The sequence below is a fragment of the Pikeienuella sp. genome (assembly GCF_046290545.1).
In the GTDB taxonomy this organism is placed as follows: domain Bacteria; phylum Pseudomonadota; class Alphaproteobacteria; order Rhodobacterales; family Rhodobacteraceae; genus Pikeienuella.
In genome coordinates, this window is sequence record NZ_JBKAGV010000017.1 from 356,976 (window position 1) to 804,500 (window position 447,525).

General features: G+C 69.6%; 425 protein-coding genes, 4 tRNA genes and 2 pseudogenes (1 of these 431 cut by a window edge). 218 read left to right on the forward strand and 213 right to left on the reverse strand.

What is annotated here, in order from left to right:
* The 3 genes in view from ACE37J_RS18225 to ACE37J_RS18235 are tightly spaced (at most 53 nt apart) and all read left to right on the forward strand, a layout consistent with a single transcriptional unit that may run on beyond the window.
* Positions 1-723: the 3' portion of an ATP-binding cassette domain-containing protein gene (locus tag ACE37J_RS18225; protein WP_409713869.1), read on the forward strand. The gene continues 63 nt to the left of window position 1, outside the view; only the last 723 of its 786 coding nucleotides appear in the window; its start codon lies off the left edge, out of view; its stop codon occupies positions 721-723.
* A gap of 3 nt (positions 724-726) precedes the next feature.
* Complete coding sequence (locus ACE37J_RS18230; protein WP_409713872.1) at positions 727-1,536, forward strand: metallophosphoesterase; 810 nt, start codon at positions 727-729, stop codon at positions 1,534-1,536.
* A 53-nt stretch (positions 1,537-1,589) separates the two neighbouring features.
* Positions 1,590-1,937 carry a hypothetical protein gene (locus ACE37J_RS18235; protein WP_409713874.1) on the forward strand — a complete coding sequence of 116 codons (348 nt, stop codon included), beginning with the start codon at positions 1,590-1,592 and terminating at the stop codon, positions 1,935-1,937.
* 5 nt (positions 1,938-1,942) lie between these two features.
* Here the strand turns inward: ACE37J_RS18235 and ACE37J_RS18240 are convergent.
* A tRNA-Leu gene (locus tag ACE37J_RS18240) sits at positions 1,943-2,026 on the reverse strand.
* Between the two features lie 54 nt (positions 2,027-2,080).
* The gene (mdoH, locus tag ACE37J_RS18245) at positions 2,081-3,886 is read right to left on the reverse strand and encodes a glucans biosynthesis glucosyltransferase MdoH (RefSeq protein ID WP_409713877.1); all 1,806 of its coding nucleotides are present in this window, start codon (positions 3,884-3,886) and stop codon (positions 2,081-2,083) included.
* 50 nt (positions 3,887-3,936) lie between these two features.
* Between mdoH and ACE37J_RS18250 the strand changes: the two genes are divergently transcribed.
* From ACE37J_RS18250 to ACE37J_RS18265, 4 genes are all read left to right on the forward strand, one after another.
* Positions 3,937-4,917 carry a zinc-dependent alcohol dehydrogenase gene (locus ACE37J_RS18250; protein WP_409713880.1) on the forward strand — a complete coding sequence of 327 codons (981 nt, stop codon included), beginning with the start codon at positions 3,937-3,939 and terminating at the stop codon, positions 4,915-4,917.
* Positions 4,918-4,923: 6 nt separating this feature from the next.
* On the forward strand, positions 4,924-5,316 hold the full coding sequence (locus ACE37J_RS18255; protein ID WP_409713883.1) for a 6-pyruvoyl trahydropterin synthase family protein: 393 nt from the start codon (positions 4,924-4,926) through the stop codon (positions 5,314-5,316).
* 188 nt (positions 5,317-5,504) lie between these two features.
* Complete coding sequence (locus ACE37J_RS18260; RefSeq protein ID WP_409713886.1) at positions 5,505-6,341, forward strand: glycosyltransferase family 4 protein; 837 nt, start codon at positions 5,505-5,507, stop codon at positions 6,339-6,341.
* Positions 6,338-7,087, forward strand: coding sequence for a class I SAM-dependent methyltransferase (locus ACE37J_RS18265; RefSeq protein ID WP_409713889.1), 750 nt, complete (start codon positions 6,338-6,340; stop codon positions 7,085-7,087). The genes ACE37J_RS18260 and ACE37J_RS18265 overlap by 4 nt, the downstream gene beginning before the upstream one ends.
* 4 nt (positions 7,088-7,091) lie before the next feature.
* Here ACE37J_RS18265 and ACE37J_RS18270 read toward each other — a convergent pair whose 3' ends face one another.
* From ACE37J_RS18270 to ACE37J_RS18280, 3 genes are read right to left on the reverse strand one after another with little or no spacing between them, the layout of a single operon-like run.
* Entirely contained in the window at positions 7,092-7,631 is a 540-nt protein-coding gene (locus tag ACE37J_RS18270; RefSeq protein WP_409713892.1) for a cytochrome b, read from the reverse strand.
* A gap of 9 nt (positions 7,632-7,640) precedes the next feature.
* Positions 7,641-8,354 carry a RibD family protein gene (locus ACE37J_RS18275; RefSeq protein WP_409713895.1) on the reverse strand — a complete coding sequence of 238 codons (714 nt, stop codon included), beginning with the start codon at positions 8,352-8,354 and terminating at the stop codon, positions 7,641-7,643.
* An 11-nt stretch (positions 8,355-8,365) separates the two neighbouring features.
* On the reverse strand, positions 8,366-9,868 hold the full coding sequence (locus tag ACE37J_RS18280; RefSeq protein WP_409715460.1) for an OpgC family protein: 1,503 nt from the start codon (positions 9,866-9,868) through the stop codon (positions 8,366-8,368).
* 249 nt (positions 9,869-10,117) lie between these two features.
* On the opposite strand from ACE37J_RS18280, the gene ACE37J_RS18285 reads away from it, so the two are divergent.
* Both ACE37J_RS18285 and ACE37J_RS18290 read left to right on the forward strand, forming a co-directional pair.
* Positions 10,118-11,341 carry a YeeE/YedE family protein gene (locus tag ACE37J_RS18285; protein WP_409713898.1) on the forward strand — a complete coding sequence of 408 codons (1,224 nt, stop codon included), beginning with the start codon at positions 10,118-10,120 and terminating at the stop codon, positions 11,339-11,341.
* Positions 11,342-11,499: 158 nt separating this feature from the next.
* Entirely contained in the window at positions 11,500-11,811 is a 312-nt protein-coding gene (locus tag ACE37J_RS18290) for a DUF302 domain-containing protein (protein ID WP_409713901.1), read from the forward strand.
* Positions 11,812-11,813: 2 nt separating this feature from the next.
* Here the strand turns inward: ACE37J_RS18290 and ACE37J_RS18295 are convergent, their stop codons facing one another.
* From ACE37J_RS18295 to tsaD, 8 genes are all read right to left on the reverse strand, one after another.
* Entirely contained in the window at positions 11,814-12,587 is a 774-nt protein-coding gene (locus tag ACE37J_RS18295) for a class II glutamine amidotransferase (protein ID WP_409713904.1), read from the reverse strand.
* 265 nt (positions 12,588-12,852) lie between these two features.
* Positions 12,853-13,140 carry a DUF1330 domain-containing protein gene (locus tag ACE37J_RS18300; protein WP_409713907.1) on the reverse strand — a complete coding sequence of 96 codons (288 nt, stop codon included), beginning with the start codon at positions 13,138-13,140 and terminating at the stop codon, positions 12,853-12,855.
* The gene (gene alaS, locus ACE37J_RS18305) at positions 13,137-15,797 is read right to left on the reverse strand and encodes an alanine--tRNA ligase (protein ID WP_409713910.1); all 2,661 of its coding nucleotides are present in this window, start codon (positions 15,795-15,797) and stop codon (positions 13,137-13,139) included. Before alaS ends, ACE37J_RS18300 begins: the two co-directional genes overlap by 4 nt.
* A 112-nt stretch (positions 15,798-15,909) precedes the next feature.
* Positions 15,910-16,977: a recombinase RecA gene (gene recA / locus ACE37J_RS18310; protein ID WP_409713913.1), complete on the reverse strand. Its 1,068-nt coding sequence runs from the start codon at positions 16,975-16,977 to the stop codon at positions 15,910-15,912.
* Positions 16,978-17,095: 118 nt separating this feature from the next.
* Positions 17,096-19,474 carry an ATP-binding protein gene (locus ACE37J_RS18315; protein ID WP_409713916.1) on the reverse strand — a complete coding sequence of 793 codons (2,379 nt, stop codon included), beginning with the start codon at positions 19,472-19,474 and terminating at the stop codon, positions 17,096-17,098.
* Positions 19,475-19,531: 57 nt separating this feature from the next.
* Complete coding sequence (locus ACE37J_RS18320) at positions 19,532-20,698, reverse strand: RsmB/NOP family class I SAM-dependent RNA methyltransferase (RefSeq protein ID WP_409713919.1); 1,167 nt, start codon at positions 20,696-20,698, stop codon at positions 19,532-19,534.
* 7 nt (positions 20,699-20,705) lie between these two features.
* Positions 20,706-21,110, reverse strand: a complete 405-nt coding sequence (cueR, locus tag ACE37J_RS18325) for a Cu(I)-responsive transcriptional regulator (protein ID WP_409713922.1) — start codon at positions 21,108-21,110, stop codon at positions 20,706-20,708.
* A gap of 70 nt (positions 21,111-21,180) precedes the next feature.
* Positions 21,181-22,281, reverse strand: coding sequence for a tRNA (adenosine(37)-N6)-threonylcarbamoyltransferase complex transferase subunit TsaD (gene tsaD, locus ACE37J_RS18330; RefSeq protein WP_409713925.1), 1,101 nt, complete (start codon positions 22,279-22,281; stop codon positions 21,181-21,183).
* A gap of 60 nt (positions 22,282-22,341) precedes the next feature.
* Between tsaD and hemC the strand changes: the two genes are divergently transcribed.
* The 6 genes from hemC (at position 22,342) to infC (ending at position 28,033) form a co-directional block, all read left to right on the forward strand.
* Positions 22,342-23,292, forward strand: a complete 951-nt coding sequence (gene hemC / locus ACE37J_RS18335) for a hydroxymethylbilane synthase (RefSeq protein WP_409713928.1) — start codon at positions 22,342-22,344, stop codon at positions 23,290-23,292.
* A 6-nt stretch (positions 23,293-23,298) separates the two neighbouring features.
* On the forward strand, positions 23,299-24,006 hold the full coding sequence (locus tag ACE37J_RS18340; protein WP_409713931.1) for a uroporphyrinogen-III synthase: 708 nt from the start codon (positions 23,299-23,301) through the stop codon (positions 24,004-24,006).
* A 75-nt stretch (positions 24,007-24,081) separates the two neighbouring features.
* Entirely contained in the window at positions 24,082-25,542 is a 1,461-nt protein-coding gene (locus ACE37J_RS18345; protein WP_409713934.1) for a hypothetical protein, read from the forward strand.
* A gap of 3 nt (positions 25,543-25,545) precedes the next feature.
* Positions 25,546-27,069 carry a heme biosynthesis protein HemY gene (locus ACE37J_RS18350; RefSeq protein ID WP_409713937.1) on the forward strand — a complete coding sequence of 508 codons (1,524 nt, stop codon included), beginning with the start codon at positions 25,546-25,548 and terminating at the stop codon, positions 27,067-27,069.
* Between the two features lie 56 nt (positions 27,070-27,125).
* Positions 27,126-27,202 (forward strand) — tRNA-Arg (locus tag ACE37J_RS18355).
* Positions 27,203-27,490: 288 nt separating this feature from the next.
* A complete protein-coding gene (infC, locus tag ACE37J_RS18360; RefSeq protein WP_409715463.1) occupies positions 27,491-28,033 on the forward strand; it encodes a translation initiation factor IF-3 in 543 nt (180 codons plus the stop codon).
* Between the two features lie 52 nt (positions 28,034-28,085).
* Here the strand turns inward: infC and ACE37J_RS18365 are convergent, their stop codons facing one another.
* From ACE37J_RS18365 to ACE37J_RS18390, 6 genes are all read right to left on the reverse strand, one after another.
* Complete coding sequence (locus tag ACE37J_RS18365; protein ID WP_409713940.1) at positions 28,086-30,170, reverse strand: dipeptide ABC transporter ATP-binding protein; 2,085 nt, start codon at positions 30,168-30,170, stop codon at positions 28,086-28,088.
* A gap of 10 nt (positions 30,171-30,180) precedes the next feature.
* Positions 30,181-31,335, reverse strand: a complete 1,155-nt coding sequence (locus ACE37J_RS18370) for an ABC transporter permease (protein WP_409713943.1) — start codon at positions 31,333-31,335, stop codon at positions 30,181-30,183.
* Positions 31,336-31,346: 11 nt separating this feature from the next.
* Positions 31,347-32,387, reverse strand: a complete 1,041-nt coding sequence (locus tag ACE37J_RS18375) for an ABC transporter permease (RefSeq protein ID WP_409713946.1) — start codon at positions 32,385-32,387, stop codon at positions 31,347-31,349.
* A 91-nt stretch (positions 32,388-32,478) separates the two neighbouring features.
* Positions 32,479-34,128 carry an ABC transporter substrate-binding protein gene (locus ACE37J_RS18380; protein WP_409713949.1) on the reverse strand — a complete coding sequence of 550 codons (1,650 nt, stop codon included), beginning with the start codon at positions 34,126-34,128 and terminating at the stop codon, positions 32,479-32,481.
* 229 nt (positions 34,129-34,357) lie between these two features.
* Entirely contained in the window at positions 34,358-35,815 is a 1,458-nt protein-coding gene (locus ACE37J_RS18385) for a substrate-binding domain-containing protein (protein WP_409713952.1), read from the reverse strand.
* A 44-nt stretch (positions 35,816-35,859) separates the two neighbouring features.
* Entirely contained in the window at positions 35,860-37,251 is a 1,392-nt protein-coding gene (locus ACE37J_RS18390; RefSeq protein ID WP_409713955.1) for a hypothetical protein, read from the reverse strand.
* Between the two features lie 164 nt (positions 37,252-37,415).
* Here ACE37J_RS18390 and ACE37J_RS18395 point away from each other — a divergent pair, with 164 nt between their 5' ends.
* Complete coding sequence (locus ACE37J_RS18395) at positions 37,416-39,698, forward strand: xanthine dehydrogenase family protein molybdopterin-binding subunit (RefSeq protein ID WP_409713958.1); 2,283 nt, start codon at positions 37,416-37,418, stop codon at positions 39,696-39,698.
* Between the two features lie 9 nt (positions 39,699-39,707).
* Here ACE37J_RS18395 and ACE37J_RS18400 read toward each other — a convergent pair whose 3' ends face one another.
* Positions 39,708-40,058, reverse strand: a complete 351-nt coding sequence (locus ACE37J_RS18400; RefSeq protein ID WP_409713961.1) for a hypothetical protein — start codon at positions 40,056-40,058, stop codon at positions 39,708-39,710.
* A 122-nt stretch (positions 40,059-40,180) separates the two neighbouring features.
* Entirely contained in the window at positions 40,181-43,213 is a 3,033-nt protein-coding gene (secA, locus tag ACE37J_RS18405; RefSeq protein WP_409713964.1) for a preprotein translocase subunit SecA, read from the reverse strand.
* Positions 43,214-43,483: 270 nt separating this feature from the next.
* On the opposite strand from secA, the gene ACE37J_RS18410 reads away from it, so the two are divergent.
* Genes ACE37J_RS18410 through ACE37J_RS18425 form a run of 4 tightly spaced genes read left to right on the forward strand, consistent with a single transcriptional unit; the run spans position 43,484 to position 47,033 of the window.
* Positions 43,484-44,350 carry a peptidylprolyl isomerase gene (locus ACE37J_RS18410; protein ID WP_409713967.1) on the forward strand — a complete coding sequence of 289 codons (867 nt, stop codon included), beginning with the start codon at positions 43,484-43,486 and terminating at the stop codon, positions 44,348-44,350.
* Positions 44,351-44,356: 6 nt separating this feature from the next.
* Positions 44,357-45,736 carry a bifunctional glutamate N-acetyltransferase/amino-acid acetyltransferase ArgJ gene (gene argJ, locus ACE37J_RS18415; RefSeq protein WP_409713970.1) on the forward strand — a complete coding sequence of 460 codons (1,380 nt, stop codon included), beginning with the start codon at positions 44,357-44,359 and terminating at the stop codon, positions 45,734-45,736.
* Complete coding sequence (locus ACE37J_RS18420; protein ID WP_409713973.1) at positions 45,733-46,131, forward strand: (deoxy)nucleoside triphosphate pyrophosphohydrolase; 399 nt, start codon at positions 45,733-45,735, stop codon at positions 46,129-46,131. Before argJ ends, ACE37J_RS18420 begins: the two co-directional genes overlap by 4 nt.
* Positions 46,128-47,033 carry a DMT family transporter gene (locus tag ACE37J_RS18425; RefSeq protein ID WP_409713976.1) on the forward strand — a complete coding sequence of 302 codons (906 nt, stop codon included), beginning with the start codon at positions 46,128-46,130 and terminating at the stop codon, positions 47,031-47,033. Before ACE37J_RS18420 ends, ACE37J_RS18425 begins: the two co-directional genes overlap by 4 nt.
* A gap of 36 nt (positions 47,034-47,069) precedes the next feature.
* Here ACE37J_RS18425 and ACE37J_RS18430 read toward each other — a convergent pair whose 3' ends face one another.
* From ACE37J_RS18430 to carB, 5 genes are all read right to left on the reverse strand, one after another.
* Positions 47,070-47,516 (reverse strand): NUDIX domain-containing protein, encoded by a 447-nt coding sequence (locus ACE37J_RS18430; protein WP_409713979.1) that lies wholly within the window; start codon positions 47,514-47,516, stop codon positions 47,070-47,072.
* Positions 47,513-48,682 (reverse strand): 4-hydroxybenzoate 3-monooxygenase, encoded by a 1,170-nt coding sequence (gene pobA / locus ACE37J_RS18435; protein ID WP_409713982.1) that lies wholly within the window; start codon positions 48,680-48,682, stop codon positions 47,513-47,515. The genes ACE37J_RS18430 and pobA overlap by 4 nt, the downstream gene beginning before the upstream one ends.
* A 59-nt stretch (positions 48,683-48,741) precedes the next feature.
* Positions 48,742-49,308, reverse strand: a complete 567-nt coding sequence (locus ACE37J_RS18440) for a hypothetical protein (RefSeq protein ID WP_409713985.1) — start codon at positions 49,306-49,308, stop codon at positions 48,742-48,744.
* Positions 49,309-49,381: 73 nt separating this feature from the next.
* A complete protein-coding gene (locus tag ACE37J_RS18445) occupies positions 49,382-50,128 on the reverse strand; it encodes a metallophosphoesterase (RefSeq protein ID WP_409713988.1) in 747 nt (248 codons plus the stop codon).
* A complete protein-coding gene (gene carB / locus ACE37J_RS18450) occupies positions 50,125-53,400 on the reverse strand; it encodes a carbamoyl-phosphate synthase large subunit (protein WP_409713991.1) in 3,276 nt (1,091 codons plus the stop codon). Before carB ends, ACE37J_RS18445 begins: the two co-directional genes overlap by 4 nt.
* A 181-nt stretch (positions 53,401-53,581) precedes the next feature.
* Here carB and ACE37J_RS18455 point away from each other — a divergent pair, with 181 nt between their 5' ends.
* On the forward strand, positions 53,582-53,908 hold the full coding sequence (locus tag ACE37J_RS18455) for a VOC family protein (protein ID WP_409713994.1): 327 nt from the start codon (positions 53,582-53,584) through the stop codon (positions 53,906-53,908).
* On the opposite strand, the gene ACE37J_RS18460 is transcribed toward ACE37J_RS18455, so the two are convergent.
* From ACE37J_RS18460 to ACE37J_RS18470, 3 genes are all read right to left on the reverse strand, one after another.
* Positions 53,895-54,800, reverse strand: a complete 906-nt coding sequence (locus ACE37J_RS18460) for a DMT family transporter (RefSeq protein WP_409713997.1) — start codon at positions 54,798-54,800, stop codon at positions 53,895-53,897. The two genes, ACE37J_RS18455 and ACE37J_RS18460, sit on opposite strands and share 14 nt — an antisense overlap.
* 95 nt (positions 54,801-54,895) lie before the next feature.
* Positions 54,896-55,795, reverse strand: a complete 900-nt coding sequence (locus ACE37J_RS18465) for a c-type cytochrome (protein ID WP_409714000.1) — start codon at positions 55,793-55,795, stop codon at positions 54,896-54,898.
* Positions 55,796-55,798: 3 nt separating this feature from the next.
* Positions 55,799-56,281, reverse strand: a complete 483-nt coding sequence (locus ACE37J_RS18470) for a c-type cytochrome (RefSeq protein ID WP_409714003.1) — start codon at positions 56,279-56,281, stop codon at positions 55,799-55,801.
* Positions 56,282-56,392: 111 nt separating this feature from the next.
* Between ACE37J_RS18470 and ACE37J_RS18475 the strand changes: the two genes are divergently transcribed.
* Positions 56,393-57,277: a LysR family transcriptional regulator gene (locus tag ACE37J_RS18475; RefSeq protein ID WP_409714006.1), complete on the forward strand. Its 885-nt coding sequence runs from the start codon at positions 56,393-56,395 to the stop codon at positions 57,275-57,277.
* Here the strand turns inward: ACE37J_RS18475 and ACE37J_RS18480 are convergent.
* The gene (locus ACE37J_RS18480) at positions 57,271-57,483 is read right to left on the reverse strand and encodes a SlyX family protein (protein WP_409714010.1); all 213 of its coding nucleotides are present in this window, start codon (positions 57,481-57,483) and stop codon (positions 57,271-57,273) included. The two genes, ACE37J_RS18475 and ACE37J_RS18480, sit on opposite strands and share 7 nt — an antisense overlap.
* Positions 57,473-58,969, reverse strand: coding sequence for a carboxypeptidase M32 (locus tag ACE37J_RS18485; protein WP_409714012.1), 1,497 nt, complete (start codon positions 58,967-58,969; stop codon positions 57,473-57,475). The genes ACE37J_RS18480 and ACE37J_RS18485 overlap by 11 nt, the downstream gene beginning before the upstream one ends.
* A 69-nt stretch (positions 58,970-59,038) precedes the next feature.
* Between ACE37J_RS18485 and ACE37J_RS18490 the strand changes: the two genes are divergently transcribed.
* From ACE37J_RS18490 to yghU, 7 genes are all read left to right on the forward strand, one after another.
* Positions 59,039-59,638 carry a hypothetical protein gene (locus ACE37J_RS18490; RefSeq protein ID WP_409714015.1) on the forward strand — a complete coding sequence of 200 codons (600 nt, stop codon included), beginning with the start codon at positions 59,039-59,041 and terminating at the stop codon, positions 59,636-59,638.
* 6 nt (positions 59,639-59,644) lie between these two features.
* Positions 59,645-60,241 (forward strand): hypothetical protein, encoded by a 597-nt coding sequence (locus ACE37J_RS18495; protein ID WP_409714018.1) that lies wholly within the window; start codon positions 59,645-59,647, stop codon positions 60,239-60,241.
* Positions 60,242-60,305: 64 nt separating this feature from the next.
* Complete coding sequence (locus ACE37J_RS18500; protein WP_409714021.1) at positions 60,306-61,058, forward strand: peptidoglycan-binding domain-containing protein; 753 nt, start codon at positions 60,306-60,308, stop codon at positions 61,056-61,058.
* Positions 61,059-61,172: 114 nt separating this feature from the next.
* Positions 61,173-61,394, forward strand: a complete 222-nt coding sequence (gene rpmE / locus ACE37J_RS18505; protein ID WP_409714024.1) for a 50S ribosomal protein L31 — start codon at positions 61,173-61,175, stop codon at positions 61,392-61,394.
* Positions 61,395-61,448: 54 nt separating this feature from the next.
* The gene (locus ACE37J_RS18510; protein ID WP_409714027.1) at positions 61,449-62,255 is read left to right on the forward strand and encodes a division plane positioning ATPase MipZ; all 807 of its coding nucleotides are present in this window, start codon (positions 61,449-61,451) and stop codon (positions 62,253-62,255) included.
* A gap of 15 nt (positions 62,256-62,270) precedes the next feature.
* The gene (locus ACE37J_RS18515; protein ID WP_409714030.1) at positions 62,271-63,581 is read left to right on the forward strand and encodes a UDP-glucose dehydrogenase family protein; all 1,311 of its coding nucleotides are present in this window, start codon (positions 62,271-62,273) and stop codon (positions 63,579-63,581) included.
* 87 nt (positions 63,582-63,668) lie between these two features.
* Positions 63,669-64,538: a glutathione-dependent disulfide-bond oxidoreductase gene (gene yghU, locus ACE37J_RS18520; RefSeq protein ID WP_409714033.1), complete on the forward strand. Its 870-nt coding sequence runs from the start codon at positions 63,669-63,671 to the stop codon at positions 64,536-64,538.
* A 105-nt stretch (positions 64,539-64,643) separates the two neighbouring features.
* Here the strand turns inward: yghU and ACE37J_RS18525 are convergent, their stop codons facing one another.
* A complete protein-coding gene (locus ACE37J_RS18525; protein ID WP_409714036.1) occupies positions 64,644-66,038 on the reverse strand; it encodes a D-alanyl-D-alanine carboxypeptidase family protein in 1,395 nt (464 codons plus the stop codon).
* Between the two features lie 295 nt (positions 66,039-66,333).
* Here ACE37J_RS18525 and ACE37J_RS18530 point away from each other — a divergent pair, with 295 nt between their 5' ends.
* From ACE37J_RS18530 to clpA, 3 genes are all read left to right on the forward strand, one after another.
* Complete coding sequence (locus ACE37J_RS18530) at positions 66,334-66,771, forward strand: phasin family protein (RefSeq protein ID WP_409714039.1); 438 nt, start codon at positions 66,334-66,336, stop codon at positions 66,769-66,771.
* 129 nt (positions 66,772-66,900) lie between these two features.
* A complete protein-coding gene (clpS, locus tag ACE37J_RS18535; RefSeq protein ID WP_409715466.1) occupies positions 66,901-67,269 on the forward strand; it encodes an ATP-dependent Clp protease adapter ClpS in 369 nt (122 codons plus the stop codon).
* 164 nt (positions 67,270-67,433) lie between these two features.
* Entirely contained in the window at positions 67,434-69,758 is a 2,325-nt protein-coding gene (gene clpA / locus ACE37J_RS18540; RefSeq protein ID WP_409714042.1) for an ATP-dependent Clp protease ATP-binding subunit ClpA, read from the forward strand.
* A gap of 51 nt (positions 69,759-69,809) precedes the next feature.
* On the opposite strand, the gene ACE37J_RS18545 is transcribed toward clpA, so the two are convergent.
* From ACE37J_RS18545 to ACE37J_RS18615, 15 genes are all read right to left on the reverse strand, one after another.
* Entirely contained in the window at positions 69,810-70,547 is a 738-nt protein-coding gene (locus ACE37J_RS18545; protein ID WP_409714046.1) for a peptidoglycan-binding domain-containing protein, read from the reverse strand.
* Positions 70,548-70,593: 46 nt separating this feature from the next.
* Positions 70,594-71,346 carry a peptidoglycan-binding domain-containing protein gene (locus tag ACE37J_RS18550; RefSeq protein ID WP_409714049.1) on the reverse strand — a complete coding sequence of 251 codons (753 nt, stop codon included), beginning with the start codon at positions 71,344-71,346 and terminating at the stop codon, positions 70,594-70,596.
* Positions 71,340-73,001, reverse strand: coding sequence for a caspase family protein (locus ACE37J_RS18555; RefSeq protein ID WP_409714052.1), 1,662 nt, complete (start codon positions 72,999-73,001; stop codon positions 71,340-71,342). Before ACE37J_RS18555 ends, ACE37J_RS18550 begins: the two co-directional genes overlap by 7 nt.
* Before the next feature lie 113 nt (positions 73,002-73,114).
* The gene (locus ACE37J_RS18560) at positions 73,115-74,884 is read right to left on the reverse strand and encodes a peptidoglycan -binding protein (RefSeq protein ID WP_409714055.1); all 1,770 of its coding nucleotides are present in this window, start codon (positions 74,882-74,884) and stop codon (positions 73,115-73,117) included.
* A 1-nt stretch (position 74,885) separates the two neighbouring features.
* Positions 74,886-76,013: a biopolymer transporter ExbB gene (locus tag ACE37J_RS18565; RefSeq protein ID WP_409714058.1), complete on the reverse strand. Its 1,128-nt coding sequence runs from the start codon at positions 76,011-76,013 to the stop codon at positions 74,886-74,888.
* A 70-nt stretch (positions 76,014-76,083) separates the two neighbouring features.
* Positions 76,084-76,458 carry a hypothetical protein gene (locus tag ACE37J_RS18570; RefSeq protein ID WP_409714061.1) on the reverse strand — a complete coding sequence of 125 codons (375 nt, stop codon included), beginning with the start codon at positions 76,456-76,458 and terminating at the stop codon, positions 76,084-76,086.
* Between the two features lie 141 nt (positions 76,459-76,599).
* Entirely contained in the window at positions 76,600-77,361 is a 762-nt protein-coding gene (locus ACE37J_RS18575) for an inositol monophosphatase family protein (RefSeq protein ID WP_409715469.1), read from the reverse strand.
* Between the two features lie 26 nt (positions 77,362-77,387).
* Complete coding sequence (locus ACE37J_RS18580; RefSeq protein ID WP_409714064.1) at positions 77,388-77,693, reverse strand: cupin domain-containing protein; 306 nt, start codon at positions 77,691-77,693, stop codon at positions 77,388-77,390.
* Entirely contained in the window at positions 77,677-78,237 is a 561-nt protein-coding gene (gene efp, locus ACE37J_RS18585; RefSeq protein WP_409714067.1) for an elongation factor P, read from the reverse strand. The genes ACE37J_RS18580 and efp overlap by 17 nt, the downstream gene beginning before the upstream one ends.
* 99 nt (positions 78,238-78,336) lie before the next feature.
* The gene (locus ACE37J_RS18590; RefSeq protein WP_409714070.1) at positions 78,337-79,392 is read right to left on the reverse strand and encodes a ferritin-like domain-containing protein; all 1,056 of its coding nucleotides are present in this window, start codon (positions 79,390-79,392) and stop codon (positions 78,337-78,339) included.
* The gene (locus tag ACE37J_RS18595; RefSeq protein WP_409714073.1) at positions 79,389-81,215 is read right to left on the reverse strand and encodes a GMC family oxidoreductase; all 1,827 of its coding nucleotides are present in this window, start codon (positions 81,213-81,215) and stop codon (positions 79,389-79,391) included. Before ACE37J_RS18595 ends, ACE37J_RS18590 begins: the two co-directional genes overlap by 4 nt.
* On the reverse strand, positions 81,212-81,691 hold the full coding sequence (locus ACE37J_RS18600) for a hypothetical protein (protein ID WP_409714076.1): 480 nt from the start codon (positions 81,689-81,691) through the stop codon (positions 81,212-81,214). Before ACE37J_RS18600 ends, ACE37J_RS18595 begins: the two co-directional genes overlap by 4 nt.
* Entirely contained in the window at positions 81,684-82,601 is a 918-nt protein-coding gene (locus ACE37J_RS18605) for a hypothetical protein (RefSeq protein ID WP_409714079.1), read from the reverse strand. The genes ACE37J_RS18600 and ACE37J_RS18605 overlap by 8 nt, the downstream gene beginning before the upstream one ends.
* Before the next feature lie 129 nt (positions 82,602-82,730).
* Positions 82,731-83,489, reverse strand: a complete 759-nt coding sequence (locus tag ACE37J_RS18610) for an SDR family NAD(P)-dependent oxidoreductase (RefSeq protein WP_409714082.1) — start codon at positions 83,487-83,489, stop codon at positions 82,731-82,733.
* 2 nt (positions 83,490-83,491) lie between these two features.
* Positions 83,492-84,283, reverse strand: a complete 792-nt coding sequence (locus tag ACE37J_RS18615; RefSeq protein ID WP_409714085.1) for an NYN domain-containing protein — start codon at positions 84,281-84,283, stop codon at positions 83,492-83,494.
* Between the two features lie 118 nt (positions 84,284-84,401).
* Between ACE37J_RS18615 and ACE37J_RS18620 the strand changes: the two genes are divergently transcribed.
* The gene (locus ACE37J_RS18620; RefSeq protein WP_409714088.1) at positions 84,402-85,631 is read left to right on the forward strand and encodes an META domain-containing protein; all 1,230 of its coding nucleotides are present in this window, start codon (positions 84,402-84,404) and stop codon (positions 85,629-85,631) included.
* Positions 85,632-85,683: 52 nt separating this feature from the next.
* On the forward strand, positions 85,684-86,169 hold the full coding sequence (hpaR, locus tag ACE37J_RS18625) for a homoprotocatechuate degradation operon regulator HpaR (RefSeq protein WP_409714091.1): 486 nt from the start codon (positions 85,684-85,686) through the stop codon (positions 86,167-86,169).
* On the opposite strand, the gene ACE37J_RS18630 is transcribed toward hpaR, so the two are convergent.
* Entirely contained in the window at positions 86,166-87,638 is a 1,473-nt protein-coding gene (locus ACE37J_RS18630) for a DUF2125 domain-containing protein (protein ID WP_409714094.1), read from the reverse strand. The two genes, hpaR and ACE37J_RS18630, sit on opposite strands and share 4 nt — an antisense overlap.
* A gap of 198 nt (positions 87,639-87,836) precedes the next feature.
* On the opposite strand from ACE37J_RS18630, the gene ACE37J_RS18635 reads away from it, so the two are divergent.
* The gene (locus tag ACE37J_RS18635; RefSeq protein ID WP_409714097.1) at positions 87,837-88,865 is read left to right on the forward strand and encodes a calcium-binding protein; all 1,029 of its coding nucleotides are present in this window, start codon (positions 87,837-87,839) and stop codon (positions 88,863-88,865) included.
* A gap of 25 nt (positions 88,866-88,890) precedes the next feature.
* Here the strand turns inward: ACE37J_RS18635 and ACE37J_RS18640 are convergent, their stop codons facing one another.
* The 3 genes from ACE37J_RS18640 to ACE37J_RS18650 are packed head-to-tail and all read right to left on the reverse strand — an operon-like array spanning position 88,891 to position 93,998.
* The gene (locus ACE37J_RS18640) at positions 88,891-90,363 is read right to left on the reverse strand and encodes an ATP-dependent RecD-like DNA helicase (protein ID WP_409714100.1); all 1,473 of its coding nucleotides are present in this window, start codon (positions 90,361-90,363) and stop codon (positions 88,891-88,893) included.
* Between the two features lie 32 nt (positions 90,364-90,395).
* Complete coding sequence (locus tag ACE37J_RS18645; RefSeq protein ID WP_409714103.1) at positions 90,396-93,557, reverse strand: ATP-binding protein; 3,162 nt, start codon at positions 93,555-93,557, stop codon at positions 90,396-90,398.
* 42 nt (positions 93,558-93,599) lie between these two features.
* Positions 93,600-93,998, reverse strand: a complete 399-nt coding sequence (locus ACE37J_RS18650; protein WP_409714105.1) for an acyl-CoA thioesterase — start codon at positions 93,996-93,998, stop codon at positions 93,600-93,602.
* A 294-nt stretch (positions 93,999-94,292) separates the two neighbouring features.
* Here ACE37J_RS18650 and pufB point away from each other — a divergent pair, with 294 nt between their 5' ends.
* The 6 genes from pufB to ACE37J_RS18680 all read left to right on the forward strand — a co-directional run bounded on the left by pufB (position 94,293) and on the right by ACE37J_RS18680 (position 98,261).
* Positions 94,293-94,448, forward strand: coding sequence for a light-harvesting antenna LH1, beta subunit (pufB, locus tag ACE37J_RS18655; RefSeq protein ID WP_409714108.1), 156 nt, complete (start codon positions 94,293-94,295; stop codon positions 94,446-94,448).
* Positions 94,449-94,461: 13 nt separating this feature from the next.
* Positions 94,462-94,806 (forward strand): light-harvesting protein, encoded by a 345-nt coding sequence (locus ACE37J_RS18660; protein WP_409714111.1) that lies wholly within the window; start codon positions 94,462-94,464, stop codon positions 94,804-94,806.
* A gap of 91 nt (positions 94,807-94,897) precedes the next feature.
* Positions 94,898-96,343: an MFS transporter gene (locus ACE37J_RS18665; RefSeq protein ID WP_409714114.1), complete on the forward strand. Its 1,446-nt coding sequence runs from the start codon at positions 94,898-94,900 to the stop codon at positions 96,341-96,343.
* Between the two features lie 61 nt (positions 96,344-96,404).
* Entirely contained in the window at positions 96,405-97,004 is a 600-nt protein-coding gene (locus ACE37J_RS18670; RefSeq protein WP_409714117.1) for a hypothetical protein, read from the forward strand.
* A gap of 108 nt (positions 97,005-97,112) precedes the next feature.
* Positions 97,113-97,433 carry a thioredoxin gene (trxA, locus tag ACE37J_RS18675; RefSeq protein ID WP_409714119.1) on the forward strand — a complete coding sequence of 107 codons (321 nt, stop codon included), beginning with the start codon at positions 97,113-97,115 and terminating at the stop codon, positions 97,431-97,433.
* 114 nt (positions 97,434-97,547) lie between these two features.
* Positions 97,548-98,261, forward strand: coding sequence for a tellurite resistance TerB family protein (locus ACE37J_RS18680; RefSeq protein WP_409714122.1), 714 nt, complete (start codon positions 97,548-97,550; stop codon positions 98,259-98,261).
* A 7-nt stretch (positions 98,262-98,268) separates the two neighbouring features.
* On the opposite strand, the gene ACE37J_RS18685 is transcribed toward ACE37J_RS18680, so the two are convergent.
* Positions 98,269-98,961 (reverse strand): Crp/Fnr family transcriptional regulator, encoded by a 693-nt coding sequence (locus ACE37J_RS18685; RefSeq protein ID WP_409714125.1) that lies wholly within the window; start codon positions 98,959-98,961, stop codon positions 98,269-98,271.
* 98 nt (positions 98,962-99,059) lie between these two features.
* Positions 99,060-100,487: a metalloprotease TldD gene (gene tldD / locus ACE37J_RS18690; protein WP_409714128.1), complete on the reverse strand. Its 1,428-nt coding sequence runs from the start codon at positions 100,485-100,487 to the stop codon at positions 99,060-99,062.
* A gap of 186 nt (positions 100,488-100,673) precedes the next feature.
* Between tldD and coxB the strand changes: the two genes are divergently transcribed.
* From coxB to ACE37J_RS18725, 7 genes are read left to right on the forward strand one after another with little or no spacing between them, the layout of a single operon-like run.
* A complete protein-coding gene (gene coxB, locus ACE37J_RS18695) occupies positions 100,674-101,519 on the forward strand; it encodes a cytochrome c oxidase subunit II (RefSeq protein ID WP_409714131.1) in 846 nt (281 codons plus the stop codon).
* A 19-nt stretch (positions 101,520-101,538) separates the two neighbouring features.
* Positions 101,539-102,495, forward strand: coding sequence for a heme o synthase (locus tag ACE37J_RS18700; RefSeq protein WP_409714133.1), 957 nt, complete (start codon positions 101,539-101,541; stop codon positions 102,493-102,495).
* On the forward strand, positions 102,492-102,656 hold the full coding sequence (locus tag ACE37J_RS18705; protein WP_409714136.1) for a hypothetical protein: 165 nt from the start codon (positions 102,492-102,494) through the stop codon (positions 102,654-102,656). Before ACE37J_RS18700 ends, ACE37J_RS18705 begins: the two co-directional genes overlap by 4 nt.
* Positions 102,653-103,234, forward strand: coding sequence for a cytochrome c oxidase assembly protein (locus tag ACE37J_RS18710; protein ID WP_409714139.1), 582 nt, complete (start codon positions 102,653-102,655; stop codon positions 103,232-103,234). Before ACE37J_RS18705 ends, ACE37J_RS18710 begins: the two co-directional genes overlap by 4 nt.
* Before the next feature lie 29 nt (positions 103,235-103,263).
* Positions 103,264-104,082: a cytochrome c oxidase subunit 3 gene (locus tag ACE37J_RS18715; RefSeq protein WP_409714142.1), complete on the forward strand. Its 819-nt coding sequence runs from the start codon at positions 103,264-103,266 to the stop codon at positions 104,080-104,082.
* 7 nt (positions 104,083-104,089) lie between these two features.
* A complete protein-coding gene (locus ACE37J_RS18720) occupies positions 104,090-104,836 on the forward strand; it encodes an SURF1 family protein (protein WP_409714145.1) in 747 nt (248 codons plus the stop codon).
* A gap of 37 nt (positions 104,837-104,873) precedes the next feature.
* Positions 104,874-106,316 (forward strand): amidohydrolase, encoded by a 1,443-nt coding sequence (locus tag ACE37J_RS18725; protein ID WP_409714148.1) that lies wholly within the window; start codon positions 104,874-104,876, stop codon positions 106,314-106,316.
* A 10-nt stretch (positions 106,317-106,326) separates the two neighbouring features.
* On the opposite strand, the gene ACE37J_RS18730 is transcribed toward ACE37J_RS18725, so the two are convergent.
* Both ACE37J_RS18730 and ACE37J_RS18735 read right to left on the reverse strand, forming a co-directional pair.
* Positions 106,327-106,824: a GNAT family N-acetyltransferase gene (locus ACE37J_RS18730; RefSeq protein ID WP_409714151.1), complete on the reverse strand. Its 498-nt coding sequence runs from the start codon at positions 106,822-106,824 to the stop codon at positions 106,327-106,329.
* Positions 106,821-107,603 (reverse strand): class II aldolase/adducin family protein, encoded by a 783-nt coding sequence (locus tag ACE37J_RS18735; RefSeq protein ID WP_409714154.1) that lies wholly within the window; start codon positions 107,601-107,603, stop codon positions 106,821-106,823. The genes ACE37J_RS18730 and ACE37J_RS18735 overlap by 4 nt, the downstream gene beginning before the upstream one ends.
* A gap of 251 nt (positions 107,604-107,854) precedes the next feature.
* Here ACE37J_RS18735 and ACE37J_RS18740 point away from each other — a divergent pair, with 251 nt between their 5' ends.
* Positions 107,855-108,634 carry a YgfZ/GcvT domain-containing protein gene (locus ACE37J_RS18740; protein WP_409714157.1) on the forward strand — a complete coding sequence of 260 codons (780 nt, stop codon included), beginning with the start codon at positions 107,855-107,857 and terminating at the stop codon, positions 108,632-108,634.
* A 3-nt stretch (positions 108,635-108,637) separates the two neighbouring features.
* On the opposite strand, the gene ACE37J_RS18745 is transcribed toward ACE37J_RS18740, so the two are convergent.
* The 4 genes from ACE37J_RS18745 to leuD all read right to left on the reverse strand — a co-directional run bounded on the left by ACE37J_RS18745 (position 108,638) and on the right by leuD (position 112,233).
* Positions 108,638-109,480, reverse strand: a complete 843-nt coding sequence (locus tag ACE37J_RS18745) for a methylated-DNA--[protein]-cysteine S-methyltransferase (RefSeq protein WP_409714160.1) — start codon at positions 109,478-109,480, stop codon at positions 108,638-108,640.
* Positions 109,481-109,544: 64 nt separating this feature from the next.
* Complete coding sequence (locus ACE37J_RS18750) at positions 109,545-110,678, reverse strand: endonuclease/exonuclease/phosphatase family protein (protein WP_409714163.1); 1,134 nt, start codon at positions 110,676-110,678, stop codon at positions 109,545-109,547.
* On the reverse strand, positions 110,675-111,526 hold the full coding sequence (locus ACE37J_RS18755; RefSeq protein WP_409714166.1) for a hypothetical protein: 852 nt from the start codon (positions 111,524-111,526) through the stop codon (positions 110,675-110,677). Before ACE37J_RS18755 ends, ACE37J_RS18750 begins: the two co-directional genes overlap by 4 nt.
* 92 nt (positions 111,527-111,618) lie before the next feature.
* Positions 111,619-112,233, reverse strand: a complete 615-nt coding sequence (leuD, locus tag ACE37J_RS18760; protein ID WP_409715472.1) for a 3-isopropylmalate dehydratase small subunit — start codon at positions 112,231-112,233, stop codon at positions 111,619-111,621.
* A gap of 103 nt (positions 112,234-112,336) precedes the next feature.
* Here leuD and ACE37J_RS18765 point away from each other — a divergent pair, with 103 nt between their 5' ends.
* Together ACE37J_RS18765 and ACE37J_RS18770 are read left to right on the forward strand one after the other, a co-directional pair.
* Positions 112,337-113,566 carry an MFS transporter gene (locus ACE37J_RS18765; protein WP_409714169.1) on the forward strand — a complete coding sequence of 410 codons (1,230 nt, stop codon included), beginning with the start codon at positions 112,337-112,339 and terminating at the stop codon, positions 113,564-113,566.
* A complete protein-coding gene (locus tag ACE37J_RS18770) occupies positions 113,563-114,786 on the forward strand; it encodes a class I SAM-dependent RNA methyltransferase (protein WP_409714172.1) in 1,224 nt (407 codons plus the stop codon). Before ACE37J_RS18765 ends, ACE37J_RS18770 begins: the two co-directional genes overlap by 4 nt.
* A gap of 144 nt (positions 114,787-114,930) precedes the next feature.
* Here the strand turns inward: ACE37J_RS18770 and ACE37J_RS18775 are convergent, their stop codons facing one another.
* From ACE37J_RS18775 to ACE37J_RS18805, 7 genes are all read right to left on the reverse strand, one after another.
* Positions 114,931-115,863: an OmpA family protein gene (locus ACE37J_RS18775; RefSeq protein WP_409714175.1), complete on the reverse strand. Its 933-nt coding sequence runs from the start codon at positions 115,861-115,863 to the stop codon at positions 114,931-114,933.
* On the reverse strand, positions 115,860-116,429 hold the full coding sequence (locus tag ACE37J_RS18780) for a peroxidase-related enzyme (protein WP_409714178.1): 570 nt from the start codon (positions 116,427-116,429) through the stop codon (positions 115,860-115,862). The genes ACE37J_RS18775 and ACE37J_RS18780 overlap by 4 nt, the downstream gene beginning before the upstream one ends.
* An 18-nt stretch (positions 116,430-116,447) precedes the next feature.
* Complete coding sequence (locus ACE37J_RS18785) at positions 116,448-117,152, reverse strand: GNAT family N-acetyltransferase (protein WP_409714181.1); 705 nt, start codon at positions 117,150-117,152, stop codon at positions 116,448-116,450.
* The gene (gene smpB / locus ACE37J_RS18790; protein ID WP_409714184.1) at positions 117,149-117,622 is read right to left on the reverse strand and encodes an SsrA-binding protein SmpB; all 474 of its coding nucleotides are present in this window, start codon (positions 117,620-117,622) and stop codon (positions 117,149-117,151) included. Before smpB ends, ACE37J_RS18785 begins: the two co-directional genes overlap by 4 nt.
* Positions 117,622-118,500 (reverse strand): 4-hydroxy-tetrahydrodipicolinate synthase, encoded by an 879-nt coding sequence (dapA, locus tag ACE37J_RS18795; RefSeq protein ID WP_409714187.1) that lies wholly within the window; start codon positions 118,498-118,500, stop codon positions 117,622-117,624. The genes smpB and dapA overlap by 1 nt, the downstream gene beginning before the upstream one ends.
* A gap of 93 nt (positions 118,501-118,593) precedes the next feature.
* The gene (locus tag ACE37J_RS18800; protein WP_409714190.1) at positions 118,594-119,760 is read right to left on the reverse strand and encodes an NADH:flavin oxidoreductase/NADH oxidase; all 1,167 of its coding nucleotides are present in this window, start codon (positions 119,758-119,760) and stop codon (positions 118,594-118,596) included.
* Entirely contained in the window at positions 119,757-120,548 is a 792-nt protein-coding gene (locus tag ACE37J_RS18805; protein ID WP_409714193.1) for an enoyl-CoA hydratase, read from the reverse strand. Before ACE37J_RS18805 ends, ACE37J_RS18800 begins: the two co-directional genes overlap by 4 nt.
* Positions 120,549-120,647: 99 nt before the next feature.
* Here ACE37J_RS18805 and ACE37J_RS18810 point away from each other — a divergent pair, with 99 nt between their 5' ends.
* The gene (locus tag ACE37J_RS18810; protein ID WP_409714196.1) at positions 120,648-121,568 is read left to right on the forward strand and encodes a LysR substrate-binding domain-containing protein; all 921 of its coding nucleotides are present in this window, start codon (positions 120,648-120,650) and stop codon (positions 121,566-121,568) included.
* 7 nt (positions 121,569-121,575) lie between these two features.
* Here the strand turns inward: ACE37J_RS18810 and ACE37J_RS18815 are convergent, their stop codons facing one another.
* Together ACE37J_RS18815 and ACE37J_RS18820 are read right to left on the reverse strand one after the other, a co-directional pair.
* The gene (locus ACE37J_RS18815; protein WP_409714199.1) at positions 121,576-121,893 is read right to left on the reverse strand and encodes a DUF167 family protein; all 318 of its coding nucleotides are present in this window, start codon (positions 121,891-121,893) and stop codon (positions 121,576-121,578) included.
* The gene (locus ACE37J_RS18820) at positions 121,890-122,165 is read right to left on the reverse strand and encodes a YggT family protein (protein ID WP_409714202.1); all 276 of its coding nucleotides are present in this window, start codon (positions 122,163-122,165) and stop codon (positions 121,890-121,892) included. The genes ACE37J_RS18815 and ACE37J_RS18820 overlap by 4 nt, the downstream gene beginning before the upstream one ends.
* Before the next feature lie 150 nt (positions 122,166-122,315).
* On the opposite strand from ACE37J_RS18820, the gene argE reads away from it, so the two are divergent.
* Genes argE through ACE37J_RS18835 form a run of 3 tightly spaced genes read left to right on the forward strand, consistent with a single transcriptional unit; the run spans position 122,316 to position 125,816 of the window.
* Positions 122,316-123,473 (forward strand): acetylornithine deacetylase, encoded by a 1,158-nt coding sequence (gene argE / locus ACE37J_RS18825; RefSeq protein ID WP_409714205.1) that lies wholly within the window; start codon positions 122,316-122,318, stop codon positions 123,471-123,473.
* Positions 123,473-124,636 carry a M20 aminoacylase family protein gene (locus tag ACE37J_RS18830; RefSeq protein WP_409714208.1) on the forward strand — a complete coding sequence of 388 codons (1,164 nt, stop codon included), beginning with the start codon at positions 123,473-123,475 and terminating at the stop codon, positions 124,634-124,636. The genes argE and ACE37J_RS18830 overlap by 1 nt, the downstream gene beginning before the upstream one ends.
* Before the next feature lie 10 nt (positions 124,637-124,646).
* A complete protein-coding gene (locus ACE37J_RS18835) occupies positions 124,647-125,816 on the forward strand; it encodes a M20 aminoacylase family protein (RefSeq protein WP_409714211.1) in 1,170 nt (389 codons plus the stop codon).
* Between the two features lie 4 nt (positions 125,817-125,820).
* Here the strand turns inward: ACE37J_RS18835 and ACE37J_RS18840 are convergent, their stop codons facing one another.
* Positions 125,821-126,369, reverse strand: coding sequence for a histidine phosphatase family protein (locus ACE37J_RS18840; RefSeq protein ID WP_409714214.1), 549 nt, complete (start codon positions 126,367-126,369; stop codon positions 125,821-125,823).
* Positions 126,370-126,443: 74 nt separating this feature from the next.
* Between ACE37J_RS18840 and ACE37J_RS18845 the strand changes: the two genes are divergently transcribed.
* Positions 126,444-126,869 (forward strand): acyl-CoA thioesterase, encoded by a 426-nt coding sequence (locus ACE37J_RS18845; RefSeq protein WP_409714217.1) that lies wholly within the window; start codon positions 126,444-126,446, stop codon positions 126,867-126,869.
* A gap of 124 nt (positions 126,870-126,993) precedes the next feature.
* Entirely contained in the window at positions 126,994-127,818 is an 825-nt protein-coding gene (locus tag ACE37J_RS18850; RefSeq protein WP_409714220.1) for a ferredoxin--NADP reductase, read from the forward strand.
* Between the two features lie 274 nt (positions 127,819-128,092).
* Here the strand turns inward: ACE37J_RS18850 and ACE37J_RS18855 are convergent, their stop codons facing one another.
* From ACE37J_RS18855 to ACE37J_RS18865, 3 genes are read right to left on the reverse strand one after another with little or no spacing between them, the layout of a single operon-like run.
* Complete coding sequence (locus ACE37J_RS18855) at positions 128,093-129,463, reverse strand: glutamate--cysteine ligase (RefSeq protein ID WP_409714223.1); 1,371 nt, start codon at positions 129,461-129,463, stop codon at positions 128,093-128,095.
* Between the two features lie 50 nt (positions 129,464-129,513).
* On the reverse strand, positions 129,514-130,086 hold the full coding sequence (locus ACE37J_RS18860; protein WP_409714226.1) for a hypothetical protein: 573 nt from the start codon (positions 130,084-130,086) through the stop codon (positions 129,514-129,516).
* A complete protein-coding gene (locus ACE37J_RS18865; RefSeq protein WP_409714229.1) occupies positions 130,083-130,811 on the reverse strand; it encodes a 16S rRNA (uracil(1498)-N(3))-methyltransferase in 729 nt (242 codons plus the stop codon). Before ACE37J_RS18865 ends, ACE37J_RS18860 begins: the two co-directional genes overlap by 4 nt.
* 9 nt (positions 130,812-130,820) lie before the next feature.
* Here ACE37J_RS18865 and ubiA point away from each other — a divergent pair, with 9 nt between their 5' ends.
* The 3 genes from ubiA to ACE37J_RS18880 are packed head-to-tail and all read left to right on the forward strand — an operon-like array spanning position 130,821 to position 133,175.
* The gene (gene ubiA / locus ACE37J_RS18870; protein ID WP_409714232.1) at positions 130,821-131,783 is read left to right on the forward strand and encodes a 4-hydroxybenzoate octaprenyltransferase; all 963 of its coding nucleotides are present in this window, start codon (positions 130,821-130,823) and stop codon (positions 131,781-131,783) included.
* 46 nt (positions 131,784-131,829) lie between these two features.
* Positions 131,830-132,795 carry a serine/threonine dehydratase gene (locus ACE37J_RS18875; RefSeq protein ID WP_409714235.1) on the forward strand — a complete coding sequence of 322 codons (966 nt, stop codon included), beginning with the start codon at positions 131,830-131,832 and terminating at the stop codon, positions 132,793-132,795.
* Positions 132,795-133,175 (forward strand): hypothetical protein, encoded by a 381-nt coding sequence (locus tag ACE37J_RS18880; protein ID WP_409714238.1) that lies wholly within the window; start codon positions 132,795-132,797, stop codon positions 133,173-133,175. Before ACE37J_RS18875 ends, ACE37J_RS18880 begins: the two co-directional genes overlap by 1 nt.
* Here the strand turns inward: ACE37J_RS18880 and ACE37J_RS18885 are convergent.
* Both ACE37J_RS18885 and ACE37J_RS18890 read right to left on the reverse strand, forming a co-directional pair.
* Positions 133,153-133,473, reverse strand: coding sequence for a DMT family transporter (locus ACE37J_RS18885; RefSeq protein ID WP_409714241.1), 321 nt, complete (start codon positions 133,471-133,473; stop codon positions 133,153-133,155). The genes ACE37J_RS18880 and ACE37J_RS18885 overlap by 23 nt on opposite strands.
* 10 nt (positions 133,474-133,483) lie before the next feature.
* Positions 133,484-134,500, reverse strand: coding sequence for a ribose-phosphate pyrophosphokinase (locus tag ACE37J_RS18890; RefSeq protein ID WP_409714244.1), 1,017 nt, complete (start codon positions 134,498-134,500; stop codon positions 133,484-133,486).
* Positions 134,501-134,610: 110 nt separating this feature from the next.
* On the opposite strand from ACE37J_RS18890, the gene ACE37J_RS18895 reads away from it, so the two are divergent.
* The 9 genes from ACE37J_RS18895 (at position 134,611) to ACE37J_RS18935 (ending at position 144,066) form a co-directional block, all read left to right on the forward strand.
* Positions 134,611-135,207, forward strand: a complete 597-nt coding sequence (locus tag ACE37J_RS18895) for a 2-hydroxychromene-2-carboxylate isomerase (RefSeq protein ID WP_409714247.1) — start codon at positions 134,611-134,613, stop codon at positions 135,205-135,207.
* Positions 135,207-136,064 (forward strand): alpha/beta fold hydrolase, encoded by an 858-nt coding sequence (locus ACE37J_RS18900; RefSeq protein WP_409714250.1) that lies wholly within the window; start codon positions 135,207-135,209, stop codon positions 136,062-136,064. Before ACE37J_RS18895 ends, ACE37J_RS18900 begins: the two co-directional genes overlap by 1 nt.
* 91 nt (positions 136,065-136,155) lie before the next feature.
* Positions 136,156-136,686: a TRAP transporter small permease subunit gene (locus ACE37J_RS18905; protein WP_409715475.1), complete on the forward strand. Its 531-nt coding sequence runs from the start codon at positions 136,156-136,158 to the stop codon at positions 136,684-136,686.
* Positions 136,686-138,005: a TRAP transporter large permease subunit gene (locus tag ACE37J_RS18910; protein WP_409714253.1), complete on the forward strand. Its 1,320-nt coding sequence runs from the start codon at positions 136,686-136,688 to the stop codon at positions 138,003-138,005. Before ACE37J_RS18905 ends, ACE37J_RS18910 begins: the two co-directional genes overlap by 1 nt.
* 49 nt (positions 138,006-138,054) lie before the next feature.
* Positions 138,055-139,086: a TRAP transporter substrate-binding protein gene (locus tag ACE37J_RS18915; RefSeq protein WP_409714256.1), complete on the forward strand. Its 1,032-nt coding sequence runs from the start codon at positions 138,055-138,057 to the stop codon at positions 139,084-139,086.
* Between the two features lie 60 nt (positions 139,087-139,146).
* On the forward strand, positions 139,147-140,508 hold the full coding sequence (locus tag ACE37J_RS18920) for a glutamine synthetase family protein (RefSeq protein WP_409714258.1): 1,362 nt from the start codon (positions 139,147-139,149) through the stop codon (positions 140,506-140,508).
* Position 140,509: 1 nt separating this feature from the next.
* Entirely contained in the window at positions 140,510-141,889 is a 1,380-nt protein-coding gene (locus ACE37J_RS18925; protein ID WP_409714261.1) for an aldehyde dehydrogenase family protein, read from the forward strand.
* Positions 141,886-143,034, forward strand: a complete 1,149-nt coding sequence (locus ACE37J_RS18930; protein WP_409714264.1) for an iron-containing alcohol dehydrogenase — start codon at positions 141,886-141,888, stop codon at positions 143,032-143,034. The genes ACE37J_RS18925 and ACE37J_RS18930 overlap by 4 nt, the downstream gene beginning before the upstream one ends.
* Before the next feature lie 42 nt (positions 143,035-143,076).
* The gene (locus ACE37J_RS18935) at positions 143,077-144,066 is read left to right on the forward strand and encodes a serine hydrolase domain-containing protein (protein ID WP_409714267.1); all 990 of its coding nucleotides are present in this window, start codon (positions 143,077-143,079) and stop codon (positions 144,064-144,066) included.
* On the opposite strand, the gene ACE37J_RS18940 is transcribed toward ACE37J_RS18935, so the two are convergent.
* Both ACE37J_RS18940 and ACE37J_RS18945 read right to left on the reverse strand, forming a co-directional pair.
* Complete coding sequence (locus ACE37J_RS18940) at positions 144,063-144,710, reverse strand: uracil-DNA glycosylase (RefSeq protein ID WP_409714270.1); 648 nt, start codon at positions 144,708-144,710, stop codon at positions 144,063-144,065. The two genes, ACE37J_RS18935 and ACE37J_RS18940, sit on opposite strands and share 4 nt — an antisense overlap.
* Positions 144,707-145,285, reverse strand: coding sequence for an NYN domain-containing protein (locus ACE37J_RS18945; RefSeq protein ID WP_409714273.1), 579 nt, complete (start codon positions 145,283-145,285; stop codon positions 144,707-144,709). The genes ACE37J_RS18940 and ACE37J_RS18945 overlap by 4 nt, the downstream gene beginning before the upstream one ends.
* Before the next feature lie 83 nt (positions 145,286-145,368).
* Here ACE37J_RS18945 and folK point away from each other — a divergent pair, with 83 nt between their 5' ends.
* The 5 genes from folK to ACE37J_RS18970 all read left to right on the forward strand — a co-directional run bounded on the left by folK (position 145,369) and on the right by ACE37J_RS18970 (position 148,855).
* Positions 145,369-145,992, forward strand: a complete 624-nt coding sequence (folK, locus tag ACE37J_RS18950) for a 2-amino-4-hydroxy-6-hydroxymethyldihydropteridine diphosphokinase (RefSeq protein WP_409714276.1) — start codon at positions 145,369-145,371, stop codon at positions 145,990-145,992.
* Positions 145,989-146,804, forward strand: coding sequence for a class I SAM-dependent DNA methyltransferase (locus tag ACE37J_RS18955; RefSeq protein ID WP_409714279.1), 816 nt, complete (start codon positions 145,989-145,991; stop codon positions 146,802-146,804). The genes folK and ACE37J_RS18955 overlap by 4 nt, the downstream gene beginning before the upstream one ends.
* Before the next feature lie 53 nt (positions 146,805-146,857).
* Positions 146,858-147,553 (forward strand): CoA transferase subunit A, encoded by a 696-nt coding sequence (locus tag ACE37J_RS18960; RefSeq protein WP_409714282.1) that lies wholly within the window; start codon positions 146,858-146,860, stop codon positions 147,551-147,553.
* A gap of 4 nt (positions 147,554-147,557) precedes the next feature.
* The gene (locus ACE37J_RS18965; protein ID WP_409714285.1) at positions 147,558-148,142 is read left to right on the forward strand and encodes a hypothetical protein; all 585 of its coding nucleotides are present in this window, start codon (positions 147,558-147,560) and stop codon (positions 148,140-148,142) included.
* Between the two features lie 83 nt (positions 148,143-148,225).
* Positions 148,226-148,855: a CoA transferase subunit B gene (locus ACE37J_RS18970; RefSeq protein WP_409715478.1), complete on the forward strand. Its 630-nt coding sequence runs from the start codon at positions 148,226-148,228 to the stop codon at positions 148,853-148,855.
* Here the strand turns inward: ACE37J_RS18970 and ACE37J_RS18975 are convergent.
* Entirely contained in the window at positions 148,848-150,257 is a 1,410-nt protein-coding gene (locus ACE37J_RS18975) for a lytic transglycosylase domain-containing protein (protein ID WP_409714288.1), read from the reverse strand. The genes ACE37J_RS18970 and ACE37J_RS18975 overlap by 8 nt on opposite strands.
* A 397-nt stretch (positions 150,258-150,654) precedes the next feature.
* On the opposite strand from ACE37J_RS18975, the gene ACE37J_RS18980 reads away from it, so the two are divergent.
* From ACE37J_RS18980 to ACE37J_RS19045, 14 genes are all read left to right on the forward strand, one after another.
* Positions 150,655-150,939 carry a hypothetical protein gene (locus ACE37J_RS18980; RefSeq protein ID WP_409714291.1) on the forward strand — a complete coding sequence of 95 codons (285 nt, stop codon included), beginning with the start codon at positions 150,655-150,657 and terminating at the stop codon, positions 150,937-150,939.
* An 81-nt stretch (positions 150,940-151,020) separates the two neighbouring features.
* Positions 151,021-151,845 carry a Flp pilus assembly protein CpaB gene (gene cpaB / locus ACE37J_RS18985; RefSeq protein ID WP_409714294.1) on the forward strand — a complete coding sequence of 275 codons (825 nt, stop codon included), beginning with the start codon at positions 151,021-151,023 and terminating at the stop codon, positions 151,843-151,845.
* 121 nt (positions 151,846-151,966) lie between these two features.
* A complete protein-coding gene (locus ACE37J_RS18990; protein ID WP_409714297.1) occupies positions 151,967-153,382 on the forward strand; it encodes a type II and III secretion system protein family protein in 1,416 nt (471 codons plus the stop codon).
* A 4-nt stretch (positions 153,383-153,386) separates the two neighbouring features.
* Positions 153,387-154,028 carry an OmpA family protein gene (locus tag ACE37J_RS18995; protein WP_409714300.1) on the forward strand — a complete coding sequence of 214 codons (642 nt, stop codon included), beginning with the start codon at positions 153,387-153,389 and terminating at the stop codon, positions 154,026-154,028.
* Positions 154,029-154,080: 52 nt separating this feature from the next.
* Complete coding sequence (locus ACE37J_RS19000) at positions 154,081-154,614, forward strand: TadE/TadG family type IV pilus assembly protein (protein WP_409714303.1); 534 nt, start codon at positions 154,081-154,083, stop codon at positions 154,612-154,614.
* Positions 154,611-155,210 (forward strand): TadE/TadG family type IV pilus assembly protein, encoded by a 600-nt coding sequence (locus tag ACE37J_RS19005; protein ID WP_409714307.1) that lies wholly within the window; start codon positions 154,611-154,613, stop codon positions 155,208-155,210. The genes ACE37J_RS19000 and ACE37J_RS19005 overlap by 4 nt, the downstream gene beginning before the upstream one ends.
* A gap of 27 nt (positions 155,211-155,237) precedes the next feature.
* On the forward strand, positions 155,238-156,458 hold the full coding sequence (locus tag ACE37J_RS19010; protein WP_409714310.1) for a CpaE family protein: 1,221 nt from the start codon (positions 155,238-155,240) through the stop codon (positions 156,456-156,458).
* 154 nt (positions 156,459-156,612) lie between these two features.
* On the forward strand, positions 156,613-157,860 hold the full coding sequence (locus tag ACE37J_RS19015; RefSeq protein WP_409714313.1) for a CpaF family protein: 1,248 nt from the start codon (positions 156,613-156,615) through the stop codon (positions 157,858-157,860).
* Positions 157,861-157,866: 6 nt separating this feature from the next.
* A complete protein-coding gene (locus ACE37J_RS19020; RefSeq protein ID WP_409714316.1) occupies positions 157,867-158,826 on the forward strand; it encodes a type II secretion system F family protein in 960 nt (319 codons plus the stop codon).
* 3 nt (positions 158,827-158,829) lie between these two features.
* The gene (locus ACE37J_RS19025; protein ID WP_409714319.1) at positions 158,830-159,810 is read left to right on the forward strand and encodes a type II secretion system F family protein; all 981 of its coding nucleotides are present in this window, start codon (positions 158,830-158,832) and stop codon (positions 159,808-159,810) included.
* Entirely contained in the window at positions 159,807-160,373 is a 567-nt protein-coding gene (locus tag ACE37J_RS19030; protein WP_409714322.1) for a tetratricopeptide repeat protein, read from the forward strand. Before ACE37J_RS19025 ends, ACE37J_RS19030 begins: the two co-directional genes overlap by 4 nt.
* Positions 160,370-161,242 carry a tetratricopeptide repeat protein gene (locus tag ACE37J_RS19035; RefSeq protein ID WP_409714325.1) on the forward strand — a complete coding sequence of 291 codons (873 nt, stop codon included), beginning with the start codon at positions 160,370-160,372 and terminating at the stop codon, positions 161,240-161,242. Before ACE37J_RS19030 ends, ACE37J_RS19035 begins: the two co-directional genes overlap by 4 nt.
* 6 nt (positions 161,243-161,248) lie before the next feature.
* On the forward strand, positions 161,249-161,728 hold the full coding sequence (locus ACE37J_RS19040; protein ID WP_409714328.1) for a prepilin peptidase: 480 nt from the start codon (positions 161,249-161,251) through the stop codon (positions 161,726-161,728).
* 4 nt (positions 161,729-161,732) lie between these two features.
* Positions 161,733-163,010: an AAA family ATPase gene (locus ACE37J_RS19045; protein ID WP_409714331.1), complete on the forward strand. Its 1,278-nt coding sequence runs from the start codon at positions 161,733-161,735 to the stop codon at positions 163,008-163,010.
* 6 nt (positions 163,011-163,016) lie between these two features.
* Here the strand turns inward: ACE37J_RS19045 and ACE37J_RS19050 are convergent, their stop codons facing one another.
* Together ACE37J_RS19050 and ACE37J_RS19055 are read right to left on the reverse strand one after the other, a co-directional pair.
* Positions 163,017-163,364: a hypothetical protein gene (locus ACE37J_RS19050; protein ID WP_409714334.1), complete on the reverse strand. Its 348-nt coding sequence runs from the start codon at positions 163,362-163,364 to the stop codon at positions 163,017-163,019.
* Between the two features lie 52 nt (positions 163,365-163,416).
* A complete protein-coding gene (locus ACE37J_RS19055) occupies positions 163,417-164,445 on the reverse strand; it encodes an NADP-dependent oxidoreductase (RefSeq protein ID WP_409714338.1) in 1,029 nt (342 codons plus the stop codon).
* Between the two features lie 155 nt (positions 164,446-164,600).
* Between ACE37J_RS19055 and ACE37J_RS19060 the strand changes: the two genes are divergently transcribed.
* From ACE37J_RS19060 to ACE37J_RS19105, 10 genes are all read left to right on the forward strand, one after another.
* The gene (locus tag ACE37J_RS19060; protein ID WP_409714341.1) at positions 164,601-165,410 is read left to right on the forward strand and encodes an SDR family oxidoreductase; all 810 of its coding nucleotides are present in this window, start codon (positions 164,601-164,603) and stop codon (positions 165,408-165,410) included.
* Positions 165,411-165,423: 13 nt separating this feature from the next.
* On the forward strand, positions 165,424-166,662 hold the full coding sequence (locus ACE37J_RS19065; RefSeq protein ID WP_409714344.1) for an acyl-CoA dehydrogenase family protein: 1,239 nt from the start codon (positions 165,424-165,426) through the stop codon (positions 166,660-166,662).
* Between the two features lie 44 nt (positions 166,663-166,706).
* Positions 166,707-167,585 (forward strand): hypothetical protein, encoded by an 879-nt coding sequence (locus tag ACE37J_RS19070; protein ID WP_409714347.1) that lies wholly within the window; start codon positions 166,707-166,709, stop codon positions 167,583-167,585.
* A 48-nt stretch (positions 167,586-167,633) separates the two neighbouring features.
* Entirely contained in the window at positions 167,634-168,683 is a 1,050-nt protein-coding gene (locus tag ACE37J_RS19075) for a phosphotransferase (RefSeq protein WP_409714350.1), read from the forward strand.
* Positions 168,684-168,714: 31 nt separating this feature from the next.
* Positions 168,715-169,608, forward strand: coding sequence for a dihydrodipicolinate synthase family protein (locus ACE37J_RS19080; RefSeq protein WP_409714353.1), 894 nt, complete (start codon positions 168,715-168,717; stop codon positions 169,606-169,608).
* Positions 169,605-170,780, forward strand: a complete 1,176-nt coding sequence (locus tag ACE37J_RS19085; protein WP_409714356.1) for an NAD(P)/FAD-dependent oxidoreductase — start codon at positions 169,605-169,607, stop codon at positions 170,778-170,780. Before ACE37J_RS19080 ends, ACE37J_RS19085 begins: the two co-directional genes overlap by 4 nt.
* 81 nt (positions 170,781-170,861) lie before the next feature.
* Positions 170,862-171,833: an HpcH/HpaI aldolase/citrate lyase family protein gene (locus ACE37J_RS19090; protein WP_409714359.1), complete on the forward strand. Its 972-nt coding sequence runs from the start codon at positions 170,862-170,864 to the stop codon at positions 171,831-171,833.
* 96 nt (positions 171,834-171,929) lie between these two features.
* Complete coding sequence (locus ACE37J_RS19095) at positions 171,930-172,427, forward strand: heme NO-binding domain-containing protein (RefSeq protein WP_409714362.1); 498 nt, start codon at positions 171,930-171,932, stop codon at positions 172,425-172,427.
* Positions 172,428-172,505: 78 nt separating this feature from the next.
* The gene (locus tag ACE37J_RS19100; protein ID WP_409714365.1) at positions 172,506-173,465 is read left to right on the forward strand and encodes an acetyl-CoA carboxylase carboxyltransferase subunit alpha; all 960 of its coding nucleotides are present in this window, start codon (positions 172,506-172,508) and stop codon (positions 173,463-173,465) included.
* Between the two features lie 277 nt (positions 173,466-173,742).
* Positions 173,743-174,147 carry a carboxymuconolactone decarboxylase family protein gene (locus ACE37J_RS19105; RefSeq protein WP_409714368.1) on the forward strand — a complete coding sequence of 135 codons (405 nt, stop codon included), beginning with the start codon at positions 173,743-173,745 and terminating at the stop codon, positions 174,145-174,147.
* Here ACE37J_RS19105 and ACE37J_RS19110 read toward each other — a convergent pair.
* The 3 genes from ACE37J_RS19110 to ACE37J_RS19120 all read right to left on the reverse strand — a co-directional run bounded on the left by ACE37J_RS19110 (position 174,134) and on the right by ACE37J_RS19120 (position 175,993).
* Positions 174,134-175,204: a 5-(carboxyamino)imidazole ribonucleotide synthase gene (locus ACE37J_RS19110; RefSeq protein WP_409714371.1), complete on the reverse strand. Its 1,071-nt coding sequence runs from the start codon at positions 175,202-175,204 to the stop codon at positions 174,134-174,136. The two genes, ACE37J_RS19105 and ACE37J_RS19110, sit on opposite strands and share 14 nt — an antisense overlap.
* Positions 175,197-175,694 carry a 5-(carboxyamino)imidazole ribonucleotide mutase gene (gene purE / locus ACE37J_RS19115; RefSeq protein ID WP_409714374.1) on the reverse strand — a complete coding sequence of 166 codons (498 nt, stop codon included), beginning with the start codon at positions 175,692-175,694 and terminating at the stop codon, positions 175,197-175,199. The genes ACE37J_RS19110 and purE overlap by 8 nt, the downstream gene beginning before the upstream one ends.
* 62 nt (positions 175,695-175,756) lie before the next feature.
* The gene (locus ACE37J_RS19120; RefSeq protein ID WP_409715481.1) at positions 175,757-175,993 is read right to left on the reverse strand and encodes a YdcH family protein; all 237 of its coding nucleotides are present in this window, start codon (positions 175,991-175,993) and stop codon (positions 175,757-175,759) included.
* Positions 175,994-176,068: 75 nt separating this feature from the next.
* Here ACE37J_RS19120 and ACE37J_RS19125 point away from each other — a divergent pair, with 75 nt between their 5' ends.
* The 5 genes from ACE37J_RS19125 (at position 176,069) to uvrC (ending at position 181,184) form a co-directional block, all read left to right on the forward strand.
* Positions 176,069-176,896: a S49 family peptidase gene (locus ACE37J_RS19125; RefSeq protein ID WP_409714377.1), complete on the forward strand. Its 828-nt coding sequence runs from the start codon at positions 176,069-176,071 to the stop codon at positions 176,894-176,896.
* Positions 176,897-176,898: 2 nt separating this feature from the next.
* Positions 176,899-177,117, forward strand: a complete 219-nt coding sequence (locus tag ACE37J_RS19130) for a hypothetical protein (RefSeq protein ID WP_409714380.1) — start codon at positions 176,899-176,901, stop codon at positions 177,115-177,117.
* 24 nt (positions 177,118-177,141) lie between these two features.
* Positions 177,142-178,086: a calcium/sodium antiporter gene (locus ACE37J_RS19135; RefSeq protein WP_409714383.1), complete on the forward strand. Its 945-nt coding sequence runs from the start codon at positions 177,142-177,144 to the stop codon at positions 178,084-178,086.
* A 22-nt stretch (positions 178,087-178,108) separates the two neighbouring features.
* Complete coding sequence (locus ACE37J_RS19140) at positions 178,109-178,894, forward strand: SDR family oxidoreductase (protein WP_409714386.1); 786 nt, start codon at positions 178,109-178,111, stop codon at positions 178,892-178,894.
* Positions 178,895-179,354: 460 nt separating this feature from the next.
* Entirely contained in the window at positions 179,355-181,184 is a 1,830-nt protein-coding gene (gene uvrC / locus ACE37J_RS19145; RefSeq protein WP_409715484.1) for an excinuclease ABC subunit UvrC, read from the forward strand.
* A gap of 3 nt (positions 181,185-181,187) precedes the next feature.
* On the opposite strand, the gene ACE37J_RS19150 is transcribed toward uvrC, so the two are convergent.
* The 5 genes from ACE37J_RS19150 to xrtD form a co-directional block, all read right to left on the reverse strand.
* Positions 181,188-183,593: a tetratricopeptide repeat protein gene (locus ACE37J_RS19150; RefSeq protein ID WP_409714389.1), complete on the reverse strand. Its 2,406-nt coding sequence runs from the start codon at positions 183,591-183,593 to the stop codon at positions 181,188-181,190.
* A 76-nt stretch (positions 183,594-183,669) separates the two neighbouring features.
* Positions 183,670-184,542 (reverse strand): CpsD/CapB family tyrosine-protein kinase, encoded by an 873-nt coding sequence (locus tag ACE37J_RS19155; protein ID WP_409714392.1) that lies wholly within the window; start codon positions 184,540-184,542, stop codon positions 183,670-183,672.
* Between the two features lie 30 nt (positions 184,543-184,572).
* Complete coding sequence (locus ACE37J_RS19160; protein ID WP_409714395.1) at positions 184,573-186,156, reverse strand: GumC family protein; 1,584 nt, start codon at positions 186,154-186,156, stop codon at positions 184,573-184,575.
* Positions 186,157-186,244: 88 nt separating this feature from the next.
* On the reverse strand, positions 186,245-187,132 hold the full coding sequence (locus ACE37J_RS19165; RefSeq protein ID WP_409714398.1) for an ExeA family protein: 888 nt from the start codon (positions 187,130-187,132) through the stop codon (positions 186,245-186,247).
* A gap of 139 nt (positions 187,133-187,271) precedes the next feature.
* Entirely contained in the window at positions 187,272-188,867 is a 1,596-nt protein-coding gene (gene xrtD, locus ACE37J_RS19170; protein WP_409714401.1) for a VPLPA-CTERM-specific exosortase XrtD, read from the reverse strand.
* A gap of 482 nt (positions 188,868-189,349) precedes the next feature.
* Between xrtD and ACE37J_RS19175 the strand changes: the two genes are divergently transcribed.
* Positions 189,350-189,913, forward strand: coding sequence for a VPLPA-CTERM sorting domain-containing protein (locus ACE37J_RS19175; RefSeq protein WP_409714404.1), 564 nt, complete (start codon positions 189,350-189,352; stop codon positions 189,911-189,913).
* Positions 189,914-190,000: 87 nt separating this feature from the next.
* On the opposite strand, the gene ACE37J_RS19180 is transcribed toward ACE37J_RS19175, so the two are convergent.
* On the reverse strand, positions 190,001-191,326 hold the full coding sequence (locus ACE37J_RS19180) for an ATP-binding protein (RefSeq protein WP_409714407.1): 1,326 nt from the start codon (positions 191,324-191,326) through the stop codon (positions 190,001-190,003).
* Between the two features lie 61 nt (positions 191,327-191,387).
* On the opposite strand from ACE37J_RS19180, the gene ACE37J_RS19185 reads away from it, so the two are divergent.
* The gene (locus tag ACE37J_RS19185) at positions 191,388-192,338 is read left to right on the forward strand and encodes an MBL fold metallo-hydrolase (RefSeq protein WP_409714410.1); all 951 of its coding nucleotides are present in this window, start codon (positions 191,388-191,390) and stop codon (positions 192,336-192,338) included.
* Between the two features lie 80 nt (positions 192,339-192,418).
* Positions 192,419-194,830, forward strand: coding sequence for an FAD-dependent oxidoreductase (locus ACE37J_RS19190; protein ID WP_409714413.1), 2,412 nt, complete (start codon positions 192,419-192,421; stop codon positions 194,828-194,830).
* Positions 194,831-194,832: 2 nt separating this feature from the next.
* On the opposite strand, the gene ACE37J_RS19195 is transcribed toward ACE37J_RS19190, so the two are convergent.
* From ACE37J_RS19195 to fsa, 6 genes are all read right to left on the reverse strand, one after another.
* Complete coding sequence (locus ACE37J_RS19195) at positions 194,833-195,879, reverse strand: ornithine cyclodeaminase (RefSeq protein ID WP_409714416.1); 1,047 nt, start codon at positions 195,877-195,879, stop codon at positions 194,833-194,835.
* Positions 195,879-196,793, reverse strand: a complete 915-nt coding sequence (gene rocF, locus ACE37J_RS19200; RefSeq protein ID WP_409714419.1) for an arginase — start codon at positions 196,791-196,793, stop codon at positions 195,879-195,881. Before rocF ends, ACE37J_RS19195 begins: the two co-directional genes overlap by 1 nt.
* Positions 196,794-196,915: 122 nt before the next feature.
* Positions 196,916-197,347: an Lrp/AsnC family transcriptional regulator gene (locus ACE37J_RS19205; RefSeq protein WP_409714422.1), complete on the reverse strand. Its 432-nt coding sequence runs from the start codon at positions 197,345-197,347 to the stop codon at positions 196,916-196,918.
* On the reverse strand, positions 197,344-198,264 hold the full coding sequence (locus ACE37J_RS19210; protein WP_409714425.1) for a tyrosine recombinase XerC: 921 nt from the start codon (positions 198,262-198,264) through the stop codon (positions 197,344-197,346). The genes ACE37J_RS19205 and ACE37J_RS19210 overlap by 4 nt, the downstream gene beginning before the upstream one ends.
* Complete coding sequence (locus tag ACE37J_RS19215; protein ID WP_409714428.1) at positions 198,261-198,983, reverse strand: DUF484 family protein; 723 nt, start codon at positions 198,981-198,983, stop codon at positions 198,261-198,263. The genes ACE37J_RS19210 and ACE37J_RS19215 overlap by 4 nt, the downstream gene beginning before the upstream one ends.
* Positions 198,976-199,632 carry a fructose-6-phosphate aldolase gene (gene fsa / locus ACE37J_RS19220; RefSeq protein ID WP_409714431.1) on the reverse strand — a complete coding sequence of 219 codons (657 nt, stop codon included), beginning with the start codon at positions 199,630-199,632 and terminating at the stop codon, positions 198,976-198,978. The genes ACE37J_RS19215 and fsa overlap by 8 nt, the downstream gene beginning before the upstream one ends.
* 105 nt (positions 199,633-199,737) lie before the next feature.
* On the opposite strand from fsa, the gene ACE37J_RS19225 reads away from it, so the two are divergent.
* The 10 genes from ACE37J_RS19225 (at position 199,738) to ACE37J_RS19270 (ending at position 211,920) form a co-directional block, all read left to right on the forward strand.
* Positions 199,738-201,909, forward strand: coding sequence for a primosomal protein N' (locus ACE37J_RS19225; protein ID WP_409714434.1), 2,172 nt, complete (start codon positions 199,738-199,740; stop codon positions 201,907-201,909).
* Positions 201,910-201,992: 83 nt separating this feature from the next.
* Positions 201,993-202,565, forward strand: a complete 573-nt coding sequence (locus ACE37J_RS19230; RefSeq protein ID WP_409714437.1) for a hypothetical protein — start codon at positions 201,993-201,995, stop codon at positions 202,563-202,565.
* A 12-nt stretch (positions 202,566-202,577) separates the two neighbouring features.
* The gene (locus ACE37J_RS19235; protein ID WP_409714440.1) at positions 202,578-202,928 is read left to right on the forward strand and encodes a YciI family protein; all 351 of its coding nucleotides are present in this window, start codon (positions 202,578-202,580) and stop codon (positions 202,926-202,928) included.
* A complete protein-coding gene (locus tag ACE37J_RS19240; RefSeq protein ID WP_409714443.1) occupies positions 202,925-204,148 on the forward strand; it encodes an RNA polymerase sigma factor in 1,224 nt (407 codons plus the stop codon). Before ACE37J_RS19235 ends, ACE37J_RS19240 begins: the two co-directional genes overlap by 4 nt.
* Before the next feature lie 291 nt (positions 204,149-204,439).
* The gene (locus ACE37J_RS19245) at positions 204,440-205,000 is read left to right on the forward strand and encodes a F0F1 ATP synthase subunit delta (protein WP_409714446.1); all 561 of its coding nucleotides are present in this window, start codon (positions 204,440-204,442) and stop codon (positions 204,998-205,000) included.
* The gene (atpA, locus tag ACE37J_RS19250; RefSeq protein ID WP_409714449.1) at positions 205,000-206,538 is read left to right on the forward strand and encodes a F0F1 ATP synthase subunit alpha; all 1,539 of its coding nucleotides are present in this window, start codon (positions 205,000-205,002) and stop codon (positions 206,536-206,538) included. The genes ACE37J_RS19245 and atpA overlap by 1 nt, the downstream gene beginning before the upstream one ends.
* A gap of 27 nt (positions 206,539-206,565) precedes the next feature.
* The gene (locus tag ACE37J_RS19255; protein WP_409714452.1) at positions 206,566-207,435 is read left to right on the forward strand and encodes a F0F1 ATP synthase subunit gamma; all 870 of its coding nucleotides are present in this window, start codon (positions 206,566-206,568) and stop codon (positions 207,433-207,435) included.
* Positions 207,436-207,454: 19 nt separating this feature from the next.
* The gene (gene atpD, locus ACE37J_RS19260; protein WP_409714455.1) at positions 207,455-208,876 is read left to right on the forward strand and encodes a F0F1 ATP synthase subunit beta; all 1,422 of its coding nucleotides are present in this window, start codon (positions 207,455-207,457) and stop codon (positions 208,874-208,876) included.
* Positions 208,877-208,892: 16 nt separating this feature from the next.
* Complete coding sequence (gene atpC, locus ACE37J_RS19265) at positions 208,893-209,291, forward strand: ATP synthase F1 subunit epsilon (protein WP_409714458.1); 399 nt, start codon at positions 208,893-208,895, stop codon at positions 209,289-209,291.
* Positions 209,292-209,430: 139 nt separating this feature from the next.
* Positions 209,431-211,920 carry an FAD-dependent oxidoreductase gene (locus ACE37J_RS19270; protein ID WP_409714461.1) on the forward strand — a complete coding sequence of 830 codons (2,490 nt, stop codon included), beginning with the start codon at positions 209,431-209,433 and terminating at the stop codon, positions 211,918-211,920.
* 520 nt (positions 211,921-212,440) lie between these two features.
* On the opposite strand, the gene rpsD is transcribed toward ACE37J_RS19270, so the two are convergent.
* From rpsD to ACE37J_RS19290, 4 genes are all read right to left on the reverse strand, one after another.
* The gene (gene rpsD / locus ACE37J_RS19275; RefSeq protein ID WP_409714464.1) at positions 212,441-213,061 is read right to left on the reverse strand and encodes a 30S ribosomal protein S4; all 621 of its coding nucleotides are present in this window, start codon (positions 213,059-213,061) and stop codon (positions 212,441-212,443) included.
* Between the two features lie 195 nt (positions 213,062-213,256).
* On the reverse strand, positions 213,257-215,005 hold the full coding sequence (locus ACE37J_RS19280) for a monovalent cation:proton antiporter-2 (CPA2) family protein (RefSeq protein WP_409714467.1): 1,749 nt from the start codon (positions 215,003-215,005) through the stop codon (positions 213,257-213,259).
* A 70-nt stretch (positions 215,006-215,075) separates the two neighbouring features.
* On the reverse strand, positions 215,076-216,194 hold the full coding sequence (gene aroB, locus ACE37J_RS19285; protein WP_409714470.1) for a 3-dehydroquinate synthase: 1,119 nt from the start codon (positions 216,192-216,194) through the stop codon (positions 215,076-215,078).
* Positions 216,191-216,775, reverse strand: a complete 585-nt coding sequence (locus tag ACE37J_RS19290; protein WP_409714473.1) for a shikimate kinase — start codon at positions 216,773-216,775, stop codon at positions 216,191-216,193. Before ACE37J_RS19290 ends, aroB begins: the two co-directional genes overlap by 4 nt.
* 128 nt (positions 216,776-216,903) lie before the next feature.
* On the opposite strand from ACE37J_RS19290, the gene ACE37J_RS19295 reads away from it, so the two are divergent.
* The 3 genes from ACE37J_RS19295 to ACE37J_RS19305 are packed head-to-tail and all read left to right on the forward strand — an operon-like array spanning position 216,904 to position 218,945.
* Entirely contained in the window at positions 216,904-217,044 is a 141-nt protein-coding gene (locus ACE37J_RS19295) for a hypothetical protein (protein ID WP_409714476.1), read from the forward strand.
* Positions 217,041-217,934: a site-specific tyrosine recombinase XerD gene (locus ACE37J_RS19300; protein WP_409714479.1), complete on the forward strand. Its 894-nt coding sequence runs from the start codon at positions 217,041-217,043 to the stop codon at positions 217,932-217,934. The genes ACE37J_RS19295 and ACE37J_RS19300 overlap by 4 nt, the downstream gene beginning before the upstream one ends.
* A gap of 30 nt (positions 217,935-217,964) precedes the next feature.
* Entirely contained in the window at positions 217,965-218,945 is a 981-nt protein-coding gene (locus ACE37J_RS19305; RefSeq protein WP_409714482.1) for an aldo/keto reductase, read from the forward strand.
* Between the two features lie 14 nt (positions 218,946-218,959).
* Here ACE37J_RS19305 and ACE37J_RS19310 read toward each other — a convergent pair.
* The 5 genes from ACE37J_RS19310 to ACE37J_RS19330 form a co-directional block, all read right to left on the reverse strand.
* Positions 218,960-219,035: transfer RNA gene (locus ACE37J_RS19310), tRNA-Ala, on the reverse strand.
* Positions 219,036-219,054: 19 nt separating this feature from the next.
* Entirely contained in the window at positions 219,055-219,852 is a 798-nt protein-coding gene (locus ACE37J_RS19315) for a phosphate/phosphite/phosphonate ABC transporter substrate-binding protein (RefSeq protein ID WP_409714485.1), read from the reverse strand.
* Positions 219,849-220,787 (reverse strand): fatty acid desaturase, encoded by a 939-nt coding sequence (locus ACE37J_RS19320; protein ID WP_409714488.1) that lies wholly within the window; start codon positions 220,785-220,787, stop codon positions 219,849-219,851. The genes ACE37J_RS19315 and ACE37J_RS19320 overlap by 4 nt, the downstream gene beginning before the upstream one ends.
* Before the next feature lie 32 nt (positions 220,788-220,819).
* Positions 220,820-221,587 carry a TIGR02186 family protein gene (locus tag ACE37J_RS19325; protein WP_409714491.1) on the reverse strand — a complete coding sequence of 256 codons (768 nt, stop codon included), beginning with the start codon at positions 221,585-221,587 and terminating at the stop codon, positions 220,820-220,822.
* Positions 221,584-222,495 carry a sulfite exporter TauE/SafE family protein gene (locus ACE37J_RS19330; protein WP_409714494.1) on the reverse strand — a complete coding sequence of 304 codons (912 nt, stop codon included), beginning with the start codon at positions 222,493-222,495 and terminating at the stop codon, positions 221,584-221,586. The genes ACE37J_RS19325 and ACE37J_RS19330 overlap by 4 nt, the downstream gene beginning before the upstream one ends.
* Positions 222,496-222,674: 179 nt before the next feature.
* On the opposite strand from ACE37J_RS19330, the gene ACE37J_RS19335 reads away from it, so the two are divergent.
* Together ACE37J_RS19335 and ACE37J_RS19340 are read left to right on the forward strand one after the other, a co-directional pair.
* Complete coding sequence (locus ACE37J_RS19335; protein WP_409714497.1) at positions 222,675-223,757, forward strand: alpha/beta fold hydrolase; 1,083 nt, start codon at positions 222,675-222,677, stop codon at positions 223,755-223,757.
* Positions 223,758-223,816: 59 nt separating this feature from the next.
* Positions 223,817-224,143, forward strand: a complete 327-nt coding sequence (locus tag ACE37J_RS19340) for a TraR/DksA family transcriptional regulator (protein WP_409714500.1) — start codon at positions 223,817-223,819, stop codon at positions 224,141-224,143.
* Here the strand turns inward: ACE37J_RS19340 and ACE37J_RS19345 are convergent.
* Together ACE37J_RS19345 and ACE37J_RS19350 are read right to left on the reverse strand one after the other, a co-directional pair.
* Entirely contained in the window at positions 224,140-224,838 is a 699-nt protein-coding gene (locus tag ACE37J_RS19345) for a CDP-alcohol phosphatidyltransferase family protein (RefSeq protein ID WP_409714503.1), read from the reverse strand. The two genes, ACE37J_RS19340 and ACE37J_RS19345, sit on opposite strands and share 4 nt — an antisense overlap.
* Before the next feature lie 58 nt (positions 224,839-224,896).
* Positions 224,897-228,346, reverse strand: a complete 3,450-nt coding sequence (locus ACE37J_RS19350; RefSeq protein WP_409714506.1) for an indolepyruvate ferredoxin oxidoreductase family protein — start codon at positions 228,344-228,346, stop codon at positions 224,897-224,899.
* 198 nt (positions 228,347-228,544) lie between these two features.
* Between ACE37J_RS19350 and ACE37J_RS19355 the strand changes: the two genes are divergently transcribed.
* Complete coding sequence (locus tag ACE37J_RS19355) at positions 228,545-229,495, forward strand: alpha/beta fold hydrolase (RefSeq protein WP_409714509.1); 951 nt, start codon at positions 228,545-228,547, stop codon at positions 229,493-229,495.
* 6 nt (positions 229,496-229,501) lie between these two features.
* Here ACE37J_RS19355 and trpS read toward each other — a convergent pair whose 3' ends face one another.
* Positions 229,502-230,530: a tryptophan--tRNA ligase gene (gene trpS / locus ACE37J_RS19360; RefSeq protein WP_409714512.1), complete on the reverse strand. Its 1,029-nt coding sequence runs from the start codon at positions 230,528-230,530 to the stop codon at positions 229,502-229,504.
* Between the two features lie 84 nt (positions 230,531-230,614).
* On the opposite strand from trpS, the gene ACE37J_RS19365 reads away from it, so the two are divergent.
* The 4 genes from ACE37J_RS19365 (at position 230,615) to ACE37J_RS19380 (ending at position 233,343) form a co-directional block, all read left to right on the forward strand.
* On the forward strand, positions 230,615-231,283 hold the full coding sequence (locus ACE37J_RS19365) for a rhomboid family intramembrane serine protease (protein ID WP_409714515.1): 669 nt from the start codon (positions 230,615-230,617) through the stop codon (positions 231,281-231,283).
* A gap of 62 nt (positions 231,284-231,345) precedes the next feature.
* Complete coding sequence (gene pcaD, locus ACE37J_RS19370) at positions 231,346-232,143, forward strand: 3-oxoadipate enol-lactonase (protein ID WP_409714518.1); 798 nt, start codon at positions 231,346-231,348, stop codon at positions 232,141-232,143.
* Complete coding sequence (pcaC, locus tag ACE37J_RS19375; RefSeq protein ID WP_409714521.1) at positions 232,136-232,516, forward strand: 4-carboxymuconolactone decarboxylase; 381 nt, start codon at positions 232,136-232,138, stop codon at positions 232,514-232,516. The genes pcaD and pcaC overlap by 8 nt, the downstream gene beginning before the upstream one ends.
* Positions 232,513-233,343, forward strand: a complete 831-nt coding sequence (locus ACE37J_RS19380) for a 3-keto-5-aminohexanoate cleavage protein (protein WP_409714523.1) — start codon at positions 232,513-232,515, stop codon at positions 233,341-233,343. Before pcaC ends, ACE37J_RS19380 begins: the two co-directional genes overlap by 4 nt.
* Positions 233,344-233,434: 91 nt before the next feature.
* On the opposite strand, the gene ACE37J_RS19385 is transcribed toward ACE37J_RS19380, so the two are convergent.
* Positions 233,435-234,646 (reverse strand): glycosyltransferase, encoded by a 1,212-nt coding sequence (locus ACE37J_RS19385; RefSeq protein WP_409714526.1) that lies wholly within the window; start codon positions 234,644-234,646, stop codon positions 233,435-233,437.
* Positions 234,647-234,648: 2 nt separating this feature from the next.
* Positions 234,649-235,740, reverse strand: coding sequence for a TIGR03032 family protein (locus ACE37J_RS19390; protein WP_409714529.1), 1,092 nt, complete (start codon positions 235,738-235,740; stop codon positions 234,649-234,651).
* Positions 235,741-235,970: 230 nt separating this feature from the next.
* Here ACE37J_RS19390 and ACE37J_RS19395 point away from each other — a divergent pair, with 230 nt between their 5' ends.
* From ACE37J_RS19395 to ACE37J_RS19420, 6 genes and pseudogenes are all read left to right on the forward strand, one after another.
* Entirely contained in the window at positions 235,971-241,979 is a 6,009-nt protein-coding gene (locus ACE37J_RS19395) for an Ig-like domain-containing protein (RefSeq protein WP_409714532.1), read from the forward strand.
* Positions 241,980-242,006: 27 nt separating this feature from the next.
* Positions 242,007-242,306: pseudogene (locus tag ACE37J_RS19400) on the forward strand (Ig-like domain-containing protein); the annotation flags it as partial.
* 14 nt (positions 242,307-242,320) lie between these two features.
* Positions 242,321-242,422 (forward strand): annotated as a pseudogene (locus tag ACE37J_RS19405) (Ig-like domain-containing protein); the annotation flags it as partial.
* An 18-nt stretch (positions 242,423-242,440) separates the two neighbouring features.
* Positions 242,441-243,415 (forward strand): Ig-like domain-containing protein, encoded by a 975-nt coding sequence (locus ACE37J_RS19410; RefSeq protein ID WP_409714535.1) that lies wholly within the window; start codon positions 242,441-242,443, stop codon positions 243,413-243,415.
* A gap of 86 nt (positions 243,416-243,501) precedes the next feature.
* Positions 243,502-244,806, forward strand: a complete 1,305-nt coding sequence (locus tag ACE37J_RS19415) for a lyase family protein (RefSeq protein ID WP_409714538.1) — start codon at positions 243,502-243,504, stop codon at positions 244,804-244,806.
* Positions 244,807-244,909: 103 nt separating this feature from the next.
* Complete coding sequence (locus tag ACE37J_RS19420; RefSeq protein ID WP_409714541.1) at positions 244,910-246,328, forward strand: O-antigen ligase family protein; 1,419 nt, start codon at positions 244,910-244,912, stop codon at positions 246,326-246,328.
* Positions 246,329-246,354: 26 nt separating this feature from the next.
* On the opposite strand, the gene guaD is transcribed toward ACE37J_RS19420, so the two are convergent.
* Positions 246,355-247,659: a guanine deaminase gene (gene guaD / locus ACE37J_RS19425; protein ID WP_409714544.1), complete on the reverse strand. Its 1,305-nt coding sequence runs from the start codon at positions 247,657-247,659 to the stop codon at positions 246,355-246,357.
* 123 nt (positions 247,660-247,782) lie between these two features.
* Between guaD and ACE37J_RS19430 the strand changes: the two genes are divergently transcribed.
* Genes ACE37J_RS19430 through ACE37J_RS19455 form a run of 6 tightly spaced genes read left to right on the forward strand, consistent with a single transcriptional unit; the run spans position 247,783 to position 252,938 of the window.
* Positions 247,783-248,511 (forward strand): DUF6478 family protein, encoded by a 729-nt coding sequence (locus tag ACE37J_RS19430; RefSeq protein ID WP_409714547.1) that lies wholly within the window; start codon positions 247,783-247,785, stop codon positions 248,509-248,511.
* Entirely contained in the window at positions 248,511-249,305 is a 795-nt protein-coding gene (locus ACE37J_RS19435; RefSeq protein ID WP_409714550.1) for a hypothetical protein, read from the forward strand. The genes ACE37J_RS19430 and ACE37J_RS19435 overlap by 1 nt, the downstream gene beginning before the upstream one ends.
* 7 nt (positions 249,306-249,312) lie before the next feature.
* Entirely contained in the window at positions 249,313-250,194 is an 882-nt protein-coding gene (locus ACE37J_RS19440) for a hypothetical protein (protein ID WP_409714553.1), read from the forward strand.
* Complete coding sequence (locus tag ACE37J_RS19445; RefSeq protein ID WP_409714556.1) at positions 250,191-251,156, forward strand: hypothetical protein; 966 nt, start codon at positions 250,191-250,193, stop codon at positions 251,154-251,156. Before ACE37J_RS19440 ends, ACE37J_RS19445 begins: the two co-directional genes overlap by 4 nt.
* Before the next feature lies 1 nt (position 251,157).
* Positions 251,158-252,387 carry a CaiB/BaiF CoA transferase family protein gene (locus tag ACE37J_RS19450; protein ID WP_409714559.1) on the forward strand — a complete coding sequence of 410 codons (1,230 nt, stop codon included), beginning with the start codon at positions 251,158-251,160 and terminating at the stop codon, positions 252,385-252,387.
* The gene (locus tag ACE37J_RS19455) at positions 252,384-252,938 is read left to right on the forward strand and encodes a gamma carbonic anhydrase family protein (protein WP_409714562.1); all 555 of its coding nucleotides are present in this window, start codon (positions 252,384-252,386) and stop codon (positions 252,936-252,938) included. The genes ACE37J_RS19450 and ACE37J_RS19455 overlap by 4 nt, the downstream gene beginning before the upstream one ends.
* On the opposite strand, the gene ACE37J_RS19460 is transcribed toward ACE37J_RS19455, so the two are convergent.
* Positions 252,923-253,543, reverse strand: coding sequence for a glutathione S-transferase family protein (locus ACE37J_RS19460; RefSeq protein ID WP_409714565.1), 621 nt, complete (start codon positions 253,541-253,543; stop codon positions 252,923-252,925). The two genes, ACE37J_RS19455 and ACE37J_RS19460, sit on opposite strands and share 16 nt — an antisense overlap.
* Positions 253,544-253,650: 107 nt before the next feature.
* On the opposite strand from ACE37J_RS19460, the gene ACE37J_RS19465 reads away from it, so the two are divergent.
* The gene (locus tag ACE37J_RS19465; protein ID WP_409714568.1) at positions 253,651-255,678 is read left to right on the forward strand and encodes a molybdopterin-dependent oxidoreductase; all 2,028 of its coding nucleotides are present in this window, start codon (positions 253,651-253,653) and stop codon (positions 255,676-255,678) included.
* Positions 255,679-255,685: 7 nt separating this feature from the next.
* Here ACE37J_RS19465 and ACE37J_RS19470 read toward each other — a convergent pair whose 3' ends face one another.
* The 4 genes from ACE37J_RS19470 to ACE37J_RS19485 are packed head-to-tail and all read right to left on the reverse strand — an operon-like array spanning position 255,686 to position 259,125.
* On the reverse strand, positions 255,686-256,552 hold the full coding sequence (locus ACE37J_RS19470) for an NlpC/P60 family protein (protein WP_409714571.1): 867 nt from the start codon (positions 256,550-256,552) through the stop codon (positions 255,686-255,688).
* Positions 256,545-257,930: a leucyl aminopeptidase family protein gene (locus ACE37J_RS19475; protein WP_409714574.1), complete on the reverse strand. Its 1,386-nt coding sequence runs from the start codon at positions 257,928-257,930 to the stop codon at positions 256,545-256,547. The genes ACE37J_RS19470 and ACE37J_RS19475 overlap by 8 nt, the downstream gene beginning before the upstream one ends.
* A 15-nt stretch (positions 257,931-257,945) precedes the next feature.
* Positions 257,946-258,347, reverse strand: coding sequence for a hypothetical protein (locus tag ACE37J_RS19480; protein ID WP_409714577.1), 402 nt, complete (start codon positions 258,345-258,347; stop codon positions 257,946-257,948).
* A 40-nt stretch (positions 258,348-258,387) separates the two neighbouring features.
* Positions 258,388-259,125, reverse strand: a complete 738-nt coding sequence (locus tag ACE37J_RS19485) for an SDR family oxidoreductase (RefSeq protein WP_409714580.1) — start codon at positions 259,123-259,125, stop codon at positions 258,388-258,390.
* A gap of 126 nt (positions 259,126-259,251) precedes the next feature.
* On the opposite strand from ACE37J_RS19485, the gene ACE37J_RS19490 reads away from it, so the two are divergent.
* Positions 259,252-260,226: an NADPH:quinone oxidoreductase family protein gene (locus ACE37J_RS19490; RefSeq protein WP_409714583.1), complete on the forward strand. Its 975-nt coding sequence runs from the start codon at positions 259,252-259,254 to the stop codon at positions 260,224-260,226.
* Between the two features lie 15 nt (positions 260,227-260,241).
* Here the strand turns inward: ACE37J_RS19490 and ACE37J_RS19495 are convergent, their stop codons facing one another.
* Positions 260,242-260,607 (reverse strand): YbaN family protein, encoded by a 366-nt coding sequence (locus ACE37J_RS19495; RefSeq protein ID WP_409714586.1) that lies wholly within the window; start codon positions 260,605-260,607, stop codon positions 260,242-260,244.
* A gap of 101 nt (positions 260,608-260,708) precedes the next feature.
* Here ACE37J_RS19495 and ACE37J_RS19500 point away from each other — a divergent pair, with 101 nt between their 5' ends.
* A complete protein-coding gene (locus ACE37J_RS19500) occupies positions 260,709-262,283 on the forward strand; it encodes a Na/Pi cotransporter family protein (protein ID WP_409714589.1) in 1,575 nt (524 codons plus the stop codon).
* On the opposite strand, the gene xseA is transcribed toward ACE37J_RS19500, so the two are convergent.
* The gene (xseA, locus tag ACE37J_RS19505; RefSeq protein WP_409714592.1) at positions 262,262-263,755 is read right to left on the reverse strand and encodes an exodeoxyribonuclease VII large subunit; all 1,494 of its coding nucleotides are present in this window, start codon (positions 263,753-263,755) and stop codon (positions 262,262-262,264) included. The two genes, ACE37J_RS19500 and xseA, sit on opposite strands and share 22 nt — an antisense overlap.
* Positions 263,756-264,292: 537 nt before the next feature.
* Between xseA and purD the strand changes: the two genes are divergently transcribed.
* On the forward strand, positions 264,293-265,555 hold the full coding sequence (gene purD / locus ACE37J_RS19510) for a phosphoribosylamine--glycine ligase (protein ID WP_409714595.1): 1,263 nt from the start codon (positions 264,293-264,295) through the stop codon (positions 265,553-265,555).
* Between the two features lie 99 nt (positions 265,556-265,654).
* Here purD and ACE37J_RS19515 read toward each other — a convergent pair whose 3' ends face one another.
* From ACE37J_RS19515 to ACE37J_RS19545, 7 genes are all read right to left on the reverse strand, one after another.
* Positions 265,655-266,896 (reverse strand): hydroxymethylglutaryl-CoA reductase, degradative, encoded by a 1,242-nt coding sequence (locus ACE37J_RS19515; RefSeq protein ID WP_409714598.1) that lies wholly within the window; start codon positions 266,894-266,896, stop codon positions 265,655-265,657.
* A 65-nt stretch (positions 266,897-266,961) separates the two neighbouring features.
* On the reverse strand, positions 266,962-267,756 hold the full coding sequence (locus tag ACE37J_RS19520; RefSeq protein WP_409714601.1) for a hypothetical protein: 795 nt from the start codon (positions 267,754-267,756) through the stop codon (positions 266,962-266,964).
* Positions 267,757-267,930: 174 nt separating this feature from the next.
* Positions 267,931-269,334 (reverse strand): 3-isopropylmalate dehydratase large subunit, encoded by a 1,404-nt coding sequence (gene leuC / locus ACE37J_RS19525; RefSeq protein ID WP_409714604.1) that lies wholly within the window; start codon positions 269,332-269,334, stop codon positions 267,931-267,933.
* A 290-nt stretch (positions 269,335-269,624) separates the two neighbouring features.
* Positions 269,625-270,938, reverse strand: a complete 1,314-nt coding sequence (locus ACE37J_RS19530) for a CoA transferase (protein ID WP_409714607.1) — start codon at positions 270,936-270,938, stop codon at positions 269,625-269,627.
* 91 nt (positions 270,939-271,029) lie between these two features.
* Positions 271,030-272,244 (reverse strand): FAD-binding domain-containing protein, encoded by a 1,215-nt coding sequence (locus ACE37J_RS19535; RefSeq protein ID WP_409714610.1) that lies wholly within the window; start codon positions 272,242-272,244, stop codon positions 271,030-271,032.
* Positions 272,222-272,395, reverse strand: a complete 174-nt coding sequence (locus ACE37J_RS19540; RefSeq protein WP_409714613.1) for a DUF2256 domain-containing protein — start codon at positions 272,393-272,395, stop codon at positions 272,222-272,224. The genes ACE37J_RS19535 and ACE37J_RS19540 overlap by 23 nt, the downstream gene beginning before the upstream one ends.
* A 2-nt stretch (positions 272,396-272,397) precedes the next feature.
* Positions 272,398-273,894: a deoxyribodipyrimidine photo-lyase/cryptochrome family protein gene (locus ACE37J_RS19545; RefSeq protein WP_409714616.1), complete on the reverse strand. Its 1,497-nt coding sequence runs from the start codon at positions 273,892-273,894 to the stop codon at positions 272,398-272,400.
* 134 nt (positions 273,895-274,028) lie between these two features.
* Here ACE37J_RS19545 and trhA point away from each other — a divergent pair, with 134 nt between their 5' ends.
* Entirely contained in the window at positions 274,029-274,664 is a 636-nt protein-coding gene (trhA, locus tag ACE37J_RS19550) for a PAQR family membrane homeostasis protein TrhA (RefSeq protein WP_409714619.1), read from the forward strand.
* Positions 274,665-274,760: 96 nt separating this feature from the next.
* Here the strand turns inward: trhA and ACE37J_RS19555 are convergent, their stop codons facing one another.
* Genes ACE37J_RS19555 through ACE37J_RS19570 form a run of 4 tightly spaced genes read right to left on the reverse strand, consistent with a single transcriptional unit; the run spans position 274,761 to position 277,745 of the window.
* Positions 274,761-275,150 (reverse strand): RidA family protein, encoded by a 390-nt coding sequence (locus tag ACE37J_RS19555; RefSeq protein WP_409714622.1) that lies wholly within the window; start codon positions 275,148-275,150, stop codon positions 274,761-274,763.
* 11 nt (positions 275,151-275,161) lie between these two features.
* A complete protein-coding gene (locus ACE37J_RS19560; RefSeq protein WP_409714626.1) occupies positions 275,162-275,956 on the reverse strand; it encodes an ABC transporter permease in 795 nt (264 codons plus the stop codon).
* A complete protein-coding gene (locus tag ACE37J_RS19565; protein WP_409714629.1) occupies positions 275,949-276,716 on the reverse strand; it encodes an ABC transporter ATP-binding protein in 768 nt (255 codons plus the stop codon). Before ACE37J_RS19565 ends, ACE37J_RS19560 begins: the two co-directional genes overlap by 8 nt.
* Before the next feature lie 15 nt (positions 276,717-276,731).
* Positions 276,732-277,745, reverse strand: coding sequence for an ABC transporter substrate-binding protein (locus ACE37J_RS19570; protein WP_409714632.1), 1,014 nt, complete (start codon positions 277,743-277,745; stop codon positions 276,732-276,734).
* 211 nt (positions 277,746-277,956) lie between these two features.
* Here ACE37J_RS19570 and ACE37J_RS19575 point away from each other — a divergent pair, with 211 nt between their 5' ends.
* Positions 277,957-279,003 carry a choice-of-anchor A family protein gene (locus ACE37J_RS19575; protein ID WP_409714636.1) on the forward strand — a complete coding sequence of 349 codons (1,047 nt, stop codon included), beginning with the start codon at positions 277,957-277,959 and terminating at the stop codon, positions 279,001-279,003.
* A 1-nt stretch (position 279,004) separates the two neighbouring features.
* On the opposite strand, the gene pgi is transcribed toward ACE37J_RS19575, so the two are convergent.
* The 3 genes from pgi to ACE37J_RS19590 all read right to left on the reverse strand — a co-directional run bounded on the left by pgi (position 279,005) and on the right by ACE37J_RS19590 (position 282,210).
* Positions 279,005-280,582 (reverse strand): glucose-6-phosphate isomerase, encoded by a 1,578-nt coding sequence (gene pgi, locus ACE37J_RS19580; RefSeq protein WP_409714639.1) that lies wholly within the window; start codon positions 280,580-280,582, stop codon positions 279,005-279,007.
* Positions 280,579-281,229 (reverse strand): bifunctional 4-hydroxy-2-oxoglutarate aldolase/2-dehydro-3-deoxy-phosphogluconate aldolase, encoded by a 651-nt coding sequence (gene eda / locus ACE37J_RS19585; protein ID WP_409714642.1) that lies wholly within the window; start codon positions 281,227-281,229, stop codon positions 280,579-280,581. The genes pgi and eda overlap by 4 nt, the downstream gene beginning before the upstream one ends.
* A 63-nt stretch (positions 281,230-281,292) precedes the next feature.
* Entirely contained in the window at positions 281,293-282,210 is a 918-nt protein-coding gene (locus ACE37J_RS19590; protein WP_409714645.1) for a carbohydrate kinase family protein, read from the reverse strand.
* Between the two features lie 121 nt (positions 282,211-282,331).
* Here ACE37J_RS19590 and glgC point away from each other — a divergent pair, with 121 nt between their 5' ends.
* From glgC to glgB, 7 genes are all read left to right on the forward strand, one after another.
* Positions 282,332-283,570: a glucose-1-phosphate adenylyltransferase gene (glgC, locus tag ACE37J_RS19595; RefSeq protein WP_409715487.1), complete on the forward strand. Its 1,239-nt coding sequence runs from the start codon at positions 282,332-282,334 to the stop codon at positions 283,568-283,570.
* A complete protein-coding gene (gene glgA, locus ACE37J_RS19600; protein ID WP_409714648.1) occupies positions 283,567-284,988 on the forward strand; it encodes a glycogen synthase GlgA in 1,422 nt (473 codons plus the stop codon). Before glgC ends, glgA begins: the two co-directional genes overlap by 4 nt.
* Positions 284,985-287,000 carry a glycogen debranching protein GlgX gene (glgX, locus tag ACE37J_RS19605; protein WP_409714651.1) on the forward strand — a complete coding sequence of 672 codons (2,016 nt, stop codon included), beginning with the start codon at positions 284,985-284,987 and terminating at the stop codon, positions 286,998-287,000. The genes glgA and glgX overlap by 4 nt, the downstream gene beginning before the upstream one ends.
* On the forward strand, positions 286,997-288,892 hold the full coding sequence (locus ACE37J_RS19610; protein ID WP_409714654.1) for a 4-alpha-glucanotransferase: 1,896 nt from the start codon (positions 286,997-286,999) through the stop codon (positions 288,890-288,892). The genes glgX and ACE37J_RS19610 overlap by 4 nt, the downstream gene beginning before the upstream one ends.
* On the forward strand, positions 288,889-290,520 hold the full coding sequence (locus ACE37J_RS19615) for an alpha-D-glucose phosphate-specific phosphoglucomutase (RefSeq protein WP_409714657.1): 1,632 nt from the start codon (positions 288,889-288,891) through the stop codon (positions 290,518-290,520). The genes ACE37J_RS19610 and ACE37J_RS19615 overlap by 4 nt, the downstream gene beginning before the upstream one ends.
* Before the next feature lie 79 nt (positions 290,521-290,599).
* Complete coding sequence (locus tag ACE37J_RS19620) at positions 290,600-293,005, forward strand: glycogen/starch/alpha-glucan phosphorylase (protein WP_409714660.1); 2,406 nt, start codon at positions 290,600-290,602, stop codon at positions 293,003-293,005.
* Positions 293,006-293,075: 70 nt separating this feature from the next.
* Positions 293,076-295,253, forward strand: a complete 2,178-nt coding sequence (gene glgB, locus ACE37J_RS19625; RefSeq protein WP_409714664.1) for a 1,4-alpha-glucan branching protein GlgB — start codon at positions 293,076-293,078, stop codon at positions 295,251-295,253.
* A 5-nt stretch (positions 295,254-295,258) separates the two neighbouring features.
* Here glgB and ACE37J_RS19630 read toward each other — a convergent pair whose 3' ends face one another.
* Both ACE37J_RS19630 and ACE37J_RS19635 read right to left on the reverse strand, forming a co-directional pair.
* The gene (locus tag ACE37J_RS19630; RefSeq protein WP_409714667.1) at positions 295,259-296,551 is read right to left on the reverse strand and encodes a glutamine synthetase; all 1,293 of its coding nucleotides are present in this window, start codon (positions 296,549-296,551) and stop codon (positions 295,259-295,261) included.
* 10 nt (positions 296,552-296,561) lie between these two features.
* The gene (locus ACE37J_RS19635) at positions 296,562-297,821 is read right to left on the reverse strand and encodes a cytochrome P450 (protein ID WP_409714670.1); all 1,260 of its coding nucleotides are present in this window, start codon (positions 297,819-297,821) and stop codon (positions 296,562-296,564) included.
* 76 nt (positions 297,822-297,897) lie between these two features.
* Here ACE37J_RS19635 and ACE37J_RS19640 point away from each other — a divergent pair, with 76 nt between their 5' ends.
* From ACE37J_RS19640 to ACE37J_RS19650, 3 genes are all read left to right on the forward strand, one after another.
* On the forward strand, positions 297,898-298,614 hold the full coding sequence (locus ACE37J_RS19640) for a glutamine amidotransferase-related protein (protein WP_409714673.1): 717 nt from the start codon (positions 297,898-297,900) through the stop codon (positions 298,612-298,614).
* 66 nt (positions 298,615-298,680) lie between these two features.
* Entirely contained in the window at positions 298,681-300,075 is a 1,395-nt protein-coding gene (locus ACE37J_RS19645; RefSeq protein WP_409714676.1) for an aminotransferase, read from the forward strand.
* Positions 300,075-301,217 carry an iron-containing alcohol dehydrogenase gene (locus ACE37J_RS19650; protein ID WP_409714679.1) on the forward strand — a complete coding sequence of 381 codons (1,143 nt, stop codon included), beginning with the start codon at positions 300,075-300,077 and terminating at the stop codon, positions 301,215-301,217. The genes ACE37J_RS19645 and ACE37J_RS19650 overlap by 1 nt, the downstream gene beginning before the upstream one ends.
* 286 nt (positions 301,218-301,503) lie before the next feature.
* Here the strand turns inward: ACE37J_RS19650 and ACE37J_RS19655 are convergent, their stop codons facing one another.
* Genes ACE37J_RS19655 through sdhC form a run of 6 tightly spaced genes read right to left on the reverse strand, consistent with a single transcriptional unit; the run spans position 301,504 to position 306,611 of the window.
* The gene (locus tag ACE37J_RS19655) at positions 301,504-302,283 is read right to left on the reverse strand and encodes a succinate dehydrogenase iron-sulfur subunit (protein WP_409714682.1); all 780 of its coding nucleotides are present in this window, start codon (positions 302,281-302,283) and stop codon (positions 301,504-301,506) included.
* Positions 302,284-302,336: 53 nt separating this feature from the next.
* Complete coding sequence (locus tag ACE37J_RS19660; protein WP_409714686.1) at positions 302,337-303,248, reverse strand: glycosyltransferase; 912 nt, start codon at positions 303,246-303,248, stop codon at positions 302,337-302,339.
* A complete protein-coding gene (locus ACE37J_RS19665; protein WP_409714689.1) occupies positions 303,241-303,942 on the reverse strand; it encodes a class I SAM-dependent methyltransferase in 702 nt (233 codons plus the stop codon). The genes ACE37J_RS19660 and ACE37J_RS19665 overlap by 8 nt, the downstream gene beginning before the upstream one ends.
* 55 nt (positions 303,943-303,997) lie before the next feature.
* The gene (sdhA, locus tag ACE37J_RS19670) at positions 303,998-305,809 is read right to left on the reverse strand and encodes a succinate dehydrogenase flavoprotein subunit (protein ID WP_409714692.1); all 1,812 of its coding nucleotides are present in this window, start codon (positions 305,807-305,809) and stop codon (positions 303,998-304,000) included.
* Positions 305,810-305,838: 29 nt separating this feature from the next.
* Positions 305,839-306,216: a succinate dehydrogenase, hydrophobic membrane anchor protein gene (sdhD, locus tag ACE37J_RS19675; protein ID WP_409714695.1), complete on the reverse strand. Its 378-nt coding sequence runs from the start codon at positions 306,214-306,216 to the stop codon at positions 305,839-305,841.
* Between the two features lie 8 nt (positions 306,217-306,224).
* Positions 306,225-306,611: a succinate dehydrogenase, cytochrome b556 subunit gene (gene sdhC / locus ACE37J_RS19680; RefSeq protein ID WP_409714698.1), complete on the reverse strand. Its 387-nt coding sequence runs from the start codon at positions 306,609-306,611 to the stop codon at positions 306,225-306,227.
* A 236-nt stretch (positions 306,612-306,847) separates the two neighbouring features.
* Here sdhC and ACE37J_RS19685 point away from each other — a divergent pair, with 236 nt between their 5' ends.
* Positions 306,848-307,984, forward strand: a complete 1,137-nt coding sequence (locus tag ACE37J_RS19685; protein ID WP_409714701.1) for a 2OG-Fe(II) oxygenase — start codon at positions 306,848-306,850, stop codon at positions 307,982-307,984.
* Here the strand turns inward: ACE37J_RS19685 and ACE37J_RS19690 are convergent.
* From ACE37J_RS19690 to ACE37J_RS19705, 4 genes are all read right to left on the reverse strand, one after another.
* Complete coding sequence (locus ACE37J_RS19690) at positions 307,905-309,407, reverse strand: tripartite tricarboxylate transporter permease (protein ID WP_409714704.1); 1,503 nt, start codon at positions 309,405-309,407, stop codon at positions 307,905-307,907. The two genes, ACE37J_RS19685 and ACE37J_RS19690, sit on opposite strands and share 80 nt — an antisense overlap.
* Before the next feature lie 9 nt (positions 309,408-309,416).
* The gene (locus ACE37J_RS19695; protein WP_409714707.1) at positions 309,417-309,884 is read right to left on the reverse strand and encodes a tripartite tricarboxylate transporter TctB family protein; all 468 of its coding nucleotides are present in this window, start codon (positions 309,882-309,884) and stop codon (positions 309,417-309,419) included.
* Positions 309,885-309,942: 58 nt separating this feature from the next.
* A complete protein-coding gene (locus tag ACE37J_RS19700; RefSeq protein WP_409714710.1) occupies positions 309,943-310,911 on the reverse strand; it encodes a tripartite tricarboxylate transporter substrate binding protein in 969 nt (322 codons plus the stop codon).
* Between the two features lie 110 nt (positions 310,912-311,021).
* On the reverse strand, positions 311,022-312,056 hold the full coding sequence (locus ACE37J_RS19705; RefSeq protein WP_409714713.1) for a MaoC family dehydratase: 1,035 nt from the start codon (positions 312,054-312,056) through the stop codon (positions 311,022-311,024).
* Between the two features lie 211 nt (positions 312,057-312,267).
* Here ACE37J_RS19705 and ACE37J_RS19710 point away from each other — a divergent pair, with 211 nt between their 5' ends.
* Both ACE37J_RS19710 and ACE37J_RS19715 read left to right on the forward strand, forming a co-directional pair.
* Positions 312,268-314,781, forward strand: coding sequence for a hypothetical protein (locus tag ACE37J_RS19710; protein WP_409714716.1), 2,514 nt, complete (start codon positions 312,268-312,270; stop codon positions 314,779-314,781).
* A 104-nt stretch (positions 314,782-314,885) separates the two neighbouring features.
* Positions 314,886-317,111: a hypothetical protein gene (locus tag ACE37J_RS19715; protein WP_409714719.1), complete on the forward strand. Its 2,226-nt coding sequence runs from the start codon at positions 314,886-314,888 to the stop codon at positions 317,109-317,111.
* A 6-nt stretch (positions 317,112-317,117) separates the two neighbouring features.
* On the opposite strand, the gene ACE37J_RS19720 is transcribed toward ACE37J_RS19715, so the two are convergent.
* From ACE37J_RS19720 to ACE37J_RS19730, 3 genes are read right to left on the reverse strand one after another with little or no spacing between them, the layout of a single operon-like run.
* The gene (locus ACE37J_RS19720; protein WP_409714722.1) at positions 317,118-317,321 is read right to left on the reverse strand and encodes a DUF1737 domain-containing protein; all 204 of its coding nucleotides are present in this window, start codon (positions 317,319-317,321) and stop codon (positions 317,118-317,120) included.
* Positions 317,322-317,326: 5 nt separating this feature from the next.
* Positions 317,327-317,893, reverse strand: coding sequence for an NnrU family protein (locus ACE37J_RS19725; RefSeq protein WP_409714725.1), 567 nt, complete (start codon positions 317,891-317,893; stop codon positions 317,327-317,329).
* A gap of 30 nt (positions 317,894-317,923) precedes the next feature.
* On the reverse strand, positions 317,924-318,796 hold the full coding sequence (locus ACE37J_RS19730; protein WP_409714728.1) for an HpcH/HpaI aldolase/citrate lyase family protein: 873 nt from the start codon (positions 318,794-318,796) through the stop codon (positions 317,924-317,926).
* Positions 318,797-318,940: 144 nt separating this feature from the next.
* Here ACE37J_RS19730 and ACE37J_RS19735 point away from each other — a divergent pair, with 144 nt between their 5' ends.
* Entirely contained in the window at positions 318,941-319,318 is a 378-nt protein-coding gene (locus tag ACE37J_RS19735; RefSeq protein ID WP_409714731.1) for a nuclear transport factor 2 family protein, read from the forward strand.
* 21 nt (positions 319,319-319,339) lie between these two features.
* On the opposite strand, the gene ppk2 is transcribed toward ACE37J_RS19735, so the two are convergent.
* The 4 genes from ppk2 to ACE37J_RS19755 form a co-directional block, all read right to left on the reverse strand.
* The gene (gene ppk2, locus ACE37J_RS19740; RefSeq protein ID WP_409714734.1) at positions 319,340-320,284 is read right to left on the reverse strand and encodes a polyphosphate kinase 2; all 945 of its coding nucleotides are present in this window, start codon (positions 320,282-320,284) and stop codon (positions 319,340-319,342) included.
* Between the two features lie 87 nt (positions 320,285-320,371).
* Positions 320,372-321,157, reverse strand: coding sequence for a DUF2189 domain-containing protein (locus ACE37J_RS19745; protein ID WP_409714737.1), 786 nt, complete (start codon positions 321,155-321,157; stop codon positions 320,372-320,374).
* A gap of 121 nt (positions 321,158-321,278) precedes the next feature.
* Positions 321,279-321,686: a DUF1801 domain-containing protein gene (locus tag ACE37J_RS19750; protein WP_409714740.1), complete on the reverse strand. Its 408-nt coding sequence runs from the start codon at positions 321,684-321,686 to the stop codon at positions 321,279-321,281.
* Positions 321,683-322,534 (reverse strand): prephenate dehydratase, encoded by an 852-nt coding sequence (locus tag ACE37J_RS19755; RefSeq protein ID WP_409714743.1) that lies wholly within the window; start codon positions 322,532-322,534, stop codon positions 321,683-321,685. Before ACE37J_RS19755 ends, ACE37J_RS19750 begins: the two co-directional genes overlap by 4 nt.
* Before the next feature lie 117 nt (positions 322,535-322,651).
* On the opposite strand from ACE37J_RS19755, the gene ACE37J_RS19760 reads away from it, so the two are divergent.
* Positions 322,652-323,740: a c-type cytochrome gene (locus ACE37J_RS19760; protein WP_409714746.1), complete on the forward strand. Its 1,089-nt coding sequence runs from the start codon at positions 322,652-322,654 to the stop codon at positions 323,738-323,740.
* 52 nt (positions 323,741-323,792) lie between these two features.
* Here the strand turns inward: ACE37J_RS19760 and ACE37J_RS19765 are convergent, their stop codons facing one another.
* The 3 genes from ACE37J_RS19765 to ACE37J_RS19775 all read right to left on the reverse strand — a co-directional run bounded on the left by ACE37J_RS19765 (position 323,793) and on the right by ACE37J_RS19775 (position 327,165).
* Entirely contained in the window at positions 323,793-324,992 is a 1,200-nt protein-coding gene (locus ACE37J_RS19765; protein ID WP_409714749.1) for a mandelate racemase/muconate lactonizing enzyme family protein, read from the reverse strand.
* Positions 324,993-325,047: 55 nt separating this feature from the next.
* The gene (locus tag ACE37J_RS19770; RefSeq protein WP_409714752.1) at positions 325,048-325,989 is read right to left on the reverse strand and encodes an AEC family transporter; all 942 of its coding nucleotides are present in this window, start codon (positions 325,987-325,989) and stop codon (positions 325,048-325,050) included.
* 99 nt (positions 325,990-326,088) lie between these two features.
* On the reverse strand, positions 326,089-327,165 hold the full coding sequence (locus ACE37J_RS19775) for a zinc-binding dehydrogenase (protein ID WP_409714755.1): 1,077 nt from the start codon (positions 327,163-327,165) through the stop codon (positions 326,089-326,091).
* A gap of 162 nt (positions 327,166-327,327) precedes the next feature.
* On the opposite strand from ACE37J_RS19775, the gene ACE37J_RS19780 reads away from it, so the two are divergent.
* The 10 genes from ACE37J_RS19780 (at position 327,328) to ACE37J_RS19825 (ending at position 338,524) form a co-directional block, all read left to right on the forward strand.
* Positions 327,328-329,175, forward strand: a complete 1,848-nt coding sequence (locus ACE37J_RS19780) for an extracellular solute-binding protein (RefSeq protein ID WP_409714758.1) — start codon at positions 327,328-327,330, stop codon at positions 329,173-329,175.
* Positions 329,172-330,995 (forward strand): extracellular solute-binding protein, encoded by a 1,824-nt coding sequence (locus ACE37J_RS19785; protein ID WP_409714761.1) that lies wholly within the window; start codon positions 329,172-329,174, stop codon positions 330,993-330,995. Before ACE37J_RS19780 ends, ACE37J_RS19785 begins: the two co-directional genes overlap by 4 nt.
* Positions 330,996-331,193: 198 nt before the next feature.
* Positions 331,194-331,607 (forward strand): universal stress protein, encoded by a 414-nt coding sequence (locus ACE37J_RS19790; protein ID WP_409714763.1) that lies wholly within the window; start codon positions 331,194-331,196, stop codon positions 331,605-331,607.
* 50 nt (positions 331,608-331,657) lie between these two features.
* Entirely contained in the window at positions 331,658-332,173 is a 516-nt protein-coding gene (locus ACE37J_RS19795; protein ID WP_409714766.1) for a CC0125/CC1285 family lipoprotein, read from the forward strand.
* A 44-nt stretch (positions 332,174-332,217) separates the two neighbouring features.
* Positions 332,218-333,300 (forward strand): microcin C ABC transporter permease YejB, encoded by a 1,083-nt coding sequence (locus ACE37J_RS19800; RefSeq protein ID WP_409714769.1) that lies wholly within the window; start codon positions 332,218-332,220, stop codon positions 333,298-333,300.
* Positions 333,301-334,359 carry an ABC transporter permease gene (locus ACE37J_RS19805; protein ID WP_409714772.1) on the forward strand — a complete coding sequence of 353 codons (1,059 nt, stop codon included), beginning with the start codon at positions 333,301-333,303 and terminating at the stop codon, positions 334,357-334,359.
* Positions 334,356-335,939, forward strand: a complete 1,584-nt coding sequence (locus tag ACE37J_RS19810) for an ABC transporter ATP-binding protein (protein ID WP_409714775.1) — start codon at positions 334,356-334,358, stop codon at positions 335,937-335,939. Before ACE37J_RS19805 ends, ACE37J_RS19810 begins: the two co-directional genes overlap by 4 nt.
* Before the next feature lie 76 nt (positions 335,940-336,015).
* The gene (locus ACE37J_RS19815; RefSeq protein ID WP_409714778.1) at positions 336,016-336,444 is read left to right on the forward strand and encodes a GFA family protein; all 429 of its coding nucleotides are present in this window, start codon (positions 336,016-336,018) and stop codon (positions 336,442-336,444) included.
* 332 nt (positions 336,445-336,776) lie between these two features.
* A complete protein-coding gene (locus tag ACE37J_RS19820) occupies positions 336,777-337,544 on the forward strand; it encodes an SDR family NAD(P)-dependent oxidoreductase (RefSeq protein ID WP_409714781.1) in 768 nt (255 codons plus the stop codon).
* Positions 337,541-338,524 carry an aldo/keto reductase gene (locus tag ACE37J_RS19825; RefSeq protein WP_409714784.1) on the forward strand — a complete coding sequence of 328 codons (984 nt, stop codon included), beginning with the start codon at positions 337,541-337,543 and terminating at the stop codon, positions 338,522-338,524. The genes ACE37J_RS19820 and ACE37J_RS19825 overlap by 4 nt, the downstream gene beginning before the upstream one ends.
* Positions 338,525-338,527: 3 nt before the next feature.
* Here ACE37J_RS19825 and ACE37J_RS19830 read toward each other — a convergent pair whose 3' ends face one another.
* The gene (locus ACE37J_RS19830) at positions 338,528-339,883 is read right to left on the reverse strand and encodes a calcium-binding protein (RefSeq protein WP_409714787.1); all 1,356 of its coding nucleotides are present in this window, start codon (positions 339,881-339,883) and stop codon (positions 338,528-338,530) included.
* Positions 339,884-340,062: 179 nt separating this feature from the next.
* On the opposite strand from ACE37J_RS19830, the gene ACE37J_RS19835 reads away from it, so the two are divergent.
* Positions 340,063-341,577 carry an acyl-CoA synthetase gene (locus ACE37J_RS19835; RefSeq protein ID WP_409714790.1) on the forward strand — a complete coding sequence of 505 codons (1,515 nt, stop codon included), beginning with the start codon at positions 340,063-340,065 and terminating at the stop codon, positions 341,575-341,577.
* On the opposite strand, the gene ACE37J_RS19840 is transcribed toward ACE37J_RS19835, so the two are convergent.
* Positions 341,578-342,489, reverse strand: coding sequence for an alpha/beta hydrolase family esterase (locus ACE37J_RS19840; RefSeq protein WP_409714793.1), 912 nt, complete (start codon positions 342,487-342,489; stop codon positions 341,578-341,580).
* A gap of 142 nt (positions 342,490-342,631) precedes the next feature.
* Here ACE37J_RS19840 and gap point away from each other — a divergent pair, with 142 nt between their 5' ends.
* Positions 342,632-343,633, forward strand: coding sequence for a type I glyceraldehyde-3-phosphate dehydrogenase (gene gap, locus ACE37J_RS19845; RefSeq protein ID WP_409714796.1), 1,002 nt, complete (start codon positions 342,632-342,634; stop codon positions 343,631-343,633).
* A gap of 127 nt (positions 343,634-343,760) precedes the next feature.
* On the opposite strand, the gene ACE37J_RS19850 is transcribed toward gap, so the two are convergent.
* The 3 genes from ACE37J_RS19850 to ACE37J_RS19860 form a co-directional block, all read right to left on the reverse strand.
* Positions 343,761-344,972, reverse strand: coding sequence for a beta-ketoacyl-[acyl-carrier-protein] synthase family protein (locus ACE37J_RS19850; protein WP_409714799.1), 1,212 nt, complete (start codon positions 344,970-344,972; stop codon positions 343,761-343,763).
* Between the two features lie 5 nt (positions 344,973-344,977).
* The gene (locus tag ACE37J_RS19855) at positions 344,978-345,241 is read right to left on the reverse strand and encodes an acyl carrier protein (RefSeq protein ID WP_409714802.1); all 264 of its coding nucleotides are present in this window, start codon (positions 345,239-345,241) and stop codon (positions 344,978-344,980) included.
* Between the two features lie 75 nt (positions 345,242-345,316).
* Positions 345,317-346,918, reverse strand: coding sequence for a murein L,D-transpeptidase (locus tag ACE37J_RS19860; protein WP_409714804.1), 1,602 nt, complete (start codon positions 346,916-346,918; stop codon positions 345,317-345,319).
* A 300-nt stretch (positions 346,919-347,218) separates the two neighbouring features.
* Between ACE37J_RS19860 and ACE37J_RS19865 the strand changes: the two genes are divergently transcribed.
* Positions 347,219-347,770 carry a YcbK family protein gene (locus tag ACE37J_RS19865; protein WP_409714807.1) on the forward strand — a complete coding sequence of 184 codons (552 nt, stop codon included), beginning with the start codon at positions 347,219-347,221 and terminating at the stop codon, positions 347,768-347,770.
* 50 nt (positions 347,771-347,820) lie between these two features.
* Here ACE37J_RS19865 and ACE37J_RS19870 read toward each other — a convergent pair whose 3' ends face one another.
* The gene (locus tag ACE37J_RS19870; protein ID WP_409714810.1) at positions 347,821-348,675 is read right to left on the reverse strand and encodes a hypothetical protein; all 855 of its coding nucleotides are present in this window, start codon (positions 348,673-348,675) and stop codon (positions 347,821-347,823) included.
* A 91-nt stretch (positions 348,676-348,766) separates the two neighbouring features.
* Between ACE37J_RS19870 and ACE37J_RS19875 the strand changes: the two genes are divergently transcribed.
* A complete protein-coding gene (locus tag ACE37J_RS19875) occupies positions 348,767-349,675 on the forward strand; it encodes a LysR family transcriptional regulator (protein WP_409714813.1) in 909 nt (302 codons plus the stop codon).
* A gap of 227 nt (positions 349,676-349,902) precedes the next feature.
* On the opposite strand, the gene msrP is transcribed toward ACE37J_RS19875, so the two are convergent.
* The 3 genes from msrP to ACE37J_RS19890 all read right to left on the reverse strand — a co-directional run bounded on the left by msrP (position 349,903) and on the right by ACE37J_RS19890 (position 353,186).
* Positions 349,903-350,862 (reverse strand): protein-methionine-sulfoxide reductase catalytic subunit MsrP, encoded by a 960-nt coding sequence (gene msrP, locus ACE37J_RS19880; protein WP_409714817.1) that lies wholly within the window; start codon positions 350,860-350,862, stop codon positions 349,903-349,905.
* 76 nt (positions 350,863-350,938) lie between these two features.
* The gene (gene serB, locus ACE37J_RS19885) at positions 350,939-351,808 is read right to left on the reverse strand and encodes a phosphoserine phosphatase SerB (protein WP_409714820.1); all 870 of its coding nucleotides are present in this window, start codon (positions 351,806-351,808) and stop codon (positions 350,939-350,941) included.
* Between the two features lie 4 nt (positions 351,809-351,812).
* Positions 351,813-353,186: a class II 3-deoxy-7-phosphoheptulonate synthase gene (locus ACE37J_RS19890; RefSeq protein WP_409714823.1), complete on the reverse strand. Its 1,374-nt coding sequence runs from the start codon at positions 353,184-353,186 to the stop codon at positions 351,813-351,815.
* A 434-nt stretch (positions 353,187-353,620) separates the two neighbouring features.
* On the opposite strand from ACE37J_RS19890, the gene ACE37J_RS19895 reads away from it, so the two are divergent.
* Complete coding sequence (locus tag ACE37J_RS19895; protein WP_409714826.1) at positions 353,621-354,619, forward strand: GlxA family transcriptional regulator; 999 nt, start codon at positions 353,621-353,623, stop codon at positions 354,617-354,619.
* A gap of 6 nt (positions 354,620-354,625) precedes the next feature.
* On the opposite strand, the gene ACE37J_RS19900 is transcribed toward ACE37J_RS19895, so the two are convergent.
* Positions 354,626-355,408 carry a hypothetical protein gene (locus ACE37J_RS19900; protein ID WP_409714829.1) on the reverse strand — a complete coding sequence of 261 codons (783 nt, stop codon included), beginning with the start codon at positions 355,406-355,408 and terminating at the stop codon, positions 354,626-354,628.
* A gap of 109 nt (positions 355,409-355,517) precedes the next feature.
* Between ACE37J_RS19900 and ACE37J_RS19905 the strand changes: the two genes are divergently transcribed.
* Together ACE37J_RS19905 and ACE37J_RS19910 are read left to right on the forward strand one after the other, a co-directional pair.
* Complete coding sequence (locus ACE37J_RS19905; protein ID WP_409714832.1) at positions 355,518-356,783, forward strand: SulP family inorganic anion transporter; 1,266 nt, start codon at positions 355,518-355,520, stop codon at positions 356,781-356,783.
* A gap of 55 nt (positions 356,784-356,838) precedes the next feature.
* Positions 356,839-357,546: an ATP12 family chaperone protein gene (locus ACE37J_RS19910; RefSeq protein ID WP_409714835.1), complete on the forward strand. Its 708-nt coding sequence runs from the start codon at positions 356,839-356,841 to the stop codon at positions 357,544-357,546.
* 1 nt (position 357,547) lies between these two features.
* On the opposite strand, the gene ACE37J_RS19915 is transcribed toward ACE37J_RS19910, so the two are convergent.
* The 5 genes from ACE37J_RS19915 to ACE37J_RS19935 form a co-directional block, all read right to left on the reverse strand.
* Positions 357,548-358,309 (reverse strand): gamma-glutamyl-gamma-aminobutyrate hydrolase family protein, encoded by a 762-nt coding sequence (locus tag ACE37J_RS19915; RefSeq protein ID WP_409714838.1) that lies wholly within the window; start codon positions 358,307-358,309, stop codon positions 357,548-357,550.
* Positions 358,310-358,764: 455 nt separating this feature from the next.
* The gene (locus ACE37J_RS19920) at positions 358,765-359,916 is read right to left on the reverse strand and encodes an alpha-hydroxy acid oxidase (protein ID WP_409714841.1); all 1,152 of its coding nucleotides are present in this window, start codon (positions 359,914-359,916) and stop codon (positions 358,765-358,767) included.
* Entirely contained in the window at positions 359,913-360,722 is an 810-nt protein-coding gene (locus ACE37J_RS19925; protein WP_409714844.1) for a 2-keto-4-pentenoate hydratase, read from the reverse strand. The genes ACE37J_RS19920 and ACE37J_RS19925 overlap by 4 nt, the downstream gene beginning before the upstream one ends.
* Positions 360,723-361,424: 702 nt before the next feature.
* A tRNA-Leu gene (locus ACE37J_RS19930) sits at positions 361,425-361,511 on the reverse strand.
* 73 nt (positions 361,512-361,584) lie between these two features.
* Positions 361,585-362,076 (reverse strand): DUF2306 domain-containing protein, encoded by a 492-nt coding sequence (locus ACE37J_RS19935; RefSeq protein WP_409714847.1) that lies wholly within the window; start codon positions 362,074-362,076, stop codon positions 361,585-361,587.
* 93 nt (positions 362,077-362,169) lie between these two features.
* Here ACE37J_RS19935 and ACE37J_RS19940 point away from each other — a divergent pair, with 93 nt between their 5' ends.
* From ACE37J_RS19940 to ACE37J_RS19965, 6 genes are all read left to right on the forward strand, one after another.
* Positions 362,170-362,952 (forward strand): LytTR family DNA-binding domain-containing protein, encoded by a 783-nt coding sequence (locus tag ACE37J_RS19940; protein ID WP_409714850.1) that lies wholly within the window; start codon positions 362,170-362,172, stop codon positions 362,950-362,952.
* Positions 362,953-362,957: 5 nt separating this feature from the next.
* Entirely contained in the window at positions 362,958-363,641 is a 684-nt protein-coding gene (lipB, locus tag ACE37J_RS19945) for a lipoyl(octanoyl) transferase LipB (protein WP_409714853.1), read from the forward strand.
* Entirely contained in the window at positions 363,638-364,057 is a 420-nt protein-coding gene (locus ACE37J_RS19950) for a c-type cytochrome (RefSeq protein ID WP_409714856.1), read from the forward strand. The genes lipB and ACE37J_RS19950 overlap by 4 nt, the downstream gene beginning before the upstream one ends.
* 251 nt (positions 364,058-364,308) lie before the next feature.
* Positions 364,309-365,961 carry a cytochrome c oxidase subunit I gene (ctaD, locus tag ACE37J_RS19955; protein ID WP_409714859.1) on the forward strand — a complete coding sequence of 551 codons (1,653 nt, stop codon included), beginning with the start codon at positions 364,309-364,311 and terminating at the stop codon, positions 365,959-365,961.
* Positions 365,962-365,967: 6 nt separating this feature from the next.
* A complete protein-coding gene (locus ACE37J_RS19960) occupies positions 365,968-366,522 on the forward strand; it encodes a DUF2244 domain-containing protein (protein WP_409714862.1) in 555 nt (184 codons plus the stop codon).
* A gap of 19 nt (positions 366,523-366,541) precedes the next feature.
* Positions 366,542-367,177 carry a LuxR C-terminal-related transcriptional regulator gene (locus tag ACE37J_RS19965; RefSeq protein WP_409714865.1) on the forward strand — a complete coding sequence of 212 codons (636 nt, stop codon included), beginning with the start codon at positions 366,542-366,544 and terminating at the stop codon, positions 367,175-367,177.
* Here the strand turns inward: ACE37J_RS19965 and queG are convergent.
* The 6 genes from queG to ccmA are packed head-to-tail and all read right to left on the reverse strand — an operon-like array spanning position 367,167 to position 372,257.
* Complete coding sequence (gene queG, locus ACE37J_RS19970; RefSeq protein WP_409714868.1) at positions 367,167-368,282, reverse strand: tRNA epoxyqueuosine(34) reductase QueG; 1,116 nt, start codon at positions 368,280-368,282, stop codon at positions 367,167-367,169. The genes ACE37J_RS19965 and queG overlap by 11 nt on opposite strands.
* Positions 368,282-368,950, reverse strand: a complete 669-nt coding sequence (locus tag ACE37J_RS19975) for a glutathione S-transferase family protein (protein WP_409714871.1) — start codon at positions 368,948-368,950, stop codon at positions 368,282-368,284. The genes queG and ACE37J_RS19975 overlap by 1 nt, the downstream gene beginning before the upstream one ends.
* 53 nt (positions 368,951-369,003) lie before the next feature.
* The gene (gene mtgA, locus ACE37J_RS19980) at positions 369,004-369,684 is read right to left on the reverse strand and encodes a monofunctional biosynthetic peptidoglycan transglycosylase (RefSeq protein WP_409714874.1); all 681 of its coding nucleotides are present in this window, start codon (positions 369,682-369,684) and stop codon (positions 369,004-369,006) included.
* A complete protein-coding gene (locus ACE37J_RS19985) occupies positions 369,681-370,928 on the reverse strand; it encodes a hypothetical protein (RefSeq protein ID WP_409714878.1) in 1,248 nt (415 codons plus the stop codon). The genes mtgA and ACE37J_RS19985 overlap by 4 nt, the downstream gene beginning before the upstream one ends.
* Before the next feature lie 40 nt (positions 370,929-370,968).
* Positions 370,969-371,622, reverse strand: a complete 654-nt coding sequence (ccmB, locus tag ACE37J_RS19990) for a heme exporter protein CcmB (protein ID WP_409714881.1) — start codon at positions 371,620-371,622, stop codon at positions 370,969-370,971.
* Positions 371,619-372,257 (reverse strand): heme ABC exporter ATP-binding protein CcmA, encoded by a 639-nt coding sequence (gene ccmA, locus ACE37J_RS19995; protein WP_409714884.1) that lies wholly within the window; start codon positions 372,255-372,257, stop codon positions 371,619-371,621. Before ccmA ends, ccmB begins: the two co-directional genes overlap by 4 nt.
* Positions 372,258-372,494: 237 nt before the next feature.
* Between ccmA and acnA the strand changes: the two genes are divergently transcribed.
* Together acnA and ACE37J_RS20005 are read left to right on the forward strand one after the other, a co-directional pair.
* Positions 372,495-375,191 (forward strand): aconitate hydratase AcnA, encoded by a 2,697-nt coding sequence (acnA, locus tag ACE37J_RS20000; protein ID WP_409714887.1) that lies wholly within the window; start codon positions 372,495-372,497, stop codon positions 375,189-375,191.
* A gap of 31 nt (positions 375,192-375,222) precedes the next feature.
* Positions 375,223-375,804, forward strand: coding sequence for a rhodanese-like domain-containing protein (locus ACE37J_RS20005; protein WP_409714889.1), 582 nt, complete (start codon positions 375,223-375,225; stop codon positions 375,802-375,804).
* Positions 375,805-375,822: 18 nt separating this feature from the next.
* Here ACE37J_RS20005 and ACE37J_RS20010 read toward each other — a convergent pair whose 3' ends face one another.
* Positions 375,823-376,017: a DUF2892 domain-containing protein gene (locus tag ACE37J_RS20010; protein ID WP_409714892.1), complete on the reverse strand. Its 195-nt coding sequence runs from the start codon at positions 376,015-376,017 to the stop codon at positions 375,823-375,825.
* A gap of 80 nt (positions 376,018-376,097) precedes the next feature.
* Positions 376,098-377,018, reverse strand: coding sequence for a glutathione S-transferase (locus tag ACE37J_RS20015; protein WP_409714895.1), 921 nt, complete (start codon positions 377,016-377,018; stop codon positions 376,098-376,100).
* A gap of 207 nt (positions 377,019-377,225) precedes the next feature.
* Here ACE37J_RS20015 and ACE37J_RS20020 point away from each other — a divergent pair, with 207 nt between their 5' ends.
* From ACE37J_RS20020 to truB, 7 genes are all read left to right on the forward strand, one after another.
* Positions 377,226-378,113, forward strand: coding sequence for an RNA polymerase factor sigma-32 (locus ACE37J_RS20020; RefSeq protein WP_409714898.1), 888 nt, complete (start codon positions 377,226-377,228; stop codon positions 378,111-378,113).
* Between the two features lie 145 nt (positions 378,114-378,258).
* On the forward strand, positions 378,259-378,888 hold the full coding sequence (rimP, locus tag ACE37J_RS20025) for a ribosome maturation factor RimP (RefSeq protein WP_409714901.1): 630 nt from the start codon (positions 378,259-378,261) through the stop codon (positions 378,886-378,888).
* Position 378,889: 1 nt separating this feature from the next.
* Positions 378,890-380,542: a transcription termination factor NusA gene (nusA, locus tag ACE37J_RS20030; RefSeq protein ID WP_409714904.1), complete on the forward strand. Its 1,653-nt coding sequence runs from the start codon at positions 378,890-378,892 to the stop codon at positions 380,540-380,542.
* Between the two features lie 7 nt (positions 380,543-380,549).
* Complete coding sequence (locus tag ACE37J_RS20035) at positions 380,550-381,173, forward strand: RNA-binding protein (protein WP_409714907.1); 624 nt, start codon at positions 380,550-380,552, stop codon at positions 381,171-381,173.
* A gap of 85 nt (positions 381,174-381,258) precedes the next feature.
* A complete protein-coding gene (infB, locus tag ACE37J_RS20040) occupies positions 381,259-384,225 on the forward strand; it encodes a translation initiation factor IF-2 (RefSeq protein ID WP_409714910.1) in 2,967 nt (988 codons plus the stop codon).
* 63 nt (positions 384,226-384,288) lie between these two features.
* The gene (rbfA, locus tag ACE37J_RS20045) at positions 384,289-384,717 is read left to right on the forward strand and encodes a 30S ribosome-binding factor RbfA (protein ID WP_409714913.1); all 429 of its coding nucleotides are present in this window, start codon (positions 384,289-384,291) and stop codon (positions 384,715-384,717) included.
* Entirely contained in the window at positions 384,717-385,601 is an 885-nt protein-coding gene (gene truB, locus ACE37J_RS20050; RefSeq protein ID WP_409714916.1) for a tRNA pseudouridine(55) synthase TruB, read from the forward strand. Before rbfA ends, truB begins: the two co-directional genes overlap by 1 nt.
* Here truB and ACE37J_RS20055 read toward each other — a convergent pair.
* Positions 385,576-385,800: a hypothetical protein gene (locus tag ACE37J_RS20055; protein ID WP_409714919.1), complete on the reverse strand. Its 225-nt coding sequence runs from the start codon at positions 385,798-385,800 to the stop codon at positions 385,576-385,578. The genes truB and ACE37J_RS20055 overlap by 26 nt on opposite strands.
* A gap of 172 nt (positions 385,801-385,972) precedes the next feature.
* Here ACE37J_RS20055 and ACE37J_RS20060 point away from each other — a divergent pair, with 172 nt between their 5' ends.
* The 3 genes from ACE37J_RS20060 to pnp all read left to right on the forward strand — a co-directional run bounded on the left by ACE37J_RS20060 (position 385,973) and on the right by pnp (position 389,515).
* Positions 385,973-386,767, forward strand: a complete 795-nt coding sequence (locus ACE37J_RS20060; RefSeq protein ID WP_409714922.1) for an adenylate/guanylate cyclase domain-containing protein — start codon at positions 385,973-385,975, stop codon at positions 386,765-386,767.
* A 161-nt stretch (positions 386,768-386,928) separates the two neighbouring features.
* On the forward strand, positions 386,929-387,198 hold the full coding sequence (rpsO, locus tag ACE37J_RS20065; RefSeq protein WP_409714925.1) for a 30S ribosomal protein S15: 270 nt from the start codon (positions 386,929-386,931) through the stop codon (positions 387,196-387,198).
* Between the two features lie 196 nt (positions 387,199-387,394).
* Positions 387,395-389,515 (forward strand): polyribonucleotide nucleotidyltransferase, encoded by a 2,121-nt coding sequence (pnp, locus tag ACE37J_RS20070; protein ID WP_409714928.1) that lies wholly within the window; start codon positions 387,395-387,397, stop codon positions 389,513-389,515.
* On the opposite strand, the gene ACE37J_RS20075 is transcribed toward pnp, so the two are convergent.
* The gene (locus ACE37J_RS20075) at positions 389,470-390,486 is read right to left on the reverse strand and encodes a PilZ domain-containing protein (protein WP_409714931.1); all 1,017 of its coding nucleotides are present in this window, start codon (positions 390,484-390,486) and stop codon (positions 389,470-389,472) included. The genes pnp and ACE37J_RS20075 overlap by 46 nt on opposite strands.
* A 103-nt stretch (positions 390,487-390,589) precedes the next feature.
* Complete coding sequence (locus tag ACE37J_RS20080; protein ID WP_409714934.1) at positions 390,590-391,507, reverse strand: PilZ domain-containing protein; 918 nt, start codon at positions 391,505-391,507, stop codon at positions 390,590-390,592.
* Positions 391,508-391,602: 95 nt separating this feature from the next.
* On the opposite strand from ACE37J_RS20080, the gene ACE37J_RS20085 reads away from it, so the two are divergent.
* Entirely contained in the window at positions 391,603-392,361 is a 759-nt protein-coding gene (locus tag ACE37J_RS20085; protein WP_409714937.1) for an SDR family oxidoreductase, read from the forward strand.
* A gap of 77 nt (positions 392,362-392,438) precedes the next feature.
* Positions 392,439-393,344, forward strand: coding sequence for a DMT family transporter (locus tag ACE37J_RS20090; protein WP_409714940.1), 906 nt, complete (start codon positions 392,439-392,441; stop codon positions 393,342-393,344).
* 278 nt (positions 393,345-393,622) lie between these two features.
* Here ACE37J_RS20090 and ACE37J_RS20095 read toward each other — a convergent pair whose 3' ends face one another.
* Genes ACE37J_RS20095 through puuE form a run of 3 tightly spaced genes read right to left on the reverse strand, consistent with a single transcriptional unit; the run spans position 393,623 to position 396,356 of the window.
* Positions 393,623-394,111, reverse strand: a complete 489-nt coding sequence (locus ACE37J_RS20095; protein ID WP_409714943.1) for an ureidoglycolate lyase — start codon at positions 394,109-394,111, stop codon at positions 393,623-393,625.
* Positions 394,108-394,929 (reverse strand): bifunctional allantoicase/(S)-ureidoglycine aminohydrolase, encoded by an 822-nt coding sequence (locus ACE37J_RS20100; RefSeq protein WP_409714946.1) that lies wholly within the window; start codon positions 394,927-394,929, stop codon positions 394,108-394,110. Before ACE37J_RS20100 ends, ACE37J_RS20095 begins: the two co-directional genes overlap by 4 nt.
* Positions 394,929-396,356, reverse strand: a complete 1,428-nt coding sequence (gene puuE, locus ACE37J_RS20105; protein ID WP_409714949.1) for an allantoinase PuuE — start codon at positions 396,354-396,356, stop codon at positions 394,929-394,931. The genes ACE37J_RS20100 and puuE overlap by 1 nt, the downstream gene beginning before the upstream one ends.
* Positions 396,357-396,464: 108 nt before the next feature.
* Between puuE and uraH the strand changes: the two genes are divergently transcribed.
* The gene (gene uraH / locus ACE37J_RS20110; protein WP_409714952.1) at positions 396,465-396,800 is read left to right on the forward strand and encodes a hydroxyisourate hydrolase; all 336 of its coding nucleotides are present in this window, start codon (positions 396,465-396,467) and stop codon (positions 396,798-396,800) included.
* Positions 396,801-398,015 carry a urate hydroxylase PuuD gene (locus ACE37J_RS20115; RefSeq protein ID WP_409714955.1) on the forward strand — a complete coding sequence of 405 codons (1,215 nt, stop codon included), beginning with the start codon at positions 396,801-396,803 and terminating at the stop codon, positions 398,013-398,015.
* Between the two features lie 19 nt (positions 398,016-398,034).
* Here the strand turns inward: ACE37J_RS20115 and ACE37J_RS20120 are convergent, their stop codons facing one another.
* From ACE37J_RS20120 to ACE37J_RS20160, 9 genes are all read right to left on the reverse strand, one after another.
* Positions 398,035-398,229 carry a hypothetical protein gene (locus ACE37J_RS20120; protein WP_409714958.1) on the reverse strand — a complete coding sequence of 65 codons (195 nt, stop codon included), beginning with the start codon at positions 398,227-398,229 and terminating at the stop codon, positions 398,035-398,037.
* A gap of 95 nt (positions 398,230-398,324) precedes the next feature.
* The gene (locus tag ACE37J_RS20125) at positions 398,325-399,209 is read right to left on the reverse strand and encodes a carbon-nitrogen hydrolase family protein (RefSeq protein WP_409714961.1); all 885 of its coding nucleotides are present in this window, start codon (positions 399,207-399,209) and stop codon (positions 398,325-398,327) included.
* Positions 399,206-399,796 (reverse strand): GNAT family N-acetyltransferase, encoded by a 591-nt coding sequence (locus ACE37J_RS20130; RefSeq protein WP_409714964.1) that lies wholly within the window; start codon positions 399,794-399,796, stop codon positions 399,206-399,208. The genes ACE37J_RS20125 and ACE37J_RS20130 overlap by 4 nt, the downstream gene beginning before the upstream one ends.
* A complete protein-coding gene (locus tag ACE37J_RS20135; protein WP_409714967.1) occupies positions 399,793-400,194 on the reverse strand; it encodes a ketosteroid isomerase-related protein in 402 nt (133 codons plus the stop codon). Before ACE37J_RS20135 ends, ACE37J_RS20130 begins: the two co-directional genes overlap by 4 nt.
* Complete coding sequence (locus tag ACE37J_RS20140; RefSeq protein ID WP_409714970.1) at positions 400,194-401,051, reverse strand: branched-chain amino acid aminotransferase; 858 nt, start codon at positions 401,049-401,051, stop codon at positions 400,194-400,196. Before ACE37J_RS20140 ends, ACE37J_RS20135 begins: the two co-directional genes overlap by 1 nt.
* Before the next feature lie 68 nt (positions 401,052-401,119).
* Positions 401,120-401,473, reverse strand: coding sequence for a hypothetical protein (locus tag ACE37J_RS20145; RefSeq protein ID WP_409714973.1), 354 nt, complete (start codon positions 401,471-401,473; stop codon positions 401,120-401,122).
* A gap of 90 nt (positions 401,474-401,563) precedes the next feature.
* Complete coding sequence (locus ACE37J_RS20150; protein ID WP_409714976.1) at positions 401,564-402,034, reverse strand: thioesterase family protein; 471 nt, start codon at positions 402,032-402,034, stop codon at positions 401,564-401,566.
* A 14-nt stretch (positions 402,035-402,048) separates the two neighbouring features.
* A complete protein-coding gene (locus tag ACE37J_RS20155; RefSeq protein ID WP_409714978.1) occupies positions 402,049-403,335 on the reverse strand; it encodes a dipeptidase in 1,287 nt (428 codons plus the stop codon).
* Positions 403,336-403,370: 35 nt separating this feature from the next.
* Positions 403,371-403,991: a flavin reductase family protein gene (locus ACE37J_RS20160; protein WP_409714981.1), complete on the reverse strand. Its 621-nt coding sequence runs from the start codon at positions 403,989-403,991 to the stop codon at positions 403,371-403,373.
* Positions 403,992-404,143: 152 nt separating this feature from the next.
* Here ACE37J_RS20160 and ACE37J_RS20165 point away from each other — a divergent pair, with 152 nt between their 5' ends.
* The gene (locus ACE37J_RS20165; protein WP_409714984.1) at positions 404,144-404,647 is read left to right on the forward strand and encodes a GNAT family N-acetyltransferase; all 504 of its coding nucleotides are present in this window, start codon (positions 404,144-404,146) and stop codon (positions 404,645-404,647) included.
* A 7-nt stretch (positions 404,648-404,654) separates the two neighbouring features.
* Here the strand turns inward: ACE37J_RS20165 and ACE37J_RS20170 are convergent, their stop codons facing one another.
* On the reverse strand, positions 404,655-405,479 hold the full coding sequence (locus ACE37J_RS20170) for a hypothetical protein (RefSeq protein ID WP_409714987.1): 825 nt from the start codon (positions 405,477-405,479) through the stop codon (positions 404,655-404,657).
* Between the two features lie 287 nt (positions 405,480-405,766).
* On the opposite strand from ACE37J_RS20170, the gene ACE37J_RS20175 reads away from it, so the two are divergent.
* Positions 405,767-406,177 (forward strand): MucR family transcriptional regulator, encoded by a 411-nt coding sequence (locus ACE37J_RS20175; protein ID WP_409714990.1) that lies wholly within the window; start codon positions 405,767-405,769, stop codon positions 406,175-406,177.
* Between the two features lie 61 nt (positions 406,178-406,238).
* On the opposite strand, the gene ACE37J_RS20180 is transcribed toward ACE37J_RS20175, so the two are convergent.
* Together ACE37J_RS20180 and ACE37J_RS20185 are read right to left on the reverse strand one after the other, a co-directional pair.
* The gene (locus ACE37J_RS20180; protein ID WP_409714993.1) at positions 406,239-407,552 is read right to left on the reverse strand and encodes an alpha/beta hydrolase family protein; all 1,314 of its coding nucleotides are present in this window, start codon (positions 407,550-407,552) and stop codon (positions 406,239-406,241) included.
* Between the two features lie 72 nt (positions 407,553-407,624).
* Positions 407,625-408,428 (reverse strand): undecaprenyl-diphosphate phosphatase, encoded by an 804-nt coding sequence (locus ACE37J_RS20185; RefSeq protein WP_409714996.1) that lies wholly within the window; start codon positions 408,426-408,428, stop codon positions 407,625-407,627.
* Between the two features lie 241 nt (positions 408,429-408,669).
* On the opposite strand from ACE37J_RS20185, the gene ACE37J_RS20190 reads away from it, so the two are divergent.
* The 7 genes from ACE37J_RS20190 to ACE37J_RS20220 all read left to right on the forward strand — a co-directional run bounded on the left by ACE37J_RS20190 (position 408,670) and on the right by ACE37J_RS20220 (position 417,721).
* A complete protein-coding gene (locus tag ACE37J_RS20190) occupies positions 408,670-410,103 on the forward strand; it encodes an NAD(P)-dependent oxidoreductase (RefSeq protein ID WP_409714999.1) in 1,434 nt (477 codons plus the stop codon).
* An 82-nt stretch (positions 410,104-410,185) separates the two neighbouring features.
* Complete coding sequence (locus tag ACE37J_RS20195; protein ID WP_409715002.1) at positions 410,186-410,602, forward strand: GFA family protein; 417 nt, start codon at positions 410,186-410,188, stop codon at positions 410,600-410,602.
* Positions 410,603-410,679: 77 nt separating this feature from the next.
* Positions 410,680-415,227, forward strand: coding sequence for a glutamate synthase large subunit (gltB, locus tag ACE37J_RS20200; protein ID WP_409715005.1), 4,548 nt, complete (start codon positions 410,680-410,682; stop codon positions 415,225-415,227).
* Positions 415,228-415,548: 321 nt separating this feature from the next.
* Positions 415,549-416,280: a heme ABC transporter permease gene (locus ACE37J_RS20205; protein WP_409715008.1), complete on the forward strand. Its 732-nt coding sequence runs from the start codon at positions 415,549-415,551 to the stop codon at positions 416,278-416,280.
* Entirely contained in the window at positions 416,281-416,445 is a 165-nt protein-coding gene (gene ccmD, locus ACE37J_RS20210) for a heme exporter protein CcmD (RefSeq protein ID WP_409715011.1), read from the forward strand.
* Complete coding sequence (locus ACE37J_RS20215) at positions 416,442-416,996, forward strand: DsbE family thiol:disulfide interchange protein (RefSeq protein WP_409715014.1); 555 nt, start codon at positions 416,442-416,444, stop codon at positions 416,994-416,996. The genes ccmD and ACE37J_RS20215 overlap by 4 nt, the downstream gene beginning before the upstream one ends.
* 101 nt (positions 416,997-417,097) lie before the next feature.
* A complete protein-coding gene (locus tag ACE37J_RS20220) occupies positions 417,098-417,721 on the forward strand; it encodes a sulfotransferase family protein (RefSeq protein ID WP_409715017.1) in 624 nt (207 codons plus the stop codon).
* Between the two features lie 9 nt (positions 417,722-417,730).
* Here the strand turns inward: ACE37J_RS20220 and trpA are convergent, their stop codons facing one another.
* The 4 genes from trpA to ACE37J_RS20240 form a co-directional block, all read right to left on the reverse strand.
* Complete coding sequence (gene trpA, locus ACE37J_RS20225; RefSeq protein WP_409715021.1) at positions 417,731-418,525, reverse strand: tryptophan synthase subunit alpha; 795 nt, start codon at positions 418,523-418,525, stop codon at positions 417,731-417,733.
* Between the two features lie 49 nt (positions 418,526-418,574).
* The gene (locus ACE37J_RS20230; protein WP_409715024.1) at positions 418,575-418,916 is read right to left on the reverse strand and encodes a hypothetical protein; all 342 of its coding nucleotides are present in this window, start codon (positions 418,914-418,916) and stop codon (positions 418,575-418,577) included.
* Between the two features lie 11 nt (positions 418,917-418,927).
* A complete protein-coding gene (gene trpB / locus ACE37J_RS20235) occupies positions 418,928-420,148 on the reverse strand; it encodes a tryptophan synthase subunit beta (RefSeq protein ID WP_409715027.1) in 1,221 nt (406 codons plus the stop codon).
* A 396-nt stretch (positions 420,149-420,544) separates the two neighbouring features.
* Complete coding sequence (locus tag ACE37J_RS20240; protein WP_409715030.1) at positions 420,545-421,705, reverse strand: serine hydrolase domain-containing protein; 1,161 nt, start codon at positions 421,703-421,705, stop codon at positions 420,545-420,547.
* Positions 421,706-421,824: 119 nt separating this feature from the next.
* Between ACE37J_RS20240 and ACE37J_RS20245 the strand changes: the two genes are divergently transcribed.
* Positions 421,825-422,280 carry a hypothetical protein gene (locus tag ACE37J_RS20245; protein WP_409715033.1) on the forward strand — a complete coding sequence of 152 codons (456 nt, stop codon included), beginning with the start codon at positions 421,825-421,827 and terminating at the stop codon, positions 422,278-422,280.
* 22 nt (positions 422,281-422,302) lie between these two features.
* Here the strand turns inward: ACE37J_RS20245 and ACE37J_RS20250 are convergent, their stop codons facing one another.
* The 7 genes from ACE37J_RS20250 to aroA form a co-directional block, all read right to left on the reverse strand.
* On the reverse strand, positions 422,303-422,977 hold the full coding sequence (locus tag ACE37J_RS20250) for a phosphoribosylanthranilate isomerase (protein ID WP_409715036.1): 675 nt from the start codon (positions 422,975-422,977) through the stop codon (positions 422,303-422,305).
* Between the two features lie 5 nt (positions 422,978-422,982).
* Positions 422,983-423,336: a hypothetical protein gene (locus tag ACE37J_RS20255; protein WP_409715039.1), complete on the reverse strand. Its 354-nt coding sequence runs from the start codon at positions 423,334-423,336 to the stop codon at positions 422,983-422,985.
* Between the two features lie 21 nt (positions 423,337-423,357).
* The gene (ihfB, locus tag ACE37J_RS20260; protein ID WP_409715042.1) at positions 423,358-423,636 is read right to left on the reverse strand and encodes an integration host factor subunit beta; all 279 of its coding nucleotides are present in this window, start codon (positions 423,634-423,636) and stop codon (positions 423,358-423,360) included.
* A gap of 61 nt (positions 423,637-423,697) precedes the next feature.
* Positions 423,698-426,322, reverse strand: a complete 2,625-nt coding sequence (locus ACE37J_RS20265) for an ATP-binding protein (RefSeq protein ID WP_409715045.1) — start codon at positions 426,320-426,322, stop codon at positions 423,698-423,700.
* Between the two features lie 141 nt (positions 426,323-426,463).
* Positions 426,464-428,146: a 30S ribosomal protein S1 gene (rpsA, locus tag ACE37J_RS20270; protein ID WP_409715048.1), complete on the reverse strand. Its 1,683-nt coding sequence runs from the start codon at positions 428,144-428,146 to the stop codon at positions 426,464-426,466.
* Positions 428,147-428,252: 106 nt separating this feature from the next.
* The gene (locus ACE37J_RS20275) at positions 428,253-428,870 is read right to left on the reverse strand and encodes a (d)CMP kinase (protein ID WP_409715051.1); all 618 of its coding nucleotides are present in this window, start codon (positions 428,868-428,870) and stop codon (positions 428,253-428,255) included.
* Positions 428,867-430,210 carry a 3-phosphoshikimate 1-carboxyvinyltransferase gene (aroA, locus tag ACE37J_RS20280; protein WP_409715055.1) on the reverse strand — a complete coding sequence of 448 codons (1,344 nt, stop codon included), beginning with the start codon at positions 430,208-430,210 and terminating at the stop codon, positions 428,867-428,869. The genes ACE37J_RS20275 and aroA overlap by 4 nt, the downstream gene beginning before the upstream one ends.
* 158 nt (positions 430,211-430,368) lie before the next feature.
* Here aroA and ACE37J_RS20285 point away from each other — a divergent pair, with 158 nt between their 5' ends.
* The 8 genes from ACE37J_RS20285 (at position 430,369) to ACE37J_RS20320 (ending at position 437,913) form a co-directional block, all read left to right on the forward strand.
* Positions 430,369-431,391: a PhoH family protein gene (locus ACE37J_RS20285; RefSeq protein WP_409715058.1), complete on the forward strand. Its 1,023-nt coding sequence runs from the start codon at positions 430,369-430,371 to the stop codon at positions 431,389-431,391.
* Positions 431,388-431,894 (forward strand): rRNA maturation RNase YbeY, encoded by a 507-nt coding sequence (gene ybeY / locus ACE37J_RS20290; RefSeq protein WP_409715061.1) that lies wholly within the window; start codon positions 431,388-431,390, stop codon positions 431,892-431,894. The genes ACE37J_RS20285 and ybeY overlap by 4 nt, the downstream gene beginning before the upstream one ends.
* Positions 431,895-431,925: 31 nt before the next feature.
* Entirely contained in the window at positions 431,926-432,822 is an 897-nt protein-coding gene (locus ACE37J_RS20295; RefSeq protein ID WP_409715064.1) for a transporter associated domain-containing protein, read from the forward strand.
* Between the two features lie 7 nt (positions 432,823-432,829).
* Positions 432,830-434,344, forward strand: coding sequence for an apolipoprotein N-acyltransferase (lnt, locus tag ACE37J_RS20300; protein WP_409715067.1), 1,515 nt, complete (start codon positions 432,830-432,832; stop codon positions 434,342-434,344).
* 162 nt (positions 434,345-434,506) lie between these two features.
* The gene (locus ACE37J_RS20305) at positions 434,507-434,926 is read left to right on the forward strand and encodes a helix-turn-helix domain-containing protein (protein ID WP_409715070.1); all 420 of its coding nucleotides are present in this window, start codon (positions 434,507-434,509) and stop codon (positions 434,924-434,926) included.
* A 103-nt stretch (positions 434,927-435,029) separates the two neighbouring features.
* The gene (gene metK / locus ACE37J_RS20310) at positions 435,030-436,211 is read left to right on the forward strand and encodes a methionine adenosyltransferase (RefSeq protein ID WP_409715074.1); all 1,182 of its coding nucleotides are present in this window, start codon (positions 435,030-435,032) and stop codon (positions 436,209-436,211) included.
* Positions 436,212-436,215: 4 nt separating this feature from the next.
* The gene (locus ACE37J_RS20315; protein ID WP_409715078.1) at positions 436,216-436,938 is read left to right on the forward strand and encodes a tRNA (guanine(46)-N(7))-methyltransferase TrmB; all 723 of its coding nucleotides are present in this window, start codon (positions 436,216-436,218) and stop codon (positions 436,936-436,938) included.
* A gap of 75 nt (positions 436,939-437,013) precedes the next feature.
* Positions 437,014-437,913 carry a DMT family transporter gene (locus tag ACE37J_RS20320; RefSeq protein WP_409715081.1) on the forward strand — a complete coding sequence of 300 codons (900 nt, stop codon included), beginning with the start codon at positions 437,014-437,016 and terminating at the stop codon, positions 437,911-437,913.
* 4 nt (positions 437,914-437,917) lie between these two features.
* Here the strand turns inward: ACE37J_RS20320 and ACE37J_RS20325 are convergent, their stop codons facing one another.
* Entirely contained in the window at positions 437,918-438,310 is a 393-nt protein-coding gene (locus tag ACE37J_RS20325) for a hypothetical protein (RefSeq protein ID WP_409715084.1), read from the reverse strand.
* 199 nt (positions 438,311-438,509) lie between these two features.
* Between ACE37J_RS20325 and ACE37J_RS20330 the strand changes: the two genes are divergently transcribed.
* Positions 438,510-439,154, forward strand: coding sequence for a TetR/AcrR family transcriptional regulator (locus tag ACE37J_RS20330; protein ID WP_409715087.1), 645 nt, complete (start codon positions 438,510-438,512; stop codon positions 439,152-439,154).
* Between the two features lie 30 nt (positions 439,155-439,184).
* On the forward strand, positions 439,185-439,517 hold the full coding sequence (locus ACE37J_RS20335; protein ID WP_409715090.1) for a hypothetical protein: 333 nt from the start codon (positions 439,185-439,187) through the stop codon (positions 439,515-439,517).
* On the opposite strand, the gene ACE37J_RS20340 is transcribed toward ACE37J_RS20335, so the two are convergent.
* The 8 genes from ACE37J_RS20340 to ACE37J_RS20375 form a co-directional block, all read right to left on the reverse strand.
* The gene (locus tag ACE37J_RS20340; protein ID WP_409715093.1) at positions 439,438-439,956 is read right to left on the reverse strand and encodes a hypothetical protein; all 519 of its coding nucleotides are present in this window, start codon (positions 439,954-439,956) and stop codon (positions 439,438-439,440) included. The genes ACE37J_RS20335 and ACE37J_RS20340 overlap by 80 nt on opposite strands.
* 183 nt (positions 439,957-440,139) lie before the next feature.
* Positions 440,140-440,814, reverse strand: coding sequence for a DUF1028 domain-containing protein (locus ACE37J_RS20345; protein WP_409715096.1), 675 nt, complete (start codon positions 440,812-440,814; stop codon positions 440,140-440,142).
* On the reverse strand, positions 440,811-441,227 hold the full coding sequence (locus ACE37J_RS20350) for a RidA family protein (RefSeq protein WP_409715099.1): 417 nt from the start codon (positions 441,225-441,227) through the stop codon (positions 440,811-440,813). The genes ACE37J_RS20345 and ACE37J_RS20350 overlap by 4 nt, the downstream gene beginning before the upstream one ends.
* Positions 441,224-442,378 carry a LysR substrate-binding domain-containing protein gene (locus ACE37J_RS20355; RefSeq protein ID WP_409715102.1) on the reverse strand — a complete coding sequence of 385 codons (1,155 nt, stop codon included), beginning with the start codon at positions 442,376-442,378 and terminating at the stop codon, positions 441,224-441,226. Before ACE37J_RS20355 ends, ACE37J_RS20350 begins: the two co-directional genes overlap by 4 nt.
* Positions 442,379-442,661: 283 nt before the next feature.
* On the reverse strand, positions 442,662-443,792 hold the full coding sequence (locus ACE37J_RS20360; protein WP_409715105.1) for an aromatic ring-hydroxylating oxygenase subunit alpha: 1,131 nt from the start codon (positions 443,790-443,792) through the stop codon (positions 442,662-442,664).
* Positions 443,779-444,819 (reverse strand): DUF4268 domain-containing protein, encoded by a 1,041-nt coding sequence (locus tag ACE37J_RS20365; RefSeq protein WP_409715108.1) that lies wholly within the window; start codon positions 444,817-444,819, stop codon positions 443,779-443,781. Before ACE37J_RS20365 ends, ACE37J_RS20360 begins: the two co-directional genes overlap by 14 nt.
* Complete coding sequence (locus ACE37J_RS20370) at positions 444,816-446,351, reverse strand: 4-hydroxyphenylacetate 3-hydroxylase family protein (RefSeq protein WP_409715111.1); 1,536 nt, start codon at positions 446,349-446,351, stop codon at positions 444,816-444,818. Before ACE37J_RS20370 ends, ACE37J_RS20365 begins: the two co-directional genes overlap by 4 nt.
* 90 nt (positions 446,352-446,441) lie before the next feature.
* The gene (locus ACE37J_RS20375; protein ID WP_409715114.1) at positions 446,442-447,299 is read right to left on the reverse strand and encodes a hypothetical protein; all 858 of its coding nucleotides are present in this window, start codon (positions 447,297-447,299) and stop codon (positions 446,442-446,444) included.
* Between the last annotated feature and the right edge of the window lie 226 nt (positions 447,300-447,525).

Sequence of the window (447,525 nt, forward strand, 5' to 3'; positions counted from 1 at the left end):
CTCTTCGAGGCGGCTCCGGTCCTGACCGCGGTGGAGGATGCGACCGTCGACATCGCGCGGGGGGAGACGCTGGGGATCGTCGGCGAATCGGGCTCCGGCAAGTCGACCCTCGCCCGCATGGCGATGGGATTCGAGGCGCCGGACGAGGGGCGCGTGCTCTTCGAGGGGCATGACCTCGCCGCGCTGCCGCCGCCGGAGCTTCGCCGGCTCCGACAGCGCTTCCAGATGGTGTTCCAGGACCCGTACGGCTCGCTCGACCCGCGGCGGACGGTCGGCTGGTCCGTCGCCGAGCCGCTGCGCGCCATCGGGATCGAGACGGGCGCTGCGGCGGAAGAGCGGGCGCGAGCGGCGCTGGCGGAAGTCGGCCTCTCGCCCGGCGATGCGGAAAAGTATCCGCACGAGTTTTCCGGCGGGCAGCGCCAGCGCGTCGCCATCGCGCGGGCCGTGGTCACGCGCCCCGCGCTTCTCGTGGCGGACGAGCCCGTCTCCGCGCTCGACGTCTCGGTGCAGGCGCAGATCCTGAACCTCCTGATGGATTTGCAGGAGCGCATGGGCCTCGCCATCCTCTTCATCAGCCATGACCTCGCCGCCATCGCCGCGCTGGCGGACCGGATCACGGTCATGCGCGCGGGGCGGATCGTGGAGACGGGGCCGGCGGCGCGGGTTCTCTCCCGCCCTGAAGCGGATTACACCCGGTCCCTCATCGCCGCCGCGGAGCCCTGAGCCATGACCCGTTTCGTCCACCTCACCGACATCCATATCAGCCATCCCGCGATGGAGGACCCGCAGCGGCGGGCGGACACCGCCGCCCATCTCCGCGCCGCGGTGGAGGGGATCAACCGCCTCGACCCGGCGCCGGATTTCGTGCTGCTTTCCGGCGATCTCGTGAACCACGGGGACGAGCCGAGCTATCGGCTCGCGCGGGAGCTGCTCGCTCCGCTGAAGGCGCCGCTCCTGATCGGGCTCGGCAACCATGACGACCGGGCGGTGTTCCACTCCGTCTTTTCCGGCCATGACCGGGCGGACCCGATGGTCCATGAGGCGGTCCATGGCGGGCTCCATGTGGTGACGCTGGACAGCCTCGTTCCTGGCCGCGTCGGCGGGGCGCTGCCCAGCGAACAGGTCGAGTTTCTGGAGGCCGCGCTCGCCCGCCATCCGGAGATGCCGAAGGTGGTCTCGATCCACCATCCGCCACGGCTCTCGCATCGCGGGCTGCCCTGGGCGAGCCTCGATCCCGAGAGCACCGCGGCGCTGGCGGGGGCGCTGGCGGGGCGGAACGTGGCGGGGGTCTTTTCCGGCCATATACATCTCAACCGCGTCAGCCTCTGGCGCGGCGCGCCGCTCGTCGTCTCGAACGGGCTCAACACCAGCGTGGACGTGCTGGCGGACCCGGACATGGTGATCGTGGAGGGTGCGGGCTTCGCGCTCTGCGACTGGAATGCGGAGGAGGGATTGACGGCGCTCTTCGTCCCGCTCGCGCCGGAGCGGCGGGTGCTGGGGACGCTTTCGATCGACCGGCTCCGCAGCTTCGCCTGAGCCCTTGCCCGCTTCAGGCCACGCGGCGATGATGGGCCAAGGGGGACCCGCCGATGAACCGCCTAATCCTCTCCGCCGCCGCGCTTTTGACGGCCTGCGCCGCCCGGCCCGAAGTCGTGCATCCGACGCATGAGAGCGCGCTCCGCCATGCGCGGGCGGATTGCGCCGAGATCGGGGCGCGCGCCGCCGCGCTCGACGTGAGGATCGCCGAGGTCTCCGCCCGGCAGGAGGCCATCGCCCGGGACGACGAGATCGCCGGGGCCGTGGGCCTGCTCTGGTTCCCGGGCTTCCTGATCGTTCCCGCGGTGAAGGAGAATCCGGCGGCGGAGCTCGCCGCACTGAAGGGCGAGGCGCGGGCGCTCGCCGTCGCCGCGCGGGAGGGCGGCTGCGCTGCGGGGTAGGGGATTGGTGCGGGCGGTCGGACTCGAACCGACACTCCTTGCGGAAAGGGTGTTTGAGACCCTCGCGTCTACCGTTCCGCCACGCCCGCGCCGGGACCGGCTCTAGCGCGAAACGCTTCGCGCCGGAAGCCCGGAATTGGCGCTCATGCCGCCAGCTTCGGCGCCGGGGGCGGGGCCGAGAGCGGGGAGAGAACCGACGCGGGCGCGAATTCCTCCGGGATCGCGCAAAGCCGCGCCCGCCCCGCCGCCCGGTTTAGCGCGGGATGCGAGGTCAGCACGGCGAAGGGGACGGAGAGGCAGAGCCCGGCGAGGACGGGCGCGGCCCAGGGAAGCGCCGAGGGCGCGCCCGACGCCACCGCGGCGAAGAGGGCAAGGCCGAACAGCGTCTGCGGCCAGAGCCCGCGGAAGGCGGCCCGCCAGCTGAGGCGATAGGCGTCCCTCTGCTGGCCGTTCCAGGCCATGCGCTTGCCGAAGAGGAGCCCGCCGAGGAAGAGCGTGACGCGGAAGGCGACCGCGGGCGCGAGGAGGAGCGAGAAGAGCACCTCCGTCGCCGCCCCCGCCGCGAAGCGGAGCCGGCCGCCATAGGCCGCCGCGCCGCCTGGCCGGAGCGCCACGTCGAGCCAGCCCGCGATCTTCGGGAAGAGCGAAACGGCGAACATGATGAAGAACATCGAGATCGCGAAGGCGAAGTCGATGGAGCCGTATTCCTCCTCCCAGATCTTCGAGACGGCGGCGACCGTCATCAGCATCCAGGCCGGGGCGCCGACATACATCATGATGGCGGCGAAGACCTGAAAGCGGCTCATGGGCAGGAGGCCGCGGAGGCCGAGGAGGCCCCAATACTGCATGTTGCCCTGGCACCAGCGGAGATCGCGCTGCGTGAAGTCGAAGAGGGTCGGCGGATTGTCCTCGTAGCTCTGGCCTTCCACGGGAAGGACGCGGACCTCGTAGCCGGCGCGGCGCATCAAGGCCGCCTCGATCTGGTCATGGGAGAGGATATGCCCGCCAAGAGGGCCGCCGCCCGGCATGACGGGGAGCGCGCAGCGCATGCGGAAGGGGGCGACGCGCACCATCGCGTTGTGGCCCCAATAGGGCCCGCAATCGCCGTGCCACCAGGCGGCGCCGATGGTGAAGCTGCGCATGCCCGCTCGCATCCCGAACTGGAAGATGCGGGCGAAGGCGCTCTCCGCCGGGGCGCCGACGACGAGGGACTGGAGGATGCCGAGCCGCGGATGCGCCTCCATGATGCGCTGTAGGCGAAGGATGTCCGCCCCGCCCATCACGCTGTCGCTGTCGAGCGGCAGGAAGAACTCGTAGCCGGAGCCCCAGCGGCGGAGGAAATCGCGGAGGTTGCCGGCCTTGAAGCCGGTGTTCCGCTCCCGCCGCCGGTAGCGCGCGGTCGGCCCGAGGACGGGCGCCCAGCGGGCGAAGGCAGCCTCCTCCTCCGCGATCACCTGCGGCTGGTCGCTGTCCGACAGCACGAAGACGTCGAACCTTTCTCCCGCCCCCGTCTCGTCGAGGCTCCGGCGTGTGGCGGCGAGGCGGGAGAGGGCGCGCTCGGCGTCCTCGTTGCGGAGGAACATGAGGACGGCGGTGCGGGCGCGAAGGGGCGGCGCGCTCTCTCCGGCGGCGAGGTGCGGCGCAGCAGCGTGGAGGCCGTTCCGCGCGCCGTGGAGGAGCCAGAGGCCGATCACCGCGTTCCAGAAGCCCATCACCGTCCAGGGCGCGCCCACGAGGAAGGCGGCGAAGATCACGATGTCCGCCACCGTCCAGCCGCCCGTGCCGAAGACGAGCGAGAGCGCGTAGCCGAGCGCGGTGAGGGAGCCGAGATTGAGCGCGGCGACGAGGATGCGTCGCGCGAGGAGCGCGCGGGCGGACTGGAGGCCCGCCGGTGTGTGCGATGCGCCTTCGGGCGCGGCGGCTGCGCCGGGAACGGAAAGGTCGGTCATGAAGCAGTCTTTCTGATGCGCCCGCCCGCCCCCGCGGCTATGGCTTGCGAATGATCGTGAAGGCTCCCGAATCCGCGCCCCGCGCGCTCTGGCATCTTGGCCCCGGCCGCGCCGCGATCCTGCCGGCGGCGGCGGGTGAGGGCGCGGCGCGGCTTCGCGCGCGCTTCTCCCTCATCTCCCGCGGGACGGAACGGCTCGTCTTCGAGGGGCGCGTGCCGGAAAGCGAGCATGAGCGGATGCGCGCGCCGCATCAGGAGGGGGAGTTCCCCTTCCCCGTCAAATACGGCTACGCGATGGTCGCGACGGTCGAGGACGGGCCGGAGGACCTGGCGGGACGGGACGTTTTCGCGCTCTTCCCGCATCAGGACCGGTTCCGGGCGCCGCCGGAGGCGCTGATCCTGCTGCCGGAGGGTTTGCCGCCGCGACGCGCTGCGCTCGCCGCCAACATGGAGACGGCGCTCAACGCGCTCTGGGATGCGGGAGCGGGGCCCGGAGACCGCATCGCCGTGGTGGGCGGCGGGCTGATCGGCCTTCTCGTCGCGCATCTCGCCTCCCTCTTGCCTGGCGCCGATGTATTGCTGAAAGATACGTCGGCGTCGCGGGCCGCCGTCGCCGCTGAACTTAATGTGAACTTCACGACCGGCAAAATCGCTGGTCACGACTTCGACATCGCCGTTCATACGAGCGCGAGCGCGGCAGGGCTCTTGGAGGCGATGGACTGCCTCGGGGCCGAGGGGCGGCTCGTCGAGCTTTCGTGGTATGGGGAAGGGGCGGTTGCTGCGCCGCTTGGCGGGGCGTTCCATGCGAAGCGGTTGAGCCTCGTCTCGAGCCAGGTGGGGATGGTGAGCCCTGGCCGCCGCCCGCGCTGGACGCACCGGCGGCGCCTAGCCAAGGCGCTCGACCTTCTCGCCCATCCCGCGCTCGACGGGTTGATTGACACCGAGGTTCCCTTCGATGAGGTTGCCGCCCGCCTGCCCGCCCTCCTGGCGCGCGACGCGCCGGGCGTGGCGACGATCATCCGATACGAGTGAGGCCAGATGTACGCCGTTCAGGTTCGCGACCATATCATGATCGCCCATTCCCTGCCGGGGGAGGTGTTCGGCCCGGCGCAGAACAAGCACGGGGCGACCTATGTGGTGGACGCCTGCTTCTTCCGCGAAACGCTCGGGCCGGAGCGGATCGTCGTCGATATCGGCCGGGCTACGGACGCGCTGAAGGCGGCGCTGGCGAAGCTCAATTATTCCGATCTCGACGTGACGCTTCCGGGCGAACTGACGACGACGGAATGGCTTGCGAAGTGGATTTTCGACGAGATCGCCGCCGCGGCGAAGACCGGCGCGCTCGGACCCGGCGGGGACGAGGTGGAGCGGCTCCGGATCACGCTGAACGAGAGCCACGCCGCGCTCGCCTGGTATGAGGGCGCGCTCTGACAGCCTTCCTCGCCATTCCGGGCGACCCGGACACGCCGACGGGCGGCTATGTCTATGATGCGCGGCTGATCGCCGCCTCGTCCGGTGCGCTCGCGCCGCTGGCGCTGCCCGGCGGCTTTCCCTTTCCGACGGATGCGGAGGTTGCGGCCGCTTCGCACGCCCTCGCCGCCGCGCCGGGGCCGGTGATCGTGGACGGGCTGGCCTATGGCGCGATGCCGGAGGCGGCGATCCGCGCCCTGGCGCGGAGGCCGCTCGCGCTTTGCCATCATCCGCTGGCGCATGAGCCGGGGCTGCAGCCTTCGGTGGCGGCGCGGCTGCGGGAGAGCGAGCGGGCCGCGCTCGCCCTTTCCGCCCATGTCTTCGTGACGAGCGCGGAAACGAAGCGCACGCTTCTCGCCGAATTCGGGCTGGCGGACGAAAAGGTGACGGTCGCGCCGCCGGGGCTAGACCACGCGAAGCCGGCGCGGGGGCGGGCGGGGGCGCCGACGGTCCTCTGCGTCGCATCGTTCACGCCGAGGAAGGGGCATCTTGCGCTCGTCGCCGCGCTGGCCATGCTGCCGCCCGAGGTCGAATGGCGCGCCGTCTTCAGCGGACCGGAGGACCGGAGCCCGGAGACGGCGGCCGCCGTGCGGCGGGCTGTGGCCGAAGCGGGGCTCGGCGGGCGGATCGAATTCGCCGGGGCGGGGAGCCGCGGCGCCCTCGACCGGCTCTATGACGAGGCGACGATTTTCGCCCTCGCCTCGACCTATGAGGGCTACGGCATGGTCTTCGCGGAGGCGATGATGCGCACCCTGCCCATCGCCGCCTTCGACCTGCCGACGCTGCGGGAGATGGCGCCGCCGGAAGCGCTGCGGCTCGCGCCGATGGGCGATGTCGCTGCGCTCTCCGTCGCGATCGAGGGCCTGCTGCGCGACCCTGCCGCAAGGCGGGAGGCGGGCGCGGCGGGGCGGCGCGCCGCGCTCGCCATGCCGGGCTGGGAGGGGAGCTGGGAGATCGTGCGCGGGGCGCTGGAGCGCATGGGATGAGCGGCTTCTCGCTCGACTGGCTGCGGCTTCGGGCTGATGCGGACGACCGGGCGCGGGCGCCCGGCCTTCTCGCGCGTGCGGCGGCCTTCGGCGCGGGCCGCCCGCTCCTTGTCGCCGATCTCGGCGGCGGGGCGGGTGCGACGCGCCGGGCGCTCGGCCCGTATCTGCCGCGCGCGCGCTGGCGGGTGCTGGACCATGACCGGGCGCTTCTTTCCGCGATCCCGCCGGGGCCGGATGTCGAGACTGTGGAGGCCGACCTCGCCGCCCGGCCAGAGGTGGCCTTCGAGGGCGGGCCGGGGCTGGTCGCCGCCTCGGCCTTCTTCGACCTCGTCTCGGCGGGCTGGATCAGGCGCTTCGCGGACCTCCTCGTGGCCGCCCGCCTGCCGCTCTATGCGGCGCTGACCTATGACGGGCGGGAGATGTGGGACCCCGCGCCGCCGGGCGAGGCGCAGGCGCTCGCCGCCTTCCACGCCGATATGGGGCGGGACAAGGGTTTCGGCCCCGCGCTCGGCCCCGCCGCGCCGGACGCGCTTGCCGCCGCGCTCCGTGACCGCGGCTATCGCGTCGAGGAGGGAACGAGCGACTGGGTTCTGGAGGCGGGGCGGGACGGGGCGCTCATCGCCGCGCTTGCGCAGGGCGGGACGGAGGCGCTGGGCCCGTCGGCGCCGAAAGGCTGGGCGGCGGGACGCGCGGCGGCGCGCGCAGTCCGCATCGGGCACCGCGATCTCTGGGCCGAGCCGGGCTGAGGGCTCAGACCATCCTGCGGAGCACGCCGTCCTTCTTCACCGCCGCATGCCAGACCGCGGCGCCGACATGGACGAGGATCAGCGTCAGGATTGCGTTCCCTACGATGGCGTGGAGATCATAGAGGGTCTCGCTCAGCGCCTTGTCTACCGGGAGAATGGGCGGCAGGTTCCAGCCGAAGAACTGAACCGGGAAATCCCCCGCCCCGGTGGCCAGCCAGCCGAGGGCGGGCATCAGGATCAGGAGCCCGTAGAAGAGGCCGTGCGTCGCGTTGCTCGCTATACGCTCGAACCGGGTGAGGGGCGGATCGTAATCAGGCTTGCCGAGCCGCAGCTTGATCGCGAGGCGGACGAGCATGAGCGCGAGGACCAGGATGCCGAGTGTCTTGTGATAGGTGTAGATCGCATTGGTCGCGTCGAGCCCGAACGTGTCGCGCAAGCCTTCGAACCCGAAATTCTCGATGACCTTGCCGCCGATGATCGTTCCGACGACGAGAACCGCGATGATCCAGTGCAGGGCGCGTTGCGAAAGGGCGTATCGCGGCATCGCCGCCTCCTATTCCGCGGCGATCTTCCTTGGCCCGGAGGAGCGGCCGCGAAGATCGCAGGTGAAGAGCACGTCTCCGTCATTGAAGAGATGCACCGCCGTGCGGGGGCGGATCGCCTCGTCGAGCTGGTCGATTGGCGAGAGGGAGAAGCCGGCCTTGCCCGAGCCGAGGATGATCGGCGCGACGAGCACATGCAGGAGGTCCACCGCCCCGGCGTCAAGAAACCGCGCCAGCGTGTCCGCTCCGCCCTCGACGAGGATGCGGGCTAGCCCTTCGGCCCTCAGCGCGGCGACGATGGCCTCCGGCGAGAAACGCCCTTCCTGCCCCGGCGTGACTGCCACAGCCCGCGCCCCGGCGGGTGCGGCGACGCCCGGGAGGGTGAGGAGGATCGTCTCCGCCGCTCCGTCCCGGAAAACCTGCGCGTCGATGGGGGCGCGCCCCGTCGGGTCGATCACCACCCGCGCGGGGCTGCGGCCCGGCACGTGCCGGACGGTAAGGGCCGGATCATCCGCGATCAATGTGCCGACGCCGACGAGCACCGCGTCCACCTCCGCCCTGAGCCGGTGGAGATGCTTCAGCGCCTCGAAGCCCGAAATGTATTTGGAGGCGCCCGTCAACGTCGCGATCCGACCGTCGAGCGACTGGCCGAGCTGCGCGACGACGAGCGGCCCCTCCATTGAGAGCGCGGTCAACGGCGCGTCTGAGGCGTCGAGCTTGTTCATGAGCCTCCAATCTATTCCGCGGGACCGGGATTGGCCACTTTCTGACCATGCGGCGCATTCACTTGAGGTTTCCGCGCGTTGCGCCACGGTTCGGCCTTGAACCATCCGACGAGATAGGCGGTTCCGATCAGCACGCCGAAACCCCAGAGGTTAACGGCCGCCGTCGTGAAAACGTTCCGTCCGATGGCGTCGAGCGCGAAGCCGTTGAACCGGCTCAGCACAATGGACATGAGGAAGACGGCGAGGGATTGCGTGCCGACCTTGCGGATCACCGGCACGGCGGCGAGGAACCAGTCCCGCGTCATGCGCGCGCGCCACGCGGCCCCGATGGCCCACCAGACGAGGGGAAGAAGCGCCAGGAAGTGAAGGAACTGGATCAGCCCGAGCCTCTGCCAGGGCGGAATGAAGCCGCGCGGCTCCATGTAGCTCAGCATCGCCGCGTCGAGCGCGGGGACAAGCAGCTTGATCTCCTCCGCATAGGCGTAGGGCAGCGTCGCCAGCGCGACGACGCCGCAGAGCGCGAGAACGGGAGCCCGCGCCGGGCCCGGCGCGCGCCAGCCCGAGACAAGCCGCGCGCCGCCCGTTCCGACCGCAACCCAGGCGAGATAGGCGAGCGCGAGGAAATGGAGATAGCGCATGAGGCCGACGCCGGACTTGCCGATCAGCGGGGAGAGAAAGTCCCGCGCGTCGGCGAGCCATATGCGGAGGGGCCATTCATAGGGCAGGTAGGACCCGTCGAGAATCCGGAAGTAAGCGATGGGGATTGAGAGGATGAGGTAAGCGGCGGCGATCAGGACCAAGCTCCGCCGCACGGGCGGCGCCGGCAGCCAGCCCATCCCGAAGGCGAAGCCGGTGAAGAAGATCAGCTGCCAGCCGAACGGATTGAAGAACCAGACGCCATCCCCCCATGGGTTCGCGGGCAGGAGGAGGAAGGAGAAGAGCCCGCCGACCCCCGCCAGCGCCGCGCCGAGCGCATGCGTCTCCTCCCCCCCGATGGCGCGATGCCAGATCGCGAGTTGCGCCGCGAGCCAGAGCGCGGCCACAAAGCCGAGAAAGGCGGGGACCCCGCCGAAGCGATGCGCCGTCATCGCCAGAGGGATCAAGGCGAGGATCACAAGATACATCGGCAGGATGTCAAAGAGGCCGGGCACATTCGTGAGCGTGAAGAAGCCGAGCAGGGCCGTTCCCGCATCTTCGAAGAGGCCGGAGACCGGCCACCATTCCTTGTAGATCTTGCCCTCCGGCCCGAGCCCGGACGCGTCTATCGCCGCCATCAGCAGCGCCGTCGCGAAGATCACGGAGAGATGCGCCCAGTAGACCTGCCAGACGCGGAAGGCCACGCGCGCCGCGCCCATCGCCCAGCCTGACTTCACGAAGAGCGCCCCGAAGGCGAGCGCGGAGGCGAAGCCGGAGCAAAAGACGAAGATTTCCGTCGCGTCGGAAAAGCCGAACCTGGCCGGTATCCAGAGGGTCCAGGTGTTTCCCGGCGTATGCGCGAGCAGGATGATGAACATCGCGAGGCCGCGAAAGAAATCGAGCCTCAGATCGCGCGGCGCCTTCGCCGCGGCAGCCCTGTCCCGCCCTGTCGTCACGCGCCACCTCTCTGGTCAAAGCGCCTCTTAACCCGGAAATACGGCCTCGGCGCGGCGTGCGTTTCGCCTCTCACCTCTTTGTGAGCTTTGCGCGCCCGCCGCGCCCGCCCGGGTTTTTCGGGTTATGGGCATGGAGGCGGCGCACGGGAAGCCGACCTCATGCGATGGACCATGCGACCGAAAGCCCCTCTCATTCTCGCGTTCGCGGCCCTCGCCCTCGTCGCCGCGCTCGCCTTCGCCGAACGGGGCGGAGCGTTTGCGGCGGCGGCGGCGCTCGGCGGCTTCGCCGGCTTCGCGCTCTATCACGCCAGCTTCGGTTTCACGGCCGCCTGGCGCCGTGTGTCGCGGGAGCGGCGCGGCGCGGGGCTGCGCGCGCAGATGCTGCTGGTCGCGCTCACCTGCCTAGTCTCCTATCCGCTGCTCGCCTGGGGCGGGCTGATCGGCGTTGAGGCGCGGGGCTTCATCCTGCCGATCGGCGTCGCCTCCGCCTTCGGCGCTTTCGTCTTCGGAGCGGGGATGCAGCTCGGCGGCGGCTGCGCCTCGGGCACGCTCTTCACCGCCGGGGGCGGTTCCGTACGGATGCTGCTCGTCCTCGCTTTCTTCATCGCCGGCTCCTTCGCCGCCACTGCGCACTGGGAGTTCTGGACGCGGCCGGAGCCGGAGGCGGAGGGGGCCTGGGGCCTTCTGAAGGCCGCGGCGACGGCGCGGTTCAACGACAATCGCGGGATCTCGCTGATCGTTGAGCTGGGCGGGTTCGGGGCGCTGGCGGCGATTCTCGGCTTCTGCGGTCTCGTCGCGCTCGGCTCCGCTATGATGGAGCGACGGGCGCATGGCGCACTGGAGCCCGGGCGGTGGACCGGCTCCATGCTTTCCGGGCCGTGGTCTCTAACGCTCGGAGCCGTCGCGCTCGCCTTCGTCGGGATCGGCGCGCTTCTCGCGCTCGGGCAGCCCTGGGGCGTCACCTCCGCCTTCGCGCTCTGGGGCGCGAAGCTCTGGCTGATGGCGGGCGGGAGCGTGGAGGGTTGGGCCTACTGGTCCGGTTGGCGGGCGGGGCAGCTCGAGGCTTCGCTCTTCGCCGACGGGGTTTCAGTGATGAATTTCGGCATCGTCGCCGGGGCGATGGCCGCCGCCGCGCTAGCCGGGAAATGGGCGCCCTCGCTCCGCCTTTCCGGGCCGGACGTGGCGACCGCGGTCATCGGCGGGGTGATGATGGGCTACGGCGCCCGCCTCGCCTATGGCTGCAATATCGGCGCCTATCTCGGCGGGCTCGTCTCGGGCTCGCTGCACGGTTTCTGGTGGCTCGTCTGGGGCTTCGCCGGAAGCTGGCTCGGCGTCGCGCTGCGCGCCCGCCTCGCCATGGACCCGCCGCTCGCCCCTCGCGCGCAGCCTGCATGAAGGAGAAACCCATGCGCCTCGTCGTTCTCGCCCTTTCGCTCTTCGCCTTTTCCGCCGCCGCCAGCCCGCCTCCCCGCGAAGGCTGGTCCGTCATCGAGACGGACCAGCCCTATTAGGCGCTGATCGACCGCGTGAAGGAGGCCGCGAAGGCCAAAAAGATGGGCGTCGTGACCGAAGCGGGGCCGACCGAGGCCGCCGCGGCGCGGGGCGTCGCGATCCCCGGCAACCGGGTGATCGGCGTCTTCAACAACCTCTTCGCCGTGCGGATGCTGGAGGCTTCGGAGGCGGCGATGATCGAGGCGCCGGTCCGCTTCTATGTCACTGAACAGCCGGACGGGACGGCGACGCTCAGCTACAAGACGCCGGGGCTCGTCTTCGCCCCCTATGCCGGGGACAGCCCGGAGGTGATGAAGATCGCCGCAGAGCTTGACGCGATCTTCGCCGCTATCGCTGCGGCGGCGACGGAATAGGTTCAGAGCGTCGGGCGGAATGGCGTGATCTCCACGTCCTCCCGCCCGATCACGGCGAAGCTTCCGGGGGGGATCGGCTCCCAGTCCTTCAATGTACGGTCGAGTGGTTCGGAGACAACGACGCGGCCCGCCTCCGTCCGGCGGTGGTAGAGCGTCGGCGCGTGTTCGTCGGAGGCGTAGCGGGCGCAATAGAGCCTTTCGCCGTCCGACATTGCGACGGTCATCCGCATGTGCGGGGTCACGCCCGCCTCCCGGCTCCAGCCCTCCATCGCGCCGGTGGCGCGTTCGAGCGCCGCCTTCGGGTCCCGGTCGATTCCGGCGCCGAGGGCGATGAGGAAGATCGCTTCGGAATCCGTCGTGCCGTGGCGGTGGCGGTAGCAGGCCTCGTCGATGCTGAAATCCGCCTTGCGGCGAAAGCCGGCGTATCCGCCCGCCTGCCCGTTGTGCATGAAGCTCCAGCGGCCGGCGGCGAAGGGATGGCAGTTCGTCCGGCTCGTCGCGGTGCCGGTCGCGGCGCGGACATGGGCTAGGAAGAGGCCGGAGCGGACCTGATGGGCGAGGGAGCGGAGATTGCCGTCCGCCCACGCGGGCAGAACGTCATGATAGAGGCCCGGCCCCTCCCGCTCGCCATACCAGGCGAGGCCGAACCCGTCTCCGTTCGTCGGCGTCTTGCCCTCGGAGGCGGCGAGGGACTGGCTGATGAGAGACTGGCCCGGCGCCGTCACCACGTCCTCCAGATAGATCGGATCGCCGATATAGGCCGCCCATCTGCACATTGCGCTTCCCCCGCTTCGCGTCTTTCGCTTGATGATGCGCCCGAAACCCGGTTCTGGCGAGAGCCTTGAAGGGAGGCGCGGCCTCGTCGGGGCGCGCCCCCGACGAGGCCGCCTGTCTCGCGCGCTGCGAATCAGAAGAAGAATGTGCTTGGGAAGGCCCGCATGGCGGGCCGGAGCCGAGCATGGCGGCCGGTCCGCGCCGTCAAGGATGAACCCCGTGCCGGGGCGGCTGCGCCGTCCGTGACGGCGCGGACCGGGCGGGGCGCTATTCGAGCGCCTCGACGACCACGAGATCGCGCTTCGAGGAGAGCTTCGCGAAGGCGACCGCCTCCTGATAGCGCGGGCTGTCATAGCAGGCGCAGGCGGCTTCGAAAGAAGGGAAGACGGCGACGACGTTGCGCGCCCGGTCCGTCCCCTCGAGCTGCCGGTGGCGCCCCGAACGGGCGAGGAAGACGCCGCCATGCGCCGTGATCGCCTCGGTCGCGATCACGGCGTATTTGGCGTAGGTTTCCGGGTCCGTCACCTCGACATGGGCGATCCAGTAGGCCTTCATTTCATTCCCTCCAGCAGCGCCTCGACCGCGGCGAAGGCGGCAGGGGCCTGGGACGGGTCGGCCCCGCCCGCCTGCGCGAAATCGGGCCTTCCGCCGCCGCCCTGCCCGCCGAGCGCGGCGGAGGCGGCGCGGGCGACGTCCACCGCGCTGATCCGCCCCGTCAGGTCCTCCGTCACGCCCGCCGCCGCCGCGGCCTTGCCGCCGATATCGGCGACGAGGATGACAACGCCGGAGCCGAGCTTCGCCTTCATCTCGTCGACGATGCCGCGGAGGTCCTTCGCGTTGACCCCTTCCAGCTTCTCGGCCAGCAGCTTCACGCCGGCGACTTCTCTGGCCTGGCGCTCCGCCGCGCCGCCGCCCATCGCGACCTGCTTGCGAAGCTCCGCGATCTCGGCCTGGAGCGCGCGACGCTCCTCCAGCAGCGCCTTCGCGCGGGCGGGAACCTCCTCGGGCCGCGCCTTCAGCGCGGCGGCCGCCTCCGCCAGCGCCGCGTCGCGGGCGGCGAGATGGTCGAGCGCGGCGGCGCCCGTCAGCGCCTCGATCCGGCGCACGCCGGCGGAGGAGGCGGATTCGCCGGTGACGACGAAGAGCCCGATCTCCCCTGTCGCCCTCACATGCGTGCCGCCGCAAAGCTCCATCGAATAGACGGCGCCAGTCGGGCCCGTTTCGCCGTCGGGGCGCCGCCCCATCGAGACGACGCGCACCACGTCGCCGTATTTTTCGCCGAAGAGGGCCTGCGCGCCGAGGGCGCGGGCCTCGTCCGGGCTCATGAGGCGGGTGACGACCGGCGCGTTCTGGCGGATATAGGCGTTCACCTCCCGCTCGACGTGCGCGATCTCCTCCCGGCTCACAGCCTTGGAATGGCTGAAGTCGAAGCGCAGCCTCTCCTCCGCGTTGAGCGAGCCGCGCTGGGCGACATGCGGGCCGAGGAGGCCGCGCAGCGCCTCGTGCATCAGATGCGTGGCGGAATGGTTGGCGCGGATCGCGCTGCGGCGGGCGTGGTCGACGATCAGTTCCGCGCCGCCGCCGGCGCGAAGCTCGCCCTCCGTCACCTCGATCATATGGGCGAAGACGCCCTGCATCTTCTTCACGTCCGTTACACGGGCCGCGCCGCTCTCAAACCTGATAAGCCCGGTGTCGCCGACTTGCCCGCCGCTCTCCGCGTAGAACGGGCTCTGGTTCAGGATCGCGGCCCCCTCCTCGCCGGCCTTCAGCGCCTTCGTCTCGGCTCCGTCCTTCACGAGGGCGAGGACCTGACCTTCTGCCCGCTCCGTCTCGTAGCCGAGGAATTCGGTTGCGCCGAGGCGCTCCGCGAGGTCGAACCAGATCGCCGCCTCGGCCGCCTCGCCCGAGCCGGACCAGGCGGCGCGGGCTTTCGCCTTCTGATCCGCCATCGCGGAGTCGAAGCCGGCCGTATCCACCGTCCGGCCTTTTTCGCGCAGCGCGTCTTGCGTGAGGTCGAGCGGGAAGCCGTAGGTGTCATAGAGCTTGAAGGCGGCCTCTCCCGGGAGTGCGGCGCCTTCGGGTAGGGACGCGACCTCCTCTTCGAGGAGGTGGAGGCCGCGCTCCAGTGTCTTGCGGAAGCGCGTCTCCTCCAGCTCCAGCGTCTCCTCGATCAGCGCCTGCGCGCGTGCGAGTTCCGGGAAGGCCTGCCCCATCTGGCGGACCAGCGACGGCTCCAGCCGGTGCATCAGCGGCCGGTCCGCGCCGAGGAGATGGGCGTGGCGCATGGCGCGGCGCATGATGCGGCGGAGGACGTAACCGCGGCCTTCGTTGGAGGGCAGCACGCCGTCCGCGATCAGGAAGCTGGTGGAGCGCAGGTGATCGGCGATCACGCGGTGATGGATGCGGCCCGGCCCGTCCGGGTCCGTCCCCGTCGCGGCGGCGGAGGCCTCGATGAGGCTCCGCATCACGTCGGTGTCGTAGTTGTCGTGCTTGCCCTGCAGGACGGCGCCGATGCGCTCCAGCCCCATGCCGGTGTCGATGGAGGGGCGGGGGAGCGCGGTGCGGGAGCCGTCCTCATGGCTCTCGAATTGCATGAAGACGAGGTTCCAGATCTCGATGAACCGGTCTCCGTCCTCTTCCGGCGAGCCCGGCGGGCCGCCTGGGATATGGTCGCCGTGGTCGTAGAAGATTTCCGAGCAGGGGCCGCAGGGCCCCGTCGCGCCCATCGACCAGAAATTGTCAGAAGTCGCGATGCGGATTATCCGGTCGTCGGAGAGGCCCGCATGCTTCTTCCAGATCGAGGCCGCCTCGTCGTCGTCATGGTAGATGGTGACGAGGAGTTTTTCCTTCGGGAGCCCGAATTCCTTCGTGATCAGATCCCAGGCGAGGGGGATCGCCTCTTCCTTGAAGTAGTCGCCGAAGCTGAAGTTCCCCAGCATCTCGAAGAAGGTGTGGTGGCGGGCGGTGTAGCCGACGTTGTCGAGGTCGTTGTGCTTGCCGCCCGCGCGCACGCATTTCTGGCTGGTGACGGCGCGGGAATAATCCCGGTGCTCGACGCCGGTGAAGACGTTCTTGAACTGCACCATGCCGGCGTTCGTGAACATCAGCGTCGGGTCGTTGCGCGGGACTAGCGGCGAGCTTTCCACCTGCCGGTGCCCGTGCTTCACGAAGTAATCGAAGAATGTCGCCCGGATGTCGTTGAGGCTGACCATGCGCCGTTCGCTCCCCTGACGGCGCGCCCGCGCCCGTCTGACCCTGTTGGCGCGGGTTTATCGGGCGGGCCCGTCGCTGTCCACTGAGGGGCGCGGCGGGCGCCTTGAGGCTCTATTCCATTACGTCTTCGCCGTCGTCTCCGGCGGCCATTGACGCGTCAATCCCGTGCTGTGCGCGGATGCGCTCCTCTATCGCCTGCGCCGTTTCGGGATGGTCGCGAAGGAACTGCTTCGCGTTTTCCCGGCCCTGGCCTATCCGCTCGTCGCCGAAGGAGAACCAGGAGCCTGATTTCTCCACCACCCCGGCTTTCACGCCGAGGTCAATCAGTTCGCCTGTCTTGGAGACGCCTTCGCCATACATGATGTCGAACTCGACCTGCCGGAACGGCGGCGCGACCTTGTTCTTGACCACCTTCACCCGGGTCGTGTTGCCGACGACCTCGTCCCGGTCCTTGATCGAGCCGATGCGCCGGATGTCGAGCCGGACGGAGGCGTAGAACTTTAACGCGTTGCCGCCCGTCGTCGTCTCCGGGCTGCCGAACATGACGCCGATCTTCATCCGGATCTGGTTGATGAAGATCACCATGCAGCCGGTGCGGGAAATCGAACCCGTGAGCTTCCGCATCGCCTGGCTCATCAGCCGGGCGTGGACGCCGACCGAACTGTCGCCCATGTCGCCCTCGAGCTCGGAGCGAGGGGTGAGCGCCGCCACCGAATCGACCACGACGACGGAGACGGCGCCGGAGCGCACCAGCGTGTCCGTGATCTCGAGAGCCTGCTCCCCGGCGTCCGGCTGGGAGATCAGCAGCTCGTCCACATCCACCCCGAGCTTGCGGGCGTAGCCCGGGTCGAGCGCGTGCTCCGCGTCCACGAACGCGCAGACGCCGCCCTTTTTCTGCTCTTCTGCGATGACGTGGAGCGCGAGCGTCGTCTTGCCCGAGCTTTCAGGGCCGTAGATCTCGATGATCCGTCCCTTCGGAAGCCCGCCGATGCCGAGCGCGATGTCGAGGCCGATCGAGCCGGTGGAGATCGCCGCGATGTCCATCGCGGCGCCCTTCTGCCCGAGCTTCATGATCGAGCCCTTGCCGAAACTCCGCTCGATCTGCGCCAAAGCGGATTCGAGGGCCTTCGCCTTGTCCATGTCGCGTCTTCCCGCCAACTCAAGCACGTTCTGTGTCATCGCGGATTCCTTTGCCGAGCGCAACGGGAGAGGCGCTCCCGTGTTCGGTTAATGTTCCTATCAGAATAAAAACAAAAAGAGAACATCTAAGTTGCGTTACGAAAAGCGCGAGGCCGGCTCAGTCCTCCATGGTCTCCAGCGCCGCCGGTTGAGCGCCGGAAAGCTGCGACTTCACCGCGGCCGAGAGCCCGTCCAGCGAGAACGGTTTCGGAATGAACCCGCAATTCTCCAGCCCGCCGAGGCCCTTGCGGAACATGTCCTCGGCATATCCGGATGTGAAGATCACGGCGAGGTCGGGGCGGGCCTTGCGGGCCTCGCGCACCCAGGCCGGCCCGTCCATCCCCGGCATGATGACGTCGGAGACGACCAGATCGACCTTCAGCTCGGCGTCATCGAGCCCGGCGAGCGCATCCTCGCCGCTCGCCGCCTCGATTACCTCGTAGCCTCGGAGCCGGAGGGCGCGCGCGGCGAAGGCGCGCACGGGCGCCTCGTCCTCGACCAGGAGAATCACGCCCTCCCCGGTCAGGTCTCGTGCGGCGGCGGGGGCGCGCCGCGAAGTGGGTTGCGCCGCCGCCCCTGCATGGCGGGGCATAAGGAGCGTGAAGGTCGCGCCCTTTCCGGGTGCGCTGTCCACGAAAATGAAGCCGCCAGTCTGCTTCACGATGCCATAGGCGGTCGAGAGGCCGAGGCCGGTGCCCTCGCCCGGCCGCTTCGTCGTGAAGAAGGGCTCGAACACTTTTGCGCGGACTTCCTCGCTCATTCCTTCGCCGCTGTCCGCGATCTCGATTCGAACGTAATCGCCCGCGGGCACGGAGGCCCGATCCCGCCGCACCTCCTCAGTGATTGTCTCGTTCCGGCAGGCGATGGAGATCTCCCCGCCCTCCGGCATCGCGTCCCGCGCGTTGACGACGAGGTTGAGAATCACCTGTTCGAATTGTTGCGCGTCGATCCAGACCGGCCAGAGCGCCTCCGCGCACTCGACGCGGAGGCTGACGCGCTCGCCGATCAGGCGATTGAGGAGATGGCTCAGTTCACCCAGCACGTCGCGAAGATCGGCGGAGGCCGGGTTGAGTTTCTGCTGGCGGGAGAAGGCGAGCAGCTGGCGCACCAGCGCCGCGGCGCGGTTTGCGTTCTGCCTTATCTGGGTCAGATCCTCGAAATCCGGGTCCGACTCGTCCCGCCGCACGGCCAGGAGGTCGCAATGGCCGAGGATCGCGGTAAGGAGGTTGTTGAAGTCATGCGCCACGCCGCCGGCGAGCTGCCCCACCGCCTGCATCTTCTGGGACTGGACGAATTGCCGCTCCCGCGCCTCCATGTCCGTCGCGTCGGAGATGACGGCGAGCACGCCGGCCTCGCCCTCGGTCTCGACGCGGCGGAGGGCAATCTGGAGGTAGAGGTCCCGGTCGCGTCGCGCAGCACGGGCGAGGTCGGGGCGCCCGGCGCCGCGGCCGGCAGCCGCCTCGGCGATGCGGGCCGAGATCGGACGGCTCAGCCCCTCCACATGGTCGCCGAAGGCGCCGCCCGTAACTGCGCCGGGGCCGAGGAGCGCGCGGGCCTCCGCGTTCGCCGCCCTGATGCCCCCTTCGAGATCGAGCCGAACCAGGGCAACCGGCGCCGCCTCGAAGAACGCCTCGGCGGCGGCGCCGCCGCCGGAAAAGACAAAGAGTTCCCGCGTGTTCGCCGGGCCATGCCGCATGAGCGCTATGGCCCCGCCCGGCGCCTCGGCATGGGCGCGGCCTCCGGCCTCCGCCGCCTCCGCAGCTGCGAGTAGGGAATGGCGGCGCGCCTCCGGCAAGGCGTCGAACTCGGCATTGGCGCAGAGAAGCCCGCCGTCCGCCCGCCTGCGTGCGAAGGCGTAGGGAGCGCTCTCGTGGGCGGCGGCGTCTGGCGCTTCTTCCTCGTGAACGGTCCAGAGCAGCCGCCCGTCCGCTGCGCCGGCGACATGGACAGAGACGATCCGCTCCTCGCCTCCACCTTTCACGACGTAGAGCGAGCCGGTCGCCGCGCCCTGAAGGCGTGCGGCGCGGGCGAGGCGATAGGCTGTCGCCTCCCCGGCCTTCCCATCGCCCGCGATCGCGCCGAGCGCGACGCCGACCGCATGGGCGCCTGAGCCGCGGACGAAACCGGTCGCGCCGGGGCCGCGCGCGGCGACGACCCGCCCGTTCGCATCGGTGAGGACGCAGGAGGCGGCCGCTCCCTCGTTCCGGGCCAGGGCCTCGAAGGCGTCGATCGCCGCGGCGGTTCCATGGCGCCGGGCGACCGCCGGCGCGCCGGCGAAAATCGCCGCCACGAAGGCGAAGAGACCGGCCAGCGCCTGGAAAGCGCCGGCCTCGCCCTCCTCCATCGCGCCTCGCGCCACCAGCGCCGCCCCGCAAAGCAGGAGCGCGGCCGCCCAGAGCAGGCCGGGACGCAGCGCGCGCCGCGCGCCTTCCGGATGCTCGCCGCTTCCACCCCTTCGCTCAGCCATCGCCATCGCCGCCGCCCGGTTCGTCATCATCGCGTTAACCTTATGGTCGCCCGCCATTAAGGAGGGGTTAACGCTGTTACGCAACCTTCACGGGCGCATGGGGGGCGAGAACACGGCGCAATAGAAACCGTCCCCTGCCTCCCCAGGCCATCGCGCCATCTCGGTCGGTGCGGAGAGGCCATGCTCCGCGGTGAAGGCGGCGGCCTGCGCCTCGTTCTCCGCGCTCAGGATCGAGCAGGTGGCGTAGGCGATGCGCCCGCCCGGCCGCACAAGGCCGAGGCCGGCGGCGAAGGCCTCGCGCTGCGCGTCGAGATAGCGCTCGAGCCGCTCCGGCGTCAGGCCCCATTTCGCCTCGGGGTCGCGCCGCCACGCGCCGGAGCCGGAACAGGGCGCGTCCACGAAGACGAGGTCGCACCGCCCCCGGAGCGCGGCGAGCGCTGCGCCGCCGACGAGTTCGATCTTCGCTCCCGCCCTTGCGGCGCGTGCGGGCAGGTCCCGCATCCGCGTCGGCGCGACGTCATGGGCGAGGATGCGGGCGCGCCCGCCCGTCATCGAGGCGAAGGCGAGCGCCTTGCCGCCGCCGCCGGCGCAGAAGTCGAGGATCGTCTCCCCCGGCTGCGGCGCGGCGAAGGCGGCGCCGGCCTGGCTCGCGGCGTCCTGCAGCTCCACCAGACCATCGAGATAGGCCCGGCTGCGGGCGGCGGGCGCGCCGGGCGGGGCGCGGAGCGCGTCCGGCTCCGGCAAGGGGGCGGCTTCGATCGCCTCGGCGGCGAGCGCGGCGCGCGCGCCCTCCCGGTCCGTCCGCAGCCGGTTGACGCGGAGATCGACCGGCGCGCGGGCGGCGAGAGCGGCCGTCGCCGCATCGTAATGCGGACCGAGGCTTGCGCGCAGCAGCGGCTCCAGCCAGTCTGGATGGTCGGGCGGCCGGGGGCCTTCCGCGCCCTTCAGTTCGGCCGCCGAGGGCGGCGCGGGAGCGTGACCCTCGCCGGAAAAGACGGTCTCCAGCGGCCAGCTTTCCGCCAGCGCGAGGCCGAGGACGAGCCCGCGCCCGCCCCGCGCGCCGGAGCGGGCGGCTAGGGAGCGGCGGCGGCGGAGGCAGTCATAGACGATGTCCGCCACGGCCCGCCGGTCCTTCGCCCCGGCGAAGCGGCTGGCGCGGCCCCACGCGCGGAGGAGCGGCTCGGCCCTCCCCTCCCCCGCCTCCCAGGCGTCGAGGATTTCAATTGCCGCGGCGGCGCGGGCGCCCGGGGTCATCGGGGCGTCACCGGCGCGGAGCGGCGGGGCGTGCGAGATCGTCGAGGATCGGGCAATCGGGCCGTTCGTCCCCGCCGCAGCATTCGGCGAGCGATTCGAGCGTCGCCGCCATGCTCTCAAGCTCCGCGATCTTGCGACGGAGCGCATCGAGATGGCCGAGCGCCAGGCGCTTCACGTCCGCGCTGCGGCGCGACCTGTCCCGCCAGAGGGCCAGCAGCTCGCCGATCTCGGCGACGGAGAAGCCGAGATCCCGCGCCCTCCTGATGAAGCGGAACATATGCACGTCCCGCTCCGCATAGGCGCGATAGCCGGCTCCGGTGCGCGCCGCCGCGGGCGCGAGGCCGACGCTCTCGTAATACCGGATCATCTTGGCGGACACCCCGGAGGCCACCGCCGCCTCGCCGATGTTCATGCTCGCCTCGCGCTTGGGACCGACCTTGCCATAATGGCAGGGTTCGCGGCGGGCGCAAATGGCGCCCGCCTCACGCCCGCGGCCCCTTGCGCCCGCCGCCGAGCATTGGCGTCGCCCCCTCGTCGAGCGGCCAGCGTGGACGGGCGGCGATCTCACCGCCCCGCTCCCCGAGCGCCCAGCGCTCCGCCGCCGCCCAGGCGATCATCGCGCCGTTGTCGGTGCAGAGCCGGAGTGGCGGGGCGGAGAGCGTGAAGCCTTCCGCCGCCGCTGCCGCGGCGAGCGCGGCGCGGATCGGCCCGTTCGCGGCGACGCCGCCCGCGACGGCGAAGCGCCGCTCCCCCTCCGGCCAGCCGAGCGAGGCCATCGCCGCGCGCGCCTTGGCGGCGAGGAGATCGCGGACGGCGGCCTGGAAGCCGGCGCAGAGGTCCGCCCTGTCCTGCGCCGTCAGCCCGCCTTCCCGCTCCACTGCGAGGTCGCGGGCGCGCAGAAGCGCCGTCTTGAGCCCGGAAAAGGACATGTCCGCCCCCGGCCGGTCTATCAGTGGGCGGGGCAGGGGGAAGCGCGATTCGCGCCCCCCGGCGGCCGCACGCTCCACCTCCGGCCCGCCCGGATAGCCGAGGCCGAGGAGCTTCGCCGCCTTGTCGAACGCCTCCCCCGGCGCGTCGTCGATCGAGCCGCCGAGGCGGCGGTAGCGGCCCGGCGCGGCCACCTCGATGAACTGGCAGTGCCCGCCGGAGACGAGGAGGAGGAGATAGGGCGCCGCCAATCCCTCCGTCAGTCGGGGGGTGAGGGCGTGGCCCTCAAGATGGTTGACCCCGATCAGCGGCAGGCCGGCGCCCGCGGCCAGGCCCTTCGCGAACATGACTCCGGAAAGAACGCCGCCGATCAGGCCAGGCCCCGCCGTTACCCCGATCAGATCGACGGCTGAGAGGCGGACCCCCGCCTCCGCCAGCGCCCGTTCCGCCGCGAGGTCCAGCCGCTCGGCATGGGCGCGGGCGGCGATTTCCGGCACGACGCCGCCGAAGGCGTCATGGAGCCCTTCCTGCCCGAGGACGACGGAGGAGAGAATCTCTCCCGGCCCCTCCGCGCCGGCGGCCCCGATCCGCGCGCGCACGAGCGCCGCCGCGGTGTCGTCGCAGCTCGATTCAAGGCCCAGGACGAGACGCTCCATGCGAGAAAGGCTCCGGCTCGGCGCATTGCGCGCCGTTCGGGCGCGGGATAGTGCTTTTTCATGGCGACCGAAACCTCCTCCCCCGACTTCACCCCGGACAATCCGCTGCGCATCGGCACCCGCGGCTCCCCGCTCGCGCTCGCGCAGGCCTACGAGACGCGGGCGCGGCTGATGGCGGCGCACGGGCTCCCCGAGGAGGCGTTCCGGATCGAGGTGATCCAGACGACGGGAGACGCGGTGCAGGACCGGCCGCTTTCCGAGATCGGCGGCAAGGGGCTCTTCACCAAGGAGCTGGAGGTCGCGCTCTTCGACCGGCGGATCGACATCGCCGTCCACTCGATGAAAGACGTGGCGACCGTGCTGCCGGATGGGCTCGCCATGATCGCCTGCCTGCCGCGGGAGGATGTGCGGGACGCCTTCCTCTCCCCCCATGTCGCGAGGTTCGACGACCTGCCGGAGGGCGCCGTGATCGGCACCTCCTCGCTCCGCCGGAAGGCGCAGGCGCTGGCGCGGCGGCCCGATCTTCGCGTCGTCGAGTTCCGCGGCAATGTGCAGACGCGGATGCGGAAGCTGGAGGAGGGCGTGGCGCTCGCGACCTTCCTCGCCTGCGCCGGGCTGAAGCGGCTGAACGCGCCGGTCGAGGCTGCGCCGATCCCGACCGACGTGATGCTCCCCGCCGTCGCCCAGGGCGCGATCGGGATCGAGGCGCGGGCTGGGGACGATACGGTCCACGCCCTCATCGCGCCGCTCGACGACCGCGAGACGAGTCTCCGGCTCGAAGCGGAGCGCGCCTTCCTCCGCGCGCTTGACGGCTCCTGCCGCACGCCGCTCGCGGGGCTCGCGGAGCTTGTCGGCGGGCGGATCGTCTTCCGCGGGGAGATCCTCCGGCCCGACGGCTCGGTGCGCCATGCGACGCGCCGAGAGGGGACGGGCTCAGACGCGGCGGCGCTCGGCCTCGACGCGGCGGAGGAATTGCGCGCCCTTGGCGGCGACGGATTCTTCGAGCCCTGAGGGCTTATGCCCCGCATCCTCCTTACCCGCCCGCGCGCGCAATCCGAAGCCTTCGCGGCGGAGATCGCGGCGGACGGATGGGAGGCGACGATCTGGCCCGTTATCGAGATCGTAACGACGCTCCGGGAGGCGCCCGACTGGGGCGACGCTGAGGCGGCGATCCTCACCTCGGCCCGCGCGGCGGAGGCGCTTGCATCCTTCGGCGCGCCGCCGCTGCCTGCATGGTGTGTCGGGCGGGCGACGGCGGAGGCCGCGCGAGCGGCGGGATTCGGTGAGGCGATCGAGGGCGGGGGCGACGCGGAGGCGCTGCTCTCCGCGCTCCTCTCTGCGGCCGGCGGCGGGCCGCGCCGGCTCGTGCATGTCCGCGGCCGGGAGGCGGCGGGCGATCTCGCCGGCGCGCTGCGCGCGGCAGGTCGCGCGGCGCGGGAGATCGTCGCCTACGCCGCGGAGCCGGGCGGCCCGCCGGACGAGGATGTGGACGCGGCGATGCGCGCCGGGCGGATCGACGCCGCCGCGCTCTTTTCCCCGCGCAGCGCCGCGCTTTTCGCCGAAGCCGCCCCCGAAGCCTGGCGCGCGGCCTACCCGGCGATGACCGCCTTCGCGATCAGCGCCGCCGCCGCCGCCCCCCTCTCGGGCCTCGGCTTCGGCGAAATCCGCGTCGCGCCGCGGCCGGACGCCGCGGCCTTTCGCGCCATGATGCGCGCCGCGGCTTGACCCGCGCGCGCTCCTGTGGAGGCTAGGAAGCGCCCGCCCGAGCGGTGGAGCGACGAGCCGAGGGGAGCGAGGCGCATGGCGGACGAGGACAAGGCGAAAGCCGCGCGCGAACGTCTGGAAGCGGCCAAGGCTGCGGCGTCGGACGCGGAGATCGTCGAAACTGCGGCTCAGGCGGCCTCGACGGCGGAGGCGGCCGTGGCGGGCGGACCGAAAGAGCCGGAGTCGACGAAAGAAGCAGGTGACAAGAAAGCCGGGGAAGCGAACGCGGCGGCGGAGGCTGCGGCGGTCGGCGCCCCGCCGGAGGACGAGGCCGCCCGCGCCGCCGCGGACCGGAAGGATGACCCGGAGCCGGAGGCGAAGGACGAATCCGCGCTTGAACAGACGGAATCCGAGCGCGCAGCGGAGCCGGAGCCGGAGCCCGAACGCAAGGCCTCGCCGCCCCCTCAGCCGGAGCCAAAGGCCGAGAGGCCGCTCTCCGCGTTTATCCTTCAGGCGCTTCTCATTCTCATCGCGGGCGGCGTGATCGCGCTCTGGCTCGGGCCGCGCCTTGCGCCCTCGCTGCCCGCGCCGGTCGCAGCCTTCCTGACGCCGGGCGGCGGCGGGGCTGAGGCGGAGATCGAGGCGCTGAGGGCGGAGCTCGATGCGCGAATCGCGGGGCTTGAAACCCGGATCGACAAGGCGGACGCCGCGCGGGCGGAGCTGGCCGGGACGGCCGCCGCTGCGCTCGCCGCAGCCGAGACGGCCGTTTCCGCCCCCGCGGCGGCTCCTGACGCCGTGTTGGAGCCGCGGCTTGCCGAGGCGGAGGCGGCGATTGCGGCGCTTCGCGAAGAAATCGCGACCGCGCCCGCGCCGGGCGAGCCTGGCGCCGGTCTCGGAGCAGTGGAGGTGGCGCTCGCCGCGCTGCAGGACGACATCGCCGCGCTCCGCGCTGAGGCGGCGCAGATCGGGCCGCTGGACGAACGCGTCGCCGCGCTCGAATCTGGCGAGGCGGCGACGGCCGGCGCGCGCGACGAGGCCGAGTCGATCCGCCGCCGGGCGAATCTCGATGCGGCGATGACACGGATCGGCGAAGCCTTGCAGACCGGCGCCCCCTTCGCCCCCGCCCTGACGACGGCGACGGCGATATCTGGCGCGCCCGCGCCGGCGCCGCTCGCCGCGGTGGCCGAGGGCGGGGCGCCAACGCCGCGCGCGCTGACCGCCGCCTTCGCGGCCGCCGCGCGCTCCGGCTACGCCGCTGCGGTGGAGGCGGAGGCGGGCGAAGGCTTCGGAGAATCCCTGCTCGCCCGGCTGTCGGGCCGGATCGGCGGGCGGCCGGCGACCGAGACAGAGGGGCCTGACGCCGGCGCCGTCCTCTCCCGGATCGAGGCGCGACTTCAGGAGGGCCGGCTCGCCGCCGCCGCCGAGGAGGCCGCGCAGCTGCCGGAGACGGCGGCGGCGGCGATGCAGGGCTGGCTCGAAGCGCTCCGCGGCGCTGTCGAGGCCGCCGCCGCGCTGGAGACATGGCGGGCCGAAGCGACCGCGAACCTTGGGGGCTGAGCCATGATCTTCATGCTGATCCGCACCGCGCTCTGGGGGCTCGCGATCATCGCGGCGGCCTTCGCCGTGGTCTGGCTGAAGGACGCAGAGGGCGGCGTGACGCTGGAGCTGGCGGGCCGCGCCTACGGCCCGTTCCGGCTGCTGGAGACGGTCGCGCTCGTGTTCCTCGCTGCGCTCCTCCTCTGGTTGGCGTGGAAGGCGTTCAGCTTCTGCGTCGCGCTCGTGCGGTTCATGACTGGGGACGAGACGGCGCTCAGCCGCTTCTGGAACCGCTCGCGCGAGCGGAGGGGCTTCGACGCGCTGGCGGGCGGCCTCGTCGCCATGGCCGAGGGCGACGGGCGCGAGGCGCTGGCGAAGGCGCGGAAGGCCGAACGACTCCTCGCCCGGCCCGACCTCACGCGCCTCCTCGTCGCGCAGGCGGCGCGCGCCGCCGGGGACAAGGGGACGGCGAAGGCCTACTTCAAGGAACTCGCCTCCGCTCCATCCACCGCCTTCGTCGGCGTCAGCGGGCTCCTCGAACAGGCGATGAAGGACGGCGACAAGGACCGCGCGCTGAAGCTCGCGAGCCACGCCGCCGAACTCAAGCCGAAGGATGCGGGTACGCTCACGGCCCTCTTCGCGCTCCAGTGCGAGGCGAAGGACTGGGAAGGCGCGCGCCGCACGCTCGATTCGGAGACGAAGATCGCGCTGATAGGCCGGGACGTCGCCGCCCGGCGCTCGGCTGTCCTCCTCGTCGCGGATGCGCGGGAGGCGGCGGCGCGCGGCGAGGCCATGAAGGCCCGCGACCTCGCCGAGCGCGCGCTGCGGCAGACGCCTGGCCTGGTGCCCGCCGCTATTCTCGTCGCCCGCCAGCTGGAGGAGGACGGCGCGCGCCGGAAGGCGGAAAAGACGCTGCGCGACGCCTGGCGCTCCGGCCCGCATCCCGATCTCGCCGCCGCCTTCGCCGCGCTCGCGCCGGACGAGACCCCGCGGGACCGGCGCCGCCGCTTCCTCGATCTGACGCGCCTCCAGCCGGACCACCCCGAAACACGCATGCTTCGGGCGGAGCTCGCCCTCGCCGACGGCGACCCGCGCGAGGCGCGCGCCGCGCTCGGGAACCTGACGGAGACCCAGCCGACAGGTCGGGCGCTCGCCCTCATGGCGGCGATCGAGCGGGCAGACGGCGGCGGCGAGGCGCTGGTGCGCGGCTGGCTCGCCCGCGCCGTCGCCGCGCCGCGGGCCCCGCAATGGACCTGCGACGCCTGCGGCGCGCGGCATGGCGAATGGGCGCCGGTCTGCCATCGCTGCGAGGCCTTCGACACGCTCGCCTGGCGCGAGGGCGAGGGCGAAGCCGCCGATGCCGAGACTGCGGCGCTCCTGCCGATCGTGACCGCCGAGCCGGAGCCCGAGCCGGCGCCGAAGCCGGCCGCCACGCCTCAGGCTGCGCCCACGCGCGCTGAAGCGAAGGCGCCTGAGCCGCCGGCCGCCGAGGCCGCAGGCGCCCCCCTTCCGCCCCGCCCGCGCCCGCCGCAGCCAAGCATGCAATAGGACCGTCCTGAAGGCATTGCGGCGGCGGGCGAAGCCGCCTATACGAGGCGTAAGCGGCACCCGTAGCTCAGCTGGATAGAGCGCTGCCCTCCGAAGGCAGAGGCCAGGGGTTCGAATCCCTTCGGGTGCGCCAACTTCCTGTTTGCGCTACCGCGCTTCGCGCTGCTTGAGCGTGATGGCGCGTTCGAAGGAAGTCCTTCTCGGCGCGCCACTTCCTTGATCGCACTACAGCGCTTCGTGCTGGATGAGCGCGTTCCTGGCGGTGCGCTCTGTGCTTCGAGCATTTGGAGCACGCCGATGTGGCGTGGCGGGTTGCAGCGGAATCATTGCGCTTGACCGTCGCCGCGTTATCTTTAAGGCATATGCGCGGCTCGCCATGCGGGCCGCGCAGATATCGTTGAAACGGTGAAGGAACCGAACCATAGCCCGCAGACCGCACAACGCCCCGCCGACCCGGGAGACCGGACCGCGCATCAACCAGATGATCCGCGTCCCCGAAATCCGGCTCATAGACGAGAATGGCGACAATCACGGCGTCGTCACGCCCGCCCACGCCATAGCGATGGCCGAGGAAGTCGGGCTCGATCTCGTAGAAATCTCTCCGAACGCCGTTCCGCCCGTCTGCAAGATCATGGACGTTGGCAAGTTCAAGTACGAGAGCCAGAAGAAGGCTGCGGAAGCCCGGAAGAAGCAGAAGGTCATCGAGATCAAGGAAGTGAAGTTCCGGCCCAACATCGACACGCATGACTACGACGTGAAGATGAAGAATGTCGGCCGCTTCCTTGAGGATGGCGACAAGGTGAAGGTCACGCTGCGGTTCCGGGGGCGCGAGATGGCGCATATGGAGCTCGGCCGTGCGCTGCTGGAGCGGATCGCCGGTGATATCGAGGCGGTCGCAAAGGTCGAGTCGATGCCGAAGGTCGAAGGCCGTCAGATGATCATGGTCGTGGCGCCTCGCGCGTGACCGCCGCGCCGGGGCGTGCGCGTCCCGGCCCGAACCCCTTCACGCTCCCGTTTCAAGCCCCTACAAGTTCGATCACCGGCTCCATCCCGTCCAGCACGGATGCGGGCAGGTGGCACTTGATCTGGTGCCCGTCCGCAAGGCGGACCATTGGCGGAACCTCCCGGTCGCATAGTCCGCCGGGGACGGAGGACTTGCGCGGGCAGCGGCTCTGGAACGGGCAGCCGGGCGGCGGGTTCATCGCCGAGGGGATGTCGCCCTCCAGCACGACATGCTTCTTCTTTACCCGCGTGTCCGCGATCGGCACGGCGGAGAGCAGCGCCTCGGTATAGGGGTGATAGGGCGGGGAAAAGACCTGCTCAGTCGAGCCGATCTCCACCACATGGCCGAGATACATGACCATCACCCGGTCCGCGAGGTAGCGGACGATGGAGAGGTCATGGCTGATGAAGAGCATCGTCGTCCGCCGCTCGCGCTGGATCTCCATCAGGAGGTCCGTCACCGCAGCCTGAACCGAAACGTCGAGCGCTGAGACCGGCTCGTCCGCCACCACCACCTTCGCATCGCCTGCGAAGGCGCGGGCGATGCCTATGCGCTGCTTCTGTCCGCCGGAGAGCTGCCGCGGCATCCGCTTCGCGAAGGCGCGGGGAAGCTTCACGAGGTCTAGAAGCTCCAGCATCCGCGCTTCCCGCTCCGCCTGGTTCTTGCCGACCTTGAACTTCTCCAGAACGCGCATGATCTGCGAGCCGATGCTGTGCGAGGGGTTCAGCGTGTCGAACGGGTTCTGGAAGACCATCTGGATGGAGGCGACCGTCTTGGTCTCCCGCTTCTCGATCTCGACATCGCCAATTTCCTGATTGGCGAGTTTGACATGGCCGCTTGTGGCTGTCTCGAGACCCATCAGCACCTTGGCGAGGGTGGACTTGCCGCAGCCCGACTCGCCGACGATAGCGAGCGTCTCCGCCTCGCGCGCCTCGAAGGTCAGCGTTTCGTTCGCCTTCACCACCTTCGTCGCGCCGCGGCCAAAGGTGCTCCCTGAGACCTCATAGTACTTCTTCAGGTTGTCGACCGACAGGACAACGTCGCCCGGCTCCGTCGCCGTCATGTCCCGGTCGGACACGGCGGGCGCGCTCCAGTCGATCTCCCGCCAGCGGAGACAGCGGCTTTCGTGCCGGTCCCGGTCCGGCAGCGCCTCCATCGGGATATCCCCCGCATCACAGCGCCCGGCCTCGAAATAGGAGCATCGGGGGCCGAAATTGCAGCCCGGCGGCCGCTCGTTCGGCAACGGGAAATTGCCCGGAATTGCGATGAGAGGCCGGGCGTTCTTGTCCGCCCCCGGAAGCGGGATCGAGCGGAAGAGCCCCTGCGTATAGGGGTGGCGCATGTGGTCGAAGACTTCCTCGATCGATCCCGTCTCCACCGCCTCGCCCGAATACATGACGCAGAGCCGGTCGCAGACTTCGAGCACGAGGCCGAGATTGTGCGAGATGAAGAGCATCGAGGTGCCATATTTCACCCCCAGCTCCTTCACGAGCTGGACGATTCCCGCCTCGACCGTCACGTCGAGCGCGGTGGTCGGCTCGTCGAGGATCAGGAGCGCGGGCTTCGACATCAGCGCCATCGCGATGACGATGCGTTGCTGCTGCCCGCCGGAAAGCTGGTGCGGGTAGGAGTCGAGGATGCGCTTCGGGTCCGGCAGCTTGACCGAGGCGACCATTTCGAGGGCGAGCGCGTAGGCGTCCGCCGCGCCCATGCCCTCGTGGATCATCGGCACTTCCATCAGCTGCTTGCCGATCTTCATCGCCGGGTTCAGCGAGGCCATCGGTTCCTGATAGATCATCGCGATCTCGGAGCCGCGGAGCTGGCGCAGCTCCTCCTCGGACATCTTGCCGAGATCGCGACCCTTGAACTTGATCGTCCCGCCGACGACGCGCCCGTTCTTGCCGAGGTCCTGCATCACGCCGAGCGCTACGGTGGACTTGCCGCAGCCTGATTCCCCGACGAGCCCCATCGCCTCCCCGGGCTGGACGGTGCAGGAGAAGTCCATCACCGCAGGGATCTCGCCGCCCTGGGTGAAGAAGGAGATGTGGAGGTTCTCGATCTCGAGGATCGGGCCCTGGTATGCGTCGTTCGCGGTCATCATCGCCTCCTCAATCCTTCAGCGACTGTTCGCGGAGCCCGTCGGCCAGGAGATTGAGGCCGAGGACGAGGCTCATCAGCGCGAGCGCGGGCGGCAGGGCGGGGTGGGGGTAGATCGAGAGGAGCTTCCGCCCCTCGTTGATCGTCGATCCCCAGTCCGGGCTTTCGGGGGAGACGCCGAGGCCGAAGAAGCCGAGCGTGCCGAGGAGGATCGTCGTGTAGCCGATGCGGAGGCAGAAATCGACGATCAGCGGCCCGCGGGCGTTCGGCAGGATCTCCCACAGCATGATGTAGAACGGCCCCTCCCCCCGCGTCTGGCCGGCGGCCACATAATCCCTCGTCTTGATGTCCATCGTGATGCCGCGGACGATACGGAAGACGGTGGGCGAGTTCACGAAGACGACCGAGACGAAGACGTTGAGGAGGTTCGGGTCCATCGAGAAGACGCCGAGCGGATCCGCGTTGAAGGCTAGGCCGGAATAGGCCCAGAAACCGATAAGGACGGTGCCCGTCAGCAGCGGAACCATGAGTTCCGGTCGCGTCTCGTAGCGGCTGTAGAAGAACACCCAGAAGAAGACGATGGGAAAGAGAAAGAGCACCGCCGCAAGGATCACGGGAATGCCTGTCTGCCGGATTTCCGGCGTCACCAGCAGGTAGAAGAGCAGGATCACCGGGAAGGCGAGGACAAGATTGGCGAGGAAGGACAGCACGGTATCCATCCGCCCGCCGAAATAGCCGGCGGGGAGGCCCAGCGTCACGCCCACCATGAAGGCGAAGAGCGTTGCGAGCGGCGCGATGGCGAGCACGGATTGAGAGCCGTAGACCATGCGGGAGAAGACGTCCCGCCCCAGATTGTCCCCGCCGAGAAGGTAGTATTTCCCCTCCTCCGTCGGATGCGGCAGGCCAGGGACCTTGTTCTTCAGCGAGGCGACCTGGTCCAGCGGGCCGAAGAGCGCGATCTGGTCCGCGAAGAGCGCCGTGAGAATCCAGAACAGCACGATCCCGAGCCCGACCATGCCGATGGGCGAGTTCATCAGCTTGCCGTAGAGGCTGAGCCGCCGCTTGAACCAGATCGACAGCGTGAAGATCAGCGCGAGCCCGATCCAGACCGGCGTGAACTGCACGAACATTCCCGCGAAAATCGCGCCCCATCCCAAGGGTTCCATTGCCCGCCCCCTTACTTCACGCGGATGCGCGGGTTGAGATAGACATAGCCGATATCGGAGATCAGCTGCGTGATCAGCACGACGAAGACGGCGACGACGGAGCAGCCGAGCAGCAGGTCAATGTCGTTGTTTCCGGCCGCCTGCACGAGCAGCCAGCCGAAGCCCTTGTAGTTGAAGAGGGTCTCCACGATCACCACGCCGGTCAGCAGCCAGGGAAACTGGAGCATGATGACCGTGAAGGGCGCGATCAGCGCGTTGCGGAGCGCATGCTTCAGCACCACGTTGCGGAAGCTGACGCCTTTCAGGCGCGCGGTGCGGATGTATTGCGCCGTCATCACCTCGGCCATCGAGGCGCGCGTCATCCGCGCGATGTAGCCCATGCCGTAAAGCGCCATCGTCAGCACCGGCAGGGTGAAATTCTCGAAGGTCACGCCGTCTATCGCGGAGGTCGCCGTACCCTTGAACCATCGGAGCCCGCCGACGGAGGAGGCGAAGACGACAATGAAGACGACGCCGGAGACATACTCAGGCGTCGCGGTTGTCGAGATTGCGAAGGTGGAAAGCGTCCTGTCCGTGCGCGAACCCTCCCGCATCCCCGCCAGCACGCCGATGAGGAGCGCCGACGGCACCATGACGACCATGACCCAGAACATCAGCACGCCCGTCGCCCCGAGCCGCGTGCCGACGATGGGGCCGACATTTTCCTTGAAGACCGTGGAATGACCCCAATACCCCTGAAGCACGCCGCAGAAGGTCGGGAGCGGCTCCCCCTCCGCGACGGCGCGGCAGCGCACAGTCGCACCGGAATCAGGGGCGGGATGGTCATAGGGGACGACACCGAGCCACTGCCCGTAGCGGATCGCGAGGGGCTGGTCGTAACCGTTCCGATCGAGCCAACTCGATACGTCCGCGTCGGACATGCGGACGGAGCCTTCGCTCTTCGCCAGCTTCTCGAGATTGGGTTCGAGATTGGTGAGGAAAAACACCACGAAGGTGAGGCACAGGGCCGTAAGCAGCATCGTGCCGATGCGTCGCGCGAGGAAAGTCGCCATCCGGCCTCTCCGTCTCAGCTATCGCGGGTCGTTGCGGCCCGGCGGGGCGCCGGGCCGGGAATTCGGGCGGGGCGCGCCCCGCCCGGTCGCCTCAGGCGTCGATCCAGTAGCGGTCGAGATGGAGTTCGAAGGTCGGGTGCATTTCCGCGCCCTTCACGGTCTCCTTGTAGTGGCGATAGAGCGAGCGCCAGTAGGGCTGCACCATCACCCCCTCGTCCTGCATGATCTTCTCGATCTTCGCCATGACCTCGCGGCGCTTGTCCGCGTCCGCGATGGCCATCGCCTCGTCGAGCAGGGCGTCGAACTCTGCGTTGGAGAAGGCGCTCTCGTTCCAGGCGACGCCGGAGCGATAGGCGAGGGCGAGGACCTGCACGCCAAGCGGGCGCATGTTCCACTCGGTGGCCGAGAACGGATACTTCAGCCAGTCGTTCCAGAAGGTGGAGCCGGGCAGGATCGTCCGCTTGATGTTGATCCCGGCGTCCCGGATCTGTGCGGCGACTGCGTCGCAGGTATCCCGCTGCCAGTTGTCATCGATGGAGATCAACTCGAACTCCATGTCGGCATGTTCCGTCGCGTCCAGCATCGCCTTTGCAGCGGCCGCATCGGGCTGGAGCGGCGGCAGCTCGGCGTATTCCGGGTGGATCGGGCAGACATGATGGTTTTCCGCCACCTTGCCGCGGCCGGCGTAGCCGAGCTCGAGCACGACCTCGTTGTTGACTGCCTTCACAAGGGCGCGGCGGACGTCCCCGTTGTCGTAAGGCGCGGCGAGCTGGTTGAAGCGGACGGCGAGCGTTGCCGCCGTGACGGCTTCGGAGCGGGTCCAGCCGATGGCGTCCATGATGTCCACGAAGTCGCCGGTCGTCTGGTAGAGCATGTCCACCTCGTCCGACTCGGCGGCGGCGACCCAGGCGGACGTGTCCGTGCCGAAGTCGATGAACTCGATCCGGTCGAGATACGCCCCTTCGCCCCACCACTTGTGGTTCGGGTTCTTCACCAGAGCGGCGCGGACGCCGACCTCGAAGCTTTCGGGCATGTAGGGGCCGGTTCCGATCGGATTGTCGAGCGGATTGTCGTTCGAATAGGATTTGTGGACGACGGCCGCCGGATAGTCCGCGAGGCCGGGAATGAGCGCGATGTCCGGGCCGGAGAGCGCCAGCTTCACGGTGTGAGTCCCGGTCGCCACGGCCGCGCCGGGGCGCATCTTGCCGGTCGCGGAGTCGACCAGTGCGGCAAGGCGGGAGGCCATCGAGTTGCCTTCCACCGTGCTGTCGCACCAGCGCTCGATGTTGTGGACGACATCCTCCGCCGTGAACGGCTCGCCGTTGCTCCAGGTGACGCCCTGGCGGACGTTGAGCGTGTATTCGGAGGCGTCGTCGTTGACCTCCCAGCTCTCCAGCAGCTTCGGCGTGAAGGTGCCGTCGATCTCGTACTGGACGAGATATTCGAGCCAGCCACGCGAGAAGTTGGCGATCTGGGACCAATCGGCGGTGCGCGGGTCCTTCAGCGCCTTGAGCTCCATCTGGATGCGGAGCGTGCCGCCGGGCTTGCCCGCGGCGCGCGCGCGATCCGGCGCGGCGAGGCCGATCAGCCCGTAGGCCGCCGCCGCCGTCGCGCCGAGGGCGCTGGCGCGGGTGAGAAATTCTCGGCGGTCCAGTTCGCCCGCCCGGGCCTCTGCGGCGTAGAGCTCCACGCCGCGATGCAGCGGCCCTCCGCTGAGCGTGAGGTCGGATTTCTTCTTCATGTGCAGTCTCCCTGTTGTGCCGACGCGCCTTCTGTGAAGCGCGGTTTCATCTTGTCGATCATGCGGCGCGACGCGGGCGCAAGCCGCAATTCTGTCCTTAGTGTGGACCGGACGGTCCCATGTCTCAACCCCCGTCCCTCGACCGTGCCGCGCGGCGGGACGCCGTCCTGCGCATTAAACGACATTCCGGGTGAGAAATGCGGCGTGTTGGGGCGGCGGCGGCCTCCGTTCAGGGCCGCGACGCGGACCTGACCCAGAATTCGACCCGGCGCCCGCCCGGGCCTGGGCAGGAGACGGGCGCGAGCGGGCCGTAGCCGCTCGCTCGCATCGGGACCGGCGCCGCGCCAGCGGCCGAGAGAGCGAGGCGGAGCGCGGCCTCTGCGGCTTCCGCCCTCCGGACGGACATGGCGACGCCGCTTGCGAAGCCGTCCGCATCGTCAGCGAAGCCGATCACGAGGATTTCCCGCCCGGCGAATGCGCCTTCGGCCGCCGCATCGACCAGCGCGGCGAGGGCGGCGCGCGACCCTGCGGGCAACGACGCGTCCCCTTCGGCGAACCGGATGGTTGCGGAGAGCCGCTCCGCCGCGACGACGCTGGCGGCGAATTCGGCCATGAGGGTCGCCGCCGCCGGCGCCCGCGCCTTCAGAAAGCCATTCGCGATCCGCGCGCCTTGCGCGTTGAGCGCAAGCGTCTCCAGCCGCGCGTCCACCGCGCCGAGGGCGGCGATTTCCGCCTGGCCGGACTCGGAGGCCGCGAAGTCGAGAAAGGCGCGCGCCGCAGGCGAAAGCGCGGGCCCCGGCTTGGCCGCCAGGGGGTGGACGAAGGGATAGTCCCCAGCCTTGACCGCGAAGCGACTAGGCTCCGCCGGAACGCCGCATTCCGTCTCCAGCGTCAGCGCGCGGGCGCTCCGCTCGAAAGCGAGGGTAGCGAAGCCGAGCGCCGCCGGGTCCCGCGCCACGGCGTCGGAGAGGTCCCGCAGCGAAGCGTGGCGCGTCGCGCCGGGGGCGGGCTTCGCGCCGCCTGGCAGGAAGGCGGCCATCGCATCCGCCTCCGGCCCTTCGGTGGGCAGATGGAGCGCGATTCGCCCCGGCGGGCCGCCGACATCCGACCAGTCGGACGCGGCCCCTGAAAGGATTCTGCCGGCCTCGGCGAAGGTGAGCGAGGCGACCGGCGAAGCCGGGGAGACGAGGAGAACGAACGCGTCGAGCGCCAGCGGCGCCTCCTCGCCGGCCTCGGCGACGAGCGCGATGGAAGCTCTGGCCGGGTCTCCGCTCGGGTCAATGAGGTATTCGGCTGGCTCCGCGCCGCCGAACGGCGCAAGGAGGCGCGGAGCCTCGCCTGACGCTTCGGGGTTCCGTTCCGCCGTTCCGCCAGCCGCAAAGGCCATCGCCTCGACAAGCGCCGGGGCCAGGAGGGCCGCCAGCGCGCCGCCTCCGGCGATCCGCACCGCGCCCCCTGCTGGCGGCGGCGGCGGACAGGCGGCGCCGGCGCAGTCCGTCTCGCTCGCCGGGATCGTGAGCCTCCCGATCGGGGAGGCGATGACGTAGCGCGCGCCGTCGAATTCCAGAAGCTCTCCGGTCACGGTGAAGCCGGTGCCGCGGGCTGTCAGCGTCACCGGCTCGGCCGACGCAGCGGCGGCGACGAGGAATGCGCCAAGGAAACCGGCTCCGGTTCGAAACAGTCCCATGCCCCACCCCTGTCGCTTGCGGCGCACGCCCCCCGGCGCGCGCCTCACTCGATTCTCAGCTCCGTCACCGCACCCGCGGCGAGCCGTGCGGCCAGGCCGGCCGACGCATCGCAGGAAGCGGCGGCGAGGCTGCCGTTGACCGCGCCGCGAACCTTACCGCCCTCGGCGCGGATGACCAGATATTCCGTCGCGCCGCCCGCTCCGCATGCCCCCGCCGCCGGATCGAGCGCGAGTCGCGCGACGCCGCGCCTTCCCCCGGCTCCGAGGCGGAGCGAATAGACCTCGACATGACTCAGCCCCGCCGCTGCGGGCGCGCCCGGCGGCGCGGCGAAGCTTTCCACCCGCCCAGCGCCGTCGCCCGGCGCGCCGCCGGAGCGCACATGGCCGGGGCCACCCGGCGCTGCGGCGTATTCGAAGGCGTGAAGATGGAGCCGCGCGGCGGCGGGCGAGGCGATCGCTACGCGGACGATGCGCGAAAGCTCGGCCTCGTCGAAGGCGAGCGGAACCGGAAGCGCCTCCCCCGCCGGAAGGCGCAGCGTCGCGCCCTCGGCTGCGTCGAGAACCGGCAGGTCGATCCAGCCCTCTCCCTTTGCATCGAGCGGCACGGGAAAGGCGACGTCCCGATGGTCGAGCGCCGCGACGGCGCCGGCCGCGCAAGGGGCGAGGACATGCACGCGGCTCGCGCCGCCCGGCGCCGGTGTGGAGCGGGCGATGGCCGGTGGGCAGGCCCGCCCCTCTTCGGCCGTCGCGAGCGCGTCGGCGGCGGGTCGGGTTGCGCGGGGAGTTTCGGCCGGCGCGGCGCCCGGCGCCGGGGAGGCGAGACGCTGCTCGTCCGCCGGGCCACGGGTCGGGGCGGCGATGTCGGCGACGGAATGGCGGGGTGGCGAAGGCGCGGCGTCCGGCTCGGGGCCCGGCCCCGCCTCGGGCTCGGGCCCGCCTGCTTCGGCCTTCGGCTCCGCCGGCTTCTCCGAGATGGCCGGCTGAGCGAGCAGCGCCGTCTCGGCGGTCTGCCCGGAGGCCGCGGCGGACGGCTCCCGCGCCGCGCCCGGGCCCTGCACCGCGACCCGGACGAAGGCGACAGGGCAGGAATCGCCCCGCGAAGCGCAATAGGAGAAGACCTGCTCCCCGACGCAAAGATCGTTCGCGACATAGAGGATGCCCGCCTCGGCTACTTCCGCCGCGCCGCAGGACGGGGAGGCGACGATGCGCAGGTTCGCCCGGTCTGCCTCGATCACGTTGAGGTCGTTCGCCAGTACGTCGATGAGGAGAGTCTCCCCCGCCGCCGCGATCACGGAATCGTCCGCCGGTGCGATCATCGCCGCGCGTTCCCGGAGAAAAAAGTCGATCAGGTCGTCCGAGCGCTGCGCCAGCGTCGCCATCGCCACAACGATGACGAGGCCGGTCAGGATCGACATGACCCGGTCGTCCTGAAACAACTCCGCCTCTCCTCACCTGAACGCCCGCCGCGCGCCCCGCGACAGGGCGCGATCTTTCCCGTCGAGGGCCGCGCAATGCAAGCCGGCAATGCGCCGCCCGCTCTGGCGCCCGCCGTGCAGGGCGTTAAGTTGCGCCGCGAAGAGGCAGACAGGAGGGCGACGCCATGAAATTCAGCGCGATGAAGTTTGGCGTCGGTCAGCCGGTCCGGCGGCGGGAGGATGTGCGGTTCCTCACCGGCGCGGGGCGCTATATCGACGATCACGCGCCGGAGGGGCTGCTTCACGGCTACGTCCTTCGCGCCGCGGCCGCGCACGCGCGGATCGCCGTTTCCGGCGTAAAGGCGGCGCGGGCGGCGCCGGGCGTCGCGGCGCTCTATGTCGCCGGGGATGTCGCAGAGCGGCTGGCGCCGCTCGAAAGCTCCGCGCCCCTGCCTGGTTTCGCGCCGGTGCGCCAGCCGCATCTGGCGGAGGGCGTCGTCCGCCATGTCGGGCAGCCGATCGCCTTCATCGTAGCGGAGACGCTCGCCGCTGCGCGGGATGCCGCCGAAATGATCGCCGTGGACTATGAGGACCTGCCCGTCGTCGTCTCCGCCCGCGCGGCGCTGGAGCCGGGGGCGCCGGTTCTGCACGAGGCGGCGGCGGGCAATCTCGCCTATTCGTGGGAGGCCGGCGACGCCGCGGCGACGGAGGCGGCCTTCGCCGCTGCGGCGCATGTCGTGCGGGAGCATGTGGTCAACCAGCGGCTCGTCGTCACCTCGATGGAGACGCGCGGGCTGGTGATCCGCTTCGACGCCGGAACGGAGCGATGGGAGGGCTGGGTCGGCAGCCAGGGCGCCCATTCGATGCGGAACGGCATCGCCCGTTCGCTGAGGGTGGAGCCGGCGCGGCTCCGCATCCATGCGCCGGATATCGGCGGCGGATTCGGCATGAAGATCATGCAGCATCCGGAATACGCGCTCGCCGCGCTCGCCGCGCAGGATACCGGGCGCCCGGTGAAGTGGATCGGGGACCGTTCAGAGAGCTTCCTTTCCGACGCGCAGGCGCGCGACCTCGACACCGTGATCGAGGGGGCTTTCGATGCGGAGGGGCGGCTCCTCGCGATCCGGTCGGAAAGCGTCTCCAATCTCGGCGCCTATCATTCGACGATGGGGCCGGCGATCCACACGATCTTCTCCGGCGGGCTGACCGGGGGCGTCTATCGCACGCCTGCGATCCATGTCCGCGTGAAAGGCGCGCTCACCAACACGGCGCCGACGGACGCCTATCGCGGGGCGGGGCGGCCTGAGGTGATCCACTGCACCGAGCGGCTGATGGAGAAGGCTGCGCGGGAGATGGGGGTCGATCCGGTCGCGCTCCGGCGGCTGAACCTGCTCACCCCGGCGGAGATGCCGCACAAGGCGCCGGGCGGGCTCGTCTTCGATTCGCTGGACCCTGCGCGGCTGATCGACGCCGCGCTGGAAGCGGCCGACTGGGGCGGGTTCGAAGACCGGGCGGCCGAGGCCGCTTCCCGCGGGGCCGTGCGCGGTCGCGCCGCGATCTATTACATGGAGCGGACAGGCGGCGGGCCGGACGAGAACGCCGAGGTTTCCATCGGCGAGGATGGCGGCGTACTGGTGAAGATCGGCACGCAGTCGACCGGGCAGGGGCATGAGACGACCTGGGGGCAGGTCCTCGTCGACGCGCTCGGACTCGATATCGGCTCCATCAGCCTCGCGCCGGGGGACAGCGACGCGCTGCCGCTCGGGGGCGGCACGGGCGGTTCACGCTCCACGATCATGGCGACGCGGGTGCTCCGGAACGCCGCGGACGAGATCATCCGCCTCACGCTCCCCGATGCCGCGGAGGAGCTGGAGGTCTCCCCCGCCGATGTCGAGTTCCTCCCCGAGGAGGGCGCCTTCGCCATCGCGGGGACGGACCGGCGCGCATCGCTCCTCTCCGTCGTGAAGAAGCGGGGCGGCGTCTCCGCCATGGGCGTGGTGGGGGACCGGGAACCCTCCTTCCCCAATGGCTGCCACGCGGCGGAAGTGGAGATCGACCTCGAAACGGGCCGCCTCACGCTCGCCCGCTACACGATGGCCGACGATTTCGGCGTCATCATCAATCCGCTTCTCGCCGGCGGACAGGCGCAGGGCGGGGTGGCGCAGGGCGTGGGGCAAGCTTTGCTGGAAGGCGCCGTCTATGACCCGGAGACGGGCCAGCCGCTCACGGCGAGCTTCATGGATTATGCGATCCCGCGGGCGGACGACCTGCCGGCGCTGGAGCCGCGATTCATCGAGATCCCCTGCCTGACCAATCCCTATGGCGTGAAGGGCGGTGGGGAGTCGGGGACGGTCGCCGGCATTCCTGCTGCGACCCTGGCGGCGCATGACGCGCTGCTTCGCGCGGGAGGGCGCCCGATCGAGGGGCCGTTCTCCCCGTGGCGGGTCTGGGAGGCGCTGAGGGGCTAAGCCGCTGCCTCAGGCTCGCGCCTCCTCCCGCCCCGCGCGGGCTTCGAGGAAGGCGCGGACGCGAAGCGCGCGGAGCGCCCGAGGGGTTCCGCGCGGATTGCGACCGGCCGAAGCGACAAGTTCGAAGCGCGGTGAAAGCGTCTCAGGTTCGAGCGTCAGGCGGAGCGCGGGATGCGCGCCGTCACGCTCCGAATGAAGGATGAAGGCGCGACAGGCCTCTGCATAGGCGGACTCCACCCGCGCGGCGATCCGCTCCGCCGCTGCGCGGGTCTGGCGCGCGGCCCGCGCCTGCGCAAAGGCGAAAGCCGAGGCGGAACTCGCGTCCGCGCCGCCGCGACATAACAGGATGGAAGCGCGCATCGTCGTCACCTCTCTGTCCCCGCCCACTTTTTTGAAAATGGTGCAGGAATGCACGCAAGGCAACTGCGGGTTGCGCAGACTCCTGCCTACGGTGACAGCGATGTGACGATTCCGGCGCCGGATCAGGCCAGACGGCCGTGGCAATGCTTGTATTTCTTCCCGCTGCCGCACGGGCAGGGATCGTTCCGACCCACCTTCCCCCATGTTTCCGGCCGCGCGGGATCAAGCGCGACAGCGGCTGCGGCCTCCCGCGCAGGCTCGGGCGCGGCGGATTCGGGTGAAGCAGCGGGCCGCGGCGCCGCCGGGGCGGGCTGCGCGCCGCCCTGCATCGCCGCGAGAAGCTCGGGCGGGATCTGCGGCTGCGCCGGGCGCTCGGCCGGGAAGTCCTCGTGGCTCAGGCGGCGGGTCACGTCCACGCGGAACCGGGTCATCAACCGGTCGAAGAGCTCGAAGGCTTCGGACTTGAACTCGTTAAGCGGGTCGCGCTGCGCGTAGCCGCGCAGCCCGATCACCGAGCGGAGATGATCCAACGTCGTCAGGTGCTCGCGCCAGCCGGCGTCGATGCATTCGAGGAGCACGCCCTTTTCCGCCGCGCGCATCGGCTCCGCACCGTGCTTCGCGACGCGGCGCGCGGCTTGCTCGGCTGTCGCGGCCTCCAGCCGGTCCCGGATCGCCTCGTCGTCCACGCCTTCTTCTGCGGCCCAGGCGACGACCGGCAGATCGAGCGCGAACTGCTCCTTCACCGCGGCGGCGAGGCCCTCGACATCCCACTGTTCGGCATAGGCGCGGGGCGGAATGTGGCGCGTCACGAGATCCTCGATGAGGGAGACACGCATCTCCTCCACCGTCTCGGCGACGTCCTTCACCTCCATGACCTCGCGGCGCTGACCGAAGATGGCCTTGCGCTGGTCGTTCATCACGTCGTCGAATTTCAGCAGGTTCTTGCGGATGTCGAAGTTTCGCGCCTCGACCTTGCCCTGGCTCTTCTCGATGGCCTTGTTGACCCAGGAATGAACGATGGCCTCGCCTTCCTTCAGCCCGAGCCGCTGGAGCATCCCGTCCATCCGCTCGGAACCGAAGATGCGCATCAGGTCGTCTTCGAGCGAGAGGTAGAAGGTGGAGCGGCCCGGGTCGCCCTGCCGGCCCGAGCGGCCGCGGAGCTGGTTGTCGATTCGGCGGCTCTCATGCCGCTCGGTGGCGATCACCCAGAGCCCGCCGGCGGCCTTCGCCGCCTCCTTCGCCGCCGTGACCTCGGCCTTGATCGGGCCGACGACGTCTTCGTGCTTGCCCTCGTCCGCCTCGGCCTTCAGCACCTTGACAGCGGATGAGACGATCTGTTGCGCGACCATCTGGCGGATGACCTGGGCGCGCGCAGCGTTCTGCTGCGGGTCCTCCAGCGGCGGCTGCGCTGCGGTGATCTGCTCCGCCGCGGCGTTCACCTGTCGCTCGATTTCCGGTTTGTGCGCCTCGATCAGCGCGTTGAGGATGCGCCCCTCGGGATTGCCGCCGAGCTGGATGTCGGTGCCGCGTCCGGCCATATTCGTCGCGATGGTCACCGCGCCCGGCGCGCCGGCCTGCGCGATGATCTGCGCCTCCTGCTCATGGAAACGCGCGTTCAGCACCTGATGGGGAACGCCCTCGGGCAGCGCCGCCAGCGCCTCGATCCGCTCGGCCTCCGCAGTGAGGCGCGCGATCTCGGCCGCCTCCTTCTTCTGGTTCAGCTTCGCCGCGAAGTCGCGGAGCTTCGACGCGGCGTCCCGCAGGACGTTCCCGTTCTTCAGCATGCCCGAGAGCATCTCCGACTTCTCGATGGAAGTCGTGCCGACGAGCACGGGCTGCCCGCGGTGATGTGCGTCCGCGATGGCCTGGATGATGGCGACGTATTTTTCCTGTGCGGTGCGGAACACCTGATCGTCGTCGTCCTTCCGGGCGACGGCGACGTTCGTCGGTATCTCCACGACTTCGAGGCCATAGATGGCGCGGAACTCCTCCGCCTCTGTCATGGCCGTGCCGGTCATGCCGGCCAGCTTGTCGTAGAGGCGGAAGTAGTTCTGGAAGGTGACCGAGGCGAGGGTCACGTTCTCCGGCTGGATCGGCTGGCCTTCCTTCGCCTCGACAGCCTGGTGCAGCCCGTCGCCCCAGCGGCGGCCCTCCATCATCCGGCCGGTGAACTCGTCGATGATGACGACCTTGCCGTTGCGGACGATGTAGTCCTTGTCCCTCTGGTAGAGCTTGTGCGCGCGAAGCGCCTGGTTCACGTGATGGACATAGGTGACATTCTCGGGGTCGTAGAGCGTCGTGCCCTCCGGGAGGTGCCCGGCCTTCTTGAGCAGTTGCTCGACCCGCTCCGTCCCCTCCTCGGTCAGGATCGCGGTGCGCTGCTTCTCGTCGATCTCGAAATCGCCCGCCTCAAGCTCCGGCAGGAACTTGTCGATGGCGATGTAGAGATCCGACATGTCTTCCGTCGGACCGGAGATGATGAGCGGCGTGCGCGCCTCGTCGATCAGGATCGAGTCGACCTCGTCCACGATGGCGAAGCGGTGCCCGCGCTGCGCCATCTGGTCGAGCCCGTATTTCATGTTGTCGCGGAGATAGTCGAAGCCGAGTTCGTTGTTCGTCGCGTGGGTGATGTCGCAGGCATAGGCCGCCTTTCGGCTCCGGTCGTCCATGTTCGGGACGATGACGCCGACGGTCATGCCGAGGAAGCGGTAGATGCGGCCCATCCAGTCCGCATCGCGGCGGGCGAGATAATCGTTCACCGTAACGATGTGGACGCCCTTGCCCTCCAGCGCGTTGAGATACGCGGGCATGGTCGCGACAAGCGTCTTGCCCTCGCCCGTCTTCATCTCGGAAATCTTGCCCTGGTGCAGCATCATGCCGCCGATCAGCTGCACATCGAACGGGCGGAGCCCGATCGTGCGCTTGGCCGCCTCCCGCACCGTGGCGAAAGCCTCGGGCAGAAGCTGGTCCAGCGTCTCTCCCTTTTCCAGCCGCGCACGGAACTCCGCCGTCTTGCCCGCCAGCGCCTCGTCGGAGAGCGCGGTGAATTGCGGCTCCAGCGCGTTTATTGCCTGAACCTGCTTCGTGGCCCCCTTCACGACCCTGTCATTGGTCGTGCCGAACACCTTCTTCGCAATTCCGCCAAGACCGAGCATCGCGCGTCCTTCTTTGTGGCGCCGAGCGCGCCCGTAAGGCTCAGGGGCGCCCTCGGGCCGCGCGGTTTTCACGGGATGGGGTCGGGGGCGCTTGTCCGCCACGGCCCGACATCGTAGATGAAGGCGGCGCGCGCCGTTCGGGCCCGTGGGCCGGTCGGACATGTATGCGCCGCCTCCGGGCCTGTCAACGCCGCGCGCCCGGGCCGGGCTTCGCCGAAGGGGCGCGGCCGCGGCCCGGCCGCTTCTCTCGCAGCCCCATGGAGGCCGCCGATGCGCCTGTTTTCCCCGTCCCTCATCGCCGCGCTAGCGCTTCTCGCGCCCCATGCGCCGCTCGTCGCGCAGGAGGAGCCGAAGGTCGATCCCTCGCTCGTTCTCGCGACCGTGAACGGGGAGGAGATCACGCTCCGCGACATCGTCGCGCTCCGCATGGAGCTGCCGCCGCAATTCCAGGCGATCCCGGACACGGTGCTGTTCGATGGATTGATCGAGCAGCTGACCCGGCAGATCCTCCTCCGCCAGGCGGCGGAGCGAACCGGGTTGGCCGAGGAGCCGGCGGTGCTCCGCGGGCTCGAATTCCAGCGCACGAGCTTCCTCGCCGAACTCTATGTGCGGGAGCGGCTGAACGAGCGGATCACGCCGGAGACGGTCGAGGCGGAATATGTCGCGCGCTATCTGAACGCGCCTAAGCCGACGCAGTACAAGGCGCGCCACATCCTCGTTCCCGACGAGGCCGAGGCGGCGGAGATCGCGGCGCTCGCCAAGGCTGAGGGCGCGGATTTCGCGGAGCTGGCCAAGACCCGCTCCAAGGGCCCCTCCGCCCCCGTCGGCGGCGATCTCGGCTGGTTCGAGGAGGGCCAGATGGTTCCTGAATTCCAGGCGGCCGCCTTTGCTCTGGAGCCCGGCCAGGTCTCCGACCCGGTGCAGACCCAGTTCGGCTGGCATGTCATCAAGCTCGAAGAGACGCGGGAGCGGCCGGCGCCGACGCTCGACGAGGTGCGCGAGGAGCTGATCGGCGCGATGAGCGGGGAGATCACGGACGCCGTGGTCGAGGCGCTGCGCGAGGCCGGAGACGTCTCGACGGCCGAGGGTCAGCCGGGGCTCGACCAGCTCCGCAATGACGAGATCGCAGTGGAGTAGGCGGGGATGGGCGAGGGCAAGACGAGGAAGAACCCGGAAAAGCGGCTGCTGAAACTCGGGGAGAAGGCGGAGAAGCTGCGCGCCCGGCTTGCGGAGACGGAGGCGGAGATCGCGGCCCTCTCGCCCCCGAAGGCGAAGTCGAAGGGCCCCGTCTCCCCCTTCGCTCGGCCCTTCCCCGACCTGCCGGAGATCGCCGGCGTGCGCTACGCATCCGGCGCCGCCGGGGTCCGCTATGCGGGGCGGACGGACGTGATGCTGGCCGAGATCGCGGAGGGCTCCGCCGTCGCCGGCGTCCTCACCCGCTCCGCCACCCGTTCCGCGCCGGTGGACTGGTGCCGCGCCCGGCTCGCGGCGATGGACGAAGCCGCGCCGAAGGGGCCTCTCGCCATCGTCGTGAATTCCGGCAACGCCAACGCCTTCACCGGCGAAGCCGGTATGAAGGGCGTCGAGGCGACGGCCGCCGCCGCAGCGAAAGCGGTCGGCGGGGCGCCCGAGGGCGTGATCATCGCCTCAACGGGCGTCATCGGGGAGCCGTTGCCGGCTGAAAAGATCGCCGCGAAGCTCGGCGACCTCGCCGCCGCGCTCTCCCCCTCCGCGGGCAGGGGCGCCGCCGAGGCGATCATGACGACGGACACATTCCCGAAGGGATATGGCGCGCAGTTCGATCTTGGCGGCGTTCCTCATGCCATCGCCGGCTTCGCCAAGGGCTCCGGCATGATCGCGCCCGACATGGCGACGATGCTCGCCTTCGTCTTCACCGATGCGCCGGTTGCGCAGCCGCTGCTCCGCTCCATGGTCTCCGGCGCGACGAAGACGAGCTTCAACTGCGCGACGGTGGACGGGGACACCTCGACTTCCGACACGCTGATCGTCGCCGCCACCGGGAAGGCCGGGGGCGAGCCGATCCTGACGCGGCGCGACCCGCGCGCCGCCCTCTTCGAGGCGGAGCTGAACGCGGCGTTGACCGACCTCGCGATCCAGATCGTGGAGGACGGGGAGGGGATCACGAAATTCGTCTCCGTGAAAGTCACGGGCGCGAAATCGGAGGCTTCCGCCGCCGTGGTCGCCCGCGCCATCGCCAATTCGCCGCTGGTCAAGACCGCCATTGCGGGGGAGGACCCGAACTGGGGCCGGATCGTCATGGCCGTCGGCAAGTCCGGCCAGCCGGCCGAGCGGGATCTCCTTACGATCCGTTTCGGCGACATCCTCGTGGCGGAAAAGGGCTGGCGTGCGCCCGGTTATCGTGAGGAGGAAGGCGCTGCGGCGATGAAGCGGGACCGGATCGAGATCGGCGTCGATCTCGGCCTCGGCTCGGGTGAGGCGCTCGTCTGGACCTGCGACCTCACCCATCGCTACATCGACATCAACGCGGATTACCGCTCTTGAAGGTCGTGCTCGTCTCGGCCGTCGCGCTGATCGACCGGGACGGGCGCGTGCTGGTCGCGGAGCGGCCCGAGGGGAAGTCCATGGCCGGGCTCTGGGAGTTTCCCGGCGGCAAGGTCGAGCCGGGGGAGAGCCCGGAGGCGGCGCTGATCCGCGAGCTGCGGGAGGAACTCGGTATCGAGACCTGGCGCTCCTGCCTTGCGCCGCTCACCTTCGCCTCCCATGCCTATGAGGATTTCCACCTCCTCATGCCGTTATTCGCCTGCCGGAAATGGGAGGGCGTCGTGACGGCGCGGGAGGGGCAGAGGCTGAAATGGGCGCGCGCGTCGGAGCTGCGCGACCTGCCGATGCCGCCCGCCGACGTGCCTCTCGTCGCCGCGCTGAGGGACTGGCTGTGAGCCTCGCGCGCGCGGAAAGGCTCCCCGTCGGCGGGTTCGTCCTTCTCGCCTTCGTCAGCCTCTTCTGGGGGCTGAACTGGCCGGGGATGAAGATCGCGCTCTCGGAGCTGCCGATCTGGTGGTTCCGGGTGCTGAGCGTCGGCGTCGGCGCGGTCGGCCTGATGGCCATCGCCTGGGCCTCGACCGGCGCGCTGCGGCCGACGCGGCGGGAGCTGCGGCCTCTGCTCATTTGCGCGCTCTTCAACATCGTCGGCTGGCATCTTTTCACCGGCTATGGCGTCTCGCTCATGCCGGCGGGTCGCGCCTCTATCATCGCCTTCACCATGCCGGTCTGGGCCGCGCTGCTCGGCGCGCTGATCCTCGGGGAGCGGATCACGGCCTACAAGGTCGCGGGGCTCGTGCTCGGGGTCGCGGCGCTCGCCGTGCTGATCGGGCCGGATCTGATGGCGCTCTCGTCGGCGCCTGCAGGCGCGCTCTTCATGCTTGGCGCGGCGCTGAGCTGGGCGACGGGGACCGTCCTCTTCAAGAAATACGAATGGGATTCGCCCGTCTCCGCGCTGATCGGCTGGCAACTGCTGATCGGCCTCGCGGTGATCCTGCCGGGCGCGCTGATCCTCGAGCCGGCGCCGGATCTGACGGCGCTGAGCGCCAAGGTCTGGATCGCGCTGCTCTATCTTTTCGCGCTGCCCATGATCTTCTGCCAATGGGCGTTCTTCAAGGTCGTACGGATGTTTCCCGCCGCCATCGCCTCGATCGGCACGCTCGCGGTGCCGGTGATCGGGGTCTATTCCAGCGCGCTGATCCTCGGGGAGATCGTCGGCTGGCGCGAAGTCGTCTCCATGGCGCTGACCTGCGCGGCGCTGACCGCGGTGATGGTGCTGCCGGCGCTCCGGCGCGGCTAGGGTTGCGTCTTCAACAGACTTGCGGGCTGTTGAACATCACCGCCGCGCCGCCCAGGCCGCGAGGAGGAGTCGCGTCGCGCCCACCATGGGGAGCGAAGCGAATTGCGTGGGCGCGAAGAGGCCGAACCCGGCGCCTTCGCCGAGGCGGATCGCCTCCGCCCCGACATCCAGCGAAAGCGTGAAGGCGAAGAGCGCGCGGCGCGAGACGGGCGAGACGATGCTGGCGAAGGGCGCGAAGGCGGTGGGTGGGCGGCGGAGCCCCGTCTCCTCCTCGAATTCCCGCGCGGCGGCCTCGGCGAGGCTCTCCCCCGGCTCAACCCCGCCGCCGAAGAGGCCCCATTCGCCAGGATGGACCGGCGCGGCGAGGTCGCGCAACTGCAGGAGGACGCGGCCCGCCGGATCGTGCGGGATGATCACCGCGCCGCGATAATCCTCAAGCGCGCCCGCCTGCGGGCCGAGCGGCGCGAAGTCCGCGGCGCTCAATAGGGGAGCCCCACATAATTCTCGGCCAGCGCTCGCTGCGCCGCCTCCGAACCTTCCAGCCAGTCGAGCTCGGCCTCCTGCATCCGGAGGTCGAAGGCCGTCTGCTCCGGAAAGCGGTGGAGCATGGTTGTGAGGCTCCAGGAGAACCGCACCGCCTTCCATATGCGGGCGAGCGCGCGGGCGGAGTAGCCGTCGATCCCCGCCTCGTCCCCCTCGCGGTAGAAGGCCGCGAGCGCCTCGTGGAGATAGCGCACGTCGGAGACGGCGAGGTTGAGGCCCTTCGCCCCCGTTGGCGGCACGATATGCGCCGCGTCCCCGGCGAGGAAGAGCCGGCCCCAGCGCATTGGCTCGGCGACGTAGGAGCGGAGCGGGGCGACGGATTTCTCGATCACCCGACCGGTCTCCAGCGCCTCAGCCGCCTCCGCGGGGATGCGTCGGCGAAGCTCGCTCCAGAACCGGGCGTCAGGCCAGGCCTCAGGCTCCTCACCGGCGGGAACCTGAACGTAGTAGCGCGAGAGCCCCTCGTTCCTCATGGAGCAGAGCGCGAAGCCGCGCTCGTGCTGGGCGTAGATCAGCTCCCCGCTCACCGGCTTCGACTCGGAGAGAACGCCGAGCCATCCGAATGGATAGACACGCTCGTATTCCGTTAGGACGCTCGCGGGGATCGTGCGGCGGCTGACGCCGTGGAACCCGTCGCAGCCGACCACGAAATCGGAGTCGATCCTGTGTCCCGCGCCGTCCTTTACATAGGTGACAAACGGGGCCGCACCGCCCGCCTCATGGATCGCGACGCCCTCGGCGCCGTCGATCAGCAAGCTCCCGGCCTCGTCATGCGTGGCGTAGAGGTCCTTCGTCACCTCGGTCTGGCCGTAGACCATGACGGGCCGCCCCGCGAGCGCGGCGAGCGGGATTCGGAAGCCGCGGTTGCGCGCCGAGAAATACGTCCCCTCGTGGATATGACCTTCCTGATCCATCCGCGCGCCGAGTCCGGCCTCGCGCAGCGTCTCGACCGTGCCCCATTCGAGCACCCCGGCGCGGATGCGGGCGAGCACATGGCCGCGCTGCCGCCGCTCCAGCACCGCCGTCTCGACGCCGCTCCTCCGCAGGAGATGCGCGAGGAGGAGGCCGGAAGGCCCCGCCCCGATTATGACGACCTGAACACGCATTGCCCCTCCGCGCTTCGAGAAAGCCTAGCGCCGCCGGGCCCGCGCGCAAGCGCCTTCGGTCACCGCGCGGAGAGCGCCGCCGCCCCGGCGATAAATGCGAGGTCCAGCCCGGCGATCAGGAAAGCCGCGCGGAGCCACGCGAATTTCCGGTGGAGGATGCCGGCCAGCGCCGCATTGGCGCGAGCCAGCGAGACGACCAGCTGGCTGACCTGCGCCGTTCTCGCGAAATCCGCATAGCCGTCGCTCCCGTCATAGGAAGCCAGCGCGGGCCACGAATACCTCTCCCGCGCCGCGAGCCGGAGCCTCGCCTCCTTCCCGACATAGCGGGGAATGAGAACGATCAGGCAGGCCAGGAGCCCGGAGGCGTGAAGCAGGACGAGCGCAAGGCCCTCCGCCGTCACCTGGGTCGGGTCGAAGGCCGCCCCGGGGCCGCGCGTCGCGATAAGGCCGATCATGGCGAGCAGCGCGCCGGCCTTTGCGTCGGCGAATTGGGTCTGCTGGACGAGCGTCGCGTTCTGCCCCTGCAGATAGGCAAGTCGCACGCGGGTCATCTGGTCTGTGCTGATCCCCTCCTGCGAGGCGAGGTTTCGGTCAAGCGGGAGCGAGTCGATCTCGTCGGCGGGCACGGCGTCTGTCTCCGGCGCGGCCCCTCGCCGCGTCACCAAACTGAAACAGAACCGTCATACGCCTGCAAGCGGCTCAGCGCAGGCGCGGCCCGCCGAGCACGCGCGCAGCGCCGTCGGCCTCCAGCGCGACGCAGGCGAGCGGCCCGCCATAGCCCGCGCCGGTGTCGATGGCGATGCGGACGCCGTGGTCCTCCACCCGGTCCACCGGCGTATGGCCGTGGACGATGACGGCGCCGTGGTCCGCCCGGCTGTTCAGGAACTCGTCCCGGATCCAGATGAGATCGTCCTCCGCCTGGTCCGACAGCGCTACGCCGGGCTTCACGCCGGCATGGGCGAAGAACCAGCCGCGCCAGCGCCAGAAGCGGCGGAGGCCGGCGAGGAATGCGAAGTGCAGCGCCGGCACGGCTAGCCGCGCCTCCCGGTGCAAGGCCGCGCCGCGCGCCTCCGAGGCGCCCTCGGGCACGGAGAGCCCGTAGGAGCGGAGCGTGTCCGCCCCGCCGATGCGCTCGTGCAGCCACCAGTATTCGCTCCGCAGCTTCGAATCGCGCCCGCCCGGCGCGGCGAGGTAGCGGAAGAACATCCGGTCATGGTTGCCGAGGAGGTTGATCCAGGGCCGCCCCTCCTCTTCCCCGCGGAGGAGAAGCCCGATCACGCCTGCGCTCTCCGGCCCCCTGTCCACGAAGTCCCCGATATGGACGACGACATGGGCGGAGACGGGCGAGGCCGCGAGATCGGCCTCGATCGCCTCGTGCGCCGCATTGAGGAGCGCGAGCTGGCCGTGGACGTCACCGACGGCGTAGACGCGCTCCGGCCCGCTCATGCGCGCCCGTAGGCTTGCAGCGTCTCCACCCCGAGCGGCCCCTCGCTGCGGCTCGCGATGGCGCGGGCGGCGGCCAGCGCGCCGGCGGCGGTCGTGTAATAGGGCGTCCGCATGGCGAGGGCGGTGGCGCGGAGGCTTGCGCTGTCCTTCACCGATTGCGGCAGGTCGGTCGTGTTGAAGACAAGGGCGATCTGGCCGTCCTTCATCATGTCCACGATGTTCGGCCGCCCCTCATAGACCTTCTTCACCGCCGTCGCCTCCACGCCGTTGGCGGAAAGATGCGAGGCGGTGCCGGAGGTCGCCACGATTTCGAAGCCGAGCCCGGAGAGGAGGCGCGCGGCTTCCAAGGCCACCGTCTTGTCCGCATCTTTCACGGAGACGAAGACGCGCCCGCCCTCGGGGAGCGCGATTCCGGCGGCGAGCTGGCTCTTGAGGAAGGCGCGGGGGAAGCTCTTGTCGATCCCCATCACCTCGCCGGTTGAACGCATTTCCGGGCCGAGGAGGGTGTCGACGCCGGGGAAGCGCGCGAAGGGCAGCACCGCCTCCTTCACCGCGACATGGCCAGGCGCCGAGCCCGGCAGCGCGAAGGCGGAGAGCGGCTCGCCCGCCATCACCCGCGCGGCGATTGCGGCGACGGGCGCGCCGACCGCCTTCGCAACGAAGGGCACGGTGCGGGAGGCGCGGGGGTTGACCTCGAGCACGAAGATCTCGCCCTCGCGGATGGCGAACTGCACGTTCATCAGCCCGACGACGCCCAGCGCGCGGGCCATCTCGCCGGTCTGGCGCTTCAGCTCCGCGATGGTTGCGGCGGAAAGCGTATAGGGCGGGAGGGCGCAGGCGCTGTCCCCCGAATGCACGCCGGCCTCCTCGATATGCTCCATGACGCCGGCGACATGCACCTCCCGCCCGTCCGAAAGCGCGTCCACGTCGACCTCCACGGCGCCGGAAAGATAGCCGTCGATCAACACCGGGCTCGCCCCCGAGACGACCACGGCCTCGCGGATGTAGCGCTCTAGCTCGGCGTCCGAGCGCACGATTTCCATCGCCCGGCCGCCGAGGACATAGGAAGGCCGGATCACCACGGGATAGCCGATTTCCTTCGCCACGGCGAAGGCCTCGTCGCGGCTCCGCGCCACGCCGTTCGGCGGCTGGCGGAGGCCGAGTTTCGTCAGGAGCTTCTGGAAGCGCTCCCGGTCCTCCGCAAGGTCGATCGCGTCCGGCGTCGTGCCGAGGATCGGGATGCCCGCCGCCTCGAGCGCGTTGGCGAGCTTCAGCGGCGTCTGGCCGCCGAACTGCACGATGACGCCATGCAGCTCCCCCTTCTCCTGCTCGACGCGGAGGATCTCCAGCACATGCTCGATGGTCAGCGGCTCGAAATAGAGCCGGTCCGACGTGTCGTAATCGGTCGAGACCGTCTCCGGGTTGCAGTTGACCATGATGGTCTCGTAGCCCGCATCCGTCAGGGCATAGCAGGCGTGGCAGCAGCAATAGTCGAACTCGATGCCCTGGCCGATCCGGTTCGGCCCGCCGCCGAGGATGACGACCTTCTTCCGCGCGCTGGGCCGCGCCTCGCATTCGACCTTGCCCATCGCGTCGGCTTCGTAGGTCGAATACATGTAGGGCGTCTGCGCCTCGAACTCCGCGGCGCAGGTGTCGATCCGCTTGAAGACGGCCTTGATCCCGAGCGCGAGACGGCGGCGGCGGATTTCCGCCTCCTCCATGCCGGTCAGCATGGCGAGGCGGCCGTCGGAAAAGCCCATCATCTTCAGGTCGCGCACGCCCTCCACATCGCCTGGCAGGCCCGCCTCGCGGATGCGCGCCTCCTCCGCGACGATCTCTCCGATCCGGTCGAGGAACCACGGGTCGAAGGCGGTGGCGGCGCGGATGTCCTCCTGCGGCAAGCCCTCGCGCATCGCTTGCGCGATCACGCGGATGCGGTCCGGCGTCGCGCGGGAGAGGGCGGCCATCAACGCCGCGCGCCTCTCCTCGTCCCCGCCCGCCTCCTCGAGGCCGGGAATGGCGATCTCGTCCAGCCCGCACAGGCCCGTCTCCATGGAGGACAGCGCCTTCTGAAGGCTTTCGTGGAAGCTGCGGCCGATGGCCATGACCTCGCCGACCGACTTCATCGCTGTCGTCAACTCGGGCTTTGCGCCCGGGAACTTCTCGAAGGCGAAGCGGGGAATTTTCGTCACGACATAGTCGATGGTCGGCTCGAAGCTCGCCGGGGTCACGCCCGTGATGTCGTTGTCGAGCTCGTCGAGCGTGTAGCCGACGGCGAGCTTCGCGGCGATCTTGGCGATGGGGAAGCCCGTCGCCTTCGAGGCGAGGGCGGAGGAGCGGGAGACGCGCGGGTTCATCTCGATCACGACGATCCGCCCGTCCTCCGGGTTGATCGCGAACTGCACGTTGGAGCCGCCCGTCTCCACCCCGATCTCCCGCAGCACGGCGATGGAGGCGGTGCGGAGCATCTGATACTCCTTGTCCGTCAGCGTCAGCGCGGGCGCGACGGTGATGGAATCGCCGGTGTGGACGCCCATCGGGTCCACATTTTCGATGGAGCAGACGATGATGGCGTTGTCCGCCTTGTCGCGGACCACCTCCATCTCGAACTCCTTCCAGCCGAGGAGGGATTCGTCGATCAGGATCTGGCTCACCGGGGAGGCGTCCAGCCCGCTCTCGCAGATACGGAGGAAATCCTCCCGGTTATAGGCGACGCCTCCGCCCGTGCCGCCGAGCGTGTAGGCCGGGCGTATGATCGCGGGGAGGCCCACAATCTCCAGTGCGGCTACGCATTCGGCCATGCTCTCCGCAATCACCGCCTTCGGGTTCTCGAGCCCGATCCGGTCCATCGCCTCGCGGAAGAGCTTGCGATCCTCCGCCATGTCGATGGCTTCCTTCTTCGCGCCGATCAGCTCGATCCCGAGCCGGTCCAGCGCGCCGGATTCCGCCAGCTTCATCGCGGTGTTGAGCCCGGTCTGGCCGCCCATCGTGGGCAGGATCACCATCTTCTCGCCGGGATGGCGGGCCTGCTCCTGCACGATGATCCGCTCGACCACTTCGGGCGTGATCGGCTCGACATAGGTTGCGTCGGCGAGGCCCGGATCGGTCATGATCGTGGCCGGGTTCGAATTGACGAGGACGACGCGGTAGCCCTCCTCCCGAAGCGCCTTGCAGGCCTGTGCGCCGGAATAGTCGAACTCGCAGGCCTGGCCGATGACGATGGGCCCCGCGCCGATGATCAGCACGCTGTCGATGTCGGCGCGTTTCGGCATGAAGGCCCCCGGCAGGATCGGTTTCTCGATCCTTCCGAGCGCGGCCGGCGGGATCGCGCCGGTTTATAGGGATTGCGGCCGGGCGCGCAAGGCGGGGCGGCGGCGCCCCGATTCTCCTTTTCGAGGAGCCTCGTCTGCGGTATTGTTCAAGGCAGATTTATTAACCATCAAGGAGCATTCGATGACCGAGGAATTCGAGACAGTCCGCACCCCCGATGTCGAGACCGCCTGCGCATGGTACGCCTCCGTGTTCGAGGCGGAAACGCTCGCACGTGAAGAGAATGGCGCCCGCTCCATGCGGATCGGCACGCGCCGCTACCGCATCATTCCGGGCGCAGACTCGGAGCCGAAGCATGACGCCCTCGTGCGCGATGTCGATGTCTGCATTGCGCGGGGCGCGACGCGCGGCGGGCGCATCGTGGAGCGCGCGCACAGCGCTCCCTGCGGCGGCCGGGAGGGCCGGGTCATGGACCCGTTCGGTCGGCTCTGGCGGATCAGGAGCGCGTAGGGCCGCGTTTCGACTTCCGGTTCACGAGGACGATGCCGAGCCCGACGAGCGCCAGCGCCGCGACGAGCTGTAGCGTCAGCGCGTCGTCGAAGACGAGCCAGCCGAAAATGACGCCGAAAACCGGCGCGAGAAAGCCGAAGCTCGCCATGTCCGATGCCGGATAGACGGAAAGCACCCAGAACCACGTCAGGAAGCCCATTCCGACCACGACGAAGGACTGGAAGAGCAGGATGGCGAGATGCGCCTCCGTCGGCTCCCTGATCGTGTCCCCCGTCAGGACGGCGAAGGCGATCATCGCCGGCGCGGAGACCGCAAGCTGGTAGAGGAGCTGCATCTCCGGGATCGACTTCGAGAAGGCGGTCGTCCGCGCCATCAGCGCGATCGCGGCCCAGCAGAGCGCGGCGAGGAGGCACATCAGGTCCCCCACCAGGGCCCATTCGGTCGCCGGCGTGGCGTTGCCCGAAAGCGCGAGCGCGACGCCCGAGACGGCGAAGACGAGGCCGAGCGCCTTGGCCTTCGTCATCCCCTCGCCCGGAATGAGGAAATGCGCCCCGAGGGTGACCCATACCGGCATCGTGTAGAAGAAGATCGAGGCGCGGGAGACGGTGGTGAAATCCAGCGCCATGAAGAGCAGCACGAACTCGACCGAGAAGAGAAGCCCGCAGATTACGCCCGGCCGGAAGCTCCCGTCGCTCAAGGAAAGCCGCTTTCGCATCAGGAGCGCGAAGATGAGGACCGGGAGGAAGGCGAGGGCGGAGCGGAGCCCGGCCTGGAAGGCCGGCGCGAAGCCGGCGTTCACCAGCTTCACCAGCACCTGGTTGAGCCCGAGCAGCGCCGAGAAGCCGACGAGAAAGGCGCCACCGAAGGCGTCTATGCGTTCCTTGCGGGCCATTCAGTCCCCGTTTCGCTCCCTGCCTCCATAGAGCAGGCGGGAGCCGCGCTGGCCAGAGCGCGAAACGCGGGGCAGCCCCGCGCGGAGCGCCGGGCTCACCGTTCGGTCGGATGGGGGGGAAGCGCCTTCAGATAGGCGGCGATGGCCGCGCGGTCTTCGCCGGATAGCGCGGCCGTGTTCTTCACCACGTCGGCCATGGAGCCTCCCGCGACATCGTAGTCAGGCGTGAAGCCGGATCTGAGGTATTCTGCGATGTCGGCGGCGCTCCAGGTCAGGCCGGTCTCGTGCGGGGTGAGGTTGGGGATGCGGCCCTTGCCGTCCGGGTTCGGGCCGCCGGCCAGCCAGCGGGAAAGGTCCGGCCCGCCGAGTGCGTTTCGCGCCGTATGGCACTCGCCGCAATGGCCGGGGCCTTCCACCAGATAGCGCCCGCGAGAAAGCGTCTCTCCCTCCACGGCGATCACGGGCTCCGGCGAGAGATAGAGCAGTTTCCAGAGCCCGATCCCCCTTCGGATCGAGAACGGGAAACCGAGTTCGTGCGGCGGGCTCTCCGCGTTCGATGGCGGCAACGTCATCATGTAGGCGTGGAGGTCCGCGATCTCCTGGGGCTCCATCTTCGCGTAGGAGCCGTAGGGGAAGGCCGGGTAATAGTGCGCGCCGTCAGGCGAGACGCCCGCCAGCATTGCGTTCGCGAGGTCCGCGACGGACCAGCCGTCGATACCCTCCGGCGATGGGGAGACGTTCGGCGCGCGGAAGGTTCCGAAATCCGTTTCGAAGGCGAGGCCGCCGGCGAGGACGAGCCGGGCCTCCCCTTCCGCCCCCGGCGCGGCGTGGCAGGAGGCGCAGCCGGAGATTCGGAACACGGCCTCCCCCCGCGCCGCGTCCCCCGTGAGCCCTTCGAGGCGCGCAGGGTCGACGCGCTCCGGCGCAGTGAGCGCGAGGCCGCCGCCGATCCCGGCGAGGCCGAGCGCGGCGACGAGGATGAGCGCCCGGCGCATCCGTCAGCCCTTCGGCTGACGGAACTCCTTGTGGCACCCGCCGCAGGAGGCGCCGACCGGGCCCATCGCGCCCTGAAGCGCGGCGAGGTCGTTCCCGGCGACGGCGGAGAGGTTCGCCGCGGCCTCGGCCAGCGCCTTGCCCTTCTCCGCGATCGCCGGATAGGTCGTCCAGATCACCGGCAGCGCCTCGGTCTTGTCCATGCCGAGGGTCGCATTGTCCGATCCCTGGGGCCACATTGCGGACTGGTCCGCCGTCGACATTGCGGCGAGCGAGGCGGCGGCGGAGGCCGCCTTGGCCGAATCATAGGCGATCTCGCCCTTCGCCATGCCGCCGAGGGTGCCAAGGTAGTGGGCGTAGAGCGTCATCAGCGATTTCCGCGCCTTTACCGCGCGGTCCATGTCCTGCGCCGCGGCGGCGCCGGCGGAGAGGGCGACGAGGGCCGCAAGGCCGAGCTTCACGATCTTTCCGGTCGTCTTGCCAGTCATCTGGGTCGTCTCCTGCTGGGGGCCTCAAGGGCCAATCCTCTTGCGTGGACTGGACGATACATTGTGCGCAATCATGCTAGAACTCTCCAAAAAACGGGAGGAACCTGTGCAATGGCGCACAACTCGACCTGGGACGACCTGCGCATCGTCCTCGCCGTGGCGGAGGCCGGTTCGGTGAACGCGGCGGCGAAAGCGCTCGGCCTCAACCATGCCACGATACTCCGTCGCGTCGACGCCTTCGAGCGCGGTCGCGGTGTGAAGCTCTTCCAGCGAAGCGCCCGCGGCGCCGTGGTGGCGGATGGCGCCGCGCCGCTGATTGATCGGCTCAGGGCGGTAGAGGCGGCGGTCGGCGGGTTCGAGCGGGCGGCGGCGGGCTTCGGCGCGACAGGCGACGCGCTGACCGGGCAACTCCGCCTGACGACGACCGATTCGCTGGCATTCACGGTCCTCCCCCGCATCCTCGCGCGGTTTCGAACGCTGCACCCGGCGATGCGCGTCGAGCTCATCGCCACCAATGCGCGGATCGACCTCGCCCGGCTCGATGCCGAACTTACGATCCGGCCAGCCGGCTCCGCGCCGGAGGGCCTGGTTGCTGAACCGGCTGGCAAGATGCGGATGCGCGTCTTCGGCGCGAGGGCCTATCTGGACCAGAACACGTCTCGCGACCCCGCCGCGCATCGCTGGCTCGGCGTCTCCGCCCTGCTTTCCCGGTCGCCGGCCTATGCGTCGCAGCAGGTTCTGCCCGCCGAGGCGATCGTCGCCCGCGCGGACAGTTTCGTGAGCCTCGCCGCACTCGCCCGCGCCGGTCTCGGCCTCGCCATGCTGCCGGATGTCGTCGCCGAAGGGCTGAGCCCGGCGCCGGGCTTCGATGAGCGGCTGGAGGCGTCGCTCTGGGTCGCGGCCCATCCTGACCTCGCGGATACGCCGCGCGTCGCCGCCTGCAGGCGCTTCTTCGCAGCGGCCTTGCGGGAAGAGCCGGAATTCGCGGATCAGTAATGCGGCGGTTTCGCGTCAGCCGGCGGCGCGTCGCCCTGCTCCTCCAGCATCGCCTCCATCGAGCGGGTGAGCTTGCCGATCTCGGCCTTCAGCGCCTCGATCTCCGCCCAGTGCGCCCGCGCCGTCTCCGCGATGTCCGCGATCTCGGCCTCGGCATGGGCGAGCGCCGTCTCTAGCGCCACGATCCTGTCCTCGTCAGAGCCCATAGAGCGCCCCGAACTTCGCTTCGAGATGGTCGAGCAGCGGCGCCGCGGAGGGCGCCTCGCCCGTCGCCGCCTCGATGAGCAAGGGGGCCGGAAGGAGAGCGCCCTTCGCATGGATGCGCTCCCGCAGCCAGGCGAGGATCGGCCCCGTCTCCGCCTGAGCGATCATCGCCTCCCGCCCCGGCAGCGCACGCTTCATCGCGGCGTCGAGGCAGGCCGCGTAGATGTTGCCGAGCGCATAGGTCGGGAAATAGCCGAAGAGCCCGGCGGACCAGTGCACGTCTTGCAGGACGCCGAGCCCGGCATGGGGAACCTCCCGCCCGAAATCACGCAGGAACCGCGCGTTCCACTCCGCCTCCAGCGCCGCGACGGGGAGCGCGCCGGAGATCAGCTCCCGCTCCAGCTCGAAGCGGAGGAGGATGTGGAGGTTGTAATGCGCCTCGTCCGCCTCCGTGCGGATGAAGCCGGTCTCCACCCGGTTCGCGGCGGCGTGGAGCGCCTCGGGCCCGTCGATCCCGAATTCGCCGAAGGCGTCCCGCATCGCGGGAAAGAGCCACTCCGCGAACGGGCGGGATCGGCCGATCTGGTTCTCCCAGAAGCGGGACTGGCTCTCATGCACGCCCATCGAGCAATAGTCGGCATGGGGCAGGAACGGGTCCGGCGCGCCCTGCGCATAGAGCGCGTGGCCGACCTCGTGGATGGTGGAATAGAGGCAGTTGAACGGGTCCGTCTCGTCCGTCCGCGTCGTGATCCGCACGTCGCCGCCGACGCCGGAGCAGAAGGGATGGACGACGAGGTCGATCCGCCCGGCCTCGAAATCGTAGCCGAGACGGCGGGCGACCTTCCGCGCGAGATCGAGCTGTGCATTCGCCGGGAAGGCGCCGGAGAGGGTCGCCGGCGCCGGCTTCTCCGCGATCGCCGCGCGGAGAGCGGAAAGGCGTGGGCGGAGCCCTTCGAGCAGCGGGGCGACCTCGGCCACGGTCGCGCCCGGCTCGAACTGGTCGAGAAGCGCTTCATAGAGCGCATCCGCGCCCTCGCCCTCCGCGAGGCAGGCCGCCTCTTCCCGCTTCAGCGAAACGATGCGTTCGAGCGCGGGGGCGAAGGCCGGAAAATCCCGCGCCTCCCGCGCCGCGGCCCAGATCTCGTGCGCCGCCGCCGTCTCCCGCGCCAGCGCCTCCGCCAGCCGCTCGGGCAGCCGGGTCGCGGCGCGATGACGCCTCCGCGCCGCCTTCAGGTCCGCCGCCTCGTCGGGCGCAAGCGCCTCGCCCTCCAACGCCGCGATCCACTCGCCCATCCGCGGATCGGCGGAAAGCGCGTGGGTCGTCGCCGCCATCGCCCCCGCCTGCTCCGCCCGCTGCGCCGCGCCCTTGGCCGGCATCATCGCCTCCTGATCCCAGGAGAGGAGCCCTGCGACCTGTTCCAGCGCGGCGATGCGGCGGAGATGCGCGCGGAGCGCGCCGAGCGCGTCGGATGAGGCGATTCCGGTCATCGGCGGGTTCCTTTACATGCGGAGCGCGTTGTTTATACGGTGCCGCCCGGCGGCGCGAGGGGAGTGCGGATGCTGATCTCGGTGGACAAGCGGCTTGTCCTCTTCTCGATGCCGAAATGCGGATCGAGCGCATTTCTGGCCGCGCTCGGCCCGCATTTTGGCGCGACGTTCGCCGGGCCGGCGCGGATGAAACACACGCCTTTCCACAAGTACAACAAGTTCTTGAAGCCCTATCTGGCCACCTTCACCGACCAGCCGTTCGAGACGGTCTGCCTCTTCCGCCAGCCGCTGGACTGGCACCAGAGCTGGTGGCGCTATCGCCAGCGGCCGAGGGCGCTGCGCAAGGGCACGTCGACCGCCTCCATGACCTTCGCGGAGTTCATCGAGCACAATCTGGCCGACAGCGACCGGGCGGCGCGCGTCGGCAACCAGTCCCGCTTCGTGACCGCGCCGGACGGCGGGATCGGGATGGACCGCATCTTCCGATACGAGAACATCGGCGAGTGCCACGCCTATATCTGCGAGCGGCTCGGCGTCTCCGTCCCGCTCGCGCAGGTGAATGTCTCGCCTGTGCGCGCGGTCGCGACGCCGCCGCCCCCCGAACTCATTGCACGGCACCGCGCCGTCTATGAGCGGGATTTCGAGATCTACGAGAACGTGGCCGTCTGAAATCCGATGCTGATCTCCCTCGAAAAGAAGCTCGCGATCTTCGCCATGCCGAAATGCGCTTCGAGCGCGATTCATGCCGAGTTTTCCCGCATCAATGCGATCCGGCTCGCCGGTTCCCCAGATGTGAAGCACACGAACTACATGACCTGGCGGCTGCATCTCGTCCCCTATCTCGAATCGCTCGGCTTCACCGGGATCGAGACCGTTTGCCTCTTCCGCGAACCTCTCGACTGGCTGGAGAGCCACTGGCGCTATCGCCAGCGGCCGGCGGCGCGGAACGGGCCGAACAGCACGGCGGGCGTGAGCTTCGAAGAGTTCGTGGAGCTATATGTCGACGGGAGGAGACGCCCCGCCAACCTTCGCTCGCCCGCCCGCTTCGTGACGGACGAGACCGGCGCCGTGGGGATCGACCGGATCTGGCGCTACGACCACATCGACGACTTCCTCGCCTATGTGAGGGGCCGCCTTGGCCGGCCGGCGCGGCCCAAGACCCGCAATGTCTCTCCAAGCCGCCCGCCTCAGCCGGTTGCGGCGGAGCTGCGCGCGCGATTTCGAGAACATGCGGCGAGGGAATACGAGATCTACGAGCGCGTGGCGCTCTGACGTCGCATCGTCTACTTCTCCACAGCCGCGTTGTGGTAAACGGAGGGTGAGCGGCGGAAGAGGGATGCCCATGCGGAAGGCGCTGCCAATCCTCGCGGCGATCTGCCTCGCTTTCTCGGCGGCCGAGGCGCAGCGCGTCTGCGTCGAGGAACTTGCGGGCACCTGCCTCAAATACGCCGATCCCGCACCGGGGCCCGCCCCGGCTCCCCCCGCGGAGCCCGCGCCCGTATCGGACGCCGAGCGGGCGGAGCGGGCGCTCGGTCTCGGCTTGGCGGAGCGCCGGCGCGTGCAGCAGGGGTTGCGCGCGGACGGGCTCTACGACGGCTCCATCGACGGCCTTGTCGGCCCTGGCACCCGCCGCGCGATCCGGGCCTGGCAGCGACGCGCGGGCGAGGCGGAGACCGGGTTCCTGACCGCAGGCCAGTTCCGCGCCCTTTCTGAAAGGGCGGCCGCGGCCGCGCTTGCGAACTCCGGATCGCCCGGCAGCCCGGCCGCCGCTTCCGGCCCGGGAGCGCTTGACCGCGAACGGACGGCGGTGCTTATCGGCGAGAGTTGCTATTTCACCGCCTTCGGCACGCCCTTCGACATGAAGTTCGAGGCGGGCGGCAAGGCGACGGCGTCCTATATCGAAGGATATGCGAACGTGGAGTGGCGGGTAGAGGCTGAGCAGCTCTGCCTGTTCGGGCCGATGGTGCGGCGCGAAGCCTGCGCGGCCCTGCCGCCCGAGCGCGTGGCGAACGAGCGCGCGATGCTGACGGAGCGCGCGCGGAAGCTCTGCTTCGAGTTCGAGCTGAGGCGCGTTCCCGGCCAGCTCTGAAGGCGCGGCGGCAGCCGCCTTCGAAGGCTTGCCGGGCTCCGCCTCTTCCTCTATACGGCGCGCTTCCGTGGCGGCGCGGGTCGGCAATCCGCGCCCAGAACCAGGATCGACGACATGAAGAAAGACATCCATCCCGAATACCACTTCATCGACGTGAAGCTGCTGAACGGCGACGTCGTGAAAATGCGCTCCACCTACGGGAAGGAGGGCGACGTGATGACGCTCGACATCGACCCTTCCGTCCACCCGGCCTGGACCGGCGGCGGGCAGAGGCTGATGGACACGGGCGGCCGCGTCTCCAGGTTCAAGAAGAAGTTCGAGGGCTTCGGCTTCTGATCCGGGCCGCGCACGCGGCCCCCTCCGCCTTTCCCGTCGCCTCCGGATCGCCCCATGCCCCGCGCCCATGTCATCGTGCTCGGCAACGAGAAGGGGGGCTCCGGCAAGTCGACGACGGCGATGCACCTCTTCGCCGCGCTCGCCCGGCAGGGCAAGCGCGTGGGCGCGATGGATCTCGACCTCCGGCAGCAGAGCTTCTTCCGGTATCTCGACAACCGCGCCGCCCGCGCCGGCAAGACGGGAGAGGCGCTTGCGCTTCCGCTTCGGCGGGACATTTCCGCCTCGAAGCTGAACGACCGGCGCGAGGCCCGCGCGGCGGATGACGAAGCCTTCGGCGGCGCTCTCGAATCGCTCCAGGCGGAGACGGATTTCATCCTGATCGACTGCCCCGGCGCGCATTCCTATTTCGCGCAGCTCGCCCATGCGAGCGCGGACACGCTCATCACCCCGATGAACGACAGCCTGATCGATTTCGACCTCCTCGCCCGCGTCGATCCGCTGACGGAGAAGGTGATCGGCCCCTCCGTCTATTCCGAGATGGTCTGGCGCGCGCGGCAGATCCGGGCGGAGGCGGGGCTTAGGCCGCTCGACTGGATCGTGACGCGCAACCGGATGTCAAACCTTCAGGCGCACAACAAGCGCAAGGTGGGCGGCCTCCTCGGGGAACTCGCGAAGCGGATCGGGTTTCGCCTCGCCCCCGGCTTCTCGGAGCGGGTGATCTTCCGCGAACTCTTTCTCGACGGGCTCACGCTGCTTGACCTGCCGGGAGGCTCGATGTCCCTCTCCCATGTCGCGGCGCGGCAAGAGGTGCGGGACCTGTTGAAGACGCTCGCCCTCCCCGGGGTGAGCGCGGCGATCTGACGGGAGGGACGGGCGATGCGCGTGGCCATGATCGGAACGGGATATGTCGGGCTCGTCTCAGGCGTCTGCTTCTCGGATTTCGGGCATGACGTGGTCTGCGTCGACCTCGACGCGGCGAAGATCGCGCTGCTGAACCGGGGCGAAACGCCGATCTACGAACCCGGCCTCGGCGCGATGATGGAGAAGAATGTCGCCGCCGGGCGGCTCTCCTTCACAACCGACCTCGCCGCCGCGGTGAAGGGGGCGGAGGCCGTGTTCATCGCGGTCGGCACGCCGACGCGGCGCGGCGAGGGTCATGCGGACCTTTCCTATGTCTTTTCGGCGGCGGAGGCGGTGGCGGCGGCGCTGACCGGTCCCTCGATCATCGTTCTGAAATCCACCGTCCCGGTAGGCACCAACCGGGAAGTGAAGCGCCGTGTCGCGGCGGCGCGGCCAGACCTCGCCATCGCCGTCGCCTCGAACCCGGAATTCCTGCGGGAGGGCGCTGCGATCGAGGATTTCATGCGGCCGGACCGCGTGGTCGTCGGCATCGAGGACGACGCGACGCGGAAGGCGATGAAGCGGCTCTACCGGCCGCTCAATCTCCGCGGGCCCTCCATGGTCTTCACCTCGCTGGAGAGCGCGGAGATGATCAAGTACGCAGCCAACGCCTTCCTCGCGACGAAGATCACCTTCATCAACGAAATCGCGGACCTCTGCGAAAAGACGGGGGCGGACGTGCAGGCCGTCGCCCGCGGCATCGGGCTCGACGGTCGGATCGGCTCCAAGTTCCTCCATGCCGGGCCGGGCTATGGCGGCTCCTGCTTCCCGAAGGACACGTTGGCGCTGACCCGTACGGGGCAGGAGGCGAACAGCCCTCTCCGCATCGTAGAGACGGTGATCGAGGTGAACGAGGCGCGAAAGCGAAAGATGGCGGAGAAGGTGATCGACGCCTGCGGCGGCTCTGTCGCCGGCAAGCGGATCGCCGTGCTCGGCGTGACGTTCAAGCCGGATACGGACGACATGCGCGACGCGCCCTCGCTCACCATCGTCCCCGCGCTGATCGGGCGGGGGGCGAAGGTGGTGATCGTCGACCCGGAAGGGCGGCGGGAAGGCGAATCGCTGCTGCCCGGCGCGGACTGGGCGGAGGACGCCTACGAGGCGGCCTCGGGCGCGGCGGCGGCGGTGGTCATCACCGAGTGGAACGCCTTCCGCGGGCTTGATCTCGAACGGCTCCGCGAGGGGATGGCAGGGGACGTTCTGGTCGATCTCCGCAACATATTCCGCCGCGACGAGGCGCAGGCGGCGGGCTTCGCCTATACCGGCGTCGGGCGTGGCGCGGCCTGATCACGGCTTCGTCAGTACGACCCGGAGGCTCGCAAAGCCGGAGCTCATCGCTTAAGTCTCCTCCCGACCCGCAATCCGGAGACCGAGATGAGCGACGCATACACCCCCCCGAAAGTCTGGCAATGGGAGCAGGCGAGCGGCGGCCAGTTCGCCAGCATAAACCGCCCCATCGCCGGCGCGACGCATGAGAAGGCGCTGCCGGTCGGCGAACATCCGTTCCAGCTCTATTCGCTGGCGACGCCGAACGGCGTGAAGGTCACCGTGATGTTCGAGGAGCTTCTGGCTCTCGGACACAAGGCCGCCGAGTATGACGCCTGGCTCATCAGGATCGGGGACGGGGAGCAGTTCGGCTCCGGCTTCGTCGAGATCAACCCCAACTCGAAGATCCCGGCGCTGCTGGACAGGTCCGGGCCGGAGCCGGTGCGGGTCTTCGAATCGGGCTCGATCCTCCTGCACCTCGCGGAGAAGTTCGGCGAGTTCCTGCCCTCCGGCGCGGCGCGGACCGAGTGCCTCAACTGGCTCTTCTGGCAGATGGGCAGCGCGCCCTATCTCGGCGGCGGCTTCGGCCATTTCTACGCTTATGCGCCCGAGAAGTGGGAATATCCGATCAACCGTTTCGCGATGGAGACGAAGCGGCAGCTCGACGTGCTGGACAGGCGGCTGGCCGACAACCGGTTCATGACCGGCGAGGATTACAGCATCGCGGACATGGCGATCTGGGCCTGGTATGGCCAGCTCGTGCTCGGTCGGCTCTATTCGGCGGCGGAGTTCCTCGATGTCGCGAGCTACGCGAACGTGATGCGATGGGCGAAGGAGATCGACGCCCGCCCCGCCGTCCTCCGCGGACGGATGGTCAACCGTGTGTTCGGCGAGCCTTCGCTCCAGCTCCATGAGCGGCATGACGCGTCCGATTTCGACACGAAGACGCAGGACAAGCTGGCCCCCGCCGCGGGGTGACGTTCAGAGCGGGGTTCGATCTGACAGGGCCACGTCGAACCCCGCTCCAGGTTTCTATTTTTCGCGCAGTCTTCCGCCCGTTGTTTCACTCGGGTCGGAGTGCGCTCAGCGCCCGGCGCTCTCCACCGGCACGCAATCCTTGCCCTGCGCCTGGATCGCGGCGCAGGCGGCGAGGGCGCCGGGCCTGTCGAACCCGGTCAGCTGCGCCCTCCACGCGGGCCTGCCGGAGAGGGTGAACTGATCCACGTCCCTGCCGGCGGCGGCGAGGCCGCGCACGCCAAGCGCCGCGGAGGCGAGTTCGGCGATGGCCGTCTCTTCCTTCGCAAAGATGCCGAGCTGAACCGACCAGTCGGAGACTGCGTCCTCCCGCGGGATCGGCGCCGGGGCGACCGCCAGTTCCGAACCCGGTCGGATCCGCGGCCAAGGGCTGCGGCGCGGCGACAGGCGCGTATATTCTTGCGGCGGCGTCTCGGAAGCGGCTGCGGACGGAACGAGCATCTCCCCTGCCTGGGCGAGGAGCGAAGCGGAGGCGGCCCTTTCGTCCCCGGGCCGGGCCGGCGGCGGCGGGCTTTCTTCAGGCGCGGCCGCGGCGACCGCCCGTGCGGCGGTCGAGGCGGAAGCCACACGATTCTCCCCGCCGCCAGACCCGACGCGGCGGATGAGGGCGGCCGTCGAGATGTATTCGGCCTCCGACGGCGCCTTTCCGAAGCCGAGATCAAGCAGCTCCGCCGCCCGCTTGTTCCGCCAGGGCGTGGACTTGCCGCCGAAGACGACGGCGATGATCCGCTCCTGCCCGCGCTCGGCGGAGGCGACGAGGTTGAAGCCGGCGGCGCTGGTGTATCCGGTCTTGATCCCGTCCGCGCCGCGATAGGCGTTCAGAAAGCGCCGATTGGTGTTGTAAATCGTGCGGCCCGAGGCCGGAGTCGTGATCCGGCTGAACAGGTTGTAGTATTGCGGGTGGTCATAGAACAGCGCTCGGCCGAGGATCGCCATATCCCGCGCCGTCGAATACTGGCCTGACTGAGTAAGGCCGGAGGCGTTCAGGAAGCGCGTGTTCGCCATGCCGAGTTCGCGCGCTCGCCGCGTCATGATGTCGGCGAACGCCGACTCGGAGCCGCCCACGGCTTCCGCGAGCGCCGCCGCCGCGTCATTCGCCGACTTGATGGCCGCCGCGCGAATCAGGTCGCGGATGCGCACCTTCTGCCCGGCGCGATAACCCATCTTCGAAGCCGGTTTCGCCGCGACGTGGCGGGAGATGGTGACCCGCTGGTCAAGGCCGAGCCGCCCGGCCTTCACCGCCTCGAAGGTCAGGTAGAGCGTCATCATCTTGGTGAGCGAGGCGGGGTGAAGCCGCCGGTCCGCGTCCGATTCGTGAAGAACTGCGCCGGTCCGCGCGTCCATCACAAACGCAGCGTACGGAGCCGCCTCGACTCTCTGGCCTGTTGAAAAAGCCGCCCCCAAGACCGCCATAACGGCGATCATCATGCGCAAACCGCTCATGACGCCCTCATTTGCCCGTATCCGTCTCCGCGTGGCGATGCTCTTTTTCCCGGCTCGCCGTCACGTCTGCTGCGGGAGCATCGTAACATCGACGGCCAGCCTATGGAAACAGAAACTAATTTCCGTGTCGTTAACCACGGCGCAAAGACCGGATTCTGCAACCGGAGGAATTGTTGCGCCGCAAAACGGGTATTGACGCAGTGCAGCAAAGCCATCATATGAGGCATCGTTAACGCAATCCGAGCCGCCCGCTCCCCCCGTGAGCGCCAACGGACGCAAAAAAGGAGATCCGACAATGGCCACCGCCAAGGACGCCGCCGCCAAGGTCGAGTCGCTCGCCGCCGACGCGCAGAAGGCCGCGACCGACCAGTTCGAGAAATTCGCGAAGTCCTTCGAGGACGTCGCCGCCTTCGGGCAGGAGACGGTGGACGCGATGATGAAATCGTCCAACATCTTCGCCAAGGCCGCCGAGGAGATGAACGCCGAGTTCGTCAGCTTCTCGAAGAAGACGATGGAAGAAGGCGTCGCCGCCGCGAAGGAGATGTCGTCGATCAAGACGATGCCCGAATTCGTCGAGAAGCAGGCCGCCTTCGCCAAGTCCGCGCTTGACGGCTACATGAAGCAGGCCGCAAAGTTCAACGAGATGTTCATGGCCGCCGCGAAGGACGCCGCCGAGCCGATGAACGCGCGCGCTGTCGCCGCAGCGGACCTCGTGAAGTCCTATCGCATCTAACGCTTTCTTAAGCGCGGATGAGGGAGAAGGGGGCCGCGGCCCCCTTTTCTATTCGGGCCGTTCCATTATATCATCGCGACGATGAAACAGACGGGCACGACGGCAGAACCGATGGACGAGTTCCGCACAATGACGCACCTCTCCATCATCCGCGCCGCGGAGGGCGGCGACGATCGGGGCGGGAATGGCGGCGGTCGGCGGGGCACCGATACGGTAATCGTCGCAAAGCCCAAGGCGAAGACGCAGCGGCCCTCGCTCTACAAGGTCATGCTGCTGAACGACGACTACACGCCGATGGAGTTCGTCGTGCATGTGCTGGAGCGAATTTTCGGGCTCACGAACGCGCAGGCGGTGGAGCTGATGTTGACTGTCCACCGTCGCGGTGTCGCCGTTGTTGGCGTTTTCTCGTTCGAGGTGGCTGAGACGAAGGTGACCCAGGTGATGGATTATGCGCGGCGGAACCAGCACCCACTCCAGTGCACGATGGAAAAGGAGTAGGCGCCGGCGCCCGTTCTTTCGGCGCCGCAGCTCCGCTCACGGATAAATCACACTTCTCTGGCATCCTCCCTTGATCGGCTGCTGACAAGGCCGAGATATAATGGTGAGATCGGCACAAGACGCGGGGTCATACGGGCGCCGCATCGCCGACGAACGGAGTTGTCATGCCGTCCTTCACGAAATCGCTCGAAGAGGCCATCCACAGGGCGCTCGCACTCGCCAATGCGCGGCGCCATGAGCTCGCGACGCTGGAGCATCTGCTTCTCAGCCTTGTCGACGAGCCGGAGGCTTCAACCGTGATGCGCGCCTGCGGGGTCGATCTCGAAGCCTTGCGCGCGTCGCTAATCCGCTTCGTGGACGAAGAGCTCGATACGCTGGTGAGCGAGATCGAGGGCTCTGAAGCTGCGCCCACCACCGGTTTCCAGCGCGTGATCCAGCGCGCGGCCATTCACGTCCAGTCTTCAGGTCGGTCGGAGGTGACGGGGGCGAACGTGCTTGTTGCGATCTTCGCGGAGCGGGAGAGCCACGCCGCCTTCTTCCTGCAGGAGCAGGACATGACGCGCTACGACGCCGTGAACTATATCAGCCACGGCGTTGCAAAGGACCCGGCCTATGGCGAGCCGCGGCCCGTGCGCGGGGCCGAGCAGACGGAGGAGGCGGAAACGCAGGAAGCGTCAGGCGGCAAACAGGAGGAGACGGCGTTGGGCAAATACTGCGTCGATCTCAACGCGAAGTCGCGCCAGGGCCGCGTCGATCCGCTGATCGGCAGGGCCGAGGAAGTGGAGCGCTGCATCCAGGTGCTCTGCCGCCGGCGGAAGAACAACCCGCTCCTCGTCGGCGACCCGGGCGTGGGCAAGACAGCCATCGCCGAGGGCCTCGCCAAGAAGATCGTCGAGGGCGAGACGCCGGACGTGCTGGCAGGCGCCACGATCTTCAGCCTCGACATGGGCGCCCTGCTCGCCGGAACCCGGTATCGCGGCGATTTCGAGGAACGGCTGAAGGCGGTCGTCAAGGAGCTGGAGGAGCATCCGGACGCGATCCTCTTCATCGACGAGATCCACACCGTGATCGGCGCGGGGGCGACCTCCGGCGGCGCGATGGACGCCTCGAACCTCCTGAAGCCCGCGCTCCAGTCCGGCACGCTCCGCTGCATGGGCTCCACCACCTACAAGGAGTTCCGCCAGCATTTCGAAAAGGACCGGGCGCTCTCCCGCCGGTTCCAGAAGATCGACGTGAACGAGCCTTCGGTCGACGACGCAGTGAAGATTCTCCGCGGTCTCAAGCCCTATTTCGAGGAGCATCACGAACTCCGCTACACCAACGAGGCGGTGAAGCTCGCCGTCGACCTCGCGCATCGCTACATCAATGACCGGAAGCTGCCCGACAGCGCCATCGACGTGATCGACGAGGCCGGGGCCGCGCAGCATCTCGTCGCCGAATCGAAGCGAAAGAAGACCATCGGCGCGAAGGAGATCGAGGCGGTGGTGGCGAAAATCGCCCGCATCCCCCCGAAATCCGTCTCGAAGGACGATGCCGAACTGCTGAAGGATCTCGAAGGCAAGCTGAAGCGCGTCGTCTTCGGGCAGGACAGTGCGATCGAGGCGCTCTCCTCCGCGATCAAGCTCGCCCGCGCCGGGCTCCGCGAGCCGGAGAAACCGATCGGCTCCTATCTCTTCGCGGGTCCCACCGGCGTCGGCAAGACGGAAGTGGCGAAGCAGCTGGCCGATATTCTCGGCGTCACGCTGCTGCGTTTCGACATGTCGGAATACATGGAGAAGCATTCGGTGAGTCGCCTGATCGGCGCCCCGCCGGGCTATGTCGGCTTCGATCAGGGCGGCCTCCTGACGGACGGGGTGGACCAGCATCCGCATGTCGTCCTGCTGCTGGACGAGATCGAGAAGGCGCATCCGGATGTCTTCAACATCCTCCTGCAGGTGATGGACCACGGGAAGCTGACGGACCACAACGGCAAGTCGGTCGACTTCCGCAACGTCGTCCTGATTATGACGTCCAACGCCGGCGCCGCGGAGCAGGCGGCCACGGCCATCGGCTTCGGGCGGGATCGGCGCGAGGGTGAGGATGTCGCGGCGATCGAGAAGGCGTTCAGCCCCGAATTCCGCAACCGGCTCGACGCCGTCGTGAGTTTCGGCGCCCTGCCGCGGGAAGTCATCCTGCAGGTGGTCGAGAAGTTCGTGCTCCAGCTCGAGGCGCAGCTGATGGACCGGGCGGTGGCCATCGAGCTCAGCCCCGCCGCGGCGGAATGGCTGGCCGAGAAGGGCTATGATGATCGTATGGGCGCCCGCCCGCTCGCCCGCGTGATCCAGGAGCACATCAAGAAGCCGCTCGCGGAAGAGCTGCTCTTCGGCAAACTGTCGAAGGGCGGGCTCGTGAAGGTCGAGGTGCGGGACGGCAAGCTCGTCCTCGACGTGACGCCGCCCGAGGCGAAGCGCCTCTCCGGCGACAAGCCCCCGCTTTTGACGGCGGAGTAACAGATTTCGCCGGCGCGCCGTGTGCGCGCCGGCGGCTCTCGCCGGACTGCTCTATTCTATAGTGACGGCAATGAGGCCCGGCGAAGTGCTGGGGCCCCAGGGATTGGTGCGCCTCAGTGTCGGCTGGAACAGCAGCCTGACATTCGGGTAGGCGCTTTCAACAGCCACGTTGTGCCATTGGAGCTGGTCCAGCACGCATTCGTCCCGGCCTTGGGTCGAGAGAATGCAGGACTGGTCGAAGGGCGCGCCCGCGTCGAAAGTCTCTACCCGGAGACGCAGCCGCATCGCCCCGGCATCGGCCGGAGAAACGAAGATACGGAAGGTGCTGCCTGAGAACTTCGAGACCGAAGTGAACTCCGGGGCTGTCGCGCCGCCCGCCGTTTCAGGTGCTGGGGGAGAGGCGGCGCCGCGAAGCGCCACGGCCTGGTCGGCTGTAAGAAATCCGGTCGCCGGCTCTCCTCGCGACCTTTGAAAGGCCGCGATCGCGCGGCGCGTCCGCGGGCCGAAGGCGCCGTCCGGCGCGCCGGCGTCCAGCCCCTCGGCGTTGAGCCCGGTCTGGATGGCCCGGCGCTCCGCCGCGCCGAGGCCGAGGCTCCGCTCCGCCGCCGCTTCCGGCGAGACGGCGGCCGAAGGCGCAGGCGAAGCCGGCGCCGCCGCGCGCGGGGCCTCCTCACGCCATTTCAGGCAGGTTCCCGCCAGTTCCTCCACGCAGATGCGTTGTTGCGCGAAGGCCGGGCCGGCGAAGGCCACGAAGGCGGCGATGATCGTCAGCATCTGTCTCGACGGCACGTCATGTCCTCCGTAATGCGCGCCCTGCATCCGATTGGCGTGATGTCTATTGCAGCGTCAGGGTGAGCAGGCCGGGCGAATCCTGCGCGTTCGGGTCGCCCATGATCAAGGTTCGCGGATCGAAGCGAAGCGTGACCTCGGGCAACGCGCCCTCGACGCGCACGCGGTTCCAACCGGATTGACCCAGAATGCATTCAAATGGGCCCGAACGCGGGGCCCTGCACGTCTGCTCGAAGGTCGAGCTGCGGTTCTGCGTGGTCATCCGCAGGCTCAGTGTCACCGACTCACTATCGGCCGGCTCCGCCCTTAGGGCGAAGCGGCTCGCGCCGTGGCGCATCTCCGCCGAGATCGGCGAAGCAGATTCGGGCTCCGGCGCCTCCCGGGGCGCGACCGCGACAGGCGCGGGAGCGGGCGAGGGCGCCGGCCGGGCCGCCCCTTCCAGCGCCTCCGCCTCCTCCGCCGCGAGATAGCCGGTCGCGACGCGGCCAGTAGCGCGCTGCCAGTTCAGGAGCGCGCGGCGCGTCTGCGGTCCGAAGGCGCCGTCGGGCATCCCCGCCTCGAAACCGGCGCGGTTGAGCGCGGCCTGGACGCGCCGCCGCGCATCCGCATCGAGGCCGAGCGCCTGCTCCGCAATCGCCTCTGCAGAAGGCGGCGGCGGCGCCGGGGCGGGGGCGGCGCGGGTCGGCTCCTCCTCCCGCCATTTCAGGCAGGTGCCCGCCAGTTCCTCCTCGCAGACCCGTTGCGCCGCCGCCGGCGCGGCGAGAAGAGCGACGGCGAGCAAGGCGGCCCGGCTCACCATGTGTTCGAGACGCTCCGGAGATAGGCGCGGGCGTCGGCGAAGCCGCCCTCCGCCGCGCCCTCAAGGAGCCGCCGGCTCGCCTCCGGATCCTTCTTCACGCCGACGCCGAGCCCGTACATCACGCCGAGATAGGCCTGCGCTTCCGCCCTTCGCGGCGCGGCCTGCTTCATCAGCGCCACAATCTCCTGCGCCGTCAGGTCGCCTGTGGCCGCGAGGCCGGTCGCGGATCGCCAGGCGGAAATGGCCCCGGCGGTGCCCGGCCCCTTCGCCCCGTCGATCGCGCCCCGGTAATGGCCGAGCGCGGCGAGCGCCGTTTGCCGCCATTCCATCGCGATTTCCTCCGCCTTGCCGAGGGAGGCGTCGTCCACATCGGCCAGCCAGTCCGCGAGCGGATCGGCAGGCGGCGGCGGCGCTGCGGGCGCGGCGGCGGCGATGACGGGCGCCGCGCCTTCCGCGAGCGTGGCCGGCGCTGCCGGGCAATCGAGCCCGTAGCCTTCGAGCTTCGCGCAGGCTTCGGCGAAGACCGCCTCGGGCAGCGCGGCTTCGAGCGCGGCCCGGCGCGGATGCGTCTCTCCCGCCGCGCGCCAGGCCCCGTCCAGCGCGTCGAGCGCGCCGGAGCCCAGCGCTTCGTCGATCTGCGCATGAAGCGCGAGGGCGGCGAGTAGCGCTGGCCGCTCCTCATGGTCCGTCGCCAGCTCCAGCGCCGCTTCGAGCGCCGCCCGGTCTTGCGAGGCGAGGGCGGCGGAGACGAAGCGATCCGCCTCCAGCGCCGCCAGCCGCGCCTCCGCCGCCGCGCGGTCGGTATGATCCGGGAAGGCGGCGACCGCCCTCCGAAGCGCCTCCGGGTCGTCTCCCGCAAGCGCTACGCGATAGGCCTCGTCCGCCGGCGGCGGCCCCGCCCGGCCGAGCGGCAGCGACCCCTCGGGCAGGATCGCGGCGAATTCTGTATAGGGCCGCTGCTGCACCCCGGCATATTGCTCTGTCAGGCGGCCGAGCGAGGTGAAGAGAAAGCGCACGTCGAGATCCGGCGATTCCTCCAGCTTTTCCGCAAGCGCGCGGGTATAGGGCGAGAGCTCGCCCGGGGGCCCGTCCTGCGCCACCGAGCCGGGCGCGGTGGAATAGGCGATGATTTCCCCCGCCTCCGCGGTGATCCGCCCGAGGCCCCTTGTTCCCCCGCGAGTCGAGGGCAGGAAGGTATTGTTGCGGCAGGCGTCGAGTATCACGACCTTCAGCTTCGCCGCGCCTGCGATGGCGGTGCGGACCTTGGCGAGGTCCACCGCCTCGAACTGCGCGTCCCGCTCCCGCTTCAGCTCTGCGTCAACGGGAATGATATAGTTGCGCCCGCCGATCTCCATCCCGTGCCCGGAATAGTAGACGAGCGCGACCTCGGCCCGGTCCGCCACATCGGCGAAATCGGAAAGCGTGCGCATCAGTTCGCGTTCGGTGAGGTTGAAGTGCTGCCGTACGTCATAGCCGATCTTCCGCAGCGTCTCCGCCATCCGGTTCGCGTCGTTCGCAGGGTTGGCGAGCGGCGCCTGGTGCGCATAGTCCGAATTGCCGATCACGAGCGCTACACGTTCGCTCGCGCCGGCCGCGAAGGCGACGAGGGCCGAGAGGAGGGCGGCGAGGGCCGCCGGAAGGGCGAACGGCTTCATGGCTCAGTCCCCGGTTAACGCCTTCAGAATATGGCGCCGGGATGGCGAAAGCGAAGAGAAGTTGCGCCTGGGCGGGCCGCGGGTCGTGAGAATCCTCACCCCAACGGGCGTGATCAGCCGCCGCCCCGCGCCGGGCGCTCGGTGAACTTCAACTCGATCCGCCGGTTCCGCGCCCGCGCCTCCGGCGTTCCCGCCGTGTCGAGCGGCTGGAATTCGCCATAGCCGAGCGCGGCGAGCCGCTCTGGCGGCAGGCCCTCGAAATCCGTCAGATAGCGGACGACGGAGAGCGCGCGGCCCTGGCTCAGCTCCCAGTTGTCGCGAAACTCGCCGGCGCCGGAGAGAGGCACGTCGTCAGTATGCCCCTCGGCGACGAGCAGCCATTCGATCCCCTCCGGGATCCGATCGATGACCTCACGGAGCGCGCCGCCAAGCCTGGACAGCTCCCGCCGCCCTTCGAAACCGAGATCTGCGGAGCCGGTGTCGAAGAGCACCTCCGACTGGAACACGAAGCGGTCCCCGACGATGCGGATCTCCTCCCGGTCGCCGAGCACCTTCCGCATCTCTCCGAAGAATTCGGAGCGATAGGCCTCGAGGCTTTCCTTTTCCGCCCGGAGACGCTCCGCCTCCCGCGCTTGGAGCTGCGCCTCGCGCGCCAGCGCGGCGTTGAGCCGGGAGCCGAGATTGGCGATCTCCACGCCTGCCTCCCGGTCCCTAGCCTCCGACGCATCCAGCTGGGCTGAAAGCTGCGCGAGCTGGGCGCGGAGCTCCGCCGCCTGCTCGTTGAGGAGCGCCAGCTCCTTCGCCTGGTCGGAGACGGCGTCCTCCCGCTCCGCGAGGGTTGAGCGGGCGAGGGCGAGGAGCGCTTCCTGCCGCCGCCGCTCCGCCTCCTCCGCCGAGAGCTGCTCTGAGAGCGCGGCGCCGGCCTCTTCCGCTTCCCGCTTTGCGGCCTCGGCGGCGGCGAGGAGCGTGAGCGTCTCCTCCGCCTCCCGCCTCCGCTCCTCCAGCGCAAGCGTCATCGCCGTGATCTCGGCGTCCGCCTCGCGGAGCCGCGCGCGGAGCGCCTCCGCCGCCGCGATGGAGGCGAGGCGGAGGCGTTCCTCCTCCGTCAGTTCCGTCTCCAGCGCGCCGATCCGCGCCAGCGCCGCGTCGCGCGCCGCGCGTTCCTCCGCGGTTTCCGCCTGTGCGGCGACCCGCTCCGCTTCCAGCGCGGCGATCAGGGCGAGGTTGGCGGCCCGGTCCGCCTCAAGCGCGGAGATCGCCCGGTCTCCCGCCGCCATGTCCGCATTGAGGTCGGCGATAAGCGCCTCCAGCGCCTCACGCTCCGCGGCGGCGCGGCGAGCCTCCTCCGTCCCGGCGTCGATCTCATCCCGCGCGCGGGCGAGGGCTAGGGCGAGAGCCTCCTTCGCGTCGATCTCTTCCGCGACCTCACCTTCCAGCGCCGCCACCCGGCCCTCGAGCGCGGAGCGCTCCGCGAGAAGCGAGGCGACCTGCGTCTCGAAATCCGCCACGCGCCCGCGGAGCGCCGTCCGCTCCTCCGCGAGCCCTGCGGCGAGGTCGGTGGCGGCGTCGAGCTCCGCCTCCCGCTCGATGATGGTGGCGCGGGCGACGCCGAGCTCCCGGTCCAGTTCCTCCGCCCGCGTCACCTCCATCGCCAGCACGTTGGAAAGCCCGGCGAGCTGCGCGGAAAGGTCCCCGAGCCTTCGCTCCTGCTCCTCGATCACCTGTTCCTGCCCGGTGATCTGCGTGCGGAGCACGAATTGCACCAGCATGAAGATCGAGAGGACGAACATGAGGACGAGCAGCAGCGCCGTCATCGCGTCGACGAAGCCGGGCCAGATCGCCGCTGAGCCGCGCGCCTTGTCCGAAAGGCGGCTCACGGCCATGTCAGCCGCGCCCCAGTCGTTCCGCCACCTGACCGAGCGCGCGGGCGAGGCCGCCTAGCTCCGCCCTGATCTCCGAGATCGCGTCCTGCCGGCCGGTCGCCAGCTCCTCGCTCAGGCGGAGGAGCTGCCGGTCGATATTGCGGAGCCGCGCCTCCGCCTCCTCGCCGAGCGCGCCCGGCGCCGGCTTCGCGGCCGTCGTCTCCAGCCGTTCCGCGATGCGTGCGAGGAGCGCAGTCTGCCGCGCCGGCTCCTCCGGATCGACAGGGCGAACGGTCTCCGCAGCCGCCTGCGCCTCGGCCCGCGCCGCCATTTCGGCGACGAGGGCGGAAAGCTCCGCCACCTGCGCGGCGTTCTGCTCCACGAGCTGCATCGCGGCGCCGAGCTGATCGCCCTCGCCGGCTTCGGCGCCGAAGGAGATGCGGGTGATCGAGGCCAGCCAGTCCTCCAGCGCGCGGTAGAACTGGTTCTGCGCGCGGGAGGAAAAAAGCTCGAGGAGCCCCACCACGAGCGACCCGGCGAGGCCGAGCAGCGAGGAGGCGAAGGCGGTGCCCATGCCGCCGAGCTGGTTTTCGAGCCCGCTCATCAGCGCGTCGAAATCGATCCCTCCGCCCTCGGTCGGGCGGAGTGAACGGATCGTGTTCACGACCTCCGGCACGGTTAGCGACAGCCCCCAGAAGGTGCCGAGAAGGCCGAGGAAGATCAGAAGATTGGCCAGATAGCGGGTGATGTCCCGGCTCTCGTCGATCCGCGTCGCCACCGTGTCGAGGATCGAGCGCGTGGAGGTGGAGGTCAGCGCGCGCCTGGCTCTCTGGTCCCGCAGCAGCGTGGAGAGCGAGCGGAGGAGCCGTGGCGGCTCCACGAATTCATGCCCGGGCCGGTCGATGGCGAAGCCCTCGATCCAGCTCACGGCGCGCATCAGCGCGAAGACCTGCCAGAACGTGGCGACGACGCCGATGACGAAGACGCCGCCGATCAGCCCGTTGAGGCCGACATTGGCGAGGAATACTGTCTCGATGGGCTTGTGGAGAACCCAGGCGGCAATGCCGATGGCGCCGAGCGAGCCGAGCATCGCCAGGATCTGGCGGACCGGCTGCTCGAACTCCACCCTGATCTGGCCCCCGCCGACCATGCCGCCCTCCGCGCGCCCTTTCGCGGCGCATCATGCGGCGCTGCGGCGCCGCCCGCAAGGGGCGGCGGATTCAGGCCTTTCCGGCCTCGCGGCCTGCGCCCGTCAACGCTTCCAGCCGCGCCTCTTCGGCCAGAACGATCTCCACGAGGCGGCGGCGCTCCGCGGCGCTGATGTCCGGATGGTCGCGCAGGATCTCCGCCGACGCGCGGAGCCCTGTCAGCGCGGTGCGGATGCGCTCCGCCGCATGGCGGCGCGGCGCAGCCGCCGCAGGCCGCGCGGCGCGCAGCCAGTCGAGCGCGGCGCCTGGCGCGCGCCAGAGCGCGATGAGCGTCGCCGCCATCGCCTCGGCGCGCAGACGACGCGCATGCAGCATGGCGGCGTCGACCGCGGCGTAATCCAGATCGGCGCGGTAAGGTTCTGAGTTCTTGTTCATTTCAGGCTTCATCTCGGGTCTCCATGCGAATGGCGGCCCCCCCGGCGGCGGCGGGCCATGCCCGCTCTGTTGCAGTGCAACGTAGCGGCATCGGCGGAAAATCCGAGAGGCGCAGGCGCAAACCCGCCTTGCGCTCTGATCATGGCGAAGATCTCAGGCGGCGGCGAGGTGCTCGCAGAAGCGCTCGTAGGCGAGGGGGTTGGCGGCGACGATGCGGCCCTCGGCGATCGGGTCGCCCGGCCCGTCCAGCGGGCCGACGAAGCCGCCCGCCTCCCTCACGAGGATCGCGCCCGCCGCAACGTCCCAGGCGTTGATGCCGCGCTCCCAATAGCCGTCATAGCGCCCGGCGGCGACATAGGCGAGGTCGAGCGCGGCCGCGCCCCAGCGGCGGAGCCCGGCGCACCGAGGCATAAGGATCGCAATTTCCTTCAGCGTCTTCGGCAGATGCTTCGAGTTGGCGAAGGGAACCCCGGTTGCGAAGATCATCTCGATCATGTCGCGCCGGCCGGAGACTCGGAGCCGACGGTCGTTCATCCAGGCGCCTTGGCCCTTCTCGGCGGTGAACATCTCGTCCTTTGCCGGGTCGTAGACGACGCCGGCGATGATCTCCCCCTTCCGCTCCAGCGCGATGGAGACGGCCCAGTGCGGCAGGCCGTGGAGGAAGTTCGTCGTCCCGTCCAGAGGGTCGACGATCCAGCGGTGCATTCCGTCCGCCCCCTCGGCCTCCTCGCTTTCCTCGGCGAGCCAGCCATAAGCGGGGCGCGCCTCCATCAGCGTGTCGCGAATGATCTGTTCGGCCTTGAGGTCCGCCTTCGATACGAAGTCGCCCGCGCCCTTCATGGAGACCTGGAGATTCTCGACCTCGCCGAAATCGCGCACGAGGCTGCGCGCGGCCTTCCGCGCGGCCTTGATCATGACGTTGAGATTGGCGGAGCCGGTGGTCACGCGGCGGGCTCTTTCAGTTCCGTCTCGACGAAGACGAGCGGCCCCGGCCCGGCGTTGATCACGTCATGCGCCACGCCCGCCTTGCGGAAATAGGAGAGGCCGGGCTCCATGCGCACGGCGCTTTCCTTCCCCGCCTCGTCCACGATCGTCACGTTCGAGCCGATGACCGGCGTGATGACATAGTCGAATTCGTGGACATGCCAGCCCGTGGCCGCGCCGGGCGCGAAGCTCCACTTCGTGACGCGCACCCGCTCGTTGTCCACCATCGTCTCCGGCGTCGCCGGTTCACGCGCGCTCGACATACTCGAAGGTCTCCGTGTTGACGACAATCTTTTCGCCGGAGCCGACAAAGGGCGGCACCATCACGCGCACGCCGTTGTCGAGCACGGCGGGCTTGAAGCTGTTCGCGGCGGTCTGGCCTTTCACCACCGGCTCGGTCTCCACGATCTCGCAGGTCACCTTCTCGGGCAGGGCGCAGGAGAGCGCCTCCTCCTCGTAGAATTCCACGGTCACCGTCATCCCGTCCTGCAGGAAAGGCCGCCGTTCGCCGAGGATTTCGGCGTCGATCTCGATCTGCTCGTAGGTCTCGCTGTCCATGAACACCAGCTTGCCGTCCGTTTCGTAGAGGAACTGCTGGTCCTTCTGATCGAGCCGCACGCGCTCCACCTTGTCGGCGGAACGGAAGCGCTCGTTGAGCTTGCGCCCGTCGCGGACGTTCTTGAGCTCGACCTGGGCGAAGGCGCCGCCCTTGCCGGGCTTCACATGGGCGGTCTTCACCGCGACCCAGAGCCCGCCATCATGCTCGATGATGTTGCCGGGGCGGATTTCGTTGCCGTTGATCTTCATGCGCTGGCCTCTCGGGGCGCGCCGGCCGGGCGGCGCGCGGGGCTTCATCCGAGGGCGGGCTATATCGGGCGGCGGGCGCCGCGGCAAGCGCGGCGCGGATCAGGCGCGGAAGGTCCAGCCGGGCCCCGCCGTCTCCCCCGCCGCATTGACCGGGATGCGAACCAGAGCCTCCGCCGCCCGCGCCATGGCGATCATGGTCGGCGCGCTTTCCCTAAGTCGCTCCGGCGCGCCGTTGAAGGCGGCGTGAAGGGTCAGGAGGAAATCCGTGTAGAGCCGGTCGAATGCGAGCATCCGCGCCTCGATCTCGGGGAGGTTCGCGCATTCCTCCGCCCTCGGATCGTCCCGCATCGGGTGGACGGCGCTCCAGTCCGTCACGAGGTCGCCCCCTGTCGGCGGATGGCCGATCCGGTCGTCTGGCCGGTAGCGGCGGGCGAGGAGGATTTCGTTGAACTTGAAGAAATGCGCCACGTCCTCGCCGCCCCCGCCGGGGATCGGGTCTCCGTCCCCCGCGCGGCCGCCGAGATCGGCGCCTTCCCCTTCCTCCACGATCATGTCGAGCGCCCGGCGCGCGCATTTAAGCCCCGTGACCGGGATCATCTCGCCGCCCGCGCCCCAGTAATGCTCCGGCCCTATCTGCCAGGAGGGGTCGCCGGTGAAGACGGCCTTTTCACCATGCGCCTTCACAATGGCGTCGAGAGCCAGCTCCACGCAGTGGTAGAAGCCGCCGATCGTCTCGGCCTTCCGCCAGTCCCCGTCCTTCACCTTCTCGAAATTCGCCGGCGCGCGCTCTATCTCCCGGAAGAGGCGCACCTGATCCTTGGAGAAGCGGCGAAGCCGAGCGACGGGGCCCTTGCCCGAAGGCAGGATGGCGCAGGGATAAGCGGGGATCGCCTCCGCCCGGTCGAGAATAACGCCGCCGCCGATGGCGTTGAGGATGTTCCCGGCGAGGGAGAGGTGCAGCATCTCCTCCAGCATCACCTGCCGGATCACTTCCCGGGGCTCGGCGTTCGCCTCCGCCGGCGAGATGCGGGCGTAGTCCCCGACCTCGGAGATCGTGTAGCAGGCGGTGGCGTAGAGCGGGATCGTCGTCAGCTCGATCTTCATCGCCGCCCGCAGCATCTCCGCCAGCGCGGCGCGGTCCCTCTCGAGGCTCATGCCTTGCCCTCCAGAGCGCGTTTCATCCCGTGCGCGGCCTTCAGCACCAGCGCCGTCATCGTCAGCGTCGGGTTCGAGGTGGCGATGGTCGGCATGGCGCCGCAGCCGACAAGCCAGAGATTGTCATGCTCCCATGACCGCCCGTCGAGATCGGTCACCCCCTCTCGCGCGTTTCGCCCGATCCGGTGGGTGCCGGCGTTGTGCCCCGCGCCGAAATAGACGAAGCCGCGCCCGCCGAGACTTACATATCCAGGGTCCGCAGGGTTCCACGCCGTGTGGTTCTCGATCCCGAGCTTGCGGAACACGTCCAGCGTCACGTCGATCCCCTGCAGGATTCCGGCGCGGCTGTACTCGTCCACATCGTATTCGAGCACGGGCCGCGGCTCACCGAGCGAATCCCGGTAAGCCGGGTCGATGGTCACCCGATTGGCGCGCGCCGGAAGCTGCTCCGGCATGATGCCGACGCGAACCTGCCGTTGCACCCGCTCCCGCAGCTTGGCGCGGAGGGCGGGGCCGAAGAGGTTTTCCTCCTCCACCATACGCTCCACGTCCGAATAGGGCGCGTTCGCCGCGAAGTTCCAGCCCCAGTTGTCGAATTCGAGCCGGACGGCCGCGACGTCCTTCCGGAAAGCCCCGTCCCTCAGCGCCGGGATCGAGCCGGTGGAGCCCGGCCCCCGGAACGGGCCGACCGGCCGGGGCGCGAGGCCCCAGACATTGACGTAAGGATGGTCCATCAGATGCCGGCCTAGAAGGCCGGAGCCGGAGCAGAGCCCGGAGGCGAGCGCCAGCTTCGCATTCTCGATGGCGTTCGTGGCGAGGACATAGATCGCTCCCTCGGCCCGCTTCATCTCCCAGACGGGCGCGCCTGGGAAGGCGTACTTCTTGTAGATGACGCCGGTCACCCGCCCCGTCGCCCCGTCCGTCTCCACCTTCGAGACGACGGCCTGCGTGACGACGTCCACCAGCCCGGTGCGCTGCGCCTGCTCCAGCGTCTTCAGCGCGTTGTATTTCGCCTGGATCGGGCAGAGCGGGATGCAGGAGGAATTGCCCTCGCAGCGCTGGCCCTGGAAGGCATAGGGGCCGGTCGCCCCCGCCGCCTCGTAGTCGCAGGCCTCCGACCCGCCGACCCGGTAGCGCCCCCGGCGGGGTATCGAGTTGCGGCCAACAGGCGTGCCTGCGACGAAGAGCTCCCGCTCCTCCCCGCCCGAGAGGCGGACGGACATGCCCCGCACGCCCTCCTCGAACCAGCGGTCGACGAAGGATTTCGGAATCGCCTCCATCGGGAAGTCGTAGTCCTCCGGGAAGTCGATGCCGTGGAAGGCGTTGTCCTCCTTGTCGGCGGAGACGCCGATCTCCCATTCCGCCTGTTCGTACCAGGGCGCGAGATCGTCATAGGAGAGCGGCCAGTCGTCGCCCCGCCCGAACTCGGTCGCGGTGCGGAAGTCGCTCGGCTGCATCCGGAGGCAGGTGCCGAGCCAGTGCAGCGTCGTCCCCCCGAGGGCGCGGAGATAGTCGGAACGGAAGGGGCGCGGGCCCTTCTGCACGAAATAGCCCGCCGTATCGGGGGCGCCGGGCGCGATCGGCCCGATGTCGAGCACGGTGGGGGAGGGGGCGGAAGGGTTCTGCGGATAGGGCGAGTTCGGAACCTTGATCGGGTTCAGCTGATAGGTCGTGTGATAGGCGCGATAGGTCGACGGCTCCGCGCCCCCGTCCGCCCCTGCTTCGAGGATGAGGACGCGCCGGCCCTCCGCCGTCAATCGCTTGGCGATCAGGGCGCCGGACATGCCGCCGCCGACGATCACCGCATCGTAGGTTCCGCTCATCGCGCCTCCTCCGGCGTCACGGGCGGCTCTTCCGCCCAGGCGCCGAAGCCCTGCTGCTTCGCGCCCATCGGATGCGCGCCAATCGCATCCCACACGAGCCCCTCGCGATACGCGCGGGGGGAAAGGATGCGGGCGACATCCTCCCGCTTCGCGCCGTTCCGCTCCACCCAGTCGGCCGGCATCGGCGTCCACTGCCCGAGATACCAGAGCTGGATGAGCGAACGGGCGAGGGGGCCGAGATCATGGTCCGCAAGCACCAGCTCGCGCGCCGCCCCGTCAAGCGCCGGCCCCGGCGGCAGGGCGGCGAGGTCCATCCCCGCCGCTTCTAGCCGCGCCATGAGCGCCGGCCCCGCTACCGCAGCGACCTGACGGCGATATTCCGGGAGGCATCCCGTGGCCCAGAGCGAGGCCGAATCGTAACCCGTCAGCGCGGCGGAGAGCGTGACGAAGCCGTCCCCGTCCTTTGGCTCAGCCATAGATCCCGCTCCGGTCCATCGCGTCGACATAGAACCCTTCGGGCTCCGCGCAGGCCGGCAGGGAGGTGAAGCTCTGCGCCGCGACGGCGCGGTTCTTTTCCCCGATCAGGGCGCGCATGTCCTCCGTCATGGAGAAATCGTTGGCGCCGATCTTCAGCTTCACGCGCTTGCGATCTTCCTTGTCGTCGAGCATCGCGGTCATGAACTGGCCCATGATGGTCCAGCGCGTCATCACCGTCCGGCCGAGGCCGAGCGCGAATTCGGGTATCGGGGTGCAGTTGGTCGGCCAGAACGGCAGGCCGGCGAAATCGGCGTCCATGTCATAGACGAACTCGTCCGCATTCTCGGGGTTCACCAGCCGCACCTTCCAGTCCGCGGAGGGCGGGCCGTTCAGCGTCGGCGCCTCGTAGACGAACTGGCCGACGAATTTCGGCTCCCCGAACACCTCCCGCCCCGCCTTCACCGCGATGGCGTTGTCCGCCGCGACATGGAGGCGGAGATGGCCGAGCGTCTTCGTCTGGTCCTTCCCGTTCAGGAAGCGTTCGAGCGGCATGTAGGGAACGCCTGGCGCCCGGTTCTCCGGATAGGCGACGACGTTGAACTCGACCTCGTTGGTCGTGCCGAGCGCGTTCGTGTAATGCGCCGTGTAGCGCTGGAAATTGAGGAGGACGACGGCCTTGTCCACCGTCTTCTTGCCCTCCGTAACGGGGAAGCGCGCGGCGCGGAGCCCGGTCGGCTTGCCGCCCGAATCCTCGACATAGCCGCGCGCGACATCGAGATCGGCGTACCAGTAGACCCAGTTGCACTGGAGCGAGGCGTAATAGAACGGCCATTGTGCGAAATCAGCCGGCGGCGTCGGCTTCAGCCCTTCCCAGGGCGTCTGCCCGTACTTGTCCTTCGCTTTCGCCATGTCCCCCTCCCGGTTTCGCCTGAGAGGCGAGCGCCTCTGGCACGGTTAACGGTATAGGAGGAGCTTGGCGGAGCAAGGGAAATCCCGCCGCCCGGCGCACCGGACGTGCAAGGTTGCAAGAGCGCCAGCTCAACCCCGCCGCAGCGTCGGCAGGCCAATCCCCGCAGCGTCGAACCCGCCGTCCACCGCAAGAACCTGCCCGGTGACGAAGGACGCCTCGGGCGAGGCGAGGAAGAAGACGGCGGCGGCGACCTCTTCCTCCGCGCCGTAACGCGCGAGGGGAATCGCGTCGTGGTAGTCCTTCCGGATCGCCGAACTGTGGACCTTCTTCGCCATCTCCGTCTCGACCGGGCCGGGCGCGACAAGGTTGACCCGAACGCTCATCCCGGCGAGCTCCACCGCCTGTTGCTTGGTGAGATGGGTAAGGGCCGCCTTCGACGTGCCGTAGGCGATGCGGAGCGTCGAGGCGCGCAGGCCCGATATCGAGCCGATGTTGACGACCGCGCCGCCGCCATCGGCGGAAAGAAGCGGCGCGGCTGCGTTCGTCATCAGGAAGGGGCCGCCGAGATTGACCGCCATGATATCGGACCAGGTCTCGAAGCTCGTCTCCAGCATCGGGCCGAAATCGGCGACACCGGCGTTGTTCACGAGGGCGTCGAGTCGCCCCGCCAGCGCTTCCGCCTCGCGGATCGCGCGGGCGGCGTCTTCCGGTCGGGAGACATCGGCATGGATCGCATGCGCCGCGTTGCTGGCGAGCGCACGATGCGCGGCGGCGAGCGTCTCCGCCGCCCTGTCCAGCATAAGGACGCGCCAGCCCTCCGCGAGGAACCGCTTGGTGATGGCGAGGCCTATGCCGCGCGCCGCGCCGGTGACGAGCGCCGTCTTCATGGTCAGCCCCGCCGCGGCTTCGGCTTCGGCAGGAGACGGATCTGCACCCCGAACCCGTCATTTCGCTCGATCTCGAACCGGCCCGTCTTCTCCACGAGGCTGGAGAGCTTGGCGCAGCCATAGCTCCGCGGGTCGAAATCCGGCTCCATGTTGGCGATCAGCTGGCCGAGCGCGCCGAGATGGACGTACTCGCTGTCCTCCGCCAGCTCCCCCATCGCCTTGATGAAGAGCGGCATTGCGTCCTCTGGTGACTTCCGCCCACCCGGCCGCTTCGGGGCCTCGCCCTGCGCCTCGCCCTGTGACGTGGGGGCTTCGCTCACCACGAAATTCTCCGTGTAGATGAAGCGCTGGCAGGCCTGCACGAAGCTTTTCGGCGTCTTCTCCTGACCGAAGCCGTAGACGGCCACGCCCTGCTCCCGGATGCGGGCGGCGAGGCGGGTGAAGTCGCTGTCGGAGGAGACGAGGCAGAATCCGTCGAACCGCCCGGTGTGCAGGAGGTCCATCGCGTCGATCACGAGCGCGATGTCGGAGGCGTTCTTGCCCGTCGTGTTCGCCTGGTTCATCTGCGGCAGGATCGCGTGTTCGGGCAGGACCTTGAGCCAGGAGGCGAGCTGTCCGGAGGAGAAGTCGCCATAGATGCGGCGCACGCTGGCCTCGCCGATCTTTGCGATCTCGCGGAAGAGGTCCCCCGCGATCTTCGGGCTGGCGTTGTCAGCGTCGATAAGGACGGCGAGCCGCGGGGCGCGGTTCAGGGGCCCCGCGCCTCCGGCGGTCTCTTCTCTCGCTTCGCGCATCCGCCTGTCCCTTCGCATCCGCCCGCGAACCGGGCGCATGAGCACCGTAGCGCTCTCCCCTCGTGGATGCGAGGCCGCGCGGATTGAAGCGCCGGGCGCCCGGCCCCATACTTAACAGGTGAAAGGAGACGCCATGCGCCTCGCCCGCCTCGCCTTCGCGTTCGCCGCTTTCGCTGCGCTTCAAGCGGGCGCCGGGGAGCGCGTCGTGCGCGGGGAGGCGGCCTATCCCGCCCGCATCGCCTTGCCGGATTCCGCCATGCTCGTGGTCGAGACGCGGGATGCGGCCGGCGCCCTCTTTTCGGAGATGCGGGAGAGGACAGGGGGCCGGCAGGTCCCGCTTCCCTTCGCGCTCGCAGCGCCGCCCGACGGGGGAACGCTGCGCGCGGCGATCCAGCTGGACGGGGAGACGCGCTGGCTCTCGCCGCCGGCGGCGATCCCGCCCTCCGGGCCGGTCGACGCGCTCCGGGTGACGCTAGATCCCTTCTCGCCGATGGCCTTCGCAAGCCGCATGCGCTGCGGGGCCGAGGAGGTTCTCGTCGGCGTCGATGGCGGCGCCGTAGTGATCGAGGCGCGGGGCGACCGCTATCGCCTCGCGCCCGTTCCCGCCGCGTCGGGCGCGAAATACGAGATGGCGGGCGATTCGGAGACCTTCTTCTGGTCGAAGGGCGGGTCGGCGCTCGTCTCGCTTGCGGGCGAGACGTTGCCGGAATGCGCGCTCGCCCCCCTCCCCGCGCCGGATTTCCGCGCCGGCGGCAACGAGCCCGGATGGGATTTTGCGATCCGGGGCGGCGTGGCGGCGCTGACGCTGGACTACGGGGCCGAACGCCGCGCCGCGCCGCTACCGCCGCCCGGGATCGGGCCGGACGGGGAGACGGTGATTGCCTCCGACGCGCTCGGGGCCGCGATCCGCATCGCCGAAGGGCTCTGCCGCGACGACGCGACAGGGATGCCGCATCCCTTCGCCGTCTCGGTCGAAACGGATGGAAGGCGCCTCGCCGGCTGCGGCGGCAGGCCGCTTGACCTTCTTCTGGGCGGGGAATGGACCGTGGCGGCGCTTGGCGGCGCGCCGGTCTCGGGCGAGGGCCTCCCGACGCTGCTCTTTTTCGAGGAGGGCAGGGTCGCCGGCCTCGCCGGCTGCAACCGATATTTCGCCAGTTTCGAGCTGACGGGGGAGCGGCTCTCCTTCGCCGACGCCGGGATGACGATGATGGCCTGCGCCGAAGACCTCATGGCGCGGGAGAGGGCCTTCGCCGCCGCGCTCGGGGCGGCCGCCTCATTCGACATCGCGGAGGATGCGCTCGTCCTTCGAGGCGCGGACGGAGCCGAACTCCTCCGCGCGCGGCGCTAAGCCGCTCTCCGATGGCGGGGAAAGCAGCCAATTTGCGCGGAAAGGTCGGTCCATGACGGATGGCGCGGGAACGAAGCTTCGCGGCTACGATAAGTCGCTTCCCATCGCGCTCCTGCGCGCGCGGGAGGCGACGATGCGCCGCTTCAAGCCGCATGTGGACGCGCACGGGCTCACGATCCAGCAATGGCGGGTGATCCGGGCGCTGGCCGATTCCGGCCCGCTCGGTTCGAAGGCGCTGGCCGCCCGCTGCGTCATCATGCCCCCGTCGCTCACCCGCATCTTCCGGGCGCTGGAGGCGCGCGGGCTGATCCGGGCGGAAGCGGCGGAGGATGCACGCCGCCATGTCGTCGCGCTGACCGGGGAGGGGCGTGCGCTGCATGACCGGATGGCGGGCGCCTCCGAGGCGATCTACGCCGGCATCGAGGCGGCCTTCGGGGCAGAGAAGATGGCGGCCCTGCTCGCCCTTCTCGTCGAGTTGCGCGAGGTCGCGGAGGCGATGCCCGAGAGCGGCGACTGGCCCGAGCGACGAGGCGACTAGCGAAGCGGAGTTCCGTTGATCGAGACTTCGCCGCGCCCGAGCCGGATGTCCGCGAGAAGATGGTCCGCCCCCTCCTGCCCCGGTTTCCCGTAGACCGTCAGAACCTCCCGGTAGCCATCCGCCGCCTCCGGCGCGAGGAGGCCGCCGCGCGCCGCTCGATCGAGAAGATCGTACGCGCCGCGCAGTTCGAGAGCGACCTCTCCCTCGGGTTGGGAGGCGGGGCCGACGATGTCGAGCGCGCCTTCCGCCTCCGCCGCGAAACCGGGCAGCGAGAGCCGCGCGGCGCGGATCGCCAGCGTCTCAACTGCGACCGGCGAGCCCGAGAGCGACGCGGCGCCGAGATCTGCGGTGATCCGCGCCGCGCCGTCGAGCCTTACCTCCAGAGCGAGAGGCCCGCGGCCGAGCGCTCCGGCGGGATCGACGGCGGACCAGAGCGCCTCGTCAGGCTCAAGGCCCGCAAGAACGAGATCGAGCGCCCAGGGAGCCGGCTCCGGCGCCCGCCGCAGGGGCATGTCGAGCCGCATCTCGACGCGCGCCGCCGCGCCTCCGCCGCCCGGAAACGCAGCCGGCGGTTCGGCGTCATAAGAGAAGGTCAGCCCCTCCGCGGTCGCGGAATAGGCGGCGCGCCCGCCCCGCAGCGCGATCAGCGTCTCGCTCCGCCCGGCGGCCGCATCGTATGCGACCGGCGGCGCGCTCGGGCCGCCGGTCGAACGGCTGACGCCCGACACGGCGCCGGTCTCCATCCTGAGGTCGAAGATCCCGTCCGCGGCGAGAAAGGCGGCGAGATCCCCGGCGTCCAGCGCCGCGCCCTCGAAGGTGAGCGAGAGGTCTTCATAGCGCCCTTCGGCGCGTGTCTCGCTCACCTGGTCGAGCGAGAGCGCGAGCGCGTACTCCGCCGAAGCGGCCTTAAGGGCGCCCCGCCCGGCGCCGGCGCCGAAGCGCCCCTCCGCCTCCAGCGCGGAAAGGACGATGCGAACGTCCGAAAGCGCGCCTCCGCCCGGCGCCTGGACCGCGGCGAGCCTTGCGGCCTCGATCGTTGCGCGCGGCCCCTCGCCGTCCTCTGCGAGGGTTACGACGAAGCCCTCCGCCTCGACGTCGAAGACCGAGGCCGGCGCTCCGCCCGCGCCGAACGCCGCGCTCTCGACCGTCAGCCGGCTTTCCGGCGCCGGGCGGATGACCAGCGCGGCCGGGTCAGAGAGCCCGGCCGAGACGCTGACCGCTGGCGCGCGCCAGCGCCAGAGCCCGCCCGCATCGCTGACCGAGACGTCCTCGAAGGCGATGTCGTAGCCGAAGGGAAAGCCCGTCACCGCACGCCGTTCATAGGCGAAGAAGAGACTCCCGGCGCGCATCCGTTCCACCGCCCGGTCCGCCTCCGGTTCGACATACAGGCTCTTGCCCGCGAACCAGCCTGCGCTCCAAAGCGCGGCGAAAGCGGCGAGGCCGCCGAGGATGGCTCCTGTCTTCTTCATGTCGGCGCAGCTCCTTCGGCTCGGCTATCTACCTTCTCCGCCGGCTTCGAAGCGGTCAATGCGACCTCGCATCCGATTGCGGCGAGAAGCGGAACCGCTGCTCATGAGTTGGATTGACGCATATCAGGCATGCGCCTCTTGCATGGGTCTTCGCCCTCACCATGTCCGCGTCGACCCAACTTGAGGAGAGACGGCTGCATGACCGCCCCTGTGACCGAGATCGAGTTGAACCGGCTTCGCAACAAAATCGAGGTGACCTTCGCCGATGGAAGCGTCGAGGAGATCGAGAACGGAATATATGAACGCTACGATCCGCGCGGCCGCACCGTCGAGGAGCGTGCGGCGACGGCTGCGGACTTCGCGCGTCTTGAAGCCCTTGTCGCAGGAGCGGGCGCGGATGCGCTGCGTGAAGTGAGGCTGGAGGACGGCTCCACCGTCGAGTTCGGGCCCCGAAAGATCGAGGTCACCTACCCGGACGGCGCACAGGAGGAGATCGAGAACGGGATCTATGAACGCTATGACGCCAGTGGGCGAACCGTCGAGGAGCGCCTCGCGACGGAGGCTGACATCGCGCGGCTTGAGGCGCTGATCCCCGCTGAGTTCCGGAATGTCTCCGACGCCGCGCCGGTGACTGGCGGCGCCGGCCCCGACCGGATGCGGGGGGACATGACGGATGACCGCATGTCCGGCGAGGGCGGCGACGACCGTCTCATCGGCCGCGGCGGCGACGACATGCTGCTGGGAGGGTCGGGCGAGGACAGGCTCATCGGCGGCCTCGGCGACGACAGTCTAGAAGGCGGGGCGGACAATGACGTCCTCCGCGGAGGTCAAGGGCGCGACACCCTGTCGGGGGATGAGGGCGACGACCGCCTCGCCGGCCGAGGCGGGGACGACTCTCTGCTCGGCGGCACGGGGCGCGACCGTATGAATGGCGGAGCCGGAGACGACACGATCGAAGGCGGCGCAGGCTTCGACATCTACAGAGGCGGCAAGGGCGCCGACGTTTTCGTCTTCACGGCCGACGGCGCAAGGGACGTCGTGCGGGACTTCAGGCCGGGGGAGGATGTGATCGATCTGTCCGCTTTCGGCCTTTCCGGGTTCCCGGAGGTTCTCGACGGCGCGTCGGACCGCAACGGAGGCGTCGTCCTCAATCTCGGAGATGGCGATTTCATCCGGTTGGCGCGGGTGGAGCGCGATGCGCTCTCCGAGGGCGACTTCATCTTGTAACCGCAACACCGCCCCGGCGGGTCTCCTAGCCCAGATCGGCGATTCCGAGCGCTCGCGCCGGCCGCGCCATGCGGTAGCGGGCGACCCAGATGAGCCGCTGCTCCGCCCGCGTCACGGCGACATAGGCCAGCCGGCGCCAGAGCGGGACGCCGGCCTCTGTCCGCCCGGCCTGCGAAGCCGCGAAGAGGTCGGGCGCGAAGACCTGCACGGCGGGCCATTGCGAGCCCTGCGCCTTGTGGATCGTCGTCGCCGCGCCATGGACGAAGGCGGCGCCCATCCGCGCGGCGGACAGAATCGCCGGCTCCTCCCTGTCCGGCGCCTCGATCTTGATGATCGCCGCCGCGCTCACTGTCGGCGCCTCGGCGCCGACGACGTGGAGCCGCGCGAAGCCGGGCTTTCCGCCCGGCCCGACATAGATCGCCTGCGCGCCCTTGATGAGGCCCCGCGCCTCAAGGTCGATCCGCTTCTTGCGATGCTTGAGCGGCAGCTCGATCCCGTCGCAGATCAGCGGCTCGCCGGGGAGCAGGGAATCCTCCGGCGCGCCATGCGCGGCGCGAAATGCCTGGATCAGCCGGAGGCGCGTCGCGTTCCGCCAGACGAGCATCGGCGCCCGCGCCATCAGGTCCGGATCGGCGCGGGGCGCGACGACGATGCGGTCGTCCTTCGCCGCCATCCGCTCCACTTCCCGCTCGAACTCCTCGAAGCCGATGCCGTCCCTGAGGGCATGGGCGAGGTCGAGAATCGGGTTGTCCGCCGTCTGCCGGTGGATGCGGTGGAGATAGGGTTTCGCCGCCTCCGGCATCGCGTCGAACACCATCGCGCCGGAGGAGCCGACGGGGGCGAGCTGCGCCGGGTCGCCGAAGAGGATGAGGGTGGAGAAGATTTCCGTCAGGTCCTCGAACTGCTTCGCGTCGAGCATGGACGCCTCGTCCACCAGCGCGACGTCCAGCGGCTCCTCCCGACGTGTCCAGCCCTTGATGAAGTCGGAGCCCGAAAGCCCCGCCATCGCCAGCGCGCCGGGGACGGAGCGGTGCTGCTCGAAGAAGGCGCGGATGCGGGCGAGCGTGGCGTCGTCGAGACCTTCGACCTCGGGCTTCGGCGCGGCCTCGTCCGTCAGCCATTTCGCGATCTTCTCGAATTCCGGGTCATAGACCGGGATGTAGAGGATGCGGTGGATCGTCGTCGCCGGCACGCCGCGCGCGCGGAGGACGGAGGCCGCCTTGTTGGTCGGCGCGAGCACGGCCACGCTCCGCCGCCCGCGGGCCTTGCGCGGCTCGTAGTCGCCGCCGACGGACTCCAGCCCCGCCTCGGCCAGCGCCCCCGCGATGTCGGCCAGCAGCGCCGTCTTGCCCGAGCCCGCCTTGCCGAGCACGGCGAGCGCCGCCGCCGGCCGCTCCGGCGAAGGCGCGTGCCGGCCCGCGGCAAGGTCGACCCCGGCGCCTTCGAGCAGGGCGACGATCGCCGCCCGCGCACGGGCCTGATCTTCGGAGAATTCCATCACCCGCTCTTAGCGGGGCGGGAGGCGCGGCGCTATCCCGCGGCGGCGGAGCGGGCCTCGGGTTTCGGCAGGCGCTCGAGGATGGCGGAAAGGAGCGCGTCGCGCGCCACCGGCTTCGTCACGATCCCGTCCATTCCGGCCTCGAGGCAGGCCGCATGGTCCGCTTCCTCCGCGCTGGCGGTGAAGCCGAGGATCGCCGAAGGCTTCCGCCCGGAGGCTGTCTCCGCCGCGCGGATCGCCTGCGCCGCCTCCGGCCCGGTCATGTCCGGCAGGTGCATATCCATCAGGATCACCGCCGCGGGCTCATCTGCCTGCGCCGCTACCGCAGGCGCAGCGGCGGCGAAGCGGCGGAGGCGGAGGCCCTGCCCGCGCAGCATCGCCTCGACGATCATCGCGGTCGTGTCGTTGTCCTCGACCAGCATCACGCTCGGCCCGGCGCCGCGCGCGGGGGGTGAGGCGGAGGGCGCGCCCTTCCCGCCATCGGCAAGGGCGCGCAGCGTCCGCGCGAGGAGCACGCTGCGGATCGGTCGACGCAGGACCTGCGAAGGTCCGACGCCCAGCGCCTCGATCAGGTCGCCGAGCGATTCGGGCCGCGGCTCCGCGCCGGGGGCCACGACGAGGATCGAAGGTCCGGTGCGCTTCCCTCCGGCGAGCGCGTCGGCCGGAGCCGCGCCGCACTGCCCGACGACGACGAGACGCGGCGCAGCCGGCCTTGCGGCGCCCGGCGCACAGGGCGCGGCGCCGATCCGGCGCAGCTGGTCCTCCATCGCCCCGCGCCACGGCTCTTCCCCCGCGAGTTCGATCACGAAGCCTTCCGGCAGGGCCGGCGCCTCGTTCTTCTCTCCGGAGCAGGTGAGCGGCGCCTCGAAATGGAATACCGATCCGACCCCGAGCGTCGAGGTCGCGCCGATCAGCCCGCCCATCAGTTCCGCGAGCTGCCGGCAAATCGCGAGGCCCAGCCCCGTCCCGTCCCCGGCTGAGGAGACCCTCGGCCCCTCGACCTGCTCATACGGCGCGAAGATGCGGTCGAGATCCGCTCCCGGCACGCCCGGCCCGGTATCCTCCACTTCGAGCCGGAGCCGCGCGCGGCCCGTCGTGTCCGCCGGCGCCTGCAGCCGCACTTCGACGCGCCCGCTCGTCGTGAATTTCACGGCGTTGCCAATCAGGTTCGTCGCGATCTGCCGGATCCGGCCCGCATCGCCAAGGAGCGCGCGGGGCGCGTCCGGGTCGAACCGGAAGAGAAGATCGATCCCCTTGGCGGAGGCCGCGGCGGTGAGAAGCGCGCAGACATCCTCGACCAGCTCCACCGGGTCGAACGGGGCTTCGCGCAGCGTCAGCCGTCCTTCCTCAAGCTTCGAGAAATCGAGGATGTCGTTGATGATCGCGAGCAGCGCCGCGCCCGAGGCCGCGATCAGCTCGACGCCGGAGCGCTGGCTGTCCGTCATCTCGCTCTCGAGCAGAAGCTCGGACATCGAGATGACGCCGATCAAAGGCGTGCGGAGCTCGTGGCTGATCGAGGCCGAAAAACGCGCCTTCGCCTCGACCGCCGCCTCCGCCCGCGCGCGGGCGCGCGTCAGCTCGGAGACGTCGGTGGCGAGGATGACAAGTTCTCCGCCCGGAAGTCTCCGATACCGCCGCCATGTCGTCACGCCGTCCAGATCGGAAAGGTAGAACTCGCGCCCCTCCTCCATCACCGAGCGGAGGAACTCGTCGCGCCAGGCCTCAGGCGTCTTGCCGGCGAGATCGTGGCCGGCGTTGCGCGCGAAATCCAGCAGGAAGTCCCCATAGTCGGCGCCGACGGTGACCTTGACGCCGCGCTTCGCCATCCAGTCCTGATAGGCGCGGTTCACGACCCGGAAGCGCCCGTCCGCGCCAATCATGGCGAATGCGTCGTCCATGAGATTCACGGCGTTCCGGAGCCGCTCCTCCGCCTGCGCCGCCTCGGTGACGTCGCGGGCGACGATGACATGCATGCTCCTCGCGCCGGTCTCGTCCGGGACCGGCGTCACCGCGATGTCTGAGACGAAGCGGCCGCCGCCCTTCCGGCGGATCTCGCTCCGGAACTCGACGGCGGCGCCGGTCTCCATCATGCGCCGCAGCGCCTTCCGCGCCTCGGGCGGCGCCGGATCGCCGAGAAGGAATTGGTGCGGAAACTGCCCTTCGATCTCTTCGAGCGTATAGCCGGTCCCCTCGATCAGCGCGCGATTGGCCCAGATCAGCCGCCCCTCCCGGTCCGAAATGGCGATCTGGTCCGTCGCCCTTTCCGCGACCATCGCGAGCCGCCGCGCCTCCTTCTCGCTTTCCTCGAGACGGCGCCGGGACTGGGCGAGCTCGATCTGCGGTCGGAGGATCAGCCTGCGGCCGATGACGAGAATCAGGGCGAACGACACCACCAGCCCGCCGACGACCGCGAGCGAGACGACCTGCTCCACCCATTTGATATGTGCGGCCATCGCGTTCGAAGGCTCGAAATAGCGGAGAGCGAGCCCCTCGGCGGATAGCGGCGCGTCGGCGATCAGGCGGCCCGCGCCTTCGGAGAGGCGCGGTTCTACGATGTTGAGGGGCAGGACAAGCGCCTCGCCCTCCCCGATGCGTCCGGCCGCGGGGGAGGGTCCGATGCGCGTCAGCGCGCCCTGCAATCCAGTCGCGCCCTGCACCGGCGCGACGAAGATGAGGTTTCGGCGATCCGGCGCGAGCGCCACGGCGGCGAAATCCAGGGAGCCCGCCGATATGCCCTGCTCCGCCATCCGCGCCATCGCCGCGAGCGTCGCCTCGGTCGTCTCCGCGCCGACGAAGACCGGCCTTCCCTCAATGTCGAAGATGATCGCATGAAGAAGTTCGGGCGAGTGACGAAGCTCCTTCGTCACCCGATACCGGACCATCGGCGAGCCGGCGAGACGCCGAGTCGTCTCGAGATCCGCGGCGAGGGTTCGCTCCGCCACGGCGCGGAGGCCATCCGCCTTGTTCGATACGATGGAGGCGTGAACCGCCCGCATGGCTGTCTCGACGGCCCGGTGCGTGAGCGAAAGCCCGAGACCTGCGGCGATGAGGAAACCGAGTCCGACGAACAGCCCGAAGAACAGGGCGGCCCTCGATCCGGCTCGCGTCGTCTCGACCGCCATCGACCCTCCAGCATCCTGCTGCGCCGCCCCCGCGGCGCGGCGCGTGCGAAGGCGCAGACCCACCCCCCGCATTTCCGCGACGGTACTGGGTAGACCGATCAGGTTAATCCGGGATTATCCCTGCGCGGCTTCGCGCCCGGGCAGCGGGCGCGGCCTTCCGTCGCGGTCGATGGCGACAAAGACGATCCGGCATTCGGCGACGCGCCGCTCCGCCCCGCTCTCGGCGTTGAAGATGCGGACCTCGACGTCCAGCGTCATCGACGTCCGCCCGAGCGTGGCGACCGAGGGAAAGATCGACACGACGTCGCCAACCCGCACGGGATGGTGAAAGAGCATCGACTCGACCGCCACCGTGGCGACCCGACCCTCGGCCAGCCCGCGGGCGAGGACGGAGGCGCCGAGGTCCATCTGCCCCATCAGCCAGCCGCCGAAAATGTCTCCATTCGCGTTCGTGTCGGCCGGCATGGCGATAGTCTGAAGCGCGGCGCCGGGGCGCGGGCCTGATTGCGGCATGGCTGTGGCTCCTCGGGGCCTTCGGACAAGGAACACTACGGAGCCGGAACAACCGCGCAAGCCGCGCGCCTCCCGATCGCGCCACGATATGGCGAGGCGTGGCTAAATCGTTCCATTCAGTGGATGTCAGTTCTACTTTACAGTTGATATTGTAAATTTGAAGTGACAATCTGAGTCTGGCGTCATCAGCCGGCCGTCGATTCCGGGGCCGCAGGGCGCAGAAGGCCGGCGCTCGGCCGCCAGGGCCGCGCCTCCGTCGCCTTCGAACCGGGTGAGGAAAAAGAAGGAAAGCAAATGGCAGACGATCCAGACAAGGTATGGCCGACCGGCCTGACGTTGAAGGAGGCGGAGGAAGTCCACTCCTACCTCATCGACGGGACCAGGGTTTTCGGCGTGATCGCGATCATCGCGCATCTTCTCGTGGCCGCGTCCACGCCGTGGCTCGGCTGAAGGAGGGCGAGAGATGAACAACGCAAAAATGTGGCTCGTCGTGAAGCCGACAGTGGGGATTCCCCTCTTCCTGTCGGCCGTCGCGATCGGCTCGTTCGCCGTCCACGTCGCCGTTCTCAGCAACACGACATGGGTCTCCGACTTCCTGTCGGGGCGCGAGATTGGCAGCGGCGACAAGATGGCCGCCGCGCAGGACGTCGCTCCGGCGGTCAGCCCGGCCGCCTTTGCGACGACGACCTCTGCGGCGATGACGCAGGAGGCGGGGGCGCAGGTCGTTCTCGTCGTCATGCCGGATGGGACCACCGCAAAGGCGATCCTCCAGACGCCGGTCGCCCTGGCCGACCTGCAGTACAGGTAGCCGGATCGGGATGGGGCCGCGCCGCATGCCGGCGCGGCCCGTTCCTCCCGTCGCGGCGCGACCCGCGCCGGGTTCGGACGAGGCGGGATGCATGATGGACATCAGGGCCTACGCAGTTTCGAAGCTTTCGCGGATCGGCCCGCAATGGCTGCCGTTCGCGGATGTCGGAACGCCCGAAGTGCCGCTCTCGCGCCTCCTCAGGCTTTCGCTCTTCCAGGTCACCGTCGGCATGGCGCTCGTGCTCCTCGTCGGCACGCTCAACCGCGTCATGATCGTCGAGCTTGCCGTGCCGGCCTCGCTTGTGGCCGGAATGCTCGCGCTTCCGCTCCTCTTCGCGCCGTTCCGGGCGCTCATCGGTCATCGTTCGGATCATCACGCCTCCGCGATCGGCTGGCGGCGGACGCCGTTCATCTGGAAGGGCACGCTCTGGCAGTTCGGCGGCTTTGCGATCATGCCGTTCGCGCTGCTGGTCCTCTCGGGCTATGGCGAGGCGGCTTCGAAGCCGCTCTGGATCGGCCAGGGCGCCGCGGCGCTCGCCTTCCTGCTTGTCGGCGCGGGGCTCCACATGGTGCAGACCGCCGGCCTCGCCCTCGCAGCCGATCTGGTGAAGGAGGACGACCAGCCGAAAGTCGTCGGACTCATGTATGTGATGCTGCTCTTCGGCATGGTCGCAAGCGCGCTTGTCTTCGGAGCGCTGCTGGAATCCTACACGCCCGGTCGACTGATCCAGGTCATTCAGGGCGCGGCGGTCGTCACCGTCCTTCTGAACGGGATTGCTCTCTGGAAGCAGGAATCGCGCGATCGGGCCCGCGCCGCGGCGCTGGAAGGCGCGAAGCGGCCGCCCTTTCGCGACGCATGGCGCAGCTTCGCCGGCGGCGCGGGGGCGAAGCGGCTTCTCGCCGTCATCGCGCTCGGCACGGCGGGCTTCGGCATGGCGGATGTCCTGCTGGAGCCTTATGGCGGGCAGGCGCTCGGCCTCTCCGTAGCAGAGACGACGAAACTCACCGCGCTCCTCGCCCTCGGCACGCTGGTCGGCTTCGCCGTCGCCTCCCGCAGCCTCGGGCGCGGGGGCCGGCCGCTCGCGCTCGCGACGCTCGGCGCGCTCGCCGGGGCTCCGGCCTTTGGTGCGGTGATTCTTTCGGCCTACGCCGGATCAGCCGCGCTCTTTGCGGCGGGAACCGTTCTGGCCGGCTTCGGGGCCGGGCTCTTCGGACATGGCACATTGACGGCGACGCTGCGCGCGGCGCCGAAATCCCAGATCGGCCTCGCCATCGGCGCCTGGGGCGCGGCGCAGGCGACGGCGGCCGGGCTCGCCGTGGCTGCGGGCGGCGCGGCGCGCGACGTGATCCTCGCCGGGACAGGCGGCGGCTGGGCGGCCGCGCCCTATCTCCCGGTGTTCGGCTTCGAGATCCTGTTGCTGGCCGCCGCCGCGATCTTCGCGCGCCCGCTCCTCAGAGGTGAGCGCGCGGGGCCGGTGGAAACCGCGGAGGCGGAGCGTATCTTCCGGGATGAAGCGCTTGCGCAACGGGCGGGATGAGGCGCGCCGGAAAAAGGCGCCGGATGGACGCGCGAGAGGCGCGTAACGGAAAGGGAGACGCATGACGACGATCGTGACGAGACTCTACAGGGACGTGGCCACGGCCGAAGCCCTCGCCGCCGCAATGGCCGGCGTCGGCATCCCCGCCGGGGACATCGAAGTGATCGCGGGAGCCGAGGACGCCGCCGCACGCATGGAAGCGGCGCGCGTCAATCCAGCCTCCGCAGCGCTCTATGCGCAGCACATGGAGAGCGGCGCAGCGCTTGTCGTGGTCCGCGCCGGCTTCCAGCCCATCGGCGCCGCCGCCACCGCCATGAAGATGATGGACTCCCGGCAGCCCCTGAACGCCGGCGTTGCCAACGAGAACGAGTATGTCCGCACGGAGCCGAAGCGCGAACTCTTCGTCGGCCTCAGCGTGATGATGGATCATCCGCTGATGTTCGGCAAGGACAAGGGGCGCCGGCGCGGCCTGTTCTCGACCGCCTTCAACCTGCCCCTGCTTTCCAAGCGGAAGGACCGGCGTTCGGTGTTTCCGGGAGGTCGCCACTTCACCGGCTGGATGGGGCCCCTCCTTTCCCCGAAGCGCGGCACTCTTTCGACGATCGAGGGCGGCCGGCAGATGACGCGCGGGATCTTCCCGACAGTCTCACGACACAAGTGATAGCCCGGCGCCGCCCGCTTGACCGGCGGGCGGCGCCTTCATAGCTTCCCTCAAGCGCCGGGCGAACGCCCCCTCAACAACGGCGCAGACAGGAAAGAGAGGCCCCGAATGGCGACCGTCGCAGTCACCGACGCGAGTTTCGAGACCGACGTGCTGAAATCCTCCAAGCCGGTGGTGGTGGACTTCTGGGCGGAATGGTGCGGCCCCTGCAAGCAGATCGGCCCTTCGCTGGAAGAGATCGCCCGCGAGATGGGCGATGACGTCGTCATCGCGAAGGTCAACATCGACGACAACCCGAACAGCCCCTCCCGCTACGGCGTGCGCGGCATCCCGACGCTGATCCTCTTCAAGGACGGCAAGCCCGCCTCCACCAAGGTCGGCGCAGTGCCGAAATCCTCGATCGAGACCTGGATCCGCGAATCGATCTGAGTTCGAGGTGCGAAGTCACGGAGGCCCGGCCGCAGCGCCGGGCCTTTCGCTTTTCCGGCGCGGCGCCTATTTCCGCCTGAAGGTCGATCAAGGCCGTCGAATGAAAGGTTTCCGATGAACCCGCGCGCTCTCCTCGAACAATTCCTCGGCCCTGACGCCGCCGGCAAGGCGGGCGGCGCGGCGAACGCCGCGCGGGACAGGCTGGCCGGCTCCGGCATGGCGGGCGTCGGCGGCGGGCTCGCCGCAGGCGGGCTGATCGGGCTGCTGCTCGGTTCGAAATCCGCGCGCAAGACGGTCGGAAAGATCGCCGGCGGCGCCGTTGGTTACGGCGGCGCCGCGGCGCTCGGCGCGCTCGCCTATCGCGCCTGGCGGAATTTCGAGGCTGGGAAGGGCGGCGAGCCTGCGCTCGGCTCGCAATTGCCGCCGCCGCCCGAGGGGTCGAAGTTCCTCCCCGCCTCCGCGCCGGCCTCCGACGGCCGGCCTTTCGAACTCGCGCTGGTCCTCGCCATGATCGGCGCAGCGAACGCGGACGGGCATATCGGCCCGGAGGAGCGCGCGGCGATCTTCGACAGGCTCACCTCGCTGCCGCTTTCAGGCGAGGAGAAGGGCTTCGTCTTCGACGCGCTCGCCGCGCCGCCGAGCCTTGCGGACATTGCCGCCCTGGCCGAAGGGCCGGAGCAGGCGGCGGAACTCTGGCTCGCCGCGCGTCTCGCCATCGTCCCCGATCATCCGGCGGAGGCCGCGTGGCTCGAGGCGCTGGCGGCGCGGCTCCGGCTCCAGCCCGCTCTGGTGGAGCGACTTGAGGCCGAGGCGTCCGCGCTCGCCTGAAGGCGGCTCAGGGCCGGATCGGCCCCATAGCCTCCTCGACGCGGCGGGAAAGCTCCTCGACGTCCGAAAGGATGAGCCCGCCGCGGCTCCGCTCGATCACGCCGTCCTTCGTCAGCGCTGAAAGCTCCCGGCTCACCACCTCGCGCCGGGAGGAGATGAGATTGGCGAGATCTTCCTGGATCGGCGGCGGCGAGACGATGCGCTGCCCCGGATGCCCCGCCCGCGGGCGGGACTGGCGGAGAAGCTCCGCGCAAAGCCGTTGCCGCGCGGTGAGGAAGGCCTGCTCCGCCAGCCGCTCGTTGATCGTCCGCACCCGCTCGGTGAGCTTCTCCATCGTCCGCTTCGCGACGGCCGGAATCGTGGTCGCGATCTCCATGAAGACCTCGCCGGGCATCACGCAGACCTCGGAATTGTAGAGCGCGATGACCGAGGCTGAGCGGGAGCGACCGTCGATCGCCGACATCTCCCCGAAGAAGTCGCCCTTGTCGAGGTGGTTCAGAATCACGTGCCGGCCATAGGCGGAGGACATCAGCACCCGGACCTGGCCGGAAATGATGAAGATGACGTCGTTCGATTCGTCGCCGTAATCGACGATCAGTTCATGCGCCTCGAAATGGCGCCAGCGGCAGCGCGGCGCCGCGCGGGCCCCAACCGCTTCCGGAAGTCCTTCAAGAAGGGGAATCCCTGTGAAATCCGCCATTTTCCTGTTCCTCGCCGCCCGATCCGCTCTTTTGTCGGAAATATCACATCAAAAGGCTTCTGGTCCAACCCTTTGATTCGGGGGAGGGAATCACGGCTTCAGGCGGCGGCCCCGCCGACCGTCAGCCCGTCGATCAGCAGGGTCGGCTGGCCGACGCCGACGGGCACGCCCTGCCCGTTTTTGCCGCAGGTGCCGATACCGGGGTCGAGCGCCATGTCGTTCGCGATCATCCGCACGCGCTGAAGCGCTGTCGGCCCGTCGCCGATCAGCGTCGCGCCCTTCACCGGATGCAGCACCTTGCCGTTCTTCACCCGGTAGGCCTCGGTGCAGGAGAAGACGAACTTGCCGTTCACGATGTCCACCTGCCCGCCGCCGAAGCCGACGGCGTAGATCCCGTCCTTCACCGCGGCGACGACGTCGCCCGGCTTCGCGGAGCCGTTCGCCATGATCGTGTTGGTCATCCGCGGCATCGGGATATGCGCGAAGCTCTGGCGCCGGCCGTTTCCGGTGGGAGCCATGCCCATCAGCCGCGCGTTCTGCCGGTCCTGCATGTAGCCGACGAGGATGCCGTCCTCGATCAGCACGGTGCGGGAGGTCGGCGTGCCCTCGTCGTCGAAGGAGAGGGAGCCGCGGCGGCCGGGCAGCGTGCCGTCATCCACCACGGTCACGCCGGGCGCGGCGACGCGCTGGCCCATGAGGCCGGAGAAGGCCGAGGTCTTCTTGCGGTTGAAGTCGCCCTCGAGCCCGTGGCCGATCGCCTCGTGGAGCAGAATGCCCGGCCAGCCCGCGCCGAGCGCGACCTCCATGACGCCGGCGGGCGCCTCCTCCGCCTCGAGATTGACGAGCGCGATGCGGAGCGCCTCCTCCGCCTCGCGCCGCCAGGCCTCGGGCGCGATCAGCGTCTCGTAGCCGATCCGCCCGCCGCCGCCCGCAGAGCCGGATTCACGCCGCCCGTCCTTCTCGACGATCACGGAGACGGAGAGCCGCGCCATCGGGCGCGCCTCGCGAAGGCCGCCGCCCTCGGGCCGCAGGATCTCCACCTCCTGCAACGAGCCGGCGAGGCTGACGGAGACCTGCCTGACCCGCGGGTCGCGCGCGCGGAGCCAGTCGTCGATCTCTTTCAGGAGGTCGACCTTCGCCCCGAAGCTCATCGCGGAGACGGGGCTCTCCTGCACATAGAGCCTCTGGTTGCTCGCGGCCGGCGGCGCAGCCAGCGTCCCGCCGCCCTCGGCCGCCGCCAGCCGCGCCGTCTCCGCCGCGCGCGCGAGGGCCGCGGCGCTGAGTTCGGTCGAGTGCGAATACCCCGCCGCCGCGCCTGCGACGGCGCGGAGCCCGAAACCCTTCGCGCTGTCATAGGAGGCGCCGCGGAGCCGCCCGTCGTCGAAGGTCAGCGATTCAGAGCGGGTTCGTTCGAGGAAGAGCTCCCCGTCATCCGCGCCGGCCACCGCCCCGTGGAGGATGCCGAGCGCCTCCTGCCTGTCGAGATCGGTTTCGAAGGGGCGGAATGGGCCGTCATCGTCGCTCATGTCGCGGGTCAAGGCGCGTCTCCGATGCTACTCTGCCTCTCGATCAGGCGCTGGATGACGCAATATGACGCAATCGTCCAGCTTGCCCTCGAAAGGGGGCTGTGGTCTTAGACGCAGTGAAGATAGGCGGTCCGCCGCCAAAAGCGAAACCGCCTTTGGGCGGATCAAGGTCCAGGGGTCCCGAACATGACCGGAGCGAAACTCGCCGCCCGCCTCTCCGCCGCCGCCGCAACGGCGCTCATCGCCGGCGCCGCCGCCGCCGAAAGCGTCGGCAAGCCTGTTCCGGACGGCATCGGCTTCCAGCCGGCGGTGACCGAGTTGATGCGGGATCTCGTGTGGTTCGACGCGATCCTGCACTGGATCAGCCTCGCCATCGTCGTGCTTGTCACTGCGCTCCTCGGCATCGTGATCTTCCGGTTCTCCGAGAAGAAGAACCCGACCCCCGCGCGCTTCACCCATCATGTCGGGCTTGAAGTGGCGTGGACGGCCGGGCCCATCGTCATCCTCTTCGTCATCGGCGCGATCTCGCTCCCGATCCTCTTCAAGCAGCTCGACGTGCCGGAGCCAGACCTCACGATCAAGGCGACGGGAAACCAGTGGTACTGGTCCTACGAGTATCCTGACGAGGAGATCGGCTTTGACGCGATCATGCTGGCGAGGGACGAACTCGGGGAGTACGGCTACGCCGATGACGAGTATCTGCTCGCGACGGATACGGCGATGGTCGTCCCGGTCGGCGCCAACGTCCATCTCCTCGTCACCGGCGCGGACGTGATCCATGCCTGGACGATCCCCTCCTTCGGCGTGAAGGTGGATGCGATCCCGGGCCGGATGAACGAGCTCTGGTTCAACGCGGACCGTGTGGGGACGTATTTCGGCCAGTGCTCGGAGCTTTGCGGCAAGGACCATTCCTACATGCCGATCACGGTGAAGGTGGTGAGCGCCGAGGATTACGCCGCCTGGGTCGACGAGACGCGCGTCGCGCAGGGCCTCCCGCCGAAGAACGGCGTGACGCTCGCCGCGGCGGACTGAACGGCGCCGAAGCGAGCCGATGGCCAGCACCCTCTCCGCCGAAGCCGCGCCGCCGCGCGACGCCGAGTTCGGGGACTATTTCGCGCTGCTGAAGCCGCGCGTCATGTCTCTTGTCATCTTCACCGCGCTGGTCGGGCTGGTCGTCGCGCCGGTCCCGGTCCACCCCATGATCGCCTTCGCCTCGATCCTTTGCATCGCGGTCGGCGCCGGCGCCTCGGGCGCGCTCAACATGTGGTGGGACGCCGATATCGACGTGAAGATGGCGCGCACGCGCAACCGCCCCGTGCCCTCCGGCCGGGTGGCGGGCGGTGAGGCGCTTGCAGTCGGCCTCGGGCTTTCGCTCCTTTCGGTGCCGATGCTCGGGCTCTTCGCGAACTGGCTCTCCGCCGGCATCCTCGCCTTCACGATCTTCTTCTACGCCGTGATCTACTCGATGTGGCTGAAGCGAACGACGCCGCAGAACATCGTCATCGGCGGCGCGGCCGGGGCCTTCCCGCCGCTCCTCGGCTGGGCGGTCGCCACCGGGTCCGTCGGGCTGGAGGCGGCGCTGATGTTCGCGATCATCTTCCTCTGGACGCCGCCGCATTTCTGGGCGCTCGCCCTCTACCGGAACGGCGACTACGAACGGGCGGCCGTGCCGATGATGCCGGTCGTCGCCGGGCCGCGGGCGACGCGGCGGCAGATCTTCTGGTATTCTGTCGCGCTCGCCGCAGTCGCCGTCGCGCCGGCCTTCACCGCCATCGGCGGGCTCTTCTACCTCGTCGCCGCCGGGGCGCTCTCCGCCGAGTTCCTGCGTCTCGCCGCCCTTGTCGGCATCCGCTCCGAAGAGGCGGCGGAGGCGGACGGGCACCGGGCGGAAAAGCGGCTCTTCAAGTTCTCGATCCTCTGGCTCTTCCTCGTCTTCTCCGCGCTCGCGGTCGAGGCCGGGCTCCGCCATGCAGGGCTCGCCCTCCCGGTTCCGGGGTTCGGCGCATGATCGGGCGGGAGGAGCACGAACTGCACCGCCGCCGCCGCGGGCGGAACATGGCCATCGGCGTGCTTCTGATCGGCTTCGTCGCGCTGATGTTCGGCGTGACGATCGCGAAGCTCGGCGCCAACGTGATCAAACCCGAAATGAGCTGGAGCGAGTCGCGATGACAGGGTCGGTGCGCAACCGCAAGACTATGTTCGGCCTCGCCGGCCTGGGCGTCTTCATGCTCGGAATGAGTTTCGCCGCCGTGCCGCTCTACGATCTCTTCTGCCGCGTCACCGGCTATGGCGGCACGACTTCCGTGTCGGACACCGCGCCGGACGTGATCCTCGACCGCGAGGTCACAGTGCGCTTCGCCGCGAGCGTGGAGCGTGGGATGCCGTGGAGCTTCCGCCCGGTCGAGACGTCCATGACGGTGCGGATCGGCGAGACTGGCCTGGCTTTCTACGAGGCGACGAACCCGACCGACCGGCCGGTGGCCGGCACGGCGAGCTTCAACGTCACGCCCTTCTCCGCCGGCGGCCATTTCACCAAGATCGCCTGCTTCTGCTTCACCGAACAGGTGCTCCAGCCCGGCGAGTCTGTGAAGATGCCGGTGACCTTCTACGTCGATCCGTCGATCATGGAAGACGAGGAAGCCGCCCTCGTGCACACGATCACGCTTTCATACACGTTCCACGAAACCGACATGCCGGAAGCGGCCGCCGCGCCGCAAGCCGTTGACGCACCCGACCCGGCCGGGTGACAAGGCGAAATCCGCCGAGGGGAAACGAGATGGCCCACGAGAAGAATCACGACTACCACATCATCGCGCCGAGCATCTGGCCTTTCCTTGGGGCGCTCAGCGCCTTCGTGATGCTCTTCGGCGCCGTGCTCTGGTTCCATGACTATACGCCGCTGATCGCGGTCGTCGGCCTCCTCGGCGTCCTCTACGTCATGTACGGCTGGTGGGCGGAAGTGGTGGCTGAGAGCCAGGCGGGCGATCATACGCCCGTCGTCTCCATCGGCCTCCGCTACGGCGTGATCATGTTCATCGCCTCCGAGGTCGCCTTCTTCGCGGCCTGGTTCTGGTCCTTCTTCAAGCACGCGATCTATCCGATGGCGGATGTCGCGACGAAGACGACCGCGACCGCCTACGGCGCGGACGGCGTATGGCCGCCCGTCGGGATCGAGACCTTCGATCCCTGGCACCTGCCCCTCATCAACACGCTGATCCTCCTCTGCTCCGGCTGCGCGGCGACATGGGCGCACCATGCAGTGCAGGAGGGGGACCGGGAGGGGCTCAAGTGGGGCCTCCTCATCGCGGTCCTGCTCGGCGTGCTCTTCACCATCACCCAGGCCTATGAATACAGCCACGCCGCCTTCGGCTTCGCCGGAAACATCTACGGCGCGAACTTCTACATGGCGACGGGGTTCCACGGCTTCCACGTAATCGTCGGCACGATCTTCCTCGCCGTCTGCTACTTCCGCGCGCTGAAGGGCCACTTCACGCCGGAGAAGCATATCGGCTTCGAGGCGGCGGTCTGGTACTGGCACTTCGTGGACGTCGTCTGGCTCTTCCTCTTCATGGCCGTCTACGTCTGGGGGGCCTGAGGCCCTCATGGCTCAAGGGGCGGGAAAGGGCGGCTCCGGCCGCCCTTCTTCTTTCGGCCGCATCGGCGTTCTGGCGACGGGCGCCCTCGGCATCCTGATCCTGATCGGCCTCTGCATCTGGCAACTTCAGCGGCTCGAATGGAAGGAGGGCGTGATCGCGCAACTCGAGGCGCGACTCGCCGCCGACCCCGTTCCTCTCCCCGTCGCCTTCGACCCGGAGATCCAGGAATTCTCCCGCGTCGCGCTGAGCGGCCGCTTCGAGTTCGCGCCGGGCGCGCACGGTTTCGTCGATGCGCCGCTGCTCACTTCGGCCCGCCCCCACGGGCCGGGCTATCGCGTTATCCAGCCCCTTACGCTCTCGGATGGTCGCCGCGTGATGGTGGATCGCGGTTATGTCCCCGTCGAGGAAAAGAACGAAGGCGGCGCCGCCTCGCGCCCTACTCCCGCGCCGGAAGGCCCGATCATCCTCGTCGGCGCGCTCCGCTGGCCCGAGGAGGGCGACGAGGGCCCGGATTTCGGCGCCTCCGACAATGTCTGGACGGAACGGGACCTGACAGAGATGGCCGCGCTTTTCGGCACGGAGCCCGTTCTGGTCGTCGCGGAAACCTCCACCGCTATCGGCGAATGGCCGCTGCCCCAGCCGCTGGCGGCGGTGGATGTGCGGAACAACCACCTCGAATACGCGATCACCTGGGGCGCGCTCGCGCTCGCCTGGGCGGCGATGACGGGCTTCCTCGCCTTCCGCCGCGTCTGAGCTTGCGCGCCGCCGCCGCCGCGCTCCAGATGGCGGCGTGAGACAGGAGAGCACGATGCGGAATTCCGACCCGATCCCGGACCTTGTGGAGGCGAAGCGCGCGCCCTTCCTCGCCCTGTCGGACCGGATCTTCGACGCGCCCGAGACGCTCTACGCCGAGTTCCGCGCCGTCGCGGAGCATGAGGCCGCGCTCCGCGCCGAAGGCTTCCGGATCGTCGAAGCCCCGGCAGGCATCCCGACGGCGGTGATCGGGGAGGCGGGGGAGGGCGGGCCCGTCATCGCCATTCTTGGCGAGTATGACGCGCTGCCCGGCCTCAGCCAGGAGGCGGGCGTCGCGGAGCACAGCCCCGCCGAGCCCGGCGGCGCCGGCCATGGCTGCGGCCACAACCTTCTCGGCGCCGCCGCCCTCCTCGCCGCGACCGCGGTGAAGGACTGGCTGGCCGAGGCCGGGATCGAAGCCCGCGTCCGCTATTTCGGCTGCCCGGCGGAGGAGGGCGGCGCCGCGAAGACCTACATGGTCCGCGCCGGGCTCTTCGCCGATGTGGACGCCGCGATCACCTGGCACCCCGCCTATTTCACCGCGGTGGACCATGCCCGCGCGCTCGCGAATACGCGGATCGACTTCACCTTCCACGGCAAGGCGGCGCACGCCGCCGGCGCGCCGGAGCTCGGCCGCTCCGCGCTCGACGCGGTCGAGCTGATGAATGTCGGCGTCAACTACATGCGGGAGCATATGCCGGACGACGCCCGCATCCACTACGCCTATATCGACGCCGGCGGGGCCGCGCCCAATGTCGTGCAGGCGAAGGCGACGGTGCGCCAGCTCATCCGCGCGCGGGACAATGCGGGCCTCGCCGCGCTTGTCGCCCGCGTCCGCAAGATCGCCGAGGGGGCGGCCCTGATGACGGAGACGCGGGTGGAGACGCGCATCTTCTCCGGCGTCTCCAATCTCGTCGGCAATTCCGCGCTGGAGGCGGCGATGCAGGCCGAGTTCGACCGCCTCGGCCCGCCCGTATTCGACGAGGCGGATCGGGACTTCGCCCGAGCCATCCGCGCCACGCTCGGCCCCGAGGATACGGAGGCCGCCATGCGCCGCATGGGGGTCGAGCTGGACCCCGACTCCCCGCTCTCGGAGGCCCTCCTGCCGCTCGACCGGCGGCCCGAAGGCGGGGACGGCTCAACCGATGTCGGAGACGTGAGCTGGGCCGCGCCGACGGTTCAGGCGCGGGTGACGACCTGCGCGCTCGGCACGCCCTTCCACACCTGGCAGCTCACGGCGCAGGGAAAATCGCCGCTGGCGAAGAAGGGCATGGTCCACGCCGCGAAGATCATGGCCGCCACCGCGGCGCGCCTCATCACCGAGCCGGCGGCCCTCGCCGCCGCGAAGGCGGAGCACGAACGGATGCTGGCGCGCACGCCCTATCGCTGCCCGATCCCCGATGAGATTTCGCCGCCCATCCTCCCCCGCCCGGCGGCGTGAGCCGCCGCCTTCAGAAGTCGAGCGCGTAGCGCTGCTCCCGCACCGCCACGCCCCAGCTTCGCCCTTCCGCTTCATGGAGAAGCCGGAAGCCGGCGCGGAGATAGACGGCGCGCGCCGCGTCGAGCCCGGCGAAAGTGTCGAGCCACGCGCCCCTGAGCCCGGCCTCCCGCAACGCCGCCAGCCCCTCCGCCATCAGTCTATGGCCGAGGCCGAGTCCGCGCGCCCGCTCCTCCGCGATCACGATCCGGATATGCCCGCGCCCGGCCTCGTCCCTGTCCTCCCCGTCCGCCGTCAGCGTCGCGAGCGGGCCGCTCTCATCCCGGGCGAAGAGCATGGAGACGCGGGGCGGGGCGATCCGGGCGGAGACGTCCGCCGCAATCCCCGCCACGATCCTCTCGAAGTCGAGCCCGAAGCCGCAATGGGCCGCATACCAGCGCCCGTGGAGACCGATCAGCCATCCGAGATCGCCGGGCCGAGGCCCGCCGATCTCGACGGCGCCCGCTGTCACGCGGCGTAGTCCGGCTCGGTCTTGTCGAGGTTGAGCCGGATCTCCGCCATGTGCCGCACGGCCTGGCCCGGATAGCGCTCCGTCTCGAAGGCGACAGCCTCGGCCACCTCGTCGGAGAGATAGCGGAGCGGGCGCTGCGTCATCAGCGCGGTGATGTAGGTCTCCGTCGCCCGCTCGAAGAAATAGGTCCGGTTCATCGCCTCGGCGATCGTCTCGCCGATGACCATGATCCCGTGGTTGCCCATCACCATCACCTTCTTCTTCGGATCGGTGAAGAGCGAGGCGACGCGCTCCCCCTCCTCGTCGAAGGCGAGGCCGCCATAATTCTCGTCGATCACGACGCGGTCATGGAACATCGCCGAGTTCTGGTCGATTGCCGGAAGCCGGCTGTCCGCCAGCGAGGCGAGGACGGTGGCGTATTTCGAATGGAGATGGATCGCGACCTTCGCGAAGGGAACGTGGCGGTGGATCGCGCCGTGGAGCGCCCAGGCTGTCGGGTCCGGCGCGTCCGGCCCCTTCATCACGTCGGGGTCGTTCGCGTCCAGCAGCAGGAGGTTGGAGGCGGTGACGCGGGTGAAATGGATCTGGTCCCGGTTCATCAGGAAGCGGGAGCCGCCGCCCCCGTTCGTCTCGTCGTCCACCACGGCGGAGAAATGGTTGGAGACGCCCTCATGCCAGTTCATCCGCACCGCCCATCGGAAACAGGCCGCGAGGTCGCAGCGCATCTCCCAATCCGGGTCGTTGTGGGTGGTCGGGTGGCGGAGGATCGAAGTGGACATGGCGTTCTCCCGTTTCTGGCGGCGGAAGCATCGGGCCGGAACACCGGTTGCGCAAGCCCCGTTCGCGCGGCCATGGTTCTTCCCCGACCGCAGGCCGCCACGAAAATCACCGATTTGCGCACATGGGGTATCATGATAGATTCACCTTTATCGTCAATTAGTTGGCATGGCTGTGCAATGTGCGCATCGGGGCGGTCGCCAAACGGCTCGGCCGCCCCTATCTTCGCGGAACGATCTGAAGGGAGGCGCGCATGGGCGAGGGTTTCTGGATGCCGGCGGAGTGGCGGGCGACCGTCCGAGTCGCGGGGCCGGAGGCTGAGCACTTCCTCCAGGACCTCGTGACCAACGATCTCTCGAAGCTGGGCGAAGGCGCGCTCCTTTACGCCGCGCTCCTGACGCCGCAGGGGAAATACCTCTTCGATTTCTTCGTCGGGCGGGAAGGGGAGGGTTTCCTCCTCGACGTGGCGGCGGACCGGGCGGCGGCGCTCGTCCAGCGGCTCTCGATGTATCGCCTGCGCCGCAAGGTGGAGATCGCGCCGGCGGGCGTTCCCGTCGCGCTCTTCTGGGGCGGCGAGCCGCCCGAGGGCGCGCTGGCGGACCCGCGCGACCCGGCGCTCGGCTTTCGCCTCTACGGCCTCGCCCGCCCCGAAGGCGCCGCGGAGGGGAGCCTGTCGGCCTATGACGCGCTCCGCGTCGCCCGCCTCGTCCCCGAAAGCGGCGCCGAGCTGATCCCGGACGAGACCTATATCCTCGAAGCCGGGTTCGAGCGGCTGCGCGGCGTCGACTTCCGCAAGGGCTGCTATGTCGGGCAGGAGGTCACGGCCCGGATGAAGCACAAGACCGAGCTGAAGAAGGGCCTCGTCCGCGTCTCGGTCGAGGGCGAGGCGGCGCCCGGAACGCCGGTGGAGGCGGAGGGCAAGCCCGCCGGCACGCTCCACACCGTCGCCGGGGGCGAAGGGCTCGCCCATCTGCGCTTCGACCGGGCGGAGGGAGAGATGCAGGCGGGCGCCGCGCGGCTCCGCCGCCTCTGAACCTCAGGCGCCGGCCCGCGCCGCCTCCCAGGCGAGCATCGCCCGCTTCACCGGAAGGCCCCAGTGATAGCCGCCGAGCTCGCCGCTCTTCCTCAGGGCGCGGTGGCAGGGGATGAGCCAGGAGATCGGGTTGCGCCCCACCGCCGTGCCGACGGCCCGCGCCGCCTTGGGTCGGCCGATGACGCGGGCGATCTCGGAATAGGTCGTCACATGGCCGGTCGGCACCGAAAGCAGCGCCTCCCAGACCTTGATCTGGAACGGCGCGCCGATCAGCGCCAGCCGCGCCTCCCCCTCGCCCCCGAACGCCGCCGAAACCCAGGGGGCGAGCGCGGCCGGATCCTCCCTGAAACGCGCGTTGGGCCAGCGCCCCCGCATGTCCGCCAGCGCCGCAGCCCGCCCCGTCTCCGCCGCGAAGGCCATGCCGCAGAGTCCGCGCTCCGTCCCCATCGCCAGCGTCTCGCCGAAAGGGCCGTCGAACCAGCCGAAGGCGATGTCGAGCCCCTCGCCGCCCGAGGCCCAGGCGCCGGGGCTCATCGCCTCCCACCGTACGAAGAGGTCATGGAGCCGGCCGGGTGAGGAAAGCCCGGCCTCCATCGTCGTCTCCAGCACCGTGAAGCGCTCCGCCAGCAGGCGCTTGGCGAGGTCGAGCGTCAGGTATTGCATGTACCGCTTGGGCGAGACGCCGACCCATTCGGAGAACATGCGCTGGAAATGCGCGGGCGAGAAGCCCATCCGCGCCGCGATCTCGTCGAGCCCCGGCTGCTCCGGCACGGCCTCCTCGATGAGGCGCAGCGCCTCGGCGATCAGACCGTAATGGAAGGCGGAGGGGGAGGGAACCTGGTTCATCGTCGTCTCCTTCGCCCCGAATGTGCGGGCCGGAGCGGCGCCGCGCCACCCGTTTCCTGCGGCCTCAGCGGAGATCGACCCAGACCAGGCGATGGTCCGGCCCGCCGCGGCCCATGAGCCGTGCGAGGGGTGAATCCGGCGTCGGCCAGAACACGCCCGCGCCCGTGATCTCCCATCCCTTCGAGGGGAGGACATAGTCGACGCGCAGGTTCCCCGGGCCCTGCGGCGGCGCGCGCCAGTCCGCCGTGTCGAGCGCGGGGTCGCCGCGATGCCCCGCATCCGCCGCCGCCGCGCCGCCCGCACTTTCCGGCCCCGGGTCGTCGGTCAGCGCGAGGAGGAGTTGGAGCGCCCCACGTCGCGCGGCCCCGTCCGCAGGATCGGCGTTGAGGTCGCCGAGCACGACGAAGGCCGCGCCGGGGGCAAGCGCGCCGGCGCGGCCCTGATCGTCCTTCATCCAGTCGGCGCCGCCGATATAGTCGACCCAGAAGCGGATCTCGTCATGGTTCCGCCGCCCGTTCGCATCCTCCGGCCCGTCGAAGACCGGCGGGGTCGGGTGCGAGGCGAGGAGGTGGAGGATGCGACCGTCCGGCAGGCGGGCCGGGATGTCCCAATGGCTCTTGGAGGAGAGCCGGAGCGCGCCGGCGGCCTCCCCGAAATGGCCCGCCGGCAGGAGGTTCCCGGGCATGTCCCCCCAGAGCGTTTCGCGGAAGGTGCGCGCGCCCGCCTCATCGAGCGGGAGGCGGGAGAGCACGGCCATGCCGTAGTGGCCTTCGTGGCGGCCATAGCCGAACGCGTCCCGCGGCCCGTCCTTCCGCCCGTCGCCATCGAGATCGAAGCCGGAGGCGGCGCCGGTATTCGCCGGCGCGGTGAAGATATGGGGATAGTCGATACCCTCCGCGCCGCCTCTCCCGTCCCGTAGATGGTCGCGGAAAAGCGCCGCGGCGACGCCGCGCCGGTCATGGTCGATCTCGTTGATCAGGATCACGTCCGGGCGGACCCGCTGGATGATCTCCGCCGCAATGTCGATACGCTTCGAGCCGCCGAGGCGCAGGCGCTGTACGAGTTCGCCCGGTGCGGGAAGGCTCAAGGCGGCGTTGAAGCTCGCGATGCGGACCGAGCCCTCAGCCGGCGGCGGCGGCGCTTCCGCCGACGCCGCCGAGCCGAGCAAGATCGCGAGGAGCGCCGCCGCCCTCCTCATCGTGCGAGCGCAAAGCCGAGGCGGAGATAGGCCGCCGAGAAGATCAGGGCGGAGGAGAGGCAAGTCCCCCACAGTCCGATCAGCCAGAGCGTGACGAAGGGGCCGCCGAGCGGCGAGGCCGAAAACGCTGCATCGACCTGTGGGATCTGCGCGCCGCCGACCAGCCGTGCGAAGACCGGGGCGTAGAGAAGGCAGAAGAAGGCGACGAGAAGCGAGAGCGACCGCAGCCAGAGCCGGCCCGAAACCGGGGTCCGTCGGGCGGTGGAAAGCGGATCGGAAACCGGCCTGAGGCCGCGCGCGCCCCGGTCGGACAACCGCGCCGCGCTGTCCGGCGCGCGCCCATCCTTCCAGATCGAGGCGTGGTCGTGCAGGCTTTCCCGTTCGGAGACCGCGCCGATCAGCGTCAGGAAACCGAAGACAATGCCCGCGAACAGCGCTGACGTCGCCGCCAAGGTCGCCAACCGGGCTGAAGCCTCCGAAATCGGCGGAAGCCCGGGCTCCGCCGCCGTGAACATCGCCACCGGACTGGCCGGGAAGAGCCACCAGGACCGGAGCAGCGCGACAAGCGCAAGGAGCGGCCCGCCGGGCTCCGCCCAGGCCCCGGCGATCACGGCGAGAAAAACCGTCGCCGCCGATAGCGTGAGCCCCAGCGCGACCGGAAAAATCCGTAGCGGCAACGATGACGGAAGATCGCGCCGTCCATGCCCCCGCCAGACCGCGAAGCCAAGCCAGAGCGCCAGCGCCGTCGCTGCGCCATGCGCCAGAGTTATGGGGCCAGGCGCGAGCGCGGCGGGCAGAAAGAAGGCCGAGGCAGTAAACACGCCCGCCGCATAGGCCCCGCGCCGCATCGCTCCTCCCCCGCCTGCCGAGCGGCCGGAGGATAGCGGGGCTCACCTCGCTTTGCGAGGGGCGAAGCCGACCTTTCTCTCCGATTTGGAGTTCAGGCGCCGGCAAGCCATGGTTGCTTTGCAGACCGTTCGGTCTCGAAGGCGTCGATGTCGGCCGCCTTCTCCATTGTGAGACCGATATCGTCGAGCCCGTTCAGGAGGCAATGCTTGCGGAACGCGTCCACCTCGAAGGCGATCTCCCCGCCGTCCGGGCCGGAGATCACCTGCCGTTCGAGATCGACGGTCAACACCGCATTCGCGCCGCGCGCTGCGTCGTCCAGAAGTCTGTCGACCTCCTCCTGCGGCAGGGCGATCGGCAGGATGCCGTTCTTGAAGCAGTTGTTGTAGAAGATGTCCGCGAAGGAGGGGGCGATCACGCAGCGGATGCCGAAATCGAGCAGCGCCCACGGCGCATGCTCCCGGCTCGAGCCGCAGCCGAAATTTTCTCCCGCCACGATGATCTTCGCCTCGCGATAGGCCGGCTTGTTCAGCACGAAATCGGGTTTCTCGCGCCCCGCCTCGTCATAGCGCATCTCGTCGAAGAGGTTCTTGCCGAGGCCGGTGCGCTTGATTGTCTTCAGGAACTGCTTGGGGATGATCATGTCGGTGTCGATGTTGATGAGCGGCATCGGCGCGGCGACGCCGGTGAGCTTGTCGAGCTTGTCCATGATCGTCCTCCCGTTCAGGTCGTCGGGGTAAAGCATGGGGCGCGGCGGCGCGCAAGAAGCGAGGCCACTGGCGGCGCGGCGGCAAGCGGCGTAAGCCCGGCTCATGACCGTTCTCGCTTCGCTCCGCCCGGATGCGCCCTGGCTCTCCGCCGGCGCGCTCATGGCGTTCGGCTCAAGCTTCGGACAGACCTTCTTCATCGCCGCCTTCGCTGGCGTATGGCGGGAGGAATTTGCGCTCAGCCACGGCGACTGGGGTGCGATCTACATGGCGGCGACGCTGGCCTCCGCCGTCGCGCTGACCCAGGCGGGGCGGCTTGCCGATGTCTGGCCGGCGCGCCCGCTGGCCCTCGCGGTTCTGTTCGCATTCGCGCTCGTCGCTGTCGGCCTTTCTCTCGTCACGGCGTGGTGGACGCTTGCGCTCCTCATATTCGGGCTCCGGTTCTGCGGGCAGGGGATGCTGAGCCACATTGCGATGACCTCGATGGGCAAGTGGTTCCGCGCCAAGCGGGCCGGCGCCATCGCCATCGCCACGCTCGGATTCTCGCTGGGGGAGGCGATCCTGCCGGCGGGTGCGATCGCCGTGATCGGGTTGGTCGGATGGCGTGACGCGTGGCTCCTGATCGCCGGCGCTCTCCTCTTGGTCTTTGCGCCGCTGCTCGCATGGCTCCTGCGGCGGGAGCGGAGGCCGCTTGCGGCGGCGGAGGCGCCGGAGCTTTCCGCCGGGATGGACGGGCGGCACTGGACACGTTCCGAGATGGTGTCCGAGCGGACGTTCTGGGCGCTTGTCCCCGGGCTGATCGGCCCGGCCTGGATCGGAACGGTTGTCTTCTTCCAGACCGTCCACCTTACTGAGATCAAGGGCTGGGACCTTGCGGCCTACGCCGCGCTCGCCTTTCCCGCCCATTCCCTCGCCGCGACCGCGGGGAGCTTCGGCTTCGGCTGGGCGGCGGACCGGTTCGGGGTCGCCCGGCTCCTGCCTGTCTACCTTCTCGGCTGGGCGGCCGGCGCGGCGCTCATGGGGCTTTCCGGCGGGTTGCTCGCCGGCGTGATCGCGCTCGCGGTCGGGGGGATCGGCTCGGGCGCCGTATCCGTGGTCCACGGCGCCGTCACAGCGGAGCTTTACGGGACACGCTGGCTTGGCGGCGTCAAGGCGCTGACCTATGCGCTCGCCGTCCTCGCCTCGGCGCTTGGGCCGGGATTGAGCGGCGCGCTTCTTGACGCCGGCGTCGGGTTCGAGGCGCAGTGCGCGGGCATGGCGGCCTATCTCCTCGCCGTCAGCCTCTGGTTCATCCCGGTCTCCGCCCGCGCCCGGCTGCGGCTGGCAGGGCCATGAGCGCCGAGCTCGAAATCGTCCGTCTCGGCGCGGCCGGGGACGGGGAGGCCGACGGGGGCGTCTTCGTTGCTTTCGCGCTGCCGGGGGAGAGGGTGCGCGGGGTCGTCGAAGGCGGCCGCATGGCGGCGCTCGAAATACTCCGCCCTTCGCCGGAACGCGCCCCGCCGCCCTGCCGCCATTTCGGCGCTTGCGGCGGCTGCGCCCTTCAGCACGCCTCCGGGCATTTCCTCGCCGGCTGGAAGCGGGACCGGATCGCAGAGGCGCTCGCCCGAAGGGGGATCGAAGGCGTCGAGATCCGGGAGACGCGGACCTCCCCGCCCCGCTCCCGCCGCCGGGCCGTCTTCGCCGCGCGGCGGACGAAGACCGGGGCGCTCGCCGGCTTTCACGGGCGGCGGAGCGGGGAGATCGCGGCGCTGGAGGACTGCCATCTGGTCGCCCCGCCGCTCCTCGGCGCGCTGGAAGCGGCGCGGGGGCTGGCGCGGATCGGCGGGTCACGGAAGGGGGAGCTGCGGGTGACGGCGACGCTCTCCGAAGGCGGGCTCGACCTCAGCGTCGAAGGCGGCAAGCCGCTGGACCCGGCTTTCTGGGGCGACCTCGTCGCGCTGGCCGAGGAGGCGGACCTCGCGCGCCTCGCCTGGAACGGGGAGATCGTCGCCTCCAGGCGGCCCGCCTTCCACCGCTTCGGCGCGGCGCTGGTGGAGCCGCCGCCCGGCGGCTTCCTCCAGGCGACGAGGGAGGGGGAGGTCGCGCTGCTGGAGGCGGCGCGGGAGGCGCTCGGCCCGGCGAAGCGGATCGCGGACCTTTTCGCCGGCTCGGGCGCCTTCGCCCTGCCGCTCGCGGAACAGGCGGAGGTGCTGGCGGTGGAGGGGGAGACGGCGATGGTCGCCGCGCTCGACGCCGGCTGGCGCGCCGCGCCGGGGCTGAAGCGGGTCGTCGCCCGGGCGCGGGACCTCTTCCGCCGCCCCCTCCTCGCGCCCGAGCTCGCCGCGCTCGACGGCGCGGTGATCGACCCGCCGCGGGCGGGGGCGGCGGCGCAATGCGAGGAGCTGGCGAAGGCGGGGCCGGAGCGGCTCGCCATGCTTTCCTGCGAGCCGGCGACCTTCGCGCGGGACGCGCGGACATTGATCGACGGCGGGTATCAGATGGACTGGGTGGTCCCGGTCGACCAGTTCCTCTGGTCCGGCCATGTGGAGCTGGCGGCGGCTTTCAGGCGGCGTTGAGAGGCGCGCAGGGGCCGCCTTGAGCAGGTCGAAATCGCCCGATTCCAGAGGATTTCCATGGAAATCGAAGTCAATATATTGATTTTGTTATGTTATTAGAAAAAGCATTCTGCGGTCGCCCTGCGTCTTCGACGTCGCAAAGCCTCACGGCAGCACCAGCTCCACCCGCCGGTTCAGCGCCCGGCCCTCTTCGCTCATGTTGCTGGCGCGCGGGGCGAGGAAGCCGACGCCGTAGGGGATGAGCCGCCCGGCGCCGACGCCCTCCGCCGCCTCAAGCCGCGCCGCCACCGCCTCCGCGCGCTTGAGCGACAGGGCGATGTTCGGCGTCAGCGCGCCTTCGTTGTCGGTGTGGCCGACCACGAGGAAGGAGAGGTCCGGATTGGCCCGCAGCACCTTCGCCACCTCGTCCAGAACCGGGCCGGATTCCGCCGTCAACTGCGCCGAGCCGGCCTCGAAGGCGATGCCGTCGAGCGGCGCGGCCCCGTCCTCGGTCAGCCGCCGGGCGATCTCGAAGAGCCGCGCCTCCCCCGGCTTGGCGCGCGGCGGCGGAGCGGCGCCCGCCGGGGTCATCCGCTCCGGCGCGTCCTCCCCGGCCACTGCGACGATCTGGACATAGAGCCGCCCGCCCTGCCGCGAGGCGATGACGGAGGCGGCGCGTCCCTCCGCCTCCACCGCGAGATAGCGGAAATCGGCGAGGTCGAACCGCATCGCCGGCGGCTCGACCAGATAGACCCCGAAGCGGAAGTCGAACCCGCCGCATTCGTCCCCGGCGCATTCGAAGAGAATATCGTAGCCCAGTTCCTCGAAGCGCCGCCCGTAGTTGCGGATGGCTTCCAGCGTCGAGGTCTCGCCCTCCAGCCGGTAGACGAATTCCCGCACCGCCCCCTCGACGACGCGGACCGGCTTGCCCTCCCGCGTGAAGCGCCCGACGGGGAGTGCGTAATCGTCGAAGCTCCGGGTCAGGAAATGGCTCAGCTCCGCGCCTTCGAGCGCGCCGAATTCCGGCGCCGCCTCCTCCTGCGCCGCCGCGGCGCCGGCGAGGAGCGCGAGCGCCAACGCCAGCGCGACGCGGATCACCGCGCCTGCCCGTGATATTCCGCGTTCGGCCGCATGGCGATGGCGGAGGCGACGCGGTTCGTCATGTTGAAGAAGGCCGCCACCTCCGCGATGTCGAAGATCGCCCGGTCGGAGAAGCCGGCCGCGCGCAGCGCCTCCCGGTCCGCCTCCCCGATCGTCGCGCTGGCCTTCGTCACCAGCACCGCGAAGTCGAGCATCGCGCGCTGGCGAAGGGGAAGGTCCGCCATGCGGTAGTTCGCGGCTATGGTTTCCGCCAGCGCCGGGTCTCCGGTCAATTGCCGGAGCGCGGCGCTATGCGCGACAAGGCAGTAGAAGCAGTGATTCTCCGACGATACGGCGACGGCGATCATCTCCCGCTCCGCCTTCGTCAGCTCCGACTCGGCCAGCATCAGTTCGTTGTACATGCGCGAGAAGGCGCGCAGCCGCTCCGGAGCGAAGGCGTAGGCGGCGAGGACGTTGGGGATCATCCCCAGCTTTTCCTCGCAGACCTGGTAGTATTTCTCGATATCCTCCGGCAGCGGCTCGACCGCCGGAAGGTTCAGCGCCGTCAGCCGCTCTCCGCCCATATCGCCTCCCCGCCGGGTTCAGCCCGGCTTGACACGGTAATGATAACGCGCCCGCTCGCCCATGCCGAGAGAGAGATAGAGCGGGATCGCGCGTTCGTTTTTCGCCTCTACGGCAAGGGCGAGAGTCTCCGCCCCGGTCTCGACCGCGAAGCGCGCGGCGGCGGCGAGGAGCATCCGCGCGGCGCCCTTGCGGCGATGTTCGGGCAAGGTCTCGACCGCGTGGATCATTGCGACGCCACCCGCAGCGGCGATGAAGGCGACGGCGGCGGGCCGGTCCCCCAGCCTTGCGAGCATAAAGGCTTTCGGCGGCGCGGCGCGGTCCATCACCGCGAGCCGGGCGGGGCCGATCCCGCCCGCGGCCCAGATCTCCTCCATCAGCGCGACGCGCCCGGAGCCGCGGACGACGCGCGCCGTCTCCGGCCGGTCGTCCAGCAGGGAGGCGGCGGGCGTGGAGAAGAGGACGGAAGGGGCCTCGACGGCATAGCCCCGCGCTTCGAGCGCCGCGTCGAGCGCCGTCTCCGCCCCGGAGATACGGAAGACGGGCGACTGCCCCCAAGCCGCCAGCCCCGCCTCGGCATCCGCGATATCCGCATCGGGATGGAGCGCGGTGGCGGAGGAGACGCGCCGCCCGCCGCCGGCGCCCCGGCGCAGAAGCCAGCCGGCGCGCTCCCTCGTCTCCGCCGCCGGCCAGGTCGCGTCGAGCGCGGCGAAAAGGGCGCTCATCCCTTCTCCCGCAGGAGGCGCGCCTTGTCCCGCGCCCAGTCCCGCGCCTTTTCCGTTTCGCGCTTGTCGGCCATCTTCTTGCCGCGGGCGATTCCGAGGGAGAGTTTCGCGACGCCCTTCTCGTTGAAGTAGAGCTTCAGCGGCACCAGCGTCGCCCCCTCGCGCCCGATCCCCTGCCAGAGCTTCGCGATCTCCGCCTTTTTCGCGAGGAGCTTGCGGCGGCGGCGCTCGTCATGGCCGAAGGTCTTGGCCTGCGCATAGGCCGGGATGTAGCCGTTGATGAGCCAGAGTTCCCCGCCCTCCACATTGGCGTAGCTCTCCGCGATCTGCGCGCGCCCCTCGCGCAGGGCCTTCACCTCGGAGCCTTCCAGCATGATGCCGACCTCGAGCTCCTCTTCGATGAAGTAGTTGTGCCGCGCCTTGCGGTTCTCCGCGGCGATCTTCTGCTTCGGCTCCTTCTTGGGGGCCATCAGCCGTTCAGTACGCCGGCGGAGACCATCGCCGCGCGGATCGCCGCCTTCGTCTCGGGCAGGGCCGGGGTGAGCGGGGAGCGGACCTCGTCCGAGCACTTGCCGAGGAGGGAAAGCCCGGTCTTGGCGCCGACGACGCCGGGCTCGACGAAGAGGGCGCGGTGGAGCGGCATCAGCCGGTCATGCAGGTCCCGCGCGAGGCTCCAGTCTCCTGCGGAGAGGGCGTTCTGGAACTCGGCGCAGAGCCGCGGCGCGACGTTGGCGGTGACGGAGATCGCCCCGACGCCGCCATGCGCCCGGTGGCCGAGCGCCTGCGCGTCCTCCCCGGTCAGCTGGATGAACTCCTTCCCGCAGGCCGCCCGCTGGTCGGAGACGCGGGAAACGTCCCCGGTCGAATCCTTCACGCCGGCGATGTTCGGGAGCTCGGCGAGGCGCGCCATCGTCTCCACCGACATGTCGACCACGGAGCGGCCGGGGATGTTGTAGATGATGATCGGGATGTCCGCCGCGTCGTTCAGCGCCTTGTAATGGGCGTAGAGGCCGCGCTGGGTCGGCTTGTTGTAGTAGGGGGTGACGACGAGTGCGCCGTCCGCCCCCACCTTCTTTGCGAATTCGACGAAGCGGATCGCCTCCGCCGTGTTGTTCGAGCCTGCGCCGGCGATGACGGGAACGCGCCCCTTCGCCGCCCGGACGACGAGGGCGATGACGAACTCGTGCTCCTCATGACTCAGCGTCGGGCTTTCCCCGGTCGTGCCGACGGGAACAAGGCCGTGGCTCCCCTCCGCGATCTGCCATTCGACGAGATCGGCCAGGGCTTTCTCGTCCACCGCTCCGTCCCGGAAGGGGGTGACGAGCGCAGGGAGCGAGCCGTGGAACATGGGAGAGACCTCACTTGCCGCGCGGCGACCGCCGCCGCGCGGGCGCGGAACCTACTCCGGGCGGGAAGCGGGGGCAAGGCGCGCCCGGCGCCCTCAGGCTGGCGGGAGATTCCGGCCCTCCGGGGCCTCGCGGATGCGGCGGACGGCGCCGGCGCGGCGCTCCAGCCACCAGCCGTATTGCTTCGGCCAGGCGGACCAGTCCTCCACCCCAAGCTCATGCGCGGCGTGGTGGGCCCAGAACGGGTCGAAGAGCGCCTCCCGCCCGATGGCGACGAGGTCGGCCCGGCCTTCCTGCAGCACTTCTTCCGCCATGGGCCCGTCGAGAATGAGGCCGACGGCCATGGTCTTCGCCCCCGTCTCCCGTCGGATGCGGGCGGAATAGGGCGTCTGGAACCCGGCGCCGCGGGCGGCCGGGTTCGCGGTGGCGCCGCCGGCGGAATTGCCCATGGAGGAACAGTCGATCACGTCCACGCCAAGCATCTTGAGTTCCCGGGCGAGGATCACGCTGTCGTCCAGAGTCCAGCCGCCATCGATCCCATCCACCGAAGAGATGCGGGTGAAGAGCGGTTTCTCTTCCGGCCATGCCGCGCGGACAGCCCGCGCCGTCTCCAGCGCGAGGCGCATGCGGCCCGCAAGGTCCCCGCCCCAGCGGTCGTTGCGCTTGTTGGAGAGGGGGGAGAGGAAGGTTTGGATCAGGTAGCCGTGGGCGGCGTGAAGCTCGGCGAAGGCGAAGCCCGCGTCGTCGGCCCGTTTCGCCGCTGTCGCGAAATCCCCGATCAGTTGCACGATGTGAGCCTCGCTCATCTCCTCCGGCGTCAGCCAGCCTTCGTCGAGCGGGACGGGGGAGGCGCCGACCACCGTCCACGGCATGTCGCCGCGGGCGTGATCCTCCGGCCCGAGCGGGCCGTTACCGAACCAAGGGCGCTGCATCGAGGCCTTGCGGCCCGCATGGGCGAGCTGGATGCCCGGCGCTGCGCCCTGCGCGGCGATGAAGCGGGTGATCGGCTTCAGCGCCTCGGCATGCGCGTCCGACCAGATGCCGAGATCACCGTGCGTGATGCGCCCGCGCGCCTGCACCGCCGCCGCTTCGGTGAGGATCGCGCCGGCGCCCCCGCGGGCGAAGGCGGTGAGGTGGGAGAAGTGCCAGTCGTTCGCCAGCCCCTCCTCCGCCGAATACTGGCACATCGGCGCGATGACGATGCGGTTGCGGAGCGTGAGGCCGCGGAGCGTGATCGGGGTGAAGAGGAGGGGCGTGCTCATGCGCCCGCTCCCGCCGCGATGCGCTTGCCGCGGGCCTGCACCGCGGCGCGGCGCGCCTCCACCGCTTCGGGCGTCACGCCCGCCATGTGTCTGTCGAACATCTCCGTCTCCATCCTGAAAGCCTCCTCCAGCGGCCGCCCCTCGCCCGCCGCCATCAGCCCGCGGATGCGGCCCGCCGCCAGCGCGTCCGTCTCCGCGATCTCGGCGGCCAGCGCCTCGGCGCGGGGGAGAAGGTCGGCCGCGCGAACGACTTCTGTGACGAGGCCCCATTCATAGGCCGTCTTCGCGTCGACAAAGCCGCCGGTTAGGCTCATGCGCCGGGCGCGGGCGGGGCCGATCAGGCGGGGGAGGATCTGAGAGAGGCCCCAGGAGGGGGTGATGCCGACGCGGGCATGGGTGTCAGCGAAGCGCGCCGCTTCCGAGGCGACGATGAAATCGGCCTGGAGCGCGAGTTCGAGCCCGCCGGTGATCGCCGGCCCGTTTACGGCGGCGATGATCGGCGCCTTTGAGTCGCGCATGAGATGGGAGAGCGAGCCCGGCCCGTGCCAGATGCGGCCCATCCCCGCGCCGCTCCCCAGCTCCTTCAGGTCCACCCCGGCGCAGAACGCGCGGCCCGCGCCGGTGAGCACGATGGCGCGCACCGCATCGTCCTCCGCCAGCGCGGCGAAGGCGTCGCGGAGCGCGGCCTCGAGCGCGAGGGAGAGCGCGTTGAGCGCCTCAGGCCGGTTGAGCGTGACGGTGGCGACGGCGCCGCCGGCGGAGCGGGAGACGAGGGCGAGATCGGTCATGAATCCTCCTTGGGCGGCGCGGAGCATGGCGCGGGCCGGGGCGCCCGGCAAGGCCGACCGCCCCTTGCGCGCCGCCCGCCGCTCCCGCAGGTTCCGGCCATGCCGCTCCGCTACACGCTCCGCCAGCTCGAATACTTCGTCGCCGTGGGCGAGGCCGGGTCGATTGCGCGGGCGGCGGAGAGGGTCTCCGTCTCCTCCCCCTCCATTTCCGCCGCCATCGCCGCGCTGGAGGCGGAGTTCGGCGTGCAGCTTTTCGTTCGCCGCCATGCGCAGGGGTTGAGCCTGACGCCGGGCGGGCGGCGGCTTTTCCAGGAGGCGCAGCGGCTCCTGGAACAGGGGCGGGCGCTGCATGACGTCGCGGGGGACGTGGCGAGCGCCGCGGGCGGGCCGCTCTCGCTCGGGTGCTTCGTCACGCTCGCGCCCTTCCTCCTGCCCGCGCTCCGCCGTTCCTTCGCCGCGCTCTGCCCGGAGGCGCGGGTGGGCCAGGTGGAGGCGGACCAGGCGCGGCTCTTCGAGCTTCTCCGCCGGGCGGAGATCGACGTCGCGCTGCTCTATGACATGGAAATTCCGGCGGAGATCGCCTTCCGCCCGCTCGCGGCGCTCTCCCCTTATGTGCTGCTTCCGGCCGGGCACCGGCTCGCGGCGCGGGAGAGCGTGGCGCTGGACGATCTGGCCGGGGAGCCGATGGTGCTGCTCGACCTGCCGATCAGCCGTGAGTACTTCCTCGGCCTGACCCTTGCGCACGGGTTCCGGCCGCTCATCGCGGAGCGGACGGCGGAGCTTTCGGTGCTGCGGAGCCTTGTCGGGCGTGGCTTCGGCTATGCCCTGCTCAACATCCGCTCCCCGAGCCGGGAGGCGCCGGACGGCTCCGCCCTCGCCGCCGTCGCGCTCGAAGGGCGGTTTGCGCCGCTCCGTCTCGGCCTCGGGACGATGCGTGGGGCGCGGAAGACGAGGGTGCTGCGGCTCTTCGAGGCGCATGCGGCGGCGGAGATCGCCCGCGGGGGCGTGCCGGGGCTCTGAGCCCTCCTTAGCCGAAGGCTGCGACGAACGAGGCTTCGAGCGCCGCGGCCTCACCGGCGATGTGGAGACGCTTTATGCGCGCCGCGGCGCCGGCCTCCACCGTCACCGCGCCCTTCGGAACGCCCGCCGCCTTCGCTACGAGCCTGACAAGCGCCTTGTTCGCCGCCCCATCCGCCGGCGGGGCGGAGACGCGGACGAGGAGGACGGGCGCGCCCGCGGCATCTGCGCCGAGACCCTCGATCCGGTCCGCGCCGCCTCGCGGCGTGACGCGCACACGGAGCGAAAGGCCGCCCGGCGCCGGGCGCCAGGGCCGCGCCCCGCTCACAGGTTGTTGGCGATCACGACCTGGAGCGCGGCGATGGCGATGAGGACGACGACCGGCGTAAGGTCCAGTCCGCCCATCGAGGGAAGGAAATTCCGGATCGGGCGGTAGACCGGCTCCGTCACCCGGTTGAGCCCGGACCAGATCTGGTAGACGAAAGCCTGCCGGATGTTGAGCACGTTGAACGAGATGAGCCAGCTCATCACCGCCTGAATGATGATGATCCACCAGGCGAAGTTGAGGATCATCAACAATATCACCTTCAGGGAGTCCATGCGCGCCTCCGTTCCGCCTTTCGCCGGAGGTAGCCTCCCCGCGCCGCCGCGGCAAGACCGGAGAAGGCCGGGCCGGCGAAGGCGGGGCAGGCTTCTTGACCTTTCCGCGCCGCCGCCACAGGCTCGCTCGGCAATGTGCTGGAGCGTTGAATGGCGATGAACATGAGCCCGCGGGAGATGCTCGCGAAGCTGGTCTCCTTTCCGACAGTGAGCCGGGAGTCCAACCTGCCACTCATCGACTTCGCGGAGGAATACCTCGCCAGCCACGGCGTCTCCTCCCGCCGCGTCTATGACGAGACGGGCACGAAGGCCAATCTCTACGCGCTGGTCGGGCCGGAGACGGAGGGCGGCGTCGTCCTCTCCGGCCATACCGATGTGGTGCCGGTGGACGGGCAGGACTGGACGTCGGATCCGTTCACGGTGGTGGAGCGGGACGGGAAGCTTTTCGGCCGCGGCACCTGCGACATGAAGGGCTTCGACGCGCTCGCCCTCGCGCTCGTGCCCGACATGCTGAAGGCGGGGCTGAAGAGGCCGATCCAGATCGCGCTTTCCTATGACGAGGAGGTCGGCTGCCTCGGCGCGCCGCGGATGATCGCGGAGATGCGGGAGACGCTGCCGAAGGCGGCTGCGGTCATCGTCGGCGAGCCCTCGCTGATGAAGGTGGTGACGCAGCACAAGGGCTCGGTCGGCCTCATCACGAAGGTGCACGGCTTCGAGGTTCATTCGAGCCTGATGCACACGGGCGTCTCCGCCGTGATGCAGGGCGCGCGGCTGGTGAACTGGATGCGGGAGCGGACGCTGGAAAACCAGACGAAGGCGGACCCGGCCTCCCCCTTCGAGCCGCCCTTCACAACGCTCCATAGCGGGATCATCAAGGGCGGCACCGCAGGCAACATCACCGCGAAATACTGCGAGGTCATGTCGGAATTCCGCGTCTGCCCGCCCGAGACGCCTCAAGGCTGGCTCGACGCGTACCTCGCCTTCGTCGCGGAGGTGGAGGCTGAGATGAAGGCGATCCGGCCCGAGGCGCGGATCGAGGTCACCAAACGCATGATGAATCCCGCCTGCCAGCGGGAGGCGAACGGCGCCGCCGAGGCGCTCGCGCGCTCGCTTACGGGGGACAATTCGGAGAATGTGGTTTCCTACGGCACGGAGGCCGGGCAGTTTCAGGAGGGCGGCTATTCGACCTGCATCTGCGGGCCGGGCTCCATCGCGCAGGCGCACCAGCCGGACGAATACATCACCGTGAAGGAATACGAGGCCGGGGAGGCCTTCATGCGCCGGCTCATCGACAGGCTGGCCTCCTGATGCCGGTGCTGAATTCGCTCGCCGCGCTTCTGCCCGAGATGACGGACTGGCGGCGGGACTTCCATCGCCATCCCGAACTCGGCTTCGATGTGCACCGCACCGCCGCCATCGTCGCCGCGAAGCTGCGGGACTTCGGCTGCGACGAGGTCGTGGAGGGGATCGGTCGCACGGGCGTCGTGGGGGTGATCCGCGGCACGGCGCCGGGCCGGACGATCGGCCTTCGGTCGGACATGGACGCGCTGCCGATCCTCGAGGCGACGGGCGCGGCGCACGCCTCCTCCATTCCTGGGCGGATGCACGCCTGCGGCCATGACGGGCACATGGCGATGCTGCTCGGCGCTGCGAAGCACCTTGCGGAGACGCGGAATTTCGCCGGCGCCGTGGCGGTGATCTTCCAGCCGGCGGAGGAGGATGGCGGCGGCGGGGAGAAGATGGTCGAGGACGGGATGATGGAGCGCTTCTCCATCGAGGAGGTCTACGGCATGCACAACATGCCCTCCCTCCCCGTCGGCGCCTTCGCGATCCGGCCCGGCCCGGCGCTCGCCTCCTGCGACGAGTTCACCGTCTGGATCGAGGGGAAGGGCGGGCACGCGGCGAAGCCGCACATGAACATCGACCCGCTCGTCGCCGCCTGCCGCTTCGTGCGCGCGGCGCAGAGCGTCGTCTCCCGCAACATGGACCCGGTTGAAATGATCGTCGTCACGATCTGCTCGCTGACGACGGAGGGGACGACGGCGCACAACGTCATCCCGCAGCTTTGCCGGATGAACGGGACGGTGCGCTGCTACACGAAGGAGGCGCGGGCGCTGGCGCGGGAGCGGATCGACGCGCTCGCCGCCGGCATCGCCGCCTCGGCCGGCGGATCGGCGCGGGTGGACTGGGTTCCGGGCTATCCCGCCACGGTGAACGAGCCGCGCTGCACGGATTTCGCCGCGGATGTGGCGGAGGAGGTCGCCGGGGCCTGCCGGCGGGACCTGCCGCCCTCGCTCGGCTCGGAAGATTTCTCCTACATGCTGGAGGCGCGGCCGGGCGCGATGATTTGCGTCGGCAACGGCGACAGCGCCGAATGCCACCACCCCGCCTTCGACTTCGCGGACGAGACGATGCCCGCCGGCGCCTCCTTCTGGGTGCGCCTCGCGGAGCGCGCCCTGCCGCTGACCTGAAAGGAAGACCATGCCCACGATCAACCGCTTCGCCGACCTGCATGAAGAGATCACCGCCTGGCGGCGGGACATCCACGAGAATCCGGAGCTTCAGTTCGACGTGCATCGGACGGCCGGGCTCGTCGCCGCGAAGCTCAGGGAGTTCGGTTGCGACGAGGTCGTGGAGGGGATCGGCAAGACCGGCGTCGTCGGCGTGATCCGCGGCAAGGGAGAGGGCGGGCGCGTCATCGGTCTCAGGGCGGACATGGACGCGCTTCCCATCGAGGAGCAGACGGGGGCGGCGCACGCCTCCAAGGTTCCCGGCAAGATGCACGCCTGTGGCCATGACGGGCATACGGCGATGCTGCTCGGGGCGGCGAAGTACCTCGCCGAGACGCGGAATTTCGCGGGGACCGCGGTCGTCATCTTCCAGCCGGCGGAGGAAGGCGGCGGCGGCGGGCGCGAGATGGTGAACGACGGGATGATGGAGCGGTTCGGGATCGAGGAGGTCTACGGCATGCACAACATGCCGGGGACGCCCGCGGGCCATTTCGCGATCCGCCCCGGCCCGCTGATGGCGGCGGCGGACTTGTTCGAGATCGACGTTGTGGGGAAGGGCGGCCATGCCGCGATCCCGCACAAGGCGGTGGATACGACCCTGGTGGCGGCGGAGATCGTCGTCGCGTTGCAATCCATCGCCTCGCGCAATCTCGACCCGGTGGAAAGCCTCGTCATCTCCGTCTGCTCCTTCCAGACGGAGACGACGGCCTACAACGTGATCCCCGACAGCGTGAAGCTGAAGGGCACCGTCCGCACCTACAAGCCCGAGGTGCAGGACATGGCGGAGCGGCGGATGGGGGAGATCGCGGAGCATGTCGCGAAAGCCTTCGGCGCGACGGCGAAGCTCAATTTCATGCGGAACTATCCCGCGACGGTGAATTCCGACGACGAGACGGTGAAGGCGGCGGATGTCGCCGCGCGCATCGTCGGCGAGGACAAGGTGAACCGCAACACGCCGCCGCTGATGGGCGGGGAGGATTTCTCCTTCATGCTGAACGCAAGGCCCGGCGCCTTCATCTTCATCGGCAATGGGGACACCGCCTCCGTCCACCATCCGGAATACGACTTCAACGACGAGATCATCCCGGTCGGCTGTTCCTACTGGGCGAAGCTTGTCGAGGAGCTGATGCCGGCGGCCTGAAGCGCTAACCGAGGGGCTCCGCGCGCCATTCCGCCGGGCCGGGCGTGACCCGGATCGGGAGCGCGTTCGGCATCGGCCAGAGCCGGGGAGTGATGGAGGCCGCGCCGCAGGCGGCGTGCCATAGCCCGCCATGCGCGACGATCAGGACGCCAGGCCCCGTAACCGCCCGCATCATGGCTGCGCGGACGCGGGCGGCGAAGGCGGCGTAGGGCTCGCCGCCCGGGGGATTCCATGTTCCCTCGAAGTATTCGCGCACGAACTCGCCGCGCGGCTGCCCCTGCAACTCGCCGAGATGGCATTCCATCAGGTCGGGGTCGAATTCCAGCGCCGCGCCTGTCGCCTCCGCCGCCGCCTCCGCCGTATGGCGGGCGCGGGAGAGGGGGGAGGCGACGATGCGGGAGATCGGCTCGGAGGCCAGCAGCCGCGCCGCCTCTGCGGCCTGCGCGCGGCCGAGATCGGAGAGCGGCGCATCCAGCTGCCCCTGCGTCTTGCCGATGGCGTTCCATGTCGTCTCGCCATGCCGGAGGAACCAGAACCGATGCCCGATCTTCATCGCCTTCCCCCGCCCCTTGCGCCAGCCCGCATTGGGCGGAATGATCCCTGCGCATCAAGAGGACCGACCGCCGCATGACGCCCGACCTGACCGACCGTTCCGCCTTCCGCTTCTTCGAACATGTCTCGCTCCGCTATTCGGATCAGGATTCGATGGGCCACGTCAACAACGTGGCCTATGCCGCGCTGATCGAGGCGGGGCGGATCGGGCTCTTCACCGAAATCCTGAAGAACGAGCAGGACCAGAGCCTCAACTTCGTGCTCGCCCATGTCGCCATCGACTACCGGAAGGAGATGCATTTCCCCGGTGTGGTCGAGGTCGGCGGGCGGATGCTGCGCGTGGGCCGCTCCTCGATCACGACCGGGTACGGGTGCTTCCTCAACGGCGTCTGCCATGCGACGGCGACCTGTGTGAATGTCTATTTCGACCCGGAGACGCGGCTTTCTCGCCCGTTCCCGGACTGGCTGCGTAGCGTGTTCGAGCGTAGCATCAGAGATTAACGAACAACCGGTGTGATATATTTCGGGAAAGAATTATTCGACGTGAATTAGAGGTTCCGCCGTTGCATTCCGCGCCGCGCCGCTTAGGTTCGCGGCCATCGAGAGACCGGAGAAGGGGCGCGCCATGCCCGAAGACCGCATCGCCGCCGCCCCTCAAGTCCGCATTCCGGACCCCGTTCCCACCGGGGTCTACGCGCTCGAAGTGCTCAGGGTCACGCACTACACGGACCGCCTCTTCGCCTTCCGGACGGAGCGGCCGGCGGAGTTCCGATTCCGCTCCGGCGAGTTCGTGATGATCGGGCTGGAGATCGAGGGGAAGCCACTCTATCGCGCCTATTCCATCGCCTCGCCCTCCTGGGACGAGGAGATCGAGTTCTTCTCCATCAAGGTGGAGGACGGGCCGCTGACCTCCGTGCTCCAGCATCTGAAGCCGGGCGACCGGGTTCTGATGCGGAAGAAGGCGACGGGAACGCTGGTGAACGACGCGCTCCTGCCCGGCAAGCGGCTCTGGATGTTGTCCACCGGCACGGGAATCGCCCCCTTCGCCTCGCTGATCCGCGACCCGGAGACCTATGAAAAGTTCGATCAGGTGATTCTCACCCATTCCTGCCGGGAGGTCGCCGAGCTTGCCTACGGGCATGAGATCGTGGCGGAGACGAAGGCGAACGAGCTTCTTGGTGAGATGGCGACGGCTCAGCTTATCCATGTTCCGGCCACGACGCGGGAGGGTTATCCGACGATGGGCCGCATCACGACGCGGATCGAGGACGGTTCCCTCTTCGCCGCGCTCTGCGTCCCGCCCTTCGACCCGGCGCATGACCGGGTGATGATCTGCGGCTCGATGGAGATGCTGCGGGACTGCAAGGCGCTTTGCGAGAAGGCGGGGCTCACCGAGGGGGCGAACAACCGGCCTGCCGAATTCGTCGTCGAGCGCGCCTTCGTGGACTGAAGCCTCGCCGCCGTGCGCTTTCGCACGCGCGCCGCGAAGATACCCATGAACCGCCCCAGCCCCGGCGCATCCGCGCCGCCTTTCCGCCTTGGTTGACCTTCAGGTAAGGGTCATCGGGCGACGGCGGCGACGGGGCGGGCCGCAGGGCGCCGAACGGAAGTGGTCTGGGGGTGAAGCGGGGTGGGGCAGGTTTCCCGCGTTATGAGTGAGTGTGGTTTGTGGTGCGCGCGCCGCCCCCTCGGGCAAGGAGGGGGCGGCGTACGCGCATCCGCTTTCAATAGGCGCAGTCGCGGAACATGGCCCCGAAGTCGCCGGCCCATTCGCCTTCGAAGCGGCGGATCAGCTCCTCCGCCGGCGTCTCCCCCGTCTCCACGATCTCATGCAGGGCGTTTAGGAAATGCGTCTCGTCCGGCAGCATCCCGCCTGCGCCGGGCCGGGCGCGGGCCTTCAGTCCGGCCTCTGCGATGGCCAGCGCCTCCCGCGCGATCTCCAGCGCGGGGCGGCCCGCGACCTCGGCCTTCAGGCCGCGCACGGAGGCGTCCACCCGGAACGCCTCCCGCGCCTCGGCATCCCAGCTCTTGCAAAGCTCCCAGGCCGCGTCGAGCGCGGCGTCGTCATAGATGAGGCCGACCCAGAGCGCGGGGAGCGCGCAGATCCGCCGCCAGGGGCCCCCGTCCGCCCCGCGCATCTCGATGAACTTCTTCAGCCGCGCCTCGGGGAAGATCGTGGTCAGGTGATCCGCGAAATCCGAGAGCGTGGGGACCTCGCCGGGGAGCGCGGGGAGCCGGCCATCAAGGAAGTCGCGGAAGGACTGGCCGAGCGCGTCGATATACTTGCCGTCGCGGTAGACGAAGTACATCGGCACGTCGAGCGCGTAGTCCACCCAGCGCTCGATCCCGAATCCCTCCTCGAAGACGAAGGGCAGGGTGCCGGTGCGCGCCGCGTCGAGATCGCGCCAGATGCGGCTCCGCCAGCTCAGATGGCCGTTCCGCTTCCCCTCGAAGTAGGGCGAATTGGCGAAGAGCGCGGTGGCGACCGGCTGGAGCGCCAGCGCGACGCGCAGCTTCTTCACCATGTCGGGCTCGGAGGAGAAGTCGAGATTCACCTGCACGGTGCAGGTGCGATACATCATCTGCGTGCCGTGGGTGCCGACGCGGCCCATATAGTCGGTCATCAGCCGGTAGCGGCCCTTCGGCATCATCGGCATCTCGTCAGGGCCCCAGTCCGGCGCGGCGCCGAGGCCGATGAAGCCGGCGCCGATCCGGTCCGCCACCGTTTTTACCTCGCGGAGATGCTCGTTCACCTCGTCGCAGGTCTGGTGGATCGTCTCCAGCGGCGCGCCGGAGAGTTCGAGCTGCCCGCCCGGCTCGAGGCTGACATTCGCGCCGTCCTTGACGAGGCCGATGAGATTCCCGCCCTCGCGCAGCTCTGCCCAGCCGAACCCGTCCCGCAGGCCTTCGAGCATCGCGCGGATCGAGCAGGCGCCCTCATAGGGCAGCGGCTTCCTGTCTTCGAGGCGGAAGCCGAACTTCTCGTGCTCGGTGCCGATCCGCCAGTCAGCCTTCGGCTTGCACCCCGATTCGAGATAGGCGGCGAGCTGGTCGCGGCTTTCGATCAAGCCGCCGCCCTGCTGCGGGATGGACATGGCGCTGGCCCCTCTTCCTGACGGCCGATCCGCGCCGACCCGCGCTTGGGTTAATGCGCCGCCGCGCCGCCGGCAAGGGCCGGCCTCGCAGGGCCGGCGCTGCGGCGCCAGATCGTGATCGTCTCGCCCGGCGGCGCGGCGAGCGCAGCGAAGGCGCGGGCAGGGGAGAAGCCGGGGAGCGCGGCGAAGGCGTCGATCAGCCGTTCCGACCCGAGCGCCGAGACCGGGATGATCAGCGCGCCTTCGCCGGCCGGCCCGCGCAGCACCCATTCCGCCTCTTGCCGGAAATGCGCGTCATCCGCCGACCAGATCTCGATCGCCTGAAGCTCGTCGAGGCTGACGAACCCGCCCTGATACGGGCCGAGATAGGCGACGCGCCGTTCGTCCACGTTCACCACGCCTGGCGCCGAAGCCTCGCGCCGCCCGAGGGCGGAGAGCGCGGCGGAGCGGGAAAGGAGAAGGCCCGCGATGAGAACCAAGCCGGCTAGGCCCCAGCGCCACGGCCCCGCCAGCGCGCTGTCCGCCACAATCCACCAGAGCGCGGCGGCGGTGACGAGCGCATAGATCGCCGTCTCCCCCCAGCGGGTCAGGGCGCGCTGCGCTTCAGGGCGGAGGAAGCTCATCGCCAGTCCCCCGCCGCCGCCTGCCAGAGCGCCATCGCCGCGACCGCCGCCGTCTCCGCCCTCAGGATGCGCGGGCCGAGCGAGACAGGATGCGCGTAGGGGAGAGCGCGGAGCATCGCCGCCTCCTCCGGCGCGAATCCGCCCTCAGGACCGGTCAGGATCGCGGCGGGGCCGGGGCCGACGCCGGAGAAGGCGCCGCCGCCGGCCATCGTCTCGTCGCAGAAGATCAGGCGCCGCGCCCCGTCCCAACCCGCGAGCGCGGCTTCCAGCCGCTGCGGCTCGGCGACGTCGGGCGCGGAGAGCAGCCCGCATTGCTCGGCCGCCTCCACTGCGTTGGCGCGGAGCCGCGCGGCGTTCACACGCTCCGCATTTGTATGCCGGGTGATGACGGGGAGGAGGCGGCGCGCGCCCATCTCCGCCGCCTTCTCCGCGATGAAGACAGTGCGCGCCTTCTTCACCGGCGCGAAGAGGAGCCAGAGATCCGGCGGCTCCGATTGCTCCCGCGTCAGTTCCTCGCAGATCAGCATGGCGGCGCGCCGGCTCCCCTCGGCGAGGATGGCGCGCCATTCCCCGTCCCTCCCGTTGAAGAGCAGGACCGCGGCGCCGGGGGGCAGGCGCATGACGTTGAGAAGGTAGTGCGCCTGCTCCCGCCCCAGCGCGACAGATACGCCGGGGGCGAGGGGCGCCTCCACAAAGAGCCTGATTTTCGTCTCGTCACGGGCCATAAGGCGAATATGACCGAACGCACGACCGGCGCCAGCCCCGACTCCAATCACGGCCGCGTGGCCGACGCGACGCGGCGCAACTGGGTGGACCGGTTTGCGCCGCGCCCCGCGCGCCCCTGGCTCCGCCTATCCCGCGCCGACAGGCCGGCGGGGACGTGGCTGCTGCTCATTCCTTGCTGGCAATCCCTCGCCCTCGCCATCGCCGCGACGGGATGGCGGATCGAGGATCTCTGGTTCTTCCTCTCCATGGCGATCGGCGCCTTCCTGATGCGCGGCGCGGGCTGCACCTGGAACGACGTGACGGACCGGAATTTCGACGGCAAGGTGGAGCGGACGCGCTCCCGCCCCATCCCCTCGGGGCAGGTCACGGCGCGGGGCGCGCTCGTCTGGATGGTCGTTCAGGCGCTGCTCGCCTTCCTCATCCTCATCACCTTCAACCCGTTCGCCATCGCCCTCGGCGTCGCCGCGCTGCTGCCCGTGGCGATCTATCCCTTCATGAAGCGGGTGACGTGGTGGCCGCAGATCTTCCTCGGGATCGCGTTCAACTGGGGCGCGCTCATGGGCTGGGCCGTACACAGCCACGGGCTCGCGCCGGCGCCCGTGCTGCTCTATCTCGCCGGTATCGCCTGGACGCTGCATTACGACACGATCTATGCGCATCAGGACCGGGAGGATGACGCGCTGATCGGGGTTCGCTCCACCGCGCGGCTCTTCGGCGCGGCGACGGGGCGATGGCTCGTCTGGTTCGCGGCGCTCGCCGTCGCGGGGGCGGGCGGGGCGGCGGCGCTGGCGCTTTCGGGCCCGGCGCTCGCGGTCGCGCTCGCCGGGGTCGCGGCTTATGGCGCGCATCTGGCGTGGCAACTCCTGCGGCTCGACATCGACGACCCGGATAACTGCCTCCGGCTCTTCCGCGCCAACCGCGATTCGGGGTTGATCCTGCTCGCGGGGTTCCTCGCCGCGGGCTTCGTCTGACAGGGCGGCTTGCGCTTTCCTCCGCGGCGGGCATGATCCGGCGCGCATGCAGAAGGGGGCCTCCATGACCGTCACCATCGCCGACATCCTGGAGGCCGAGGGGCGAATCCGCCCGCATGTGCGGCGCACGCCGGTCATGGCCGTGGACCCGGCGGATTTCGGGCTCTCCTTCGGCGGGCGGCTCAGCCTCAAGTTCGAGTGCTTCCAGCATACCGGCAGCTTCAAGCCGCGGGGGGCGTTCAACACGCTGATCTCCGATCCCGCGAACCGGCCCGCCGTCGCAGTCTCCGGCGGCAACCACGGCGCGGCGGTCGCTTACGCGGCGGCGAAGCTGGGGCGGGAGGCGACGATTTTCGTCCCCGAATTCGCGCCGAAGCGGAAGGTGGACAAGATCCGCTCCTACGGGCTCGACCTCCAGATCACCGGCATGGAGATCGCGGACACGATGGCCGCCTATCGCGCCTATCTCGCGGAGACGGGCGCGCTCGACATCCATCCCTATGACGCGCCGGGGACGGTTGCGGGGCAGGGCACGGTCGGGCTCGAATGGCGGGAGCAGGTGAGGGAACAGGGGGGGGACATGGACGCCGTGCTCGTCGCCATCGGCGGCGGCGGGCTCATCTCCGGCGTCGGCGTCGCGATGCAGGGCGGGCCGGCGGTGATCGGCGTAGAGCCGAAGGGCGCGGCATGCGCCTTTGAGGCGCGGAAGGCGGGCGAGCCGGTGCAGGCGACGCCGACCTCCTATGCGAAGGACAGCCTCGGCGCCCCGGCGCTCGGGCCGCTGACCTTCGAGTTGATAGAGGCGCATGTGGAGGACCTCGTGACGGTGGAGGACGACGCGATCCGCGCGGCGCAGGCCGCGCTCTGGCGGGTCTGCGGCGTGGCGGCGGAGCCGGGCGGGGCGACCGCGCTCGCCGCGCTCCTTTCCGGGGCGGTGACGCCGGAGCCCGGCGCCCATATCGGCGTCCTCGTCTGCGGTGCGAATTTCGACCCGGCGACGCTTTCGGGCTGATGGCGGCGGCGCTCCGGGCCGGCGCGCTCTATTTCGCGGCGATCTTCGCGCTCGGATTTCTGCTCGGAGTCGTGCGGACGCTCGCGCTCGCGCCCCGGATCGGCGAGACGGGCGCTGTGCTGGCGGAGCTGCCCGTCATCCTCGCCGCCTCCTGGTTCGCCGCGGGCCGGCTTGCGCGGCCGCTCGGCCGCGCGCTCCGGCCCCGGATAGCCATGGGCGCCTTCGCCTTCGCACTGCTGATGGCCGCGGAGGTCGGTCTCGGAATGGCGCTCGGAGCGGCGCCCTTCGCCGGGCTGGCGACGCCGGCGGGCGCGCTCGGCCTCGCCGGCCAGCTCCTCTTCGCCGCCTTCCCGGCGCTCAGGAGCCCGAGGCGATCTTGAGCCCCGCGACCCCGGCGACGATTGCCGCGACGCTGGCGATCTTGAGCGGGGAGATCTGCTCCCCGAAGAGGATCGCGCCGAACGCCACCGCGCCGACCGCGCCGAGCCCGACCCAGACCGGATAGGCGACGCCTACGGGCAGGGTCCGCATCGCGATGGAGAGGAACCAGAGCCCGAACCCGGCCGCGACGGCGACGACGAGCGTGGGGACAGGTTTCGTGAACCCGTTTGAAGCCTTCATGGCGAGGGCGAAGATCACCTCGAAGACGGCCGCGAGGCCGAGCCAGACCCAGGCCATGCGCGCCCCCTCAGTCGAAGCGATAGAACGCTTCATAGATGGGGCCGAGCATCGCCTCGTTGAAGAGCGAGGAGACGGAATTGCCGGCCGCGACGTTCAGCATCGCCTGCGCGAAGAGCGGGGCGACGGAGACGATGCGGATGTTCGAAGCGGCGCGGACCTCGGGGCTCGCCTCGATGGAATCGGTGACGACGAGCGACTTCATGACCGAGTTGCCGATCCGCTCCACCGCCGGATTGGAGAGCACGCCGTGCGTGATGTAGGCGTGGACTTCCTCCGCCCCTTCGTCCTTCAGGAGCTGCGCGGCCTTCACCAGCGTCCCCGCCGTGTCGCAGATGTCGTCCACGATGATGCAGCGCTTGGCCGCGACCTCGCCGATCACGGTCATCGATTCGATCTCGCCCGGCGCGCCGCGGCGCTTGTCCACGATGGCGAGGCCGACGCCGATGCGCTTGGCCAGCTCCCGCGCCCGGGTCACGCCGCCGACATCGGGGGAGACCACGACGACGTCCGTCAGGTCCCCGAAGGAATGCTTAACGTCGAGCGCGAAGACGGGCGCGGCGTAGAGATTGTCCACCGGGATGTCGAAGAAGCCCTGGATCTGCCCGGCATGGAGATCCATCGTCAGCACCCGGTCCACCCCCGCCTCGGTGAGGAGATTGGCGGTCAGCTTCGCGCTGATCGGGGTGCGGGCGGAGGTTTTCCGATCCTGCCTTGCATAGCCGAAATAGGGCATGACGGCGGTGATGCGCTTGGCCGAGGCGCGGCGCAGCGCGTCCGTCATGATGAGAAGCTCCATCAGGTTGTCGTTCGCCGGGCGCGACGTGGACTGGACGATGAAGACTTCCTCGTTCCGCACGTTGTCGAAGATCTCGACGAATATCTCCCCGTCATTGAACCGTTCAACCCGCGCGTCGGCGAGGCGCACCGCCTCCCCCCGGTAGACGGAGATGCGCCGCGCCACCGCCTCGGCGAAGCGGCGGTTGGAATTGCCGGAGATGATGCGGATGGCGCTGTCGGGTTTCATCGGCGGGCCCCTCTGCCGCGCTGCGGTTGCGCCGCCTCTATCAGCCGGGGCGGGGCTTGCAAAGCCCGCGCGCCGCGGCGAGGCTCCGCGCCGTCAACGAGGAAGGCCCGATGCCCCATATCGACTATTACTTCACGCCGCTCTCCCCCTTCGCCTATCTGGCCGGGGACGGGCTGGAGCGGATCGCGGCCCGGCACGGCGCCTCGGTCGCCTACAAGCCGGTGAATTTCTTCGCGGCGATGGAGGCGGCGGGCGGGCTTCCGGTGCCGAAGCGCCACTGGTCCCGCCAGGAATACCGGCTGCAGGAGTTGCCGCGCATCGCGAAGCGCGCGGGCCTGCCGATCACGATCCATCCGAAGCAATGGCCGACCGATGCGGGCCGCGCGATGGCCGCGATCCTCGCCGCTGAAGCAGCGGGCGGCGGCGATGTCGGCCTCCTCTGCCGCCGTCTCCTCGCCTCCTGCTGGGCGGAGGAGATGGATATCGGCGATCCGGCGGTGGTGGACGCGGCCTTGCGCGAAGCGGGCTTCGACCCGGCGATGCTCGATTTCGAAACGGCGGCGGCCCGCGTCGCGCCGCTCACTGCCGAGGCCATCGAGCGCGGCGTATTCGGCGCGCCCTTCTACATCGTGAAGGAGACGGGGCAGAAATTCTGGGGGCAGGACCGGCTCGACTTTCTCGACGATCATCTGGCGGGCAGGATCTGATGGAGTTCGCATCGCGCCGGATCGAGGTCGGCGGCCACGCCGTCGGCCTTCTCGAAGCGGGGCCGGAAGGCGCGCCGCGCGCGCTCTTCGCGCATTGCTCGCTCGCCTTCGCGGGGCTCTGGAAGGGCGTGATGAAGCGGCTCGCCGGGCGCTGGCGCTGCATCTCGGTTGACATGCCGGCGCACGGCGCCTCCGCGCGGGGCGACGAGGCGCTCTCGCTCCAGCTTCAGGCCGTGCGCTATGTGATCGGGGCGGCCGAGGAGGCGGGGGGCGGCCCGGCGCATCTCGTCGGCCTTTCGCTTGGCGGTGCGGTGATGGGGCGGGTGGCGGCGGCGCGGCCCGATCTCGCGCGGTCGCTGACGCTGATCGAGCCCGTCTACTTCCACCTCCTCACCGAAGTCGGGCGCGGCGAGGACGAGGAGAACGCCCGCGCCATGGCCCCTGTCTACAAGGCCTGCGCGGCGGGGCGCTACCATGACGGCGCGCGCGCCTTCATGGAGGCCTGGGGCCAGCCCGGCCAGTTCGACCGGATGCCGGAGCCGGCGCGGGAGGCGGTGGCCTTCGCGCTCTCTCATCTCTCGAAGGATTTCGAGATGGTCTCGGGCTGGCCGGACGGGCAGATCACGCGGGAGGCGCTGGCCGCCATCGCAGCGCCCGCGATGCTGATGCAGGGGGAGCGGACGCAGGGCTCGGCCAAGGCGATCCTCGACGAGCTTCAGGGGATCCTCCCCGCCGCGCGGCGGGAGGAGATCGTGGGGGCGGGGCACCTCTCCCCGGTCGACGATCCGGAGACGGTTGCGGCCCGCCTCGCCGCCTTGTTCGAGGCGGCGGAGGCCGGCGAGGCGGGAAAAGGTTGACAGGCCGCCGCGTTCTGAAATCGTCTCGGGCCATGAGGGGAGATCGCAAGGATCGCCGGGCGTGCGACGCCGCCCGGGCGGGGCGGGCGTGATGGGCGCGCTCGGCCTTTTCGTGCGCATCGTGGAGGCTGTGAACTACCGCGTCGGTCGGATCGCCATGTGGGGCTTCTTCGCCATGATGGCGGTGCTCCTCTGGTCCTCGATCTCCAAGACGTTCTTCAATCCCTCGCTCTGGACGCTGGAGACGGCGCAGTTCCTGATGGTCTCCTATTTCTTCCTCGGCGGGGCCTATGCGATCCAGATGGGGTCCAACGTGCGGATGGACCTCTTCTACGCGGACTGGTCGGAGCGGCGGAAAGCGGCGGTGGATGTCTGCACCGTGTTCTTCCTCCTCTTCTTCCTCGCCGTGCTGCTCCGCGGCGGCGTCGACAGCCTGATCTATTCGCTGACCTACGGGGAGCGGAACCCGACCGCCTGGCGCCCGCTCCTCTGGCCGGTAAAGGCCGCGATTTGCCTCGGGATCGTGCTGATGATCCTCCAGTCGCTGGCCGAGCTGGCGCGGGACGCGGCGCGGCTCCGCGGGGTCGATCTCGGGCCGCGGCCTTTCGAGAAGGCGCGCTGATGCCCTACGAGCTCATCGCGCTCTTTATGTTCGCCTCGATGCTGATGATGCTGGCGACGGGCCAGCGCGTCTTCGGCGCCATAGGGGCGGTCGCCGCCGTCGCCGCGCTCGCGCTCTGGGGGGCGGGGGCGACGAACATTCCCTTCGGCGCGGCGATGAAGCTGATGAAATGGTATCCGCTGCTGACGCTGCCGATGTTCGTCTTCATGGGCTATGTCCTCTCCGAAAGCCGGATCGCGGACGATCTCTATCGCATGTTCCATGTCTGGTTCGGGCCTGTGCGGGGCGGGCTCGCCATCGGCACGATCTTCCTCATGGTGCTGATCTCCGCCATGAACGGGCTTTCGGTCGCCGGCATGGCCATCGGCGCGACCATCGCGCTCCCGGAACTTCTGAAGCGCGGATACGACAAGCGGATGGTGACGGGGGTGATCCAGGCCGGCTCCTCGCTCGGCATCCTCGTGCCGCCTTCGGTCGTCCTCGTCCTCTATGCGATGATCGCGCGGCAGCCGGTGGGGCAGCTCTGGCTCGCCGGGGTTCTGCCGGGCCTGATGATGGCGGGCATGTTCGTGCTCTACATCTGGATCCGCTGCCGCATCCAGCCGCATCTCGGCCCCGCCCTGCCGGACGCCGGCGCCGTGCCGAGGGCGGAGAAGCTGCGGCTGCTGCGCGCCGGGCTCCTGCCCGTGTTCATCTTCGCGACGATGATGGTTCCCTTCGTCAACGGCTGGACCTCGCTCGTCGAAAGCTCCGCCATCGGCGCCATCGCCGCCTTCCTCGCGGCCGTGCTGAAGGGGCGGATGAGCTGGGCCGTGTTCGAGACCTCGACGCGGCAGACGCTGGCCATCTCCTGCATGTTCATGTGGATCATCCTCGCCGCGCTCGCCTTCGGCGCTGTCTTCGACGGGCTCGGCGCCGTCCGCGCCATCGACGATCTCTTCACGGAGCGGCTAGGGCTTAACCCATGGATCATCCTGATCCTGATGCAGCTTTCGTTCCTGCTGATGGGGACGTTCCTTGACGACACGGCGATGCTGGTCATCGTCGCGCCGCTCTACGTGCCGCTGGTGAAGGCGCTCGGCTTCGATCTCGTGTGGTATGGCGTCCTCTACACGATCACCACGCAGATAGCCTACATGACGCCGCCCTTCGGTTATAACCTGTTCCTCATGCGCGCGATGGCGCCGCCGGAGATCGGGCTGCGCGACATCTACGCCTCGATCCTGCCCTTCGTGCTGGTGATGATCGCGGCGCTGGCGCTGGTGATGGCCTTCCCGTCCATCGCGCTCTGGCTGCCGGGATATGTGTATGGATTATGAACGAGACGCCGCCAACGGCGCGAAACCGAACCGCGACAAGGAGATCGATATGACCACGAGACGGAAATTCCTCGCCGGAGCCGCCGCCGCGGCCCCCGCCGCGCTTGCGGCCCCCGCCATTGCGCAATCGAAAATCCGCTGGCGGATGCAGACCTATGCGGGCCCGGCGCTGGCCGAACATGTGGTGAAGCCGGCCATCGACAGCTTCAACAAGATCGCCGGCGACGAGATGGAGATCGAGCTCTTCTACGCCGACCAGCTGGTGCCGACCTCGGAGCTTTTCCGCGCCATGCAGTCCGGCACGATCGACGCCGTGCAGTCGGACGACGATTCGATGGCCTCGCCTACCGAGGTGACCGTGTTCGGCGGCTACTTCCCCTTCGCCTCCCGCTATTCGCTCGATGTGCCGGTGCTCTTCAACCAGTATGGGCTCAACGAGATCTGGGATGCGGAATATTCCAAGGTCGGGGTCAAGCACCTCTCCGCCGGGGCCTGGGACCCGTGCCATTTCGCGACGAAGGAGCCGATCAACAGCCTCGCGGACCTTCAGGGCAAGCGCGTCTTCACCTTCCCGACCGCCGGGCGCTTCCTGACGCAGTTTGGCGTCGTGCCGGTCACGCTGCCCTGGGAGGATATCGAGGTCGCGGTGCAGACCGGGGAGCTGGACGGCATCGCCTGGTCCGGCATCACGGAGGACTATACGGTCGGCTGGGCGGACGTGACGGATTACTTCCTCACGAACAACATCTCCGGCGCCTGGGCGGGATCCTTCTTCGCCAATATGGACCGCTGGAATTCGCTGTCGCCGAAGCTTCAGGAACTGCTGAAGCTGACGATGGACAGCTCGCACTATTACCGCCAGTGGTGGTACTGGGGCGGCGAGGCCGCGCTCCGCGTCAACGGCACGAAGATGAAGCTCACCACGATCCCCGACGCCGAATGGCAGCAGGTCGAGGATGCGGCGATCAGGTTCTGGGACGAGATCGCGGCGGAGAGCGAGGTCAAGGCGAAGGTCGTCTCGATCTTCAAGCAGTATAACGAGGTCATGGCCAAGGCCGGGCGGCCCTACCGCTACGCCTGACGCGACCCGAACAGGACCGGCCGGGGGCGGGCGCCGCCCCCGGCCTTCAGGGAGATTGAAATGACGGGCCGCCTCACGCTCGAAGAACTTGAAATCCATGCGACAGCCGGGCGCGTGGACACGGTGATCATCGCCGCGCCGGACATGCAGGGAAGGCTGATGGGCAAGCGCTTCACCGCGCGCCACTTTCTCGATGCGGGGCATGAGGAGACGCATTGCTGCAACTACCTCCTCGCCACCGACATGGAGATGAACACCGTCCAGGGTTATGCCGCGACGAGCTGGGCCAAGGGCTACGGCGACTACATCCAGAAGCCGGACCTCTCCACGCTGCGCCTGATCCCCTGGGCGGAGGGAACGGCGCTGGTGATCGCCGACCTCCTCGACCATCACGGCGATCCGGTCGCCCACGCGCCGCGGACCATGCTGAAGCGGCAGCTCGAACGCCTCGCCGCGCTCGGCTACGGCATGAATGCGGCGACGGAGCTGGAGTTCTTCGTCTTCCGGGAGAGCTTCGAGGCGCTTTCCGATCAGGGCTATGCGCGCCCGACGCCGTTCAGCCCCTATAACGAGGATTACCACATCTTCCAGACCGCCAAGGAAGAGGCGCTGATGCGGGCGATCCGCAACGGCCTCATGGCGGCGGGCGTGCCGGTGGAGAACACGAAGGGCGAGGCGGAGGCCGGGCAGGCGGAGATCAACGTCCGCTATGCCGGCGCGCTGGAGACGGCGGACCACCACCTTCTCATCAAGGAGGCGGTGAAGGAGATCGCCTTTGCGCAGGGCCGGGCCGTCACCTTCATGGCGAAGTGGAGCCATGAGCACGCGGGCTCTTCGAGCCATATCCACCAGTCTTTGACGAAGGGTGGCGCGCCGGCCTTCTTCGACGCCGGGGCCGGGCATTCGATGTCGGAGACGATGCGGCATTGGCTCGGCGGGCTCCTCGCCCATGCGGCGGAGACGACGCTGCTGCTGGCGCCTTATGTCAATTCATACAAGCGCTTCTGCGTCGGCATGTTCGCGCCGACGAAGACCGTCTGGTCGATGGACAATCGCACCGCCGGTTTCCGCGTCGTCGGCGAGGGGACGAAGGGCGTGCGGGTGGAGAACCGGATCGGCGGGGCAGACCTCAACCCCTATCTCGCCCTCGCCGGGCAGATCGCGGCGGGGATCGCGGGACTGGAGGGGAAGCTCGACCCCGGCCCGAGTTTCGCCGGGGACGCCTATGGCGGAACGGACGCGCCGGAAATCCCGAAGACACTGCGCGAGGCGACCGAAGCCTTCGCGGGCTCCGCGATGCTGCGCGCTGCGCTCGGCGACGCCGTGGTGGATCACTACGCTCACGCCGCGCGTGTCGAACAGGCGGATTTCGACTCGCGCGTCACAGATTATGAACGAAGCCGCGGCTTCGAGAGGGCGTGAGATGGCCGGGATGATCCGCTGCATTTCCCCGATCGACGGTTCGCTCGTCGCCGAGCGCGCGGCCTTCACCCCCGCCGAGGCCGGCGCGGCGGTGGAGCGCGCCCGCGCGGCGCAGGCCGCATGGGCCGCGCGCCCGCTTTCCGAGCGCGTCGCGCTGGTGGAGGCCGGGGTCGCCCGGCTCGCGGCGATGGAGGACGCCGTCCCCGAGCTTGCCCGCATGATGGGCCGCCCGGTCCGCTATGGCGGGGAGATGGGCGGGGTGAAGGAGCGGGCGGGCTATATGGCCTCCATCGCGGAGAGCGCGCTGGCCCCCGTCGACATCGCGGACGATGCGAAGTTCCGCCGCTATATCCGGCGGGAGCCGCATGGCCTCGTCCTCGTCATCGCGCCCTGGAACTATCCTTACCTCACCGCGATCAACACGGTCGCCCCCGCGCTCATCGCCGGGAATGCCGTGCTCCTGAAGCATGCGGCGCAGACCATCCTTGCCGGCGAGCGCATGGCGCGGGCCTTCCATGAGGCGGGCGTGCCGGCGGATGTGTTCCAGCCCATCCACCTCACCCATCAGGGGACGGCGGATCTCATTGCCGCCCGCGCCTTCGGCTTCGTGAACTTCACCGGCTCCGTCGCCGGCGGCCGCGCCATCGAGCGCGCCGCGGCGGGGACGTTCACCGCGCTCGGGCTGGAGCTTGGCGGGAAGGACCCGGGCTATGTGATGGAGGACGCGGACCTTGAGGCCGCGGCGGAGACGCTGATCGACGGGGCGATGTTCAATTCCGGGCAATGCTGCTGCGGGATCGAGCGCATCTATGTCGCCGCGCCGCTCTTTGACCGGTTCGTGGAGAAGGCGGTGAGCATCGTCGAGGGTTACAGCCTCGGAGATCCGCTCAATCCGGAAACTACGCTCGGCCCGATGGCGCAGGTCCGCTTCGCGGACCTTGTGCGCGCGCAGACTGCCGCCGCCGTGGCGGCGGGCGCAAAGGCGCTCGTCGATCCCGCCCGGTTCCCGGGCGAGGGCGGAGCCTATCTCGGCCCGCAGATCCTCACCGGAGTCGACCATTCCATGGATCTGATGCGGGAGGAGAATTTCGGCCCCGTCGTCGGGATCATGAAAGTGGAGACCGACGAGGAGGCGCTGCGCCTGATGAACGACAGCGCCTATGGCCTCACCGCCTCGCTCTGGACTCGGGATATCGACCGCGCGGAGCGCCTCGGCGCGCAGGTGGAGACGGGCACCGTCTTCATGAACCGCTGCGACTATCTCGATCCGGCGCTCTGCTGGACCGGTTGCAAGGATACGGGGCGCGGCGCCGCGCTCTCCGTCCTCGGCTATCACGCCCTCACCCGCCCCAAATCCTTCCACATGAAGAAGCCGCAATGAACGCTCCCCGCGCCAATTTCTCCTATCCCACCGCCATCCGCTTCGGCGCCGGCCGCATCGCCGAACTCGGCGAGGCCTGCGCCGCCGCCGGCATCAAGCGCCCCCTCCTCGTGACGGATCGCGGCCTCGCCGCGCTCCCCGTCACGACGCGGGCGCTCGAGATCATGGAGGCGGCGGGGCTTGGCCGCGCCGTCTTCGCCGAGGTGAACGCGAATCCGACCGGCGCCAATCTCGACGCCGGGCTCAGGGTATACCGCGAGGGCGGACATGACGGCGTCGTCGCCTTCGGCGGCGGCTCCGCGCTGGACCTTGGCAAGGCCGTCGCCTTCATGGCGGGGCAGGACCGGCCCGTCTGGGATTTCGAGGACATCGGGGACTGGTGGACCCGTGCGAAGCCGGAGGGCATCGCCCCCAACGTCGCGGTGCCGACGACTGCCGGCACGGGCTCCGAGGTCGGGCGCGCCTCGGTGCTGACGAACGAGGAGGCGCTGGAGAAGAAGATCATCTTCCACCCGAAAATCCTCCCCGCCGTCGTCATCGCCGACCCGGAGCTCACCGTGGGCATGCCGCGGATGATCACCGCCGGAACGGGGATGGACGCCTTCGCCCATTGCCTCGAAGCCTATTGCTCCCCGCATTTCCACCCGATGAGCCAAGGCATCGCGCTTGAGGGTATGCGCCTCGTGAAGACGGCGCTGCCCCGCGCCGTCGCGGAGCCGACCGATATTCTCGCCCGGGCGGACATGATGGCGGCGGCGATGATGGGCGCGGTGGCCTTCCAGAAGGGGCTCGGCGCGATCCATGCGATCTCCCATCCGGTCGGCGCGCATCACCATACCCATCACGGCATGACCAACGCGGCGGTGATGGGCGCCGTCCTCGCCTTCAACCGCCCGGCGGTGGAGGCGAAGATCGAGGCGGCGGCTGCCTATCTCGGGATCGGCGGGGGCTTCCATGGCTTCGCCGCCTTCGTGGACGGGCTGATCTCCGGCATCGGCCTCCCGATCGGCCTCACGGCCCTCGGCGTGAAGGACCCGGATCTCGACCGCCTGGCGGCGGACGCGCTCCGCGATCCGTCCTGTGGCGGCAACCCCGTGCCGCTGACGACGGACAACATGCGGCCGCTGATCGAATCCTGCCTCTGAGCCGCTCTTGAAGATCGGGGGGGAGGGGCCATCCTCTCCCCCATGAGCACGATCACCCGCCGCGTCGCCCTCGCCGGCATCGCCTCGACGCTAGCCCTGCCCGCCGCCGCGCTCGAGGATGCGGCGCGTATGGCGGGCGGGCTCGATCAGCTCCGCTGCCTCGTGATACTGCATGAGGGCGAGCAGCGCCTCGCCCGCGCCTTCCGCGGCCCGGCGCCGGACCGGGCGGCGAACGTGAAATCCGTGTCGAAGACCCTCGTCGCCCTCCTTGCCGGCGTCGCCTTCGCGCGCGGCGTCGCGCCAGGGCCGGAGGCGCGGCTGGTCGATGTCGCGCCCCGGCTCGTCCCGCGCGGCGCCGATCCGCGCGTGGAGGCGATCACCCTCGGCCATCTTCTTTCCATGACGGCGGGGCTGGAGCGGACCTCGGGCGCGAATTACGGGCGATGGGTGGAGAGCGGAAACTGGGTCGCCCATGCCCTCTCACGCCCGTTCGTCGCGGAGCCGGGCGCGGCCTTCCAGTATTCGACCGGAACCTTTCACATCCTTGGCGCCGCGCTCGCCGTCGCCTCGGGGCGGAGCCTCCATGCGATGGCGGAGGACTGGCTCGCCCGCCCGCTCGGCGTCGCGATCCCGCCCTGGACGCGGGACCCGCAGGGCTTCTTCCTCGGCGGGAACGAGATGGCCCTCTCCCCCCTCGCCCTCGCCCGGATCGGGGAGATGGGCCGCCTCGGGGGAATGTGGGAGGGGCGGGAGGTCATCCCCGCCGGATGGCTCGCGGACTCGATGAAGCCCCGCGCCCGCTCCCCCTTCTCGGGGGACGATTACGGCTATGGCTGGTTCCTGACTGAACTCGGCGGGGAGCACGCCGCCTATGCCCGCGGCTATGGAGGGCAGATGCTCTTCATCCTGCCCGAACGCGCGCTGGTGATCGCCATAACCTCCGATCCGAACCGCCCCGCCCGCACGGCCGGGCATGTGGGAGACCTGCGCCGGCTCGTGGCGGATGGCATCCTGCCCGCTCTTGAAGCCTAACCCTCCGGCCCGAGCTCAGCCCGCACCGCGCCGAACACCGCCTCGAACATCTCCGCCGTGAGCCGCCCTGTATTGGTGTTGTAGCGGGAGCAATGATAGCTGTCCCAGAGGATGAGGTGGCCGACCTCATGCCGCGCGCCATGGGCGAAAGGGTGGGCGGAGAGCTTCGCGCCGAGCGCGCGCAGCGTGCTCTCGTGCGCGATCCGCCCGAGGCAGAGGATCCCGCGGAGCCGGGGCAGGGCGGCGATGCGCGCGGCGAGGAAGCGGCGGCAGCGGTTGATCTCCTCCCCGACCGGCTTGTTGACGGGCGGCACGCAGCGCACCGCGTTCGTCACCATAGCGCCCGCCAGGATCAGCCCGTCATCGGGCCGTGCGGCGAAGGCGCCGTTGGCCCAGTCGAACTTCGTCAGCGTTGCGTAGAGCAGGTCTCCCGCGAAATCCCCGGTGAAAGGCCGGCCGGTCCGGTTCGCGCCGGTCACTCCGGGCGCAAGGCCGACGACAAGAAGCCGCGCCGCCTCGTCACCGAAGCTGGGAACGGCCCCATTGAACCAGTCAGGATTCCTGGCCCGCGTCGCGTCGCGATAGGCGGCGAGGCGCGGGCAGAGGCGGCAATCGCGCGGCGCTTCTGCGCCGGTCGCGCTCACTCTTCCGCGGCCTCGGCGGGCATGTCCTCCTCATCCATCCGCGGCGGGCGCGGCGGACGTCCGATCACGTCTTTCAGCTCCTCGAGCTCGATGAAATTGTCCGCCTGGCGGCGGAGATCGTCGGCGATCATCGGCGGCTGAGAGCGGATGGTCGAAACCACGGAAACGCGGCATCCCTTGCGCTGGATCGCGGCGATGAGCGGCTTGAAATCGCCATCTCCACTGAAAAGGACAATGTGGTCCACCTTTTCGGCCATCTCCATCGCGTCGATCGCGAGCTCGATGTCCATGTTGCCCTTCACCTTGCGCCGGCCCATGGAGTCGATGAACTCCTTGGCGGGCTTCGTGACCATGGTGAAGCCGTTATAGTCCAGCCAGTCCACCAGCGGGCGGATGGGGGAATATTCCTGATCCTCCAGCAGCGCGGTGTAGTAGTAGGCGCGAACAAGCTTGCCTCGGCGTAGGAACTCGCTCCTCAGCAGCTTGTAGTCGATGTCGAAGCCAAGGGCTCGTGCGGCGGCGTAGAGATTCGAGCCGTCGATGAAGAGCGCCAGGCGTTCGTCACGATAAAACATTCGGGACACCTCGAAATGTGGCGCGGGCCCGGATATTGAAAGCTTGAGACATTCATCCGGACGTTCGCAAGTCGTGCGAAAATATGGGACTGGCCGGGGAATGCAATGTCGATTGTAGACAGGAACCCAACCGAACCGTGGAAATCTTTTCCGTTCTTGTTGCGTTCGGAGCAAACATGCCCTCCGCCCTCGGCGCCCCGCGCGAGACCCTGGAGGAGGCTTTGCGCCGGCTCGAAGCTGGCGGGGCGCGGGTGCGCGCCGCAGCGCGCTGGCGACGCTCGCCCGCTTTCCCGCCTGGCTCAGGGCCGGATTACGTGAACGGCGCCGCGCTCATGGAGACGGCGCTTGCGCCGGAAGCGCTTCTCGCGCTCCTGCATGAAGTGGAGCGGTCGCTCGGGCGGGAGCGGCGCGCCCGGTGGGCGGCGCGTGTCTGCGATCTCGACCTGATCGCCTGCGGCGATCTCGTCCTGCCCGACGCGAAGACGGCGCGCCGGCTCATGGCGCTCGGCCCCGAGGCGGCGGGCAGGGCCCCGGCGCCGGAGCGGCTCGTCCTCCCGCATCCGCGGATGCAGGAGCGCGCCTTCGTACTGGCGCCGCTGGCGGATGTGGCGCCGGGCTGGCGCCACCCGCTGACCGGGCGCAGCGTGTCCGAAATGCTCGCGGCCCTGCCTGAGGCGGCGCGGGCGGATGTGGAGATCATCGCATGACCGAAGCCGAGGAAGAGGCGCTGGCCGAGGCCTATGAGCGCGCGCTGGCGCTAGAGAAGGCGGGGGACCCGGCGGCGGCTGCGGCATGGGCCGAGGTTCTGGCGCTCGATCCGAGGGATCCGGGCGGCGCCGCGCTTCGCCTCGCCGCGCTCGGCGCCGCTCCGGCGCCTGACCGGGCCGCGCCCGCCTATGTCGCCACGCTCTTCGATCAGCATGCGGAGGTGTTCGACGGCATTCTCGTCGACCAGCTTGAATACGGCGCGCCGATGCTGGCGCGCGAGCGGATCCAGATGCTCGGGCTCGGCCCGTTCGGCGCGATGCTCGATCTCGGCTGCGGCACCGGCCTCGCGGCGGAGGCGCTGGAGGACATGACGGCGCGGCGCGTCGGGGTCGATCTTTCCGAGGGCATGATCGACGTGGCGGGGGAGAAGGAGCTCTACGATGACCTCTTCATCGGGGACGCGCTCCGTTTCCTCGAAGAGACGGACGAGACATGGGACATCGTGACGGGGATGGACCTTCTGCCGTATCTTGGCGAGGTCGCCCCGCTCTTCCGCGCCGCGCGCGCCCGGCTCGCGCCCGGCGGGCTCTTCCTTTTCTCGACCGAAACGCTGCCGGAGGAGGCTTTCGCGGGCGCAGCATGGCGCGTGACGCCGCACCAGCGCTTCGCCCATCGGGAGGCGGCGCTGCGGTCCCTCCTCGATGATGCGGGCTTCGAGACGATGGAGGCCACGCTGATAGCCCTCCGGCTCGAATCCGGCGCGCCGATCGCCGGCCATCTCTTCGTGACGCGGGCGCAACAGGCGGTTTGACAGCGCCCGCGCGAGGCGGGAAAACACGGGCGACGCCTCAGGAGGGAATCCCCATGAAGAAGGTCTATCCGGACGCCGCCGCCGCGCTCGACGGCCTCCTTTTCGACGGCATGACCATCGCTGCAGGGGGGTTCGGCCTTTGCGGGATCCCGGAACTGCTGATCGCCGCGATCCGCGATGCGGGGACGAAGAACCTCACCGTCGCCTCGAACAACGCCGGGGTGGACGATTTCGGTCTCGGGGTGCTGCTCCAGACCCGCCAGGTAAAGAAGATGATCTCCTCCTATGTCGGGGAGAACGCGGAGTTCATGCGGCAGTATCTTTCGGGCGAACTCGAGCTCGAATTCAACCCGCAGGGCACTTTGGCGGAGCGGATGCGGGCCGGCGGCGCCGGCATTCCGGGCTTCTACACGAAGACGGGCGTCGGCACCGTGATCGCGGATGGCAAGGAGCTGAAGGAGTTCGACGGGCAGACCTATGTCCTCGAACGCGGCCTCGTCATGGATCTCGCCATCGTCAAGGCCTGGAAGGGCGACGACATGGGCAATCTCGTCTATCGAAAGACGGCGCGGAACTTCAATCCGCCGGCCGCGACCTGCGGCAAGGTCTGCGTCGCCGAGGTTGAGGAGATCGTGCCGCGGGGCTCGCTGGACCCGGACATGATCCATACGCCCGGAATCTACGTCCACCGCATTATCCAGGGGACGCACGAGAAGCGGATCGAGAACCGCACGATGCGGGCCGCGTGAGCCGATGGGGCGGCGGCTCCTCTGGCTCGCCGCTCTTCTCCTCCTTGTCGGCCTCTGCTGGTTCGGCTTCCGCGAAGCGGGGCGGGACTATCTCGCCTTCTGGCTCGGCTCCGGCCCGCTGATCGGCCTCGCCACCATCGCCATCGGCTTCGCCTGGGGCGGGGTGGACCGGAACGCCGGGCTCGTATCGGCCGATCCGGCGGTCTATGCCGGCGCGGCGATGCAGCTTGCGGGCCTGCCGCTCTTCGTCTTTGGCGGGCACATTCGCGCGCGGGGCGCCGCGATCTCGGCTTGGGACCGGCTGATCGCCCTCCCGCTCGCGCTCGTCTATCTTGGCGCCATGCTCGGCTGGCTCCTGCTCATCGCGCCGGCGCAATATTTCGCCTTCCTCGTCTTCGGCGCCCCCTCCCGCATCGCGCTCGCCTCCGGCTGGCGGGGGGCGGCGCGGCTGGAGCAGGGGCGGCTCGACATTGTCGAGGGCGCAGCGCCCCCACCCGGCTACTGGGACGCGACGATGCGGGAGAAGCCGGTCTCCCTCGCTTCCGCCTTCCTTGCGGCGGGGCTCGGACTCGCCGCCTTCATCGGCTGAGAGCGGCCTCGCGCGGCGGCGCGGAATGTGGGAGACAGCGCATGATCAGAATCGGCGGCCGCGCCGCGACGGAGGAGAACGGGATGCCCTGGGACCGGAACCAGATGGCGGCGCGCGCCGCGCAGGAACTGCAGGACGGGACCTGCGTCAATCTCGGCATCGGGATTCCCACGCTTGTCTCGAACCACATTCCCGCGGGCGTGGACGTGACGCTGCAATCCGAGAACGGGATGCTCGGCATGGGCCCCTTCCCGACCGAGGACGCGGTGGACCCGGACCTCATCAACGCCGGCAAGCAGACCATCACCGAGCTCGACCGCACCTCCTATTTCGACAGCGCGACGAGCTTCGGCATGATCCGCGGCGGGAAGATCGCAATGGCGATACTGGGAGCGATGGAAGTGTCGGAAACGGGCGACCTCGCCAACTGGATGATCCCCGGCAAACTCGTGAAGGGCATGGGCGGGGCGATGGACCTCGTCGCCGGCGTCGGCCGCGTGGTGGTCATCATGGATCATGCGAACAAGGCCGGGGAGTCCAAGCTCCTGAAGGAATGCACCCTCCCGCTCACCGGCAAGGGCGTGGTGGACCGGATCATCACCAATCTCGGCGTGTTCGACGTGGTCCCCGGCGGGCTGAAGCTCGTCGAGCTGGCCGACGGCGTGACAATGGAGGAGGTCGAGCGGCTGACCGAGGCGACGCTCGTCAGTTAGGCCGCTCCGCCAGGACGCAGGGCGCGCGCGGCCCCTCCGGCGGCGCGAGGCAGAGCCCGCGCGCCTCGTGATAATAGCCGAGGACGACGGGCACATAATCCCGCGTCGCCCTGTCCCCCGGCACGCCGCCTTCGTCGACTACAGCGCGCTCCCCGGCGGCGTAGCCCGCCAGCGCCAGCACCTCGTCCTCCCCGAACCGGGCGAGGAGGCGGGAGAGATGGTCCGCCGCGCCGCGGATGTTCTCCGCCGGGTCGAGCCGGTCGGCGACGCCGAGCCGCGCCGCGTCCTCCGGCAGGAGGAGGCCGAGGCCGCGCCGCCCGCCTGGCCCCTTCGCATCCGGGTCGCCGCCGCTTTCCGCCGCGACGAGGGCGATGAGCAGCGCCTCGGAAAGCTGCGCGCCTCGTGCCGCCGCTGCGATCTCCGCCCGCCATAGGTCCGCCACTTCGGCAGCCTTGGCGCGCAGGAGCGGCGCGCCGATCCTCTCCGACGCCGCGGCGGCGAGGGCCGGGGTCCGGGCCGGGTCCGCCGCCTCCAGACCCGGGGCGACGCCTTGCCAGAACCAGTCTCCGCGCGGCGCGCGGGCGGGCGCGGGCGCCTCGCCGTTGAGGTTCTGAGGCGGGCGGCGTGGCGCGGCGGTCAGCGCGCAGTCCGCCCGCGGGCCAGGCGACGCAGGCAGGCAGAGCGCCCGCGCCTTGTGGAAATAGGAAAGGACGATTGGCACGTAGTCCCGCGTTTCGTCGAAGGGCGGGACGCCTCGGTTCCGGACCACCGCATTTTCGCCGGCATTGTAGCCTGCGAGCGCCAGCACGGCGTCCTCCTCGAACATGGCGAGTAGGAAGGAGAGATAGGCGGCCGCGCCGCGAAGATTCGCCGCCGGGTCGAACGAATCCGCGACGCCGAATCGCTGCGCAGTCCCCGGCATGAGCTGGCCGAGCCCCTGTGCGCCGGCATGGCTCACCGCACGGGGATTCCCCGCGCTCTCGGCCGCCACCAGCGCGGCGAGGAGCGCGGGGGAGATCTTCGCGGCGCGGGCGGCGGCCTCGATTTCCGATTTCCAGGCCCCGGCCACGGCCTCGATCCGCGCCCGCTCGGCCGCGCCCGCGATCCGGGACGCGGCGGAAGCGAGCGGGAGCAATCGGGCAGGGTCCGCCGCGTCCGCTCCCGGGGCGGCGATGCGCCAGAACCAGCCATGCGCCTGCCCGCCGCCGCGCCGCCCGGGCGGCGAGGATCTCGCGGAGGGCGCTCCGGTGACGGTGACGGTGATCCGCTTCCGGGCGCCTGCCGCCGGCGGCTTCACCACCTTGAAGCTCCTTGCGCCCTGCGTCTCCGCCGATGCAGGGCCCGGTCCGCCGGCTGTCGCAAGGACGAAGAGAGCGAGGATGAAGAGCGCGCGAATCACCATGCCAAAGATTCCTGCATTGGCGCATCAGTGCTTGAGCGGGCGGATTCGACGCCCTTGTGCAGCGCGAACCATCTCCGTTCATGCATTTATGCGTCCTTCACGAATGGTGGACATAAACGCAATCGAATCCCGAAGGCAATCAACGCATTGTATATAATGGATTATCATCGCCGGAGGCGCGGCGATGAGCGCAGAATCGCCTCCATCCGCGCAAAATCCAGCGAATAAGTTAATTTGGCGCCGAAAGAATGAAGTGCTATTTCTCATATCGGAGATGCGGCGGGCGCCCCAGTGGGTGGGGTTCCGGCGGCGGGCTTGGGCGAGCTTGTCTGTCTGTCCATGTTCTCGTCGGATCGTTCGGGCGCGTTTACCTGTGTCTAGCATGTGGAGGGAGTACATGCGCATGTCTTTCAACTCGTTCCGGCGCTTCGGCGCCAACGATTCCGGCGCCGTGACGGTCGACTGGGTTGCGCTTACGGCGGCCGTGGTCGTTATCGGCATCGGCCTCGCTTATGCGATCTTCGGCGACGGAACGACCGGCGTCGGCGGCCTCGTGACCAACCTGACGACCGAGATCAACCAGGCGGCCACGAACCTTGAAGCTGCGGTGCCCACTGCGCTTCCGGATCCAGCCGGCGGCGGCGGCACTGGCAACGAGACTCCGCCGGACAGCACGGAATAAGGTTTCTCGCCTCGCTCTTCGTTCCGTTATTTGGCCACGATCACTACATATGACGTGACCAGCGAATAGGGGAGCGGGGAAATGCGGATCATCGCGGTCATCATCCTGATCTTCGGCGTCGCCCTCGCGGGCGGCGCCGTATTCTTCGCTGCCGAACGCTATGCGGCGATCGAGGCCGCGCTGGCGCAGAAGGCGGCCGAGGCGGCGCGAGCCTCCGCTCCGGCCATCGCCACGAAACCGATGGTCGTAGCGACGCGCACACTCCGCTCTGGCGAGCAACTGACGCCGGACGCCACGCGGATCGTGGAGTTTCCCGAAGACGCCGCTCCGGCGAACGGGTTCGCATCGGCGGAGGAGCTCTTCGGCGACGGGCGCGAATCCCGTATCGTCCTGCGTGCGATCGAGCCGCAGGAGCCGATCCTGAAGACCAAGGTGACCGGCTTCGGCGAGCGCGCGACCATGGCCGCGCAGCTCACCCCCGGAATGCGCGCCTTCACGCTGCGGATCGACGCGGTGACGGGCGTCGCCGGCTTTCTTCTGCCAAACGACCGGGTGGATGTGTTCCTCACCCGCACAGACCGGGACGGCCTGACCTCGAACCTCATCATGCAGAACGTCAAGGTCATCGCGGTCGACCAGTTCGCCGATCAGGACGCGAATCGCGCACGGCTCGCGCGCACCGCGACCGTCGAGGTTTCCCCCGAGGATGCGCAGAAGCTGGCGCTCGCGCAGCAGGTCGGCCGCATCTCCCTGGGGCTTCGGCAGGTCGACGAGAACAGCGTGATCGAGGATGCGCGTCCGGTGGACATCGGGGATGTTCTGAACGTGGAGGAGGTTGAGCCGGCGCCGGCGCCCCCGGCAAGGCGACTCTGCGTGCGCAAGGGGATCGACCTGATCTGCGAATAGTCTCTCGCGGCGCAGCATTAAGGAAGTCTTGTAACACACAGTTTCGCTTGCGTTTTCGGATTTGATTGCTACGGTTGTCTCTGTCGGGCGTCTTGCGCCCATCCGAAACGGGGTTGCAGCCATGCGCCTTCGCCGCCTTTTTGTGGCGCTCATCCTAGCTCTGCCGCCGCTCGCGATGACGGCGGAGAGCGCCGCCGCGCAGGCAGGAAACGTGCTTCGCGCCGCCCGCGGCGTCGCTTCGGACGATGTGACCGTCTTCGTGAACCGCGCCATCGTGCTCGAAAGCGCGCAGCGCTTCACGGAGGTTTCCGTTGCGAATCCGGCGATTGCCGATGTCGCCGCGCTGTCGGACCAGACGATCTACATTCTCGGAAAGGCGACCGGCGTGACGACGCTGACCCTGCTCGGGGAGGCCGGACGGCTCATCACCAATGTGGACGTCAAGGTCACGCCGGACCTTTCCGAGTTCAAGCAGCGGCTGCGCGAGGTGCTGCCGACCGAGCGGATCGAGGTTCGCGAGGCGAATGGCGGGATGATTCTTTCCGGCGTCGTCTCCGGCGCTCGGAAGATCGAGACGGCGATGAATCTCGCAGCACGCTATGCGGGGGAGAACGTCTCCAACCTGATGACCGTCGGCGGCACGCAGCAGGTGATGCTGAAGATCCGCTTTGCGGAAATGCAGCGCTCGGCGGCCAAGAGCCTCGGGTTCAACCTCGGCGGCGCGGCGGGGAGCGTCGGCGACTCGGTGGTCGGTGTCGGCGAGACGGGACAATTCCTTAGCGTGCCGTCCAACAACGCCGGCGGCCAGACTTTCACTGATGCTTCCGGCGCCTTCGGCGTCTTTCGCGTGCTTGCCAATTTCGGAGACGTGTTGATCGACGTCGTGCTTAACGCGCTCGAGACGAAGGGCCTCGCCCGTTCTCTGGCGGAGCCGAACCTTGTCGCACTGTCGGGGGATACGGCGAGCTTCCTCGCCGGCGGCGAGGTGCCGATCCCCGTCTCGGGCGACGAGGGGGAGATCACGGTCGAGTTCAAGCCCTTCGGCGTCGGCCTCTCCTTCACGCCGACGGTGGTGGACGAGGATCTTATCAATCTCGAACTGGAGACCGAGGTCTCCTCACTCGACACGTCGGTTCAGGTCATCGCCAACGGCATCGCGCTCACCGGCTTCTCGACGCGGCGGGCGCGGACGACGGTGGAGCTCCGGGACGGGCAAAGCATCGCCATCGCCGGCCTCCTGCAGGAGAACTTCACGGACGGGAAGACGCAGCTGCCCTTCCTGGGCGATATTCCCGTGCTCGGCACGCTTTTCCGCAGCGCCAGCTTCAACCGGAACCAGACCGAGCTCGTCATCATCGTGACGCCCGTGCTCGTTACCCCGGTCGATGCGGGGGAGCGGCTCTCCCTCCCGACGGACCGGGTGCGCCTGCCGAACGAGCAGGAGCTGTTCCTGCTCGGCGAGGTGGAGGGGCGCGGCGTGGCGCCGGAAGTCGCCAGCCAGGATTTCGACGGGCCCTTCGGCTACATTCTGGAGTGAAGCGATGCGCATCCTCTCCCTTCTCGCCGGGGCCGCGCTCCTCGCCGGATGCACGACGGAGGTGGGCCTTCACGAAAACGCTGCGGCTACCTTTGGCGGCGCCTATCAGCGCAACGAGCTGATCCAGTCCGCCGCCTGGCGGAGGGGCCGCTTCCTCGAAGCCGAGCGCGCCCGATTCGCGGCCGAGACGCCCGCAACCGTGACCTTCGCCTTCGACAGCGCCGCGCTCGACGCCGAGGCGCGCGCCGCACTCGACGCGCAGGCGCGCTGGCTCGCCGCCAATCCCGACATCAGGGTGCGGGTCGCCGGCCACACCGATCTCGTCGGCGGCGAGGACTACAATGATCGTCTCGGCCTCCGCCGGGCGCGGGCGGCGGCGCGGCATCTCGCGCTCCGCGGGGTCGAGCGGAGCCGCATCGACGCGGTCGAAAGCCGGGGGGAGCGCGAGCCCGTCGTCGCTACCGAGGAGCGGGAGCGACGCAACCGGCGGGCGGAGACGGCGGTGGCCGGCTTCGTTCATGGCTTCGTGGGCGACGGAATGGATGGCCGCCGCGCCGCTTTGATGTATACCCGTTACAGGACCGACAATGTCGAGCCGCCGGCGAGCGCGAACACCACGACGGTGTCCACGGGAGATGGCGGCTGAGATAGTACGACGGAGCCGCGCCCCTCCGGTACGGGCGCGATCGGGGTGTGAGATGGCGCCTGGTGCGAGGCGGGAGAGCTGGTTTCGCGAGCGCGTCCTGAAGCGGGCGCGAGCGGCGCGCGGCTGCCTGCGCCGCTTCCTCGGCGACGAGCGCGCCTCCGTGACGGTGGATTTCGTCATTTCCATTCCGATCCTGCTCGCCGTTCTCGTGCTCACCACGGAATACGGGCGGATGCTGCAGATGCGTTCGACCCTGGAGAACGCCGTCGCCGACGCCGCGCGCTATCTGAGCCGCGTGCCGCTCGATGCTTCGGGCTCCTCGTTTCCGGCCCCCGTTGTCGAGATGGCGGAGGGCCTTATCGTATCGCGCGTCAACACGCCCCATCTCGCGATCGCGGCGCCGGTGGTCGGCGATGCGGGCGGCGTGACGACCGTGCGGCTTTCCGCCGCGGCCGGGGTTCCGACTCCCGCGCTCGGAATTCTGGCGATCTTCGGATCGAAGACGAATGCGGACGGGTTGCCGATCGAGGATATCGAAGGGCTCGTCATCACCGCCTCCGAGACTGTCCGGCACTTCGGGAGATGAAGGCTCGCTCGCCCTCCTTCGGCCGGGACGAATCCGGCGCGGCGACGATAGAATACGTTATTCTCCTCTTGCCGCTGATAGCGCTCGTCTTCACCTCCTTCCAGATCGCACTGGCTTATCACTTCGCGCTGACGGCGCAGAAGGCGGTCGAGCTTGGGGCCCGGATCGCCGCGGTCAGGGACCCGGTGCATACAGGCATTCCTCGGGAGAACGCCGCGGCCCCCGGCGCCCGCGTCGGCGACAGCTGCGCGCTTGGCGGCTGTGCGGCGCCGGGAGGGCCCTGGCGCTGCTCCGGCTCCGACCTCGGCTCCGCCGATTGCGATGCGGCGGCCTTCTCCGCCATCTTCGACGAGGTCGGGCGGATCGCCTATCTCCTGTCGCCGGACGATCTGACCGTGACCTATTCCTACGCCGCGCTCGGCTTCGCGGGGGGGCCGTTCACGCCGATCGTCGAGGTGACCATTGAAGAGCGACCCTTCTTCCTCCAGTTTTTCTTCAATCTTGCGTTTGGTTCGGGGGAGGATGCATCGAGGCGGCTGACGCTTCCGGCGGTGGCGGCCTCGGCCATCGCGGAAGACCTGAGTTCGACCAATTGATGCGCGCGGAGCGCTGAAGGAGCGGAAGTGCTGCTGAGACGTGACCGAGAGGCGCAGGCGGACGCCGTCGTCTCCTTCATGACGGCGGACGGCGCGGTCGCGCTGAAGCCGCAGCTCGACGCTGCTTTCGGCGGCGACGGCTGGGTCGCGGCCGACATCCGGTCGGCGATGGGCGCGGTGCATGACGTGGCCGCGGAGGGTGGGCGTTTCCTCGTGATCGGCGTTCGCGACGAGGCGGAAGGGGAACTCGGCGCGGCGCGCGAACTCATCGCCGAGGCGAAGCTCTCGGGCCTGAAGGTCATCCTCCTCGCCGAGAGCCTGAGCCCCGCGGCGATGCACGGGCTCATGCGCGCCGGGGCGGACGACTTCGCCCCGCTGCCGCTGCCGCCCTCGGCGCTGGCGGAATCCGTCGCCCGGCTGCGGTCGGGCGGTATGCAGCCTTTCGGCGGATCGTCCTCCCGCAACGGCGCCGTTTTCCCTGTATACGGAGCCGCGGGCGGCGTGGGGGCGACGACCTTCTGCGTCAACCTCGCGTGGGAGACGGCACTCGAGGTTGCGAAATCCGGCAAGCAGGTCGCGCTGCTCGACTTCAATTTCCAGTACGGGACGGTCGCAACCTTCCTCGATCTGCCGCGGCGCGAGGCGATCTACGAGTTGCTCTCCGACACGTCCACCATGGATGAGGAGGGATTCAGCCAGGCGCTTGCCGATTATTCCGGGCGCATGGCGGTGCTCACCGCGCCGATGGACGTGCTCCCGCTCGATATAATCGGGCCCGAGGATGTGAAGACGATGCTGGACCTTGCGCGCGCGAGCTACGACTTCATTTTCGTCGACATGCCGCAGACCCTCACCCACTGGTCCGACCTTGTGCTCAATGAATCGGAGCGCTTCTTCGCGATCATGCAGACCGACATGAGGAGCGCGCAGAACATGCTGAGATTCCTCCGCGCCGTGAAGGCGGAAGACCTGCCGATCGAGAAGATCGCCGTCGTCCTCAACCGCGCGCCGCGTTTTACCGATCTCAGCGGCAAGAGCCGGGCGCGGCGGCTCGAACAGAGCCTCGGGGTGGAGTTCGTCGTCCGCCTGCCGGATGGCGGGCGTCAGATCGCGGCAGCTTGCGACCAGGGCGCGCCGCTCGCGAAGGCGGCGCGCGGGAATGCGCTCCGGAAGGAGATCCGACGCGTAGCGCGCGGCCTCGTGCGCAGCGTCGAGGCGGCGCGGTCCGAGACGGCGGGGGCGCGCTGACATGTTCAAGCGCTACCGCAGCCCCGAGCCGCCCCGGGCCAAGCAGGTCCCAGTGATCCAGACCCAGCCGAGCCCGCCGCCCCGCCGCGCCCCGGGCCCCACGGCGGAGGACCAGGGCGACATACGACGGCGGCGGCGCCTCCTTGATCTGCGTGTGACCATCCACCAGCGCCTTCTCGAGAGCCTGAACCTCTCCGCCATCGAGGATGCGCCTGAGGCGGAGCTCAGGCAGGAGATCGCCGCGATCAGCCGGGAGACGCTCGCCGATATCGGCGTCGTCGTGAACGCGCAGGAATTCGAGACGCTGATCGGCGCGTTGATCGACGAGGTGACGGGGCTCGGCCCGCTGGAACCCCTGTTGAAGGACCCGACTGTCACGGACATCCTCGTGAACACGCATACCCAGTGCTTCGTCGAACGCTTCGGTAGGCTCGAGCTGACCGAGGTGCAGTTCAAGGATGAGCGCCACCTGATGCGGGTGATCGACAAGATCGTCTCCGCCGTCGGTCGCCGGGTTGACGAAAGCCAGCCCTGGGTGGACGCGCGGCTGAAGGATGGCAGCCGCGTCAACGCCCTCGTCCCGCCATGCGCGGTGGACGGGCCGCTCCTCTCCATCCGCAAGTTTTCCAAGCAGCCATACGGAATCGACAAGTTGCTGGAGTTCGACGCTTTCTCGGAGGATATGGCGCTCTTCCTCCAGGCCGTCGTCGGCACGCGGCTCAACGTGCTCGTCTCGGGAGGGACGGGCTCCGGCAAGACGACGACGCTCAACGCCCTCTCCTCCTTCATCTCGAACGTTGAGCGGATTGTCACGATCGAGGACACGGCGGAGCTCCAGCTCCAGCAGGTCCATGTCGGCCGGATGGAGAGCCGCCCGCCCAACATCGAAGGCAAGGGCGAGGTAAGCCAGCGCGACCTCCTCCGGAACGCGCTCCGCATGCGGCCCGACCGCATCATCGTCGGCGAGGTTCGCGGCGGCGAGGTGCTGGACATGCTTCAGGCCATGAACACCGGCCATGACGGTTCGATGACGACGATCCACGCAAACAGCCCGCGCGACGCGATCGGCCGGATCGAGAACATGGTCTCCATGGCCGGGGTCGACATGCCGATGAAGGCGGTGCGCGCGCAGATCGCTGCGGCGATCCATGTCATCGTCCAGGTCTCCCGCCTTGCGGACGGGACCCGGCGCATGGTCTCTATCCAGGAGATCACGGGCATGGAGGGCGATGTCGTCGCGATGCAGGAGATCTTCCGCTTCGACAGGCGCACGGTCGCGGAGGACGGGCGGGTGATCGGCGACTATGTCGCCACCGGCATCCGCTCCGCCAATGCCGACCGGTTCCTGCAATGGGGCGTGGCGCTGCCGCAGGATCTCTTCGCCCCCGGCCGGCGAGGCTGACCGGCCATGCTCGGCCCCGTCCTCTATGCGATGATCTTCATCGGCGTGCTGATGATCGTGGAGGGCGTCTATCTCCTGATCTTCGGCAAGAGCCACAGCCGCGAGAACAAGGTCAATCGCCGGCTCCGACTGCTTCAGAAGGGCGCGGACCGGGAGGAGGTTCTGGTCAAGCTCCGCAAGGAGCAGGAGCGGCATCAGAACGCGCGGGAGATTCCGCTCTTCTCCGCCGTCTTCGAGAAGGCGGCGCAAGCCAATGTGCCCCTCGCACCCTCGACCCTCGTCATCATCATGCTCGCCATCGCGAGCGCAGCCTTCGTGATCTTCTCCGTCGCGACCTCCGCCGGGCCTCTCGTGCGTGTGACGGTGGCGCTCGCTCTCGGCTACGCCTCTGTCTTCCTGTGGCTGAGGAACAAGGCGAAACGGCGGCTCCAGATGTTCGAGGAGCAGCTTCCCGATGCTGTGGACCTGATCGTCCGAAGCCTTCGCATCGGCCACCCCTTCACCGCGGCGGTGAACATCGTGGCGCAGGAGATGCCCGACCCGCTCGGCTCCGAGTTCGGCGTGATCGCCGACGAGAGCACCTACGGCATGCCCGTAACCGAAAGTCTCGACCGGCTCGCGGCGCGGGTGGATGTGCCGGATCTCCGGTTCCTCGCCGTCGCGGTCACCATCCAGTCGCAATCGGGCGGCAACCTCGCCGAGATCCTCAACGGACTCAGCCAGGTCGTCCGCGCCCGGTTCAAGCTCTTCCGCAAGGTCGCCGCGATCACGGCGGAGGCGCGGTGGTCCGGCTGGTTCCTCTCCATCTTTCCCATCATCGCGCTGCTTCTCGTCCAGATCGTTCAGCCCGGCTACTATGACCGGGTATCGGACCATCCGCTGTTCGTGCCGGGCACGATCATCGTGAGCATTCTGCTGATCGTGAACGTGTTCTTCATGCGCTGGATGGTGAACATCAAGGTCTGAGCGATGGAGCGGCTCTTCGACATCGCCTGGCGCACGGCGACCGAGGCATTCGGGCCCGGCGGCCCGTTCTATGTGCTGGCGGCGATCGGCGCGCTTCTCGTCCTCGTCGCCGCGCCTCTGGCGCTCCGGCGGAAGGAGGATCCGGTCGAACGGCTCGAGCGGATGGACCGGGGCCGCGAGCAGAGCCGCACTTCCGAGGCCCTGCGGCTGGACCGGGACAAGCCGCGCTTCGAGGCTCTGGCGCCCTATCTCGAACCGTCGGATGCGGGGCAGCTTTCGGAAGTCCGCGCCCGGCTCCTGCGCGCCGGCTACAGGACGCGCTCCGCCGTCAGGATATTCTATCTCGCAAGGGCGGGGCTCGCCGTCGGGCTGGTCGTGTTCTTCCTCCTCGTCATCGGCCTGACGAGCGAGCAGCCGGACCCGGGGCGGCTCGTCGTCGTCTCTGCGCTCGCCGGGATATTCGGTTATCTCGCGCCCTCCTGGTGGATCTCCCGCCGCCGCAAGCTCCGCCAGCAGGAGATGGCGGACGGGTTTCCGGATGCGCTCGACCTCATGCTCGTCTGTGTGGAGGCCGGCCAGTCCCTCGACCAAGCGATCATCCGGGTCGCGGGCGAGGTTAGGGAGGCGCATGGCGCGCTGGCGGAGGAATTGCAGATCGTCTCCGCGGAAATGCGCGCCGGCAAGGATCGTGCGCTCGTCCTGCGCGACTTCGCGGACCGGACCGGAGTCTCCGACATCTCGGCTTTCGTGACGGTGCTCGTCCAGTCCGTCTCCTTCGGAACGTCGATCTCCGCCGCGCTTCGCGTCTATGCGGCCGAGATGCGGGACAAGAGGCTTATGCGGGCGGAGGAGAAGGCCAATACGCTGCCCACGAAGCTGACCCTAGGCACGATGTTCTTCACAGTCCCGCCGCTCATGCTGATCCTGATCGGCCCGTCGCTGATCGAGATCATCCGGGCGCTGGCGAATTTCAACAACCGATGACGCGCCCGCTCGCGGCGTTCGCGCTCCTCTTCGCGCTATCGGCCTGCGCCCCGCAGCCGCCCGGCGCCGCCTCCGCCGAGCCGCCGGAGGAGATCGGGCTGAGGCTGCTCGCGCAGGATCAGCCCGAAATGGCGCTCCGCGCCTTCAACCGCGCCATCGCCGCCGCCAACGGGCCCGTGGCGCGCGCCGAGGCGATGACGGGCGCCGGCGTCGCCATGATCCGCCTCGGACGGATGACCGAGGCGGCGCGGATGCTGGAGGCGGCCATCGCGCTTGCGCCCGACGCGCCGGGCGCGCCCGTCACGCTCAACGCGCTCGGCGTCGCGTCCTACGCCGCAGGGCGGCCTGAAGAGGCGCTCGCCGCCTTCCGCCGCGCCGAGGCGCTCGTCAGCGGCGAGGACCCTGCGATCCGCGCGAATATCGCGCTGGCCGAGGCGGTGCTCGAAGAGGCGTCGGCGGACGTCGAACTGGACGAGTTCGACTACGATGTGATTCAATACGGTCATGGCGTCTGGCGCCTTGCGCCGCGGCGCGCCGCCGCTCCGGAGGAACGCCGACCATGACCCGCCTTCGCCGCCTCGCCGCTCTCGGCCCGCTCGCCGGCTTTCTCCTTCTCGGCGCCTGCGCGGAGCCGTTCGACGCCCCATCCGAGGGCGAGACGGGCGCGACGGAGGCGGTGAACGCGATCGACGCGGCCGGGCTCAACGATCTGATGCTCACCGTCTCCGACCCGGAGACCGCGGTTAGCTATTTCCGGCGGGCGCTCGACGAGACGCCGGAAAGGGCCGATCTGCGCCGCGGCTACGTCCTCGCTCTCGCCCGTGCGCGCCGCTTCGCCGAGGCGGTCGAGGTCTTCGAGGGGCTGGAGGCGGACGGGCTGGCGGATGACGCCCTGCGCGTCGAATATGCGCACAGCCTCGCCCGCCTCGCCCGGTGGGAGGAGGCGGCGAACCAGCTCGCGCTCGTCTCCTCTTCGCTGGATACGCCGCGCCGCCACCTGATCGACGCGATGCTCGCCGACCAGAGGCAGGACTGGGCGGGGGCCGACGCGGCCTACGAGGCCGCCCGCCGCCGCGCGGTGAATCCGGGGGCCGTTCTGAACAACTGGGGCGTCAGCCGCCTCTCGCGCGGCGATGCGGCGGCGGCGGCGCGAACCTTCGAGGAGGCGCTCTCCTTCGACCCGCGGCTCTTCAACGCGAAGAACAACCTTGCCGTGGCCCGCGCGCTCGAAGGGGAATACAGCCTGCCGCTCGTCAGCCTCTCGGAAGAGGAGCGGGCGACCCTTCTCCACAATGTCGGCGTCGTCGCGCTCCGACGCGGAGACGTGGAGGCGGCGAAGGGCCTCTTCTCCATGGCCGTCGCCGCGCATCCGCGCTTCTATCCCGAAGCAGCGGAGAAGCTCGCGGCGCTTCAGGCCAGCGTGTCGAACTGACCGGCGATGAGCTTCGATGCGCCCCTCATTGCGCTCCTGATCGCAACGCCGCCGGCGCTGGCAGTCGCCGTGTCCGACCTGCGCACAATGCGCATTCCGAACTGGCTGACCGGAGCGACCGGAGTTCTCTTTCTCGGCTTCGTCTTTCTTGCCCTGCCTGCCGAGGCGGCGCTATGGAGGCTCGCTGGCGCGGCGATCGTGCTCGCCTGCGGCTTCAGCCTCTTCCTTCTCGGCGTGATTGGCGGCGGGGACGCGAAGGCGGCGGCTGCCTTCGCGCCGCTCATCGCGCCGCACGATGCGGGGGCCGCGCTCGTTCTCCTTTCCCTTTCGGCGCTCGTCGGGCTGATGATCCTCTCTCTCCTCAGGCGCACGGCGCTCGCCCGCGGGGGCTGGGCCGTCTGGTCCGCCCGGCGCGCCTTTCCCTATGGCGTCGCGCTTTCCTCGGCGCTCCTGATCTATCTCGCCCTCGCGGCGTTCGCGGTCTGACGCAATGAAGGGACATCCGCCGCCCTCGCCCCGAAAGCTGGAGGAGACAGGGCTGGAGCCCGGCTTCCTGCTCGACCACATGGTGCGCAGCATCTATCGCCTCGGGCCGGAGACGCCTTCGGAGATCGCCGCGGCGCTAAAGCTCGCGACGCCCATCGTCGACGGGCTGATCGAGGAGGCGCGGGCCGCGCGTCTCCTGCAGACGCTCGGCGTCCGCTCGGGATCGGTCGCTGCGGAAATGCGCTACGAGCTTTCGGAGGCGGGGCGCGCCTGGGCGCTCGATTCCCTCAGACAGACTGAATATGTCGGCCCTGCGCCCGTGCCGCTCGCGCAGTTCGTCGTCCAGGTTGCGCGCCAGAGCATCCGGACGGAGACGATCGACCGCGCGCGCCTCTCCAAGGTGCTCGCCGGTCTGACCCTGCCGGAGCGGGTGACCGGCGCCGTCGGCCCGGCGGCGAACTCCGCCTCCTCCATGCTGCTCTACGGCCCGCCCGGAAACGGCAAGTCTTCCATCGCGAAGGCGATCTGCGCGGCCTTCCGCGACGCCGTTTTCATACCGCACGCCATCGAGCTGGATCGGCAGATCATCACTCTCTTCGACGCGACGGTTCACCGCGTCGTGCCTCTGGCGCGGCAGGGGGAGGGCGGGCTCCGGCTCACGCTCGGTTTCGACAAGCGCTATCAGGTCTGCCGCCGCCCTGTGGTCGTGACCGGCGGCGAGCTGACCATCGACATGCTCGACCTCTCCTTCAACGCGACGACGCATATCTACGAGGCGCCCTTGCAGCTGAAGGCCGCGGGCGGCGTCTTCGTGATCGACGATTTCGGGCGGCAGCGGGAGCAGCCGCAGGCGCTCATCAACCGCTGGATCATCCCGCTGGAGCGGAGCGTCGACTATCTGACGCTCCAGACCGGCCGGAAGCTGGAGGCGCCGTTCGACACGCTGGTGATCTTCTCCACCAACATCCCGCCGCGGCAACTGGTGGACGACGCCGCGCTCCGCCGGATCCGGCACAAGATCGAGGTCGGCCGCCCGGACCGGGAGGATTTCATCCGCATCCTCGTCGAGGCCTGCCGCCGCCGGGCGGTGCCGCCGGAAGAGGAGGGGATCGCCTTCCTCCTCGCCGAGCTCTATGGCGAGGGCGGCGCGGACTTTGCCGCCTATCACCCGGAATTCCTGCTCGATCAGCTCGCCGCGATCAGCGCCTATGAGGGCGTGGAGCCGCGGCTCACGCCCGCGCTGCTTCGTCGCGCCTGGGGGAACCTCTTCACCTCGGCCTGAAACGTTTCAGGGCAGCGGCAGCTCCAGCACCCGCGGGCTCCAGCCGTCCACATTGTCCCGCGCCTCGATCATCACGCGGGAGACGCCTTCGGGGATCGCGACGCCGCCGAGCGAGCGGGTGAAGGGCTGTTCGTCCACATGCGGATGGAGAAGCGTCCGCTGGCCATAGACCGCGCCGTCCGGCCCGACGACGCGCCAGGCGTCCGCGTAGTGCTCCCAGCCCGTGTCCTCGTGGCGGAGAGTCACGTCGAACCGCCAGCCGCCCGCCTCCTTCGTCGCCCTGGCGTCCACGACTTCCACTTCTCCGGCGAAGGCGGGAGAAGCGGCGAGGGCTATCAGGAGAAGGGCGCGCATGACCGGTACATTCATCGCGATGCGTGATTCGGCAATTTCAGAGGCCCCCGCTTCACGCCACCTTGACCACAGCCTTGCCGAAATTCGAGCCCGTCATCAGCGAGAGGAATGCGGCGGGGGCGTTCTCTAGCCCCTCCGTCACCGTCTCCCGCGTCTTGATCTCGCCCGAAGCGACGAGGGGCGCGGTCTCCTTCAGGAACTCGCCCTGTTTCTCCGCATGGTCGAAGACGATGAAGCCGCGCACGGAGATGCGCTTCGTGAGGATTGCGCGCCAGACCCCGCCGAACCTGTCGGGCCCCTCATAGGGTCCGGTGGCGTTGTAGCCGCTGATCATGCCGCAGACCGGGATTCGCGAGAAATCGTTCATCAGCGGGAAGACCGCTTCGAAGGTGACGCCGCCGACATTCTCGAAATAGATGTCGACGCCGTTCGGGCAGGCCCCCTTCAGCTTCGCCTTCAGCTCCGGGTCCTTGTGGTCGACGCAGGCGTCGCAGCCGAGAACCTCGACCGCATAGGCGCATTTCTCCGCGCCACCGGCGACGCCGACGACTCGGAGCCCCTTCCTCTTCGCCATCTGGCAGACCATCGCGCCGACGGCGCCGGTTGCGGCGGAGACGACGATGGTCTCCCCTTCCACCGGACGCCCGTGGATGTTGAGCCCGACCCAGGCGGTGAAGCCCGGCATGCCCAGCGCGCCGACGGACAGCGACGGCGAAAGCGTCGTCCCCCAGCCGAGCGCGGGGTCGAGCCTTGTCAGCCCCTCGCCGGAATGGCCCTGCTCATGCGCCCAGTTCATCAGCCCCATGACGAGGGAGCCGACCGGGAATTTCGGGTTGTCGCTCGACGTCACCTCCGCCACGCCGCCGGAATAGATCGGCTTTCCCGGCTCGAAGGGCTGCGCGTAGGACTTGGCGGAGGACATGCGGCCGCGAAGATACGGGTCCACGGAGAGCCAGAGCAGCTTGAGCGCGACGCCTCTCGCCGGCGCCGTCGCCGGCGCGGCGTCGCGGATCGTAAAGGTGTCGCTCGTCGGCATCCCGACGGGGTAGGCGCTCAGCAGGATTTCCTTGGCTGCGGTCATGGTTCTGTCTCCTCCGGTTTGGCGCGGACCCTAGCCCGGCGGCGCAGGCGCGGCCATAGTGACGCTAGGTCAGACCGGCCATGCGCGCGAGGGGGCTTGCGCCGGGCGGCGCGGCGGATAGGGTTCCGCAAAACCAGAAAAAGGGAAGGGGACGCATGGGCGCGCTCGACGATCTGTTCAGCCTCGCCGGCAAGACCGCGCTCGTCACCGGCGGCGCTACGGGCATCGGGCGGATGGCGGCGACGGGCCTCGCCGGCGCCGGCGCCCGCGTCCTCATCGCCTCCCGCAAGGCGGAGATGTGCGAGACGACGGCGAAGGAGATCAACGATCTCGGCCTTCCCGGCTCCGTGGAGGGCTTCGCCGGCGATGTCGGAACGGAGGAGGGATGCGCCGCGCTGGCCGCCGAAGTCGCGGCGCGGACGGGCAAGCTCAACATCCTGATGAACAACGCCGGCCTCACCTGGGGCAAGCCCTATGGCGAGTTCCCCTTCTCCGCCTGGGAGAAGGTGATGCGGGTGAACGTCTCCGGCCTCTTCCACCTGACGCAGCTCCTCACCCCGCTGCTGGAGAAGACCGCGACGCTGGAGGACCCGGCGCGCGTCATCAATGTCGGCTCCGTGATGGGAACGGCGCCGATCGGCGTCGGCGCCTATTCGTATTCCGCCTCGAAGGGCGCGGTGCATCACCTGACGAAGATCCTCGCCACCGAACTGGCGGAGAAGCGCATTACGGTGAACGCCATCGCCCCCGGCCCCTTCCAGTCCAACATGACCGCCTTCGCGACGGCGGACGCCGAGAACCGGGACAGGATCGGCGCGAAGACCCCGCTGGGCCGCATCGGCATGCCGGACGACATCGCCGGGCTGATGGTGTTCCTGAGCGCGAAGGCCGGCGCCTATGTGACCGGCGCGATCATACCCGTTGACGGCGGCATTCATGTCGAAACCGTCAAGGACCTTTTCTGAGGAGACGACGACGATGATGAACCTGGATGTGAGCGACAAGGTCCGCCCGCTGCTCGACGCGGTGGCGAAGATGCTGGTGGAGAGAGTCTATCCGGTAGAGGCCGAGTTCGAGGAAGAGATCGGCAAGCATCCCAAGGGCCGCTTCCACCATACCGACCGGCAGCTCGAAATTCTCGACGGCCTGAAGAAGGAGGCCAAGGCGCGCGGGCTCTGGAACTTCTGGCTCACGGATTCCGAACGCGGCTACGGTCTCAACACGGTCGAATACGCCTATCTCGCCGCCGAGATGGGGAAATCCAAGCTCGGGCCCGAGACCTTCAACTGCTCCGCGCCGGACACCGGCAACATGGAGGTGCTGGAGCGCTACGGCACCGAGAAGATGAAGAAGGACTGGCTCGAAGACCTTATGGAGGGGAAGATCCGCTCCGCCTACCTGATGACCGAGCCGCAGGTCGCCTCCTCCGACGCCACCAACATCTCGATGTCTGCCGTGCGCGAGGGCGACGAATGGGTTCTGAACGGGGAAAAGTGGTGGGCCTCGGGCGCCGGCGATCCGCGCTGCAAGGTCTACATCGTTATGACGAACACGGACGCCGGGAACGAGAACAAGCATCGCCGCCATTCGATGATCCTCGTCCCCGCCGGCACGCCGGGCGTTGAGGTGCTCCGCCCGATGCAGGTCTTCGGGCAGGATGACGCGCCGCATGGCCACATGCACATGCGCTTCACCAATGTCCGCGTCCCGTACGAGAACCTGATCCTCGGAGAGGGCCGTGGCTTCGAGGTTTCCCAGGGCCGCCTCGGGCCGGGCCGCATCCACCACGCCATGCGCGCCATCGGCGCGGCGGAGCGGGCGCTCGAGTCGATGTGCCGGCGCGCCCTCTCCCGCACCGCCTTCGGCAAGAAGCTGGCGGACCTCGGCGCGAACCATGACATCATCGCCGAGTGCCGGATGGAGATCGACATGGCGCGGCTCCTCTGCCTCCAGACCTGCCACATGATGGACACGATCGGGAACCGCGCGGCGGCGCCGTGGATTTCGAAGATCAAGGTCATCGCCCCCCGCGTCTCGCTGAAGGTGATCGACGAGGCGATCCAGATGCATGGCGGCATGGGCGTGAGCCAGGACACGCATCTGGCGGACGCCTGGATCCACCAGCGCACGCTTCGCCTCGCGGACGGGCCGGACGCGGTGCATCGCCGCGTCATCGCCCGCGACGAGTTGAAGAAATACACCAACGAAGCGGTCTAAAGGGTAAGCCTGTCGATAAAGACCTGAGAAAGACGTAAGCGAGCATGGCGACTTTCGACCTCCGAGAAATAAAAGACGAGCGTGGCTTTGTCTTGCATTTCGGAGGTCGTCCTCATGAGGTGAATACTTATGTATTTGCCAATGCTCTTGTGGCGATCTCTGATGTATTTCGAGAGATCAACTCACAAGTTAATATAGATCGTTCGATTGAGCTTAGGCTAGAGGCCGTTGGCCCAGGTAGCTTTCGAGCGAAGTTTCGGGGTGTCCCAAAGACCTTTGCTGGGCTCATCAAACAAGCATTCACGCTTGGGATAGTTCCAATTGCTGTAACCTATATATACAATAACTATATTGATCCGTCGAAGTTCGAGATTATTGTATCGGATGATTATGTAATAATACAAGATGGAAATGACAGAATTATCATACCGAAGAAAGAATACGAAGCAAGCCAGAAGCTTCCAAATCCAAGCCGCGTTGACGAGAAGTTCAATAAAGCCATTGATGCGATTGAGGATGACTCGTCGATTGAAAGTATTGGTATTACCGCCAACCTTGATGATGAGGTGCCACTTGTAGACCTGCCGCGGGATACGTGGGCTCGAATTCGCGAGAGAAGAGAAACAGAGACCCCCGAGGAGGGAAACCGTGAGGCCACTGAAAATGCGCATCTCTATATTGTGAAAGCAGTTTTCTCCGGCGGTAGAAGAAAATGGGAATTTGCTTGGCGAGGCATAAAGATATCAGCCTATATTGAAGATCAGGAATTCCTCGGGAGGATTTACTCAGGGGAAATAAAAATTGGGAATGGAGACTCAATAGAATGTGATCTGAGAATAAGCCAAATGTTAACATTTCCAGATAGAGTCTGGATCAACAAAGAATATACTGTTGATTTTGTTCATAAATTTATCCCACGGTAGGGAACTAAAGACCTATTCGGCGGATGAAGTGCTGGAGGAGCCTAAGTGATGAGTTCGCCTGATCAGGCCCATGCGGCGGCGCGGATCGATCTGGAGGCGGTGGAGAGATACCTCTCCGCCGCGCTCCCCGGCTTCCGCGGCCCGCTGACGGCGGAGAAGACGCCCACCGGGCAGTCGAACCCGACCTTCATCCTCAAGGCCGGCTCCGGCGAATACGTGCTCCGGCGGAAGCCGCCGGGGCCGCTCCTCAAGTCCGCGCATCAGGTGGACCGGGAGTTCCGCGTGATGCGCGCGCTGAAGGAGACGGACGTGCCGGTGCCGGAGGCTCTCGTCCTCTGCGAGGACGAAAGCGTCGTCGGCACGATGTTCTACGTGATGAACCGGGTGCCCGGGCGGATCATCTTCGACCCGGCCGTCCCAGGCGTCTCCGTCGAGCACCGGCGGGCGATGTACGAGGACATGAACCGCGTCCTCGCCGCGCTCCACATGGTGGATCACGAGGCCGTCGGCCTCGGCGATTTTGGCCGCCCCGGCAGCTATTTCGCCCGCCAGCTCTCCCGTTGGACGAAACAGTACCGCGCCTCGGAGACGGAGACGATCCCCGACATGGAGGCGCTGATCGCCTGGCTGGAGGAGCGGGTTCCGGCGGATGATTCACGCACCTCCATCGTTCACGGCGACTACCGGATCGACAACCTGATCTATCACCCGACGGAGCCGCGCATCGTCGCCGTGCTGGACTGGGAGCTTTCGACCCTCGGCCACCCGATCGCAGACCTCGCCTATCAGCGGATGCAGGGCCGCCTGCCGCCGGGTGAGGTCGGCCGCGGGCTCGCGGGGGTGGACCGGAAGGCGCTCGGCATTCCATCCGAAGACGAATATGTCGAGATGTACATGAGGCGGGTCGGGCTCACCTCCATCCCCGAACTCACCTTCGCCACCGCCTTCAGCTTCTTCCGCATCTGCGCCATTCTCCAGGGCGTCAAGAAGCGCGGGCTGGACGGCAACGCCTCCAACCCCGAGGCGGCGATGCGGATGGGCGACAAGCTGCCGGGCATGGCCCGCCTCGGCATCGAGTGCATCGAGACAGAGGGCTGAGGCCCCGCCCGGCCCGAAAAGGAACACTCCCGTGCCCCATATACCCCCGCGCGGCGTCGTCGCGCCGAATTTCACGCCGTTCAACGACGATCTGAGCATCGCGCAGGACCTGTTCATCGAGCACGCGCTCGCGCTGCTGGACGAAGGCTGCGCCGCGCTCGCGCCTTTCGGGACGACAGGGGAGGCGCTTTCCGTCGGCGTGGAGGAGCGCATCGCCGCTCTGGCCGCGCTGATCGCCGCGGGGGCCGACCCGGCGAAGCTCATCCCCGGCACGGGGCTCACCAGCCTCGCGGACACGGCGAAGCTGACGCGCGCCTGCCTCGACATGGGCTGCGCCGGGGCGATGGTCCTGCCGCCCTTCTATTACAAGAATGTCCATGATGACGGGCTCTTCGCCTGGTTCGCGCGGCTGATCGAGACAGTGGATCACCCGGGCTTCGCCCTCTACCTCTACCACATCCCGCAGGTCGCCGGCGTGGGGATGCCGATCCCGGTCGTCGCCCGGCTCTTCGCGGAATTCGAGGAGGTGGTCGGCATCAAGGATTCTTCCGGCAACGAGGCGAATCTGGAGGCGCTGCTCGCCATCGAGGGGCTCGTGGTCTATCCGGCGGCGGAGACGGCGCTGCCGCTCGCCCTGCCTCGGGGCGCGCCGGGCTGCATCACGGCGACGGCGAACCTGAACGCTAGCGCCATCGGGGAGCTCATCTCGGCCTACGACCGCAGCCCGGAGGAGGCGACGGCGCTCCAGCCCGCCGTCACCGCCTTCCGCAAGGCCGCCTCCGCCCATTCCTTCATCGAGTCTCTGAAGCGGGTGAAGGCGCTGTCGACGGGCGAGCCGCGCTGGGCGAACGTCCGCCCGCCGCTCCTCCCCTTCGACAGGGACAAGGGCGCCGCGCTCGGGCGGGAGCTCGGGCTCTTGCCGTGACCTGGGACGCGATCGTCCTCGGGGCCGGCGCCGCGGGGATGTTCGCGGCGGCGGAGGCGGCGAAGCGGGGGCGGCGCGTCCTCGTGCTCGATCATGCGGCGAAGCCGGGGGAGAAGATCCGCATCTCCGGCGGCGGGCGCTGCAACTTCACCAATCTCCACGCCCGGCCCGAGACCTTCCTCTCCGAAAACCCGCGCTTCGCCGCCTCCGCGCTTTCCCGCTACACGCCGCTCGACTTCGTGGCGCTGATGGAGGCGCACGGGCTCGGCTGGCATGAGAAGACGCTCGGCCAGCTATTCTGCGATCAGCGGTCGGGCGCGGTCGTCACGATGCTGCTGACCGAGATGGGCGATGCGGGCGCGACCCTGCGGCTCTCCGAACCCGTGGAGCGCGTGGAGCGCATCGAAGGCGGCTTCCGCGTCCTCTCGGCAAGCGGCGCGGAGGAGGCGGAGGCGCTGATCGTCGCCACCGGCGGCAAGTCGATCCCCAAGATGGGGGCGACCGGCTTCGCCTACGATCTCGCCCGCCAGTTCGGGCTCGCCGTGACGGAGACGCGCCCCGCCCTCGTCCCCTTCACGCTGCCGCCCGCGCTGCTCGAACGCCTCCGCCCGCTCGTCGGCGTCGCGGCGGAGGCGGAGGTGACGGGCGGCGGCGCAAGCTTCGCCGAGGGGATGCTCTTCACCCATCGCGGGCTTTCCGGCCCCGCCATGCTCCAGGTCTCCTCCTTCTGGCGGGAGGGGGAGGCGCTTCGCGTCGCCTTCGGGGCGCGAGAGGCGGCGCTGGCCGCGCTCAAGGCCGCGCGGGCCGAGGGGCCGAAGCGCGCGCTCCGCACCGCCCTCGCCGCCTTCCTGCCGAAGGCGCTGGCGGACTGGATCGAGGCCGAGACAGGCGAGTCCCGCCCCCTCGCCGAACTATCCGACCGGCGGCTGGCCGAGATCGCCGCCTTCGTCTCCGGCTGGGAGGTGAAGCCGACCGGGACGGAGGGCTACCGCACAGCGGAGGTCACGCTCGGCGGCGTCTCCACCGGGGCGCTGGACGGGAAGAGTCTCGCCGCCCGCGCTGTCCCCGGCCTCCATTTCATCGGCGAATGCGTGGACGTGACGGGCTGGCTCGGCGGCTACAATTTTCAGTGGGCCTGGGCTTCCGGCTTCGCGGCGGGCCGCGCCGTCTGACCCTCCCGCGTTTGACATGATGCGGCGCAACATAATAACCCTGCACCGCAACACCACGAAACGATCCGACCCGGAGACGCCATGAGCTTCACAGTCCAGCCCGCCGGCCCCGCCCGCCCCAGCCGCTGCCAGCTCTTCGGCCCGGGCTCGCGCCCCGCGCTCTTCCCGAAGATGGCCGCCTCCGCCGCGGATGTCGTCTCCATCGACCTCGAGGACAGCGTGGCGCCGGCGGACAAGCCGGCCGCGCGGGAGGCGGCGATCGAGGCGATCAACGGGATCGACTGGGGGAAAAAGGCGCTCTCCGTCCGCATCAACGGGCTCGACACCGAATGGTGGCACCAGGACGTGACGCAGCTGATCGAGCGGACGAACGGCCGGCTCGACCTCATCATGATTCCGAAGGCCGGCAACGGGAAGGACGTCTACGCGGTGGACGCGGTCGTCAGCGCCGCCGAGGCCGCCTCCCGCAAGACGAAGCGCGTCGGCCTTGAAGTCATCATCGAGACGGCGGCGGGCGCGCAGAACGTGGACGAGATCGCCGCCGCCTCGCCCCGCCTCCAGTCCATGAGCTTCGGCGTCGCGGACTACGCCGCCTCCATGGGCATGACCGTCACCGGGATCGGCGGCACGCAGGACGATTACTACATGCTCTCGAACGCGGAGCCGCGGACGGCGACGCCTGTCGACCCCTGGCATTATCCGATCACCCGCATGGTCGCCGCCTGCCGGCAGCATGGAATCCTTCCGCTCGACGGCCCGTTCGGGGACTTTTCCGACCCGGAAGGCTTTCTCGCGCAGGCGCGCCGCTCCGCCACGCTCGGCTGCGTCGGCAAATGGGCGATCCATCCGAGCCAGGTCGCGCTCGCCAACGAGGTCTTCACCCCGCCGGCGGAAAAGGTGGAGCGGGCGCGCCGCATTCTCGCTGCGATGGAGGCGGCCGAAGCTTCCGGGCAGGGCGCCGCGGTGCTCGACGGCAAGCTGATCGACATCGCATCCTGCCGGCAGGCCCGCGTCATCGTCTCCATGGCGGAGCTGATCGAGGCGGCAGGCTGATCGCCCGCCAGACGCGTGCATTTTGGCGCTTCCGCGCCGCATAGGCCCGCCACTATATCCGGCGCTCAGGTTGTGGAGTGTCACGGCGGGTGAGAGATGCTGGCGATGATGGAGACGGAACTCAGGGATTTCGCCCGGGACGTGGCGGCTCCCGACGCTTTCGCGGCTTTTCTCGCCGGCCCCGGCGCAGCCCTTCCGGACCGGCTCGGCCGACTCGCCTATCTTACCGGCGAGCGGCCTGGCGAGATAAGCCGCGCCTTCGGGCGGCGGTTGTTCGAGCGCTTCGTTTCCCTCTATCCGGACTTCGTGCCGCTCAGCGTCACGGCGCTGGATTATCTCGAACATATCGAACGGCATGTGCACGAGGAGATCCGCGCGCTCTATCCCGAGGCGCGACCCCCGCGGCTATGCTGCGTGCGGCTTTCGCCCACCCGCCTCCTGATCCGCTACTGGTCTGCGACGCCTGCGGCTGAGATGTGCGAGGGGATGATCGAGGCCGCGCTCGCGCATTTCGAGACGCGAGCGATGATCAGCCGGCGCGAGGCGAAGGACGCCGCGGCGGTGTTCGAGGTCTCCCTCGTGACGGACGACTGAGCGCTGCGGCGCGGGGCGAATTGCAATCGCCCCGATCGAGGCCCTATATCCCCGCGACCGGCCCGGACGGAGCGCAGGATGCAGACCTATCTCGAATTCGAAAAGGACCTCGCGGACCTCGAGGGCAAGGCGGCGGAACTTCGAGCGATGGCGCGAAAGGGTGGCGGCGTTGATGTCGAGGGAGAGGCGAAGCTGCTGGACGGCAAGGCCGCCGCGATGATGGCCGATCTCTACGGCAATCTCGACCCCTGGCGGAAATGCCTCGTCGCACGCCATCCTGACCGTCCGCATGCGATCGACTATATTGATGCGCTTTTCGACGAGTTCACGCCGCTGGCGGGGGACCGCAACTTCGCGGAGGACGCCGCGGTGATCGGCGGCCTCGCCCGGCTCGACGACAAGGCCGTGATGGTGATCGGGCAGGAAAAGGGGAATGACACGAAATCCCGCATCGAGCGGAATTTCGGCATGGCCCGGCCCGAGGGCTATCGCAAGGCCGCGCGCCTCCTGGCGCTGGCTGACCGGTTCGGCGTCCCCGTGGTCACGCTGATCGACACGCCGGGCGCCTATCCCGGCAAGGGGGCCGAGGAGCGGGGGCAGGCCGAGGCCATCGCCCGCTCAACCGAAATGTGCCTCCGCCTCGGCGCGCCGCTCGTCTCCGTAGTGATCGGGGAGGGGGGGTCAGGCGGCGCCGTCGCCCTTGCGGCGGGGGATCGGGTGGTGATGCTGGAGCATTCGATCTATTCCGTCATCACGCCCGAGGGCTGCGCTTCCATCCTCTGGAAAAACGCCGAGAAGATGCGGGAGGCCGCAGCCGCGCTTCGCCTCACCGCGCAGGACCTGCGGAAGCTCGGCGTGGTGGACAGGATCGTGAAGGAGCCCGTGGGCGGCGCGCAGCGCGACCGTGTGGCCACGATCCGCGCCGTGGGCGAGGCCATAGCACAGGAGCTCGCCTCGCTCTCGAAGAAGAGCCCCGCCGAACTCCGCGCCGCGCGCCGCCGCCGCTTCCTCGAAATGGGCGACGCCACCCTCGCATGATTGGCGGGATCGGGCGCATTTCCGCGGCTCAGATCAGATTTTCGGCGGATTCCGCTTTTCAGAAGCGGGCCGAGACCCCATGATGTCAGGTGACCGGGTGGGAATTGGCGCTCGGTCGGACAGTCCGAGAGGAGTCGTCAACGTGAAATGGTCAGACCTCGCCGACGCGCTGAACGAATGGCTCGACCGTCTTGCGGGAACGCCCGCGCCGCGGCCGATCCCCGTACGGGCGGATGATCGGCGAGGCCCCAAGCGTCCGCGGCGCTGACGCCGTTCCATGGCCGTTCTGCCCCGGCTCGAAGACGAACACCTGTCCGCCGAGGCGGCGACGGTCTTCGCCGATATCCGCGCCAGCCGCGGTTCCGATTTCGTAAATGATTTCTGGCGGGTTCTCGCACACGATCCGGACTTGCTGAAAGCGACATGGGAGCGGCTCAAGGCCGTGATGGCCCCGCGTGAGGGCGGGCTCGATCCGCTCACGAAGGAACTAGTCTATCTCGCCGTCTCAACAGCGAACGGCTGCTCCTACTGCGTCCATTCCCATACGGCCGCCGCCCGCGCGAAGGGGCTCACCGAGGCGCAGCACGGCGAGTTTCTCGCCGTGGTGGCGATGGCGGCGACGACCAATGCGCTGGTCGATGGGCTCCAGGTCGCTCCCGACGAGGTCTTCAGGCGCGGCTGAGCCGCGTCACATGCCCCATCTTCCGCCCCGGCCGGGGCTCCGCCTTGCCGTACAGATGCAGCGCGGCCCCGGGCTCCGCGGACAGGCGGGCCCAGGCGCCGGCTTCGTCCCCGATCAGATTCTCCATTACCGCGTCTGCATGGCGCGAGGGGTCTCCGAGCGGCCAGAGGCAGATGGCCTTGATGTGCTGCCGGAACTGGTCGGTCGCCGTCGCCTCGATTGTCCAGTGCCCTGTATTGTGGACGCGCGGCGCGATCTCGTTGACGAGAAGCCGGCCCTCCGCCGTCTCGAAGAACTCGACGCCGATCACGCCCACATAGTCGAGCGCGGCGAGAATGCGCCCAGCTATTTCCCGCGCCGCCTGCCGCACCGCAGGCGCTGAGTGGGCGGGAACGGTCGTGCGGCGGAGGATGCCGCCCTCGTGGACGTTCTCTCCCGGGTCGAAGGCGGCCACTGCGCCATCCGCGCCGCGCGCGGCGATGACGCTGATCTCCCGTGCGAAGGGCACGAAGCCTTCGAGCACGGCGGGCGCGCCCGCCATTGCGGCAAGGGCCGCCGGGGCGTCCTCCGCGCGCATGATTCGCGCCTGCCCCTTCCCGTCATAGCCCAGGCGGCGCGTCTTTAGGATCGCGGGCGCGCCGATCCGGGCGAGAGCGACGGCGAGGCTCTCCGCATTCATGACCGGCGCGAAGGGCGCCGTCTCCACCCCGATCCCGTTCAGAAAGGTCTTTTCGTCGATCCGGTCCTGCGCTGCGGCAAGTGCGCGGCGCCCGGGGCGGACGGGGGCAAAGGGCTCGACCGCGTCCACCACGGAGGCCGGCACGTTCTCGAACTCGTAGGTCACGACATCCACTGCGCGCGCGAAGGCCGCCAGTGCGGCTCCATCCTGCCAGTCGCCGCGGGTGAAGCGGGCGACGTCCGCCGCCGGGGGCGCGTCCTCCGGCGCGTAGACATGGGCGCGGAGGCCGAGCTGCGCCGCGGCGATGGCGAGCATCCGCCCGAGCTGCCCGCCGCCGAGAATGCCGACCGTTCCGCCCGGCGGAACCGCATCAGCCATCGGAAGGCTCCTCCGCCACGGCGGCGGACTGCGCAGCGCGCCAGGCGTCAAGCCGCGCGGCCAGCGCCGGGTCGGTCGTCGCAAGGATTGCGACGGCGAGAAGGCCGGCGTTCGCCGCGCCTGCCTCCCCGATGGCGAGGCAGCCGACGGGCACACCCTTCGGCATCTGCACGATGGAGAGAAGCGAGTCCTGGCCCGAAAGAGCCTTCGACTGTACGGGCACCCCGAGAACCGGAATGCGGGTCTTGGCGGCCAGCATGCCCGGAAGATGCGCCGCGCCGCCTGCGCCGGCGATGATGACGCGGAGCCCGCGCGCGGCCGCGGCTTCGGCATAGGCGAACATCCGGTCCGGCGTCCGGTGGGCGGAGACGATTTTCGCCTCGTGCGGCACGCCGAGCGCTTCGAGCATCTCGGTAGCGCGCCGCATGGTCGGCCAGTCGGACTGGCTGCCCATCAGCACGCCGACTAGCGGGGGGACGGCGTCATTCATCCTGGGCTCCCTGTGTCAGCACCGGGGCTATAGGAAGGGCCGGGCCGGGCCGCAAGGCGGGATCAGGCGATGATGTCCGGCGTCAGGATGTCGCTCAGCCGGCGTATCTCGTCCTTGAGGGCCAGCTTCTGCTTCTTCAGGCGCCTCAGATCAAGGGAGGAGCGGCCCGCCACGGTCGCCTCGAGCGCGGCGATTGCATCGTCGAGCGCCCGGTGCCGGCGGCGCAATTCGTCCAGCTTGAAGCGGAGGACGTCGTCCTCGCCCATCAGGTTGGGCGTTGCGTCGTTTTCCCCCGTCATGTCCCGCATGTCACCCCGCGATAGAGAGGCGGCGAAGATGTTGCCGCAGCGCCGCTTCACCACTAAGTAGCCGCCATGTTGAACGCTCTCCGCGACGGATTCGCAAGCCTGAAGACGCGGCCGCCGCTGGTAAGCGTGCTTCGGCTGAACGGCGCCATCGGCGGCGCCGGGTTCGGTCGCGGCCTGACGGATGCGGCGCTGGCGCCGCTTGTCGAACGCGCCTTCGCGCCTCGCCGCCTCGCCGCCGTCGCCCTCTCGATCAATTCGCCCGGCGGCTCCCCGGTGCAAAGCGCCCTGATTGCTGCGCGCATAAGGCGGAAGGCGGAAGAAAAATCAGTCCCCGTCATCGCCTTCTGCGAGGATGTGGCGGCTTCCGGCGGCTACTGGCTCGCCACGGCGGCGGACGAGATCTATGCGGACGACAATTCGATCGTCGGCTCGATCGGCGTTATCTACGCCGGTTTCGGTTTTCATGCGCTGCTGGAGCGGCAGGGCGTGGAGCGTCGTGTGCACACGGCCGGCCGCTCGAAGTCCCTGCTCGACCCTTTCCGGCCCGAGAAGCCGGAGGATGTGGAGCGAATCGTCAGCCTCCAGACAGTGATCCACGAGAACTTCATCACTCAGGTGAAGAGCCGCCGCGGCGCCCGGCTGCCCGAGGGCACGGACCTCTTCACCGGCGATATCTGGGTGGGCCGGCAGGCGGTCGACGTCGGTCTGGTCGACGGGCTGGGGCATCTCGTACCCGTGATGAAGGCGCGGTTCGGGGAGAAGATCCGCTTCTCCGTCATCTCTCCGAAGCGCGGCTTCTTGCAGCGTCTCGGCGCGCCAGGGGTGGAGGAGAGCTTCGCCGCCGCAGGGCGCGTGATCGAGGAGCGGGCGCTCTTCGCCCGCTACGGTCTCTGATCTTGCTGACGAAGGTTCTCATCTTTCTCGCCGTGCTGATCGGCGTCTTCGTGGTCGCCCGGCTGGGCGCGGCGAGCGCGCTGCCGAAACGCCTGCGGCGCGGTGACAGATCGAAGCCCGGCAAGGTGCGCAAGGCGGAGGATCTCCGCCCCTGTCCGGTTTGCGGCGCATGGTCCGCTGCCGGCGAAGGCTGCCAGTGCGGCGGCGCGCCGACCCCGTGAGCTTCAACCAGTGAGCCCTTCGCCATGCTGACAGACCTCGCCCTCGTCGCCGCCGGTCTTGCGCTGCTCGTCTTCGCGGGCGACGCGCTGGTGCGCGGGGCGGTGGCGCTCAGCCTCCGGCTCGGGGTGCCGGCGCTCGTCGTCAGCCTTACCGTGGTCGCGTTCGGCACGTCGGCGCCGGAGATGCTGGTCTCCGTCCAGGCGACGCTCGACGGGGCCACAGGCCTCGTTTTCGGAAACATCGTCGGTTCGAACATTGCCAACATCCTTCTTATCATGGGCGTTCCGGCGCTGATCTCGCCGATCCTCGTCAGTCAGAAGGGAGTGATGCGAAACTTCGTCGTGATGATCGGCGCTTCGCTTCTTCTCATTGCGGCCTGTTTCTTCCTCGGCGGCGTGTTCTTCTGGACCGGGCTTCTCTTCCTCGTCCTGCTCGCCTTCATGATCTATGACGCGTACCGCCTCGGAAAGGCGGGGCGGATCGAGATCGAGCTGGAGGAGGGAGACGAACACATGCGGCCGCTCGTGGTCGCGGCCTGTATCCTCGGCGGCGTGGTGTTTCTGCCATTGGGCGCGCATCTCCTCATCGAGGGCGCAAGGGGCGCCGCGCTCGCCTTCGGCGTCTCCGAGGCGGCGATCGGCCTCACCCTTGTCGCTGTCGGAACCTCGCTTCCGGAACTGGCGACCACCGTGATGGCTGCGGTGCGACGTCAGGCCGATGTCGCCGTCGGAAATGTCGTCGGCTCCAACATCTTCAACATTCTCGCTGTGTTTGGCGTCGCCGCGCTCGTCGGCCCGCTGCCGACCCCCGCCGGCTTCCTTGAACTCGATCTCTGGATCATGCTCGCCTCTTCCCTCCTGCTCCTTCCCTTCATCGCGCTGCGCCTCCCGGTTGCTCGTCTCGCGGGACTCGCCTTCCTGACGGCCTATGTCGTCTATTGCGTCCTCGCGCTCGGCCCGAGGATGTGAAGGGCAGCTGAGGGAGAGGGGCATGAGTCCGGGCGCGGCGTTGGTGACGGGCGGGGCAAAGCGGCTCGGGCGCGCTATGGCGCTCGCCCTGGCCGCGGACGGATGGGATGTCGCCTTCAGCTGGCTCGGCTCTCAGCCGGAGGCGGAGGAGACGGCGGAGGCGATCCGCGCGCTCGGTCGCCGCGTCGCGCCCCTTCGCGCCGACCTCACCGAGGAGGCGGAGACGGACGCGCTCCTTCCCGCTGCAGCCGCGGCGCTGGGCCGGCCTCTGACCTGCCTTGTCAACAACGCGTCGATCTTCGAGTTCGACGACATGGCGAGCGCAACGCGCGCGAGCTGGGATCGGGCGATCGAGAGCAATCTCCGCGCTCCGGTCCGGTTGACCCAGCTCTTCGCGGCCCAGGCGCCGAAGGCGGCGCCTGACGCGGCCGGGGAGCCTGAGGCGCGCGCCGTTGTCGTCAACATGATCGACCAGCGCGTGCTGAAGCCGACGCCGATGTTCCTGTCGTACAGCGTCGCGAAACATGCGCTCTGGGCCTTCACCCGCATGGCGGCGCAGGGCCTCGCGCCCGACATCCGGGTTGCGGCCATCGGGCCGGGGCCGACATTGCAGGGCGCGCGGCAGAGCGCCGGACACTTCGCCGCGCAACGGGCGGCGACGCCGCTCGCCCGCGGCGCGGGCCCGGATGAGATCGCCGCGGCGCTCCGCTTCATTCTCGCAACCCCCGCCTTCACCGGCCAGATGCTCGCGCTGGACGGCGGGCAGCATCTCGCCTGGGAAACCCCGGATGTTCTTGGAGTCGAGTGAGTTGGCGAGTGTCGCTGAGGCGCCTTCGGAGCTGCAGTGCGGGGTGGACTTTTCATGTTTTCCACTCGACGGCGTAGGCCGTACGATTCGCCGCCGGCAAGCGGAACGGCCCTTTTGCGACAGAGTCGACATTGAAAAGTGGCATTGAAAACAATATCTTACAGTTGACGCCCAAAAAATAGGCATGGTGACAAAACCGTTATGATTCCATTAAGAATCCCGCTGACTCCGATTTCATCGACAGACTTATCCACAGGTTTGGTGGACAGGAAAACCGTTGAACCGGTTCCCGATTTGAGGCAGCCGGAACTCGGGGGAGATTCGCGCATGAGATGCGGATCCCGCGCACGAATTTCTGCCGGAGGTTGATCAGCCCGTGTCTGAAGAAACCGCAGGAGGCAAGGCCGCAGCCGGCTTCGAAGAGGAGCAGGCGCGCCTCGGGCGAGAGACCGGGGCGGAGGTGATCCGGTCGTACCTTTCGTCCCTGCCGGCGCGGCCGGGCGTCTACCGCATGCTCGGCGCGAAGGGGGAGGTGCTCTATGTGGGGAAGGCGCGTTCGCTCCGCGCCCGCGTCTCGAACTATGCGCGCTTGCAGGGCAACTCTCCGCGCATCCAGCGGATGATCGAGGCGACGGCCTCGATGATGTTCGTAACGACGCCGACGGAGATGGAGGCGCTGCTGCTCGAGGCGAACCTCATCAAGCAGCTTAAGCCGCGCTACAATGTCATACTGCGGGACGACAAGAGCTTCCCGCACATCCTCCTGACGGGGGACCATGCCTATCCGCAGATCGCGAAGCATCGCGGCGCGCGTGCGCGCAAGGGGCGATATTTCGGCCCCTTCGCCTCTGCGGGCGCCGTGAACCGGACGCTGAACCAGTTGCAGAAGGCGTTCCTGCTTCGCACCTGCTCCGACTCCGTGTTCGAGAGCCGGACGCGCCCCTGCCTCCTCCACCAGATCAAGCGCTGCGCCGCTCCCTGCGCCGGGTTGATCGACGAGGCGGGCTACGCCGCGCTCGTCGAAGATGCGGAGCGCTTTCTGGAGGGGCGCTCGACCTCGGTCCAGGAAGAGCTGGCCGACCGGATGCGCGCGGCGTCCGCCGCGATGGAGTTCGAGCAGGCGGCGATCTACCGTGATCGCATCGCCGCGTTGACCCGCGTCCAGCAAGCGCAGGGCGTCAATCCGGAAACGGTCGAGGAGGCCGATGTCGTCGCCGTCCACGCCGAAGGCGGGCAGGCCTGCGTCCAGGTCTTCTTCTTCCGCAGCCACCAGAACTGGGGCAACCGCGCCTATTTCCCCCGCGCCGGCGCACATGTGCCTGAGGAGGAGATCCTCGCCGCCTTCCTGGCCCAGTTCTATGGCGGCAAGATGCCGGCGCGGCTGATCCTCACGAGCCACGAGCCGGAGGATGCGGACCTCGTCGCCGCCGCGCTTTCCGCAGCGGCGGGCCGCAAGGTCACGCTCGCACGGCCGGCGCGCGGGGAGAAGCGCCTCCTCGTCGATCATGCGCTGACGAATGCGCGCGAGGCGCTCGCGCGGCGCATGGCGGAGGGCGCGGCGCAGGGCAAGCTGCTTGCGGGCCTCGCCGAGGCCTTAGGCCTGGAGGCGCCGCCGCGTCGGATAGAGGTCTACGACAACAGCCACATACAGGGCGCGCACGCCGTCGGCGCGTTGATCGTCGCGGGGTCGGAAGGGTTCGACCGCAAGTCGTATCGCAAGTTCAACATCCGCGGCGAGGAGCTGACGCCGGGAGACGATTTCGGCATGATGAAGGAAGTGCTCACCCGCCGCTTCAAGCGCCTTCTCAAGGAGGATGCGGACCGGGAGGGCGCGGACTGGCCCGATCTTGTCCTGATCGACGGCGGCGCCGGGCAGGTCTCCGCTGCGGCCGAGGCGCTTGCCGCGCTCGGGGCCGCCGACGTGCCGCTTGTCGGCGTCGCCAAGGGTCTGGATAGGGACGCTGGCAAGGAGGAGTTCCACCGGCCGGGCGGCGCGCGCCCCTTCGCCCTGCCGCATCGGGATCCGGTGCTCTATTTCGTCCAGCGGCTGAGGGACGAGGCGCACCGCTTCGCCATCGGCGCACACCGCGCGAAGCGCGCTGCGGCCATCGGGAAGACCCCGCTCGACGAGGCGCCGGGGATCGGCCCGGCGCGGAAACGCGCGCTCCTCGCCCATTTCGGCTCGGCCAAGGCGGTGGCGCGTGCGGGCGTCTCTGACCTTATGGCGGTGGAAGGCATTTCGCGCACGATGGCCGAAAGCCTCCACGCCTTCCTGAACGGCGACGCCTGAGCCTTACTGCGCCGGCGGCAACCCTTCGAGCACGCCTCTTGCCGCCTCGTAGCGGGAGAAGCCCTCCGGCCCCGTAGCCACCGCGGCCTCCAGATGCGGGCGCGCCGCAGCGGCGTCACCCAGCGCCGCGTAGACCGCACCGATATGGTAGCGGACATAGGGATTGTCGGGCAGTCCATCCGCAGCGGGAATCAGGTGGCGAAGCGCAAGCTCGCTGTCGCCGTTGAGGTGCTGGACCCAGCCAAAGGTGTCCTGGAACGCGGGAACTTCGATGTTCCTGAGCACGACGCTGATCCGCGCCGCCTCGGCGATCGCCTCAGGGTCGTCCGACTTGTGCTCCGTTAGCAGGCTGGCGAGGTTGTTCGCGGCCACGAGGGAAGTCGGCTGTTCCTCGAACATCGCACGGTATTGTGCGATGGCCTCGTCGAAGCGCCGCGCGCCTTCGTGAATACCGCCAATGAAGAGCCGCAACATGCCGGTGGATGAGACCGTGGCGATGGCCTCTTCCGCTGCGGCGATCGCCGCCGCCTCGTCGCCCTTCGACATGAGCACCCGCGCAAGGGTCAGAGCGGCCGCCGGGTCGGTCGGATCCGCAGCCACAGCCGCCCGGTAATCGGCTTCCGCCGCCTCGAGATCGTCTTCCGAAGCGGAGAGGAATCCGCGCAGCAGGAGCGCGCGGGCGTTGGCCGGGTTCTCCGTCAGCACATCGTTGAGGAATGTCCGAGCCTCGTCGATCCGCCCCGCGCGGGCATAGACCTGAATGATGGAGGCGAGCGTCGAATCCTGCCCCTCGCCGCCCTCGGCCAGTTCGCCGAGCAACGCCAGGCTTTCGTCGAACCGCTCCCGCCCCGTGAGCGAAGCGGCGCGCACGCGCTGCGCGGTGTCCTTGTCGACGCTGGCGAGCCTGTTCGAGGTCTCCTCCGCGCCCACCCAGTCGCCTGCGCGCAGCTGCGCGGCGGCGAGTTCCGTCAAGAGCGTTTCGTCCGAGGGATGCCTCGCCACCGCCTCGGCCAGGACCGTGAGGATCGCGTCGCTCCGCTGGCGAAGCCGGAGATAGGAAACGTATTCCATCGTGACCTCGGGCGCATAACCCGAGGCGCGCATCGCGCTCGCGAAGTTCTCGCCGGCGAGATCGGCATTGCCGGCGCGCATGTTGGTCCTGCCGGAGAGAAGCAGAAGCTGGGCGTTGTCGGGCGCGGAGGCGAGCGCTGCGCGCGCGTCGAGCAGCGCCGCGTCATACTCTCCGGCGTCATAGCGCAGCGCGGAGCGGATCGCGAGCGCGTCCACATTCGCCGCGTCCGCCTCCAGCACGGTCTGCACCAGCGCGAGCGCGTCCTCGCGCTTCTCGTCTCGCAGGAACTGCCGGGCCAGAATGAGCCGGATCGAATTCGCTACGTCCGCATTCGCCGCCTCCCGTTCGATCATGCTCTCCAGCCGGGCCTTCGCCTCGTCCTTCGCCCCCACGGCATAGTCGAGCTCGGCCAGCGCAATTTCGAACGGCGCCTTGTCCGCCCGGGATTCGACGAGCGACGCAAGCTCGGCGCGCGCGGCGTCGATTCCGGAGACGCTGTTGAGAAACTGAACGACCGCCAGCGCGGGCTGCGGATCGTCCGGCGCGGCTTCGGCGATGGCGCGAAGCTCGGCCTCGGCCAGGTCGAACTCGTCGCGGCGGATGTGCAACTGGGCAAGCCCGCGGCGCAGCACGACCTGATCCGGGAAGCGGCTCACCATCTCCCGCATGTAGGCGATCAGCGCCTCTTCGTCGCCTTCCTGCTCGACGATCTGGAGCTTGACCAGAGCCACGCCGAGATCCTCCGGCGCGCGCGTGGTGATGTCGTCCGCGATAGCCCGCGCCCCCGCAGCGTCGCCCGCCTGGAGCCGCTCGCCGATCAGCACGGCATGGGCAGTCGGGTTGTCCGGATCGAGCGCGATCGCCGCTTGGGCGAGTTCTACGGCGTTGGCGAAGTTGCCGAGGCGGAGTGAAACGCCGGCCTTGAGCACCATCGCCGCCACATCCTGCGGCGCCGCGGCGAGGGCCTCGTTGGCGTTGGTCAACGCCTCGTCGAGGCGGTTGCCCAGCATCATCATCTGGCCGACCTTGACGAGGGCGTCGACATTGGTCGGATCCGACTCCAGCACCTTGTTCAGATGCGCGAGCATGGCGGGGAAATTGCGCTGTCCCTCATAGATCGTCGCCATGCCCATGTGGGCCTTGACGTTGTTCGCGTCGAGAGAAAGCGCGTTGCGCAGTTCGAGCGTCGCCTTCTCTGGAGCGCCGGCCGCGAGATGCTCCTCGGCGTTGGCGAGATGGCGCGCAAGGCGGTCCTCCGCGCTGTCACAGCCTGCAAGAGCAAGCCCTGCGGCGAGTGTGAGGGCGACTCGAAGGGGGCCGGAACGTCTGAATTTCATGGCAAGCACCTCATTCTGTCAGGGGAACGCAGCGCGCGGTCTGCATCGCGCCGCGGGCTAGTTCCTGGCCCGGCCCTCAGACATATTCGTAACCTTCGCGTGTCATGCCCACTTCCGCCTTGTTCAGGATCACGCCAAGGAAATTCGTGTGGCCCGTGAACATGCGCTCGCAATCCTCGATCTCCTTCGCCGTTGTCTGGCCGGCGGCGGCGACAAGGATGACGCAGTCGACATAGGATAGGAACGCCATGGCGTCGTCGCTCACGAGCATCGGCGGCAGGTCGCAGATCACCACGTCCGGCTTCATCCGCGTCATCATTGAGGAAAGAACCTTCCCTGTCTTTTCGTCATGGATGAGCTCGGCGGAATCCCGCACGCGCTCTCCATTGAGGCCGATGGCGAGGTTCTCGCCATAGCGGACGATGGCGCTCTCGAGCGGGCTCCGTCCGGACAGAAACCACGAAATCGGCTGTGCGCCCTCGGGCGCGAAGGTCCGCGTCAGCTCGGGCGACTTCAGGTCCATGTCGAGCAAGAGCGTCCGCAGGTCGGGTTGGCGCGCGAAGCTGAGCGCGAGGTTGGCGGCGACGAGCGTCTTCCCGCAACCCTTCCGGGGCGAGGTTACCGCGACGCGGTTCCAGCCGTTGTCCCTGAACGCCTTGATCATTCGCGTTCTGAGCACATCGAAGGCGATATGCGCGGGGTCTGACTTGTCATGCGTGACGATGCGCCGGTTCGCGACGAGCGGCTGCCGGAGGCGGATCTCCTTCAGCGATGCCCAGAGTTGATCCTCGGGCGTCGGCCGCCCGCGCCGCACGGCCGCGTCCTGCTGCGCAGGGGCCGTCGCCGAGGGCGGGGCTTGTGCGGCCGGCTGCGGGCGCGCAGCGGGGAAGGCGTCCGCCTCGCGCAGGGCGCGGGCCTTCTCGATGGCGTGTTTCAGTCTCTCGACCATCTGTCCGGGCCTCCACCCGATGCGCCGGAGTCAGAGGCGCTGTTCGATCAGCCGGAACAATTTGTCCAGGCCGCTCATCGTCATGACCTTGTCCGCCAGAAGCTCAAGCGGCAGGTAGTGCGTGTCGATCAGGTAGAGCAGTAACGGCGCCCCGATCGCCAAAACCCCGAGAACGGCGGCGATCCGCGCCAGGCGGATCCGCCGTTCCCGTCGGGTGTGGATATAGGGGACGACGACGATCGGGCGAAGTCCGACACGTGCGTTCAGGTCCGCAGCCGTGCGGATCGACTTGTTCATCAGTTCGAGCAGGACCACAAGGCCGATCCCGAGTGCGAGCGAGGCGCCGACGCCCGCTCCCGCAATGATGGGGCGGTTTGGAGAGTCCGGGCGGGACGGAACCTGCGCCTGCTCCAGCACCACGAATCGCTCCGCCTGCTGGTTGACCTCGAGCTTTTCGCCCGTTGCGGCGGCGGCCCGTTTCGCCTGCGCGTTCCCCAGTTCCGCCTGCAGGCCGCTGAACTGTCGTTCGAGCGCCTTCAGCTCGATCTCGACCTCAGGGGCCCGCTCGATCGCCTGCCGGACCGCATCGATCTCCGCCGCCACTGTCCTGGACCGCAATTCGATCGAAGCGATCTGCTCCTCCAGCCGTTCGATCTGCCGTTGCGCCTGCCGCTTCTGCAGCATTCCGACGTCCAGAACCTCCCCCGTCGTCGGAGAGACCTGCGCCATCTCCTGCTCGAGCGCCGCGATGCGCGCCTCCAGCGCCCGGATCTGCGGATGGCTCGCCGCAAGCATGCTGCGCTGCTGGATAAGTGTGTTGCGCAGCGCATTGATCTGCTGCTGCTGCGGGGACGCTTGGGCGGTGTCAGCGCCGATGAGTCCCTGATCGAGCGCAAAGAGCGCTTCCTGCCGCTGGCTGGTGAGCGCTGCGAGCTCCTGTTCGAGATTGAACGCGGTGTTTTCAAGCGATGTGATTTGCGACCGGCGGAACTCTGCAGCCTCCGGCAATGAATCCGCGTTCTCACGCTTGAAGGCGATGATCTCGGCTTCGAGCGCGACCAGCGCCTGCGACAGCCGGTTCGTTTCGGCCGAGAAGAACGCCACCGTCTCCGTCGCCCGCTCCGTGCGCTGGCGCAGGTTGAGTTCCAGAACGAGCGTTACGAACTCGTTGGCCACCGCCGCGGCGACCACCGGCCGGTTGCTCCGGAAGGTGAGGTTGAGGCCCACGATCGCCGGGCCGGTGCGCCGGGAAACCGGCCCGGCGTTGAAGTCGGACAGGGTGACGCTCCGGCGCAAAGCGTCGATCTTGTTCGACATCGAGGCGTGGGGATTCTCGGAATAGAGGTTATGCTTCTCCACGATCGCGATCAGGTTTTGCCGTGTCAGCAGAATCTGCTGGAGAAACTGGAGCCGCTCCTGCGCAGAGGCGGTCACGGTGGACTGCGCCAGTTCATCGGGGATCTGCTGGCTCTCGACGATGATCCGGGCGTTGGCGGAATAGACCGGCGGCAGGATATAGGCGATGCCGACGCCCAGCGGCGCGATCGTGACGAAGAACAGCGCTATGATCCACGCGCGGCGCTTCAACGCAGCGAGGATGTTCGTCAGTGACATCGTCTTTGCCTCTCAGGCCGTTGCATGTCGTTCGCTTCGCAGGTCTCTGCGTCATGCTCGCCGCGACGTCGAAGGTGGCGCCGCAGCGTTACTTTTCGCTGACCAGCTTCGGAGTAGTTCGCGGAGCCGAAAACTGATTGTATATCCCGCGCAGTTTCGCGCTTTCCAGAAACTCGTTCAGAAGCTCCTCACCGATAACCCGGCTCTCGGCCGAATAGCCATAGAGCAGGCAGAAATCGCAGAGGATGTTGACGAGCCGCGGCACCCCGAGCGTCGCATCGTGGATCAGCTCGCAGGTTCGGGTCGGGAATATCTCCTCCGTCGCGCCGGCGATGGCGAGCCGCTTCCGGATGTACTTGACCGTCTCCGCCTTGGAGAGGGGGCCGAGATTGAAGTCCGAGCTGATGCGCTGGGAAAACTGGCGCAGCTCCGGCCGCGCGATCAGGTCGCGCAGCTCCGGCTGGCCGACGAGAATCAGCTGGAGCAGCTCGTCCTTCTCGGAGTTGATGTTCGAGAGCATCCGCAACTCTTCGAGCGACCGGACGCCGAGATTCTGCGCCTCGTCGAAGATCAGCAGCACCCTTCTCTTTTGCGCGTAGGCCTCGATGACGAAGTCCTGGAAGCGCTTGAAAAGCGCGACATAGGGTTCGTTCGCGTCGAAGGGCTGGTCGAGCGCCATCATGACCCAGTGGAGGAGCTCGCCGCGCCCATCCTGCATATTCGAGATCAGGCCGGTCGTGACATCCTCGGGCAACTCGCGCAGGAGCTTGCGCAGAAGCGTGGTCTTCCCGGCGCCCACGTCGCCGGTGATGACGGTGATCGGAGCCCGCGTCATCACGCCATACCGGAGCATGGTGAACGCCATGATGTGATTGTCGGACCAGAACAGGAAGTCCGGATCCGGCAAGGTGAGGAACGGACGTTCGGACAGGCCGAAGAACGACTCGTACATCACTGCATTTTGGTCGCCTGCCATCGCACGCTCCTCCTTGCCGTCAGAACAGCCGCCCACAGAGGCGCTGGCCGTCACGCCTTCTGCGCCTTCTACATATCACATGGTGTCAAGAATTTGTGTGCAAAGAGGCTCACATCGCCTTGTTTCAGCGCCGCATGCGTCAATTGGGGACAAACCTCGGCAGAACGTCCACAAGTTCGTCCATCAGGGCCCTCAGCCGCCTGTCCGCCTCGCCTTCCGGCTCGCCCGGGATGATCGGCGTGATGACCCGAACAAGCGAGCCGTCCGTCCGCCCGCGGGTCACGGCGTCGAGGAGCGTCATGCCCTTGGCGACGTAATCGCTCGTCATGCGCCGGCCGCGCCCGTCGAACCAGTAGTAGACAAGCTGTTGGCTCAACCCCTTCTGGATCACGGCGCGGTTCACCGGCACCGTCCGGCCGTCCGTAAGTTGCGCCTCCGTCTGCTGGATGCGCGACATCTCCCACCCGCCGGCCGGAATGCAGACTTCGGGAGAGTGTATCCCGCTGCCCTCAGTCTGCCGGTTGTAGTAGGCGATGAAGAGATCCACCGGCGCGCGCTCCTCCGGCGAGGAGAAGGTGACGGCGTGATAGTCGTCCGCGCCGAGAACGCGCTCGATGTTCGGGTCCAGAATCTCCGCCGGGCCGGAGCGCCATTCCCCCAGCGTGCGCGGAAAGAGCACGAGCCCGTCGCGGCGCGGGCTCACAACCTCCCGGTCGGGGGAAAGATGCCAGGCGGCGGCGGCGCCTGCGGTAAGGATCGCGGCCGCGAGCATCGCCTGCGATGCGCCGATCTTCAGGATGCGGCCCATCTGCTCGCCGATCCCGGTGAATTCGAGGTCCAGCGCCTCGGAAAGCGGCCGGCGATCACCGGCCAGCCGCTGCATCAGCCGCGCGAGCCCGAAGAGGATCAGCACGCAGGAGATGAAGATCACCCAGCCCTCGAAGAAGTGGAGGAAGCCCTCCGCATGCTCGATGCCGTAATTGTCGACCATGACGCCAATCACGCCGATCCTGAACGAGTTCATCAGCACGGTGATCGGCGCGGCGGAGAGGAGCAGCACCGCCTTGTGCCAGGTCGGCCCCTGATAGAGCACCGCGAAGATGTAGGAGAAGCTCATCACCGGGAAGAGATACCGGAGGCCCGAGCATGCCTCCGCCACGTGCAGCTTGTAGACCCCGAGGTCGATGATGTTCCCGTCGAGAAAGACGGGGATCCCGAGCAGCCGGATCAGCCACACGCCGATTTCTGAAGAGATGAACTGGAGGGTGATCGAGAGCTTCCAGTAGATGAAGGAAGGCAGCGGCAGCATGAACACGAGATGCAGGACCGGCGGCCAGAACTGCGCGCCATAGCGCGCGCCGAAGCCGATCAGCAGAACCGCGTAGAACCACAGAATCATCGCATAGGTCACGATGTCCGGGATCCGCGCGACATTGCCGAGGATGCCGAGAGCGAGCGTGAAGACGAGCAGCCATACGCCGGGCCATCGGTCGTTCACGACAGCCGGCGCCGGCGGCGCGGCCCGGAGCTGGCGGAGGAAGAGATAAAGGGAAAGAAGCGGAATCAGCGGGCCGTGGCTGTATTCCGGCAGGGTCCACGCGGCGAAGAGCGCGAAGAAGCCGTACCAGAAGACCGCGATCGCCGTGCCTGCTGCAAGCAGGAACAGCGCGGGTCCGGCGAAACCGGCCCGTCGCACCGCGGGTCCGACCTTCAGTTCCTCATCAAGAGACGCCATCCGCTCCACCACCTCGGGCCATGCCGCCCCAATCAAACGCGCCCGCACTACAACTTGCGACCAGACGTTACCGCAACACTTCGCCTGCAACAATTGACGAACGGTGCAAGGCTCCATGAGCACATATGCGGAGGTCCGGCAGTTGGCGGCCTGCTTTCACGCGAAAGTGAGCCTCCGAGCGACGATTCGGCCGGGTCACGCGCCGCGGCGCGACCTTCGCGGGATGGTCGTGATGATCGTTCACCTTCTGGTAGAAGCGGCCGCCGAGAATTGCGGCGTTAACGACGATCGCCCCGGGGCGTGAGTGAATGCACTTGAGTTTAATCAAATTTTCCGGCAATACGGTCGGGTGTTGTGTGGAAGGCGGCGATGTCTGTAAGCATCGCGCTTCAAGTGGGGCTATCCCTTCGGATCGCCAGTAGTTTGCTCTGAGTGCCGTCGACACACGACCGGTAGGCTTAAACCTGGCAAGGGATAACGACATGAACTTCAAGGCTCTGGGGCTCGCCGCTGCGCTCGCGGCTGCTGCCCCGCTCTCGGCTCAGGCCGTGACGACCCTCATCCCCGGCGGAACCTTCGACATCGCCTCGGACACGGAATTCGTTTTCGAGTTCGCCGGCCCGGTGTCAGGCGTGGTCGATCTGCACTTCACCTTCACGCTGACGCCGCCCCCGAACAACCGGCATGTCTTTGCGGTCCAGTTCACGGGGACGGGCGCTTCCGCCGCGAATCCGCAGCTGAACTTCGCCGCGACGAACCAGACCTACGTCGCTGGCTCCGGCTTCTCCGGGCCGACGATCTCCGACGGCGTGGTCACGGCCATCGCCACCATCGGGAACAGCACCTCGTTTCTCATGTCCGCTTCCACCGCTCTCAATTCGGTGAACGGCCTCACGCAGGTGCTCAACCTCGGCTTCCTCGCTGGCCCTGGTTCGACGACGCAGATCAGCCTCAACGTTCAGTCGATCCCGCTCCCGGCGTCCGCGCTGCTTCTCATCTCCGCGGTCGCGGGCCTTGGCTTCATGTCCCGCCGCAAGGCGGCCTGATCGCTTTTCATGCCCGCGCCCATCGCGCGGGAAGGAAACAAGGAAACGGGCGCTCCGGCGCCCGTTTTCGTTTGGCCAACGGCGTCTCTAGCGCGGGGCCCGGAACCGCGCCTTGAGCCCTCCAAGCCGCTCGCTCTCGTGAAGCGAGAGCTCTCCTCCGTGGCTCCGCGCGATGTCGAGAGCGATCGAGAGGCCGAGGCCGACCCCGCCGCCCTTGTCCTGGTTGCGCGCCGCGTCCAGCCGTTCGAACGGGCGGAAGGCGAGCTCCCGCGCCGCCTCCGGTATGCCCGGCCCGTCATCTTCCACCACGAAATCCACGAATCGCCGCGTCACCCGAACCGAGATGTCGATTCGCTGCCCGAATTCCGCGGCGTTGCCGACGAGATTGGCCAGCGCCCGCTTCACCGCCATTCGCCGCATCGGCGCGGTGGGGTCGCCCGGCGTCTCGACCGTGGCGAGCACGGTGACGGCGGCTCCGCGCCGGCGCGCATCCGCCGCCACTTCTTCGGCGAGGCGCGCCGGGTCCACCGGGCTCATCTCCTCGCCCTGCTCGCCGCGCGCGAAGGCGAGAAACTCGCCCAGCATCCGCTCCATCTCGTCCACGTCGCGCCGCAGCGCGTCGACATCCTCCGCATCATCGAGCATCGCGAGTGCGAGCTTCATGCGCGTCAGCGGCGTACGAAGGTCATGGCTGACGCCGGAGAGCATCCGCGTCCGCTGCTCGATCTGTCGTTCGAGCCGCGCCTTCATGTCGAGAAAGGCGACGCCCGCCTTCCGCACCTCCTCGGCCCCGCTCGGGCGGAAGGGCGTATCCCGCCCCTTTCCGAACGCCTCCGCCGCGGCGGCGAGCTGCCTGATCGGCTGGATCTGACGACGGAGGAAGAACACGGCGACCGCCATGAGCCCGGCCGCGGTGCCGAACATCCAGAAGAGCAGGTATTCCGGGTTCGAGGCGATCATCCGGTCACGCGGGATCAACGCGCGGAGCACGCCCTTCGCCGTCTGCACGCGCGCGTCGATCATGCGCGAATCGGACACAAGATCGAGCGCGAGCGGCCGCGTCACGTCCCGCTTGAAGGCCTGCTCCACGGCCCCGCCAGCGACATCGTAAAACTCCCGAATCGCGCGCGGCTCCACGATCGCACCCTCGACAAGGCCGAAGGTCATGCCCAGCGGCTGCGCCAGTTCATCGAGCCGCGCCTGCGCATCGAGAGGGCTTTCCGTCCGCTCCACGATCTCGACGGCGTAGTTCAGTTCCTTGGCGACCACGCCGGCCATCTGCCGCGTCGCGCCCTCGAAATGTCGCTGCACGAAGACATAGGCGACCACGGCCTGCAGGATGATCACCGGCAGGACGAAGATCAGCAGCGCGCGCCCGAAGAGGCTGCGCGGAATGTATCGCTTGAAGATCATGGGCCGCCTCGTGAAAGTCCTTCATCGGGCGCCGCGCCCGGCGGTGCAATGCGGAGCGACGATGACCGACCCTTTCAACCGTGACCCGGCCGCGGAATACGGCCGCGCCGTGCGTCTGGCGCCACAGGTGCGGCGCGTCACGGCGCCCAATCCCTCGCCGATGACCTTCACCGGCACGCAGAGCTACCTTGTCGGCGAAGGCGAGGTGGTGGTGGTCGACCCGGGCCCGGCCGATCCGGCGCAGACCCGCGCGATTCTCGAAAGCCTCGACCGGGGGGAGCGGGTGGCGGCGATCCTCGTCACCCACAGCCATGTCGACCACAGCCCCGGGGCCGCACTCCTCAAGACGGAGACGGGCGCGCCCGTCTTCGCCTTCGGCCCGCATGGCGCGGGCATGAGCGCCGAGATGGCGGCGCTCGCCGCCAGCGGCGCGGAGTTCGGCGGCGGCGAGGGCGGCGACCATGCCTTCTGCCCGGACGAGACTATGCGGGATGGCGACACGGTCGAATTCGGCGGCGCGCGGCTCGTCGCGCTCCACACGCCCGGCCATCTCTCCAACCACCTCGCCTTCGCGCTGGAAGGGGAGGGCGGCGGCGTCTTCACCGGCGATCTCGTGATGGGTTGGGCCACGACCCTCGTTTCCCCGCCCGAGGGGGACATGGCCGCCTTCATGGCCTCGCTCGCGCGCATGGCGGCGCGCGGAGACGCCGTCTTCTGGCCCGGCCACGGGCACGCGGTTGAGGACCCGGTCGGGATGATCGCCCATCAGGCGGCCCACCGGCGCGGGCGGGAGGCGCAGATCGTCGCCGCGCTCGCTTCCGCGGGCGAGGCGACGCCGGCGGCGCTGACGACCGAGATCTACGCCGACGTGGACCCGCGCCTGCACGGCGCCGCCGCGCGGAACGTCTTCGCCCATCTTCTCGGACTCGTTTCCGAAGGGCGGGCGGAAGCGGAGGGCGCGCTCTCGCCGAGCGCCCGCTTCAGGCTCACGGGGCGCCCGGGCGCCGCTTAAGCGGGGCCGCCCGCCGGATTCGGGCGCGCGCCCGCCCGGCTCGCCGGGCGAGATCGGCGGGCAAGGGTGAGGAGCCGGGCATGAAGACGGAAGCGGAAGTCGTCGTTATCGGCGGCGGGGTGGTCGGCTGCTCGATCCTCTATCATCTCGCAAAGCTCGGCATGGCCGACGCCATCCTGCTGGAGCGGGACGAGCTGACCTCCGGCTCCACTTGGCACGCGGCGGCGAACATCCACGGACTGCATGACAACTCCAACGTAACGCGGCTCCAGCACTACACGATGGATCTCTACAAGGCGCTCGAGGCCGAGACGGGGCAGGGCTGCGGCGTTTTCCAGCCGGGCTCGCTCTATCTCGCACAGACCGAGGCGCGGGAGCATCAGCTGCGGCTGCAGGCGGCGAAGGCGCGGCTCTACGGCTTCGATTTCCACGAGGTGAGCCGGGACGAGGCGGAGCGGCTGCACCCGCTCGTGGATTTCACGGGAATCCGCTGCATCATGTTCGAGCCTTCGGGCGGCAATGTGGACCCGTCCGGCGTCACCCAGGCCTATGCAGCGGGCGCGCGGGCGATGGGCGCCGAGATTCGCCGCTTCACGCCCGTGACGGCGACGCGCCCCGATGGCTCCGGCTGGATCGTCGAGACGCCTGCGGGCGAAATCCGAGCGCGACGGATCGTGAACGCCGCCGGGCTCTGGGCGCGGGAGGTTGCGGCGCTCGCCGGCCTGCGCCTGCCGCTCATTCCTACAGAACACCAGTATTTCGTCACCGAGGCGATCCCGGAGATCGCGGAGATGGAGCGGCGGCTCCCCTCCGTCGCGGACCGGGACGGGGAGTATTACCTCCGGCAAGAGGGCCGCGGCCTCCTCGTCGGCGCCTATGAGCAGGACATGCGCTTCTGGGCCGAGAACGGCACGCCGCAGGGTTTTGGCCACGAGCTTTTCCCCGACGATCTGGAGCGGATCGAGCCCAACATGCTGCGCGCCATCGCGCGCGTGCCGGCGGTCGGCCGGGCGGGAATCCGCCGCGTGGTGAACGGGCCGATGATCTGGTCCCCGGACAGCGCGGCGCTGTTCGGCCCGGTCCCCGAGCTTTCCAACTACTATTGCTGCTGCGGGATCATCCCCGGCTTCTCACAATCCGGCGGGCTCGGGCGGCTGCTGGCCGAATGGATTGTCGAGGGCGAGCCTTCGATGGACCTCTTCGCCTGGGACCTTGCTCGCTTCGGAGACTGGGCGGGCCCCGCCTTCACGAAGGCGCGTGTGGCGGACCAGTACGCACGCCGCTTCTCGATCCATTTCCCGAACGAGGAACGGGCGGCGGGGCGACCCGTCCGCACCCGCCCCGCCTTCGAGGCGCAGAAGGCGGCGGGCGCCGTCTTCGGCCTCAACTACGGCTGGGAGCATCCGCTCTGGTATGCGGAGGCCCCTGGAGTCGTAGAGACGAACGGCTACGAGCGGGCGAACTGGCACGAGCCGGTCGGCCGGGAATGCCGCATGCTGCGGGAACGGGCCGGCATCATCGACATCTCCAACTTCGCAAAATACGAGGTGAAGGGGCCGGGCGCCGCGGCCTGGCTCGACGCGCTCTTCGCGAACGCCATGCCGAAGGCGCCGGGCCGGATGGCGCTGACCCCTCTGATCGGGGTCCGCGGCGGCGTGGCCGGGGATTTCACAATTGCGCGGCTCGGCGAGGAGGACTTTCTCGTCACCGGCTCGGGCATGGCCGAGCGCTATCACCAGCGCTTCTTGCACGCGGTTCCGCCGCCGGAAGGAACGACCTTTCGTTCGGTGACGGAGGAGACCTGCGGCTTCGCCGTCGCAGGCCCGCTTTCCCGCGCGCTGCTGCTGGGATTGACGGATGCAGACCTCTCGAACGCCGCCTTCCCCTTCTTCCGCGCGAGGCGCATCTCGGTCGCCGGGATCGCATGCTCGGCGCTTCGCGTCTCCTTCACGGGCGATCTCGGCTGGGAGCTGCACTGCGCAGCGCGGGACCAGCTTCGGCTCTGGCGCGCGCTTCTGGAGGCGGGCGCCCCGCTCGGCGTCGGGCCCGTCGGCTCCCGGGCGCTCGGCTCGCTCCGGATCGAAAAGGGCTATGGCAGCTGGGGGAGGGACTATTCGCCGGAACTCTGGCCGCACGAAGTCGGGCTGGATGGCCTCGTTCGCGGCGAGAAGGCGTTCCTGAACTGCGAAGCCTGGGAGGCCGCGAAGGGCCGTGCGCCGCGCGAATCGCTGGCCCTTTTCGAGATCGACGCGACGACGGCCGACGCGACCGGCGGCGAGGCGATCTTCCTCAAGAATGGCGAGCCCGCCGGCCGCGTCAGCTCCGGAGCCTATGGCTGGAGCGCGGGCAAGAGTCTGGCGATGGGGTTCCTTCTTCCCGGCGCCGCCGGGCCGGGGGACGAGGTGGACGTCTTCCTCCTTGGCCGGGCGCATGGCGCAAGGGTGCTCGCGCAGCCCGCCTTCGACCCGGAGGGCGCGAGGCTCCGCAGCTGATTTCAGCCGGCGCGGCGGACCATGCCGAAAAGGTCCCGCGGGTCGTCCGGATCGGCCAGCATGTCGAGTTCGATATAAGCCCCGGTCCGCTCCAGCTGGTCACGGATGTAGCGGAGCGCCGAGAAATCCTCAATGGCGAAGCCCACGCTGTCGAAGAGCGTGATCTCCGAGGCGGAGCGGCGGCCGGGCGCGCGGCCCGTCATCACCTCCCAGAGCTCGGTGACCGGATGGTCGGGATCGAGTTGCTGGATCTCCCCCTCGATCCGCGTCTGCGGCGGATACTCGACGAAGATGGAGGAGCGGAGGAGAATGTCCCGGTGCAGCTCCGTCTTGCCGGGGCAGTCGCCCCCGATGGCGTTTATGTGGACCCCGGCGCCGACCATGTTGTCCGTCAGGATCGTGGCGTTCTGCTTGTCCGCCGTGCAGGTGGTGACGATCTCGGCCCCCGTCACCGCCTCCTCCTTGGAGGCGCAGGAGACGACGCGAAGGCCGGAGCCGGCGAGGTTCCGCGCGGCCTTCTCCGTCGCCTTCCCGTCGACGTCATAGAGGCGCACCTCATCGATTCCGAGCAGGGCCCGGAAGGCGAGCGCCTGGAACTCGCACTGCGCGCCGTTCCCGATCATCGCCATCGTCCGCGCATCCTTCGGCGCCAGATGCTTCGCCGCGAGGGCGGAAGTCGCGGCTGTGCGTAGCGCAGTCAGAACGGTCATCTCGGTGAGCAGAATGGGATATCCATTGTTCACATTGGACAGGACGCCAAAGGCTGTGACCGTCTGGTATCCCTCCCGCATGTTCTTCGGGTGGCCGTTGACATACTTGAAACCGTAGTTCTCGCCATCCGAGGTCGGCATCAGTTCAATCACGCCATCGGAGGAATGAGCGGCGACGCGCGGCGTCTTGTCGAAGCTTTCCCAGCGGCGGAAATCCGCCTCGATGTAATCGGCGAGTTCCGTCATCACCTGAGCGGGGCCGATTCCGTTGACGATTTCCATCATGTGGGCGACGGAGACGAAGGGCACCATGGCGAGGCGGGAGGGGGCGGGTTTCATCAGAAGCTCCTCGTCATGCGGTCCAGCACCTTCCGCCCCATCAGCGAGGCGGCGAGATCGACCATCAGCCGCGCGGTCTTGCCGCGCTCGTCCAGGAACGGGTTCAGCTCCACGAGGTCGAGCGAGGAGGCGAGGCCGCTGTCATGCACCATCTCCATGATGAGATGCGCCTCCCGGAATGTCGCGCCGCCCGGAACCGTGGTGCCGACGGCGGGGGCGATGCCGGGGTCGAGAAAATCGACGTCGAGGCTGACATGCAGCCGCCCCCCGGCCGCCGCCACGCGCGCGAGGAATGCGCGGAGCGGCGCGGCGATCCCGTGCTCGTCGATGGCCCGCATGTCCCGCACCTCGAACCCCGCCTCTGCGATGCGCGCGTTCTCCGCCCGATCCACGGACCTCAGCCCCATCATCAGGACGTTGGCCGGCTCAACCCGCGTCGGGAGGGGCGGAAAGTCGGCGAAGCCCTCGGCCCCGGTCGCATAGGCCATCGGCGCGCCGTGGAGGTTGCCACTCTCCGTCGTCTCAGGCGTGTGAAGGTCGGGATGCGCGTCGAGCCATAGGACGAAGAGCGGCCGACCCTCCGCCGCCGCCCGCGCCGCCATGGCGGGAACAGTCCCGGCCGCGAGGCTGTGGTCGCCGCCGAGGAAGACCGGAAAACCCGGCTCCGCCCGCCCGGCTTCCTGGATCGCCGCGGTCCAGGAAGAGACGGCGGCGAGGTTGCGGACGGCCGGGTTTTCATGCGCCCGCGCCTGCGCAGGAGCGGGCCGAATGTCGCCACGGTCCGCCACGCTATGCCCGAGCGAGGCAAGCGTCTCCGCAAGGCCGGCGACGCGATAGGCCTCGGGGCCCATCTGGCATCCGGGCTGCGCCGCGCCAGCATGGGTCGGAACGCCGATCAGGGCGATGTCTGTCATGGTCGGTCTCCACTGTTCGCCCGGAAGATAGAAACGCAAGCCGGCCGATCTGAAGCGGGATTTTCGGTCGATCTGCAGCCTTTGTTGATCGAAACGAGAAGTCGATTAGGCGAAACGACCGCCTACCCGCGAATCCTGTCGAGCAGCAGGCTCGTCTGGCTGTTCGATACGCCGGGCGCCGCCCGCACTTCCCGCAGAACCCGGTCGAATTCCGGGAGCGAGGCGACACGGATCTCAGCCACGAGGTCCCACGCGCCGTTCGTGGTATGGAGAGCGGTGATCTCCGGCATGCGGGAGAGGGCGGATATGACGGAGCGCGTCATCGAGCCCTTCAGTTCGATCGACATCACGGCGCGGATCGCCGGCCCCTCCTCCGCATCCGTCTCCACGGTGAAGCGCCGGATCACGCCGCGCGCCTTCATCGCCTCGATCCGGGCCCGAACCGTCCCGCGCGCGAGGCCGAGCGAGGCCGAGAGCGCGGCGACGGAGGCGCGCCCGTCCGCGCGGAGCGCGGCGAGGAGCCGCCGGTCGGTCTCGTCGAGCGGGGCGGTCATGCGCCGCCGCGCGGATGCGCCGCCTCGTAGGCCGCCATCAGCCGCGCCTCGTCCACCCCTGTGTAGACCTGCGTGGTGGAGAGGGAAGCATGGCCGAGCAGCGCCTGGATGGAGCGGAGATCGCCCCCGGCGGAGAGAAGATGCGTCGCGAAGGAATGGCGGAGCGCGTGGGGCGTCGCCGTCGCGGGCAGGCCGAGCGCCGCGCGCGCCGTCGCCATCGTCTTCTGCGCCATCGACGGGTCGAGCCGCCCGCCCCGCGCGCCGAGGAAGAGCGGCGCCTCCGGCCCCGGCGCCAGCGGCAGGAGCCGGAGATACTCGTCCACCGTCGCCCGCGCGGCGCCGATCACGGGCACGATCCGCGGCTTGCCGCCCTTGCCGACGATCCTGAGCGTCTCCGGCAGCGGTGCGTCCCGCCGGTTCAGGGCCAGCGCTTCGGAAATGCGGAGCCCCGCGCCCCAGAGGAGTGTGAGGAGCGCCGCGTCCCGCGCCGCGATCCAGGGCTCGGGATGCGCCGCGCCGGCATGGGCGATGAGCGCCCGCGCCGCCTCGGCGCTCACCGGCCGGGGCAGCCGCTTCGGCGTCTTCGGCGCGCGGGCGGCGAGCGGCGCCGCGGCCTCCGCCCCTTCCGCCTCGCCGAGCCAGCGGTGAAAGGACTTGACCGCCGAGAGCGCGCGAGCGGCGGAGCGGGGCGAAAGCCCTTCGTCGAGGAGATGCGCCTGCCAGGCCCGCATCTCCCGCGGCGTAATCCCGGCCAAGGCCTCGCGGCCCGCCGCCTCGCCCCGGTGCAGGGTCATGAAGTCGAGATAGCGCCCCACATCCCGCCGGTAGGCGTCTATCGTGCGGGGAGAGGCCGCCTTCGCGCCCGCCATGCCCCCGAGGAAGCGGGCGAGAAGCGCGCCGGCCTCCCCGCCGGTCATGCGTCCGGCGCGAGCCAGCGGCGGAGCGCCCGCTCCACCACGCCGCTGAAGAATTCGAGTAGGTCCGTCCCCTGGTCGGGCGTGAAGCGCCTCGGGTCCTCCGCCCCGAAGACGAGGAGGCCGCGCCGCCCGTCCCCGAGGTCGAGCGGCGCCAGCGCTTCCGAACGGATCGCGCCGGCGGCGTCGCCGAAGATCGCCTCAGCCTCCGCCGTCGCCGCCCGGAGCGCGACGCGCCTGCCGGCGCCCGGCCCGAGCGCGAGATAGGCGGAGACGCCGCCCGGCGGCAGGATCACCAGCGCCTCGCCCAGCTCCCCGGTCAGCCCCGGCGCAGGGCCGGGCTCCGCCTCGTCCGTCTCGATGCAGAGCCGCGCGAGGTCCACCGCCACCATGTCCGGCGTCTCCACGGTCAGCGCGCGCAGGAAATCGACGAAACGGTTCTGTTCGAGCAGCAGCAGCACCGCGCGCTGGATCTGCGCCGCGCCGGCGAGGTTTTCGTAGGCCGCGGCGATGACGGAGCGATGCGTCGTCTCCAGCTTGTCGAGCCGCGCCTCGAGCCGGGAGACGAGCGCGCCGCGGAGATCGACGACCTTGCGCCCGCCCGGCGGCGCGTTCGCCTCGATCAGCGCCTGCATGACGGCCCGATCCTCCAGCACGACCGCCGGGTCGGCGAGGATCTCGGCCCGGAGGTCGCGCCCCGGTTTTTCCAGCGGTTCAGCCAAGGATCGTCTGGCCCGTCTTGGCCCAGTCCTTGAGGAAGGCGTCGAGCCCCTTGTCCGTCAGCGGATGCGACGCGAGCGCCTTGATGACGGAAGGCGGAGCGGTGATGACGTCGGCGCCGATCAGCGCGGCGGCCTTCACATGGTTCACCGTGCGGATGGACGCGGCGAGGATCTCGGTGGAGAAGTGGTAATTGTCGTAGATCTGGCGAATCTCCTGGATGAGCTCCATGCCGTCCATGCCGATATCGTCCAGCCGCCCGATGAAGGGGGAGATGAAGGTCGCCCCCGCCTTCGCGGCCAGAAGCGCCTGATTGGCGGAGAAGCAGAGCGTGACGTTTACCATCCGCCCCTCGTCCGTCAGCGCCTTGCAGGCCTTCAGCCCCTCCCAGGTCAGGGGCACCTTCACCGCGATGTTGGGCGCGATGGCGGCGAGCTTCCGGCCCTCCGCGATCATCCCCTCCGCGTCCGCCGCCACCGTCTCCGCGCTCACCGGGCCGGGGACGAGGTCGCAGATCTCCTTCGTCACCTCGAGGATGTTCCGCCCGGATTTCATGATGAGCGAGGGGTTCGTCGTCACGCCGTCGACCATCCCGGTCTCGGCGAGGGCCCGAATCTCCTCGATCTCCGCGGTGTCCACGAAGAATTTCATGCGCTGTCCTTCCGCTCTCCGCCCCCGCCGCCTGCCGCGGCTTCGGGGCCTGCCTGTCGCGCGCAAGCATAGCGGAGCGGGCTCCCCGCCGCCACGGGGAATTCGGTGAGCGGGGCCGGGGGAGCCCTCGTCTCGGTCCTGACCCCGCTGCCGGTGGACCGCGCCTATGACTATCTTGCGCCGCCGGGCATGGCGCTCCCGGCCGGCGCCTTCGTCGAGGTGGAGGTGGGGCCGAACCGGGTGATCGGCTGCGTCTGGGGGCCGGCGGAGGGGGACGCAGCGCCGGAGAAACTGAAGCCCGTGCTCCGCGCGCTGGACCTGCCGCCCGCGCCCGCGCCCTTCCGCGACTTTCTCGCCCGCGCCTCCGACTACACGCTCACCCCGCTCGGCGCGATGCTCCGCCTCGCGACGCGGGCCCCCGATCTCGACCGGGAGCCGCCGATGCGGAGCTACTGGCGCGCGGGCCCGCCGCCCGAACGCCTGACGCCCGCGCGCAAGCGGGTGCTGGAGGCGCTGGCGGAGGCCGGCGTCGCGATGAGTGCGGCGGAGCTTTCCGCCTTCGCAGGCGTCTCCGGATCGGTCGTGAAGGGCCTCGCGGAGGCGGGCGCGCTTGTCGAAGAGCGGCGGCCCGGCGCGCGGCCCTTCGCGCCCCTGCGGCTCGAAGGCGCGCCGGCGCTCTCGCCCGCGCAGGGCGCGGCCGCGGTCGCGCTGGCGGAAGCGGCGCAAGCCCGCGCCTTCCGGCCCTTCCTCCTCAACGGCGTGACGGGCTCGGGCAAGACGGAGGTCTATCTCGAAGCCGTCGCCGCCTGCCTCGAAGCCGGGCGGCAGGCCCTGATCCTCCTGCCCGAAATCGCGCTCACCGCCGCCTTCATCGCGCGGGTCGAGGCGCGCTTCGGCGCGCGGCCCGCCGAATGGCATTCGGGCGTGACGGGGGCGGAGCGGCGGCGCGTCTGGGTCGGGGCTGCGCGGGGGGAGGCGCGGCTCGTCGTCGGCGCGCGCTCCGCGCTTTTCCTCCCCTTCGCCGATCCCGGCCTCATCGTGGTGGATGAGGAGCATGACGGCTCCTACAAGCAGGAGGACGGCGCGCTCTACAATGCGCGGGACATGGCGGTGCTCCGCGCCTCGCTTTCCTGCGCGACCGTCGTCCTCGCCTCCGCCACGCCCTCGCTGGAGACCTGGGCCAACGCCGCCGCCGGCAAATACGCGCGGCTCGACCTCCCCGAACGCTTCGGCGCGGCGGAGCCGCCGGCCATGCGGCTCATCGACATCAGGGAGGAGGGACCGCCCCCCGGCCGCTGGATCGCGCCGCCTCTCGCCCGCGCCGTCGCGCAGCGCATCGTGGCGGGGGAGCAGGCGCTCCTCTTCCTGAATCGCCGCGGCTACGCCCCGCAGACGCTCTGCCGCGCGTGCGGCCATGTCTTCGACTGTCCTCATTGCGACGCGCGGATGGTGGAGCATCGCTACCGCGCCCGGCTCCTCTGCCATCAATGCGGACATGAGGCGCCGATCCCCAAGGCCTGTCCCTCCTGCGGGCGGGAGGACCGGCTCGCCGCAATCGGCCCCGGGGTGGAGCGGCTGGCGGAGGAGGCGGCGGCGCTCTTCCCGCAGGCCCGGATCGCCGTGCTCTCTTCCGACATCGCCGCCAGCGCGCTCCGGGCGGAGATCGAGCGGATCGCACGCGGCGGCGCCGATCTCGTGATCGGGACGCAGATCGTCGCCAAGGGGCATGACTTCCCGCTCCTGACCCTCGTGGGCGTGATCGACGCCGATCTCGGCCTGAAGGGGGGTGACCTGCGCGCGGCGGAGCGCACGTTCCAGCTTGTCAGCCAGGTCGCCGGGCGGGCCGGGCGGCGGGAGAAGCCGGGCCTTGCGCTGGTGCAGACGGCCGCGCCGGAGCACGCCGTGATGCGCGCGCTCGTCTCCGGCGATGCGGAGGGGTTTCTGGAGGCGCTGGCGGCGGAGCGCCTCGCCGCCGGCGCGCCGCCCTTCGGGCGCATGGCCGGCGTGATCCTCTCCGGGCGGGACGAGGCGCAGGTCTTCGCCGCCGCCAACGCGCTGGCGCGGGCCGATGCGCCGCTCCGCGCGGCGGGGGCGGAGCTCTTCGGCCCCGCGCCGGCGCCCATCGCGCGGATCAGGGGCCGGTCGCGCGTCCGGCTTCTCGTGAAGGCGCCGAAGGGCGCGCCGCTCCAGGCCGCGCTCCGGGAATGGCGCGCCTCCGTCCGCATCCCCTCCGCCGTGCGCCTCGCCATCGATATCGACCCGCAGAGCTTTTTGTGAGGCGCATGTAAAAATCCGCCCCTCCCCGCCCGTCATGGGGGTGAGCGCGGGATCGGCCCGCGCCGATCCGACGGGAGACTATCATGAAACGAACCCTCATCCCCCTCGCCCTTCTCGCCTTTGCGGGCGGAGCGGAGGCGGAGGCGCCGCAGGCGGCGCTCGCCTCCCTCTCCGGCACCTGGCAGAGCGCAGCGCCCGAGCCCTGGTATGGGGGCTTCGGCTGGCGCGAATTCGTGTTCCGGGACGGGCGCTGGAGCCTGACCTTCACTCATGCGCTCGATCCCGAAATGACGCTTCGCACGTTCCAGTTCCGCACCGGCGGCGGATACGACGTGAAGGGGGAGAGCCCCGCCGTCCCCGGCGCCTTTCGCACCGTCTTCGCGGAAGACTGGAAGCATGTCACTCTCCTCACCGAGGATCCGGCGCTCGCCGCCGCGATGGGGATGGGAGACTGCGCGCTGACCGTGAACCTGGAGACCGACATCTCGGAGACGGGCTGCGCCTCCTGGAAGCCCGTCTCCGTCTGCGCGGAGGATCACGACCTCATCGCGATGGACGAGACGGGCCTCCGTTTCGGCGTCCGCCCGCCGGACAACGACATGTGCGACGCATCGAAGACCCCGACGGCGCTGCTGCCCGCCGTCGTGAAGCGCTGAAAGGAGACCGATATGTCCATGCAGTTCATGATCCTTCCCTATTCGAAGAAGGGCGGCTCCGGCGACGCCGGCGCGCCGGACGACATGCCGGCCTGGATCGCCTACACAGAGGCGCTGGCGAAGGCCGGCGTGCTCCGCGGCGGGGAGGAGCTCGCCTCCCCCGACGAGGCTGCGGTGATCCGCGTGCGGGACGGCGCGCGCATCGTCGAGGACGGCCCCTACGCCGACACCAAGGAGCAGCTCGGCGGCTTCTTCCTGATCGAGGTCGAGGACCTTCAGGCCGCGATGGAATGGGGCGCGCGCTGCCCCGCCGCCTCGACCGGCGCGGTCGAGGTGAGGCCGGTCATCCTGCATCCCCGGTGACCGAGGCGGCGCAAGCCGCGGAGCGAGCCGCCCGTCTGAGCTACGGGCGGCTCGTCGCCATTCTCGCCGCGCGCGGCGGCGGGATCGCGGCGGCGGAGGACGCGCTGGCGGAGGCGCTGGCCCGCGCCCTCTCCGTCTGGCCGGACCGCGGCGTCCCCGCCTCGCCCGAGGCCTGGCTCGTCGCCGTCGCGCGCCGCGCTGCGTTTGACGAGGGTCGGCGCCGCGGCGCGCTGGCGCGGGCGGCCGATCATCTCGCCTTGCTGGAGGCGGAGCGTGCGGCGGGGCGGGACTGGCCGGACGAGCGTCTGCGCCTCCTCTTCGCCTGCGCCGGGCCGGAGGTGGAGCCCGCCCTCCGCGCGCCGCTCATGCTGCAGGTCGTCCTCGGGCTGGATGCTCGGCGCATCGCCTCCGCCTTCCTCGTCACGCCCAACACGATGGGCGTCTCCCTCTCCCGCGCCAAGGCGCGGCTGAGGGATGCGGCGCCCGGCTTCGCGCCACCCGCGCCGGACGAGGCGGCGGAGCGGGTCGGCGAAGTCCTCCGCGCGATCTACGCCGCCTACACGCTCGGGCTCGACGGCGCGCACGGCCTCGACGAGAAGACGGGCGGGCTGGCGCGGGAGGCGCTCTGGCTCGGCGGGCTCGCCGCCGCTCTCGCGCCGGAGGAGCCGGAGGCGCTGGGCCTCCACGCCCTGATGCTCTTTGCGGAAAGCCGCAGCTCGGCGCGGCGAGATGCGGCCGGCCGCTACGTTCCGCTCGACCGGCAGGATATGGCGCTGTGGTCCGCTCCGATGGTTGCGGATGCGGAGACTGCGCTCCGCCGCGCAGCCGCCTTCGAAAGGCCCGGGCGCTTCCAGCTCGAGGCCGCGATCCAGTCGGTCCACGCCGACCGGCGGCGCACGGGGCGGACGGACTGGGCGGCGATCCTGTATCTCTATGACGGCCTCCTTGCGCTTGCGCCCTCGCTCGGCGCGCAGACGGGGCGGGCCGTCGCGCTCGGGGAGGCGCAGGGAGCGATGGCCGGGCTCGCGGCGCTCGATGCGGCGCCCGAGGCCGCCCGCGCCCGCTACCAGCCCTGGCGCGCCGCGCGCGCCCATCTCCTCGCCCGGTCAGGCGCGCGCGGGGAGGCGGCGGCCGAGTTCCGGCGCGCCGCCGGCCTCTCGGAGGACCCGGCGGCGCGGGCCTGGCTTCTCGAACGCGCGGCGGAGGCCGAAGCGGGCTGAGGCATGGCCTGAATCGCCGCCGCGCCCTGCGCCTTATCGACCCCGCAGCGCAGCATATTTTCCGCCCTGCGCCTGCGGCACGCCGTCCACAACCGGGCAAGACATTGAATTTAAACGAATCGAATGCGGATGGCGATGCTCCGACGGGCATTGCCAATTCAGCGGACCCCATGATACCCCTCGCGCGGCCTGAAGAGGGGGGTTCGCTCCGCTCTCTCCGGCCGCGCCACGCCGCACGCCGGACCTCCCGGCGAGAGAACGGCCACGACGTCAGGACTGCGAGGGGAACGGATGAGCGACAATTCAGGCTCCGCCGCGGGGATCGCCGGGCGCTATGCGTCGGCGCTCTTCGAGATTGCCGAGGAAAGCGGCGCGCTTGAGGCCGTCGAAGGCCATCTCGGCGCGCTGAAAGGCGCGATGGCGGAGAGCGCGGATTTCGTCGCCTTCCTGAAAAGCCCCGTCATCAGCCGCGAGGAGCAGGGGGCCGCGATGGCCGCCATCGCCGCGAAGATGGGGATCGGCGCGCCCGTCACGTCCGTGCTCGGCCTGATGGCCGCGAAACGCCGGCTCTTCTGCCTGCCGGAGATGATCGAGGCCTTCGCGGCGATGCTCGCCGCCAAGCGCGGGATCGTCTCGGCCGAGGTGGTCTCCGCCGCGCCGCTGAGCGACGCGCAGCGCGCCGGGCTCGAAGCGGCGATCAAGGCCTGGGCGGGCGCCGACATAGCGCTCGACTCCCGGGTCGACGCGGCGCTGATCGGCGGCCTTGTCGTTAAGGTCGGCTCCAAGATGATCGACGCCTCCGTCCGCGCGAAGCTCGATTCCCTGAAAACCGCAATGAAAGAGGTCGGATGATGAGCATCCAGGCTGCCGAGATCACCGCGATCCTCAAAGAGCAGATCAAGAATTTCGGGCAGGACGCGGAAGTCGCCGAGATTGGCCGCGTCCTCTCCGTCGGCGACGGCATCGCCCGCATCTACGGGCTCGACCAGTGCCAGGCCGGCGAGATGGTCGAGTTTCCGGGCGGCATCCGCGGCATGGCGCTGAACCTCGAGGCTGACAATGTCGGCGTCGTGATCTTCGGCGACGACCGCTCGATCAAGGAAGGCGACATCGTCAAGCGCACCGGCGCGATCGTGGACGTTCCGACGGGCGACGAGCTGCTCGGCCGCGTGGTGGACGGTCTCGGCAACCCGATCGACGGCAAGGGCCCGCTCAACACGACGAAGCGTTCCCGCGCCGAGGTGAAGGCGCCGGGCATCATCCCCCGGAAGTCCGTGCATGAGCCGATGATGACCGGCCTCAAGGCCATCGACGCGCTCATCCCCGTCGGCCGCGGCCAGCGCGAGCTGATCATCGGCGACCGCCAGACGGGCAAGACCGCCGTGGCGCTCGACGCGATCCTGAACCAGAAGTCGGTGAACGACGCGGCCGGGGACGACGAGTCGAAGAAGCTCTATTGCGTCTATGTCGCGGTCGGGCAGAAGCGCTCCACCGTCGCCCAGCTCGTGAAGAAGCTGGAGGAGACGGGCGCGCTCGCCTATTCCATCGTCGTCGCCGCCACCGCGTCGGACCCGGCGCCGCTCCAGTTCCTCGCGCCCTATTCCGCCTGCGCGATGGCCGAGCACTTCCGGGACAACGGGCGCCACGCGCTCATCATCTACGATGACCTCTCCAAGCAGGCGGTCGCCTATCGCCAGATGTCCCTCCTACTCCGCCGCCCGCCGGGGCGCGAGGCCTATCCGGGCGACGTCTTCTATCTCCACTCGCGTCTCCTGGAGCGCGCTGCGAAGCTGAACGAGGAGAATGGCGCGGGCTCGATGACGGCGCTGCCGATCATCGAGACGCAGGGCGGCGACGTGTCCGCCTTCATCCCGACCAACGTGATCTCGATCACCGACGGGCAGATCTTCCTTGAGACGGAGCTCTTCTACCAGGGCGTCCGCCCGGCCGTGAACGTCGGCCTCTCGGTCTCCCGCGTCGGCTCCTCTGCGCAGACCAAGGCGATGAAGTCGGTCGCCGGTTCGATCAAGCTCGAACTCGCGCAGTATCGCGAGATGGCCGCCTTCGCGCAGTTCGGCTCCGACCTCGACGCCGCGACGCAGAAGCTCCTCGCCCGCGGCGCGCGGCTCGTCGAGCTGCTGAAGCAGCCGCAATATTCGCCGCTGACGAACGCCGAGCAGGTGATCGTGATCTACGCCGGCACGAAGGGCTATCTCGACAAGTTCCCGGTCAACCGGGTGCAGGCTTTCGAGCGCGGGCTGCTGGAGCATCTCCGGTCGAACTGCAAGCCGCTGCTCGACGAGATCCGCGACACGGACCCGAAGATCGCCGGCGAGATCGAGGACAAGATCAAGGCGGCGCTCGACGAGTTCTCCAAGTCGTTTTCCTGAGCACGAGCCCGAGGGGGATAGCGCCCGATGGCTAATCTCAAGGTCCTGAAGAACCGGATCGCGTCGGTCAAGTCGACCCGCAAGATCACCAAGGCGATGCAGATGGTCGCCGCCGCGAAGCTGCGCCGCGCGCAGGACGCGGCGGAGGCCGCCCGCCCCTATGCCGAGCGGATGGACGCTGTTCTCGGCAACCTCGCTCGCGCGACGGCGGGAACGCCGGCGGCCCCGAAGCTGCTGGCCGGCACGGGGGCGGACAAGGTCCATCTCCTCATCGTCGCAACGGCGGAGCGCGGCCTTTGCGGCGGCTTCAACTCCTCCATCGCCCGGCTCGCCCGGCAGAAGGCGGACGAGCTGCTTGCGGCCGGCAAGACGGTGAAGATCCTCACCATCGGCAAGAAGGGCCGCGAAGCGCTGAAGCGGACGCATGGCGCCCACTTCGTCGATCATGTCGACATGTCCGGGGTGAAGCGGCTCGGCTTCGCCGATGCGCAGGCCGTCGGCGCGGCGGTGCTGAAGCGGTTCGACGAGGAAGATTTCGACGTCGCGACGCTGTTCTTCAGCCGCTTCCAGTCGGTCATCAGCCAGATCCCGACGGCGCAGCAGATCATCCCCGCCGTGTTCGAGGGCGAGGCGGAGAGCGGCCGCGTCTATGACTATGAGCCGGAGGAGGGGGAGATCCTCGCCGATCTTCTGCCCCGCAACCTCGCGGTGCAGATCTTCCGCGGCCTGCTTGAGAACGCCGCCTCCGAGCAGGGAGCGCGCATGTCTGCGATGGACAACGCGACGCGGAATGCGGGTGAGATGATCGAGAAGCTGACGATCCAGTACAACCGCTCGCGTCAGGCCGCGATCACGAACGAACTCATCGAAATCATTTCGGGCGCCGAGGCGCTCTGACCGGTCGGAGAGACACATCATGAGCCAAACCGGCAAGATCACCCAGGTCATCGGCGCCGTCGTGGACGTCGCCTTCGACGGCGAACTCCCGCCGATCCTGAACGCGCTGGAGACCGACAACAACGGGAACCGCCTCGTTCTGGAAGTCGCCCAGCATCTCGGCGAGAACACGGTCCGCACCATCGCCATGGACGCGACCGAGGGCCTCGTCCGCGGCGCTGCGGTGAAGGATACAGGCGGCCCCATCACCGTTCCGGTGGGCGACGCGACGCTGGGGCGCATCCTCAACGTGGTCGGGGACCCGGTGGACGAGGGCGGCCCGGTCGTCGCCTCCGAGCATCGCGCCATCCACCAGCCGGCCCCGGCCTATGTGGACCAGTCGACCGAGTCCGAGGTTCTTGTCACCGGCATCAAGGTGGTGGACCTGCTCGCGCCCTACGCCAAGGGCGGCAAGATCGGCCTCTTCGGCGGCGCGGGCGTGGGCAAAACCGTGCTCATCATGGAGCTCATCAACAACATCGCGAAGGTGCATTCTGGCTTCTCCGTCTTCGCCGGCGTCGGCGAGCGGACCCGCGAGGGCAACGACCTCTACCACGAGATGATCGAATCCGGCGTCATCGTGCCGGACAACCTGACCGACTCGAAGGTGGCCCTCGTCTACGGCCAGATGAACGAGCCGCCGGGGGCCCGCGCCCGCGTAGCTCTGACGGGCCTTACGCTCGCGGAGCAGTTCCGCGACCAGTCCGGTACGGACGTTCTCTTCTTCGTGGACAACATCTTCCGCTTCACGCAGGCGGGTTCGGAAGTGTCCGCGCTTCTCGGCCGCATTCCCTCCGCCGTGGGCTACCAGCCCACGCTGGCGACGGACATGGGCCAGCTGCAGGAGCGCATCACCTCCACGAACAAGGGTTCGATCACCTCGGTTCAGGCGATCTACGTGCCGGCGGACGACCTTACGGACCCGGCGCCGGCGACCTCCTTCGCGCACCTTGACGCGACGACCGTGCTTTCCCGCGCGATCTCCGAGCTCGGTATCTATCCGGCGGTGGACCCGCTCGACTCGACCTCCCGCCTGCTCGACCCGGCGGTGATCGGGGAAGAGCACTACAACGTCGCGCGCGAGGTGCAGTCGATCCTCCAGCGCTACAAGGCGCTGCAGGACATCATCGCCATCCTCGGCATGGACGAGCTCTCGGAAGAGGACAAGCTGACCGTCGCCCGCGCCCGGAAGATCCAGCGCTTCCTCTCCCAGCCCTTCGACGTGGCGCAGGTCTTCACCGGCTCGCCCGGCGTGCAGGTGCCGCTGGAGAAGACGATCGACTCGTTCAAGCGCGTCTGCGCCGGCGAGTTCGACCATCTGCCGGAGGCGGCCTTCTACATGGTCGGCGACATCGACGAGGTGATCGCCAAGGCGCAGCGGCTCGCCGCCGCCGCCGCCTGATCCGGGGGAGCGCGACATGGCCGAGACGATGCCCTTCGAGCTCGTCTCCCCCGAGCGGCGTCTCGCCGCGGGTGAGGCGGAGATGGTGACGATCCCCGGCGCGATGGGCGATCTCGGCGCGATGCCGGGCCATGCGCCGATGCTGACGACGCTGCGCCCCGGCCTTCTGGTCGTGAAGGGCGGCGCGGCGGCGGGCGAATACTTCGTCACCGGCGGCTTCGCCGAGGTCACGCCGGAGAGCGGCGCCGCGATCCTTGCGGAAGAGGCGGTGGAGCGGAAGACCCTGACGCGGGACTGGTTCGACGCCCGTATCGCCTCAGCCCGCGCCGCACTCGAAGCCGCGCCGGCGGAGGGCCGCCAAGCCGCCGCGATGCGGCTCAACGATTTCGAGACAGCGGCCTCGCAACTTCTCTGATCCCGTCGAAGCTGAATGAAAAGGCCGCGCCCCCGAAGGGCGCGGCCTTTGGCGTTTTCAGGCGGCGTTCCGTCGCCGGGGGCGCACAAGCCTGAAGCCGCCGGACGCATCTTCCGCCCGAGGAATCAAGGAGCAAGCCATGAGAATCCATGCCCGCGCCGTCGTGGTCGGAGGCGGCGCCGTCGGCGCCTCCATCGCCTATCATCTGGCTAAGGCGGGATGGACGGACACTGTGCTGCTGGAGCGGGACGAGCTGACCTCCGGCTCCACCTGGCACGCCGCTGGGCTCCTGCCGCTCTTCAACATGTCCTATGCGACCACGCATATCCACGATTACAGCGTGAAGTTCTACAAGACGCTGGAGGCGGAGACGGGGCTCAACGCCGGCTTCTCCGTCGTCGGCAATCTCCGGATGGCGCAGTGCGACGCACGGATGGACGAATACCGGCTCTATTCCGCGACCGCGGAGAGCGTCGGCATCCCGCATGAATTCCTCACCCCGAAGGAGATCGCCGCGCGCTGGCCGCTCGTGCGGACGGAGGACCTGAAGGGCGCGCTCTTCCACCCGACCGACGGCTACATCAACCCCGCCGACGTGACTCAGGCGATGGCCAAGGGCGCGCGGCAGCGCGGGGTGGAGATCGTCCGCCGCGCACATGTCACCGGGTTCGAGCGGCGGGGCGGCGAGTGGATCGTCCGCGGCGCCATGATGGCGGAGCGGGGCGGCAACCTCGTCCTGACCGACGAGACCTTCGAGATCGTATGCGAGCATGTCGTAACCGCCACCGGCAACCATGCCCAGGCCACCGCCGCGATGATCGGCTGCTACATCCCCGCCATGCCGGTGGAGCACCAGTATATCGTCACCGAGCCGGACCCGGCGCTGGTCGAATGGCGGAAGGCGAACGGCGAACATCCCGTGCTCCGCGACGCCGATGCGAAATGGTATGTGCGGGAGGAGCGGGGCGGCTGGATTCTCGGGCCCTACGAGCGGAACGCCCCCGCCCGCTTCATGTTCGGCGTGCCCGAGACCTTCCGCGCCGATCTTTTCCCGCTCGATCTCGAACGAATCGAGGCGGAATACATGTCCATGATCCACCGCATTCCCTCTTCCGAGGCGGTCGGGCTCAAGGACGATTTCAACGGCCCGATCTGCTACACGCCGGACGGCAACCCGCTCGTCGGCCCCGCGCCGGGCGTGGAGAATTTCTGGTTCGCGGAGGGCTTCTCCTTCGGCATCACCGCCGCGGGCGGAACGGGCCATTACCTCGCGCAGGTTATGACTTCGGGCGAGGCGGAGATCGACATGTGGTCGCTCGACCCGCGGCGCTTCGGCGGCTGGGTCAACCGCGAATACGCCCGCCGGAAGAATGAGGAATGCTACGAGCACGTCTTCATCCTCCACCACCCCGATGAAGAGCGGGAGGCGGCGCGCCCGCTCCGCACCGCGCCCTGCTATGACCGCATGAAGGCCCGCGGCGCGCAGTTCGGGCAGGTGAACGGCTGGGAGCGGCCAAACTATTTCGCGCCGGAAGGCTTTGACGACCATGCGAGCCGCTCCTTCCGCCGCGGCGGCTGGTGGCCCTTCGCGGAGGCCGAGGCGAAGGCTGTGCGGGAGGCGGCCGGGCTCTTCGACGCCACCGCTTTCACCAAGCACCGCGTCGCCGGGCCGGGCGCGACCGCCTTTCTCGACTGGCTGACCTGCAACCGCCTGCCGAAGATCGGCCGCATCAACCTTACCTACGGGCTCACGGACGCCGGCACGGTGCGCACCGAGTTCACCATCGTGCGGGAGGGGGAGGACGAGTATTATCTCGTCACCGCCGGCGCCGCGCAGGCCTATGACAACGACTATCTCGTGAAGGAGGCCGCGGCGAAGCGCGCGGAGTTCGGCTGGATCGAGGTGCAGGACGTCTCGACCCAATGGGGCGTCTTCGCCCTCGCCGGGCCGCGGAGCCGCGACATCCTGAAGGAGATCATCGTCGCGCCTGACCCGGCGACGGCGCTGACGAACAAGGCCTTCCCCTGGCTTTCCGCGAAGCGGATCGACCTCGGCATGGTCCCCGTGAAGGCGATCCGCGTCGCCTATACCGGGGAGCTCGGCTGGGAGCTGCATCATCCGATCGAGATGCAGAACCATCTCTTCGACCTTCTGGAGGCGGCAGGCGCGAGGCACGGGATGAAGCTCTGCGGCGCCCGCGCGATGAACTGGCTCCGGCAGGAGAAGAGCTATCGCGCCTTCGGCTCCGATCTCGGACGGGATGCGACGCCGCTCGAGGCCGGGCTGGACCGGTTCGTAGACATGGAGAAGGACTTTCGCGGCAAGGCGGCGATGGTCGCCACGGGCGTCCGCGCGAAATGCGTCACCCTGCTGATCGACGGTCCGGCGGATGCGGACCCGTGGGGGCGGGAGGCGCTGCTCTCCGGCGGCGAAGTGGTTGGCCGGCTCACCTCGGGCGGATACTCCGTCGCTTTCGGCAAGCAGATCGGCCTCGGCTATGTCCGCCCCGCCCTCGCCGCGCCGGGAACGCGGCTCGAGCTGCGGATGCTCGGCGCGCTCTGGCCGGCGACCGTAATGGAGGACAGTCCCTACGATCCCGAGAACGCGACGATCCGGGCGAACGGGTGAAAGGCGCCCCCGGCCGGGGCCGGGGGCGAAGTGAGAGAACGAGCCCCGCGAGGGGCGACTGCGTAGAGGGACAGTCGGGAAGGAGCCAGCCGACAGGGAGAGCCGCCGAAGGCGAATCAGGGCCGACCCCTTCCCCATGTTTCATGCGCCGTCCGCGTGACGCAGGCGTGAGACAAGAAAAATGCCCCCCGGAGTGATCCGGGGGGCGGCGCGGGCATAGGCCCGGCAAGTGTCTGGTCTCGGCTTCACGAGGTCCCCCTCGCCGCGACGCGCCTGTCTCATGGCGGCGGGGGAGGGGCCAATCCCTCCCGCCGCAGCCGGTGCGCCCCGGCCGATCCCGGTGAAATCCCTGCCTGAAACACCTGCGGCTGCAACGCCTTGATAAGGTCCTGTTAACCCATCCGGCGTGACCGGGGTGTGACTTGCGCAGCCTTTTTTCAGCTCTCGCCGCTTTTTCGCCCTGATATCGACAAAAAAACGGCGGCCGAAGCCGCCGTTCCTTCGCCGCGCAGAAGGCGCGTCAGTTCTTGGCGTAGTACTCGACGACCAGATTCGGCTCCATCTGCACCGCATAGGGCACGTCCGAGAGCGAGGGGCGGCGCACGAAAGTGGCGCTCATTTTCGAGTGGTCGGCGATCACGTATTCCGGAACGTCACGCTCGGGAAGCTGCACCGCTTCGAGCAGGACGGTCATCTGCCGGGACTTCTCCCGCACCTCGATCACGTCGCCAGGGGCGCAGCGATAGGAGGGGATGTTCACGCGCTTGCCGTTCACCAGCAGGTGGCCGTGGTTCACGAACTGCCGCGCGGCGAAAACGGTCGGTGCGAACTTCGCGCGATAGACCACCGCGTCGAGCCGCGATTCGAGCAGGCCGACGAGGTTCTCGCCCGTGTCGCCGCGCACCCGGTCCGCCTCGGCGTAGATCCTGCGGAACTGCTTCTCCGTCAGGTCGCCGTAATAGCCCTTCAGCTTCTGCTTCGCGCGGAGCTGGAGCCCGAAGTCGGACATCTTGCCCTTGCGGCGCTGGCCATGCTGGCCCGGGCCGTATTCGCGCTTGTTGACCGGGGATTTCGGGCGTCCCCAGATGTTCTCGCCCATGCGGCGGTCGATCTTGTGCTTCGCGGCGGTGCGCTTCGTCATCGTTCAAAACCTCAACTTGCGGCTGAAATCGCCGCGTACCGATAGGGGCGCTCTCCTCTTCCGGCTCGAACCGGACGACAGGGCCCGCCTTGCGGCGGCCGCGAGCGCCAGAGTCAACCACCGCCCCAACGGGCGGCGGTATGCGGAGCCTCTAGGCCCCGGTCCGCCGCGAGTCAACCCGCGCCCGGCCCGGTCTCAGACGACGGAATAGCGCTGGCGCATCTTCTCCGCCCCTTCCTCCATGCCAAGCTCGGCCTGGAGGCGCAGCATCTCCTCATCCCGGCGCCGGAATTCCTCGACCACCTCCTCTACCGCCGCCTCGTCGCCGAGCGCGGCGAGCCCCTCCGAGGCGAGGGCGATGGCGCTTTCCCGGGTCTCGCGGATCACATGGTCCGCCCCTGCAGCGCGCAATTCCAGCTCCTGGAACCGGTCATAGGCCGCGGCGAAGAGCCGGAGATGCGGCCAGCGCTGCTTCATCCGCGCCACCGCCAGCTTCGCCCCCTCGCGGTCGTTGATGCAGTAGAAGATCGCGTCCGCCTGTTCCGCCCCGGCGGCGCGCATCACGTCCGTCTTGGTCGCGTCCCCGTAGAAGACCTCGGAGCCGAAGGTGCGCGCGAGCCGGATGCGCCGCGGCGCGTTGTCGATGAGCGTGACCGAGTATCCCCGCATCCGCATGATCCGCGCCACGACCTGCCCGAACCGCCCGAACCCGGCGACGATGACGCGCGACGGAGTGACGACTCCGCCCGCCTTCACCTCCGGCTCCCCTCCGCGCGCGAGCCGGGCGATGATCCATCCCGCGCCCCTGAGTGCGAAAGGCGTCAGCGCCATGGAAAGCGCTACCGTGACGGTCAGGACGCTCACCTCCCGCGCCGTCAGCAATCCGTCTGACGCCGCGAGCGCGAAGATCACAAAGCCGAACTCCCCCGCCTGGCCGAGCGTCGCGCCGATCTTCAGCGCATCGTCCCGGCCCGAGCCCGAAAGCCGCGTGAGCGCGAAGATCAGCGCCGTCTTGAGAGTGAAGAGCCCGAGCGCGCCGAAGATCACGACCGGCCAGAAGGCCCAGGCCACGTCCCACTCCACCGCCATGCCGACGCCGACGAAGAAGAGCCCGAGAAAGAGCGCACGAAAGGGCTCGATATCGCTTTCGAGCTGGTGGCGGAACTCCGTCCCCGCCAGCAGCACCCCGGCGATGAAGGCGCCGAGCGCCATGGAGAGCCCGGCCCATTGCATGGCGAGCGCCGCCAGCGCGACGACGAGCAGCGCCGCGGCGGTGAAAACCTCGTCCGCCTTCACCAGCGCGATGAGGCGAAAGAGATGCTTCAGCCCGTAATGGCCGACGATCACGAGCCCCGCCAGCGCGGCGACGGCGACCCCGGCGTCGCGAAGCGTCATCCCCGCGCTCGCCCCGCCGAGAAAGGCCGTAAGGGCGAGGAGCGGCACCACGGCGATGTCCTGGAAGAGGAGGATCGAGAAGGCACGGTCGCCATGCGGCGTCGAGAGCGCGTTCCGCTCCCGCAGCAACTGCACCCCGAAGGCGGTGGAGGAGAGCGCGAGCGCAAGCCCGATCACGATCGCCGCCGGCGCCCCGCCCGTCACCAGCCCCGGGACAAGCGCGAGGATCAGCGTCAGCGCCGCGCCCGTTAACGCCACCTGCGCGAAGCCGAGCCCGAAGATCTCGGCCCTGAGCCGCCAGAGCCGCAGCGGCTGCAATTCGAGCCCGATGACGAAGAGAAGGAGCACGACCCCGAATTCCGAGACATGGCGCACCGCGTCCACATCCGTCAGCAGCCTGAGCCCATAGGGTCCGATCAGGGCGCCGGCTGCGATGTAGCCGAGGATCGAGCCGAGGCCGAGCCGCTTGAAGAGCGGCACGGCCAGCACCGTCGCGCCAAGATAGGCGGCGGCTTCGAGGAGGAGGGGGTCGGCGCCGGCTTCGGCCATTTCGGCTCCTTTCGCCGCCACTATGGCGAAAGGCGAGGCGGGCGCAAAGCGCCCCTGCGCCGCGGCGGGTTCAGCCCCGGCGTTCCACCAGCGCGTCCGCCAGAAGAGCGCGCGCGGCTTCGGCCGGCGCGTCCGCCGCGATGAAGGCCTCCCCGATCCCGCGCGCGAGGATGAAGACGAGCCGCCCGTCCTTCACCTTCTTGTCCTGCCCCATCAGCGAGACGAGCGCCTCCGCGCCCGGCAAGTCGCCCTCGATATCCGCCAGAATCGTCTTCATCCCCATCTCGCGAAAATGCGCCCGCACCCGGCTCGGCGCCTCCTGCGCGCAAAGGCCGAGCCGCATCGAGAACTCGAAGGCGAGCGCGCAGCCGATGGAGACGGCCTCCCCATGCAGCAGCCGGTCCGAATAGCCGGTCGCCGCCTCCAGCGCATGGCCGAACGTGTGGCCGAGATTGAGGAGCGCGCGCTCCCCCGTCTCCGTCTCGTCGCGGGCGACGATGCCGGCCTTCATCTCGCAGGCGCGGCGGATCGCGGCGATGCGCGCCGCCTCGTCTCCCGCCTTCAGCGCCGGGCCGATCCGCTCCAGCCGCTCGAAGAAGGCGGCGTCGCCGAGGAGCCCGTATTTCACCGTCTCGGCGTAGCCGGAGAGGAAATCCCGCTCCGGCAGCGTGTCGAGGAGCCCGGTGTCGGCGAGGACGAGCCGCGGCTGGTGGAAGGCGCCGATCAGGTTCTTCCCTTGCGGCGCGTTGATGCCGGTCTTGCCGCCGACGGAGGAATCGACCTGCGCCAGCAGCGTCGTCGGGATCTGCACGAAATCCACGCCCCGCCGCAGCGTCGCCGCGGCGAAGCCCGCAAGGTCCCCGATCACGCCGCCGCCGAATGCGATCACGAGGTCGTCCCGTCCGATCCGGAGGTCTAGCAGGGCGGAGAGAAGGCGCTCGAACACCGCGAAGCTCTTGCTCCCCTCGCCCGGCGGCAGGATCACCGCCTCCGCCGAAATCCCGCCCGCAGCGAGTCCCTCCCGCAGCGCCGGGAGATGGAGCGCCGCCACCCGCTCCTCCGTCACGATCGCCGCCTTCCGGCCGCGCATGACGGGCGCGATCTCCGCTCCCGCGCGGGCGAGGAGGCCGGGGCCGATGCGTATGTCGTATCCCCGCGCGCCGAGCGCGACGTGAAGCGTCTCGATCATGGAGCCTCCTCCAGCAGCCGCGCCGCTTCCGGCGCCTCCCGGTCATGCGCCCGCATCGCGGCGAGCGCGGCGGCGGCGACGTCCTCCGCCTTCCCGCCCTGCGGGCTTTCGACCGCGATTTCGGCGCCGGCGTAGACGGGATAGCGCGCCGCCATCAAGCCCTTCAGGATCTCCCGCGGGTTCCCGGCGTTCAGGAGCGGGCGGGACTTCCGCTTCGCCGTCCGTTCGACCAGCGTCTCGAGACCGGCGCGGAGCCAGATCGCCGCCCCCGCCGCGCTGATCGCCTTTCGCGTCTCCTCCGCCATGTAGGCCCCGCCCCCCGTGGCGAGGACGAGCGGGGGCCCGGCGAGGAGGCGCGCGATCACCCGCTTCTCCCCGTCGCGGAAGGCTGGTTCGCCGAGCGTGCGGAAAATCTCCGGAATGGTCATCCCCGCCGCCGCCTCGATCTCCGCATCCGCATCCCGGAACGGCGCGGAAAGAAGGGCGGCGAGCCGCGCGCCGACTGTGGATTTCCCGCAGCCCATGAGGCCGACGAGCGCGACGGGGCGGCGAAGTCTTGCTCCCGGCGCCGCGCCCTCCATCGAAACCTCGCCCTCCCGCGTTGCGCCGCGGCCCGCCGCCGCCTAAATTCATCCGGGCGAGCGCCCGGCGCCGCAGGGGTTTAACCGCTCCGGCGGCGGCTGGCAAAGAGGAAGCGGGGAGCGGAGACATGCGGCGTCTGATCGGCCTTCTCCTCGGTCTCGCTCTGCTCGCAGCGGCGGGCCTCGTCGGCTACGCCTATCTCGGCGATCTCTCCTCGCCGGTTCGCCCGGTGGAGGCTCCGGCCTCCGGCGTCGGCTTCGGCTCTTGACCGAAGCGCCGCCAGACGCGCGGCTGATCCGCCTCTTTCTGGAGGCGATGCGGGCGGAGCGGGGCGCGGCGGCCAACACGATCTCCGCCTATGCGCGCGACCTCTCGCTCTACGCCGCGCATCTTGCCGCGCGGGGGCGAACGCTTGGCGAGGCGTCGCGCGCCGATCTCGAATCCTGGCTCGCCGACGCGGCGGAGGAGGGGCTCGCCCCCGCCACGCGGGCGCGCCGCCTTTCGGCTGCACGGCGGCTCCACCTCTTTCTCTACGAGGACGGCTGGAGGACAGACGACCCCGCCGCCCGCCTCTCCGGCCCGAAGGCTGCCCGCCCCCTGCCGAAGACCCTGAGCCTCGCGGAGGTTGAGGCGCTGATCGGCGCGGCTCATGCGGCGGGGCCGCGCGCCTTCTGCCTCATGGAGCTTCTCTACGCGACCGGCATGCGCGTTTCCGAACTCGTCTCGCTGCCCCTCGCCGCCGCGCAGGGCGGGCCGAAGATGCTGCTCGTGAAGGGCAAGGGCGGGAAGGAGCGGATGGTCCCCCTCTCCGCCCCGGCGCGCGCCGCGCTTGAGGCCTGGCTGAAGGCGCGCGATCCGGGGCCGAAGCCCTCACCCTTCCTCTTCCCCTCGCGCGGCAAGGCCGGGCATCTGACCCGCGCGGGCTTCTTCGAGATGGTGAAGGATCTCGCCGCCGCCGCGGGGATCGACCCCGCCCGCGTCTCCCCCCATGTCCTCCGCCACGCCTTCGCCTCGCACCTCCTCGCCAACGGCGCCGATCTCCGCGTGATCCAGCAGCTCCTCGGCCACGCCGACATCTCGACGACCGAGATCTACACCCACGTGCAGGAGGAGCGGCTGCGCGCCCTCGTGCTGGAGAAGCATCCGCTGGCGGACTAGGCTCGCCTCCGCACATGGGAGGAGCGCAACATGGACTATGTGAGATTCGGCGGGACGGGGCTGGAAGTCTCCCGCCTCTGCCTCGGCTGCATGTCCTATGGCGAGCCGGATCGCGGCGCGCATCCCTGGTCGCTCGGAGAGGCGGAGGCGCGGCCCTTCATCCGCAAGGCGCTCGACCTCGGGATCACCTTCTTCGACACGGCGAACGTCTATTCCGCCGGTTCGAGCGAGGAGATCGTGGGCCGCGCCCTGAAGGATTTCGCGAAGCGGGAGGAGGTGGTGATCGCCACCAAGGTCCACGGGCGGATGCGCCCCGGCCCGAACGGCGCCGGCCTCTCCCGCAAGGCGATCATGGCCGAGATCGACGCCAGCCTGAAGCGCCTCGGCACGGACTACGTGGACCTCTACCAGATCCACCGCTGGGACCACGACACACCGATAGAGGAGACGCTGGAGGCGCTGAACGACGTGGTGCGCGCCGGCAAGGCGCTCCATATCGGCGCCTCCTCCATGTTCGCCTGGCAATTTGCGAAGGCGTTGGCGATCTCGGAGGCGCGGGGCTGGGCGCGCTTCGTCTCGATGCAGAACTATCTCAACCTCCTCTACCGGGAGGAGGAGCGGGAGATGCTGCCGCTATGCCGCGACGCCGGAATCGCGACGATGCCCTGGAGCCCGCTCGCCCGCGGGCGCCTGACCCGCGATTGGGAGGCGACGAGCGCGCGGCTGGAGACGGACGAATTCGGCCGCACCCTCTACGCCGGAACGGAGGAGGCGGACCGGAAGGTGGTGGAAGCGGTCGCGAAGGTCGCCGCCGCGCGCGGGCTCCCGCGGGCGCAGGTCGCGCTCGCTTGGGTCCTCTCGAAGCCGGGGGTGACGACGCCGATCATCGGCGCGACAAAGCTCTCCCATCTCGAAGACGCCGTCGCCGCGCTTTCCGTCACGCTCTCGCCGGAGGAGATCGCCGCGCTGGAGGCGCCCTATGCGCCGCACGCGGTCGTCGGTCATCGCTGAGGGAGGTTGGGCCTTGGTGGAGCCGAGGGGGATCGAACCCCTGACCTCGTCATTGCGAACGACGCGCTCTCCCAGCTGAGCTACGGCCCCTCGCCAAGGCTCGCGGGAATTAGGGCGCCCGCCCCGGGGTGTCAATGGGCGCTTCGCGCCAATTCTCCGCCGGCCACCCGGCTGCGAGGGGTTCGTAATCCGCCTCGACGCGGCGCGCGAAGCCGTTCAGATGCAGCGCGGCCCGCGCCGCGGGTCCGAGAGCGGCGATCCCCGCCTCCGCCGCCTCGGCGAGGCGCGCCGCCTCTTCCGCCCCGCGCCGGGCCGTGATCCAGGGGAGCCCCGGCGTCGGCGGCGTTTCCGCCAACACGCGCAGCGCCCGCGCCGCCGGCTCATGGTCGAGCGCGAGCCGCCATGTCACCGCGTCGATGGAGGCGATGTCGGCCCGCCCCTCCGCCACGGCGCGGATCGACAGGCGGTGCGCGCCCGTCTCGACGAGCGCGCCGAAGAGCGCCGCCGGCGGGCCGAAGGAAGCGGCGAAGGCGGCGAAGCCGGACTGGCTCTCCGCCATGTTGAAGGCGAAGGCCCGCCCCGCGAAGTCCGCCACGGCGCCCGCCGCCTCCTCCGCCCGTACGACGACGACGCTGCGATAGTCGCCCTGCGCGCAGCCCGGCAGGTCATAGGCCGGCGCCCCGAGCAAGGTCACCGCGCCCCGGAGCCGCGCGGAGAACGGGAGCCCGCAAGTCTGGCTCAGCAGCAGTTCCGGCGAAAGCCAGTGCGCGAAAAGGTCGGCCGGCCGCGCCCTTGCCTCCGGCGCCGCGAACCCCGCCGCGCGGAAGGCGTCGCGGAGCGCGCGCCAGAGCGCGTCCGTCTCCGCCTTCACTTCCGGCCAGTCATACATCGGCAATGCGGCGATCACCGCATCCGGTCCATCATCGGATGCGCCGCCGGCTCCTTCGGCTTCAGCGCATGGCGCGACAGAACCTCGGCGTAGGAGCGGAAGACATAGCCGCCGTTGAGCTTGCGGAACCGTTCCCGATGCGCGGCGTAAAGCGCGGGAAGCCGGTGCCATGAAACCTCCGGGTGCGCGTGATGCACCGCATGGAGGTTGTTGTTGAGATAGAGCAGCGCCAGCGGCCCCCGGTCCTCAACGATGGCGGAGCGTTCGGAGGCCCGCTCCTCCGCCCGGTGTTCGAGGAAGCTCCGGAGCGAGATCAGCGCGAGCCCGCCATAGCAGGCGAGCGCGTAGCCGAGAGGGGAAACGCCACACCAGCCGAGCCAGAGGAGGAGCGGCGCCGCCCCGAGCGCATGGAGCGCCCAGCCGAGCATCACGTCGCGCCTCCCGGCCCGGATCAAACGCGCCTCGGCGATCACGAAATTGACGAAGCCGAGCCCCGGCCCGATCAGCATCCGCCCGAGCGCGGCGTTGTTGGCCTTCAGCAGCGCCTTCATCCAGGCGGGGCGCTTCTCGTAATCCTCGGGGTCGAGATACCAGCTCTCCGGATCGTCATAGGGGTCGGTCAGCCGCGCGTCGCGATGATGGGCGAGATGCGTCTCCCGGTACCGGCGATAGGGATAGGCGAAGCTGAGCGGGAGCGCGACGAGCGCCTCGTTTACCAGCGGCCATCGCGTCGGATGGCCGTGGATCGCCTCGTGCTGGAGCGAGGAATGGAAGGCGAGGACGAGGGCGAGGCCGGGATAGACGAGCCATGTCTGCGCCCCTGGCGCGGCCAGCGTCAGGAGCCCGAAAAGCGCGTAGCAGGTCGTCAGCGCCGCCCAGGTCGGGGCTTCGGCGCGGAAGGCGATGAACATCGGAGAACCCCAGGGCCGGATTCCGCCGGCCGCGGCGAACATGGCTCCAGATAACCGCGCCGATCAGGAACCTGTCAACGCCTGAGAAGCCGCGCGGCCTCCGAAGCGCCCCAACCGGCGAGGAGCGCGACAAGCACGGAGAGGAGGCCGTAGAGCAGCGATTGCTCATGCGCGAGCGTGTAGAGGAACCGCTCCAGCCCGACCTTGCGCACCTCCAGCGTCGTGGCGAAGCGGTCGAGCACCTGCCGGTCGCGCAGCAGGAAGACCCGCGCCTCATAGTCCCCTTCTACGAGGTTGGAAGGAAGGTCGATGCTCGTCTGGAAGAGCGTGCGCCCGATGATCTCCACCCCGCTGGCCGCCTCTGAATAAACACCCGCGCCCCGGTTTAGCCGGATCGCCGCCTCCTGGAATTCCAGCGGATCTGCCGCCGCACCCGCCTCGCCGACCACGCGCATCGTGCGTTCGATCGAAATGCGGTGGCGGAGGTCCTCCGTATGGCTCAGCACCTCGAAGAGCGGGCCCGATGCGGCGACGGCGTAGAAGCTCGGGGCCTCGTCGATCTCCACGCTCTCGACATTGATCCAGAGGCCGAAGACCCGTTCCTTCTTCCGCACCACCTTCGCCTGGCGCGGCCCGGAAATGGTCACGATCACGGAAAGCGCGTCGTCCCGCGCATCGGGGAGCCGCGCCCGCTCCACCGCGCCGAAGACGAAGATCTGCGAGCCCGTGAAGGTCGCCGTGATGCCGACCGCCTTCTGGCTCAGCGCCGCGATCACCCGCTCTTCCGCCGCCCCGGCGGGCAGGGCGAGGAGCGCGAGCAGGAGCGCGACGAGGCGGCTCACCGCATTTCCCCGAAGGAGAAGAGCTCGGACGGCGTCAGCACGAGGTCGAGCGCGATCTTGAGGCAGACGGCCAGAACGATGAGCGCGAGAAGGATGCGAAGCTGCTCCGCCCTGATCCGCACGCCGAGCGCGGCGCCGACCTGCGCGCCGATCACGCCGCCGAAAATGAGCAGGAGCGCGAGGATCGCATCGACGCTCTGGTTCTGCGTCGCATGCAGGAGCGTCGTCAGCGCGGTGACGAAGATGATCTGGAAGAGCGACGTGCCCACCACAACCGCCGTGGGCATGCCAAGCAGATAGATCATCGCCGGCACCATGATGAACCCGCCGCCGACGCCCATGATCGCCGCGAGCAGGCCGACCATGACGCCGACGAGGAACGGCGGGATGGCGGAGATGTAGAGCTTGGAGACGCGGAACCGCATCTTCAGCGGCAGGCCGTGAATCCATCCATGATGCTTCCGCGGCTTCGCCGGCCCGCCGGCCCGCACGCGCCGGAGCGCGCGGACGCTCTCGTTCAGCATCAGCCCGCCGACCACGCCGAGAAAGAGCACATAGCAGAGCGAGACGAGCAGCTCGACCTGCCCGAGCGCGCGGAGAAGCGAGAAAACCCAGACGCCGATCACGGAGCCCACCGCGCCGCCGGCGGAGAGCACCACCCCCATCCTGATGTCCACCGTCTTGCGCCGGAGATGGCCGAGAACGCCGGAGACGGAAGAAGCTACGAGCTGGTTCGCCCCTGTCGCAACCGCGACGGCGGGCGGGATGCCGATGAAGATCAGGAGCGGCGTCATCAGGAAGCCGCCGCCGACGCCGAACATCCCCGAAAGCATGCCGATGAGGCCGCCCATGCCGAGAAGCACGAAGGCGTTGACCGAAAGCTCGGCGATGGGGAGGTAGATCTGCATCGGGGCCTCCCGGCGACGTTAATCATCACTACCTTTCGCAATCGCGAACGCCATAGGGCCAGATGCGACAAATCGGAGCGATGTGGACCGCCGGGGCCGCTTCCGGCATGGTCGCGGCTGAACGGAACACGCGCTCAAGCAGCGCGAAGCGCGGCGGCGCAAGAAGGAAAGGCACCGAGATGGACGGCGTCGAAGCGATCCGGGTGGAGACGGCGACAGGCCTCTCCATGAACGTGCTCACGGCCGGCCCGCCGGAGGGGCCGCCGATCCTCCTCCTGCACGGCTTTCCCGAGCTTGCGCTGAGCTGGCGCCATGTCATCCCCCGCCTTGCCGGCGCCGGGTTCCGCGTCCTGGCACCTGACCAGCGCGGCTATGGCGGCACGCGGGGCGGCGACGCGACCTGGGCCGCCGATCTCTCCGCCTTCGGCATGCCGGCGCTCGTGCGGGATGCGCTGGCGCTGCTCCACGCGCTCGGAATTCCCCGGCTCCGCGCGGTGATCGGCCACGATTTCGGCTCCCCCGTCGCCGCCTGGTGCGCGCTCACGCGGCCGGACGTCTTTCCGGCCGTCGCGCTGATGAGCGCGCCCTTCGCCGGCCCGCCGGGCTTCGCCCCCGCAGCGGCGGGGGATGTCCATGCCGATCTCCTCGCCCTCGACCCGCCCCGCGTCCACTACCAGCACTGGTTCGCGACGCCCGGCGCGAACGCGGACATGCTCTCGGCGCCGCAAGGGCTCCCGGCCTTCCTCCGCGCCTATTTCCACTGCAAGAGCGGCGACTGGGCCGAGAACCGCCCCTTTCCGCTGACGGGTTGGACAGCCCCCGAACTCGCGAAGCTGCCGCGCTACTACGTCATGGACGCCGGCAAGGGCATGGCGGAGACGGCCGCCGCGATGGCTCCCTCGCCGGAAGAGGAAGCCGCCTGCCGCTGGATGAGCGCCGAGGACCTCGCGCTCTACGCCGCCGAATACGGGCACACGGGCTTTCAGGGCGGGCTCAACTGGTATCGCCGCGCGATCTCGCCGGAGGGCGCGGCGGAGCTGCGGCTCTGGGCCGGGCGGCGAATCGAGGTCCCCGCCTGTTTCATCGCCGGGGCGCGCGATTGGGGGATCAGGCAGGTACCCGGCGCGCTCGAGGCGATGGAGGGCGCCGCCTGCGCCGACTGGCGCGGAACGACGCTGATCGGGGGCGCCGGCCACTGGGTGCAACAGGAGGCGCCGGAGGAGACGGCCGCCGCGCTCCTCCGCTTCCTCGGCGGCCTTTGATCCAGCGCAAGGCGCGCGCCCTCGCGACGCCGGAGAAGGAAGGGGAAGGGAGCGCCGCCATGAGCCTTGCAACGAAGATGAAACCCCGCCTCGAAGCCCGCCTTGCCGAGCTCGGCCACCGGCTCGAAGAGGTCGAGCGGGAGCTCGACCAGCCGATGGACCCGGGCTTCGCCGACCGGGCGACGGAGCGGGAAGGGGACGAGGCGCTGGAGGCGCTGGGCGAGGCCGGGCTGCGAGAGGCGCGGGCGATCCGCGCCGCGCTCGGGCGCATCGAAACGGGAAACTACGGAATCTGCGCCGCCTGCGGGGAGGAGATCGCCGTGGCCCGGCTCGAAGCTGTCCCCCACGCCCCGCTCTGCGCCGCCTGCGCGGCGAAGGCGGCCTAACGCGCCCGCCCGAGCCCGAGCGCCTGCTGCGCCAGCCCCGCCGTCAGCAGATAGATCGATGTCGCCAGCAGGCCGAGCGTGCAGGCGAGCGGCTGCTCGAAATGCGTCCAGCAGGCCCAGCCCGCAAAGCCGACCCAGGCCACGCAGACCGGGAGGGAGACCCGCCGCCAGAGCGCCGTCCGCACCGGATGCACGAAGCGGAGCGGCAGGAACTGCGCCGCGGCGATCGCGAGGATGATGAGGAAGCCTTCGAGATTGGTGTAGTCCGTCGCGAAGAGCACCAGCACCACCATGTTCCAGCAGCCCGGAAAGCCCTGGAAGCTGGCGTCCTTCGTCTTCATCCGGTCGTCGGCGAAATAGATCGCGCCGGTCACGAGGATGATCGCCGCAGCCGGAATCGCGAGCGGATAACTCATCGTGCCGGAGGTGACGAGCGCCACCGCCGGGATGAACACATAGGTCAGGTAGTCCACGATCAGGTCGAGAATGACGCCGGACCAGCGCGCGGCGTGCGTCGCCACGTCCAGCCGGCGGGCGAGCGGGCCGTCGAGCCCGTCCACCACCAGCGCGCCGCCGAGCCAGCCGAACATCTCGGCCCATCGGCCCTGCATCGCCGCCAGCATCGCCATGAAGGCGAGGAAGGCGCCGGAGGCCGTGAGGAGATGGACGGAGAAGGCGAGGACGCGCGGTGTCATCCTGTCGTCGTAAATCCGTTCGGCGGGCGGCGCCAGCCCCCCGCCGGAGACCCTTGGCCTACTCGGCCGCCTTCAACCGCGGCGCGCCGCCGCTGCGGAATTCGGCCAGAAGTTCCTCGCGCCGCTTCGCCGCCGCCGCCTCGTTCGCCGCCTTCACATGGCCGAAGCCCTTGATCTGCAGCGGCAGGCCGGCGAGCTGCACGGCGACGGAATGCGTCTCCGCCTTCAGGCCCGCGCAAAGCTCGCCGATCAGCGCCTCATGCTCGTCGATCGCGCGGCGCTCGCCCTTCCGCTCGGCGGTGTAGCCGAACACGTCCCACATCGTGCCGCGGAGATGCTTCATCTTCGCCAGCCGCTTGAAGACGGGCATCATCCACGGCCCGAATGTCGTCTTGACCGGCCGGCCCTGGCTGTCTTTCCGGCCGAGGATCGGCGGGGCGAGGTGGAACTCGATCTTCTCCACCCCGTCGAACTTCTCCGCGACCTGCGCCTCCAGCGTTTCGGAATGGAGCCGGGCGACCTCGTATTCGTCCTTGTAGCTCATCAGCTTGAAGAGCCCGAACGCCGCCGCTTCGGCGAAGCCGTCGGCCCGCCCGCCCGTCGCCTCGCGCACCTTCGCCTCCGCCGCCTCAGCGGCGCGGACGGATTTCATCCAGCGCTCCGCCCAGTCCTTGTCGCCCCAGGCGACGAGGCGGTCATGGCGATAGGCGAGCTTCTCCTCCCAGCTCATCGTCTTCGCCGCCTTCGGGGCGATGGCGGCCTCCGCCTGTTCGGGGAAGGCCACGGCCCAGCGGCCGATCTCGAAGGCCGCCTTGTTGCCCTCGATCCCGGCGCCGTTCAGCTCGATCGCCTTGAGGATCGACGCCTTGAGAAGCGGGATGCGCCCCATCTGCCAGGCCGCGCCGAGGACGAGCACGTTGGAATAGATCGCGTCGCCGAGCAGCTTCTCCGCCAGCCGCGTGGCGTTGAGATAGGCGACCTTGTCCGCCCCCACCCGCGCCTCGAGCCCGAGGCGCAGCCGGTCCGCCGGGATGCGGAAGCCGCCGTCCATCGTGAACTCGCCGGTGTTGATCTCGTAGGTGTTGCAGACGACCCCGGTGCGACCCGTCTGCATCAGCGCGAGCGTCTTGGAGCCGGCGGTGACGAGAAGGTCGCCGCCGATCACCACGTCCGCCTCGCCCGTCGCGACGCGGATCGCCGTGATGTCCTCCGGCCGCTTCGCGATGCGGCAATGGATCTGCACCGCGCCGCCCTTCTGCGCGAGCCCGGCCATCTCCATCACGCCCGCGCCCTTGCCCTCGACATGCGCCGCCATGCCGAGCAGTGCGCCGATGGTCACGACGCCGGTGCCGCCGACGCCGGTGGTGACGGTGTTCCAGACCTTCTCGAATTCCGGCAGCGTCGGCTCCGGCAGGTCCGGCAGGTCGAGCCCTGCGGCCTTCTCCTTCTTCGGCGTCGCGCCATGGAGCGTGACGAAGGAGGGGCAGAAGCCCTTGAGGCAGGAGAAATCCTTGTTGCAGCTCGACTGGTCGATCTGCCGCTTGCGCCCCAGCTCGGTGTCGAGCGGCGCGACGGAGACGCAGTTGGAACGGACGCCGCAATCGCCGCAGCCCTCGCAGACCTCGGGGTTGATATAGACGCGCTTGTCGATGTCGGGGAACTTGCCGCGCTTGCGCCGCCGCCGCTTCTCCGCCGCGCAGGTCTGGACATAGATGAGGACGGTCGGCCCCTTGATCTTCCGCAGCTCCTTCTGCGCCTCGTCGAGCGAGTCGCGCGTGAAGGTCTTGACGCCGGCGGGGACCCGCTTCGGGTTGAAGGCCTCCTTCTCGTCATAGACGACCGCGACCTTGCGGACGCCGAAGGCCTTCACCTCCTCGATGATGCGATAGACGTCGAGCCCGCCTTCCAGCGTCTGCCCGCCGGTCATCGCCACAGCGTCATTATACAGGATCTTGTAGGTGACGGAGGCGTCGGCGGCGACCGCGGCGCGGATCGCCTGCGCGCCGGAATGGTTGTAGGTCCCGTCGCCAAGCTGCTGGAAGGCGTGGTCCGTCGTCACGAAGCGGCTCTCGCCGATCCAGTTCACGCCCTCGCCGCCCATATGGGTGTAGCCGATCACGCCGCGATCCATCCACTGCGCCATGAAATGGCAGCCGATGCCGGCAAAGCCGATCGAGCCGTCGGGCAGGCGGGTCGAGGTGTTGTGCGGGCAGCCGGAGCAGAACCAGGGCGTGCGCTCCGGCGTCTTCTCCACATTCGCGGAATTCGCCGCGCTCTCCAGCGCCTCGATCCGCCGCGTGCCGATCTCGCTCGCCACGCCCTCGTCGAAGAGCATCTTCCCGATCTTCAGCGCCACGTCGACGGGGGAGAGGCCCATCTCCACGGGGAAGAGCACGTTGTCCGCCTCGTCCCGCTTGCCGACGACGCGGGGGCGCTTCGGCGCATCATAGAGGATTTCCTTGATCTGGCTCTCGATCAGGCTCCGCTTTTCCTCGACGACGATCACGAGGTCGAGCCCCTCGGCCCATTCCTTCAGGCCCGTGGGTTCCAGCGGATAGATCATCGCCGGCTTGTAGACGGTGAGGCCGATCCGCTCCGCCGTCTCCTCGTCGATCCCGAGAAGGTCGAGCGCATGGGCGACGTCGAGCCAGGACTTGCCGGCCGAGACGATGCCGATCTTCGCTCCCGCCTTGCCCCGCACGCGCTTGTCGATCCCGTTCGCGCGGGCGTAGGCGTGCGCGGCCCAGCGCTTGTAGCGCTGCATCCGCGCCTCCTGCGGGATGCGGTCGTCCACGAGCCGGATGGAGAGGCCGTCCGCCGGCATCTCGAAATCGGTCGGGATCACGACCTTCACCCGGTCGGGCCGGCCGTCGATCACTGCGGTCGATTCGATCGTGTCCTTGAGGCACTTGATCCCGACCCAGAGCGAGGCGAAGCGGCTCATCGCATAGCCGTGCACGCCGAGGTCGATGATTTCCTGAACGCCGGCCGGGGCGAGAATCGGCATGTGCGCGTCGACAAGCGCGAAGTCGGACTGGTGGACGGTTGTGGAGCTTTCGCCCGTATGGTCGTCCCCCATCGCGGCGAGCACGCCGCCGAGCGGGGCGACGCCGGCGAGGTTGGCGTGGCGGAAGACATCCCCTGTCCGGTCCACGCCCGGCCCCTTGCCGTACCAGAGGCCGAAGACGCCGTCGAACTTCCCGTCGCCGCGGAGCCCCGCGGCCTGCGCGCCCCAGAGCATGGTCGCGCCAGAATCCTCGTTCAGCGCCGGCTCGAACTTCACGTCGGACGCGTCGAGCGCCTTCCGCGCTGCGAGGAAGGTCCCGTCTACGCCGCCGAGCGGGGAGCCGCGATAACCCGCGACATAGCCCGCCGTGTTGTGGCCGGCCTGCGCGTCCCGCCATTTCTGCGTGAGCATGAGGCGGACGAGCGCCTGCGTGCCGTTCAGAAGGACCTGCTCGCAGGAAAGGTCGAACCGGTCGCCAAGGCTTACGTTCGCGTGCTTCATCGCTTCCTCTCCTCGAGTTGCTCCATCCGCCCGCGCGCGAATCCGCCGCAGGCGCGGGCGTTTCGATCAAGGTAAGCAAAACTGACCTATTGCCGCAAGGGAAATTTCCGGCCTTTCGGCTGGCGGAAACGTTTCTGTCACGATGGATGTCGGATAGTCTCGCCCCGCGCAGAAGGCGCGAAGCGATGCGGGGGGCGCATGACGAGACGGGATCTTCTCGGCCGGGCGGCGGCGGCGATGGGCGCGGCGGCGCTTGGCGGTTGCGCGTCCGGCGGCGCAACGGCAGGGCCGGAGGCGCAATGGCCGCCGCTCGGCGGCTTTCTCTCCGTCGAGGGCGTGAGGCTCCACTATGTCGAGGAAGGGTCGGGCCCGCCGCTCGTCCTCATCCACGGCGCCAACGGCAACCTGCGGGATTTCACCTTCTCCCTGACCGGCAAGCTGAAGGACCGCTTCCGCGTCATCGCGATAGACCGTCCGGGCCACGGCTATTCCGAGCGCCCCGTCTCCGGCGGCTCGGACCCGGTTGTGCAGGCGAGGCTTGTCTCCGCCGCCGCCGCGCAGCTCGGCGCGGAGCGGACGCTGATCGCCGGCCATTCCTATGGCGGCGCCGTCGCCGCCGCTTGGGCGCTGGAACGCCCCGACCAGGTCGCCGGCGCCGCGATCCTCGCCGGCGCCACCTATCCGTGGGAGGGGGACGGCGGCCTCCTCTACAGCCTCGGCTCCGGCCCGTTCGGCCCGCTCGTCAGCGCGGCGGCGCGGCTCTATGTCCGGGGCGAGCGGGCGAAGGGCTTCGTCGCCGACGTCTTCGCGCCGAACCCGATGCCCGAAGGCTACGCGGAATACATCGGCGTCGAACTCGCCCTCCGGCCGGACACGTTCCGCTGGAACGCGGAGGACATCGACCGGCTCAACGGCCACCTCGCCGGCATGGCTCCTCGCTATGGCGAACTCGCCATGCCCGTCGAGCTTCTCCACGGCGACGCGGACGAGACGGTGGGTCTAGCGATCCACTCCGTCCCCTTCGCGGAGGCGGCGCAGAACGCGAACCTCACCGTCCTCCCCGGCGTCGGCCACATGCCGCATCACGCAAGGGAGGCCGTCGTTCTCGACGCGCTGGACCGTCTGGCGGCCTCCTCCGGCCTCGCCTGAACCCTCTCAGGCGCTCCGCAGCAGGCCGACGAGGTCGTAGGTCTTTTCGAGGATCGGCTCGGAAATCGCCCGCGCCTTCATCGCGCCCGCGCCGAGGACGCGGTCGATCTCGCCCGGATCGGCGAGATAGGCGCGCATCCGCCCCGCGATCGGCGCCACCATCTCCACCGCGAGGTCGGCGAGCGCCGGCTTGAAGGCGGAGAACTCGCGCCCGCCCCATTCGGACAGCACCTCCGCCGCGCCCTTGCCGGAAAGCGCGGCGTAGATGCCGACGAGGTTGCGCGCCTCCGGTCGGCCGTCGAGCCCGGAGAGGGCCTCGGGCAGCGGCTCCGGGTCCGTCTTCGCCTTGCGGATCTTCTTCGAGATCGCGTCGGCGTCGTCCGTCAGATTGATGCGTGAAAGGTCGGACGGGTCTGACTTCGACATTTTCTTCGTCCCGTCGCGGAGGCTCATGACCCGCGTAGCGGCGCCCTCGATCACCGGCTCGACCTCGGGGAAGAAGCCGGGCGCCCCGAAATCGTTGTTGAACTTGATCGCGATGTCCCGCGTCAGCTCAAGATGCTGCTTCTGGTCCTCGCCCACCGGAACATGCGTCGCGTGATAGGCGAGGATGTCCGCCGCCATCAGCGCCGGATAGCAATAGAGGCCGAGCGATGAGGCCTCGGCGTTCTTGCCGGACTTCTCCTTGAACTGGGTCATCCGGTTCATCCAGCCGATCCGGGCGACGCAGTTGAAGATCCAGGCGAGCTGCGCATGGGCCGGCGCCTGGCTCTGGTTGAAGAGGATCGACTTGTCCGGGTCGAGCCCGCAGGCCATGAAGGCCGCGGCCAGCTCGCGGATCGCGGTTTTAAGCTGCGCGGGGTCCTGCCAGACGGTGATGGCATGAAGATCGACCATGCAGTAGATGGTCTCGTAATCTTCTTCCTGCATCTCGACAAAGCGCTTGACGGCGCCGAGATAGTTGCCGAGGTGAAGGTTGCCCGAAGGCTGCACGCCGGAGAAGACGCGCCGCGCATGTGCGCCGGTTTCGGCCATTACCGTCTCCCTTTACTGAGCCGGCGGGGTTATGGAGCGGCCCCCCGGCGCGGTCAAGCGACGGGGGCCGAGACGGGAGGCGTGATGCTGGACGATCCGACGAGAGAGAGACAGGGGCCGCCCGCGCCCCCCGCCGTCGTCTGGGTCATGGCGCTCGCCTTCACCCTGCCGGAGCTTGTCTCCCAGTTCGGGGATGCGGGCATGGCCTTCCGCGTCGCGCTGGTGGAGCGGCTGGCCTTCTTCGACTTCTACCTCTCGGAAGCCATGGCCGGGCGCCCGGTTCCGCTGGAGTTCTGGACCTCGTTCCTGACCTACAGCTTCCTCCATGGCGGGCTCGTGCATCTCCTGATGAACGGGGCGATCTTCCTCGGCGTGGGCGGCATGCTGGCCAACATCCTCGGAACGGGGCGTTTTCTCTTTATCTTCTTCATGTCCGCGGCGTCGGGCGCTCTGCTCTGGGGCCTTCTTTACCAGGGCGCGCCGGCGGCGCATCTCGTCGGCGCCTCGGGCGCGATCTTCGGCTTCATCGGCGCGCTGAAGCGGTGGGAATGGCGCTGGATGCGGCTGACGGGCGCGCCCGGCACGCGGTTCTGGGGCACGATCACGGCGCTCGTCATCCTCAACGTCGTCCTCGCCCTCGCCGGGCCGGGCGGCGCGGAGGTGGCGTGGGAGGCGCATCTCGGCGGCTTCATCGGCGGCTGGCTGGCGGCGGACATGGCGGCGCCGGGCCGGGCCGCGCCCTCCCCGATCTGACCGCCCGCCCTTCCGGCGGCGGCGCGGCGCCGCTATACCGGCGGAAAAGCCGGGAGGACGGGATGAACTTCATCGGGACGGGCGCGGGTTCGCTCCACATGCGCGCGGAGGGGCCGGAGGGCGGGCGAGCCGTTCTCTTCGTAAACTCGCTCGGCACCGATTTCCGCATCTGGGACCGGGTCCTGCCGCTCCTCCCCGCCGGGCTTCGCATTCTGCAGTTCGACAAGCGCGGGCACGGCCTTTCCGATTGCCCGCCGCGCGGCGAATGGGGGATGGCCGACCTCGTGGCGGACGCCGCCGCCGTTCTGGAAGCGGAGGGGGCGAAGGGCGCCGTAATCGTCGGCCTCTCCATCGGCGGGCTGATCGGGCAGGGGCTCGCCGCCGAGCGGCCAGACCTCGTCCACGGCCTCGTCCTGATGGACACCGCCGCGAAGATCGGCAGCCCAGACATGTGGGAGAGCCGCATCGCCGCCATAGAGGCCGGCGGGGTCGAGGGCGTCGCGGAACCGGTGATGGAGCGCTGGTTCTCGAAGGCGTTCCGGTCCGGCCGCAAGGGCGAGCTCGCCCTCTGGCGCAACATGCTGACGCGCACGACGCTGACCGGCTATCTCGGCTGCTGCGAGGCGATCCGCGACACCGACCTGCGGGATAGCACGAGCCGCCTCCGCCTCCCCGTCATGGCGCTCTGCGGCGACGAGGACGGGTCGACCCCGCCGGATCTGGTGCGGGAGACGGCCGCGCTCGTCCCCGGCGCGGAATATCACCTCATCCGCGGCGCCGGGCACCTCCCCTGCATCGAGCAGCCGGAGATGACGGCGCAGCACCTGACCGCCTTCATGCGGCGGATCGGCCATGTCTGAAGCCCGCGAACGCGGCATGAAGACCCGCCGCGCCGTCCTCGGCGACGCGCATGTCGACCGGGCGGAGGCGGCGAAGACAGCCTTCGACGCGCCCTTTCAGGACTTCATTGCCGAAGGCGCCTGGGGTTCCGTCTGGTCCCGCCCGCATTTCACGAAGCGGGAGCGGAGCATCGTGACTCTCGCGCTCCTCGCCGCCGGCGGCATGGAGGAGGAGATCGCCATGCATGTCCGCGCCACGGCGAATACCGGCGCGACGGCGGAGGACCTGATCGAGACGATGCTCCACGTCGCCGTCTACGCCGGCGTGCCCCGCGCCAATGCGGCCATCAAGGTCATCAAGCGGACCTATGCCGAAATGGAGGGAAAGCCATGACGAAGCCCTGCATCATCTGCGTCGCGATCACCGGCTCGGTGCCGCGGAAGGCGGACAATCCGGCGGTGCCGATCACGATTTCCGAACAGGTGGATTCGACGCAGGAGGCCTTCGAGGCCGGCGCCAGCATCGCCCATCTCCACGTCCGCAACGAGGACGAGACGCCGACCTCGGACCCGGAAAAGTTCGCCCGCCTCAAGGAGGGGCTGGAGGCGGCCTGCCCCGGCATGATCATCCAGTTCTCCACCGGCGGGCGTTCCGGCTCGGGGCGGGAGCGGGGCGGCATGCTGCCGCTGAAGCCGGACATGGCCTCGCTGACGGTCGGCTCCAACAACTTCCCGACCCGTGTCTACGAGAACAGCCCGGACCTTGTGGACTGGCTCGCCGCGGAGATGCTGGCCCATGGCGTGAAGCCGGAGATCGAGGCCTTCGACCTCTCCCACATCTTCCAGGCCGCGAAGATGCAGGCGGACGGGCGGCTCGCCCCCGCGATCTACGTCCAGTTCGTCATGGGCGTCAGGAACGCGATGCCGGTGGACCGCGCCGTCTTCGACTTCTACGTCGCGACGCTGAAGCGCCTGTCGCCGGATTCCGAATGGTGCGGGGCCGGAATCGGGGCGGGCCAGCTCCAGCTCAACGAATGGTGCGTCGCCGGCGGCGGCCATGCGCGGACGGGGCTGGAGGACAATGTGCGGCTGGACCGGGGGCGCCTCGCCCCCTCCAACGCCGCCCTCGTCCGCCGCGTCGTCGATCTCTGCCACAAATACGACCGTCCTGTCGCGAGCCCGGCCGAGGCGCGGGCGATGCTCGGCCTGCATGCTGCCTGACATCGCCGCGCCGCCGCGAAAAATTTCGAAATTTTCGATTGCCGAGCAAAGTCAACATGATAACCCCCGTGCACACTGTGTGCACGGGGCGTCAGACCGCCTCCATCAGCGCGTCCGCAATCGCCTCCGCCGCGGGCCGCGCCCCTTTCATCCGCTTCGCCAGCGCCCCCGCCCGCTCGCGCGGGATCGGGGAGCCGAGCACCCGGTCGATCGCCGCGCCCGCCTCCCGCGCGCCGTAGCGCCCGACGAGGCCGAGCCCGAATCCGCCCTCGCCTAGCGCGCGGGCGATCATCACCTGCTCTGACTGTGTCGGCAGCGCCACCTGCGGAACCCCGGCCAGAACGAAGGCGGCGGCGACCCCGTTCGAGCCGTGGCTCACGCCGAGGTCGCAGGCCTCCAGCAGCGGGCCGAGCCGCGCGGGCCCGTCCACCAGCCGGACCGGCCCGCCTTCGAGCCGCGCCTTCAGCGCCGCAGGCGCGCCCGGCGCGGCGAGGATCACGTCCTCCTCCTTGGGCCGCGCGGCGAGCGCCTCCACACCGGCGTCGAAGGCCGCGCCGCCGGGCCTCAGATAGGCGAAGACGCGCCGCGCCGCCCCCTTGCGCCAGTCCAGCGCGGCGCCCTGGTCGAGCGTCACGAGCTGGCCGAGATAGGGCGGATGGTCGGGCTCGAACCGCTTGCGGTCCCCGTAATGGTCGATCTCCGCGAAGGTGGAGAGGAGGAAGGGCCCGCCGCGGAGGAGATCCGCGAAGACGCCCAGTTCCGTGCCGCCGCGAAGACCCAGCGCCGCGTTCGCGGTCTCAAGCACCGCGGCCTCCCGCGCCGCAGCCTTCTCCGCCTGCCCTTCGAGCCAGAAATAGAAGGGCGGCATCGGTTCCGCCCGCGGCGGCGCGTCATAACCGCTGCCGACCGTCGCGACGCGAAGCCCTGCGGCCCGCGCGGCGAGCAGCGCCGTCGGCGCCGCCTGCGCGACGATAAGGTCCGGCCGCACGAGGCCGAAGAGCGCGCCCCAGGCTTCGGCGAGCGCCGCCAGCGGCGCCGCCTCATGCCAGCCGACATGGCGCAGCACGTCGGGATAGGAAATCGCCCTGTCCTCCGGTGTCTCTGGAGGGCGCACCGGCGAGAACGGAGCCGGCAGGAGCGTCACGGGCAGATCGGGCGCGAGGGCGCGGAACGAGGCCGGCTCCTGCGCCGCCACGAAGATCTCCGCCCGTCCGCCGACCGCGCGCGCGATCTCCGCCATCTTCGAGACATGGCCGAAATGCGCGCCGAGCTCCCAGGCGAAGAGCAGGCGCGGGCGGCCCACGATCAGCCGAGCGGGCGGAGCGGCGCCGGATGGACCATGAAGCGGATCTCCTCCGTCCGGAACCCGATGATCATCGGCCGCCTCACGCCGGGGATCAGCGTCACGTCGTAAAGCTCCTGCACCGCCCCGTCGATCTCCAGCCCGTGCTCCACGTCCCCGGTGTCGAGGTTCACGACGGCGATCTGGCAGGTCGGGCTCACGCCCTCCTTCGCGAGCCGCTCGTCGAGCGCAAGGCCCTCGAAGGTCCGGTCCTTCCTTGGGCGGGAAACGCCGATGACGGCGTGCCGCCCGACGAAGGTCACGCCGCGGGCGAAGCCGGGCAGGAAGCACATCGGCTCGAACTTCCCGCTCGCCCGGTCCACGCGCCCGAACTCCCCGGTGCCCGACTGGATGAGATAGAGCTCGCCCTGATGCAGCCGCGGCGAATGCGGCATGGAGAGCCCGGTCACGACCGGCTCCCCGCTCGCCACGTCGAGCACGACGCCGCCCTCCCGCCGATGCTCCCGCCAGGCGCCGGCGACATTGGTGCGCGCCACGCAGGTGACATAGGCGGGCTTCTCCCCGTCCATCGCGAGCCCGTTGAGATGGCAGCGATCCTCCGCCGCGATCCGGTCCACGAAGGGCGGCTTCCAGACGGGGACGAAGCTGTGCCTCCAGTCCAGCGTCGCGAGGCAGTTGAAACGGGTGACGACGAAAATGGGCGGCCGCCCTCCGGCGAAGGGATGGACGTCATGGATGTCCACGTCGCCCGTCGTCCGCCCGTCGATGGGCAGATAGACGGCGTCGTATCCCTCTCGCATCTGCCCTTTCTCCAGCACGTTCTCGAAGCGCCAGAGCTGATAGAGCGAGGAGAGCCAGAGCGCGCCGTCCGGCCCCGCGCCGAGGCCCATGCAGCGTGGGAAGCTCCGCTCGAAGACGGAGAGGCGCCCCGTCTCCCCGTTGACGCCGATCAGGAAGATCTTCCCCGCCTGATAGGTGGTGAAGCCAAGGCTCGCGCCCGTGCCCGCCAGCCAGGGGGTGAAGGTGCGCGAGGGGCGAAGCTCCAGCTTCGGCGCTTCCGCGGCGGGTTTCGTCTCGGCGGCGTCCTCGGTCATCGCACCCCTCCAATGCTGCGGCGGAGACTATGCGCGCCCTTCGCCTCCGGCAAGGCGCGGCGGCGGACGTGTGACATTCCTCACGTAGCGGCGCTGCTGGCGGCCCGGGGCCGTCTCGCCACGCTCCCGCGGTTGACGCGGGGCGGCGCATTACGGCAGAGTTAAGGTTGTGTTAATGCGCCATGTCAGGGCGCTCGCGCGCATGTGCGCCGGAAACGATGGGGCTTGCGATGGGAAATTACGCTGGGCTTGTGGTCGATGGCGGCAGCAGCTTCGACAGCCTCGGGGCCTCCGTCTCGGGGATCGGCGATTTCAACGGCGACGGGATTGACGACTTCATCGTCGGCGCGCCGCGAGCAACCGATACCGGAGACTATCAGTTCAACGGCGCGGCCTACATCGTCTTCGGCGCGGTCGACGGCCCCGCCACTCTGAACGTCAACGAGCTGGACGGGACGAACGGCTTCCGCATCACGCCCGAGAATGCGACCGGCGACGGGCGCGTTCCCATCGGCGACGGCTACTACGCCTACGGCTCCTACATCTATGGCTTCGGCTCGGTTGTCGCCGGCGTGGGCGACCTGAACGGCGACGGCCTCGCCGATGTCGCGGTCGCCGGGCGTACGACCTTCTACTACGGTTTCAACCAGAGTCCGCTGGAGCGCGGCAACGCGATCTTCGTGATCTTCGGGACGGAGGCGCCGCAGGAGGCGGAGCTCAGCGTCGCCGATCTTGACGGAACGAACGGCTTCCAGGTCTTCGGAACGGGCGGCCTCCTGAACGGCATAGAGGCCGCGGGCGACGTCAACGATGACGGGATCGACGATTTCCTGATCAGCCAGTCGCCTGTGCCGAACGGGCAGGGCGGCTTCTACGGCATCGCATCCGCCGTGGATTCGGCCGGCGCCATCGTCGCCTCATCCATTGGCGAGGAGGACCCGAACAAGGGCGCCGCGGGCTTCGTGATCTTCGGCGATTCTGCGCTGGGCGGCGGCGGCGCGTTCAGGATCGACGATCTCGACGGCGACAACGGCTTCGAGATGCTGGTCGGGCGCAGCAATTACGGCGGCGCCGGATACTACGGCGAGCTCGGCTTCTACGGAAACGAGTTCCGCAGTTTCTCCACCGCGATCGGGGACGTGAACGGGGACGGCTTCGCCGATATCGCGGTTCGGACGCTGGTCCAGACGCGCACGGTGACTCCCGTCTACGACGACTATGGCTATTTTCAGTACAACAACTACGAGACGACGCAGGAGGGCCGCCTTCACATCGTCCTCGGTCGGGAGGCGCCGGATTCCAATGGCGACGGTCGCCCGGAATCTGTCGATACCACCTTCTACGACAACGCCACCTATAGCGGCGAAGACGGGGTCGTGGAGGTATTCTGGGGGCCGGCGAGCGGTATCTACTACGGCAGCCAGTCGCTCTACCAGAACGTCAACGTCCGCGGGGTCGGGGATATCAACGGCGACGGGTTCGCCGACGTCGCCGTCAGCCAGCCCAACATCAACCGCATCTACGGCGAGGATCGCTCTGTCGGCTACGTGGACGTGTTCTTCGGTTCAGCCGATGGGCCGGACCCCTACGCCCAGCCCGACCTGAGAATCGTCAAATTCGACAACACGTTGGACTATCTCGGTCAGGCGATCGCCGGGATCGGCGACGTGAACGGCGACGGCGTCGACGATTTCGCGATCAGCGCGCCCCGCACCTCCTTCACCGAAACGGTGGCGGACGGCGTCTTCATCGTCTTCGGCTCGACCGATGGCCCCACGCAGATCGACCTGGACCTGATCGGCCAGCCGGGTGGCGACGCGCTCGGCTACCGAATCTTCTCCTCCGATTCGACCTTCTTCAACCGCTCCGCCTTTGGCGAGGTTCTCTCCGCGGCGGGCGACCTGAACGGTGACGGCTTCGCCGACCTCATCATCGGCGGGCAATACGCCGATGTCGACACGCTGCCCTATGGCGGCTCGAACGCCGGCCGCGCCTTCGTCGTCTATGGCGGCCCGGATGCGCTTGAGGCGGCGGACAACGCGGACGGCATCGATGACAACGTCATCGACATCGCGAACATCATCGTGGACGTCGATACGGGCGTCGTCCCCATCGTCGTCTCCGTCGCGGATGCGGGGTTTGTCGGCGTCTCGCTCTCCGAAGGAAATACGGGCGAGACGATTTTCACCTTCGAGGTGCGGCGGACCGGCGACCTTACGGAAGCCGTATCCTTCGACTTCGCCGTCAGCGCGCTGGACGCAAGCCTCAACGGCGCCGATTTCGCTGGCGGCGTTCTGCCGACCGGAACGGCGTCCTTCGCCTCCGGCGCGGCGACGACCTTCGTCGAGATCGCGGTGCAGGGCGACGTCGACATTGAATCCTCCGAGGTCTTCGCCTTCACGATCTCCAACCCGGTCTCCGAGACCTCGCCGATCTCCGTCGGCGCGGCGCAGACCCTCGGGCGGATCGTGAACGACGATTTCCCGATCCGCTTCTTCGCGCAGGACGCGAGCGTGTTCGAGGGGAATCCGGGCGATGACAACATACTCACCTTTACGGTGACGCGGACGGGCCCAGGCTTCGCCGCCTCGGTCGACTTCACGGTGGCGGGCGATTCGATCTTCCCGGTCAATGCGGCTGATTTCGAGCCGGGCGAGTTCCCGCTCTCCGGCACGCTCGATTTCGCCGTTGGCGAGTTCTCGAAGACGATCAGCCTGCGCGTGTCCGAGGATTTCGACATCGAGTCGAGCGAGCGCGCGCTCCTCACCCTCTCCAACGCCCGCTCCGACGACGCGCTCGTGGTCATCTCTGACGGCATCGCCATCGGAACCGTCCGGAACGACGATTTTGCGCCGGAAATCTTCATCAGCGGCGACACCTTCGTCGTCGAAGGCAACCCCGGCTCGGACCGCGGCTTCAACTTCACCATCGAGCGGCGGGGCGACTTCAACGGACCGGTCGAGATCACCTATGTGATCGACCCGTCTCCGGCCGCCGGCGATTTCTTCGCCGCGGACGCCGCCGATCTCGAGGCGGGCCTCCCGCAGGGGCCGTTTACGGTGACCATCCCGGACGGCGAGGCCTCCGCCTCTTTCCGCGTGAACATCGCGGAAGACTTCGCGATCGAGCCGCGCGAAAGCTTCTCGGTGACCATCGTTTCGGTCGACCGCCCGGAAGGCGGCGTGATCTATGATGTGATCCGCCCCTCCATCACCGCCACGATCCTGAACGACGACGGCCGCCCGCCGGTCATCCCACCGGGGGTCGAGGCGGATGTGTTCGGCGACCCGCATATCGTAACGCTGGACGGCCTCGGCTACGATTTCCAGGCGGTGGGCGAATATATCCTCGTCGAGACGCTGCCGGGCGCCGCCAATCCCTTCCAGGTTCAGGTGCGGTTCGAGCCGCTGCCGGGCTCCGATCTCGTGTCCGTCACCACCCGGATGGCGGTGAAGATCGGCGAGATCACGGTCGAGATCGACGCGACCGGGCCGGAGCTACTGCTCGTGGACGGGGAGGGGCTGACCGATTCCCTCTTCGCCCTCGGCGCGCTCGATGCGGACGGAGACGGCGAGCCCGACATCTTCTTCGACGGAGCTACGGGGATGATCTTCATCGTCCTCAACGGCGCGGACGAGCAGCTCGCCCTGAAGGCTATCGACGGAACGCTGAACATCTGCGTCTTCCTCTCCTCGGAGGAGGGCGGCAACGCCGGCAATGTCCGCGGCCTGATGGGCGACGGCGACAGTGACGGAACGGCGGACGACCTCGCGCTCCGCGACGGAACGGTCCTCGCCCAGCCTGTCGATTTCGACGTGATCTACGGCGACTACGCCGCGTCCTGGCGGCTCGACGGCGCCTCTGGCAAGGAGCCGCTGTTCTCCAACGCCGTGACCTTTCCGGACGATTTCCCGGCCGCCGTCATCACGCTGGACGACCTGCCGGTCGAGCTGCGGGAGGCTGCGGAGGCCGCGGCCCTGGCAGCCGGGCTTGATCCCGAAAACACGGCCGTCTTCGAAGGCGCGGTGCTCGACTTCGCGCTCACCGGCAATCCGAACTTCATCCAGGGGGCCACGGGTCTTGTGGCCGAGTCCACGGAGACGACCGATCCGGCGAACGCGCCGGCCCTGCCGGCCGTGGTCGGCGTCACCGTCGCGGATCCGAACGAAGACTTTGTCGAGGGCGACGAGGGCGCACAATCCGCCATCTTCACCTTCTACCGGATCGGCGACGCGTCTGGCGCGCTGACCGTCTCCTACGCCATCGGCGGCGATGTCGACGCGGCCGATCTTGGCGCGGGCCAGACGCTGACGGGCGAGGTGACCTTCGGGGAGGGCGAGACGAGCGTCTCGATCCTCGTAGCCGTCGCGGGCGACCTCATGTCGGAGGATGACGAGGCGCTGACGGTGACCATAACGGGCCTCAGCGACGAGACGGCGCTCATCGCCGGGCCGAGCGCGACCAAGACGATCCTGACGGACGATTTCGCCCCCGAAGCTGCGGACGACGTCTTCACGACAACCGAAGACGCGCGGGTCGCCGGCAACCTCCTCGCCCCCAACCGCGAGACGGCGGATATCGATGCCGACGGGGACCCGCTGGCCGTCGTCTCCGTCACCTCGTCCACCGGCGTCGAACGCGCGGTGAGCGCGTCGACCGGCACGGGCCTCTTCATCCTCGCCTCGGGCGCGCATCTCCGCGTCAACGCTGACGGGAGTTTCACCTACGATCCGTTCGGCTTCGGCTTCAGCGGCGCCTCCTCGCTCACGGATTTCGACAGGCTCGATACCGGGGAGATCGGCATCGAGACCTTCACCTATGTCGTGGCCGACGGGAACGGCGGCTTCGACGAGGCGACGGTCACGATCACGGTCAACGGCGTGAACGACGCGCCCATCGCCGTGATCGACAGCATCAACCTGACGGAGGACGACCCGCAGGGCGGCGTGAACCTCCTCAACGGCAATATCGGCCCGGATGTGGACCCGGAGGGCGGCCCGCTCGCCATCACGCAGATCAGCGTCAACGGTCTGAGCGTGGCGGTGGATCCGCTGACCGGCGGCACGCTTGAGCTCGCCTCCGGCGCCTCGATCACCGTGCTGGCGGATGGAACGGCCACCTTCTTCACCAATGGCGCCTTCGAGGATCTCGGCGATCAGCCGGGCCAGATTGTGCAGCGCAACATCAACTTCACCTATACGGTGGCGGACGAGAACGGCCTGACCGACACGGCGCTGCTCCAGGTCTTCGTCGCCGGCGTCAACGACGCGCCTGAGATCGACCCGATTGAGGCCGCTTTCCTGGCGGATGACGAAGGGCGAGCGATCAACCTTCTCGACGGCGCCTTCGATGCGGAAGACGACGATCTCACGGTGCAGGACATTTCCGTGGAGGGGGCCGGCGGTCTGCCGGTCGCCTTTGAATTCGACCCGGAAACAGGTGTCCTGACGCTTGGCGACGGCCAGTTCGGCGGTCTTGCGGAAGGCGAGACGGCCACGGTCATCGTCTCTTATGTCGTGAGCGACGGGGCCGCCGAAACGGCCAACTCCGCGACGATCACGATCACCGGAGTCGCGGCGCCGAACAGCCCGCCTGTCGCCGTGGACGACGATTTCACGACCGGGTTCGGGGACGACCTGAGCATCGGCGCAGGCGAGGGGCTGCTGGCGAATGACAGCGACCCGGATTTTGACGCGCTCACCGTGACCGCGTTCCAGCAGGCGGCGAACGGCGAGCTGAGCGTCTTCCCGGACGGCTCCTTCACCTACACGCCCGACGCCGGCTTCTCCGGAACGGAGACGATCCTCTACACGATCTCGGACGGCTTCGCGGTCGCGACGGCGACGCTCTCCATCGTGGTCGAAGCGAACGGAACGCCAGTCGCGGTGGACGACGACTACACGACCGGGTTCGGGGATGGCCTGAACATTGGCGCGGGTGAGGGGCTGCTGGCCAATGACAGCGACCCGGATTTCGACCCGATCTCCGTGACCGCGTTCCAGCAGGCGGCGAACGGCGAGCTGAGCGTCTTCCCGGACGGCTCCTTCACCTACACGCCCGACGCCGGCTTCTCCGGAACGGAGACGATCTCTACACGATCTCGGACGGCTTCGCGGTCGCGACGGCGACGCTCTCCATCGTGGTCGAAGCGACGAACGCCAGTCGCGGTGGACGACGACTACACGACCGGGTTCGGGGATGGCCTGAACATTGGCGCGGTGAGGGCTGCTGGCCAATGACAGCGACCCGGATTTCGACCGATCTCCGTGACCGCGTCCAGCAGGCGGCGAACGGTCGAGCTGGCCGTCTTCCCGGACGGCTCCTTCACCTACACGCCCGACGCCGGCTTCTCCGGAACGGAGACGATCCTCTACACGATCTCGGACGGCTTCGATGTCGCGACGGCGACGCTCTCCATCGTGGTCGAGGCGAACAACCTGCCGGTCGCATGGACGACGACTACACGACCGGGTTCGGGACGACCTGAGCATCGGCGCGGGCGAGGGCTGCTGGCCAATGACAGCGACCCGGATTTCGACCCGATCTCCGTGACCGCGTTCCAGCAGGCGGCGAACGGGCGCTGGCCGTCTTCCCGGACGGCTCCTTCACCTACACGCCCGACGCCGGCTTCTCCGGAACGCGGACGATCCTCTACACGATCTCGGACGGCTTCGATGTCGCGACGGCGACGCTCTCCATCGTGGTCGAAGCGAACGGAACGCCAGTCGCGGTAGACGACGACTACATGACCGGGTTCGGGGACGGCCTGACCATTGGCGCGGGCGAGGGGCTGCTGGCGAATGACAGCGACCCGGATTTCGACCCGATCTCCGTGACCGCGTTCCAGCAGGCGGCGAACGGCGAGCTGGCCGTCTTCCCGGACGGCTCCTTCACCTACACGCCCGACGCCGGCTTCTCCGGGACGGAGACGATCCTCTACACGATCTCGGACGGCTTCGATGTCGCGACGGCGACGCTCTCCATCGTGGTCGAGGCGAACAACCTGCCGGTCGCGGTGGACGACGACTACACGACCGGGTTCGGGGACGACCTGACCATCGGCGCGGGCGAGGGGCTGCTGGCCAATGACAGCGACCCGGATTTCGACCCGATCTCCGTGACCGCGTTCCAGCAGGCGGCGAACGGCGAGCTGAGCGTCTTCCCGGACGGCTCCTTCACCTACACGCCCGACGCCGGCTTCTCCGGAACGGAGACGATCCTCTACACGATCTCGGACGGCTTCGATGTCGCGACGGCGACGCTCACGATCGAGGTCGCTGGCGAGGAGGATCGCCCCTTCATCTTCGGCACCGCAGGAGGCGATCGGCTCATTGCCCCAGGCACGGGCGCCATCATCGACGGCGGCGCGGGGCGCGACGTCTTCATCGCCGGGGCGGGGGCGGACACGTTCATCCTCAGCGACGGCGACGGGGACCAGTTCCGCCGCTTCGACGCCTCGATGGACCAGCTCGACATCTCGGCCTGGGGCGCGGAAAGCTTCGATGAACTGGTGATCTTCGACCGAGCCGGCCAGCAGCCGGACTCCAAGCTCATCACGATCTTTCACGCCGAGTCGAACAACCTCGCATTCCACTACGAGATCGGCGACCGGCTCTCCGCCGAGGACTTCACGGCGGATAACTTCATCTTCGCCAACCCGCTCAATCTCGGGTGAGTCCATCCCGCCCGCGCCCATGCGGCGCGGGCGGGGCTGGTCGACCGACGCCGGCTCTGCTATCGCGCGCGGGGAGGAACGCTCCGATGGCAGTCACTCCGTTCGACAGTGCGCTATGGCGCGATCTATATGGCGACGCCGAGATCGGCGCGCTCTTTTCAGACGCTGCGGAGCTTCGCGCCCTGATGCTGGCGGAGGCCGCGCTCGCCCGTGTTCAGGCGAGGCTCGGCCTCGTTCCCGAAACCGCCGCCGCGGCGATCACGAGGGCGGCGACCGAGGCGTCGCTCGATCCGGCCTCCCTCTCGCGCGGCGTCGCCGAAGCCGGCGTCTCTGTGCCGGCTTTCGTGGATGCGTTTCGCGCCACGCTGCCGCCCGATGCGGGGATATGGCTGCATTTAGGAGCCACGAGCCAGGACATGCTCGATACGGGCCTTGTCCTCCGCCTGCGGCGCGCGCTTGAAATTCTCGAGGGGCGGCTCGCCAGCCTTGTGGCGACGCTGGCGGAAAAGGCCGCTGCCGAGGCGGAAACGGTGATGGCCGCGCGGACACGCGGCCAGATCGCCACGCCGACGACGCTCGGTGCGAAGATCGCGATCTGGCGCGCGCCGCTCCTGCGCGCCGGTGCGCGGATCGGGGAGGCGAAAGGCAGGAGCCTTCGCGCGTCGCTCGCCGGCGCCTCGGGCACGCTCGCGGCCTTCGGGCCGAAGGGGCCGGAAATCGCCGCCGCCTTCGCCGCCGAACTCGGCCTCGCGCACGATCCCGTCCCCTGGCACGCGACGCGGGACGGGATCGCCGAGATCGGCGCCGCCCTCACGCTGATGACGGGGGCCCTTGGCAAGATCGGGCTCGATGCGCGGGAACTGATGCAGACCGAAGTGGCCGAGATCGCCGCCGGGCCCGGCGGCGGCTCTTCGACCATGCCGCACAAGGCCAATCCTGTGTGGGCCGAAGCGCTCGTCGCGCTGGCGAAAGCGAATGCGGGCATCGTCGGGCGGCTCTTCGAGGCGCAGCTTCACGCGCAGGAGCGGGAGGGCGCAGCCTGGGCGCTCGAATGGCTGACCCTCCCCCAGATCGTCGTCGCCAGCGGCGCTGCGCTCCGCCATGCACAGGTGCTCGCGGCGGCGCTGGAGTCGCGCCCGGCGGCGATGGCGCGCACGCTGCGCGTGGCGGGAGACTTTCCGCTCGCGGAGGCGGCGACCTTCGCGCTCGCGCCGCATATCGGCCGACCGGAGGCGCAGGCGCTGGTGAAGGCGGCCTGCGCTAGGGCGGCGGCCGAGGGCCGCCCCCTGCGCGACATCCTCGCGGAGACATCCGACGCGCCGGTCGACTGGGCCGCGACGCTCGACCCCGCCGCCTATCTCGGGGCTGCGCCCGAGATCGCGCGTCGGTGAGTTCCGTAAATGGTCTCAAAACTCCGAGGCCATATATGCTACGACTGGATCAGGTCACGCTCCGGAGGAGCTCCATGAATACCCACGCCGGACTCGAGCGGCAGTGACTGCGAGTTCAACCTTCGACGCCTCGACGCGAACCAGCGTCGCGGGCGCAAAGGGCGCGCCGTGGCTGGCGGGCCTCGCCCTGCTCATCCTGCTTACGCCCGCCTATTTCCTGGTTGGTGATATTCTGCTCGATCCGGGTCGGGTCTTCTTTGCGATCTTGACCCCTTGGCTTGTGATCCAGTTGCTCTCGGGCAAGTTGCCCGGCGGCATTCTTCTTGCCGATAAGTTTGTTCTATTTTATTGCGCATGGTTTTCATTTGCTATGTTTTTGCATCATCCTTTGAAATTTTCTTTGATAAACGTGCCCTTGCACCTGATATACATTCTTGGGGGCTACTTGGTGGCGCGATATTCAATCCGCTCTTTTTCGGATTTTCGCGCATTGATTTTGTTGATTGTGTGCCTTGTTGTGTTTTTCTTGCCGTTTTCGATTTATGAGTCATTAACTACAGATTTCGTAATTCCCCATTTGTTCACCAGCATGGGAATTGGTACTATATCTGATGTTGAGTACTGCTGTAGATTTGGGCTTGACCGAGCTCAGGTTGTTTTTTCCCATCCTATACACTTTGGATATTTTTGTTCCTTTGTTGTTGGCGCCTTTTTTGTGGCTTTCGCTCGTGATGTTCCGTCATTTGCCAGACTTTTGATTTGCGTGTTGATGACCATAGCATGTGTGATGTCGGTATCGAGCGGCCCGCTCCTTTCGATCCTGTTTCAGGGGGCGGTAGTCACTTATTGGTTGCTCACCCGCAACATGAAGAAGCCGTGGATCAATTTGTTCAGATTTGCAGGGGTGATTTATCTTATTCTCGAAGTCGCTTCGAATCGCCCGGCAATTTATGCTATTGCCGAGCGTATGGCATTTAGCCCCGGAACGGCGTTCATGAGACGTCTTATATTTGAGTACGGCATGGAGCAATTCTGGAGAACGCCGATACTGGGAATTGGATACCGAAGAATCCCGACCATGCCGTGGTGGATGAAAGACAGCGTGGACAACCATTGGCTTGTGGTTGCCGTCGCCTACGGCTTCCCCGCGTTCGTTGCCTTTGCCGCCGTTTTCTTTCTCCTCTACCGTCAGGTTGGAAAGAACTATTCCGACCCCGACCCCGATTGGGTCAGGGCGAATTTCTCTGTGGCGGTCATGCTCACGGGCCTCGTGCTGGTGCTTGCGACGGTCGCCGTGTGGCTAGACACCCTGTCGCTGACTTACATGCTGCTCGGCGCATCCTGCTTTCTGTTTTACGCACAGCCGAAAAGGATGGAGGAGGCCCGCCCTCAGGAGGTCGTCAGGCGCGCCGTGTTCGGCGATATGCGGGCGGAGGCGGCGGAGCGCCCGGCGGGCGGCCGGACGCCGCCGGCTGCCGTCAATCCGCCGGAGACGAAACCGGGGCGCCGCACCGTTCTCTGATTTGCAAGACCGACGCCTTCGGCCTCTCAGCCGAGCCCGCCCTTCATCGCCACGCCGCCCGCCCACGTCTCCGCCACCGCGCGGTCGTCCCCGATGATGAGGAGCGCGAAGAGGAGGTCGGAGGGGCTCTCCGCCCGCGCAGAGCGTTGCGCGAGGACGGGCGTCGCCTCCGGATCGAGCGCGACGATGTCCGCCGCGGCGCCCGGTGAGAGCCGCCCGAATTCGGGCCGCCGCATCGCGCGGGCCGAGCCCTCCGTGGCCAGCCAGAAAAGCTGCGCCGGATGGAGCGCCGCGCCCCGGAGCTGCCCGATCTCGTAGGCCGCGCGCATTGTCGCCAGCATTGAGAAGGAGGAGCCGCCGCCCACATCCGTCGCAAGGCCGACTTCCACGCCCGCCGCCTTGAGGCCCATGACGTCGCAGAGCCCGGAGCCGATGAAGGCGTTCGAGGTCGGGCAATGGGCGACGGCGGCGCCCCGCGCCGCCAGAGCAGCTATCTCCCGTGGTTCAAGATGGATCGCATGGCCCATGATCGCGCCCGGGCGCACGAGCCCGAAGCGCTCGTAGACGGCCAGATAATCGGCTTCCTCCGGATAGAGCCGGCGCACCCACGCTATTTCCTCGGTTTGCTCGGAAAGATGCGTCTGCATCGCGCAATCCGGGTTCGCTGCGAAGAGCGCGCCCGCCGCCTCCAGCTGTGCGGGGCTCGAAGTCGGCGCGAAGCGGGGGGTCACAGCGTAGGCGAGCCGCCCCCGCCCGCGCCAGCGCGCGATCAGCGCCGCGCTCTCGTCATGCCCGCGCTGCGCATCGTCGATGAGGCCCTCTGGCGCGTTCCGGTCCATCATCACCTTGCCGGCGGTCATCGCCATGCCGCGCCGCTCCGCCGCGGCGAAGAGCGCGTCCACGCTTTCGGGATGGGTGGTGCAATAGGCCGAAGCGGCGGTGATTCCGTTGGCGAGGAGAAGGTCGAGATAATCCTCCGCCACCGCCGCGGCGTAGGCCGGGTCGCCGAAGCGCATCTCCTCGGGAAATGTGTAGCGGTTCAGCCAGTCGATCAGCCGCGCGCCCCAGCTCGCGATGATCCGGGTCTGCGGGTAATGGTTGTGGCAGTCGACGAACCCGGCGGCGAGGATCCGCCGCCCGCAATCGACGCGCCGCGCCTGCGGATGCGCGGCGATCAGCTCGTCCGCCTCTCCGACCGCCTCGATCAGACCGCCGCGCAGGAGGATCGCCCCGCGCTCGCGCCAGTCGATCGCCTCCTCCGGCGGAACGAGGAAGGGATCGGCCCGGAAGCCGAAGGTCCGGCCGAGAAGAAGAACGCCGTGATCCGCCATGAGGCAGCGGTAGCCGAAGCCGCGCCCGCCGCCAAGCGTCGAGGCGGCCCGCCGGGCCGCAGCGCGAATCCCCCCCGTGCACTCGACGGGCCGGGCGCCTTCGCGCTACCTCTGCGGTAGGCGATGGCGGCGCAGGGTCGGTTCATGGGCGGCGGGCTGAGGGAAAGGCTCTTCGCGCGCTACTGGCGCCGCCAATTCCGCGCGGCGCGGGACATGGGGGCCTTCCTCGCCGTGGTTCGCCGCCGGCAGGCCGAGCTTGCGGGCTTCGCAGCGCGGGCCGAGGCGCGCCTCGCCCCGGCGCCCCCGCCGCCCGCGCCCGGCGCGCGCTGGAGCTGGCGCCCCGACGCGCTGCTCCGCCCTCTTTCGCCGGCCGCGCTGCTGCGGCCGGAGCCCGGCGCCGCGCTTGGCGCGGGGCTCGCCCTCCACCATGACGCGGGGCCGGGCGCCGCCTTCATGTTGGCGCAGCGGAAGGTGGAGGGCGCCGCTTCCCGCTTCGCGCTCGCCTTCGAAGCCTATGAATTCGACGGCGCCTATCTCTCCCTCTCGCTCGCCCCGCCGGCGGACCTGCCCCACCCCCGTCCGGGCGAGGCGGTGCGGCTGGAGATCGACCTCGCCGCCTCGCGCCCGGTGAAGGCCTTTCTTCGCCTCGTCGTCGCCCGCCCCGGCGCGCGGACGGAAATCGCCGAGGAGGGCGAACTCGCCTCCGGCCGCCACGCCTTCAGGTTCGCGGCGGAGCGCGCGGCCTTCCCGGTCCGCGAGGATGACTCGCTCTGGCTCGATCTCATTCTCGACCGGCCGCGCATGGCGGCGCTGACTTTCCGCGACCTCTCCCTCTCGCTCGGGCCTGCCTGATGCGGGGCGAGGCGCGGCTCGATCCGGCGCGGGGGGAGATCGTCGGCCGGGCGGCGCCCACGGCCGGTCGTCCGGCGCGCATCGTCGCTGCGCTCGACGGGCGCGTGGCGGCGGAGCGGCTCGCGGTCGGGCCGGATGGCGCCTTCGCCTTCCGCCTGCCGCGGGAGGCGGAGGGCCGGCGCCTTGAGGTCACGACGGAGGGCGAGACGCTCCTGGAGGCGGAATTCACCGGGCAGGGCGCGCTCGCCCGCTATCGGGAGGGGTCGGAAATGGCGGATTTCCTGAAGATCGAGCGGCTGCGCTTTTCCGCCGGCCGGTTCCGCGGTGAGGTCATCGCGGCGGGTGAAGGCCCGGCGCCCGAGATAGCGCTCCGTCTCCGCGGAGAAGTGCTGGCGCGTGGGTCGCTCGCGCCCAAAGGGCCGGGGCGGTGGTCGCTTGACGTCCACGCGCCGGCCGCAGCCTTCGGGGAGGGCGTCGCCGTCCTCGAATTCGCGGCGGCGGACGGCTCCCGCCTCGCCGCCTATCCCCTCGCCGCCGGGGCCGCGCTCGAAGGCGATCTCGTGGCCGAGGTGGCGAGCCTTCGCGCCGAGCTCGACCTCCTGAAACAGGCCTTCCGGGAGGCGATGGCCGGCGGCGTCCTCACGCGAAGCGAGCGGCCGCTGATCGTGGCGGAGGCCCTCGCCGAGGTCGACGCGCTTCTTGAGATGCGGGACAGGGCGGAGCGCTCCGCGATCCGCGCCGCCGCCGCCGCGGAGGACGAGGAGGAGGAGCCGCTCTGGGAGGTTCGGGAATGAGCCGCCGATGAGCCTCGCGGCGGAAATCGCCTTCGCGCAGGTCGCGGCGGCGCTCGGCGGCCCGGCGATCCTCCTCTCGGCGGAGGGCGTCGGCTCGCCGCTGGCCGCCGCCTCAGCCGCCCCGCTCGCCCGCGCCGCGCTCCGCCCCGCCTGCGGGCTCCGGCGCGCGCCGTCGCTGTGGCTCCCGCCCATCCTCTGGACCGGCGCCGCGCCGCCCGGCGCTTGGCTCCTTGTCGACGCGCGCAGCGGGGAGGCCGCGCTCCGCGCCGCGCCGGCGGACGCGCTCCGCGGCTTCGGCGCGCCCGGGGGCATGGCGCCGGCCTATCTCGACCCCGAGACGGGGGAGGGGATCTGGTTTTCCCCCCGCGCCGCCAAAGCCTGCGCCGGCCTCCCGCCGCCGGAGGCGGACGAATACGACGCGCTCCGCGCCTTCGTCGGAAAGGGCCTCGCCGGCCTCCGCCACAGCCCCCTGCGGGCGGAGGCGCTGCTCGACCCGCTCCTCGCGCTCGACAGTCTTGACGAGCGCCAGCGGGACGAGGCGCTCGGCGCCGGGCGCCCCGTCTTCGCGGAGGACGGCGTCGCGCGGCTCGCGATTCCCGCGCTCGGTTCCGGGCGGACCTTCGGCGTCACCGTCTCCGGCCTCCCGCCCGGCGCGCCCGATCCGCTCGTCCTGACGCCCGGCCTGCCGGCGACGGCGGAGCGCGCGGGCCCGCTCTGGCGGCTCCGCGCCGCGCCGCGTGAGCGGGGGGAGGCGGCGCGGCTCGCGCTCTCGGCGCCCGGTCTCCCCGGCGCGGAGATTTCCGAGCTCTGGACGGAGGCGCAGCGGGCGCGGCGCGCAGGTGAAATCTGGGAGGAGGCGGAGCGCATCGCCGCGGCGGATTCGGAATGAGCGGCGGCGCGCGCGTCCTCCTCGTCTCCGACCTTGATCCGGCGCGGGCGCGGCGGCGCGGCTCGCTCCTCGCCTTCCTCCGCGAGGCCGGGGCGGCGGCGGAGGCGCTGGCGCTCGTCTCCGCTCCGCCCGGCGCTGAAGCCGCGGCGCGGCTCCGCGCGGCAGGCGCCGTCCCCGGCTTCGCCGCGCCGGGCGAGGCGTCCGCCGCCGCCGCTTCGCTCCATCTCTCGCGCCCCTTCGATCTCGTCCTCGTCGCCAACCCGGCGGACTTCGCGCCGCCCCCCGGCCCGCGCCTGATTCTCGACCGCGTCGCAGGCGCAACCGGGCCGGGCGGCCTCGCGCTGACGGAGACGGAAGGGGAGGCCGAGGGTGTACGCCCCGCGGGCGGGGAAGCCTTCGCCGCGCCCTGGCTCGGAGCCGGGCGGCGCCGGGCGCGGGCGGCGCGGCCCGGTCCCCGCCCGCTCGCCGGCCTCTGGGCCGAGACGCCCGGCCCGGCGGAGGCCCTCTTCGCCGCGATGCGCGCGCGGGGCGGCGGGCTCCAACCCGACCTTCTCGTCGGCGGCCCCGCCGCAGCTGCGCTCGCGCCGCCGCCGCTTCCTTTCCCGCCCGCCTTCGCGCCGGAAGGGACGGCGGAGGCCGTCTTCTGGCGGGCCGTCGATTTCGCGCTCTTCCCCGAAGGCGCGGGGGCGGAGGCGCTGGACGCGCTGGCGCGCGGGGCGACGCCGCTGGTCGCCGGCCCGGCGCCTTTCGGGCGGGCGGATATCTGGCGCCTGCCGCTTTTCGAGAGCGCGCCGGCGCTCGCGGAATATCTGTTTGAACGCGGGCGCGATCTGCGTCATGGGGGATTGGCGGCGGAGTTGCGCGCCCGCGCGGACTGGACATGGAGCGGCTGGGCCGGCGCCGCGGCGGAGGCGCGCGCCCGCCTCCGCGCCGCGCTGCGCGAGGCCGCGGGAGGAGCCTGAGATGACCGAAGAGACCGCATTCAGGGACGGGCCGCTGACCGGCCTCCGCGTGCTGGACATGAGCCGCATCCTCGCCGGGCCGACCGCGGCGCAGCTTCTCGGCGATCTCGGCGCCGACGTCATCAAGATCGAGCGGCCGGGCAAGGGCGACGACACGCGCGGCTGGGGCCCCCCCTTCGTGAAGGACGCCGCGGGGAACGACACCCGCGAGAGCGCCTATTACCTCTGCGCCAACCGCAACAAGCGCTCTGTGGCGGTGGACATGGCGACGGAGGCCGGCGCCGCCCTGTTGGCCGACATCGCCGCGGGTTCGGACGTGCTGATCGAGAACTTCAAGGTCGGCGACCTGGCCCGCCGCGGGCTCGACTACGCCAGCCTCTCTGCCCGCAACCCGGGCCTCGTCTATTGCTCCATCACGGGCTTCGGCCAGACCGGGCCCTACGCAAAGCGGGCCGGCTACGATTTCCTCATCCAGGGCATGGGCGGGATCATGTCCGTCACCGGCGATGCGGAGGGGCAGCCGACCAAGGTTGGCGTCGGCATCACCGACGTGATGACGGGGATGTACGCCGTCGTCTCCATCCTCTCCGCCCTCCGGGTGCGGGATGCGACGGGAAAGGGCCAGCACGTCGACCTCGGCCTTCTCGACGTCCAGATCTCCTGGCTCATCAACCAGGGGCTGGACTACCTGACGGCGGGGACGACCCCGGTCCGCCGCGGCAACGCGCACCCGACCGTCGTCCCCTACGAGACCTTCCCGGCCGCGGACGGCTGGTTCATCATCGCCATCGGCAATGACGGCCAGTTCGCCCGCTTCGCGGAGGCGGCCGGCCGGCCCGAACTGGCGGCGGACGAGCGCTTCCGCACCAATCCCGCCCGCGTCGTCCACCATGACGCGCTGATCCCGCTCATGCACGAGATCACGAAGACGAAGCCGATGGGCGAGTGGATGGCGATCCTCGAAGCCGCCGGCGTCCCCTGCGGCCCGGTCAACGACATCCCGGCGGCGATCGACGACCCGCACGCGCTCGGCCGCGGCTCCCGCGTGAAGCAGGCGCACCCGGTCGCCGGCAAGGGCTATGTGGAGACGCTCGGCAACCCGGCCAAGCTCTCCGCCACCCCCGTCACCTACCGCCGCCCGCCGCCGATGGTCGGCGAGCATACGGCGGAGGTGCTGGCGGAGCTCGGCTTCGACGAAGCGGCGCTCCGCGCGAAGGGCGCTCTCGGATGAATCCCCATCTCGGCCCGGACGTGAAGGACGAAGGCGCGGCCTACATCCACCCCACCGCCCTCATCCACGGCAAGGTGACGATGGCGGAGGGCGTCTCCGTCTGGCCCTATGTCGTGATGCGGGCGGAGATGCACGAGATCCGCCTTGGCGCCCGAACCAACGTGCAGGATCATGTGATGATCCATGTCGGCTATTCGACGCCGACCATCGTGGGCGAGGAGTGCTCGATCACCCACCGCGTCGTCCTCCACGGCTGCGAGATCGGGGATCGCTGCCTCATCGGCATCGGCGCGACGGTGATGGACGGCGCGAAGATCGGCGCGAATTCCATCGTGGCCGGCCAGGCCATCGTCTCCGAGGGCGCGGAGTTTCCCGAGAATTCCATCATCGCCGGCGTGCCCGCGAAGCTGGTGAAGGTGCGGGACAGCGGGGCTGCGAACCTCGTCAACGCGCGCTTCTACCACATCAACGCCCTCAACTACGCCAAGGGCGTGGAGCGGTTCTCGGAGGAAGACCTCCGCGCGATGCTCGCGCCTCAGGCGAAGGCGTAGGGCCCGCCCTTCTCCAGCGCCCGCTTCCAGGCCGGGCGGGCGTGAATCCAGTCGACGAAGGCGGCGAGCTTCGGCAACTTCGCCCCGAAGCCCTGCTTGATCGCCACTTCCGCCGGAAAGCTCAGCATCACGTCCACGGCCGAGAGATCGTCCAGTACGAAATGGCCCGAGTGGCGGAGAATCGCCTCCATATGGCCGAAATGGCTGGCGAGCTGCTCCTCGATCCGCGGCTTCAGCGGCGCGCCCGCCTCGCCGAGGCGGGATACGTAGAGGTTGAGGAGGATCGGCGTCATCGCCGAACCTTCAGCGAAATGCATGAGCTCGAGATGCGCGTCATGCGCCGCCGTGCCCGCCTCCGGGATCATCTGCGGCGCATGACGCGCGCAGAGCCATTCGACAATCGCCCCGCTCTCCGCGATCACCCGCCCCTCCGCCTCGATGACCGGGGACTTCCCGAGCGGATGCACGGCGCGAAGCGCGGGCGGCGCGAGGTTCGTCTTCGCGTCGCGCTGGTATGCGCGCAGCTCGTAAGGCAGGCCGATCTCCTCCAGCAGCCAGAGCACGCGCTGCGAGCGGGAATTGTTCAGGTGATGGACGATGAGCATGGCGCCTCCCTCTCGCCCGGACCCTCGCCGATTCCGCGCTCGCGCGCCAGCGCCCGCTTGCGCGTCGCGGCGGGCGGCGTAGGCTCTCGCCAGCGAGGGAGAGCGAGATGAGCGAACGCCGCACGATCACCACCATGTGCCCGATGAACTGCCACCCCACCCTTTGCGGCATGAAGGCGGAGGTGGAGGGTGAGAGGCTCCTCTCGATCACCGGGGACGAGACCAACCCGGATTCCCTCGGCTTCCTCTGCATGCGCGGGAACGCCGCGCACCAGATCGTTGGCAACCCCGCCCGCCTCCTCCATCCGCTGATCCGGGAGCGGCGGGGCGGGGCGTTCCGGCAGGCGACATGGGAGGAGGCCATGAGCCTCGTCGCCGCGCGGATGGAGGCGGCGGGCCCGGGGGCGAGCGGTTTCTGGCCGGGCCACGGCCTCGCCGCGAACGATTACGGCGTCGGCGTGAAGCGCGCGCAGGTCGAGCGTTTCGCCAATCTCCGGGGGGACCAGTTCTGGAACCCGGCGATGATCTGCTGGGGCATGGGCGGCTTCGGCTTCGGCATCACCGGCGCGCTGGATACCTCGACGAAGGAGGATATGGGCGCGAATTCCGCGATGATCCTGCTCTGGGGCGCCAACACCGTCAGCCAGGCGCAGACCATCCGCCATGTGGAGGAGGCGAAGCGGCGCGGCGCGCGGATCGTCTGCATCGACGTGCGGAAGACGGAGGCCGGCGCGTTGGCCCATGAAACCCTGATCGTGAGGCCGGGAACCGACGCCGCGCTCGCCCTCGCCATGATGCGCGTCATCGTCGCCGAAGGGCTCCATGACGCCGATTTCGTCGCCGCCCACACGCTAGGCTTCGACGCGCTCGAAGCGCATCTCCCCCGCTTCACGCCCGCATGGGCGGAGGCGGAGACGGGGGTGGAGGCAGCGCGCATCACCGCCCTCGCCCGCGATTATGCAAGAACGCGCCCGGCGATGATCGTCGCCGGCGGCTCCTCGCTCCACAAGGGCGCGAACACATGGCGCGCGGCCCGGGCGATCTCCTGCCTCCCGGCGCTGACCGGGGACTACGGCCGCCCCGGCGGCGGCCTCGGCCCGCGCCACGGCGCGCGGAGCCACGGCGCCGGCTTCGTCGACATCTCCGCGAAGGCGCGGCGCCCCGCCGGCCCGGTCGTCCCCAACCAGATGGAGGACATCGTCGAAGCGATGGAGACGGGGGCGGTGAAGGTGTTCCACTCCTTCGGCGCGAATCCGCTTTCCGCCTTCGCCGACACGAACCGCGCGCGCGCCGCCTTCGCGAAGGCCGATCTCGTCGTCGCGCATGACATCTTCATGAACCAGACGATCCGGGAGGCGGCGGACGTCGTCCTCCCCGGCACGATCTGGCTGGAGGAGATCGGGGTGAAATCCACCAACGGCTGGGTCCATCTGACCGAGCGCGCCCTGCCGCCCGCGGGCGAGGCGCGGCCCTCCTGGGCCATCCTCGCTGACCTCGCCGCCCGGCTCGGCATGGAGGATGTCTATCCCTGGCCCGATCAGGAAGCCGCCATCGACGCCGTGCTCGACCATCCCGGAACCGGCCACGCGACGGTTGCGAAGCTCCGCGCCGCGGGCGGTCGCCTGCCGCTCGCCATTGACCCCGTCGGCCATCCCGGCCGCGTCTTCGCCACGCCCTCCGGCAAGATCGAGTTTGTCTCCGACCGCGCCGCCGCGATGGGCCTCCCGCCGCTCCCTGAACCCGGGGAGGCGATGGACGGCGCCCATCCGCTCCGCCTCGCTCAGGGGCGGAGCTTCGCCCATTTCCATTCCTTCTACGACCATGGCCGCGCCCTCCCCGACCTCGTGGCGCGGGAGCCGGAGCCGCAGCTCTGGCTCGCCCCGGCGGACGCGGAGGCGCGCGGCGTGGAGGACGGGGACGCGATCATCCTGCGCAACAACCGCGGCGAATTCCGTGCCGCCGCGAAGGTCACTCCGCGGATGCCCGCCGGCGCCGTCTGGATGCGGGACGGATGGCCGGGCGCCAACGCGCTGACAGACGGCGCCTCCGTCCTGCCGGAGGCGGCGCTCGGCCTCTTCTGGTTCTCGGTCGGCCAGAACGGTTTCGGCGCTTCGGTGGAGGTGGAGCGGGCCTGAGCCCCGCTCAGCCGATCACCCGCCGCACCTCCAGCACCGGCCCGCCGCCTGCCTCCGCGATGCGGGCCTTCGCCGTCTCGAAGGGCTCCGCCGCCACCGCCATGTGATGTGCGTTGGCGTGAAGCATCATGGCCGGGGAGGTCATGATCGCGACATGCCCCTTCCAGAAGACGAGATCGCCTCGCTTCAGCGCCCCGCGGGCCGGAACCTCGCGCCCGAGCGCCGCCATCTGCATGTCGCTGTCGCGCGGGCAACTCATCCCCGCGGCCAGCAGCGCCGCCTGCACGAGCCCTGAACAGTCGAACCCGGCGGGCGAGCGGCCGCCCCAGAGATAGGGCGCGCCGAGGAAGCGCTCCGCCGTCCCGACCCAGAGCTTCTCCTCCGTCTCGACCGGCCGGAGCGCCGCCGAGGCGGCGAAGCCGCCCGGATCGAGCGCGACCCAGCCGCCCTCCGCCTCCCCCGTCACGGTTACGAGCGCGCCGAAGGGCACCGCACCGAAGGCGCGGGATTTCACGGCGGGCTCCGGATGGATCAGCGCCTGCAGCGCATGGACCCGGTGCGTCGGCGCCGTTTTCGGGTCTGGCATCAGGTCCGCCTGCGGCACATAGCCGACATAGCCGTCCCGCCGGCACTGGCCCCAGGCCCAGCCGCGCTCGACCTCATAGGCGTCGAAATCCTCTCCGAAGAGAAGCTGGCTGACCTGCTCCGAATCCGCATCCGGCCTCGCGCTCATCGGCGCGACCGGCACGGCGCAGCGCATCGGCTGGGCGGAGGCGTAGGCCTCCGCCTCCACCTTCCCGCGCAGCTCCAGCGGCGCGAGATCGGGGCGGACGGGGGTGACGCGCGGGTCCCCCGCGAAACGGTCCTCAGCCATGCCGCGCCTCCAGAACCGAAAAGACCGCCCGCGCCGCCATGCATTCCCCGCCCTTGGGGCGCCCTGGCGCAGCGGAATTGTTGAAGCCGTTGATGTCGAAATGCGCCCAGGGAATGCCTGCGCCGACGAAGCGCCGGAGGAAGAGCGCGGCGGTGATCGCCCCGCCGAACCCGCCCGAGGGCGCATTGTCGAGGTCCGCCACTGGCGATTTCAGGTCCTCGTCGTAAGGGTCCCAGAGCGGCAGCCGCCAGACCGGGTCCCGCGCCCGGCGCGAAGCGGCTTCGAGATCGGCGGCGAGCGCCTCGTCGTCGGTGAAGAAGGGCGGCAGGTCCAATCCCGTCGCCACCCGCGCCGCGCCGGTCAGCGTCGCGAAATCGACCATCAGCGCCGGCGGCGTCTCGGAGGCGAGCGCCAGCGCATCCGCGAGGATGAGCCGCCCTTCCGCATCCGTGTTCCCGATCTCGACCGTCAGCCCCTTGCGGGATTTCAGCACGTCCCCCGGCCGGAAGGCGCCGGCGGAGACGGCGTTCTCCACCGTCGGGATGAGGATGCGAAGCCGCACCTTCAGCCCCCGCGCCATCACCATGTGGCCGAGCGCGAGCGCCGCCGCAGCCCCGCCCATGTCCTTCTTCATCATCCGCATCGCCGCTGCGGGCTTCAGGTCCAGCCCGCCCGTGTCGAAGGCGACGCCCTTGCCGACGACCGTCACCGCCGGATGCGCCTCGTCCCCCCATGTCAGCTCGATCAGCCGCGGCGCCTCCGCCGCCGCCCGGCCGACCGCATGGATCATCGGAAAATTCGCCTCCAGCAGCGCCTCCCCGACGATGGAGGAGACCTCCGCCCCGTGCCGCGCGGCGAGCGCCCGCGCCGCCGCCTCGATCGCCTCCGGCCCCATGTCGTTCGCCGGCGTGTTGATGAGATCGCGCGCGAGATAGACGCCCTCCGCGATGGCGAGGAGCCGCGCCGCGTCCACGCCTTCCGGCGCCGCCAGCGTCGCCTTTTGCGGCGGCGCGGCCTTGTAACGGCCGAAGCGATAGGCGGCGAGGAGCCAGCCGAGCGCCGCCTCCTCCGCCTCATCCGGGTCGAGATCGCCCACGATCGCCCAGGGCCCTTCCGGCGCCTTCGCCGCGAACACCGCCAGCGCGAAGCGCCGCGCCCGCCGCCCCCGCGCATCGCCCCAGCCGAAAAGCGCGCCCGAAGCCGCGCCGCCCGGCCCGGGCAGGATCACGCTCTCCCCGAGCTTCCCCGCAAAGCCGTGAAGCCGCGCCCAGGCCGCCTCCGCCTCCGGCAGCGCGGCGAGCGCGGCCTCGGCCCCCTCGGCGGGGATCAGGCGCAGGGGCAGGGGCTTCGCGCCCCGGTCGGCGAAGGCTGGACTCATCGTCTTGAACTCCCGTCAGAAATAGAGGCCTAGGCCGAAGGAGCCGAAACCGACGCCGAGCCCGGCGCCGACGTTCACGCCGCCCGAGCCGACGCCTACGCCAAGGCTCGGATAGACCCGCGGATAGGACCGCGCCCGCGGCTCATATATTTCGGCATGGCGCGAAAGCCCGGCATCCTCCCGCGCCGTCCGCCAGCCCTCCAGCCAGTCCGCCTCCTCGGCCGCGGTCAGCGCCCGGCCCCCGCGGGCGCAGGCCTCGCGATAGGAAAGCAGCTTCGCCTCCGCCGCCCCCTCCCGCCCGTCCGAATAGCCGACAGCGCCCCAGTCCGCCCGGCACTGCTCGGGCGAAAGCGTCGCCGTCGTCGCCGCGCAGGCGGAGAGGAGGAGGGGCGCGAGCAGGAGGGCGAAGCGGCTCATGCGGGCAATCTATGCGCCCCTCGCGGCGAAAGCGAGGCGGTCAGCGCCCGCCCGCCACATCCACATGCGTCCCGGTCACATAGCTCGCCTCGTCCGACAGGAGCCACAGGATCGCGTTCGCCGTCTCCTCGGCCGTCCCCGCACGGCCGAGCGGCTGGTCCGGCCCCTGCGTCCTTGCCCGGTCCGCGAGCCCGGCGTCCGCGTGGATCTCCGTGTCGATGATCCCGGGCCGCACCGCGTTCACCCGCACCGAAGGCGCAAGCTCGAGCGCGAGGCCGCGGGTCAGCGTGTCCATCGCGCCCTTCGAGGCGGCGTATTCCGTGAAGTTGAACGCTCCGCCGAGCCGGGCCGCGGCGGAAGAGAGAAGCACGATGGAGCCGCCCGGCCCGCCCTTCGCCACAGGCATCCGCCGCGCCGCCTCCCGAGCAGTCAAGAGCGCGCCGGTCACATTCACTTCGATGACGCGGGCGATGCGCGCTGCGTCCATCTCTGCGAGCGGCATGACGGGGCCGACGATCCCGGCGTTCACCACGCATTTCGTGACGGAGCCGAGACTCTCCCCAAGGTCGAAGAGCGCGGAGAGATGCGCCTCGTCCCGCACGTCGCCTTTCAGCATCTCGCAGCGGACGCCGATGGCGATGGCGGACTCCGCCGTCGCCTCCGCCGCCGCGTCGTTCGAGACATAGGAGAAGGCGACGTCCCACCCCCGCTCCGCGGCCCCGAGGATGACGGCCCGGCCGATGCCGCGGGCGCCGCCGGTGATGACGAGAACAGGCATGATCTTCCTTTCGCTTTCAGCGAAGCTGCCCGCCCCGGCGCCGCAAGGTCAAGGCCCGGCGGGCGGTGGACAAAGCCCGCCCCCTCCTGTTCTCTGCCGGCAACCAGAAACCGGAGAGGATCCCCGATGAAAGCCCTGATCTGCGAAGCCTTCGGCCCCTACAAGAGCCATCAGGTGAAGGACGTTCCGGCGCCGGCGATGAAGCCCGGCCATGTCCGCGTCGCCGTCCGCGCGGCGGGCGTGAACTTCCCTGACATCCTGATCGTCGAGGGCAAGTACCAGTTCAAGCCGCCCTTTCCCTTCATCCCGGGCGCCGAGGCCGCGGGCGTCGTCACCGAGGTCGGGGAGGGAGCCTCGGGCTTCGCGCTGGGGGACAAGGTCTTCTTCGGCTCGATCCACGGCTGCTTCGCGACCGAGATCGTCGTGCCCGCCGCCAGCCTCTTCCGGATGCCCGAGGGCATGAGCTTCGAGACGGCGGCGGCCGTAAACCTCGTCTACGGCACCTCCTGGCACGCGCTGAAGGACCGGGCGCAGTTGAAGGCGGGGGAGACGCTCTTCGTCCTTGGCGCCGCGGGCGGCGTCGGCCTCGCGGCGGTGGAGCTCGGCAAGGCGGTCGGCGCCAAAGTCATCGCCGGGGCGAGCTCCGCCGAAAAGCTCGCCGTCTGCCGCGAGCATGGCGCGGACATGGTGATCAACTATGCCGAGGAGGACATCAAGGAGAAGGTGCGGGAGCTTTCCGGAGGCGGCGTGGACGTCGTCTACGATCCGGTGGGGGACAAGCTGGCCGAGCCCGCCTTCCGCGCCCTCGGCTGGGAAGGGCGCTATCTCGTCGTCGGCTTCGCGGGCGGCGAGATTCCGAAGCTCCCGCTCAATCTCACGCTCCTGAAATCCGCCGATGTGCGCGGCGTCTTCTGGGGCCAGTGGATCGCCCGCAATCCGGAGAAGCACAGGCAGAATGTATCGGAATTCCTGAAGTTCTGGGAGGAAGGGAAGATCAGCCCGCGCATCTCCTCCTCGCACCGCCTCGAGGATTTCGTGAAGGCCTATGACGACATCGCGGAGCGGCGGGCCATGGGCAAGGTCGTCCTGACGATGGAGTGAGTCGCGGCGGCGGGCTCAGCCCGCCCCGCCCTCCTCGGGCCGCGTCCAGATGAAGAGGAGCACGGCGGAGAGAACCGCCGCCTGCAGCGCCAGCAGCCAGGCCGCCAGTCCGAGCGCGAGCGAAATCCCGAAAGCCGCGCCGATGGAGGCGGTCGCCAGCCACTTCGCCCGCCGCCGGATCGCGCCGGAAGCCCGCCAGTCCGCGATCGGCGGGCCGAAGGTCGGATGCGCCAGCAGCCAGTCATGGAACCGCCCGGAGGAGCGCGCGAAGCAGAACGCCGCGAGGAGGAGGAACGGCACCGTCGGCAGGAGCGGCAGCACGACGCCCACCGCAGCGAAGCCGACGGCGAGACATCCCGAGAGGAGCCAGAAGAACCGCATCGCGCCTAGATAGAGGCTCGGCGCCCCCGCGTCACCGCGCGGCGGGAATTTTCTCCCTGTCCCATGGCGCTCCGCGCGCCTAGACTCGAAGGGAGGCGATGATGAGCGACGCCGGCCCTGCACTCTCGATCCTGACCGCCCTCGGCGGCCTCGGCATGTTCCTGCTCGGCATGTCGCTGATGACGGGCGGGCTTCGCGCCGTCGCCGGGGCGCGGCTCCGCGCCGGCCTTGCGCGCGCGACGGGGCGGCCCGCCCGCGCCGCGCTCGTCGGCGCCGGGGCGACCGCCCTCCTGCAATCCTCGAGCGCGGTGATCGTCACCGTCGTCGGCTTCGTCGGCGCCGGGCTGATGACCTTCCCGCAGGCGCTGGGCGTCATCCTGGGCGCCAATGTGGGGACGACGGCGACGGGCTGGATCGTCTCTCTGCTCGGTATCCGGCTCGACCTCGCCGCGCTCTTCGCCCCGCTCACGCTCGCCGGCGCCTTGATGAGCGCGCTCTCGCCGGGCCGCGCCGCCGCGCTTGGCCGGGCGCTCGCCGGGTTCGGCCTCCTCTTCATCGGGATCGAGGCGATGCAGTCCGGCATGGGCTTCCTCGCCGAACGGTTCGGGCCGGAAGCTTTCCCGGGGGACGATCTCGCCGGCCGGTTGCAGCTTGTCGGCCTCGGTCTCGCGCTCACCCTCGTCACGCAATCGTCGAGCGCCGGGATCGTCGCCGCCCTCGCCGCGCTCGCCTCCGGCCTCATCTCCTTCCCGCAGGCCGCCGCCCTCGCCATCGGGATGGATGTGGGGACGACCGTCACCGCCGTCCTCGCCACGATCGGCGGGCGGAGCGCGGCGCGCCGCACGGGCGCGGCGCATGTGATCTACAACGTCCTCACCGGGATCATGGCCTTCGCGCTCCTCACCCCGGCGGGCATGGCGGTTTCGGCATGGGAGCGGATGGCGGGCGGCTACTCGCCCGAAATCGCGCTCGTCGCCTTCCACAGCGGGTTCAACATCCTCGGCGCGCTTCTCGGCCTCCTCTTCATTCGCCCCCTAGCCCGGCTGATCGAGGCGCTGACGCCGGAGCGCGGGCCGCGCCTCACCGCGCCGCTGGAGGAGCGGCTGCTGGAGGAGCCGCCCGTCGCCGCGATGGCGGCCGCGGAGGCCGCGGCGCGGATCGCGGACGATCTTCTCGCCGCGCTCGCCCGCGCGCTTGGCGGCTCACCGGTCGACCTTTCCGCGAACCGGGAGGCGGTGGAGGCCCTGCGGCTCTATGTCGGGCGCATCCGGGTCGGCTCCGCCGATCCGGCTGTCCATGCGCGGATGAACCACGTCATCCACATGCTCGACCATCTCGCCCGGCTTCATCACCGCGCCGCGCAGGCCGAACGCCGCGCGCTTCTTGCCGCCGGCGGCGCGATGGAGGCCGAGGGCCGCGCGCTCGCCGCGTGCCTCGCCGCGCCGGAGGCCGGGCGCGAGGCTGCGGCCTCCGCCCTCCGCGCGCGGCTCGAAGCGGAGGCGGGCGCCTTCCGCGCGCGGGAGATCATGGAGAGCGCCCGCGGCGAGCAGAGCCTCGACGCGGCGATCGCCCAGCTCGACGCGATCCGCTGGGCGATTCGCGTCTCCGATCATGTCGCCCGTCTCTCCGTCCACCGGGGCGCGCTGGCGGAAGATCAGAGGTCGAGCAGCCCCTGAGCGCCCTTCGCCCGGCCCCGTTTCGGCGCCGCCGGCCCGCCCGCGGCGACGGCCCGCGCCTCCCCGTCCGCAAACTGTAGCGTCAGCGCCGCGCCGGGCTTCACCGCGCCCGCCCGCGTCACCACCCCCGCATCGCCCCGCACGATGGCGTAGCCCCGCGCCAGCACGCCTTCCGGCCCGAGCGAGAGGAGGAGCCGCCCGGCCTCCGCCAGCCGCCGCCGCTCCCGCTCCGGCGCGGCGGCGCCCGCGCGGGCGAGGCGGGCGGCGAGGCCGGCGAGCCGCGCCCGCCGCTCCTCCGTCCCGCGCCCCATCCGCTCCGGAGCCCGGTCGAGCCGGGCGGCGAGCCCGCCGAGCAGCCGGTTCGCCTCCCGAAGCCGTGCGGCGAGGATCTGCGGCCCGAACCGCCCCGCGGGGCCCGCAAGCATCCCCGCGCGCTTCTTCGCCGCGAGGGCGGAGAGGGCGCGCGGCAGGCCCTCGGCGCGCAGGTCGAGCCGCTGCCGCGCCTCCGCGATCAGCGCCTCGGGGCGGGGCAGGGCGCGGGCGAGGTCGCGCAGGCGGCGCCGCCGCTCCTCCAGCATCCGCGCCAGCGCGCGCGCCCGCCGCTCCTCCAGCCCCGCGAGCCGGGCGAGGAGCTCGCCCCGGACCGGCGCCGCCATCTCCGCCGCCGCACTCGGCGTCGGGGCGCGGCGGTCGGCGGCGAAGTCGATCAGCGTCACGTCCGTCTCGTGACCCACCGCCGAGATGAGGGGAATCTCCGATGCCGCGGCGGCGCGGACCACGATCTCCTCGTTGAAGCCCCAGAGATCCTCGACCGATCCGCCGCCCCGCGCGACGATCAGCACGTCGGGCCGGGGCAGCCCCGCCGCCGGAAAGGCGTTGAAGCCGCGGATCGCGGCGGCGACCTCCCCCGCGCAGGCCTTGCCCTGCACCGCCACCGGCCAGACCAGCACCTCCATCGGGAAGCGCTCCGCCAGCCGGTGCAGAATGTCCCGGATCACCGCGCCCGAGGGCGAGGTGACGACGCCGACGACGCGGGGCAGGAACGGAATGGGCCGCTTCCGCTCCGCCGCGAAGAGCCCCTCGGCCGCCAGCGCCGCCTTCCGCTTTTCTAGCTGCGCCATCAGCGCGCCCATGCCGGCGGGGGCGAGCCGGTCCACGATCAGCTGATAGCGGGACTGGCCGGGAAAGGTGGTGAGCCGCCCCTCGGCCACCATCTCCATCCCCTCCTCCGGCTCCGTCTCGAACCCGGCGGCGACGCCCTTCCAGGCGACGGCGTTCAGCACGGCGCGGTCGTCCTTCAGGTCGAAATAGAGATGGCCGGAGCGGGGGCGGGAGACGCGGCCGATCTCCCCCCTGACCCGCACCCGGTCGAACGCGCCCTCCACGACGCGCTTCACCGCGCCGGAAAGCTCCGAGACGGTGAGTTCGGGCAGGTTGCCGGGCGCGCCCGGCTCGTCTTCCAAGAGGTCCATGCGCCTTCGTAGCAAGCGGGGCAGGGCGCGTCACCTGCCGGCGGGCGAGGGGCCGGAATCGGGGGTTCTGGCCGGATTTCCATGGAAATCGGCCTCGGAGCATTGAAAAGGCTTGGAAAAAGTCGTGATCGATTGTTTCAGGCGTCGGAATGGGAGGCTCCATAACCCATGATGAGGGGCGCGCGACGCTCCCAAGAGCGCCCGGCCGATCTGACCCGCTGCAGATCGGCCCGCGCCCGCCGCCCCCTCGGCGGGCGCGTCTCGCGCCCACCGCGGCGGTCACGGTCCGATCTTCGAGCGACGCGGCGGCTTGGCGCCCCTCGCCCTCCGGCTTGCGCCTCCGGGCGACGGCCTCTGCGGCCTTCCACTGGAAGGCCGCTGATCGAGGCCGGGGGAAGGAACGGAAAGGTCGCGCTCTGTCCAATTCCTCTCGCGCGCCTTGCCCGCCCGAGCCCGCTTCGCTACGGACGCGCCAGCAGGGAGGGCGCCAGCCGCGCTCAAGCAGCCCGCAGGGCGGTAGCGCAAAGGGGGAATTCCATGGACATCCTCATTCTCGGCGGCGGCGGGCGGGAGCATGCGCTGGCGCGGGCGATCCGGCTCCACCCCGAGTGCGGTCGCCTCGTCGTCGCCCCCGGCAATGCCGGGATCGCCGCCATCGCCGAATGCGCGCCCCTCCCCATCGAGGATGGCGCCGCCGTCGCCGCTTTCGCGAAGGCGGAGGGGATCGGCCTCGTCGTCGTCGGGCCGGAGGCGCCGCTCGCCGCCGGCGCGGCGGACGCGCTCATGGAGGCCGGGATTCCCGTCTTCGGCCCCTCCCGCGCCGCGGCGATGCTGGAGGCCTCCAAGGGCTTCACCAAGGAAATCTGCGCCGCCGTTGGCGCGCCGACCGCCGCTTACGGCCGCTTTTCCGACCTCGAAAGCGCCCGCGCCTATCTCCGCGCGAAGGGCGCCCCCATCGTCGTGAAGGCGGACGGGCTCGCCGCCGGCAAGGGCGTCACCGTGGCGGAGACCATGGCGGAAGCGGAGGCGGCGCTCGACGCGATCTTCGCCGGCGCCCACGGCGCGGCGGAGGTGGTGATCGAGGAGGTGCTGCGGGGCGAGGAAGCCTCCTTCTTCGTCCTCTGCGACGGCGCCCGCGCCCTCCCCCTCGGCTCGGCGCAGGACCACAAGCGCGCCTTTGACGGGGACGAGGGGCCGAATACCGGCGGCATGGGCGCCTATTCCCCCGCCCCGGTGATGACGGCGGAGGTCGAGGCCCGCGCGATGCGGGAGATCGTGGAGCCCTGCCTTGCGGAGATGGCCCGCCGCGGCGCGCCCTTCCGCGGCGTGCTCTTTGTCGGGCTTATGATCGAGGCTGGCGTTCCGCGCCTCGTCGAGTTCAACGTCCGCTTCGGGGACCCGGAATGCCAGGCGCTGACGCTCCGGCTCGGCGACGCGCTCCTCCCCCTCCTCCTCGCCGCCGCCGAAGGGCGCCTGCCCGAGGCCGCGCCGCCGCTCCGCCCCGTCCATGCCCTCGCCGTCACCGTCGCCGCCAAGGGCTATCCGGGCGACTATGCGAAGGGCGAACCGATCCGCGGGCTCGACGCGGCCGGCGCCCTTCCCGGCGTCACCATCTTCCACGCCGGCACGGCGCGGGATGGGGAGGAGATCGTCTCGAACGGCGGCCGCGTCCTCACCGTCACGGCGAAGGGGGAGACGCTCGCGGAGGCGCGGGCGCGGGCCTATGCGGCGGTGGATCTTGTCGACTGGCCGGGCGGTTTCTGCCGGCGGGATATCGGCTGGCGCGCGCTCGGCGGCTGAGACCGGAGGCGCGTGCGAGCCTATGTCACAAAAGTGTCATAAATCAGGACTCTGTTTCGAAACAGAGCCTTGACCCCCCTGCGCACTGTGCGCAGAGGCTCACCGCCCCAGCAGCGCCCGCGCCACATCCTCCCGGATTTCCCGCCGCGCGACCATCTCCGCCGCCACCCGGTCGATCTCCGGCCCCTCCGCCCCCGCCGCGATGGCGACGTTGCGGGCGTGGAGCCCCATATGCCCGCGCTGGATGCCTTCCGTCGCCAGCGCCCGCATGGCGGAGAAGTTCTGGACGAGGCCGACCGCGGCGATCACCCGCGCCAGCCTGTCCGCCCCCTTCGCGCCCATGACCTTCAGCGCGAGCCGCGCCGTTGGATGCGCCTTCGTCGCGCCGCCCACGATCCCGACCGGCATGGGCAACTCGATCAGCCCGGAAAGATCGCCCGCGGCCGTCTTCTCATAGCGCGTCAGCGGGCCGTAGCCGCCGGGCCGCGTCGCCGCGAAGGCGTGCGCGCCGGCCTCCAGCGCCCGCGTGTCGTTGCCGGTGGCGAGGCCGACGGCGGAGATTCCGTTCATGATCCCCTTGTTGTGCGTCGCCGCCCGATACGGGTCCGCGAAGGCGAAGGCGGCGGCCTCCAGCATCCGGTCCACCACCTCCGCCCCGATCTCCGCCGCGGGCCAGACGGCGCGGGCGCGCACCAGCCGCCGGTCCGCAAGGTTCGAGAGGATACGGAGGCCGACGCGCCCGCCCGTCCAGCGCTCGACATGCGGCGCGAGCCGCTCCGCCATCGTGTTGACGGCGTTGGCCCCCATCGCGTCCCGCACGTCGACGATCAGGTGGAGGATCAGGAACCCGCCCGCGACCCGCGCCTCGATCCCCCGGAACCCGCCGCCGAGGGAGACGAGCATCGGGTCGCACTGGTCGCAGAGCGCGCCGATCTCCGCCTCCCGCTCGAAGAGCTTGGCGCGGGCGGCGAGCGGGTCCGAAAGGCCGATCACCTGAACCTGCGCGATCATCCGCGGCGCATCCGCCGAGGTGAAGACGCCGCCCGAGGCGCGGCAAGCCTTCGCCCCGTTGCAGACCGCGGCGATGACGGAGCTTTCCTCCGTCGCCATCGGAACCAGCGCCTCCTCCCCGTCCACAATCAGGTTGGTGGCGACGCCGAGCGGGATCGCCATCACGCCGATCACGTTCTCGGACAGATGGTCGGCAAGTTCGCCCTCGGCCTCGGAGGCCGCGGCGAAGCGCGCGACCTCGGCGGCGTCGAGCCCCGCGGCCTTCGCCACGGCTTCGAGCCGCTCGGCGCGCGACAGGTTGTGGAATCCCGGCAGTCTCGATGTGGTCATGGCCCTCTCCCTCGGGCGGGAGAGGGCCGGGTTCCGGCCCGTCTGTCAACGGGCCGGAGCGCTGTTCAGGCCCGCTTCCGCCGGATGAAGGCGACGGCGCCGAGCGCGCCGAGGAGGAGCGGGAGCGTGGCCGGCAGCGGCACGGCGCCGACCTGGACGTTGATCGTCGACGAGGCGAGAAGCGTGCTCGTCCCCTTGGCGAAGGCGCTGAGCGTGATCGTGTAGAGGCCCCGCTCGTTCGGATCGAAGGACGAAAGCTGCGGCAGCAAGCCGACGAGGAAAAGGAAGTTGACGGAATTCTGCGCGACATTGTTCGACTCGATGAGCGCGCTGTAGCTCGCCTCGTCTGTCGCCTTGGAGCCGCCGCCGTTGCCCGTCGTGTTGTTCCCTATCGCATGGTCCGCGACGGTGAAGCTGTTGATCGGGTCGAACAACACGTCGACTCTGGTCCCTGCACCCGGGTCCCCGTCGATCGCGAACAGATAGTCGAGATCGTCCAGCGCACGGCCCGACCCGTCGAAACCCGAGTTGATCGACCACTCGAAGTTCCACTTCGCGGCCTGCGGGTTGTTCGGCGCGAAGCCGAAGCCCGGGGAGGGCGCGCCGGTGTCGAACGAGTAGGTACCGGCGCCGTTCGAGTTGAACGTGTTCTCGGGCAGGTTCGACGCGTTGAACCGCACCTTGGCGCGCAGCCCGATCTCGACGCCGTTCGACCGGTCCACCGTGAACCCGCCATTGGCGTTGCCGGAGCCGAAGATCACGTCCGGCGTCACGTTCTGGTCGAAGAGCAGCGGCGCCGCCTGTGCGGCGCCCGCAAAGGCCAAGGACGCCGCGAGCGCGGCGACTATCGTCGTTTTCATGATTTCGTCCCCATCGTTGAGCGAGGGGAGCGGGCGACAATCAAACACGACGCGCTTCACGCGATCCGCCCGAGCCCCACAAACACGTCGCGAGCGTTACACGGCGCTGTGAGAATCGCAACGATTGATTAACCACCCGCCCGCCCCGCGCGGTTGCGGGGCGGGCGGGGGGGCTCAGAGGTCCCGCACGTCCGCGAGCCGCCCGGTCAGCGCCGCGGCGGCGGCCATGGCCGGGCTCATCAGGTGGGTGCGCCCGCCGCGGCCCTGCCGCCCCTCGAAATTGCGGTTCGAGGTGGAGGCGCAGCGCTCGCCCGGCGCCAGCTTGTCGGCGTTCATGGCGAGGCACATGGAGCAGCCGGGCTCGCGCCAGTCGAAGCCCGCGGCCTTCAGGATATCCGCGATCCCCTCCTCCTCCGCCATCGCCTTCACGAGGCCGGAGCCGGGGACGACCATGGCGCGGAGGCCGGACTTGACCTTCTTGCCCTCGACGACCTTCGCCACCGCCCGCAGGTCCTCGATCCGCCCGTTGGTGCAGGAGCCGATGAAGACCGTGTCGATGGCGACATCGCGGAGCGCCATGCCGGGCGTGAGGCCCATATATTCGAGGCTGCGCGCCGCGGCGGCCTGCTTGCCCGGGTCGGCGAAGCTCTTCGGGTCGGGCACCACGGCAGTGATCGGCAGCACGTCCTCCGGGGAGGTGCCCCAGGTGACGACCGGCGCGATGTCCTCGCCCCTGAGCGTCAGCACCTTGTCGAAATGCGCGCCCTCGTCGGAGAAGAGCTTGCGCCACTCGGCCACCGCCATCTCGTAGGCGGCGCCCTTCGGCGCGTGCGGGCGGCCCTTCACATAGTCGAACGTCTTCTCGTCCGGCGCGATGAGGCCGGCGCGGGCGCCGCCCTCGATCGCCATGTTGCAGACGGTCATCCGCCCTTCCATCGAAAGCTCGCGGATCGCCTGCCCGCAATATTCGATCACATGGCCGGTGCCGCCCGCGGTGCCCGTCGCGCCGATGATGGAGAGCGTGATGTCCTTCGCGGTGACGCCGAGGGGGAGGGAGCCCGTCACCTCCACCTTCATGTTCTTCGACTTCTTCTGGATCAGCGTCTGCGTCGCCAGCACATGCTCGACCTCGGAGGTGCCGATGCCGTGCGCCAGCGCGCCGAAGGCGCCGTGCGTCGCGGTGTGGCTGTCGCCGCAGACGATGGTCATGCCCGGCAGGGTCCAGCCGAGTTCCGGCCCGATGATGTGGACGATGCCCTGCCGGATGTCGGTCACGTCGTAATAGGTGATCCCGAATTCCTCGGCGTTCGCCTTCAGCGTCTCGACCTGGATGCGGCTTTCCTCGTCGTCGATGCCGCCGGCGCGGTTCGTCGTCGGCACGTTGTGGTCCGGCACGGCGACGGTCATGCCCGGCTGGCGGACCTTCCGGCCCGTCATGCGAAGGCCCTCGAAGGCCTGCGGGCTCGTCACCTCATGGACGAGGTGGCGATCGATGTAGAGGAGGCAGGTGCCGTCCTCCGCCTCATGGGCGAGGTGGGCGTCCCAGATCTTGTCATAGAGGGTCTTCGGCGCGGGCATGGGTCTCTCCCATCGGTGAATCGGCAGGCTGGCGTTCTGGTGCGGGCCCGGTTCAGGAGGCGCGTGCGCGCCGGGCGAACCCGGCGAAGAACCGCCAGGGCAGCCGCTTCCTGTCGTCGATCTCCGCGCGCCGGCTCATGGGGTTTCCTCTAGCCGAGGGCGGGCGCGCCGGCAAGCGGAGCGGGGCGGTCATGCGAAAGGGTGCGCATTCATCTTCTTTGTAAATTCCACAGGGTCGATTGGGGCTGGACCGTATCCAGGAGCGCCCGGCTGATCTGACCCGCGGCAGATCAGCCCGCGCCCGCCGCCCCTCCGGCGGGCGCGTCACCGCGCCCACCGCGGCGTGCACGGCCCGATCTTCGACGTCCAGGCGAGCTTGGCGCCCCTCGCACTGCGGCTTGCGCCTCCGGGCGACGGCCTCGGCATCTCTCCCCCGGAGAGATGCGCTTCGAGGCCGGGATAGGCATGGAGAGCGGGCGCGGAGTGCGAACCGCTGTCCTCTCACGCCAGCCCCACCTCCCGCAGCACCGCATCCGTATCGCGCCCCCGGCCGCGCTGGGCGGGCGGGCGGGGCGGGCGGGCGTCCGGGCGAAGCGGGGGGCGGGCGCCGCCTGCATCACGCCGCCGACCGGCGCGAGCACGCCGCGCGCCGCCATCTGCGGATGCGCCGGCGCCTCCTCCCAGTCCATCACCGGGGCGACGCAGGCGTCGGACCCGGCGAAGGCCGCCGCCCATTCATCCCGAGTCCGCGTCGCGAAGACCTCTTCGTAGAGCGCGTGGCGCGCCGGCCATTCCGCCCTTTCCTCCTGCGTCTCCCCGTGCGCCGCCGGCAGCCCGGCGATGCGGAGGAGCGCGGCGTGGAACTGCGGCTCCAGCGCGCCGACGGAGAGGAACTTCCCGTCCCGGCAGCGATAGGTCCGGTAGAAGGGCGCGCCGCCGTCCAGCAGGTTCGCCTCCCGCTCGTTCCGCCACCAGCCGCGGGCGAGGAAGGAATGGAAGAGCGACATGAGCGCCGTCGCCCCGTCGATCATCGCCGCGTCGACCACCTGCCCCCGGCCCGAACGCCCCCGCTCGTAGAGCGCGGAGAGGACGCCGAGGAGAAGGAACATCGTCCCTCCCGCATAATCCGCCCCGATGTTGAGCGGCGGCGGCGGCGTCTCCCCCCGCCGGCCGATGGCGTTCAGCACGCCCGTGATCCCGAGATAGTTGATGTCGTGGCCGGCGGTGGGGGAGAGCGGGCCGTCCTGCCCCCAGCCCGTCATCCGCCCGAAGACGAGGCCGGGATTGGCCGCGAGCATCGGTTCGGGCCCGAGGCCGAGCCGTTCCATCACGCCGGGGCGGAAGCCCTCGATCACCACATCGGCCCGCGCAATCAGCCGCTTCGCCGCCTCCAGCCCGCGCTCGCTCTTGAGGTCGAGCGCGGCGGAGCGCTTGCCGCGGTTCACGATGTCGGTCGGGTCCGCCGGCCCCGCCTTGCGGACGATCAGCGTCACCTCCGCGCCGAGATCGGCGAGGAACTGCCCCGCCAGCGGGCAGGGGCCCAGCCCCTCCATCTCGATGACGCGCAACCCCGCGAGCGGCCCCGCCGCCTTCCCCTCATCCATCCCGTCCCTCCTGCCGCGCCTCTCCGGGCGCTGTTCGATTCGCATCGTTCGCGCCGGACCTTGCCCGAGCGCCGCGCCCCGCGCCAGCGCCTCAGGCGAGGCCGAGCGAGACGAGCATGGAGGGAATCTGCCGCCGCATGGCGAAGAAGCCGCGGTCCGCATGGGGCCAGGCGACCTCGTCATGCGGGCGCATGAGCCGGATCAGCCGCACCCCCGCCGCCTCCATCTCCGGCTCCGCCGCGTCGAGATGCGCGGCGGCGGGGCCGATGGCGGGGCGGGCGGTGACGATGAAATGCAGGTCATGCCGTCGCGCCCAGTCGATCAGCGCGGCGGGCCAGAGCCGGTCCTCCCCCCGCTCCGCCTCGACGCCGAAGCGCGCCGAGGCGCGGGCGAGCGCGTCGCGGAGCGCGCCCTCCGCAAAGGCGCGGGCGCGGACCCCTGCCGGAAGGGGCGAGCGCCCGTCCACCGCCGAAAGGCCGAGGATCGCCGCCGGCGGATAGGGCGGCGCGAGGCTTTCCGGCGAACAATCCTCGCCGTGCAGGAGGAGGCCGTATCGCCCGCCGCCGAACCGCTCGCCCCGCGGCGGCGGCGCGGTGGCGGGGAGCGCGGAGGCGGGCGGCGCCTCCGCCGCTGTCGCGAGGCCGGCGGGGCGGAACCGCCCGGCGGTGTAGGTCTCGATGTTCTCCGCCCGCGCGAGATAGGTCTTGCCCTGCGTGTGCAGCCCCGCCACCCAGCGCCAGCCGAGCGTGTTCGAGGCCGGGTCCCCGTCCATCAGGTGCCGGAGGAAGAAATCCGCGCCGAGGACCCAGGGCAGCCGCAGCGTGAAGATCCAGATCGAGGCGAACCACATCCGCGCGTGGTTGTGGAGCCAGCCCGTCTCCTTCAGCTCCCGCGCCCAGTCGTCGAAGCCCTCGATCCCGGCGCGGCCCGAAACAGCGGCCTCATAGGCGGCGAAGAGGCCCGGATTGCGCTCGAACCGCGCCAGCTGCCGGTCCAGCTCCACCCGGTAGGCGCGCCAGATCGCCGGCCGCCGCTCCATCCAGCCTTTGTAGTAGGAGCGCCAGAACACCTCCTCCACGAACTTCCCCGCCGCCTCCGGCCCATGCGCGGCAAGCGCGGCGGAAAGCGCCTCGTCCTCGAGGATCAGGCGATGGCGGAGATAGGGGGAGAGGCCGGAGACATTGCTCCTGTCCGCCGGTCCGAAATCGAAATTCCGCCGCTCGGCATAGGCGCTTCCGGCCCGCGGCGCGAACTCCGCGAGCCTCGCAAGGCCCGACGCACGGTCAGGACGCCAGCCCCCCTCCATCGTTCCCCGCCTTCTCGCCCGCCTTCTTCCTGCGGCAGCGTTCAGAGCAATAAAGGACCGATTCCCAGTCTCGCGCCCATTTTTTCCGCCATGCGAAAGGCTTTCCGCAGATTGGACAGGTCTTCGTCGGCAGGTCGCCCTTGCGCCGCATCTTCACTCCGGGAATGGCAGCGAGAGCTGCCCCTCCGCCGCCTTCCGCCGCCCGCCGCGATGGGGAATCCCCGCCCGGCGGGAGCCGTGCTTCGCCTGGATCGCCGCCGCAGGCCCCGCGAATCCCGCCGCCTCCCGCCGGCGCCAGAGCGCCTCCCGCGCCCGCCGCGCCGCCGCCTCGTGATCGATCAGCGGCGGCGGATAGGCGAGCGCGCGCGCCCCGTCCCAGAGCCAGGGTTCATGGATGAGCGGGGCGGGAACGGGGCCGAGCTCCGGCAGCCAGCGGCGGATGAAGGCGCCCGTCGCGTCCTGGTCCTTCCCCTGCTTCACCGGGTTGTAGATGCGGATCGTGTTCACGCCCGTCATCCCCGCCTGCATCTGGACCTGCGGCCAGTGGATGCCCGGCTCGTAATCGGTGAAGAGCCGGGCGAGATGCGCCCCCGGCCGCCGCCAGCCAAGCCCGAGATGATGCGCGGCGAGGGAGACGAGCATCGCCCGCATCCGGAAATTGAGCCATCCCGTCGCTGCGAGGCTCCGCATGCAGGCGTCCGCAAAGGGCAGGCCCGTCTCGCCGTTCGCCCAAGCGTCGAAGCCCTCGCCCGCGGCTTCGTCGCCGCGATAGGCGGGGTGGAGCGCCCGGCGTTCGATCTCCGGCTCGTCCTCCAGCTTCTGCATGAAATGGTCGCGCCAGTGCAGCCGGCCGGAAAAGGAGGCGAGCGCGCCGGGCCAGAGCCCGCCCGGCCGCTCCGCCCGCCGCGCGGCGAGCGCCTGCGCCGCCTCCCGCATCGAGAGCGTCCCCCAGGCGAGATGGGGCGAGAGGCGGGAGCAGGCTTCCGCCGCCGGAACCGGCGCGGACATGGCGCGCCTGTAGGTCTCCCCCCGCTTCGCGAGGAAGCTTTCGAGCCGCTCGAGCGCCGCGCGTCGCCCGCCCGCCTGCCGGCCGGGGCACGGGTCGGGCGCGAGGCCGAGGGCGGCGGCGGAGGGGATCGGGCCGGGCTCCACGCCGGAAAGCGGCGGGAGCGCGGGCGGCTTCGCGACGGGCTCCGCCATGAACGCATCCCAGCGCCGCGCCCAGCCATCCCGGCTCCCGATCCGGCGGATTACGCCCGCTTGCCGGAACTCCCGCCAGGGAACGCCCCGCGCCCGCGCCCAGGCGGCGACGCGCCTGTCCCGCGCGAAGGAATGCAGGTCCCCCGTCTCCTCATGGCTCCAGAGCCCGGCGAGCCCGTGCGCCCGCCTGATCGCCTCGAACACCGCCTCCGGCTCCCCGAGACGGATGACGAGCGGCTGCCCGAGCGCCGCGAGCGCCGCCCGCAGCTCCGCGAGGCACTCGGAAACGAAGTCCCGGTGCCGCCCGGCCATCGTCTCCTGCCCCCACCATCCCGGCTCCGCGACGAAGAGCGGGAGGACAGGCCCGGCCTCCGCCGCGGCGGCGAGCGGGCGGTGATCCTCCACGCGGAGGTCGCGCTTGAACCAGACGATGTGGAGCGGGGCGGGCATGGCGCGGGAGATAGGGCGGGGGAGGCGCGGGGCGATGCGCGCTCCGTCACGCCCTGTTGCGCAGCGTCACGGCGCCGCGCGCTGGCGTTGCGTCACGCCTTCCTTAACCCGCAATCCGGCACCATACTCATGTCATGAAAACGCGGCCCCAGACCCGGAACGAGATCGCCGCAGACGCGGTCGTCCATGCGCTCGGCGTCAGCTTCGCGCTCATCGGCGGGCCGATCCTGATCGGGCTCGTCGCCTCGCACCGGGAGCCGGGCTCCATCGCCGCCGTCTCGATCTATGTCGCGACGCTGATCGCGATGTTCTCGCTCTCCGCCAGCTACAACCTCATTCCTTTCGAGCGGGCGCAATGCTGGCTACGGCGGCTCGACCATTCGACGATCTACCTGAAGATCGCCGGCGCCTACACGCCGTTCGCGGCGATTTCCGTGGGCGGGCTGGTGGGCAACGGCCTCCTCGCCGTCGTCTGGGGCGCCGCCGCCGTGGGCATCATGCTGAAGCTCGCCTTCCCCCGCCGGTTCGAGACGCTGTCGCTCATCCTCTATCTCGGCATGGGCTGGGCCGCGCTCGCCGTCGCCGGCGACGTGGCGGCGAGCGTGGAGGGGGGGACGATGATGCTCATCGTCATCGCCGGCCTCCTCTATTCCGGCGGCGTGATCTTCCATCTCTGGCAGCGGCTGCCCTACCAGAACGCGATCTGGCACGTCTTCGTCCTTGCGGCGACGGCGGTGCTCTACGGGGCCGTGGCGCTGGAATTCGCCTGAGCCCGAAAGCCGGGCTCTGGCGGGATTGTTTCAGGGTCATCACGGAAAAGATCGTTCTGAATCAACGGAATTTTCCCGATAACCATGGTTATGCGCTCAGGCGGCCGCCTCCGCCTCGATCTCCACGAGCAGCGCCGGGTTCACCAGCCCGCTGACGAAGAGGAGGGTGGAGGGGACGCGCACCTCCCCCAGCCAGGCGCCCCGCGCCGCCCGGAGCGCGCCGAGATCCTCCTGCCGCACGAGGAAGATGCGAAGCATCACGAGGTGCTCCTTCGTCATGCCCGCCTCCCGCAGGCAGGCGTCGATATTGGCGAGGGCCTGCTCGCACTGGGCCTCGATCCCCTCCCGCATCGTCCCGTCGGGCGCGAGGCCGATCTGCCCCGAAAGCGTGAGGCGCACGCGCGCGCCCTCCGCCCGGCAGCCGTGGCTGTAGTTCGGCACGCCGAGCGAGACGATCTCCGCCGGGTCGATGAGCTTCCGTTCCATCTTCTTCTCCTTCAGTTCCGCCAGGCCAGCAGCCGCTTCTCCAGCGCCCCCACGCCAGCGCTCACCACGAGGCCGAGCAGCGAGAGGAGCAGCACCCCGGCGAAGAGCCGTTCGAGATCGTAGAGCGCGCCCGCCTCCAGAATGTAAGCCCCGATCCCGTATTCCGCCCCCAGCATCTCCGCCGCGACGAGGAGGATGATGGAGATGGCGAGCGAGACGCGGAGGCCGGACAGGATACCCGGCAGCGCCGCCGGCATCACGATCTGCGCGACGATGCGGCCCCAGGGCATGCCGAAGCTTTGCCCCATGCGGATCAGCGTCCGGTCCACATTGTCCACCGCCCCCCAGGTAGCGACGACTGTTGGCGTGAAGGCGCCGAAGGCGATCAGCGCGTATTTCGAGCCCTCCCCGATCCCGAACCAGATCACGAAGAGCGGCAGCAGCGCGATCTTCGGAATGGGGAAGATCGCGGCGACAAGCGGCGCTAGCCCCGCCCGCGCCAGCGTGAAGAGCCCGATGGTCACGCCCACGGCGATACCTGCCGCGATCCCCATCGCCGCGCCGGCGACGAGGCGCGAGACGGAGGGGACGAGATGCTGGAGAAGAAGCCCCGTCTCCGCCAGCCGCCAGAGCGTCAGGCCGACATCCGAGGGTTTCGGCAGCGTGAGGTTCGAGATGACCCCGCTCCGCGTCCCCGCCTCCCAGACGAGGAGGATGAGGAGGAAGAGCGCGGGCGCGGCCCAGCGCGCCGTGCCGGGCCGGAAGCCGCCGCCGCGGAAGGGCACGGGCCGCGTCTCCTCAGACATCGAGCAACTCCCGGTCCGCCTCCGCCGCCTCCGCCCGCATCATCTCCCAGAGCCGCCGCTCGACCGCGACGAGCGCCGGGTCCGCCGCGCTCCGCGCCTCCAGCGGCGCGTCGATCTCCACCACCTCCCGCACCCGGCCGGGCCGGCGGGAAAGGATGGCGACCCGGTGGCCGAGCCGGACGGCCTCGCCGAGATTGTGCGTGACATAGACCGCGGTGAAGGGCCGCCGGAGCCAGAGCGAGACGAGATCGTCCATCAGCAGCTCCCGCGTCTGCGCGTCGAGCGCGGAGAGGGGCTCGTCCAGAAGCATGACGGCGGGCTCCACCGCCAGCGCGCGTGCGATGGCGACGCGCTGCTTCATGCCGCCGGATATCTGCCGGGGCAGGGCCCCCGCGAAATCCGTCAGCCGCGTCCGCGCCAGAACATCCGCGACGATCTCCGCCCGCCGCGAAGCGGGCATCCGGTGATGTTCGAGCGCGAGGCGCACGTTCCCCTCCACCGTTCGCCACGGCAGGAGCGCGAAATCCTGAAAGACATAGGTGAGCGGGTTGAGGCAGCCGGGCGGCGCCTCCCCCCGCATCTCGACCCGTCCCTCCGAAGGCTGCTCCAGCCCGCCGAGGAGCCGCAGCAGGGTGGACTTGCCGCAGCCCGAAGGGCCGACGAGACAGAGGATGCGCCCCGCCTCCACGTCGAGGTCGATCCCGGAGAGAACCTCCGTCCCGCCATAGCGATGGCTCACCCGGTCGAGGCGGAGCTCCACCCCCCGCGGCCCCGCTCAGATCGCCGGGGCGAAGGAGCCGTCCACCAGCGTCTCCATCGTGACGGAGGCGGGGACGAGCCCCTCCGCCTTGAACCAGTCGAGCTGGTCGCCGATGGAGGCCATGTTGAGCGCCGCGCCCTGGTTCATGCGCATCGCGCCGTTCACGATCTTGGGCTTCGCCGTCTCGTAGTCCTCGTCGGCGTAGACGTATTTGTGGATGAGCCTCGTCATCTCCTCCGCCGCCTCGTCCCCCGCCGTCCGGTCGATCAGGGCGGCGTTGAAATCCGCCGCGCCCTTCGCGAAGGCGGCGATGAAGGCCTCCGCCTGCGCCCGGTCGTTCGCCGCGGTTTCCGCCGAGGTGAAGACGGTCGTCACCTGATAATCCGGCAGGTAATCCGCCACCCAGCCGATCTGCTTCGCGGCTCCCGAGGCGGCGAGCGGCTTGCCGATATGCGGCACGATGGTCCAGGCGTCCACCTGCCCGGATTTCAGCGCGCCGATGATCGCCGGCACCTTCTGCAGCGGCACGAGGTCGATCCCGCCGGGGAAGCCCTCGGCGGCGGCGATCTTCGAGGCCATGTAGTGGAAGGAGGAGCCGGCGGTGGTGTTGCCGAAGGTCCGGCCCTTGAGCCCGGCCGGCGTCGTCACCCCCGCTTCCCAGGCCGCGTTCGAGGCGAGGATGAGTTGGCCGTCGATCCCCTTCTCCTCCTGAAGCCCGCCGCCGATGACCTTCACCGCGCCCTTCTCGGCCAGCGAGATCAGCCCGCCCGAGATCGCGGTGACGCCGAAGCCGACATCGCCGGAGGCGATGGCGACGGCCATCGGCTGCGCCGCCTGGAAGAAGCTGAACTCGACGTCGAGCCCCGCCTCCCTGAAATACCCCCGCTCGAAGGCGACGAAGGAGGGGGCGTGGCTGGTGAAGCGCAGCGCGCCCACCATCGTCTTCGAGGCGGCGCGGGCCGGCAGCGAAAGCGCGGCGACGGAGGCGATGCCGGCGGCAAGCGCGCCGCGGCGGGTCAGCATGGTCATCGGGATCTCCCTTCGGGATGTCGGCGTTTCCGGCCGCTGTTGTAGCGGCGCATCAGTGCGGGGCCAAGCGGCTTCGGCGCCTGCGTGACCTTGCGGCGCCTGTGCGCCGGGGCCTTGTTTCGGACAGAATCGAGGCTCAGTTGACGTCCACGTAAGTCGCGCTTCCCTGGCGCGCTCTGTGCAAGCGCGGAGCTCTATCGTGGGGACTGACATGAAACTCGCCATCGCCGGCGCGATCTGCGCCATCGCCGCCTCGGCCGCGCCCGTAGCCGCCACGCCGCTGTCCGCGCTCGATCTGATGCGCGGCTTCAACAACATCGTGCTCGGAAATCTCCAGACCAATGTGGAGACGGAGGGCACGCTCTTCGTCGGCGGCAACTATACGGGCAACGGCGCGACCGTGAATCCGCGCAACCTGCCCGATGTCGATCTCGGCGGCGGGGTTTCGGGCGCCCTTGTCGTCGGCGGCGCGCTTTCGGCGGCGAACGTGAACCTCAACAATGGCTCCGCGCATATCGGCGGCTCCGTCTCGACGAACTTCAACAACAATGGCGGCCGCGACATCGCCATCGGCGGCGCCTTCGCGGGCAACCTGAACCTCAACGGCGGCGCGGCGACCATCGCGGGCGCCCGTTCGGGGAACATCAACCTCAATGGCGGTTCGGTGACGCAGGCGCCCGTCGCGCCCGTTCCCTTCGCCGAGGTGGCGGCGACGCTTCTCGCCCTTTCCTCCGAGCTTTCGATGCTGGACGCGACGGGGGGGATCGCCAGTCTCTCCGACAACAACAATGTGAGCTTCCAGTCCGTCGCCGGGCCGGACGGCATCGCTGTCTTCAACCTCGACTTCGACACGAACGCCTCGATCTTCGGCGTCGCCGGCACGTTCAACGGGGTGAACGCGGCGCCGGGCGTGACGACGATCGTCAACGTCGCGGGCAAGAACGTTTCGTGGAGGCTGAACGGCAACCAGAACTTCCCCGGCGTCCTCTTCAACTTCTTCGAGGCGGAGGAGCTGAGTATTCAGGCAAGCTTCAACGTCTCGATCCTCGCGCCGAAGGCGACCGTGCGGCTCTCCGGCGGCGGGATCAACGGCACGCTTGTCTCGGGCAACCTGTTTCAGGACGCCGAGGTTCGCCCGCTGACCTTCCAGGGCGACCTGCCGCCGGTCAGCCAGGTGCCGCTTCCGGCCTCCGCCTTTTTGCTCCTCGGCGGGCTCGGCCTCCTTGGCGGGCTCCGCGCGCGGCGGCGCGCGGCCTGATCTAGGCGTTGAAGGCGGCGAGGAGGCCGGCGGTCGAGCCGTCCAGCCCCTCCGCCTCACGCTCCCCCTTCACGATCGGCGCGAGTTCGTTCGCCATCGCCTTGCCGAGCTCGACCCCCCACTGGTCGAAGCTGTTCACGCCCCAGACGGCGCCCTGGACGAAGACCCTGTGCTCGTAGAGGGCGATCAGCCGCCCGAGCGCGAAGGCGTCAAGCCGGCGGTGGAGGATCGTCGTGGAGGGCCGGTCGCCGGGGAAGGTCCGGTGCGGCGCCAGCCGGTCGATCTCCGCCTCCGCCAGCCCTTCGGCCGCCATCGCGGCGCGCGCCTCCGCCTCCGTCCGCCCGAAGGCGAGGGCGCGGGACTGGGCGAGGCAATTGGCGACGAGGAGGGCGTGGTGATCGCCGAGCCGCTCCCTCGGCTCCGCGGCGAGGATGAACTCGGCGGGGATCGGGTCCGTCCCCTGGTGGAGGAGCTGGAAGAAGGAATGTTGGGCGTTCGTGCCGGGCTCGCCCCAGATCACCGGCCCGGTCGCCTGGGCCGCCGGAGCGCCGGTGAGCGTCACGCGCTTGCCGTTCGATTCCATGTCGAGCTGCTGGACATAGGCGGGGAAGCGCTCCAGCCGCTGGTCATAGGGGATGAGCGCGACGGTGGGCATGCCGAGGAGGTTCCGCCGCCAGACCCCGGCCATGCCGAGGAGGATCGGCAGGTTCCGCTCCGCCGGCGCGTCGAGGAAGTGCCGGTCCATAGCCGCCGCCCCGGCGAGAAAGGCCCGGAACGTCTCCGCCCCCACGGCGATGGCGAGCGGCAGGCCGATGGCGGACCAGACGGAATAGCGGCCGCCCACCCAGTCCCAGAAGCCGAAGACGCGGCTTTCGTCGATCCCGAAGGCGGAGGTCGCGGGGATGTTGGTGGAGACGGCGGCGAGATGCGCGCCGGGCTCCACGCCCGCCGCCTTCAGCCAGCCGGCGAAGGCGCGGGCGTTCGCCATCGTCTCCTGCGTCGTGAAGGTCTTGGAGGCGATCACCGCCATCGTCGTCCGCGGGTCGAGGCCCCGCAGAACGTCCGTCATGTGCGCGCCGTCCACGTTGGAGACGAAGTGGAGCCGCGGCCCGTCATGGTCCGGCCGCAGCGCCCGCACCGCCATGACCGGGCCGAGATCGGAGCCGCCGATGCCGATGTTGACTACGTCTGTGAACCGGTCGCCCGAGGGCGGCCCATAGCGGCCCGCCCGCACATCCTCCGCGAAGGCGAGGAAGCGGGCGAGCACGGCCTCGACCTCCGGCTCTCCGCCCGAACGAAGGCGCATGTGGCCGACGGCGCGGCGCTCCGTCCCGTTGATCGGCTCGCCCCGCGCCATCGCGCTCCGCTTCTCCTCCACACCCGCTGCGCGGGCGAGGGCGAGGAGGGCGGCGAGCGCCGGCTCGTCCAGCTTTTCCTTGGACAAGTCCAAAAGAAGATCGTCGAGCCGGAAGGAGAGGCGGGCGAACCGCCCGCCGTCCTCCGCGAAGAGATCGCGCAGCGTTTTCGCCTTCAGCCGGGCCGCATGGGCCTCCAGCGCGCCCCATTCCGCCTCGCTCATCGCGCCCCCCTTTCAAGCATGGCCGCCTCGCGCGCCAGCGCCTCGATCCCCGCCCAGTCGCCCGACCTCGCCATCGCGGCGGGCGCCACCCAGGAGCCCCCGGCGCAGAGCACGTTCGGGAGCGAGAGATAATCCCGCGCATTGGCGAGGCTCACCCCGCCCGTCGGGCAAAAGGCGATGGCGGGCAAGGGCGCCGCCAGCGCCTTCAGCGCCGCGGCCCCGCCCGACGCCTCGGCGGGGAAGAACTTCATGAAGTCGTAGCCGCGCTCGAAGAGCCGCATCGCCTCGGTCGCCGTCGCCGCGCCTGCGAGCATCGGCAGGTCCAGCGCCTCCGCAGCGTCGAGCAGCCGGTCGGTGGCGCCGGGGGAGACGCCGAAGCGCGCGCCCGCCGCCTTCGCCGCCGCCACATCCTCCGGCGTCAGCAGCGTGCCGGCGCCGACGACGCCGCCGGGAACCGCGGCCATCGCCCGGATCGCGTCCAGCGCCGCCGGCGTCCGCAATGTGACTTCGAGCGCGGGCAGCCCGCCGGCGACGAGCGCCCGTGCGAGACCCTCGGCCCGCGCCGCGTCCTCGATCACCAGCACGGGGATGATTGGCGCAAGCGCCGCGATCTCCCGCGCCTGTCGGCTCGCTTCCTTCGGCGTCATCGGCATCTCCCCTCTTGCCGCCGCCATTCTCGCCCGCATCGCCGTGCGGCGAAAGGGCTTCGCTCAGAGTTCGTTCCGCCGCGGCGGGTCCGCGCCCTTCCGCGCGCAGGTCAATGCGGCGGCGCGGGCGGCGAAGGCGAGCATCTCCGACGCCGCCTCGCGCCCCAGCGTGGCGAGCCCGGCCTTACCGAGCCCGCGCCGAGCGATTTCCGCCAGCAGAGACGCCTGGAACGAATCCCCGGCTCCGATCGTGTCGACGACATCTACACTCGGGGAGGGAACCTTGATCTCCCCGAACGGCCCGCGGGCCAGAGCGCCCTTCGCTCCGGCGGTCATCACCGCGAGCTTCGCGCCGGCCGCGAGAAACCCGTCGAGCACGTCGCCTGCCCCCTCGCCGGGAAAGAGCGCCGCGGCGTCCTCCTCCGACAGTTTCACGAGATCGGCGAGCGCGGCCATCGCCGCCGCGGCGGCGCGCCAGCGGCCCGGATCGGGCTCGACTGTGGGCCGCACGTTCGGATCGTAGGAGATCAGGCGCCGCCCCGCCTCCCGCCGCGCGAGGTCGAGATGAGCGGAGGCGACGGGCTCCGTCACCATCGTGTAGGAGCCGAAATGGAGCCCCGCCGTCTCAGGCGGCAGGGCGGGCAGGTCCCCTTCCCCGATCCATTTTTCCGCGCCGTCCTCCCCGTAGAAGGCGTAGTCCGCGCCGCCATCGGGGCCGATCATGGCGAGGGCGAGCGTCGTCTTGCCGGCGCCCGCGCGGAGAAGGCTTGTCTCCACGCCCTCCGCCTCGAGCGCGGCGCGGAGCGCGCGGCCGAACATGTCCTCCGCCAGCCCGGTGAAGAGCGCGGCCCGCGCGCCGAGCCGCGCCATGCCGACGGCCACGTTGAAAGGCGAGCCGCCGATCCGCGCCTCGAGCCTGAAGGGCGGGCCGCCCGGCGCCGCGAAGACGTCGATGAGCGCCTCCCCGCAGATCACGAACATCGCGGCCCTCCTCCGGCCCGGAATATATGCGGAGCCGAGGGTTTATACGCGCGCCGCTTTCGGCCACTCTCTCATCCGAGGGATCAGGAGTCGAACCATGCCCGAACGCGGATTGCAGGCGATGCAGCTTGCGCGGCAGACGATGGCCTTCGTCCTCGCCGGGGGCCGCGGCTCCCGCCTCAAGGAGCTGACGGACAGGCGCGCGAAACCCGCCGTCTATTTCGGCGGCAAGACCCGGATCATCGATTTCGCCCTCTCCAACGCCGTGAATTCCGGCATCCGCCGGATCGGCGTCGCGACGCAGTACAAGGCGCATTCGCTGATCCGCCATCTTCAGAACGGCTGGACCTTCTTCCAGGCGGAACGGAACGAGAGCATCGACATCCTGCCCGCCTCGCAGCGCGTGGACGAGGGGCAATGGTATCTCGGCACGGCGGACGCCGTGACGCAGAACATCGACATCATCGAGGGATACGGGCCCAAATACATCCTGATCCTGGCGGGCGACCACATCTACAAGCAGGATTATTCGATCATGCTGGCGCAGCATGTGCGGAGCGGGGCGGAGGTGACGGTCGGCTGCATCGAGGTGCCACGCGCGGAAGCCTCCGCCTTCGGCGTGATGGACGTGGACGCCGAGGACCGGATTCTCGGCTTCATCGAGAAGCCGGCCGACCCGCCCGCCATGCCGGGCAGGCCGGAAATGACGCTCGCCTCCATGGGCATCTACGTCTTCGACACCGATTTCCTGATCGGGATCCTCAATGCCGACGCGGAGGACCCGTCCTCCTCCCACGATTTCGGGAAGGACATCATCCCCGCCCTCGTCGCCCGCGGCCGGGCCTACGCCCATCCGTTCGGGCGCTCGTGCGTGATGACGGCGGGGCAGACGGCGCCCTACTGGCGCGATGTCGGCACGATCGACGCCTTCTGGCGCGCCAATATCGACCTTCTCGACTTCAACCCCGAGCTCGACCTCTACAACCGGGACTGGCCGATCTGGACCTATGCGGAGCAGACGCCGCCCGCCAAGTTCGTGCATGACGAGGACGGGCGGCGCGGCATGGCCGTCTCCTCCATGGTCTCGGGCGGCTGCATCGTCTCGGGCGCGAAGCTCGACAAGTGCCTCCTCTTCACAGGCGTGCGCTGCAATTCCTTCTCGGAGCTCACCGGCGTCGTCGCGCTGCCCTACGTCAATGTCGGGCGCCATGCCCGGCTGAAGAACGTCGTGATCGACCGCGGCGTGACGATCCCCGAAGGGCTCGTCGTCGGCGAGGACCCCGTGGCCGACGCCGCGCGCTTCCGCCGCTCCGAAGGCGGCGTGACCCTCATCACCCAGACGATGATCGACAAGCTTTGAGCCTCGCCGTCCTCTCCGTCGCCTCGGAAGCTGCGCCCTTCGTGAAGACGGGCGGGCTCGCCGACGTCGCGGGCGCCTTGCCGAAGGCGCTGGCGGCGGAGGGGGTGGAGATGCGCACGCTCCTCCCCCGCTATCCCGCGCTCGCCCCGCTCGGCGGCGAGGAGGTCGCCGCGCTGGACCTGCCGGGCGGGCGCGCGCGGCTGCTCGCGGCGGAGGCGGAGGGGCTTTCGCTTCTCCTCCTCGACGCGCCGCATCTCTATGACCGGCCCGGCGGCCCCTATGTCGACGGCGGGGGGCGGGACTGGGGGGACAATGCGCTCCGCTTCGGCGCGCTTGCGAAGGCGGCGGCGCTGATCGGGGCGGGGGCGGTTTCCGGCTGGCGGCCGTCGGTCGTCCATGCCCATGACTGGCAGGCTGGGCTGGCGCCGACCTTCCTCCGCGCGCTCGGCGGCCCGCCCGCCGTGCTGACGATCCACAACATCGCCTTCCAGGGCCGGTTCGGGCCGCATGTGATCGGCCCGCTCGGCCTCCCGCCCGAACGCTTCGCGCGGGAGGGATACGAGTTCTGGGGGGACGTCTCCTTCCTCAAGGCCGGGCTGATCGACGCCGCGAAGGTGACGACGGTGAGCCCCTCCTACGCCCGCGAGCTGACAGAGCCCGGCTTCGGCGAGGGGCTGGACGGCGTGATCCGCGCGCGGCTCCCCGACCTTTCGGGCGTGCTGAACGGGATCGACGAAGAGGCGTGGAACCCGGAGACGGACCTGGCCCTCCCAGCCCGCTATTCCGCCGCCGCGCCCGCCGGAAAGGCGGCCTGCAAGGCCGCGCTCGAGGCCGAGTTCGGGCTGGAGCCGGGGCCGGGGCCGCTCTTCGCCGTCATCTCCCGCCTGACGGGGCAGAAGGGATTCGACCTCCTCCTCTCCGCCTTCCCCGCCGCGCTCGCCCGCGGCGCGCGGCTCGCCCTGATCGGGACGGGGGAGCCCTGGCTCGAACAGGCGTTCCGCGACCTCGCTTCGCGGAACCCCGGCCGCGTCTCCGCCCGCATCGCCTTCGACGAGGCGCTCTCGCACCGGATGCAGGCGGGGGCGGACGCGCTAATCGTCCCCTCGAGGTTCGAGCCCTGCGGTCTGACGCAGCTCTGCGCGCTCCGCTACGGGACGCTCCCGGTCGTGGCGCGGACGGGCGGGCTGGCCGACACGGTGGTGGACCTCAACCACGCGGCCCTCGCGACCGGGGCGGGGACAGGGTTCCAGTTCACGCCGGGCTCCGCGCCCGCGCTTTCCGCCGCGCTCGACCGGGCGATGGACCTCTTCGCGGACCGCGCGGCATGGCGCGCAGCGATGCGCCGGGCCATGAAGCAGCCGGTCGGCTGGGGCGCCTCCGCCCGCGCCTACGCCGCGCTCTATCGGAGCCTCGCATGATCGGGCCGGGCTCGCCCGACATTCTCGGCGCGACGCCGGATGCGGAGGGGGTGAACTTCGCCGTCTGGTCGGAGGCGGCGGAGCGGATCGAGCTTTGCCTGTTCGACGAGGAGGACCGGGAGCGGCGGCTGGCGCTGCCGGAACGCGCGGGCGGAGTCTGGCACGGCCATGTCGCCGGCCTCCGCCCCGGCGCGCGCTATGGTTTTCGCGCGTATGGGGACTGGGTTCCGGAGGCGGGGCTGCGCTTCAACCCGGCGAAGCTGCTTGTCGACCCCTATGCGCGGGAGATCGAACGGATCGGCCCGCCGCACGAAGCGCTCCTCGGCCACGATCCGCAGGAACCCTCGCGTCCCTCGACAATCGACAGCGCCCCCTTCGCCCCGCGCTGCGTTGTGACGGCGCCCCCCGCGCCGCTCCCGCCCGGCCCGCGCCGCCCGTGGTCCGAAACCGTGATCTATGAGGCGCATGTGAAGGCGCTCACGAAGCGTTTCCCCGGCCTGCCGCCGGAGATCGCGGGGACGTTCGAGGGAATCGCCCATCGCGCTTTCATCGCGCATCTCCGGGCGCTGGGCGTCACGGCGCTGGAGCTCCTGCCCGTGCAGGCCTGGCCGGACGACGACTTCATCGTCGAGCGCGGGCTCTCGAACCATTGGGGCTACAACACGCTCGGCTATTTCGCGCCGGCGCCGCGCTTCTTCGGGCCTTCGGGCGCGGCGGGCTTCCGCATGATGGCGGCGGCGCTGCATGAGGCGGGGATCGAGCTGATCCTCGACATCGTGTTCAACCACACCGCGGAAGGAGACGAGCGGGGGCCGACGCTTTCCTTCCGCGGGCTCGACAATGCGGGCTATTACCGGATGGAGCCGGGCGGCGCCTATGTGAACGACACCGGCTGCGGCAACACGATTGACCTTTCCCGCCCGCATGTCGTCCGCCTCGCGCTCGACGCGATGCGCCATTGGGCGGCGCTGGGGGCGGACGGGTTCCGGTTCGACCTCGCGACCGTGCTTGGCCGGCTGCCGGACGGATTCTCGCCCGAGGCGCCGTTCTTCGCCGCGCTGCTGGCCGACCCCGTCCTCTCCCGCCTCAAGCTGATCGCGGAGCCCTGGGATATCGGCCCCGGCGGCTACCGCCTTGGCGAATTCCCCTCCCCCTTCGCGGAGTGGAACGACCGCTTCCGCGACGATGCGCGCCGCTTCTGGCGGGGGGACGAGACGGCGGCGCAGGCGCTCGCCGACCGGCTGCTCGGCTCCGCCGGGCTCTTCGACCGGGGCGGGCGGCGGCCCTTCGCCTCGGTCAATTTCATCACGGCGCATGACGGGATGACGCTGGCGGACCTCACGAGCTTCTCCGCCAAGCGCAACGAGGCGAACGGGGAGGAAAACCGGGACGGGCACGGGCATGACTTCTCCGACAATTGCGGAGCCGAGGGGGAGACCGACGACCCGGCGGTCCTCGCCGCCCGCGCGCTCCGCCGCCGCAGCCTCCTCGCCACGCTGCTCCTCTCGCAGGGCGTCCCGATGCTGCTGGCGGGGGACGAGATCGGCCATAGCCAGGGCGGCAACAACAACGCCTGGTGCCAGGACAACGAGACGACATGGCTCGACTGGGCGCGGGCCGATGCGGAGCTTCTGGCCTTCGCGCGAAGGCTCGTCGCCTATCGCGCGGCACACCCGGCGCTGCGGCAGGCGCGGTTCCTGCATGGCGAGACGCGGGCGGACGGCGCGCCGGAGGTTGAGTGGTTCGCGCTCGAAGGCGGCGCGCCGGATTGGGAGGACCCCGCGCTGCCGGGCTTCGCGCTGCTGATCCGAGGCGCGGTCGGCGGGCCGGAGCCGGGGGAGGAGATGCTGATCGCCGTCAATCGCGGCGCGCCCGCGCGGCTCGCCCTGCCGGGCGGCGAATGGACGCTCGGCTTCGACACGGGCGAGCCGGAAGCGCCGGAGGCCGGGGTTTCCGGCGCGCGGCCGCTCGCCTCGGGCGCCGTCGCCGCCTTCCACCGGAGCCGGGGATGAGCGCGCTCGCGAAACTGGCGGCGGAATGCGGGATCATGCCCGCCTTCCATGACCTCGCGGGGGAGGAGCGGCGGACGGCGCCGGAGACGCTCGCCGCCCTCCTCGCCGCGATGGGCGAGCCTTCCGGAGAGGCCGAGGCGGCGGAGCGGCTGGCGGCGCGGGCGGCGGCGGCGGCGGCGCGGCTTCTGCCGGAAGAAATGATCGTGGAGGCCGGCGCTGCGCCGCACGTTCCGTTCGCGCCGGAAGCGGACTGGGCGCTGACGCTCGAAGGCGACATGCGCCCCGTGGCCGAGGGACGCGGGCGGGAGGCCGCGCTCCCCGCCCTGCCGGCGGGCGTTCACCGGCTCGAAGCGACGCACGGCGCGCGGGCGGACCGGCTCTTCATCCTCGCCGCGCCGAAGGCGGCGCCTTCGCTCGGCGACCTCACGGGTCGCGCCCGGCTCTGGGGCGCGACCGGGCCGCTCTATGGATTCGCCTCGTTGCGGAACGCCGGGCTCGGCGATTATGAGGACCTCGCCGCGATGGCGGAGGCGCTGGGGCGCTCGGGGGCGGCCTTTCTCGGCGTCAATCCGGTTCACGCCCTCGGAGCCGCGGCCTCGCCGGAAATGGCGAGCCCCTATTCGCCGACGCATCGGGGCTTCTTCGACTGGCGCCATGTCGCCGTCGGCGGCGGCGGCGCGGCGGGCGGGATGGTCGACCATTCCGCAGCCCGCGCCCGGATCGACGCCGGGCTGGAAGAGCGGATCGCGGCGCTGGAGCCTGAGCGGCTTGACGCCTTCGCCGCCGCGCGCGGCCCCGCCCTCACACGCTTCGCGCTCTTCGAGTCGCTCTCGCTTCTGCATGGTGAGGATTGGCGGTTCTGGCCCGCCGCGCTCCACGATCCGGAGGGCGAGGCGGCGCGCGCCTTCGCCGGGGCGAAGCCGGCCGCGCTCCGCCGCCAAGTCGCGCTGCAGATGCTGGCGGAGGAGGGGCTCGCGGCGGCGCAGGCGCGGGCGAAGGGGGCCGGCATGGCGCTGGGCCTCCATCTCGACCTCGCGGTCGGCGCGCGGCCCGGCGGGGCGGAGACCTGGGGTAGCGGCGCGCACGCCTTCGGCGTCTCCCTCGGCGCGCCGCCCGATCACTTCGCGCCGCAGGGCCAGACCTGGGGCCTCGCCCCCCTCTCGCCGGAGGGCCTGAAGGCGGAGGGCTACGCGAGTTTCGCCGCGCTGCTCTCCGCCGTCATGCGCCATGCCGGGATGATCCGGATCGACCATGTGCTCGGCTTCGCCCGCGCGTTCTGGGTTCCCGAGGGCGGCGCGCCGGGGGGCTATGTGCGGATGCCGCTCGCGGCGATGCTGGCGGTGACGAAGATCATGGCCGCGCGCAATCGCTGCCTCGTCGTCGGGGAGGATCTCGGCCTCGTGGACCCCGCGCTCCGCGCCGCGCTGGCGGAGGCCGGGGTGATGGGCTGCGACGTGACCCAGTTCGACTGGGAGGGGGAGGGCCGCGCGCTCGCCCTCGCCAGCTTCGGCACGCATGACACGCCGACCGCCGCCGGCTGGCTCTCCGCGCGGGATGTGGACTGGCGGCTCCGGCTCGGGCAGATGAGCGCGGAGGCGGCGGAATGGGTCAAGGGCGAACGCAGGGGGAGGCGCGAGAGCCTCGGCCCCGATCCGCTTGGCGCGATCCACCGGCGGCTCTCGGCCTCGCCCGCCGCGCTCGTCGCCGTGCAGCTCGAGGATCTGGCGGGGGAGGTCGAGCAGGCGAACCTCCCCGGCACGGTGGACGAGCATCCGAACTGGCGCCGCCGCCTCTCGATTCCGGTCGAAGGCTGGGCGGCGGCGCCCGCCCTGAAGGAGACCGCCGCGCTGATGCGAGAAGCCGGGCGCGGCGGCGAAGGAGAGACGACATGACGATCCGAACGGTGGAGACGAAGCCGATCGCCGGGCAGAAGCCGGGCACGTCCGGCCTCCGGAAGAAGACCGCGGCCTTCATGGCGCCGGGCTATCTCGAGAACTTCGTCCAGGCGATCTTCGACGGGACGGGCGGCGCAAAGGGCAAGACCTATGTGCTCGGCGGCGACGGCCGCTTCTTCGGGCGGGAGGCGGCGGGAACGATCCTGCGCATGATGGCGGCCAACGGCGCGGCGCGCGCGGTGGTCGGGCGCGGCGCCCTCCTCTCCACCCCCGCCGCCTCGCACCTGATCCGGCTCCGCAAGGCCGATGGCGGGATCATCCTCTCGGCCAGCCACAATCCCGGCGGGCCGGACGGGGATTTCGGCGTGAAGTTCAACACGCCGAACGGCGGCCCGGCGCCCGAGCCCGTGACGGAGGCGATCTTCGCCGCGACCGGCGCGCTCACCCGCTACCTTATTTCGGACGCGCCTTCGCCCGACCTTTCCGCCGAGGGCGCCTTCGATCTCGACGGCATGGCGGTGGAGGTCGTGGACCCGGTGGCGGATTATCAGGCGCTGATGGAGCGGCTCTTCGACTTCCGCGCGCTCCGCGCCCTCTTCGCCTCCGGCTTCACGATGCGCTTCGACGCGATGCACGCCGTGACGGGGCCCTATGCGACGGCGATCCTCGAAGGCGCGCTCGGCGCCCCGGCCGGGACCGTGATGAACGGCGAGCCGAGCGAGGATTTCGGCGGCGGGCACCCGGACCCGAACCCGGTCTGGGCGAAGCCGCTCGTCGATCTTGTCATGGGGCCGGAGGCGCCCGATTTCGCCGCCGCCTCGGACGGGGACGGGGACCGGAACATGATCCTCGGGCGGGGCCTTTACGTCACCCCATCTGACAGCCTCGCCGTCCTCGCCGCCAACGCGAGCGCCGCGCCGGGTTATGCCGGCGGGTTGAGGGGCGTCGCCCGCTCCATGCCGACGAGCCGCGCGGCGGACGATGTGGCGGCGGCGCTCGGGATCCCCTGTTTCGAGACGCCGACGGGCTGGAAGTTCTTCGGAAACCTCCTCGACGCCGGCATGGCGACGATCTGCGGCGAGGAGAGCGCGGGCACCGGCTCCGACCATGTGCGGGAGAAGGACGGGCTCTGGGCCGTGCTCCTCTGGCTCTCGATCCTCGCGAAGGAGCGGAAGCCGGTCTCCGAGGTGATGGCGGCGCACTGGCGGCGCTTCGGCCGGCGCTACTATTCGCGCCACGATTACGAGGGGATCGATTCCGACGCGGCGGCGGAAATGATGGCGGCGCTGAAGGCGCGGCTTCCTTCGCTCCCCGGCGCGACGTTCGGCGGCCTGACGGTCGAGGCGGCGGACGATTTCGCCTATGCGGACCCGACGGACGGCTCGGTCACCGCGGGGCAGGGCGTCCGCGTCGCCTTCGCGTGCGGGGCGCGCGCCGTTTTCCGCCTTTCCGGCACGGGGACGGAGGGGGCGACGCTCCGCGTCTATCTCGAGCGCCGCGCGCCGCCCGAGGGCGACCACGGGGAGGAGACGCAGGCTGCGCTCGCCGCCGTCATCGCGGCGGCGGAGGAGATCGCAGGCATCGCAGCCCGGACCGGCCGGAGCGCGCCCGACGTGATGACGTGAACGCGCCGTTTGCGTTATCCGCCTACAAGGCTACCTTGCGCATGTTGCAGATGCGAAGACCTGATCGGAGATCGCCCCGATGAACGTGCATTCCCTTTCCGCCCCCGCCCATCACGCGGCGCTCGACGCCGCCATCGCCTGGCACCTCGCCCATTCCGTCGGCAAGACGCCGGAGGCGGCGGACCTGTCGGACTGGCGCGTCGCCCTCTCCCGCGCGGTCAGGGACAGGCTGGTCGCGCCCTGGTTCGACGCGACGCGGAAGACCTACGAGGCCGGGCGGAAGCGCGTCTATTACCTCTCGATGGAGTTCCTGCTCGGGCGGATGCTGGAGGATGCGATCGGCAATCTCGGCCTCGAACGCGAGGCGCGCGCGGCGATGGCGGGCTTCGGCGTCGATTATCGCGCCGTGGTGGAGGACGAGCCGGACGCCGCGCTCGGCAATGGCGGGCTCGGGCGGCTCGCCGCCTGCTTCCTCGATTCGCTCTCCTGCCTCGGCATCCCCGCTTACGGCTACGGCATTCGCTACGCCCACGGCCTATTCCGCCAGCGCTTCGAGGAGGGGCGGCAGATCGAGAGCGCGGAGACCTGGCTCGCGGAGGCCCATCCGTGGGAATTCGAGCGCCACGAGGTCGCGTTCGAGATCGGCTTCGGCGGCGTGGCGGACGAGGCTGGCTGGCGCCCGGCGGAGCTGGTCGAGGCGCGGGCGCATGACACGCCGGTGCCGGGCTGGCGCGCGCGCTGGACGAACACGCTCCGCCTCTGGTCCGCCCGGCCGAAGCGGGTGTTCGACCTCGAACCCTTCAACCGGGGCGACTACATGGCCGCCGCCGCTCCGGAAGTGTTCGCGGAGACGATCAGCCGCGTCCTCTATCCGGACGACAGCACGCCCGTCGGCAAGGAATTGCGGCTGAAGCAGGAATATTTCTTCACCTCCGCGAGCCTGCAGGACATCCTTCGCCGCTTCCTCGCCTCCGGCGCCCCGCTCTCCGCGCTGCCGGACCAGATCGCGATCCAGATGAACGACACGCACCCGGCCATCGCCGGGCCGGAACTGATCCGCCTCCTTATGGACCATCACGGGCTTGGCTTCGAGGAGGCGTTCGACATCGCCTCGGGCTGCCTCTGCTATACCAACCACACGCTCCTGCCGGAGGCGCTGGAGCGCTGGCATGTCGGGCTCATGCGGCATGTCCTGCCGCGGCACATGATGATCATCGAGAAGATCGACGCGCTCCATGCGCGCCGCGCCGCCGAGGCGGGGGCGCCGCGCCCCGACCATGTCCGCGTCTTTCACCCGGACGGCGACGTGCAGATGGGAACGCTCGCCTTCGTCGCGGCGCGGAAGGTCAACGGCGTCTCCGCCCTCCATACCGGCCTGATGAAGGAGACGGTGTTCCGCGACCTTCATGCGCTCCATCCCGACCGGATCGTCAACATGACGAACGGGGTGACGCCGCGGCGCTGGCTGCACGGCTGCAATCCCGGCCTCCGCGCGCTCCTGAACGAGGCGCTGGGCGAGGGGTGGGTGACGAATCTCGAACTTCTCGACCGCCTCGCGCCGCTCGCGGACGACACCGGCTTCCGCGAACTCTTCATGGGCGTGAAGCGGGCGAACAAGGCGCGGCTCGCCGAATGGCTGAAGGCGACGCAGCGGATCGAGACCTCGCCCGACGCGATGTTCGACATCCAGATCAAGCGCATCCACGAATACAAGCGCCAGCTGATGAACGCGCTGGAAGTCGCCGCCCATGCCAACGCGATCCGGCGGGAACCGGAGCGGGACTGGGTTCCGCGAGTCCGTATCTTCGGCGGCAAGGCGGCGCCGGGCTATGACATGGCGAAGCGGATCATCCGGCTCGTCAACGACATCGCCTGGCAGGTGAACCATGACCCGGTGATCGGCGACCGGCTCAAGATCGTCTATCCCGAGAATTACAACGTCTCGATGGCGGAGCGGCTGATTCCCGCCGCCGACCTTTCGGAGCAGATCTCCACCGCGGGCATGGAGGCGAGCGGCACCGGCAACATGAAGTTCGCGCTGAACGGCGCTGTCACCATCGGCACGCTCGACGGCGCGAATGTGGAGATCGCGGAGCGGGTGGGGCGGGAGAACATCTTCATCTTCGGGCTTGAGGCGCATGAGGCTTCGGCGATCCGGGACGGCTATGACTCGAACCGCTTCATCGCGGAGAGCGCGGCGCTTTCAGAGGTGGTCGGCCAGATCGAGGGCGGTTTCTACTCCCCCGGCGAGCCGGACCGCCACCGCGCGGTGATCGACAAGCTGCGCCATGACGACCATTTCCTCGTCGCCGCCGACTTCGAGGCCTATCGCAAGGCGCAGGACGAGACGGAGGCGGCGTTCGCGGACCGGGAGCGCTGGGGGCGCATGGCGGTGCTCAACTGCGCCCGCTCCGGCTGGTTCTCCTCCGACCGGACGATCCGCGGCTATGCCTCGGAAATCTGGGGGGTGGAGCCCCTCATCTGACCGCCTGCGCGGAGGCTTGTTCGGCGGGCGCCCTTGAATCGGCCCGAAGCGTGGGCCAGACTCGCCGCATATGACCGATCCGGCGATCCCAGCCGACGAGGCCGAGCGCCTCGTCTCAGGCGCTCATGGCGACCCCTTCGCATGGCTTGGCCCGCACAAGGCGGGGCGACGCACGCTCGTGCGGGCCCTTCTTCCGGGCGCGGAGGCCTGCGACCTGATCCATGAGGGGAAGGCGCATCCGCTTCCCGCGCTCCATCCCGGGGGCCTGTTCGGCGCGCAGGTTCCGGCGAAGGCCGCCGCCGACTACCGGCTCCGCTGGCGCTTCGAGGGGCGGGAATGGGAGGCGGAGGACCCCTATCGCTTCGGGCCCGTCCTCGGCCCTCTCGACGAGCACCTGATCGGGGAGGGGCGGCATCTCCGGCTCTGGGAGCGGCTCGGCGCCCATCCGATGACGCATGAGGGCGCGGCGGGCGTGCATTTCGCCGTCTGGGCGCCCGGCGCCGCCCGCGCCTCCGTCGCCGGCCCCTTCACGATGTGGGACGGCCGACGCCTGCCGATGCGGGCGCGGGGGCGGAGCGGGGTGTGGGAGATCTTCGTGCCCGGCATCGGGCCGGGCGAACCCTATCGCTTCGAGTTCCGCACGGCGGACGGGCGGGTGACGCCGCAGAAGGCGGACCCGGTGGGCTTCGGCGCGGAGCATCCGCCGAAGACGGCTTCCGTCGTCCGCGATCTCGGCGGGTTCGACTGGGGCGATGGCGAGTGGATGGAGGCGCGCGCGGCGCGGAACGCGGCCGACGCTCCGGTCTCGATCTACGAGGTGCATCTCGGCTCCTGGCGGCGGCGGCTGGACGAGGGCGGCAGGCCGCTCAGCTATGACGAACTGGCGCGGGACCTTGTGCCCTACGCCGCCGACATGGGCTTCACCCATCTCGAATTCATGCCGGTGAACGAGCATCCGTTCGACGGCTCCTGGGGCTATCAGCCCGTCGGCCTCTACGCCCCTACTTCGCGCCACGGGGACCTTGCGGGTTTCCGCCGGCTTGTGGACGCGGCGCACCGGGCCGGGCTCGGCGTGCTCCTCGACTGGGTGCCCGGCCATTTTCCGGAGGACCCGCACGGCCTCGCCTTCTTCAACGGCGGCCCGCTCTACGAACATGCCGACAAGCGGGAAGGGTTCCATCCGGACTGGAACACGCTGATCTACGATTTCGGCCGGATCGAGGTTTCGAACTTCCTTCTCGCCAATGCGCTCTACTGGCTCCATGAGCATCATGTGGACGGGCTGCGCGTGGACGCCGTCGCCTCCATGCTCTACCGAGACTATTCGCGGAAGGCGGGCGAGTGGATCCCCAACCGCTTCGGCGGGCGGGAGAATCTGGAGGCGGTCGCCTTCCTCCAGGCGGTGAACGAGGCCGTGCGGGCGGAGGCGCCGGCGGCGATGACGGTGGCGGAGGAGTCGACCGCCTGGCCCGGCGTCTCGAAGCCGGTCTCGGAGGGCGGGCTCGGCTTCGGCTTCAAGTGGAACATGGGCTGGATGAACGACACGCTGCGCTACATGGCGCGCGACCCGGTGCACCGGCGCCACCACCACAACGAGATGACCTTCGGCTCGGCCTACGCCTTCTCGGAACGCTTCGTCCTGCCGCTCAGCCATGACGAGGTGGTCCACGGCAAGGGCGCGCTCTGGGACAAGATGCCCGGCGGGCCGGCGGAGAAGTTCGCCAATCTTCGCGCGCTCTACGGCTTCATGTGGGGGCATCCGGGCAAGAAGCTGCTCTTCATGGGCGGCGAGTTCGCGCAGCGGACGGAATGGCGGCAGGCGGGCGAGCTCGACTGGGGCCTGATCGACCGGCCGCGTCATGCCGGCGTCCGCGCGCTGGTGCGCGATCTCAACCGCCTCTACCGGGAGGAGCCCGCGCTCCATGCGCAGGATTGCGCGCCCGAGGGCTTCTCCTGGATCGAGGCGGATGACGCGGCGAAGAGCCTCTTCGCCTTCGCCCGCTTCGCGCCGGGCGGGGAGGCGGCGATCGTCATCTCCAACATGACGCCGGTTGAGCGGCGCGTCACGCTTGGCGCGCCCGCTCCCGGGCCGTGGCGGGAGCGGGTGAACACGGATTCGGCGCTCTATGGCGGCGCCGGCGCCGGCAATCTCGGCGCGGTCGAGGCGCGGCCGGAGCCGTGGCGCGGCTGGCCGGCGACGATGGAGGTGACGGCGCCGGGCCTCTCCACCATCATCCTGACGCGCTGAGCGCCTCAGATGAAGTGGATGTAGAAGTCCCGCTCCGCCTCCGCGTTCGCGCCCTTCAGTTTTTCCGCCTCCGCCCGCCGCATGAAGAGCTGGTTGGCGACGAGTTCCGGCCCGACCGCCTCCACGAGCGCGGAATCCGCCTCCAGCGCGTCGAGCGCGCCCTCCAGCGTCTCCGCGACGCCGCTCGTCGCGTCCTGGCTCTCGAACCCGTCCCCGGCCTCCGCCGGCGGCAGCGGATAGCCGCGTTCGACCCCGAGCCGCGCCGCCTGCAGCACGGCGGCGACGGCGGTGTAGGGATTGGCGGCGGCGTCCGCCATCCGGTGCTCGATCCGCGCCTTCGCGCCGCCCTCGGCGGAGACGCGGGTGGTGACGTTCCGGTGGTCCCCGCCCCAGTTCTTCCAGAAGCCGGAGAGCGAGGCGGGGCGAAGCCGGCGATAGGAGTTCACCGTCGGCGCCAGCAGCCCGGCCAATCCCTCGTGATGATGGACGAGCCCGGCGACGCATCCCTTCGCGAGGTCGTTCATCGCCTCCGGCCCGCCGCCGTCGCCGCCCGAGAGCGCGTTGCGCCCGTCCTCCCCGGCGAAGGAGAAATTCACATGCAGCCCGCTGCCGCCCTTTTCCGGGATCGGCTTCGGCATGAAGGTGAGGATGAGCCCGCGCTTCAGCGCCACTTCCCGCGCCATCAGGCGGAAGAGCACGAGATCGTCCACCGCCTTCACCGCGTCGTCATAGGCGAGCGTGAACTCGAATTGCGGGTTGTCGTATTCCGTCGTCATCATTTCGAGCCGGAAGCCCGCCGCCTCCGCCTCTTCCCAGACCGCGTCCATGAACCCGGCCGGGTCCGCCGCCGGGCCGGTGCCGTAGACATGGCCGCCGGGCGCCTCGTAGGGCCGGAGCGCCCCGTCCGGCCCCCGCTCGAAGGCGTAGGCTTCGAGCTCGAGCCCGACTTTCGCGTGCAGTCCGCGCGCGGCCCAGTCCGCGACCGTCCGCTTCAGCGCGCCGCGCCCGCAAGGGCCGATCGGGGCGCCTGCGGCGTCATGGAGGTCGCACATCACGACCTTCGTCGCCGGCTCCCACCCCTCCCGGATGTCGGCGGCGCGCCATGTCGCCACCATGTCCGGCAGGCCTTCCAGCATCTTCGAGCCTGGGGAGGGCAGGAGGTCCTTGTCGAAATGCACCCCGAAGGTGGACTGGCAGAACCGCGTCTCCCCGTCCGCCCCGAGCTTCGAGCCGGGGAGGTATTTCCCCCGCATGATGCTCAGATGGTCGCAGAAGAAGAGGCGGAGACGGTCTTTCATGGCGGAATCCTCAGGCGGGCGTGACGCGGAGCGGGAGGGATTTCACCCCCCCGACGAAATTGGAGCGGAGGAAGGCGTGGGGCCCCGTCCGCTCCACCGCCTTCACCCGCGCGGCGAAGCGCTGGAAGAAGACGCGCACCTCGAGCCGGGCGAGCCAGATGCCGAGGCAGATATGCGGCCCGCCCTGCCCGAAGGAGAGATGGGGGTTCGGGTCCCGCCGAAGATCGACGCGGAACGGGTCGGCGAATGCCGCCTCGTCCCGGTTGGCGGAGGCGAACCAGAGGAGGACCTTGTCGCCCTTCCGGATGTGCTTGCCGTGCAGCTCGAAATCCTCGCCCGCCGTCCGGCGGAAATAGATCGCGGGCGTCGCCCAGCGGATCACCTCGTCCGCCATCGTCTCCCAGATTGCGCCGCCCTCCCGAAGCTGGCCCAGCAATTCCGGCTGCTCGGCGAGCGCGAGGAGCCCCGCGGCGATGGAATAGCGCGTCGTGTCGTTTCCGGCGGCGACGAGGAGGCAGAAGAAGTTGCGGAATTCCCGCTCGGTGATCCGCGCCTCGGTCTCGTCCGGCTGGGTGATGAGATGGAGCACGCCCGCCTCGTCCCCCGCCTTCGCCTTCTCCGCCATCAGCCGCTCGGCATAGTCGTAAAGCTCCACGCCGGCGGGCGAGTTGAAGGGCATGAGGCGGTATTCGTCTGTCTCCATCCGGTCGAGCACATGGGTCGTGAAGTCGGGGTCGGTGTTGGCGATCAGCGCGTCGCCCTTCTCCACCAGCCAGGGCAGGTCCGCCTCCGGCAGGCCGACGATCCGCCCGAGCATCCGCATCGGCAGCGGGCGGGCGAGGACGCGGGTCGCGTCGAACTCCCGCCGCTCCAGCGCCTCGTCCAGGATCTCGTCGCAGATGCGCGCGATCTCCGCCTCGAAAGCGTTGACGACGGGGCGGGAAAAGGCGCGCGCCACCTTCATGCGGACGCGGGTATGCTCCGGCGGGTCCGTTTCCTGAAAGGTGCGGCGGGCGAGATACTCCTCCTCCGTCTGGTCCTCCATCCTTATGCCGCGGGCGGAGGAGAGCTTCCTGTAGTCCCGGTTCAGCGCGGAAATGTCGGCATGGCGGGTGAGGGACCAGAAGCCGGCGCCGTCGGGATACTCGGTCCAGGCGCAGGGGTCTTCCCGCCGGAGACGCGAGAAGGTCTTGTGCGGCGCGCCCGCGGCGAAAGAATCGTGGCTCGTAAGATCGGCGTAGCCGTCATCCGCAGGCGTCCAGACCGTCATGCGTCTCTCCCCGTTGATCGACACGATTGCCGAGCCGCGCTATCTCCGCAAGCGTCTCAATCGGGAAGGTCGGCCCATGCGCCTCGCGATCCTCAACACCTGCGACGACGATTCGGAATACGCCAAGGCCTATCCGGATGACGGCGCCCGATTCGCCGCGCTCCTCGGCGCGGTCCGGCCCGGCTGGGCCTTTGAGAGCTTCAAGGTCTTCGAGAACGACTTTCCGGAGCGACCGGAGGCTTTCGACGGCTTCCTCGTCACCGGCAGCCCCGCCTCCGTGAATGACGGGACGAAGCCGTGGATCGGCCGGCTCTTCGCCTTCCTCCGCGACCGGCATGAGGAGAGGCGGCCGCTCTTCGGCGCCTGTTTCGGGCATCAGGCCATCGCGAAGGCGCTCGGCGGAGCCGTCGGCCCCAATCCCGGCGGCTGCGCGCTCGGGATCACGGAGACGCGCTTTCATGCGCGGAAGCCGTGGATGGACCCGGCGCGGGAGGCGTTCGGGCTCTATTCCGCCAATTACGAGCAGGTGACGGCGCTGCCGCCGGGGGCCGAGGCCGTCGCCTCCGATTCCGTCTGCCCCGCCGCCTCCTTCGCCATCGGCGACCATGTCTTCACCACGCAATACCACCCGGAGATGAAGCCGGATTTCGTGGCGGACATGATCGACCACATGGTGGAAGACGTGCCACCCGAGGTGATCGCGAAGGGGCGCGCCGATCTGGCTCGCGAAGCGGAGGGGCCGGCCTTCGCGGAATGGATGGCGCGGTTCTTCGAGCATGCCGCTGCGCGCTGAGCCGCCCGCTTGCCTTCCTCCCCGTTTCCGCGCTCTTATCCCGCGTCAAACCTAGGAGACGAGATCATGGCGATGGATGGCGCGCCGCTCACCAATGCGCAGGCCCGGGACGTCGAGGCGCTGCTGCACCCCTACACCAACGGCGTCCAGCACCGGAAGGTCGGCCCGCATGTCATCGAGGCGGGAGAGGGCGTCTATGTCTATGACGAGAGCGGAAAGCGCTTCGTCGAGGGCATGGCCGGGCTCTGGTGCGCGGGGCTCGGCTTCGGCGACAAGGAGCTGATCGAGGCGGCGCGGGAGCAGATGGGCAAGCTGCCCTATTACCACCTCTTCGGCGGCCGGAGCTTCGAGCCCGCCATCGAGCTTGCCGAGAAGATCAAGGAGATCGCACCCTTCGAGGTCTCCAAGATCATCTACCAGTCCTCCGGCTCCGAGGCGAACGACACGCAGGTGAAGCTCGCCTGGTACTACAACAACGCCCGCGGCAAGACGGAGAAGAAGAAGATCATCTCCCGCATCCGCGGCTATCACGGCGTCACCATCGTGTCCGCTTCGCTCACGGGCCTGCCCTACAACCACAAGAAGTTCGACCTGCCGGTGAGCGGCATCCTCCACGCCGGCACGCCGCATTACTGGCGCGAGGGGCGGGACGGGGAGAGCGAGGACGAGTTCACCACCCGCCTCGCCGCCGAACTGGAGGAGATGATCCTGCGCGAAGGGCCGGACACGGTCGCCGCCTTCATCGCCGAGCCGGTGATGGGCGCCGGCGGGGTCATCACGCCGCCCGCGAGCTATTTCGCGAAGATCGCCGCCGTCACGAAGAAATACGACATGCTCTTCATCGACGACGAGGTGATCTGCGGCTTCGGGCGCACCGGAAACTGGTTCGGCGCCACGACCTTCGGCATGGAGCCCACCTCCATGTCGATGGCCAAGCAGCTGACCGCCGCCTACGCCCCGCTCTCCGCCGTCGCCATCAACCGCGACATGGCGGAGGCGATCGAGGCGCAATCGGGCGAGGTCGGCACCTTCGGGCACGGCTTCACCTATGGCGGCCATCCGCTCGGCTGCGCCATCGGGGTCAAGACGCTGGAGATATACCAGCGGCGGGACATCGTGGGCCATGTGCGGAAGCTCGCCCCCGTCTTCCGCGCGCATCTCGACCGCCATGCGGAGCATCCGCTTGTCGGCGAGGCGCGGGCGGCGGGGCTCATGGGCGGGCTGGAGCTTTCGCCCGACAAAGCGAGCGCGGCGACGTTCAGGGAGCCCGGCAAGGTCGGCATTTACCTGATGAACGAGATGCTGAAGCACGGCGTCATCCTCCGCGCGATCGGGGACACGCTGGCCTTCTGCCCGCCGATGGTCATCACCGAGGCGGAACTGGAGGAGCTTTTCGCGCCGCTCGGCGCCGCGCTCGACGCGACGCACGCCTGGGCGAAGGCCGAAGGGCATATGGGCTGATGAAGGCCGGCAGAGTAGCCTTCGGGCGGCAGGAGGAGATCGTCTTCGGCCGCCCGGCGGCCGAAGCGGCGGCGGAGATTGCGGGGCGCTACGGTGCCGCCCGCGTCTTCGTCATGGCATCGGGCACGCTGAACCGGGAGACGAAGGTGGTGAGCGACATCGTCGCCGCCCTCGGCCCCCGCTTCGCCGTGCTGTTCGACTCGATGCCCGCCCACACCCCCCGCGGCGCCTGCCTCGCGGCGGCTTCGATGGCGCGGGAGGCGGGGGCGGACCTGATCCTGACCGTCGGCGGCGGTTCGGTGACGGACGGGGCGAAGGCCGTCTCCCTCCTCCTCGCCAACGACATCAGCGACGCGGTGGGGATGGACGCGCTCCGCGCCCCGAACCCGGTGAAACCGCCGGTCGTGCGTCAGGTCTCCGTCCCCACCACGCTCTCGGCCGGCGAGTTCTCCGCCCTCTGCGGGGTGACCGACGAGCGGACGAAGGCGAAGGAGCTTTTCACCCATCCGCTCGTCATCCCGTGCGCCGTGATCCTCGACCCGGCGGCGACCGTCCCGACGCCGGAATGGCTGTTCCTCTCCACCGGCGTCAGGGCTGTGGACCATTGCGCGGAGGGCGTCGCCAGCCTCGAAGGGCATCACTATGGCGACGCGCAGGGGATGAAGGGCCTCGCCCTCCTAGCCTCCGGCCTCGCGCGGGTGAAGGCGGATGCGGGCGACCTCGAGGCGCGGCTCGACTGCCTGACGGGCGCCTGGCTCTCCATGGGCCCGCTTGCCAGCGGCGTGCCGATGGGGGCGAGCCACGGGATTGGCTATGTCCTCGGCGCGCGGCACGGCGTGCCGCACGGCCACACCTCCTGCGTCATGCTCCCCGCCGCTATGGAATGGAACATGTCCGCGAACCGGGATCGGCAGGCGCTCGTCGCCGAGGCGATGGGAAGGCGGGACGGCGACGCGGCCACGGCCCTCGCCGCGCTGATCGAGGGGATCGGCATGCCCCGCACCCTCGCCGCCGTCGGCGTCACGGAGGCGGACTGGCCGGGGATCGCCGAGGGCGCGATGAAAACCCCCTGGGTTCCGCGCAACCCGCGGCGGATCGAGGGGCCGGCGGCGGTGATGGAGATCTTGAGGCTGGCGGCTTGAGAGCGCGTGTGCACACAGTGTGCAAGGGGGTCAAGAGATTGAAATTGAATAGAAATCAGAAATAGCCGTTTGAAAACGCCGCCTTGAGCGGCGCAGCCTCCACCGCACAGGCAGCTTGAACTCTTCTTGCAGGTCGGATCGACAGTTTAAAGGAAAGGGCGATATCCTTTAAAGTGACCGGGCGACCCGAAAGGAAACTTGCAAGTGCGGTATTCGGATTTCGAGGGCTCGCCATCCGGGCTGAAAGCTACGAGACCGAAGACGGCGCCTTGAGCCGCCTGCCCCCTCACATCTTCCGTTCCACCATCATCTTCTTGATCTCCGCGATCGCCTTCGCCGGGTTCAGCCCCTTCGGGCAGGTCTTCGCGCAGTTCATGATGGTGTGGCAGCGGTAGAGGCGGAACGGGTCCTCCAGGAAGTCGAGCCGCTCGCCCGTCGCCTCGTCGCGGCTGTCGATGATCCAGCGATAGGCGTGGAGCAGCGCGGCGGGGCCGAGATAGCGGTCGCCGTTCCACCAGTAGGAGGGGCAGGAGGTGGAGCAGGAGGCGCACATTACGCATTCATAGAGGCCGTCGAGCTTCTTCCGGTCCTCGATCGACTGGCGCCATTCCTTCTGCGGCCGGTTCGTCGCCGTCTCCAGCCAGGGCATGATGGAAGCGTGCTGGGCGTAGAAATGCGTGAGATCGGGGATCAGGTCCCGCACCACCTCCATGTGGGGCAGCGGGTAGATCTTCACGTCGCCCTTGATCTCGTCCATGCCGTAGATGCAGGCGAGCGTGTTGATCCCGTCGATGTTCATGGCGCAGGAGCCGCAGATGCCCTCCCGGCAGGAGCGGCGGAAGGCCAGCGTCGGGTCGATCTCGTTCTTGATCTTGATGAGCGCGTCGAGAACCATCGGGCCGCAGCTGTCCATGTCGACGAAATAGGTGTCGATCCGCGGCAGCTCCCCGCTCTCCTCGTTCCAGCGGTAGATGCGGAAGGTGCGGACATTCTTCGCGCCCTCCGGCTTCGGCCAGGTCTTGCCCTTGGTGATCTTCGAGTTTTTCGGCAGCGCGAATTCGACCATGTCGTCCCTGACCCTTCTCTGCTGGACGCCTTGATATAGCAGGCGTCGGGCGGTCAGCCCACAAGCTCCCGCGCCTTTGCGGAGATTTCCGCAGCGCGGGCGCGGAAAGAATGCCGCGCATTCACTTCTTTTGCAAAGGCCCTTCGCGCCGCGCGGCGCTCTTCCCCCTCCGCGAGCGCGGCTTCCACGGCGGCGGGGAAGTCCTCCGCCCGCTCCCAGGCGTGAATCCAGGGCTGGAGTTCCTCCGGCGTTCCCGGCACGGCGTCGGAGACGAGCGGCGCGCCCGCCGCCAGCGCGTCGAACACGCGGTTGGAGGGGAAGCCGGCGAGCCGCATGTCCCGCCATGTATCGTTCAGAACGGCGCGTGCGCCGGCATAGTGGCGCCCGAGTTCCGCATTGGGGATGAAAGCGCCCTTCAGGGACCGGGCGTGAACCGGATGCTCCGCCCAGCCCGCCCCCCAGAGCGAGACGTTGAACCCCGCCGCGGCGGCAAGGTCGAGCGCGGGGCGCCCGCCGCGGCGGTTGTTGCCGACATAGAGGAGGCCCGAGGGGATCGGCTCCACATCCGGGTTCATGATCGCCGGGTCATGTGCCTGGAAGAGCGTGCTGACGCGCGGGCCGATCAGCTTCCGGAGTTTGCGCTTGTGCTTCACCGAGGCGGTGAAGACGTGATGATAGGGCTCCAGCTCCTCCGGCCGGACATTGCCGGGATGGGAGATGATCCACATGAGCGAGACGAGCCCGGGCCGCGGCCGGTAGCCGCCGAAGCCGCGGAGGACGAGCGCGATGTCCCCCTCCCGCGACTCATGGTCCCAGAGGTCCCGCGTCTCCACCGCGACGTCATGGCCGAAGCCGCGCAGCGCCTCCGCGAGCGAGAGGGCGAAGAACCAGTCCCCCCACCGGCGCGCGCGGGCGAGGTTCAGCGGCGCGATCTTGATGCGGATGCGTGGCGCGCCCTCATTCACCGGGCGCGCCTGCGATGAACTCGGCCGCGCTCGCCCAGGCGAAGCTCGCGTAGAAGCGGTCGGGCCCGTAGCCCTCGATCGTCACGTCGCGGAGCGAGGCTTCGAGTTCCGGCGCGGCGGCGGCGAGGATGCGGCTTTCCGGGTCGAGATTGCGGATGACGACGAGCCCGGTCGGCGCCGCATCGAACACCTCGATGGAGAGATCGGGCCGCAATTCCTGCAGGATCGGCACGAGCTTCCAGACATCCCCGGTCCAGGCCCGCGTCCGCCCCCGTTCCCGCGCCGCCATCGCCGCGTCGTAGGGGCAGCAATCGTGAAGGGCGATGACGCCTCCGGGCTCCATCCGGGCCTCGGCGTTCATAAAATCGCGGAGGAGGAACTCGAAGAGGTGCATCCCGTCCAGAAAGGCGAAGCCGGGCTTGCGGCCCGTCGCCTCGAGGAAACCCGAGGCGAAGAACTCGTCCGACGTCATCTGGAAGAGATGGCCCTGCCGGCCCGGAAAGGTCAGCAGCCGCTTGAGGTTGAATGTCGGGTCGACGGCGATGAAGTCCCCGCGCGCAAGGGCGAGGGAATTGCCGGTGCGTGACCCGATCTCGAGATAGAGATCGGGGGCGAGGCTGCGGTGCAGCGCGGAGAGGAGGTCGAAATAGGAGGGGCCGGATGCGCGCTGAAATCCGTGCTCTTCGCCCTCCATCGGCTCGCTCCGCGCCTTCGCGGCGCCCCTGCCCGGAAGCGGGGCGCCGGCTCCTTCAGTAGACGCGCGCCTTCGGCGCGATCTTCTTCAGGTCGATGCCGCCCTCGGACTCCGTCGTCAGCGGGTCGACATGGACGGGGCGGTAGGAGAGCGTGACCTTGCCGGTCGCCTCGTCCACATGCGCGATGGTGTGCTTGCGCCAGGTCTCGTCGTCCCGCTTCGGGAAGTCCTCATGCGCATGGGCGCCCCGGCTCTCCTGCCGCGCCTCGGCGCCGTAGACGGTCGCCATGGCGTTGGGGAGGAGGTTGCCGAGCTCCAGCGTCTCCATGAGGTCGGTGTTCCAGATCAGCGTCCGGTCCGTCACCTTGAGATCGGAGAACTTGGCGTAGACGGAGTCCATCGCCTCGCAGCCCTCTTTCAGCGTTTTCGAGGTGCGGAAGACGGCGGCGTCCCGCTGCATGGTGCGCTGCATTTCGAGCCGCAGCTCCGCCGTCGGCACGGCGCCGTTCGCGTGCCGCGCCGCATCGAACCGCTCGACGGCGCGCTCGACCGACGCCTTGTTGAGCGGGCGGTTGGGCTCGTCCGGGTTCACGATCTTGCCGGCGCGGATCGCCGCGGCGCGGCCGAAGACGACGAGGTCGATCAGCGAGTTGGAGCCGAGCCGGTTCGCGCCGTGGACGGAAGCGCAGCCCGCTTCCCCCACCGCCATCAGGCCGGGCTGCAGCCGGTCCGGATCGTCGGCGGTCGGGTTCAGCGCCTCGCCCCAGTAATTCGTCGGGATGCCGCCCATGTTGTAGTGGACGGTCGGGAGCACGGGGATCGGCTCCTTGTTCACGTCCACGCCGGCGAAGATCTTCGCGCTTTCCGAAATGCCGGGCAGCCGCAGCGCCAGCGTCTCGGGCGGGAGATGGTTGAGATAGAGGTGGATATGGTCCTTGTCGGGGCCGACGCCGCGCCCCTCCCGGATCTCGATGGTCATGCAGCGGCTGACCACGTCGCGCGAAGCGAGATCCTTCGCCGAGGGGGCGTAGCGCTCCATGAAGCGCTCGCCCTCCGAATTCACCAGATAGCCGCCCTCGCCGCGCGCGCCCTCGGTGATGAGGCAGCCCGAGCCGAAGATGCCGGTCGGGTGGAACTGCACGAACTCCATGTCCTGCAGCGGCAGGCCGGCGCGGGCGACCATGCCGTTCCCGTCCCCCGTGCAGGTATGGGCGGAGGTGGCGGAGAAATAGGCGCGGCCGTAGCCGCCGGTCGCCAGCACGACCATCTTCGCGTTGAAGCGGTGCAGTGTGCCGTCATCCAGCTTCCAGGCGACGACGCCCTGACAGACGCCGTCCTCCGTCATGATGAGGTCGAGCGCGAAATACTCGATGTAGAACTCGGCGTTGTTCTTGAGGCTCTGGCCATAGAGCGTGTGGAGGATGGCGTGCCCCGTCCGGTCCGCCGCCGCGCAGGTGCGCTGGACGGGCGGGCCGTCCCCGAATTCGGTCATGTGGCCGCCGAAGGGCCGCTGGTAGATGCGCCCGTCCTCGGTGCGGGAGAAGGGCACGCCGTAATGCTCAAGCTCGTAGACCGCCTTCGGCGCCTCGCGGGCGAGATATTCCATCGCGTCGGTGTCGCCGAGCCAGTCGGAGCCCTTCACCGTGTCGAAGAGATGCCATTGCCAGTGGTCCGGCCCCATGTTCGAGAGCGATGCGGCGATGCCGCCCTGCGCCGCGACCGTGTGGGAGCGGGTGGGGAAGACCTTCGTGATGCAGGCCGTGCGGAGCCCCTGCTCCGCCATGCCGAGCGTCGCGCGAAGGCCGGCGCCCCCGGCGCCGACGACGACGACGTCGTATTCGTGATCGGTGAACTCGTAAGCGGCCATGGGTCAGGTCCTTCGATATCCGGCGCGGCTCAGGCCGCGAAGGCGATCCGCGCCACGGCGAAGAGGCCGCCAAAGGCGAAGAGCGCGCAGAAGAGCATGTTGAGGATCAGCGCCACGGTGCGCGCCCCCCCGTGGACATAGTCCTCGATCACCACCTGCAAGCCGAGGCGGAGGTGGTTGAAGGCGACGAGGATGAAGAGCCCGGCGACGATCGCGTGGAACGGATGCCCGTAGAGAGCCAGCGCGGCCTCGTGCCCGTCGCCCAGCGCCTGCGCGAAGGGGACGATGAAGAGGAGCCCGAGCGGGACGAGGGCGATGGCCGTCATCCGCTGGCTCCACCAGTGATGCGTCCCCTCCTTGGCGGAGCCGAGGCCGTGGGCGCGGGCGCGGTCGGTCAGAAAGCTCATGGCGGGCCTCAGAACGCGATGACGAGGAGGATGACGGTCAGGACCGCCGTGCCGGCGAGCACGGCCATGCCGGAGGCGGTGACCTGCTGCATCTCGAAGCCGTTGCCGATATCCCACCACATGTGCCGGATGCCGTTCAGAAGATGATAGAAGAACGCCGCGGCCGAGCCGATCAGGATGAGCGCGCCGAGCCAGCTCGTCAGCAATCCGTCCACCAGCGCGAAATATTCCGGCCCCGTCGCCGCCGCCAGCAGCCACCAGACGACGAGCGCCATCGAGACGGCCATCGCCACGCCTGTCGCGCGGTGGATGATGGAGAGGATGGAGGTGACTTGCGGGCGATAGATCGTCAGGTGCGGCGAAAGCGGGCGCTTTCCCCTCGTGGTGCTGGCCATGTCGGCTCCCCCTTGACTGCACGCCGGTTCACGTCCGGCTTCGCCAGAGATGCGGCTCGCGGCACGATACTCTCATTCGCCGCGAGCGCAAATGCGCGATGCCGCGAATGCGCGCCCATTCCCCCCGGCGGCGCCCCCCGCCGCGCTGTGGCCCCGGCGCAACGGCGGCGGCGCATCGGAGCGCGGAGGCGCGACGAGCTTGTTGCCGGTCGGGACGAGCGCCGTAGTCTCGGCTCATGGACCAGACGTTCCTGACCCCAGGCGACCCTGCGCCCTCCTTCGTCCAGCGCTCGCCGGGCAATCCGCGCTATGCGTTCGACACGGCTGCAGGGCGGTGGCTCGTGCTCCTCTTCCTCGGATCGGTCGCGGATGCGCGCTCCGCCGCCGCGCTCGACGCGGCGAAGGCGCGGGCGGACCTCTTCAATGACGATTTCGCCTCGCTTTTCGCCGTCACCATCGACCCGACGGACGAGGCGGAGGGGCGGATCGCGGACCGGATTCCCGGCGTCCGGCACTTTCTCGATTTCGATCTTTCGGTCTGCCGCCTATACGGCGTCGTCTCCGCGCAGGCGGAGAGAGGCCCCGTGGCGCTCCGGCGCTGCTGGATGGTGATCGACCCGACGATGCGCGTGCGCCAAGTCATCCCCTTCGCGGAGGACGGGGCGGACCTCCCTGCGCTCTTCGCCGCGCTCGAGGCGCTGCCGCCGCCGCGGCGTTTCGCCGGGATCGAGTTGCAGGCGCCGATCCTCTTTCTCCCCGATATCTTCGAGCCCGCGCTCTGCGCCCGGCTGATCTCTCTCTACGAGGAGAAGGGCGGAGAGGAGTCCGGCTTCATGCGGGAGGTGGACGGAAAGACGGTCGGCGTCTCCGATCCGGGCCACAAGCGGCGGAAGGATTGCCTGATCGAGGACGAGCCGCTGCTCGGCGCGATCCGGCAGCGCTTCGTCCGGCGCGTCGTCCCCCAGATCGCCAAGGCGCATCAGTTCGCGGTGACGCGGATGGAGCGCTACATCGTCGCCTGCTATGCGGCGGAGGATGGCGGGCATTTCCGCGCGCATCGGGACAATACGACGAAGGGCACGGCCCATCGCCGCTTCGCCGTCTCGATCAACCTGAACGCGGAGTTCGAGGGCGGGGAGATCAGCTTCCCCGAATACGGGCCGCGGAGCTTCAAGCCGCCGCCGGGGGCGGCCGTCGTCTTCTCCTGCTCGCTTCTTCATGCGGTGAGCCGCGTGACGTCAGGGCGGCGATACGCCTTCCTGCCCTTCCTCTACGACGACGCCGCTGCGGCGCTCAGGGAGCGGAACCTGCAGTTCCTCGCAGAAGCCGGCGCAGCGCAAGAAGCGCCGGAACGAGCCACAGAAGGATCGTGAGGACGCCGAGCGTCGCCGCGATCGGGCGGGAGAAGAAGCCCATGAGGTCCCCGTCCGCCTTGATCATGGAGGACATGAAATTGTCCTCCAGCATCGCCCCGAGCACGATGCCGAGGATCGCCGGGGCGACGGGGAAGCCGTTCTCCTCCATCACGAAGGCGAGGAGGCCGAAGATCAGCATCACCGTAATCCCGAAGACGGTGTTGTTGATCGCGAAGGCCCCCACCATGCAGAACATCAGGATGACCGGCATGAGAAGTTGCGATGGGATCGAGACGATGCGGCGCGAGAGCTTGATCGCCGTGTAGCCGAGCGGCAGCAGCGCGAGATTGGCGAGGAAGAACGCCATGAAGACGGCGTAGATCAGCTCCGGCGTGTTGATGAAGACCATCGGGCCGGGATTCATCCCCTTCATGTAGAGCACGCCGATCACGATGGCGGTGATCGAGTCGCCCGGAATGCCGAAGACGGTGGCCGGCACCCAGGCGCCGGCGAGGCTGGCGTTGTTGGCGGCGCCCGCGTCCGTCAACCCCTCCGGGTGGCCCGTGCCGAACTTCTCCGGCTCTTTCGAAAGCTTCTTGGAGATCGCGAAGCTGATCCAGGCCGCGATGTCCGCCCCCGCGCCCGGCAGCACGCCGACGATGGCGCCGAGGCCGGAGCCGCGGGCGATGTTGACGCGGTATTTCTTCAGGATCGGCCCGATCCCGCGGAACACGCCGTCGCGCGAGGCGGGGATCGCCGTCACGCCGCCCTTCTTCGTCGTGAAGAAGCGGAGCAGTTCCGAGATCGCGAACATGCCGATCATGGCCGGGATGAAGCTCACCCCGCCCATCAGCTCCACGCTGCCGAAGGTGAAGCGGGGGTGGCCGGCGGTGATGTCGATCCCGATCGTCGCGACGAAGAGGCCGATCAGGAGCGAGACGAAGCCTTTCAGCGTCGATCCGGTCGAGATCACCACGGCGCAGGAGAGGCCGAGGCAGGCGAGCCAGAAATATTCGAAGGAGGAGAACTGGATCGCGAATTCCGCGAGGCTCGGCGCCGTCAGCGAGAGGACGATGGAGCCGGTGAGCCCGCCGATCACGGCGCAGACGAGGCCGATGCCGAGCGCCCGCTCGCCCTGGCCCTTGCGCATCATCGCATAGGCCTCGTCGCAATAGGCGGCGGAGGCGGGCGTGCCGGGGATGCGGAGCAGCGCGCCCGGAATGTCCCCCGCGAAGATCGCCATGGCGACGGCGGCGACGATGACGGCAATCGCCGGCACCGGGTCCATGAAGAAGGTGAAGGGGATGAGGAGCGCGGTCGCCATCGTCGCCGTCAGCCCGGGAATCGCGCCGACGAAGAGCCCGAAGAGCGAGGCGAGCAGCATCACGCCGAGGGTGGAGGGCTCGGTGATGAGCCAGAAGGCCTTTTCAATGGCGTCCATGCTCGCCCCCTACCAGGCCACGGGCAGCAGCAGGCCCCAGGGCAGGGGCACCAGCAGCAGCTTGGCGAAGATCGTGTGGATCACCAGCGTCGCCGCCGCCGCCGTCGCAAGACCGGCCAGCGGGGACGCGCCGAGCCGGACCGTCAGCACGGCGAGGATGACGAAGGAGAGCGGGATGAACCCGATGACATTCGCGAAGAGGATATAGGCGAGGACCCCGGCGACGAGCAGCGCCACGTTGAGCCGCATCCGCCGGTCCCGCGCCCAGGGGCCCAGGAGGACGAGCTGCCCCTCTCGCCGCGTCGCCCAGCCCTTTCCGACCAGGATCGCGCCGCAAAGGATGAGGCCCGAGGCGATGATCGTGGGGAAAAGGTCCGGCCCGTAATCCTGCCCGTGCAGGCGCGGGAAGGTCTGCGCATGCAGGATCACGGCGATGGCGAAGAGGATGAGGATCGCGCCGGTCACGGCGTCGTTCATGCGCATGGGAGAGGCCCCGGAAAGGGGCGGCGGCGGAGGCTCCGCCGCCGCCGGATCGTCACTTCGCGAGGCCGACCGCGGCCATCACCTCGCCAAGGGCGACGTTGCTGTCCGCCATCCACTGGCCGAACTCGTCCCCCGGCGCCCAGACGAGGCCGAAGCCGCGGCCCTTCATGAAGTCCTGGAACTCGGCGGAGTTGTAGACCGTCTCCATCGCCGCCGTCAGCTTCTCGCGCGCATCGTCCGGAATGCCGGCGGGCGCCGCGATGCCGCGCCAGGCGGACATCTTCCAGTCAACGCCCGCGGCCTCCTTCAGCGTCGGCACGTCCGGGAAGGCGCCGAGGCGCTCGTCATCCATCACCGCGAGGCTCTTGACCTTGCCCGCCTCGATCAGCGCCGCGGCCTCGACGACCGAGCAGGTCACGATGTCCACGCCGCCGGCGACAAGCTCCTGCAGGCCGGGCGCGGCGCCCTGGCTCGGCACCCAGGGCGCTGCGTCCGGCGCGATGCCGGCCGTGTTCAGCATCCCCGCGATCGAGAGATGCCAGATGCCGCCCTGCCCGGTGCCGGAGGCCTTGTGCGCGCCGGGATTGGCCTTGATCCCCTCCAGCATGTCGGAAACCGTGTTCCACTCGCTGTCCGCCCGCACCTGAACGCCCGCGGCGTCGTAGTTGTAGAGCGCGATCGGGGTGTAGGCCTCCCAGGTCAGGTCGGTGAGCCCGGCCCAGTGCATCATCCCGATCTCCACCGTCACGGTGCCGATCGTGTAGCCGTCCGGCTCCGCCGTCGCGATGGCGCTGTGGCCGACGACGCCGCTGCCGCCGGTGCGGTTCACGACGTTGACGGGCTGGCCCAGCTCCTTCTCCAGCAGGGAGGCGATCATCCGCCCCGTCGCGTCCGTGCCGCCGCCGGCGCCCCAGGGCACGATCAGCGTGATCGGCCGCTCGGGATAATCGGCGAGCGCGGGAAGGGCGGCGAAGGCGGCGAGCGCGGCGGCGGCCGCGCCGAGATGGCGACGTGTCAGCATGGACTGGCTCCTATCGAACGTTTCTCCGGCGCGCCCGCTCTCAGGGCAGGCTGCGCTCGCCCGGATCATGGGTCAGCTTGTCTGACGTTGCAACAGGAACCGGAGGCCGGTCAGAGCGGGTGGAAGGCCCAGAAATCGAGGTCGAGCAGCACGCCCTCGGCATAGGCGCCGGCTTCATCCCTCAACCGCATCGCCTCGTCCCGCCCCTTCGTCGCGACGAGCCGGAGCCGGATCGCGCCGACGCCGGGCGCGGCCGTCTCCCCCGTCTCCAGCACTTCGGACCAGGCGTAGATCGTGTCCCCCGCATGCGCGGGGGCGACATGGGCGCCCGCGTTGATCGCGGCGATTGGCTGCGCGTTCTGGAGCCCGTTGAAGGAGAGCGCGCGGGCGAGGCTGATGACATGGCCGCCATAGATCAGCCGCTTCAGCCCGCCCCGCGCCTCGGTGTTGAAATGCACCTTGGCGGTGTTCTGCCAGAGGCGCGTCGCCATCATGTGCTCCGCCTCCTCCAGCGTCGCGCCGTCCACATGGTCGATGCGCTCGCCCGCGGCGTAGTCCGAAAGCCGGTGCCGCGCCCCTGCGGCGGCGAAGTCATAGGCGGAGAAGTCGAGCCCCTCGGGGACGATCAGGTCCCCCGCCGCCAGCGCCGGCTTCAGCGAAGGAACGACCGTCTCCGGCGCCGGCGCCGCCTCGTCGCGCTTTCTCACCATGACCCAGCGCGCCCAGTCGATCACCGTCTCCCCGCGCTGGTTCCGCGCCGTGGAGCGGACCCAGACGACGCCCGTCTTCCCGTTCGAATTCTCCTTCAGCCCGATCACCTCGGAAGTGGCGGAGATCGTGTCCCCCGCCCGCACCGGCCGGTGAAAGCGCAGCTCCGCATAGCCGAGATTGGCGACGGCGTTGAGCGAGACGTCCGGCACCGTCTTGCCGAAGGCGACATGGAAGCCGATCAGCTCCTCCACCGGCCAGGGCGCGAGCCCGCTTGCAGCTGCGAAGGGCGCGGAGGAGGCGAGGGCGAAGCGCGAAGGATAAAGCGCCTGATAGAGCGCCCGGTCCCCCTCCGTGATCGTCCGGGGCGTCGCGTGGGCGATGACCTGCCCGACCCGGAAATCCTCGAAGAACCGCCCCGCATCCGTCTTGTGCATCGCACTCTCCATGTTGCGGGCGCGAACATACAGGCCGGGGCGCGCGGGGCAAGGCGGGGCGACGACCGCGACGCATCGCCCCGCGCCGGGCCTGCAAGAGGCGCGGGCCTTGCACGATTGCACTTGGTGATGAGCGGCTGAGGCGCCATCTACCGCGTATTCGAAGCAGCCGGCGTCGGCGACGGGCCTTTCCGCCGCGCCTGCCCCGAACGTGGCGAAAGGGCGTCAGGTGCTTGTGATCCAGCTTGCCGACCTTGACGGTCAGAACGGCTTCCGGCTCGACGGCGTGGATTCCGGAGACCGGAGCGGCTACGCCTTCGCTCCGGCCGGGGATGTGAACGGCGACGGGATCGATGATCTGATCGTAGGCGTGAGCCGCGCCGACGGCTATCTAGTCGCCTCCGGCGTCTCCTATGTCATCTTCGGGCGTGCGGGCGGCGGCTTCGCCGCAAGCGTCAACCTCGGCGCGCTGACCGCGTCGGAAGGCTTCCGCATCGAAGGCGCGCAGGGGGCGGACTACAGCGGAAACTCGGTCGCCGGGGTCGGGGACGTGAACGGCGACGGGATCGACGATCTCATCGTCGGGACGCGTCTGGCTGACGTGAACGGCGTCAATTCCGGCGCCTCCTACGTCGTCTTCGGCCGGTCCGGCGGCGGCTTTGGAGAGACCGTCAGTCTCAGGGATCTGCTCACAAGCGAAGGCTTCCGCCTTGATGGCCCCGGGGAGACGGTCCAGGCTGGATTTTCCGTCTCAGGCGCGGGGGACGTGAACGGCGACGGAATTGCCGACATCATCGTCGGCGCCCCCTATGCGAGCCCGAACGGATCGCTCTCCGGCTCGTCCTTCGTCGTCTTCGGCCGGGCGGGCGGCGGCTTCGGCGAGAGCGTCAATCTCGGTCTGCTGACCGCCGCCGAGGGCTTCCGCATCGACGGAATCTCGGCGGAGGACCGGAGCGGCTACGCCGTCGCCGCGGCGGGGGACGTGAACGGGGACGGGGTCGACGACATCCTCGTCTCGGCCCCGAGGGCCAATCCGAAAGGGTTCGAGGCCGGCTCGACCTATGTCGTCTTCGGGCGGGACGGGGGCGGCTTCGGGGAGAGCGTGGCGCTCTCCGCGCTGGACGGGGACGACGGCTTCCGCCTCGACGGCCTCGCGCCGGGGGATTCCAGCGGCCGCTCCATCGCCGGGCTCGGCGACGTGAACGGCGACGGGGTGGACGACATCATCGTCGGCGCCCCCTTCACCGATCCCGCCAACGATCCGAACGGGCTCGACTCCGGCTCCTCCTACGTCATCTTCGGCCGGGCGGGCGGCGGCTTCGCCCCCGTGCTCGACCTTGCCGCGCTGGACGGGGCGAACGGCTTCCGGATCGACGGCGCGGCGGCGCGGGACCGGAGCGGCTTCTCCGTCGCCGGGGCGGGGGACGTGAACGGGGACGGGATCGCGGACATCCTCGTCTCCGCCTTCACCGCCAGCCCGAACGGACCCTATTCCGGCTCCACCTACGTCGTCTTCGGGCGGGCGGCGGGCGGCTTCGCCCCGGTTCTCGACCTCGGCGCGCTGACCGCCGCGGAGGGCTTCCGCCTCGACGGCGTCGCGCGGGAAGACCAGAGCGGCCGCTTCGTTTCCGGGGCGGGCGACCTGAACGGCGACGGGATCGACGATCTGATCGTCGGCGCCCCCTTGGCCGACCCGGATGTGAGCGAAGCCGGCTCCAGCTACGTCGTCTTCGGGTTCCGCACCATCGACGGGGGCGCGAACCGCATCTCCGGCTCCGCGCTGGCGGAGCAGTTCGACGGCCTCGGCGGGAACGACACGATCTTCGGCCTCGGCGGGAACGACACTCTGATCGGCGGCGCCGGGAACGACCGGCTGGAAGGCGGGCCCGGCGCCAACGTGATCAACGGCGGGGCGGATTTCGACACCGCCGTATTCGCCGGCGCGCTCTCCGCCTATGCGCTCGCTCGGGCCGGCGGGACGGTGACGATCTCCCGCGCGGGGGAGAGCCATTCGATCACGAGTGTGGAGAGTTTCCTCTTCGCGGACGGCGCGCGGAGCCTCGCCCAGCTCTTTCCGGTGGTCGAGCCGCCCGTGACCCCGCCCGTGACCCCGCCGGTCACGCCGCCCGTGACTCCCCCCACGACTCCGCCTGTCACGCCGCCCGCCGGCCCCACGCCGGGCGATGACAATCTGAGCGGGACGGGCGGGCCGGACCGGATCGCCGCGCTGGCCGGAGACGACACGGTCAGGGGCCGCGGCGGCGACGACACACTTCTCGGCCAGGCCGGCGAGGATATCCTCCGCGGCGGCGGGGGCGACGACAGCCTCGTGGGCGGCGGCGGGGCCGACCGGCTCTTCGGCCAGGGCGCGAACGACACGCTGAAAGGCGGCGGCGCGGCCGACTTCCTCAAGGGCGGCGGGGGCGCGGACCGGGCTATCGGCGGCGGCGGCGCGGACACGATCGAGGGCGGCAAGGGCGCCGACACGATGATCGGCGGCGGCGGGCCGGACACGTTCCGCTTCAAGCCGGGAGACGGCGACGACGTGATCCAGCGCTTCCAGCAGGGCCGCGATCAGGTCGAGTTCAAGCGCGGGGTCTCAGGCTTCGACGATCTCCGGATCGAGCAGCAGGGGGACGACGTGCTCGTGACCTACACGCGCGGCTCGATCCTCTTCGAGAACCGGAACGCCGGAGCGTTCGGGGAGGATGATTTCATTTTCTGACGCCGGTCAGAGCGCGCCGAGCTGCCCTTCTCGCCGTGTCCAAATGCAATTGGTGAAATGGAGGTTTGCGTTTACGCATCGGAAACCACTTGGAGGGGGCTCCGATGCTTGAAGCGACGACTCTTGGCGACCTCGATCCGGCGGAGGGGTTCCGGATCGACGGCGAGTTCACTCTCTCGCGCACCGGCGTGGCCGTCGCCGTCGGGGATGTGAACGGGGACGGGTTCGCGGACTTCATCGTCGGCGCCCCGCAATCGACGACCGCGGACCCTTCCGGCGGAAAGGTCCATGTGATCTTCGGAACCGCCTCCGGCCTCCCCGCCGCGACGGAGGTCGCCGCGCTGGACGGCGTGAACGGCTTCACCATCGTCGGCGAGACCGAGGGCGACGAGGCGGGCTTCTCCCTTGCGGCCGGCGACGTGAACGGGGACGGGATCGACGACATCGTGGTCGGCGCGCGCTACGCCGCGACGAACGGCGCGTATTCCGGCGCGGCCTATGTGGTCTTCGGCAAGACGGACGCGTTCGGGCAGGAACTCTCGCTGTCGTCCCTCAACGGCGACGACGGCTTCCGCTTTCTCGGCGGCGCAGGCGATCAGGCCGGCCGGTCGGTCGCGGCCGGCGACGTGAACGGGGACGGGATCGACGACGTTCTGATCGGCGCGATAGGCGAAAGTTTCAACGCCCTCGACTATGCCTATGCCGGCGCCGTCCATGTGATCTTCGGAACGCGGGACGGCTTCTATGCAAGCTCCGACGCCGGCGATCTCAACGGCGGGAACGGCTTCACGCTCTTCGGCCAGACCGCGAACGGCTTGATCGGCTATTCGGTCTCCGTCGCCGGAGACGTCAACGGCGACGGGATCGAAGACATCATGATCGGCGCCCCGGGCTTCGATTACAACGGGCCCATGCCGGGCTCCGCCTTCGTCGTCTTCGGCGCCGCCGCAGGCCCCGCGTCGCCTCGCCCGGCCGCCAGCATCCTCTCCTCGTTCTTCGTGGAAGGAACGCAGGCGTTCCGGATCGGCGGGTCGGAGACGAACGATCTCGCCGGAACTTCCGTTTCCTCGGCGGGGGATGTGAACGGCGACGGCTTCGACGACCTCATCGTCGGCGCGCCGGGCGCGGACGGCTCCACCGGGGCGGCGCATGTGGTTTTCGGAAAGGCGGGCGGCTTCGGCCCGGTCCTCGATCCCTCGACGCTGGACGGGACCAACGGCTTCCGGATCGTCGGCGCGGACGCTTATGACGAAGCGGGGGCCGAGGTCGCCTCCGCGGGCGACGTGAACAATGACGGGTTCGACGACATCCTTGTCTTCGCGCCAAGCGGCGGCCCGGCCGGAACCGGCGTCGGCCCGGGGGCCTCCGGCGACAGGGCGGCCACCTATCTCATTTTCGGGAAGGCCGGCGGCTTCGCCGCCGAGATCGACCTTGGCGCGCTGACCGCGGCCGACGGGCTGAGATTCGACAGCGCGAACGTCCGGGACAATGCCGGCCAGTCGCTTGCCGCGGCCGGGGACCTGAACGGGGACGGGTTCGACGACGTCCTGTTCGGCGCGCCCGGCGTCGGCCTCGGAACCGGCGCGGCCTTCGCGCTCTTTGGCGGGGACGTCGCAGAGCCGCCGGTGTCTCCGCCGACGACGCCGCCCGTGACGCCGCCGGTCACGCCGCCGACGACGCCGCCAGTCACGCCGCCGGTGACGCCGCCCGGGACCCCGCCGTTCACGCCGCCGGTGGCTCCCCCCACGACTCCGCCTGTCACGCCGCCCGCCGGCCCCACGCCGGGCGATGACAATCTGAGCGGGACGGGCGGGCCGGACCGGATCGCCGGGCTGGCCGGAGACGACACGGTCAGGGGCCGCGGCGGCGACGACACACTTCTCGGCCAGGCCGGCGAGGATATCCTCCGCGGCGGCAGGGGCGACGACAGCCTCGTGGGCGGCGGCGGGGCCGACCGGCTCTTCGGCCAGGGCGCGAACGACACGCTGAAGGGCGGCGGCGCGGCCGACTTCCTCAAGGGCGGCGGCGGCGCCGACCGGATCGTCGGCGGCGGCGGCGCGGACACGATCGAGGGCGGCAAGGGCGCCGACACGATGATCGGCGGCGGCGGGCCGGACACGTTCCGCTTCGCGCCCGGCGACGGGGCGGACGTGATCCTGCGCTTCCGGCAGGGCGCGGATCAGATCGAGTTCAAGCGCGGGGTTTCGGGCTTCGACGCGCTGACCATCGAGCAGCAGGGCGACGACGTGCTCGTCAGCTACACGCGCGGGTCGATCCTCTTCGAGAACCAGAACGCCGGAGCGTTTGGGGAGGAGGATTTCCTCTTCTGACGCGGGTCAGAGCGCGCCGAGCTTGATCTCGGGCGAATACTCCGCGTCCACCTCCTTCACCACGGCCTGCCCGCAGCGCATCACGCCGCGCGCGGCGTCGAAGGCGTAGACAGGGCCGCCGTGGAGGGACCAGCCGGCGGCGAGCGCCGCAGTGACCTTGTGGCAGAAGGCGGACGTGTCGTCCTCCGTCAGCAGGCGATAGGCGAGCATCGGCGTCACATCGGGAAGGGGCTGACGCCGAAGAGCCAGCCATGGGCGAAGACGATCACGGCGAAGACGCCGAGCGAGAGCAGCGCCGCCTTCGCCTCGGCCCCCCAGCCGCCCCAGCGCGGCGGGGCCCAGCCAGCGGAGCGGCGGTTGATCATCCACATCATGCCGAGGGACCAGATCAGCATCCCCCCGAAGAGGAGGATCGATGCGCTGTCCCCGTTCACGAGGAGATGCGAGAGCCCCCAGACGGCGACGCCGGTGAGCATCGGATGGCGGAGCTTCGTCGCGATCCACGCCTTCGCGCCGCCGACCGCGAAGAGCCAGACGGCGACGAGCATCATCAGGTTGTTGAGATGCACGCCCCAGACGGGCGGATCGTAGACGGGGATGAACGCCGCTTGCTGGTATCCGATCACCATGAGGACGATCGCCAGCGCCGCGTCGAGCGAGAAGAGGCCCTTGTAAGGCCCCTCGCCTATCGCGTCGATCAGCCGCTCCCGCACGCCCGGAAGGGCCGAGGGCAGGAAGTGGCCGGCGCACCAGAGCGCGAAGCCCGCTGCGAGGATCAGCATGGACGTCTCCTTTCGCGGCGCACGATGCCCTCAGCCCATGTCGGCTTCAAGACGGCGGATCGCCTCCGCCTCGGCCAGCAGGCGCCGCGCCGTCTCGACATGGAGGTTCTCAACGATCCGCCCGTTCACCACCGCGACGCCGCCGCCCTTCGCCACCACCGCCTCATAGGCGGCGAGATGGGCCCGCGCCTCCTCCAGCGCCGCCTCGGAGGGGCCGAACACCTCGTTGGCGACGGCGATCTGGTCCGGATGGATCAGCGTCTTGCCGTCGAAGCCAATCGCCCGGCCCTGCTCGCATTCGGCGCGGAGCGCCGACTGGTCGCGGAAGGCGTTGCAGACGCCGTCGAGGCAGGCGAGCCCCTCCGCCCGCGCCGCGAGGAGCGCGAGGCCGAGTGCGGGGAGGACGGGCGCGCGGCCGGGAACGTGTTCGGCCCTGAGCTCCTTCACGAGGTCGTTCGTTCCCAACACGAAGCCGGCGAGGCGGGGATGGGCGGCGGCGATGGCGGGGGCGTTCAGAACGCCCTTCGGCGTCTCGATCATCGCCCAGATCGCGATCTCCGGCGCGGAGGCGCTCATCGCCGCGACGGCGACGACCATCGCCGCGCTCTCGACCTTCGGGACGAGGATCGCGTGGGGCCGCGCCGCGGTCGCCGCCGCCACATCCGCCGGGCCCCATTCCGTATCGAGCCCGTTGACGCGGATCATCACCTCCCGCGCGCCGAAGCCGGCGCGCATCTCCTCGATCACGAGCCCGCGCGCGGCCTCCTTCTCCTCCGGCGGGGTCGCGTCCTCAAGGTCGAGGATCAGCGCGTCGGCCGGCAGGGTCCGCGCCTTTTCCAGCGCGCGGGCGCGGCTCCCAGGCATGTAGAGAACGGAACGGCGCGGGCGTGGCGTGGCGGGCATGGCGTCTCCTTCGGCTGAGGAAAGGGTTAACGGTGAATCGCGCCCTGCGCAATTTCGGCCGCCTGTCGCGGCGCTGCGGGGGCTTGCGCGAATCGGAGCGCCGCGGCAGAACTAGAACAAAAAAAGAACATACAGGAGGTTGCGATGATGCTGGAAGAGGTTGCGGAGGCGCTTGCGAAGGGCTGCCGCGAGGGTCGGGAGCGGGAGGGGCTGAAGGCGCTCTATGCTCCCGGAGCCGTTTCGGTCGAGGCCGAGGCGATGCCCGGCGGCGGGCGGGAGACGGCTGGAATCGCCGGCATCGAAGGCAAGCATGACTGGTGGGAGGCGAATTTCGAGGTGACGGGCGGGGACGTCGCCGGCCCCTTTCTGCATGCGCCGGACCGGTTCGCCTTGGTCTTCTCGGTTGAGGGCCGCCCGAAGGCCGGCGGGGACGCTTTCTTGATGCGGGAAGTGGCGCTCTACACCGTCTCGGGCGGAAAGATCGTGCGCGAGGAGTTCTTCGCCGCGCCTCAGCCCGGATAGACCGCGCGGCCCCGCCCGCCTTCAGCGCACCCGCAGCGCGGGATGCGCCCCGGTTGCGAAGAGATCGTCGGACGAATTCAAGACGTGGCTCGCATGGCCTACGATCAGCGGGTCGGGAGCCGTCGCCACTGTCTCGTCCTTGTCCGGGTAGTCGAGCCCCGAAAGGAAATGCCGCATACAGTTCAGGCGCGCGCGCTTCTTGCACTTCGACTTGACGATGGTCCAGGGCGCGTCCGCGGTGTCGGTGTAGAAGAACGTCGCCTCCTTCGCCTCGGTGTACTCATGCCATCGGTCGAGGCTTGCGAGGTCGATCGGGCTCAGTTTCCAGCGCTTCAGCGGGTCGTTTTCGCGTTCCTTGAAGCGGCGGCGCTGCTCTTCCGGCGTGACGGAGAACCAGTACTTGAAGAGCCTGACGCCTGAACGGACAAGCATTCTTTCAAATTCCGGAGCCTGCCGCATGAATTCCAGGTATTCGTTCGCCGAGCAGAAGCCCATTACGCGCTCCACCCCTGCGCGATTGTACCAGGACCTGTCGTAGAAGACCATTTCGCCTGATGTCGGCAGATGCTCGACATAACGCTGGAAATACCATTGCCCGAGTTCTCGCGCCGAAGGCTTGTCGAGTGCGACGACCCGCGCGAAACGCGGATTGAGATGTTCCGTGAACCGCTTGATCGTGCCGCCCTTTCCCGCGGCGTCCCGCCCTTCGAAGAGGATCACGAATTTCTGCCCCTCCTCCTGCGACCATTTCTGAACCTTGAGAAGCTCGGCCTGAAGGCGCGCCTTTTCGGCCTCATAGAGTTTGCGCGCGAGTCTGTAGGGATAGGGGTATCGCCCGGTTTCGAAGACGTTGCGGATCGTCTCGTGGGCGGCCGTCGGCGAGAGCTGGTCCGGCTGAGCCAAAGGGGCGAACTCTTCCGCAGGTTCGGGCGCCGGCTCTGGAACGCCTGAAATCGCTTCGCTCATGTCAATCTCCCTCTCTTGCGGTCCTGCGGAAACCTCACGCCCTCAGGCCCTTGCCGCATTGATCGAAATCAAGCGCGCCCCCCGCCCTCACTCCGGATAGGTCAGCGCGCGGCGGTAAAGTCGCCATGTCGCGTGGCCCAGCAGCGGCAGCGCGACGAGAAGGCCGAGGAAGAAAGGCGCGAGCCCGGCGAGCATGAGCGCGGCCGTGACCGCCGCGAAGCAGAGCATCGGCGCCGGGCTCGCCGTGACGGCGCGTACGCTCGTCACCATCGCCGTCACCACGTCCACCTCCCGGTCGAGCAGCATCGGCAGGCCGAAAACGGTGATCGAGAAAAGAAGGAGGGCGAGCAGGAAGCCGACGAACGCGCCGACGGCGAGCATCGTGAGCCCCGCGGTGGTCAGGAACACCTCGGGCGAGGACATCACGTTCGTCATCACCTTCAGCCCGAGGAAGAGCGCGAAGACGAGATGAGCCGCGTACATCCAGAAGAGGAATATCATGATCACGACCATGATCATGGAGGGGAGCTGCCGGTCCTTCTGCCGGAAGACGACGCCGAGCACGCCCGCCCAGTCCAGCGCCTCGCCGGCCTCGATCCGCCGGCTCACCTCGTAGAGCCCGGTCGCGAAGAACGGCCCGAGCAGCGGAAAACCGAGCGAGACCGGGATAATGAGCCAGGTCTGCCCCCAGACCTGCAATTGCAGCAGGATGACGAGCCCGCCGAGCACCGTCACCGCGGCGAAGAAGAGCCCGAAGGCCGGCGCGGCGCGGAAATCGCCCCAGCCCTCGGCCAGCGCGGCGCGGATGTCCGCGCCTGTCACGGTATTGATGCGCGGCGGCGCGGAGGCTGCGGGTGCGGCGGCGTCTGTCATGGCGTTTTCCCCGGTTTTTCCGGGAAGGTGGACGCCAGGCGCGGCCTGCGCCTTGATCCAGCGCAAACGGTGGGGCCGGGCCGGGCTCTAGGGGCTCAGCGCGCTGCGGTCGCCTGAGCTGTCAGCGCAGATGATAGGTCAGCGCCCGCCCGACCAGCGCGCCGACCGCCGCCTCGTCGACGGCCTCGCCCTCCCGAAAGCGAACAGCGCGGGAGCCCTCCAGCGCGAAGCGGTCCCCATGCGCGGCGCGGAACTCGGCGATGAGCGTCGTCCTGCAATGGACATAGAGCGCGAAGCCTCCCCCCTTCGGGGCCCCGAGGCGGATCGTGCTGCCGGCCCCGGTCTCCGGCGTCAGATAGGCAGGCTGCCCCCAGCGAAGCGCCTCCTCGACCCGACCGACGCCATCCGTCCGTCCCGCGACGTCGAAGACGAGGCGCCGAAGCGACAGCAATCCCTCCCGCGCGCCCGGCTCGAAGGCGAGGAACGCCGCCTCGACCTCGTGAGAGCCGAAATCCGGCTCCGCAATCACCGCCCGTCCCGCGCCGCGCTCCGCGGATAGGCGCCGAGGACCTTGAGGAAGGAGGTGAAGAAGCGCAGTTCCTCCATCGCGTAGATCACGTTCTGATGCTCCGGGTGCCCCTCGATATCCGCATAGAACTGCGTGGCGGTAAAGGAGCCGTCCACCATGTAGCTCTCAAGCTTCACCATGTTCACGCCGTTGGTCGCGAAGCCGCCCATCGCCTTGTAGAGCGCGGCGGGCACGTTCCGTACCTGGAAGACGAAGCTTGTCATCGCCGGGCCGGCGTTCGGGTCGGCCTCCAGCTTCCGCGGGCTCATGACGAGGAAGCGCGTGGTGTTGTGCGCCGCGTCCTGGATGTCGGAGGCGAGGGGGACGAGGCCGTAGATCTCCCCCGCGAGCTTCGAGGCGAGCGCGGCGCGCGTCGGGTCTCCCGCCTTCGCCACGGCCATGGCGGAGCCGGCCGTGTCCGCCCCCGTCACCGTCTTTATTCCGTGAATTTTCATGAAATTGCGGCACTGGCCGAGGAGGACGGTGTGGCTCATCGCCTCCTTCACCTCGGAAAGCTTCGCCCCCGGCACGCCCAGAAGCTCGATCCGCACCGGCACGAAATGCTCCGCGATGATGTAGAGCCCGCTCTCCGGCAGCAGCCGGTGAATGTCCGCCACCCGGCCGTAGAGCGAGTTTTCCACCGGCAGCATGGCGAGGCCGGCGGCGCCCGTCTTCACGGCGGCCACCGCATCCTCGAAGGTCGGGCAGGGCATGGGCTCCATGTCGGGATAGACTTCGCGGCAGGCCTGGTGCGAATAGGCGCCGAGCTCGCCCTGGAAGGCGATGCGGTTTGCTTCGTTTACGGTCATTAAACGGGCCTTCGGGTCATCTGGTCGCGCCTTATACGCCTTGCCCGCCGCGGCGGGAAGCTTGTATGGAGGCGTGCCGAAAGGGGCCGCGCCGCCCCGAGCGAAGAGGAGCCGGGCATGGAGCTGAACAAGATCGTCGGGGCGTTCTGCGCGTCGCTGCTGGTGTTTCTCGGCCTCGGGTTCTTCGCCGAACAGGTCTTTTATCCGCATGGCCCGGAGGAGCTCGCCTTCGCGCTCGCCGTCGAGGAGGATGCGGGCGAGGAAGAGGCTGCGCCGGAGGTCGACCTCGCCGCGCTGCTCGCCGCCGCCGACCCGGCCGCGGGCGAGGGCGGGTTTCGCAAATGCGCCGCCTGTCACAAGATGGAAGACGGCGCGAACGGCGTCGGCCCGCATCTCTACCGCGTCGTCGGGCGGGAGATCGGCTCCGTCGAGGGCTTCAAGTATTCCGGCGCGCTGCCCGCCGGCGAGGTCTGGACGCCGGAGAACCTCTACGCTTTCCTCGCCAATCCCAAGGGCTGGGCGCCTGGCACCTCGATGGGCTTCGCCGGGCTTCGGAATTCGGAGGAGCGGGCCGAGATGATCGTCTACCTGAACGAGGCGGGCGGCGCCCCCATCGAGTTCGCGGCCCCGGCCGAGGAAGCCGCCGCCGAACCCGCCGCCGTGACGACCGAGACGCCAGCCGCCGAAGAGGCTGCTACCGGGGAGGCTGCGACCGAGGAAGCGCCCGCGGCCGATGAGGCGCCGGCCGACGACGCTGCGGCTGCGGAAGAGGCTCCGGCGGACGAGCAGGTCGCCGTCGCCCCGGCCGCGCCCGAGGAGCCCGCCGCCGAGGACGCGCCCGCCGCCGGCGGGATGAGCCCCGAGATGGCCGCCGTCTTCGCCTCGGCCGATCTCGCCGAGGGCGAGAAGGTGTTCCGCAAGTGCCGCGCCTGCCACAAGACGGAGGATGGCGCGAACGGCGTCGGACCACACCTCCACGGCGTCGTCGGCCGGCAGATCGCCTCCGTGGACGGCTACCGCTATTCCGACGCCCTGCCGGCGGATCAGGCATGGACGCCGGAAAATCTTTACGCCTACCTGGAGGATCCGAAGGGCTGGGCGCCGGGCACGAAGATGGCCTTCGCCGGGCTCAAGACCTCGCAGGAGCGGGCGAACGTGATCGCCTGGCTGAACCAGCAGGGCGACAGCCCGATCCCGTTGGAGTGACCTGCGCCCGCGAGGGCGGGATGAAGGGCCGCCTCCGGGCGGCCCTTTTCGTTTACGGCATCCGCGCCGCGCTCCCCATGCCGAGATGGAGCTCGCTTCCCGTCCAGGGATGGGCGCGGGCCAGCGCCTCGTCGAAGACGACGCCGAGCCCCGGCTCCTTCGGCGGGATGAGATAACCCTCCTCCCATTCCACGCCCTTTACGAGGTCGCCGTGGAATCCTTCCCATCGCTCGATGCATTCGAGGATCAGGAGATTGGGGATGCAGGCGCCGAGCTGCACGTTCGCCGCCGCCTCCACGGGCCCCGCATAGAGATGCGGGGCCATCAGCGCATAATACGGCTCCGCCATCGCGGCGATCTTCTTCGCCTCGAGAATGCCGCCGACGCGCCCGAGCGCGGGCTGGAGGATGGAGGCGGCGCCGGCCGCGAGCACGCGCTGGAACTCGTATTTCGTCGTCAGCCGCTCCCCCGTCGCGACGGGGATCGACGTCGCGCGCGCGACCTCCGCCATCGCCTCCGGGCTTTCGGGCGGACAGGGCTCCTCGAACCAGAGCGGGTCATAGGGCTCCAGCCGCCGCGCCATGCGCTTAGCGCCCGAGGCGGTGAACTGCCCGTGCGTGCCGAAAAGGAGATCCGCCTTCGTCCCCACCGCCTCGCGGATGCGGGCGCAGAAGAGGGCGGAGCGGTCCAGCGCCTCAAGGTCGGGCTGGCGGCCATCGTAGCTCGTGTAGGGCCCCGCCGGGTCGAACTTCACCGCGGTGAAGCCCTGCGCGACATAATCCGCCGCCCGCGCCGCCGCCGCATCCGGGTCAGAGTAGACCGGGCTGTCGGAATGCGCGTCCGCCTCCCCGCCCGGATAGAGATAGGTGTAGGTGCGGAGCCGCTCATGGCAGCGCCCGCCGAGAAGCTGGTGGACGGGCTGGCCCGCAGCCTTGCCCACGATGTCCCAGCAGGCGATTTCGAGGCCGGAGAAAATCCCCATCAGCGTCGGATCGGGCCGCTGCGAATAGCCGGAACTGTAGGTGAGGCGGTAGAGATGCTCGATCCGGTGCGGGTCCGCGCCCTCGAACCAGCGGCCGAACACGTCCCGCGTCGCGGCCTCGATCACGGCGGGGCCGAAGCTCGCGGCGTAGATCTCGCCATAGCCGACGATCCCGCAGGCGGTGGTCAGCTTCACGAAGATGAAATAGCGCCCGCCGCGCCGCGGCGGCGGGTTGCCCACGATGAAGACTTCGAGATCGGCCAGTTTCACGCTTGTTCCTCCCGCGCCCGGTTTCGCCAGCTTTGCCGCCCGGGCGCCGGCGCGTCTATCCCGAGAGGAGCAGCCAGGCCCAGAGATTGAAGGTCGCCAGCGCCGCGCCGGTCGAGAACAGGATCGCGCCGGACATCCGGTTCGGCCGCGTCTCGTAGCGCAAGGCGAGGATGAAGACGTTGTTCGCCACCGGCAGCGAGGCGAGGAGCACGGCGATCACGATCTCCTCCCGCGTCAGCCCGAACACGTCCGTCGTCGCGACGAAGATCATGACGAGCGGATGGATCAGCAGCTTCGCCGCGCAAATCCACCCGAGCTCCGACGCCGCGGCCCGCATCGGCTGGCCATAGAGCGTCACCCCGATGGCGAAGAGCGCGGCGGGCACCGCCGCCATGCCGAGGATGCGCATGAAATCGTCCACCGGCTTCGGAATCTCCGCGCCCGAAAGGCTGAGCAGGAGCCCCGCGCCGATCGCCAGCACGAAGGGGTTGAGGATCGCGGAGCGCGCCGTCGCGAGAAGGCTCGGCACTTCCGCCCCCGCGCCGGGCGAAAGACGGCTGAGCAGCGCGATGGTGAGAGTCACGACGAAGAGCATGTCGAAGATGATCGCCATGGCCACCGGAGCCGCCGCCGCCTCCCCGGCGAGGCTGACGACGAGCGTGATGCCGAGATAGCCGACATTGCCATGCGTCGTCGCCGCCGCATGGACCGTCGCCGCCGCGCCGCCCTGCCGCATGACGAGGCCGGAGACGATCAGCGTCCCGACGAACATCAGCACGGAGACGGAGCCCCAGGCGGCGAAGAAGCCGGGGTTGAACACGTCCTCGAACGGGATCGCCGCAATGGTCCGCACCATCAGGGCCGGCAGCGCGAAATAGAGCACGAAGGCGTTGAGCGCCTTCGCCGAACCCTCGACCATCACGCCCCGCCAGCGCGCGGCGTAGCCGCACCCGATCAGCGCGAAATAGGGGAGGGTGACGCCGAAGATCGCGAACATGGGCGGAGGGCAGGCCTTTCCTGTCGATCAGCGCCCTTAACCCGTTCTCCGGAGCGGGGAAAGCGCATGCGGCGCATGGCAGCCCTGCGCGCGCCGCGCTCATTCCATCAGGACCACGTTGCGCACGCCTGTCCCGGCCCGCGTCCGGTCCAGCGCCGCGTTGATCTCCTCGAAGCCGAACCGGCCGGTGACGAGTTCCGAGAGCTTGAGCCGCCCCGCCCGATAGAGCCCGATCAGCGCCGGAATGTCTCGCGCCGGCGCGGCCTTGCCCATCTTCGAGCCGAGAATGCGCTGCCCGGCGTCGGCCAGCGTCAGCGGGTCGAAGGTGGAGCGGGCGCCGAGCGCGCCCATGCCGACGAGCACCGCCGCGCCGCCGGGCGCGAGCATCTCGTAGGCGGAGGCCATCGCCGCCTCCGCCCCGACCGTGACGAAGACGTAATCCGCGCCGCCCTCGGTCAGCCGCCGCACCTCCGCCGCCGCCTCGGGCCCCGCCTTGACGCAATCCGTCGCGCCGAAGCCGCGCGCGATCTCCAGCTTTTCCGCGGAGACATCCGCGACGATCACCCGCGACGCCCCGTTCAGCGCCGCGCCCTGCACCGCATTGAGCCCGACGCCCCCGGTGCCGATGACGACGGCTGTGGCCCCCGCCTCCATCGCCGCCGTATTCGTCACCGCGCCATAGCCGGTGATGACCCCGCATGCGAGGAGCGAGGCTTCGGCCCAGCCGATCTCACCCTCGATCTTCGCGAGCTGCGAGGCGTGGACGGTCACCTCCTCCGCGAAGGCGCCGCATTTCAGCCCCTGCGCCACCGGCGCGCCCGTCGCGTCGGAAAGTGGGCTCGCGGCGTTGAGCGGAAAGGGCTCCGTGCAATAGGTGCGCTGCCCCTTCGCGCAGCAGGCGCATTCCCCGCAGGAGCGGATGAGGGTGACGACCGCCCGGTCTCCCTTGGCGAAGCCGGTCACCCCCGCGCCCGTCTCCAGCACATCCCCCGCCGCCTCGTGGCCATAGACGGCGGGGAGCGCGCCGCCCCAGCCGCCGGCGATGAAGATGAGGTCGGAATGGCAGATCGCGACGGCGCGCACCCGCAGCCGCACCTCCCCCGGCCCCGGCGCGGCGAGCGCGAGCTCCTCGATTTCGAGCGGCGCGCCGAAGGCGCGGGCGACGGCGGCTTTCATGCTCTTCCCCCGGAACAGGACGTCGCCCACGCTTCGCGCCGCCGCGACCGGCGCGCTTCGCGGAAAGCGAAGCGCGGCGCCGCGTTTCGGCTGCGGCGCATCGCTTGCCCCGGGCCCCTCCCGCTCCTAGCTTCGCCAGAGAGCAATGACGGAGCCGGACCGATGCGCCTGACCCGCCGCGACTTTTCGCTGACCCTCGCCGCCGCCGCCGCGGCCCCGCTCCTGCCCCGGCCCGCCTTTGCGGAAGGGGTCGTCCGCTCCCACGGCGCCTCGCTGATCGGGGAGCTGAAATACCCCGTCGACTTCCCGCATTTCGACCATGTGAACCCCGCCGCGCCGAAGGGCGGAATCGCCCGGCTCGCGACGCAGTCGACCTTCGACAGCTTCAATCCCTTCATCGTGAAGGGCAATTCGCCGACGGGGATCGGCCTCATCTTCGACACGCTGATGGTCTCCGCCCTCGACCAGGGGTCGACGCAGTACGGCCTCCTCGCGGAATGGTACGAGCACCCGGCGGACTGGTCCTGGGCCGCTTTCAAGCTCCGCGACGGCGCGCGCTGGCATGACGGGCGGCCGGTGACGGCGGAGGACGTCGTCTTCTCCTTCGACATCCTCGTGACGAAGGGCCACCCGCAATACCGCTTCTATTACGCGAACGTGGCCGGCGCGCGCGACATGGGCGAGGGCGTCGTCCGCTTCGATTTCGACCAGACGGGGAACCGCGAGCTGCCGCATATCATGGGCCAGCTCGCGATCCTGCCGAAGCACTGGTGGGAGGGGCGGGACTTCGACCGCTCCTCGCTGGAGCCGATGCTCTCCTCCGGCCCTTACAAGATCGGCGATTTCGAGACCGGGCGCTTCGTCGAATACAAGCGCGTGCCGGACTATTGGGGCGCCGACCTCCCCGTGAACATCGGCAAGCACAACATGGACAGCATCCGCTACGAGATCTTCCTCGACGCGGAGGCGGCGTTCGAGGCCTTCAAGTCCGGCCAGTTCGACTTCCGGGACGAGAACTCCGCCTCGAAATGGGCGCAGGGCTACGATTTCCCCGCCGCTCGCGCCGGGCTGGTGAAGCGGGAGGAGGTCGTCACCGATGGGCCGAAGACCACGCAGACCTTCGCCTTCAACCTCCGCCGCCCGAAATTCCAGGACCGGCGGGTGCGGGAGGCGATCGGCCTCGCCTTCGATTTCGAGCACACGAACCGCACGATCTATTTCTCGCAATACGCAAGGCCCCGCAGCTATTTCCAGGGCTCCGAAGGCCTGATGCAGACGGGCGCGCCGGAGGGTGCCGAGCTGGCCCTCCTCGAAAGCCTGCGCGGGCAGGTCCCCGAGGAGGTGTTCGGCCCCGCCTGGACCCCGCCGGAGACGGACGGTTCGGGCCGCAACCGGCGGGAGCTGCGCCGCGCGACGGAGCTTTTGCGGGAGGCGGGCTGGGAGGTGCGGAACGGCAAGCTCGCCGGGCCGGAGGGCCAGCCCTTCGAGATCGAGTTCCTTTCCTCGCAGGACGCACAGGAGCGGGTCATCAACCCCTTCATCAACAACCTGAAGCAGCTCGGCTTCGAGGCGAGCTTCCGGATCGTGGACGCGCCGCAATACATCCGCCGCGTCAGCCAGGATGAGAGCTTCGACTGGGACATGATCATCTGGGGCGTCTCGAACTCCGAGAGCCCGGGCAACGAGCAGCGGGAGTTCTGGGGCTCCTCGACGGCCGATCGCGTGGGCGCCCGCAATGTCGGCGGCGTGGCCGACCCGGCGGTGGACGCGCTGATCGACAGGATCATCTTCGCGGAGGACCGGCCGGCGCTGGAGGCGGCGAGCCGCGCGCTGGACCGTGTGCTGCTCTGGAACCACTACATGATCCCGCAACTCTACACCCCCTTCGACCGCATCGCGTGGTGGGACAGGTTCGGGCATCCCGAACCCTTCCCGCCGCGGGGCGAGGCGTTCCCGACCGTCTGGTGGTGGGACGAGGCGAAGGCCGCCGCGGTGGAGGCGGCGCGATGATCCGCCTCGCCCTCGCCGCGCTCCTCCTCGCCGCGCCGGCGGCCGCCGAGACGACCGCGCACGGCGTCTCCGCCTTCGGCGCGCTGAAATACCCGGCGGATTTCGCCCATTTCGACTATGTGAACGCCGAAGCGCCGAAGGGCGGAACGCTGAAGACCCGCTCCACCTTCGCGCAGAACACGTTCGACAGCCTCAATCCCTTCATCCTGAAGGGCGAGGCGCCGGCGGAGGTTTCCCTCTACGTCTTCGACACGCTGATGGTGCGCGCGATGGACGAGGCGGACGCCGTCTATGGCCTCGTCGCGGAAAGCGTCACCTGGCCCGTCGACCGCGCCTGGGCCGAGTTCCGCCTCCGCCCCGAGGCGCGCTTCGCGGACGGGGAGCCGATCACGGCGGAGGATGTCGTCTTCTCCCTCGACATCCTGAAGGCGGAGGGCGCGCCGCGCTACCGCATCGCCTACGGCGCCATCGAGAAGGCGGAGGCGCTGGCGGAGGACCGGGTGCGCTTCACCTTCCGCCCGGGCGCCTCGACGCGGGACCTGCCGATGCTTGCCGCCTCCATCCCGATCCTGCCGAAGCACTGGTGGGAGGGGCGCGCCTTCGGCGAATCGACGCTCGACCCGCTCCTCGGCTCCGGCCCCTACCGCATCGGCGCCTTCGAGCCGGGGCGGACCATCGCCTTCGAGCGGCGGGAGGATTACTGGGCGAAGGACCTGCCCGTGAATGTCGGGCGCTGGAATTTCGACCGGCTCGAATACGAGTATTTCAGGGACTACACGGCCGCCTTCGAGGCGTTCAAGGCCGGCGCCTACGAGATGCACGAGGAGTTCTTCTCGAAGATCTGGGCGACCGGATACGACTTCCCCGCGGTGAACGATGGCCGCGTGATCCGCGACACGCTGCCGGACGGGCGGCCGGCGGGCACGCAGGGCTACTGGTTCAACACGCGGCGGGAGAAATTCGCCGACCCGCGCGTGCGCCAGGCGCTCGGCATGGCCTTCGACTTCGAATGGTCGAACCGCACGCTCTTCTATGACCTCTACCAGCGCACGACGAGCTTCTTCGAGGGCTCGCCCCTCGCCGCGAAGGGCGCCCCTTCGGAGGCGGAGCGGGCGCTTCTCGAGCCGCTCATGGAGCATCTTCCTCCCGAGGCGCTGGGCGAGGCCTTCGTCCCCGCGGTGACGGACGGTTCGGGCCGGATGCGACGGGAATTGCGCGCCGCCGGCGCCCTCCTCGACGAGGCGGGATGGACGGTCGGCGGCGATGGCAAGCGGCGGAACGCGGCGGGGGAGCTTCTGACCATCGAGTTCCTCGATGACAGCCCGACCTTCGAGCGCATAACGGGCCCCTATATCCGCAACCTCGAACAGCTCGGCGTGACGGCGGAAATGCGGACGGTGGACGCTGCGCAATATCAGGCGCGGATGAAGACCTACGATTTCGATGTGACGGTGGCCCGGATGCCGATGTCGCCCACGCCCGGCGTGGAGCTGTGGAACCTCTTCGGAGCCGAATCCGCCTCGGCGGAGGACACGCTCAATCTCTCCGGCGTCGCGAATCCGGCGGTGGACGCGCTGATCGAGGCGATCATCGGAGCGAAGAACGCGGAGGAACACGCCGCCGCCGTCTCCGCGCTCGACCGGGCGCTCCGCTCGATGCATCTCTGGGTCCCGCAATGGTCCAAGGCCAGCCATACGATGGCCTGGTGGGACCGGTTCGGAAGGCCGGAGACGAAGCCGCCGTATTCCCGCGCGATCATCGACACCTGGTGGTTCGATTCCGGGAAGAGCGAGGCGCTTGACGCGCAGCGGGGCGGCTGACCGCGGCGGCGACGCCCCGGCAAGGGGCCTGAAGGCGAGGCCGGCGCCCGGGAACCGGGGCGCAGGGCGAACTATTATATATTTTATAACAATGACTTGACGGTCGCTCAGTGCCTTCGCCCACCATCGGTTGATCTCCCTCAAGGCGGATGTTCTGCTGTGGGGTGACGATCAGAAGAAACCCAAAGGGAGGCTCTGATGTTCAGCAGGATCATGGTTCCGGTCGATCTCGGCCATAAGGACAGGCTCCGCCGCGCGCTCGACGCGGCGGGAAAGCTGGCGAAGGCGGAAGGGGCGGAAATTGTCTTTGTCGGGGTGACAGGCACGGCTCCAGGGGCCGTTGCGCGGAGCCCCGAGGCCTATCGCGAGCGGCTGGACGCTTTCGCAGCGGAGGAATCCGGCGCGCTCGGCGTGCCCGCCTCGGCGGATGCGGTGATCGCGCATGACCCGGCGGTGGACCTTGGCGCCGCCCTCGTGGAGGAAATCCCGCGCCTCGGGGCGGACGCCGTGGTGATGGCGAGTCACCTTCCCGGCCTTGCCGAGCACGTATTCGCCTCGAACGCCGGCTATGTGGCGAGCCACGCGCCTGTCTCCGTCTTCGTTGTGCGCTAGGCGGCTTTCGCCGGCGCGGCGCGGCGCCCATATCTGGGCGAGGAGGTCCCATGCGCCGCGCCCTCGTCATCTTCGCCCTTTTCCTCGCCGCCTGCGCGGAGCCGACCGCCTACGCCCCCGCCGACCCGGAGGCGCGCGCCCCGGAAGGCTATACCGAGCTGAAGATCGAGCCCGGCCGCTGGCGCGTCGCCTTCGCCGGCAACAGCGTCACGGGCCGGGAGGCGGTGGAGATCGCCATGCTGCACCGCGCCGCGGAGATCGCGCTCCGCGAGGGCGGGGACTGGTTCCGGATTGTGGACGAGGGGACGGACGAGACGGTGCGGGAGGTCGCGGTCGTCGGCGGCTTCGGGCCCTGGCCCTATCGCAGCCGCTTCGACCGCCGCTTCGGCTTCGGCCCCGGCTACGGCCTCGACACGATCGAGACGCGGCGCATCAGCCGCTTCTCCGCCCATGCGGAGATCATCGTCGGCGCCGGGGAGAAGCCGGCGGAGGACCCGCTCGCCTACGACGCCCGCGCCGTCATGGCGGAGATCGGGCCCCGATTGTCGCGGGCGCGCGAGGGCTGAGAAGCGGCGCTTGACCTCGGCGCTCAGGCGCCCACCTTGGGCGCATGGCCGCCTACATCCTCCGCCGATTGCTGCTGATCGTCCCGACCCTGTTCGGGATCATGGCGATCAATTTCGCGATCATCCAGTTCGCGCCCGGCGGCCCGGTCGAACAGGTGATCGCGGAGCTGACCCACGCCACGGGCGGCGCGACGGAGCGCTTCGCCGGCGGCGGCGGCGATCTCGGCGCGGCGGCGCAGGGTGGGGAGGGGCAGTATCGCGGCGCGCAAGGGCTCGACCCGGAATTCATCGCGGAGCTCGAACGCCAATTCGGCTTCGACAAGCCGCCGCTCGAACGCTTCCTCACGATGGTCTGGAACTACCTGACCTTCGATTTCGGGGAGAGCTATTTCCGCTCCGTCTCCGTCATCGACCTGGTGCTGGAGAAGATGCCCGTCTCCATCTCCCTCGGCATCTGGACGACGCTGCTCGCCTATCTCGTCTCCATCCCGCTCGGCATCCGCAAGGCGGTGAAGGACGGCTCTCGCTTCGACGTCTGGACCTCGGGCGTCATCATCATCGGCTATGCGATCCCCGGCTTCCTCTTCGCGATCATGCTGCTGATCTTCTTTGCGGGCGGGAGCTATTTCCAGTGGTTCCCGCTCCGGGGCCTCGCCTCGTCCGGCGCCTCGGACCTGCCGCTCTGGGAGCGGGCGCTGGACTATCTCCACCACATCGCCCTCCCGGTTCTCGCCATGGCGATCTCCGGCTTCGCGACGCTGACGCTGCTGACGAAGAACTCGTTTCTGGACGAGATCGGCAAGCAATACGTCGTCACCGCCCGCGCAAAGGGGCTGGCGGAGCGGCGGGTGCTCTACGGCCATGTGTTCCGCAACGCGATGCTGATCGTGATCGCGGGCTTCCCCGCCGCGTTCGTGTCGATCTTCTTCACCGGCTCGCTGCTGATCGAGACGATCTTCTCCCTCGACGGGCTCGGCCTCCTCGGCTACGAGAGCATAGTGAAGCGCGATTATCCGGTGGTTTTCGGCACGCTCTATCTCTTCGGGCTGATCGGCCTCGTGATGCAGCTCCTCACCGATCTCGTCTATGTGCAGATCGACCCGCGCATCGATTTCGAGGGGCGCTGAGTGTTCCGCCTCTCCCCCATCGGCCGCCGTCGCTGGCGGAACTTCAAGGCGAACCGGCGGGGCTGGTATTCCCTCTGGATCTTCCTCGCGCTCTTCATCCTCTCGCTCTTCGCGGAGGTGATCGCGAACGACAAGCCGCTCGCGATGCGCTTCAAGGGGGAGCTGCACTTCCCCCTCGTGACCTTCTATCCCGAAAGCTATTTCGGCGGCGATTTCGAGACGGAGCCGGATTACACCGACCCTTTCGTGCAGGACCTGATCCGCACCAACGGCGACGAGGTTCTGGACGAGCGGGAGGAGCCCGGCTGGATGATCTGGCCGCTCATCCCCTTCAGCTACGACACGCCGAACTATGACGTGCTGACGGCGCCTGCGCCCCCCTCCGCGCAAAACTGGCTGGGGACGGACGACCAGACGCGAGACGTGCTGGCGCGGGTGATCTACGGCTTCCGCATCTCCGTCCTCTTCGGCTTCTCCGTCACCATCATGGCCTCGCTGATCGGCGTGCTGGCCGGGGCGACGCAGGGCTTCTTCGGCGGCTGGGTGGACCTCTTCTTCCAGAGGATCGTGGAGATCTGGTCGAACATCCCGACCCTCTATGTCCTCATCATCGTCTCCGCGATCATCACGCCGAATTTCTGGATATTGATGTTCCTGCTGACGCTCTTCTCATGGACGGCGCTGGTGGGCGTGGTGCGCGCGGAATTCCTGCGCGCGCGGAACTTCGAATATGTCCGCGCCGCCCGCGCGCTCGGCGTCTCGGACTGGCCGATCATGTTCCGCCATCTCCTGCCGAACGCGATGGTGGCGACGCTGACGATCATGCCCTTCCTCCTCGCCGGCTCCGTCTCCATCCTCGCCTCGCTGGACTTCCTCGGCCTCGGCCTCCCCGCCTCCTATCCCTCGCTGGGGGACCTCGCGCTTCAGGGGAAAAACAACCTCCAGGCCCCCTGGCTCGGGATCACGGCCTTCCTGACCTTCGCCATCATGCTCTCCCTCCTCGTCTTCATCTTCGAGGCGGTGCGGGATGCGTTCGACCCGCGGAAGACCTTCGCGTGAGCCTCCTTTCCGTCCGCGATCTCGCCGTCTCCTTCCGGTCGGAGGGCGCGCTCCACCCGGCGGTGAAGGGCGTCTCGCTCCATTTGGACAAGGGGGAGACGCTGGCCCTCGTCGGCGAATCCGGCTCGGGCAAGTCCGTCACCGCGCTGGCGACGGTCGGCCTCCTGCCGAAGGCCGCCGTCATCGCCGGCTCCGCCGCTTTCGACGGGGCGGAGATGGTCGGCGCGCCGGAGGCGGAATTGCGCCGGGTGCGGGGCAACGACGTCAGCTTCGTCTTTCAGGAGCCGATGACCTCGCTCAACCCGCTCCACACGATCGAGAAGCAGATCGGGGAGAGCCTCGCCGTCCATCAGGGCCTCGCCGGCGCCCCGGCCCGCGCGCGCATCCTCGAACTTCTCGCCAAGGTGGGGATCGCGGATGCCGAGCGCCGCCTCACCGCCTATCCGCACGAGCTTTCCGGCGGCCAGCGCCAGCGCGTGATGGTCGCGATGGCCCTCGCCAACCGCCCCAAGCTCCTGATCGCGGACGAGCCGACGACGGCGCTCGACGTGACGATCCAGGCCCAGATCCTCGACCTCCTGAAGCAGCTCCAGCGGGACGAGGGGCTCTCCATGCTCTTCATCACGCATGACCTCAACATCGTGCGCCGGATGGCGGACCGGGTGGCGGTGATGAAGCGGGGCGAGATCGTGGAGACGGGGGAGACGGCGCGCGTCTTCTCCGCCCCCCAGCATGAATACACGAAGACGCTGCTCGCCTCCGAGCCGCGCGGGCGGCCTGATCCTGTCGCCGCCGGTGCGCCCGTCATCTCGGAGGCCTCCGCCCTCAAGGTCTGGTTCCCCATCAGGCGCGGCTTCCTCCGCCGCACAATCGGCCATGTGAAGGCGGTGACGGGGGCGGAGGTGAAGGTCCGCGCAGGGGAGACGCTGGGCGTCGTCGGCGAATCGGGTTCGGGGAAGACGACCGTGGCCCTCGCCCTCATGCGGCTCATTCCCTCCGAGGGGCGCATCGCCTTCATCGGGCGGGACGTGCAGGGCCTCTCCCGCTCCGCGCTCCGGCCGCTGCGGCGGGAGATGCAGATCGTCTTTCAGGACCCGTACGGCTCCCTCTCCCCCCGCATGTCCTGTTTCGAGATCATCGCGGAGGGGCTCGGCGTCCATCGCGGAATCGTGGAGGGGAACAAGCGCGAGGCGGTGGCCGAGGTCCTCCGCGAGGTCGGCCTGCCGCCGGAGGCGATGGACCGCTATCCGCACGAGTTCTCCGGCGGCCAGCGCCAGCGCATCGCCATCGCCCGCGCCATGATCCTGAAGCCGAAGCTTGTGGTGCTGGACGAGCCGACCTCCGCGCTCGACATGACGGTGCAGACCCAGATCATCGACCTCCTGCGCGACCTCCAGCGGAAATACGGCCTCGCCTACATCTTCATCAGCCACGACCTGAAGGTGATCCGCGCCGTCTCCCACCGGGTGATGGTGATGAAGGCGGGGGAGATCGTGGAGCAGGGCGAGGCGCTCTCGGTGATCGACGCGCCGACGCATGCCTACACGCAGGCGCTGATGAAGGCGGCGTTCGGGCGGTAGCCCTTGCCCGCCGCGCCCGGCGGGCGCACTCTCCCCCCCGCCGGCGGAACAGCCGGGGCGAGAGGAGGAGACGCCAATGACCGACACCTACAAGGGAAAATGCTTCTGCGGTTCCGTGGAGATCGAGGCGACGGGCGCGCCCGCGCTGATGGGCTATTGCCATTGCGAGAGCTGCCGCAGCTGGTCCGCCGGCCCGGTCAACGCCTTCTCGCTCTGGGCGCCGGACGCGGTGACGGTCACGAAGGGTGAGGAGCTGATCGAGACCTACAACAAGACCGAGCACAGCCATCGCAAATGGTGCGGGACATGCGGCGGCCACATCATGTCCGCTCATCCCGGCATGGGCTTCACGGATGTCTACGCCGCGACGATCCCCGATTTTCCGTTCAAGCCGATGATGCATGTCTTCTATGGCGAGAGCGTTCTGCCGCTGAAGGACGGATTGCCGAAGTTCCGCGACCTGCCAAAGGATGCGGGCGGCTCGGGGGAGATGCTGGCGGAGTAGGGGCTTCCTCTTCGCGCTCTGGCTTCCGAGGCGCGCCACGGCCCCGGAAAGCGGCTCTCCGGGGGAGAGCCGCAGGGGCCGTTCGGGCGGAGGCGCAAGCCGGAGCCCGAGGGGCGCCAAGCTTTCCCGAACTGCTGCATCGGCCCGCGGCCGCCCGGGTGGCCGCGTCTCGCGGCCGCCTGGGGGCGGGCGGCCGCGGGCCGATACGCGGGGCGTATCGGCCAAGCGCTGTTCACCGCCCGCCCGCCCCGCCCCGCCTTGCGATGCGCCCGCCCCGCCTTTACTCAGGCCCGGAACACGGCGCGCCGCGCTGAAAGAAGGGAAACCGTCACATGAACATCAACGGAATCGCCGCTGTCGTCACCGGCGGCGCATCGGGGCTTGGCGAGGCGACGGCGCGGATGCTCGCCGGGCTCGGCGCGAAGGTCGCCCTCTTCGACATGAACGAGGCGGCGGGCGAGGCCGTGGCGAAGGAGATCGGCGGGATCTTCGTGAAGGTGAACGTGGCCGACGCCGCCTCCGTAGCTGCGGGCTTCGCCGCCGCCCGCGCCGCGCACGGGACGGAGCGCGTGCTCGTCAATTGCGCCGGCATCGCCCCCGCGGAGCGGACCGTGACGCGCGAGGGCAAGCCCCATGACGCTGCGAAATTCGCCGCCGTGATCGGCGTGAACCTGATCGGCACCTTCCATTGCGCCGCCGAATCCGCCGCCGGCATGGCCGCCACGGAACCCGCGAACGATGACGGGGAGCGCGGGGTCATCATCAACACCGCCTCCGTCGCCGCCTTCGACGGGCAGATCGGGCAGATCGCCTACGCCGCCTCGAAGGCCGGCGTCGCCGGCATCACCCTGCCGATGGCGCGGGACCTTTCCCGCTCAGGCGTCCGCGTCCTGACCATCGCCCCCGGCCTCTTCATCACGCCGATGCTGCAGGGCCTGCCGGAGGAGGCTCAGCGCAGCCTCGGCGCGCAGGTCCCCTTCCCCTCCCGCCTCGGCCAGCCCGGCGAATACGCCGCCCTCGCCCGCCACATGATCGAGAACCCGATGCTGAACGGGGAGACGGTGCGGCTCGATGGGGCGATCCGGATGGCGCCGAAATGATCCGCCGGAAGATCGCCGGGGCGGAGGTCGGCGCCGTCGGCTACGGCGCCATGTCCTTCTCCGATTTCTACGGCCCGGCGAGCGAGGAAAGCTCCTTCGCCATCCTCGATTCCTGCCTCGACCTCGGCGTCGACCATATCGACACCTCGAACGTCTACGGCATGGGCCGGTCGGAGGAGCGGATCGGCGCCTGGCTGAAGCGGCGCGGCGGCGCCTGCCCCTTCCACATCGCCACCAAGGGCGGCATCACGCGCGACGCGGCGGGGAACCGCCGCTTCGACAACAGCCACGCGCATCTGACGGAGGAGCTGGAGAAGAGCCTGAAGCGCATGGGGCTGGAGGCGGTGGACCTCTACTATGTCCACCGGCGGGACCCGGAGGTTCCGATCGAGGAGGTGGCGGAGACGCTCGCGGCGCTGGAGAAATCCGGCAAGGCGAAGGCCACCGGCTATTCCGAGATCGCGCCCGCCTCCCTCCGCCGCGCCCACGCGGTCAACCTGGTCGCCGCCGTCCAGTCGGAATATTCCCTTTCCACGCGCCAGCCGGAGCTCGGCCTCCTGCAAACTTGCGCCGAACTCGGCGTCGCCCTCGTCGCCTTCTCCCCCGTCGGCCGCGGGTTGCTGACGGACAGGCCGCATGGCGCCGAAGCCGTGGCGAAGATCGACTTCCTGAAGGGCAATCCCCGCTTTCAGGAGCCGAACCTCTCCACCAACCTGGCGCTGACGGACAGGTTCAGGACGCTCGCCGCCCAATGGGGCCGCCCCGCCGCCTCCCTCGCCATCGGCTGGCTGCTCGCGCAGGGCGAGCACGTGATCCCCATCCCCGGCACCCGCTCCCCCGCCCATCTCCGCGAGGCGGCGGAGGCGCTGCCGCTCACGCCGGAGGAGGTCGCCGCCGTCGAGGCGATCCTCCCCGTCGGCTGGGCGCACGGAGACCGCTACAACGCCGCCCAGTGGGTCGGGCCGGAGCGCTTCTGCTGAGGCTCAGAAGATGAAATCGTCGGCGTCGAAGGCGCCGGCGTTCTGGTTTTCGAAGAGAATCGACCCGCGCTTGTAGGAGACGAGCACATCGTCGCCTTGCTGCTCGATCTCGAGCGCGCCGAAGCCCGCGACGCCCCGCTTGAATTCGACCTGATCGACCCCCTGCTGGAATCGCTGGATCACGTCGTCCCCGTCGCCGGGCTTGAAGCGGAACGTGTCGGGCCCGTTTCCGCCTTTCAGCGTGTCGTCGCCCTTGTTGCCCTCGATCGTGTCGGCCCCGCCGCCGCCGATCAGCCGATCCGCGCCGCCGCCGCCCTTAAGGAAGTCGGCTCCGCCGCCGCCCTTGAGCCTGTCGTCGCCGCCCATGCCGATCATCCGGTCGTCACCGACCCCGCCCTTCAGGAGGTCGTCGTCGCCGCCGCCCCTGAGCGTGTCGTTCCCGCTCTGCCCGACCAGCGTGTCGGCGCCGCCGCCGCCCTTCAGTTCGTCGTCGCCGCCGCCGCCGCGGAGGATGTCGTCTCCGTTCTGTCCGAGGAGCGTGTCGTCATCGCCGAGGCCCCGCACCGTGTCGTCGCCGCCAAGCGCCGCGATTCTGTCGGGGCCGGGCGTCCCTGTCAGCCGGTCGTCGCCCTCGGTGGGGCCTGTGGGCGCGTCCGGCGAAAACAGGCCGGAGAGGCTCCGCGACCCGTCCGTGAACTGGAACGCCTCGACATTCAGAACGACATGGGACTCGCCGGCCCGCGTGAGCGTCACGCCCGAACCGGTCTGCGTCACCGTATAGTCCGAAAATGCGCCATCGAGCAGAAGGATGTCCGCGCCGGCGCCGCCATCGGTCACATTCGCCCCGGCCCCGCCGGCGATCCGGTCATCCCCTGCGCCGCCGAGAATCGTGTCATTCCCCCCGTCGCCGGAAAGGTCGTCATCCCCGCCGCCGCCGACGAGGCTGTCATCCCCCGCGCCGCCGAAGAGCGTATCGGCGAAGCTTGCGCCCTCCAGCGTCTCGTTCCCCGAGAGGTCGAAAGTGGACAGATCGCCCCCGTTCGGGGACGGGGAGAAGGTCGTCGCGATGCCGTCGATCAGCCAGACGAGCCCGTCCAGCCCATCCTGCGGCGTGTTCGTGTCTATCAGGTCGATCCGCGTCGTGCTGATGACAAAGGTCTCGAAGATCAGCGAATTGTCGCCCGCGACGAGCCCGGAGGCGAAGCCGAAGCGCGGCTCGGACGTCGTGTAGCGGCCTTCCACCTCGAACGTCCCGCCGGAGATCGCGCCGTCTTCCTGGATGAAGTCGCCGTCATTGGCGGTGAAGGCGCTGGTGTCGCGCATGTTGATGCCGATCCCGGCGAGATCGGTAACCACCATGCGGCCGGACGGCCCGCGGGAAGACGCCATAAGTCACCTCGTATGAACACGCCCCCCACCGAATCATTAACATCGGAGTCTTCGCGAAAGCAAACGGAGGAGGCGGCTTGCGCGGGCCTGCGCCGCGGCCCTAGGCTCGGGCGGCGCCGGCGCAGACCGGCCGATAAAGGGAGCCCCGAATGCGCCATTACGACTGGCTTTCGCACCACGCCCTGCACCGCCCCGCCGCGCCCTGCTGGGAAGACCTCCATTCCGGCCGGGCCTTCACCTATGCCGAGGCGGAGGATCGCTGCCGCCGCCTCGCCGCCCATCTCTCCCGCGCCTGCGGCGTGAAACGGGGGGACAGGGTGGCCGTGCTGGCGATGAACTCCACGGACGTGATGGAGATCCATTCCGCCTGTGCGAAGATCGGAGCGATCTTCCTCCCCATCAACTGGCGGCTCGCTGCGCCGGAAGTGGACTTCATCCTGAGCGATTCGGACCCCCGGGTCCTGATCCACGACGGTGCCATGGCCGAACTTGTCTCCGCGCTCTCACACCGCGCCCCGCACGTGATCGAGACGACGGGCGGCGGCGCGCCCTCGCCCTACGAGCAGGCCGTCGGCGCCTCCGACGGCGACGTGAGGCTCGAGATCATGGCGCATGAGGACACATGGACGGTGATGTACACCTCCGGCACTACCGGCAGGCCCAAGGGCGCGCCGAACACCTACGGCATGTGCTTCTGGAACGCCGTCAATCTCGGCACGCCCTCCGGCGTCGGGCCGGAAAGCGTCGGCTTCACGATGCTGCCGCTCTTCCACACGGGCGGGCTCAACACCTTCACCACCGTTCTGCTGCACGCCGGCGGCTCCTCCCTCATCATGCGCGCCTTCGAGCCTGGCCCGGCGCTGGAGGTCATCTCGGACCCGGCGCGGAAGGTGAGCCACTTCCTCGCCGTGCCCGCCGTCTATCTCTTCATGAGCCAGCATCCCGGGTTCGCGGAGGCGGATTTCTCCCGCGTCCGCACCGCCGCGGTGGGCGGGGCGCCGACGCCGGTGCCGCTCCTCGAAGCCTACAAGGCGAAGGGAATCGCCATCGTGCAGGGCTTCGGGATGACGGAGACGAGCCCCTGCGTCTCGATCCAGACGCCGGAGACCGCCTTCGCCAAGCCCGGCAGCGCCGGGCGCCCCGCGCTCCATACCGAGCTGAAGATCGTGCGGGAGGACGGGGCGGAGGCCGCGCCGGGCGAGATCGGGGAGCTCTGGTGCAAGGGCGCCAACATCACGCCGGGCTACTGGAACCGCCCCGAGGCGAACGCGAAGGAATTCGTCGGCGGCTGGTTCCGCACCGGCGACGCCGCGAAGATCGATGCGGAGGGCGACCTCTGGATCGTCGACCGCTGGAAGGACATGTACATTTCGGGCGGGGAAAACGTCTATCCGGCGGAGGTGGAGAACGTGCTCTACGCCCTCCCCGGCGTCGCGGAGGCCGCCGTGGTCGGCATGCCGGACGAGCGCTGGGGCGAGGTCGGCTGCGCCTTCGTCGCCGTGAAGCCGGGCGCGGCGCTGACCGCGGATGACGTGATCGGGCACTGCCAGGGCAAGCTCGCCCGCTTCAAGATCCCCGCGCATGTGGAGTTCGTGGAGGCGCTGCCCCGGAACGCCACCGGCAAGGTGCTGAAGCGGGAATTGAGGGAGCGGCCCGGCGGCTGATCACCCCTCCGCCAGCGCCCGGAAGAAGCGTTCGATTTCCGCCGTCGCGGAAATGTCCCGGTTGGTCGCGCCGACGATCCCTTCGAGGCGGGAGGCGCGGGAGCCGGGCCAGGCGTGCCCGCCGCCCTCCACGATGTAGTGGAGGAGCGGGGCCTCGCAGCCCTCATAGGCGCGGAGCCTCACGGTCGAGCCGTCATCCGCCGCGCGGTCGGGCAGGGCGCTCTCCGCATAGCCGTTGCAGCCGTTCCGCGCCGCGAGAATCTCCATCGTCTCGGAGACGGGCCGCACATCCCCCCGCTCCCGCACCAGCGGGCTCCAGCCGCCGATCCGCCCGCCATCCTCCGGCATGATCCGGTCCGCCGTGCCGTGGAGGAGGAGGACGGGGCGCGGCGGCCCCCCCGCGCAATCCGCGCCCGCGGGCAGGCTCGCGATGGCGACGGCCGCGCCGGCGACGAGGTCGGGCGCGTCGCAGAGGAGCTTCAGCGCCATCGTCCCGCCGAGCGAGGGGCCCGCGACATAGACGCGGGAAAGGTCCGCGACTCCCGCCTGCGCCAGCCGCGCGACGAGCGCCCGGAGGAAGCCCACATCATCCGCATCGTCGAACAGCCGCCCGTCATCGTCTCGCCGCCCGTCGTTCCAGTCCCCCTCCTCCACCGCATAGGGCCATAGTACGACCCAGCCTTCCGCGGCGAGAGTGACCTGCGCCCGGCGGCGGACGGACATGGGCCCTGCGAGCCCGCCATGCAGGCCGATCAGCACCGGCGCATCCCGCGCATCCGCCCGCGCGTCGATCAGCGCGGTCCGGCTCCGCCCGTCATGCTCGATGGTGATGCGGCGGCTCTCGAAGGCGGCGGCAGGGAGCGCCCCGACTGCGGCGAAGAGCGCGATGAGCAGGGCGGCGATGACGCGCATGGGGTCTCCTTTTCCTCTCCGACCACGGTCGAGATAGGCGCGACTGCCCCGCTTCGCCCCTCCGCCGCATTGAATTTTTCCGCCACGCGCCGTATGGCCGCGCGCGACGGAAAGAAGCCGCAGGAATCGTGAGGAGGCGCGCATGGCCGTGAAAGTGGGGATCAACGGGTTCGGGCGGATTGGGCGGAACGTGCTCCGCGCCATCGCGGAGAGCGGGCGCACGGATATCGAGGTCGTGGCGATCAACGATCTCGGCCCGGTCGAGACGAACGCGCATCTCCTCCGCTTCGACAGCGTGCATGGCCGCTTCCCCTTCGAGGTGAAGGTGGCGGGCGACACGATCGATTTCGGGCGCGGGCCGATCAAGGTCTCCGCCGAGCGGAACCCGGCCGACCTGCCCTGGGGCGACGTCGACATCGCGCTCGAATGCACCGGCATCTTCACGGACCGGGAGAAGGCCGCGCTGCACCTGAAGAACGGCTCGAAGCGCGTCATCGTCTCCGCCCCGGCGACGGGCGCGGACCGGACGGTGGTCTACGGCGTGAACCATCACGAGTTGACGGCGGACGACATCGTCATCTCCAACGCCTCCTGCACCACCAACTGCCTCGCGCCGGTGGCCAAGGTCCTGAACGACGCGTTCGGGATCGAGGAGGGGTTCATGACGACGATCCACTCCTATACGGGCGACCAGCCGACGCTCGACACGATGCACAAGGATCTCTACCGCGGTCGCGCCGCGGCGATGTCGATGATCCCGACCTCGACGGGCGCGGCGAAGGCGGTCGGCCTCGTCCTGCCCGATCTCAACGGCAAGCTCGACGGCGTGGCGATCCGCGTGCCGACGCCGAACGTCTCCGTGGTGGACCTGAAGTTCCGCACCGCGAAGCCGGCGACCGCGGAGGCGATCAACGCCGCCATCGTAGCGGCGGCGGACGGGCCGCTGAAGGGCGTGCTCGGCTATACCGACCAGCCGAACGTCTCGATGGACTTCAACCACGATCCCCGATCCTCGATCTTCCATCTCGACCAGACCAAGGCGATGAAGGGCGGCCTCTGCCGCATCCTTACCTGGTATGACAACGAATGGGGCTTCTCCAACAGGATGGGCGACGTCGCGGTCGCGATGGGCAAGCTGCTCTGAGCGGGGCGCCGGCCCTCCTGACGATGCGCGGGCGCCGCTTGGCGGCGCCCTGATCCCGCGCAGAGACCTTCTGGAAAAGGTTTTATTTCATAGGCTTGCGCCCCGTGCACGCCGTGTGCGCGCCGGGTCAGACCTTCCGGAAGGCCAGCACGGCATTTAGCCCGCCGAAGGCGAAGGAGTTTGAGAGCGCGGCCGTAACCGCCCGTTCCCGCGCCTCGTTCGGCGTGACGTCGAGGTCGCAGTCCGGGTCCGGCTCCTCATGGCCGATCGTCGGCGGGATCACCCCTTCCGACAACGCGAGGAGCGCGGCCGCAGCCTCCAGCGCCCCGGCCGCGCCGATGGCGTGCCCGTGCATCGACTTGGTGGAGGAGACGGAGACGCGCTCCGCCGCCGCGCCAAGCGCTTCCCTGATCGCCGCGCATTCGGTCCGGTCGTTCGCCGCCGTCGCCGTGCCATGCGCGTTCACATAGCCGACCTCGTCCGCCGCCATGCCGGCGTCGGAGAGCGCCGCGCGGATCGCCCGCGCTGCGCCGTCCTGGCTCGGCGTCACGATGTCGGAGGCGTCCGCCGTCATGCCGAAGCCGGCGACCTCACCCCAGATGCGGGCGCCGCGCGCCTTCGCCCGCTCCATTTCCTCCAGCACCAGCACGGCTGCGCCCTCGCCCTGCACCATTCCGTTCCGGGTGCGGGAAAAGGGGCGGCAGGCGTCCTTCGACATGACGCGGAGGCCCTCCCAGGCCTTCATCACGCCGAAGACGAGCGGCGCCTCCGCGCCCCCCGCCAGCATCACGTCCGCCGCGCCGGAGCGCACGAGGTGGAACGCCTGCCCGATCGCGTGGTTGGAGGAGGAGCAGGCGGTCGTCACCGTCCAGCTCGGCCCGCGGAGCCCGTGCCGCATGGAGATCTGGCTCGCTCCCGCGCTTGTCATAAGCCGCGGCACGATGAACGGATGGACCCGGTTCTTCCCCTCCTGGAAGACGGCGCGGTAATTCCCGTCAATCGTCTCCATCCCCGTGAGCGCCGTGCCCATGACGACGCCGGTTCTCAGCGCCTCCTCCTCCGAAAGCGAGAGCCCGGCCTCCGCCATCGCCTCCGCCGCCGCGGTCAGCGCCATCTGCGTGGTGCGGTCGAGGAGCGCGAGCTCCTGCCGGTCGAACCGGTCTTCGCCGACATAAGCGCGCGCCTGTGCGCCGATGCGCACGCTGAGCCGTTCCACATCCGTGATCTCGATCTCGGAGACCCCGTTGCGCCCCTCGCGCAGCCCTGCGAAATGGGCTGCCCTGTCGAGCCCGAGCGCAGAAACGAGTCCCAGCCCGGTGACGGCGACGCGCCGTGACACGCGGTTCAGGCCCGCTCGCCGGCGAGCGCGCGCACCGCGTCGACGATCTTGCCGACACTGGAGATGTCGAAATCCGAGGCCGTCGGGTCGTTGGCGTTGAAAGGAACGGAGACGTCGAATGCCTCCTCAATCGCAAAGACGATCTCGACAAGGCCGAGCGAATCCAGCCCGAGACTTTCCGGAGAGGAGTCGAGCGTCACTTCCTCAGGCTTCAGCAGGGCCTGTTCCGCGATGATCTCGATGACTTTTCGCGCGATCTCGTCGCTCATTGCGCGGCCCTCGGGTGCTCTTGTCGCCGAACCTTTAACGACTCCCCGCGGCGGCGGAAAGGCGGAAAGCGCCCGTCAACCGTCCGCCTCCGGCGTGAGAACGACCCCGGCGGCGAGGAGCGCGGAGAGAATCCGGCCGTCCCGCCCGTAGACGTCGTCGCGGAACTGCCAGAGCCCCGCCTCGTCCGCCCAGGCGGTGCGATAGTCGAGATGGACCGGAACCGGCGTATCGAGCCGAACCACCGTTTCTCGGCCGGTGTCGAGAATGCGGCTGATCCGCCCCGTCGGGTCATCCATCTGCGGCGCGAGCAGCAGTTCCGCGAAGCGCAGCGGGTCCTGCACCCGCACACAGCCATGGCTGAACGCCCGCGCATCCTTCGCGAAGAGGTTCTTCGAAGGCGTGTCGTGAAGATAGATCGCGTGGGCGTTCGGGAACATGAACTTCACGCGGCCGAGCGCGTTGCCCGGGCCGGGCGCCTGCTTTACCGAATAGGGGAAGTCCGCCCGGGAATAGAGCGACCAGTCGGTCATCGCCGGGTCCGGCGGCGCGTCGCCGGAGCGGGAGACAAGGCGCATGTTCTTCTTGGAGAGATATTCGGGGTCCTCCTGCAGCAGCGGCAGGATTTCCTCCGAGGCGATGCTGCGCGGCACGTGCCAGGTCGGATTGAAGACGAGGTACTCCATTTCGTCGGAGAATTCCGGCGTCCGGTGCCGCCGCGCGCCGACGACCACGCGCTCTTCGAACAGCGTCGCCCCGTCTTCGACAAGGCGCACCGTGAAGTCCGCCTGATTGACGTAGACATGCCGGCGCCCGCGCTCCCGGTTGGTCCAGCGCGCGCGCTCCATGCTGACGATGACCTGCCCGATCCTGTCCACCAGCGGTGTGTTGATCGCATCGAGCGTGCGTTGGCCCGCCGCGCCGTCGTCGTTCAGCCCGTGCCGGCGCTGGAAGGCGCGAACGTCGGCCTCGAGCCCGGCGTCGAAGACTTCTGGGTCGCCCCCGGCGGCGACGCCGCCATGATCGCCCTTGCGCACGAGTCGCGCGCGGAGCGCGGCGACGCGCGGGTCCCGGTCGCCAAGCCGGAGCGTCGCGCCGCCGGGCGCGGTCTCTCCCCACGCCTCCTCTGGCAGCGCGCGCAGGTCTGCGAGCATCGTGACGAGGCGCGCATAGCCCGGATCGGCGGGTGCGAGCGCGGCGAGCGTTTCTGCCGGCGCGGCGGCGAGCATGGCGAGCAGCGCCGCCTCGTCGGGCCGCGGGGGGGCGATGAGAAGGTCCCGGTCGATCCGTCGCGGCTCCAGCATTCCGGAAGAGAGGTCGCGGGCGTAAAGGAGGGCGGCCCGCGTCATCGCCAGTTCCGCCGCGGCCATCGCCGCCGGAGCGCCGCGCGCCTCGGCCCGCATCCGCTCCAGCCGGTCCGCGCCGTAGCGCGCCTCGGACAGGCCATGTTCCGGGGCCAAGCGAAGCGCTGCGAAGAGCGCCGCCGCCGCCTCGTCCGATGCCCAAAGCCGCCGGTAGTCGTGCAACTCGTAATGCGAGACCGCGGCCTCCGGGCCGCTCTCTTGCTGCATCAGCGCGATGCGCAGCGCCTCCCGATCCGAATCGGCGTTGGCGAAGCCTGCGGCGAGGATGACGGCGGGTGCGACAATAGCGCGCAGTATGGTCGAAATGCTGGTCACTGTTGCTCCTGAGGCACAGTCTTGGAACGACTTCCGCATCTTAAGCTCCCTCGGCCGGTCCGCCACGCCTGCGCAGGCCCTGCATGCAACTTTCACTCGCGAAGTGTGAAAAAAGCCGCACCTCGCACGCCGAATTCGGCCCCTCCGGCCGGAATATGCGCCGCCAAGTGACGCGAATCTGCAACTTGCCCCTCGCCTCCCTTCCGTAGGATTTAAAGGAAGCCGTAATGAATCCCGCGGGATAAGCGGGATCATAGAGAACGAACCGAGGGCAATGTGACTTTCCACACGGAACAGAACGTGACGTGGTCGCGAAGGAGTCTGCTGGGTCTGATCGGTGGCGGCGTCGCCGCCGCCTTCGCCCCCGCCGCACTCGCCGCGCCTCCCGTCCTCACCGGCGCGGGGGACATCCGCCGCGTCAAGCTTAGCAACCCGCGGACCGGGGAGGTGGTGAACACCGTCTACTGGGTCGAGGGGGAGTATATCCCCGAAGCCAAGGCGGAGATCGACTTCATCCTCCGCGACTGGCGCGAGAATCTCCTGATCGACTACGACCTCCGGGCCGTGGACATTCTTGCGGCCACCTACCGGCTGCTGGAGACCAACGAGCCGATCAGCGTCGTCTCCGGCTATCGCAGCCCGGTGACCAACGCGCTGCTCCGCCGGAACTCCCGTGGTGTGGCGCGCGACAGCTATCATACCAAGGGCATGGCCATCGACCTGCAGATGAAGGGCCGGTCCCCGTCGCAGATCCGCCGCGCGGCGAAGCGGCTCGGCGCCGGCGGCGTCGGCGGCTATCGCAGCTTTACGCATATCGACAGCGGCCCCGTTCGCGCCTGGGGCCGGGCCTGATCCGCCAGAACTGAGCAACGGGGCGAGCCGCAACCGCGGCCGCCCGGCGATCAGTAGCGGTCCAGCACCGTCTTCACCGTTTCGAGAGAGGCCGCGGCGACGGCGACCCGCGCGCCTGCCCGGCGGCAGTCGGGGTCGTTACGCCGATAGTCGAGCGAACAGTGGATCGCCTCGACAAGCGCCGCCTTCTGAGCTTCCACGTCCCGGCGGAAGGCGTTGAAGGGCTCGATGGAGCCGCCCGGCCGCAGCATCCGCCCGAACGCCGCCAGCACGTCATCGCAGCTCACCGCCTGTCCGCGCAGCGCCTCCGCCAGCGCGGCGGGCGCCGCGTTCGCCCGGCAGAGCTTCCAGAGGATGTCCGCCTGCACGACGGGGTGAAGCCGGATCAGCGTGCGATAGCGCCCGCGCACCATCTCGTAGCCCCAGGCGACGTTCTTCGACGGCCAGAAGGAATAACTCTCCACGAAGGCCCGTGGGTCGATCGTCCCGCCCGGCCCCTCGGGTGGCGGTACATAGCGCGCGGGGCGCGGCGGCGCCGACACCCCGTCCCGCAAGAAGAGATAGGCGACCGTGCCGGCGGGCTGGGGCAGGTCGTCCTCCCCGAGCGGGATCATGGTGAAGACGAGGCCGAGCGGCTCCGCCGTCGCGACATAGAGCGACTTGCCGCCCGGCGCGTCCACGATCGCCTCCGCGCCGGTCGGGAGCGGCGTCGCCTCGAATTCGAAAACGGTCCCGTCAGGCCAGGTCAGCCGCGCGTCGAGCCCCTTCCGTCCCTCGGCGAAGTCAAGCCGCATGCCTGCTGCCGAGTCGATGCCGAAATAGCCGCCCATCACCTCCGCCGCCGCGGGGCGCAAGAGCGCGAGAAGCGCGAGGAGGGCGAGGAGGGCGAGGCGCGGCGTCGTCATGCTTTGTCCTTCGGGCCGGGACGGCTATAGAGACTTACCGCAGCGCCGCGGCGCGATAAAGGCGTGAGCCGAAACACGGGAGGGAGGGCTTATGCCTACGGACTGGGACAAGCTGCGAGTGTTCCACGCGGTGGCGGAGGCGGGGAGCCTCACCCATGCCGGCGAGGCGCTGCATCTCAGCCAGTCCGCCGTCAGCCGCCAGATCCGCGGGCTGGAGGAAAGCCTCGGCGCGACGCTCTTCCACCGCCACGCCCGCGGCCTGATCCTGACGGAGCAGGGCGAGCTTCTCTACGGCGCGGCGCGGGACATGGCCTCCCGCCTCAACCTCGCCGCCGCGCGCATCCGCGACGCGAAGGACCGGGACGGGGGGGAGCTTCGCGTCTCCACCACGCACGGGCTGGGCTCGCTCTGGCTCGCGCCCCGGCTCGGCCGGTTCTTCACCGAATATCCCGATATCTCGATCGACCTCGTGCTCACCGAGCAGGTGCTCGACCTGCCGATGCGGGAGGCGGACGTGGCGCTGATGCTGCGCGAGCCCGAACAGGCGGAGCTGATCCGCCGGCCGCTGACAGAATCCGCCATCCGCTTCTACGCCTCGCGAGGCTATATCGAACGCTACGGAGCCCCGGCCTCCAGCCTCGAATTCCGGCATCACCGGCTGATCTCCTACCGCGCGGAGCAGAAATCCCCGCTCCCCGTCGCGGTGACGGACTGGCTGGCGACGACGATGGAGATCGAACACAAGAGCGATCTCTCGGTGAACAACTACTTCGCCGTCATGCAGGCGGCCGAGAGCGGGATCGGCATCGCCCCACTGCCCGACTATCTTTCTGCGCTCAACGCCGATCTCGTGCAGGTCGCTCCGGACCTCGTGAGCCCGAATTTCACCATCTACATCGCCTATGCGGAGGAGCTTCGCCGCTCCCGCCGCGTCCTCGCCTTCCGCGACTTCGTTCTCGCCGAACTCGCCTCGCTGAAGTCCTCGCTGGCCGCTGGCTGAACAAGGCTGCCGAGCCATGCGTCAGGCGCAGGGCTGGTTTGCGCGATTTCCGGGCACTTATTTCTTGCCGCGCCGCACCATCGCGCCTATTTGTTCTATCAGGCGATGCTTCGGCGCGACACTGTTGCGGCTCTGCATCTCCTACCTCCCTGTTGGACTAGGCCGAGCGCAAGCTCGGCCTTTTTTTTGGCTATCCAGCGGAGTTGCCCTGCGGGCGCGCGGCTCCCTCACCGCCAGAGCCGGTCCCCCGCCGCCATCGCCGCCGGGTTCCCCTCGTAGAGCGAGGCGACCGTCGGGCCGTAGCCATTGTAGATCACGGTCGGGATGCGCTCGCCCGTCCCGATGTCCCGCTCCGTCGCCTGTGACCAGCGGGGATGCGCGACCTCCGGGTTCACATTGGCCCAGAAGCCGTATTCGGAGGCCTGCAGCTCCTCCCAGAGGCCGAGCGGCTGCCGGTCCGTCAGGGTGATCCGGGTGATCGACTTGATGGACTTGAAGCCGTATTTCCATGGCAGGTGCAGCCGCACGGGCGCGCCGTACTCGCTTGCAAGGATCTTCCCGTATGCGCCGAAGACGAGAAGCGGCAGCGGATTCGCCGCCTCCTCGATGGTGATTCCCTCGACATAGGGCCAAGGATACCAGCTCTGCCGCTGGCCCGGCGCCATCTCCGGGTCGAAGAAGCTCTCGAACCGCACGAAGCGCGCGGAGGAGAGCGGCGCGGCGAGCGCGATGGCCTTGGAGACGGGCGCCCCGATCCAGGGCGCGACCATCGACCAGCCCTCTACGCAGCGATGCCGATAGATCCGCTCCTCGAGCCCGACCTGCGCGATGAGGTCGTCCATCGAGAGGGTGACTTCCCGCTCCACCATCCCGTCGATGGTGACCGTCCAGCCGTCGGTGACCAGACGCTTCCGCGCCGCCGCCGCGATGTCCTTGGACGAGCCGAACTCGTAGAAATTGTTGTAATTCCCGTTGATCTCTTCCGGCGTCACGGGCCTGCCCGCATCCGCGAAGTCCGGGTTCCGCGGCGCGGCGGCGTAAGGGTCTGTCGCCGCGCGGGCGGGGAGGGCGAGGGAGAGGCCTCCGAGGCCCATCCCGGCGAGGATCGCGCGGCGGTTCAGGAACGCCGCCTCCGGCGTCACATTCGATTCAGGCAGGGCCCATTCGGGCCGGCGGACATAGCGCATCACGATCCCCTTTCAGCTGCCGCAAAGATAGGCGCCGCGTCGCCCCCGGTCCAATCACGGGGCCGACAGCGAGATTTCAGCCGAAGCCGGGCGCAGCTATCCCCTGAAGGCGGAGGACGGCCGTCAGGTCCGCATGGTCGAGCCGCGCATTCGCCATCGCCGCCACCGCCGGCTTCGCCCGCCAGGCGACGCCCAGCCCCGCGGCCTCGATCATGGCGAGGTCGTTCGCCCCGTCGCCGATGGCCACCGCATCCTCCGGCCCGGCGCCGATCTCCGCCGAGAGCGCAATCAGCGCCTCCAGCTTCGCCTCCCGTCCGAGGATCGGCTCCGCCACGCCGCCCGTGAGCCGCCCCCCATCGGTCAGGAGCCGGTTGGCCCTGTGCCGCGCGAAGCCCGCCATCGCGGCGACGCGCGCGGTGAAGAAGTCGAACCCGCCGGAGACGAGCGCGGTCAGCGCCCCCGCCCCGTTCATCGCGGAGACGAGCGCCGCCGCGCCGGGGGAAAGCCGCACCCGCTCCTCATGCACCCGCGCCAGCTCCGCCTCGGGAAAGCCGGCGAGGAGCGCGACCCGCTCGCGGAGCGCCGCCTCGAAATCCAGCTCCCCCCGCATCGCCCGCTCCGTGATCGCGGAGACATGCGGGCCGATCCCGGCGAAATCCGCGATCTCGTCGATGCATTCGACCGTGATGATCGTCGAATCCATGTCGGAGATCAGGAGCCGCTTCCGCCGCCCCGCCGCCGGAACCGCGTTCGCGTCCACCGGCGCATGCCCGAGCGCCGCGCGGGCGGCTTCGAGAGCGGGCGCCGCCGGGCCGGGAAAGGAGGCCTCCACCGCCTCCGGCCCGAGCCGGCGCAAGGGCCCCGCCCCCGGAACCGCGGCGAGCGCGAGGCGCGCGAGCTCGTCGCCGAGCGGCCCCGCCGCCGTCAGGACGAGGACGAAGTCCAAGGCGTCAGACGGCCTCTGCCCGGCTCGCCGGCGCCGCCTTCTCCAGCTCCTCAGCCAGCAGGAACGCGAGTTCCAGCGCCTGGCTCGCATTGAGCCGCGGGTCGCATGCGGTGTGGTAGCGGTCCGAAAGGTCGGCCGATTGCAGGCGGTGCATCCCGCCGAGGCACTCGGTCACGTCCTGCCCCGTCATCTCGAAATGCACGCCGCCGCCATAGGTGCCCATCGCCTCGTGGATGTCGAAGAACTCGCGGACTTCCTGCAGCACCTTGTCGAAGGGGCGGGTCTTGTAGCCCGACTCCGCCTTGATCGTGTTGCCGTGCATCGGGTCGCAGGACCAGACGACGGAGCGCCCCTCGCGCTCCACCGCCTTGATGAGGCGGGGCAGGTGCTGCTCCACCTTGCCGGCGCCGAAGCGGGCGATGAGCGTGAGCCGGCCGGGCTGGTTCTTCGGGTTGAGGATGTCGATGAGCTTGAGGAGGTCCGTCTCTGAGATCGACGGCCCGCATTTGAGCCCGATCGGGTTGGCGACGCCGCGGCAATATTCGACATGCGCGCCCTCGGGCTGGCGCGTCCGGTCCCCGATCCAGATCATGTGGCCCGAGCCGGCGATCACGTCGCCCGTCGCGAGGTCGGCGCGCGTCAGCGCCTCCTCATACTGGAGGAGCAGCGCCTCGTGGCTCGTGTAGAAGTCCACGCCCTTCATCTGGTTCGAATTCGTCGCGTTGATCCCGCAGGCCTGCGCGAAGTCGAGCGAGGCGGAGATCTGCTCCGCGAGGCGCATGTAGCGGTCCGCCTGCGGGCTGCCCTTGGCGAAGCCGAGATTCCACATCGCGACGCGCTGCAGGCTGGCGAAGCCGCCCTGCGCATAGGCGCGGAGCAGGTTCAGCGAGGCGGCGGACTGGAGATAGGCCTCCAGCATCCGCTCCGGCGCCGGGATGCGCGCCTCCGCCGTGAAGTCGAACCCGTTGATGATGTCGCCGCGATAGGAGGGCAGCTCCACGCCGTCCACGGTCTCGGTGTCGGCGGAGCGGGGCTTGGCGAACTGGCCGGCCATGCGGCCCACCTTCACCACTGGCCGCTTCGCCGCGAAGGTGAGGACGACGGCCATCTGCAGCAGCACGCGGAACGTGTCGCGGATGTTGTCCGCCGTGAACTCCGCGAAGCTTTCCGCGCAATCGCCGCCCTGGAGCAGGAACGCGTCGCCTTTCGCCACTTCGGCGAGCCGGGCGCGAAGGGCCCGCACCTCGCCCGCGAAGACGAGCGGCGGATACTTGGCCAGCTTCGCCTCCACGGCGGAGAGCGCCGCCGCATCCGGATAGGAGGGCATCTGAAGCGCGGGGCGCGCGCGCCAGGAATCGCGGGTCCAGGGAGATGTCATCCCGTTTCTCCTTCGCTCGGGGGCCGCAACCGGCCCGTGCCGGCCTTCTAGGGCAAGCGGACGGGCATTTCCAGACGGCGCGGCGACTCTGTCGGCGTCGCCTTTGGCGCGCGCCCACCGTTTCTTCCCCCGGCCCCGATCAGCATCTCTCCGGGGGAGAGATGCAGGGGCCGTCGCCCGGAGGCGCAAGCCGGAGGGCGAGGCGCCAAGCCTTCCCGAACGGCTGCATCGGCGCGGCCGCCCGTGGGGCCGGGACCTCGCCGCCTGGGGCGGGCGGCCCGCGGCCGTACGCGGGCGGTGGCGGGCGATCTGGGCCACGCGAGCGAGGCCGCACGCTGCTGGGACCGCCTATGCGTCTCGGCGGCGATTCCCGCTTGACCGGCCCCCTTGAAAGGATTTTGTCGCAATCGGGCGTCGGAAAGGGGCGAACACCTATGGAGCGGGCGAAAGGGGCGGAAACGGCGGCGGAGGCGCGGGCCTTCGTCTTTCTCCTGCTCGACCGCTTCTCGATGATCGCCTTCGCCGCGGCGATCGAGCCCTTGCGCGTCGCCAACCGGATGGCGCGGCGGGAGCTCTATTCCTGGCGGCTCGTGGCGGAGGACGGGGCGGTCGCCACCTGCTCGAACGGCACCCGCGTGATGGTGGACGACGGCTTCGCCGATCTCGACAAGGACGCGATGGTCATCGTCTGCGGCGGGCTCGACATCGCCCATACCGCGACGCGCGGCGCGCTGACCTGGCTCCGCAAGCAGGCGCGCCGCGGCGTCGGCATGGGCGCCGTCTGCACCGGCGCCTGGGCGCTGGCGAAGGCCGGCCTGCTTGAGGGCGTGCGCTGCACGATCCACTGGGAGAACCGGGAGAGCTTTCGCGAGGAATTCCCCGATCTCCGCCTTTCGAACCGCTATTTCGAGCGGGACGGGGCCCGCTGGACCTCCTCTGGCGGCGCGGCGGCCTCCGACATGATGCTCGCCATGATCAACGAGGAGCAGGGGAGGGACCTCGCCGCGATGGTGGTGGACCAGCTCGCCCTCACCCCGCTCCGCGCGGCGGCGGACGAACAGCGCCTCTCCGTCCCCGCCCGCATGGGGGTGCGCCATCCGAAGCTCACCGAGGTGATCCGCCGGATGGAGGCCAACATCGAGGAGCCGATCAGCCCCGCCGTCCTCGCGGAGGAGAGCGGAATGTCCACCCGGCAGCTCGAACGGCTCTTCCGCCGCTATCTCGACCGCTCGCCGAAGCGCTACTACATGGAATTGCGGCTCCAGCGGGCGCGAAACCTCCTCCTCCAGACGGACATGAGCGTCATCAACGTCGCGCTCGCCTGCGGCTTCACCTCGCCCTCGCATTTCTCGAAATGCTACCGCAGCCAGTATGACCGGACGCCCTATCGCGAGCGCGGCGTGGCGGACGCCGCGCCGGCGACGCGGGGCTGAGGCGCCTCAGCGCCGGCGGCGCATCCGCAAGGCGAGGAGCCCGAGGCCCAGGACAAGCAGCGGCCCGGAAGCCGGCAGCGGCACGTTGGAGACGGCGGGCGGCGGCTCCTGATAGACATAGCGAAGCGTGAGCCCGCCCGAGACGGAGCCGTTCGCACTCACCGCCACCGAAAGCGGGGTGACAGTCCCCGCATCGCACGCCGCCTGATCCTCTGGCGCGCAGGACGTCAGGTCGGCGATGATGGACCGGCGCGAGACGCCGAACCGCGGCATCACGGCGAGCGAGAAGGCGATCTCGCCCGACCCTTCGAACGAGTCCATCGTCGCCCCCTCGCGGAAGGCGAAGGCGGCGAGCGTCGCGGGCGAATAGCTGATCGTCACGCTCTCCGAGCCGCCGAGCGCGCCGCTCCAGTCCTTAGTCTTCGCGCCCTGGAACCAGCCGATCAGCGACCTGTCCTCCAGCTTCAGCACCGTGTCGAGCTGGGCGAAGGTCTTGAACCGGAGGTCGAACGGATTGGGGTTGGAGACGTCGACCGCAAAGCCCGTCAACCCGGCGGAAAGCGCGATCTCCACCCGCGTGAGGAGGCCGAGCGCCCCGTCAAACCGGTCGAAGACGAGCGGCGGCGCGAGCGTCCCCGCGGTTCCGCCGTCGACCGCGACGTCGAAGGCGCGGTGCTGCTCCAGCGTCACAGTCGCCGCCGCGAGCGGCGTGGCGAAACCGAGAAGGGCGGCAAGCGCCGAAGCCGTCAGGCTCCCCGCTCCACGCCGCAATCCGAACGCGAGTCGCATTTCCTGATCCCCACCGAAGGTTCACAGGTACCTCAAATTTTTCCCTTCCGTGAGTGCCGAATCACACGGAGACTGGCGTTTACGGCGATTTCTGCCCAATGCTGGCGACATGCGGCAACCCAAGATCATCAGCGCCCTCGCGACCTACAACCGCCGGGAGGCGCAGGCCGATCTCTTCGCCGGAATCACGGTGGCGATGGTCGCCCTCCCGCTCTCCATCGCCATCGCCATCGCCTCCGGCGCGACCCCGGCGCAGGGGCTCGTCACCGCCATCGTCGCGGGGTTCCTGATCTCCGCGCTGGGCGGCAGCCGGGTGCAGATCGGCGGGCCGACCGGGGCCTTCATCGTCGTCGTCTACGGCGTCATCGCCGCGCACGGCTATGACGGGCTGGTGCTCGCCACCTTCATGGCGGGCCTCATCCTCCTCGTCGCCGGTTGGTTCAGGGTGGGGCGGCTCATCGCCCTCGTGCCGGAGGCGGTGATCGACGGGTTCACCATCGGCATCGCGATCATCATCGCGGCGAGCCAGATCAAGGATCTCGCGGGCCTGTCGCTGGCGGAGGTTCCGGCCGATTTCCTGCCGAAGATCGCCGCGCTCTGGGCGGCGCGGGGCGGGCTGGATCCGGCCGCGCTCGGAATCGGGCTCGCCGTGATGGCGATGATCGTCCTCTTCCGCCGCGCCGCGCCGAAGCTGCCGGGCCTGATCGTCGCCGTCGCCCTCGGCTCCGCTGCCGCGCTCCTCCTCGGGCTCGATGTGGAGACGATCGAGGGCCGGTTCGGCGCGCTCCCCGCCGCGCTCCCGGCGCCGATGCTGCCGGAGGTCTCATGGGTCCGGATCGTGGAGCTTCTCCCCTCCGCCCTCGTCATCGCCTTTCTCGCAGGCATAGAGAGCCTCCTCTCCGCCATCGTGGCGGACCGGATGATCGGCGGCGCGCACCGCCCGAACGCGGAGCTGATCGCGCAAGGAGCCGCCAATCTCGGCTCCGCGCTTTTCGGCGGCCTGCCGGCGACCGGCGCCATCGCCCGGACCGCGACCAATGTGCGCGCCGGGGGCAGGACGCCCGTGGCCGGGATCGTCCACGCCCTCACGATCCTCCTCGTGATGCTCCTCGCCGCGCCGCTCGCCGGGGCGATGGCGCTGCCGGCGCTCGCCGGGCTCCTGATCCTCACCGCCTGGAACATGGCGGAGCCCGGCAAGCTCTGCGCCCGGCTCTCGGGCCGGCGGTCGGATGCGGCCCTGCTGCTCCTGACGATGCTGCTCACCGTCCTCGCCGATCTCACTGTCGCAATCGGCGTCGGCGTCGCGCTCGGCCTCGCCCTCCGCCTCCTGCGGCGGGAGGCGCCGCCCGCGAAGCATGACCCGCGGGAGCGGTGAGCCGCCGCGTTGACGCCCGCCGGCGCCTCGCCTATGGCCGCGGTCGGGTCGCAGGATGGGCGCAGGCGTGAAACGGTTCTGGAAAGAGGCGAAGGCGGAGGCGGCGGAGGATGGATGGACCGTCCGGCTCGACGGTCGCCCGCTCCGCACCCCCGCCAAGGCCCCTTTCCTCGCGCCGACCCGCGCGCTGGCCGAGGCCGCGGCGGCGGAATGGGCGGCGCAGGAGGCGGAGGTGAAGCCGGCGGAGATGCCCTTCACCCGCGCCGTCAACACCGCCATCGACCGCACGGCGCCGGAATGGGAGGCGGTCGCCGCCGCCGTCGCCGCCTATGGCGGCTCCGACCTCCTCTGCTACCGCGCCGAGGGGCCGGAGGCGCTCCGCGCCCGGCAGGCCGCGCATTGGGACCCGTTACTGGACTGGGCGCGGGAGGCGCACGGCGCCCGGCTCGTCACCGCCTCCGGCATCGTCCACCGCGCGCAGGACGAAGCCGCGCTCGCCCGGCTCGAAGCCGCCGTCCGGCGGTTCGACGCCTACGGCCTCACCGCGCTCTACGACCTGACGGCGCTCTCGGGCTCGCTCGTCATCGCGCTCGCGGTCGCCCAGCGCCGGCTGGAGGCGGGCGAAGGCTGGCGGCTCAGCCGGCTGGACGAGAGCTGGAACGAGGAGTTCTGGGGCGTGGACGATCTCGCCGCCGCCACCGCCGCCCGCAAGGCGCGGGATTTCGAGGTGGCCGCCCGGATGCTCGCCCTGCTCGAAGCCTGACTCAGGCCGCCCGCGCCCGCCGCCAGGTGCGCGCCGCCTCGCCGAAGGCGGCGAAAAGCCGGGCGGAGACGGGGTCCGCCTCCGCCTCGTATTCCGCATGCCACTGCACGCCGATGACGAGCCCGCGCGCCTCCGGCACGCTGATCGCCTCGATCACCCCGTCCTCCGCCACGCCCTCGACCAGCACGCCCCGCCCCGCATCGACGCAGGCCTGACCGTGCAGCGAGTTCGTCACGATCTCCTCCGTCCCGAGCGTGCGGGCGAACCAGCCGCCGGGCGTCAGCGTCACATTGTGGCGCTTGCGGAAGATGATCTCGTGGTTCGTCTCCCCCGGCGGCATCCGGTGGTTCATCTTGCCCGGCAGGTCCCGGATTTCCGGGTGCAGCGTGCCGCCGAGCGCGACGTTGATCTCCTGAATCCCCCGGCAGACGCCGAAAACCGGCATGCCGATCTCGATCGCCGCGCGGATCAGCGGCAGCGTGATGTCGTCCCGCCCCTCGTCATAGGGTTCATGCGCGGGGGAGGGATCATGCCCGTATCGGGTCGGATGCACGTTCGGCCGCGCGCCCGTGAGAAAGAGCCCGTCGATGGCCGAGAGCACCTCCTGCACCGTCACCGAGCAGGGCATCCCCGGAATGATCAGCGGCAACCCCCCCGCCGCCTTCGCGACGGCGGAGACGTTCCGCTCCCCCGCAGCCTGCACGCGGTAGCTGTCATTGATCAGCTGCGCGCCGCCCGAGACGCCGATCACCGGTCTCGTCATGCTCTCACTCTCCCCTTGAGGACGCCTGAAAATGCACCAAAGCGGCCCGTGACGCAATTCCGTCATGCAGGCTGACCCATTTCCTCGCCGCGCCGCCCCTCGCGCCGCGTCGGAACCTGTGGCATTCAGAGCCCGTCGCGGACGTGGCGAAACAGGTAGACGCAGCAGACTTTGACTTGGAGCGCCCGGGGGGAAACGCCCGGTGCGGAACCGCTCAAATTCGGGGAACGCTCTGGGCCGCGGCCCGTGCCGATCCCGAGCCCCGCCCGGCGCGCCGGGAAGGTGTAGAGACTAGACGGGCGGCGCCTAAAGCCTCCGGGCCAGGGCGAAGGGATAGTCCAGACCACGAACGCCGCGGGGCGCGCCCCGGGGCGGCGGCGAAAGCCGAAGTGGTACGAAAATCTGCTTCCCTCCGGGAGTGCGGGTTCGAGCCCCGCCGTCCGCACCACAATCCCTCAGGGCCCCAGCGCCTCCGGTCCGATCTTGCGGAATACCGGTTGGCCGATCTGCCCCATCGTCCGCAGAAGCTCCGTCTTCAGGATCTCGAAGGCCCGCGCCGCTCCCGCCGCCCCGCCCGCCCCGGCGCCATAGGCGAAGGCCCGCCCCGCCAGCGCGAACTCCGCGCCGAGCGCCTTCGCCCGCGCGATGTCCGCCCCCCGCCGCACCCCGCTGTCGAGGATCAGCGTCATCCGCCCCGCGACCGCGGCGGCGATGGCGGGCAGAACTTCGGCGGAGGCGGGCGCGTAATCCGCTTGCCGCCCGCCATGATTGGAGACGACGAGCCCGTCGCAGCCCGCCGCCGCCGCCTTCTCCGCATCATCCGCCCGCATCACCCCTTTGAGGAGGAGCGGGCCCTTCCACCTTTCGCGGAGCCGCTTCAACCCGTCCCAGTCGAACCGGTCCGCGATCAGGAGCCGCTTCTGCACCTCCGCCAGCGTCATCGAGGCGTAGTCGCCGGCCCGCGCGCCCGAGAGATTGGCGAAATGCGGCGCGCCGGCGCGCAGCGTCCCCAGCGACCAGCGCGGATGGAGCGCGAGATCGGCGAGGATCGAGGGCGTCGGGCGGAAGGGGATGCGGAGCCCGTTCCTGATGTCCCGGTCCCGCTTGCCCGTCGTCGGCACGTCCACGGTGACGAGCAACGCCTCGCAGCCCGCCGCCTCAGCCCGGTCGAGGAAATGCGCCGTCATCTCCCGGTCGTTGGAGACGTAGATCTGGAACCAGGCGTAGCCCTCCGCCGCCTCCGCCAGAACCTCCAGCGGGGTCGAGGCGGCGGTGCTGATCGCATGGGGAATGCGCTCCCGCGCCGCGAGCCGGGCGAAGGCGAGGTCCGCCCCCGGCCAGGCCATGTTGATGAAGCCCATCGGCGCGATCCCGAAAGGCGCGGCGTAGGCCTTGCCGAAGAGCGTCGTCTCCGTATCGTAGGCGGAGAGGTCCACCAGATAGCGCGGCGCCAGCGTCAAGGCGTCGAGCGCGCTTCGGTTGCGGGCGAGGCCCATCTCCGATTCCGCGCCGCCGTCGATGAAGTCGAAGGCGAAGCGCGGCAGCCGCCGCCGCGCGCGAAGGCGGAGATCGTCGATCGACGCCGCCCGCTCCAGCCCGCCCGTCACGCCACGCCCTCCGGCGCTACGGAGAGGGAGACGGCGCCGAGCGCGCCGAAATCCATCCGCACCCGGTCCCCCGGTTCAAGCTCGAGGGGGACGGCGCAGGTCCCCGTCGTCACGAACTCTCCCGCGGCAATGCCGACGCCGAGCCCGGAAAGCTCGTTCGCGCACCATGCGAGCGCGATGCGCGGGTCCCCCAGCACGTTCGCGCCGCGCCCTTCGCGCGCGTAGCGCCCGGCGACCGTTCCCTCCATCACATGGGCCGAGAGCTCGAGCGCCCGCCAGTCGGCGGCGACGGCGCCCCCGAGCACGATCTCCCGCGAACAGGCGTCGTCCGCGATCAGCGTCGGCCCGCCGACCCGCGCGAAGTCGAGAAAGCGCGAATCCGGAACCTCGATGGCGAGATGGAGCGAGGCGACCCGCGCCAGAACCTCCTCAACCGTCCACGGCTCCCCGCGGGGCGGGACGGCCTCGCCGAAGCGGAAGGCGAATTCCGGCTCCGCTACCCGCATCCGGTTCGTCGCTAGGGAAACGGTCGTCCCCTCGGGCAGCACCGCGCCGCCCAGGATGCGCCCGGCGAGCGGCCCCTCGACGCCTATATGCCGCTGCCCCGCCGCGCTCGTCGCCGCGATCTTCCACCCCGCGCGGCCCCGTCCCGAAAGCCGCTCCAGCGCCGCCTGCGCCGCATAGCCCTCGGCCCGCGTCGCAGGCTTCAGAGCCGCTGGCAGGTCCTCCATCGCCGTCCCGGCGGCCCAGTTTTCCGAGACCAGCCGCGCGGCCTGCTCCATCGCATTCGCGGTTCCGATGCTCACGGTTCCGGCGCTCCTCTCTTCGTGCGGCGTCGTCCCGCGCCGCTCCGGACAGGCATAGCGGGGAAGGGGGTGCGCGTCTCCGGTCTTTGGTACGACCTTGCCGCTCGCGCGACGACAGTCGCGAGGAGGCGGCGAGTTGCGGAGAAAGGGGCGTTGGCCCAGAAAATAAACGCGGGAGCCACCAGGCGGTTGCTCTCGTTGCGCCCCTGCGCGCCCGCCATGTTCTCAGGGCGGCAACTCGTCTTGGCGTCGAGTGGTGTGATTGGGGGGCCTTGGGTTCAAAAGTAAAAGGAAAAGCGGCTGTTCGCGTTCTGCGCTGATGTCCAGGGCTCTCGCGAACATCTGAGCAGCCAAGGCCCTTTCGTCTTCCCAAGGCTGAGCGGGAGACGGCTTTTCGACACATGTGAGCCTCGCGTGCGGCTTCAATACGCTCCATTACAACTCGCTGCGACGCATCGAGTGTGCGCGGACGGGCTCGGGGTCAGATTGCGCTCTCGTGGCGACTTGGAAAACGCTCGGGCCGAGCGCTCGAGCAACGTCCATCGGAAAGCGCCGCATGGATTGCTCGCCGCTGTCCTGAGGGCGCGACAACGAACTCGCAAGCTGTCGTCGCAGCTATCCTGCAAGTGTCCCGTCCTGTGTCGCGGGAGGGGTGCGAAGCCACCTAGACTCTTGAAGAACGGAACCCTGTCGAGCTGGTTCTGGTGCGGTCGAGAAGACTCGAACTTCCACGGGAGTTACCCCACAGCGACCTCAACGCTGCGCGTCTACCAATTCCGCCACGACCGCACAGTCTCAGGCTTGGTAGCCGGGTCATTAGCGAAACGGCTGACGGGGAGCAAGCGCGAAATTCCGCAGGCCTTCAGGCCCTCAGACTTCCGCGCAACCGGGGAAGGACAAGACGCAGGGCGACCGCCAGCAGGCAGGCTACGATCACCGCCCAGCCGAGCTGGGAGGGCTCTCCGAAGACCATGCGGTTGATCGCCCTCCCGGGCAGGAAGGTGAAGGCCCCGGCGATGATCAGCCCGTTCAGATAGAGGCTCCGGAAGATGGCCTGGTGCCGTTCGAAATCGCGCGCGAGGGCCGCGCGCAGCCCGGCCTGGAGGGACCACAGGGTGAGCGCGGCGAAGGCGTGCAGGGGCCCGAGGCCGATTTCGGTCAGGTGGGACGGGATCGCGAACGAGCCTATTGCGAGAACCGCCATCGCGCCGATCCAGAGATAGCCGAGGGTCTTGTGCAGCCTGTCCCGCCGTCGCCGGAAGAGGACGAACGGCCCCAGCACGACCCCGAGCAATGCTGCGACGATGTGGAACTGTATCTCCACCGGAGCCGTCAGAAACGGGGAAAGCGTCATGTCGTCCTCTTGCCGCGCCGAACTCGTTGCGGATAGGGAAAACCGTACCCGGACGCGTGGCGAGGGAGGATGCGCAAGTGACGGCTGGCGTTCGTGAGTGACACCGGATCGTATCCCGCGCTTCGCGAGTTGCGGCTGCATCTTGTCCATCCGCTGACCCTGACGGCGCTGGGCGCCGTCAGCGCCGTGCTGAGCCTCATCGGCCCATTCGGCACGCTTTCCTCCCTCCCCCTGCTTCCCCGGGCGGCGTACTGGACGTTCCTGACCGTGGCCGGTTATGCGACAGGCTGCCTCGCGGCCGACGCCTTGCTGCGGCCGTCCGCCGCCCCGGCGCGACATGTCCTGAGGATCGCCGCGGCGGGCGCCGTGACGGGAACCGCGATGACCGCGCTGGTCAGCCTGCTGAACGTGATGGTCTTCGGCCTCGCCCTCTTGCAGGACGGGTTGCCGGCGCTGGCCGCCACGACGCTCCTGATCTCAATGATCGTGATGGCGGCGGTGGACCTTTTTCGGCGCCGGCTGGCGCCCGAAGCCCCGGCGCAGGGGCCCTCGCGGCCCCGTCCGCCGATCCTCGACCGGCTGCCCCTTGAAAAGCGCGGGCCCCTGGTGGTCCTGTCGGTGGAGGACCATTATGTCCGCGTCCGCACGACCAAAGGCGAAGAGATGATCCTGCTGCGGCTGGCCGACGCGATCCGCGAAGTCGGCTCTTCGAGGGGCGCGCAGGTCCACCGGTCCCACTGGGCCGCGTTCGACCAGGTGGTTTCCGTCACCCGCGACGGCGACCGCGCCATCCTGACCATGACGGCCGGCGGCGACGTTCCCGTCAGCCGGCGCCACATTCCGACAATCAGGGAGGCCGGGCTCCTGCCCCGGTAGACAAGATGGTCGAGTGGCGCATCTCGGATGGGCTGACGGACTACGCCGAGGCGCTCGCCTGGCAAGAGGCGCGCGCCGCGGCGATCCGCGCCGGCGAGGCGGAGGAATGCGTCTGGCTGCTGGAGCATCCGCCGGTCGTCACCGCCGGGACGAGCGCGGCGCGGGAGGACCTGATCCAGCCCGGCCGCTTCCCCGTGGTCGAGACAGGGCGGGGCGGGCAGTACACATATCACGGGCCGGGTCAGCGCGTCGTCTACGTGATGCTCGACCTCGGCGCGCGCGGGCGGGACGTGCGGGGCCATGTCTGCCGGATGGAAGACTGGATCATCCGCGCCCTCGCCGAATTCGGCGTGAAGGGGGAGCGGCGGGCGGGGCGCGTCGGCGTCTGGGTGGTGCGGCCGGAGCGACCGCCGGGGCCGGGCGGCGCGCCGGTCGAGGCGAAGATCGCGGCGATCGGCGTTCGGGTGCGCCGTTGGGTCGCGTTCCATGGCTTTTCGATCAACGTGGAGCCCGATCTGGACCATTTCCGCGCCATCGTGCCCTGCGGCATACGCGATCACGAAGTCACCAGCCTTGTTGATCTCGGCGCGCCGGCTGTTATGTCTCAGGTCGATCTGGCGCTGGAAGCGTCCTTCCGCGCCGTATACGCAGGCGAAGGCCTGAGAAAGACCCGAGGAGGAAGACCATGATCCGCATCGCCGCCATCGCCGCGATGACGCTTTTCGCCACCTCCGCCCTGGCTGACGGCGACGCCGCCAAGGGCGAGGACACCTTTGCGAAGCGCTGCAAGACCTGCCACATGATCTCGAACGCCGGAGAGGACATCGTGAAGGGGGGCAGGACCGGGCCGAACCTTTACGGAATCGTCGGCAAGGCGGCGGCGAGTTCCGACTTCAAGTACGGCGACTCGGCCAAGGCCGCGGGCGAGAAGGGCCTGGTCTGGGACCAGGCCCAGATCATCGCCTATCTTGAGGATCCGAAGGCGTTTCTCGTCGAGTATCTCGGCGACTCGAAGGCCCGCTCCAAGATGGCCTTCAAGCTGAAGGACGAGGGCGACCGCGCGGACATCGCCGCCTATCTGGCGACCTTCTCCGCCACCAACTGATACGAGAAAGACGCAACGACGCGCCGCCCCGGCCTCCGGGGCGGCGCGCGCTATTTCAGGAGCGGGCGCCGCGCAGCGAAATGGCGAAGACATCCGCTTACGCAGCCCTCCGATCCTGCTACTTTCAGGATTGACGATCCGTCGCAGCGCGCGGCGTATCGCCCTGTTGAGGCGGCGCGCGGTTCCCGCTATGCCGACTGTGAATTCCGCTCCGCCCCGGCGGGCCGGAATGCATCCGAGGGAGACTTCACATGGCTGACGCGGCGGCGCATGGCGCCCACGATCACCGTCCCGGGTTCTTCACCCGCTGGTTCATGTCGACGAACCACAAGGACATCGGCATTCTCTACATCTTCACGGCGGCCGCGCTCGGCATCATTTCCGTCGCGTTCACGATGTTCATGCGGCTCGAGCTCATGGACCCGGGCGTCCAGTACATGTGCATGGAGGGCTTCGCGGCCGCCGAATGCACGCCGAACGGGCATCTCTGGAACGTGATGATCACCGGCCACGGCATCCTGATGATGTTCTTCGTGGTCATTCCGCTGCTCTTCGGCGGCTTCGGCAACTATTTCATGCCGCTGATGATCGGCGCGCCGGACATGGCGTTCCCGCGGATGAACAACCTCTCCTTCTGGATGTTCTTCGCCGGCGCGATGCTCGCCGTCCTCTCCGTCGTGATGCCGGGCGGCAACGGGCAGCTCGGCTCGGGCGTGGGCTGGGTGCTGTACGCTCCGCTCTCGACCATGGAGCAGGGCTTCTCGATGGACCTCGCGATCTTCGCGGTCCATCTCTCCGGCGCCTCCTCGATCCTCGGCGCGATCAACATGATCACGACCTTCCTGAACATGCGCGCGCCGGGGATGACGCTCTTCAAGGTGCCGCTCTTCGCCTGGTCTATCATGGTCACGGCCATGTTGATCCTCTTCGCGCTTCCGGTCCTCGCCGGCGCGATCACCATGCTGCTGACGGACCGCAACTTCGGGACGACCTTCTTCGACCCGGCGGGCGGCGGCGACCCGGTGCTCTACCAGCACATCCTCTGGTTCTTCGGGCATCCGGAAGTCTACATCATCATCGTGCCGGCCTTCGGCATCATCTCCCACGTCATTGCGACCTTCTCGAAGAAGCCGATCTTCGGCTATCTCGGCATGGTCTGGGCGATGATCGGCATCGGCGTGCTCGGCTTCGTCGTCTGGGCGCATCACATGTACACGGTGGGCATGAGCGCCAATGCGCAGGCCTACTTCATGCTCGCGACGATGGTGATCGCGGTGCCGACCGGCATCAAGGTCTTCTCGTGGATCGCGACGATGTGGGGCGGTTCGATCGAGTTCAAGACGCCGATGCTCTGGGCGTTCGGCTTCCTCTTCCTCTTCACCGTCGGCGGCGTGACCGGGATCATCCTCTCCCAGGCGGCGGTGGACCGGGCCTATCACGACACCTATTACGTCGTGGCGCACTTCCACTACGTGATGAGCCTCGGCGCCGTGTTCGGCATCTTCGCCGGCATCTACTACTGGTTCGGCAAGATGTCAGGCCGGCAGTATCCGGAATGGGCGGGCAAGCTCCATTTCTGGCTGACCTTTATCGGAACCAACATCACCTTCTTCCCGCAGCACTTCCTCGGGCGGCAGGGCATGCCCCGGCGCTATATCGACTATCCGGAGCAGTTCGCGCTCTGGAATTACGTCTCCAGCTGGGGGGCGTTCCTCTCCGGCGCCTCGTTGCTCTTCTTCCTCTGGATCGTCTGGTACACCCTGACGCGTGGCGAGAAGGTCACCGAGCCCGCCTACTGGGGCCCGCACGCCGAGACGCTGGAATGGACCCTCTCCAACCCGCCGCCGGAGCACACGTTCGAGACGCTCCCGACGCGGGAAATGTGGGACAAGCCGCATCACTGACCGGCCATGACCGACCCTTATGAAAACGAAAGCGCGGCCGGGGAACCCTCCCCGGCCGCATTCTCTTCCGGGGCCGATCCGTTTCGACGGACCGACGCGCCTCTCTGGTCCGTCACACTCTGGCCGCACCGCTCGCTGAAGCCCGAGGGGTTCCGCTGGCTGATGGGGCTTTCCGCCGCGGCGATGGCGCTGCCGATCCTCGCTCTCGCCGGCACGCCGGCGGCGCCTGCGCTCGCCCCCTATGCAGGCGCGGCGCTGCTCGCACTCTGGGGTTTCATGCGCCTATCCTACCGTTCCGGCCGGCTGACGGAGGAACTGCGGCTCTGGCCGGACGCGATCGCGGTGGAGCGGCGGGAGCCGCGGGGCAAGGTCCTGCGCTGGGCCGCCAATCCCTACTGGGTGGACATCACGCTCTCCGACACGCGGGAAATCAGCCGCTATCTCACGCTCAGCGGCGCCGGGCGGCGGATCGAGCTTGGCGCCTTCCTGACGCCGGAGGAGCGGGAGGCGCTGGCGGACGAGCTCCGGACGCGGATCGCCTCGCTGCGGCGGGCGCCCTGAGCGGGCGCCCGCGACGCCGATGAGCTTCACGGCGCAGGCCCATGCGCGCCGCCCGGCGACGACGGTCGCCGTGATCGACCGCTGCCCGGTGATACACCGCGGCCTCGCCGCGATCATGCGTGAGGACGGACGCTTCGAGCTGGCGATGGTCGCGGCGGATGCGGAGACGTTCCTTTCGGACTACGCCGCGCGCGGCGTCGCCGCGCCGATCGACGTCGCGGTTTCGGGCTGGGACATGCCGGGCGGCGGCGGCCTCGCGCTTCTTCGCCGGATCTCCCAGATGGCGAATCCGCCGCGCGTGCTGATCTATACCGGCTCGCTCTCCGACATGACTCTCCGCGCCGCGATCCGGGAGGGCGCGGCGGGCCTCGTCCGGAAGACCGAGCCGCCAGGGCGGCTCCTGCAGGCCATCGCGGCCGTCGCCGCCGGCGGGCGGGACTTTCCTGCGATCCAGCGCCGGCAGGGGCCTTCGGAGGCGCTCACGAAGCGGGAGCGGGAGATTCTCGACGCGCTCGCCGGCGGCGCGACGAACGGGGAGCTGGCGGCGGCGCTCGGCGTCTCCGTCAACACGGTCAAGTTCCACCTCCGCAATCTCTTCGAGAAGCTGAACGTCCGGAACCGCGCCAACGCCGTCGCGCTCTGGCTCAACCGCTGAGCGCCGCCTCCCATTCCGCCTCCACCTCCCGGTCCGAATCGGGCCGGCGCAGCCCGGCGAGCGCGGAGCGTGGCAGGAGGCGTGACAGCGCCCAGACCGCCGCGCCGCGGACGAGCGGGACCTCGTCCGAAAGCCGCGCCTCCGCCGCCGGGGCGAGGGCAGGGGACCCGGAATTGCCGATGGCGACGAGCACGTTGCGCAGGAGCCGCGCCCGCCCGATCCGCTTCACCGGCGACCCGGCGAAGCGCGCGCGGAACCCCGCCTCGTCGAGCGCGGAGAGTTCCTCCAGAAGCGGGCCCTGCATCCCCTCCCTCGCATGGTAGCCGATTTCCGCCGCCCGTTCGGCGAAGCGGTTCCAGGGGCAGACGGCGAGGCAATCGTCGCAGCCATAGATCCGGTTGCCTATGAGCGGCCGCATGGCACGGGGGATCGGCCCCTTCATCTCGATGGTGAGGTAGGAGACGCAGCGCCGCGCGTCGAGCCGGAAGGGCTCGGGGAAGGCCGCGGTCGGGCAGATGTCGAGGCAGCGGCGACAGGTTCCGCAATGCTCGCCATGCCGAACGTCGGGCGCGATTTCCGCCGTCGTGAAGATCGCGCCGAGGAAGAGCCAGGAGCCGAAGTCCCGGCTCACGAGATTGGTGTGCTTGCCGCGCCAGCCGAGCCCCGCCGCCTCCGCCAGCGGCTTCTCCATCACCGGCGCGGTATCGACGAAAACCTTGATCTCCGCGCCCGTGAGGGCGACGAGCCGGCGCCCGACGCGCTTCAGCCGCTTCTTCACGAGGTCGTGGTAGTCCTTCCCCTGCGCATAGACCGAGATGACGCCCCGCTCCCGCGCCGCGAGGAGCGCCATCGGGTCTGCCTCCGGCCCGTAATTCTCGCCGAGCATGATGACGGAGCGCGCCTCGGGCCAGAGCGCCCGCGGGTCGCCCCGCCAGGCGCTCCGCTCCGCCATCCAGCCCATCTCGCCATGCATCCCCGCTTCGAGGAAGCGGGCGAGGGCCGGCGCCGTCTCCGCCGCCATCGCGCCGGGCGCCGTGACTCCGAATGCGGAGAAGCCGGCGGCGCGCGCCTCCCGTTCAAGCTCCTCGCGGAGCCCCGCGCGCATCAGAAGTCGAGATCGGCGTAATGCGGCTTCGGCGGGAAGCCGGGCATGTGGTCCGCCAAAAGCGGGCGGAAGCAGGGGCGGGACTTCACCCGCGCATACCAGTCCTTCGCCGGGGGCGAGATGTCCCAGGGGCAGTCGCCGCAATAATCTAGGCAGGAGAGATGCGCCGCGGCCGCGAAATCGGCGAGGGAGAGATGATCCCCAGCCAGCCATTTCCGCCCTTCGATCAGCCAGCCGATATATTCGAGGTGATGCTTCACGTTCTTCGCCCCGGCCTTGACGAAGGCGCTTTCCGGATAACCCTCCTTCTTCAGCCGCTTGTTCACCCGCTCATAGACGAGGTTGACGGTGACCTCGCGGTGGAACTTGTCGTCGAACCAGGCGACGAGCCGCCGCGCCTCCGCCCGGTCGATCGGGTCGGAGGGGAGGAGCCGCGGCTCCGGCCCCGTCTCCTCCAGATATTCGCAGATGGCGTTGGAGTCGGAGATAACGGCGCCCTCCGCGCTCACATAGACCGGCACTGCGGCGGCCGGGTTGAGGCGGAGGAAGTCGATCCGCCGGTCCCACGGACGCTCCTCCACCAGCTCCACGTCAAGCCGCTTCTCGCCGAGCACGAGGCGCACCTTGCGGCAGAACGGCGAGAGGGGCAGGTGGAAAAGGCGGCGCATCGCGGAACTCCGGGGATTTCAGCCTGATTGCCCCGCGCCGGGGCGGATTGCAACTAAAGGGCGACGCAGTCCGCCCGCCCGTCCGCGCGCAGCGTCTCCGCCCCGGAGGCCGCGGCGCGGGCGCGGCCCGCGACGAAGGAGGAGGGGCGGGAGGCGCTCCGCGCCTTCGGATTAGGGAGGATGGCGGCGATGCGGGAGGCTTCGGCGAGCGATAGGTCGGCGGCGGGCTTGCCGAACCAGTGGCGGGAAGCCGCCTCGGCCCCGAACACGCCCTCTCCCATCTCCGCGACGTTGAGATAGACTTCCATGATACGCGCCTTGGGCCAGGAAAGCTCGATCAGCACGGTGAAGCCGGCCTCCAGCCCCTTTCGCAGCCAGCTCGAATCCGGCCACAGGAATACGTTCTTCGCCACCTGCTGCGAAATGGTGGAGGCGCCGCGGCGGCGATCCTCCTCCGCCATCGCCTTCCTGATCTCGACGAAGTCGAAGCCGATATGCTCGCAGAAGCGCGCATCCTCCGCCCCCATTGCGGCGCGGGCGAGATGGGGGGAGATGTCCTCCAGCCGCCGCCACTCCCGCTCCACGTCGCCGAGACGGACCCATTCGCTCACGATCAGGACGGTGACGGGCGGGTTGATCCAGCGATAGGCGACAACCCAGAGACAGAGGCAGGCGGCGAAGATCAGGGAATACTTGATCGCCCGCCGCAGAAGGGCGCGGAGCCGCCGCCTCACAGGAGGCGGAGCCGCGCCTGCGGCGAATCCCGCCGGTCGCGGAACCGCGCCTCCAGCGTCTCGCCCCCGGCGGCGGCGGCGAGAAAGTCGAACGCGCCCTGCCGGTCCGGCGCCGCGAGGTATTTCATGTGGAGGCTCATTGCGCGGAACCGCGTTCGCCGGTCCTCCGGGTCGGGCCGCGCGGGGCCGAACTTCGCGGAGATCACCTTGGGCGAGCGCGCCGCGGCCGGCGCCGCCTCCAGCATCAGGAGCGGGTCGACGAGGCCGAAGGAGAACCAGTCCCGCTTCGAGGAGACGTCGAGCCAGAAGATGTCCGGGTCCGAGGCGACAAGGATCATGTCTTCGCCATAGGCCTCCGCCCCCGGCCCGCCCGCCGCCGAGACATAGCCGCCGACCGAGCCGAGTGTGAGGAGCGAGAGGCGCGCGCGCCCGCCGCTCAGGTCCACGTCGATCCGCATCGCCGCGGCGAGCGCGCGGATCGCGATGACGGCGCCGAGCGAATGGCCGACAATCAGGATCTCGTCCACCCCGTCCGCCTCCGCGGCGGCGATGCTCTCCGCGATGCGGGCCGCGAACTCCGCCTCGCGCATCTCCATACGGCCGGAGGGCGGGCGGTCCGCCGCGAGGCGGAAGAGGAACTCGAAAAGCCCGAGCATCAGATGCGAAAAAAGCGCCCGCTCCGCCCGGACGGAGGCCCAGAGCCCGAGAAGCGCGCCGAGCGCCGCGCCCGCATCGCCCCAGCCAAGCCCCGCCAGGTCGCCGAGCGCGCCCCCCGCCGCCGCGCCTGCGACGAGGAAGGCGGAAAGGATGACGACAGGGTAGAAGAGGAGCCCCGCCGGCCCTTTCGAAAAGGAGAAGACGCGCCGCAGCCCTCCCGTCGCCGCGAAGCGCGCGAGCGCCGCGGCGCCCGAACCGAGCCGCGCGAGGAGAGGCCGCGCGCGCCACTGCCTCACCACATCCTCGTAGCGCAGGATCTCGAAAACCGTTTCGACCGGCGTCTCCAATGGCCCCGCGCCCCCCCGCGCGGTGATGCGCCAGCCTTCGGAGACGGGGGAGAGCGGGCCGACCGCGCTCATCGCCGGGGGCGTCCCGCCCCGCTCTGCGCCCGCGCGGGCGATGAGGCGGCGATAGCGCTCCGTCGGCGCCGGGTCGAATCCGTGGAAATAGAGCACGCGACGGCGCCTGACGCGCCGCGCCGCCTCGGCGCCTTCGAAGGGCGCGGTCTCTCCGACGTCCAGGCTCATGGCGCGGGAAGGTAGTGGAGCGCCGTCGCCCCGTCCATGCTCACCGGAGGTTGACGCGAAGCGCCGCGGCCGCGGCGAAGGGCGAGGCGGCGAGGGCGACCAGCGTCACTGCGCCAGATAGCGCCAGCGCGGGCCAGGGGTCGAGCCCCGTCCCCGCCCGCTCCACCGCCCGTGCGCCGAGGATCATCGTCGGCAGGTAGAGCGGCAGGACGAGGAGCGAGAGAAGAAGCCCCCCGCGCCGCACCCCCACCGTCAGCGCCGCCCCCGCCGCCCCGACGAGGGAGAGCGCAGGCGTGCCGATGAGGAGCGAGAGGATCAGCGACGGCCAGGCCGCGGGCGCCAGGTCCAGCGTCAGCGCGAGGAGGGGGGAGAGCGCGACGAGCGGCGCCCCCGTCGTCAGCCAGTGCGCCGCCGCCTTCGCCAGCACGGAAAGCTCCAGCGGCGGCGGGGCGAGGAGGATGAGGTCGAGCGACCCGTCCTCGAAATCCGCCTGGAAGAGCCGGTCGAGCGAGAGGAGGCAGGCGAGGAGGGCGGAGACCCAGATCACCCCGCCCGCGACGCGACCCAAAGCCTCCGTCCCGCCGATCCCGATCGGGATGAGGAAGCCCGCGATGGCGAAGAAGCCGAGCGCCATAAGCCCGCCGCCGCCGAGCCGGAAGGCGAGCGCGAGGTCGCGGAGGAGGAGCGCTTTCACGTCCAGGTCCCGGAGAGGAACGGGTCCGCCGCCGCGGCGGCCGCGGCGCGGGGCGGCTCGATGCGGATTTCCGGGCCGGGAGGCAGGCCGAGCGCGACATGCGTCGCGGCAAGCGCGATCCCGCCCGCCGCGCAATGCTCGGCCACGAGTTCGGCGAAGATCGCGACGGAACCCACGTCTAGCGAGACGGTCGGCTCATCGAGCAGCCAGAGCCGCCGCTTCGTCACCATGAGCCGCGCGAGGCCGAGCCGGCGCTTCCGGCCGGCGGAGAGCCAGCCCGCCGGCTCCTCCGCCGCCTCCGCGAGCCCGAACCGCTCCAGCGCATCCTCAACGCCGCCGCCGCCATAGATCGCGGCCCAGCCGGCGAGATTGGCCCGTGTGGAAAGCGCGGGCTTCACCGCGTCGAGATGGCCGGCATAGGCCGCCTCATCCGCCGGCGCCTCCGCGCCTTCGAGGATTACGCGCCCCGCGGAGAGCGGAACGAGCCCGGCGACGGCGCGAAGGAGCGTGGACTTTCCGGCGCCGTTCGGCCCCGTCACGACCGCCGCCTCGCCGGGTGCGACGCGGAAATCCGGCGCCGCGAGCGCGAGCCGCCCGCCCCGCTCCACCTTCACGCCTTCCGCGACCAGCGCCATGCGCCCCCCGTCCTCCGTCGCAGACCGCTATAGCGGCTCGCGGCGCCGCCGCCAATTGACGGCGCCGCGACCTTATTGTATCCCGTTGCATACATCACAAGGGGCCGTGCATCCCGTCACGCAGCCTTGTTGCGCGACTCGTCATCTTCGGTGATGAAATGTCGCAAGCAAGAACAGCGGCGGACCAAGGGGGCCGCCCCGACAAGCCGAAGCCAAGCCCGAAGCCAGGAGGCCAGCATGACCGTCATCGTCGGCAAGGACACCGCGAAAACAAGGCGGGAATTGTCCGCCGGGGGCGCGACCGTCGCCTATTACTCGATCCCGGCGGCCGAGGAGGCCGGGCTCGGCGACTTCTCGAAGCTGCCCGCCGCGCTGAAGGTCGTGCTGGAGAACATGCTCCGTTTCGAGGATGGCGGCCGCACCGTTTCGGTGGAGGACATCAGGGCCTTTTCCGAATGGGCGAAGCTCGGCGGGAACAACCCGCGGGAGATCGCCTATCGCCCCGCCCGCGTGCTGATGCAGGACTTCACGGGCGTCCCCGCCGTTGTGGACCTTGCCGCGATGCGGGACGGGATCGTGGCGCTCGGCGGCGACCCGAAGAAGATCAACCCGCTCAACCCGGTCGACCTCGTGATCGACCACAGCGTGATGATCGACGAGTTCGGCAACCCGCGCGCCTTCCAGATGAACGTGGACCGGGAATACGAGCGCAACATGGAGCGCTATGTCTTCCTGAAATGGGGCCAGACCGCGTTCGACAATTTCCGCGTTGTCCCGCCGGGAACGGGCATTTGCCACCAGGTCAATCTCGAATACCTCGCCCAGGCCGTCTGGACCGACAAGGACCAGGACGGGAAGATGGTCGCCTATCCCGACACGCTGGTGGGCACGGACAGCCACACGACGATGGTCAACGGCCTCGCCGTGCTCGGCTGGGGCGTCGGCGGGATCGAGGCGGAGGCGGCGATGCTCGGCCAGCCCGTCTCAATGCTCATCCCCGAAGTCGTCGGCTTCCGCCTCTCCGGCGAGATGAAGGAGGGCACGACGGCGACCGACCTCGTCCTCAAGGTCGTGCAGATGCTCCGCAAGAAGGGCGTCGTCGGCAAGTTCGTCGAATTCTACGGGCCGGGGCTCGACAACCTGCCGCTCGCAGACCGGGCGACCATCGCCAACATGGCGCCGGAATACGGCGCGACCTGCGGCTTCTTCCCCGTTGATGAGGAGACGCTCCGCTATCTCCGCGTCTCCGGCCGGGAGGAGAGCCGCATCGCCCTCGTCGAGGCCTACGCCAAGGCGAACGGCATGTGGCGCGGGCCGGATTATGCGCCCGTCTACACCGACACGCTGGAGCTCGACATGGGGGAGATCGTGCCCGCGATCTCCGGCCCGAAGCGCCCGCAGGACTTCCTGAAGCTGACCGAGGCGAAGGCCAGCTTCGCGAAGGAGATGGAGGCGAGCTTCAAGCGCCCGATGGGCGTCGAGATTCCGGTGAAGGGCGAAAGCTACACGATGTCCTCCGGCAAGGTCGTGATCGCCTCGATCACCTCCTGCACCAACACCTCCAACCCCTATGTGATGATCGGCGCCGGCCTCGTGGCCCGGAAGGCCCGCGCGCTCGGCCTGAACCGGAAGCCCTGGGTCAAGACCTCGCTCGCGCCCGGCTCCCAGGTGGTGAGCGACTATCTGGAGGCGGCGGGGCTCCAGGAGGATCTCGACGCGGTCGGGTTCAACCTCGTCGGCTATGGCTGCACGACCTGCATCGGCAATTCCGGCCCGCTCCAGCCGGAGATTTCCGCCGCGATCAACGAGGGAGACCTCGTGGCCGCCGCCGTCCTCTCCGGCAACCGCAACTTCGAGGGGCGGATCAGCCCGGACGTCCGGGCGAACTACCTCGCCTCGCCGCCGCTCGTCGTCGCCTATGCGCTGGCCGGCGACATGAACATCGACATCACGACAGAGCCGCTCGGCACGGGCTCGAACGGCCAGCCCGTCTACCTCAAGGACGTATGGCCGACGCAGAAGGAGATCGCGGAGCTGGTGGAGCGCACCGTGACGCGCGACGCCTTCATGCGGAAATACGCCGAGGTCTTCAAAGGCGACGAGAAATGGCAGGGCGTCGACACGACCGACAGCCTGACCTATGACTGGCCGGCGACCTCCACCTATGTCCAGAACCCGCCCTATTTCCGCGGCATGGGTCCGGAGAAGGGCGTGATCTCCGACATTTCCGGCGCGAAGGTGCTGGCGATCCTCGGCGACATGGTGACGACGGACCACATCTCCCCGGCGGGCTCCTTCAAGGACACGACGCCGGCCGGCCGCTACCTTGTGGAGCGTCAGGTTCCGGTGCGTGAGTTCAACTCCTACGGCTCCCGCCGCGGCAACCACGAGGTGATGATGCGTGGCACCTTCGCCAACATCCGCATCAAGAACGAGATGCTGGACGGGGTGGAGGGCGGCTACACGCTCGGGCCGGACGGCAAGCAGACCTCAATCTACGACGCCGCGATGGCCCATGCGGAGAGCGGGACGCCGCTCGTGATCTTCGGCGGCAAGGAATACGGCGCCGGCTCCTCGCGGGACTGGGCGGCGAAGGGCACCGCGCTCCTCGGCGTGAAGGCCGTGATCGCGGAGAGCTTCGAGCGAATCCACCGCTCCAACCTCGTCGGCATGGGGGTGATACCGTTCGAGTTCACCGGCGGCGATACGCGCGCCTCGCTCGGGCTGAAGGGCGACGAGACGGTCTCCATCTCCGGCCTTTCGGGCGACCTGAAGCCGCTCTCCGAGGTCCCGGCGACCATCGCCTATGGCGACGGGAGCGTGAAGACCATCATGGTCAAGTGCCGCATCGATACCGAGGTGGAGATCGAATATATCGAGAATGGCGGGGTGCTCCATTACGTGCTCCGCAATCTCGCCAAATCGGCGGCCTGATCCGGCGGGCGCGCCTTCAGGAGGAACTCTCGTGATCCGCGCGCTCGCTGTCGCTTTTCTCCTCGCCGGCCCGGCCGTGGCCGGCGGGATCGTCTCTTCGGTGGACATCGCATCGCTGGCGAAGAGCCAGGCGACCCCGCTCGGCCTCTATCTCCTGCCCCGGGACGCGCACGCCGCGCTGGCGGCCGACCCCTCCATCGTCTTCATCGACGTGCGGGACCCTGTGGAGGTCTCGTTCGTCGGCCACGCCGGGCCGATGGACGCGAACGTGCCGCTCGCCGTGGCGAGCCGCGCCTTCAACCCGAAGGCCGGCGCCTACAGGATGGAGCCGAACGCGCGCTTTGTCGCCGAAGTCGACGCGCTGATGGCGCGGGAGGGGAAGGGCAAGGGCGACCCGGTGTTCCTCATCTGCCGATCCGGCTCCCGCTCCGCCCGCGGCGTCGAGCTTCTGGCCGCCGCCGGCTACACGAATGTCTGGAACCTCGTGGAAGGCTTCGAGGGCGACGCCGACGAGAAGACCGGCGCGCGCAGCCTCAACGGCTGGCGCAACGCCGGTCTGCCCTGGGGCTACAAGCTGAACGAGGCGCAGGCCTGGTCGCCCGCCGTCGAGTGAGGCGGGCGAAGAAGGCGCTCAGCATTCCTTGCAGGTCTTGAGCCCGACGATCGCGTAGAGCGGGCAGAACTTCACGAAGGCGGTGGCGACGAAGATCGCGCCGACATAGCCCCAGGGCGCGAAGACGCCCGTCACAGCGAGGGCGATGAGCGCCGCGCCGAGCACAAGGCGGAGCATGCGGTCGGCCGAGCCGAGATTGGTTTCGAATTTCATGGCTGCTCTCCTTCTGTCTGAGCCGCCCTCTTTTCGCCCCTCTTCGCGCCCGCGTCGGTGACAAGGTCACGCAAGCCCGATCAGGCGGCAGGCCGCCCGCGCCCTTCAGCCGCGAGGATCGCGGCCGTCGCCGGCCAGGCCAGCGCGTCCGCGACCGACTTGTCGCGGCAGAACCGGTTACAATACCCGATCACCACGCCGTCGATCTTCGCCAGCGAATCGGGCGAGACGGGCTTGCCGGAATAGGGGCAGGCCTCGTTCACCGGCGCCGAGCCTTCCACCGCCCGCGCCGGCAGCGGCGCCTCGCCGGGCCCGAAGGCGCCGGTGACGGGCAGGTCCGCCACATCCTCCTCCACCACATGCGGGTTGACGACCGCCATCGCGCGCCAGCGGCGGAAGGCGGGGACGCGGTGCAGCGCCTCGATATAGGCGTCATCCTCCGGCCCGCGCGGCAGGCCGAAGGAGGCGAAGCGGGAGGCGACGGGGAGATAGAACGCGTCCGCCGCCGTGAATCGCTCGCCGAAGAGAAACGGCCCCGCGCCGCCGAACCGCCCCCGCGCCCAGGCCCAGAGCGCGCGGATTCGCGCGACATCCGCCAGCACCGCCTCGCTCGGCTCGTAGCTGGAATAGACGGCCTTGAGGTTCATCGGGCAGGCGGAGCGGAGCGCGGAGAAGCCGGAATGCATCTCCGCCGCCAGCGCCCGCGCCGCGGCCCGTGCGGCAGGCTCCGCCGGCCAGTGCCCCGCCTCGGGATGCCGCTCCGCCAGCGTTTCCGCAATGGCGAGGCTGTCCCAGACATGGAACGTTTCCGGCCCCTCCCCGATCTCCAGCGCCGGCACCGTCCGCGCCGGGGCGACGCGGGCGAGCAGCGCCTCCCATTCCGGGCTCGGCCAGTTCGCCTGCGTGACGGCGCAGGAAAGGCCGAACGGCTCGAACATCATCCAGCCGCGCAGCGACCAGCTGGAATAGGCGCGGTCCATCACAAAAAGGCGGTAGGTCATGGCTTTCTCCTTCCGGCGCAGGATAGGCGGCGCGCGGCCAGAAGGCGAATTCGGTTTCGTGATCGGCCCCATCGCCTGCGGCGAAGGCGCGCACCCGCGCAAGAATTCGCGGAAAAGGCGATCCCGCGTGCCGGAAGGGTGATCCGTTCGGCCGCCCTCTGCGTAATCCGAGCGACAACGACGAAGATCGGTCAGGGAGACGAAGCGATGGCGAAGCAGGACATGCAGACCGACGCCGCCTTCACGCGAAACGCGATGAAGGCCGAACTTCTGGATGCGGAGACCGAGCGCAACCTGGCGCTCGCCTGGCGTGACGAACGCTGCGAGCGCTCTCTGCACCGGCTGATCAACGCCTACATGCGCCTCGCCATCTCCATGGCCTCGAAATACCGCCGTTACGGCGCGCCCATGGCCGACCTGATCCAGGAGGCGGGCGTCGGCCTCCTGAAGGCGGCGGAGAAGTTTGACCCGGATCGCGGCGTCCGCTTCTCCACCTACGCCTCCTGGTGGATCAAGGCCTCGATCCAGGACTATGTGATGCGCGACTGGTCGATGGTCCGCACCGGCTCCACCTCCTCGCAGAAGGCTCTGTTCTTCAACCTCCGCCGCGTGCGCTCGAAGATCGAGCGGGAGCGCGGGCCGGCGACGGACGGGCGCATGGCGCATGAGATGCGCGTCGAGATTGCGGAAGAAGTCGGCGTGCCGCTTCGCGACGTGGAAATGATGGAGGCGAGGCTCTCCGGCTCCGACTTCTCGCTGAACGCCACGCAGGCGACCGAGGACGGCCGCGAGTGGATCGAGGCGCTCGAGGATCAGGAGCCGCTCGGAGCGGAGACGGTCGCGCGCACGTCGGATCTCTCCGCGGCCCGCGAGTGGATCGTGGACGCATTCGACGCGCTGACCGACCGGGAGCGGATGATCATCCGCCGCCGCAAGCTGGCGGACGAGCCCGACACGCTGGAGAGCCTCGGCTCCGAACTCGGTCTTTCCAAGGAACGGGTGCGCCAGCTGGAGGCGCAGGCGCTCCGCAAGATGCGCTCGCGGCTCGAGACGAAGCACGGCGAGGGGCCGGCGATGCTGGCGGGGGCGATCTGAACCAGCTCTGTCTCTGACCTTGCGCCCCGCACGCCCGGGGCGTATATGGACTTCCAGATAGCGGCGTCCTCGTTCTTAGGGGCGGGGGCCGAACCGGATACGGAGCGGGCCGCGAGGCCCGCTTTTCGTTTTCAGGAGTCCCTCTTTGGCCGACATGCTCGCCAAGGCGCCGATGGACCGGCGCATCGCCGACATCATCACGCCGAGCGTGGAATCGATGGGATTCCGCCTCGTGCGGGTGCGGCTGATGAGCGGGCGGAGCGCGACGCTCCAGATCATGGCGGAGAGGCCGGACGGCGGCATGGAGGTGGAAGACTGCGCCCAGCTCTCGCGCCGCCTTTCCGCCGTGCTGGATGTAGAGGACCCGATCGAAGGCGAGTATACGCTCGAAGTGTCCTCCCCCGGGATCGACCGGCCGCTGACGCGGCCCGAGGATTTCGAGCGCTGGGCGGGCTGGACGGCGCGGCTCGAGACCGAGGCGCTGATCGACGGGCGCAAGCGCTTCAAGGGCGAGCTGCGCGGCGTCGAGGATGGCGAGATCCTGATCGAGATCGAGCCGGACAAGGTGATCGGCCTGCAGTTCGACTGGCTTTCGGATGCGCGGCTCGTCCTGACAGACGAGCTGATCGCGGAGAGCCTGAAGGCGCGCAAGGCGCAGGGATTCGACCCGGGCGAGCTCCCCGAGGGCTTCGACGCGGTGCAAGAGGACACGGACGAGGAAGAGGACGAGGCCGCCGCCCGCAGGGACGGGCGCGGCGAGCGAGAGGACGCCTGAAATGACCAACAGCGCCGTCAGCGCCAACCGGCTTGAACTTCTCCAGATCGCGGATGCGGTCGCGCGAGAGAAGCTGATCGACCCCGACCTCGTCATCGAGGCGATGGAGGACAGCCTCGGCAAGGCCGCCCGTTCCCGTTACGGCGCCGAACTCGACATCCGCGCGCATATCGACCGCAAGACCGGCGAGATGACGATGTTCCGCGCGCGAGAGGTCGTCGAGGAAGTCGAGAATCCAGCGATCGAGATCAGCCTCGAGGATGCGCAGGCCAAGAACCCGGAGGCCGAGGTCGGCTCGATCATCACCGACCCGCTGCCGGCGATGGACTTCGGTCGCGTCGCCGCGATGACGGCGAAGCAGGTCATTGTCCAGAAGGTGCGGGATGCGGAGCGTGAGCGCACCTACAACGAGTTCAAGGACCGGGTGGGCGAGATCATCAACGGCGTCGTCCGCCGGATCGAATACGGCAACGTCATCGTCGATCTCGGCCGCGGCGAGGGCATCATCCGCCGCGACCAGCTCATCGCGCGGGAAGCCTTCCGCGTGGGGGACCGCGTTCGCTCCTTCATCCGCGAGGTGAAGGAGGATGCGCGCGGGCCGCAGATCATGCTCTCCCGCACCGCGCCGGAGTTCATGGCCGCGCTCTTCAAGATGGAGGTGCCGGAGATCTATGACGGCGTCATCGAGATCAAGGCCGTTGCGCGCGATCCGGGCTCCCGCGCCAAGATCGGCGTCATCTCCTACGATTCGGGAATTGACCCGGTCGGCGCCTGCGTCGGCATGCGCGGCTCCCGCGTTCAGGCGGTGGTGAGCGAGCTCAATGGCGAGAAGATCGACATCATCCCATGGACGGAGGACGCCGCGACCTTCCTGGTCAACGCCCTCCAGCCCGCGCAGGTCTCCAAGGTCGTGATGGACGAGGACGCCGGGCGCGTCGAGGTCGTGGTGCCGGACGAGCAGCTCAGCCTCGCCATCGGCCGCCGCGGCCAGAACGTGCGCCTTGCCTCGCAGCTCACGGGCTGGGACATCGACATCATGACGGAGCAGGAGGAATCCGAGCGCCGGCAGGCCGAGTTCGCGGAGCGGACGACGATGTTCCAGGAAGCGATGAACGTGGACGAGATGGTCGCCCAGCTCCTCGTCTCCGAGGGCTTCGCGACGCTGGAAGAGGTCGCCTTTGTCGAGCTCGAAGAGCTCGCCTCGATCGACGGCTTCGACGAGGCCACCGCGGAGGAGCTTCAGGCCCGCGCGCGGGAAAGCCTCGAGGAGCAGAACGCAAAGGCGCTGGAGGAGGCCCGCGCGCTCGGCGCCGAGGATGCGCTCATCGAGTTCGAGGGGCTTTCCCCGCCGATGGTGCTCGCCCTCGCCAAGGAGGGAATCACCTCGCTCGACGAGTTCGCGAAATGCGCGGACTGGGAGCTGGCCGGCGGATGGTCCACCATCGACGGCAAGCGGGTGAAGGACGAGGGGCTGCTCGAAGCCTTCGACGTCAGCCTCGAAGAGGCGCAGTATCTGGTGATGAATGCGCGCGTTGCGCTCGGCATCGTCAACGCCGAGGATGTGGTCTATGATGCCGCTCCCGAGGCGGAGCCGGAGCCCGCGGCGCCGGCGAAGCCGGTCTCTGCGGCGGACGCGCTCTTCGCGCGCAACTGAGCGGCGCATGACGCGGGGCGGCGCGGCGAAGGACCGGGACGGGCCGGAGCGGCGCTGCATCGCGACGGGCGAGAGCGGCGGGACAGAGCGGATGATCCGCTTCGTCCTCGATCCCGAGGGAAGGCTGACGCCGGATCTCGCCGGCCGGCTTCCGGGCCGCGGCGTCTGGCTGACGGCAGACCGCCCGCTCGTGGACCGCGCGGTGAAGAAGCGCCTGTTTTCCCGCGCCTTCCGCCAGCCGGTGGAGGCGCCGGAGGATCTGACGGACCGGCTGGAGGCGCTTGCGCTTGCGCGGGTTGTCGAGGCGCTCGGGCTCGCGCGGAAGGCGGGGCTCGCAGTCTCGGGGTTCGAGAAGGCGCGGGCGCGGCTGAAGAAGGGTCCGGTCGGCGCGCTTGTCGCGGCGTCGGATGGTGCGGAGGACGGCCGGGGCAAGCTCGCCGGCGTCGCCGCAGCGGCCGCGGAAGCGGCGCGGCGGCCCTCGCCGCCGATGGTGGACGCGCTGTCCGCCGCAGAGTTGGGCTTGGCCTTCGGCCGCGATTCGGTGGTACATGCCGTTCTCGACGAGGGTGGGGCCGCCGAGCGCGTGGTCCGGGAGGCGCGTCGGCTGGACGGACTACGCCAGCCGCGTTAAGGAGCGTCCCGGCAGAGGCGCGCGGGTTCGACGGAAACGGAATGAATCGGGCGGGGAAGGCCCCGCCCAACGATATGGATGTCTGATGCACGATAACGACGACGACAACGGCAAGGGCGGCAGGACGATCAGCCTGCGCGGCGGCGGCACGGAGACGAGCCGCGTCCGGCAGAGCTTCAGCCACGGCCGGACGAATTCGGTGGTCGTTGAGAAGAAGCGCAAGCGGATCGTCGCCCCGGCGGCGACCGTGGCGGTGAAGCCCATCGTGCCGAAGCCCCCGACGCCTCCCGCCGCTCCGGCGGGAACCCCGCCCGAGCAGCTCGCGCGCCAGCAGGCCGCGCTCCGTGAGGCAGCCGCGCGCCGCGCCGCTGATGCCGAGGCGAAGGCCGCCGCCGAGCGGGACGCCGCCAGCAAGGTCGCCGAGGCGAAGGCCGAGGTCGAGGCGAAGGCAGAACCGGCCCCTGCGGCGGCGCAAGAGCCGCCGGCGGATCGCGTCGAGCCCGCGCCCGAGGCGGCGCCCGCGCCAGAGGCCCCCGCGCCGCGCGCCGAGGCGCCCTCCACCGAACCCGAACCCGAGCCCGCTCGCCCCGCGCCGGCCCCGAGCCAGCCCGCCGCCCCGCGGCCGCAGGCCGCCGCCGCCCCGCGTCCCGCTGCGCCCGCTCCCGCCGCTCCGTCGCGCGGGCAAGAGCCGCGCCGCGCCGGCGCGGCCGCGCGCGGCCGCGGCGAGAAACCCGCGATGCTCAAGTCCCTTTCGAAAGAGGAGTATGAGCGCCGCCTCAAGGCCCTCCAGGCGGCGAAGGCCGACGAGGGCGCGCGCCGCGAGCGCGAGGCCGAGGAGACCCGCCGCCGCGAGGAGGAGCGCGAGGCGCGCCGCGCCGAGCTGGAGGAGGCCCGCCGCCGCGAGGAGGAGGAGACCATCCGCCGCGAGCGGGAAGAGGCCGAGAAAGCCGAGCGCGAAAAGGCGGAGGCTGCGGCTCGCGCCCGGCTGCAGGCGCAGCGGGCGAAGGCCGCCGAGGCCGGCCCGGCCCCCGATCCGACGGGCCCGCCCCCGGAAGGCGGCGCCGAACGCGTCACAAAGCGCCGCGGCGCCCTCGGCGTTGCAGACGAGAAGCGCGCGGCACCCGCCCGCACCCCGCGCGACGGCGGGGACCGCCGCCGGTCCGGCAAGCTGACCATCAGTCAGGCGACCGGAGACAGCGAACAGGGCCGCCAGCGCAGCCTCGCAGCGATGCGGCGCCGCCAGGAGCGCGACAAGCGCAAGGGCGGCGGCCATATGGGCGAGCGCGAGAAGGTGGTGCGGGATGTCAGAATCCCGGACATCATCACCGTTCAGGAACTCGCCAACCGCATGGCCGAGCGCGTCGCTGCCGTCATCAAGTCGCTCATGCAGATGGGCGTGATGGCCACGCAGAACCAGGCGATCGACGCCGACACGGCGGAACTCATCGTCGAGGAATTCGGCCACAAGTCGATTCGCGTCTCGGAATCCGACGTTGAGACGGTGATCGCCACCGATGACGACGATGACGAGAACAAGCAGCCCCGCGCGCCGGTCGTCACGGTCATGGGGCATGTCGATCACGGCAAGACGTCGGTGCTTGACGCCCTTAGGAAGACCAGTGTCGTCTCCGGCGAGGCGGGCGGCATCACGCAGCATATCGGCGCTTACCAGATCGAGACGGACAGCGGCCAGCGGATCACCTTCCTCGACACGCCGGGCCACGCCGCCTTCACTTCAATGCGCGCCCGCGGCGCGCAGGTGACGGACATCGTGGTGCTGGTCGTGGCGGCGGACGATGCGGTGATGCCGCAGACGGTCGAGGCGATCAATCACGCCAAGGCCGCCAACGTTCCCATGATCGTCGCGATCAACAAGATCGATCTCCCCGCGGCGAACCCGCAAAAGGTGCGAACCGATCTTCTTCAGCACAATGTCGTGGTGGAGGCCATGTCCGGCGAGGTTCTGGACGTGGAGGTCTCCGCGCTGAAGGGAATGGGTCTCGACAAGCTGCTGGACGCCATCACGCTTCAGGCCGAACTGCTTGACCTGAAGGCGAACCCCGACCGCCCGGCCGAGGGCGCGGTGATCGAGGCGCAGCTCGATGTCGGGCGCGGCCCGGTCGCCACCGTCCTCGTCCAGAAGGGCACGCTCCGCACCGGGGATGTGTTCGTGGTCGGCGAACAATGGGGCAAGGTCCGCGCGCTGGTGGACGACAAGGGCGAACGCGTGAAGGAGGCGGGCCCCTCCGTCCCCGTCGAGGTGCTCGGCCTGACCGGGACGCCGCAGGCGGGCGATGTGCTCAACGTCGTGAAGGACGAGACGGAAGCGAGAGAGATTGCGGCATATCGCCAGCGCAAGGCGAAGGAGGCGACGGGCAATATCGGCTCCGGCGTCACGCTCGACCAGCTTATGGCTCAGGCCAAGGCCAGCGAATCTGTGGCGGAACTGCCGATCCTTGTGAAAGCGGATGTGCAGGGTTCGGCCGAGGCCATCGTGCAGGCGATGGAGAAGCTCGGCAACGACGAGGTGAAGGTCAGGGTCCTTCATGCCGGCGTCGGGGCGATCACGGAAAGCGACGTGACGCTGGCGGAGGCTTCGGGCGCGCCGATCATCGGCTTCAACGTCCGCGCCAACGCCCCGGCCCGCGCCTCAGCGCAGCAGAAGGGCGTGGAGATCCGCTACTACTCGATCATCTACAACCTCGTGGACGACATAAAGGCCGCGGCCTCCGGTCTCCTCTCGGACGAGGTGCGGGAGACCTTCATCGGCTACGCGAAGATCCTCCAGGTCTTCAAGGTCACCGGCGTCGGCAAGGTCGCGGGCTGCATGGTCACCGAGGGCGTCGCCCGCCGCTCCGCCGGCGTGCGGCTGCTGCGCGACAACGTCGTGATCCACACCGGCAAGCTGAAGACCCTCAAGCGCTTCAAGGACGAGGTGCGCGAGGTGCAGGTGAGCCAGGAATGCGGCATGGCCTTCGAAAATTACGAGGATATCCGCGAAGGCGACGTGATCGAGATCTTCGAGACGGAGACGATCGAGCGCACGCTCTGATCGTCGCCGCTCGGGGCCGTAGGGCGCGGGCAAGGCCCGCGCCTTCGCGTCAGGGAGGATTCGATGCCGAAACGCGAAGGCGGGGGCGAAAGCGGGCCGAGCCAGCGCCAGCTTCGCGTCGGCGAGGTCATCCGCCGGGCGCTGGCCGATGCGCTCCTGCGCGGGGAGACGCATGAACCCGCGCTCGACGGCGCCTCGATCACCGTGAGCGAGGTCCGGCTCTCCCCCGATCTAAAGATCGCGACCGCCTATGTCATGCCGCTCGGCGGTGCGAACGGGCAGGAGACGGTGAAGGCGCTTGCCCGCGCGAAGGGGGAGCTCAGGCGGATCATCGGCCGCCAGACCCAGCTGAAATTCGCGCCCGATCTTCGCTTCCGTCTCGATTCTGTCTTCGACCAGTTCGACGAGACGCGCCGGCTTCTCAGCGACCCGCGGGTGGCCGGAGACATCGCGCCGGAGGATGAGGGCGAGCCGGGGCGGAACGGCGCCTGATGGCGCGCCGCAGGGGCCGCCCCGTCGACGGCTGGCTGATCGTTGACAAGCCCGAGGGGATCGGCTCGACCGGCGTCGTAGGCCGCGCCCGCCGCGCCTTCGACGCGGAGAAGGCGGGCCATGCCGGGACGCTTGACCCGCTGGCGACCGGCCTTCTCGCCATCGCCTTCGGCGAGGCGACGAAGACGGTCCCCTATGCCCAGGAGGGCGAGAAGACCTATCGCTTCACCGCCCGCTGGGGCGAGGCGACGACGACGGACGACCGGGAGGGGCCGGTCTCCGCCACTTCGCCGCGCCGTCCCTCCCGCGAGGAGATCGAGGCGGCGCTGCCCGCCTTCACCGGGCGCATCATGCAGCGCCCGCCCGCCTTTTCCGCCATCAAGGTGGAGGGGGCGCGCGCCTATGACCTCGCCCGCGGCGGCGAGGCGCCCGAGCTCGCCGCGCGGCCGATCGACGTCATCCGCCTGACTCTCCGCGCCATGCCGGACGAGGACCATGCGGAGTTCGAGATGGTCTGCGGCAAGGGCGGCTATGTCCGCGCCATGGCGCGCGACCTCGGCGAGCGCCTCGGAACCTGCGCGCATGTGACGGCCCTGCGGCGCGTCGCGTCCGGCGGCTTCACGCTCGAAGGGGCGACGGCCTTGGCGGAGCTGGAGCCGGGCCTATCGGAGACGCGGCTGCTGCCCGTCGCCGCCGGCCTTTCGGGCCTGCCCCACCTCGAAGTCTCCGCGCTCGCGGCCTCGCGTATACGCATGGGGGAGGCGGCGGCGGCCCCGCCGGGGCCGGCGACCGTCTTCTGGGCGGCGCATGAGGGCGCGCCGGTCGCCGTGCTTGAAACAGCCGGCGGCGCGGTCCGCATCAGGCGCGTCTTTCGCCACGGCTGACAGAGGGCCCGGTCCGCGGGGCGCGGCGCGTCTCCGCCGCGAGGCTCGCGAGCCCGTCGCGGAACCGGCGCATCTCCTCCCGCTCGGCGGGGAACAGCGCCACGGGCGATTCGGCGAGCCCGCCGATGAGCCGGGCCGAGGCCGCGGCCTCTCTGAGGATGGCGCGGAGCGCGGGGTGGCTGCTGCGGGTCTGTTTCATCGGCACGTCCTTTTCCTTTCTCCGAACGGGGCGAAACTAGCGCAGGATGGTGAATGGCTGCTGAGCCCTGCGCGCGCGGCGTTAGGGTGCCGTAAACCTGTCCGCCGCGCCCTTGCCCCGCGCCTGTGCCGCGCCCTATATGTAAAGAACGTTCACATCCGGGAGCGGGCCCGTGAAGCGCCGTTTAACGACCATTCTCTGCGCCGACGGCGTGCGCTACTCGGCCCATATGGCGGCGGACGAGGACGGCGCGCTGGAGCGGCTGCGCCAGTGCCGCGCGGTGATGGAGGATCTCTTCGCCGCGCATGAGGGGCGCCGCATCAACACCTGGGGCGACGCCGTCATCGCCGAATTCGCGAGCGTGGTGGAGGCGGTGCGATGCGCCGTCGCGATCCAGGAGCGGGTGGAGACGGAGAATCTGGGCCTTCCGGAGGCGGACCGCCTCCGGTTCCGCATCGGCGTCAATCTCGGCGACGTGATGACCGACGGCGACGATCTCTACGGAGACGGCGTCAACGTCGCGGCGCGGCTTCAGGAACTCGCCCCGCCGGGCGGCGTCGTCGTATCGGCCGCCGTCCACGAATTCGCCCATCGGCAGCTCGCCTTCGCCTTCGAGCCGCTCGGAGAGGTGGAGATGAAGCACCTCGCCGGGCCGGTGCGGAGCTACGCCGTGCGGATCGACCGGCGGAACGCGCCGGAGGCGCGTCCGGCCGAGCCGATCCGGATCCGCGATGCGGACGCCTTCTCGAAGACCGGGCGGCGGCTCGACGAGATCCGCGCCTGGATTCTCGCCCAGCCGCGCAGCGTACAGCGCTCCGCCGCCCTCATCCTCTTCTTCTTCTCGGTCAATCTCTTCTTTTCCGGCATCGCGACGCCGTGGTTCATCTTTCCGTCGCTGCCCTTCGCGCTCCACATTCTGCGCCATCGCCGCCGCCTCCGGCGCGCGGGCGAGGCGGCCGAGGGCTAGAGGGGCGTTTTCCGCTGGAATTCTCCGGCGATCTCTGTCAATAGGCGCTCGCCGCGAAAGCGGACGCCCCTCCCCTGACCGAACTGGACGACATCCCGGTTCCGGCCGGAGGAACGGGCGAAACGGGCCCAGGCCCTTCACTCTCGCCAAGGAGACATCCGATGTCGATCACTGCCGAGCGCAAGTCCGCGCTCATCAAGGAATACGCCGTGAAAGAGGGCGACACCGGCTCGCCCGAAGTGCAGGTCGCGATCCTGACCGAACGGATCACCAACCTGACCGAGCACTTCAAGACCAACAAGAAGGACAATCACAGCCGCCGCGGCCTGCTGAAGATGGTCAGCCTCCGCCGCAAACTGCTGGACTACACGAAGGCGAAGGACGAGGCCCGCTATCAGGACCTCATCAAGCGCCTCGGCATCCGCCGCTGAGGCGGAGAGGCAAAAGGCGCGCCGCCCTGTGCGGCGCGCTTTCGTTTTGAGGGGCCGCCTGTTGCGCGGCCCGCTGCAGGGACCGTTCCGCCCCCGGCTCCGGGCGGCGCGGCGTCATCCGAGGGAGCTCCGGCCCGGAAAAGGCCTCAACGCGGAACGCACCCAGGGGGGCGCCGACCGTCCGAAAGGGAACTGAATGTTCAATATCACCCGCAAGTCCATCGAATGGGGCGGCGAGACGCTGACGCTGGAGACGGGCAAGATCGCCCGCCAGGCGGACGGCGCCGTCATCGCCACGCTCGGCGAGACCTCGGTGCTCGCCGCCGTCGTCTACGAGAAGAAGCCGAAGCCCGGCCTCGATTTCTTTCCGCTGACCGTCCATTATCAGGAAAAATACTACGCCGCCGGCAAGATTCCGGGCGGCTTCTTCAAGCGCGAGGCGCGCCCGACGGAGAAGGAGACGCTCGTCTCCCGCCTGATCGACCGCCCCGTCCGCCCGCTCTTCGTCCCCGGCTTCAAGCATGAGACGCAGGTGATCTGCACCGTGCTGAGCCACGATCTCGAGAACGATCCCGACATCGTCGCGATGGTCGCCGCCTCCGCGGCGCTGACGATCTCCGGCGCCCCGTTCCGCGGCCCGATCGGCGCGGTGCGCGTCGGCTTCGACGGGGCGGGGAACTACCTCCTCAACCCGAAGCAGGACGAGGTGAAGGAGAGCCGCCTCAACATGGTGCTCGCCGGCACGCGCGGCGCCGTGATGATGGTCGAGTCCGAGGCGCATGAGCTTTCCGAGGCGGAGATGCTCGGCGCCGTGACCTTCGGCCACAAGGCGATGCAGCCGGTGATCGACATGATCATCGACATGGCCGAGGACTGCGCGAAGGAGCCGTTCGACTTCCAGCCGGAGGACAATTCCGCGCTCTACGGCAAGGTGAAGGCCCTCGGCGAGGCCGCGATGCGCGATGCCTTCCGCATCAGCGACAAGATGGAGCGGCACGCCGCCGTCTCCGCCGCGCGTGAGACGATCATCGCGGGGCTGACGGAGGAGGAGGCCGAGACGGTCGGCAAGAAGGGGCTTTTCAAGGAGCTCGAGGCCGAGGTCGTGCGCGGCGACATCGTCAAGACCGGCCGCCGCATCGACGGGCGCGATCTCGTCACCGTCCGCCCGATCGTCTCCGAGGTCGGGGTGCTGAACCGCACCCACGGCTCCGCGCTCTTCACCCGCGGCGAGACGCAGGCGCTGGTCGTCACCACGCTCGGCACCGGCGACGACGAGCAGATGATCGACGCGCTCGAGGGCATGTATCGCGCCAACTTCATGCTGCACTACAACTTCCCCGGCTATTCGGTCGGCGAGACGTCGCGGCAGATGGGCCCGGGCCGGCGCGAGATCGGCCATGGCAAGCTCGCCTGGCGCGCGCTCCAGGCCGTGCTCCCCGCGCCGACGGACTTCCCCTACACGATCCGCATCGTCTCCGAGATCACGGAGTCGAACGGCTCTTCCTCGATGGCCACCGTCTGCGGCGCATCCCTCTCGATGATGGACGCCGGCGTGCCGCTGAAGGCGCCCGTCGCCGGCGTCGCGATGGGGCTCATCCTGCAGGATGACGGCCAGTTCGCCGTTCTGACCGACATCCTCGGGGACGAGGACCATCTCGGCGATATGGACTTCAAGGTGGCGGGCACCGCCGCCGGCGTCACCTCGCTCCAGATGGACATCAAGGTCGCCGGCATCACCGAGGAGATCATGAAGGTCGCCCTCGGCCAGGCGCAGGAGGCCCGCGTCCACATCCTCGGCGAGATGGCGAAGGCCATCGCCGCGGGGCGGCAGGAATTCTCCGCCCATGCGCCGCGGATCGAGACGATGCAGATCCCGACCGACAAGATCCGCGAAGTGATCGGCACCGGGGGCAAGGTCATCCGCGGCATCGTCGAGGAATCCGGCGCGAAGGTGGACATCAACGACGAGGGGATCATCAAGATCGCCTCCTCCGACGCCGCGAAGATCGAGCGGGCGCGGGAGCTGATCCATTCCATCGTGGCCGAGCCGGAAGAGGGCCGGATCTACAAGGGCAAGGTCGTGAAGATCATGGATTTCGGCGCCTTCGTGAACTTCTTCGGGAAGAAGGACGGCCTCGTCCACGTCTCGCAGATGTCCTACGAGCGGGGCTCAAACCCGAAGGATCTCGTGAAGGAAGGCCAGGAAGTCTGGGTCAAGCTCATGGGCTTCGACGATCGCGGCAAGGTCCGCCTCTCGATGAAGGTCGTCGATCAGGCGACCGGCAAGGAGCTGGAGAAGGAGCCGGCGGCGGAGTGATCCGGCCCCGGTGAAACAAAGCGCTCGCGCCGCTTGGCGCGGGCGCCTGAACTAACGGTCCTGAAGGCGCCCGCGCCTTCCTGCGCCGCGGAAAGCACCTGTTCGAATTCCTCGTCCGTCAGCGGCGAATCGAGCCTCAGGCCGGTGTTTCCGTTGCGGCTCCAGCGCACCATAGCCATGCGCTCAACGCCCAGATACTCAATCTCCATCCTATCGCCCTCGGCCGCATTCAGGTGAGGGGCCGAGACCTTCACGCCATTACGGCTGAAGTCGGCGATCGTGACGGAATGCCAGATCGCCCCGGGCTTCACCTGCGCGGGAAGATGGCAGATATACCGCCCTTCGAGCCGCCTCCGCCGCAGGAACCGGCGAACGGCGACCGGGGCCAGGAGCAGGCCGGCCACACCGGCTAGGAGTGCCAGTGGCGGCGCATCCGAAGCGCGCCGCATCAGGTCGGCAGGAATCGCCGCGAGCGTCTCCGCCAACGAAGGCGCCTCGGCGCGCCCGCCCTCGCCGCGCCCGGCCGCGGGCGCCTCGATCCTCTGCCCAAGCCCCTCCTTCGCGGCGCCCGCGTCCTTCGCCGCGCTCTCGCGCTCCGCCTCGGGCGCGCAACCCCCCGTCGCGGCTTCCGCGTCGAGCCGGGGGGCGAGCCGGGCGAGGTCGAACCGCGCGAGCCGCTCCGCCGCCTCCAGCGGCTGCGCCCCGGCGAGCGCGGCGAGCGCCTCCCGCCGGCTCATTAGATAGAGTTCGGTATCGACCGTCCCGTCTCCGCCCGATTCGATCCGGCGCGCGGCCTCCGCCCGCGCCGCCTCCCGCTCCTCGGCCGTCAGGGCCGTGGCGGCCGCGTCGAGGGCCGCTTCGAGCGCGTCCACGAGCGGCGTGAGCCGGCAGGCGGCGGCGGCCGGCGAAGCCGTCGTCGTTAGGCAGAGAAGCGCGAGGACGGCGGCGAAGACGGGATGCGAGGCTCTCATAGCGGTCTCCCTTCACGACAGCATCACGCTGCGCCCGCATGGCTAAGCGAAGATGAAGGGAGCCTGGTGCATCCGGAGGGGGCGTACGCTCGAAAGGATGGGGTCACGCTCGGTCCACCCCCGCCCCGGCGCGCGCGGCGTCCATCACCTTGTCGAACGCCTCGTCGCTCAACGGCTCATCGAGCTGAATGCCGACGCTCCGCCGCCGCACCCAGCGGACGTGCGCGGCGCGCTGAAGTCCGGCATAGTCGATCTCGACCTCTTCGCCGATTTCGACGATGTGCGCGTCGAGCGCGAGCCGCGCCCCGCTTCGGCTGAAATCAACCACAATCGCCGTCTCGTCGCGATACTGCCCGGCTAGCGCGGCCGGAATGTAGCAGAGATAGCGCCCCTCCCGCCGCCGCCGGTAGACCTTCACACGATGCGCGACGAAAGCCGCCGCCGGCGCGGCGACGAGGAACGCGAGGAGGAGTCCGCCGAGCCTGTCCGCCCCGATCTTCAGCGCCCTCGCCTTGTTCGCGAGGCCTGACGCGGCCTCTGGCGTCTTCGCCGGGCCGAGCGCCGCGAGCGGAGCCGCGCCCGCCATATCGAAGCGATCCGGAGCCGTCGCCGGCTCGCCGAGCCCGTCGCCCGCGCCGGGGAGCGCAGTCTCGGTCTCGCCCGGCGGGCAATCCGCCTCCGCGGCCGCCTCCGCCACCTTGCGCGCCAGCGGCCGGAAGTCGAAGGCGGCGAGGCGCTCCTTCGCGGCTGAGAGCGCGCCGGCGGCGATGAACGCGCGCGCCGCGGCGCGGTTGCGGAGATAGGCGTCGATCTCGGGCGAGCCGTCGCCACCCTCGGCAATCAGCTTCGTCGCCTCGGCCAACGCCGCCTCCCGCGCGGCCCCCGCCGGCGCCGAGAGCGCGGCGGAGAGCGCGGCCTCGACGCGCGGGACGACGGGCGGCGGCCCGCATTCCTCCGCCAGCGCCCCCGAGGCGAGGAGAGCGAGGACAAGTGCGGCGGTTCCGGCCTTCTGCGTGAGCATCGGTCCCCGGCTTCTGCGGAGGTCGCGCGAACTATGGCGCCGGCGTGGCTAACAGGGCATGAATCGGCGCGTCACAAGAAACGGAGGAAACGGAGATGGGAACGCTGAGCGGCAAGACGGCCTGGATCACCGGCGGCGGCGGCGGCATCGGGGAGGCGGCGGCGAAGGCGCTGGCCGCCGCGGGCGCCCATGTCGTGGTTTCGGGGCGCCGGCAGGAGGAGCTCGACCGGGTCGTGGCTGAGATCGCGGCCGCCGGCGGCGCCGCGGAGGCCCGCGCGCTCGACGTGGCGGACCCCGCGGCGATGAAGGCGGCGGCGGACGCGATCGCGGCCGCGCGCGGCTCGCTCGACATCCATGTGGCGAACGCCGGGATCAACATCCCGAAGCGCTCCACCTCGGTCGTCTCGCCCGAGGATTTCGCCCGCGTGGTGGACGTGAACCTCAACGGCGTGATGTACGGCGTCATCGCCGCGCTGCCGCACATGCGGAAGGCCGGGGGCGGCACGCTGATCCTCACCTCCTCCTGGGCGGGGCGGCATGTCTCGAAGCTGGTGGGGCCGGCCTATTCCGCTTCGAAGCATGGCGTGGTCGCGCTCGCGCAATCGATCAATGCGGAGGAGGGCGCGCACGGCATCCGCTGCACAGCGCTCATGCCGGGCGAGGTGGTCACCCCGATCCTCTCCTCCCGGCCGAAGCCGCCCTCGGCGGAAGATCTGGCCAAGATGCTGCAGGCGGAGGATCTCGGCGCGACCGTCCGCTTCATCGCCGAGGCGCCGCCGCGCGTCTGCTTTGCGGAGGTGCTGATTGCGCCGACCTGGAACCGCTTCTATTTCGGCTTCGACGAGCTGAAATAGTCGCGCGTCGGGCGCGGGGCCGGGTTGCGAAAAACGGGGGTTGTCCCCCGCCCGGCCGCCGTAGCAAGAGGCGGATCATGCCCGTATCCGATGCGAACAACCTCCGTGGCGTCCTCTTCATGCTGGCGACGACCGTGATCTTCGCCCTGCAGGACGGGCTCTCGAAGGCGTTGGCGGAGAACCATTCGCCGGTCTTCGTGACGATGTGGCGCTACTGGGCCTTCGGCGGCGTCTGCCTTCTCCTGATCTGGCGGGCGGGCGGCTTCCGCGTCTCGATGAAGAGCGGGCAGCCCTGGCTCCAGGTCTTCCGCGGGGTGAACCTCGCGCTGGAGATCTGCGTCGCCATCCTCGCGTTCAAGCTCCTCGGCCTCGCCAATACCCACGCGATCTTCGCCTTCGGGCCGCTGATGGTCGTGGCGCTTTCGGGGCCGCTACTCGGGGAGCAGGTCGGCTGGCGCCGCTGGGCGGCCATCGGCGTCGGCTTCGCGGGGATGCTGCTCATCATCCGGCCGGGCTCGGAGCCGCTGAGCTATGGCATGATCGTCGGCATCGTCGGCATGGTGATGTTCGCCTTCTACGGCATCGCGACGCGCGCCGTGGCGCGGACGGACAATGCGATGACGAGCTTCTACTACACCGGCATTTGCGGCGCGGCCGTGATGACGCTGATTGGCCCGTGGTTCTGGTCCGAGATGGCGCCGGTCGAAATCCTGATGATGGCGACGCTCTGCTGCACCGGCATGTTCGGGCACTACCTTCTCATCAAGGCCTTCGAGGCGGCGGAGGCCTCCGCGATCCAGCCCTTCGCCTATTTCCAGAACGTCTTCGCCTCGATGATGGGCGTCTTCGTCTTCGGGGAGATCATCTCGCCCTGGACGATCGCGGGCGGCGCCATCGTCATCGGCGCCGGCGTCTTCGCCTTCTGGCGGGAGCGGGTGCGGGCGCAGCAGCGCGCGGCGGAGGCGCGGAAGAAGGCGGCCTAGCCCGAGCCGCCAAGATCTCAGCCCGGCCGGGCAAGGAGCGCTCCGCTTCGCTCGCCTCTTGGCTCGGGCGACCAGCCCGGGCCGCGGCCGCCCTCCCGCCAGGGAGGCCGCATCGCAACGGCGCAATCATCACAACTGTCAAAGTTCGTGACGCCATAAACCGCTGAAACCATTCGCTCCAAGGCGGCCACCCGAGGGAGGCCGCGGCCCTTCGCGCGCCACTCGGGCCTTGCGAGACCGACGTTCGGCGCAGGGATTTCGCAGGCTCTGATCTCAGCCTAGCCCCCCACGATCTCCCATGCCGGGTCGATCCGCGCCTCCATGAGATTGGCGCCCTCCCCGATCCGGTCCACCACCGCGAAGAGGCCGGGCGCTTCGAGCGGCGTCAGCACGCCGTGCCACACGCCCCGCCCTATGTTCACGCCCTCGCCGGGCGCGGTGAGGAAGGCGCGCGGGCGCCCCGGCGCCCCGCCTTCGTCCTCCGCCACGGTGACGAGAAAGGAGGTGAGGCTCATCGGCAGGAAGGCCTGGCTTCCTAGCGGGTGCCGCTCCATCAGGTCGAGCCGATAGGGCAGGGCGCGCGGCGCCGCGTCGAAGAGGCTGATCCCGGCGCGGCCCTCAAGTATGTCGAGCCGCGCGAGGTCGTGATGCCGCCCGCAGAGCCCCCCGTTGATGATCCGGTCCGGCGCCGCCCGGAGCCGGATCACGTCCCCGAACGGCGCGAAGGCCTCCGGCGTCAACCGCTCCGCAACAATGCGACGGCTCACGGCAGCCTCAGCTTCGGATGCCGGTTCACATCCTTGTAGAGGAGATAGCGGAACGGCCCCGGCCCGCCCGCATAGCAGCCCTGCGGGCAGAAGGCGCGGAGCCACATGAAATCCCCCGCCTCCACCTCCACCCAGTCCCCGTTCAGCCGATAGACGGCGTGGCCTTCGAGCACATAGAGCCCGTGCTCCATCACATGCGTCTCCGCGAAGGGGATGAGCCCGCCCGGCTGGAAGGTGACGACGGTGATGTGGAAATCGTGCCGGAGGTCGGCCGGGTCCATGAACCGCGTCGTCGCCCAGGCTCCCTCCGTATCCGGCATCGGCGAAGGGACGACCGATGCGTCCGCGGTGAAGATCGGGTCCGGCTTGCCGAGGCCGGGCGCCGGCTCCCAGGCCTTCCGGATCCAGTGGAACACCGCCTTCGCTCCGCCCGGATTGACGATCCGCCAGTCCGCCCCCGGCGGCAGATAGGCGAAGCCCCCGGGCCCGAGCCCCTGCGCCGCGCCGTCGAGCGTCACCGTGAGCGCCCCCTCCACGACGAAGAGCGCGGTTCCGGCCTCCCTGTCCGGCTCCGGAGCGTCCGAGCCGCCGCCCGGCTCCAGCTCCATGATCGTCTGGCTGAATGTCTCCGCGAAGCCGGTCATCGGCCGGGCGAGGATCCAGCCCCGCGCCCCGCGCCAGCCGGGGAAGAGGCTCGTGACGATATCCGTCTGCACACCCTTCGGGATCACGGCGTAGGCGTCGGTGAAAATCGCCCGGTCGGTCATCAGCCCGGTCTGCGGGGGCAGGCCGGCGGGCGGCGTGGCGTAGCGGCGCATCATGTCTCTCCGAAAAAGGCCTTGAGGCGCAGGAGGGCGATCCGCTCCACCTGCCGGCAGGCCTCGCCGAATTCCGTCTCCCCGTCGTTCCCGATCCGCCGCTCGAAGGCGGCGAGGATGCCGGCCTTGTCATGGTCCCTGACCGCGATGATGAAGGGGAAGCCGTGCTTCGCCACATAGGCCTCGTTGAGCGCGGTGAAGCGCGCCCGCTCCTGATCGGTCAGCGCGTCGAGCCCGGCGGAGGCCTGCTCCGCGGTCGACTCCGCCGTGAGCCGCTTCGCCGCGGCGAGCTTGCCTGCAAGGTCGGGATGCGCGCGGAGGACGCCGAGCCGCTCCTCCCCGGTCGCGCTCCGGAACATCCGCGCCAGCGCATTGTGGACCCCCGCCGCGCAATCATGCGCCGGGCCGAGCTCCAGCGCATGGGCGCGTTCCGCGATCCAGGGCGAATGCTCGAAAATCCCGCCGAACCGGGCGACGAACCCGGCGCGGTCCATCTCGGAGGGCCGCTCGCGCGGCGCCGGCGGATGCGCCTGCGCCCAATGCTCCGCAATGTCGATCCGCCGCGCGAACCACACCCCCTCATGCGCCAGCGCATGATCGAGGAAGCGCCGGAGCGCCATCACCCGCCCGGGCCGCCCGACGAGCCGGCAATGGAGCCCGACGGAGAGCATTTTCGGAGCGCCCGCCGCCCCCTCGGCATAGAGCGCGTCGAAACTGTCCCGGAGATAGGCGAAGAACTGGTCCCCCGCATTGAACCCCTGCGGCGTCGCGAAGCGCATGTCGTTCGCGTCGAGCGTATAGGGAACAATGAGCTGGTCCCGCTCCCCGAAGCGCAGCCAGTAGGGCAGATCGTCCGCATAAGAATCCGCGATGTAAGCGAAGGCCCCCGTCTCCGCCGCGAGCCGTATCGTCTCGATAGAGGAGCGGCCCGTATACCAGCCAAGCGGCGGCGCGCCGGTGACCTCGGCATGGAGCCGGATCGCCTCCGCCATGTCCGCCCCCTCCGCCTCCGGCGCATGATCCCGATAGTCGATCCACTTGAGCCCGTGGCTCGCGATCTCCCACCCCGACTCCGCCATCGCCGCCACCTGCTCCGGCGAGCGGGCGAGCGCGGTCGCGACGCCATAAACGGTGAGGGGGATACGATACTCGTCGAAGAGCCGCCGGAGCCGCCAGAACCCGGCGCGCGCGCCGTATTCGTAGATCGACTCCATGTTGGCGTGCCGCATTCCCGGCCAGGGCTGCGCGCCGACGATCTCCGAAAGGAACGCCTCCGAGGCCGCATCCCCGTGGATCACCGCATTCTCGCCCCCTTCCTCGTAGTTGAGGACGATCTGGACGGCGATGCGGGCTCCGCCGGGCCAGCGCGGATCGGGCGGGTTCGGGCCGTGGCCGCGCATGTCGCGCGGATAGCGGTTGAGGCTCATCGGAGGCTCCTTTCCCCCCGATCCGTCACCATGACGCGCCGCGGCGCAAGGGCTTTCCTCCCGCCCCGCGCCGTCGCATTCTCCCTTTGCGACAAGAAGGAGGCGGCGATGGCCGGCTGGTTGACGACCCATGTGCTCGACACCGCGCGCGGCAGGCCGGCCGCGGGCATGAAGGTCGATCTCTGGCGGATCGAGGGGGAGACGCGACGGCACATCCGGATGCTGACCACGAATGCGGACGGGCGGACGGACCGGCCCATCCTCCCGGAAGCCGAATTCGAACCCGGCCTCTACGAGCTGTCCTTCCATGTCGGGGACTGGGCGAGGAACGGAGACACGTTCTTCGACCTCCTGCCGATCCGCTTCATGATGACGGAGCCGACGCACTACCATGTGCCGCTCCTCGTCTCGCCCTATGGCTATTCGACCTATCGGGGGAGCTGAGTGGACCCGTTCCTGCTCTCATGGGCCGAATTCGCCGTCCGCTGGGTGCATGTGATCACCGCCATCGCCTGGATCGGCTCCTCCTTCTACTTCATCGCGCTCGACCTCGGCCTCGTGAAGCGGGCGGGCATGCCGGAAGGGGTGACGGGGGAGGAATGGCAGGTCCACGGCGGCGGATTCTATCACGTTCAGAAATACATGGTCGCCCCCGCCGCGATGCCGGAGCATCTGACCTGGTTCAAATGGGAGAGCTATTCGACCTGGCTCTCCGGCTTCGCTCTCCTCGCCCTCGTCTACTGGGCCGGGGCGGAGCTTTATCTCATCGACGCGGAGCGGATGCCGCTTTCGCAGGGCGTCGCCATCCTGATCTCGGCGGGCTCGCTCGCCATCGGCTGGCTCGCCTATGACGCGCTCTGCCGCTCGAAGCTGGGGGAGACGCCGACGGCGCTGATGCTCCTCCTCTTCCTCCTGCTCCTCGTCATGTCATGGGGCTATGCGCAGGTCTTCACGGGCCGCGCGGCGCTCCTCCATCTCGGGGCCTTCACGGCGACGATCATGACGGCGAATGTCTTCCTCGTCATCATGCCGAACCAGCGCGTCGTGGTGGCGGACCTGAAGGCGGGGCGTAAGCCCGACCCGAAATACGGGAAGATCGCGAAGCTGCGCTCCACCCACAATAATTACCTGACGCTCCCCGTCATCTTCCTGATGCTCTCGAACCACTACCCGCTCGCCTTCGCCTCCGAGTGGAACTGGCTGATCGCGGCGCTGGTGTTCCTGATGGGCGTGACGATCCGGCACTTCTTCAACACGATGCATGCGCGGAAGGGTATGGTGTGGTGGACCTGGGGGGCGACGGCGGCGCTCTTCCTCCTCATCGTCTGGCTCTCCTCCCTCGGCGCGCCGGAGCGGGAGGGGGAGGCGGCGCTCGGCCCCGCCGCGCAGCGCTACGCCGCCGCGCCCGGCTTCGCCGAGGCGCACGAGATCGTGCTGACGCGCTGCTCGATGTGCCACGCCGCGGAGCCGGCCTGGGAGGGGCTCGCCGCCGCGCCGAAAGGCGTGGTGCTGGAGAGTGAGGCGGATCTCGCCCGCCATGCGGAGGCGGTGCTGCTGCAATCCGGCCTCAGCCGCGCCATGCCCCCCGGCAATCTCACCTGGATGGAGCCGGAGGAGCGGGCGGCGATCGTCGCCTGGGCGCGGGCGGCGGCGGAGTGACGCCGCCCGGGCCGGGGCTTCAGCCCTTGCGGTAGCGCCGGCGCAGCCGATCCTCGACCGCCTGGCGGTCGAGATCGTGCATGGCGAGTTCGGCGTCGGTCATGCCGGCGTAGCGCTTCCGGTCCTTGTTCTCCCAGATCGAGGCGAGGACTGGCGCGAGGAGCGCGCGGAGTTCAAGGCGGTTCGCGGCGCGCCGAAGCGGTGCGGAATGCATGGGTTCATCCTTTCGACAGATGACGATGCTTCGAATATGGGGGCGCCGCGCCCGAAACCCTAATCGTTTTGTTGCAGTGCAAAACGGCCATGCGCTCAGCGCAGGGCGATCCGCCCCGGAGTTGCAAGCCGCGCATCCTGCTCCGCCCAGTGCAGATGGTTCAGCACACCGCCCTCGCGCCGTACCCGCTCCACCGGCCCGTCCGGGCAGTCATGGATCACCCAGCCCGGCTCTTCCCGACCGCCGAGCGCGGCGACGCCCGTCGCCGGAAAGCCCATATCGGGCGGGCCGTAGACGCCCGCGGCGCCCACATTCGTCTCCACCATCTCCGCCCAGTCATTGTTTCCGATCAGCGGCGAATGGACGACCCAGAACTGGCTTTCGAGCGCCCGCGCCATCGCGCCGATCCGCACCCGCCAATATCCCGCCTCCGTCTCGGTGCAGGAGGGGACAAGGAGGAGCCGCGCCCCCGCCTCCGCCTGCGCCCGCGAGACAAGCGGGAACTCGCTGTCATAGCAGATCGCGCAGCCGACGGGCCCGAGCGCCGTCTCGAAGACCTGCGTCGCGCCGCCGCCCCGCATCCCCAGCGCCTCCCTTTCCCAGCGGGTCGGCATCAGCTTGTCCACCGGCGCGAGCCCGCCCTCTGGGCCGATCAGGAAGGCCCGGTTCAGGATCCGCCCGCCCTCGCGAATCGGGGCGGAGCCCGTCAGGATATGAACGCCATGCTCTCCGGCGAGGCGCGTGAGGATGCGGTTGGCCTCGTCCAGCCCCTCCGTAATCGCGTCGATCATCCCGAAATGATCGGTCCCCCACCGCCGTCCGCCGAGCGTGGCGATCTCCGCCCCGCCATATTCCGGGAAGAGCAGGAGCCGCGCACCCACCCCCGCCGCCTCGCCGACCCAGCGGGAGAGCTTGGCCTCGTATTCCGCCCAGTCCGCGAGCGGGGAGAGCGGATAGGCGGCGGCGGCGACCTTCGTCATTCCAGCGTCCTTTCCCAGAACTGCATCTCCTTCTCCGTCTCCGCCGCATCGCCGATGTCCCGCCACGAGAACCGGGCGCGGAGCCCCTCGGCGCTGCGATAGCCGATCGCCTGCCAGAACCCGTCGAGCGGGGAATAACCCGCGGGCCGCGCCGTGTGGTCCGCCGGGCGGATCACGGCGCAAAAGGCGACCTTGCGGCGCCCGAGCGCGCGGGCCTGCGCCTCCCGGTGGATGAAGAACGCCTTGCCGGCTCCAAGGCCTCTATAGTCCGGCAGGAGCACGGATTCGGCGCAGTAGAAATAATCCTCCACGCGCCGCCCGCTCGCCGCGAAGGGCGCAGCGAATTCCGCCGCATGGTCCTCGAGCGGCGCGCCGGTCGCGGCCCCGACAAGCCGCGCCTCGTCCCAGGCGCCGACGATCACCGCGCCGGGGCTGTTCGCATAGGGTTCCAGATACCGGCGCTCATAGTCGAGGTCGCCCTCGTAGAGATAGGGCCAGTCGCGAAAGACGGCGATGCGGAGCCGCGCCACATCCTCCAGCGCGGCGGAAACCGCCTCCGCCGGGATCGGCGCGACGCGCAGGCTCACCCGATCACCTGCCGCTCCCAGTCCGGGAGATTGTAATAGGTGGTGACGCGGCGGATCAGCCCGCCTGACACTTCGAAGAAGGTTCCGCCCGGCAGGAGATAGCGCTGCCCCTTCGCCTCCGGCAGCCCTTCGTCGGTCGCGAGGTATTCGCCATGGACCATGAACTCCGCCGCCGCCCGGTCGCCGTTTGGCGAGACCATGATGACGATGTGATCCAGCCGCTCCCGATAGCAGCGGGTCATGTGCGCGCAAAACTCGGCGAAGGCCGTCTTGCCGTAGCGGCTTGCGCCCTGGTTCACGTCATGCCGCACATCGTCCGCCAGGCAGGCGAGCATCCCGCCCATATCCCCCGCATTGAAGGCCGCATAGTATCTCTCGATCAGCGCCCGCGTCTCCATCACACAGCCCCCGCCGCATAGTCCCAGTAAAGCTCCCGCGCCCGCCGCGCGACCGGCCCGTGCTGGAAGTCCCGGTCTTCCAGCTTCGTCACATGCATGACCTTCATCGCGTTCCCGGTGGTGAAAACCTCGTCCGCCGCCAGGAAGTCCCGCATCGTCAGCGTCCGCTCCACCACTTCCACGCCGTCCGCGCGGAGGAGCCCGATCACCCTCTGGCGCGTGATCCCGTCGAGGAAGCACCCGGTCGGGATAGGCGTCATCGCCACGCCGTCGCGTGCGAGGAAGATGTTGGAGGTCGCCGTCTCCGCCACATTGCCGAGCGCGTCGCGAACGATGGCGTTCTGGAAGCCGCGCGCCGCGACCTCGGCCAGCATCCGCGCGTTGTTCGGATAAAGGCAGGCGGCCTTCGCGTCCGTCGGCATGCAGTCCGGCGTCGGGCGGCGGAAGCGCGTCTCGCCCATCGAGATTCCCGCCGGCGCCGCCATCGGCCGCTCCTCGATACAGAGCGCGAAGGTGGCGCTTTCCGGGTCCGGGGCGACCATGAAGGCGCCGCCGTCCTTCGCCCAGATCATCGGGCGGATATAGAGATGCGCGCCCTTCGGGAACTTCGCGATCCCCTCCCGCGCCAGCGCCGTCACCTCCTCCGGATTCTGCCGGGGATGGAGGCCCATGCGGCGCGCGCTCTCGATCACGCGGGCGCAGTGGAGGTCGAGGTCGGGGGCCATCCCGTCCCAGGCCCGCGCACCGTCGAAGACGAGCGAGCCAAGCCATGTGCCGTGGTCGGCGGCGCCGAGGATCATGGTCGCCCCCTCGCGCCATTCCCCCTCGAAATACGTCCAGATCGCCCGCCCCGCCATCGCGCTCTCCCACCGTTCAAGCCGCGGGTTCGGTAGCGCGCCCCGGCGGGCGGGGCAAGGGCGGGGGCTCAGAAGAGCGCGAGCGCCGTGTCGAACGTGGCTCCGTCCGTGAGCATCCCGTCCGCGCCGGAATCGCCCACGATCCTCACGACGACGGGTGGCTCCGCCGCGCCATCCTCCAGGAACAGCGTGTCGTTCCCGGTTCCGCCGATGAGCACGTCCTGGCCGGTCGACGGCGCGGGCGGTTCGTCGACGTCCGCCGTCGTCGGCGTCCTGCTTCCGTACATCGTGTTGTCGATGATCCGGGGGAACGGAACGGCGGCCTCCGACTCCCCGCTCCCGGATGCGAAATCGAAGCTGTCTGCGGGCGTTTCGGGCGGCGGCGGGGCCCACTCGATGTCGTAGACGCGGTAGTCGGGCATCGGGCTCTCCTTCCGGTTTTCGTCACGTTCTTCACGTGGCGAGCCCGGCCGGGCGCCGCAATTCGGCCGCCTACCGGAGGTTGCGAAAGGTCACGCGCCCCGGCGCATGAGCCCCACGCCCCCGGTCCGCTCCCTTGGCTCCGGCCCCGCATCCCGCGCCGCCCGCGCAGAGACGAGCGCGGCGACCTCCGGCGGGAAGGGCTCCGCCCGCGGCCCGCCGTCCCGGTCCACATGCAAGAGCACCGCCTCGTTGACGGCGAGAACCGCCTCCGTCGAGAGGTTCACGATCAGCGTATGGAGATGGATGCGCTTCGCATCGTGGTCGATCAGCCGCTGCCGCGCCGCCAGCCTGTCCCCCGCCTTCGCCTCGCGGAGATAGCGGATGCGGTTGTCGAGGTTGAAGAGCGTGCGCCCCGTCGAGGCCAGATAGGTCGGCCCCATGCCGAGCTCGTCCATCTGCCGGTCATTGGCGAAGGAGACGAGGAGGACGTAATAGGCGTCCCGCATATGGCCGTTGAAATCGACCCAGGAGCCGGGGCAGGTCCGGCGCAGTTCAAGCATCGGCCTCTCCCCCGTCAGCTCATCGCCGCCTTCAGCACGCGGCGCGCATTGCCCCCGGCGACAAGGGTGAGCTTCTCCGGCGGGAAGAGGGGCGCGCCCGCACCGTCCTCCGCCGCGGCGAGCGCGGCGACGACGTGGCTGACCCCCGTCACGTCGAAGGCGGTCGTCACCGCCCCGTCGAAATCCGATCCGAAGCCGAGATGCTCGTAGGGGTCATAGCGGCCATAGCGGCCCTCCATCTCCTCCGCGAACTCCTCCGCCGAAAGGATGCCGAGCGCGGCGCGGAAGCTCTCCACGATCCGGGCCATCTTCTCCGGAAACGGGGCCTTTGGCGCCCAGCCCATCGCCTCGTCCCAGAAGCCGATCCCGATCATTCCCCCCGTCGCCGCGACGGCGCGCACATCCCCGACCGAAAGGTTGCGGGAGGAAGGATGCACCGCGCGGAGCCCGCAATGGCTGACGATCACGGGCCGCGCCCCGTCCTCCCGGCTCAGCGCGATGCCGCAGGCCTCGCGGATCAGCGCCGGGGAGGCGTGCGCGAGGTCGAGCACGATGCGCATCTTGAGGCAGGTCTTCACGAAGCGCCGCCCGGCGCGGGAAAGCCCCACCCGCCCGTCCGAATCCTCGTTCGAGCCGCCGAGCCCGTTGGAGAAGCGATGCGTCGGCGCAATCATGCGGTAGCCGGCGGCGTGCAGCTCCGTCACCGCCCGCTCCACCTTCTCCCGCTCCGCCTCCGCCCGCACCCAGTGGAGGCCCTCGAGCGCCAGCATCACCCCGACTTCCCGCCGCCCGGGCGCCGGGAGGCCGAGCCGGTCGATATCCCCCGGCTCCAGCACCGGCACGGCGCGGAACGGGGCGAGCCGGTCCTCGCTCGCCTCGATCATCTCATGGAAGCGCCGCGCGATGCGGAGCGCGCGCCGCCGCTTCAATCCGTGCGGCCGGCCGGCAGTGAACATCTCCGTCGGGAACAGGGCGTGGGACTGGTCGAAGCCCCGCGCGTTCACCACGATCCGCGCGTCCTCCTTGCGGAAGGGCAGGGGCGTCCATGTCGGCGCGGCGAAGACCTGGAGGCCGAGGCCGGAGGCGGCGAGCCGCGGCCCGTCCACATGCCCGCCCGAGCGCGGCGCGAGCGGCTCGATCCCCCAGAGCAGCGTGTCCGCATGGAGATCGGCGAGGAAGAGGCCCTTCGCCGCCTCGTGGAACGGAAGGTCCCGCTTCTCGCAGCGGTTCGACACCCGCTCCGCGATCCGCGCGATGGCTCCGGGAAGGCCCCTCGGAAGGCTGCGCCTGTCTTGCGGCATCTGGGTTGTCCGGCCTCAGGGCTCCGTCGGCGGGTTCAGTCCGGCCGGCTCATGGCGAAGACTTCGGTGATCGTCGCGTAGTCGAGATAGCCCATGCGCGCGAGCGGGTGGAACTTCGTCGGGTCCACGAAACCGTCGGTCAGGATGCTTTCGGAAATGTGAACGCCGAGCACGCGGCCGAAGACCGTGACGTTCTCCCCCGGCCCCTCGTTCGGCAATTCGACAAGGCGGACGAGCCGGCATTCGAAACAGGCCGGGCTCTCGGCGACGCGCGGCGCGGTGATCGTCTCGCAGGGCGCCTCCGTGACGCCGGCGGCGGCGAATTCGCTCTCTCCGATCCCGAAATGCCCGGCCGACGCGTTCATCGCGTCCTTGAGCGCGGAGGGCACGATGTTGACGGCGAAATCCTTCGTCTCCCGGATGTTGGCGAGCGTATCCTTCCGCTCCCCCTTGTGTGCGCCGAGCTTCGCGCCGGTGAAGGCGATGGAGACGATCGGCGGCTCATAGGCCGCGCCGTTGAAGAAGCTGAAGGGCGCGAGATTTGTCGTCCCGTCCGCCGCGCGGGTGGAGACCCAGGCGATGGGCCGCGGCGTGATGAGCGCATTGAACGGATTGCGTGGCAGGCCGTGTTCGTCCTGCCCCGGTCTGTAGAACATGGTCTTCCCTTCTCTCGCGGCGCCCCGAGGGCGCTGGCCGGCGCGCGCTGGACGGCGCGCCGCGGGCCATGCTACCGCCCCCCCGGTCCGGCGCAAGAGCCGGGGGGCGAAGCGGGGCGCAGAACCCCGCGGCAGGCGGGGAGCGGCGCGCGATGTTCACCCTGAGCGAGGAGGGCCCCGCCGATTCCGACGAAGTTGAGTTCCTCTACGATCTCTGCTTCGCGCCAGGCCGCCGCGCGCTCTCTTCCTACCGGCTGCGGGACGGTGTGGCCCCCATAGCGCCGCTCTGCCTTCTGGCGAGAGACGAATTCGGCGCCGTCGGCGGCGCAATCCGCTATTGGCCGGTCCGGATCGGGGAGGGGCGCGCGCCCGCGCTTCTCCTCGGCCCGGTCGCTGTCCACCCCACGCGTCAGGGTGAGGGGCTCGGCGCGCTCCTCCTGCACGAGACGCTGGGCCGGGCGCGGGAGGCCGGATGGAGCCGCGTCGTCCTCGTCGGGGACGAGCCCTATTACCGCCGCTTCGGGTTCGGGAGGGAGACGGCGCGCGCCCTTTCCTTCCCGCCGCCCACGAACCCGGACCGCCTTCTCGCCCGCGCATTGGAGCCCGGCGCCTTTGACGGAGTGGAGGGCGAGGTCCGGCGCTGGTCGGAAGCCTGAGGGGCTGTCAGAACCACTGTCCCTCCTCGATCATGCCAAGCCGCACCAGCTGCCCCGCCCGCCATTCGAACCGCGCGGTCTTCGGCCAGGTCAGCGTCGCCAGCCCGCGCATCGCCGGATGGGCGAGGAGCCGCCGCGTGCGGCGGTAGGACATCACGGCGAGCGTCGGGCTCAGGTGCCAGGGGCAGGAGGCGGCGTTCATCTCCGGGTCCGAAAGCCAGAGGTCGGGCCCGATCTCCAATCCCTCCTCCGCGCGGAAGAGCACGGGCCGGTTGACGCGCGCGAGCGCGGGCGGCGCATGGTCCTCGAACCGCCAGCCGAGCCCGCCGCGCACGTCCGCGAGCCGGCCCTCGCGCTCGAACCCGTACCATCCGTCCGCGTCGAAACAGGCGGCGGCGAGGTTCGGCGCGCCGCCGCCGATCATTCCGTCGTCATAGAGGTCGATGGCGCAGCCCATCGCCGCGCGGCGCCGCTCCGTCCCGAGGAACTCGATAAGCGCCGGCAGCGGCCGAGTCTCCGCGAAGGGGTGATAGGGGAACTCCCCGTTGAATGCGATCAGCAGCCACCGTCCCGCCGCGGCCCTGATGATCCGCGTCAGGAGCGCGGCGCGCGCCGCGGCGTCATGGAGCGTGGCCGGCGCGGCGAAGAGGCTGGGTCCCTCCGCCGGAGCCTCGGGGCCCAGGGTGAGGATCGCGGCCGCGCCGAGCCCGAGAAGATGCGCCGCGCTGTCCGCGGCAAGGAGCCCGTCCTCGCAGAGGAGGATCGCGATCGGCCCCGCGCCTCCCGCCGCCAGCGCGGCGCGGAGCGCCTCATCGGCCGATGCGAAGCGCATGTCGTCCCCCCGAGAACATATCGATCAGATAGCCGCGCCGTAGCGCGCTATCAACAGAGTCGCAAAATGAAAATACCGCGCCTGTCGCTACGGCGACGACTCCGAGGAATAGGCGATCTTTGCAAAGTAACAGGGGCTTGCAATCGCCACGTATGGCATTAGAAGAGAGTTCGCTACGCTTTGCGTGAAAGCGCATGTCAACGCCGTCGAGTAGAACGGGGAGCATGGAAGTAGCGCGTAAACAGGGCAGGGAATACCTTGTCATCTCTCGCAGCAGGAGACTGAAATTGGCCGAAGATCAACTGGACCGGTCGGAGATACTGGCGCTCACCTCGGAGATCGTATCCTCGCACGTTTCGAACAACGCGGTGAATCAGGCGGACCTGACGACGATGATCGAATCGGTCTTCGCCACGCTCGCCGGTCTTGCCCACCCCAAGGAGGAGCCGGCCGAGGAACTCATCCCCGCCGTCCCGGTGAAGAAGTCGGTGTTCGACGATCACATCGTCTGCCTTGAGGACGGGAAGAAGCTGAAGATGCTCAAGCGGCATCTGAAGACGTCCTACGACATGACGCCGGAGGAATATCGCGCGAAATGGGGCCTCGCCTCGGATTATCCGATGGTCGCGCCCGCCTATGCGCGCAAGCGCCAGGAATTGGCGAAGAAGATCGGGCTGGGCCGCAAGAAGGCCTCCTGATCGGTTCGCCTCCCCGAGTGGAGAAAGCGGCGCGCCCGGTCCGGGCGCGCCGTTTCCGTTCCTACTCCCGGGCCTTCAGCGTCTCGTAGCGGAGGCCCTTCGCCGTGCGGTTCTGGAAGCCCTTCCAGTGCGTGTGCTCCGGCTTCGGCGTCCCGTCTTCGTTCATCGCCCAGACGCCTTCGTTGGCGTTGGGAACGAGCTCCAGATAGGTCGTCGCCTCCGCGTCCCCCTTCAGATGCGCGTCGAGCCATGCGGTGGCGAAATGCTGCGCGATGTTGTTCATCCGCACCGTATCCCAGACCGGGTCCGCATAATGGTCGAAGGGCGCGAAGCCGAGATCTGGGTCCACCTCCCGGCCTTCCGCCGGCGCGGGGTAGGGCGCGGCGGCGTTGTGGTTGGCGTTGTCGAAGGTGAGGAGCGCCCGGTCCACGCCCGTCGAGGCCTCCCACATCGTCCGCACGCCGGGCGAATAGCCCGAAACGTCGTCCACCGAGCCGGCGACATAGAGGATCGGCAGCTTCACGCCCTTCAGCGTCTCCGCATCCCAGAAGGCGCGCGTAAGCCCCCATGGCGCGAAGGCGATCACGGTCCTGAACCGCGGGTCGGGCATCGTCGCATGGCTCTCCGAGCCCGAAAGATGGACGGCGAGCGTCCCGTGCGGCGTGCCCCAGGCGTAGTCCACCGAGGTCTGCGTCACCCCGCCCCCGGCGGTGATGACGGCGCCATAGCCGCCCATGGAATAGCCGACGAGACCGGTGTTGGAGGGGTCGACGATCCCGTTGAGAAAGCTCGCCGGGTCGCCCCCCAGCCGCTCCATCTCGTTCAGCGTGAAAAGCTGGTCGAAGGGCCGGTTGTAGAGCGTCGAGCCGAAGGCCGTCCTGTCCTCGTAGGTCGAGTCGCGATGGTCGATCGAGGCGACGACATAGCCCTTGGAGGCGATGTTCTCCGCGAGATGGGAGAGGAGATAGCGGTTGCCCGGATAGCCGTGCGAGACAATGACGAGCGGCCAGCGCCCCGTTCCCGGCGCCGCGTCCCGCATCGCGCGGCCATGCAGCGTCACCGTCGTCTTGCCGTCGCGGATGAGAGCGGGAAAGCTCGTTTCCCCCGTCGCGCCCTCGGCGGCCGGATACCAGACCTCGACGGTCAGCGCCCGGTCATAGGTCGGCAGCGGATCGGGCTTCGGGGCGGCGGGGTCGATGGCGACGATGTTCACCCGCCCCTCGTCCACGATCTCGATGGTGCGCACCCCGACGGGGAGCGCGCCATAGGCGGCGAGGGCCGGAGCGTCCGGCCGCTGGCCGTCGATCCGGTTCTCGCCAAGGGCGGGCAGGGCGGCGAGCATCATCGCGGCCGCAAGGGCCGGGGCGCGAAACATGGGGCGTTCCTTCCTGTTGGTCTTTGGCGAGACCTTAGCCCCCGCGCGCGACGGATCAACGAAAACCCGGCGTCACGCATAGGCGAGGTAGAGCAGCCCGGCCCCGAGGATGAGCCGGTAGACGACGAAGACGTTCATCGACCACGTGCGCAACATTTTCAGGAACAGCGCGATGGCGGCATAGGCCGCGACGAAGGAAAGGACCGCGGCGACCGCGACATCCGCCTGCAGGGCCGTGTTCCCGCTCTCCGCCACCTCGACAAGGACGAGGAGAGCGGCGGCGAGCGTGACGGGGATCGACATGAGGAAGGAGACGCGCGCGGCGTCCACCCGCGCATAGCCGAGCGCCCGCGCCGCCGTGATGGTGATCCCGGAGCGGCTGACCCCTGGCACCAGCGCCGCCGCCTGCGCGAGGCCGATGAGCGCCGCATCCTTCAGCGTCCACCCCGCCTCCCTCTTCTCCATCCGGCCGTAGCGGTCCGCGAGGAAGAGGAGGAGGCCGCCGATCAACGTCGCCCAGCCGATCACGGCGAGCGAGCGCAGCGCCTCCGCCCAGCCGAGCGCGGCGATGACGCCGCCAGCGAGCACCGCCGGAACGGTGGCGACGAGGAGGAGGAGCGCCAGATGCGCCTCCCGGTTCATCAGGTCCCAGCGCAGCACCCGCAGCGCCCCCCGCGCCGCCATAGCGACATCCGCGCGGAAATAGAGCATCACCGCCGCAAGCGAGCCGATATGCGTCGCCACGTCCAGCTTCAGCCCCTGGTCCTGCGCCCCGGTCAGCAGCGGATAGAGTGCGAGATGGCCGGAGGAGGAGATCGGCAGGAACTCCGTCACCCCCTGGATCAGCGCGAGGATCACGAGGTGGAGGAAGGGCATCGGCGGGTCCACAAGGCGGCGCGGCGCTGATTCGCGACCGCGTACGCAGCCTAGGCCGGGCGGCGCTTTCGGGGAAGAATCGATGATAGGTCATTATTGCTGACATAAAAATCATGCGCCACGATGGAGAATCGCACACATCGGCGTTTTCCATCTCATATAGGTCAGAAGATATTACTTTTATTGCGCGCGAAGGGGCGATAAGGAGCCCCAGCGACGGAGATCGTAGCGGGAGGCGGCCATGGCGCAGCGCATGCTCAAATTCGTGGATGTCGAGCGGGAGACGCCCGAGAAGCGCGCGGCGGAGGCCCGGCGCGAGGATTTCCACGAGATCTATCGCCAGTACGCGCGGGACAAGGCGGCGGAGCAGGCCGCACGCTGCTCGCAATGCGGCGTGCCCTTCTGCCAGTCGCATTGCCCGCTCCACAACAACATTCCTGACTGGTTGAAGCTTACCGCCGAGGGCCGCCTCCGCGAGGCCTACGAGCTGAGCCAGGAGACGAACACCTTCCCCGAGATCTGCGGCCGCATCTGCCCGCAGGACCGTCTCTGCGAGGGCAATTGCGTCATCGAGCAATCCGGCCACGGCACGGTGACGATCGGCGCCATCGAGAAATACCTGACCGACACCGCCTTCGAGGAAGGCTGGGTCGCCCCGATCCGCCCGGCGGCGGAGCGGCCCGAAAGCGTCGGAATCATCGGCGCCGGCCCCGGCGGCCTCGCGGCGGCGGACCGTCTGCGCCGCGCGGGCGTGCAGGTGACCGTCTATGACCGGCATGACCGGGCGGGCGGGCTGATGACCTACGGCATCCCGGGCTTCAAGCTGGAAAAGCCGGTCGTCATGCAGCGGAACGCCCAGTTCGAGGAGGCCGGGGTCGAATTCGTCCTCAACTGCGAGATCGGGCGGGACATCGGCTTCGGCGAGCTTCGCGCCCGCCATGACGCCGTGCTCGTCGCCACCGGCGTCTACAGGGCGCGGGACGTGGGCGGGCCCGGCTCCGGCCTCGGCGGCATCGTGCAGGCGCTCGACTATCTCACCGCCTCCAACCGCAAGAGCTTCGGCGATGATGTCCCCGAATTCGATTCGGGCATGCTGAACGCCGAAGGCAAGGACGTCGTGGTGATCGGCGGCGGCGACACGGCGATGGACTGCGTGCGCACGGCCGTGCGGCAGGGCGCGACCTCCGTGAAATGCCTCTACCGGCGCGACCGGGCGAACATGCCCGGCTCCCAGCGCGAGGTGCAGAACGCGGAGGAGGAGGGCGTCGAGTTCGTCTGGCAATCCGCGCCGAAGGGTTTCCTCGGCGAGGGCGCGGTGACGGGCGTGCGCATGATCCGCATCCGCCTCGGCGCGCCGGACCAGACCGGGCGGCAGACGCCGGAGGAGATTCCGGGCTCCGAAGAGACGGTGAAGGCGGATCTCGTCATCAAGGCGCTCGGCTTCGAGCCGGAGGAGCTGCCTCGGCTCTGGGGCGAGCCCGGCCTCGAAGTCACCCGCTGGGGCACGGTGAAGGCGGATTTCCGCACCCACCGCACCGCGCTCCCCGGCGTCTGGGCCGTGGGCGACATCGTGCGCGGCGCCTCCCTCGTCGTCTGGGCGATCCGGGACGGGCGGGAGGCGGCGGACGCGATGCTGGCCGAGTTCGACGCCGCCGCCGCCATCGCCGCGCAATGACCATGCTGGCGCCATCCCCTGTCAGCTTCGGGCGGCATGCTCCCCCTCGCGCCGATCGGGCGCGGATCGAAGGAGACATGACGTGAGCTTCAAGGGAAAGTGCCTCTGCGGCGCCGTCCGCTACGAGGTGAGGAAGGACGCCGTGGAAGTCGGCTCCTGCCATTGCGGGATGTGCCGCGCCTGGACCGGCGGGATCAACCTCAGCTTCGAGGCGAAGCCGGAGGAGATCGCCTTCACGGGCGAGGAGATGATCGAGACCTACGCCTCCTCCGACTGGGCGGAGCGCGCCTTCTGCCGCCGCTGCGGCTCCTCGCTCTTCTACCGGTCGAAGGCGGACGGGGCGATGCATGTCGCCGCCGGTTCGCTGGAAAGCTGGGATGGCGCGCGCTTCATCGGCGAGATCTACATCGACGCGAAGCCCGCCCTCTACGCGCTTGCGGGCGACCACGAGCGCATGACGGAGGCGGAGTTCCTCGCCTCCATCGGCATGGCGGGGTGAAAGGCCGCGCCGCCGCCTGAATTCAACCGCCGCCGGGCGTTCCGGCGGCGCAACGCAAGTCGATCCGGAGCCGGACCATGACCGAAGCGCCCCGCCATGACGAAGCCTGGGCCCGCGCCCACGAAGCCGAGCGCGCCGACCTTGCCGCGAAGGGTCTCTACCGCGAGGAGGACGAGCATTCCTCCTGCGGAGTCGGGCTCGTCGTCGCCATCGACGGCGCGCCGCGCCGGCAGGTCGTCGAATCCGGCATCGCCGCGCTGAAGGCGGTCTGGCATCGCGGCGCGGTGGACGCGGACGGCAAGACGGGGGACGGCGCGGGCATCCATGTCCAGATCCCGAAGCGCTTCTTCGACGACCAGATCCGCCGCACCGGGCACGAGCCGGCGGAGGGGGAGACGATCGCCGTCGGCATGATCTTCCTTCCCCGCACCGATTTCGGCGCGCAGGAATTCTGTCGCGCCGTGATGGAGACGGAGGTGCTCCGCATGGGGCACTACATCTACGGCTGGCGGCAAGTGCCGGTGGACGTCTCCTGCCTCGGCGAGAAGGCGAACGCGACCCGGCCCGAGATCGAGCAGATCATCGTCGCCAACCGCAAGGGATTGGACGAGGAGGCGTTCGAGCGGGAGCTCTACGTCATCCGCCGCCGGGCGGAGAAGGCGGCGGCGGCGGTCAACGGTTTCTACATCTGCTCGCTCTCCTGCCGCTCCGTCATCTACAAGGGGATGATGCTGGCCGAGCAGGTCGCCGTCTTCTATCCGGACCTGATGGACAAGCGCTTCGAAAGCGCCTTCGCGATCTACCATCAGCGCTATTCGACCAACACGTTCCCGCAATGGTGGCTGGCCCAGCCCTTCCGGATGCTCGCCCATAACGGGGAGATCAACACGCTGAAGGGCAACCGCAACTGGATGCGGAGCCACGAGATCCGCATGGCCTCCAACGCCTTCGGCGAGGCGGCGGAGGAGATCAAGCCGATCATCCCCGCCGGCGCCTCCGACAGCGCGGCGCTCGACGCCGTGTTCGAGGTCATGGTCCGCGCCGGGCGCAACGCGCCGATGGCCAAGACGATGCTCGTCCCCGAGGCATGGTCCAAGGCGGCGACGGACATGCCGGATGCGTGGCGCGCGATGTACGCCTATTCCAACTCCGTGATGGAGCCGTGGGACGGTCCGGCCGCCCTCTCCGCCACGGATGGCCGCTGGGTCATGGCGGGGGCGGACCGGAACGGCCTCCGCCCGATCCGCTATGTCGTTACCGGCGATGGCCTCCTCATCGCGGGCTCGGAGGCCGGGATGGTCCCGGTCGACGAGTCCCAGGTGCGGGAGAAGGGCGCCCTTGGCCCCGGCCAGATGATCGCGGTCGACATGGCGGAGGGCCGCCTCTTCCACGATGTCGAGCTGAAGGACCGGCTCGCCGCCGCCGAGCCCTTTGCTGACTGGATCGGCAAGATCACCGACCTTGAGGAGACCCTCGCCGGCCAGCCCGAGCCCCGCATGTTCGAGGGCGCGGAGCTTCGCCGCCGGCAGATCGCCGCGGGCTACACGATCGAGGAGCTGGAGACGATCCTCCACCCGATGGCGGAGGATGCGAAGGAGGCCGTGGGTTCGATGGGGGACGACACGCCCGTCGCCGTTCTTTCCGACAAGTATCGCCCGCTCGCGCATTTCTTCCGGCAGAATTTCAGCCAGGTGACGAACCCGCCCATCGACTCCCTGCGCGAGCATCGGGTGATGAGCCTCAAGACCCGGTTCGGCAACCTCAAGAACGTGCTCGACCAGTCCTCGGCCCAGACCGAGATCCTGACGCTCGAAAGCCCGGTCGTCTCCAACGGCCAGTTCGCGGCGATGAAGGCGCATTTCGGCGAGAACGCGGTGGAGATCGACTGCCTCTTCCCCGCGCCCGGGCCGGAAGGCGGCGAGGATGACGCGCTCCGGCAGGAGCTGGAGCGCATCCGCTACGAGGCGGAGCAGGCGGTGCGCGCCGGGGCCGGCCACATCATCCTGACCGATGAGCGGCTGGACGCGGAGACTGTCGGCATGCCGATGATCCTCGCCACTTCCGCAGTCCACACCTGGCTGGTGCGGCAGGGGCTCCGCACCTTCTGCTCGATCAACGTGCGCGCGGCGGAATGCATCGACCCGCATTACTTCGCCGTCCTGATCGGCGCGGGAGCGACCACGGTGAACGCCTATCTCGCGCAGGATTCGCTCGCCCAGCGCGTCGCGAAGGGCCTTCTCGACATGAGCGTGGAGGAGGCTGTCGCCCGCTTCCGCGAGGCGGTCGATCAGGGCCTCCTCAAGATCATGTCGAAGATGGGCATCTCTGTCGTCTCCTCCTATCGCGGCGGCCTGAATTTCGAGGCGGTGGGCCTCTCCCGCGCGATGGTGGCGGAATACTTCCCCGGCATGCATTCGCGCATCTCCGGCATCGGCGTCTCCGGCATCCAGAAGAAGACGGCGGCGGTCCACGCCCTCGCCTTCCGTTCGGGGTCAGAGGCGCTGCCCATCGGCGGCCTCTACAAGTTCCGCCGGAAGGGGGAGGCGCACGCCTGGGGCGCGAACAACCTCCACCTCCTGCAGGCGGCGGTCGATTCCGGCTCCTACGAACGGTTCAAGGCCTATTCGGAGGCGATGCTCGCCCAGCCGCCGATCCATCTCCGCGACCTCATCGACTTCAAGCCCCTCGGCGAGCCCGCGCCGATCCACGAGGTCGAGAGCATCACCTCGATCCGCAAGCGCTTCGTCACCCCCGGCATGTCCCTCGGCGCCCTCTCGCCCGAGGCGCACAAGACGCTGAACGTCGCCATGAACCGGATCGGCGCGAAGTCGGATTCGGGCGAGGGCGGGGAGGACCCGAAGCATTTCCACCCCGAACCGAACGGGGACAATCCCTCCGCCCGGATCAAGCAGGTCGCCTCGGGCCGCTTCGGCGTCACCGCGGAATATCTCAACAACTGCACCGAGCTGGAGATCAAGGTGGCGCAGGGCGCGAAGCCCGGCGAGGGCGGGCAGCTCCCCGGCTTCAAGGTGACGGAGATGATCGCGAAGCTCCGGCATTCGACGCCGGGCGTCACCCTCATCTCGCCGCCGCCGCACCATGACATCTATTCGATCGAGGACCTTGCGCAGCTCATCTACGACCTGAAGCAGATCAACCCGGAAGCGAAGGTCTGCGTGAAGCTCGTCGCCTCCTCCGGCGTCGGCACCATCGCCGCCGGCGTCGCCAAGGCGAAGGCGGACGTGATCCTGATCTCGGGTCACAATGGCGGCACGGGCGCGAGCCCCCAGACGTCGATCAAGTATGCCGGCCTGCCGTGGGAAATGGGCCTCACCGAGGCGCATCAGGTCCTCGCCCTCAACAAGCTGAGGGGCCGGATCACGCTCCGCACCGACGGCGGCCTCCGCACCGGGCGGGACATCGTGATCGCCGCCATGATGGGGGCGGAGGAATACGGCGTCGGCACCGCCGCGCTCGTCGCGATGGGCTGCATCATGGTCCGGCAGTGCCAGTCCAACACCTGCCCCGTCGGCGTCTGCGTGCAGGATCCGCGCCTGCGGGAGAAGTTCACCGGCACGGCTGACAAGGTGGTGAACCTCTTCACCTTCATCGCCACCGAAATCCGGGAGATCCTGGCCGAGATCGGCGCCCGCAGCCTCGAGGAGATCATCGGCCGCGCCGACCTCCTTACGCAGGTGAGCCGCGGCGCCCCGCATCTCGACGATCTCGACCTCAACCCGATGCTGGTGCGGGTGGACGAGGGCGCCGCCCTCTCCTACCCGATGGGCAAGCCCCGCAACCCGGTGCCGGACACGCTCGACGCGCAGATCGTGGCGGATGCGCAGCCCTTCTTCCGCGACGGGGAGAAGATGCAGCTCTCCTACACCGTGCGGAACACGCACCGGACGATCGGAACCCGCGTCTCCTCCCATATCGTCCGCCGCTTCGGGATGCGGAACGAACTGCAGCCGAACCACCTGACCGTCCGGCTCAACGGCTCCTGCGGGCAGAGCCTCGGCGCCTTCGCCGCGCCGGGTCTGAAGCTCGAGGTGCATGGCGACGCCAACGACTATGTCGGCAAGGGCCTCTCCGGCGGCGTCATCACCGTGCGCCCGCCGCTCGAAAGCCCGTTGACGCCGCATGAAAACACGATCATCGGCAACACCGTGCTCTACGGGGCGACGGCGGGGCGGCTCTTCGCCAACGGAAGGGCGGGGGAGCGCTTCTGCGTCCGCAATTCCGGCGCGACCGTGGTGGTGGAGGGCTGCGGCTCGAACGGCTGCGAATACATGACGGGCGGGACGGCGGTGATCCTCGGCCCGGTCGGCGCGAATTTCGGCGCCGGCATGACCGGCGGCATGGCCTTCGTGCTGGACGAGGACGGCGCCTTCGAGAGCCGCGCGAACCCGGAGAGCATCGTCTGGCGCCGCATCGCCTCCCGCCACTGGGAGCATGTGCTGCGCGAGCTGGTGATCGACCACGCGGCGGAGACGGGCAGCCCCCGCGCCCATTCGATCCTCCGCGACTGGGACGAGCACCTGCCGCGCTTCTGGCAGATCTGCCCGAAGGAGATGCTCGCCCGCCTCGCCCATCCGCTGGAGGAGGCGGCGGCGAAGCGGGCCTGAAGGGGCGCGGCGCAGGATGGTCGTCCCCATCTGCGCCGTTCGACGCCTTCGCGACACGACCTCGAAAAGCATCTCTCCGGGGGAGAGATGCCGAGATCGTTCGGGCGGAGGCGCAAGCCGGAGCCCGAGGGGCGCCAAGCCTTCCTGAACGGCTGCATCGGCCCGCGGCCGCCCGGGTGGCCGCGTCTCGCGGCCGCCTTGGGGCGGATCGGCCGGGCGCTCTACGGGCGTTGTCGCGCCTGGAAATCGAGGAGGGGACATGTCGGCGCGGCCCATCCCGCCGCATTGCCGAACCCCCGCCTTCGGGCTAGGACTTCGCGCATGTCGATCTGGCGCTACGCAAACCCGGCCGAATTCATGCGCATTTCCGGCGCGGCGCTGCCCTATTGCGTCTGGGGCGCGGTCGTCGCCCTCGTAATCGGCCTCGGCTGGGGTCTCTTCCTCACCCCGCTCCACTACGAGCAGGGGGAAAGCGCGCGGATCATATACATCCACGTCCCGGCCTCGATGCTCGCCATCAACACCTATTTCCTGATGGCCTTCGCCTCGATCATCGGCCTCGTGCGTCGGCACCATGTCTCCTTCCTCGCGGCGAAGGCGGCGGCGCCCGTCGGCGCGGGGATGACTGCGCTGGCGCTCGTCACCGGCGCGCTCTGGGGCGCGCCGACCTGGGGGACATGGTGGGTCTGGGACCCGAAGCTGACCTCGGTCCTCATCATGTTCTTCTTCTACCTCGGCTACATCGCGCTCTGGAACGCGATCGAGGACCCTGAAAAGGCGGCGGACCTCACCGCCGTGCTCTGTCTCGTCGGCGTCGTCTTCGCCGTGATGTCGCGCTACGCGGTGGAGATCTTCGACGGGCGGACGCTGCACCAGCCCGCCTCCCTTTCGCTGGACGCGGAGGAGAACGTGGCCAACGTCTATTACAAGCCCCTCCTCGTCTCCATCGCGGGCTTCTACCTCTTCTTCTTCGCGGTCATGCTCTCCCGCACGCGCACGGAAATCCGCCTGCGCCGCGCCCGGGCCCTCGCGCTTCAGGCCGCGCGCGACTAGATGGAGTTCGTGTTCGACATGGGCGCGCATGCGCGGTTCATCTGGCCGGCCTACGCCGCCTTCCTCGCCATTTTCGCGGGGCTGGCGCTCTGGGCCTGGGTGACGGCAGGGCGCGCGCGGGCCGAACTCGAGAAGCGGGAGAAGCGGCGGGAGCGCAGGCAATGACGGAAGAGGCGAAAACGCGGCCCGGCCTGCTGAGATTCCTGCCGGTTCTCGGCTTTCTCGCCGTGGCCGGGGCTTTCTGGTTCGGCCTCGGGCGGGAAGATGCGGAGATCCTGCCCTCCACCTTCATCGACCGCCCCGCCCCGGCGACGGACCTGCCGCCCCTCTACGAGGACAGGCCCGGCCTCGTCTCCGCCGATCTGGCGGACGGCAAGGTGAAGCTCGTCAACATCTGGGCCAGTTGGTGCGGCCCCTGCCGGGTCGAGCATCCCTTCCTCATGCAGCTGGCGGAGGAGGGGGTGGACATCCGCGGCTTCAACTATAAGGACCAGCCGGGCCAGGCGAAGGCCTTCCTCTCCGAGCTCGGCGACCCCTACACCGCTATCGGCGCCGATTCCTCGGGGCGCGCCGGGATCGAATGGGGCGTCTACGGCGTGCCCGAAACCTTCGTCATCAACGGCGAGGGGCGGATCGTCTACAAGCATGTCGGCCCGATCCAGAACGACGATCTGGACCGCCGCATCCGCCCCGCCATCGAGCAGGCGGGCGGCTGAGCCCGGCGAACCCCTAGAAAGCGCCGCGTTTTCGGCTCGACAGAGCGGCGCAGCGCGGGCATTTTTCCGGCCCGATGGGCCGAACCGGAGGCGCGCCGCGCATGAAACGCGACGAAAGACCCAAGATCATCTGCGTCGGGTTCCAGAAGACCGGCACGACCTCCATGAACGCGGCCTTCAGCCAGCTCGGCCTCCGCGTCTGCAGCGTCTACGGCCGGCACATGAAGCTGCCGCGACTCCGCGCCAACTACGTCCGCCGCGGGCTCGACCTTCTCCGCTCCTACGACGCGGTGGAGGACATGCCCTGGCCCCTCATCTTCCGGGAGATCGACCAGGCCTATCCCGGCGCGCGCTTCATCCTCACCTGGCGGGAGACGGATCGCTGGCTGAAGAGCATCTGCGACCATTTCGGCGACAATCCGGATCCGATCCAGCAGCTCACCTATGGCGAGGATCATCCCGCGCCCGTCGGGCACGAGGCGCATTACTGCGAGGTCTACGAGGCCCACAACGCCGCCGTGCGGGACTGGTTCAGGGACCGGCCGGGCGACCTCCTGGAAATGAACCTCGCCCATGGCGACGGATGGGAAAAGCTCTGCGCCTTCATAGACATGCCGATCCCCGATGGGCCCTTCCCCCGCGCCAACACGGTGGCTGACCGCAGCACGCTCGGCTACTGGGCGAAGCGCAAGGTCGGCCGGGTGATCGAGCGTTTCAAGTATTGAGGCGCAGGCTCAGCCTGCGCCCTTTGCGCCGTCCGAGAGCGACCTGACGAAGGCGAGCACCGCCTCCGGGCTCTCCCCCGCTCCGATCTTCTCGACGATGGCGGAGCCGACCACGACGCCGTCCGCCACCCGCCCGATCTCCCGCGCCCGCTCCGGCGTCCTGACCCCGAAGCCGACGCAGACGGGCAGGCCCGTCGCCGCCCTGATGCGCGCGACCTCGGGCGCGACCGCCGCGGCGTTCGCCTCCGCCGCGCCGGTGATCCCGGTGATCGAGACGTAATAGACGAAGCCCGACGTGTTCCGCGCCACCATCGGCAGCCGCTCATCGTCCGTCGTCGGCGTCGCGAGGCGGATGAAGTGGAGCCCCGCTTCCGCGGCGGGGAGGCAGAGCTCCTCGTCCTCCTCGGGCGGCAGGTCCACGACGATCAGCCCGTCCACCCCCGCCGCCTTCGCGCCGGCGAGGAAGGCGGGCACGCCGTGGCTGTAGATCGGGTTGTAGTAGCCCATCAACACGATGGGCGTCGTCTGGTCCGCCTCGCGGAAGCGCGCGGCCATGGCGAGCACGCCCTTCAGCGTCTCGCCCGCGTCGAGCGCGCGGAGCGCCGCCTTCTGGATCGCGGGGCCGTCCGCCATCGGGTCGGTGAAGGGGAGCCCGAGTTCGATGACGTCCACCCCCGCGGCGGGCAGGCCTCGCATGATCTCGAACGCCGTCTCCGGGTTCGGGTCCCCCGCCATCACATAGGCGACGAAGGCCGGCCGGCCCTCCGCCTTCAGCGCGGCGAAACGATCTGTCAGTCGGCTCATCTCGGCGTCCCCCGGCGGGCTCAGATGGGGCGTTCAGTCGCCCGCTCTCTCAATCGTCCTTGCGGAAGAACTTCTTCTCGCGCGGCTTCCCGTCCCACCCCGTCTTGCCGCGGGGCTTCGCGGGCGCGTCGCCGTCCTCGCGCGGCTTGTAGGGGCGCTTCGGCCGGTCGCCGGCCTCGTCGTCGCGCCGGGGCGGGCGCGGGCGGGCCGGGCGGTCGCCGTGATCCTCCCGCACTTCCCATTTCTTCAGGAGCCGGACGTTGAACACGTCCCGCCCAATCTCGCCCTCGTTGCACCAGACGACGGCGATGTTCTCGCCGTCCACGCCCTCGACCGCCATGCGCATCGAGCCCGAGACGAGGACGACGAGGTCGCCCATTTCATAAGCCATTGCAGGCCCTTTCAAAGTTCCTGGCCGAGCGCCTCGGCCACGGTGAAGATGTCCTTGTCGCCCCGCCCGCACATGTTCATGACGAGGAGGTGGTCGGCGGGAAGCCCCGGCGCGATCTTCGCCACATGGGCGAGCGCATGGGCCGGCTCCAGCGCCGGGATGATGCCTTCCGTCTCACAGGAGAGCCGGAAGGCGGCGAGCGCCTCCTCGTCCGTGACGGAGACATATTCGACCCGGCCCATGTCATGCAGCCAGGAATGTTCCGGCCCGATCCCCGGATAGTCGAGCCCGGCGGAGATCGAATGCCCTTCGAGGATCTGCCCGTCTGCGTCCTGCAGCAGGTAGGTGCGGTTGCCGTGCAGCACGCCCGGCCGCCCGCCGGTCAGCGAGGCGGCGTGCTCCATCCGGTCGTCCACGCCATGCCCGCCGGCCTCCACCCCGATGATCCGCACGGAGGCGTCGTCGAGGAACGGATGGAAGAGCCCCATCGCGTTCGACCCGCCACCGATGCAGGCGACGAGCGTGTCAGGGAGCCGCCCCTCCTGCGCCTGCATCTGCGCCTTCGTCTCCTTCCCGATGATGGACTGGAAGTCCCTCACCATCGCCGGATAGGGGTGCGGGCCGGCGACCGTGCCGATGCAATAGAACGTGTCGCGCACATTCGTCACCCAGTCGCGCAGCGCCTCGTTCATCGCGTCCTTCAGCGTGGCGCGGCCGGAGGTGACCGGCACGACCTCGGCGCCGAGCAGTTTCATGCGGAAGACGTTGGGCCGCTGCCGCGCCACGTCCGTCGCGCCCATGAAGACGATGCACTTCAGCCCGAACCGGGCGCATACGGTCGCCGTGGCGACGCCGTGTTGCCCCGCCCCCGTCTCCGCGATGATCCGCGTCTTGCCCATGCGCCGGGCCAGTAGGATCTGGCCGAGCACGTTGTTGATCTTGTGCGCCCCGGTATGGTTCAGCTCATCCCGCTTCAGGTAGATCTTAGCCCCGCCGAACCGCTCCGTCAGCCGCGGCGCGAAATAGAGCGGGGAGGGGCGGCCGACATAATGCGTCCAGAGGTCGTCCATCTCCGCCCAGAAGGTCGGGTCGGTCTTCGCGTTCTCGTATTCCTGTTCAAGGTCGAGAATGAGCGGCATCAGCGTTTCGGAGACGAAACGCCCGCCGAACTGGCCGAACCGGCCCCGCTCGTCCGGGCCGGCGCGATAGGAATTCAACCTGTCAGACGCCATCTGCGCCTCCCCCTTCCAGAGTTCCCGGGAAGGGCGCTCTTTAGCGCCTTGTTCCGGCGGCGTCGATAGGGCGATGGGCCGGTGAGGCTGGTCGCATGTGGCGCTCAGCACGGGAGATCGGGACGATCTTGCGTGCACAGGTCCCACAAGCGCCCGGCCGATCTGACCCGCGTCAGATCGGCCCGCGCCCGCCGCCCCCCAACGTTCAAACGGGCCGGGCGCGAGTCCGCACCCACCGCGGCGATCACGGACCGATCTGCTACCGTCGCGACGGCTTGGCGCCCCTCGGCCTCCGGCTTGCGCCTCTGGCCGACGGCCTCGGCGACCTTCCACCGGAAGGTCGCTTTTCGAGGCCGGGAGAAGAATGGAAAGCGGGCGCCGAATGCGACCGCTCCGTCACCCCAACTCCTCATAAACCGCCCGCTCCACAGCGTCGTAGATCGCCAGGCAGTTCGGGTCCACGAACGGCAGGTGCTGGAGCATGATCACGCAGGAAACGCCCGCCGCCGGGTCGAACCAGTAATGCGTGTTGAGCACCCCCGCCCAGCTCTGCGAGCCGGCGCGCCGCTTGCCCGGAATGTCCTTCGTGTTCATCAGGCAGGCGAGGGAGAACTTGTTCTCCTGCTCGGGAAAGAAATCCACATCGGCGGAAAGCGGCGGCGCGACGGTGGTCATCTTGCCGACGGAAAGGTCGCCGATCTGGTTCGCCGTCACCATCGCCGCAATCTCCGGCTTCAGCACGATCTCCCCGTCCAGCGAGCCGTTCTGCATCAGCATCCGGATGAAGCGCAGGTAATCCGGCCCTGTCGTATAGAGCGCATGGCCCATGCCATAGACTTCCGGGTTCGGCGGCGGCGCGATGTCATAGGGCCCCCAGCCCTCCGCCGTATGCATGTGCGCGCCGACGAGCCGCGGCGCCATGTGCGGCTCCACCTCGAAGCGCGTGTCGCCCATGCCGAGCGGGTCGAACACATGCGCCTTGCAGAAGGCGTCGATCCGCATGCCCGATACGGCCTCGACCGCCTGCCCCAGCCAGTCGATCCCGATCCCGTAATCCCATTTCGTCCCCGGCTCGAACTGGAGCGGATAGGAGAGGAGCGAGGCCTTGAGCCCGGAAAGGATCGTCGGCGCCCCCGTCGCCTCCATGTATTTCGGCATGTCCGCGTTCCAGAACTCGTAGACGAGGCCGGACGTATGCGTCGCGAGGTGCCGGATCGTCGCCTTCACCTTCGGCGCGCGGAGGATCGGCTTGCCCGCCGAGTCGAAGCCTTCGAGGAGCTTCACCTCCTTCCATTCCGGCAGCACCTCCTCCACGGGCGTGTCGAGCGTGAGGAGCCCCATCTCCACCGCTTTCGCGGCGGCGACGGCGCCGACCGCCTTGGTCATCGAGAAGGCGCGGAAAACCGAGTCGGTCGTCATCGGCGCGGGCTGGCCGAGCGCGCGGACGCCCGCAGCGTTCTCGTAGACCACGCCGCCGCGCGTCGCGACGGAGACGACGACGCCCGGCGTGCGGGCCTCGGAAACGGCGGATTCAAGTATGGCGTCGAGCGATTTCATCGCGGCTCCTCCCGGTTTTCCCGAAGGCTGCCCGAAGCCCGATCCGGAGTCGAGCGGGCTTCAGGCTTGACAGGGAAGACAGGGCGGGCCGAGCCTTCAAGGTGCAAGCGGAGGCCGTGATGCTGGAAGAGAGATGCAAGGCGGAGGCGATCCGCCTCCACGATTTCCTGCAGGACTGGCTGACCGGCGACCTGCCGCGAAAGCCGGAAGCCTTCGCCGCCTTCGCGGATGCGCTCGGCGCCGGGCTTATCGTCGTCAGCCCGAACGGATCTGTCTCCGCGCGGGAGGCGATCCTCGCGGAATTCGAGTCGATCCACGGCGCCGTCGCCGCCGATCGGGGCGCATTTCGCATCTGGGTCGAGAACTTCCGCATTCTGAGAGCCGAAGGCGACCTCGCCCTCGCGCTCTACGAGGAATGGCATCGGCGGCGAGACGAGACTTCGGCCCGCCTTTCGACAGTTCTCTTCCGCGCGCCCCCCGGAGCGCCCGGCGGGGTCGAATGGCTCCATGTCCACGAGACGTGGCTGCCGGGGATGGCCCCGAAGGCGGGGGAGCGGTTCCCCGAGCCGGCCTAGGCCGCCCTGCGCCTCCGCCGCGTCAGGCGGGAGGCGCCTCGGCCGTCCCGCCCGCCGCCGCGCGGATGAACGCGCGGATCAGGTCCGGGTCCTTCTCGCCCGGCGCGCGCTCGACGCCGGAGGATACGTCCACCTGGGCCGCGCCGGTCAGCCGCATCGCCTCCGCCACGGTGAAGGGCGTGAGCCCGCCCGCCAGCATCCAGGGCTTCCGCCACACCCGCCCCGCCACGAGCCGCCAGTCGAAGGCGAGGCCGTTGCCGCCCGGCAGCGCGCCGCCCTCCGGCGGCTTCGCGTCGATCAGGAGCTGGTCCGCCGCGCCCTCCGCCGCTTCCCATTCGTCGATCTTCGCAAGGTCACCCGGCCCCGCGAGGCCGAGCGCCTTCATCACCGGCAGCCCCGCGCGGGCGCGGACGGCCCGCGCGCGGTCCGGCGTCTCGCGCCCGTGGAGCTGGATCATGTCGATGGGGAGCGCGGCGATCCGGTCCACCAGCGCATCGTCCGCATCCACCACGAGCACGACCTTCATCACCCCTGGCGGCGCCAGCGCTGCGAGTGCGGCCGCCTCATCCGGGCTCACGTTGCGGGGGGATTTCGGGAAGAAGACGAAGCCGAGATAGCGCGCGCCGGCAGAGGCCGCAGCCTCCACGCCTTCGCGCGTGCGAAGGCCGCAGATCTTCACCGCCGCGGCGCGATGCATCGCGGTCAGCGCGAGGACAGCGCCGGCAGGTCCTCGCCCTTCTCGTCCGAAAGCGCGTCGACCTTGGCGCGGAGCGCCGCAGCCTCCTTCCGCGCCTGCCGCGCCGTGCGGCGGATGCGCCCCTCGCGGGCCCATTCGCGCGCCGCGCCCAGCAAGAAGCCGACGAGCCCGCAGAACAGCCCGAAGATGAAGAGCGGCAGCGTCGCCTCCGGCGCCGCGGCGACGCCGTAATCGGAAAGGTCGGGCCAGGCCGTCACCGTCACCGGCCCGCTGTTCGCCACGGAAAGAACGCCGATCACGAGGGCGAAGAGAAAGACGAAGAGGAATTTCAGCCGGCGCACCGCGCCCTCCTTCAGCATCGATGCGACGGGCGGCGCCCGTCAGCCGTTCATCCGGTCCCGGAGGTCCTTGCCCGTCTTGAAGAAGGGCGCGCGTTTCTCCGGCACGTCCACGGATTCCCCCGTGCGCGGGTTGCGGCCGACCCGCGCGTCCCGCTGCTTCACCGAGAAGGCGCCGAAGCCCCTCAGCTCCACGCGGTCTCCGTGGGCGAGCGCATCGGTGATCTCGTCGAAGACGGCGGCGACGATGCGTTCCACATCCCGCTGGAAGAGATGGGGGTTTTCGTCGGCCAGTTTCTGGATCAGTTCGGACTTGATCATGCAGGTCCCCGCTACGGATTGCATCCCGTGAAGAGAACATTGCACGGCGGGCGCCCGCCGGTCAACGCGCGGCGGCCAGCGTCTCCTGCGCAGCGCCGGCTCCGAGGGCGGCGGCGCAGGAAGCGGCGAGGGCGCTGCGCAAGGCCGGCGAGGGCAGGGCCGCCGCGGCGCCCGGAAAGGAATCACCCGTCGCGCCCGCCGGCCCGATGGCGACAAGCGCCGCGCGCGGCGCGGTGAGGCGGAGCGCGGCCATAAGGAGCGCGCGCCCCGCCTCGTCGGGGAAGGCGGCGGTCTCGACGAGGGCGAGGCCGAAATCTCCGCCCGCGCTCGCGGCCATGGCGATGTCCCGCGCCTCGGTCACGACGAGCCCCGCCGCCCGCGCCGTCTCAGCCGTCATGCGCCTGCGCGTGTCGGAGGGGTCGATCAGCAGCGCCGCGCGCCCGGCGACGCGCGGGCAGCGCGGGTCGATCGACGGCGCCGCCACATCGGCCTCGAATTCGACCCAGAAGACGGAGCCGCCCTCCGCTCGCTGCTCGCAGCCGATCCGCGCCCCCGTCGCGTCCGCGAGCCGGCGTGCGATGGCGAGGCCGAGCCCCATGCCTTCCTGCGCCCGGCGCGCGGAGCCGTCCGCCTGTTCGAACCGTTCGAAGATCGCCTCGCGCCGGTCCGGCGGGATTCCGGGCCCCTCGTCCTCGATCGCGAGGCGGACGGTCGCGCGCCCGCCGCGCCCGGCCGAACCGCCGACGAGCCGCGCGCAAAGCCCCACCGCGCCCCGGTCCGAAAACTTCACCGCGTTCTCCGCGAAGATCGAAAGGATGCGCAGCGCGCGCGCCTCATCCGCGAAGACCGCCTCGGGGAGCGCCGGGTCGATCCATCCGAAAAGCGCGAGCCCCTTCGCCCCGGCCGCCTCGGAGACGGAGCCCAGCGCCCGCTCCACGAGCCGCTCGAAGGAGAGTTCGCCCGCGGGCGTCGCCTCCCCGCCCGCCTCCGCGGCGCTGAACTCGAGAATCCGTTCGATCACGCCGGAGAGACGGGCCGCCGAACGCTCGAGATGGGACAGAAGCTCGCGCTGCTCCGCGCTCAGCGACCCGAGCCCGAGGAGCGCGATCGTGCCCGTAACGCCGTTGAGCGGCGTCCGCAGCTCGTGGCTGATCCGGGCGAGGAATTCGGACTTCGCGGCGTCCGCGGCCTCCGCTTCGTTTCGCGCCCGTTCGAGCTCCCGCTCCCGCCGCAGCCTCTCGGTGATCTCGCGCGAGACGGCGACGAAGATCGGCCGGGCTCTCCCGTCTTCCGCTTCCTCCTCCGCCGGTTCGATCTCGATCTCGATCCAGTAGGCCTCGCCGCTCTTCGAATAGTTCAGGATCTCCGTGCGGATCGGGCGGCGCTCCGCAAGCGCGCGGCCGATGGCGGCCCGCGTCTCGGGGTCGGTGTCCGGCCCCTGCAGGATCGCCCCCGGCTTCCGGCCAAGCATCGTCTCGCCCGCATGTCCGGTCAGCCGCTCGAAGGCGGGATTGACCCAGAGCGCACGGCCCGCCTCGTCGGCGATGACGACGGCGTCGTCCGTCTCCCGGGCGACGATGGCGAGGCGGCGCGCGAGCGCGCGGCTTTCCGTCAGCCTCGCCTCCGCCGCGCGCTCCGCCGTGATGTCGCGGAGCGCGACGATGATTTCCTCCGTCGCGCCGTCGCGCCGCCTGAGCGGCACGAACCGCGCCTCGCGCCAGCGGGCGCCCTCGCCGTCGCCTTTCAGGCGGACGGGCAGGAGCGCCTCGCCCGCGCCCGAGGCCGCCGCGCGGAAGGTTTCCGCATCCTTCAGGTCCGGTTCGAGGATGTCCGCCAGCGTCAGGAGCCGCCGCCGCGGCCAGTCGAGTCCGGTTGCGCGCACGAAGGCGCTGTTGGACCAGCGGAGGCCGCCATCCGGGCCGGCGGCGATCACTTCCTCCCCGAGAGCTAGCGACGCGCGCCCCGCCCGCGCCGCGGCGCGGGCTGTGCGGATCTGCCGGCGCGCCAGCTCCGCCGCAGGCGCCGCGAGCAGGAGCGCGGCGACCCACAGGACGCGCTCCAGCGCCTCGGGGGAGAGCGTGAGGCCGGTAGGGCCGAAGACCGCGGTCGCCGTCGTGCCGGAGACGGAGCCGAAATGCAGCGCGACGACGCCGAGCGAGAAGAGGCCGGCGGCGATCATGGGGCTCGCGGTCCCGGCCCGGTGCAGCGTCGCCGCCGCCGCCGCCGAAAGCCCCGCGGCGGCGAGCGTCGAGGCCGCGACCGCCGTGGCGTCGAAGCCGACGACGCAGCCCGCGAGGCCGAGCATCCCCACATGATGCATGGCGGAGACGGAGAGGCCCGCCGCCGCCCCCGCGGCGAGCCGCGCCGCCCGCCGCCGCGCCAGCGCCGCGACCACGAGCGAGAGCCCGATCGCGCCGACCGCGAGCGCCGCGGAGCCGAGCGTTTCCCGCGTCGCGAAGAGTAGCGGCGCGTCCGGCCGGTATCCGAGCATCGCGACGAAATGCGTCGTCCAGACGCCGACGCCCGAAGCCGCGACCACGAGCAGGAACCGCCAGGGCCGCGCGCGGTCCGGATAGCGGAGTTCGGCCAGCTCGCCGAATACGAAGAGGGAGGAGAGAAGGCAGATCGCCGCGGCGGCGAGCACCGGGAGGAGTGAATGCGGAGCGCCCAGAATGTCGATCAGCATTCTATCCCCGCGCCGAAAGCAAGGGGCGGACCCTAGCGGATCTGAGGTTAATGCGCGGCTAGCGGCGCAGGTCGGCAGGCGAAAAAAAAGAAGGGCGGCGCCGTAGCGCCGCCCCCCTGTTCACGCCGAACGAGAGCCGATTCAGCCTTCGTTCCGCTCCTTCAGCGCGGCGCCGAGGATATCGCCCAGAGAGGCGCCGGAATCGGAGGAGCCGAACTGCTCCACCGCCTCGCGCTCCTCGGCGATCTGCAGCGCCTTGATCGAAAGGCCGAGCCGGCGGGCCTTCGTATCGACGGAGGTAACGCGCGCATCGGTCTTGTCGCCGACTGCGAACCGCTCCGGCCGCTGGTCGGAGCGGTCGCGGCTGAGGTCGGAGCGGCGGATGAAGGCCTTCATGCCCTCGTGCTCCACCTCGATCCCGCCATCCTCGATCGCCGTCACGGTGACGGTGACGACCGAGCCGCGCCGCACGCCCTGCGCCGCATCGGCGAAGGCGTCGCCCTCAAGCTGCTTGACGCCGAGGGAGATGCGCTCCTTCTCCACGTCCACGTCGAGCACCACGGCCTCGACCATGTCGCCCTTCTTGTAGTCCTGCATCGCCTGCTCGCCCGGCCGGGACCAGTCGAGATCGGAGAGGTGGACCATGCCGTCGATGTCGCCCTCCAGCCCGATGAAGAGGCCGAACTCGGTGATGTTCTTCACCTCGCCCTCGACGCGGGTTCCGTTCGGGTGCTTCTCTGCGAAGACCTCCCACGGATTGCCCTGCGTCTGCTTCAGCCCGAGGCTGACGCGGCGCTTCGAGCTGTCGACGTCGAGCACGATGACCTCGACCTCCTGGGAGGTGGAGACGATCTTGCCCGGATGGACGTTCTTCTTCGTCCAGGACATTTCGGAGACGTGGACGAGGCCCTCGACCCCGGCCTCCAGCTCCACGAACGCGCCGTAATCGGTGATGTTCGTGACCCGGCCGGACCATTTGGAGCCGAGCGGATACTTCGCCTCAACGCCGTCCCACGGGTCGGACATCAGCTGCTTCATGCCGAGGCTGATGCGCTGCGTGTCGTTGTTGACCTTGACGACCTGCACCTTCACCGTCTCGCCGATATTCACGATCTCGGACGGATGGTTGACGCGCCGCCACGCCATATCGGTGACGTGCAGCAGCCCGTCCACCCCGCCAAGGTCCACGAACGCGCCGTAATCGGTCACGTTCTTCACGACGCCGTCGATGATGTCGCCTTCCTTCAGCTTGCCGACGATTTCGGCCCGCTGCTCGGCGCGGCTCTCTTCGAGAACGGCGCGGCGGGAGACGACGATGTTGCCGCGGCGGCGGTCCATCTTGAGGATCTGGAACGGCTGCGGCTGGCCCATCAGCGGGCCGACATCGCGCACCGGGCGCACGTCCACCTGGGAGCCCGGAAGGAACGCGACGGCGCCGCCGAGATCGACCGTGAAGCCGCCCTTGACGCGGCTGAAGATCGCGCCCTCGACGCGCTCGCCCTTGTCGTTGGCCTTCTCGAGCCGGTCCCAGGCCTCCTCGCGGCGCGCCTTGTCGCGGGAGAGGACGGCCTCGCCCTTGGTGTTCTCGACCCGGTCGAGGAACACTTCGACGGTGTCGCCGATATTGATCTCGGCGTCATGGCCGGGCTTGGCGAATTCCTTGAGATCGACGCGGCCTTCCATCTTGTAGCCGATGTCGATGATGGCCTGCCCCGCCTCGATGGCGAGGACCGTGCCGCGGACGACGGACCCTTCCTCGGGCGTCTCCAGTTCGAAGCTCTCGTTGAGCATCGCTTCGAATTCTTCCATTGTGGCTTTCGCCATGCGCAAAATCTCCGGTTTCGTGTCTCTGGCCGGCCGGTTGTCTCCGGCGGTCTGCGTTGGGGCTTCGGGGCGTTCCGGGAAAAACGATGAAAGGCCCGGGGGTTCCTCAGGCCTTTCGGAGTTGCTCGTTGATCCAGCGCGCCGCCTCGGCGACGGCCGCCTCTATAGTCATTTCGGTCGTATCGAGCAAGAGCGCGTCGGGCGCCGCCTTCAGCGGCGCGTCGGCGCGCGCCGCGTCCCGCGCGTCGCGGATGCGGAGGTCTTCCGCCACCGCCTCCAGCGAGCGCGGATCGCCCCCGGCGGAAAGCTCCGCATGGCGCCGCCGCGCCCGCTCCTCCGGCGCCGCGACGACGAAGAGCTTCACCTCCGCGTCGGGGCAGATCACCGTCCCGATGTCCCGCCCGTCGAGCACCGCGCCGCCCTCCCGCCGCGCGAAGTCCCGCTGGAAGGCGAGGAGCGCGGCGCGCACGGCGGGGAGCGCGGCGACGCGGGAGGCCGCCTCGCCAGCCGCGCCGCTCCGGAGGTCGGGCCGCGCGAGATCGGCCTCGCCCAGCGAGGCGGCGGCCTCCGCCGGCTCCATCCCGCTCTCGGCCGCCTTCATCCCCGCAGCGCGATAGAGGAGCCCCGTATCCAGATGCGCGAAGCCGAACCGCGCGGCCAGCGCCCGCGCTATGGTGCCCTTGCCGGAGGCGGCGGGCCCGTCGATGGCGACCGTGAACCTCACCCTTCGAGCGCCGCCCCGAGCGCCCGCATCAGCGGCACGAAGTTCGGGAAGCTCGTGTCGATCGGGCTCGCGTCGTCCACGCTCACCGGCGCATTCGACGCGAGGCCGAGGCAGAGGAAGGACATCGCGATCCGGTGGTCGAGCCGCGCCGCCGCCGTCCCCCCGCCCGGAACGCCGCCCGGCCCCATGCCGTGAACCGTCAGGCTGTCCTCCGTCTCCTCGACGCGGACGCCCATCGCCTCCAGCCCCCGCGCCATCGCGTCGATCCGGTCCGATTCCTTCACGCGCAGCTCCTTCACCCCGCGCATCACCGTCCTGCCCTCCGCCGTCGCGGCGAGCGCGGCGAGGATCGGGAATTCGTCGATCATGCTCGCCGCCCGCTCCGGCGGCGTCTCGATTCCCTTCATGGCGGGCGAAAAGCGGGCGCGGAGGTCCGCCATCGGCTCGCCCCCCTCCTCCCGCTCGTTCTCGAAGGCGAGGTCCGCGCCCATCTCGCGGAGCGTGAAATAGAGCCCGGCCCGCGTCGGGTTGAGCCCGATTCCGGGCACGAGCACGTCCGAGCCCTCCGCCATAAGCGCCGCGCAAACCGGGAAGGCGGCGGAGGAAGGGTCCCGCGGCACCGAGATCGAGAGCGGCCGCAGTTCCGGCTGCCCCACGAGGCGGATGAACCGCCCTGCCGCCGTGACCTCCGTCTCGACCTCCGCGCCGAAGCCGCGCAGCATCCGCTCCGTATGGTCCCGCGTCGGCTCCGCCTCGATCAGCGTCGTGATCCCCGGCGCGTTCAGCCCGGCGAGGAGCACGGCGGACTTCACCTGCGCCGAAGGCACCGGGGAGCGATACTCCACCGGCAGCGGGTCGCGCGCCCCGACAAGCGTGAGCGGCAGCCGCCCGCCCGCGCGCCCCACCGCCCGCGCGCCGAAGAGCGCCAGCGGCTCCGTCACCCGCCCCATCGGGCGGGAGCGGAGCGAGGCGTCGCCGGTGAAGGTCGCCGTCACCGGGCTCGTCGCCATCGCGCCCATGATGAGCCGCACGCCCGTCCCCGAATTCCCGCAATCGATCACGTCGGAAGGCTCCGCAAAGCCGCCGACGCCGACGCCCCGCACCCGCCAGGAGCCGGGGCCGAGCCGCTCGACCTCCGCGCCGAAGGCGCGCATCGCCTTCGCCGTGTCGAGCACGTCCTGCCCTTCGAGCAGGCCCTCGATCCGCGTCTCGCCCACCGCGAGCGCGCCGAGGATGAGGGAGCGGTGGGAGACCGACTTGTCCCCCGGAATCTCGGCCTCGCCGCGGAGCGGCCCGCCCTTCCGGGCGGTCATCTTTCGTCTCTCTCCGTGGCCGGACATGCGCGCGCTCCCTCTTGCCGCGCGGGTTCATAGCGGCGGCGGCGGCGCGCGTCATCCGAATATCACGGTTCCGGCGGGCGAAAGCGCTTGCCGCCCGGCGCCCGCTCCGTCACTCTCGGCCAGAGACGGGCCCGAGGCACGGGACAAAGGGAGAGCCCTTGGCGAGCGCGACATTCGACCCCGCGAAGGCGGAGGCCAGGCCGGCCGAACGCCAGATCGAATTTCCGGACAACCGACTTCTCGCCGAGCTTTGCGGCGGTTTCGACAGAAACCTCGCCGCAATGGAGGAAGGATTCGACATCGTCATCGCCCGGCGCGGGAATCACCTCTCTCTGCATGGCCCGGCGGACGGGGTGGAGGGGGCGGCGACGGCGCTTTCCTCCCTCTATGAGCGGCTGGAGGCCGGGCGCACCGTGGAAAAGGGCGACGTCGACGCCGCGATCCGGATGCGCGGCGCGCCGCCTCCGCCCGATCCCGGCCAGCTCGAGCTTTTCCGCGGCGGCAAGGTCGAGATTCGGACGCGCCGCAAGGTCGTGGAGCCCCGCACCGCGACGCAGCGCGCCTATGTCCAGTCGCTCTTCCGCTCCGAGCTTGTCTTCGGCGTCGGCCCGGCCGGCACGGGCAAGACCTATCTCGCGGTCGCCGCCGCCGTCTCCATGTTCATGGAAGGGAAGGTGGACCGCATCGTCCTCTCCCGCCCAGCGGTCGAAGCGGGGGAGCGTCTCGGTTTCCTCCCCGGCGACATGAAGGACAAGATCGACCCCTACATGCAGCCGCTCTATGACGCGCTGAAGGATCTCCTGCCGCCGAAACAGGTGGAGAAATACATCGAGGAAAAGGTGATCGAGATCGCCCCCCTCGCCTTCATGCGCGGCCGCACCCTTTCCGACGCCTTCGTGGTGCTGGACGAGGCGCAGAACACGACCGAAATGCAGATGAAGATGTTCCTTACCCGGCTCGGGGAGGGAGGGCGCATGGCGATCACCGGCGATCCGAGCCAGATCGACCTGCCGCGCGGCGTCGGCTCCGGCCTTGTGGAGGCGGAGCGGGTGCTGGCCGGGGTAAAGGGAATCGAATTCGTCCGCTTCTCCGCGGTGGACGTGATCCGCCATCCGCTCGTCGCCAAGATCGTCCAGGCCTATGACGCGGACCGGCAGCGGGGGGCGGCCCCGGCGGGATGACACTCGTGCTCGATTTCGCGCTAGAGGATGAGGACTGGGCCGAAGCCGCGCCCTGGTATCGCGAGCTTGCGCTCCGCGCGGCCGAGCAGGTCTTCGCCGCAATCGGCGCGCCGCCGCTCGACCGTGAGATCAGCGTGCTCCTCTGCTCCGACGACCGCATCGCCGCGCTGAATGCGGAGTTCCGCGGCAAGCCGACGCCCACCAACGTGCTCTCCTGGCCCGCCTTGTCGCTCCGCCCGGTCGCGCCCGGCGCGCCGCCGCCGCCCGCGCCGCCAGGCTTCCTGGGGGACATCGCAATGGCGAGGGAGACCGTGGAGGCGGAGGCGCGGGAGCGGGCGATCTCGACGGAGCGTCACTTCGCGCATCTTTTCGCGCATGGCGTTCTCCATCTGTTAGGTTATGACCACGAAACCGACGAGGACGCCGCGCTGATGGAGGCTGCGGAGCGTCGGGCCCTCGCCGCGATGGGGATCCCTGATCCCTATGCGGCGGAGGTCGGCTGAGGCTGCGCGCGGCGCGGCGGGATCGGAGCGCATGAACGAAGAACCGGAGCCTCGGCTGGAGGCGGAACCGAAGGAAGAGGAAAGCCGACAGCGAGGCTTCCTCGCCCGCCTCCTCGGCATAGGCAACGGAGAGGGCGAGCCGCGCGCGGATGCGGGGGAGACGGCGTCGGAACGCGCGCTCCTCACCAACATCCGCACCATGCGCGGGCAGCGGGTGGATGACATCATGATCCCGCGGGCGGACATCGTCGCAGTGGACGCGGCGGCGACGCTGGAGGAACTGACGGAGGCGTTCCGCGAGGGGTCCCATTCCCGCCTTCCCGTCTATCGGGAGACGCTGGACGACCCGATCGGCTTCATCCACGTGAAGGACGTAGCCCTCTCCCGCGGCTTCGCGCCGGAGGCGGGCTCCGCCCCCGTCTCGGCGACGCCCTTCCTGATCGAGGATTTCATCCGGCCGATGCTCGTCGTCCCGCCCTCCATGCTCACCGCCCGGCTGATGCAGCGGATGCAGCAGCGCCGCGTCCACATGGCGCTCGTGATCGACGAATACGGCGGGGTGGACGGATTGGTGACGATCGAGGACCTCGTGGAGCAGATCGTCGGCGACATCGACGACGAGCATGACGAGGCGGACGAGGCCTTCTGGCGGCGGGAGGCGCCGGGCGTATGGGTCGCCAACGCCCGCGCCGAGCTTTCCGCCTTCGAGGAGGAGGCGGGGGTAGACCTTCTTGCCGACGATCTTGACGAGGAGGTGGACACGCTCGGCGGGCTCGTCTTCAGGCTTTCGAACCGGGTGCCGGAGCGCGGCGAGGTCATCCGCCATCCCGACGGCCATGAATTCGAGGTGATCGAGGCCGATCCGCGTCGCATCAAGCGGCTGCGCATCCGCCTTGTGGATGCCGAGCGGGCGCCGGGCGAGGCCTGAGCGGCGCATGGCCGGGTTGCGCCCCCCGGGCCTCCGGCTCGCCGGCGCCGCCCTTGCGGGCGCGGCCATGGCGCTGGCGCAGCCGCCGCTCGGCCTCTGGCCCGCACTCTTCGCCTCCGGGCCGTTCCTCTATCTTTTCTGGGCGCGGGCGGAGACAGCCCGCGCCGCCTTCCTCACGGGCTGGGCCGCCGGCGCAGCCTTCTTCGGCCTGACGCTGCACTGGATCGTGGAGCCCTTCCTGGTGGACGCGGCGCGGCACGGCTGGATGGCGCCCTTCGCCCTCCTCCTCATGGCGGGGGGCCTCGCCCTCTTCTGGGGCGCCGGCTTCGCCCTCGCCGCCGCACTCCGCCGCTTCGGCGGAGGGCCCTTCCTCCTCGCCGCCGCGTGGGCGCTCCTGGAATTCGCGCGGAGCTACATCCTCACCGGCTTTCCCTGGGCGCTGCCCGCCTATGCCTGGATGGAGACGCCGCTCCTCCAGTCCGCCGCTCTGATCGGCCCCTATGGCCTCAGCCTCCTGACTCTCGGCGCCCTCCTCGCCCCCGGCGCGCTGCTGGAGCCGAAGCGGCGGGCTCTTCCCGCGCTGCTCTGCCTTCCCGCGCTCGCCGGCCTCTGGCTGTGGGGCGCCGCCCGCATTCCGGAAGGGGTCGAGGCGGACCCATCCCGCCCGCTCGTCCGCATCCTCCGCACCGAAATTGACCAGAACGAGAAATGGGCGCCCGAGAACGCGCGTCTCTTCTTCGAGCGTCTCCTCGCCCTCTCGGAGGGCGGCGCGGAGCCGCCCGCGATCGTCCTGTGGCCCGAGGCGGCCATATCCTTCCCCATAGACATGGCGCCGGAAGCGCAGGCGATGATCGCCCGCGCGCTCGGCCCCGCCGCGCTTGGCCTTGGCTCGCTCCGGCTCGACGCCGGGCCGGAGGGCCGGATCGAGGTCGGCGCGCTCTGGCGCAATTCCTTCTTCCTGCTGGACGGGCAGGGCCTCTCCGCGCCCTATGACAAGGTCCATCTCGTGCCCTTCGGCGAATACCTGCCGTTCGACGCTGCGATGGCGGCGATCGGGCTCAAGAGCCTCGCCGGGCTCGGCGCCGGCATCGTCCCGGGGGCGGCGCCGGCGCTCATGCAGGCGCCGGGCCTGCCGCCTTTCGCGCCACTCATATGCTACGAGATGATCTTTCCGCGGGAGACGGCGCGCGCCGCCGCCGGCGCCGGCTGGCTCGTGCTTGTCACCAATGACGGCTGGTTCGGCGGCTGGGCCGGGCCGCGCCAGCACTTCGAGATGGCGCGCATGCGCGCGGTGGAGACGGGCCTGCCCGTCGCCCGCGCCGCCAACCGCGGGATCTCCGCGATGATCGACCCCTGGGGTCGCGCGGAGGAGGCCGCCGCCGGGGAGCGGGCGCTCGACGCCCGCCTGCCTGATTCGCTTCCGCCTCCGCCCTACGCCCGGACGGGCGAGACATATACAACCCTCGCCCTCCTCCTCCTGTGCATTCTTTCAACCCAAGGTCGGCGCCGGCGCGGCGATTAGGGTGAATTCGCGAAAAACCGGTTGGAAATGAGGATTCCGGGCGGTTACCTGCATGGGTGAAGAGGGGTGGGACCTGACTTCACGACAGCCCGTGTTTGGCGGCGGCCCGGAACGTTCCGGGCGTCGGGGCGTCGTGCTACGGTCGATGGGGGAGAGACAGGAATGAAGGGGCCAAACCCGATCGACGTTCACGTCGGATCGCGAGTCCGCCTGCGTCGGATGTCGCTAGGGATGAGTCAGGAGCGTCTGGGCCGCCATCTGGGCCTGACCTTCCAGCAGGTGCAGAAATACGAGAAGGGCGTGAACCGGATCGGCGCGAGCCGTCTCTACGCCATCGCCCGCGTGCTTGATGCGCCGGTGCAGTTCTTCTTCGAGGACATGCCGGATTCCGCCGTCGCCGGCCTTCCCTGCGCCGCGGAAGCCGCGGCCGAGGCAGGCGAAGCGGGCGGCACCATCCGCATCTCGGACTTCGTATCGAGCGCCGAGGGGCTCGAGCTGAACCGCTCCTTCCAGCGGATCACCGATCAGGCGACCCGGCGGCGGTTGGCCGAGCTGGTGCGCTCTGTCGCCGGCGAGGGCTGAGCGGCCAGCGCCCGCCGGTTGACCGGACGGGCTCGCGCGCTTAAACCCGCGCGGGTTTTCCGGGGCGAGCCGCGCCCCGGCCAGTTATCGGAGGGTGGCCTTCATGGCGCGCAGCGACTACGTCTTCACTTCGGAATCCGTCTCCGAAGGCCATCCCGACAAGGTGTGCGACCGGATTTCGGACGCCGTGCTCGACGCCTTCCTGAGCGAGGAGCCCGAGGCCCGCGTCGCCTGCGAAACCTTCGCCACCACCAACCGCATCGTCATCGGCGGGGAGGTCGGGCTATCCGACCAGGCCAAGCTGAAGGACTATATGGGCCGGATCGAGGATATCGCCCGCGCGGCGGTGAAGGACATCGGCTACGAGCAGGAGAAGTTCCACCACGCCACGGTGGAGGTGACGAATCTTCTTCACGAGCAGTCCGCCCACATCGCCCAGGGCGTCAACGCCTCCGAGAACAAGGATGAGGGCGCGGGCGACCAGGGCATCATGTTCGGCTACGCGACGGACGAGACGCCGGAGCTCATGCCCGCGCCGATCCTCTACGCTCACGCCATCCTCCGCCGCCTCGCCGAGGTGCGGAAATCCGGCGCCGAGCCGAAGCTCGGGCCGGACGCGAAGAGCCAGATCTCCGTGCATTACGAGGGCGGAAAGCCCGTCGGCGTCACGCAGATCGTGCTTTCCACCCAGCATCTCGACGAGAGCATGACGTCGGACGACGTGCGCGCCGTCGTCGAGCCCTACATCCGGGAGACGCTGCCGGAGGGCTGGATTTCGGCGGAGACGGTCTGGCACGTGAACCCGACCGGCAAGTTCGTCATCGGCGGGCCTGACGGGGACGCCGGGCTGACGGGCCGCAAGATCATCGTGGACACCTATGGCGGGGCCGCGCCGCATGGCGGCGGCGCCTTCTCCGGCAAGGACCCGACGAAGGTTGACCGGTCCGCCGCCTACGCCGCCCGTTACCTCGCGAAGAACGTCGTCGCCGCCGGCCTCGCGCAGCGCTGCACGCTCCAGCTTTCCTACGCCATCGGCGTCGCCCGCCCGCTCTCCATCTATGTGGACACGCACGGGACGGGCGAGACCGAAGAGGCGGCGATCGAGCGCGCGGTGGCGAAGGCGATGGACCTGACGCCCCGCGGCATCCGCACCCATCTCGGCCTCAACCGCCCGATCTACGCCCGCACCTCGGCCTATGGCCATTTCGGCCGCGCGCCGGAGGCGGACGGCGGCTTCTCCTGGGAGCGGACGGACCTTGCGGAGGCGCTGAAGGCGGCGCTCTGACGCGATGGGGAAGCTGACCCCGCGCGAGGACGGCGCGCCCTGGCGGAACTTCTACGGCCGCCGCCGGGGCAAGACCCTGCGCAAGGGGCAGAAATCCCTTCTGGAGGAACGTCTTGAGGATCTCTCCGTCCCGGGCCTCGCCTGGGCGGAGAATCCGGAGCGCCGGCCCATCGACTTCCGCGCGCTCGAACCCGGTTGCCGGGAGGCGTGGCTCGAAGTCGGCTTCGGCGGCGGCGAGCATCTCCTCGCCATGGCGCGCGGGAACCCCTCCACGCTCCTCCTCGGCTGCGAGCCCTTCCGCAACGGCGTCGCCATGTGCCTCTCCGGGCTTGAGGCCGCGCCGCTCCCGAATGTCCGCCTGCACGAGGGCGACGCGCGGGAAGTGTTCGATGTTGCGCCGGACGCCGCCTTCTCCCGCATCTTCGTGAACTACCCCGATCCCTGGCCGAAGAAGCGCCACCACCGCCGCCGCTTCATCGGGCCGGAGACGCTTCCCCATCTCGCCCGCATCGCCGCGCCGGGCGCCCGCCTCCATGTGGCGACGGACATCCCCGACTATGTCCGCCACGTGCTGGAGGCGATGCGCGCCGCGCCCGCCTTCCGCTGGACCGCGGAAGGGCCGGAAGACTGGCGCCGCCCCTGGGCGGACTGGCCGGGCACCCGCTACGAGGCGAAGGCGCTCGCGGAGGGGCGGCCGCCCCATTACCTCACCTTCGTCAGGGTCTGAAAACGACGCCCGTCCGCGTCGCGGGCGGAACAGATCGGGCCGCGACGGGCGGTTAAGGCCGGGGGTGGAGGATCCATGCCCGAACTCAGCTATCGCGCCGGGGCGCTGCTCGTCGCCCTCGCCGCAATCCTCTGGTCCCTCATGGGCCTCGCCATCCGGATGATCGAGACGGCGGACGCCTGGCAGATCCTGTTCTGGCGCTCGGTCGGCCTCCTGCCCGCGCTCTTTCTCCTCGTCGCCTGGCGCTCGGGCGGCCGGCCCTTCGCCGCGATCCGGTCGGTGGGCCTGCCCGGCCTGATCGGCGGGTCGGGCCTCGTCGTCGCCTTCGCCGGCGCGATCTACGCCATCCAGGCGACGAGCGTGGCCAACGCCGTCTTCCTCTTCGCCGCATCGCCCTTCATCACCGCGCTCCTCGCCTGGCCGATCCTGCGGGAGCCGGTGCGCCCGGCGACCTGGGGCGCCATGCTGCTCGCCGCCTTCGGCGTCGGCCTCATGGTCCGGCAGGGGCTCGCGCTCGGGGAGGGGATGGGCGCGGGCAGCCTCGCCGCCCTCCTCTCCGCCGCCGGCTTCGCCGTATTCACCATCGCGCTGCGGTGGGGCAGGGTGGGGGACATGCTGCCCGCAGTGCTGATCGGCGCCGCCCTTGCCGCCCTCGTCGCCCTCGCCGTCACGCTGGCGGGCGGGAAGACGATCCTGATCCCGGCTGAGGAGATGGGCGTCGCCCTCGCCATGGGCGCCGTCCTTCTCGGCGCGGGGATGACGCTCTACACCATCGGCAGCCGCGCCGTGCCCGCGGCTGAGCTGACGCTCATCACCATGATCGAGGTTCTCCTCGCCCCGGTCTGGGTCTTCCTCCTCCTCGGCGAGCAGGCGACGCCGAGCACGCTCCTCGGCGGCGCCGTCATACTCGCCGCCGTCGCGGCCAACGCGCTCTCCGGCGCCCGGCGGAGGCCGGCGGCCAATCAGGCGGTTTGACGGGTCAGCCTTTCGGCGCCGAAGGCTCTTCCGGCCCCGCATCCACGGATTCCAGGAAGATCAGAAGGTTTTCGGTCATCCGAGCGCAGCCGAAGTTGTCGAACTCGCAAAACCACTGCGTGTCCGCGATGAGAAGCGCGCGGCGCAGAATGGCGGCGAGAACGCGCAGATAGGCGGCGGCGTCAGCCGGCGCGCCGGGCGCCTGTTCGGTCGCCTCCGGGCGGCGCGCGCCGGGCGTGCCGCCCTTGCGCATGGCGCACCTTTCGGCGGCGCGCAGCGTGCTCTCGAAGCAGTAGGCCCATCGGTGGAGCCAGGGTTCGGCGGCGCGGAGCACGGCGACCGAAAACGCATCCCCTTTGCTTCCGCCCGCGCGGGCGTCGGCGACCAGATAACGCATTCGGACAAGCATGGTCCTTGCTTCGGCGATCTCCGCCCTTTGTCGACATGTCTGCACGGCGCCTCTCCTCGCAAGCGGATACTCCGTGGCCGAACTCGAAGGCCCCGGTCATCTATTGATATTGACAATGATAATGACAGAACAATGGCCACATGGCGGTAAATCTTGACATTGTTTGCGTCAAAGTTAAGGTCACGGCATGAGCAGATCCTTCCGCGCCCGCCCCCGTACCCCGACCGCCAAAGACCGCCAGAGCGAGGAGACCCGCGCCCGGCTGCTGGCCGCCGCGCGGCGGCTTTTCGCCGAGCACGGCTATCGCAATGTCTCGGTGACGGAGATCGCCCGCGAAGCGGGCGTGACGCACGGCATGATCCATGCGCATTTCACCGCAAAGGCGGGCCTGCTCTACGCCCTCATCAGCGAGAGCAACGCGGAGCAGACGGCGCTCGCCCACCGCGCCGCAGCGGCGCCCGGCGATCCATGGGCGCGCCTCCGGGCCGCTCTCATGGTCTATGCCGAGGCGGATGCGCGCGACGCAGAGCTTCTCGCGGTCATGCAGGCCTGGTCATGGGAATGGCCGGAGGAGACGGAGGCGGACAACAAGGAGCAGCTTGAACGCGCGCTCGCGCCGGTCGAGGCGATCCTGCGGGAGGGCGCGGCCTCCGGCGTCTTCGCCCCCGATCTCGACACGAAGGCGGCGACGCGGGCGATCTTCGCGATCTACACCGACGCCCTCCGCGCCGCGGTGTTCGACGGGAGCGGAGCGGCGGACTGCGTGGAGGCCGTTATGGCCGGGATCGGCGCGCTCGCCGGGCTTCGCGACTCGTCGACCGGCGCGCCATAACCCGGCGTCGCCGCCGGGTTTGGCGCCCGCATGCGGCAGGCCCCCACCTCCGGCCGCCACCGCTCCCGGAGCGCGGCGAATCTGCTGGTCGCCGCCGCCCTCGCAACGGACGCCGTCCTTCCCGGCGCGGGGATGACGTTCCGCACCATCGGCAGCCGCGCCGCGCCGGTGGCGGAGCCGACGCTCATCACGATGATCGAGGCGCTGCTCGCCCACGTCTGGGTCTTCCTCCTGCTTGCCGAGCAGGCGAGCGTGAACACGCTCCTCGGCGGCGCGGTAGCCCTTAGTGCAGTCGCGGCGAACACTCTGAACTGGGCGCGGCGCCGACCTCCGGCGCCGCCGGGCGCGCAACCGGCGGATTGAGGCGCGCGGCGTCCGACGGCAGCCGATCCGACCACAATGCGCGCAGCGTCTCGATGGCGCGGAGCGTCTTACGGGTGGTTTCGGCGCAGTCTGACTGATCCGCCGCGCGGAACCGCTCCGTCTCGACCACGCGGAGCACGCGGCGCAGGAGAGCCGAGACGCGCTCCAGGCGCTCGTCCGCTCGTTCCGGCGCGTCGAACGCCTCCGGCTCGCTCGCGTTGTCCGGCCTCGCGGGCTCCGCCCCGTCCCGCGCCATGGCGCGCAGGGCCGTCTCGAGCCGGGCCGCCCATCGCTCCAGCAGGATCGACGACGTTCTGGCGATCGCCGCATCGACCCTGTCTAAGCCGCCGTCCATCAGTCGGGCGTCCGCGTTGAGGTAGAGTATCTCCACGAGCGCGGTATAGGCCTCGGCGATCTCGTTCGTTTCCGTTTCAATCATTCCTTCGCCCCCCAGATCGAAATGCGGCGGGCGACCGGACCAGAAATACGCGCTTCGTCCATGCTCCGCTATCAACCGTAGTGTTTTTCACGATCATGTCGGGAACGGGGCCCGCAGGCGGCGCTTGCTTGACCTTATGGAGGCGGAGCGGCCCATATCGCTCCGGGTGCTACGGTAAAGCGGTCATTCGTCCCCCGGCACGCCGTAGCTCGGCGCCTCGCCGGGGTTCAGCGCCCGCGTGCGGTAGGCCTCCATCTCCGGCTTCCACCGCTCCCAGAGCGCGGCCAGCTCCGTCACCGGGCAGCCCTCCGTCCAGTCCACGCGGAGGTCGGCGACCGGCCAGGGAACGTCCGTCACGATCTTCATGCCCGCGGAGCGCACCGGCCCGGCCTCCCCGCCGGCTGCGAGCGCAGCGCGCATCGCGGCGACGATCCTGTCCCCCAGCGCGCCCCCGGCGCTGAGAAAGGCCGCGACCATCGCCCCCGGCACGCCCTCGTTCGCCAGCAGGTTCCCCGCGCAGGCGACGTTCTCCCCCCGCGCCTCGGCATGTATCCCGAGCGACTTCGCGCCGGAGAAGATGCCCGTTCCCCCCGTCGCATCCACCGCCAGAACCTGCCGGTATGCGCCATGCTCCGCCGTCCGCGCGATGATCGCGGCCGCCTCCGCCGCCCCCGCCCCGTCCCGCATCAGCCGGAGCGCGCGGGGGCCGAGCCGCGGGTCGGTCACGTTCTGGCTCGTCGCCGCGCCCACCCCCGCCTCCGCATAGGCGCAGCGCGCGGCGACGGCGGGGGAGGAGGAGGCGACGGCGACGCCGAAGGCGCCGGTCGCGGCGCAGCGGGCGACGATGGCGAAGGTCATCGCGGAATGACCGCGGTGGCGTCGATCTCCACCAGCCATTCCGGCCGCGCCAGCGCCACCACCACCAGCCCCGTGCAGACAGGATGAACCCCGTGGATGTACTCGCCCATCACCCGATAGACCGCCTCGCGGTGCCGCACGTCCGTCAGGTAGACGACGAGCTTCACGAGATGCGCCGGCTCCGCGCCGCATTCGCCCAGCAATTGCATGATGTTCTGCATGACCTTGTGGGCTTGCGCCACAGGGTCCCCGACGCCGACATTCGCGCCCCCGTCCAGCTCCTGCGGGCATTGCCCGCGCAGGAACACCATCCGCCCCTCGGCAACGACCGCCTGCGCGAGGTCGTTGTCGAGCTTCTGCTCGGGGTATGTCTCCTTCGTGTTGAAGGGGCGGATGCGCTCATGCGTGGTCATGCGAGGTCCAGTCCGAATATCTCGATGCAGTGGAGGATGAAGGTCTCGGCGAGCGGGCTCCGCGCCGCGCCCTCGCGCTGCGCCAGCACGAGGCGGGAAGGTTTCACCTCGTCGGCCAGAGGCCGGATTGTCAGCGCCTTGCCGTCATAGCTCATCGGGGAGGCGGGCTTGGTGGCGAGGATCGTATAGCCGAGCCCGTGCGCCACCAGTCCCCGCACCATCTCGAAGCTTTGCGCCGTATAGGCGACCCGCGGCTCCGCGATCCCCTCGAAAAGCCCGAGGAAATAATCGCGGGAGGGCGGCGAGTTCAGAAGCACCATCGGCTCCGCCGCAAGATCCGCGAGCCGCCAGCGGTCCCGCGCCGCCATGGCGGAGCCCTCGGCCATCAGCACGTAAGGCTGCAGGTCCGTGATCGGGATGGTGGAGAGCCCGCGCCCGAGCCTGATGTCATAGAGAAAGGCGAGGTCGATCTCCCCCGCCCGCAGCTTCCGCGCCAGATGCGCCTGGTCCCCCTCGTGGATCTCGATGTCGAGCGCGCCGGTCTCCTCCGCCAGCGCGCGAAGGACGCCCGGCAGCACATAGGGCCCGATCGTGTGGAGCGCGCCGACCGAAAGCTTCCCCGCGGCCGCCCGTCCGCCCGGGCCGGGCCCGAGCCGCACCGCGGCGCCATAGGCGCGGTTCGCGAAGATGAGCGGGGAGCCGGTTTCCGCGAGGAACACCTCCCGCACCTCCCCGATGAAGACATGATGCGTCCCCACCCGCTCCGCGGAGACGACGCGGCAATCGAAGGCCGTCAGCGGGTCCACCACCCGCGGCGCGCCCGTCGCCATCGCGCGCCACTGGGCGCAGGCGAACTTGTCCCCGCCGGGCTGCGCGATCCTTCCCGCGAAGGCGTCGGAAATGTCGGACTGGTCGTCCCGCAGCACATTGGCGCAGAAGCAGCCGTTGGCGATGATCGTCTCCGCCGCAGGCGAACGATGATGGACGCAGACGAGCATCGTCGGCGCCTCGCCATCCGCCGAGACGGAGGACATGGCGGAGACGGTGACGCCCGCGCGCCCCGCCGGCCCGTCCGTCGTCACCACGTTCACCGTGGCGGCGGCGCGGCTCATCCCTTCGAGGAAGGCGGCGCGGATGGGCGGGGCGGTCATGGGGCGGTTGCTTCGAGGTGGCGCGCCGCAGCCTCGACAAGCGACCTTCCAGTGGAAGGTCGCCGAGGCTGTTCGCCCGGAGGCGCAAGCCGCAGGGCGAGGGGCGCCAAGCCTTCCCGAACGGCTGCATCGGCGCGCGGCCGCCCGTGGTGGCCGCGGACTCGCGGCCGCCTGGGGGCGGGCGGCCGCGGGCCGATACGCGGGGCGTATCGGCCGGGCGCTCCATTCTTACCCTGCATCGCGTCTCTGCGGGCGCAGGCGGCGCGGATGGGCGCCGCCGCGCTCATTCCAGCTTGCCCGCGATCCAGCTCGCGAAATCGTAGTTGGGCCGTTCGAGATGCGAGAGCGGCCCCGGCTCCGCCATCGCGGAGCAGAGCCCGCGGAACACCTTCTCGGTGCAGCCCTTGTCTTCGTCGTTCACCTCGTCGAGGAGCTTCTTCGTCGCAGTGAAATGCGCCTCCGCCTCCGGGTCCGCCGCAAAGTCGGGGGAAAGCCCGCCGCCGTAGAGAATTCGGACATGGTCCACGCCATCCGGGTGCAGCGAAAGATACCAGAAATATCCGGGCGTCAGCGTGATCATCAGGCTCGGATAGATCGAGATCAGATAAGTCATACGCCGCCGCTCCCCCTGAAGCCGCGTCGAGTTCGGATGCGCGACGGAGAGGAAGAAGGACGGGTCCTTCAATATCCAGTGATAGTTGAAGGCCGGCAGCCCCGGCGGGCATTCCATCTCCTCAAGCTTCACGAAGCTCCCGATGGTGCCGCCGTGGCAGACTGGGAGGTGGTAGCTCTCCATGAAGTTCTCGGCCAGAACCTTCCAGTTGGTGTTCCAGCGATGCTCCTCCTGGAAGGTCTGGGCATACTCCTCCATCCCGAAATCGCCCACGAGGTCGGAGACCCCGCGCAACTGCTCCGCCGGGTCCGCCGCCTCGGGGTTCAGCGTCACCAGCACCCAGCCGAGCCATTCGGCGCAGCGGATCTGCGGCAGGCATATGTCTTTCTTGTCGAAGGCCTCGTTCTTCGTCATCCCCGGCGCGCCGCGAAGCGTGCCGTCGAGATTGTAGGTCCAGGCGTGATAGGGGCAGACGATGGAGCCCACATTGCCGGAGCCTTCCAGCAGCGTGGACATCCGGTGCCGGCAGACATTCGACTGCGCGCGGAGCGCGCCGTCCCTGTCCCTGAGCACCATGATCGGCTGGCCCGCCAGCTCGGTGGCGATGTAATCTCCAGGCTTCGCGAACTGGTCGGACCGCCCGACGCAATACCATTCGCGGGCGAAAATCTCCTCCATCTCCCGCTTGAGAAACGCCTCGGAAGTGTAGACCGAGCGCGGCATGGCCCGCGCCCGCTCGAAGGGGACGGAGACGTTCGCCTTCAGCTCGGCGGCGGCGTCGAGGGGGTCATGCCGTGTCATCACCTACTCCTTCCTCATTGACTGGGTATCCAAGCGCGTCTCTCACGCCTGTTCGCGTGAAGTCTGGGGTTAGAGACCGGACCCGCTCTCTGAACACACGATGTAATGAATTCAGGTGCTCCGCCAGCCATTCGTGCTGGCGCGGCCAGTCCCCCCGATCCAGCGGATCAAGGTCACGCAGATAAACGCAAATACGACAATCGCGCCGTTCAGGCAGCTCCTCCCACTCGAGCGGGAAGCCAAGCTCAGACTCCAGACTTCTTCGATCGTTAATCAATCTTGCGAAAAAACCTTTTGCGTCGACTCCGGCGATATATAATTCGGCGCGTATACAGCGAGATGGCCTTAGCATGGCTGCGGCCACCTTAAAGTTCGTCCGACCAATAGGATATTCTATCCAAGCTTGGGGTAAAGGTTTTCTGTTTCCTCTTACTGGCCCTTGTTTGCCTTCTAAAACTGTGTTCAAGGCCTGAAAGTAGGCGAGCTGCGAAGCTCTAACTTCAGAAAGTCCAACATCGTCAATGTTTCGTGCGGCCTCGGCCACAGCGCGAGACCAGTTGTTAGGCTTGGACACCACGTTGAATTTCGGCGCAGCTGGCGACGCTCCTATCCGCCAAAGCTCAACTTCGAGACCGAAAAAACGGAATCTCTCGTCTGTTATTTTGTTCAGCCAATCCAAGGTCGATCTGTGTTCTTCGGTAAATCTACCAGCTACCCAAACAATCGTAACAGCTTCCAGACCGGACGCGTATGTAAGCAATTGCCCAAGATGCGTATGGTCTGTTCTCTCCAATTGGTTCTCAACAAGGACCCAGTCTCCGGTTCCAATATCCTTGCACAATATGTCAGCCCTGAACGGACCTACTGCTCTTTCTTGTGCTTCAAGCTCCAATTCCAAACCTACGGCCTCGGCGAGAACCGAGAGATTCTCCTCGCGTGCGAGCCAGGGCGTGAAGTCTGCCGGTTCGCTCGCCCAAATCTCACGAAGTTCGACGCGCTGAAGGCGCCCGAGCGAAGTTCCCGTCACTCAGCCGCCTTCGGCATGTTCTCGCTGAACCATTTCGTCACCGCGCCATCCCCCTTCGCCCGCCCGTCAAGATTGATGACGTTATCCGAGAGCCCGGCGGAATTCTTCACGAAATCGAGCGGCCCCTCCCAGTCGAAGTTCCGGTAAACCGCCGCGAGATGGGCGAAGGGCGGGGACTGGGCGAAGAGCTGGAAGGTCAGCCGGTGCCCCGCATAATCCGAGTTGAGAAGATCGCGCGCGAAGGCGAGGAGCTTCCGCCGGTCCTCCGCCACCCAGTCCTCGTTGACGGTGTAGTATTTCTCCAGCCAGGGCCGCGTCTCCTCCGACTCGAAGTCGGCGACGTTGGGCGTGACGCAGATCTGCCCGCCGCAAAGCTCCCGCGCGATGTGCATCATCTCGTGCAGCTTCGAGATCGCGTGGACGCGGCCCGTATAGAGCAGGGACTGGTTCGGCATCAGCAGCCCCGCCGGCGAAGGCTCCGCGAGCGCGATGGCGGCGGTCAGATGCGCGTTGATCCCCTCGCGCCAGACGGCGAGGGTGGAGAGTTTCTCCTGCACCGCCTGCTGTTTCTCCAATCCCGTCTGCCGCGCGTTGAAGAGCGCGGCGCCGATCATCATGTCCGCCTGCTTCAGCGTCCGCTGCACGAAGGCGAAGGCGGAATAGCGGTGGAGCGTGGCGCGGATGAAGGTCGCGGCCTTGGTGTGCCGGTAGAAGAGCACATTCTCCCACGGGATCAGCACGTTGTCGAAGATGACGATGGTGTCCACCTCGTCGAACCGGTTGGCGAGCGGATAGTCGCGGATATCCGCCCGCACGCAGCCGCCCCGCGCCCCGGCGAAGCCGGACCGGCAGATGAACTTGAGCCCCGGGCTCCCGAGATCGCAGATGAACCCCACCGCATAGTCGGAGAGCGCGGCGTTGCCCCAGTTGGCGATGGTCGGCTTGGTGAAGGCCTGGTTGGCGTAGGCGGCGGCGGTTTCGTATTTCGCGCCGCGAACGACGATGCCCGCGTCCGTCTCCTTCACGACATGCAGCAGCATGTCCGGGTCCTGATCCTGCGGGGCCTTGGAACGGTCCCCCTTCGGGTCGGTGTTGGCGGAGACGTGGAACGGGTCCTCCCGCAGCACCTTCAGGATATGCCGCTCGATGTTCTTCGAGAATTGCGGGTCGACCTCGTTGAGCACGTCCTGCCCGTCATAGAGGGACCACATCTCGCCGACCGTCTCGTCGCCGACGCGGGTGACGATTCCGCCGACATCCTCCATCACCGCGTCCGTCGCCCGGCGCTTCGCCCACCAGTCGGCTTGCGTGCGCGGGAGTGCGTTGCCGACGGCGTTCAGCTCCTCGCCGTCCCGCACCGTCATCACGGCCTGCGTCTCCGCCTCGTGCGCCATGTCGTAGATGCGGGCGCGGATATCGACCAGCGGCCTGAAGGCGGGGTGCGTGGTCACGTCCCGCACCCGCTCTCCGTTGATATGGACCTCGCGGCCGTCGCGGATCGAGTCGCGGTACTGGGCTCCCGTGCGGATCATCGTCGCCTCCCTGTCGTCGGATGAAGGAAGGATGAACGCGAAATCGGCTTCGGGAAAGCATGGCTTTCCGCATCGGGAGTTAGGCGCAGCCTAACCCTCCTCGTCGTCCCCGAAGCTGAACCGCCCGTGCTCCCGCACCGGAAACTCCGCCGGGTCGATCCCGTGCTTCGCGAGCAGCGTCCCGAGATACGAACCGGGAGGCGCGAGCCCCTCGTGCCGCTTGCCCGCGATCCGCTTGATCCGGCCCCAGAGATGGACGGTAAGCGTCTCCTCCCCGATCCGCCGCAGGGTCAGCGTCGGCCGCTTGAAGAACTCCGCCCGCGCCGGGAAGGGGGAAGGGTAGAACACCGCCTCCGCCCGCGCGAACCGCGCCTCCCCGGTCTTGTGCAGCGACCAGGTGAGCCCCTGCGGGCCCCAGACGCCCCAGGGCATTTCCGAGGCGTGCATCGGGTTCCCTTCCGCCTTCCGCCGCGCCATCTCCGCCCGCGCGGGGGCGGGGTAGAATTCCGGAATGGCGTAGGGGTCCGCCACAAGGTCCAGCATCAGCCGCAGCGCCTCGCTCTCCGGCGGCAGCGCCAGCACCGCCCCGTTGAGCCGCCCCGGCTGCTCGTAGCCGAACACGTGGGGCCCAAGCCCGGCGAGCGGGCGGAGGCAATAAACATCCGTATCGACCCAGATCGCCCCCGGCTCATGCAGCATCAGGCGGAAGCGGAAGAGATCGGAAAAGAGCGCGAGCGAGCCTGAACGCTCATGCCGCACGAAAAGCTCCGTTCCCGCGACCGCCCGCCCGTCCCGAACCTCCACGCCTTCGGGCACGCCCGAAACCGGTTCGTAGGCGTAGAGCCGCACCGGATGGCCGATCTCCGCGAAGGACGTGAGGCAGAGCCGCTCAAGCCAGGAAAGCGCGCCGCCCACCCAGAGCGCGGAGACGGGGGGAAGATCGGGCATCGCCGGGCCTTTCGCGGTTTCGCCTGTCCTAGCGCGGGGCGGGGGGAGGGGGAAGCGCCGCGGATTGGCCTTCGAACGGCCGATGCGTCCGTTTGTTCGCGAGACGGAGTCAAGAGCGCCCGGCAGATCAGACACGCGGCTGATCTGCCCGCGGCCGCCGCCCCTCCGGCGGCCGCGAGTCCGCGGCCACCGCGGCGACCGCCGGCAGATCTTCGACGTACGCGGC

Coding starts and splice junctions, on each gene's coding strand:
- ACE37J_RS20350 (WP_409715099.1), bottom strand. CDS start 441,227: ATGACCACGCATGAGCGCATCCGCCCCTTCAACACGAAGGAGACATAC.
- ACE37J_RS18780 (WP_409714178.1), bottom strand. CDS start 116,429: ATGGGCGGAGAGCGGCTGACGGCGCTGAACCTTCCGGCGGTCGAGCCG.
- ACE37J_RS19965 (WP_409714865.1), top strand. CDS start 366,542: ATGAGCTTCACGGCGCAGGCCCATGCGCGCCGCCCGGCGACGACGGTC.
- atpC (WP_409714458.1), top strand. CDS start 208,893: ATGGCCGAGACGATGCCCTTCGAGCTCGTCTCCCCCGAGCGGCGTCTC.
- ACE37J_RS18270 (WP_409713892.1), bottom strand. CDS start 7,631: ATGCCGCGATACGCCCTTTCGCAACGCGCCCTGCACTGGATCATCGCG.
- ACE37J_RS19185 (WP_409714410.1), top strand. CDS start 191,388: ATGACCGACCCTTTCAACCGTGACCCGGCCGCGGAATACGGCCGCGCC.
- ACE37J_RS18395 (WP_409713958.1), top strand. CDS start 37,416: ATGAAATTCAGCGCGATGAAGTTTGGCGTCGGTCAGCCGGTCCGGCGG.
- ACE37J_RS18350 (WP_409713937.1), top strand. CDS start 25,546: ATGATCTTCATGCTGATCCGCACCGCGCTCTGGGGGCTCGCGATCATC.
- ACE37J_RS19780 (WP_409714758.1), top strand. CDS start 327,328: ATGCGCCTGACCCGCCGCGACTTTTCGCTGACCCTCGCCGCCGCCGCC.
- uraH (WP_409714952.1), top strand. CDS start 396,465: ATGGCCGGCTGGTTGACGACCCATGTGCTCGACACCGCGCGCGGCAGG.
- yghU (WP_409714033.1), top strand. CDS start 63,669: ATGAGCGACGCATACACCCCCCCGAAAGTCTGGCAATGGGAGCAGGCG.
- ACE37J_RS19395 (WP_409714532.1), top strand. CDS start 235,971: ATGGGAAATTACGCTGGGCTTGTGGTCGATGGCGGCAGCAGCTTCGAC.
- ACE37J_RS19295 (WP_409714476.1), top strand. CDS start 216,904: ATGCGGCGTCTGATCGGCCTTCTCCTCGGTCTCGCTCTGCTCGCAGCG.
- ACE37J_RS19950 (WP_409714856.1), top strand. CDS start 363,638: ATGATCCGCATCGCCGCCATCGCCGCGATGACGCTTTTCGCCACCTCC.
- ACE37J_RS18905 (WP_409715475.1), top strand. CDS start 136,156: ATGGGCGCGCTCGGCCTTTTCGTGCGCATCGTGGAGGCTGTGAACTAC.
- ACE37J_RS18635 (WP_409714097.1), top strand. CDS start 87,837: ATGACCGCCCCTGTGACCGAGATCGAGTTGAACCGGCTTCGCAACAAA.
- ccmA (WP_409714884.1), bottom strand. CDS start 372,257: ATGGCGCTGGTCGCGGAAGGCGTGAAGGTGGAGCGGGGCGGGCGGCTC.
- ACE37J_RS19570 (WP_409714632.1), bottom strand. CDS start 277,745: ATGACCATGCTGACCCGCCGCGGCGCGCTTGCCGCCGGCATCGCCTCC.
- ACE37J_RS18920 (WP_409714258.1), top strand. CDS start 139,147: ATGACGGGCCGCCTCACGCTCGAAGAACTTGAAATCCATGCGACAGCC.
- ACE37J_RS19590 (WP_409714645.1), bottom strand. CDS start 282,210: ATGTTCGTGATCTGCGGGGAGGCGCTCATCGACGTCTTCGCGGCGCCG.
- ACE37J_RS19415 (WP_409714538.1), top strand. CDS start 243,502: ATGGCAGTCACTCCGTTCGACAGTGCGCTATGGCGCGATCTATATGGC.
- ACE37J_RS19245 (WP_409714446.1), top strand. CDS start 204,440: ATGAGCGACAATTCAGGCTCCGCCGCGGGGATCGCCGGGCGCTATGCG.
- ppk2 (WP_409714734.1), bottom strand. CDS start 320,284: ATGAGCGAAGCGATTTCAGGCGTTCCAGAGCCGGCGCCCGAACCTGCG.
- pobA (WP_409713982.1), bottom strand. CDS start 48,682: ATGCGTGTTCAGGTCGTCATAATCGGGGCGGGGCCTTCCGGCCTCCTC.
- ACE37J_RS20345 (WP_409715096.1), bottom strand. CDS start 440,814: ATGACCTTCGCCATCGTCGCCCGCTGCGCCGCGACCGGCGCCTTCGGC.
- ACE37J_RS20190 (WP_409714999.1), top strand. CDS start 408,670: ATGGCGCAGCGCATGCTCAAATTCGTGGATGTCGAGCGGGAGACGCCC.
- ACE37J_RS19350 (WP_409714506.1), bottom strand. CDS start 228,346: ATGAAGCACGCGAACGTAAGCCTTGGCGACCGGTTCGACCTTTCCTGC.
- hpaR (WP_409714091.1), top strand. CDS start 85,684: ATGACGGATGGCGCGGGAACGAAGCTTCGCGGCTACGATAAGTCGCTT.
- ACE37J_RS19005 (WP_409714307.1), top strand. CDS start 154,611: ATGAAGGCTCGCTCGCCCTCCTTCGGCCGGGACGAATCCGGCGCGGCG.
- ACE37J_RS19915 (WP_409714838.1), bottom strand. CDS start 358,309: ATGACGAGACCGGTGATCGGCGTCTCGGGCGGCGCGCAGCTGATCAAT.
- ACE37J_RS18370 (WP_409713943.1), bottom strand. CDS start 31,335: ATGGAACCCTTGGGATGGGGCGCGATTTTCGCGGGAATGTTCGTGCAG.
- ACE37J_RS20240 (WP_409715030.1), bottom strand. CDS start 421,705: ATGAAATCGCTCGACGCCATACTTGAATCCGCCGTTTCCGAGGCCCGC.
- ACE37J_RS19070 (WP_409714347.1), top strand. CDS start 166,707: ATGGCGACTTTCGACCTCCGAGAAATAAAAGACGAGCGTGGCTTTGTC.
- ACE37J_RS19535 (WP_409714610.1), bottom strand. CDS start 272,244: ATGGAGGGGGGCTGGCGTCCTGACCGTGCGTCGGGCCTTGCGAGGCTC.
- ACE37J_RS19055 (WP_409714338.1), bottom strand. CDS start 164,445: ATGACCGCAGCCAAGGAAATCCTGCTGAGCGCCTACCCCGTCGGGATG.
- ACE37J_RS19235 (WP_409714440.1), top strand. CDS start 202,578: ATGTCCATGCAGTTCATGATCCTTCCCTATTCGAAGAAGGGCGGCTCC.
- ACE37J_RS18500 (WP_409714021.1), top strand. CDS start 60,306: ATGCCCATGCGGAAGGCGCTGCCAATCCTCGCGGCGATCTGCCTCGCT.
- ACE37J_RS19635 (WP_409714670.1), bottom strand. CDS start 297,821: ATGACGGTCTGGACGCCTGCGGATGACGGCTACGCCGATCTTACGAGC.
- ACE37J_RS19495 (WP_409714586.1), bottom strand. CDS start 260,607: ATGCGGTTCTTCTGGCTCCTCTCGGGATGTCTCGCCGTCGGCTTCGCT.
- ACE37J_RS19640 (WP_409714673.1), top strand. CDS start 297,898: ATGCGCCTCGCGATCCTCAACACCTGCGACGACGATTCGGAATACGCC.
- ACE37J_RS19655 (WP_409714682.1), bottom strand. CDS start 302,283: ATGGTCGAATTCGCGCTGCCGAAAAACTCGAAGATCACCAAGGGCAAG.
- ACE37J_RS18250 (WP_409713880.1), top strand. CDS start 3,937: ATGATCGTGAAGGCTCCCGAATCCGCGCCCCGCGCGCTCTGGCATCTT.
- metK (WP_409715074.1), top strand. CDS start 435,030: ATGGCGCGCAGCGACTACGTCTTCACTTCGGAATCCGTCTCCGAAGGC.
- ACE37J_RS19150 (WP_409714389.1), bottom strand. CDS start 183,593: ATGAAATTCAGACGTTCCGGCCCCCTTCGAGTCGCCCTCACACTCGCC.
- ACE37J_RS18485 (WP_409714012.1), bottom strand. CDS start 58,969: ATGACCGGAATCGCCTCATCCGACGCGCTCGGCGCGCTCCGCGCGCAT.
- ACE37J_RS18800 (WP_409714190.1), bottom strand. CDS start 119,760: ATGAGCACGCCCCTCCTCTTCACCCCGATCACGCTCCGCGGCCTCACG.
- rpsD (WP_409714464.1), bottom strand. CDS start 213,061: ATGACGAAGCGCACCGCCGCGAAGCACAAGATCGACCGCCGCATGGGC.
- ACE37J_RS19705 (WP_409714713.1), bottom strand. CDS start 312,056: ATGCACAAGACGGATGCGGGGCGGTTCTTCGAGGATTTCCGGGTCGGG.
- ACE37J_RS18820 (WP_409714202.1), bottom strand. CDS start 122,165: ATGGACTCCCTGAAGGTGATATTGTTGATGATCCTCAACTTCGCCTGG.
- ACE37J_RS19000 (WP_409714303.1), top strand. CDS start 154,081: ATGGCGCCTGGTGCGAGGCGGGAGAGCTGGTTTCGCGAGCGCGTCCTG.
- ACE37J_RS18460 (WP_409713997.1), bottom strand. CDS start 54,800: ATGGCCCGCAAGGAACGCATAGACGCCTTCGGTGGCGCCTTTCTCGTC.
- ACE37J_RS18300 (WP_409713907.1), bottom strand. CDS start 13,140: ATGAAGGCCTACTGGATCGCCCATGTCGAGGTGACGGACCCGGAAACC.
- ACE37J_RS19380 (WP_409714523.1), top strand. CDS start 232,513: ATGACGAAGCCCTGCATCATCTGCGTCGCGATCACCGGCTCGGTGCCG.
- ACE37J_RS19110 (WP_409714371.1), bottom strand. CDS start 175,204: ATGGCTGATGCGGTTCCGCCGGGCGGAACGGTCGGCATTCTCGGCGGC.
- ACE37J_RS19175 (WP_409714404.1), top strand. CDS start 189,350: ATGAACTTCAAGGCTCTGGGGCTCGCCGCTGCGCTCGCGGCTGCTGCC.
- lnt (WP_409715067.1), top strand. CDS start 432,830: ATGGCCGGGTTGCGCCCCCCGGGCCTCCGGCTCGCCGGCGCCGCCCTT.
- trpS (WP_409714512.1), bottom strand. CDS start 230,530: ATGGCCGAAACCGGCGCACATGCGCGGCGCGTCTTCTCCGGCGTGCAG.
- ACE37J_RS19430 (WP_409714547.1), top strand. CDS start 247,783: ATGGCGGCGCAGGGTCGGTTCATGGGCGGCGGGCTGAGGGAAAGGCTC.
- ubiA (WP_409714232.1), top strand. CDS start 130,821: ATGACCGAACGCACGACCGGCGCCAGCCCCGACTCCAATCACGGCCGC.
- cpaB (WP_409714294.1), top strand. CDS start 151,021: ATGCGGATCATCGCGGTCATCATCCTGATCTTCGGCGTCGCCCTCGCG.
- ACE37J_RS20090 (WP_409714940.1), top strand. CDS start 392,439: ATGCCCGTATCCGATGCGAACAACCTCCGTGGCGTCCTCTTCATGCTG.
- ACE37J_RS20295 (WP_409715064.1), top strand. CDS start 431,926: ATGAACGAAGAACCGGAGCCTCGGCTGGAGGCGGAACCGAAGGAAGAG.
- ACE37J_RS19465 (WP_409714568.1), top strand. CDS start 253,651: ATGAGCGAACGCCGCACGATCACCACCATGTGCCCGATGAACTGCCAC.
- ACE37J_RS19095 (WP_409714362.1), top strand. CDS start 171,930: ATGCTGGCGATGATGGAGACGGAACTCAGGGATTTCGCCCGGGACGTG.
- ACE37J_RS19190 (WP_409714413.1), top strand. CDS start 192,419: ATGAAGACGGAAGCGGAAGTCGTCGTTATCGGCGGCGGGGTGGTCGGC.
- ACE37J_RS19305 (WP_409714482.1), top strand. CDS start 217,965: ATGGACTATGTGAGATTCGGCGGGACGGGGCTGGAAGTCTCCCGCCTC.
- ACE37J_RS18570 (WP_409714061.1), bottom strand. CDS start 76,458: ATGAAGCCTGAAATGAACAAGAACTCAGAACCTTACCGCGCCGATCTG.
- ACE37J_RS18385 (WP_409713952.1), bottom strand. CDS start 35,815: ATGGGACTGTTTCGAACCGGAGCCGGTTTCCTTGGCGCATTCCTCGTC.
- ACE37J_RS18615 (WP_409714085.1), bottom strand. CDS start 84,283: ATGCGCGAAGCGAGAGAAGAGACCGCCGGAGGCGCGGGGCCCCTGAAC.
- trhA (WP_409714619.1), top strand. CDS start 274,029: ATGAAAACGCGGCCCCAGACCCGGAACGAGATCGCCGCAGACGCGGTC.
- ACE37J_RS19270 (WP_409714461.1), top strand. CDS start 209,431: ATGAGAATCCATGCCCGCGCCGTCGTGGTCGGAGGCGGCGCCGTCGGC.
- ACE37J_RS18640 (WP_409714100.1), bottom strand. CDS start 90,363: ATGGAATTCTCCGAAGATCAGGCCCGTGCGCGGGCGGCGATCGTCGCC.
- ACE37J_RS19720 (WP_409714722.1), bottom strand. CDS start 317,321: ATGCTCGCCTATCGCCTGCTGACGGAGGACGACACGTCCGCCTTCTGC.
- ACE37J_RS20230 (WP_409715024.1), bottom strand. CDS start 418,916: ATGGCTTATGAAATGGGCGACCTCGTCGTCCTCGTCTCGGGCTCGATG.
- ACE37J_RS20335 (WP_409715090.1), top strand. CDS start 439,185: ATGCGGCAGGCCCCCACCTCCGGCCGCCACCGCTCCCGGAGCGCGGCG.
- ACE37J_RS19545 (WP_409714616.1), bottom strand. CDS start 273,894: ATGCCCGCCCCGCTCCACATCGTCTGGTTCAAGCGCGACCTCCGCGTG.
- ACE37J_RS19320 (WP_409714488.1), bottom strand. CDS start 220,787: ATGTTCGCCGCGGCCGGCGGAATCCGGCCCTGGGGTTCTCCGATGTTC.
- ACE37J_RS18925 (WP_409714261.1), top strand. CDS start 140,510: ATGGCCGGGATGATCCGCTGCATTTCCCCGATCGACGGTTCGCTCGTC.
- ACE37J_RS20145 (WP_409714973.1), bottom strand. CDS start 401,473: ATGCCCGACTACCGCGTCTACGACATCGAGTGGGCCCCGCCGCCGCCC.
- ACE37J_RS18410 (WP_409713967.1), top strand. CDS start 43,484: ATGCGCCTGTTTTCCCCGTCCCTCATCGCCGCGCTAGCGCTTCTCGCG.
- ACE37J_RS18550 (WP_409714049.1), bottom strand. CDS start 71,346: ATGGTGAGCCGGGCCGCCTTGCTCGCCGTCGCTCTTCTCGCCGCGCCG.
- ACE37J_RS18315 (WP_409713916.1), bottom strand. CDS start 19,474: ATGATGACGAACCGGGCGGCGGCGATGGCGATGGCTGAGCGAAGGGGT.
- ACE37J_RS18565 (WP_409714058.1), bottom strand. CDS start 76,013: ATGGTCGGCGGGGGCCAGATCAGGGTGGAGTTCGAGCAGCCGGTCCGC.
- ACE37J_RS18970 (WP_409715478.1), top strand. CDS start 148,226: ATGCCCTGGGACCGGAACCAGATGGCGGCGCGCGCCGCGCAGGAACTG.
- ACE37J_RS19890 (WP_409714823.1), bottom strand. CDS start 353,186: ATGACATCTCCCTGGACCCGCGATTCCTGGCGCGCGCGCCCCGCGCTT.
- ACE37J_RS18650 (WP_409714105.1), bottom strand. CDS start 93,998: ATGCCGCAATCAGGCCCGCGCCCCGGCGCCGCGCTTCAGACTATCGCC.
- ACE37J_RS19815 (WP_409714778.1), top strand. CDS start 336,016: ATGACCGACACCTACAAGGGAAAATGCTTCTGCGGTTCCGTGGAGATC.
- ACE37J_RS18980 (WP_409714291.1), top strand. CDS start 150,655: ATGCGCATGTCTTTCAACTCGTTCCGGCGCTTCGGCGCCAACGATTCC.
- ACE37J_RS19540 (WP_409714613.1), bottom strand. CDS start 272,395: ATGCGGCGCAAGGGCGACCTGCCGACGAAGACCTGTCCAATCTGCGGA.
- ACE37J_RS19195 (WP_409714416.1), bottom strand. CDS start 195,879: ATGAAACCCGCCCCCTCCCGCCTCGCCATGGTGCCCTTCGTCTCCGTC.
- ACE37J_RS18555 (WP_409714052.1), bottom strand. CDS start 73,001: ATGAAGCCGTTCGCCCTTCCGGCGGCCCTCGCCGCCCTCCTCTCGGCC.
- ACE37J_RS19160 (WP_409714395.1), bottom strand. CDS start 186,156: ATGTCACTGACGAACATCCTCGCTGCGTTGAAGCGCCGCGCGTGGATC.
- ACE37J_RS19255 (WP_409714452.1), top strand. CDS start 206,566: ATGGCTAATCTCAAGGTCCTGAAGAACCGGATCGCGTCGGTCAAGTCG.
- ACE37J_RS19830 (WP_409714787.1), bottom strand. CDS start 339,883: ATGGTGGTTACCGATCTCGCCGGGATCGGCATCAACATGCGCGACACC.
- ACE37J_RS18975 (WP_409714288.1), bottom strand. CDS start 150,257: ATGGTGATTCGCGCGCTCTTCATCCTCGCTCTCTTCGTCCTTGCGACA.
- ACE37J_RS18475 (WP_409714006.1), top strand. CDS start 56,393: ATGGCGCACAACTCGACCTGGGACGACCTGCGCATCGTCCTCGCCGTG.
- ACE37J_RS19035 (WP_409714325.1), top strand. CDS start 160,370: ATGACCCGCCTTCGCCGCCTCGCCGCTCTCGGCCCGCTCGCCGGCTTT.
- ACE37J_RS18885 (WP_409714241.1), bottom strand. CDS start 133,473: ATGGCCTGGGTCTGGCTCGGCCTCGCGGCCGTCTTCGAGGTGATCTTC.
- ACE37J_RS19685 (WP_409714701.1), top strand. CDS start 306,848: ATGGACCAGACGTTCCTGACCCCAGGCGACCCTGCGCCCTCCTTCGTC.
- ACE37J_RS19280 (WP_409714467.1), bottom strand. CDS start 215,005: ATGGCCGAAGCCGGCGCCGACCCCCTCCTCCTCGAAGCCGCCGCCTAT.
- ACE37J_RS18685 (WP_409714125.1), bottom strand. CDS start 98,961: ATGGCGGATTTCACAGGGATTCCCCTTCTTGAAGGACTTCCGGAAGCG.
- ACE37J_RS18530 (WP_409714039.1), top strand. CDS start 66,334: ATGGCCACCGCCAAGGACGCCGCCGCCAAGGTCGAGTCGCTCGCCGCC.
- ACE37J_RS18955 (WP_409714279.1), top strand. CDS start 145,989: ATGACCGAAGCCGAGGAAGAGGCGCTGGCCGAGGCCTATGAGCGCGCG.
- ACE37J_RS19330 (WP_409714494.1), bottom strand. CDS start 222,495: ATGCAGATCTACCTCCCCATCGCCGAGCTTTCGGTCAACGCCTTCGTG.
- ACE37J_RS18275 (WP_409713895.1), bottom strand. CDS start 8,354: ATGAACAAGCTCGACGCCTCAGACGCGCCGTTGACCGCGCTCTCAATG.
- efp (WP_409714067.1), bottom strand. CDS start 78,237: ATGAAGATCAACGGCAACGAAATCCGCCCCGGCAACATCATCGAGCAT.
- ACE37J_RS20375 (WP_409715114.1), bottom strand. CDS start 447,299: ATGCCCGATCTTCCCCCCGTCTCCGCGCTCTGGGTGGGCGGCGCGCTT.
- ACE37J_RS19230 (WP_409714437.1), top strand. CDS start 201,993: ATGAAACGAACCCTCATCCCCCTCGCCCTTCTCGCCTTTGCGGGCGGA.
- ACE37J_RS18610 (WP_409714082.1), bottom strand. CDS start 83,489: ATGAAGACGGCGCTCGTCACCGGCGCGGCGCGCGGCATAGGCCTCGCC.
- ACE37J_RS19440 (WP_409714553.1), top strand. CDS start 249,313: ATGAGCCTCGCGGCGGAAATCGCCTTCGCGCAGGTCGCGGCGGCGCTC.
- ACE37J_RS18770 (WP_409714172.1), top strand. CDS start 113,563: ATGAGCGCCGAGCTCGAAATCGTCCGTCTCGGCGCGGCCGGGGACGGG.
- rpsA (WP_409715048.1), bottom strand. CDS start 428,146: ATGGCGAAAGCCACAATGGAAGAATTCGAAGCGATGCTCAACGAGAGC.
- ACE37J_RS18960 (WP_409714282.1), top strand. CDS start 146,858: ATGAAGAAGGTCTATCCGGACGCCGCCGCCGCGCTCGACGGCCTCCTT.
- pnp (WP_409714928.1), top strand. CDS start 387,395: ATGTTCAATATCACCCGCAAGTCCATCGAATGGGGCGGCGAGACGCTG.
- ACE37J_RS19180 (WP_409714407.1), bottom strand. CDS start 191,326: ATGATCTTCAAGCGATACATTCCGCGCAGCCTCTTCGGGCGCGCGCTG.
- truB (WP_409714916.1), top strand. CDS start 384,717: ATGGCGCGCCGCAGGGGCCGCCCCGTCGACGGCTGGCTGATCGTTGAC.
- ACE37J_RS18400 (WP_409713961.1), bottom strand. CDS start 40,058: ATGCGCGCTTCCATCCTGTTATGTCGCGGCGGCGCGGACGCGAGTTCC.
- ACE37J_RS19515 (WP_409714598.1), bottom strand. CDS start 266,896: ATGACCACATCGAGACTGCCGGGATTCCACAACCTGTCGCGCGCCGAG.
- ACE37J_RS18375 (WP_409713946.1), bottom strand. CDS start 32,387: ATGGCGACTTTCCTCGCGCGACGCATCGGCACGATGCTGCTTACGGCC.
- ACE37J_RS18840 (WP_409714214.1), bottom strand. CDS start 126,369: ATGAAGATCGGGCATCGGTTCTGGTTCCTCCGGCATGGCGAGACGACA.
- cueR (WP_409713922.1), bottom strand. CDS start 21,110: ATGAACATCGGCGAGGCGGCGGTGGCCTCCGGGGTGTCCGCCAAGATG.
- ACE37J_RS19345 (WP_409714503.1), bottom strand. CDS start 224,838: ATGACACCGCGCGTCCTCGCCTTCTCCGTCCATCTCCTCACGGCCTCC.
- ACE37J_RS19560 (WP_409714626.1), bottom strand. CDS start 275,956: ATGTCTGAGGAGACGCGGCCCGTGCCCTTCCGCGGCGGCGGCTTCCGG.
- ACE37J_RS19575 (WP_409714636.1), top strand. CDS start 277,957: ATGAAACTCGCCATCGCCGGCGCGATCTGCGCCATCGCCGCCTCGGCC.
- ACE37J_RS20100 (WP_409714946.1), bottom strand. CDS start 394,929: ATGCGCCGCTACGCCACGCCGCCCGCCGGCCTGCCCCCGCAGACCGGG.
- ACE37J_RS18930 (WP_409714264.1), top strand. CDS start 141,886: ATGAACGCTCCCCGCGCCAATTTCTCCTATCCCACCGCCATCCGCTTC.
- ACE37J_RS18680 (WP_409714122.1), top strand. CDS start 97,548: ATGAACCCGCGCGCTCTCCTCGAACAATTCCTCGGCCCTGACGCCGCC.
- hemC (WP_409713928.1), top strand. CDS start 22,342: ATGGCGACCGAAACCTCCTCCCCCGACTTCACCCCGGACAATCCGCTG.
- ACE37J_RS18715 (WP_409714142.1), top strand. CDS start 103,264: ATGGCCCACGAGAAGAATCACGACTACCACATCATCGCGCCGAGCATC.
- coxB (WP_409714131.1), top strand. CDS start 100,674: ATGACCGGAGCGAAACTCGCCGCCCGCCTCTCCGCCGCCGCCGCAACG.
- ACE37J_RS20315 (WP_409715078.1), top strand. CDS start 436,216: ATGGGGAAGCTGACCCCGCGCGAGGACGGCGCGCCCTGGCGGAACTTC.
- ACE37J_RS18860 (WP_409714226.1), bottom strand. CDS start 130,086: ATGAGCTTCCTCCGCCCTGAAGCGCAGCGCGCCCTGACCCGCTGGGGG.
- ACE37J_RS18910 (WP_409714253.1), top strand. CDS start 136,686: ATGCCCTACGAGCTCATCGCGCTCTTTATGTTCGCCTCGATGCTGATG.
- ACE37J_RS19485 (WP_409714580.1), bottom strand. CDS start 259,125: ATGCCTGTTCTCGTCATCACCGGCGGCGCCCGCGGCATCGGCCGGGCC.
- ACE37J_RS20135 (WP_409714967.1), bottom strand. CDS start 400,194: ATGGAGACGCGGGCGCTGATCGAGAGATACTATGCGGCCTTCAATGCG.
- ACE37J_RS19445 (WP_409714556.1), top strand. CDS start 250,191: ATGAGCGGCGGCGCGCGCGTCCTCCTCGTCTCCGACCTTGATCCGGCG.
- ACE37J_RS19760 (WP_409714746.1), top strand. CDS start 322,652: ATGGAGCTGAACAAGATCGTCGGGGCGTTCTGCGCGTCGCTGCTGGTG.
- ACE37J_RS19045 (WP_409714331.1), top strand. CDS start 161,733: ATGAAGGGACATCCGCCGCCCTCGCCCCGAAAGCTGGAGGAGACAGGG.
- ACE37J_RS20080 (WP_409714934.1), bottom strand. CDS start 391,507: ATGCTCACGCAGAAGGCCGGAACCGCCGCACTTGTCCTCGCTCTCCTC.
- ACE37J_RS18670 (WP_409714117.1), top strand. CDS start 96,405: ATGACGACGATCGTGACGAGACTCTACAGGGACGTGGCCACGGCCGAA.
- ACE37J_RS19615 (WP_409714657.1), top strand. CDS start 288,889: ATGACGATCCGAACGGTGGAGACGAAGCCGATCGCCGGGCAGAAGCCG.
- ACE37J_RS18525 (WP_409714036.1), bottom strand. CDS start 66,038: ATGAGCGGTTTGCGCATGATGATCGCCGTTATGGCGGTCTTGGGGGCG.
- ACE37J_RS19725 (WP_409714725.1), bottom strand. CDS start 317,893: ATGCTGATCCTCGCAGCGGGCTTCGCGCTCTGGTGCGCCGGCCACTTC.
- ACE37J_RS18660 (WP_409714111.1), top strand. CDS start 94,462: ATGAACAACGCAAAAATGTGGCTCGTCGTGAAGCCGACAGTGGGGATT.
- ACE37J_RS18595 (WP_409714073.1), bottom strand. CDS start 81,215: ATGAGCGGAACCTACGATGCGGTGATCGTCGGCGGCGGCATGTCCGGC.
- fsa (WP_409714431.1), bottom strand. CDS start 199,632: ATGAAATTCTTCGTGGACACCGCGGAGATCGAGGAGATTCGGGCCCTC.
- ACE37J_RS18480 (WP_409714010.1), bottom strand. CDS start 57,483: ATGGGCTCTGACGAGGACAGGATCGTGGCGCTAGAGACGGCGCTCGCC.
- ACE37J_RS18835 (WP_409714211.1), top strand. CDS start 124,647: ATGCCCACGATCAACCGCTTCGCCGACCTGCATGAAGAGATCACCGCC.
- ACE37J_RS19555 (WP_409714622.1), bottom strand. CDS start 275,150: ATGGAACGGAAGCTCATCGACCCGGCGGAGATCGTCTCGCTCGGCGTG.
- ACE37J_RS19975 (WP_409714871.1), bottom strand. CDS start 368,950: ATGCGCCGCCTTTTCCACCTGCCCCTCTCGCCGTTCTGCCGCAAGGTG.
- acnA (WP_409714887.1), top strand. CDS start 372,495: ATGACCGTCATCGTCGGCAAGGACACCGCGAAAACAAGGCGGGAATTG.
- ACE37J_RS19455 (WP_409714562.1), top strand. CDS start 252,384: ATGAATCCCCATCTCGGCCCGGACGTGAAGGACGAAGGCGCGGCCTAC.
- aroB (WP_409714470.1), bottom strand. CDS start 216,194: ATGATCGAGACGCTTCACGTCGCGCTCGGCGCGCGGGGATACGACATA.
- glgB (WP_409714664.1), top strand. CDS start 293,076: ATGACCGATCCGGCGATCCCAGCCGACGAGGCCGAGCGCCTCGTCTCA.
- aroA (WP_409715055.1), bottom strand. CDS start 430,210: ATGTCCGGCCACGGAGAGAGACGAAAGATGACCGCCCGGAAGGGCGGG.
- alaS (WP_409713910.1), bottom strand. CDS start 15,797: ATGGTCAGCCTCAACGACATCCGGGCGACATTCTTCGATTACTTCGTG.
- ACE37J_RS18255 (WP_409713883.1), top strand. CDS start 4,924: ATGTACGCCGTTCAGGTTCGCGACCATATCATGATCGCCCATTCCCTG.
- ACE37J_RS19435 (WP_409714550.1), top strand. CDS start 248,511: ATGCGGGGCGAGGCGCGGCTCGATCCGGCGCGGGGGGAGATCGTCGGC.
- ACE37J_RS18880 (WP_409714238.1), top strand. CDS start 132,795: ATGGCGGCGGCGCTCCGGGCCGGCGCGCTCTATTTCGCGGCGATCTTC.
- ACE37J_RS19105 (WP_409714368.1), top strand. CDS start 173,743: ATGGCCGTTCTGCCCCGGCTCGAAGACGAACACCTGTCCGCCGAGGCG.
- recA (WP_409713913.1), bottom strand. CDS start 16,977: ATGACACAGAACGTGCTTGAGTTGGCGGGAAGACGCGACATGGACAAG.
- ACE37J_RS20215 (WP_409715014.1), top strand. CDS start 416,442: ATGACGGAAGAGGCGAAAACGCGGCCCGGCCTGCTGAGATTCCTGCCG.
- ACE37J_RS19795 (WP_409714766.1), top strand. CDS start 331,658: ATGCGCCGCGCCCTCGTCATCTTCGCCCTTTTCCTCGCCGCCTGCGCG.
- leuC (WP_409714604.1), bottom strand. CDS start 269,334: ATGCCCGCGCCGAAGACCCTCTATGACAAGATCTGGGACGCCCACCTC.
- ACE37J_RS20170 (WP_409714987.1), bottom strand. CDS start 405,479: ATGCGCTTCGCATCGGCCGATGAGGCGCTCCGCGCCGCGCTGGCGGCG.
- ACE37J_RS18575 (WP_409715469.1), bottom strand. CDS start 77,361: ATGATCAAGGCCGCGCGGAAGGCCGCGCGCAGCCTCGTGCGCGATTTC.
- ACE37J_RS19790 (WP_409714763.1), top strand. CDS start 331,194: ATGTTCAGCAGGATCATGGTTCCGGTCGATCTCGGCCATAAGGACAGG.
- ACE37J_RS19520 (WP_409714601.1), bottom strand. CDS start 267,756: ATGAAAACGACGATAGTCGCCGCGCTCGCGGCGTCCTTGGCCTTTGCG.
- purD (WP_409714595.1), top strand. CDS start 264,293: ATGGACATCCTCATTCTCGGCGGCGGCGGGCGGGAGCATGCGCTGGCG.
- ACE37J_RS19715 (WP_409714719.1), top strand. CDS start 314,886: ATGCTTGAAGCGACGACTCTTGGCGACCTCGATCCGGCGGAGGGGTTC.
- atpD (WP_409714455.1), top strand. CDS start 207,455: ATGAGCCAAACCGGCAAGATCACCCAGGTCATCGGCGCCGTCGTGGAC.
- ACE37J_RS18645 (WP_409714103.1), bottom strand. CDS start 93,557: ATGCGGGGGGTGGGTCTGCGCCTTCGCACGCGCCGCGCCGCGGGGGCG.
- ccmD (WP_409715011.1), top strand. CDS start 416,281: ATGGAGTTCGTGTTCGACATGGGCGCGCATGCGCGGTTCATCTGGCCG.
- ACE37J_RS18510 (WP_409714027.1), top strand. CDS start 61,449: ATGCCCCGCGCCCATGTCATCGTGCTCGGCAACGAGAAGGGGGGCTCC.
- ACE37J_RS18890 (WP_409714244.1), bottom strand. CDS start 134,500: ATGAAACCCGACAGCGCCATCCGCATCATCTCCGGCAATTCCAACCGC.
- ACE37J_RS18735 (WP_409714154.1), bottom strand. CDS start 107,603: ATGTCCACTTCGATCCTCCGCCACCCGACCACCCACAACGACCCGGAT.
- ACE37J_RS18230 (WP_409713872.1), top strand. CDS start 727: ATGACCCGTTTCGTCCACCTCACCGACATCCATATCAGCCATCCCGCG.
- carB (WP_409713991.1), bottom strand. CDS start 53,400: ATGCCGAAACGCGCCGACATCGACAGCGTGCTGATCATCGGCGCGGGG.
- ACE37J_RS18605 (WP_409714079.1), bottom strand. CDS start 82,601: ATGGCGAAAGCGAAGGACAAGTACGGGCAGACGCCCTGGGAAGGGCTG.
- ACE37J_RS18470 (WP_409714003.1), bottom strand. CDS start 56,281: ATGACTGGCAAGACGACCGGAAAGATCGTGAAGCTCGGCCTTGCGGCC.
- ACE37J_RS18750 (WP_409714163.1), bottom strand. CDS start 110,678: ATGAGGAGGGCGGCGGCGCTCCTCGCGATCTTGCTCGGCTCGGCGGCG.
- folK (WP_409714276.1), top strand. CDS start 145,369: ATGGGACTGGCCGGGGAATGCAATGTCGATTGTAGACAGGAACCCAAC.
- ACE37J_RS20020 (WP_409714898.1), top strand. CDS start 377,226: ATGGCGAAGCAGGACATGCAGACCGACGCCGCCTTCACGCGAAACGCG.
- xseA (WP_409714592.1), bottom strand. CDS start 263,755: ATGGACCTCTTGGAAGACGAGCCGGGCGCGCCCGGCAACCTGCCCGAA.
- ihfB (WP_409715042.1), bottom strand. CDS start 423,636: ATGATCAAGTCCGAACTGATCCAGAAACTGGCCGACGAAAACCCCCAT.
- ACE37J_RS19610 (WP_409714654.1), top strand. CDS start 286,997: ATGAGCGCGCTCGCGAAACTGGCGGCGGAATGCGGGATCATGCCCGCC.
- ACE37J_RS19960 (WP_409714862.1), top strand. CDS start 365,968: ATGACCGACCCTTATGAAAACGAAAGCGCGGCCGGGGAACCCTCCCCG.
- ACE37J_RS18665 (WP_409714114.1), top strand. CDS start 94,898: ATGATGGACATCAGGGCCTACGCAGTTTCGAAGCTTTCGCGGATCGGC.
- ACE37J_RS19030 (WP_409714322.1), top strand. CDS start 159,807: ATGACGCGCCCGCTCGCGGCGTTCGCGCTCCTCTTCGCGCTATCGGCC.
- ACE37J_RS20305 (WP_409715070.1), top strand. CDS start 434,507: ATGAAGGGGCCAAACCCGATCGACGTTCACGTCGGATCGCGAGTCCGC.
- clpA (WP_409714042.1), top strand. CDS start 67,434: ATGCCGTCCTTCACGAAATCGCTCGAAGAGGCCATCCACAGGGCGCTC.
- lipB (WP_409714853.1), top strand. CDS start 362,958: ATGGTCGAGTGGCGCATCTCGGATGGGCTGACGGACTACGCCGAGGCG.
- ACE37J_RS18290 (WP_409713901.1), top strand. CDS start 11,500: ATGGGCGTCGTGACCGAAGCGGGGCCGACCGAGGCCGCCGCGGCGCGG.
- ACE37J_RS20035 (WP_409714907.1), top strand. CDS start 380,550: ATGACGCGGGGCGGCGCGGCGAAGGACCGGGACGGGCCGGAGCGGCGC.
- ACE37J_RS19840 (WP_409714793.1), bottom strand. CDS start 342,489: ATGCGCGTCATCGCCGCCCTGCTCATCGCGCTCTTCGCCGCAGTCGGG.
- atpA (WP_409714449.1), top strand. CDS start 205,000: ATGAGCATCCAGGCTGCCGAGATCACCGCGATCCTCAAAGAGCAGATC.
- ACE37J_RS18965 (WP_409714285.1), top strand. CDS start 147,558: ATGGGGCGGCGGCTCCTCTGGCTCGCCGCTCTTCTCCTCCTTGTCGGC.
- purE (WP_409714374.1), bottom strand. CDS start 175,694: ATGAATGACGCCGTCCCCCCGCTAGTCGGCGTGCTGATGGGCAGCCAG.
- ACE37J_RS18745 (WP_409714160.1), bottom strand. CDS start 109,480: ATGAACCAGGTTCCCTCCCCCTCCGCCTTCCATTACGGTCTGATCGCC.
- ACE37J_RS18600 (WP_409714076.1), bottom strand. CDS start 81,691: ATGGCTGAGCCAAAGGACGGGGACGGCTTCGTCACGCTCTCCGCCGCG.
- ACE37J_RS19730 (WP_409714728.1), bottom strand. CDS start 318,796: ATGCCCGCCACGCCACGCCCGCGCCGTTCCGTTCTCTACATGCCTGGG.
- infB (WP_409714910.1), top strand. CDS start 381,259: ATGCACGATAACGACGACGACAACGGCAAGGGCGGCAGGACGATCAGC.
- rpmE (WP_409714024.1), top strand. CDS start 61,173: ATGAAGAAAGACATCCATCCCGAATACCACTTCATCGACGTGAAGCTG.
- xrtD (WP_409714401.1), bottom strand. CDS start 188,867: ATGGCGTCTCTTGATGAGGAACTGAAGGTCGGACCCGCGGTGCGACGG.
- ACE37J_RS19985 (WP_409714878.1), bottom strand. CDS start 370,928: ATGAGCCTGGACGTCGGAGAGACCGCGCCCTTCGAAGGCGCCGAGGCG.
- ACE37J_RS18495 (WP_409714018.1), top strand. CDS start 59,645: ATGCTGATCTCCCTCGAAAAGAAGCTCGCGATCTTCGCCATGCCGAAA.
- ACE37J_RS18720 (WP_409714145.1), top strand. CDS start 104,090: ATGGCTCAAGGGGCGGGAAAGGGCGGCTCCGGCCGCCCTTCTTCTTTC.
- ACE37J_RS19820 (WP_409714781.1), top strand. CDS start 336,777: ATGAACATCAACGGAATCGCCGCTGTCGTCACCGGCGGCGCATCGGGG.
- ACE37J_RS20125 (WP_409714961.1), bottom strand. CDS start 399,209: ATGACGAAGGTCGCCGCCGCCGCCTATCCGCTCTCCCCGCTCGCGGAC.
- ACE37J_RS18700 (WP_409714133.1), top strand. CDS start 101,539: ATGGCCAGCACCCTCTCCGCCGAAGCCGCGCCGCCGCGCGACGCCGAG.
- ACE37J_RS18945 (WP_409714273.1), bottom strand. CDS start 145,285: ATGTTTTATCGTGACGAACGCCTGGCGCTCTTCATCGACGGCTCGAAT.
- ACE37J_RS18855 (WP_409714223.1), bottom strand. CDS start 129,463: ATGTCCATCCCGCAGCAGGGCGGCGGCTTGATCGAAAGCCGCGACCAG.
- ACE37J_RS20330 (WP_409715087.1), top strand. CDS start 438,510: ATGAGCAGATCCTTCCGCGCCCGCCCCCGTACCCCGACCGCCAAAGAC.
- rpsO (WP_409714925.1), top strand. CDS start 386,929: ATGTCGATCACTGCCGAGCGCAAGTCCGCGCTCATCAAGGAATACGCC.
- ACE37J_RS19800 (WP_409714769.1), top strand. CDS start 332,218: ATGGCCGCCTACATCCTCCGCCGATTGCTGCTGATCGTCCCGACCCTG.
- ACE37J_RS19090 (WP_409714359.1), top strand. CDS start 170,862: ATGAGCTTCACAGTCCAGCCCGCCGGCCCCGCCCGCCCCAGCCGCTGC.
- ACE37J_RS19355 (WP_409714509.1), top strand. CDS start 228,545: ATGACGAGACGGGATCTTCTCGGCCGGGCGGCGGCGGCGATGGGCGCG.
- ACE37J_RS18830 (WP_409714208.1), top strand. CDS start 123,473: ATGCCGGTGCTGAATTCGCTCGCCGCGCTTCTGCCCGAGATGACGGAC.
- nusA (WP_409714904.1), top strand. CDS start 378,890: ATGACCAACAGCGCCGTCAGCGCCAACCGGCTTGAACTTCTCCAGATC.
- ACE37J_RS18810 (WP_409714196.1), top strand. CDS start 120,648: ATGCCGCTCCGCTACACGCTCCGCCAGCTCGAATACTTCGTCGCCGTG.
- argJ (WP_409713970.1), top strand. CDS start 44,357: ATGGGCGAGGGCAAGACGAGGAAGAACCCGGAAAAGCGGCTGCTGAAA.
- ACE37J_RS18445 (WP_409713988.1), bottom strand. CDS start 50,128: ATGAGCGGGCCGGAGCGCGTCTACGCCGTCGGTGACGTCCACGGCCAG.
- leuD (WP_409715472.1), bottom strand. CDS start 112,233: ATGGACAAGCTCGACAAGCTCACCGGCGTCGCCGCGCCGATGCCGCTC.
- ACE37J_RS19120 (WP_409715481.1), bottom strand. CDS start 175,993: ATGACGGGGGAAAACGACGCAACGCCCAACCTGATGGGCGAGGACGAC.
- ACE37J_RS20075 (WP_409714931.1), bottom strand. CDS start 390,486: ATGAGAGCCTCGCATCCCGTCTTCGCCGCCGTCCTCGCGCTTCTCTGC.
- ACE37J_RS18265 (WP_409713889.1), top strand. CDS start 6,338: ATGAGCGGCTTCTCGCTCGACTGGCTGCGGCTTCGGGCTGATGCGGAC.
- ACE37J_RS20355 (WP_409715102.1), bottom strand. CDS start 442,378: ATGACCGCCCCGCCCATCCGCGCCGCCTTCCTCGAAGGGATGAGCCGC.
- ACE37J_RS19935 (WP_409714847.1), bottom strand. CDS start 362,076: ATGACGCTTTCCCCGTTTCTGACGGCTCCGGTGGAGATACAGTTCCAC.
- ACE37J_RS19770 (WP_409714752.1), bottom strand. CDS start 325,989: ATGTTCGCGATCTTCGGCGTCACCCTCCCCTATTTCGCGCTGATCGGG.
- ACE37J_RS19100 (WP_409714365.1), top strand. CDS start 172,506: ATGCAGACCTATCTCGAATTCGAAAAGGACCTCGCGGACCTCGAGGGC.
- ACE37J_RS19650 (WP_409714679.1), top strand. CDS start 300,075: ATGAAGGCCGGCAGAGTAGCCTTCGGGCGGCAGGAGGAGATCGTCTTC.
- msrP (WP_409714817.1), bottom strand. CDS start 350,862: ATGCGCTATGTCCGCCGGCCCGAATGGGCCCTGCCTGAATCGAATGTG.
- ACE37J_RS19835 (WP_409714790.1), top strand. CDS start 340,063: ATGCGCCATTACGACTGGCTTTCGCACCACGCCCTGCACCGCCCCGCC.
- ACE37J_RS20245 (WP_409715033.1), top strand. CDS start 421,825: ATGCTGGAAGAGAGATGCAAGGCGGAGGCGATCCGCCTCCACGATTTC.
- ACE37J_RS18785 (WP_409714181.1), bottom strand. CDS start 117,152: ATGAGCGCCCTTTTCGCCGCGCTCGACGCGACCTGGCCGGCGGCGGAG.
- argE (WP_409714205.1), top strand. CDS start 122,316: ATGGCGATGAACATGAGCCCGCGGGAGATGCTCGCGAAGCTGGTCTCC.
- ACE37J_RS20140 (WP_409714970.1), bottom strand. CDS start 401,051: ATGGCGGGGCGGGCGATCTGGACGTATTTCGAGGGGGAATGGCGCGAG.
- ACE37J_RS19460 (WP_409714565.1), bottom strand. CDS start 253,543: ATGCTCATCGTCCATCACCTGAACAATTCCCGCTCGCAGCGCGTGCTC.
- clpS (WP_409715466.1), top strand. CDS start 66,901: ATGACGCACCTCTCCATCATCCGCGCCGCGGAGGGCGGCGACGATCGG.
- trpB (WP_409715027.1), bottom strand. CDS start 420,148: ATGGCGTCTGACAGGTTGAATTCCTATCGCGCCGGCCCGGACGAGCGG.
- ACE37J_RS20180 (WP_409714993.1), bottom strand. CDS start 407,552: ATGTTTCGCGCCCCGGCCCTTGCGGCCGCGATGATGCTCGCCGCCCTG.
- ACE37J_RS19735 (WP_409714731.1), top strand. CDS start 318,941: ATGATGCTGGAAGAGGTTGCGGAGGCGCTTGCGAAGGGCTGCCGCGAG.
- ACE37J_RS19480 (WP_409714577.1), bottom strand. CDS start 258,347: ATGAGCCGCTTCGCCCTCCTGCTCGCGCCCCTCCTCCTCTCCGCCTGC.
- rbfA (WP_409714913.1), top strand. CDS start 384,289: ATGCCGAAACGCGAAGGCGGGGGCGAAAGCGGGCCGAGCCAGCGCCAG.
- ACE37J_RS18340 (WP_409713931.1), top strand. CDS start 23,299: ATGCCCCGCATCCTCCTTACCCGCCCGCGCGCGCAATCCGAAGCCTTC.
- ACE37J_RS20185 (WP_409714996.1), bottom strand. CDS start 408,428: ATGCCCTTCCTCCACCTCGTGATCCTCGCGCTGATCCAGGGGGTGACG.
- pufB (WP_409714108.1), top strand. CDS start 94,293: ATGGCAGACGATCCAGACAAGGTATGGCCGACCGGCCTGACGTTGAAG.
- pgi (WP_409714639.1), bottom strand. CDS start 280,582: ATGAGCGAGGCGGAATGGGGCGCGCTGGAGGCCCATGCGGCCCGGCTG.
- ACE37J_RS18590 (WP_409714070.1), bottom strand. CDS start 79,392: ATGAGCCTCGAGAGGGACCGCGCCGCGCTGGCGGAGATGCTGCGGGCG.
- ACE37J_RS19470 (WP_409714571.1), bottom strand. CDS start 256,552: ATGGCTGAGGACCGTTTCGCGGGGGACCCGCGCGTCACCCCCGTCCGC.
- ACE37J_RS19745 (WP_409714737.1), bottom strand. CDS start 321,157: ATGACAGACGCCGCCGCACCCGCAGCCTCCGCGCCGCCGCGCATCAAT.
- ACE37J_RS20325 (WP_409715084.1), bottom strand. CDS start 438,310: ATGCGTTATCTGGTCGCCGACGCCCGCGCGGGCGGAAGCAAAGGGGAT.
- ACE37J_RS18935 (WP_409714267.1), top strand. CDS start 143,077: ATGAGCACGATCACCCGCCGCGTCGCCCTCGCCGGCATCGCCTCGACG.
- ACE37J_RS19075 (WP_409714350.1), top strand. CDS start 167,634: ATGAGTTCGCCTGATCAGGCCCATGCGGCGGCGCGGATCGATCTGGAG.
- mdoH (WP_409713877.1), bottom strand. CDS start 3,886: ATGACCGACCTTTCCGTTCCCGGCGCAGCCGCCGCGCCCGAAGGCGCA.
- ACE37J_RS20265 (WP_409715045.1), bottom strand. CDS start 426,322: ATGCTGATCGACATTCTGGGCGCTCCGCATTCACTCCTCCCGGTGCTC.
- pcaD (WP_409714518.1), top strand. CDS start 231,346: ATGAACTTCATCGGGACGGGCGCGGGTTCGCTCCACATGCGCGCGGAG.
- tsaD (WP_409713925.1), bottom strand. CDS start 22,281: ATGGAGCGTCTCGTCCTGGGCCTTGAATCGAGCTGCGACGACACCGCG.
- ACE37J_RS20255 (WP_409715039.1), bottom strand. CDS start 423,336: ATGCTGAAGGAGGGCGCGGTGCGCCGGCTGAAATTCCTCTTCGTCTTT.
- ACE37J_RS19475 (WP_409714574.1), bottom strand. CDS start 257,930: ATGAGTCCAGCCTTCGCCGACCGGGGCGCGAAGCCCCTGCCCCTGCGC.
- ACE37J_RS18705 (WP_409714136.1), top strand. CDS start 102,492: ATGATCGGGCGGGAGGAGCACGAACTGCACCGCCGCCGCCGCGGGCGG.
- ACE37J_RS20360 (WP_409715105.1), bottom strand. CDS start 443,792: ATGACACGGCATGACCCCCTCGACGCCGCCGCCGAGCTGAAGGCGAAC.
- tldD (WP_409714128.1), bottom strand. CDS start 100,487: ATGAGCGACGATGACGGCCCATTCCGCCCCTTCGAAACCGATCTCGAC.
- ACE37J_RS19290 (WP_409714473.1), bottom strand. CDS start 216,775: ATGGAGGGCGCGGCGCCGGGAGCAAGACTTCGCCGCCCCGTCGCGCTC.
- glgX (WP_409714651.1), top strand. CDS start 284,985: ATGATCGGGCCGGGCTCGCCCGACATTCTCGGCGCGACGCCGGATGCG.
- ACE37J_RS19775 (WP_409714755.1), bottom strand. CDS start 327,165: ATGAAAGCCGCCGTCGCCCGCGCCTTCGGCGCGCCGCTCGAAATCGAG.
- ACE37J_RS19700 (WP_409714710.1), bottom strand. CDS start 310,911: ATGCTGACACGTCGCCATCTCGGCGCGGCCGCCGCCGCGCTCGCCGCC.
- ACE37J_RS18915 (WP_409714256.1), top strand. CDS start 138,055: ATGACCACGAGACGGAAATTCCTCGCCGGAGCCGCCGCCGCGGCCCCC.
- ACE37J_RS19390 (WP_409714529.1), bottom strand. CDS start 235,740: ATGACCGAGGACGCCGCCGAGACGAAACCCGCCGCGGAAGCGCCGAAG.
- ACE37J_RS20250 (WP_409715036.1), bottom strand. CDS start 422,977: ATGCATCGCGCCGCGGCGGTGAAGATCTGCGGCCTTCGCACGCGCGAA.
- ACE37J_RS18560 (WP_409714055.1), bottom strand. CDS start 74,884: ATGGCCGTGAGCCGCCTTTCGGACAAGGCGCGCGGCTCAGCGGCGATC.
- ACE37J_RS18580 (WP_409714064.1), bottom strand. CDS start 77,693: ATGTCGAGCGCGCGTGAACCGGCGACGCCGGAGACGATGGTGGACAAC.
- ACE37J_RS19785 (WP_409714761.1), top strand. CDS start 329,172: ATGATCCGCCTCGCCCTCGCCGCGCTCCTCCTCGCCGCGCCGGCGGCC.
- ACE37J_RS20015 (WP_409714895.1), bottom strand. CDS start 377,018: ATGACCTACCGCCTTTTTGTGATGGACCGCGCCTATTCCAGCTGGTCG.
- ACE37J_RS19065 (WP_409714344.1), top strand. CDS start 165,424: ATGATGAACCTGGATGTGAGCGACAAGGTCCGCCCGCTGCTCGACGCG.
- ACE37J_RS18455 (WP_409713994.1), top strand. CDS start 53,582: ATGACCGAGGAATTCGAGACAGTCCGCACCCCCGATGTCGAGACCGCC.
- ACE37J_RS19135 (WP_409714383.1), top strand. CDS start 177,142: ATGCTGACAGACCTCGCCCTCGTCGCCGCCGGTCTTGCGCTGCTCGTC.
- ACE37J_RS19040 (WP_409714328.1), top strand. CDS start 161,249: ATGAGCTTCGATGCGCCCCTCATTGCGCTCCTGATCGCAACGCCGCCG.
- ACE37J_RS18995 (WP_409714300.1), top strand. CDS start 153,387: ATGCGCATCCTCTCCCTTCTCGCCGGGGCCGCGCTCCTCGCCGGATGC.
- ACE37J_RS18515 (WP_409714030.1), top strand. CDS start 62,271: ATGCGCGTGGCCATGATCGGAACGGGATATGTCGGGCTCGTCTCAGGC.
- puuE (WP_409714949.1), bottom strand. CDS start 396,356: ATGAGCCTCAACCGCTATCCGCGCGACATGCGCGGCCACGGCCCGAAC.
- ACE37J_RS19500 (WP_409714589.1), top strand. CDS start 260,709: ATGAGCGACGCCGGCCCTGCACTCTCGATCCTGACCGCCCTCGGCGGC.
- ACE37J_RS19755 (WP_409714743.1), bottom strand. CDS start 322,534: ATGACCGTAAACGAAGCAAACCGCATCGCCTTCCAGGGCGAGCTCGGC.
- ACE37J_RS18740 (WP_409714157.1), top strand. CDS start 107,855: ATGGGCGAGGGTTTCTGGATGCCGGCGGAGTGGCGGGCGACCGTCCGA.
- ACE37J_RS19905 (WP_409714832.1), top strand. CDS start 355,518: ATGCGGCAACCCAAGATCATCAGCGCCCTCGCGACCTACAACCGCCGG.
- ACE37J_RS19165 (WP_409714398.1), bottom strand. CDS start 187,132: ATGGCAGGCGACCAAAATGCAGTGATGTACGAGTCGTTCTTCGGCCTG.
- ACE37J_RS20155 (WP_409714978.1), bottom strand. CDS start 403,335: ATGCCGCAAGACAGGCGCAGCCTTCCGAGGGGCCTTCCCGGAGCCATC.
- ACE37J_RS20320 (WP_409715081.1), top strand. CDS start 437,014: ATGCCCGAACTCAGCTATCGCGCCGGGGCGCTGCTCGTCGCCCTCGCC.
- ACE37J_RS20340 (WP_409715093.1), bottom strand. CDS start 439,956: ATGATTGAAACGGAAACGAACGAGATCGCCGAGGCCTATACCGCGCTC.
- ACE37J_RS19210 (WP_409714425.1), bottom strand. CDS start 198,264: ATGACCGGCGGGGAGGCCGGCGCGCTTCTCGCCCGCTTCCTCGGGGGC.
- ACE37J_RS20085 (WP_409714937.1), top strand. CDS start 391,603: ATGGGAACGCTGAGCGGCAAGACGGCCTGGATCACCGGCGGCGGCGGC.
- ACE37J_RS19050 (WP_409714334.1), bottom strand. CDS start 163,364: ATGCGCGCCCTTCTCCTGATAGCCCTCGCCGCTTCTCCCGCCTTCGCC.
- ACE37J_RS18465 (WP_409714000.1), bottom strand. CDS start 55,795: ATGCGCCGGGCGCTCATCCTCGTCGCCGCGCTCGGCCTCGCCGGGATC.
- ACE37J_RS20055 (WP_409714919.1), bottom strand. CDS start 385,800: ATGAAACAGACCCGCAGCAGCCACCCCGCGCTCCGCGCCATCCTCAGA.
- ACE37J_RS18845 (WP_409714217.1), top strand. CDS start 126,444: ATGACGCCCGACCTGACCGACCGTTCCGCCTTCCGCTTCTTCGAACAT.
- ACE37J_RS18865 (WP_409714229.1), bottom strand. CDS start 130,811: ATGGCCCGTGACGAGACGAAAATCAGGCTCTTTGTGGAGGCGCCCCTC.
- ACE37J_RS19020 (WP_409714316.1), top strand. CDS start 157,867: ATGCTCGGCCCCGTCCTCTATGCGATGATCTTCATCGGCGTGCTGATG.
- ACE37J_RS19530 (WP_409714607.1), bottom strand. CDS start 270,938: ATGGATGAGGGGAAGGCGGCGGGGCCGCTCGCGGGGTTGCGCGTCATC.
- ACE37J_RS20010 (WP_409714892.1), bottom strand. CDS start 376,017: ATGAAATTCGAAACCAATCTCGGCTCGGCCGACCGCATGCTCCGCCTT.
- ACE37J_RS19825 (WP_409714784.1), top strand. CDS start 337,541: ATGATCCGCCGGAAGATCGCCGGGGCGGAGGTCGGCGCCGTCGGCTAC.
- ACE37J_RS18805 (WP_409714193.1), bottom strand. CDS start 120,548: ATGACCGATCTCGCCCTCGTCTCCCGCTCCGCCGGCGGCGCCGTCGCC.
- ACE37J_RS18285 (WP_409713898.1), top strand. CDS start 10,118: ATGCGACCGAAAGCCCCTCTCATTCTCGCGTTCGCGGCCCTCGCCCTC.
- glgC (WP_409715487.1), top strand. CDS start 282,332: ATGCAGCTTGCGCGGCAGACGATGGCCTTCGTCCTCGCCGGGGGCCGC.
- ybeY (WP_409715061.1), top strand. CDS start 431,388: ATGACACTCGTGCTCGATTTCGCGCTAGAGGATGAGGACTGGGCCGAA.
- ACE37J_RS18710 (WP_409714139.1), top strand. CDS start 102,653: ATGACAGGGTCGGTGCGCAACCGCAAGACTATGTTCGGCCTCGCCGGC.
- ACE37J_RS18875 (WP_409714235.1), top strand. CDS start 131,830: ATGCAGAAGGGGGCCTCCATGACCGTCACCATCGCCGACATCCTGGAG.
- ACE37J_RS20220 (WP_409715017.1), top strand. CDS start 417,098: ATGAAACGCGACGAAAGACCCAAGATCATCTGCGTCGGGTTCCAGAAG.
- sdhD (WP_409714695.1), bottom strand. CDS start 306,216: ATGAGCTTTCTGACCGACCGCGCCCGCGCCCACGGCCTCGGCTCCGCC.
- sdhA (WP_409714692.1), bottom strand. CDS start 305,809: ATGGCCGCTTACGAGTTCACCGATCACGAATACGACGTCGTCGTCGTC.
- guaD (WP_409714544.1), bottom strand. CDS start 247,659: ATGGCGGATCACGGCGTTCTTCTTCTCGGCCGGACCTTCGGCTTCCGG.
- trxA (WP_409714119.1), top strand. CDS start 97,113: ATGGCGACCGTCGCAGTCACCGACGCGAGTTTCGAGACCGACGTGCTG.
- rocF (WP_409714419.1), bottom strand. CDS start 196,793: ATGACAGACATCGCCCTGATCGGCGTTCCGACCCATGCTGGCGCGGCG.
- ACE37J_RS20120 (WP_409714958.1), bottom strand. CDS start 398,229: ATGCATTCCGCACCGCTTCGGCGCGCCGCGAACCGCCTTGAACTCCGC.
- ACE37J_RS18990 (WP_409714297.1), top strand. CDS start 151,967: ATGCGCCTTCGCCGCCTTTTTGTGGCGCTCATCCTAGCTCTGCCGCCG.
- ctaD (WP_409714859.1), top strand. CDS start 364,309: ATGGCTGACGCGGCGGCGCATGGCGCCCACGATCACCGTCCCGGGTTC.
- ACE37J_RS18630 (WP_409714094.1), bottom strand. CDS start 87,638: ATGAAGAAGACAGGAGCCATCCTCGGCGGCCTCGCCGCTTTCGCCGCG.
- ACE37J_RS18380 (WP_409713949.1), bottom strand. CDS start 34,128: ATGAAGAAGAAATCCGACCTCACGCTCAGCGGAGGGCCGCTGCATCGC.
- eda (WP_409714642.1), bottom strand. CDS start 281,229: ATGACGCCGAAGGAAGCGAGCCGACAGGCGCGGGAGATCGCGGCGCTT.
- ACE37J_RS19630 (WP_409714667.1), bottom strand. CDS start 296,551: ATGAAAGACCGTCTCCGCCTCTTCTTCTGCGACCATCTGAGCATCATG.
- pcaC (WP_409714521.1), top strand. CDS start 232,136: ATGTCTGAAGCCCGCGAACGCGGCATGAAGACCCGCCGCGCCGTCCTC.
- ACE37J_RS19910 (WP_409714835.1), top strand. CDS start 356,839: ATGGGCGCAGGCGTGAAACGGTTCTGGAAAGAGGCGAAGGCGGAGGCG.
- ACE37J_RS19855 (WP_409714802.1), bottom strand. CDS start 345,241: ATGAGCGACGAGATCGCGCGAAAAGTCATCGAGATCATCGCGGAACAG.
- gap (WP_409714796.1), top strand. CDS start 342,632: ATGGCCGTGAAAGTGGGGATCAACGGGTTCGGGCGGATTGGGCGGAAC.
- dapA (WP_409714187.1), bottom strand. CDS start 118,500: ATGTTCCACGGCTCGCTCCCTGCGCTCGTCACCCCCTTCCGGGACGGA.
- ACE37J_RS19205 (WP_409714422.1), bottom strand. CDS start 197,347: ATGACCGCCCCGCTCGACGAGACCGACCGGCGGCTCCTCGCCGCGCTC.
- ACE37J_RS19870 (WP_409714810.1), bottom strand. CDS start 348,675: ATGACGACGCCGCGCCTCGCCCTCCTCGCCCTCCTCGCGCTTCTCGCG.
- ACE37J_RS18850 (WP_409714220.1), top strand. CDS start 126,994: ATGCCCGAAGACCGCATCGCCGCCGCCCCTCAAGTCCGCATTCCGGAC.
- ACE37J_RS19125 (WP_409714377.1), top strand. CDS start 176,069: ATGTTGAACGCTCTCCGCGACGGATTCGCAAGCCTGAAGACGCGGCCG.
- ACE37J_RS18295 (WP_409713904.1), bottom strand. CDS start 12,587: ATGTGCAGATGGGCGGCCTATATCGGCGATCCGATCTATCTGGAGGAC.
- ACE37J_RS19060 (WP_409714341.1), top strand. CDS start 164,601: ATGGGCGCGCTCGACGATCTGTTCAGCCTCGCCGGCAAGACCGCGCTC.
- ACE37J_RS18320 (WP_409713919.1), bottom strand. CDS start 20,698: ATGACCCCGGGCGCCCGCGCCGCCGCGGCAATTGAAATCCTCGACGCC.
- ACE37J_RS19645 (WP_409714676.1), top strand. CDS start 298,681: ATGGCGATGGATGGCGCGCCGCTCACCAATGCGCAGGCCCGGGACGTC.
- ACE37J_RS19690 (WP_409714704.1), bottom strand. CDS start 309,407: ATGGACGCCATTGAAAAGGCCTTCTGGCTCATCACCGAGCCCTCCACC.
- ACE37J_RS20165 (WP_409714984.1), top strand. CDS start 404,144: ATGTTCACCCTGAGCGAGGAGGGCCCCGCCGATTCCGACGAAGTTGAG.
- ACE37J_RS19340 (WP_409714500.1), top strand. CDS start 223,817: ATGAGCCTTGCAACGAAGATGAAACCCCGCCTCGAAGCCCGCCTTGCC.
- ACE37J_RS18895 (WP_409714247.1), top strand. CDS start 134,611: ATGCCCCATATCGACTATTACTTCACGCCGCTCTCCCCCTTCGCCTAT.
- ACE37J_RS20160 (WP_409714981.1), bottom strand. CDS start 403,991: ATGTTCTACAGACCGGGGCAGGACGAACACGGCCTGCCACGCAATCCG.
- ACE37J_RS18900 (WP_409714250.1), top strand. CDS start 135,207: ATGGAGTTCGCATCGCGCCGGATCGAGGTCGGCGGCCACGCCGTCGGC.
- ACE37J_RS19490 (WP_409714583.1), top strand. CDS start 259,252: ATGAAAGCCCTGATCTGCGAAGCCTTCGGCCCCTACAAGAGCCATCAG.
- ACE37J_RS19695 (WP_409714707.1), bottom strand. CDS start 309,884: ATGAACGACGCCGTGACCGGCGCGATCCTCATCCTCTTCGCCATCGCC.
- ACE37J_RS18235 (WP_409713874.1), top strand. CDS start 1,590: ATGAACCGCCTAATCCTCTCCGCCGCCGCGCTTTTGACGGCCTGCGCC.
- ACE37J_RS19155 (WP_409714392.1), bottom strand. CDS start 184,542: ATGGTCGAGAGACTGAAACACGCCATCGAGAAGGCCCGCGCCCTGCGC.
- trpA (WP_409715021.1), bottom strand. CDS start 418,525: ATGAGCCGACTGACAGATCGTTTCGCCGCGCTGAAGGCGGAGGGCCGG.
- smpB (WP_409714184.1), bottom strand. CDS start 117,622: ATGGCCCCCAAGAAGGAGCCGAAGCAGAAGATCGCCGCGGAGAACCGC.
- ACE37J_RS18365 (WP_409713940.1), bottom strand. CDS start 30,170: ATGACCGCGAACGACGCATACCAGGGCCCGATCCTCGAGATCGAGAAC.
- ACE37J_RS18280 (WP_409715460.1), bottom strand. CDS start 9,868: ATGTTCATCATCCTGCTCGCGCATACGCCGGGAAACACCTGGACCCTC.
- ACE37J_RS19665 (WP_409714689.1), bottom strand. CDS start 303,942: ATGGAGGGCGAAGAGCACGGATTTCAGCGCGCATCCGGCCCCTCCTAT.
- ACE37J_RS20150 (WP_409714976.1), bottom strand. CDS start 402,034: ATGCTTGAACTGCGCCGGACCTGCCCCGGCTCCTGGGTCGATTTCAAC.
- ACE37J_RS20205 (WP_409715008.1), top strand. CDS start 415,549: ATGTCGATCTGGCGCTACGCAAACCCGGCCGAATTCATGCGCATTTCC.
- ACE37J_RS19895 (WP_409714826.1), top strand. CDS start 353,621: ATGGAGCGGGCGAAAGGGGCGGAAACGGCGGCGGAGGCGCGGGCCTTC.
- ACE37J_RS19335 (WP_409714497.1), top strand. CDS start 222,675: ATGGACGGCGTCGAAGCGATCCGGGTGGAGACGGCGACAGGCCTCTCC.
- ACE37J_RS19875 (WP_409714813.1), top strand. CDS start 348,767: ATGCCTACGGACTGGGACAAGCTGCGAGTGTTCCACGCGGTGGCGGAG.
- ACE37J_RS18345 (WP_409713934.1), top strand. CDS start 24,082: ATGGCGGACGAGGACAAGGCGAAAGCCGCGCGCGAACGTCTGGAAGCG.
- ACE37J_RS19140 (WP_409714386.1), top strand. CDS start 178,109: ATGAGTCCGGGCGCGGCGTTGGTGACGGGCGGGGCAAAGCGGCTCGGG.
- ACE37J_RS18755 (WP_409714166.1), bottom strand. CDS start 111,526: ATGCGGCGCGGGGCCTATGCGGCGGGCGTGTTTACTGCCTCGGCCTTC.
- ACE37J_RS18490 (WP_409714015.1), top strand. CDS start 59,039: ATGCTGATCTCGGTGGACAAGCGGCTTGTCCTCTTCTCGATGCCGAAA.
- ACE37J_RS19025 (WP_409714319.1), top strand. CDS start 158,830: ATGGAGCGGCTCTTCGACATCGCCTGGCGCACGGCGACCGAGGCATTC.
- ACE37J_RS18765 (WP_409714169.1), top strand. CDS start 112,337: ATGACCGTTCTCGCTTCGCTCCGCCCGGATGCGCCCTGGCTCTCCGCC.
- ACE37J_RS19900 (WP_409714829.1), bottom strand. CDS start 355,408: ATGCGACTCGCGTTCGGATTGCGGCGTGGAGCGGGGAGCCTGACGGCT.
- ACE37J_RS19450 (WP_409714559.1), top strand. CDS start 251,158: ATGACCGAAGAGACCGCATTCAGGGACGGGCCGCTGACCGGCCTCCGC.
- gltB (WP_409715005.1), top strand. CDS start 410,680: ATGACCGAAGCGCCCCGCCATGACGAAGCCTGGGCCCGCGCCCACGAA.
- queG (WP_409714868.1), bottom strand. CDS start 368,282: ATGCGCGCGGGGCTCCGCGAGGAGCTTGAACGGGAGGCGCGCGCCGCC.
- secA (WP_409713964.1), bottom strand. CDS start 43,213: ATGCTCGGTCTTGGCGGAATTGCGAAGAAGGTGTTCGGCACGACCAAT.
- ACE37J_RS19620 (WP_409714660.1), top strand. CDS start 290,600: ATGAACGTGCATTCCCTTTCCGCCCCCGCCCATCACGCGGCGCTCGAC.
- sdhC (WP_409714698.1), bottom strand. CDS start 306,611: ATGGCCAGCACCACGAGGGGAAAGCGCCCGCTTTCGCCGCACCTGACG.
- ACE37J_RS19365 (WP_409714515.1), top strand. CDS start 230,615: ATGCTGGACGATCCGACGAGAGAGAGACAGGGGCCGCCCGCGCCCCCC.
- ACE37J_RS20370 (WP_409715111.1), bottom strand. CDS start 446,351: ATGATCCGCACGGGAGCCCAGTACCGCGACTCGATCCGCGACGGCCGC.